Consider the following 450,045-nt stretch of genomic DNA (forward strand, 5'->3'; position numbering starts at 1 on the left):
TGGTCCGGCATTGGCCCGACTGTCCAGGCAAAACGTCACGAGTTTAAACGCTGACGCCGGCAAAAACGCCGGTGCAGGCGATATTTTCATGTTGCTTGCGCAATCCCGGCCAGGGCCTGGGGCCAGGCGCGAGGGCGCAGCCGGCGCGCGTCCAGGCAGGCGATCTCGACGTTGGCGCGGCACAGCCGCGTGTCTTCGTGCCAGACCTCCTGAGCAAACGTCATGCGGCAGCGGCTCTGCGCCGCCACGCCGGCGGTAACCGTCAGGGCATCGTCAAGCCTTGCCGGGCGGGCATAGTGGCAGTCCAGCCGGTAGACCACCAGCTGAATCTGCTCGGCCAGCAGGGACGCCTGGGTAAAGCCGCGCTCGCGCAGCCACTCGCTGCGGGCGCGCTCCATGAACTTTAGATAGTTGACGTAATAGACAATGCCGCCGGCGTCGGTGTCTTCGATGTAGACGCGCACCGGCAGGGAAAAGACATCGGCGGGTGCGGCCCGGCTCATGGGCGTACCTCCCCGGCGGCTTCCGCGGCGTTTTCGTGGGGCACGCGGCCGAAGTGCGTCCAGGCCTGGCGAGTAACCACTCGCCCGCGGGGCGTGCGCATCATCAGCCCCTGCTGGATCAGGTAGGGCTCGATAACGTCCTCGATGGTGTCGCGCTCCTCGCCGATGGCCGCCGCGAGCGAGTCCACCCCCACCGGGCCGCCGTCGAACTTGTCCATCATGGCCAGCAAAAGCCGGCGATCCATGTGGTCAAGGCCGTGGTGGTCGACGTTGAGCATGTTGAGCGCGGCGTCGGCCATGGCCACGTCGATATGCCCATCGCCCTTGATGTCGGCGTAGTCGCGCACCCGGCGCAGCAGCCGGTTGGCGATGCGCGGCGTGCCCCGGGAGCGCCGGGCGATTTCGGCCGCGCCGTCGTCGCTTGCGGCAACTTCCAAAAGCCCGGCCGAGCGCGTGACGATGGTGGCGAGCTCCTCCAGGTCATAAAACTCCAGGCGCTGGACGATGCCGAAGCGGTCGCGCAAGGGCGAGGTCAAAAGCCCTGCCCGGGTGGTGGCGCCCACCAGGGTGAAGCGCGGCAGATCAAGCTTGATCGAGCGCGCCGCCGGCCCCTCGCCGATCATGATGTCCAGCTGGAAATCCTCCATGGCCGGGTAAAGCACTTCTTCGACCACCGGCGAAAGGCGATGGATTTCGTCGATGAAGAGCACGTCGCCGGGCTCGAGGTTGGTGAGTATCGCCGCCAGATCGCCGGCGCGCTCCAGCACCGGCCCGGACGTCGACTTGAGCCCTACGCCCATCTCCGCGGCGATGATGTTGGCAAGGGTTGTCTTGCCCAGCCCCGGCGGGCCGAACACCAGCGTGTGGTCCAGACTTTCCTCGCGCAGGCGGGCCGCGCCGATGAAAATTTCCAGCTGTTCGCGCACCCGGGGCTGGCCAACGTAGTCGACAAGACGTTTGGGGCGAATGGCATAGTCGATCCTGACTTCGCCCTGCTCCGGTTCAGCGGCAATCAGCCGGTCGTGCTCGATCATAAAAACGCTCTTGTCATGAAAGGTTCAGCTCGGGAAGCTATCCCCCTAGCGGCCCATCCGCCGGGTCAGCGCCGTTTTGATCAGCGCTTCGGTGGTGTCGCTACGGTCCAGGTCGGCGAGCATTTTCGCCGCTTCCGTGGGCTTGTAGCCCAGGCTGGTGAGGGCTGCCTCGGCCTCGGCGATGTTGTCCCGAAAAGGCTCGGCGGCGGCTTCCAGCGGCAGCGGCGTTTCGTCCTGCTGCCACTCGGGGAAACGATCGCGCATTTCGATGATCAGCCGCTCGGCGGTTTTCTTGCCCACCCCGGGCAGCTTGGTCAGCGCCTTGGTGTCATCATCGTGGACGCAGCGCATGAAGGCGTCTTCGTCCATTCCCGAAAGTATCGCCAGCGCAAGCTTGGGGCCCACGCCGTTGACCTTGATCAGCGCACGAAACAGCGCCCGCTCGCGCTCGCGGACAAAGCCGTAGAGCAGGTGGGCATCGTCGCGCACGGTCAGGTGCGTATACAGCACGGCGGTCTCGCCCACCGCGGGCAGCGCCACCAGCGTGGTCATTGACGCTTCAATTTCGTAGCCAACGCCGCTCACGTCAAGCAATAGCCAGGGCGGCTTTTTTTCCTGCAGCTGCCCGGTCAAACGTCCGATCATGGGGGAGTCCTGTTGTCACCAGTCTGCCTGCCGCTGGCCAGCGCCGGTCAACGGGCCGGGCGCAGCGAACGCACCTTACTATAATGCCCCTCTGTACGTCTGACCAGTGTATGCCGGCCTTCGCCTAGAGCCGCCAGCGGCCGCCGGCCCGGCGGCCGCGCCGGGTACCGGCACCGGGCAGCAGCCCGCTCTGCGCGTAGCCATGGGTCATGGCGATGGCAAGGGCGTCGGCGGCGTCTTCCTGGGGCGTGGCGGACAGGCGCAGCACCGCGGTGACCATGTGCTGCACCTGGACCTTGTCGGCGCCGCCCCGGCCGGTCACCGCCTGCTTGACCTGACGGGCGGCGTACTCGGCCACCGCCAGGCCGTGGTTGGCCAGGCTAACCATCGCCGCGCCCCGCGCCTGGCCAAGCTTCAGCGCCGAATCGGGGTTCTTGGCCAGAAACACTCGCTCAATGGCGGCGCCGTCGGGGCGATACTCCCCCGCCACTTCGGCAAGGCCCGCGTAAATCCGCGCCAGGCGCTGCTCGAGCTCGCCGCTGCCGGTACGAATGCAGCCGCTGGCCACGTAGCGCGGTTTTCCCTGGACTACCTCAATCACGCCGTAGCCGGTAATCCGCGAGCCGGGATCCACGCCGAGAATGCGCGTGGCCGTCGGGCTGACCTCTCCCATGATCGTGCTCCCCAAGACAAAAACACCGACGCCCGAAGGCGCCGGTGCAGGCGGTTGGCTGTCGCCATCCGGCGCGATTTATTCGCCGGCTTCTGTCGCCTTCTGAGCCTTTTGCCGCAGGCGAATGTTGAGCTCCCTGAGCTGCTCGGCGGTGACTTCGCCCGGCGCGTCGGTCATCAGGCAGGCCGCGCTCTGGGTCTTGGGGAAAGCGATGACTTCGCGGATGGTGTTCGCGCCGCTCATCAGCATCACCAAGCGGTCGAGGCCGAAAGCAAGCCCGCCGTGGGGCGGCGCGCCGTACTGCAGGGCGTCGAGCAGAAAGCCGAACTTTTCCTGCGCCTCCTCCTCGCCGATGCCGAGAATTTCCAGCACCGTGCGCTGCATCTGCTGGTCATGGATACGAATGGAACCGCCGCCGAGCTCGGTACCGTTGAGTACCATGTCGTACGCCCGGGACAGCGCGCTTGCCGGGTTAGCCCTGAACTCTTCCGGGGTGCAGGCCGGCGCGGTGAAGGGGTGGTGCAGCGGCGTCAGCCGATCGCTGCCGTCGATTTCGAACATGGGAAAGTCGACCACCCACAGCGGCGCCCAGTCCCTGGTGTAAAGCTCGAGGTCATCGCCCAGGCGTACGCGCAGCGCGCCGATGGCTTCGTTGACGACGTCGGTCTTGTCGGCGCCGAAGAAGATGATGTCGCCGTCCCTGGCGTCCAGGCGGTCGAGCAGGTCCTCAATGACGCCGTCCATGAACTTGACGATGGGCGACTGCAGCCCGTCAATGCCCCGGGCGCGGTCGTTGACCTTGATCCAGGCCAGGCCTTTGGCGCCGTAGATGCCCACAAAGTCGGTGTAGTCGTCGATGACCTTGCGCGACAGCGAGGCGCCGCCGGGCACCTTGAGCGCGGCAACGCGGCCGTCGGCGGCGTTGGCCGGTCCGGAGAACACCTTGAAGTCGACGTCTTTCATCAGGTCGTCAACGTCGGTGAGCTCCAGCGGGATGCGCAGATCGGGCTTGTCCGAGCCGAAGCGGCGCATGGCGTCGTGCCAGGTCATGCGCGGAAATTCGGGCAGCGAGACGTCCAGCACCTCGGTAAACAGCTGGCGAATCATGGACTCGGTGATCGCCATGATGTCGCGCTCCTCGACAAAGGAGGCCTCGATATCGATCTGGGTGAACTCCGGCTGGCGGTCGGCGCGCAGGTCCTCGTCGCGGAAGCACTTGGCGATCTGGTAGTAGCGGTCGAAGCCCGAGATCATCAAAAGCTGCTTGAATAGCTGGGGCGACTGGGGCAGCGCGAAGAACTCGCCCGGGTGCGTGCGGCTGGGAACCAGGTAGTCCCGGGCGCCTTCCGGCGTGGCCCGGGTGAGTATCGGGGTTTCGATATCAAGGAAGCCTTCCTGCTCGAGAAACGCCCGCACGCTGTGGGAAATCCGCGAGCGCAAGCGCAGCTTTTCGATCATGTCCGGCCGGCGCAGGTCGATATAGCGGTGCTTCAAGCGCACCTCCTCGCCTACCTTGCCGTGCTCGTCGAGCTGGAACGGCGGCGTGGCGGCGGTGTTCAGCACCTCGACTTCCCTGGCCAGCACCTCGATCATGCCGGTAGGCATGTCCGGGTTCTGCGTACCTGCCGGACGCAGGCGCACCTTGCCGGTAATACGCAGCACGTATTCGCTACGCGAACGATCGGCATTGGCAAAGGCCTCGGCGGTATCGGGATCGACCACGAACTGGGCAATGCCGTCGCGATCGCGCATGTCGAGGAAAATCACGCCGCCGTGATCACGGCGGCGATGCACCCACCCGCAAACGGTAACCGTTTGATCCACCAATGTTTCGTTCAGCTGGCCGCAATAATGGCTGCGCATGTCAAATCCTGTTGTGTTACGTGGCAAATAAACCTGTGGGCACCGGATACCGGCCAGGCGCAAGCGCGCCTCACGCTGGCCTGCCGTGCAGCCGGCAAGCGGTTCAGCGCCTGTTTTCAAGGCGGGCATTATACCCTTTTGTTACCCTTGGCGAGCAAGGCCGCCGGCATAAAACGCCCGGGGGCATCATCCAGGGGAGAAATATCATGACTCATGCCGTCCTGCTGGACGCACAAAGCCTGGGCGAGGCCGTGGATCTCGCGCCGCTGCGCGACCGGGTCGACCGCCTGACCGTCTATGACCAGAGCAACGCCCAGAACGCCGGCGACAGGCTCGCCGACGCCGACGTGGCCATCGTCAACAAGGTCGTGCTCGACGCCGAGACGCTCAGCGCCCTGCCCCGGCTCAAGCTGATCTGCGTGCTGGCCACCGGGCTCAACAACATCGCCGTGGACGCCGCCGAGGCCCGGGGCATCGCGGTGAAGAACGTCACCGGCTACGGGACCGGCAGCGTCTCCCAGCATGCCATGATGCTGATGCTGGCGCTGGCCAACCGGCTGCCCCGCTATCAGCGCGACGTGGCCGACGACCAGTGGCAGCAAAGCGACTTTTTCTGCCTGCAGCACCACCCCACGCTCGAGCTTGCCGGCAAGCACCTGGTCATCGTCGGCCAGGGGGAGCTGGGCAACGCCGTGGCCGGCCTCGCCGAAGCCTTCAGCATGCGCACAAGCTTTTGCGCGCGCCCGGGCAACGAGGCCGACGACCCGCGCCCGACGCTTGAGACGCTGCTGCCCGAGGCCGACGTGCTCAGCCTGCACTGCCCGCTGACCGAAGCCACCCGCCACCTGATCGACCGCGCGGCACTCAAGCGGGCCAGGCCGTCGCTGTTGCTGATCAACTGCGCCCGTGGCGGCATCATCGACGAGCACGCGGCCCTCGAGGCGCTGCGCGACGGCCGGCTCGGGGGACTGGGCGTTGACACCCTGCCGCACGAGCCGCCCCGGGACGGCCATGCCCTGCTCGAGGCCCTCGATGAGCCGCTGAACCTGATCGTCACCCCCCATAACGCCTGGATCACCCCGGAGGCGCGGCAAAAAATCGTGGCGCTGACCGCCGATAACCTCGCCGAGTGGCAGAGCCGGCGCTGAGCCGGCGCTCAGCGGGTGGTGAAATCTGCCGGCGTGTGCCCTTCGCTCGGCATTTCCAGCGGCTCGAGCCCGACGTGAGTCACATGGGCCGCGGGCGGGCCCTGCCATAGCCACTCGCACAGCTCGGCAAGCGCTTCGCGGCGGCCGTACATCACCACCTCGACGCGGCCGTCGGCCAGGTTCACCGCGTGGCCGGTAATCTGGCGTTTCAGCGCCTGTTCCCGGGCAGCCTGGCGAAAGCTTACGCCCTGCACCTTGCCGGTTACCATTGCCCTGTAGCACTGCGTCATGACAGTTCTCCTTTTTCCCCTGAATAAGCGGGATTTCCCTGAATAAGCGGGATCAGTCCTGCACCAGCTCGCGCTTGACCAGCACGGCGCTGTTGCGCGGTATCAGCGAATGCCCACGGCGCAGCAGCAGCGACCGGGTAAACGCCGCGCCAAACAAAAGAATGAGCGAAGAGTAATAAACCCACAAAAGAATCATCACCACCGACCCTGCCGCACCATAGGTGGACGCCGTGGCGGTGTACGCCAGATACATCGCGATAACGCTGCGCCCCAGGGTAAACAGGACCGCCGTCACCGCCGCTCCAATGAGGACGTCCTTCCACTTGAGCACCACGTCGGGCAGCACCTTGAAGATGGTGGCAAACAGCAGGACCACCACCACCAGCGATACCAGCGCTTCGGCCCCCTGGGTCAGCAACGCGGCATAGGGAAACAGGCTGTTGGCCGCGTGCAGCATGGTGCGCACGATGACGCCCAGCGCCAGCGACACCAGCAGAATAAAACCGATGGAGAGCACCACCGTCAGCGACAGCAGGCGGTTTTTTAAAAACACCAGCAGGCTGTTGGACGTCGGCTTGGCCGTCACGCCCCAGATGGTGTTGAGAGAAAACTGCATCTGGGCAAATACCGTCGTGGCCCCCACCAGCAGCGTGCCGACCCCCAGCAGCGTGGGCAAAATACCGGCTTCCTCGATTCGCGACTGGGCCACGGCCTGCTGGACGGCGTTTGCCGCTTCCTGGCCAAGCGTGCCCTGAAGCCTGGCCACAATCTGCCCCTGAGCGGCGTCAGCGCCCATTACCACGCCGATAACGGTGACCGCGATAATCACCGTCGGCGCTAGGGAAAACAGCGTGTAAAATGCCAGAGAACCGGCATAGCTGAAGGCGTTGCGCTCAAGCCATACGCTGACAGCGTCCTGCAACACTCTGAACCAGAATAGAATCGTGTTTTTCATTATTGACCTTCCCGTGGTGATGAGCTCGCTCTGGGTGGTTGTGGTTCGCGCCGGATGGTCCTGCGGGCGTTTTCAGCATACCTGACCCGGCCGCGTTTCGCCGAGTGGCTATCGCCCGGGGTTAAGCCGTCAACGGGTCGCCGGGTTACAGGCCCGGCCCCGGCTGCCATAATGAGCGGGTTCGGGCTGCCCTGCGCCTCAACCGGAAAGGAAATCGACATGCCTCAAGGACGCTCGGTCGCGACTCGCTTCGACTTTGACTGCCTGGTGTTCATCGGCCGCTTTCAGCCCCCGCATCTGGGCCACCTCGCGGTGATTCGCGAAGCGCTGAAGCGTGCCCGCCAGGTGATCGTGCTGGTGGGCTCGGCCTGGCAGGCGCGCTCGCTGCGCAACCCCTGGCGCTTCGACGAGCGCCTGGCCATGCTGCGCTCGGGCTTTGACGCCGCCGACAATCAGCGACTGGAAATCAGCCCGCTGCTGGACGCGCTGTATAACGACGACGTCTGGGTGCGCGACGTGCAAAGCCGCGTGCGCGACCTCACCGTTGCGCACAGCGCACGCCTGCCGCGCATTGGCTTGATCGGTGCCAGCCGCGGCCAGTCGAGCTACTATCTGTCGCTGTTTCCCCAATGGGAGTCGGTCAGCGTGCCGCTGGTAGAAGGTATCTCGGCAAGCCAGATCCGCGAGCGCGTGTTTCGTTCGCCGGAGTCCTGTGCCGACTACCTGAACACCGGCGCTTTCCACGAGCTGCCGCCGGGCGTGGTGGAGCGCATCGACGCCTTCTGCCGGACGCCGCCTTACCACAAGCTCATCGAAGAACAGCGCCTGCTGGATCAGTACCGCAAAGCCTGGGCCGATGCCCCCTACCCGCCGATTTTCGTTACCGTGAACGCCGTGGTGGTGCAGTCAGGCCATATTTTGCTGGTGCGCCGCACGGCGGCACCGGGCAAGGGCCTTTATGCGCTGCCCGGCGGCTTTATCAGCCCCCACGAGCGTCTTCTGGATGCCTGCCTGCGCGAACTGCGCGAGCGCATTCGCCTCAAGGTGCCCGAGCCCGTGTTAAAGGGCTCACTGCGCGGCCAGCAGCTGTTCGACGAGCCTCACCGCAGCTGGCGCGGACGTACCCTGGCCGAAGCCTTCTACTTTGCTCTGCGGCCGGACCAGCAGCTGCCGCGTCTGAAGCCGATAAAAGGGGGCGACCACGCCCGCTGGGTGGCGCTTGCCGACCTGGAGCCCGAAAGCCTGTTTGAAGATCACTTCTTCATCATCCAGAACTTTCTCGGCCTGCCCACCGACTTTGGCAACTATTAAAAAAAGCGCCCTCTGAGCGCAGCTGTCTTGCAGGCTTGACGCGGCTGGCCACCAGCCCTGGACTCAGGCCTGGAGAAAGTCCCGCGGCAGCTCCATCATCTGCCGCCAGAGCTTTTCCACGCCGGGCTTGTGCACCAGCGAGCAGCGGTACAGGCGGATTTCCAGCGGAATGTCCCAGGTCTCGTCGCCGGCACGTATCAAAGCGCCGTCCCTAAGCTCCTCGCGGATGCAAAAATCGGGGATCCAGGCCATGCCGAAGCCCTGCATCACCATGCCCTTGAGCCCTTCGGCGATGGCCGTTTCATAGACGGTGCGCAGCCGCAGGCGCAGCGGGTCGTTTTTCAGCAGCATGCGCACGCTACGCCCGAGAAACGCGCCCTGGGTATAGGTCAAGAAGGGGATCGGCCCGTCGCCGGAGAGCGAATGGCGCGGCGCCCCGCGGCTGTCGGGCAGCGTCACCGGCAGCATCTTGACCTCGCCGATGGAAAACGACGGGAACACGGCCTGGTCCAGCTGCATGGTGGCAAAGGGGTCGTAGTAGGCGAGCATCAGATCGCAGTTGCCTTCGCGCAGCACGTGGATGGCCTCGCCCACGTTCATGGCCATCAGGCGCGTGGGGAGCTCGCCGAGCCCTTTTTGCAGACGAGATATCCACGGCGGGAAAAAGCTAAGCGCCAACGAATGGGCGGCGACGATGTCCAGCGCCTCGTTGGCAATGGAAAGGCCGCGCAAATGGCCCAGCGATTCGTTGAGCTGCTCGACCAGGTGGCGCGCCGTCAGCAAAAACAGCTGCCCTTCGGAGGTCAGCCCGATGGGCGTGGTGGAGCGGTCGACAAGGGTAGCGCCGACGGCGTGCTCGAGCGCGCGGATGCGCCGGCTGAACGCCGGCTGGGTCACGTGGCGCTGGCGCGCCGATGCGGAAAAGCTGCGCGTATTGGCCAGGGCAACAAAATCTTCCATCCATTTCGTTTCCAGGTTCACCCTCGTCTCCTTTTGCCCCGGCAATATTCCCTGATGGCTGTCGGCTGTCGAACTCTGCCCTACCGGCAGCGGCTTTTGTGATGTCGGTGCTATTTTGCCATGCAGCCTACTGGATGGGCGATGTCAAATACGCCGCCCGGGAAATCACCTTTTTCCACATCGGCTGCCGGTACAGCTCGTCCAGGCTGACCTCGCGGCAGCGGCTGAAATCTTCGCGCAGCATGGCGTCCACGTCAGCGGCAAAGCTGGCGCTGGGAATAAAAGCGGTGATTTCGAAGTTGAGCCGAAACGAGCGGTTGTCCAGATTGACGGTTCCCACGCTCGCTGCGTTGTCGTCGACAAGGATGACTTTTTGGTGAAGAAAGCCGGGGAGATAACGGTATATTTTTATCCCTGCCTTAAGCATATCCGGCAGAAACGCCAGCGCCGAAAGATACACCAGCAGATGGTCCGGCCGTTCGGGCATCATCACGCGCACGTCGACTCCGCGCATGGCGGCCAGCCGCAGCGCATCCTGCACGCCCTGGTCGGGGACGAAATACGGGCTGGTAACCCACAGCCGCTCCCGGGCACTGTGGATCAGGTTTTGCACCAGCAGGCTCGCGGTGTCCTGCTGATCGGCCGGGCCCGACGGCACAATCACGACACGATGATCCGTCGTTCCGGCCGCTGCCGGCTGCCAGGCCAGCTCGATCACCTCGTCCGTGGCCCAGTGCCAGTCTTCCCAGAACGCCTCCTGGAGTCCCAGCACGCTGGGCCCTTCCAACGACAGGTGGGTGTCCCGCCAGGCGCCGTGGCGCTGGCTTTGCCCAAGGTACTCCACGCCCACGTTGAGTCCGCCGACCCAGCCTTTCTGGCCGTCGACCACGGTGATCTTGCGGTGGTTGCGAAAGTTGAGCTGAAAGCGATGGCGCACTCCCCGGGAGGAGCGAAAGGCGCTGACCGCTACGCCGGCGTCGGCCAGGTCGCGCAGGTAGCCTTCGCTCAGCGAGTGGCTGCCAATGCCGTCGTAGAGAAAATACACCCGGACGCCGCGCTCCACGGCCCTGATCAGGTGCCGCTGCACCCGACGCCCCAGCTCGTCGTCGCGCACGATGAAAAACTGCATCAGAATATAGTCCCGGGCGTTGTCCAGCCCGGCGCACAGGCTGTCGAACGTGGCCTCGCCGTCAACCAGCAGCTCGGCCCGATTCCCCCGGGTCAGGGGCATCATGGCGAGCTTTTCCACCGCCTGGATTTCGGCGCTGCCGGGCTCGGCCAGGTGCGGGGTTACTTTGTCGCGATAGCGCGAGAGCACCTGGCGCAGCACGCTGTCCCGCGCCCCCCGGGCCGAAACGTAGCCGTAAAAGCGCGGCCGGCCGAACATCCAGTAGGCCGGCACGGCCACGTAGGGAAAGGTCAAAATCGAGATGATCCACGCCACTGCCCCCTGGGAGGTGCGGCTCGACATCAGCGCCATGACCGCGGAGACAATGCCCAGCGCATAGCTCAGCGCAATGGCCAGACCCAGTAGCGAAGATGTCATAAAGGCTCCCTCAACAAGAATAGCGATGCCGCGAGGCAGTAAAAAGCCCCGTTATCCGGGGCTTCTGCCGCACAGCGCCTCGTCGTGACGCCGTGCCGTAGCGGCACTATACTACACTACGCCTTCGCCACGCTGTTTTACTGGCACGACGTTTACTGACCCTATGTTTACTGGCCCTATGTTTACTGGCCCTAGGCCTTTTCCGCAATGATCGCTTTCCATTTTGCCGGGCCGGTGTGGTGGATCGAGGTGCCCCGGGTATCCACCGCTACGGTAACGGGCATGTCTTCCACTTCGAATTCGTAGATGGCTTCCATGCCCAAATCCTCGAAGCCCACTACCCGGGAGTGCTTGATTGCCTGGGCGACCAGGTAGGCCGAGCCGCCCACCGCCATCAGATATACCGCCTGGTTGTCGCGAATGGCCTCGATCGCCGCCTCGCCCCGCTCGGCCTTGCCCACCATGCCCAAAAGGCCGGTGTCTTCCAGCAGGGTGCGGGTAAACTTGTCCATGCGCGTGGCGGTGGTCGGCCCTGCCGGCCCCACCACTTCGTCGCCTACCGGATCCACCGGCCCCACGTAGTAGATGAAGCGCCCTTTCAGGTCGACCGGCAGCGGCTCGCCGTTGGCCAGCATGTCGAGCATGCGCTTGTGGGCGGCGTCGCGGCCGGTCAGAAGCTTGCCGCTGAGCAGCAGCGTATCGCCCGGCGTCCAGTCCTTGACGTCGTCCGGGGTGATGCTGTCCAGGTTGACGCGCTTGACGTTATCCCCGGTTTCTCGGGTGATTTCCGGCCAGTCTTCCAGCCGGGGCGCGGGCAGCGCGGCCGGGCCCGAGCCGTCCAGCGTAAAGTGGGCGTGGCGGGTCGCGGCGCAGTTGGGAATGATTGCCACCGGTTTGTTGGCGGCGTGGGTGGGATAGTCCTTGACCTTGATATCCAGCACCGTGGTCAGCCCGCCCAGCCCCTGGGCGCCGATACCGCTGCGGTTGACCCTGTCAAAAAGCTCCAGGCGCAGCTCCTCGCTGCGGTTCTGCGCGCCCCGCTCGCGAAGCGCCTGGATGTCGATGGGGTCGAGCAGCGATTCCTTGGCCAGCAGCATGGCTTTTTCCGCCGTGCCGCCGATGCCGATGCCCAGCATCCCCGGCGGGCACCAGCCGGCCCCCATTTTGGGCAGCTGCTCCATCACCCAGTCGGCGACGCTGTCCGAAGGGGTCAGCATGGCGAACTTTGCCTTGGCTTCGCTGCCGCCGCCCTTGGCCGCGACGTGGATCTCGACGCTGTCGCCGGGCACCAGGTGGTGATGAATAATGGCCGGGGTGTTGTCCCGGGTGTTTTCCCGCTTGCCGTCCGGGTCGGCCAGCACCGAGGCGCGCAGTACGTTGTCGGGGAGCTGATAGGCCCGGCGCACGCCCTCGTTGACCATGTCGTCAAGGCTCATGCTGGCGTCGGCAAAGCGCACGTTCATGCCCACGTGGACGAATACCGTGACGATGCCGGTATCCTGGCAGATCGGCCGCTGGCCAAAAGCGCACATGCGCGAGTTGATCAGGATCTGGGCGATGGCATCTTTCGCCGCCGGGTTTTCCTCGCGCTCGTAGGCCTCGGCCATGGCGTCGATGAAATCCTTGGGGTGGTAGTAGGAAATGTACTGCAGCGCATCGGCGACGCTCTGTATCACGTCGTCCTGGGCAATGGCGGTCATGAAGAAACGGCTCCTGGCATAGCGGGTTATGCGCCGGTGGCAAGGCGGGCATCATCAGACCCGCGCCCCGGCGCCGCGCCATTATAGCGCATCGCTACCCCGCTCTGAAGCGAGGCGCCCCGGGCCCGGGGCTATCGCCATTAGCTCCGGCCAGCCGGGCTGAGTCGCCAGCAGATCTGCGAGGGGCACTATGAAGCTCTCCTCGGACGCTAACCTACGCCATCCGTGGCGTAGCCCCCTTCACATCTTCCCGGCTCCTTCAACCATGGACAGCTTGACTGCCTTTGTTATGGGTTTATCAGATGGAGCGGATGGAAGATAACGGTATAAATTCTTATGGAAGAAGCCACATGAACAAAGCGACGCGGCGCCGGCGCGGTCAGGGCGAGGGCTGGCACCGCGGGCAAAAATACAGCCGCCGGGCGCCCACCGACACGCGTTCGATGGGGGTGGCGCAGCGGTGGCAGCCAAGCCCTTCGCGCTCAAAAACGGCAAAGCGCCGCTGGCGCGGCGCCTCGCCCTGGCGCCTGGCCTTTTCTACCCATTCCGGGGCGTTGGTCGTGCCGGCGCTGCGGTAGGTTTGCCAGGTCAGCTCGAGGATATATCGCGCCAGCCGCTGGCGCGCGTCACCGCTCAGATCCCCGGGGCGGCGCTTGTGGTGCAGCCCGGCAAAGAACAGGATCTCGCTGCGCAGGTAGTTGCCCGGCCCGGCAACAAAGCCCTGGTCCAGCAGCAGCCCGCCAAGGCCCCGGCGGGAAAAGCGCTTGCTCGCCAGACGCTCGGCAATGTCGCCCACGGTGACCGTTTCGCTGAGCAGATCCGGTCCCTGCCGGGCGATGAACGGATGCGCTTCGATGGTAGCGTCGCGCCACATGCTCACGTCCGACGCGCTGTAGAGGCTGGCCGCGCGATCGCCGACTTCAAGCCGCACGCGAAGCGAACGCTTCGTCTCGGGCGGCGCCCCCGCCGGGTGCAGCTTCCACAGGCCGTACAGCTGGTTGTGGGAGTACAGCACCCGGCCGTCGTCAAAGCGCACGAGCATGGCCTTGCCCCGGGTGTCGACCCGCTCGACTCGCCGCCCGATGAGCGAGTCGGCGTGGGCTCTGAGGTCGGCAAAGGCGAACCAGGCCGCGTCGATGGGCCCGCCGGCCAGCTGTGCTTCCACGCGGTCCGCCGCGCGGCGGATTTCCGGTCCTTCGGGCATGCCTCACCTCCTGGGCTCAGCCCAGCTCCAGCTGTTTTTCCTTGAGCGCGTGGAGCTGGTCGCGAAGCTTGCCGGCCTGCTCGAACTCCAGATTGTGCGCCGCCTCGAACATGGCGTCTTCCATCTTGCCGATGGCCCTGGCCAGCTCCTCCGGGCTCATGCCCGCGGGATCGTAAATGGAGGCCTCCTCGGCCACCTTGCGCTCGCTGCCTCGGCGCTGGGTCTTTTTGCCGCCGGGGGCCTGGCCGGCTTCCATGATGTCGGCCACCGAGCGCGACACCGTCGTCGGCGTAATATCGTGAGCTTCGTTGTGGGCCATCTGCTTGGCGCGGCGACGCTCGGTCTCGTCGATGGTGCGCTGCATGGAATCCGTGACCCGATCACCGTAGAGAATCGCCTTGCCCTGGGCGTTGCGCGCTGCCCGGCCCACGGTCTGGATCAGCGAGCGCTCGTTGCGCAGAAACCCCTCCTTGTCGGCGTCAAGGATGGCCACCAGCGAGACTTCGGGAATGTCCAGCCCTTCGCGCAACAGGTTGATGCCCACCAGCACGTCGAACTTGCCAAGCCGAAGATCGCGGATGATCTCCACCCGCTCCACGGTGTCGATATCCGAGTGCAGGTAGCGCACCCGGACCTCGTGGTCGTCGAGGTATTCGGTCAGATCCTCGGCCATGCGCTTGGTCAACACCGTGACCAGCACCCGCTCGCTTGCCGCGGTGCGCCGGCGAATCTCGGAGAGCAGGTCGTCCACCTGGGTAGTCGCCGCGCGCACTTCCACCGCCGGATCGAGAAGCCCGGTGGGCCGCACCACCTGCTCCACCACCTGGCCGGCGTGCTCCGCCTCGTAGGGCCCCGGCGTAGCCGAGACGAACACCGTCTGCGGGCAGACGGCCTCCCACTCCGCAAACTTCATCGGCCGGTTGTCCAGCGCCGAGGGCAGACGGAAGCCGTACTCCACCAGGGTTTCCTTGCGCGAGCGGTCGCCCTTGTACATGCCGCCCACCTGGGGAACGCTGACGTGGGATTCGTCGATGAACACCAGGGCGTCGTCGGGCAGGTAGTCGAAAAACGTCGGCGGCGCTTCGCCCGGGTTGCGCCCGGACAGGTAGCGCGAGTAGTTCTCGATGCCGTTGCAGTACCCCAGCTCCAGCATCATTTCGATGTCGTAGAGCGTGCGCTGCTCCAGGCGCTGGGCCTCCACCAGCCGCTCTTCCTGGCGCAAGAACCTGAGCCGCTCGGCAAGCTCCTCCTTGATCGACTCCACGGCTTCGAGAATGGTCTCCCGGGGGGTGACGTAGTGCGACTTGGGGTAGATGGTCATCCGCGGCACCTGGCCGCGCACGTCGCCGGTGAGCGGGTCGAACAGGCGAATGCTGTCGATCTCGTCGTCGAACAGCTCCACCCGGACCGCCTCGTCCTCGGCATCGGCGGGAAAGATGTCGATGACGTCGCCGCGCACGCGATAGGTACCCCGGGTAAAATCCATGTCGTTGCGGGTATACTGAAGCTCCGCCAGGCGACGCAGGAAGGCACGCTGGTCGATCTCTTCCCCGCGGTTGAAGTGCAGGCGCATCTTCAGGTATTGATCCGGGTCGCCGAGACCGTAGATCGCCGACACCGAGACCACGATCAGCGCGTCCCGGCGCTCCAGCAGCGCCTTGGTGGCGGACAGGCGCATCTGCTCGATGTGATCGTTGATCGAGGCGTCCTTCTCGATGAAGGTATCCGACGACGGCACGTAGGCCTCGGGCTGGTAGTAGTCGTAGTAGGAAACGAAGTATTCGATGGCGTTATCGGGGAAGAACGCCTTGAACTCGCCGTAGAGCTGGGCCGCCAGGGTCTTGTTGGGCGCCATGACGATGGTCGGGCGCTGGAGCGTCTCGACGACGTTGGCCATGGTGAAGGTTTTGCCCGAGCCGGTCACGCCGAGCAGCGTCTGGTGGGCAAGCCCCGCTTCCAGACCCTTGACCAGCCCCTTGATAGCGCTTGGCTGGTCCCCCGCAGGGGAAAATGTCGACTCCAGGCGGAACGCTTTACTCATGTCGTCTCCCGAAAAGGCGGTGCGGCGGTTACGATATGCTGACACCCAGGTTGAGCGCTTCGACCGCGCGGATCAGCGCCTCGCGCCGAGCGCGCCCTTCCACTTCGGCGCCGTGGCGGCCGACTTCGGCGCTGTCCACGCCGTCAAGCATCATCAGCGCCGTAGTGATCCGGTTGACCTGGTCGGTACTGGTCACGCCCTTGAACGTCAGTGTGTGCTGCGCCATGCCCTTTCCTGTCCAAATACTATACATAAAATAAAATCATAAAGGTTGCGCCCAACCCCGGCGAGTGTAGCACAGCGCCGGTCGCCTGCCATTAAGCCGCTGCCGGGATACATGGTAGGCTCGGGGGCAGTTTTCAAGCGCTTTACGCAAGGATATGACATGACAACGCACGCCTCCCCCGTCACGCTCTCCGCCACGGCAACCCTCGAGCACCTGGCGGCCCTGGATATCCGCGGCGACGATGCCGAAGGCTTCCTGCAGGGGCAAACCAGCGCCCAGGTCAACCTGGCCGACGGCCATTTTGCCGCGCTTACCTGCTTCTGCACGCCCAAGGGGCGCATGCTGGCCAGCGGCCAGCTTGCGCGCATGGGCGAAGGCCACTACCGCCTGATAGTGCACGCCTCGCTGATCGAGCCGTTGATGGCGCACCTGAAAAAGTTCGCGCCGTTCTACAAGGTCAGCCTGGACGCCGCCGATGCCGTGCTGCTGGGCGCCAGCCGCCGCGACGCCGAGACCCTGGCCGATACTTTTGGCCTTGCGCTGCCAACGACGGCCTGGCAGCAAAGCCAGGCGGACAGCGACGCGGCCATCGCCGTTTGCTATCCGGAAGAAAGCGGCGCCAACAGCAACGGCTGGCGCTGGCTTTTCATTCTGCCCGCTGCCGAGGCAGAAAAACTCGACTGCCGGGGCGACGCCGCCCGCTGGCAGCTGGCCGACGTACGCCGGGGGCTTGTGTGGCTTGACGCCGACCAGCAGGACAGCTATCTGCCGCAGATGCTCAACTGGGAGGCGCTGGGCGGCATCAGCTTCAAGAAGGGCTGCTATACCGGCCAGGAAGTCGTCGCTCGGGCGCACTTTCGCGGCCAGGTAAAAAAGCGCCTGTCGCTGGGCTACCTGGACGCCGCCACGCCGCCGGCCAACGGCGCCGGGGTCACCACCGACGAGGGCAAGAACATCGGCGAAGTCGTCGCCAGCGCCCCGGCGGAAAACGACCAGACCGCGGTGCTCGCCGTACTCAATACCCGGCCGCTGGAAAAAGAGCCCGCGCTGGCTATCGAGGACGCAACGCTCACCCTTGCCGAACTGCCCTACGCTATCGAGCGCGTGGACCCGGAAGACCTGGCGTCCGGGGTAACGGCATAGCAACGACGGCATAGCAACGGTTAGCGGCTGCGCAGCCTGCTGAAGAGACCACGCCAGAAAGCGGTGCCGGCGACCAGCCACAGCCCCATACCCAGCTGCAACGCCTGCCCCGCCGGTCGCAGCAGCTGATGCCAGGCAAAGGTTTCAACGTAGGGTACAAACGCCAGCGCGTTGGGCAGTGCAGCCAGCGCGCTGACGACAAAGTAAAGCCCCAAAAGCTGAATCAATAGCGCTTGATCCCGCCGGCCAAGCGCCGTGGTCTCATCGGGCGCGGCCTCACCCACCCGGGCCAGCGCCGAGCGCGCCGCCCGGCTGATCGCCCACACCGCCAGCAGCCCAACCAGCAGGAAGCCGCCGTGATACAGCAAGAAAAGCGCCGGGGTGTCGCCGCCGGGCAAAGTCTCGGTGCTCTGCAGCAGCAGCGAAAGCGTCGGCAGGCTGAGTATCAGCTTGACCAGCAGCCACAGCGCCAACAGGCGCAGAGCGACGGCAGTAATCTGTTTGGACAGCACGAGAACTCCTTGAAAACAGCAAGCGTTACCGCCGGCGCCGGCTAAAGCGCCAATCCGAACAGCGCCCGGGCGCTGGCCGTGGCCCGGGCGGCAATCGTGGCCGCGCTTTCGCCGCGAAGATCGGCCACGTGCTCGCACACCCGGGCAACGTTGGCGGGCTCGTTGCGCTTGCCCTGCTCCCCGCATAGCGGCATGTCCGGGCTGTCGGTTTCCAACACGAAGCCGCTATCCGGCAGGCTTTTGACCACGCGGTGAAGCTTTTTCGCCCTGGGGTAGGTCAGCGCCCCGCCGAGCCCCAGGGTAAACCCCAGCTCGAGAAAGCGGCGCGCCTGCTCCGGCGAGCCGGCAAAGGCGTGGATCAGCCCGCCCTTGGGCAGTGCCAGCTGGCGCAGGCGCTTGGCGACCTCGTCGTTGGCGTGCACGCAGTGAACCACCACCGGCAGCTCAAGGTGCTTGGCCAGCCGCAGCTGGGCGTCAAACAGCGCCCACTGGGCCTCGAGCGTGTCGTCAAAGCGGGCGTCGATACCGCACTCGCCCACGGCGACCGCGTGGGGATTCTCCGCCAGCGAGGCCTCAAGCGCCCTGACATCGGCGTCGTCTTCCAGCCGGTGTTCATCCATGAAGTACGGGTGCAGCCCCAGGCACACGCTGACGTCCGCCCGCCTGCCCAGCGCCAGCACCCCCGGCCAGGCATCGCGGGTGGTGCCCGGCACCACAAAGTGGCGCACCCCCGCCTCCCGGGCGCGGTCAAACATCGCTTCGCGGTCGGCGTCGAAGTCGCTAAAGTCCAGATGGCAGTGGGCGTCAATCAGCACTGCGTCCCCCTCAAACATCAATCTCCGAATCAGCCTTACAGCGTGCGCCGGGGTAACGCTTCGCGAAGGCGCTGTGAATCCATCCCTGGAAGCTACTGATGCCATCCATGGCATCAAACCTTCGCTCCGGATACCCCGGCGCACGCTCCATCCGAAGCTATTAATGCTCCCGGGTCGGCCGGAAGCGCACCTCGGGCCAACGCTCCTGGGTCATCTGCAGATTGACCCGGGTAGGCGCAATGTAGGTCAGATAGCCACCGCCGTCGATGGCGAGGTTGGCGCTGGCCTTGCTCTTGAATTCCTCGAGCTTTTTGGCGTCGTCGCAGTACACCCAGCGGGCGGTGTGGACGTTAACGCCCTCGTAGATACAGTCGACCTTGTACTCTTCCTTCAGCCGGTGGGCGACCACGTCAAACTGCAGCGTGCCCACCGCGCCAAGGATCAGGTCGTTGTTGTCCAGCGGCATGAAGACCTGGGTCGCGCCCTCTTCGGAGAGCTGCTGCAGGCCTTTTTGCAGCGCCTTCATCCTCAGCGGATCCTTCAGACGTACGCGCTTGAACAACTCCGGGGCAAAGTGGGGAATGCCGGTAAAGCGCATGTCCTCGCCCTGGGTGAAGGTGTCGCCGATCTGGATGGTGCCGTGGTTGTGCAGGCCGATGATGTCCCCGGGCCAGGCCTCTTCCACGTGCGCCCGATCCGAGGCCATGAAGGTCAGGGCGTCGGCGATCTTGACGTCCTTGCCGATACGCACGTGGCGCATCTTCATGTTCTTGTCGTACTTACCCGAGCACACCCGCAAAAACGCAATGCGGTCGCGGTGCTTGGGGTCCATGTTGGCCTGGATCTTGAACACAAAGCCCGAGAAGCGCTCGTCGTCGGCGCTCACCTCTCGCTTGTCGGTCTCCCGGGGCTTGGGCGCCGGGGCGTATTCCACGAAGCCGTCGAGCATTTCGCGCACGCCGAAGTTGCCCATGGCGGTACCGAAGTACACCGGCGACAGCTCGCCGCGACGGTAGGCCTCGAGGTCAAACTCGTGGGACGCGCCGCGCACCAGCTCCACTTCCATGCGCAGCTCTTCGGCGGCGTCTTCGCCCAGCACCTCGTCCACCTCGGGATTGTCCAGCCCCTCGATGCGGTTATCGTCGGGGATACGATTCCCCTGCCCCTGGGTATAGAGGTGAATGACGTCGTTATACAGGTGGTAAACGCCCTTGAAGTGCCGCCCCATGCCGATGGGCCAGGTCATGGGCGCGCACTGGATGTTGAGCACGGTTTCGACTTCGTCCATCACCTCGATGGGGTCCCGGGTGTCGCGGTCCAGCTTGTTGATGAAGGTCAGAATCGGCGTGGTGCGCAAACGGCAGACCTCCATCAGCTTGATGGTGCGGTCTTCCACGCCCTTGGCCGCGTCGATCACCATCAGCGCCGAATCCACCGCGGTGAGCGTGCGGTAGGTATCCTCGGAAAAGTCCTCGTGGCCCGGGGTATCGAGCAGGTTGACGATCCGGCCGCCGTAGGGAAACTGCATCACCGAGGTAGTTACCGAGATACCGCGCTCCTGCTCCATCTTCATCCAGTCAGAGGTGGCGCTTCGGTCGTTGCGCTTGCTTTTCACCGAGCCCGCCATCTGGATGGCGTTGCCGAACAGCAGCATTTTCTCGGTAATGGTGGTTTTACCCGCGTCGGGGTGAGAGATAATCGCGAAAGTTCGGCGCAGATCGGCCTCCTGCGCGACTTGCTGGGCTTGACTCATCGTGCCTCGCTAATCCAGTGGGCCCGGCCTGGGTGCACCGGGCAGAGTAACGTTGGCACGAATTATACCCGCCCCGGCCGCGGCAGGGATAGGCAAGCGCATGATACGGGCAAACGGTCCTGAATTGCCGAGCCTGAACCATGGCAGCGGAAGCATGGGGGCATCACGCGCTCAAAAACGGTCGGCGCGGTAGGGGCGCATATCGACGCTGGGGGGCTCGCCGTCCATCATCGCGCCCAGCAGCTCGCCGGTAAGCGGGCCCAGGGTAAAGCCCTGATGGCCGTGGCCGAAGGCCAGCCACAGCCCGTCGTGGCGGGGAGCCGGACCGATGATCGGCTTCATGTCCGGCAGGCAGGGCCGCGCGCCCTTCCACACCTCGGCTTCCCGGCGCTCGCCCAGCGGTATCAGGGTCCGCGCCACCTTCTCCGCCGCCGCCAGCTGGTCCACATGGGCCGGCGCGTCCAGGTCGTCAAGCTCGGCGCCGGTGGTCAGGCGCACCCCGGCCTTCATCGGCGCCAGCAGATAGCCGACATCGGCATCCATGACCCAGTGGCGCAGCCGCCCCTGCCGCGCTTCGTCGTAGTGCATGTGATAGCCGCGCTTGACGAAGGTGGGGAAATGATAGCCCAGCGGCTTAAGCCAGCGGCTGGCCCAGGGCCCCAGCGCCATGACCACGTCATCGGCGTCCAGAGACTGTGTCGTCGTGGTCACGCGCCAGCCGCCCCGGGTCTGCGCCACGTCGGTAATCTCTTCCTGCAGGCACTGCCCGCCCTCTGCCTCGAACGCCCGAGCGTAAGCGGCGACCAGCTCGCCGGGATCGGTTGCCGTCCAGGAGTTGAGCCAGTGAATCGCCCCGATGATATCGTCGCTCAGGTCGGGTTCCCTGGCGGCAAGCGCTTCGCGGTCGAGCACCTCATAGCGCACGCCAAAGCGCTGGTAGTTTTCCTCGGCCTCGGCCTGACGCTGGGAGAAGTGGCGGCGGTTGCGCAGCAGTTCGAGAAAGCCGTCCTTGCGAACCAGATCTTCGGCGCCGGCGGCTTCGATCATCGGCGCATGAGTGTCCAGGCAGCGCATGATCAGCGCGGCGTACTCGGGGACGATACGCCGATAGGCCGCAGGCCCCGAGTTGTGCCAGTAGCGCAACAGCGGCGTGGCCGCGTGCAGCATGCCCACGGGGCGATAGCGGATATCCACCCGCTGGTTGGGCAAAACGCCCAGCAGCGTTTTCATATCGCGGGGAAACGCATAGGGTCGCACGGCCTCGCGCTGGATGATACCGGCGTTGCCAAATGAGGTTTCGCGCCCCGGCTCGCGGCGGTCGATCAGCACGACGTCGCGCCCGCGCCTTGCCAGATGCCAGGCGATGCTGACCCCGACCATACCTGCGCCCAGTACCAGGGTTCGACGCGCCATTTTTTGCTCCTTGATGCCCGCGCCCTGGGGCGCCGGCGATATCGTTGCGGCTGGCCGCGCACAGACGCTGCGCGGATACAGGTCAAAAATATCACCAAATACAGCGCTTTAACACAGACGTAAGGCCTAATTTAAAACGCCGATACAAAATAAAAAACTGCAAAAAAGCGATAGCAAGAATAAAAAACTAGAAATTCGCACCGCGGCAGAACGCCCGGCGTTTCATCCGCGCACGGCTGTCCACCGATACCGGCCAAAAAGCCCGCGGAAATCAGAAGAGGGGAAGACGCAAGAAGAGGAAAAGAAAGGAGTCGTGAAACATCGCAGACGGTTATGGGGTGGATGATGGGGATCGAACCCACGACCACCGGAGCCACAATCCGGGGCTCTACCACTGAGCTACATCCACCATAACTGCTTGCCCAAGCGCGCCGAAAGCGCTGCCTGGCTGATGTTTCCTGGCTGGCCTGCCTTGCTGGGGTGGATGATGGGGATCGAACCCACGACCACCGGAGCCACAATCCGGGGCTCTACCACTGAGCTACATCCACCGCTGTCAAAGCAAAAGCTGCCGATACAGGCCTGGCTTGAACGCCACGCCCCTTGTTTACCGCGCCGGGTTTGCAGCGCCTTTAATGGCGCGCCCAGCAGGAATTGAACCTGCAACCTACGGCTTAGAAGGCCGTTGCTCTATCCGGTTGAGCTATGAGCGCGCTGTCTGTTTGCCAAGACAAACCCTTTGCCGGAGCAAATCTGCCCGCCTGCATCGAGCCTCAACCCCGTCGAGCACCGGACACAAGCCCGGGTAAACAAGCGATCAACCGGCCGGCGACCTTGTCGATATGGTCGGGATGGAGGGATTCGAACCCCCGACATCCTGCTCCCAAAGCAGGCGCGCTACCAGACTGCGCTACATCCCGAATCGACGCTGCCTTACGGCCCGTCTCAAGCGAGGCATATACTACTGTTTTGTGTTTCAAAGTCAACTCTTGATAGCGCCTGGCGAGCCAGATCCCTGCCCGGCGCTTTGCCTTCCTGCCCCCGCATGCGAAAATCACCGCCGCAGCGACGCCCCGCGGCGCTCTTTCATCCATCGTTACTGCACAACGCGACTCAACACCACAAGGACCGCATTGATGACCGCTCAACTGATCGACGGCAAAGCCATTGCTGCTGACGTACGCCAACGAGTGGCGGAAAAAGCTCGGGCCCGGCTGGAGGCCGGCGCCCGGGCACCCGGGCTTGCGGTGGTGCTGGTCGGCGGCGATCCGGCCTCGCGGATTTACGTCAACAGCAAGCACCGCGCCTGCGAACAGGCCGGCATTGTCTCCTTTCAGCATGAGCTCCCCGCTGACACCGGCCAGCAGGCGCTGGAAGACCTGGTCGACCGGCTTAACGACGACCCCCGGGTCGACGGCATTCTGGTTCAGCTGCCACTCCCCGACCACCTCAACGCCCGGCCGATCCTCGAGCGCATTCTGCCGCACAAGGACGTCGACGGCTTTCATCCGTACAACCTTGGCCGGCTGGCCCAGCGCATCCCCGCACTCCGGCCCTGCACGCCCAAGGGCATCATGACGCTGCTGGAAAAAAGCGGCCTGGCGGTGCGCGGGCTGGACGCCACCGTAGTCGGCGCCTCCAATATCGTCGGCCGGCCCATGGCGCTGGAGCTGATGCTTGCCGGCTGCACCACCACGGTGTGCCACCGCTTCACGCAGAATCTCGAAGAGCACGTGCGCCGCGCCGACGTGCTGGTGGCCGCGGTGGGCAAGCCGGGGCTGATCAAGGGCGAGTGGACCAAGCCCGGCGCCATCGTCATCGACGTGGGCATCAGCCGCCAGGAAGACGGCAGGCTGACCGGCGACATCGAGTTTGACGTGGCCTCTCGCCTTGCCAGCCACATCACCCCGGTTCCCGGCGGCGTCGGCCCCATGACCGTGGCCACGCTGCTGGAAAACACCCTGGAAGCCGCCGAGCACCACGCCCCGTCCGGCACAGCCTGAAGCGTCTACGCTTCCCGCTTCTCCCAGGCCCTCGTTCAATCTCCCCCCAACCCAGGAGGTACCGCTTTGCAGCCTATCGGCATTATTGGCGCCATGGCGCAGGAAGTCAGCATTCTCGCCGGCCAGCTGGAATCCCACCAGCGCCACGAGCACGCCGGCGGCGTGTTTCATACCGGCCGCCGCCACGGCGTCGAGGTGGTCATACTGCAGTCGGGCATCGGCAAGGTGAACGCCGCGGTGGGCACCGCCACCCTGCTCGAACGCCACCGCCCCCGCGCCGTCATCAATACCGGCTCCGCCGGCGGCTTTGCCGACGACCTGCGCATCGGCGACGTCATCGTCTCCGACGAGGTGCGCCACCACGACGTCGACGCTACCGCCTTCGGCTACGAACTCGGCCAGGTACCGGGCATGCCCGCCGCCTTTGCCGCCGACGCCCATCTACGCCGGACCGCTCGCAGCGCCGTGGAGGCGCTGGGCGAAATGCGGGTGCGCGAAGGCATGATCGCCACCGGCGACAGCTTCATGGCCGACCCCGAACGCGTCAACGCCACCCGGGCGGCGTTTCCGGCCATGCTCGCAGCGGACATGGAGGCCGCCGCCATTGCCCAGGCCTGCCACCTGTTCGGCTGCCCCTTTGTGGTGGTGCGGGCGCTGTCCGACCTGCCCGGCGCCGGCGACAATCACCTCTCGTTCGACGAGTTTCTCGAGCTGGCCGCGCGGCGCTCGTCGCGCATGGTCGACCAGATGCTCAGGCAGCTGGCCGGCGCCTGAAGCGCTAGCCGGCCGCCAGCTTCCAGCCCAGGGTCTCGCCGGCCCCCATCGGCACAATGCGCCGGCCGTCGGCGTAGGCGTGGCTTTCCGGCAGCTGCCAATCGCGCCGCTCAAGGGTCACCGTATCGGCGTTGCGCGCCAGGCCGTAGAAATCGGCGCCGTTGTGGCTGGCGAAGGCTTCCAGCCGGTCCAGCGCGCCGGCCTGCTCGAACGCCGTGGCGTAGAGCTCCAGCGCCGCCGGGGCGCTGAACACCCCGGCGCAGCCGCAGGCGGACTCCTTGTCGCCCTGGGCGTGGGGCGCGCTGTCGGTCCCCAGAAAAAACTTCCGGCTGCCCGAGGTCACCGCTTTGATCAGCGCCCGGCGGTGGCGCTCGCGCTTGAGAATCGGCAGGCAGTAACGGTGCGGGCGAATGCCGCCCACCAGCATGTCGTTGCGGTTGAGCAGCAGGTGCTGGGGCGTCACGGTGGCGGCGACGTTATCGCCGGCGGCCAGCACAAAGTCCGCCGCCTGGGCGGTGGTGATATGCTCGCAGACCACACTGAGCCCGGGGTGGCGCTTGAGCAGCGGCTCCAGCACGCGCTCGAGAAACGCGGCTTCGCGGTCGAAAATGTCCACGTCCGCGTCGGTCACTTCGCCGTGAACCAGCAGCGGCATGCCGGACTCGGCAAGCGCCGCCAGGGTATTGTCACAGCGGGCAAGGTCGGTCACCCCGGACGCCGAGTTGGTGGTGGCGCCGGCCGGATAGAGCTTCACCGCCTTGACCACCCCGCTCTGCCGGGCGCGCTCGATCTCCTCGGGCGGCGTGGTGTCGGTCAGATACAGCGTCATCAGCGGCTCGAGCGCCACCCCTGCCGGCAGCGCGGCAAGAATGCGCTCGCGGTAGGCCTCGGCCTGTGCGGCGGTGGTCACCGGCGGCGTCAGGTTGGGCATGATAATGGCCCGGCCCATCTGCGCGGCGCTATGGCCGACGGTGGCCTCAAGGGCAGCGCCGTCGCGCAGGTGCAGGTGCCAGTCGTCCGGGCGAGTCAGGGTAATGGCGTCCACAGGCATTCCTCTCAGGCAGTCAGTGATCCGGTGAGCGGGCTTCGCGTGGCCGCAGTATAACCCATCGGCATTCCGGCGAAATGTGTCGTATCATGGGCAGCCGTTCGGGTCTCAGGAAGCATCTCATGCATAAAGTACGTCGCGCAGCGGACGTCGTTGCCGGGCTTGAAGGCCTTATGTGGCTGGGCCTGGGCTGGTCGATTTCGCTGTCGGTTTATCTGGGCAGGAACGAGCCGATTCTAGCCGCCGTGCTGCTGGCCGGCACCGTGATGCTGTTCGGCTGGGTTCATCGACCGCTGCGCTTTCTGCTGCGCCGCTTCCGGGTGCGCAAACGCCGTACGGACATGTGGATGCACCTGCTGGCGCTGCCGCTGCTTCTGGCCATGGCGCTGTACCTGATCATCGAGGCCGTGCTCGGCGATGCCTGGCTGCCGCCGAAAATGCTGCTGGTCAACGTGCTGGCCAGCGCCGGCTGGCTGACCTTTTTGCTGACCCTTTTCATCAAGTACGTCGCCCACGACCTGAAGTGCAAGCGCGCCAAAAAACAGAGCGCCAGAAACGCAGCCGCCGACAGCCACAACGACAGCCATAACGACAGCCGCACGAGTTGACCGCCATGCCCGCCGAGCTTCCCCTGCCGCTCTCCACGCCCAACCGCAACCTGGTGCGCCTGACCATTGTGCGCGGCATTACCTGGACGGGCTTTTTGCTCGCCGTCGTGGTCGGCGTGGAGCTGCTCGGTTTCAACATGACCGTGCCCGCGGTGGTCGGCGTGGTCATCGCCATGGGCGTCCTCAATATCGCCACCTGGTGGCGGCTGGGCCGCCCCCGGGACGTGGAGCACACCGAATACCTGCTCCACCTGCTGGCGGACATCGCCGGGCTGACGCTGCTTTTTTACTTTACCGGCGGCGCGACCAACCCGTTCATCACCTATTATCTGGTACCGGTGACCATTGCCGCGGCGACCCTGCCCTGGTGGCATACCTGGGTGATCGCCGCCTGCGCCATGGGCGGCTACAGCTTTCTGCTGTTCTACTACCACCCCATCCCCCAGCTGCACATGATCGGCAATACGTCGCTGAGTCTGCATATCCTCGGCATGTGGCTCAACTTCGGGCTCTCGGCGGGGCTGGTGACGTTTTTCATCTACAAGATGGCCCACGCCCTGCGCCGCCGGGACCGCGCGCTGTCGCGCACCCGGGAGGCCGCCCTGCGCAACGAGCAGGTGCTGGCCGTGGCCACCCAGGCCGCCGGCACCGCCCACGAGCTGGGCACGCCGCTTTCCACCATGGCGATTCTGCTCAAGGAAATGGAAGCCGAAACCGGGCCCGAAAGCCCCCTGCGCGAGGATATCGCCCTGCTGCGCCAGCAGGTCGGCCTGTGCAAGTCGCGCCTGCAGCATCTGGTGGAAAGCGCCGACCGCCGGCGCATGGCCGAACCCGAGGTGCGCGACGCCGCCAAATGGCTCGACGGCGTCGTGCAGCGCTGGCTGGTGCTGCGCCCGGACGTCAGCCACCGGCTGGACATTGCCGAGCGCCGGGGGCGCCCCTGGCTTGCCGTGGACGCCACCCTGGACCAGGCGCTGACCAACCTTCTGAACAACGCCGCCGACGCCAACCCCGAGGCCGTTACCGTCAGCCTGGACTGGCAGGACGACAGCGTAGTGATCGACATTCGCGACCACGGCCCCGGCGTGGAGCTGGCCATTGCCGACCAGCTGGGCGACACCTTTGTCTCCACCAAGAGCAAGGGCATGGGCATCGGGCTGTTTTTGACCCACGCCACCATCAACCGCTTCGGCGGCGGCGTCAGCCTGTATAATCATCCCGACGGCGGTACGCTGACCGAGGTGACGCTACCCCGCAGCAAACCGCCCGCGGCCTGACGCCCTCAGCCAGGGGCACCGCCAATCACAGCTGTCGAGGATTTTATGCCAACGCCTGCACAACGCCTGCTTATCATCGACGACGACGACATGTTCTGCCACGTGCTCAGCCGGGCGCTGGGCCGGCGCGGCTACGAAATCAGCGTCGCCCACGATCCTGACGAAGCGCTGGCGCTTGCCGTGGAGCACAAGCCGACCATGGCCACGCTGGATCTCAAGCTCGAACACAGCTCCGGGCTCAAGCTGTTGCCCGACCTGCTGGCCACGGCTCCCCAGTGCCGCGTGGTGGTGCTCACCGGCTATTCGAGCATCGCCACCGCCGTGGAGGCGATCAAGCTCGGCGCGGTCAACTACCTGTGCAAGCCCGCCGACGCCGACGACGTGATCAATGCCTTCGAGCAGCAGCAGGGCGACCCGGACACCGAGGTAGCCGACAACCCGCCCTCGGTCAACCGCATTACCTGGGAACACATCCAGAAGGTGCTCCAGGAGCACGACGGCAACATTTCCGCCACCGCCCGGGCGCTGGGCATGCACCGGCGCACCCTGCAGCGCAAGCTGCAAAAGCGCCCGGTGCGCCGCTAGGCATCGTCCGTGGGCGGCGTCGGCGGCTCAAACAGCCGGGTCATGAGCTGCTGGGCGAGCCGTGCCGCCTCCTCCATGCTGTCAAGCTCGCTCAGGTCGTCGAGAATGCGCCGCTGGTACCAGGACCGGCTGCCAAAGGCGTGGCGGTGCAGCCGATAGCTGCCGGAAGGCAGCGTCAGCAGATATTCATCCGTCGCGGCGTCGGCGGGCTCGTCGGGCCATAGCGCCACCAGCCACAGCGAGCAGGGGGTAATCAGAGCCCCCGCCAGCAGCGCCTCGCCGCCTTCGGGCGTCAGGCGCTGAAAGCACAGCGCGTCCACCCCCAGGCGAGGGTTATAGTGCGCAAGCCCCTTGAGCGCCACCAGGTGGACGTCGCGGTACTCCCGGGCCACGGCGGCCAGCATCGCGTAGTCGTCGCCGCTCGGCGTTGCGGTATGCATCAGCTTTTCTCCCTGCCGGACTGAAAAATGGTTGAGGAAACGGTTGAGGAAAACGGCTGCCATCATAACGCGACTTGATGGCGGGCGTAGCATGGACCTATTGGCCAGGCCGGTCGCCGCCGCGTCACAATGGGCTCGAACGAGCCCCCGTTTTATCGTTCATCCAAGAGGAGATTGTTATGTTCGTGGTGATTTACGGCCGCATGTCCTGCCCCTTCTGCGTTCAGGCCAGAATGCTCGCCGAAAAGCTTGAGGAAAGCGGGCGCATCGAGGGTGTCCGCTACGTCGACATGCCCTCGGAAGGCGTGACCAAGGAAGACATTGCCAAAACCGCCGGCGCGCCGGTGCACACGGTGCCGCAGATCTTTGTCGATCAGGAGCACATCGGCGGCTTCAGCGAGTTTCAGGCGTTTGTCAGCCGCCACCCCGCGCTCAGCGCCTGAGAGACACGCCCCCATGCCGATGATCACCGGGCTGGTCAGCGTTTTGCTGCTGATAGCCAACACGCTGTTCTGGGCGCTGCCGCTGATCGCGCTGACCCTTGTCAAGCTGGCCGCCCCGCGCCGCTGGCAGCCGGCGGTGCTCGACGGTCTCAACGCCATCGCGCTCAACTGGATCGGTTTCAACCTCTGGTGGATGCGCCGCTGGCTCAGGCCAACCCTGAAGGCTCGGGTGCCCGAGGGGCTGAGCCCGGACAAGTGGTGGCTGGTGATCGCCAACCACCGCAGCTGGACCGATATCTTCATGCTGCTCGCGGTGCTCCACCGCCGGGTGCCCATGCCGCGGTTTTTCCTCAAGACCCAGCTAATCTGGATTCCCGTGGTGGGGCTCGCGTTCTGGGCGCTGGAGTTTCCCTTCATGCGCCGCTATACCCGGGAGCAGATGGCGCACAACCCGCGGCTGGCCGAGATCGACCGCCGCGCCACCGAGCGCATGTGCCGGCGCGCCCGCCACCGCCCCATCACCATTTTCAACTTTGTCGAAGGCACCCGCTTCACCCCGGCCAAGCGCGACGCCAGCCCCAGCCCCTACCGCCACCTCTTGCGCCCCAGGGCCGGCGGCGTGGCCCAGGTGCTAAGCCTGCTCGGCGACCGCCTGGACGGCATGATAGACGTCACCCTTCACTACGCCGACCCCGACCCGAGCTTCTGGCGATTCTTGTGCGGCCGGGAAGGGCCGATTACGCTATCCGCCCGCAGGCTCGACATACCGGCATGGATGCACCGCGCGCCCTACCACGACGACCCGCAGCAAAAGGAACGCTTCCACTCATGGATCAACGCCCTCTGGCAGGACAAGGACCGCTGGCTGGACGCCGCCGAGCGCCGACACTGACCCTCATTCTGGCGCTGCTCCTGCTGCTGGCCGGCTGCGCCGGCAGCCCGGCAGAAGACGGCGATGCCGGCAGCGCCGGCGAGTGGGTGAGCATTCAGCGCGGCGACACCCTGGGCAAGCTTGCCCGGCGCGCCGAGGTGCCGCTCAAGCGCCTGGAGCGATTCAACCCCGGCGTGCGCGCCCGGCACCTGGAAATCGGCCAGCGCATTCTGATCCCCAGCCGCCAGGAGCGCGCGCCCTCGGGCGGGCCCTACCGCTACCGCATCCGCCAGGGCGACACCTACAGCGGCATTGCCCGACATTTCGGCACCCGGGCGAGCCGCATCCAGGCGGCCAACGCCGAGATCTCGGCCAGCGCGCTGCGCGTGGGCCAGCTGATCCAGGTGCCGCTCGGCGACGGCGCTGCCCCGGCCCGCCCGGCGTCAACGGCCTCGGCTAGTTCGGCCACCGGCAGCGCGCCGGACCTGCCCGCCTCCGCCGGCACCTGGCCCTGGCCGCTGGATGACTACCGCGTCATGCGCCCCTACGGCAAGGACGACCGCGGCCGGCTGCAGCCCATGCTGCTCGCCGCCCGCCAGGGCAAAACGGCCAGGGCCGTGGCCCCGGGCGAGGTCAGCTTTGCCGATACCATGCGCCAGCTGGGCCAGGTAGTGATTGTCCACCACGACAACAACCTGCAGAGCGTCTACGCGCTGTGCGAAACGGCAAGCGTCAGCGTCGGCGACTCGGTCAAGGCCGGCGAGGAGCTTTGTCGCCTGGCCGACGGCGACGACGGCCCGGTGCTGCTGTTTGACATGCGCCGCAACGGCAAGCCCCTGGACCCCGGCCGCCTGCTGAAATAGTCGCTCCTGGCGTCGATGAGCCCCAAACGTAACGCCGCCCCGCACGGCCTTGCGCACGGGGCGGCGTTTCGCTGCTGATCGCCGTCGGGCCTAACCGCGGTAGTGCCCCGGCGCCACGAACGGCATTTTGGTGACGATCATCGCACGTTTTTTGCCGCGCACCAGGGCGAACACCCGGGAATCCGGCGCTTCAAAATCGCGGTTGACGTAGCCCATGGCGATCGGCCTGCCCACGCTGGGGCCAAAGACGCCGGAGGTCACCACGCCGATTTCATGCGCCTCGTCGTCGACCAGCACCGCGCCCTCGCGCACCGGGGCCTTGCCCTCGGCAACCAGCCCCACGCGTTTGCGTTCGTGATCCCTGGCGTCTACCTGGTGCAGAATCACGTCCGCCCCGGGAAAGCCGCCCGGGCGCTCGCCGCCGCGGCGGCGAGGCTTGCTCACCGCCCAGATCAGCCCGGCCTCCACCGGCGTGGTCTCGGTGGTCATGTCGTTGCCGTAGAGGCACAGGCCGGCTTCCAGGCGCAGCGAATCCCGGGCTCCAAGGCCGATGGCCTCGACTTCGGGCTCGGCCAAAAGCCGACGGGCCATGGCGTCGGTGGCCTCGGCGCGGGTGGAAAGCTCAAAGCCGTCTTCGCCGGTGTAGCCGCAGCGGCTGATCCACACCTCTTCGCCGTCGATGTCAAAGCGCGCGTGCTGCATGAACAGAAGCTCGCAGGCTGCCGGGCATAGCCGCGCCATCACGGCGCTGGCGTCGGGCCCCTGGAGCGCCAGCAGGCCGCGGTCCAGGCTCTCGATAGTGTGGGTCTCGCCCAGGGTGGCGCGCAGGTGGGCCAGGTCCTGATCCTTGCACGCGGCGTTGACCACCAGATAGAAATGGTCTTCGGCGTTGACCAGCATCAGATCGTCGAGAATGCCGCCCTCGTTGTTGGTAAAGATGCCGTAGCGCTGGGCGCCGGGCGCAAGATCGACCAGGTTCGCCGGCATCAGGGTTTCCAGCGCCTCGGCGACGTCGTCGCCGGCCACGGTGAACTGGCCCATGTGCGAGACGTCGAACAGGCCGCAGCGGGCCCGGGTGTGCTCGTGCTCCTTTTTTACGCCCAGCGGGTACTGCACCGGCATCTCGTAGCCGGCAAAGGGCACCATCTTGGCCCCCAGCTCGCAGTGCAGGTCATACAGCGGCGTGTGTTTGGGATTATTCATGCGGCATCCTCATCTGGCACGGTTAAGCGTGATGCGTAAAAAGCCGGGCAGCCCTCGAGCGGCTCCCCGGCATCGGGCAGCGCACAGCATAACATCGCCGTGCGCCGCGGTTTACGACCTGTCGTGGTCCAGCTCTTCGCCGGGCTTGATATCTTCCCCGCTGAAGTAAGCTTTTGCCAGCTTGAACACCACCGGCGACAGCAGCGCCAGCGCAATCAGGTTGGGGATGGCCATCATGGCGTTGAAGGTGTCCGCCATCAGCCAGATAAGGCCCAGGTTGGCCACCGCCCCCAGCGGAATCGCCAGCACGAAGACCACCCGGTAGAGCGGAATCGAACGCGCGCCGAACAGAAACTGGCAGCACTTCTCGCCGTAGAACGCCCAGCCCAGAATGGTGGTAAAGGCAAACACCGACAGCACAATGGAAACGATCTCGTTGCCCAGGCCCGGCAGCGCCGCGTCGAACGACAGAGCGGTGAGCGAGGCGCCCTCCTCGCCGGTTTCCCACACGCTGGCAGTGAGAATCACCAGCGCCGTGATGGTGCACACCACCACGGTGTCGATGAAGGTGCCGAGCATCGCGATCAGACCCTGGCGCACGGGGTTTTTGGTTTTGGCCGCGGCGTGGGCGATGGGCGCGCTGCCCAGACCCGCCTCGTTGGAGAACACCCCCCGGGCCACGCCGAAGCGGATGGCCATGGTCACCGCCGCGCCGGCAAAGCCGCCCACCGCCGCGTGGGGGTTGAAGGCGTAGTAGACAATCATGCCCAGGGTACCCAGCAGCTGATCGGCGTTGATCACCAGCACCACGATCCCGCCGACGATGTAGGCAATGCCCATGATCGGCACCAGCCTGCCCGCCACCTGGGCGATGCGCTTGATGCCGCCGAGAATCACCGCCCCGGAAAGCCCCATGATCACCAGCCCGGTGAGCCAGGCGGGAATGCCGAAGGTGGAGCTCATGGCATCGGCCACGGAGTTCGACTGCACGGTATTGCCGATACCGAACGCCGCCACCGCGCCGAAGAAGGCAAAGGCGCCGCCCAGCCACAGCCATTTCCGTCCCAGGCCGTTCTTGATGTAGAACATCGGCCCGCCGACGTGGTAGCCGGTGCTGTCGGTTTCGCGAAAGCGCACCGCCAGCACCGCCTCGGCAAACTTGGTGGCCATGCCCACCAGGGCGGTGATCCACATCCAGAACACCGCCCCCGGGCCGCCCAGCGCAATGGCCGTGGCCACCCCGGCGATGTTGCCGGTGCCGATGGTCGCCGAGAGCGACGTCATCAGCGCGTTGAACGGCGAAATCTCGCCGTCTTCCTCACCTTTTTGGCGACCGCCGGGCGTACTCTTCGCATCTCGCCCCTGCCACAAAAGCGCCAGGCCCGTTCCCAGCTTGCGGATGGGCATCAGCTTGAGCCCGGCCTGGAGGTAAAGCCCCACCCCCAGCAGCAACAGCAGCATCAAGGGGCCCCATACGACCCCGTTTATCGCCTGAAACAGGCTGTTCAACGTTTCCATTTTGTTCTCCTTGGTGCCCGCTGGCTCGGCGCCCGGGGCGCTCTGGCGGCCCTGGCAGAACCAACGGGCATTTGGCGTTGGCATACGAGCGGCTAGCGCCGCCGAGGCGCGCTTATTCTGAGTGCCTGAGCCGGCGTTGTCACGCCCTGTGAGGCGCGATAACGGCTTGAATTGCCGCCTTTTAGACCTATGTCGCACGGGCAGGAAAAGCGGCGGGGTCCGGGCCGGCCTGCCGCCTTGTTTTCGGGGTCGCCGAGCAATTTGTTTCCACCGGCAAACGCGGTAACATGGTCGCTACCCTTAGCCGCACGCGGCGCGACGCTTCCAACGGCGACGCCACACGACCACTTCCACGACGAAAAACAGGAAAGAAAATGAGCCAGGTTCCCGAGACTCTCCACTACGCCGAAAGCCACGAATGGGTGCAGGACAACGGCGACGGCACCGTTACCGTGGGCATCTCCGACCATGCCCAGGAGTCCCTGGGCGACGTCGTTTTCGTCGAGCTGCCCGAGGTTGGCCAGGCGCTTGCCAAGGGCGACGAGTTCGGCGTGATCGAGTCGGTCAAGGCCGCCTCCGACCTTTACGCGCCGATCAGCGGCGAGGTGGTCGAGGTCAACGAAGACCTCGAAGACGCCCCGGAAAGCGTCAACGAATCGCCCTACGAGGACGGCTGGATCATGAAGGTGCGTATCGACGGCGATATCGAGGGCCTGATGGACGCCGATGCCTATCAGGCAAGCATCGAGACCGACGCCTAGCGCCCGTACGTCCGGCAAAGCCTGTACGTTCGCAAAGCCCTTATGGCTAAACGTACCGCGTGCCTGCCGCCGCGCAGGCACGCCTTCCTGCCCGGCTTTTCTTTTTTGTCTGGAACCGTTCTCTGGAAACCATCTCTGGAACCCCCCTTCTCTGGAACTATGCCCTATGTCCGAGTTTTCTGCATCGCGGCCTGATTCACAGCGCTCTCAGGCTACCCCTCGCCTGGCGCAGCTGGCCGACCACGACGCCTTTATCCAGCGGCACAACGGTCCCGATGCCGAGGACGCCAGCGCCATGCTCGACGCCCTTGGCCTGCCCGACATGGCCGCGCTGATCGACAGCGCGGTGCCCCGCGACATCCGCCTGGGCCGCGAGCTGGAGCTGGAAGCCCCGCGCAGCGAAGTCGAGGCGCTGGACTACCTTGCCGGGCTTGCCGACCAGAACCGCGTGGCGCGCAACTTCATCGGCCAGGGGTACTACGGCACCCATCTGCCCGCGGTGATCCAGCGCAACGTGCTGGAAAACCCCGGCTGGTACACCGCCTACACCCCCTACCAGCCGGAAATTTCCCAGGGCCGGCTCGAAGGCCTGCTGAACTTCCAGCAGACGGTGATGGACCTGACCGGCATGGCGCTTGCCAACGCCTCGCTGCTGGACGAAGCCACCGCCGCCGCCGAGGGCATGGCACTTTGCCGGCGGGCCAACAAAAAGCACAAGTCCAACGCCTTCTTCGTCGCCGACGACGTCTTCCCCCAGACCCTTGACGTGCTCAGAACCCGGGCCGAGTGCTTCGGCTTCGAGCTGATCGTCGCCCCGGCGGACAGCGTCGCCGACCACGACGTCTTCGGCGCGCTCTTGCAGTACCCGGGCAACGGCGGCGAAGTCCGCGACATCGCCCCGCTGATAAAGGCCGCTGCCGCGCGCGGCACCATGACCTGCGTCGCCGCCGATCTCTTAAGCCTGGTGCTGCTCAAGGAACCCGGCGCCATGGGCGCCGACATCGTGCTCGGCAGCGCCCAGCGCTTCGGCGTGCCCATGGGCTTCGGCGGCCCCCATGCGGCGTTTTTTGCCACCACCGACAAGCTCAAGCGCTCGATTCCCGGGCGCATCATCGGCGTGTCGAAGGACAGCCGCGGCGACACCGCCCTGCGCATGGCCATGCAAACCCGGGAGCAGCACATCCGCCGGGAGAAAGCCACCTCCAACATCTGCACCGCCCAGGCGCTTTTGGCCAATATTGCCGGCTTCTACGCCGTCTATCACGGCGCCGAGGGCCTTGAAAAAATCGCCGGGCGCGTCCACCGGCTGACGTCGATCCTCGCCCGGGGCCTGGAGCAGGCGGGGGTAACCCTTGCCCACTCGCATTTCTTCGACACCCTGCGCCTGACCGGCGTGGAAGCCGGCAGCGTTCACGGCCGGGCGCTGAGCGCCGGGGTCAACCTGCGCTACTTCACCAGGGACGGAAGCGGAGACGATAGCGGCGATATCGGCGTAAGCCTGGACGAAACCTCTACCGCCCGGGACGTCGCCCTGCTGTGGGACGTCATCCTGGGCGAGGATCACCACCTTTCGGTCAGCGCCCTGGACGAGGCCGTCGCCGCGGACGCCGAGGCCGGCAAGGGGGCCATCCCCGCCGCCTGCCGGCGCGAAAGCGACTTCCTCACCCACCCGACCTTCCGCCGCTACCGCAGCGAAACCGAAATGCTGCGCTACCTGAAGCGGCTGGAAAACAAGGATTTGTCGCTCACCCACGCGATGATCCCGCTGGGCTCTTGCACCATGAAGCTCAACGCCACCAGCGAGATGCTGCCCATCTCCTGGCCGGCGTTTGCCCACCTGCACCCCTTCGCCCCCCGCGAACAGGTCACCGGCTACCAGCAGATGATCGACGAGCTGGCGGCGTTTCTCGAAGAGATCACCGGCTACGACCACATCTCCATGCAGCCTAACTCCGGCGCCCAGGGCGAGTACGCCGGGCTGCTGGCCATCCGCCGCTACCAGGCGGCACAGGGCGAGGCGCACCGCGACGTCTGCCTGATTCCCAGCTCCGCCCACGGCACCAACCCCGCCTCGGCGGCGATGCTGGGCATGAAGGTGGTGGTAACCGAGTGCGACGCCGAGGGCAACGTCGATCTCGCCGATCTCACCGCCAAGGCCGAGGAGCACCGCGAGCGCCTGTCGGCGGTGATGCTCACCTACCCGTCCACCCACGGCGTGTTTGAAACCCACGTCCGCGCGGTGTGCGACGTCATCCACGCCAACGGCGGCCAGGTGTACGTCGACGGCGCCAACATGAACGCCCAGCTGGGCCTTTCCCGGCCCGGAGACTTCGGCGGCGACGTCTCGCACCTCAACCTGCACAAGACGTTCTGCATTCCCCACGGCGGCGGCGGCCCGGGCATGGGCCCCATCGGCGTCAAGGCGCACCTGGCGCCCTACGTGGCCAACCACTGCGTCACGCCCATCGACGGCGTGGACCCGGCAAGCACCGCCGTGGCCGCGGCCGCCTTCGGCAGCGCCTCGATCCTGCCGATCTCCTGGGCCTACATCAAGATGATGGGCGCCCGGGGGCTGCGCGAAGCCACCGAGCTTGCCATCCTCAACGCCAACTACATCGCCAGGCGGCTGGAAGAGTACTTCCCGGTCCTCTACCGCGGCGAGAACGGCACCGTGGCCCACGAATGCATCGTCGACGTGCGCCCGCTGAAAAACGCGTCGGGCATCAGCGAGGAAGACGTGGCCAAGCGCCTGATGGACTACGGCTTCCACGCCCCGACCATGTCCTTCCCGGTGCCCGGCACGCTGATGATCGAGCCTACCGAGTCCGAGTCGCGCTACGAGATCGATCGCTTCTGCGACGCCATGATCGCCATCCGCGAAGAAATTGGCCGCGTGGAATCCGGCGAATGGCCGGGCGACAACAACCCCCTGGTCAACGCCCCGCACACCATGGCCGACCTTGCCGAGGCCGACTGGGAGCGCCCTTACTCCCGCGAGCTTGCCGCCTTCCCCACGGAAGCGGTCAAGGCGGCCAAGTACTGGCCCGCGGTCAACCGGGTGGACAACGTCTTCGGCGACCGTCAGCTGATCTGCTCCTGCCCGCCCATCGACGAGTACCGCGACTGACCGATCGCCTTTCGCCAGGCGTCAGCCAGGCAGCAAAACGCCCCGCCGGCCCTCCATCGCGCCGGCGGGGCGTTTTTATACGTCTCTCTTTTCAGCTCCCCCATTTCCTCCGCGCTATGCCAGCCGCTGCGCCTTGAAACCGTCGAGCAGTTTGGTATAGCGCCGGGGAAGCGCAGCATCCCGGCGATGGACCAGATACAGCTGCTCGTCCACCGAGTGCTCGAGGCCAAGCTCCTTCACCTGGCGCTGCCAGGGCGAGGTTTCCAGCACCAGCCTGGATACCACGGTAAAGCCGAGCCTCCGGGCCACGGCATCGAGCACCATGCTCACCTCGTTGGTAAACCCCTGGTGGCGAAAGTGCGTCATCGAACGAAACGACTCCGGATAGTTCGCGCGCAGCAGCGCCGTGGCCTGATTGATGCCGTCGTAGTAGTTGATAAAGCCGATGCCCATGAGGTCGGACAGCGTGCTGCCGGCGAAGTCCGCCGGTACCACCAGGCACAGCGGTTCCCGGTGCCACAGGGCGCAGTCAAGCTCGGGGTTCTTCACCGCCTCGGTGACGATGCCGACGTCGTGGCGGCCGCTGATCAGGTCGGCGACGATTTCGTGATTGAAGGCGAAGCTGTAGTTCACCGTGAGGTTGGGGTGCATCTGCTGCTGACCCAGCATGTAGGGGTAAAGCATCAGCCCCACGCTTCCCGGCGAGGCCAGGCGGCACTCGCCGCTGTCCAGAGAGTCGTCGTCCAGGCCGTGGCGGAACTGCTCGTGCTCGGCAAAAAGCTTCAGCGCGTAGTCGTAGGTGCGCCGCCCCTGCTCGGTGAGAATAAAGCGCCGGCCGTGGCGCTCGAGCAGAGGCTTTTTCAGGTAGTCTTCCAGCTTGCGGATATGCTGGCTGACCCCGGGCTGGGTCATTTCCAGCCGCTCTGCCGTACGCGTGAAGCTTCCGGTCTCCACCAGCGTGATGTAGGTGCGGAAATAATGCGCGTTGAACATAACGATCCGGCCTGCCCAAATAGCGCCCATCCTAGCACAGCGCGCCTCGACTCACGCCGGCCCCGCGCCCTGTCACGCCCGGGGCGGCATGCTACCATGGCGCATTGACTTGCTAACGGACCGCCCCCACGATGATTCACGCCCCCCGCCAACGCTCGACGATCACCAGCATCATCTCGCCGGAAGGCAGCCTGGAAGTGCTCTCCCAGCACGAAGTCAACCGGCTGAAGCGCACTTCGAAAACCGGGCTGCACGACCTTTTGCGCCGCTGTTCGCTGGCCGTGCTCAACAGCGGCATGCCCACCGACGACAGCATCGCCCTGCTCGAAGCCTACAAGGACTTCGACATCGAAGTGCTGCAGCAGGACCGCGGCATCCGTCTGAAGCTCACCAACGCCCCGGCCGAAGCCTTTGTCGACGGCCGCATGATCCGCGGCATCCGCGAGCATCTCTCGGCGGTGATTCGCGATATCGTCTACGTCTACAACGAGATCCAGCAGCACAACCGCTTCGACCTCTCCACCGCCGAAGGCACCACCAACGCCGTGTTCCATATCCTGCGCAAGGCCGGCGCCTTCCAGCCCAGCCGCGACCCCAGCCTGGTGGTGTGCTGGGGCGGGCACTCCATCTCCCGGGAAGAATACGACTACACCAAGGACGTCGGCTACCAATTGGGCCTGCGCGACCTGGACATCTGCACCGGCTGCGGCCCGGGGGCCATGAAAGGCCCGATGAAAGGCGCCAACCTCGCCCACGCCAAGCAGCGCCGCAGCGACAGCCGCTATCTGGGCATCTCCGAGCCCGGCATCATCGCCGCCGAGGCGCCCAACCCCATCGTCAACGAGCTGGTGGTGATGCCGGATATCGAAAAGCGCCTGGAAGCCTTCGTGCGCCTGGGCCACGGCATCATCGTCTTCCCCGGCGGGGTGGGTACCACCGAAGAGATCCTCTATCTGCTGGGCATTCTGCTCCACCCGGACAACGCCGACATCCCCTATCCGCTGATTCTCACCGGGCCGGCAAGCTCGGCGGACTACTTCAACACCATCGACGAGTTTCTGGTATACACCCTGGGCGAAGAGGTGCGCCGCTACTACACCATCATCACCGGCCACCCGGCCGACGTCGCCCGGCACATGCGCCAGGGCGTCGACGACATCACCGAGTTTCGCCGCTACCATCAGGACGCCTTCTACTACAACTGGCGGCTCAAAGTGGCGCGCGACTTCCAGGCCCCCTTCGAGCCCACTCACGCCGCCATGAAAGACCTGGCGCTGCACCGCAACCAGCCCACCCACGAGCTTGCCGCCCATCTGCGCCGGGCGTTTTCCGGCATCGTCGCGGGCAACGTCAAGGAAGACGGCATCCACGCCATCGCCGCCCACGGCCCCTTCGAGCTTTCCGCCGAACCCGAGCTGATGCAAAAGCTCGACGCCCTGCTCACCTCCTTTGTCGCCCAGGGCCGGATGAAGCTTGACGGCCAGCCCTACACGCCCTGCTACGTGCTCAAGTAGCGGGTAGCGCAACGACAAAAGGGCGGCCAGGCCGCCCTTTTGCATGCGCGGGTCAATGCCCGCCGGTGCCTGCGCTACCTCAGTCGTCGTGCTTTAGCCGCCCGAAGTAGAACAGGCCCGAGCCAAGCCCCAGCACTACTAGCGCGAGCATGGCGGCAAACAGCGGCCAGGGGCCGAAATTGTAGATGATGGGCAGCGCCAGGCCGGTGATCAGGCCGCCGCCGAAGAACGGCTCGAACACCATCTGCTTGTAGCCGAAGGCCTCGTAGGCCGGGGTTCTGTTGTCCGGGTCGGCAATCTTCATCAGAATCAGGCCGGTGGCGGTCACGCCCATGGACTGGCCGATATCGCCGATACCGCGCTCGAACCAGTACTTGGGAATGAAGCGCGGCGCCAGCCACAGGAACATGCCGATGTTCCAGGCCACGCCGGCCACGCCCAGCAGCAGGAAGGCGACGAAGTGATCGGCGATCACGGTCAGCGACAGGCTGGCGATAGCGGCCGCAATGAGTATATCCAGCGCGAAGCCCTGAATGCGCAGCATCAGATCGCGATCGAGCAGGTTGTTCTTGTCGAAGCGGGTGAGCACCTGCTGGACAACCAGCCCGCCGATCATCGCCAGCGGGAACAGCGGCACCGCGCCCAGCAGCTCCACGCCGTTGTCGCCGGCGCCCCAGGTCACGCTTTCGACCCAGGCCATGGCCTCGAGAATCCCCAGGCCGACAAGAATCGCCATGGCAATAAAGGCAAAATGCAGCGTCAGCGGCTCGATGGACTCGGCGCGCACGGTCATGTTGCCCGCCGGCACCGGGCGGTTTTCCTGGGCCACCAGGCCGCGGCGCTGGTCGTGGGGGATGCTGCCCACGCTCTGGTCGAGCACTGCGCTCTTGCCCCGGCGCACGCCCCAGTTGATGAGCACGATGCCGAACACGATGCCGGACACCACCCCGACCGTGGCCATGCCCACGGCCAGATCGGCGCCGTCGGCAAACCCCAGCTCGCCGAAGGTCTCCTGCAGGCCGGCGGCGGTGCCGTGGCCGCCTTCAAAGCCGATCTCGATGAGCGCGCCGGCCATCAGCGGCACGCCGAAGAACGGCCCCAGTATAAGCGCCACGATCAAAATGCCGATGACGTACTGGCCGGCGCCCAGGGTGACGCCAAACGCCAGCTGCGGCCCGGCCAGATTCCACACTCGCTTGAAGTTGGGCAGCGGCACGCCGAGCAGCAGCGTGGCAAAGACCACGTTGATCAAAAGGCCCGGCAGCTTGCTCCAGGTGTCGAGCATGGTTTGTGGAATCACGCCCTGAGAAAGCGGCGCCCCCTCGCCGCCGATCAGGCGCGCAAGCGCCCCGAGCACGTCGGGGCCCAGCAGCAGGCCCACGGCGCCGGCCAGTATCGACGCCGGCAGGAACAGCTGCTGCGCCGGGCGCCAGTGCATGCGTACCCATTTGCCGACGTACAGCAGTACCGCCAGCATGAGCAGAGAAAAACCAACCTGTTCGGCGCTCATCGTCACTCCCTCAACGTTGGAAACCACCGGCCGCAGTGTGCGGATGTTGGCGCCATGGTAATCGCGGCGCCGGCAGAATGCACGGCCCGGTTTTTCCGTGGAAAGCCGCGCCAATCGCACGCTCTCAGCCCGCGGGCGCCATCGCCCCGTGTGCCACGAACGTCGCATATACGCCGCCTGGTGATTACCTAGAGTAAAGGGTGAAAAGCTCACCGTTTGCCTGAACCAATAACGATAACAGCCTCAGGAGTCATCCCATGAAAGCGCCTTGCCTCAAACCCCTGGCAGCCGCCGCGCTGCTGACCCCGCTACTGGCCACCGCTCAGGCCGCGACCACCGTCGACTTGAGCTATAACGGCGCGCCCGACCCGGACAAAAACGCCGTGCACGCCTTTGCGACCCATCTGCAAACCCTGGTGAAGGAAAAGACCGACGGCGAGATCGAGCTCAAGCTCTACCCCAACAGCATGCTCGGCGAGGAGCAGGAGCGCATGGAGCAAACCATGAACAGCCCCTCGCTGAACGTGGCCTCCTTTGCCGGCATGTCGCCGGTGGTACCGGAAATCTTCGTCAGCGCCATTCCCTTCCTGTTTGACGACTTCGAGGACGCCCGGCGCTTCTTCGACGAAGGGGAGTACTGGCAGCAGGTGGAAGAGGACCTGCGCGAACGTGCCGGCCTCGAGCTGCTCGCGGTGGTGGAGGAAGGCGGCTTTCTGGCGTTTACCAACAACAAGCGTCCGATCGCCTCGCCTGAGGACTTCGAGGGCCTGCGCTTTCGCGCCATGGACCCAAGCCAGGTAGCGCTCTATGAAGCCTTTGGCGCCTCCGGCACGCCGATTCCCTGGACCGACACCTACATGGGGCTGAAAACCGGGGTGGCGGACGGCCAGATGAACCCGCCGATGTACATCATCCTTGGCAGCCTCAACGAAGTGCAGGACTACCTGACGCTGGCCAACATCCAGTACTCCGACCAGTTTTTGGTGGGCAACGCCGCGATGATCGACGGCTGGGACGACGAGCTGCGCCAGGCCTTCCTTGACGCCGTGGAAGAAGCCAACGACAGAGCCCGGGAATACAACGAAAGCAAAGTGGAGGAGCGCATCGCCTACCTCGCCGACAACGGCATGGAGGTAATCCGCCCGAATGACGACCAGCTGGCCGCCTTCCGCGAGCTTGGCCAGCCCGCCTACCTGGACTGGCTGAAAGAGCAGGACATCGACCCGAACTACATCGACACGGCCCTGGAAGACGCCGGCTTTGACGATGGCGACGTTGACGACAACGACGACAGCGATAGCCGATGAGGGGGCTGCTGCGCCGGCCGGCCGCCTGGGTTCGGCAGTGCTCCCTGTGGGCGGCCAGCGGCATGCTCGCCGTCAACCTTGTTGCCATCCTCTACGGCGTGTTCACGCGCTACGTCGCCGGCGGCGCGCCGATCTGGACCGACGAGCTGGGCCGCTACCTGATCATCGGCACGGTCATGCTCGCCACGGGAGCCGTGTGGATTGAAGGCAGCCACATGCGCGTTGCGCTCATCGAGCGGCTGTTGCCCCACCGCCTAGCCCGGCTGCTGTCCTGGTACCAGTGGCTGCTGACGCTTTTCCTTGCCCTGGCCGGCGCCTGGCTCGGCTATCGCTACGCGCTGTCGGTGGCGATGTTCACCAGCCAGGGGCTCGGCATCAGCCGCACCATCCCGGTGATGTCGCTGCCCGTGGGCTTTGCCCTGCTGGCGCTGCTGGCCGCCTGCCACGGCCCCCGGCCGCTGCCCACGCCCCACGAAGAGCCCCACGCCTCGTCTCCTTCCGACCCGGAGAGCGCGCCATGACGCTGACCATGCTCGCGGTGTTTCTGGTCCACGTGCTGCTCGGGCTGCCGCTGTTCGTCGCGCTTCTGACCACCGCCGCGGTCGGCTTTTTCTTCGTCGACCCGGGCATGATCCCGCGGATGATGCCGCAGCAGTTCTTCGGCGGTATCAACGCCTTTTCGCTGATGGCCATTCCGCTGTTTATCCTGGCCGGCAACCTGATGAACGCCAGCAAGCTGACCGACCGACTGATGGCCCTGGCGCGGCTCTTGGTAGGCCATTTGCACGGCGGCATCGGCCACGTCAACGTGGTCTCCAGCGTGTTCTTTGCCGGCGTCAACGGCTCGGCGGTAGCCGACACCTCGGCGCTGGGCTCGCTGCTGGTGCCGGCCATGCGCAAGGAAGGCTATACCACCGCCTTTGCCGCCGGGCTGACCGCCGGCAGCTCGCTGATCGGCCCCATTATTCCGCCGAGCATCTTCATGATCCTCTACGCCTCGCTGACCAACACCTCGGTGGGGGATCTGTTTCTGGCCGGCGTGATTCCCGGCCTGCTGCTGGGAGGCGCGTTCATGACCATGAATGCCCTATACGCCTGGCGCGTTCGCCTGCCCAGGCGCGCCGGCTTGCCCGGTACGCGGAAGCTCAGGCGCGCTTTTCTACGGGCGCTGCCGGCGCTGATTGCCCCCTTCATTATCGTGGCCGGCATCGTCATGGGGCTGGTCACGCCGACGGAGTCCGGCGCCCTGACCGCCCTTTACGTGGCGCTTTTCGGCGTGGCGGCGGGCCAGCTGACCGCTGCCGGACTGTGGAAGGCCATCGTTGACACCACCCGGCTGACCGCGGCCATCTTCGTCATCATGGCCGCCTCCAGCACCGTGAGCTGGCTGCTGTCCTACGCCCAGGTGCCCAGCCAGCTGGTCGAGCTGCTCACGCCCTATAGCAACAGCCCGGTGACCATTCTGCTCCTGCTGAGCCTGATCACCTTCATCACCGGCATGTTCATGGAAGAGGTCTCCGCGCTGATGCTGCTCACGCCGATCTTCGTCCCCGTTGCCGAGCTTGCCGGTATCGACATGGTTCACCTGGGGATTATCATCACCCTGAACATCACCATTGCGCTGATCACGCCGCCCATGGGGGCCTGCGTGTTTGTCGCGGCAGCCGTGAGTCAGCTGGAGATCACCGCGCTGTTTCGTACCATCTGGCCCTTTGTCGCCACCGCCATCGTCGTGCTGATCGCGTTGATTGTGCTCCCCTCGCTGGCCCTGTGGCTGCCCGCTCTTCTTGGATAACGTCATGCTTGAACCCGCCACCCGGCACACCACGCCCATTCCCTCGATGAAAGAGCCCGACTGGGCGACGCTGACCCATATTCCGATCACCGGCTCGTCGGAGCGGCTGGTGCCCGTTAGCCTGGCGCCGCCGCCGGTCCGGGTATTTCCCGCCTACGCGCGGATGGGCGTTCCCGGGGCGGTCAACGAGTGCTACCTGCGCGAAGGCGTCTACCGTCGCCTGCTGGCCGTGGCCCGCTCGCTGCCCGCCGGGCTGACGCTGCTGGTGCTCGACGGCTGGCGACCCTGGCGAGTGCAGCAATACCTGTTCGAAACGCTCTCCGAGGCCATCCGCGACGCCCACCCGGGTATCGACGAAGAGGCGCTGACCCGACGCACCCGGGAGTTCGTCTCGCTGCCCAGCACCTCGCTCGAGGCGCCAAGCCCCCACCTCACCGGCGGCGCGGTGGACGTCACCCTGTGCGACGCCGCCGACGGCCTGCCGCTGGACATGGGCACGCGATTCGACGAAGCCGTGCCCGCCTCCCACGCTGCCGCCCTGGAAAGCCGGCCGCCCTCCACCGCCCGGGACAACCGCCGGCTGCTCTACCACGCCATGCGCGCCCAGGGCTTCACCAATCTGCCCAGCGAATGGTGGCACTTCGACTACGGCGACCAGCTCTGGGCCCACTACCGCGGCGAGAGCCAGGCCCTGTACGGCCCGGCAGAGCTCGAAAGCATCGAAAACCGCTGGCGGCAGTCGCTGCGGCAAGGCCGGTGAGAAAAAACCGGCCGGCAAATCAGGGAGGTGCCGAGGCAAAGCCAGGCGCCGGGTTGTGCCCGGCTAGCCCAGAATCCGATAGGTCTCCGGCGGGCCATTGTTCTCGCCGGCCGGCCTGGCCTGTTGCTCCAGACGCTCCCGCAGGGCGCGGGTCCGGGCCTGTTTCTGCGCCTCCAGGGTTTGGCGAAGGCGGCTTGCCAGCGCGTTCCAGCCGTCGTGCAGCTCGTCTTCCATGGCCGGGCGGTACTTCGCTTCCTCTCGCTTAAGGGCGATATATTCGGCTCCGGCCGTGGCTGCGACCCCAATGCCCGTGGCCACCGCGCCGCCAATGGGCGTTGCCACCGCGGAGGCGCCGGCCCCCACGGCGGCCGAGCGGGTGGCCTGGATTCCCACCCTGACGGCAAAGCGGCGCAGCAGCCGGCGCGCGCTCTGCATGGCTTTCCCGGCCAGCAGGCGCCTGGCAGCGAGGCCGGCTACCGCGCCCGCCGGCAGGCTGGCACCATGGGACGGCAGGGCATTCGACAGGTCAAACGGGCCCTGGGCGCGCTGCATCATCCGGTCCAGATTCACGGTGGGTATGGCCTCGTCTGCCGGCGCCACGTCAGCGGAGGTGGCGTAGCGTTGCTGCAGTGCATCCAGCGTCTTTTGCTGCCACGCCTGCTCCGCGCTGGCCACCCTGGCCCGATGCTGCCGGCTTAGCGCCTGCAGAGAGGTTTTCAGATCCAGGGGGCGAACAAGGCGCTCCTCCAGCTGGGTCTGCATCCACGCATCCAGATCGCCGCTCAGCGCGATGAACAGCCGGGAGTAGGATCCCGGGGCGGAGAAGTACCAGTCAAGATAGGCGTCGGCCGCCGCATGATAGTCCGCTTCCAGCCTGGCCAGAGCGGCGCCCTGCCACAACCGGGTGCCGTACTGCAGCGTGGTTTCCAGCACGGCCAGCCGCTCAAGCAGATCCGCCTGCAGCTTGGCCTGGTCAGCCGCATCGAGCACCAGAGGCTCGCCGTTGATAATGAACCGTAGCGCCTCGTTGTCGCTCTGGCGCAAACCGTAGTAGAACAGGCTGGCCGCCAGCGGTATCGCCACCACCAGCGACACCACAAAGAGCCTGTAGGCCGGGCGCCGCCACCGTACGGAATCGACCAGCGCGGACGCAGAAGCGGATGGCTGTGCCATGCTATTCACTCCAGGGTAGCGGGCGGAGCTCGGCGCTCTCCTCGGGGCTGGCACAACGGGCGTGCAGCGCCGCGATACCGGCCAGCAAGCGCGACAACGACCAGGCCAGCGTGGCCTGCATCAGCAGCATTATCGCCCAGGCGAGCAGGGAGATACTCTGACTGACATCAAACCGGCCGAGCGTATTTTGCATCAGCCAGAAGCCGGTCAGCTCCATGGCGCTGGCAAGCCGCTCAAGGCTGCCCAGCAGCGTCGGGCCGGTAGCCGCCACGGCATGCGATGAAATCGCCGTTTGCCAGGCCGTATCCACCATGTAGGGCTGGGGCTGCCACAGCCTGACAAGCACCAGCCCCAGAGACAGCACCGCCGCGACGCCAAACACGCAGAGCCGCCGAACCAGCGCAGGGCGATACCTTTCAATGATATGCGAGTGCAGGCGCGCATCCAGGCAGCGCTGGCACAGGCTGAACAGGCCCGGCGCCAGCGTCAGCAGCGCGATATCAGCGGTGCCGAGCCGGCGCAGCGAAACCAGCAGCACCAGCGCCAGAAAGGCGCTTGTCAGCTGCACCCGGCCGATCATGAAGGCGCCGCCCCCAAGCCGGCGATGCCACGGCGAGGCGGGCTTCAAATACTGCCCCAGCCAGGCGTGGCGCCGTAAGCGGGCGGACTCCAGCGCACCGGTGTAAATCACCTGCGTGGCAGCCACCCAAAGCGGCCAGAACAGCACCCCCGCCGGGGTTGCCGGCACCCGCTGCCAGCCAAAAAGCGCCCCCGCCGCTGCCAGCGTGCCCAACAGCAGCCGCCAGCGCCGGCGTCGAGGCAAGGGGAAACGACGCATGGGGAAACAACGCATGACGGTAGTATACTTCGCTTCGGTGAGCCCGGAGGAGCTGCCCCGCTGACTGATGCGCCTTTTTACTGTTTCGCCCTGTCGCTATCGCTCCCTTGCCAGGCGCAGTTGCCCAGAAACGCGTCCTCGCCGAGCTCCTCACGGCTCGCCAGCAGGGTCTCGCCGTCGCGGCACACCACCCGATGATCGCCGAGCCCGGCAATATCGGTCAGTACCTGGTCCCAGTGGCGGTACTGCACGGTGTGCCCCTGCCCCGGGTACACCGTGGCCCGCGCCACGTTGGGCAGCGCTTCCTTCCAGTGCTCCATCACCTTCACCGGCACCGTGGTGTCTTCTTCGCCCCAGTAGAGGTAGGTCGGCGCGGTGATGCGCTCGGCATCCACCACCGCCTCATCCGCACAGGGCCGCCGGTACTCTGCCGCCAGCGCCGAAGGATCGCCCATCTGGCCGTTCACATAAAACGCGCGCGTGGCATCGCCGTAGGCCGCAGCCTGCCAGCCCGGAATGGCCTGAACCGGCGAGCCGGGCACGCCCCACCAGTCCTTGGGGTGATGCGTATACCGGCTCACCTCCTCCTTCATTTCCGCCAGGGAGGTGTCGCAGTCGGGGGCGTCCCGCGTGGGCAAAGTGCTGGACACGGCTGCCGCCGCGTGCAGCGACAGCACACGGTCAGGCACCGCCGCGGCCAGCTGCGCGGCGTAGGCCCCGCCGCCGGAAATGGCCACGATGGCAAACTCATCAACGCCCAGATGGTCCAGAACGCCAAGCACCTCGTCGGTATAGTCGCTGTAGCCAAGCTCGGGGTCGAAGGGCGATTCGCCAAAGCCGTTGCGCTCGACCGAGATCATCCGCAGGCCCAGCTCAAGGCGCAATGAGCGATTGAACTCGGAGAGCTGAAAGGCCGCCAGGCTCGTCCCCTGCCCGCCGATAAACACCACCGGCCGCCCCTCGGCGGGGCCGTCATCGAGATAAAACACCGGGCGGTCGTCGATCTCGATGCGGTGGACGTCGGCGCCGATGTGGTCAAAGCCGCTGTCAATCTCGACCGCCGCCGGATCGGGCACCGTGGATGGCGGCGCGGCGTCGGCCTGGGCGCCCATGGCCGTGCCGCCGAAGAGAAAAACCAGGGCCGTCCCGGCCAGCGTCTGCGATGGGTGCATCGGATATCCTTTTGTATGGCTTTCATGAGTGTCGAGCCGTTCTACCCGGCCTTCCGGCCTTGACGGCCAGCTCGTAAAAGCGACATTACCGGCTTGCCGATGGCCGGGCAATCGCACGTCGGAAATCAGACGGTGGCGATCTCACGGATGCGGGGCACCGGCGGCCAAACCCGAGATGGCCACGCTTCGCTCGCCATGACGCGGCGAGTACGGTGGCGCTTGCCATGGCGCGGGCGGGAATCGGAGTTGATCCCACTACCGGTCATCGCGAGGCGCGTAAGCAACGTGGCGATCTCGTGGGTGCGGGGGCACCGGCGACCAAACCCGAGATGGCCACGCTGCGCTCGCCATGACGCGGCGAGTACGGTGGCGCTTGCCATGGCGCGGGAAGGAAGCGGGGATCGTGAATATCCCGCTACTCGGTGGGAAGCACCCCAAGGGCGGGCATAAAGTGACTTGATCAGCGCTGAATGAGTCCCCAAATACGGTAGGATTCTCACTACCTGGTGGGAGCTGACTTTAGTCAGCGACGGTAAAGCCACAAGCCTGCGGCAGGCCTCGCGGCCCGCTTTCGCGCACTGAAGTGCGCTTATATGGACCCGTCCTGTTGTGCAAGCTAGAAGCAACCACGCATAAAGGTGAGGACTGCACGCTTATATCCGGCCTGTTGGTGGCACCTGCGGTGCCTGGCCCTGATGGAATACGCGCTCTCTGCTCTGATCTCCCACTCGGCCTCGCCATGGGCCTGCGCACTTCACAGAGTGACAGAGAGTCGGTCTGACCCGTTATGCCATCGAAGCATCTCGCCTGCGCAACCTCGGGGTTGGGTAACTTATCGTATGCTGAACGATCTCGCCTGTTTATTCGGTATCATTAAGCGGCCTCCTGCGGCTGGTAGCGGCGCTCATGGGCCAATAGCGACCAGCAAATCCGCGCCATCTTGTTTGCCAGGGCCACAATGGCCTTGCGTTGTCCAAGACGCGCCGCTAATGAGCAGGCCCAGCGGGACAGCCGGTCGGGCTGTTCCTGGCGCTGAAACTGGCGTAATGCCGCGCGGGCACCGTGCACCAGCTGCCGTCGAACCTCGCCATTGCCGCGTTTGGTGATACCCATTAACTGATGGCGGCCACCACTGGAATGCTGGCGTGGCACTAGGGTGTGTTAACAATCATTAGTTTCGTTTAAACTGATTTAGTATTCATAGATTTTGGTGGGCCATGAGTCGGTTGAAGTTACGCGATGATCAGTGGGAGCGAATCGAGCACCTGCTCCCCGGCAAAGCCTCAGACTGTGGGGTAACTGCCAAGGACAATCGCCTGTTCGTGGAAGCCGTGCTCTGGATCGCTCGGACCGGCGCCCCGTGGCGTGATCTTCCCGAATCTTTTGGGCGCTGGCACACCGTCTACATGCGGTATAACCGTTGGTCACGAAAGGGCGTTTGGCAGCGTATTTTTGACACAGTAGCCGACGATCCCGATCTAGAGCAGCTGATGATCGACGGTAGCATCGTCAGGGTGCACCAGCATGGAGCGTCAAAAAAAACACGCAAGACGTCGAAGCCATGGGCAAATCTCGAGGCGGATTGAGCACCAAAATTCATGCCGCAGTCGATGCGTTAGGTAACCCAGTACGATTGGTTCTCACACCGGGCCAGGCGTCGGAGTATGGTGCTGCTCCCGCTCTACTGGAAGGTTTTTCCCCGCAAGCAGTGCTGGGCGACAAGGGGTATGACTCCACTGCTCTGCGGGACATGATTCAGGCCGCAGGTGCCGAGTCGGTGATTCCTCCGAAAAAGAATCGTTTGGCGCGCATTGAAGTAGACTGGCACTGTTACCAAGATCGCAATCTGGTGGAGAGGTTCTTTCAGAAAATCAAGAAGTTCCGGCGGTTATCTACACGCTATGAGCGACTGGCAAGAAACTACCAGTCACTCCTCTGCCTCGTGTCAGCCGCCATATGGCTGGCCTAATTGTTAACGCCCCCTAGCCCTAACGAGGCGCTGAACTGACGCCCGTTGGGAAACCGTGCCGGATCGCCCAGGTGGCTGAACAACAGCGTGGCGTTGATCGGGCCGATGCCGGGCAGACTCATCAGCCGCTGCATGTCGGCTGACGCTTTGGCCTGTCGCTGCAGCCGCTTGTCATAGCGCGCGATCCGCGCATCGTTCTCGAGCCACTGGTCGAGCAGGTCGTTCAGCAGGGTGTAGAGCTCTTCACCCAGCCGCGCCCGTTGCTCGTCCAGGCGTTCACGGATCACACCTTGGCGTATTACCGCATGCCCTTGCGACACGATCAGGCCAAACTCTCCCAGTAGGCCGCGCAGCTCATTGCCGATGGCAGTGCGCTCGCGCACTAACCGGCTGCGCACCCGGTGCACCGCTTGCAGGGATTGTTGCGCTTCTGTCTTGATCGTCACCCGAGGCGTCGCCGGGCGTGCTGCGGCCTCGGCGATAGCCGCGGCATCGCGTGCATCATTCTTGTGGCCCAGCACGAAGGGCTTGACCGCCTGCGGCGGCAGTAGTTCTGCCTCATGGCCCAGGGCGCGAATTTCGCGTGCCCAATAATGGGCCGAGCCGCACGCCTCCATGGCGATGCGGCAAGGCGGCAGCTGGGCCAGCGTGAGCCGCAGCTGATCACGCTTAACCTGCTTGTTAAAGATGTTATGGCCGCGCGCATCGGCGGCGTGCAACTGAAAAACGTGTTTGGCCAGGTCAATGCCGACAATGCTAATCTGTTTCATGGATGGGCCCTCCTTTCAGATGCCGTCAGTGTTCTGTGCACTGCTAGCTAGATGTCATATCCAGCTTGGCACAGAAGGACGGGTCCATCCCATTTCCCACCCTTTCCCCGGCCCTTTCGGAAAGATTGGGCCACAACAAAAACGGCCGCTTCGAGCATACGCCCTAAGCAGCCGTTTCACGATATTTCTCATTAGCTCGACAAGGCATGAAACAAAGCCCTGCGCTACTCACTCTCTTGAGAATCCGTGCTCTCCGTCTTAGCGTAATCTCGCCTGCTCAAAACGAATATTCCCGACAATACCGCGATTTCAGCAAACACGATGGCGACACCGTATCCTGACGCGCCGACAGAAAATGCGAAACACGCCACGAGCAATGCCCCCAGGGCAATACAGGTCCCGGCTACCTGCCCGATACGTTGAGTTATTGACGAGGTTCTCAGTTCATCCTTGAGATATTCATGGGCCCGCTCATCCCCTCTATGTCGAAAGTCTTGTTCGCGCTCTGCCATCTGCAAGATGCGCTCAGCTGCCCCCGGTACAATTCGGTCATAGTCTGCCATGACTCCTGGAGGCGGAAGAGGACCGCTAAACTGAGACACCTCTACTCGCTCAATCCCCTTCTTCACATCGGTCCGATATGTGTCGAGCAGCTCATTACGCAGATTAATCTCGTCAGACGTCAAGTCCGACGATTTCCGGCTCAATAAAGACTCCAGTTTCTCCAGGTCTTCAGCCTTGCGTTCCTGAGCTTCCTGCCTTGTCTCAAGCTCCCCAGCCTGACGCGGCTCACCCCCCTGCTGAGTCTTTTCATCCGAAGCCCTTTGCTCGGAAGATTCAGGAGCGGCATCCGGGCTGGTCATTCCCATAGCTCCTTATGGCACGTTTAAGCTGCTCACCGACACCCTTCCAGTCGCCTTGCAGCTGCCGAGCGTCCGTGTTGGACGCAGCACTGCGCGCGCGGGCACGCTGATAGCGTGCTCGCGCAGTCTGCTGGCGTCTGGGGTACACCTCAAGAATGCTACTGACCCCCAGCAAGAGATCTTGCTTGTTAAATCTGGTACGAGCAGTCATGAATTCCCCCGGCTATCTGATTTATCTTTCCATCCAATATATGCCAGCCTAAAAGATGATAAGTCGCATACATTGTATCAGACTATTTCACCTTCGCCATGACGCGGCGCGTAGGCGACGCGTCGATCTTGTGGGGGCGGGAGCATCGGTGCTCCCGAGCGCGCGTCGCCTGCGCTTGTAAAAACAGAAAAGAAAGCCCCTCACGCCGGCGCCTCGCTCATGGGACGGGCCAGGCCGTGCTTTTCCATCAGGCGATAGATTGTGACCCGCGAAACGTCCAGCTCTCGGGCCGCCGCCTGAACCCTGTGCGCGTTGCGCTCCAGCGCGGCGACCAGGGCATCCCGCTCCGCCTCGTCCCGGGCCTGGCAGAGGGACAGGCCGGAGGCCGGGCCCTGGCGCCGCTCGATGCCCAGATCCTCGGGCTGAATAAGGCGGTTGTCGCACATGACCATTGCCCGACGCACGCGGTTGATCAGCTCCCGAATGTTCCCCGGCCAGGAGTAGTCGCGCATGGCTTGCAGGGCGTCGCGAGAAAACCCCTTCAGGCGACCGGGCTTTTCGCGAATGAAACGCTCGAAGAAATAGCGGGCAAGAATCTCGATATCCTCCGGATGGTCCCGCAGGGCCGGCACCTTGACCTGCAGCACGTTCAGGCGGTGGTAAAGGTCCTCGCGGAACCGCCCCTCCCGGACCGCCTCCTCGAGGTTGACGTGGGTCGCCGCCAGGATGCGCACATCGACGGCGATCTCGCTCAGTCCTCCCACCCGCTGGATCCGTCGGGTCTCGAGAAAACGCAGCAGGTTAACCTGCTGCTCCAGCGGCAAGTCGCCTATCTCGTCGAGAAACAGCGTCCCGGCGTCGGCCGCTTCGATACGGCCGATCTTGCGCTGGGCGGCGCCGGTAAAGGCGCCCTTCTCATGGCCGAAGAGCTCCGACTGAATCAGCTGGTCCGGCAAGGCGCCGCAGTTGATGGCGTGAAACACGCCGGAGACGCGGGGCGAGCGCTCGTGGATCGCCACGGCGGTCAGCTCCTTGCCCGTGCCCGATTCGCCGTTGATAAGCACCGGGGCATCCACGGCCGCCACCTTGCGAATCGTCTGGAACAGCGTGCGCATGGCCGGCGCCGTGCCGACCATCTCGTATTCGGCGATATCGGCCGACAAAGGGGCCGTACGGCGATGCAGCGCCAGCTCCTGCCGCTGAAGCTGTACCAGCGCCGCCGCGCGCCTCATCAGATAGCCCAGCTCCGCGCCGTCAACGCCCGGCTCGATAAAGCCGTGGCAGAGCGTTGCCACCAGGCTGCGCCTGGCGGCATCTTCCAGGGCGTCGTCCGGCAGGATGGCAAACCACAGACAGCGGCTGTGCAGGAGCAGCGACTCCAGCTGGCGCAGCGGGTCGCCTGTCATACCGTCGAGCTGAACCAGGCCCACAAGGCACGCCTCGTCATCCTCAAGACAGCGGCTGGTGAACGGCGCCTTCGGCCGAGTTACCGTCCAGCCGAGCGCCTCGAGCCGGGCCACCAGCGACCCGAGCTTTTCCGGCGCCTCGGCCACCAGCCAGCAACGTTGATCCCGTTCCATTGCTACTCACCTCATCTTTACGATCGGCGGCGGGTCAGCAAGGCCCTGGCTGGAACCGTCGCCGGGTCCCCCATGCCATAACGCTGGCGCCAATGGCGGCCGCCGAGCCTATGGCTCAGTCTTGTTATTTGGGCCTTGCCATGATAATGGCAGAGGCGGCAGCGCTTGCGCGCCCTTCGTTTAGACGGGACGGGCGACATTGGCAGTGCATGGGGGCGGGGGCACCGGCGGTAAAACCCGAGATGGCCACGCATCGCTCGCCATGACGCGGCGGGGACGGTGGCGCTTGCCATGGCGCGGGCGGGAAGCGGTGTTGATCCCACTACCGTCATCGCGAGGCGCGTAAGCAACGCGGCGATCTCGTGGGGGCGGGGCACCGGCGGTAAAACCCGAGATGGCCGCGCTTCGCTCGCCATGACGCGACGGGGACGGTGGCGCTTGCCATGACGCGGGCGGGAAGCGGGGTTGATCCCACTACCGGTCATCGCGCGGCGCGTAAGCAACGCGGCGATCTCGTGGGTACGGGGCTCCGGCGGTAAAACCCGAGATGGCAACGCTTCGCTCGCCATGACGCGGCGGGGACGGTGGCGCTTGCCATGACGCGGGCGGGGACGGTGGCGCTTGCGGCCTGCTTTCGCGCACTAAAGTGCGCTTATATGGACCCGTCCTGTTGTGCAAGCCAGAAGCAACAACGCATAAGAGTGAGGACTGCACGCTTATATCCGGCCTATTGATGGCACTTGCCGTGCCTGGCCCTGATGGAATACGCGCTCTCTGCTCTGATCTCCCACTCGGCCTCGTGATGGGCCTGCGCACTTTACAGAGTGACAGAAAGCCGGTCTGACCCGTTATGCCATCGAAGCATCTTGCCTGCGCAACCTCGGGGTTGGGTAACTTATCGCATGCTAAGCTATATTCCCTGTTTGTTCGGTATCATCAAGCGGCCTCCTGCGGCTGATAGCGCCGTTCATGGGCCAATAGCGACCAGCAAATCCGCGCCATCTTGTTCGCCAGGGCCACAATGGCCTTGCGTTGCCCAAGACGCGCCGCTAACGAGCAGGCCCAACGGGACAGCCGGTCGGGATGTTCCTGACGTTGGAACTGGCGTAATGCCGCGCGGGCACCGTGCACCAACTGCTTTCGAACCTCGCCATTGCCGCGTTTGGTGATCCCCATCAACTGGTTGCGACCCCCGCTGGAATGCTGGCGTGGCACTAGCCCCAACGAGGCGCTGAACTGACGTCCGTTTATATGGACCCGTCCTGTTGTGCAAGCCAGAAGCAACAACGCATAAGAGTGAGGACTGCACGCTTATATCCGGCCTATTGATGGCACTTGCCGTGCCTGGCCCTGATGGAATACGCGCTCTCTGCTCTGATCTCCCACTCGGCCTCGTGATGGGCCTGCGCACTTTACAGAGTGACAGAAAGCCGGTCTGACCCGTTATGCCATCGAAGCATCTTGCCTGCGCAACCTCGGGGTTGGGTAACTTATCGCATGCTAAGCTATATTCCCTGTTTGTTCGGTATCATCAAGCGGCCTCCTGCGGCTGATAGCGCCGTTCATGGGCCAATAGCGACCAGCAAATCCGCGCCATCTTGTTCGCCAGGGCCACAATGGCCTTGCGTTGCCCAAGACGCGCCGCTAACGAGCAGGCCCAACGGGACAGCCGGTCGGGATGTTCCTGACGTTGGAACTGGCGTAATGCCGCGCGGGCACCGTGCACCAACTGCTTTCGAACCTCGCCATTGCCGCGTTTGGTGATCCCCATCAACTGGTTGCGACCCCCGCTGGAATGCTGGCGTGGCACTAGCCCCAACGAGGCGCTGAACTGACGTCCGTTTATATGGACCCGTCCTGTTGTGCAAGCCAGAAGCAACAACGCATAAGAGTGAGGACTGCACGCTTATATCCGGCCTATTGATGGCACTTGCCGTGCCTGGCCCTGATGGAATACGCGCTCTCTGCTCTGATCTCCCACTCGGCCTCGTGATGGGCCTGCGCACTTTACAGAGTGACAGAAAGCCGGTCTGACCCGTTATGCCATCGAAGCATCTTGCCTGCGCAACCTCGGGGTTGGGTAACTTATCGCATGCTAAGCTATATTCCCTGTTTGTTCGGTATCATCAAGCGGCCTCCTGCGGCTGATAGCGCCGTTCATGGGCCAATAGCGACCAGCAAATCCGCGCCATCTTGTTCGCCAGGGCCACAATGGCCTTGCGTTGCCCAAGACGCGCCGCTAACGAGCAGGCCCAACGGGACAGCCGGTCGGGATGTTCCTGACGTTGGAACTGGCGTAATGCCGCGCGGGCACCGTGCACCAACTGCTTTCGAACCTCGCCATTGCCGCGTTTGGTGATCCCCATCAACTGGTTGCGACCCCCGCTGGAATGCTGGCGTGGCACTAGCCCCAACGAGGCGCTGAACTGACGTCCGTTGGGGAATCGCGCCGGATCGCCCAGATGGCTGAACAACAGCGTCGCATTGATCGGGCCGATGCCGGGCAGACTCATCAGCCGCTGCATGTCATCTGATGCCCTGGCCAGACGCTGCAGACGCTTGTCATAGCGCGCGATCCGGGCATCGTTCTCGAGCCATTGATCGAGCAGGTCGTTCAGCAGGGTGTAGAGTTCTTCCCCCAGCCGCGCCCGTTGCTCGTCCAGCCGCTCACGAATAACGCCCTGGCGTATCACCGCGTGCCCCTGCGACACGATTAGACCAAACTCGCCCAGCAGGCCGCGCAGCTCGTTGCCGACGGCGGTGCGTTCGCGCACTAACCGACTGCGTACTCGGTGCACTGCTTGCAGGGACTGTTGTGCTTCCGTCTTGATCGTCACTCGAGGCGTGGCCGGGCGCGCCGCAGCCTCGGCGATAGCCGCGGCATCGCGCGCATCGTTCTTGTGGCCCAGCACGAAGGGCTTGACCGCCTGCGGTGGCAGTAGCTCGGCCTCATGGCCCAGCGTGCCAATGTCTCTCGCCCAGTAATGAGCGGAGCCGCACGCTTCCATGGCGACGTGGCAAGGCGGAATTTGGGCCAGCGTCAAGCGTAACTTCTCTCGCCGGACTTGCTTGCTGAATACTTTGTGACCGTGCGCATCCACGGCATGCAGTTGAAAAACGTGTTTCGCCAGGTCAATGCCTATAATGCTAATCTGTTTCATGGATGGATCCTCCTTCACCGATGCCGTCAGTGTTCTGTGCACTGCTGGCTAGATGTTATATCCAGCTTGGCACAGAAGGACGGGTCCATCCCATTTCCCACCCTTTCCTCAGCCCTTTCGGGAGGGTTGGGGCACCACAAAAAAACGGCCACCCAGCGAATACGCCAAGTGGCCGTTTTCTCTACATATTTCTGGTCGGAGCGACAGGATTCGAACCTGCGACCTTTGCAACCCCATTGCAACGCGCTACCAAGCTGCGCCACGCTCCGGCTCTTTGGGCTCGTCCCGGGCCTTGGCTCCAGGACGAGGCGTATAATAGCGCGTTTGGCCGCAGATGAAAAGCTTTTTTTGCGCTTTTTTTCAGGCGCTTGGCCGGGCGGCGCTATTCCTCGCAGCCCGACGGCAGCCAGCTTGTGCTGGTGGTGCCATCACGCCAGGTGCACTACCAGCCGTTGCTCAAGTCGCTGCCTTTGGGGGCAATCTCCATGGTGGCGCCGTCGAGAATACTCTCGCTTTTTTCCTTGAACCTGGCCACGATCGTCGCGTCGGCGTAGCTGACGCTTTTGACATAGCAGCCGGCAAAGCCATCCAGCGTTTTGGTGCCATCCGCCGCGGTGGTGGAAGTAAAGTTTACCGCCATCGGCATGGTGCGCGTCAGCGAAAACTGCTCATTGATGTTGTTACGCAGATCAGCCGTGATCGTCAGCGCTTCGCTGGCCTGTGCCGGGCCACGTGGCCTCGATACCGGGGAATGGCCACGGCGGCCAGCACGCCGATAATGGCAACAACGATCATCAGCTCGATCAGGGTAAAGCCGCGCTGCCTGGATTGCATAACCCCTCCGATATAAGAAAGGGGCCAAAGGCCCCTATCTTCCACGTCTGCTTAACTACTCCTTAAGAATCATCTGCTTTGCAGCCGGATGGCAACAAGCTCTTATCAGCATCACTACCACTACTCCATGAACACTCCCAACCGTTGCTGGGGTCAGAATTGACAGGTTTAATATACATCCTTGACCCATTAAGGGAGCTATTTTTCTTAAATTTTGCCTCAATGGCGTTATCAGCACTATAAATTACTTTCTTGATGTATTTCCCTGATATATCTCCTTCTGCAATTTCCACATTTTCACCAGGCATTTCCCCGTGAAGCGCATAATATTCGCCAATATCGGCACGCACGCCAGAGGTAATCGTCAGCGCTTCGCTGGCCTGGGAGCGGGCGACGTAGTTCTGGTACTGCGGGATGGCGATCGCCGCCAGCACGCCGATAATGGCGACGACGATCATCAGCTCGATCAGAGTAAAACCGCCCTGCCTCTGGGCTTGTGCGGAGGTAGCGTTGTTCATGAAAAGCTCCTTGAGTTTGTTCGGCCCGGGCGGCGTTCGCTTCGGGTACACTTCGTTACACTATATTACGATCGGCGACGGCGCAACCTTTTTTTACATTCTTTTTCTTGTTTTCTCCCCGACGGTGCTCGGCGGATGCCGGGGGCGGGCGGAGTATGGTACAAGTGGGGCGCACCGCGACCAGTCACCAACCGAGTAGCGCATGAGCCAACCCCCTTACGAGTCCATGCTGAGCCACGCCGCGGCCCGGGGCGGGCGGCGCGGCATCGCCGAACGGCTGGTGCGCCAGGGACTTTTGAGCGACACCGGCCTCGCCGCCGCCGAAGCCGCGGCCGCCCGGGAGGACACCGAGCTTCTGCGCTACGTGGTGGAAGAAGGCCTGGTCGCCCCGGCCCCGGCGGCGGTGGCCGCGGGCCGGGAGTACGGCCTGCCGGTGCTCGATCTCGACGCCGTCAACCCCGAGGCGCTGCCCCCGGCCCGGGAATACCCGGCGCGAATCCTGCGCGAGCTGCAGGTGCTGCCGCTGGCCCGGCGCGGCCGGCTGCTCACCGTGGCCATTCCCTACCCCGCCACGCTCACCCAGCTCGACGAGCTGCAGTTTGCCACCGGGCTGCGGGTGGAGGGGGTGCTGGCGCCGGTGGACCAGCTCGCCGGCACCCTGCAGCGCTACATCGCCCAGAACGAGCGCAGCATGCTGGAAAGCCTGGGCCAGATCGACGACGCCATTTCGTCGCTGGAAACCGAGGACGACGAGTACCACCCGGAGCTTGACGACGACACCGACGACGCCCCGATCATCAAGTTCGTCAACAAGATACTTCTCGACGCGGCCAACTCCGACGCCTCGGACATCCACTTCGAGCCCTACGAGCACCTCTTCCGGGTGCGCTTCCGGGTGGACGGCATCCTCGCCGAGGTGGCGCAGCCGCCGTTTTCCCTGCGCGACCGCATCGCCGCCCGGCTCAAGGTGATGGCGCGGCTGGACGTCTCCGAGCGCCGCCTGCCCCAGGACGGCAACATCCGCCTGCGGCTGTCGCGCACCCGCTCGCTGGACTTTCGCGTCAACTCGCTGCCCACCGTCTACGGCGAGAAGCTGGTGCTGCGCCTGCTCGATCCCGCCGCCGCGCAGATGGGCATCGACGAGCTGGGCTTCAGCGAGGTGCAGCGCCGCCAGTACGAAAAGGCGCTGGACAAGCCCCAGGGCATGGTGCTGGTGACCGGCCCCACGGGCAGCGGCAAAACGGTGACGCTCTACACCGGACTCAACATCCTCAACCAGGTCGAGCGCAACATCTGCACCGCCGAAGACCCGGTGGAAATCCGCCTGCCCGGGGTCAACCAGGTCAACGTCAAGCCGCGCATCGGGCTCGACTTTGCCAGCGCCCTGCGGGCCTTTCTGCGCCAGGACCCGGACGTGGTGATGGTGGGCGAAGTCCGCGACCTGGAAACCGCGGAGAACGCCGTCAAGGCCTCGCAGACCGGCCACCTGGTGCTTTCCACCCTGCACACCAACTCGGCGGCGGAAACCCTGGTACGCCTGTCGAACATCGGCGTGACGGCGTTCAACATCGCCAGTTCGGTGAACCTGATCATCGCCCAGCGGCTGGTGCGCAAACTCTGCCCGGCCTGTAAAATGCCCGCGGAGATTCCCCCCGAGGCGCTGGCGGCGATGGGCCTTGCCGAGGCCGACACCGCCGGGGCCACGCTCTACCGCGCGGCGGGCTGCAAGAAGTGCACCCAGGGCTACAAGGGCCGAACCGGCGTCTACGAGGTACTTCCGGTCAGCGAAACCATGCGCGGGCTGATCATGCGCAACGCCAGCGCCATGGAGATCGACGCCCTGGCTCGGGAGGAAGGCTACGTCAGCCTCTACCACAGCGGCGTGCAGAAGGTGCTGGCCGGTATCACCAGCCTCGAGGAACTCAACCGGGTCACCAAGGAGTAAGCGACCATGGCCTACGCCCCCCGCCGGCGCTCGGAGGTAGCCGACACCCTGTACCGCTGGAAGTGGACCGGCACCGACGCCGCCGGGCGTCGGGTGCGCGGCCACACGGTAAGCGCCAGCCGCCCCGAGGTGAGCGCCGAGCTGCGCCGCCAGGAGATCAGCGCCAAACGGATCCGCAAAACCTTCGGCGGCCCGGGCCGGGTCAAAGCGGCGGACATCACCCTGTTCGCTCGCCAGATGGCGACCATGATCCGCGCCGGCATTCCGCTGTTGCAGGCGCTGCAGGTGGTCCGCGAGAGCACCGAGAAGCCGGCCACGGTGCGCCTGGTGCGCCAGATCACCGCCGAGGTGACGGCGGGGGCGAGCTTTTCGGAAACCCTGGCCCGCTACCCGGCGCACTTCGACCGGCTCTTTGTCAATCTGGTCCACGTGGGCGAGCAGACCGGCGCCCTGGACGAGGTGCTTGTGCGCATTGCGGCGCACAAGGAGCAGGTGGAGTCGCTCAAGGGGCGGGTGAAAAAGGCCATGTGGTACCCGGCGGCGGTGCTGCTGGTGGGGATCGGCGTGACCATCATGCTGCTGGTCAAGGTGGTACCGCAGTTCGAGAGCATGTTCCAGAGCTTTGACGCCGAGCTCCCCGCCATCACCCAGGCGACCCTGCACCTTTCCGCGCTGGTGCAGCAGTACTGGCTGCGCGCGCTGGGGGCGCTGGCGCTGGCGGCGGTGGCGTTTCGCTATCTGCGCAAGCGCTCGGAAACGCTGGCCTACCGCACGGACGCCTGGCTGTTGCGGCTGCCGGTGGTCGGCGGCATTCTGCAGATGTCGGCGGTGGCGCGCTTCTCGCGGACGCTCGCCACCACCTTTACCTCGGGCATTCCGCTCACCGAGGGGCTTGGCATCTCCGCCGGGGCCACGGGCAACCGCGTTTACGAGGCGGCCGTGCTTCAGGCCCGGGACGACGTCACCACCGGCCGGCCGCTCAACTTTGCCGTCCGCATGACCAACGCCTTCCCCACCCAGGTGGTGCAGATGGTCAGCATCGGCGAGGAGTCCGGCGCCCTGGACGCCATGCTCAACCGGGTGGCGGACCACTACGAAGAGCAGGTGAGCAACCGGGTGGAGGCGCTGACCTCGCTCATGGAGCCGTTTATCATCGTCATTCTGGGGGCGCTGGTGGGCGGCGTGGTCATCGCCATGTACATGCCCATCATCACCCTAGGCACGGCGCTGTAGCGTTTACCGCCCTTCACCCCCCGCTATCGCAAGGATCGATTTCAAGGACATGGCAATTCCCGTCTTACTGCTGGCCGCCCTGCTCGGCCTGTGCCTGGGCAGCTTTCTCAACGTGGTCATCACCCGGCTGCCGGTGATGCTGATGCGCCGCTGGCGGGCCGAGGCCCGGGCGGCGCTGGCGCTGCCCGACGAAACCCCGCCGCGCTTCAACCTGGCAACGCCGCCCTCCCTCTGCCCGGCCTGCGAGGCGCCCATCCGCTGGCACGACAACGTGCCGCTGCTCGGCTGGCTCAAGCGGCGCGGGCGCTGCGCGACCTGCCGGGCGCGGATCAGCGTGCAGTACCCAGCGGTGGAGCTCGCCGGCGGCGCGCTCGCCGTGGCGGCGGTGGCGCTTTACGGCGTTGGCTGGCAGGCGGGCTTTATTCTCGCCGCCTGCCTTGCGCTGCTCGCCATGGCGGTGATCGACCTTCGCACCCAGCTGCTGCCCGACGCGCTGACGCTGCCGCTTCTGTGGGCCGGGCTCTTGTACCAGCTGCTATTCCAGCCGGCGATGCTCGCCCCGGCGGTGATCGGCGCCATGGCGGGGTATCTGGTGCTCTGGAGCCTTTACTGGCTGTTCAGGCTGGTGACCGGCAAGGAAGGCATGGGCTACGGCGACTTCAAGCTGCTCGCCGCGCTGGGCGCCTGGCTGGGGTGGAGCCTGCTGCCGCTGGTGCTGATGCTCGCCGCCGGGTTCGGCGCGCTCGTCGGCCTGGCGCTGCAGGCCAACCCCCGGCGCCGGGGCCTGCCCATGCCCTTCGGCCCGTTTCTGGCCATGGCGGGCTGGGCCGGCCTGCTGGCGGGCAACGAGCTGATGGCCACCTACCTGAGGATAATGACATGATTATCGGGCTGACCGGCGGTATCGGCTCGGGGAAGTCGACCGTGGCGCGCATGTTCGCCGAGCGCGGCGCGGCCTGGGTGGACGCCGACGACGTCGCCCGGGAGATCGTCGCCCCGGGCGAGCCGGCGCTGGCCGCCATCGCCGAGCGCCACGGCAGCGACATATTGAAGGCGGACGGCAGCCTTGACCGCGCTGCCCTGCGCGCGCGGGTCTTTGCCGACCCGGCCGAGCGCGAATGGCTCGAGGGCGTTACCCATCCCCGGGTGCGCGAGCGTTTGACCGCGCATTTGCAACGCCTGGCGGCCGGCCCCGCGCCCTACGCGCTGCTGGTCTCGCCGCTGCTGTTTGAGACCGGCCAGGACGCGCTGACCGAGCGCTGCCTGGTCGTCGACGTGCCCGAGGCCACCCAGTACGCGCGCACCCTGGCCCGGGACGGCGTGGGCCGGGAGCAGGTCGAGGCGATCATGGCCGCCCAGCTTTCGCGCCGGCAGCGGCTTTCCCGGGGCTGCGATGTGGTCGATAATAGCCGCAGCCACGCCTTTAGCGCCGCCCAGGTGGGCGCGCTCGACGCCTGCTACCGCCTGCTGGCCCGGCGCTGACCCCGGCGTCAGGCGCGGCTTTTACCCGAGTCCATCAGGAGTTTTTCATGTCTGCCAATACGTGGTCTTCGTCATCCGCCGGCTCGTCGCCGGTGACGCTGCCCTGCCCCCAGTGCGGCAGGCGCGTCGTCTGGGCGCCGGAAAGCGCCTACCGGCCGTTTTGCAGCCGCCGCTGCCAGCTTCTGGACCTGGGCGCCTGGGCCGACGAGAGCCACCGCATCAGCGGCGAAGACGCCATGGACGAGGCGGATATCGACGCGCTGCTGCGCGACGCCGACCGCGACGCCCCGCTTTCCTGACGGCCCGCTTTCGCGCACTGCGCTTTTCATTGGCCAGGAGGATATCCCCATGCCCGGCTCTTCGGCCCCTTCGGTGGACTATCGGCTGCTGCACCGGCTGGACGGCGCCTTTGACGACGTGCTGGCCGCGCTCGAGGCGGTCATGGATCAGGCCCGGCGCAGCGCCCCGGGGATCTGGGCGCTGAACGACGCCGCCGCGGATGCCGGCTGGCTGGAAGCGGCGCTGTTCGACATGTGGCACACCCCGGGCCAGGACGGCCGGCAAACGCGCAACTACGTGGGGCTGGTGGCCGCCGACGAGGCGCTTCTCGCCGCGGTGACCCGGGCCAACGCCGCCAAGAGCGCCTTCAGCGAGTGCTTGCAAGCCATCAAGCAGCAGGCGCCGGCGCTTCTCAGCGAGGGCCGGGAGCACCTGCCCCGGCGCCACCCGGGGGTGGAAAAGGTGCTCGAACAGAACGGCCTGGCGCGGCTGCACCTCAAGCAGTGCTGGCGCCACCTGCCGGTGGCCGAGGCGCCGGTGTCCCGGGTGCGCTTTGCCTGGTACAGCAGCGGGCGCTCGATCAAGCGGCTGAGCGTGCAGGAAGCGGAACAGAAGCTTCTGGCGCTGGACAGCGACGCCCCTCACGTGCGCATTCAGCTGCGCCGGCTGGCGGGCATTCCCTCCTCCGAGCCGCTGGCCCAGGTGCAGCCCCAGGCGCCGCTGATGCGCGCCAACCTGTTCTTTCCCGAGCCCGTCTTTACCCCGACCGCGCCCGACGGCCACAGCCGCCGGGCGCTGAACGTGGCCATGCCGATCTTTGTGCCCGCCCCCGAGGGGCGGCTGCCGCACACCAACCGTCCGCCCGCCGCGCCGCCGGAAAAGCGCACCCGGGCCCGGCGCCGGGACGAGAAGCTCGAGCACGAGCCCTTCCTTCCGAGCCTGCGGGTCTACCGCTACCGCTGAGCGCCGGGCTTGTCGGCCCAGACGCCGCACTCGAGCAGCGTGCCGATCAGCTCGGTGAGCACGGCGGGGGTCATGCGGTACTCCTCCATCAGCGCCTCCAGACGCTGGCTGAACGCCCGCTCGCGGGCCCGGGCGTCTTCTTCCTTCGCCTGGGCCTGGGCCGAGCGTACCGGCGGGCCGGTGGGGATGTCAGGCCGGGCATCCGGGTCGTCCAGTTCCTGCAGCGCTTTGGCGAACGCGTCATCCAGTTCCTGGAACTGCCTGAGCTTTTCCCGTCCGTTATTTGGCCTGGCTGCGTTGCGATGTTTCATTATCGTTCCATTTTCACCTTGTAATGCGCCTGTATGAAAGGCCGGCCAGAGTCAGGCCGTCGTGAAGTGTCAATCAAAAGGCTGTCCGGATGAAAAAACGGCCGGACAGACAAAGCCGGATCGCCGTCAGAAACGGCCCGGTAAACGGCGGCGAATATCGCTTTATTAACGATACGCCAGAGGTCCAGATCAGTCCCCTGACCAACGGCGTATTCACCAGGGGAACAGCGCTATTGAAGTCGCGATGTCTTTAAAAGATCGTCCTTAAAACACAGTCCTTAAAACACGCTCTTTAAAACACCGTCTTTAAAAACACCGAGCGCCGTCCGCTTTGACAGTGCCGATCGGCCACTAGGGATCGTGTCGTGAAAGGCCGGCGGGGAAGCCGCTACCGGCAGGCCCGTGAGACAAGGCGGCCGGTGCTTGCGCTGCTGCTGCTATTGCGATGCCGCTATTACGCAGCTGCGATTATGCGACTGCCGTTACCATTGCCGTTATCGGCAGTCGTTATCAACGGCCGCTAACAATGACCGCTAACAACGGACGCTATCAACGCCGCTGTCCAGGGTCGTTATCGGCGGGCGTTGAACACATCGTCAATTCTATCATACGGCGGGCCGGCACTGCGCGGATGGCAATGCCGGCCGGGGAAGCGCTTAGTCTTCGGTGCGTACGACCCAGGACTCGACGGTCTTGTCGCCGTACTCGCTCTTCCAGGCGCGCAGCTCTTTGTGGTTGCCGCCGCGGGTCTTGATCACATCACCGGTGTGGGGGTTTTCATAAACCTTCAGGCGGCGCCTGCGGCGGCCGGTGCTGGTAGTGGCCGGCTTGCTGGGCTGCTCGGGGCTCAGCAGCGCAATGACGTCTGCCGGGCGCTTGGAGAACTCTTCCATCAGGCTTTCGAGCTTTTTCTTGAACTCGAGCTCGCTTTGCAGGCGCTGGTCGGCTTCCAGGCGCTCCATTTCTTCCTGGAGCTGCTTGAGCTGCTGCTCTTTCTGCACGTATTGATTAAGTAGTGACATTTTGACTCCTGTAGCCAATGCGGAAAATAACGTCTGTCGCTTGCTTTATAACGCTGCGCTGCAGACCGTGGAAAATACGGTGCCTTGTTTTTCCCGCGCCGATGCACAAAGCAATATGGCGGAAACGTATTGGCGGCGGACGCGAAACGGTAGCAGCAGCGCTGGCGAACCCGGTACCGACGAGCAGCTCTTGGCGAACCGCTCTCGACGAACAAGTATCGGCAAACACGTATCGACGAACAGCTTTCGGCGAACGACTCTCGACGAACGACTCTCGGCGAACGACTCTTGACACACAAGTGTCGGCGAAGAGCGCTGCCCGGCCTTGTTTGCTATCCTGCGACTCTTTGAACGCCCGGCGCTGCTGTCACCTTCGGATCGAATTCCGATTTGCGTTAACAGCGACAGCATTCGCTTCGCTTATCCAACACGCCCCAAGCATAATGCACCGGCGGCGGCGTTTACCGGTTCCGCACATTATTACTGCAACAAGGCAAACTCGCAAGCATAAATAAAGACAGTTTTCCCTATAATCGGGTTAATAAGGTAAAGGCATGATGTTGATCAAACTCTTAAGCCTGTTTTCAGGAGCGTTATAGCGTTTGCGTCCCTGTACGATTCTTCCGAGCACGGAAAGCACGTATAAAAAAACGCCGCCCCGAAGGGCGGCGTTGGCAGGTATCAATAACTCTTGGCGCCTGGGCGCAAGGGCTTAGTCCTGCCCCATCTGCTGCTTGATCAGATCGCCGATGGTGGTGGCGCCGCTGCCGCTTTCCTGCTCGTCGCGCAGCTTCTTCATGTTCTGGCGCGTGTCGTCCTGATCCTTGGCCTTGATCGAGAGGTTGATCTGGCGGCTCTTGCGGTCGACGCTGACGATGCGCGCCTCGACGCTGTCGCCTTCGCTGAGCACGTTGCGCGCGTCTTCCACGCGGTCGGCGCTGATTTCGGAGGCCTTGAGCACGGCGACCACGTCGGTGGCCAGCTCCACCTGGGCTTCCTTGGCGTCAACCTCGACCACGCGGCCGGTGACCACGGTGCCCTTGTCGTTCACCGAGAGGAACTCGGCGACCGGGTCGGTATCCATCTGCTTGATACCCAGCGAGATGCGCTCGCGCTCGGGGTCGATGGAGAGGATGACGGCTTCGGCTTCGTCGCCCTTCTTGAACTGGCGCACGGCTTCTTCGCCGGGCTCGGTCCAGGAAATGTCGGACAGGTGAACCAGGCCGTCGATGCCGCCTTCCAGGCCGATGAAGATACCGAAGTCGGTGATCGACTTGATGGTGCCGGAAACGCGGTCGCCCTTGTTGTGCTCGGCGTTGAAGGTTTCCCAGGGGTTCGGCGTGCACTGCTTGATACCCAGGGAGATACGACGCCGCTCTTCGTCGATGTCGAGCACCATGACGTCGACGTCGTCACCCACCTGCACCACCTTGGAGGGGTGGATGTTCTTGTTGGTCCAGTCCATTTCGGAGACGTGAACCAGCCCCTCGACGCCCTCTTCCAGCTCGGCAAAGCAGCCGTAGTCGGTGAGGTTGGTGACGTTGGCGTGGACCTTGGTGCCTTCCGGGTAGCGATCCTTGATGTTGACCCACGGATCCTCGCCCAGCTGCTTGAGACCCAGCGATACGCGGTTGCGCTCGCGGTCGAACTTGAGCACCTTGACGTTGATCTCGTCGCCCACGGAGACGATCTCGGACGGATGCTTGATGCGCTTCCAGGCCATGTCGGTGATGTGCAGCAGGCCGTCGACGCCGCCGAGGTCGACGAAGGCGCCGTAGTCGGTCAGGTTCTTGACGATACCCTTGATCTGCTGGCCTTCCTGAAGCGTGGCGAGCAGCGCTTCGCGCTCGGCGCTGTTTTCCGCCTCGAGCACCGCGCGGCGGGATACCACGACGTTGTTGCGCTTGGGGTCGAGCTTGATGACCTTGAAGTCCAGCTCCTTGTTTTCCAGGTGCGTGGTGTCGCGCACCGGGCGCACGTCAACCAGCGAGCCGGGCAGGAAGGCACGGATGGAGTCGACGTCGACGGTGAAACCGCCCTTGACCTTGCCGTTGATCACGCCCTTGACGATTTCGTCATCCTCGAAGGCGGCTTCCAGCACCTTCCACGCCTCGGCGCGCTTGGCCTTCTCCCGGGACAGGCGGGTGGCGCCGAAACCGTCTTCCACGGCTTCCAGGGCGACGTGCACGTCGTCGCCGACGGCAATGGCGAGCTCGCCGTTTTCGTCGAGAAACTGCGACGCGGGGATCTGGCCTTCGGACTTCAGGCCGGCGTTGACGGTAACCCAGTCACCGTCAATATCGACAACCTGGGCCGCGACGATGGCGCCCGGCTCCATGTTGATGTCGTTAAGAGACTGTTCAAACAGTTCAGCAAAGCTTTCGCTCATGGTGTTCCTACGTGATCAACGTTGTTTGAGGCACGGTGTGCCTTCTCCGTACCACCAGCAAGTACGGGCCTAATGTCACTCTGCCTTTGCGGGCGTTAGCGCTGGTTAGACATCACCGGGCTGGCAGTGTGAAAAATCGCCCGATCATGCCGTGACGCCGCAGCAAAGGCGCCGCAAGGGAGAATCAAACGCCGGACGCCATGCCCCGCCGGGCCAGCAGTTCGGTCAGCTGTTCCACCACTTCCGGTATACTCAGGCGCGTGGTGTCAAGGGTCACGGCATCGTCTGCCGGCTTGAGCGGGGCCACGCTGCGCTGCGTGTCGCGTGCATCGCGTGCCTGAATCTCCTGCAAAAGACTCGCAAGACTAGCATCTTCGCCGGCCTGGCGCAACTGCGCATGGCGCCGGCGGGCGCGTTCTTCGGCGCTGGCGGTGAGAAAAATCTTGAGCCCGGCATCGGGAAACACCACCGTGCCCATGTCGCGGCCGTCGGCCACCAGCCCCGGGGTCTTGGCAAAATCGCGCTGGCGCTGCAAAAGTGCCTCGCGCACCGCGGGCACCGCGGCCACTCGGGAGGCGCGCTCGCCGGCCTGCTCGGTGCGGATCGCCCGGGATACGTCTTGGCCCTCGAGCAGGGTCTGCACCGCGCCGCCTGTTACCGGAAAGGCGACGTCGAGATTGGCGGCCACCCGGGCCAGGCCGGCCTCGTCGTCAAGGTCGACGCCGTGCTTGCCGGCGGCGTAGGCGGTCAGGCGGTAAAGGGCGCCGCTGTCCAGCAGGTGCCAGCCCTGGCGCTCGGCGATCAGGCTGCTGACCGTGCCCTTGCCGGCGCCGCCGGGGCCGTCGACGGTCAGTACCGGCGCGGCGGAGGCGTTATGGCTCATGATGACTCTCCGTTTCCGGCCCCTGGACTTCCAGGCCCATGCCGATGCGACGGGCAAGCTCGGTGAAGTTGGGGAAGGAGGTGGCGACGTTGGCGCAGTTGTCGATGACGACCTCTTCGCCCGCGCGCAGCGCGGCCACGGCGAAGGCCATGGCGATGCGATGATCGCCGAGGCTGTCGATGCGCCCGCCGCCGTAGCTCGGGCCCTCTGCCCCGCCGCGGCCGACGATGTCGATGCCGTCGTCATGAAGGCTGTGCTCGACGCCAATCGTGGCAAAGCCGTCGGCCATGGCGGCCAGGCGGTCGGACTCTTTCACCCGCAGCTCGGCGGCGCCGCGCAGACGGGTGGTGCCGGCGGCGTTGGCCGCGGCGATGAACAGCGCGGGGAACTCGTCGATGGCCAGCGCCACCTGCTCTGCGGGGATGTCGATGCCGGTCAGCGGCGCGTAGCGCACGCGCACCTCGGCCACCGGCTCGCCGCCCACTTCGCGCTCGTCGATCAGCTCGAGGTCGGCGCCCATCAGCTTGAGGACGTTGATCACGCCGGTGCGGGTGGGGTTGATGCCCACGTGCTCGAGCGTCAGGTCGCTTCCCGGGGTAATGGCAGCGGCGACCATGAAAAACGCCGCCGAGGAAATGTCCGCGGGCACGTCGATGGGGCTTGCGGTCAGGCGCCTGCCGCCTTCAAGCCAGCAGGTGTCGCCGTCGCGCGCGACCGGGTAGCCAAAGCCGCCGAGCATGCGCTCGGTGTGATCCCGGGTAGGCGCCGGCTCGCGCACCCGGGTTTCGCCCTCGGCGTAGAGCCCGGCGAGCAGCAGGCAGGACTTGACCTGGGCGCTGGCCACGGGCATGTCGTAGTACAGGCCGGCAAGCGGGGTGCCGCCGTGAATGGTCAGCGGCGGCCGGCCGCCCTCGGCGGTGTCGATCAAAGCGCCCATGGCGCGCAGCGGCTCGGCCACGCGGTTCATCGGGCGCTTCGTCAGCGAATCGTCCCCGGCAAGCTCGCTGGTAAACGACTGCCCGGCCAGAAGCCCGGCAAAGAGGCGCATAGCGGTGCCGGAGTTGCCCACGTAGATAGGCCCCGAGGGCGCCTTGAGGCCGTGAAGGCCCACGCCGTGGATGACCACCCGGCCCTGGCTGGGGCCTTCGATGGCCACGCCCATCTCGCGAAACGCCTGCAGCGTGGCCAGGCTGTCTTCGCCTTCGAGAAAGCCGGTCACGGTGGTCACGCCCTCGGCCAGGGCGCCGAGCATGATCGAGCGGTGGGAAATCGACTTGTCGCCGGGAACGCGCACGCGCCCCCGGGCGCTGCCGCCCGGACGCACCCGGTACGTCACCTGACTCTGTGATTGCATGGCATATTCCGTCTGGTAGCTGGTCTTGTTCAGCAGGGATTCAAAATAGCGGCGCGCGTGGCTGGCGCGGCCGAAGGCGGCGAGCATGGCGTCGCCGTCGCCGGCCTCCACCGCGGCGCGCAGCCGGGCCAGGCCGGCCTCGAAGTCGTCCAGCGAGGCGAGCACGGCGTCGCGGTTGGCGGTGAAGATGTCCCGCCACATCACCGGGTCGCTGCCGGCAATGCGGGTGAAGTCGCGAAAGCCGCCGGCAGCGTAGCGAAAGATGTCCAGCCGCGCGTCCTGGCGGGCGAGGGTGTCCACCAGCGAGAACGCCAGCAGGTGCGGCAGGTGGCTGGTCTGGGCGAGCACCGCGTCGTGACGCTCGACGTCCATTTCCAGCACCCTGGCGCCGCAGGCCTGCCACAGCGCCCGCACCCGGGCCAGGGCCTCGGCGTCGGTGTCGGCCTCGGGGGTGAGGAGGACGTTGTGGCCGGCGTAAAGCTCGGGATCGGCCGCGGCCACGCCGCTTTTTTCCGAGCCGGCGATGGGGTGCCCCAGCACCAGCGTCGGCGGCACCCGGCCGAACACCCGGCGCGCGGCGTCGCGCACGGTGGCCTTGGTGCTGCCGACGTCGGTCACCGCCTGGCCTTTCAGCCCGGGGTTGAGCGCGTCAAGCTCGGCAAGCAGGCCTTCCATGGCGAGCACCGGCACGGCGAGCACGATCACGTCCGCCGCCGGCGCCAGCTCGGCCAGGCGGGTGCTGCCGGCGTCGATCAGGCCCATGTCCAGGCCGCGGCGAAGCTCGCCGGCGTCGGGGTCGCAGGCGGTGATGCGCCCACCGAAGCCCGACGCCCGCAGGCCGGCGGCGAGCGAGCCGCCGATCAGCCCCAGCCCGACAATCAGCAGGCCGGGCGGCGCTTCTGCGCGCGCTGTCGTCGCCTCGGCGTCGGTCACAGCACGCCCTGGGGGTAGGAGCCGAGCACCTTGAGGTCGGCGGCGCGCAGGCGGACTTCGTCCAGCATGGCGGCGATGTGGGGCTCGTCGTGGTGGCCGACGAAGTCGATGAAGAAGACGTAGTTCCACACGCCGCTGCGCGAGGGCCGGGTCTCCAGCCGGGTCATGTCGATACGGTGGCGGTGGAACGGCTCCAGCAGGTCGTGGAGCGCGCCGGGCTGGTTGCGCATGGCCACCACCAGCGAGGTCTTGTCGCTGCCGGAGAACGGCGCGTCGCGGTTGCCGATGATCAGAAAGCGGGTGGAGTTGTCCGGGCGGTCCTCGACCTTTTCGTGGATCACTTCCAGATCGTAGAGCTTGCCCGCCATGTCGCCGGCGATGGCGGCGCTGTGCCACTCGGTCTTGACCAGCCTCGAGGCCTCGGCGTTGGAGGCCACGGCCACGCGCTCGGCGTGGGGGTAGTGGGCGTCCAGCCACTTGCGGCACTGGGCGAACGACTGCGGGTGGGAGTAGATCCGCGAGATCTTGTCGCGGCGGGTGTTCTCGCCCACCAGCAGGTGGTGGTGAATGCGCAGCACCACCTCGCCGGCGATGCGGATCGAGGATTCCAGGAACGTATCCAGAGTGTGGTTGACCACGCCTTCGGTGGAGTTTTCCACCGGCACCACGCCGTAGTTCACCGCGCCGGCCTCTACCTCGCGGAAGACTTCGTCGATGGCGGCCATGGGCAGGCTCACGGCGCTCTCGCCGAAGTGCTTGAGCGCGGCCTGCTGGGTGAAGGTGCCCTCGGGGCCAAGGTAGGCCACCTTGACCGGCTGCTCCAGCGCCAGGCAGGCGGACATTACCTCGCGAAACAGCCGCGCCATTTCCTCGTCGGACAGCGGGCCCTTGTTCATGGCCATGATCCGGCGCAGCACCTGGGCCTCGCGCTCGGGGCGGTAGAACCGCGTGCCGGGGTCTTCGTCGAGCTTGACCTCGGCGACTTCCTGGGCGCAGCGGGCGCGCTCGCTGATCAGGTGGAGGATATCGTTGTCCAGCTGGTCGATGCGCTCTCGCAACGCGTCCAGGCTGGCTGCCGCATCAGAAGACATGGTCTATTAGCCTTTTCGTTGTTCAAAATCGGCCATGAACGCGGTGAGCGCGTCCACGGCGGCTTCGGGCACGGCGTTGTAGAGGCTGGCGCGCATGCCGCCCACGCTGCGGTGGCCCTTGAGGTTCAAAAGCCCGGCGGCGTCGGCTTCCTTGAGGAATTCGCCGTCCAGCCGGCTATCCGCCAGGGTAAAGGGTACGTTCATCCGCGAGCGGTTGAGCGGCGCGATGGGGTTGGCGTAAAACTCGCTTTGATCGATGGCGGCGTAGAGCCTGTTGGCCTTGCGCTGGTTGATCGCGTCCATGGCGGCCAGCCCGCCGACGTCGTCTTTCAGCCACTCGAACACCAGCCCGGCCAGATACCAGGCGTAGGTGGGCGGGGTATTGATCATGGAGCCGGCCCTGGCCATGGCGTCGTAGCGGAAAAGTCCCGGCATCGCCGCCTGGGCCTGGTCGAGCAGGTCGTCGCGGACGATCACCAGGGTCAGCCCCGCCGGGCCGATGTTTTTCTGCGCGCCGGCGTAGATGATGCCGAACTGGGAGACGTCGAGCGGCCCGGAAAGCAGGCTCGACGACATGTCGCAGACCACCGGCACCTCGGCGCCGTCGGCCCGGCGCCCCCGGGGCACGTAGTCGAACGCCAGCCCGCCGATGGTTTCGTTGGCGGCGTAGTGCAGGTAGGCGGCGTCGTCGCTGATGTCGAGCTCGTTGGGGCGCGGCACGGCGACGTTGCCCTCGGGCTCGGTGTTGGCCGCCACGTGCCAGGCCGCGCCCAGGTTCTGGGCTTCCGCCAGCGCCTTGGTGCTCCAGATGCCGGTCTGGACGAAGTTGGCGCGCCCGCCGTTGCCCAGCAAGTTCATGGGCAGCATGGAAAACTGCAGCGTCGCCCCGCCCTGGAAGAACAGCACCCGGTAGTTGTCGGGCACGGCCAGAAGCTCGCGCAGGTCGGCCTCGGCGCGCTCGGCGATGGCGACGAAGTCGGCGCTTCGGTGGCTCATTTCCATGGGGGAAAGGCCAAGCCCCCGGTAGTCGAGCATCTCGTCCCGGGCGCGTTCGAGCACCGGCGTGGGCAGCGCCGCCGGCCCGGCGCAAAAGTTATACTGACGGGTCATCTTCCCCCTCCGTTGGTTCGTGGTGGGTATCGGCCGCGGCGGCGCTGCCCTCGTCTCCCGCGCTTTCCTCGTCCTCGTCGTCGGGCTCGTCCACGCGCACGGTCTTCACCAGGTGCTCTTCGCGGCCCAGGCGGATGAGCATCACGCCCTGGGTGTTGCGCGAGGTGGTGGAGACCTCGTCGACGTGGGTGCGTACCAGAGTGCCGCGGTCGGTGATCAGCATCATTTCGTCGCTGTCGTAGACCTGCATGCCGGCCACCAGCGCGCCGTTGCGCGCGCTGGTCTGCATGGCGATCACGCCCTGGCCGCCGCGCCCGCGCAGCGGAAACTCGCCAAGCGGCGTGCGCTTGCCGTAGCCGTTCTCGCTGGCGGTGAGGATGTAGATCGGCGACGCGGCCGCTTCGCCGGTTTCGGCGTCGGCGCCCGCGTCCTCGGCGTCGATCTGCTGGTGCTGGGGGATCACCAGGCTGATGACCTCGGCGCCCTCGGTCAGGCGCATGCCGCGCACGCCCCGGGCGGTGCGGCCCATGGCGCGAACGTCGCTTTCCTCGAAGCGGATGGCCTTGCCGTTGGACGACAGCAGCATGGCGTGGTCGCTGCCTGAAGTGATCTTGGCGCCCACCAGGCGGTCGCCTTCCTCGAGCTCGATGGCGATCAGCCCGACGCTGCGCGGCCGGGAGAACTGCTCGAGGCTGGTACGCTTGACCGTGCCCCTGGCGGTGGCGAAGAAGATGTAGTGGTCGGGGTCGTAGTCGCGCACCGGCATGATGGCGTTGATCGACTCGCCCTCCTCCAGCGGCAGCATATTGACCAGCGGCTTGCCCCGGGAGCCGCGGCTGGCGTTGGGCATCTCGTAGACCTTGAGCCAGTAGACCTTGCCGCGGTTGGAAAAGAGCAGCACGGTGTCGTGGGTCGAGGCCACCAGCAGGTGCTCGATGACGTCCTCGTCCTTCATCGCCGTGGCCGACTTGCCCCGGCCGCCGCGGCGCTGAGCGTGGTAGTCGGAGAGCGGCTGGGTCTTGGCGTAGCCCGAGCGCGACACCGTGACCACCATGTCCTCCTCGGCGATCAGATCCTCGATGGACAGATCCAGGTGGCTGGCCTGGATGTCGGTGCGCCGAGACTCGCCGTACTGGTCGCGTACGGCGGTAAGCTCGTCGCGGATGACCTCCATCAGCCGGTCCGGCGAGGCGAGGATCTCGGAAAGCTCGGCGATGCGCTCGAGAATGGTCAGGTATTCGTTGAGCAGCTTTTCGGTCTCGAGCCCGGTCAGGCGGTGCAGGCGCAGCTCGAGAATCGCCTGGGCCTGGGCCGGCGACAGCCGGTAGGCGGTGGCCGCGGGGTTCAGGCCGTAGCCTTCGTCGAGGTCCTCGGGCTTGCACGAGGTGGCCCCGGCGCGCTCGAGCATGTCGGTGACCTGGCCCGGCTGCCAGGTGGCGTCGAGCAGCTTTTCCCGGGCGGCGGCGGCGTTGGGAGAGGCCTTGATCAGCTCGATGACGTCGTCGATGTTGGAAATGGCGACGGTCAGACCTTCAAGAATGTGGCCGCGCTCCCGGGCCTTTTTCAGCTCGAAAAGCGTGCGTCGGGTGACCACTTCCCGGCGGTGGCGGACGAAGGCTTCCAAAAGCTCCTTGAGGTTGAGCGTGTAGGGCTGGCCGTTTTCCAGCGCCACCATGTTGATGCCGAAGACGTTCTGCAGCTGGGTCTGGGCGAAGAGGTTGTTGACCAGCACCTCGCCGGACTCGCCGCGCTTGACCTCGATCACCACCCGCAGGCCTTCCTTGTCGGACTCGTCGCGCAGCTCGGCGATGCCCTCGATGCGCTTGTCCTTGACCAGCTCGGCGATCTTCTCGATCAGCCGGGCCTTGTTCACCTGGTAGGGAAGCTCGGTGATGATGATGTGGTCGCGGCCGGTCTTGTCGTCGTGCTCGATGGTGTGGCGCGCGCGCACGTAGACCCGCCCGCGGCCGGTGCGGTAGGCGTCGAGAATGCCCGCGCGGCCGTTGATGATGCCGCCGGTGGGAAAGTCCGGCCCCGGCACGTAGTCCATCAGCTCGTCGACGGACAGGGTGTAGTCGTCGATCAGCGCCAGGCAGGCGTCGATGACCTCGTTCATGTTGTGCGGCGGGATGTTGGTCGCCATGCCCACGGCGATGCCCGAGGAGCCGTTGATCAAAAGGTTGGGCACCCGCGTCGGCAGCACGTCGGGAATGCGTTCGGTGCCGTCGTAGTTGTCGACCCAGTCGACGGTGTCCTTTTCCAGGTCGGCCAAAAGCTCGTGGGAGAGCCTGGCCATGCGCACCTCGGTGTAGCGCATGGCGGCGGCGTTGTCGCCGTCGATGGAGCCGAAGTTGCCCTGGCCGTCCACCAGCACGTGACGCATGGAGAAGTCCTGGGCCATGCGCACGATGGTGTCGTAGACCGCGCTGTCGCCGTGGGGGTGGTACTTACCGATGACATCGCCGACCACGCGTGCCGATTTCTTGTACGGTTTGTTCCAGTCGTTACCCAGCTCGTGCATGGCAAACAGCACGCGGCGATGCACGGGCTTGAGCCCGTCGCGCACGTCGGGCAGCGCGCGGCCGATGATAACGCTCATGGCATAGTCGAGGTACGACTGCTTGAGCTCTTCTTCTATGTTGACGGGCAGAATGTCTTTGGCGGTGTCACCCATGAAAGTCAGATCCTTTGCACTGCATTGGCACTGCGTAGAGTGGTAAGCGCGAACACCGGACAACGGCGCGCAAATATCGCGCTATCATACCATTGCCGGCGCCTCATGGGCAGCCGCTTGCGCCGCTCCTGCAGCGCGGCTACTCGTCTTCGGCGACAAACGCCTCCGGCGGCACGACCAGGGCGTTGAGGGTGTCGCGCACCGCCCCCTCGATGGCGGCGGCCCGGCCGGCGGCCAGGTCCAGCAGCACGAAGGTCAGATCCGCCCGGGCCACCAGGGCACCGTCGCCCCGGCGCACAAGGCGGTGGTGGCACTTGGCGCTGCGCTCGCCCACGCTGACAATGCCGGTGAGCACGTCAAGATCGTCGCCGAGCACCGCCGCGGCGCGGTAGTCGACGTTGAGGTTGACCACGGCAAAGCCCAGGCCGTTGTCGTGCAGCCCGGCAATGAGCTGCGGGTGGAGGTCGAAAAACGCCCAGCGGCCCTCTTCCATGAACTCCAGATAGCGGGCGTTGTTGACGTGGCCGTAGCCGTCCAGGTGGTACCCGCGTACCCGCAGGCAGGTACGCGACAGCAAATCGCTCATGGCGAAGCCTCCTTGTTGAATCGGGTGCCGGCATGGCGCCGGCGAGGGTGGCAATGCCCGGCCATGCTGGCAGGACGCAGACGCTTTCGCCATAATGTGCGCTTTTCTCCTCCGCAGTTCTCACAAGGACGGGCGACATGTGGTTTAAAAACCTGCTGCTCTACCGCCTGCACGGCGCCCCCGAGATTGACCACGCCACCTTTGACCAGGTGCTCGATGACCACGCCGCCGTGGCGCTGGGCAGCGCCGACGCTCGGCGGCTGGGCTGGACGCCGCCGGCCGGCCGCGCCGGCAACGGCCAGTACGTCCACGAAGCCCAGGGCCATCGGCTGCTCTCGGCGCTGCGCCAGGAGCGCCTGCTGCCGGCGGCGGTGGTCCGCGAGGAAGTCGAGGAGCGCGTGGCCGATATCGAGCAGACTGAAGGCCGCCGCGTCACGCGCAAGGAAAAGACCGCGCTCAAGGAAGAGATCACCGAGGCGCTTTTGCCCCAGGCCTTCGTCCGCCGGCAGAAGATCGACCTCTGGTGGGACACCCGCCGGGGGCTTTTGGGCATCAACGCCGCCTCCCGGGCCCGGGCCGACGAGATTCTCGACCTGCTGCGCGAAACCCTGGGCAGCCTGAAAGTCACCCCGCTCACCGCGCAGACGCTGCCCATCCGCGCCATGACCGAGTGGCTCGGCGATCCGGGCAGCCGCCCGGCGGACATGGTGCTGGGCGACCAGGTGGAGCTCAAGGCCAAGGGCGACGACGGCGTGCTGCGCGCCCGCCAGGTCGACCTCGACGGCGACGACATCCAGCAGCTTTTGGAAAGCGGCCGCCAGGCCAGCAAGCTGGCGCTTTCCATCGAGGGCCGGCTGCAGTTCGTGCTCACCGACGAGCTGGCGCTGAAGTCCCTGCGCTTCGGCGACGCCCTGATCGAGGAGGCCGACCACGCCGACGACGGCGACGACGCCCTGGCCCGGCTGGAGACCGACTTCATCCTCATGGCCCAGGCGCTTGCCGAGGATGCGGAACGCCTGCTGGAATGGCTGGGCGGCGAAGCCCGGACCGGCGACGCCGTCTGACACCGCCCGCCGCCCACGCTCTGGCTGCCCCATTTGCACTGCCGACGGAACGGACCCCATGACAGACCACAACGCAAGCCCCCCCGCCGCTTCCGACCCCTGGGCGGACATTCGCCCCTACGCCGACGCCGAGGTCGAAGACGTACTCAGGCGCCTGGCCCACGACAACGAGCTGCTCAACGCGCTGACCCAGTTTCGCCTGCCGCGCCTGGCCCGCCTCGCCCCGCCGCTGGCGCGGCTGCTGGCCAGCCGAGCGGTCAAGCGCGAGGTGCAAGGGGTACGCGACGTGCGCGCCTTTCAGCAGCGCATCGCCGGCTACATGGACCGCATGATCCGCCAAAGCACCGACGCCTTCGACGTTACGGGGCTTGACCGGCTCGACCCGGAGACGGCCTATCTGTTCATCGGCAACCACCGGGATATTTCGCTGGACCCGGCGTTCGTCAACTACGCGCTCTACCGCGCCGAGCGCAACACCGTGCGCATCGCCATCGGCGACAACCTGCTGAAAAAGCCCTACGTCACCGACCTGATGCGTCTCAACAAGAGCTTCATCGTGCCGCGCAGCGCCCGGGGCAAGCGCGCCATGCTCGCCGCCTACCAGAATCTGTCGGAGTACATCCGCCATTCGATCACCGTGGACAACCACTCGATTTGGATGGCCCAGCGCGAAGGCCGGGCGAAGAACGGCATCGACCTCACGGGGCCGGCGATCATCAAGATGCTGACCATGGCCCGGCGCCGGGCGGACAAGGACGCCGGCACCGGCGAGGCGATCAAGGAGCTGCGCATCGTACCGGTATCGATCAGCTACGAGCTCGACCCCTGCGACGTGCAGAAGGCCCAGGAGCTTTTTGATCTGGATACCCGGGGCGGCTACGACAAGACCGAATTCGAGGACATCCAGTCCATCGTCGCCGGCATTACCGGCGACAAGGGCCGGGTGCAGCTGCACTTCGGCACGCCGCTGGGCGCCGACGCCGGCACCGCCGAGGAGGTGGCCGCCGAGATCGACCGCCAGGTCATCGGCGGCTACCGGCTTTTCCCCACCCATTACCTGGCCCTGGAGGCGCTGGGGGACGCGCCGGAGCTGGTATCGCACCGGGCGATCACCGCCAGGGATCGCGAGCGCTTCGACAAGCGCCTGGCCACGGTGCCCGAGGCCCTGCGCCCCTACTGGCTGGCCCAGTACGCCAACCCGGTCAAACACAAGGCCGGCCGGCTGGCGCTGTGAGCCCCGGGTGAAAAAATGCTAAGGTCCGCAGGAACGGCGCCGCCCGCCCGGCCGCGTCCTCAAGCGTACACAGGAGAGCCTTTATGTCCGCTTCAGAAATTCAGAAAACGCGCATCATCAACGAGCTGCAGGGGTTTATCCGCAAGCTGTTGCAGGACCCCAGGATTCTCGAGCAGTCGCTGGCCGTGGCTCGCCGGGAGCTCGACAACGGCGGCAGCGCCGACAGCATGGTGCGCATAGCCAACGAGATCACCGACACCACGAGCATTCACATTCCGGAAGATCCCGAGGAGCACTCCGAGGCCGACAAGCTGTTTCTCGCGCTCTTGCGCGAGGTGATTCTCGAGGAGCAGGCGCTGTACTGAGCCGACCCCGGCACGCGCTCTTTTTTATCCAAGCCCGCATACCCCAAGCCCGACGTTAACGGAAGCCTCATTCCCCATGCCTAACACCGCCACGCGCAAGATCCTGGTCACCAGCGCGCTCCCCTATGCCAATGGCGCCATCCATCTGGGCCATCTGCTCGAGTACATCCAGACCGACATCTGGGTGCGCTTCCAGAAAAGCCGCGGCCAGCAGTGCCACTACGTCTGCGCCGACGACGCCCACGGCACCGCCATCATGCTGCGCGCCGAGCAGGAAGGCATTTCCCCGGAGGCGCTGATCGAGCGCGTCTCCCAAGAGCACCAGGAAGACTTTGCCCGGTTCGGCGTGGCGTTTGACAACTACTACACCACCCACTCGGCAGAAAACCGCCGCTTCAGCGAGCTGATCTACACCCGTCTGCGCGACGCCGGCCACATCGCCACCCGGGAGATCGAGCAGATGTTCGACCCCGAGCGCGGGCTGTTTCTCGCCGATCGCTTTATCAAGGGCACCTGCCCCAAGTGCCGCAAGGACGGCCAGTACGGCGACAACTGCGAGGCCTGCGGCGCGACCTATACTCCGGCAGACCTGATCGACCCGGTCTCGACGGTGTCCGGCGCCACCCCGGAGGTTCGCAGCTCCACCCACTACTTCTTCAAGCTGCCGGACTTTGCCGACTTCATGCAACGCTGGATCAACGACGACCGCGTCCAGCCGCAGATTCGCAACAAGCTGATGGAGTGGTTCGAGGACGGCTTCAACGAGTGGGACATCTCCCGGGACGCGCCCTACTTCGGCTTCGAGATTCCCGACGCCCCGGGCAAATACTTCTACGTCTGGCTGGACGCGCCCATCGGCTACCTGGCGAGCTTCCAAAACCTCTGCGAGCGCGAGGGGCTCGACTTCGACGACTACTGGCAGCCGGATTCCGACGCCGAGGTGTACCACTTCATCGGCAAGGACATCGTCTACTTCCACGCGCTGTTCTGGCCGGCGATGCTCCACGGCGCCGGCTTTCGCACCCCCACGGCGGTGAACTGCCACGGCTTTGTGACGGTAGACGGCGCCAAGATGTCCAAGTCCCGGGGCACCTTCGTCAAGGCGACCACCTACGCCGAGCACCTGAACCCGGAATACCTGCGCTACTACTTCGCCGCCAAGCTGACCTCGGGCATCGACGACCTGGACCTCAACCTGGACGACTTTGCCGCCCGGGTGAACGCCGACCTCGTGGGCAAGGTGGTCAACATCGCCAGCCGCTGCGCGGGCTTCGTCAAGAAGATCGGCGGCGGCACGCTGTCTTCGCACTGCGCGGAGCCGGCCATGGTGTCGCGCTTCATCGCCGCCGGCGACGACATCGCCGAGCACTACGAGAACCGCGAGTTTGCCCGCGCCATGCGCCGGGTCATGGAGCTTGCCGACGAGGCCAACACCTACATCGCCGAGGCCGAGCCCTGGGTGCTGGCCAAGCAGCACGGCCGCGACCAGGAAGTGCTCGACATCTGCTCGGTGGGGATCAACCTCTTCCGCCAGCTGATGGTCTACCTGGCCCCGGTGGTGCCGGCCATGGCCAATGAGGCCCGGGCGTTTCTCAACCTCGACACCCTCGACTGGGCGAGCCGCCACCAGGTGCTGACCGAGCACGCCATCAACAAATTCAAGCCGTTGATGACGCGCATCGAGCGCTCGAGCATCGACGCCATGCTCGAAGCGTCGAAGGAAGACCTCGCCGCGGAGCAGAAGCTCAAGGAGGCGCCCAAAGGCCCGCTGGTGGACGATCCCATCGCCGAGGAAATCAGCTTTGACGACTTCGCCAGGGTCGATCTGCGCATTGCCCGGATTGCCCGTGCCGACTACGTCAAGGGCGCCGACAGGCTCTTGCAGCTGACCCTGGATATCGGCGGCGAAACCCGCAACGTCTTCTCCGGCATCCGCTCGGCCTACGCCCCGGAGGCGCTCGAGGGCCGGCTGACGATCATGGTCGCCAACCTGGCGCCGCGCAGGATGCGCTTCGGCGTCTCCGAAGGCATGGTGCTGGCGTCCGCCGACGACGCGGGTATCTACCTGCTCTCGCCGGACGACGGCGCCGAGCCCGGCCAGCGCGTTACCTGAGCGGTGGGTTCATGAGTCGCCACGCTTCGCTGATCGAGGCCGTCGATGCGCTGCTGCCGCAGACCCAGTGCGGCAAGTGCGGCTTCGACGGCTGTTTGCCCTACGCCCGGGCCATCGCCGAGGGCGAGCCGGTCAACCGCTGCCCGCCGGGCGGCGAGGCGACCCTTGCCGCGCTGGTTGAGCTGACCGGCCAGCCGTACCGGCCGCTTGCCGAGCCGGCCCAGCCGCCCCTTGCCGCGGTGATCCGCGAAGACGAGTGCATCGGCTGCACCAAGTGCATCGACGCCTGCCCGGTGGACGCCATACTCGGCGCGGCCAAGCGCATGCACACGGTGATTACCGACGAATGCACCGGCTGCGAGCTGTGCGTGGCGCCCTGCCCGGTGGACTGCATCGACATGGTCGCCCACCCCGCCTGGCAGGCCGCCAAAAGCGAAGCGGAGCAAGAGGCCTACCTCGAGCGCCGCGCCGCCCTTGGCCGGGAGCGCCACCGGGCGCGCCAGGCGCGCCTGGAGCGCGACGCCCGGGAGAAGCGTCAGGAACGCCGCCGGCGGCGGCTGCAAAAGCGCCAGGCTCCCGCCGCCGGGGGCCAGGCGTCCCGGGCCGCGGCGCAGCGCCAGAAAAGGCTCGCCGTCCGGGCCGCGGAGCAGGCGCTCAGGCGCGTGGAGCAGCAGCTGGAAAGCGCGCAGCGCCGCCGGGACGCCGAGGCCGAAGCCACCGCCCGGGAGCAGCTTCCCGAAGCCGAACGCCTGCTGGCCGAGGCGCGCCAGGCGCTGGAAAACACAAGCAAGGAAGACAGCACGCCATGAACGCGCACAAGCGCTACGAGATCTTTGCCCGGCTGCGGGCGGAAAACCCGCACCCGCAAACCGAGCTCAACTGGACCACGCCGTTCGAGCTTCTCACCGCGGTGCTGCTTTCCGCCCAGGCCACGGACGTCGGCGTCAACAAGGCTACCGCGCGGCTCTTCCCGGCGGCCAACACGCCGCAAGCGATCCTTGATCTGGGCCTCGACGGCCTGAAGGCGCACATCAGGACCATCGGCCTTTACAACACCAAGGCCGAGAACCTGATGAAAACCTGCCGCTTGCTGGTGGAAAAACACGGCGGCGAGGTGCCCCGCACCCGCAAGGCGCTGGAAGCGCTGCCCGGCGTGGGGCGCAAAACCGCCAACGTCATCCTCAACACCGCCTTTGGCATGCCCACCATCGCCGTGGACACCCATATCTTCCGCGTGGCCAACCGCACCGGCATGGCGCCGGGCAAGAACGTGGTGGAGGTCGAGCAGAAACTGCTGCGCCACGTCCCCGCCGAGTTCAAGCGCGACGCCCACCACTGGCTGATTCTGCACGGCCGCTATACCTGCATCGCGCGCCGGCCCCGCTGCGGCAGCTGTGTCATCGAAGACCTCTGCGACTATTCACACAAGACCGAGCCCCACTAGACCGAGCCCCACTAGACCGAGCCCCACTGGACCGAGCCGCAACGCGCTCGGCCCTCCCGGGAAGAGAACATCAAGCGTCGTCGCTCCGCGCGGCGCGAGATACGGGTTTTCCAAGCACTTCGTCAACGGCTGCTTGGCATTCCTTCGCCCTTTCCACCGGCGCTTTCGTCACCAGGCTGACCCCCACAAACAGCACGCTTGCCACGATAATCCCCCAGATGCCGGCGGGCAGCCCCAGCAGGGAGTTGCCGGCGGCATAAAGCGCCAGCACGAAAAGCGTAGTGCCGATCACGCTGGCAAGAGCGCCGGCGCCGGTGCCGCCTTGCCAGTAAAAAGCGCCGATCATCGCCGGTACCACGGCGACCAGGCCCGAGGAGGCGGCCACGGAGAGCACCGCGATCAAATCCAGCTGCAGCTGCGCAAAGCCCAGCGCCAGCAGCGCGATCAGCGGAACCACGACCTTGCCCATCCGCAGCTGCCGGCGCTCGCTGACGTCCGGCTTGAGATTGGCATACAGATCCCGGGAAAGCATGGAAGACAGCGCCAGCATGATCGAATCGATGGTCGAGACGGCGGCGGCCAGGATGGCGATCAGCACGATCACGCCCAGCCAGGGCGGCACGTAGTCGGAGCCAAGCAGCCTCGGCGCGGCCAGGTCCGCATTCTCGAGCCCGGGAAAGGCAACCAGTGCCGAGAAGCCCCAGAGCACCGAGACAAGCGTATAGATGAAGCCGAAAACCAGAAAGCCCAGCAGCATGCGCCGCATCGCCCCGAGAGAGGCGGGCATGAACAGCCGCTGGCTGACCTGGGGGTTGGAGAGGCTGAAGAAAAACCAGGGAAGGGTCAGCCCCAGAAAGGTGGTCAGGCTGAACAGGCCGCTCCCGGGCACCGTCAGGGCTTGCGGCCGCTCCGTGGCCAGCCTGTCGAAGAGCGTCGGGAATCCGCCAAGCCCCTGAACCACCAGGAAGACCACCAGGGTCGAGGCCAGCATCATCACGATGGCCTGCAGGGAGTCGGTCCACATCACCGAGCGGATTCCCGCGATATAAGCAAACAGGAGGGCGATGGCCGTGGCCAGAAATATGCCGACGTTATAGGAAATGGCGCCGTCCGTGGTGCCCTGCAGAAGATAGCCGACCCCGGTGAGCTGTACCGCGGCGTAGGGGATCAGAAAGATACAGTTCGAGACGGCGATGACCGTCGCCACGTGTCTGTTGGCATAGCGGTAGCCGAGCATCTCGCTGGGCGTGACGAAACCGAAGCGCTTGCCCAGGGCCCAAAGCCGGGGCCCGAAGACCGCCACCAGGGAAACCCCGGCGAAATAGATGATCTCGAAGCCCAGAGCGCCGACCCCGCCGGCGTAGGTGAGCCCCGCCAGGCCGACCATCATGAAGGCGCTGTAGGTGGTAGCGCTGTAGCTGAGCGCGGATACCAGGCCGCTCATCTGCCGATTGCCCAGAAAATACCCCGACATCCGCGTCGCGGGCTTCTTCTGCCGGGACAAAAACCCGACCAGGGTGGCGATAATCAGATAGATCGCTACCGACCACCAGATAAGGGATGCGCTCATCCGTTGCCTCTTGTTATTTTCCCTTGAAGTCCTTGGTCATGACGATGTTGAGTGCGATCACCGCCAGTCCCACGAGGGTCCAGAAGAGAAAGCTTCCGTACCAGGCCTGGACCCGAGTCAATAGAGTATAGGGAATCAGGTAGCTCAACAGCACCAGGCCCCATACTGCCCATATCCATCGGCTTCTCGGCATTCGCGCTCTCCTGTCGTCCGTTTTAATCTGCTGCAAGCGTATCATGATGAGACGCCGTTCATGACGAGGTAGCCATGCCGTCACACCGTCTACCCCTCTGGCTCAAGCTGGCTTTCACCGTCTGGATCGCCATCTGGGCGCCGAGCTATTTCGCCAGGGTGGGCTGGCAAAATTTCCTGTGGCTGTGCGATCTGGCCAGCCTGCTGATCCTCGTCGCGCTGTGGACCGAGAGTCGCCTGCTGATGTCGGCCCAGTGGCTCGCAGTGCTGCTGGTGGGCATACTGTGGAGCCTGGATGTCGGGGGCGCCTTGCTGTTCGGCGTTCACCCCATCGGCGGCACCGAATACATGTTCGATGCCCAGGTGACGCTGTCCTTCCGCCTGCTTTCGCTCTTCCATGTGGTGCTGCCGGTAGTCACCAGCTATGCGGTGTTCAGGCTGGGCTATGACCGACGCGGCCTGTGGCTGCAGACGGCGCTGACCTGGCTGGTACTGCCCCTGAGCCTGTGGCTCACCGATGCGGAGCGTCACATCAACTGGGTGCACGGGCTATTCGGCCAGCACCAGACGCTGCTCGATCCGCTCGTCTATCTCTTGGGCCTGATGCTCGGCTGGCCGATCGTGCTGTATCTGCCCTCACATTTACTGGCCATCGCGCTGCAGCGTCGGCAGGCAAGATGATTCCGCCCCATAGCCGCACTTTCTCGCCCATTCGCGGCGTCGACGCCTGCCCTTTCGATCGCGATCATCGGGGTGGCGCCCGACGCATCCGATCGCCGGCGGTATCGCCCGGGGCGTTCGGAAAGCACCCGAGCGCCTCGACCCCCGGCCCGAGCACCGACTACACTCGGCCTGGACTACCTCTGTGTCTTGTCTAAGGAGAAAAGGCCATGAACCAAGTCTGCGCCATCATCGGTATCGGTCCGGGTAACGGCCTGGCACTGACACGCCGTTTCGCCCGGGAAGGGTATCAGGTCGCCATGCTGTCCCGGGATATCGACAAGCTCAAGGAGTGGGAGCAAGACATTGCCGGCGCCCATGCCTATCAATATGACGCCACCGATGGCGATCAGGCAAGGGAGGTCTTCGCCCGCATTCGCGAGGAGCTCGGCCCCGTCTCGGTGCTGCTCTACAACGCCGGCGCCGGCGTATTCAAGCGTGCCGACGAAACCACCCTGGACGAGTTCGAGGCGACCTGGCGGGTCAACTGCCATGGGCTGCTGGCGGCCACCCAGGCGGTGCTTGCGCAGTTGCGCGAGCATGATCAGGCGAGTCTCGTCGTCACCGGCGCCTCAGCGGCGCTGCGCGGTCGCGCCGGCACGGCGCCCTTCGCCTCGGCCAAGGCGGCCCAGCGCAGCCTGGCGCAGTCCCTGGCCCGTCAGCTCGGCCCCGAGAACATCCACGTTGCCTACGTGGTGATCGACGGCGTGGTCGATCTGCCGCGCACCCGGGAAGCGATGCCGGACAAGCCCGACAGTTTCTTCCTCGATGCGGATGCCATCGCCGACAGTATCTGGTTCCTTACCCGGCAGCAGCGCTCCGCCTGGACCTTCGAACTCGATCTGCGGCCCTTTGGCGAAACCTGGTAAGCCCGGCCCTGGCGGGCAAGAAGCATAGCCCCGGTACGCACCCGGCCGCCCCCGCCCGAACCGGCACCCCCTACTCGGCTTTCCTCTCGGTATTCGGCCAAGGTCGCCTTGGCCGCCGGCGCCCCGGGTGCCTAGACTGCGATAAACGCAGAGCCATGAGCTGCGCTGAGCTGGCCTCAGCGCTGGCCTGGCAATAACGCAGGCCCTGGCACAACGCTGGCCCCAGAACAACGAAAACGCCGCAGGAGAACGCCATGTCTCGGGTACTGGTGGTGGACGACGAACCCAACATTGTGCTTTCGCTCGAGTTTTTAATGCAGCAGGCGGGCTTTGAGGTGCTGACCGCCGAGGACGGCGAGGGGGCGCTTGCGCACATCGACGCCGGCCCGCCGGATCTTTTGCTGCTTGACATCAGCCTGCCCGGCATCAGCGGCTTTGACGTGCTTGAACGGCTGCGCGCCGACGACGCCACCCGGGCGCTGCCGATCATCATGCTCACCGCCCACGGCCGCGAGGTCGAGCGCGAAAAGGGCATGGCGCTGGGCGCCGACGACTACGTCACCAAGCCGTTTTCCACCCGGGCGCTGGTCGACAAGGTCACCGCGCTGCTGGCCGAGGCCAACCATGACTCGCCGTGAACGCCGGGGGCTGCCCAGGCGCCAGCGGCTGGTGGGCCTGTGGCTTCTCCTGAGCGGGGTCAGCCTGGCCGGCGGCGCGCTGTTCGCCGCCTGGCTGGACAGCCGCCTGGGCGCTGCCGGCTGGGAGCGCGCCGCGCTGTGGCTGGGGTGCTTCTCCGGCGGGGCCACCATTCTGCTCGCCGGGCTGGTGCTCGAGCGCATGCTCTTTACGCCGCTGCGCCACCTCCAGGCCCAGCTGGCGCGGCTGGTGGCCAGCCCCGACGCCCACGACGAGCGCCCGCCCCGGGGCTGGCTGACCGGGCTGGGGCCGGATCTGGCCCGGGTGCGGGAAGGCTGGCGCGCCGACCGCGCGCGCCTGGCCGGCGCCCGGGAAGAAGGCGCCCGCGAGGCCGCGGACACTCGCCAGCGGCTGGAGGCGCTGCTGCAGACCCTGCACACGCCGCTGCTGCTGTGCGACCGCCATCGCCGTATTCTGCTGTTCAACGCCGCCGCCGAGCGCTTTTTCGACGGCGAGCCGGCGCCGGGGCTGGGCAAGCGGCTGGACACGCTGCTGCCGGCGGCAAGCCTGCAAAGCACCCTCGACCGGCTGCCCGACGACGGCACCCCTCGGGAACTCCTGCTTCCCTGCGGCGAGCGCTGGCTCAAGGCCGCGCTGCGCCGGGTGGGGCAAAGCGACGGCGAAAGCCTGGTGACCCTCGAGGACGCCACCCGGGCCTGGCGCACCGAAGTGGGCGTGCGCGCCGAGCTTGCCACCGGGCTTGGCGACCTGCGCCGCCGCGCCGCCAGCCTTGCCGGCGCCGCCGACGCGCTCAAGGCCCTGGGCACCGCCGACAGCCCCCTGCGTCAGCGGCTGGCCGGCGCCATCGACGAAGACGGCCCGGCGCTTAGCGACAGCATCGCCCGGCTGGGCCGGCTGGTCGACGACATGCAGCGCCAGGGCGAGCAGCTCTCGCCCATCTGGTCCAACGATTTCTGGCAGGCGCTGGACGAGCGCCTCGACCCTTCGCGCCGACTGATCACGCCTGTGGGCATGCCGTCCTGGTTCAAGGGCGACGCCCCGGCGCTGATCGCGCTGCTCGACTCGCTGCTGAGCTACCTTGAAACGCGTCAACCGGCGGGCGGAGCGGATATCGGCGGCCCCGGCGGCGAATACTTTGAAGGCGAAATCACCCTGGGCAACAAGCAGGTATATCTCGACCTGATCTGGCACGGTAAGGCCATCCCCGACGGCGACCTGGCCCGCTGGCAGCGTCTGCCGCTGGATACCCTGCCGCTGGCGCCCACCGCGGCCGAAGTGCTGCGCCAGCACGCCAGCGACATCTGGAGCCTCACCGACGACGGCGGCAAGCGCGCCCGCCTGCGCCTGCCGCTGCCCGCCGTCGCCCGAGCCGGCCCGCCGGCCCGAGCCGTGCCGCCGCGGCCGGAGTTTCACGACTTCGGCATTGCCGGACTGCCCTCGCCGGACGAGCCCCGGGCCGGGCTGGCTCTGGCCAGCCTGGACATCGTCGCCTTCGACACCGAAACCACCGGGCTTGCCCTGCGCCAGGGCGACACCGTGGTCAGCCTGGGGGCGTGCCGCATCGTCAACGCCCGGGTGCTGGCCGACGACACCTTCGCCCAGCGGGTCAACCCCGGCCGTCCGATCTCGCCGGAAAGCACCGCCATCCACGGCATCACCGACGCCGACGTCAGCGACGCGCCGCCGCTGAGCGAGGTGCTCACCGACTTTCGCCACTATCTCGGCGACGCCGTCTTGCTGGCGCACAACGCCTCCTTCGACATGCTCGCCATCAGCCACCAGGGCGTCGAGTTCGCCATGCCGGTGCTGGACACCCTGCTGATCTCACGGGCGCTGGACGAAGCCCTGGACGGCCACGACCTGGACAGCCTGGCCGCACGCTACGCCATCGCCTTTCCCCCGGGCACCCGGCATACGGCGCTGGGCGACGCCCGAGTCACCGCCGCCTTGTGGCTTGCGCTGCTGCCGCGCCTGGAGGCCCGCGGCATCGATACCCTGGATACGCTGCTGGCCCTGCAGGCCAACGCCATCGACACGGAGGACGCCACCGCGCCATGACCACGCCGCTACGCCATCGTGCCCGCCACAGCGAGCGCCTGACCGCGCTAATCGTCACCGCGGCGGTGCTGTTCTGCCCGCCGCTGCTGCTGGTCATCGACCGGCTGCCCTCGGCCACCGGCATCTGGCTTTTGCTCTATCTGTTTATCGCCTGGGCGGTGGTGATCGGCCTTGCCGCCTGGCTGCAGGAAAGCCGCAGGGCCTCCGGGAAAGGCAGGCGCTAGGCCGTGCGCAACGATATCGTCGTTCTCGCCGTCGCCTTCGGCTACCTGGCGCTGCTGTTCGTGGTGGCCGCCTGGGGCGACCGCCGCGCCGAGGTCGGCCGTTCGGCCATCGGCTCGCCGACGGTGTACGCGCTGTCCATCGCGGTGTACTGCACCGCCTGGACGTTTTACGGCAGCGTCGGGCGAGCCTCGGCCCAGGGGCCGCATTTCCTGCTGATCTATCTGGGGCCGACGCTTGCCATGCTCGCCGCGCCCTTTGTCATCCGCAAGATGGTGCGCATCGCCGCCCGCCAGCGGATCACCTCGATTGCCGACTTTATCAGCGCCCGCTACGGCAAGAGCGCCGGGCTCGGCGCCGTGGTCGCGCTGATGGCGCTGATCAGCAGCACGCCCTACATCGCCCTGCAGCTCAAGGCCATTACCGTCAGCCACGCGGTGCTGATGAACTACCCCGCCTCCGCGGACCTGGCCGTGGAAGAGGCGCACTTCTGGATCGACAAGTCGTTCTGGGTAGCGCTGGTGCTGGCGGTGTTCATCATCCTCTTCGGCACCCGCCACCTGGACGCCAGCGAGCGCCACGAAGGCATGGTCGCGGCCATCGCGCTTGAGTCGCTGGTCAAGCTGGTGGCGTTTCTCGCCGTGGGCATCTTCGTGGTGTTCGTGATGTTCCAGGGTCCCCTGGACCTGCTCGGCCGGGTGGCCAATACGCCGGAGCTCTCCCGGGTGCTGGGGCTCGAGCAGGTGCCGGGGGGCGCCACCGGCTGGGTGGGCGTGCTGATTCTTGCGGTGCTGGCGTTTCTCACCCTGCCGCGGCAGTTTCAGGTGCTGGTGGTGGAAAACGTCGACGAAACCCATATCGACCGCGCCAGCTGGGTGTTCCCGCTGTACCTGCTGCTGATCAACCTCTTCGTGGTGCCCATTGCCCTTGCCGGGCTGCTGCTGGGCAGCGAGGGTGCCGATCCGGACAGCTTCGTGCTGACCCTGCCGCTATCCGCGGGCGCCGAGGCGCTGCCGCTATTGGTGTTCATCGGCGGGCTCTCCGCGGCCACTGGGATGATGATCGTCGAGACCATTGCGCTGTCGACCATGGTCAGCAACCAGCTGATCATGCCTTTGCTGCTGCGCTTTGACCGCCTGCACCTGAGCGGCTCGGGCCGGCTTGCCGCCTGGCTTCTGGGCATTCGCCGGGTGGCCATCGTGGCGATTCTGCTGCTGGGCTACGTGTATCACGCGCTGATCGGCGACGCCTACACCCTGGTGACCATTGGCCTGGTGTCCTTTGTCGGCGCGGCGCAGTTCGCCCCGGCGCTGCTGATCGGCCTCTACTGGCGCGTCGCCACCCGGGCGGGGGCGCTCTGGGGGCTCGTGGCCGGCTTTTTCCTCTGGGGCTACACCCTGCTGCTGCCGGGCTTTGCCCAGTCCGGCTGGATCGACATCGCGCTGATCGAACAGGGCCCCTGGGGCCTTGGCTGGCTCAACCCCTACGCGCTGTTTGGCCTGGACGGCTGGGACATCTACACCCACGGGCTGCTCTGGAGCCTGCTGGCCAACGTGGGGCTATACGTCGGGATATCGCTCTTTACCCGGCCCACGGCGCTGGAGCAGACCCAGGCGGCGCTGTTCACCGAGGCGCTGCATCCCAACCTCCCCAGCGCCTCGCTGTGGCAGGGGCAAACCACCCAGGGGGAGCTTGGCGAACTGCTGCGCCGCTACCTGGGCGAAGCCGCCATCCGCCGGGTGTTCGCCGACGCCGGCGACGGCCACGCCGGCGACAGCCGGGAAGCCTCGCACCGGCTGATCACCCGCGCCGAGCAGGCGCTCGCCGGGTCGCTGGGCAACGCCTCGGCCAGGGTGCTGATCAATTCCGTGGTGCGCGGCGAAGCGCTGGACATGGCGTCCATTCTCAGCATTCTCGACACCACCTCCCAGGCGCTGGAGTATAACCGCCGGCTGGAACAGAAGTCCGCCGAGCTGGAGCGCGCCAGCGCCGCCCTGCGCCGGGCCAACGCGCGCCTGCGCGAGCTCGACCGGCTCAAGGACGAGTTCATCGCCATGGTCAGCCACGAGCTGCGCACGCCGCTGACCTCGATCCGCGCCTTCGCCGAAATCCTCAACGACGAGGACGCCATGGACGCCGACAAGCGCCGCCACTTTCTCGGCGTCATCGTCCACGAAAGCCAGCGGCTATCGCGCCTGATCGAGGAAATCCTCGATCTCGCCCGGCTGGAAAGCGGGCGGCTGACGCTCAACCCCGAACGGCTGGACCTCGCGCTTTTGGCCCGGCGCAGCGTGGACGCCGTGACCCAGCTGCACCGCGAACAGGGCATTGCGCTGACAACGGAGCTGGACAGCGGCCCGGCCATGGTCACAGGCGACGCCGACCGGCTGGAGCAGGTCATCATCAACCTGCTGGATAACGCCGGCAAGTTTGCCGACCGCGAAGCCCCTCGGGTGCTGATACGCCTGGCGCCGCATAAGGATCGCTACCGCCTGAGCGTGGAAGACAACGGCCCGGGCATCGGCCCCGAGGAGCGCGAGCGGGTATTCGACAAGTTCCACCAGCTCGAACGCGGCGGCGACGCCCTTGGCCGCCCCCGGGGCAGCGGGCTGGGGCTGGCCATCAGCCGGGGGATCATCGCCCACCTGGGCGGCCGGCTGTGGGCCGACGAAAGCCGGCACCTGGGCGGCGCCTGCCTGACCCTGGAGCTACCCGGCAGCGCCGACGAGGCGCCTGCCGAAGCGCCCGCCTCTCACTGATCGTCGGTAGCGTCGCGGCGGGAGTCAGGCCCGAACATGGCCTCGCCGGTTTCGTCGATAAAGCGCTGCGCCTTGCTCACCATCATGGCATCGCAGGCCTCGCGGTCGGGCAGCACGTCGGAGCGCTCGAAGCCGTGTTCGAGCGCTTCGCCCTCTTCCCGGGGCAGCTGGATCACGCCGCTGACGCGAAACCGGCCGTCCTCGACCACGGGTCGGGAAATGATCCGGTAGCCCCGGTACTCGACCGGCTCGGCGGGCGCCGGGCCGGTCGACTGACCCGCACGCTCGGCGCTGCCGAACAGGCCGGAAAACAGTTTTTTCAGCATGACTCCCTCCCGCCTGACGGGCGCCGTGACTAGCCCTGCTTGCGGCCCTTGCCGGCGGCGATGCGCAGGCGCAGGGCGTTGAGCTTGATAAAGCCTTCGGCGTCTTTCTGGTCGTAGGCGCCGGCGTCGTCTTCAAACGTCGCAATGGACTCGTCGAACAGCGAGTCGTCGGACTTGCGGCCCACCACGGTGGCGCTGCCCTTGTAGAGCTTCATGCGCACCACGCCGTTGACGTTGCCCTGGGTCTCGTCGATGGCCGCCTGCAGCATGCGCCGCTCCGGGCTCCACCAGTAGCCGTTGTAGACCACTTCGGCGTACTTGGGCATCAGCTGGTCTTTCATGTGCGCCTCTTCGCGGTCCAGGGTCAAGGACTCCATGGCGCGGTGGGCGCTTAGCATGATGGTGCCGCCGGGGGTTTCGTAGCAGCCCCGGGACTTCATGCCCACGTAGCGGTTCTCGACGATGTCCAGCCGGCCGATGCCGTTGTCGCCGCCGAGCCTGTTGAGCTTCGACAGCACGTCGTGGGGGGGCAGCGACTCGCCGTCGATGGCGACGATGTCGCCCTGCTCAAAGGTCAGCTCGATGTAGGTGGGGGTATCCGGCGCCGCCTCCGGGGAAACGCTCCAGCGCCACATGTCTTCTTCGGCCTCGGCCCAGGGGTCTTCGAGAATGCCGCCCTCGTAGGAGATGTGCAAAAGGTTGGCGTCCATGGAGTACGGCGACTTTTTCTTCTGGCCGGAGAAGTCCACCGGGATCTGATGCGCTTCGCAATAGGCCATGAGCTTTTCCCGGGAGTTCAGATCCCACTCGCGCCAGGGGGCGATGACCTGGACGCCGGGCTTGAGGGCGTAGGCGCCAAGCTCGAAGCGCACCTGGTCGTTGCCCTTGCCGGTGGCGCCGTGGGAGATGGCGTCGGCGCCGGTCTCGTTGGCGATCTCGACCAGCCGCTTGGCGATCAGCGGGCGGGCAATGGAGGTGCCCAGCAGGTATTCGCCTTCGTAGACGGTGTTGGCGCGGAACATGGGATAGACGTAGTCGCGGACGAACTCTTCGCGCAGATCTTCGATGTAGATTTCCTTGATGCCCAGCGCCCTGGCCTTTTCCCGGGCCGGCTCGACCTCTTCGCCCTGGCCGATATCAGCGGTAAAGGTGACCACCTCGCAGCCGTAGGTTTCCTGCAGCCATTTGACGATAACGGACGTATCCAGGCCGCCGGAATAGGCCAGCACTACCTTGTTGACATCGGACATCGTGTGCTCCTCGTGAAAAACGGATCAAGACAAACCCCAAGTATAGCGCCCCGGGCCGCCTGCGAATACCACCGGCGGCCTGCGTATAAAGCGCCGGGAAAAAGCTGCTAGAATCGGCCTGTTTCGATCCGCCACCGTCGCCGGTTTGCGGCTTGGTGTCACCCGCCATTCACCCCGCTACCCATCTGCCAATCAGGAGTACTGCATGAGCGAGGCTATTGCTCGCGATTTGATGTCCCGGCGTTTTCGCAGCTATTTGCCGGTCGTGGTCGACCTGGAAACCGGCGGCTTTGACGCCACAGGCGATGCGCTGCTGGAAATCGCGGCGGTAACGCTCACCATGGATCCGGACGGCAACCTCTTGCCCGAAGCGACCTACGCCCACCATATTCGCCCCTTCGAGGGGGCCAACGTGGAACAGGCGGCGCTGGATTTCACCGGCATTCGCCTCGACGACCCGCTGCGCCAGCAGGTGGCCATGGAAGAATGCCAGGCGCTGGGCGACATTTTTCGTCCGATTCGCAAGTCGATCAAGTCGCACGGCTGCACCCGGGCGATTCTCGTCGGCCACAACGCCGCCTTTGACCACGGCTTTTTGAACGCCGCGGTCAACCGCTGCGGCATCAAGCGCAACCCCTTTCACCCGTTCTCCAGCTTCGATACGGCGTCCCTGGCGGGCCTGGTCTACGGCCAGACGGTCCTGGCCCGCGCCTGCCGGGCGGCGGGTATCGAGTTCGACAACAAGTCGGCCCATTCGGCGCGCTACGACACCGAGCGCACCGCGGAGCTGTTCTGCGCCATGGTCAACCGCTACAAGGATCTGGGCGGCTGGCGGCTGGCCCAGCAGGAGCAGGACATGGACACGGACAGCGCCGAGTAGGCCCGCGGGGCGGATGCAGCCGCCGGCGCTTTGCGCTAGAATTCGCCACCGTTAATTAATGTTGCCGTCTCCGGGGAGCCTTGCCGCCCCGGCGTTTTTTCGTCTCGCTTCAGGAGTTCCACCGTTTCCATGGCCCAGCACAACGCTTTTTACGCCCAGTCCGGAGGCGTCACCGCCGTCATCAACGCCAGCGCCTGCGGCGTGATCGAAGCCTGCCGCGAAGCGCCGGAGCACATCGGCAAGGTCTACGCCGGGCGTAACGGCATCATCGGCGCGCTGACCGAGGATCTGATCGACGTCAGCCAGGAAAGCGACGAAACCATCGCCGCGCTGCGCCATACCCCGGGCGGCGCCTTCGGCTCCTGCCGCTACAAGCTCAAGGATATCGACACCCACCGCGCCCAGTACGAGCGGCTGATCGAGGTGTTCAAGGCCCACGACATCCGCTACTTCTTCTACAACGGCGGCGGCGACAGCGCCGATACCTGCCTCAAGGTCTCCCAGCTCTCCGAGAAGATGGGCTACCCGCTGACCGCCATCCACGTGCCCAAGACCGTGGACAACGACCTGCCGATTACCGACTGCTCGCCGGGCTTTGGCAGCGTGGCCAAGTACATTGCCACCTCGACCCTGGAAGCGTCGCTGGACATCGCCTCCATGTGCGCCACCTCGACCAAGGTGTTCGTGCTCGAGGTCATGGGCCGCCACGCCGGCTGGATCGCCGCCGCCGGCGGGCTTGCCGGCCAGGGCGAAGGCGAACCGCCGCACGTCATCATCTTCCCCGAGATCGCCTTCGACCGCGAGGCGGTGATGGCCAGGGTGGAGTACTGCGTCAGAGAATACGGCTACTGCGTGATGGTGGTCTCCGAAGGCGCGCGCTACGAAGACGGCACTTTCCTCGCCGATGCCGGCAACACCGACGCCTTCGGCCACCGCCAGCTCGGCGGCGTGGCGCCGACGGTGGCGGGCATGGTCAAGCAGGACCTGGGCTACAAGTATCACTGGGCCGTGGCCGACTATCTTCAGCGCGCCGCCCGCCATCTGGCGTCCAAGACCGACGTCGAGCAGGCCTACGCCGTGGGCCGCGAGGCGGTGGCCCTGGCGCTGGCGGGCAAGAACTCAATGATGCCGGCGATTCGCCGCCTCTCGCCGTCGCCCTACCAGTGGGACGTCATCTCGGCCCCGCTCGCCAAGATTGCCAACCGGGAAACCTTCATGCCCCGGGATTTCATCAGCGAGAACGGCTTTGGCATCACCCAGGCCTGCCGCGATCATCTCTCGCCGCTGATTCAGGGCGAGGACTTCCCCCCGTTCAAAAACGGCCTGCCCGTGGTGGCCAAACCCCGGCTGGAAAAGGTGGATAAGCGCCTGCCCGAGTTTACGCTGTAACACAGGCCAGGCGGGCCTGCGGCCCGCATCGCCCGGCAAAGCCGGCCTCCCACAAAACCCTGCATAGCCGGCCACGGCGGGCATATCGCTGACGCTCGCCGATAACCGACAGCGGGGTGCCCCCCTGTGTCATTGCGTATAGGGACTCCTCCCCGGTTGCAAGCCTCGAAAGCCTGAAAAACACAGCCGATGCGTGCGTATAGTCGGTCTTTATACGGGGTCGCTATCCCCTGACCCTGATGAACGTCGCGCACCTTCTCTCCTCAACGAGCATTAGGCCTTTCAGCCATCGCAATGATCAGGTTTTGAGAAGGTCGGTCTGACCTGTTTTTCATCCCTCGTGGCTCGGCAACAAGGTGATGGCACTAGCGTGCCAGCATCCCCTGTACTGGTGGCCAACCGGCCATCAGCACTGGAATTCGGTGTCTACATAATCCGCCCGGTACGTCGTGTTGCCGTGCAGCAGCGCCCAGGCCACTCGCACGGTTTTGTTGGCCAGGGCAACGGCCGCCTTGTTCTTGCCCACGCGGTCGACCAGCGCTCTCAGCCAGTGGCTTTTGCTGTCCTGCTTGTCGCCCAGCCGCTGGATTACCGAATGCGCCCCGCGGATCAGCGCGGCCTTGAGGGAGAGCTGGCCGGTTCGGCCTATCCCCGTCATGGCCACCTTGCCGCCGCTGCTGAACTGGCGCGGTGTCAGGCCCAGGTAGGCCGACGCCTGTCGTCCTTTGCTGAACGCCTTGCCGTTACCCAGGGCGCTGTAGAGCTGGGTGGCAACGACGGGGCCGACGCCTTCCACGGCCTGCAGCCGCTGACACGCCGGAATGGCGCGGCTCAGCTGCTCCATTTGCTTGTCCAGGCGGTGAATGCGCTCATTTTGATGGTCCAGCTCGGCCATTTGGTCGGCCAGCAGCTCGCGTATCGTGAACGTCAGTTCGTTCTCCGCGTCCTCCAGCACACGCCACAGGGTCCGCTTCAGGGCCGCCTGACCGCGCCCGGAGACAATGCCGTATTCCTGCAGCAGGCCATGTACCTGGTTGATCAGCTGGGTGCGCTGTTTGATGTAACGATCTCGGATGCGATGCAGGCTCTGCAGGTCCTGCTGCTCCAGGTTTTTCTGAGGCACAAAACGCATGTGGGGTCGCAACCCGGCCTCCACGATCGCCAGCGCATCGTTGGCATCGGTCTTATGCCCCTTGCGAAACGGGGTGACAAACTGCGGTGCAATAAGCCGTACCTCATGCCCCATGGCCTGGAACTGCCGCGACCAGTGATGCGAGCCGCCGCAGGCCTCCATGAAGACGCGACAGCTTGGCTGACGCCGCAGGTAATCCAGCAGCTCCGCGCGCTTCAGCACTTTGTTGGTACGAACGCGTTGTTGACGGGTATTCACGATGCACACCTGAAACGCCTGCTTTGCCAAATCAATGCCAATCGCCGTATGCTGGTTCATGACTCTTCCCCCTCTTTTGGTGGTCTCAACGCCATTCTGCCCGATGAGGCATCGGAGTGGGGAGGAGTCCCTTTCATTGAGCGTAGCGAAGCAATCTCGGGGTTTCCCGCTACCCGCCGATTAAAACCGAGATCGCTTCGCTGGCGCTCGCGATGACGCCTGGCGAGAAGCAGCGTCATATCCCCTACCGCAGCACCCAGGAAAGCACCAAAAGCAGCAGCAGAATGCCCGCCACGCCCTGCCAGAAGCGCCGGGCGTCGGCGCGCTGGGCGGCGTCCGGCGGCGAAGTGTGGCGGCGCACTTGCAGCTCGTGCACCAGCTCCGACAGCCTGCGAAAGCGCAGCGCGCGCTGGGGGTCCAGGGCCCGGCGCAGGGTATCGTCCAGCGCCGGGGTAATCTCGGGGTTGGCAGCGCGCGCGCTGCGGTAGCTGAGGGCTTCCAGGTCGGTGTGGTTGCAAAGCCTGTCCGGGGTCAGCCGGTACGGCAGCTGGCCGGTGAGCAGCCAGTAGACCGTGGAAGCATAGCCGTACTGATCGCTGCGCTGGCCGATGCTGTCGCCCAGGGCGTATTCCGGCGCGGTGTGCGGAGTAAAGCCGATGGGCCGGAGGATTTCGCCGGACCGGCGGTGGCCGTCGGCATCGCGCAGATGGCAGGCGCTGAAGTCAGTGAGCACCACCTTGCCGTGCTCGTCGACCAGGACGTTATTCGGGTTGATCTGCTGATGCAGCACCCCGCGGTGGTGCAGCGCCTGTACCGCATGGCCCAGCTGACCGGCCATTTCCAACCGCTGGGCAAGCGTTGCCTGGGGGTGGCGCTCGGCCCACGCGCGCAGGGTCTCGCCGCGTATGCTGGACAGCAGATAGTAGAGATAGTGGCGCGGCCGCGAGGGCTCGACCACCCGCACCACAAACGGCGACGATACCCGCTCCACTACCCACTGCTGCAGCAGGAAATGCTCCAGGTAGGCATTGCGCAGGGAAAGCTCGGGGCTCGGCGCCTTCATCACCACCTCGGCCCCGGTATTCACGTCCTTCACCCGGTACACCCGTGACTGCGCCGTGCGCGCCAGCACTTCGATCACTTCCAGCCCGTCCAGCCGCTCCCCCGGCGAGAGCTCCGGCGGAATCGGCAGGTCGCCGTAAAGCTGGCCGGGGTCGTCGCTTTGCCCCTCGGGCAGCTCGTCGATGCGCGCCAGCTGAAAGCAGAACGGATCCACGGCGTAGCCGCGCTCCCGGGCCCGAGCGCTGGCTTCGTTCACCAGGCGCTCGCAGGCGGCGTTAAGGTCGCTTGCGTCCTGGCGTATCAGCCGCACGTAGTCCGAGGGCAGAAGCGTCCCCACCGCCGCCCGGGTGGTGAAGAGGAAAATATCGCCCTGCTTGAGCGGGAAGCGGACGTAGTCGATGTCCACGCTGTTGTCCATGCCCAGCGCCCGGGACGGATAGCGATAGCCGCCCAGGGCGGTCACGTGCTCGGCGCTGAGCTGCTCGAACTCTGCGCCGCGCAGGCGAAACACCAGGGTGTCGCCGATGTGAAACAGATGGGCGCTTTGCCCGCGAAACACCAGCGTCGACAGCGAGGCGACGAAGCTTTCGGCCGCCGGCTGACGGCTCTGGCCGTGGCACCATCCGTTCAGCGCGCGGAGCACCCGAGTGGCCGAGGTCTTGACGCTCCAGTGGTCGGGCGTGGAAAAGTAGTCCGCGACGAAGGAGCGCACACCAAGCTCCGCGGCCCGGCTTGCCTGGGCGCCGGACGCTACCGAATCGCCGATCACCGCACAGCCGCCCTTGGCGTGCATCAGCGGCTTTTCCGGCAGGTAGACCGCCATCGCGCTTAGCTGGTAACGCCGGGGGGCCGTCACCTGCGCCTGGCCGTAACTGATCAGCAACTGTGCGTGCGCCACCTTTCCTCCCGGCGTTTCTTCCCGGCTTTTTCTCCCGACCCTTCCGCGGCCGGCAAAGCCCTGTGGGACAGGGGTAAACAGGCGCAAATCATACATGCCGCTTGCCGTGTTCCACCATGCGACTTATTGCATACGCCGGGCGCTTGCCAAGAAGGCTTAGTGCATTTTTCGTCGGATTGGTAATCTTTTCGCCTTGTTCGTATAATCCGGTACCCGAATGTTCGGCACCAGCTGTGCTGCCCTGCCTCAACGATTTGCCACACGCCCATGCTCCAAGGAGCCCACGATGAACTTTGACAACATCCCCGCCGGCAAGGCGCTGCCCAACGATATCTACGTGGCCATTGAGGTCCCGGCCAATCACGCGCCGGTCAAATACGAGATCGACGAAGACATGGGCGCGCTGATGGTCGACCGCTTTCTGGCCACGCCGATGTTCTACCCGGCCAACTACGGCTACATTCCGCGTACCCTGGCCGACGACGGCGACGCCCTCGATGCCTTGGTGGTCACCCCGCACCCGGTAGGAGCAGGCAGCATCATCCGCGCCCGGCCGGTGGGCGTGCTCAACATGACCGATGAGGCCGGCGAGGATGCCAAGCTGGTGTGTGTGCCCCATGCCAAGCTGACCGCGCTTTACAACGACATCAACGAGGCCACCGACCTCCCCGAGCTGCTGCGCCAGCAAATCGCCCATTTCTTTGAAAACTACAAGGATCTGGAAAAGGGCAAGTGGGTCAAGGTCGAATCCTGGGACAACGCCGAAGCCGCCCACCGGGCCATCGAAAAAGCCGTCGATGCCTATGAAAAAGCCTGACGGCCGCTTGTGCCTCACCAGCGAACGGGTCGCCTTCGGGCGGCCCGTTTGCGTTTACGGCGAAGATTAACGCGCCATGAAGCCCGCAAGGCCGCTTGCGCATCGGCGCTTTTGAATTCTCAGCCACTAAGGACGATTCCGTGCTATTCCATTTCCGCCTGCCCGCCGCGCTGCGGTACCGTCAAGCCCTTTGGCTTGTGGCCGCGCTGCTTGTCTTGCTGCCTCCGGGGCTTGCCCAGGCCCAGTGGTTTTCCGGCGATGACCAGGGTGACTTTCTGCCCGTGCGCGAGGCCTTTCAGCCCAGCGCCTGGCACGACGGCGACACGCTCTATATCGGCGTCGAGGCAGCCGAAGACCACTACCTCTATCGCCATCAGTTTGCCGTCGAGAGCCAGTCCCCCGACGTCAGCCTCGGCGAGCCGGAGCTGCCGCCGGGCACCTTCATGACCGACGAATACCTCGGCGAGGTCTACACCTTCCGCGATACCGTGGTCTTCGAAACGCCCCTGGAAGAGGCGCATAACGGCCCCTTTGACGTCGAGCTGACCTTTCAGGGCTGCGCCGACGCCGGGCTTTGCTACCCCCCCGAACGCATGTCCCTCGAAGCCGCCGAGAGCGGGCCTCCGGCGGCCTTTGCCGATGCCGGCGAAGCCAGCGGCCAGGCCTCGCCCATCGAAGAAACCTCCCCTGCCGGCAAATCGTCGCCGGCGGCCAGCGACGCCGCTTCTTTCCCCAGCGGCGATGCGCCTGATAACGAAGCGCCGGCCAGCGAAGCAGCCGTCGGCGAAACCCCGGCGAGCGATGTCGCCGAAGCCGACAGCGACGCGGCGGATGCCGGCTTCAGCGGCCCGCAAAGCGAAGACCGCCGCTTTGCTACCCTGCTCGACGATGCCAGCCTGCCGCTGTCGCTGGGGCTTTTCTTCCTCGCCGGGCTGGGGCTGACGTTTACCCCCTGCGTGCTGCCGATGCTGCCGATCATGTCGTCGATCATCGTCGGCCAGAACCCCACCCGCCCCCGGGCCTTTGTGCTCTCGGCCAGCTACGTGCTGGGCATGGCGCTGACCTATGCCCTGGTCGGCGTGCTGATGGGGCTGTTTGGCGCGGGCCTGAACCTCCAGGCGCACCTGCAGTCGGCGCCGGTGCTGATCACCTTTGCGGTGCTGTTCACGCTCTTTGCGCTGGCCATGTTCGGCGCTTTCGACCTGCGCCTGTCGCCGCGCCTCGCCTCCCGGATAGACGCCTGGCAAAACCGCGCCCAGCAAAGCGGCCCGCTGGGGATTGCCGTGGCCGGGGCGCTCTCGGTGCTGGTGGTTTCGCCCTGCGTCACCGCGCCGCTGGCCGGCGCCATGGTGTTCATTTCGTCCACCGGCGACGGCGTGCTGGGCGGCGCGGTGCTGTTTGCGCTGGGGCTGGGCATGGGCGTGCCGCTGCTGCTGGTCGGCACCTTTGGTGCCACGCTGCTGCCGCGCTCCGGCGCCTGGATGAACGGCGTCAAGATCGCCTTCGGCCTTTTGCTGCTGGGGGTCGCCATCTGGATGGTCGAGCGGCTGGTGGCCGCGCCCGTGGCGCTGATGCTGTGGGCAGCGCTGGCCGTGGGCTCGGCGCTGGCGCTGGGGGCGCTGCAGTTCAACCAGCCCCAGGGCTGGGGCCGGGCCCGCCAGGCGCTGGGCATTCTGCTGCTGGCCTGGGGTATCGCCCTGCTGCTGGGCGCCGCCCAAGGCAACAGCAACCCGCTGCGTCCGCTGCAGAGCACCCAGCAGATGGGCGCCAGCGGCGGTACGCCGACAGCGGCGGCCGAGCCCAGGTTCACCCGGGTGGATACCCTGGCAGGGCTCAACGACGCGCTGGACGACGCCGCCGCCAAAGGCGAGCCGGCGTTTGTCGACTTTACCGCCGAGTGGTGCATTTCGTGCAAGGTCATGGAGCGCGAGGTGTATCCCGACCCCAGGGTCGCCAGCGCGCTTGCCGACTATAGGCTGATCCAGGCCGACGTCACCGAGACCGATGACAGCACCCGGGAGCTGCTGGAAGCCTTTGACCTGTTCGGCCCGCCGAGCCTTCTGTTCTTTGCCGACGGCAAGGAAATTGCCCAGGCGCGCATCCAGGGCGAGGTGAACGCCGACCAGTTCAGCGCCCATCTGGAAAAGCTGGGCCAGTGGCTCGATAGCCGCGCCGGCTAAGCCTGCCCGCCTGCTCGCCTGCCGGCCGGTGCGCTTTTGCCATCCGGCCGGCGTTCGGCAGCGCTAGACAGGCTGCCTTTTTTTCGGCAAACTTCGCCTGCACGCGAGCCCGGTGCGCGGTTTGGGGCGCCAACACAGCCGCAACGTTCACCAACGTGCCGCGTTCTCGGTTTTTTGCTTTCAGGTTTACTGCGGCAGGTAACGCCTGCCAGGCGTGCGTGCTGCGCCGTTTGAGCGCGCCCCGCAGGCGCTACTTAAACGCCGCCGTCCGCCATGTCCGTTTTGCCCGGGTGCGGCACCGCTGCGCGCCGCCGGTGTCCGGGAACTATATCGCTTACGCCTTTTGTCGTTTTCATTTTCAAAGAGTATGGAACCCCCGCATGGATATTCGTAAAGTCAAAAAGCTGATCGAGCTGCTGGAAGAGTCCAACATCAGCGAGATCGAGATTCAGGAAGGCGAAGAGTCGGTACGCATCAGCCGCCACCCCGACGGCACTCCCTACGCCCCCCAGCCCATGGCCCAGTTTGCCCCCCACCCGTATCCCACCCAGGCGCCCGACCCCGCCGCGCCCGGCACCGCCACGCCGACGCCGGAAGAAGCGCCGGCGGCGCCGACCTACCGCGGCGAGGCGGTCAGCTCGCCCATGGTCGGCACCTTCTACCGCAGCCCGGCGCCGGGCGCCACGCCCTTTGTCGAAGTGGGCGCCAGCGTGAAGAAAGGCGAAACCGTGTGCATCGTCGAAGCCATGAAGATGATGAACCAGATCGAAGCCGACCGTGACGGCGTCATCGAAGCCATTCTGGTGGAAGACGGCGAGCCGGTCGAGTTCGATCAGCCCATGGTCATCATCGCCTGATCATTCATTTTCGACACGGGTGGAACCTCCCATGCTGGACAAGGTACTGATCGCCAACCGCGGCGAAATCGCCCTGCGCATCCTGCGCGCGTGCAAGGAGCTGGGCATCAAGACGGTCGCGGTGCACTCCCAGGCCGATCGCGAGCTCATGCACGTGCGCCTGGCCGACGAGGTGGTATGCATTGGCCCGGCGCCGTCGGCCCAGTCGTATCTGCATATCCCCGCGCTTATCAGCGCCGCCGAAGTCACCGACGCAAGCGCCATTCATCCCGGCTACGGCTTCCTGTCGGAAAACGCCGATTTTGCCGAGCAGGTCGAGCGCTCGGGCTTTCGATTCATCGGCCCCCGGGCGGAGACCATCCGCCTGATGGGCGACAAGGTCAGCGCCATCAGGGCGATGAAGGCCGCCGGCGTGCCCACCGTGCCCGGCTCCAACGGGCCGCTTGGCGACGACGACGATACCAACCTGGCCACTGCCCGGCGCATCGGCTATCCGGTCATCATCAAGGCCGCTTCCGGCGGCGGCGGGCGCGGTATGCGCGTGGTGCACACCGAAGGCTACCTGCTGTCGGCCATCAGCATCACCCGCACCGAGGCGCACTCGGCGTTCGGCGACGGCACGGTCTATATGGAAAAGTTCCTGGAAAAGCCGCGCCACGTCGAGGTTCAGGTACTGGCCGACGGCCAGGGCAACGCCATCCACCTCTATGATCGCGACTGCTCGCTGCAGCGCCGCCACCAGAAGGTGCTGGAAGAAGCGCCGGCGCCGGGCATCGACCCCGACGCCCGGGCGCAGGTGCTCGAGGCCTGCCGCAACGCCTGCATCGACATCAACTACCGCGGCGCCGGCACCTTCGAGTTTCTCTACGAAAACGGCGAGTTCTTCTTTATCGAGATGAACACCCGGGTACAGGTCGAGCATCCGGTCACGGAAATGGTCACCGGCGTGGACATTGTCAAGGAACAGCTGCGCATTGCCTCGGGCTGGCCGCTTTCCATCACCCAGGATGACGTCAAGCTCGACGGCCACGCCTTCGAATGCCGCATCAACGCCGAAGACGCCCGCACCTTCATGCCCTCGCCGGGCCGGGTCACGCTGTTTCACCCGCCGGGCGGCCTTGGCGTACGCATGGACTCGCACATGTACACCGGCTACAGCGTACCGCCCCACTACGACTCGCTGATCGGCAAGCTGATCACCTGGGGCGAAGATCGCGACATTGCCCTGACGCGGATGCGCAACGCCCTGGACGAGCTGCTGGTGGAAGGCATCAAGACCAACATCGACCTGCACAAGGATCTGGTGCGGGACAGCTACTTCCGCCAGGGCGAAGTCACCATCCACTACCTGGAAAAGAAGCTGGAATCCTGACGCTCGGTTAGCACACGCCGCGGGGAGCCACCGACTGCCCCGCGTTTTTCCCCCACCGTGCGGAGCCCCCATGCCCTGGCTACAGCTTAAAGCCCACGTTCCCCCGGAGCACGCCGAACAGCTCGAGGAGCTGCTGCTCGACGAAGGCGCCACCGCCATCAGCCTGCAGGACGCCGACGACGACCCGGTGTTCGAGCCCGAGCGCGGCACGACGCCGCTGTGGCAGGACACCGTGCTCACTGGCCTTTACGATGACCTGGAAGGCGTGAGCGCCATGCTCGAGCGCATTCACGCCGCCTGGGCCGAGCGGCTGCCCGGCGAGCCCTGCCCCGCGATCGACTACGAGCTGGTGGCCGACCGCGACTGGGAGCGCGAGTGGATGGACGCCTTCGAGCCGCTCAGGATGGGCGAGCGGCTGTGGATCGTGCCCAGCTGGCACGAACCGCCGGCGTCGGATGCGGTCAACCTGATCCTCGACCCCGGCCTTGCCTTCGGTACCGGCACCCACCCCACCACGGCGCTGTGCCTTGGCTGGCTGGACGAGCTGGCCGTGGCCGGCGAGCTTGCCGGCGCCCGGGTGCTGGACGTGGGCTGCGGCTCGGGGATTTTGGCCATCGCCGCGCTGAAACTCGGCGCGCGCCGCGCCACGGGCACCGATATCGACCCCCAGGCGCTCCAGGCCAGCCGCGACAACGCCGAACGCAACGCCGTAAGGGACGCCGACCTGGCGCTTTACTACCCCGAGGCGCTCGACCTTGAGCACCCCGAGACCGGCTACCCCGTCGTGGTGGCCAACATCCTCGCCGGTCCGCTGGTGGAGCTGGCCCCGGCCGTTGCCGGGCGCGTGGCCGCCGGCGGCCGACTGGCGCTGTCGGGCATTCTCGAGCACCAGGCCGACGAAGTGCTCGACGCCTACCGGGCCCAAGGGCTTATCATGGACGAGCCGGCGCACCGCGAAGGCTGGGTGCGCCTGACCGGCATACGCCCGGAGTAAACGCGCGGATCGACTATGACACCACCTTTGACTTCTGTCTCCATCGGCCCCTATACGCTGCCCAACCGCACGCTGCTGGCACCCATGGCCGGCGTCACCGACCGCCCCTTCCGCCAGCTGTGCCGGCGGCTGGGTGCCGGCTGGGTAGTGGGGGAAATGGTCACGTCCGATCCCTCGCTGTGGCACACGCGCAAGTCCCGCCAGCGCATGGATCATAGCGGCGAGCCCGCCCCTCGGGTGGTGCAGATTGCCGGCGGCGACGCCGAGATGCTCGCCAAGGCCGCCCGCCTGAACGCCGAGCTTGGGGCCGAAGTCATCGACATCAACATGGGCTGCCCGGCGAAAAAAGTCTGCAACAAGGCCGCCGGCTCCGCGCTGATGCGCGACGAGCGCCTGGTCGCCGAGATCGTCAACGCCGTGGTGGCCGCGGTAGATATCCCGGTGACGCTGAAAATCCGTACCGGCTGGTGCGCCGACAGCAACAACGCCGTGCGCGTGGCAGGCATCGCCGAAGACGCCGGCATCCGGGCGCTTGCCGTGCACGGCCGCCACCGCCAGCAGCGCTACGCGGGAGAGGCCGAATACGACACCATCGCCGCGGTGAAGTCCCGGGTGGGGCTGCCGGTATTTGCCAACGGCGATATCGATACCCCCGAAAAAGCGGCCCAAGTGCTGGACTACACCCGAGCCGACGCGCTGATGATCGGCCGCGGCGCCCAGGGCAACCCCTGGATATTTCAGCAGATCAACCACTATCTCGACCACGGCACGCCGCTGGCCGCCCCCACGCCCGGCGAGCGCGCCCGGGTACTGGGCGAACACCTGGCCGCGCTGCACGCATTTTACGGCGACTACATGGGCGTGCGCATCGCGCGCAAGCACCTGGGCTGGTACCTCGCCGCCGATACGCGCTTTACGCCGGCGCAGCAGCGCGCCCTGAAACAGCAGTTCAACGCCCTGGAGACCCCGGCGGCGCAGTTTGCCTGGATGGAGACTTTAACGGTGCCGGATGCCGCCGTACGCCTGTCAGCCAAAGGAGGCCACGCCGCATGACGGATCGCAACCCGATGCCCACCCGCCCGGACACCGCCGCGCTCGACAAAACGCCGCCAGAGGCGCCGCCCAAACCCCTGCGCGACGCCGTGGAAGCCTCCATGCGGCGCTATTTCGAGCACCTTGACGGCGGCGAAACCAGCGACCTTTACGCCATGGTCATGGCCGAGGTGGAAACGCCCTTGCTGGCCGCCGTGCTGGAGTATACTCACGGCAACCAGACCCGCGCTGCCAAGGTGCTGGGGCTGAACCGCGGCACCCTGCGCAAGAAGCTCAAGCATTACGGACTTATCGACAGCGCACCCTGAGCCTTCAGGCTCAGGCTTTGCTGTTTTCTATCAGACCCACTGCCTACGAGAGTGTGATGGCTACTACCGCGTCCCCCGTTCGCCGCGCTCTGCTGAGCGTCTCCGATAAAACCGGCATCGTCGACTTTGCCCGCGGCCTGCGCGAGCACGGCGTCGAGCTTTTGTCCACCGGCGGCACCTTCCGGCTGCTCAAGGAAAACGACCTCCCGGTCAGAGAGGTTTCCGAACACACCGGCTTTCCGGAAATCATGGACGGGCGGGTCAAGACCCTGCATCCCAAAATCCACGGCGGCATTCTTGCCCGCCGGGGGCAGGACGACGCGGTCATGGCGGAAAACGATATTGCGCCCATCGACATGGTGGTGGTCAACCTCTACCCCTTTGCCGACACCGTCGCCAACCCCGAGTGCACGCTCGAAGACGCCGTCGAAAACATCGACATCGGCGGGCCGGCCATGCTGCGCGCCTGCGCCAAGAACCACGCCCACACTACCGTGGTGGTCAACGCCGGCGACTATCCCCGAGTGCTGGACGAGCTGGCCGCTCGAAACGGCAGCATCGGCGCCATCGCGCGCTTTGACCTCGCGGTCAAGGCGTTCGAGCACTCGGCGGGCTACGACGGCGCCATCGCCGACTACCTGGGCCGCCGGGTGAGCGCCGAGGACGCCAACTTCCCGCGCACCTTCAACCTGCAGCTGGCCAAAAAGCAGGACATGCGCTACGGCGAGAACCCCCACCAGAACGCCGCCTTCTACGTCGAGCCCGAGGCCTTACAGCCCGGGGTGGCCACCGCGCAAAGCCGCCAGGGCAAGCCGCTGTCGTTCAACAACATCGCCGACACCGACGCTGCCTTTGAGTGCGTGAAGGCCTTTGACGACACCGCCTGCGTGATCGTCAAGCACGCCAACCCCTGCGGCGCGGCCGTGGGCCAAAACGCGGCCGAAGCCTACGATCGCGCCTTTGCCACCGATCCTACCAGCGCCTTCGGCGGCATTATTGCGTTCAACGTGACGCTCGACGCCGAAACGGCGCGGCGTATCATCGACCGCCAGTTCGTCGAGGTGATCATCGCCCCGGGGATCGACGACGACGCCGCGGCCATCGTCGCGAAGAAGCCCAACGTGCGCCTGCTCGACGCCGGCGCCGGCGCCGGCTGGCCGGGCGGCCAGGCAGCGCCGGCGCTTGACTACAAGCGCGTCAACGGCGGGCTTCTGGTGCAGGAGCGCGACAGCGGCACGGTAAGCCGGAACGACCTCAGAGTGGTCAGCGAGCGCGCGCCGTCGGAGCAGGAGCTTGATGATCTGCTCTTTGCCTGGCGGGTGGCCAAGTTTGTCAAGTCCAACGCCATCGTCTACGCCAGCCAAGGCCAGACCGTGGGCGTGGGCGCGGGGCAGATGAGCCGCGTCTATTCGGCCAAAATCGCCGGCATCAAGGCCGCGGACGAGGCCCTGCCGGTGCCGGGCTCGGTGATGGCCTCGGACGCCTTCTTCCCCTTCCGCGACGGCATCGACGCCGCCAGCGAAGCCGGCATCACCGCCGTCATTCAGCCCGGCGGCTCGGTGCGCGACCAGGAAGTCATCGACGCCGCCAACGAGGCCGGCATTGCCATGGTGTTCACCGGCATGCGCCACTTTCGTCACTGATCTTTCGCGGCTGTCCTTCCGCCACCGGTACGCCAGGCCGTCACTGACGCCCAGCCGTAAAAAAACCCCGGCGGCCGCGCAGTCCGCCGGGGTTGTACCCGGATGATTCGGCGTTAGCTGATGTCCATGCACAGGTACTTGGTTTCGAGGTACTCCTCCAGGCCCTGGTGGCCGCCTTCGCGCCCCAGTCCCGAAGCTTTCATGCCGCCAAAGGGCGCGGCGGCGTTGGAGATCGCCCCGGTGTTGATCCCCACCATGCCGTACTCCAGCGCGTCGGCCACCCGCCAGGTGCGCGCCAGGTCCCGGGAATAGAAATACGAGGCCAGGCCGTAGCGGGTATCGTTGGCCATGGCCACGGCGGTTTCCTCGTCATCGAAGGGAAAGACCGCCGCCAGCGGGCCGAAGGTTTCTTCCTCGGCCACGCGCATGTCCGAGCTGGCCGCGCTGATCAGCGTCGGCGAGAAAAAGTTGCCCCCCAGCGGATGCGGATGGCCGCCCAGCAACAGCTCGGCGCCCTTGTCCACGGCGTCCTGAACGTGCTCGGTGACCTTGGAGACCGCCGCCTCGTCGATCAGCGGGCCGATGTTGTTGCTGGGTTCCTCGCCGTCGCCCACGTGGAGTTCGCTGTTCATGGCCACCGCGAGCTTTTCGCAGAAAGCGTTGACCACGCTTGTCTGCACCAGAAAGCGATTGGTGCAGATGCAGGTTTGCCCGGTGTTGCGGAACTTGGCGGCCATGGCACCTTCCACGGCGGCGTCCAGATCGGCGTCTTCAAAGACGATAAAGGGCGCGTTGCCGCCGAGCTCCAGAGAAATTTTCTGCACGTGTTCGGCGGCCTGGGTCATCAGCTGGCTGCCGACCTCGGTAGAGCCGGTGAAGGTAATCTTGCGCACCTTGGGCGAATGGGTCAGCGCCCGACCGATATCACCGGCGCTGCCGGGCACTACGTTGAAGACGCCCCGGGGGATGCCCGCGCGCTCGGCCAGCAGCGCCAGAGCCGTGGCCGAAAACGGCGTCTGGCTGGCAGGCTTGATCACAATGGTACAGCCCGCCGCCAGGGCCGCGGCGGCCTTGCGCGTGATCATCGCCGCGGGGAAGTTCCACGGGGTGATGGCCCCCACCACGCCCACCGGCTGCTTGGTCACCACAATGCGCTGATTGGCCTTGGCCGCGGGAACGGTTTCGCCGTAGGCGCGCCGCCCCTCTTCGGCGAACCAGCGCAGAAAGCTTGCCGCGTAGGCAATCTCGCCCTCGGCTTCCTTGAGCGGCTTGCCCTGCTCGTGGGTCATCAGCATGGCCAGGTCCTGCTGGTGCTCGAGCATCAGCTCGTACCACTTGAGCAGCAGATCGCCGCGCTCCAGGGCCGTCATGCCGCTCCAGGCGGGCATGGCGGCGTCGGCGGCGTCGATGGCGCGCCGGGTTTCGTCTTCGCCAAGGCGCGGCACGTTGCCGATGATATCCCCGGTGGCCGGGTTGTAGACGCTGATTTGCTCGCCGCTGTCAGCGGCTACCCAGCTGCCGTCAATGTAGGCAAAGGGACAGTAAAGCTGGGTCTCTTTTAGCGATTCCATGAGTGCTCCAGACCAGATCGTGGCGTTAGGCATGAAAGACCGTCGCCTTCATGCTAAGACGAAATACCCCTCATGACCAAAAAAACCGGCCCGCCACTACTCAGCTGATCAGCGTCAAGAACTCCTGGCGAGTGGACTGGTTGCTGCGGAAGGCGCCGAGCATCACCGATGACGACATGCTCGAGTTCTGCTTTTCCACGCCGCGCATCATCATGCACAGGTGCTGGGCTTCGATCACCACCGCCACGCCGCGGGCTGCGGTCACCTCCTGAACCGCTTCGGCAATCTGTAGCGTCAGGTTTTCCTGGATTTGCAGGCGACGGGCGAACATATCGGTAATCCGGGCGAACTTGGAGAGTCCCAGCACCTTGCCGTTGGGCATATAGGCCACGTGACACTTGCCGATAAACGGCAGCAAATGGTGCTCGCAGATGGAATAGAGCTCAATATCCTTGACCAGCACCATTTCGTCGCTCTGGGAGTCGAACACCGCGCCGTTGACTATCTCTTCAAGCGTCTGATGATAGCCCGCGGTCAAGAACTGCATGGCCTTGGCCGTGCGTTCAGGGGTGTCCCTGAGCCCTTCGCGGTCAGGGTCTTCTCCCAGCAGCGCCATGATCTGGCGGTAGTGCCGGGCAATGTCATCGGTCTCATCGGTCATCAATAGGGCCTCGTTGCTTATTTGGCGTGTGTCATCCCGGGGCGCCGGCCTGGCGAACACGCCGGGAACGGGCAAGACTATACAGCAGGCAGACGGCAATGTTGTCCTGAAGATGGCATCCGGGTGGCTCGCCCGGGGGGGGCGCCGGGCCATCGGCAACATCTCATGCTGTGATATAATCACCCGCATTATCGACCCGTCACTTCGTAGCTACCCAATACGCGAGACACTGCCATGCCTTCCACCAACATGCCTTTCTTCTCCGCCCGCGCGGGCGCCAGCGTTCTGCTAGCGGCGCTGCTGGCCGCGCCGGCCGGCGCCTTCGCCGCCACGCTCAGCCTGCCCGCTGACGCCACCGTGGGGGTTGAAGTCGTCGATACCATCAGCTTTGCCGGCGGCGAGTCCCGCCAGGAAGGTATTTTATTAAGGCCGGCTGATATTAGCCAGGCCTCGGCCACCCTGCCCGAATACTGCGTCATCGTCGGCGATGCCCAGCGCGACGATGACCGCATGCGTATCACCGCCCACGACGTCACCTGCATCGAAACCGACAGCGCCGCAAGCTCGATTTTTTCCGGCGAAATCGAGGCTTCGGCCTACGACAGCGACGGCCAGTACGGTATTCACTGCGAAGGCAACGACTGCCGCCTGCCCGCCGGGCACGCCTTTGCCCTGACCCTGGGCGCGCCGCTTGATATCACCGAGCAGGCCAACCCCTCGGAAGAAATCAACAAGCAGCGCCGCGAGGCCAGCGGCGAGGGCGTGGCCAACCCCATTCCTTCAGAGCGGCCCGACCCCGAAGACAGCCAGAGCGCCGAGGACTGAGCGGCCCGTTGCCTTAGCCGCGTGGAATCGGCACTCCTGTTTCTGCTTCCCCCGGCTCGCCTGCCTTCAGGCGAGCCAGCGCGTTGACTCCAGCCGTACCCGCTGCTGCTCCAGCTGGCGGATATGCTCATCCCAATAGCCGCTCTCGCCAAGCCAGGGGAAAGCCCGGGGGAAAGCGGGATCTTCCCAGCGCGCTGCCAGCCAGGCGCTGTGGCGCACCATGCGGTGGCTGCGCAGCGGCTCGATCAGCTCAAGCTGCTCGTGGGGAAACGCCCGCTCTTCTTCGTAGCCTTCGCTGATTTCGCTCAGCTGGGCGCGCCAGGCGTCGGGATCCCCGGTGGGCAGCAGCATCCAGATATCGTGGATAGCCGGCGCCATCAGGCAGTCATCGAAGTCCACCAGGGTAAAAGCCTCGTCGCGCCCGAGGATATTGCCCAGATGGCAGTCGCCGTGACAGCGCGTCAGCGCCGGCATGGAATAATCTTCAAGCGCCTTCACCAAACGGGTGGTTATTGCCTCGTAGGCGCGCCGCTGCTGCTTGCCCAGCCAGCCGCCGGCCAGCACCTCGGCGCTGGCCCGGGCAATATCCGCCGCCGGAGAAAGCTGCGGCCGATGGCTGAAGACGCTGCGGCCGGCAACGTGGTGCAACCGTCCGATAAGCCCGCCCAGCGCAAACAGGTGGGCGGGGTTGTCAAGCTCCGGCGCCTGCCCCGGCTGCTGGGGAAACAGCGCGAAGGCAAAGCCGTCGAACCGGTGCAGCGTTTTCCCGCCGGCCAGGCGCACCGGCGCCGCCACGCTGACGCCAGCGGCGCGAAGCTCGAGCAAGTAGTCGTGCTCTTCCTGAATGACGTCTGCGCTCCAGCGCCCCGGGCGGTAGAACTTGACCACCCAGCGCTTGCCTTCATCGTCGCCGAACATCAGCACGCGGTTTTCGTAGCTGTTCAGCGCAAAGGGTTCGCCGGCCGGGTACACACCGACCGACTCGATGGCCGCCATGACGACGGACGGCGATAAGGCGCTAAAGGCGTGGTTCATGGAAGGCTCCGCCGGACAAAAGGCCATGGTATCAGGACGCGCCGAGCGATGTGCGCGCCAGCGCATAGACCTCCACTTCCCGGGCGCCGGCTTGGCGAGCGGCCAGCGCCAGGGCGTTGACCGTGGCCCCGGTGGTCATGACAACATCCAAAACTTAAGTTGTCTAACCATAAACCCATGATTTTAGATCATTTTTTTAAAAAACCTCTTGTCCACTTACCTAAGGAACAACTCTGGCTTCAGGACCACAGGGACAACTCTGCACATTGATGGCTGGCCGTCTCCCACCAAGAGAGCTCAAGCCATCTTCTAATGCTATAGATTCTACTTTAGGTTAATCATGAATCTTGAAATTGACCCTAATCATATTATGACCTAATTTAACCTTTCTTTGAGGACAAGGAGCTAGGGAAAACGTCTATAAAAACGGAAAACGTTGGGAACAGGCAATGATTAGAATAGCAATATCCTTATTTAGCATGATGCTTCTCGCGGGATGTATGACCGTAACAGGGGCTCCTAGAGAAGAGAATGTTGTCTACAACGAAACAAGCACAGAGCAGGCAGGCTCCGCACTGTCAGATTCGGTCTCACTGGGAGAAGTTAGTGAATTCCCCGGCATGAGTGTTATTACATTGTCATTCAAAACAAACCCAAACCTTGATGATGATGAATTCAAAGAATTCCTGAGACAAAGCTTAGATAATGCTGGCCTTTTAGGTGAGGGTTACGTGCTGGATGCCAAACTTGTTGACAGCGACAATTGGGGACTTGGGCTTGATCTTGGACTAGGCGAGCTAACTAGGAACCTAGCTGTCGAATACACACTTAAAAATCCAGATAACGAAGTAGTATATTCAGAAGTAATCGTTGGCGATGGTGAAATCACTAATTACAACTTCTTCTGGCCTTACCACTTGATTGAAAGGGAGGCTGCTGAGAAAGGATACAAAGATAATATCAGGCAGCTAATTGAAGAGTTAAAATCATACGAAACTTAATATTTAGCCCCGCAAGTGCGGGGCTTTTTTTCACTAATGTATTTTAACATCATACCCAAGAGCTCGTAGCCCCTTACTCGTTCTACCATTTCGAGGCGGACAAAGCTCTGGTCTTGCCCAACCAGTCATTTCGGATATCTGGTTGATACCAAAATGGGGAAACTTCCGCTTCTCGCTATATGCTGCCTCAAATAGCCTATCTACAATATCTTCGGGTTTACCTGTATCCATGACATAAACCAGCAAGTCTTTAATGGTTTGGCCTGACTGATTCTTCCTTGCCCACAACCATTCAGCAAAGGCTTCAACCCGCTGTTCCATTGGAACACGAGCCTCGTCAATACCCAATGTCTCCAACCGCATACGTTTAACGTGGTCAGCGGTGGAGTGGTTCGCTTTGCAGATCTCAGCAAAGCCCTCAACCGTTAAGTCGCCTATGTTCTCTTTTGACAGCAACTCATGGATTACAGGAGCTCTCTCATGGCAGTTATGGTCTTCATCGGATGGGGGCTCTGGCAGTCGTGACCACCACTTCAAGCCAGCCTCTAAGGCTTTCGCTGGATCTGCCTTATTTTGGGCATGGAAGTCTTCGTAGGGATGCTTTGCACCATCCTTCACTTCATTGTAATAGTAGGCATGTAAGAATTGATCAGCCTGCCACTCTGCGGGAACACTCTCGTTGAGCCATGCAGGACGATACTGTGGAGCCTGTCTGGCGATGTTTCGGAGATAAGATAGTCCATCGCCCCACTCCCTGATAAAGCGGGTTCTGTGGGCATCATAGGCTTTCTCAGGGGTCGTATGAGTCGCTGGACCTTCCCATACTCCATGCTTCCTCTTCTTCAGGCTGGCCTCGTCAATTTGTCGCAACTGACTTCTTCTCATCTCGTATAGAGCTTCTTGCTCTAGGATAACCTCTTCCGTCAGTGGGAATATTTCCTCATACGTAGACAAATTCTCAAAAAACAACTCTAACTGGCCTAATGAGTCATCGGCAGATAGCTCTTCTTCACTAAGAAACACTCCAAACTCAATATTGGTAAGCCAAGCCCGCCCTGTCAGGTTAGCTGAACCGATATAAGCTCCATACCCCTTCCACCAAATCACTTTAGAGTGAAGAACATCAGGAACTAAGTTACAGAAAATATTATTCCCTACATTTTCCAACAACTTTCTTAGTAAGTTTGGCGACACTGGAACAGTATGGTCATACCGCATCCAGACATCTAGGCGAAGCTTATTTTTCAAACAATTTTCGATCAGAGTGGTTGCATCGCTCCCATAGGCAATAGCTGCCTTCACAAGCTCAACATCGTCATCACTCGATGGCAACACATCACGAAGGTATGAGCCGTTGACCTTGTTTCCATAAAACTTCATAAGTCTCCTTCTCCCTTTGCATCCATCCAGAACTCGACTACCGTGCCTGTATCACAGGCTTATCATCGTAATGAATCATGTGATCGGGCTCATTGGCTATCCATACTTTAGTGCCCCATGCTATTTGGTCAGCCACCTCGGCAAAATCATGCCTGTCAGAGAACACTGTGATTAAACTTACCCCAAGCCTGCACAACCGTAGTGACTCATCAAGAAGCTTCTTTTTATTTTCAGTGATAACACCACCAACTTCATTGAATACAACTAAGTCAAGATTTTCATTAGATCGATCAAGTAACACTAGGCCAAGAAAGCTAGGGTGTGTTAACAATCATTAGTTTCGTTTAAACTGATTTAGTATTCATAGATTTTGGTGGGCCATGAGTCGGTTGAAGTTACGCGATGATCAGTGGGAGCGAATCGAGCACCTGCTCCCCGGCAAAGCCTCAGACTGTGGGGTAACTGCCAAGGACAATCGCCTGTTCGTGGAAGCCGTGCTCTGGATCGCTCGGACCGGCGCCCCGTGGCGTGATCTTCCCGAATCTTTTGGGCGCTGGCACACCGTCTACATGCGGTATAACCGTTGGTCACGAAAGGGCGTTTGGCAGCGTATTTTTGACACAGTAGCCGACGATCCCGATCTAGAGCAGCTGATGATCGACGGTAGCATCGTCAGGGTGCACCAGCATGGAGCGTCAAAAAAAACACGCAAGACGTCGAAGCCATGGGCAAATCTCGAGGCGGATTGAGCACCAAAATTCATGCCGCAGTCGATGCGTTAGGTAACCCAGTACGATTGGTTCTCACACCGGGCCAGGCGTCGGAGTATGGTGCTGCTCCCGCTCTACTGGAAGGTTTTTCCCCGCAAGCGGTGCTGGGCGACAAGGGGTATGACTCCACTGCTCTGCGGGACATGATTCAGGCCGCAGGTGCCGAGCCGGTGATTCCTCCGAAAAAGAATCGTTTGGCGCGCATTGAAGTCTGAGGAATCCCCATGAAATGGGTAATAAAATCAGCATGATAGGATTGAAAAAGCCTGCATGAGTCATGCATGTTGTGAGTTACGACACACAACAACATGCGAAGGAGACCCATGCAGGCCCCTCGATTCTTGCATAACTTGCTGACGTCTTCACTCTCCGTGATCCATGCCAAGCGGCTACAGACCGTCCTCGATACCGTTGGCGCTCTGCTGGGCGAGCGACGTCTGGGATTAACGGCCATTGGCCGTGCGTTGCCGAGCTCGACGGATGCCAAGCACGCCATCAAACGAGTCGATCGACTATTAGGCAACCCTCACCTTCATCAGGAACGACCGCTGTTCTATTGGCTCATGGCCTCGCTGCTGATCGGCCATACAACGCGCCCACTGATTCTGGTGGACTGGTCGCCGATTGATGACCGCGGCAGGCATTTCCTGCTGCGTGCGGCGGTGCCCTTCGCCGGGCGATCGCTGCCCATCTTCGAGAAGGTTCATCACAAGGAAGGATGCCCATACTGTGAAGCCTATCTGCTGGATGCGCTGGCAAGGATCCTGCCCGACAAGGCCACGCCGATCCTGGTGACCGATGCCGGCTTTCGTAACCCGTGGTTTCGGGCCGTTGAAGCGCGCGGCTGGTATATCGTTGGACGGGTCCGTCAGCCCGCCCGTTACCAGGCGTCAGGCGAAGCATGGCAACCCGTGAAGACCCTGTTTCAACACGCGACATCGGAACCGCAGGCGTGGGGCTCCGTCCGGATCGCCGAAAACCATCCGTTCCGCGCTCAGATGGTGCTCTATTATCGACCGCCACGGGGACGTAAGCATCGCAATAAACAAGGCCGGATCTCTCGGGACGGCGGCAGCCGGACGATCGCCCGGCGTCAGCAGGAGCCCTGGGTGCTGGTCAGCAATCTGCCGGACCGCTCAACGCTGGCGAATAAAGTGGTAACGATCTACCGACAGCGCATGCAGATTGAGGAAGGGTTCCGCGATGTCAAAAGTCCCTTGTTCGGGCTGGGCTTCGGCATGCATCAGTCTCGCCAGGGCAAGCGCATCGAGGTCCTGCTGCTGATCGCCATGTTGGCGAACGTGGCCATGATGGTGGCCGGCCTGGATGTCCGAGCCCGGGGGCAACAGCGGCGCTATCAGAGCAACAGTATCCGGCACCGGAGCGTGCTTTCCGTGTGGCGCCTGGGCTTGGAATGTCTTCGTCGTCATCAACCCGACGCCGTGCCTTGGCCTGCTTGGACAACCCTCCGAGCACGACTTCGCGAGGAAGTCAGGGAGCAGAGCCTATGCGGCGAGTAGCAACATATTCGTGGGGATTCGTCAGCATTGAAGTAGACTGGCACTGTTACCAAGATCGCAATCTGGTGGAGAGGTTCTTTCAGAAAATCAAGAAGTTCCGGCGGTTATCTACACGCTATGAGCGACTGGCAAGAAACTACCAGTCACTCCTCTGCCTCGTGTCAGCCGCCATATGGCTGGCCTAATTGTTAACGCCCCCTAGAAACATCAGAGGAATGCAGACCTATATTATTCAAAGCATATTCATCAATAAATCTCGACTGCTCCATTACATCTGAAAGCCCGAAAAATACAACCTTATAATTTTTAGGGAACAAGCCGAATCTATAGCGGTTCAAAAACCCAGAAACCACAGAAGCCCGATGGCTTCCCAAAAGGGCAGGACTAATAAAATCTGACAACAAAATTTCATCAACCCTCATTTCATCTGCCCCGCCATAAACATCCATTTAAAATAAAAATCAAATAGGAACCTTTATCTTATCTCTTGCCACACATACACCTTCGACTACAGCATAACACTCTACAAAGTGATCGCCAGAAAAGGAAGTGCTCTCACTATGCTTACCATCTGCATTACCTTGTCTTATCTGCCCCCGTATCTGATCTCTTGCTACAGCCCACTCTCCTTTATTTCTTACTTTCCAATAATAGGTAACGGACTTAGGGATTTTGTCAATACATTTAACATAGAAATTCAATCTTTTTCCGGTAGGTATCTTAAAATCAAAAACTTTTGACAGCTTCTCTTTGAGCAATCCTTCCGCATTTATCTCACAATCAATGACAATTTTATACTTAATATTAACCGGAAACAGGTCCTCTATGAATTGCTCGGTATCAGTGTAAGAAACAGCACGATCCGATTTTTCCACATTTTCCGTTAAATTACTCTCAAGAGGAAACGACCTACCAAAAACAGCTCGCCACTTTTTGTCAGGACTGTCATCATCAAGAGCTTCCTCACACCGCCTTAAAGCTTTTTTGGCTTTCGGATGAAAATTTGCCTTTTTATACACATGAGAACCACTACCTGGTGCTCTCCAGTATTCTTTATCTTGGTCTTGATCGACTAAAAAACCGAAAAAATCACGAACCATGTGTTTGTATGAGCTATAAGAAGAAGAATCATAATCACTAGTAGATCGAATAAAATGATAGCCTAAAGTATCTACTAGTATGCCACTCATTGGCACACCATGCTCGTTTTTCCATGCACGAACCATCTTACACAACACCCTCAAGTTTTTGTTCTTTGAATCATTCACCTCTTTCATTTTTATCTGCTCTGCAACAGGGTCACACTCTCGCCACCTCCCCCCGTCTCCTGTGTCTGGATACTTATAACTTCCGTTGGCATACCGGAATGCTGGAACCAACTCAATAACATGACCTTTAGTAAACTTTACTGCAACAATTTGCCCATCGACCTTTATATCTGAGTTTCTATACGTATCTTTTAAAGCATTGCATACTTTTGAGAGAAGCTTGTATTGTTTATTTCCAGAATACCCTTGCACTTCATCATGAAGTGACCAAGGCAATTCGAATATCATATCCAGATCACTTACACCATTGATTGCGGTGTAACGTCCGTATGAGCCAACTTGACGACAGTGGACAAAATCTGAATCTGTATCCCAGAACCTCTTATTAAGCGACTTTGTTATTCTCTTATAGCTCGTCGAAATACTCTCAGCATTTTTGACGGATAAATTTTCACGAAACTGAGAAAACAACTTACTACTCATCAGCAAACTTCAAACAGGATAGCTAAAAGGCTCATTAAGATAAGCACACAAGCCACGTAAGCAGAAAGAGGTATTTTATCTCTCCAGAAAGAAAATGACCTGTATTGTTCTATCCAGCTTGTCTGCATTTGCCAAAAGAACTTATAGTGAGCATATGCATCGCTGATAAAAATCTGCTTACTAATAGCCACCCCTTGGAACTCTCTATCAATATCTTTCAATTCATTGATGTAGCCACCTAATGACCCACTTGCATCATGCTCAACCCTTGCACAAAGCCCCTTTAAATCATGAAAGTATCCAGTCAGCTTCTTACCCACCGCCTCATACTCCTCTTTATGATTGCGATAAGGCTCTATATACAAAGCTGAAATACCAAATATTATTAGAAGGGCAGACGATAGAGAGTTTAGCTCAAACTCAGTAGCTAGAGCTATGATACCGATAGCTATTGAAAGAAATGAAATCCAGCCAGGAGCTTTGCAGATAATATCATAAGTTGCTAAGTGTTTTTTAGCACCAAACCCAACATCATACCCTTTTTCTGCAATTTGTTTCAGCAAGTCTTCCTTTTCCATTCAGTCCCCCTGCGATATAGCTAATTTAAAATTATATAACATACTGGCATATTTACATGAAAATTCATATGTGCTGGATTCCGTGTGATTGACTTTCTATCCGGTTTCCCGTGGGGTCGCAGAAGGATAAAGACAGTCAGGGTGTGAGCAATTCTTTGGCTCAACATGGCTATATCACCTTTGTTGAAATTATCCCGTGCCACACACCATACCTTGCCCCAGTAAACTTAAGCTCATTCTACTTCATGAAAGGCAAGCTCAACAAAACTGCTCACGGATGAATGTAGCTGACTGATATTAAAGGAATAAATCAGAGAAATACTGAGTTGTACCCTAGGTAGCGGACATCACGTCATCGACCAGAGCTACCCGCTCGGGTAACGGACTTGCCACATCGAACGCCTCCGCTAGGTTGGCAAAGCGCTCGCCGCGGGAGAGCGGACGCTGGCTCGGCGTATCCGTTCGCCGGCTGGCCTCAAGCACGGGAAGCCCCAGCCGCGTGCCCAACCGGTCGGCCAGCCACCGGGCCTGATTGAAGCCGCGCTGCCGCGCCCTTGCCGGATGCAGCGGCACCGGCAGCAGCGCCTCCGCCGGCGCCTCGTCCAGCGCCGAGGCAAAGAGCTCTACCAGCAGCGTCCCGGCCCGGGGCGAAGCGTGAAACTTGAAGTCCTGCACCAAATCGCGCACTGCGCCCTGATACGCAAGCGGCACCCGGGCCCGCGCAAAGGCCGGCGGCGCCTCGCGGCAGTGACGGCACAGCGTCGCCACCCAGTTCAGCGGTTCGGCACACAGGCGGCAGCCGTAGGTATTCCAGGCAAGCTCGCGGTAGCAGGGCAGGCACCAGCTTTGCCCCGGCGCCGGCTCACCCAGGCAGAACGCGCAGTGCCCGGGCAAGGCCCGGCGCAGAAGGTTTTCCAGCGCCGCCAGCGCGCCAGCCGCCTTGTTCCCCACCCCTCGGCCGCTCGCCGCCCGCCTTTTATGGGCAACTGGGCGCATCTTTTCCCTCCCTTCGCTGTCCCGGCTGCTCGACGTTTTCCGCCCAGCGTTCAGGGCTATCGCAGTTAGAGCCCTGGCTGAGCCGTCAACAGGTCTGCAAGGAAGCGCCATGGATCCCTCCCTGGCCTACCTACGCCGTCCAGGGCGTAGAACCCCCTTTTCGACCTGTCTCCGGCTTTGCGGACATAACCAGCTGCGAGAGCCCTGCGCCAGCGTTGACTTTACGCTCATGGTCAGTAAAATCCGCATTCGATCTGCGGATGTGGTGGAATTGGTAGACACGCTAGATTTAGGTTCTAGTGCCGCAAGGCGTGGGAGTTCAAGTCTCCCCATCCGCACCATCTTATCACTTGGCTACCTGATTTTACTGCTTTTCATAAGCCTACCTGCCTAAAATCAAACGTCCATTAGGCAGAATCTAGCGTGCCCTCCACACCTTTACTTGCCAATGTCGCCCCGCTTCAACGTCTAGCCGTCTGTCAACACCGCCGTTTATCCGGTGCCGGGCAAAACGCTGCCTGCTTTCGGGTATAGCACTCTGTTCTTGCTCTGTCTTTCTAACTACAATCGGTTTCAATAACTAACGCTTAACAATAAGGAAAAAACCATGGATTGGCTCAACGAAAACGGCCAGGCCATTTCGGCTATCACCAGCGTCGTGACGGTGTTCGTGTGGATATTTTATGCCCAGCTGCTGTACGACGGCTACGCGCGTCAGCGGCGCCCGCGGATCATCGTCAACCGCGGCAAGGGCGTCGGCCTGGAGGCGCTGTGCCTGATCAGCAACATGAGCACCGAACCCATTTACGTACAGCACCTGATTGCCGTGCTGTGCACCCGGGATAAAAGCTACAGTCTGGACGTGGTCGAGTACCAGCAGGAAGGCGATGAAGAAGCACAAGGCGACTATCGCACCCAGCAGGGACCGCTGGCTTCCGGCGACTATCTCCACATTCAGTCATTCGACTTGATCCTGCACCAGCTAGCCCGTTACTGGGAGCTCGACGACGACATTCTGGACCAGGAAGATCTCAAGCTCAGCATACGCGTCGTTGCTATCTACGGCTCCGAAGACATGCCCACCGGCGCCTGGCGCTCCTTCCGGGTGAACCGCACTGCCTCGCCCGTCCACCAGCTGGTGCCTGAAACCATCGACACCCACCGCATGAGCGGCAAGCGCAAGCGCAAGCGCGTGATGGACTGGGCCAAGGAGATCGAAATCCACAAGGTCTACTGACTCCGGCAGTGATCACGACAACCCCGGGAAGGCCTGCCGGCAAAGCTACGGCGCCGGCACCGCGCCGCGCCCGATATTTGGATAATGCGGCATGACATTACGCTTTGCCTCTCTGTTGCTTGCGCTGCTGGTCTACGCCCTGCCCGGCCATGCCGGCGCCGAATCCGGCGTCCCCGCCGGGCCGGCCGACAGCGACCTGCCCGACTGGGCCATCGAACAGGTCGAGCCGATGCGCGACCACCTGGGCACCTGGGTCGACAACACCTCGCGCAGCCTCGACGGCTTTTTCGGCACCCCGGAAAGCCACGACGTCGATAACGAGTCCTACCTGCGCATCGGCCACGAGGTCGACTGGATGGAAGGCGACGGCGTGGACAACGATTTCAACCTGCGCTACCGGGTCGATTTGCCCACGGCGGAAGAACGCCTGCGGCTGATCATCGAAAGCGACCCCGAAGAAACCCAGGGCACGCTTGCCGAGCAGGGGTCGGGGCGGCTGGCCAACGACCAGCGTGACCGGCGCACCTCGACGCTGGGCCTTGGCTGGCTGGAAAAAAGCGACAAGCGCAAGCGCTGGAGCAACCGCGTTAGCGCCGGCGTGCGCCTGCGGCTGCCGCTGGATCCCTACGTGCGCTTCACCAGCAAGCGCCTGTGGCAGCTAAGCGACGGCCCCTGGCAGCTGGAGTCCGACAACCGCCTCTCCTGGTTCAACCACAACGGCTACTCCGCGCGCACCCGCTGGGACGTCGGCCGGCCGCTGTCGACTTCCCGCCACCTGCGCTTTATCACCAACGTGCAGTGGCGCGAGGAGGAAGATACCCTGGAATACGGCGAAACCGCCGAGCTCAACCATCGGATCAATCACCGCAGCGCTCTGCGCTACTCCGCCATCGCCATCGGTGAAAGCGCCTCCAGCCCGCGCATGACCGACTACTACCTGCAAACCCGCTACCGGCGCGATCTGCACAAGGGCGTACTCTTTGCCGACGTCATCCCCGAGCTGCACTTCCCGCGCGACACCGGCTACGAATCGCGCTGGGCCATGTCCGTGCGACTGGAAATGTACTTTCAGCGCCGGCTGACCCGAAACTACTTCAACTAGCCAAGCTCTCGTGGCTGCCCGGTCGAACCCTTGTTTTACCCGCGCCCTGCCACCATATTTCGGGCAACGATCCCCAGGACGACCTTGACACCACCCTACCAGCCGCGTCACTCATCCTGTCACGCCTTGGTATTACCGTTTGAGCGAGCCGGAGTCAGCCCATGCCGATACTGCTTTTCATCACCCTGTTCACCCTGCTCGATTTTGTCGTGCTGTTCAGCATCGGCGGCCAGATCGGGCTTCTGGCCACCCTCGCGCTGGTACTGATCACCGGCATCGGCGGTCTGCACCTGATCCGCCGCCAGGGGGCCTATACCTTTGCCCGGGCGCAGGCGCGCTTCAGCGCCGGCGAGCTGCCCTCAAGCGAGCTTGCCACCGGCGCGGCGCTCATATTCGGCGGCGCCCTGCTTATGGCGCCGGGGTTCCTGTCCGACGCCCTGGGCCTTGCCTGCTTGATCCCCGATGCCCGGCGGCTGCTGCTCAGGCTGCTCACCTGGCTTGGCTTTCGCGCCAGCGTTGCCGGCTATCAGCAAGAGCGCCCGCCTTTCCACACTCGCCGCCAGGCCGGCGACCCCGGCGACTGGAACAACGCCCGTCCGCGGCATCGCCAAAAAGACTCGACCTCCCGCGATGACCCTCGGCAAAAAAAAGACGACCCGCTGGAAGGCGAGTTTATCGCCCGGGATGAGGCGTCGCGGCGGCGTTAGCGGGCACAATCGCTAGCGTCATGAAAAAAGTCGCTTTTTTTCATTTGTGCCCCTTGAAAGGCTGTTGTCAGCCCCCATTTTTTAGCCAGCACACGGAATCGACGGAGCCGACACGGCTTCGTCATTAACAGAGAAGGTACCCGGTGCCTTCGGTCTCTTGGCCGGCTCGGCCGGCAAGAGCCACATGAAAATCGCCTGCAAAGGCACTTTGTCGAGACTTACCGTCAATACCAGGAGAGCGTGAATGAATATCCGTCCCTTGCACGACCGCGTCGTTATCCGTCGCGTCGAAGAAGAACAGACCACCGCTGGCGGCATCGTGCTTCCGGGCAACGCCCAGGAAAAACCCACCCGCGGCGAGGTGCTGGCAGTGGGTAACGGCCGGATCCTCGACAGCGGCGACGTGCGTCCGCTGGACGTGAAAGTCGGCGACACCGTGATCTTCAAGGACGGCTTTGGCGTTGAGAAGGAAGAAATCGACGGCGAAGAAGTCCTGATCATGAGCGAAGCCGACGTTCTGGCCGTTGTCGAAGGCTAATCGCTCCGCGCTTTTACATTTCTCGTTGACCTTTTTATCGTTCAGGGAAAATCAACATGGCAGCTAAACAAGTCAAGTTCTCCGATGATGCTCGCAAACGCATGGCCAATGGCGTTGACATCCTTGCCAACGCGGTAAAAGTGACGCTGGGTCCCAAGGGCCGCAACGTCGTGCTGGACAAGTCCTTCGGCGCCCCCAACGTGACCAAGGACGGCGTCTCCGTGGCCAAGGAAATCGAGCTCAAGGACAAGTTCGAGAACATGGGCGCGCAGATGGTCAAGGAAGTCGCTTCCCAGACCTCCGACGCCGCCGGTGACGGCACCACCACCGCCACCGTTCTGGCCCAGGCCATCGTGGCCGAAGGCCTGAAAGGCGTTACCGCCGGCATGAACCCCATGGACCTCAAGCGTGGCATCGACCACGCCGTCACCGCCGCGGTCAAGGAAATCCAGTCGCTTTCCGTGCCCTGCTCCGAGTCCAGCTCCATCGCCCAGGTTGGCACCATTTCCGCCAACGGCGACAAGGACATCGGCGCAATCATCGCTGACGCCATGCAGAAAGTCGGCCAGGAAGGCGTGATCACCGTCGACGAAGGCCGCGGCTTTGACAACGAGCTGGAAGTCGTCGAAGGCATGCAGTTCGATCGCGGCTACCTCTCGCCCTACTTCGTCACCAACCAGGAAACCATGGCGGTCGAGCTGGAAGACCCCTACATCCTGCTGGTCGACAAGAAGATCTCCAACATCCGCGAACTGCTGCCGACGCTGGAAGCCGTTGCCAAGGCCAACAAGCCGCTGGCGATTATCGCCGAAGACATCGAAGGCGAAGCGCTGGCGACCCTGGTGGTCAACAACATGCGCGGCATCGTCAAGGTAGCCGCGGCCAAGGCGCCGGGCTTCGGCGACCGCCGCAAGTCCATGCTCCAGGACATTGCCATCCTTTCCGGCGGCACGGTGATTTCCGAAGAAGTCGGCCTGACCCTTGAGCAGGTGACCCTTGACCATCTGGGCACGGCGAAGCGCATGACCATGTCCAAGGAAAACACCACCATCATCGACGGCAACGGTGCCGAGGCGGACATCGAGGCGCGCGTCAACCAGATCCGCGCCCAGATCGAGGAAACCTCGTCCGACTACGACAAGGAAAAGCTCCAGGAACGCGTGGCCAAGCTGGCCGGCGGCGTCGCCGTCATCCGCGTGGGCGCGGCTTCCGAAGTCGAGATGAAAGAGAAGAAGGCCCGGGTGGAAGACGCTCTGCACTCTACCCGCGCGGCGGTCGAGGAAGGCGTCGTGCCCGGCGGCGGTGCTGCCCTGGTACGCGTACTCAACCGCGTTCAGGGCCTGACCGGCGACAACGAAGACCAGAACCACGGCATCAACATGGCCCTGCGCGCCATGGAGTCGCCGCTGCGTCAGATCGTCATCAACGCCGGCGAAGAGCCCGCGGTCATCATCAACCGCATCAAGGACGGCGAAGGCAACTTTGGCTACAACGCCCAGACCAGCGAATTTGGCGACCTGTTCGACATGGGCGTGATCGACCCGGCCAAGGTAACCCGCAGCGCGCTGCAGTCGGCGGGCTCCGTTGCCGGCCTGATGATCACCACCGAGTGCATGATCGCCGACGATCCGGACGAGCAGGAAGGCGGCGCCGCTGCTCCGGACATGGGCGGAATGGGTGGCATGGGCGGAATGGGCGGCATGATGTAAGCCGTCAGCCCGGCCTGCCCGCGAGCCTGTATGAAAGGCTCGCCCGTAAAAAGAACCCCGCTTCGGCGGGGTTTTCTGTTTTCATGGCCGCTCCCGGCCCTCGTTTTACCACTCAGGAGGCGCTATTGTGCTATCCCGAATCCGCATCGTGCTGGTGCAGACCTTCCACCCCGGCAACATCGGCGCCGCCGCCCGGGCGATGAAGACCATGGGGCTATCCGAGCTTGTACTGGTCAACCCGCGCGCCTTTCCCGACGACGAGGCCACCCGAATGGCCGCCGGTGCCGCCGACGTTGTGGGCAATGCCCGAGTGGTAGGCGCCGTTGACGAGGCCGTGGCCGACTGCGTGCAGGTGATCGGCGCCAGCGCCCGGCTGCGCAGCCTGCCGCTGCCCCACTTTGACGAGCCGGATGTCATGGCGAAAAGCGCGCTCGATAACGCCCGGGGCGCGCCGGTGGCGCTGGTGTTCGGCCGCGAGCGCTCGGGGCTCACCGCCGACGAGATTCGCAGCTGCACCCACCAGGTCAGCATTCCCGCCAACCCCGACTACGGCATTTTGAATCTCGCCCAGGCGGTGCAGATACTCGCCTACGAGCTGCACCGGGCCTGGCGTACCCGGGAAGACAGCGGCTTTGTCTACCAACTACCTACCAGGGCCGCGCTGCCCACCCGGGAGCAGTTCGGCCACTTTCAGCGCCACCTCCACGAGGTGATGGAAAAAAGCGGCTTTTTGACCCAGCCCCACGCCCGCACCGAAGCGCAGCTGCAGGCGCTGTTTGCCCGGGCCGAGCCCTCGCGCCGCGAGCTATCGCTACTCCGGGGGCTGCTCAGCGCCCTGGAACCCCAAAACTCGGGCCGCTCGGGAAAGACGGACTAGAGCATCATCGACGCCGCCCAGCCAAAGGCGATCATCGGCAGGTTGTAGTGCAGGAACGTCGGCACCACGCTGCCCATGATGTGATCGTGCTGGCCGTCGATGTTGAGCCCCGAGGTGGGCCCCAGGGTGGAGTCCGACGCCGGCGAGCCGGCATCGCCAAGGGCGGCCGCCGTGCCCACCAGCACGGTGGTGGCCAGCGGCGAAAAGCCGAACTGCACCGCCAGCGGCACGAAGATCGCAGCGATAATCGGGATCGTGGAAAACGACGAGCCGATGCCCAGGGTGATGAACAGCCCCACCAGCAGCATGGCAATGGCGGCCAGGCCGCGGTTGTCGCCGAACAGGGAAAAGGCGCCCTGAACCAGGGTGTCGATCTCGCCGGTGGTTTTCATGACCTCGGCAAAGCCGGCCGCGGAGATCATGATAAAGCCGATCATCGCCATCATGCGCATGCCGCTGGTAAAAAGATCGTCGGCCTCGCGCCATTTAAAAATGCCGCCCAGGGACAAAAGCGCGATGCCCACCAGGCCACCGAGGATCATCGAGCCGCTGTAAAGCTGGAGGCCAAGCGCCGCCACAATGGCAAGTCCGGACATCACAAGCCCCAGCGCGTGAGGCGCGGGGGCGGAGTGGCCGTCGCCGCTGCCAACGCCGGCGACCTCTCGGGTCTCGTAGGCGCGCGGCCGGCGATAGCTGACAAACACCGCCACGGCGAGTCCCACGGCCATGCCGCTCACGGGCACCGCCATGGCCAGCGGCAGCATGCCCCGGGTGATCTCAAGCCCCAGCGGCGCGCCGGCGCTGTTGATGTTGGCCAGCAGAATATCGTTGAGAAAAATCGAGCCAAAGCCCACCGGCAGCAGCATATAGGGGGCAGTGAGGCCAAACGTCAGCGCGCAGGCAATGGCCCGGCGGTCCAGGTTCAGCTGGTTCATCACCTTGAGCAGCGGCGGAATCAGGATGGGGATGAAGGCGATGTGCACCGGGATCAGGTTCTGGGACGAGATCGCCACCAGCAGCACCGCGCCCAGCAGCAGATACTTGACCCGAGCCTGGCGGGCAGCGTCGGCCTCCTGGCCCAGCATGGCGATCAGCCGGCGAGCCAGCATGTCCGGCAGGCCCGAGCGCGAAATGGCCACGGCAAAGGCCCCGAGCGTGGCGTAGGCCAGCGCCACCTGGGCGCCGCCGCCCACCCCTTCGTTGAAGGCGTCAAGGGTCTGCTCAAGGGACAGCCCGCCGGCAAAGCCGCCCACCAGCGCCCCGACGACCAGAGCAAACACCACGGAAACCCGCGCCAGCGCGAGAGCGACCATCACCAACACGGCGAGAATGACTGCGTTCATCGGCAATATCCAGAAACGTCAGAAGTGAAAAGAAGCCAGAAAAGGCGCCCGATTTTAGCAGATAAAATGCCGCTCGCCGCTGGTGTTGACGACGAGAGACGGTAAAATGCTGGCGCGCTTCGCCACTTCTACGGGGGCACCGCCGATCGCCGCGCCGCTCTCAGGGAGACCAACGCCGCTATGCCTTACGCCAATATGCTCGCCCTAAAAAACCCGGGCGCCGCTGCCATCAAGCCTTACCCTCATGCTTGAAGTCGTCACGCTGTCGTTTGCCTTCGTGTTCGGCATTCTGGTGCGCCAGATCGGGCTGCCGCCGCTGGTGGGCTTTCTTGCCGCGGGGTTTGCGCTCAACGCCTTCGGCCCCGCCGTGGGGCTCCCCGCCGATGCCGGGCCGATTCTCGAGCACACCGCGCACCTGGGGGTGCTGCTGTTGCTGTTCACCATCGGGCTCAAGCTCAATATCAGGAACCTGGTCGAGCCGGTGGTGCTGGGCAGCGCCCTTGCCCACCTGCTGGTCAGCGGCGCGGTGTTTACCGCCGGCTTTACCTGGCTGGCCGGCCTGCCTCTGGAAACCGCCATTCTGCTGTCCATTGCGCTGTCGTTTTCCAGCACCGTGCTCGCGGCCAAGGTGCTGGAGAGCAAGGGCGAGCTGCGCGCCTTCCACGGGCGCATTGCCATCGGCATTCTGGTGATGCAGGATTTGATCGCGCTGGCCGTGCTCAGCGTTTACAGCGGGCAAACGCCCTCCCTCTGGGCGCTCTGGGTGCTGGCGCTGCCGCTGTTGCGCCCGCTGTTCTACTGGCTGATGCGGGTGGCCGCCCACGACGAGCTTCTGGTGCTGATGGGCGTGGTGCTGGCCGTGGCGGCCGGCGGCATGGGCTTTCAGGCGGTGGGGCTGAGCTCCGAGGTGGGGGCGCTGGCCATGGGTCTGGTGCTCTCCCGCCACCCTCGGGCGCAGGAGCTGTCCCAGGCGCTTTGGGGCATCAAGGAAGTGTTTCTGATCAGCTTTTTTTTGCAGATCGGCATGTCCGGCCTGCCGGATGCCGAGGCGCTAACCTTCGCCGTTATCTTCGCCCTGCTGCTGCCGCTCAAGGGCGTGCTGTTTGCCGCCCTGCTCATCGCCTTTCGGGTGCGGGCGCGCAACGCCTTTCTCGGGGGCTTGAGCCTGGCGGCCTACAGCGAGTTCGGCCTGATCGTCGCCGCCAGCATCATGGAAGAATGGCTGGTGCCGCTGGCGGTCACCGTGGCGCTGTCCTTTGTTATCGCCGCTCCGCTCAACCGCTTTGCTCACGGGCTTTTCGACCGCCTGGAAAAATACCTGGTGCGCTTTGAAACCAACACCCGCCACCCGGACGAACAGCCCGCCGACCTGGGCCAGGCCAACGTTCTGGTACTGGGCATGGGGCGCACTGGCAGCGCGGCCTACGACTTTTTTGTCGAACAGGGCGTAAGCGTCATCGGCCTTGACTCGGATCCCAACAAGGCCGGACAGAAAGACCGCCATGTGCTCTACGCCGACGTCGAAGACGCCGGCTTCTGGCATCACCTGGACATGTCAAAGCTGAAAGCCGTTACCCTTGCCATGCCCACCGTCGAAAGCAAGCTGATGGCCACCCAACAGCTGAGAAAGGGCGGTTTTCACGGCAATATCATCGCCGGCCTGCACTATCAGGACGAAGCCGACACCCTCCAGGCCGCGGGCGTCAACCATACTTACCTGCTGATGTCCGGCGCGGGCATCGGCATTGCCGAAAAAACCTGCGAGTGCCTCAAGGCCCAGGCCTAGCGCATCAGGCTGGCGCCGCTGTCGTCATCCAGCGCCACGCCCTGCACGCCGATGTCGGATTCCAGCGCCAGCAGATAGTGGCGCAGGCCGCGCCTTGTCGCCTGCTCGTGCAGGCTCAGGCGCACCTGTTCGGCTACTTCTTCGTAGGGCAGCTGGCGACTTTCTTCCCGGTGATCCACCACTACCAGATGCCAGCCGTAGCGCGAAGCCAGAGGACGGTCGTGCAGGCCCACCGGCAGGTGCTTGAGCGCCCGGTCGAGCTCGGCCACGGTCTGCCCGGGCATGAGCCGGCCCAGACTCCCGCCGTCGTCTCTGGACGGGCAGTCCGAGTGGCGCTGGGCCAGCTCGGTCATGCGCTCGGGGTGTTCGCCAAGCTCGGCAAGCAGCTTGACGCCCAGATGATACTGGGCGTCCCGGGCCTCGGCGTCGTCCGGCGGCGCGGCCAGCAGAATATGGCGCACGTCGAGCTGTACCGGCTGGCTGAAGCGTTCGGGATGGGCTTCGTAAAAGCGCCGGCAGTCGTCCTTTGCCGGCTCGGGCACCGCAAGCTCGGCTTCCAGCAGCTCGGCGATGGCCTCATCCGCCGCTTCCGCTTCGCTGTCTTGCGCCGCCAGACCCAGCATCTGGGCGCGCTGGTGCAAAAGCTCGCGCACCACCAGCGCGCGGGCAGCCTTGAGCTGGGCGCTGCCGGCGCTGTCCGCCGGATGGTACTGCATCTCGGCAGCAATCTCGGCCTCGCTGATCTCGCGGCCGCCGACGCTCACCGGCGGGGGCGTTGACGCCCCCGGCAGCTGTTCTACATCGATCATCTGCATGGCGATACCTTTATCTCTGTCGAATCATGCCCCGGGGCTTTATCCCCGCTTGCGCACCAGCTGATAGCGCCGGGTGACGTAGCCGAACGGCACGCTCCAGACGTGTACCAGGCGGGAAAACGGAAACAGCAGAATAATGGTCAGGCCGAGGAAGACGTGAAGCTTGTAGATCCAGGCCACGTCGGCCATGTAGTCCGCCGCGCCGCCGCTGAAGAACACGATGGCCTGGGCCCAGGAAGCCAGGGTCAGCATCATCGCGCCGTCCAGGTGGCCCAGCGAGAAGAACACGGTGATCACGCCGAGGGCGGCCTGAAGCACCAGGATGGCCAGAATCAGGGTGTCCATGGTGCTGGAAGACGCCTTGACCCGGGGGTTATACAAACGCCGATACAGCAGCATGCCGCCGCCGATCAGCACCATCACCCCTGCGATGCCGCCGATGACGATCGCCACGATCTGCTTGGCTCCGGCGCTGATGAAGGGCGCGTAGACCCAGTGCGGCGTGAGCATGCCGAACAGGTGGCCAAAGAAGATCACGATAATGCCGATGTGAAAGACGTTGCTTGCCAGGCGCATGTTCTTTGACGACAGCATCTGGCTGGAGCCGGTCTTCCAGGTGTACTGCCCGTAGTCGAAACGCAAAAGGCTGCCCACCAGAAACACCGTCCCGGCCAGATACGGATAGTAGCCGTAGATCAGGTGCTGAAGGTATTCGATAAACATGGCGTCTCTCCTTTAGCCAGCGGACGGGCCGGTGGGCATGATTTTCACGGGGTCGCTGGGTACCGTGTTTTTACGCTCGGCGAGCCGGCGCCCTTCTGCCGACTGCAGCGCGCAGTCCTGGTCGGAGTCGGCGGTGAAGCTCACCGCCTCCTCTTCCCAGACCGCATCCAGCGCTTCCGGCGTGTCGTCGCGCTCCTCGGTGCGTGCCGCTTCGCGGTGGGCCGCGACCTCGTCTTCGGCGCCGATCAGCGCCAGCAGCGCCACCGGCACCAGGGCATGGTCGGCCTGGCGCTCTTCCATGCGCGCGGCGAGCAGCGCCAGGATATGGCGGATCTCGCCCAGCCAGCGGGCAATCTCCGCCTCGCGCCGAGTGGAAAGGTACTCCAGAAACATCGGCAGGTAATCGGGAAGCTCTCGGGCGTTCAGCTCGAAACCGGCGTTTTCGTACTCGTTCATCAGGTCGACCATGGCCTGGCCGCGATCCCGGGATTCGCCGTGAACGTGTTCGAACAGCAACAGCGAGGTGGCCTTGCCCTTGTCAAAGAGCTCCACGTACTCGGCCTGAAGCTCGAGCAGATCGGTCTCGGCAATGCGCTGGCACCAGTCCATCAGGCTGCGCCGGCGCGCGGCCGGCCAGCGGCGCTCGGCGTCGATGATTTCGATCATTTCGCCGGCGGCGTCCTGCAGCTCCGCTGTCGGGTAATCCAGAAGCCTGGCCAGCACGCGCAGGCTGAGCATGTCCTCCGGTGCCGATTGGGCACCGGCAACAGCCGCTTCCGGAGTGTAGGTTTCGGCGGCGTTACTCATGGGTCACCTCCATCTTGGTCTCCGCCGGCTTGCTTTCCTCGGGGTCATAGACGTCCACCGGCTTGACCATGGTCGCGGTGGTGGGATGACCGTTGAACAGGCTCGGCGAGCTTTCGCCGTGGCAGCCGTCGCCGAAGCTGAAGCCGCAGCCGCCGCGTTCGGGGAAGGCGTCGGTGGCCAGCTCCCGGTGGCTGGTCGGGATCACGAAGCGGTCTTCGTAGTTGGCGATGGCCAGATAGCGGTACATGTCTTCGACCTGGGCCTCGGTGAGTCCGACCTCCTTGAGCACCTCGGCGTCGGCCTGGCCTTCCACGTGTTTGCCGCGCATGTAAAGGCGCATGGCCATCAGGCGCTTGAGCGCCAGCACGATGGGTGCCTCTTCCCCGGCGGTGAGCATGTTGGCCAGATACTTCACCGGAATGCGCAGCGATTCGATCTTGGGCATGATGCCGTCGAACTCCACGTCGCCGGCCTCCGCGGCGGACTGAATCGGCGACAGCGGCGGCACGTACCACACCATGGGCAGGGTGCGATATTCCGGATGCAGCGGTAGCGCCAGCCCCCAGTCCATGGCCAGCTTGTACACCGGCGACTCCTGGGCGGCCTTGATGACGTTGTCCTGCACGCCGTCCTTTTTCGCCTGGGCGATGACCTCGGGATCGTGCGGATCGAGGAAAATCTCCCGCTGGCGGTGATAGAGGTCCTGCTCGTCCGGGGTGCTGGCGACCTCTTCGATGCGGTCGGCGTCGTAGAGCAGCACGCCCAGATAGCGGATACGCCCCACGCAGGTTTCCGAGCATACCGTGGGCTGGCCGGACTCGATCCGCGGGTAGCAGAAGGTGCACTTCTCGGACTTGCCCGATTTCCAGTTGTAATAGATTTTCTTGTAGGGGCAGCCGGAAATGCACATCCGCCAGCCCCGGCACTTGTCCTGATCGATCAGCACGATGCCGTCTTCCTCGCGCTTGTAGATCGCCCCGCTTGGGCACGCCGCCACGCAGGTGGGGTTCAGGCAGTGCTCGCAGAGCCTGGGCAGATACATCATGAAGGTGTTTTCAAACTGGCCGTAGATGTCGGCCTGGACCTTCTCGAAGTTGATGTCCCGGCGCCGCTTTTCAAACTCGGTGCCCAGGATCTCTTCCCAGTTGGGCCCCCACTCCACCTTGGTCATGCGCTGGCCGGAAATCAGCGAGCGCGGCCGCGCAGTGGGCTGGTGCTCGCCCTGTTTGGCGTTGTGCAGATGCTCGTAGTCAAAGGTGAACGGCTCGTAGTAGTCGTCGATCTCGGGAAGATCCGGGTTGGCGAAGATATTCGCCAGCACCCGCCACTTGCCGCCGATGCGCGGCTTGATCTTGCCGTTCGCGCCGCGCATCCAGCCGCCGCGCCACTTGGCCTGGTTTTCCCACTCCTTGGGATAGCCGATGCCGGGCTTGGTCTCGACGTTGTTGAACCAGGCGTATTCCACGCCCTCGCGGCTGGTCCAGACGTTCTTGCACGTCACCGAGCAGGTATGGCAGCCGATGCACTTGTCGAGGTTCAAGACCATGCCGACCTGGGAGCGAATCTTCATTTAACGGCCTCCTGAACGTAGTCGTTGTTTTCGCCGTCGAGCCAGTCGATGTTGTGCATCTTGCGCACCAGCACAAACTCATCGCGGTTGGAGCCCACGGTGCCGTAGTAGTTAAAGCTGTAGGAAAGCTGCGCATAGCCGCCGATCATGTGGGTCGGCTTGGGACACACCCGGGTCACCGAGTTGTGGATCCCGCCCCGGGTGCCGGTGATCTCGGAGCCGGGAATGTTCACGATCCGCTCCTGGGCGTGATACATCATGACCATGCCGTTTTTCACCCGCTGGCTGACCACCGCCCGGGCGGCAATGGCGCCGTTGGCGTTGTAGGCCTCGATCCAGTCGTTGTCTTCCACGCCGATGGATTTGGCGTCGTCCTCGGACATCCAGATGATCGGCCCGCCCCGGGACAGCGTCTGCATCAGCAGGTTGTCCGAGTAGGTGGAGTGAATCCCCCACTTCTGGTGCGGCGTGAGGAAGTTGAGCGCGATTTCCGGGTTGCCGTTGTCCTGGGGCACCGACACGCTGGCGGCCGCCTTGGTGTCAATCGGCGGACGATACACCAGCAGACTCTCGCCGAAGGCGCGCATCCAGGGATGATCCTGATAAAGCTGCTGACGACCGCTCACCGTGCGCCACGGAATCATCTCGTGGACGTTGGTGTAGCCGGCGTTGTAGGACACGTGCTCGTCCTCGAGGCCCGACCAGGTGGGGCTGGAGATGATCTTGCGCGGCTGGGCCACCACGTCGCGAAAGCGGATCTTCTCGTCTTCCTTGGGCCTGGCCAGGTGGGTGTGGTCGCGACCGGTGATTTTTGACAGCGCCCCCCAGGCCTTCACCGCCACGTTGCCGTTGGTTTCCGGCGCCAGCGTGAGAATCATCTCGGCGGCGTCCACGGCGCTGTCCAGAAGCGGCTGCCCCTTGGCCGGTCCGTCGAGCTTGCGGTGGTTGAGGTTGCGTAAAAGCTCTACCTCGGACTCGGTCTGCCAGTTGATGCCCTTGCCGCCGTTGCCGGCGTTTTCCAGCATCGGCCCCACCGAGGTGAAGCGCTCGTAGGTTTCCGGATAGTTGCGCTTGACCTCAACAAGGTTGGGCATGGTCTTGCCCGGAAGCGGCTCGCACTCGCCCTTCTTCCAGTCGAGCACGGCGGTTTGCGCAAGCTCGCCGGGGGAGTCGTGCTGCATGGGCAGGGTGACCAGGTCGGTCTCCTCGCCGAGGTGGCCCACACAGACCCTGGAGAAGGCCTTGGCGATGCCCTTGTAGATTTCCCAGTCGCTGCGCGACTCCCACGCCGGGTCGGTGGCCGCGGTCAGCGGGTGGATGAACGGGTGCATGTCCGAGGTGTTGAGGTCGTTTTTCTCGTACCAGGTGGCCGTGGGCAGCACGATGTCGGAGTAAAGGCAGGTGGTGGACATGCGAAAGTCCAGCGTCACCAGCAGATCGACCTTGCCCTCCGGCGCCTCGTCGTGCCATTTGACCTCTTCGGGCTTGTTGGCCCCGGCCTCGCCCAGGTTCTTGCCCTGGATACCGTGGCGGGTGCCCAGCAGGTACTTGAGCATGTACTCGTGGCCCTTGCCCGAGCTGCCCAGCAGATTGGAGCGCCAGATGAACATGTTGCGCGGGAAGTTCTGGGGGCTGTCCGGATCTTCCGAGGCAAAGCTCAGCTTGCCGCTCTTGAGCTGGTCAACCACGTAGTCGGCGGTGCCCATACCGGCCTTCTCTGCCTCACCGGCAAGGCGCAGCGGGTTGGTATTGAGCTGGGGCGCGGACGGCAGCCAGCCCATGCGTTCGGCGCGGACGTTGTAGTCGATCAGGTTGCCGGCGTAGTCCTTGGCCTGGGCCAGCGGCGAGAGCAGCTCCTTGATCTCGAGCTTCTCGTAGCGCCACTGGCTTGAATGGTTGTAGAAAAACGAGGTGCCGTTCATGTGCCGTGGCGGACGCTGCCAGTCAAGGCCGAAGGCCAGCGGTAGCCAGCCGGTCTGCGGACGCAGTTTCTCCTGGCCCACGTAGTGCGACCAGCCGCCGCCGGTCTGGCCGATGCAGCCGCACATGATCAGCATGTTGATCAGGCCGCGGTAGTTCATGTCCATGTGGTACCAGTGGTTCATCCCGGCACCGACGATGATCATGGAGCGACCGCGGGTCTTGTGGGCGTTGTCGGCAAATTCGCGGGCAATGCGGGTCGCCTGTTCGGCGGGCACGCCGGTGATCTTTTCCTGCCACGCCGGCGTGTACGGGCGCAGCTGGCCGTAGTCGGTGGCGCCGTCGTCCTCGCCCTCGGCGCCGAAGCCGCGGTCGATGCCGTAGTTGGCGCACATCAGATCGAACACGGTCACCGCCAGCACGTCGGAGCCGTCGGCTCTTTTCAGCCGCTTCACCGGCAGGCTGTGGTAGAGAATCTCGTCGTGGGCTCCTTCGTTCTTGACGCTTTCGAAGTGCTTGTGCTCGATGCCGCCAAAGTAGGGAAAGGCCACCCGGGCGACTTCGTCACGGCGCTTGTCGAGGCTCAAGAGCGGCGCCAGATCGGCGCCGTCGGCGTCCAGAGGCTCCAGATTCCACTTGCCGCGGTTGGCTTCGTCCTCGCCCCAGCGGAAGCCGATGGATCCCCGGGGCACCACCAGCTGATCCCGGGCTTCGTCCCAGACCACGGTTTTCCACTCGGGGTTGTTGCCCTGGCCCAGGCTTGCCTCGAAGTCGCTGGCGCGCATCTGCCGACCCGGCGCGTAGCTGCCGTCCTCGCGCGGTTCAAGCTCGACCAGGCAGGGCATGTCGGTGTAGCGGCGCACGTAGTCGGTAAAATAGGCGCTGGGGTTGTCGAGGTGAAACTCCTTGAGAATCACGTGCCCCATGGCCAGCGCCAGCGCGGCGTCGGTGCCCTGCTTGGCGGAAAGCCATTCGTCGGTAAGCTTGGAGACTTCGGAGTAGTCCGGCGTAATCGACACCGTCTTGGTGCCCTTGTAGCGCACCTCGGTGAAGAAGTGGGCGTCCGGCGTGCGCGTCTGGGGGACGTTGGAGCCCCAGGCGATGAGGTAGCCGGAGTTGTACCAGTCGGCGGACTCGGGCACGTCGGTCTGCTCGCCCCAGGTCTGGGGACTGGCCGGCGGCAGATCGCAGTACCAGTCGTAGAACGACAGGCAGACGCCGCCGATCAGCGACAGGTAGCGCGCCCCGGAGGCGTAGGAAATCATCGACATCGCCGGAATCGGCGAGAAGCCGATAACCCGGTCCGGACCGTATTCCTTGGCGGTGTAGACGTTGGAGGCGGCGATGATCTCGTTGAGCTCGTCCCAGTCCGCGCGCACGAAGCCGCCCATGCCCCGGGCGCGCTTGTACTGCTTGGTATGTGCCGGATCCTCGACAATGGTCGCCCAGGCCTCAACCGGATCTTTCTTGTCGGCCAGCACCTTGCGCCACAGCGCCAGCAGCGGCTTTCTTATCAGCGGGTACTTCAGCCGGTTGGCGCTGTACATGTACCAGGAGTAGCTGGCACCGCGCGGGCAACCGCGGGGCTCGTGGTTGGGCAGATCCGGGCGGGTGCGCGGATAGTCGGTCTGCTGGGTTTCCCAGGTCACCAGGCCATTCTTGACGTAGATTTTCCAGCTGCACGAACCGGTGCAGTTGACGCCGTGGGTGGAGCGCACGATCTTGTCGTGCTGCCAGCGGCGGCGGTAGCTGTCCTCCCACTGGCGCGACTCCCGGCGCCGCTCGCCGTGGCCGTCGGCAAAGGGCTCGCGGGGCTTGCGGAAAAAATTCAGCCGGTCAATGAAATGACTCATGGTCGATCTCCCTGGCTTTTACAAAAACGCTTCAAAAAAAGGCTTTCATAAAACGCGATGGTCTAAAGCACTTACCTGATAGCAGGTATCTGGAGATCGATTTTGCCGGATTGAGCGGCTGATTTCTGCCCGGTTACCTCTATAAACTCACCCCCTACCACCAAGGAGATAGGGGGTGAGGCCGTGCTTGCGACTGGCGGATCCGCGGCGTATCGCGCGGGCGTCGACTAGGCGGCGCTTAGCGCCTTGGCGGGGCCGAAGTATTCATAGTGGCGGTGGGTTTCCGGCACGCCCAGGTGCGCAAGCCCCTGGTTCACCGCGTCCATGAAGCCGTGGGGGCCAACAAAGTAGCAGCGCGCGCTGTCGGGTAGACAGGCTTCCAGCAGCGCCTGGTTCACTCGGCCCTGGTAGTCCGCCGCCTCGCCCTGCTCATGAACGGTGACGGTGGTCAGCGTCTGCGGATGCTGGCGTGCCAGGCTTTCCAGCGCCTCGGCAAAGGCGTGGTGCTCGGCGTCAATGGCGGCGTGTACGTAGGTTACATGGCGCCCTTCGGCCAGCGCCTGGCGCGCCATGGGCAGAAGCGGCGTCTGGCCCACCCCGCCGCTGATCAGCAGCAGCGGCTCGTCGCCCCGGGCCAGGGTCAGCTCGCCAGCGGGCGGCAGCAGCTCGATGCTGTCGCCGACGTCCAGGCGATCATGGAAATGGCGGCTGGCAAGGCCCTGGGACTCGCGCTTGATCGACAGCCGGTAGCTCTTGCCGTTGGGAACATCGGACAGGCTGTAATGGCGATACACCGGCTTGCCGTCGATTTCGAGCCGCACACCGATATACTGGCCCGGCAGGTGCTCGGCCACCGGACCGCCGTCTTCGGGTTCGAGGATAAACGAACGGATGACCCGGCTTTCCTGGTGCGTCGCCGCTATCCGGAACCGCCGGGTGCCGCGCCAGCCGCCGGGGCGATTTTCAAACTGCTGATAGCGCTGCTCCTCAAGCTCGATCAAAAGCCCGGCAAGCTCGTTGTAAAGCGCCGTCCAGGCATCGGCCACTTCGGGGGTGACGGCGTCGCCCAGCACCTCGGCGATGGCCGCCATCAGGCACTCGCCCACAATGGGGTACTGTTCGGGCTGGATATCCAGCGAAACGTGCTTGTTGACCACGGTTTCCAGAGTGGCGCGCGCGGTTTCCGGGGTCTGGCGCAGCTGCACATAGGCCAGAATGGCGCTGGCCAGCGCCCGGGGCTGCCCGCCGTCCTGCTGGTGGGCCTGGTTGAACAGCGACGCTACCTCGGGGTAGCGCTCGAACATCAGGGGATAAAAGCGCTGGGTAATGGCGTCGAGGTGTTCGGCGACCACGGGGGCGGTGGTCTCGATAATCTGTTCCTGTGCCTGCGTGAGCATGGCTACCTCTTGGGTCAAGCGTATGTTGCTTTCAGGCGCATAGTGCACTCAAAAGCCTGGGTTACGGGCATGCTGTGCTACCGCTCATCTCAAGGCGGGGGGGAACGCCATAAGATGCATATAAAATACATCTTTAATATACCAAGCATGGCCGCCCACCACAATTGCGCCGCGACAATTCACCGCCGCTCGGCGGCGCTTGTGCCGCCCTTTGACGTTAGGGCGTGTTGACGTTTCACATGGGCAGCCATAAAAAGCCGCAGGCCAAGGCCACCATGCTTTCGTAGTTTCGCTTGAGCTTGTCGTAACGCGTTGCGATGGCGCGATACGGCTTCAATCGAGCAAAGGCATTCTCAACCAGATGCCGATAGCGATATAAGCCTCTGTCCAGATTGGCATTTCCTTTCTTTGAGTTGCGTTTGCGTGGAATGACGGCAGCCATGCCCTTGGCTTCGATCTGTCCACGGATACGCTCGCTGTCATAGCCCTTGTCAGCCACCAATGCATCACCCGCTGGCAAATCGTCAATCAATGCCCGGGCTTCCGTGCTGTCGTGCACCTCACCCCCGGTTATTCTGAAGGTGATCGGTAGCCCATAGGCATCTACGGTCAAGTGGATCTTGCTGGTATTGCCTGCACGACTTTTGCCAATGGCTTCTGCGTCTTCCGTGGCAGCTCCGGTGCTGTCCTGGTGGGCCTTGACGTAGGAGCCATCAATGAACAGCCACTCAACATCAGGCTCCTCCACCAGAGAGCTGAAAAGCCTCATCAGCTTTCCACTCGCTGACCAGGCGTTAAAACGCTTGTAGACCGTGTTCCAGGGGCCAAACGTCTCCGGTAGGTCCCGCCACGGGCAGCCGGTGCGCATCCGATAAAGGATGCCTTCTATCGTGGTACGCAAGTCGGCCTTGTCATAAATACCTTGTTGAAGCAGGATAGGTTTCAGCTTCGACCAGTGTTCATCCGTGAGCATTTGTCGGGGCATGGCAGGCTTGCAGTTTGTTGGTGTAGGAACCTTTATTCTGCGAGCTTGCCCCTATCCTGCCAATACCCCTGCCATGAAACGTCAACAGGCCCTAGCAAAATAGCGCAAAGCTCGTACAATGGAGGAAAGGGCTTTCAGGCGATATCTTATGCATTTGACGCGATTTACCGACTATTCCGTTCGCGTGCTGCTTTATCTGGCCACCAAGGGGGAGGCGCGCTCGACCATCAGCGAAGTCGCCGGGACGTTCGACATTTCGCGCAACCACCTGATGAAGGTGGTCCAGGAGCTGAACCAGAAAGGCTACCTGAAAGCCATGCGCGGCAAGCACGGCGGGCTGTTGCTCAACCGGCCTCCCTCCAGCATCAACCTGGGCGCGCTGGTCCGCGATACCGAGCAGGAAATGGCGCTGGTCGAATGCTTTCGCGAAGACAACGCCTGCGTGATCACCCCCCACTGCCGCCTGCAGCCGATCCTTGCCGAGGCCCTGAACGCCTTTCTCGGCGTGCTCGACCAATACACCCTGGCCGACATGCTCGACGGCCGCAACGCCGAGCTTGCCCGGCTGTTGAGAATCCCCGCCACCAACGTCTCATGACGCCTGCCGCGCCACCGGGGCTATCCGCTCAAAGAGGTAGCCTGACCACTTCTTATACCTCCAAAGACGTAATACACTGCCCGTAGCCGGGGAAAGATCCACTCGCCGCATCTTACCTCGGTATTGTTTCGCTTACGGGAGCTGCATGAACGCTTTACGGCATTCGCTTGTTGCGCGCATTGTCGCTTATCTGGTGCTGATCAGCGGCCTGGCACTCGCCAGCATCGGGCTGACCGTGATCATGGCCAACAGCACCCAGGGCAACGCCGCGGCCATCAACGAAGCCGGCGCGCTGCGCCTGGCCGGCGCCCGCATCATCCACGCCCTGAGCCTTGCTGACGCCGAACCGCTGGATCGGGTACTGGCGCTGGAAAAGCGGCTGGAAAGCTCGACCCTTGAGGCCCGCTCACACTACGGCGTCATCGGCCGCCAGGCCGCCAATGATATCAACGCCGCCCTTGAGCGGCTCCGCGACCGCTTTCACCGCCATGTCGTCCCCGCCGTGGACGCCGCGGAAAACGCCGGCCGGGAGCAGCAGGCCCGGGCCACGGCTCGACTCAACGCCTATATCCGCGAAGTGGATCGCTTCGTTACGCTGCGCGCCCGCACCACCGAATCCCGGATCGGCCTGATGAGCAGCATTCAAGTGCTGTTTCTTGGCCTGATCGCTCTGCTGCTGGTGGTGGCCCTGGTCGACATGCAGCGCAGCCTGGCTCGCCCGGTGCGCCGGCTGATGGCGCTCAGCCGCCAGTTCAGCCAGCGCCGCTTCGACGGCCGCAGCCATTTCACCAGCCGCAACGAGATAGGCAAGCTGGGGCGGACTCTGGATCACATGGCCGCCGAGCTGGACGCCAGCTACCAGGCGCTGGAAGACCGGGTGGCGCAAAAAACCGCCGAGCTTGAGCGCCACAACCGTGCCCTGCAAATCATCCACGACAGCAGTCACGCCCTGTACGGCGGCGGCAACGACCTGTGCGCCAGCGCCGCGCCGATGCTGCGCCGGCTGGAAAACGTGCTCAACATCGGTCCCATCGTACTGTCGCTGCACAACGAGCACGACGGAACCGACATGGAGATTCTCGCCACCCATTCGCCGGAGCGCCCTCTTTACTGCCGGGATCTTGACTGCTTTGCCTGCCTGGGCACCGACGACGCCGCTTCCCGGGATCGGCATATTCCCCTGGTGGATGCCAACGCCCGGGCGCTGGTGCTGCCCATGGTGGCCGGCCATCTGACCCTTGGATATCTCACCGTGAGCTATCTGGAAGCCCCCGGCCCGTCTACGCACCGGCTGCTGAATACCCTGGCCGACCAGCTGGCCACCGCCATCTATCTGGAACAGCGCATCGAGGAGCAGCAGCAGCTATCGCTGATCAAGGAGCGCACGATTATTGCCCGGGAGCTTCACGATTCGCTGGCCCAGTCGCTGTCCTACCTCAAGATGCAGGTCGCCAGGCTCGAACGCATGCAGGCCAAGGGGCTGCCCGCCGAGCGCCAGACCCAGGTGATTGGCGATCTGCGCGAAGGGCTTAACAGCGCCTATCGCCAGCTGCGCGAGCTTCTGACCACCTTCCGCCTGTCGCTGGACAAGTCCGGCCTCCAGCCGGCTCTGGAGCAGACCGTGGAAGAGTTCAGCGAGCGCCTGGGGTTTCCCATCGAGCTGGTCTACCAGGTGCCCCCTCACCTGCTCAGCGCCAACGAAGAGGTGCACTTGCTGCAAATCACCCGCGAGGCGCTTGCCAATACCGTTAAGCATGCCCACGCCCACTGGGCGCGCGTCAGCCTCACTTTCCGCCAGGCACGCCTGCAGCTGGCTATCGAGGACGACGGTATCGGACTTGCCCACGATGATTCGCCCCCCATGCACTACGGACTGGTCATCATGCGCGACCGAGCGCGGCATATTGATGCCCGACTTGACCTGCACAACCGCCCGGGCGGCGGTACCGAGGTGCATCTTGACATGACCCCCCAAGCTGATCGATTGATTAAAGAAGAGAGTTTGTGAACATGACCACTGTCGGCACCGAATCCCCCGCCACCATCATGGTGATCGACGATCACCCGCTGCTGCGCCGCGGCGTTCGCCAGCTACTGGAAATCGAAGAGGATCTGTCGCTGGTGTTCGACACCGGCTCCCCCCGGGAGGGGCTGGAGCAGGCCCTTGCCCAGGAGCCCGACATGCTCCTGCTGGACCTGAACATGCCTGACATTGACGGGCTGGAGCTTCTCAAGCAGCTGCGCGACGGCGGCTTTGCCGGCCGCATCATCATGTACACGGTATCCGACCAGAAGGACAACGTGGTCGATGCCCTGCGCAGCGGCGCCGACGGCTACCTGCTCAAGGACATGGAGCCGGAAGCGCTTGTCCACCAGCTGCGCCAGGCAACGCTGGGCCGCATGGCCATCAGCGACGACCTGACCAGCCTGCTGGCCCGGGCCCTGCGCAGCCAGCGCCACGCCGAGACCGCTCCCAGCCTGGACGTCCTTACCCGGCGCGAGCGCGAAATCCTTCAGGAACTCGCCGCCGGCATGTCCAACAAGCTGATCGCCCGCAAGCTGGAAATCACCGAGGGCACGGTCAAGGTCCACGTCAAGCACCTGCTGAAAAAGCTCCGGCTGCGCTCCCGGGTCGAAGCCGCGGTCTGGGCCGTGCAGCAGGGACTTGCGCCAGATCATTAAAATGCGCGTTCCCGGCAGTTACCACCAAAGAACCGGGTGGTAGCCGACAAACCGCTACCGGCCTCGGTATTGTGCTATAAAAAATGTAAAAACAGTAAGTTAGCCAGGATCAACACTACCCCTAAAGAGGTAGCATGCGGGCGCGGTGCGCGCCAGCCCCCCGTTTATTCCCGTCCCGGCAATGCGTATCTTCCCCGTAGCGCTGCTTTTTGCGGTAACTGCGTCCAAGGGGAGATGCCATGACCAGAAAAAACGCCGATATCGACCGCTGGGATATCGAAAATCCCGACTTCTGGGAAAAAGACGGCAAAACCGTTGCCACCCGCAACCTGTGGATCTCCATCCCCAGCCTGCTGCTCGGGTTTGCGGTATGGATGATGTGGGGCATGATCACCACCCAGATGCAAAACCTGGGCTTTGACTTCAGCGTCGACCAGCTTTTCTCGCTCACCGCCATTGCCGGGCTCGCCGGCGCTACGCTGCGTATTCCCGCCTCCTTCATGATCCGCGTCGCCGGCGGACGCAACACCATCTTTCTGACTACCGCTCTTTTGATGATCCCGGCGCTGGGAACCGGCGTGGCGCTGATGAATCCGGGCACGCCGTTCTGGATCTTCCAGGCGCTGGCGCTGCTCTCGGGCATCGGCGGCGGCAATTTCGCCTGCTCCATGAGCAACATCTCCGGCTTCTTCCCCAAAAAGCAGCAGGGCTATGCGCTGGGCATGAACGCGGGCCTTGGCAACTTCGGCGTCACTACCATGCAGATCCTGGTGCCGCTGGTGATGACCGTAGGGCTGTTCGGCTCTCTGGCCGGCGGCCCCATGGCCCTGGAAAGCGCCAGCGGAACGCTGATCGGCCGCATCGATGCCGGCACCGATACCTGGATCCAGAACGCCGGCTTGGTCTGGATGCTGTTTTTGATTCCGCTGGCCTTCGCCGGCTGGTTCGGCATGAACAACCTCAAGACGCTCTCCCCCCAGACCGGCAACCCCGCGGCGGCCTTTGGCAAGATTCTGGGGCTCTACGCGCTGGGCATGGTGGCGACGCTTGCCGGCGTGATAGCGCTTGACTGGATCAACATGTGGCTGGCGCTGCCGCTGACCATTCTGCTCACCCTGGGCCTTTTGCTGCTGCTTCCCGGCACGCTCAAACCCGCCATCCGCAACCAGTACCGGATTTTCGGCAACTCTCACACCTGGGCGATGACGATTATCTACACCGCCACCTTCGGCTCCTTTATCGGCTTCTCCGCCGCGCTGCCGCTTTCCATCAACATCATCTTCGGCAGCATGATGGACGTCGCCGCCGACGGCAGCGTCACCCGCATTGCCAACCCTGACGCCCCCAGCGCCCTGACCTGGTCGTGGATCGGCGCCTTCGTCGGCGCGCTGATCCGCCCGGTGGGCGGCTGGATCGCCGACAGGTTCGGCGGCGCCATCGTCACCCAGATCATTTCGGTAGTGATGGTGCTGGCCTCCGTGGCTACCGGCTACGTGATGATGCTGGCCTACAACGCCACCGACCCCAACCCCTACTTCTGGGCCTTCCTTGCCCTGTTCATCGTGCTGTTTGCCGCCAGCGGCATCGGCAACGGCTCCACCTTCCGCAGCATCGGGGTAATCTTCGACGCCGCCCAGAAAGGCCCGGTGCTCGGCTGGACGTCGGCCATCGCCGCCTACGGCGCCTTCATCGCCCCTCGGGTCATCGGCGACCAGATCAAGGCCGGCACGCCGGAGCTCGCCATGTACGGCTTTGCTGCCTTCTACGCCGCCTGCCTGGTGATCAACTGGTGGTTCTACCTGCGTAAAAATGCCTACGTCAAAAACCCGTAAAGCTGGCGCGCCGAGCGCTTTCCCCGGGCTTGGCCGCCAGGGGGTAGGCAGCGCTACCCCGCAAGGGATAGCCGCCCGACGCTTCAGAGGTAGCTGCGACAAACGCTTGATGTGTATCAATAACGCCCGGCGAGGCCACGCCAGACTGAAACAGGCATCCACAGTCGCCACCCATGGAGGGACAACATGAAACATCTCGAAGGGGTCACCCGGCCCCAGCAGTACCGAGCTCTGTCGTTCAGCACGCTGGCGTTCACGGTCTGCTTTGCGGTCTGGACCATCTTTTCCATCATCGGCGTGCAGATCAAACAGGATCTGGGGCTCAACGAGACCCAGTTCGGTATTCTGGTGGCCACGCCGGTGCTGACCGGCTCCGTCAGCCGCATTTTCCTGGGGATCTGGACCGAACAGCTGGGCGGACGGCGCGTCTTCAGCCTGCTGATGCTGGTCACGGCCGCCTGTGTTTTTTTACTCTCCTACGTCGAATCCTACGCCATGTTCCTGGTCGCCGCTCTCGGCGTGGGCCTGGCCGGGGGCTCTTTCATCGTCGGCATTGCCTACACTTCCTACTGGTTCGAAAAAGAAGCGCAGGGCACGGCGCTGGGTATCTTCGGCGCCGGCAATGCCGGGGCGGCGGTGACCAATTTTGCCGCTCCCTTTCTGCTGCTGGCAGTAGGCTGGGAACGTACCGCGGTGGTCTATGCCGCGGTGCTGGCGGTGATGGCCGTCGTCTTCTGGCTCTTCACCCAGGAGGATCCGCTAACGCGCACCCGGCGCGGCGAAGGCGGTAAAGCGACCTCTGCCCGGGCGCAGCTGGAACCGCTCAAGCATATCCAGGTGTGGCGCTTTTCCCTCTACTATTTCTTCGTCTTTGGCGCTTTCGTGGCGCTCGCCTCCTACCTGCCGCGCTATTACGTCGGGGCCTACGACATCAGTATCGCCCTGGCGGGCACCCTGACGGCCCTCTACTCTCTTCCCGCCAGCGTCTTCCGCGCTCTCGGCGGCTGGCTGTCGGACCGCTACGGCGCGCGCGCCATCATGTACCTGACGTTCATTGCCTCGCTGATCTGTTTGTTTTTGCTCGCCTACCCCGAGACGCGCTATGTGGTCCAGGGCAAGGAAGGCGAAATCGCCTTCTCCCTGGCGATGCCGCTGTGGGGCGTGGTGATGCTGACCATGCTGCTGGGCTTTTTCATGTCGCTGGGCAAGGCCGCGGTCTACAAGCACATCCCCGTCTACTACCCGCACAACGTCGGCTCGGTGGGCGGCCTGGTAGGCATGATCGGCGGGCTTGGCGGCTTTTTCCTGCCGATTCTGTTCGGCGCCGTGCTCGACCTGACCGGCATCTGGACCAGCTCTTACATGGTGCTGTTTCTGCTGGTAGCGGTATCGCTGGTCTGGATGCACGGCGCGATTCGCCGCATGGAGCGCCAGCGCGTGCCGGAACTTGGCGAAGAGCGCTACCGCTACCTGCCCGAGCTTCAGGAGCCGGCGCAGGCATACGCCAAACAGCAACAGAGCAGCCAACCCGGCAACTGATACCGGACAGCTGACAGAAACGACGAATGCCACCTGCGGGTGGCATTCCTGTTTCTGGCGGCTTGCTTCCGCCCGCGCCCGGCAGCAAGCATCGCCCCGTGCACAAAGCGGGCGATAGCAGGTATCATCAACGTAAAGCTCACAACGTTCAGGTGCTGACAATGGCAGGCGGCTGGGCGCGCGACGGCGCCGTACAGGATCAGATTGACGCAAGCGTTGAAGACGCCGTGGAGCGTGCCAGAAGCGGTCTGCACGCCGGCGACTCGGCAGAGTTTTGCGAAGAGTGCGACGCGCCGATACCCCAGGCGCGACGCGAAGCCATCCCCGGCGTACAGCTGTGCATTCACTGCCAGGCCGAAGCGGAAAAGCGCCAGACCGCTTCGAGCGGCATCAACCGGCGGGCCAGTAAAGACAGCCAGCTGCGCTAGCCCGCCACCGCTTCCCGGGCCAGATCGATCACGCTGGCGCTGGTGGCAAGGGCAGGGTTTTCGATCTCGTCGAGACGGAACCAGCGGGCGTCCAGGGCATCGCTGGCGGCGACGAGGCTACCTTCGGGGTCGCGGCAGAGCACGGCGATGAGTACGAAGTGGTGCTTGAGTACGGCGCCGGCATCGCGGTCGAGCACGTCGAGGGCGGTGAGCACGCGCTCGGCGGCGGCGCTCAGCCCGGTTTCTTCGCAAAGCTCGCGCACCGCGGCCTCGTGCACCGTTTCCCCCGGCTCGATCTTGCCTCCGGGAAAGCCCCAGCGGCCCGCATCCGGCGGCTTTGAGCGCTTGACCAGCAGCACGGATTCGCCCTTGACCACCACCGAGATAACGGCCGGCACCGGCCGTACGGCACCGCTCTGCTGCGTCTGTTGCTGCTTCTCTGCCATGATTTCCCCCGGTTCGCTTCGCCTTTACTCTCCCAGACTGGACGCGCCGAGCCGGTCCTTGAGCCAGTCCCAGAGCAGCGCGGCCTCCGGTTGCGCCCGCGGGCGCACCGGGCGCACCAGCCAGAAGCCTTCGTCGCTTTCTATCGGCCGGTCGAGCGCAATCGCCAGATCCTGGCGGTGTTCCACCAGGCGATGATGGGTCAGAGCGACGCCCTCCCCCTGGGCCGCAAGCGCCAGCGTCATCGTCTGAGTATCGCAGATCAGCGGCGCGCAGCGCGAGGAAAGCGCCGGCGCCCCCACGGCATCCAGCCAGCTGGGCCAGCCGACGGCAAACCCCGCCGCGTGCAGCAGGGTGTGCGCCGCCAGATCTTCCGGCCGCGCGATCGTCTCGGCCAGCGCCGGGGCGCACACCGGCAGCAGGGTTTCGCCGCCAAGCGGCAGCGCCTCCATGCCGGGCCAGGCACCTTCACCATAGCGTATCTCCAGATCGGCGCCCTCGGGGCCGAAATCGTCCGGCCAGATGGCGCTGACGAGGCGCAGCGCCACCTCGGGGTGCTGCCGCCTGAAGGCGGGCAGTCGCGGTGCCAGCCAGTTCTGCTGCACCACCGGCGTGGTGCGCAGGGTAACCGGCGCATCGCTGGCGTCGCCAAACACTTCTCGGGTGCCTTCGGTCAGCCGGGCAAAACCGTCCTGCAGGCTTGGCAGCCACGCCTGCCCTGCCGGGGTCAGGCTCAGGCTGCGCGGGTGACGGACAAAGAGCCGCTGGCCCAGGCGATCCTCGAGCAGGCGCACGCGCTGGCTGATGGCCGCCTGGGTCACCCCCAGCTCCTGGCCGGCCGCGGTAAAGCTCAGCGTGCGGGCGGCAGACTCGAAGGCCTGTAGCCATATCAGCGGCGGCAGCGCGCTCATGAAAAAGCTCGGCATAAGTTATATCGGGTCATAGCGGTCAGATTAATCGTTTGTGACGGCGCCGGGCAACCGCCATCCTTGTCGGGTAGTCAAGACGTCACCAAGGAGACACCATGACCGACACCGCCGAACAGCGCCCCGTTCTGCCCATGGGCGAGCTGAGCGATTACGCCGGTGGGCCCGCCCTCAAGCGCGCCGAGCCCGACAGCGATCGTCTCACCCTGACCTGGGAAAGCGGCGAGCAGGCGGCCTTTTCCCTGACCTGGCTGCGCGATCACTGCCCCTGCGCCGAGTGCCGGCACGCCAAGACCCGAGAGCGGCTGACGATTCCCCTCGAGCCTCCCGTGCACGCGCCCCGGGCACGGCTGATCGAGGGCAACCTTGAACTGGGCTGGGCTGACGACCACCAGAGCCGCTTCGACGCCGGCTGGCTCTACCAGCGCCGTCCCGGCCAGGCGCCGGGCGATACGCTCCCCGCGCGCCGTCCCTGGGCCGACGGCTTTCAGCCGGCAAGCGTCGACCACGCCGACTTTGTCGGCAGCGCCGACGGCGAGCGCGCCTGGCTTGGTGCCCTGCTGCGCGACGGCCTGGTTCTGCTGAAAAACGGCCCCCTGGCCGACGAAGAGGTCAGCCGCCTGGCCGAGCGCATCGGCCCGCTGCGCCCGACCAACTTCGGCGCGCGGTTCGACGTGCGCTCCAAGCCCAACCCCAACAACGCCGCCTATACGGCGATCGGCCTGGCGCCGCATACGGACCTGCCCAACTGGCGCCAGCCGCCGGACATTCAGCTGCTCTACTGCCTGGAAAACGACGCCGACGGCGGCGAATCCACCTTCAGCGACGGCTTTGCCGCTGCCCGGACGCTCCGCGAGCGCTCGCCGGAAGCGTTCCGGATGCTCAGCGAAACGCCCATCGACTTTCGTTTCCAGGACGAGGACCACGACATTGTCTGGCGGGCGCCCATCCTCACGCTGGACGCCGGGGGCAACCTGCTCGAGGTGCGCTTCAACAACTGGATTCGCGACACCCTGCACCTGCCCCCGGAGCAGGCCGACGCCTGGTATCAGGCCTACCGCGAGTTCTGGCACCTGGTGCACGAGCCCGACCAGCAGCTAGAGTTTTCCCTGGCCCCCGGGCAAATGGTCGCCTTCGACAACCGCCGCATGCTCCACGGGCGCAAGGCCTTCAATCCGGAAAGCGGCCGGCGGCACCTCCAGGGCACCTACCTGGATCTTGACCTGCTGGAGTCCCGCTGGCGGGTGCTGGCGCGCCAGGCGTAAGGCCAGCGCTCGCCCGCTTCTCCCTGGCGGGCTCTCTTCTTCCCTCTATTCAACCAAGGTATGTGAATGCGTATTCCCCTGACCGCTACCCTAATGTCCCTCCCCCTGACGCTGGGCCTCGCCGGCCCGGCCCAAAGCGATGACGGCACCGTCGACATCGGCGTGCCCGCCTGGCCCGGCATCACCGTCAAGACCGCAATCGCCAGCCAGCTTCTTGAGCCGATGGGCTATAGCGTCAACGCCCAGGAAGTAGGTATCCAGATCATCTACCAGGGGCTCGACAGCGGCGACATGGACGTGTTTCTGGGTGGCTGGCTGCCCGCCCAGGAGCCGCTCTATACGCCGCTCGACGAAAGCGGCGCGATCACCACCGTGGTCAATAACGTCGACGGCGCCCAGATGACGCTGGTCGTGCCCGACTACCTCTACGATCAGGGCATCCAGAGCTTCGCCGATCTGGACGAGAATCGGGATCTCTTTGACGGCAAGATCCACAGCTTTGGTGCCGGCTCGGCTGCCAGCCAGGTGCTCGACAAGGCCATCGACAACGACGCCTGGGGGCTCGGCGACTGGCAGATAATGGATACCAGCGTAGTGGCCATGCTCGGCGCGGCGCGCAACGCCATCGAACGCGAAGAGCCCATTGTCTGGGTCGGCTGGCGCCCCCACTGGATGAACCTCGACTTTGACATGCGCTATCTCGATGACCCCAAGGACCTGTTCGGCGAGAACAACGGCGAAAGCCAGGTACTGACGTTGATGCGCACGCCCTATGCCGACGCTCACCCCAACCTGGTCGACTTTTTTGACGGTTTCACCTTCTCCGCCGAGGAGCAGAGCTGGATGATCAACGAGTTCGGACAAAAGGAACGCGCCCCGGACGCTGTCGCCCGGGAATGGCTACAGGATCACCCTGAGCGCGTCCAAGCCATGCTGGAAGACGTGACGACACGCGACGGCGACCCGGCCTGGCCGGCGGTCAAGGCCGACCTTTAACCAGCCTGCGGCTGGCCCCGCCCGGCGGCGATACGCCGCCGGGCACAGTCAAGCCATGGCATTTTCACCCAGCTTCATGCAGGCTAGGGGATTCATTTTACCCACGCGAGGCATCGCTATGACTCTGACTTCCGCCCAACGACGCCCGCTGATGAACGGCGTCCTCTCGACTGGCCTTCTCGCCCTGCTGGCAGTGCCTGTCGCCCAGGCCGCCTCGGACGAGACAAGCACCCTGGACGAAGTGCGCTTCGGCGTTCCTCCCTGGCCGGGCATTACGGTCAAGAGCGAAGTCGCCAGCCAGCTTCTCGAGGCGCTCGGCTACGACACCCAGCAGCGCCAGCTGGCCGTCAGCGTGATCCTCAACGCCCTCTCCCAGGGCGACCTCGAAGCCTATCTGGCCGGCTGGTATCCCCAGGAGCGGGACATGCTGGCGCCGCTGCTCGAGGAAGGCTCGGTCATCGAGATTGTCGACAACATCCCGTCGGCGATCACCGGCATCGCCGTCACCGACAACGCCTGGCAGGCGGGCGTGCGCAGCATCACCGACCTTGACGAGCATGCGGATCGCTTCGGCAGCCGCATCTACGGCATTGAGGCCGGTTCGGGCATCAACGACGCCGTTCTCAGCGTCATCGACGAAGGCCGCTTCGGACTCGGCGACTGGCAGCTGCAGGAATCCAGCGCCTCGGCCATGCTGGCCCAGGTGGGCCAGAAGGTCGAGAAGGACGAATGGGCCGCCTTCATCGGCTGGCAGCCGCACTGGATGAACGTGGCCTACGACATGCACTACCTCGAGGATGCCGACAATTCCGGCGCCGCCGAGCTGGAAGGCCACGTGGCCACGGTAGTGCGCGCCGACCTCGAGGAGCTGGATCCCAACGTCGCGCGCTTCTTCGAGCAGTTTGTCGTAGGCAGCGAGGTACAAAGCGAATGGGTCAACGCCTACTCGCGTGAGGAGCGCGGTGCCGAAGAGGTCGCCGGCGAGTGGATCACCGCCCACGAGGATACCGTCGCCGAATGGCTTGACGGCGTTACCACCCGCGACGGCGACCCCGCCATGGAAGCGGTACGCGATCGGCTGCTGTAGCCGCCCCGGCGGTCATCTCTGGAGATAGTCCATGGCTCCTGCTCCCTCCCCCGATTCCGCCACTCCCCGGCCCCGGCGCCTGGCGGGCATGAGCTGGGCGCACTTTCTCAACGACGGTGCGGCCAACTATTTGCCCGGCGTGCTCCCGGCGATCCTGGTGTCGCTGAACCTGTCGGTGGCGCTGTCGGGCACCATCATGGCCGCGCTGCTGATGGGCCAGGCGCTGCAGCCGCTGGTAGGCCTGCTGGCCGACCGCGTGGGCGGGCGCATCATGGTGGTGCTGGGCCTGGCCGGCTCGTCGCTGGGCGGCGCGCTGATCGGCTTTGTCAGCCACTTCTGGGCGTTACTCGGGGTGCTGGCGCTGATCGGTATCGCCAACTCGTTTTTTCACCCCCAGGCGCTGGCCGGCATCCGCCATCTGGGCGGCAACCGCCCGGGCATGGCCATGTCGGTCTTCATGGTCGGCGGCGAAGTGGGCCGCGGGGTGTGGCCGGCCATCGCCAGCTGGGTGGTGGTGCAGTGGGGGCTTGGCTATCTGTGGGTCCTCGCGCTGCCGGCGCTCTTTACGCTGCCGCTGCTCTTGCAGTTCGCCCCGCGGCTGCCGGCGCGCACCGCCAAAGCCACGCCGATCGCCTGGCGCCAGCACGCCGGCCCGATCACCCGGCTTACCGCCTTTTCCACCCTGCGCTCGCTGATGATCTTTTCAATCATCACCTTTGTCCCCGTGGCCTGGGCGCAGACCGGCGGTTCGCTGACCACCGGCGCCAGCTTTATCACGGTCATGCTGGTGGTCGGCGTGATCGGCAACGTGGGCGGCGGCCACCTGTCTGACAAAGTCGGCCGCCGGCCGCTGCTGATTGCTGCCATGTGCCTGGCCACCCTGATGCTCGGCGCTTTCCTGCTGGCCAGCGGCGGCTGGCTGTGGCTGGTGCTCGGCATCCTGGGCATCAGCCTCTTTGCCACGCTGCCGCTGAGCGTTCTCATCGCCCAGGATATTCTCCCGGAAAACCGCTCGCTGGGGTCCGGGCTGGCGCTGGGCCTGTCCAACGGCCTGGCGGCGCTGGGCGTCATGGTTCTGGGGCCGGTGGCCGCCCACTGGGGGCCGGAAGCACCGCTGTGGGTCGCCCTGATCGGCGGGTTGATCAGCATACCCCTGGCGGCGGGCCTGCCGGAGCACACCCGGTCAGCCCGGTAGCAGCCGCTGCCGCGTTTCTCCATTCACCCACATGAGGGAGCACCATGAGCTATACCGATATCGCCCCAACCCGCTGCTGGGCACCCTCCAAGCGCCAGCGCCAGGCCACCCAGATGATGCGCTTCGCCCGGCAAGTGGGGCTGGACAACGCCGGCTACGCGGACCTGCATCGCTACTCGGTCGCCTGCCTGGAAGATTTCTGGGCCGAATTCTGGGACTTTGCCCAGCTCAGGGCGAGCGCCTACAACCGGGTGCTGACCGCGCCAGGCGGCAAACGCATGATGGAAGCGCGCTTTTTTGACGGCGCGACGATCAACTTTGCCGAGAACATGCTCGCCGGCGATCCCGACAGCGTGGCCGTTATCGAAACCGACGAGCGCGGCCTTGGCAACGAGGTCACCCTGGCCGAGCTGCGCGCCCGGGTCGCCGGCGCCCAGCAGGCGCTGCGCCGCCTCGGCGTGGAAGAAAACGACCGGGTGGCGGGGCTGATGCCCAACACTCTGGACACCCTGGTGATGGTGCTGGCCACGGCGTCGATCGGCGCCATCTGGTCGGTGTACGCGCCGGAATTCGGCGTCTCCGGGGTGCTCGACCGCTTCGGCCAGATCGCGCCCAAGATCCTCGTGGCGGTATCCCGCTACCGCTACAACGGCAGAACCCACGAGCTTGGCGAGCGCATCGGCACCGTGGCCAGGACGCTTGGCGTCGAGCAGGTGCTGCTGACCAATGACGATGACCTCGACGCCGCGCCGGCGGGCGTTTCCCGGCTGGGCGAGCTTGCCGCCGGCAGCGCCGAGGTGCCGGACTATCCGCGTTTCGACTTCAACCACCCGCTCTGCATCATCTATACCTCGGGCACTACCGGGCTGCCCAAGTGCATCGTGCACAGCACCGGCGGCACGCTGATCGAGCACCGCAAGGAGCACATGCTGCACTGCGACATCGGCCCCGGCGACCGCGTGCTCTATTACACCTCCACCGCCTGGATGATGTACAACTGGATGATCACCACCCTGGCAAGCGGCGCCGCGCTGGTGCTTTACGACGGCGCCGCGGTGCCCAAAATCGACGCCGAGGGGAACACCGACACCGACCTGCTCTGGCGTTTGGCCGCCGCGACCGGCGCCACCCACTTTGGCACCAGCCCGCAGTACCTGAAGCTGATGATGGACGGTGGCTACCGCCCGGGGGAAACCCACGACCTATCGGCGCTGCGCATGATCCTCACCTCCGGCGCGCCGCTGACGGCCAACCTCTTTGACTGGGTCTACGACGCCGTGTCGGCCGATCTCTGCCTGGCCTCCATTTCCGGCGGCACCGAAATCCTCGGCTGCTTTGTCATGGGCAATCCGGCAGAGCCGGTATACCGGGGCGAAATCCAGGGCCCCGGGCTCGGCATGGCCATGGCGGTGGTCGACGAGCGCGATATCCCCGTCTTCGGCCGCGAGGGAGATATCGTCTGCACCGAGCCCTTCCCTTCCATGCCGCTGGCCTTCTGGGGAGAAAACGGCCGCCAGCGCTATCTGGACACCTACTTCAGCGACCGCGACGACGTCTGGACCCACGGCGACGTGGGCGAAATGCGGCCCACCGGCGGCGTGGTGATCACCGGGCGCAGCGACACCATGCTGAAACCCGGCGGGGTACGCATGGGGCCGTCGGAAATCTATCGCGTCGTCGAAGCCCTGGACGGCGTCGATGACTCGGTCGTGGTCGGCTACCCTACCGGTGACGGCAACATGGACCTGTGGCTGTTTGTCGTGCCCGCCGGCGGTGGCACGCTCGACGACGCCCTGCGCGATACCATCCGCCAGCGCCTGCGCGCCGAGGCCTCGCCGCGCCATGTCCCCAAGCGCATCTTTGCGGTCACGGAAGTTCCCTATACCTTCAACGGCAAGAAAGTGGAAAAGGCCGTGCTGCAGCTGGTCACCGGCAAGCCGGTGAAAAACAGCGGCTCGCTGCGCAACCCGGACTGTCTGGACGAGTACGCTGCCATCGCCGACGACACGGCCTGAGCATCGCTAACAGGAGACGCCCCATGCCCGCAAAGCAGCTGGATCGACAACGACTTGAGCGCTATGACGAAACGACTGACGAATATACGCTCGCCATCATCACCGACGAAGACCACGCTTCCCAGATAGAGCTCGAGGACGGCCAGATCGCCTGGCAGTCCACGCTGCGCTACGACAGGCTCTACCGCGACCTGGACCCGGCCAGCGGCCGGGTACGCTATCGCATGGCGGAGATTCCCCGCGAGGAAGGCGGCGAACATCAGCTGATCAGTCTGATTGCGGAAAGCGGCCGCGGCGCCGAATTTTCCGAACTGGTGCTGTTCGGCGAACGGCTGATCACCTTTGACGATCGTACCGGCCTGGTCTGCGAGATTCGTCACAAGAACCAGCTGGTGCCCCGCCACATTCTCATGACGGGCAGCGGCGACGAAAAATTCAAGGGCTTCAAGAGCGAATGGGCCACCCTGAAGGACGACCGAATGGTTGTCGGCAGCCACGGCAAGAACGCCCAGGAAGCGTGGATCAAGCTTCTCGATCGCCAATACACCCTGGAAAGCGTTGACTGGCAGCGTCACTATCAGCGCATTCGCGAAGCCCTGGGCGTGGGCGAGCAGGGCTATGTCACTCACGAGGCAGCAGAATGGCACCCGTATCGCCGCTGCTGGATTTTCTTCCCGCGCAAAATTTCCGCGACGCCGTTCGTGGAGGACGTGGACGAGCGAGAGCGCGGTGGCAATACCCTGGTGATGGCAAATGCGGATTTCAGCGAGATGGAAACGCTTGAGATAGGCGAGCGCGTGCCCGAACGCGGCGTGTCTTCCTTCAAGCTGGTCCCCGGCCGCACCGACGAATGCATTGGCCTGAAGAGCGTCGAAATCGGCGATCATACCGAAACCTGGCTATTCTGCTTCGACCTTGACGGTAACGTGCTTCAGGAAGACACTTTTATCGGCCACTACAAATGCGAGGGCGTGGAGATTCTCTAGGCCCGCTTCTCAAGGAGTTCTGCCATGCGCAACGTCATGTCAGCCGGCCTTCTCGGCGGCGCTCTTCTTTTCGCATCCGCTGCCTGGGCGCAGGAAGCCCTGCCCACCGTCGAGGACCGTGACGGCTGGGCCGTGCACCAAAGCGAAATGTCCTACTCCGCGCTGGTCGACAGCGTCAAGGCGGCCGCCGACGAAAGCGACCTCGGCGTCGTCACCGAGGCCGGCCCGACCCAGGCCGCCGCCGATCGCGGCGTCGACATTCCCGGCAATCGCGTCATCGGCCTTTTCAACAACGACTATGCCGTGACCATTCTGCACGCCTCGACCGCGGCAATGATCGAAGCGCCGATCCGCATGTACGTCACCGAAGCCCCCGACGGCACCGCCACGCTGTCCTACAAGCTACCGACGTCCGTGTATGAGCCCTACATGGAAGAAGGCGGCGACGCGCTGGCCGAGGCTGCCGAAGCGCTCGAAGCCGATTTCGAGTCGGTGGCAGAGAACGCGCTGAAGTAGGCTAGCGACGCGGGACAGCGCCCGAAGGCAAGGACAAGCGTTTGACACAGAGTTGGCCCAGGGAAGGCAGTCACAGCAAAGCTGCAACGAAAGGATGGAACCCGGGCAGCGAAAAGGGGCTGAGGAAAGGAAGGGGCCGAAATGGAGGCGGCCCCAAAAGCCACATCCCGGCACACGCATCCATCACTACCGTTGCTCCCTTCCGGAAGGTTTGGACAACGTAACCTATTGTTTTGTTGGAAAATGATAACCTTTCAGACTAACCTCGTATTCAGCGTGCATCGTAGCATTCGCTGGACCAATTTGTCCCACCTATGTATCCCCCCATTGGCGCTGGAGGCTTGCCATGCAGGGCCTCGCATGAGGCTTCGACATAGCTATACCAAAGAGGAGTGACCATCAGAGGACCGAAGCAGCTTGAATATAAATTAGCAAGCCACGAAAGTATGGTTAGCGCCACACTTGTTATAAACTGCAGTCATTCCAGTGAACATTATGCTTCACAACTTAAACCCCACACTTAATAAGTACGCAACAAAAAACGGCCCCACGAAATATATCGAAGGGCCTCGATCACAACCTACCATTTAAACTTACCAAGAGCTCAAGTCAGGTGGGCAATAAAAACAATACCATACATCAAAGCCCCAAAAACGATTGCTCAATTTCTCTATATGACACAATACGATCGTTATCTATGGGCAAATCTTCAACATATTTCATGGGGACAGAAGTGCTAGTAACTAGAGCATGATCAAAATCCTTTATAAAAACACTGCCACCCAAAAAAACTTGTACCTTTTGGAGATTCTCCGTAATCCAGCCTACACGCGTTAGATGCTTGCTCAGTTCATCCTTTTCTTCTCCTCTAAAACGATTACATACATCCGCGATTTCGGATATTGTTTTTGCCATTTGCAATCTCTTGCACTCAATCGCCAACAGCTTACCTTCGTCGCTCAGAGCAAGAACATCAACATCTCCCAAATCCCCCAAGCTATCAGGAGCCCCTAAAGTAGACATTAGAACTTCGCTTTTAACGATCCAGCCTATTTCTTCTAGCTTAGTTTTTACTGCATTAGTAAACTCTCGACCACGAAGCTCGACCATACTCCCCACGTAACTCCTCATCGCATCTGATCGAAAAAACTCCGTATTAAACTCCCCCTTCTCTGCTCTTTCCAAAAAATATGAAATAGACTGCTTGATCAAACTCAAATCCAGAAAAATATCTTCATCACTCAGCTTCAGAATAGGCAAGATTAAACAACTCAGTCTCCTCTTATGCTTCCAAGGAGCAATGTCACGATTTACAAAAGGTTTTGGAGGATTCTCCCATGATGCTCTAGGCTTGAGTGAAAAGCTCTCTAAAAAAACTGCAACCACACTAGCATCTAGCCCTCTTTCTAAACATATCTTATTAATCAACCAGTCCTCAGTGACGTGAAGAGAGGTGGCATCACGTTCAACAAGGGTGTCAATTATTTCTGCGAAACAGTCAATGTACACATCTATAGAAAAGCCATGCTCGCAATAAAACGCATCTCTAAAATCGCCAGAAACTGTATTTTCAGCTGCCTCATGGGGAGAGTGATCATCAAAGTCATAAAGATCACTGTAAGCTTCAACCGCATCCTCAAATTGATTCTTGAAGTGGCCGTTAAAATAAGGAACGACTACTGAAGCAGTGGTATCGGCCTGTACACTATAAGTACCATTATTAGCTATCTCTATAAATGGAGGAACCATACCCCAGTGAATGGCATCTGAGTCAGAAGCAATCTGAATCAGCAGTGCGCACTTTGAAATTAAGCTTTCAAGGTCCTTATGAGATATTTCTTTAACATGCTCTGACAACTCACATTCACAGACTGCCATTTCAATTAGAGCGCGGCACGACATAGATGTTAGACTTCTCTTCGACTCCCTTCTCCCAGAAACCTCAACAGTATTATCATGCTTCTCATGAATAGCATGCAACGCCTTAGCTGTTGTTTTCCATTGCTTTCTATCTTGCTCAATTGACAGGAGGTTGCTGCATAAGCTTTGGACCAATCCTAATTTATCACACTTTTTTATCTCATCTCTAATTTCTTCCCACAGCAGGCTTACAGCTTTACCTAAGTAGCTCCCACAAGACTTTTTCCCTTCCAACGTTTTACTAGATACACCCAAGGCATTACCAACAACGATCTTACGAAACGTCATCAGCTTTTCATTAAAAAATACTGGCTTGGAAGCCTCCGAGCCCAGAAGAGCTTCTGTAGCATCTTTAGAGTTAAATAAATGAATGATTCTAACGCCTTGATCATCAAGGACGTTATTAACAACAAAGTCCACCTCGGGAAAATCCTCTACCCCTTTGCCTTGGAGAAATTCTTTTATTTCTTTAACAATGACATATGCTATCAGCTTTTCACCGTAGTTTTCAGGCTGACAAAAATTAGATAAAAAATTTTCCTGCAGGCATATGGAGCATTCCCCGTTTTCATCATGATAAACATCAACACCAGTTTGAGAAGTGGCTACTGGATCTGTTTTACCAACATCTTTCAACCGGGTTGTATCTAACTGCACTTGGAAGCTGCCACAAGAGGTGAAGGAGGTTTTTGCTGAAGCAAACCCTATAAGGTCGTGCAGCATATTGAGAATACTGCTCCACCATTCATATATTAATTCGCCACCAACATTACTAGGAGGCCAAATACCAAACCAAACATTCAAAAGGCTAGTTTCAACCACACCATTCAAAAAGCCTGTTGATATTTGCCATGGCGATATATAAATAGGCAAGTGACGCATTCCTTCATAAAATGCGTCCTTTGTAAGCCTCTCGACACGCAACCAACTTCCATCATGATCTTTACAAGAGTGAAGATCACTTTCAGCCCTAGCACCACTCCGAACAGGAAAAACAAAATCGGTATATAGGTTAAGCATGCCTCCTTGTTCGGCACCCAATTCTTCAGGCAAACACTGATAATTATGACCAATCCAAAAACCGAAGTAGTTAATGTCTCCGTTCACATTGAATATGGATACGTTTTTATTTACCACCCAGCTCTTTTGGATCATACATTCCACAAAATCCGTCATTCCTTCTTTGTATGAATTCGACAACAGCAATATGTCACTGAAGCTCAAGGATGCTATGTCCCAACCATCAGTACTTTTAGGTAGAGATATGTTAACTCCCCGCCCAAGACCTCCAGTAGTCACTACTGTCAAACCGTGTTTAAAATTATTCAACCCCCTAAAATGTTTAGACGTATTATCAATCACAGCCTCTACTTTTGTTACCCCATCATCAGATAATTTAAAGAAACTATCCAATCCCTCCTCATGAATATTCTTCAGACTGTCAGATAGAATCAAAAACTGAACATACCTTCCATCTGACCATTCAATGACAATATTATTCAATTTCGGGAGCATCCCTAACGCCTGCTCCTCACCTCGCATCAAATACTTGTTTTTAGCTGTGCTTACAAAATGAGCTCTAGAAAGCAAATTTGCTTGATAGGCATCCATAGCCTCTTCAAACTCTGAGAGAAACCCCAAACGAGAGCACTCTTCAAGGAAAAAACGTCTTATTGCAACACTTACACTTCCGGGAAGAGCTAAAATCAACTCACTTCCAAACTTTACTATCGGCCTTCTTTCTACGGGAGAGTGACCTATCCTTGAATTAATTATATCGCTATTGCGAATATCATGATAAACAAAATCGATCAGTGCTTCTTCATTCAACCCAATAGATTTTAAGCCATCTTCATCAAAACATGTCAGGCGGCCAATCTTATCTAACTGAGATGTGTTAGGAAGAGAAATTCTCTCTTTAGGCTTTGATTTTTTTGAATATTCATTTCTTTCTAGTCCTGCGCGTGAGGCAACCGCTTCGCTAAGCCTGACTAGGTTCAGGCACTTTTTTCTTAATGCAGATAACTCATGGTCCCCCCCAAACATCCCAGCCACATCTAATAGCAGTTGTGCATAGTAGTCATTCCCCTCCCAGACGGAGTTAATAACCCTCAAGTCCCCTTCCTCTGTCATAATACTGGACACAAAAACATCTTCAATAGGGTCTTCAAAGGATGCCAGCCCAAGGTTAGTCATTGTTTTGTTTAAGCATTTTTCAAAAGTCGTCCTTGTAGTTTTATTCCCTCCTTTACAATGAAGCAAAGAATAATGCAAAAGGGCTTCCATCCTTACGTTGTTAGAGTGGTATTCTGGGTTCACCAGCAACCCTGAAACAATCGCTACTGTTTCTTTCTTGTTATAGCCAGCCAAGATTGTTTTAACTTCTTCATTAAGCTTACCCTTAAAAAGTTCCATGCTCATCCTTAACAAACAAAGAGAATTATAAAATTTTGTTTTTCACAGTTAATTAGGCTACGACACATTTTACGCATATGTTCAAGAGAGTATACCTGAGCGAGTACAGTCTGCATCCCGCTGTGTTCGTGTTCATATGTGGCTATTTACAATCCAAGTGAACACATATAATATGAACATATCCAAATGAACACATGGACGCTCGGAGGGATGCCAATGGAACACGCTGTCTTTATACGCGCTTATCTTCGAGCTTCCACCGATGACCAGAATGCGAGTCGCGCCCGTGACACCCTCAGCGCCTTCGTGGAAGAAAAAGGGGTCAAGGTAGCTGCTTGGTACACGGAGAATGCCAGCGGTACCAAGGTAGACCGCACCGAGCTCTCGCGGCTCATTGATGATGCCCAGTACGGAGATGTGCTGCTCGTGGAGCAGGTCGACCGCTTGACCCGCCTCAGCAAGCCCGATTGGGATCGCCTCAAGGGGGCTATCCAGAGTGCTGGCCTGCGCGTTGTCTCGCTGGACCTACCGACAAGCCACGCCGCCTTGAACTTGGGGACTGGCGATGACTTCACGGGGCGGATGCTCGATGCGGTGAACTCAATGCTGATGGATATGTTAGCTGCTGTAGCCCACAAGGACTGGGAAGACCGTCGGAAACGCCAGCGGCAGGGGATCGAGCAGGCGAAGCGCGAGGGGCGCTACAAGGGCCGCCCCCCCAATGAAGAAGTGCATGCTCAAATACTGGAGCTCCGCCGTCATGGACTCAGCATACGAAAGACCGCTTCCATAGTTGGTTGCGGAGTGAGCACGGTTCAGCGGGCGGAGAAGCGCGCGCACGAAGCCTGATGCTGGTTTCCATGAGCTATTGATGGGCACTGACCTCCCGCTCAATGAAGCGGTTAAGGAGGACCTCTTCAACGTAGTCATGCAGTCACATCACGTGGGCCTTTTCTTTTGTCCACCCGTTCGACAGCACCTCGGCTTGTTTCAGGATCAGTTCGATGGCCTCAGGAGCCTTGTCTGGTGGATACTTGTAGCGCTGCAAAGTTCGTCGCACCAGAATCCGCAGCTTGGCGCGTACGCTTTCTCGAACTTGCCAGTCTACTGTCGTGGAGCTTCGAAGCTTGTTGGTGACTTCGATGGCGAGCGCCCTTAGGGTTTCGTCACCCAGCTCACGAACGGCACTTTCGTTCGTTGCCAATGCATCATAGAAGGCCACCTCGTCCGGGTTCAGTCCCAGTGCCGCATCGCGCTCCATTTCCGCCTTGAACTGCTTGGCCATGGCGATCAGCTCCTCGATCACCTGAGCCGTCTCAATGCCCCGATTGTTATACTTTCTCAGAGTTTCCTGCAGGCGGTCTGCGTACTTTTTCTCTTGTACAACGTTGGTGCGGGTCTTGGCTTTGATGTCGTCTTTCAGCAATTTTTCCAACAGCTCGACCGCGAAGTTTTTGTAGGGCATCTGACTGACGTCTTCGAGGAACTCGTCAGACAGCAGGCCGATGTTCGGCTTATCGAGACCGCACAGCGCAAACACATCGGAGACACCTTCGGAGACCAACGCATTGTCCAGAATCTGCTTGAGTGCCGTGTTCTTCTCGTCCTCGGTTAGCTTGCGGTCGACGCTTGTGACCTTAGTAATGGCGGTCTTTACCGCTGACAGAAAGGCGATCTCTTTGTGCAATTCGCGGGCTTCGTCGAGCGTGCTGCACAGCGAGTATGCCTTGTTCATGGCCAGCATTGTGTCGAGGAAGCGCTTCTTACCATCCTCCAGTCCCATGATGTAATTGGCTGCTGGTATCAGCAGCTTATTGGGATCGTTTTCAAAGCCGCTGTAGGCGAAGCCTTTGCTGTTCGGGCCTTTGGCGAACATGCCGTGAATAACGTCGAGCTTTTCCAGCAGTACGGCATAGGCCTCTTCCGCGCTATGGGTGGGCGCACCTTTGCCTTTGGCATCGGTGTAGGTCTTCATCGCCTGCTTTAGCTCGTTGGCGATGCCGATATAGTCGACCACCAAGCCGCCCGGCTTGTTCTTGAATACACGGTTCACGCGGGCAATAGCCTGCATCAGGTTATGGCCCTTCATGGGCTTGTCGACATACATGGTGTGGCAACAGGGGGCGTCGAAGCCGGTCAGCCACATATCCCGAACGATCACAAGCTTGAGCGGGTCACCGGGGTCTTTGAAGCGCTTCTCTAGCCGCTTCTTAGTCTGCTTGTTGTAGATATGCGGCTGCAGCAGAGGTTTATCCGACGCCGAGCCGGTCATCACGATCTTGATTGCGCCCTTATCTGGGTCTGGATCGTGCCAATCGGATCTCAGAGCGGTGATTTCGTTGTACAAGTGGGCGCAAATCTCACGGCTCATGGCCACGATCATGGCTTTGCCTTCGATAGCCGCACTGCGCGTTTCGAAATGATCGACCAGATCAGCGGCGACTTCCTTCAAGCGCGGCCCGGCGCCGACGAGCTTTTCTAGCTGGCTCCACTTGCCCTTGGCGCGTTCACGCGTGCCAACATCTTCCTCGTCCTCGAAGACCTCTTCGACCTGATCCGACAGCGCGGCAATCTCGCCTCGATTGATGTCCAGCTTAGCCAAGCGCGACTCGTAGTAAATCGGCACTGTCGCGCCGTCATCAACAGCATCCTGAATGTCGTAGACCGAGACGTAGTCGCCAAACACCGCGCGAGTGTCCTTATCTTCACTGGCAATGGGCGTGCCGGTAAAGCCGATGAATGACGCATTCGGGACGGCGTCACGCATGTGCTTGGCGTAACCGAACTTGTAGGAACCATCCTGTTTGAGCTTCGCCTTCAAGCCGTATTGGCTACGGTGGGCTTCGTCCGAGATTACAACGATGTTATGACGATCGTTGAGAATGGGGTGAGTCACCTCCCCTTCTAGCGTCGCGAACTTCTGAACCGTGGTGAAAATAATCCCGCCTGAGTCACGCTCAGCGAGCAGATGGCGTAGCTCGTCCCGATTATCGGCTTGAACGGGGTCTTGCTTCAGTAGCTCCTTGGCGTTGCTGAACGTGGCGAAGAGCTGGCCATCAAGGTCATTGCGATCCGTGACGATCAGCAGGGTCGGGTTGTTCATTTCCGGCTGCTGTAGCAGTTTCCCCGCGTAGCAGCACATGGAGATACTCTTGCCGGAGCCTTGCGTGTGCCAGACAACTCCTGCTTTCTTGCTACCTATCTCCACTTCCTCGCCGTAAATGGCGCGTCTTTCGTTCAGTGTGTTGTCTTCAGGGGACTGCGCTGCAATCACAGTCGCGTGTACCGCTTCACGAACGGCGTGGAACTGATGGTACCCAGCGATTTTTTTGATCAATCGATCCGCATCGGTCTCGAAAATAACGAAGTAACGAACGTAGTCAAGAAGCCGATCACGATCGAAAAAGCCACGTACCATGGTCTCCATTTCCCTCTCCAGCAACGGCTTGTCGTCTTCGTGCTGGATAGTGCGCCACGGCATGTAGCGTTCTTGATTGGCGGTGAGAGAGCCTAGTCGAGCATTGTAGCCGTCGCTGATAACGATGGCTTCGTTGTACACGAAAAGCTCGGTGAGCTCGTCCTTGTAGGTCTGAATCTGGTTGTAAGCATCCCAGATACTGACGTTTTCATCGCTGGGGCTTTTGAGCTCTACCACCGCGATAGGCAAGCCGTTGATGAAGCACACAACGTCGGGGCGGCGGAGTTGTTTAGTGCCTTCAATGGTGAACTGATTGACGGCGAGGAAGCGATTTTCACAAATATGGGTGAAGTCGATTAAGAAAGCGCGGTCGTAGACCTCGTCATCGCCGTCTTTGTACTTCACCGGCACGCCATCGAGCAGTAAGCGATGAAAGGCACGATTGCTAATAGTGAGATCGAAGCTCTCGGGCTTGCTGACCTGCGCGACCACCTGTTCCAGTGCGGTCTCAGGGAGGTGTGGGTTGATGCGTTTCACAGCTTGTTCGACGTCGCCTAGCAGCAACACCTTCCTATAATCAGCCCGCTCAGGAGACGTGCCATCCGGTGCGATATCCGGGCCGTGAGCAATCTCCCAGCCATTGTCTGCAAACCATCCCAGACACGCCTGCTCCAGTTGATCCTCGGTCATCCCCTGCTCCCTATTCTATAGCTACAGTAAACGACTGCAGTTACTGAATTTTCAGCCGCTTAACCATGGGACATCTCGGCGGATTTGAAAGTCGCTGGCTTGTTATCAAGCTGCCATCTGCTCGGCAGATAGCAGACCCAACCGCTTGCGGATATCATCAAAGCCGTCGAGCTACATCTCGGTGATCAACAGACCTTCGCCATCACCCTGTTCCAACGCCTATGGGCAGTTTCCCAACCACTCTGATAGGTATTGCGTTCGGTAAAGTCCATCTCACCTAAGCACTTGTTTTCCAGCGGTGTGGTGCGGGTTTGAGCAACGTCGGTTTTATACATGCACCACGTCCTGTGATTCGGCCTGCGCCTCCTCGACGTTCGACATCGTCAGGTCGCCGGAAAGTAGCTCAGGGAGTAGCGTATCGCGCAGTTTAGAGAGTGTTTTGGCTTCTAACCGCAAGTTAATCTGTTTATTCAGCTGTAGGCCTAAATGCTGCTCAGCAGCCTCTATTAACGGATTATCAGGAATGGCACACAACGCCTCACGCAGGTGTTGACGCTTTATATGCCCCATAGTCACTGCCTTGGACTCAGCTATGCGCTGAAACTCTTCTAGGTGGTGCCTAGTAAAGTTATAGTAAATCCACTTAGGATAGTCTGTTGACGTTACCTTGAACAAGTGCTGGTTCATGGCGGCTTTCCCGCCACACCAAGTATCCACCATCAGAGAACCAGACCAAGAAAAAACTACGTCCCCATCATCAATAATGCAGTCAGGCTTAATATTTGATGATGCTTTTTCTTTGCCATCGGCAAACCCTTTTTTGAGCTGCGCAATTTTGACTACGGGTAGATAATCATCTTCATTTTCGGGGCGGTACTTTTGAAGAGCTAAGCCGTTCTGGTATTTGGCAATAGTATCAAGTGGTAGACAGTTCCACCCCTCCGGTATGTCCCCCATCTCACTGTCCTGCATCGCTGAGGGGAACAGCTCGGAGGTGGCACGCAGCTCGGCGTAGCGTTCGGGCTGTTCGGCGCTTAGCTTGATCAACTGATCCTTTGTTTTGCCTGACACAGCCTCCATAGCGGCAAATAGCGCGTCTTCATCGCTGCCGCCCGCTTCTAGCGTGGTGGCTTTGGCCTTGACCGGTTCGAAATCGACAAACCAGCTTTTGAAGAGGGCTTGGGTCATCTGTTCGAGGGTCTGGTTGATTTGGTGGTTGCTTTCAATTTTCTCACAGAAAGAAAAATATGCATCACCAACTTGGTGCTGGTAACCCATGTCCTCAGGAATTTGCAGGTAAAGGTTCGCGAAGTCACCCTTCTTGAAGTGAGGGATCAAAGACCCAACGTGCATATTTAGAATCTGATTTTGAACCTCTTCTGAGCGTAGTAACGCAAATAGGTATCTCGGATAAACTTTTGTCTCGTCAGCCCGGATAGCGACCATATCTTGTGCGATACAGAATGGAACTGGGTCAGGTACCCAGCACACTCTTCCGGGCGAGCCCTTGCAAACAAAAATCATGTCGCCGGGTTTCGGATGCCCCCTGAACCAATTTTTGTATGTATCTTCCGCAACGTAACGGAGCTTTTCGTAAACCGGATACAGCCTTGTATTCTTGATACAGTTTGTAGCGATAAGAGGTATGCCTTGTTCTGCGGTAGGACAAGTACGCCCTCTATTGTCCACGATATTGGTTAGAAGGTCACGAAAGGCATACTCTTTAAACTTCATACCCTAGCCCCCCAAGATTCCGCTTGATCTCCGCTTCCAGCCGGTCGCTTTCGTCAAACTGCTCGCGAAGCTGCTCAGTCAGCAGTGTCATTTTCTCGGCGAAGGGCACACCGTCGTCTTCCACGTCAGCCGCACCCACGTAGCGCCCCGGGGTCAGCACGAAGTCGTGCTTTTGGAGGTTAGCGAGGGTGGCGGACTTGCAGAACCCGGCGACGTCTTCGTAGTTTTGATCGCGCTGCCACGCGTGGAAGGTATCCGCGACCTTGTTGATGTCGTCAGCGGTGAAGTCGCGAATGACGCGGTCTTTCATATAGCCCAGCTGACGGGCGTCGATGAACAGCACTTCGCCCTTACGCGCGCGTTTTTTGACGCCGTTGGGCGATAGACCACCGGTCTTGTCCTTGGTCAGGAACCATATGCACGCGGGAATCTGAGTGTTGGTGAACAGCTGACCCGGTAGTGCAACCATGCACTCCACTAAGTCCTCTTCCACCAACCGCTTGCGAATCTCGCCTTCGTTGTTGGTGTTCGAACTCATGGAGCCATTGGCGAGCAGCAGTGCCATGCTTCCCGCTGGGCGCAGGTGGTAGAGCATGTGCTGGAGCCACGCGAAGTTGGCGTTGCCCTTGGGCGGGGTGCCGTATTTCCAGCGTGCATCGTCGGCGAGCGACTCACTCCACCAGTCCTTCATGTTGAACGGCGGGTTGGCCATCACGAAGTCAGCGCGCAGATCAGCGTGCTGGTCGTTAAGGAAAGTGTCAGCAGGCTTTCGGCCAAAATCGAAGTCAATACCGCGTATGGCCATGTTCATGGCTGCCAAGCGCCATGTGGTGGGGTTGGATTCCTGCCCGTAGACGGAAATGTTTTTCTTCTGTTCGCTGGGGTTGTAGTGCCACTCCTTGGCGTGCTCTTCGATGAACTTGTCGTTGGAGACGAAGAAGCCGCCCGAGCCCATGGCGGGGTCGTAGACGCGCCCGCTATAGGGTTCCAACATTTCTACGATCAACGAGACGATGCTTTTCGGTGTATAGTATTGCCCGCCTTGCTTACCTTCCGCCAAGGCGAACTGGCCGAGGAAATATTCGTAGACGTGACCGAGGATGTCCTTGCTCTGGAGGCTGAGCTTCTGGCCTTGGAACTCGGGGTTTGCGAACGAGGTGTCTGAGAAGGAGTTGATCAGGCCGATCAGCTTATCGTTATCGACCTCGTACTGACTGACACGGGTCAGCACGCCTTTCAGCTTCTCCGGGTTGTCACGCTCGATGGCATCCAGCGCGTTATCGATCAGCCACGAGACCGAGCGCAGCTTCACGTCGTTGCCGTTGACGTCCTGCCACAGCACAGAACCGATGGGTAGCGCCGCCTTGGACTTCAACGTGCTCCACCGCGCCTCCTTGGGCACCCAGAACACGTTGGCTTCGCGGTAGTAGTCGAGAAGCTCCAGTTCTTCGTCAAGCGCCTGCTGATACTCCTCGTCGCTGTCGAAGTCTTCGCATGGCAGGTAGTAGATGTTGTCGTCGCTGTCGTGCTGGAACAGCTCCCGCAACTCACGTTGGCGCTCCTCGAAGGCGTCGGAGACGTATTTCAGGAAGATCAGCCCCAGTACTACATGCTTGTAATTAGCCGCATCCAGATTGGCTCGTAATTTGTCGGCGGCCTTCCAAAGCTTGTCGTCGAGCTCCTTCAGGAACTGCTGCTCTGTACTATTCATCGATCTCTCAACGCTTTCCCGGTTCGAGGCAGATCATGGCCCTGCTCGGCGCCACCCACTCGCTCCGTCGCATAGGGCCATGGCCTAAGGTCCTACCAGCATACCGATTTTTTGCGTCCAAGATAGAGATCGTCAGTCAGCTAGCGCCCATGGCTGCGGCAGTCCACTCGGTGGTCCCGCACAGCTAGATGGCTCCAACACCCGTACCGCTATCCGGCTCGGCCAAGCTGTACGTCGACCCAGAGCGCGAACAGAGTCTTGATATCTGGCATCACTGATGTTAGCCGGTGATCGCTGTCGAGTAGATGTAGGTCCGCTCGGTGCTCCTCGGCGAAAGCCACTACGTTGCTCACCGGAACAACTTTATCGCCCCAGCCGTGGCAGATCGACGTGGACACGCCTTCCAGCTGGAAGCCCGACTGCATAGCGTAGCCGGGTAGCCCCACCGCAGGTGCCAGCAGGAACAGTCCTGCGACCGGAACCGTCTGGCTGGCCACGAGCGACACGTAGGCCCCCATCGAGGAGCCCACCAGCAGACAGGGGCCGTTGGTCACGGATAGCACCTTCACCAGCTTTTCTACGCGTGCCTCAGGTTCCGAGATGCCCAGATAGTCGACACTTTGTACCTGAAGCCCCTTGGTCAGAGCGACCTGCGACATCTGAACGATCTTCTGGCCATACGGGCCGGATTCCTTGCCGTGCGAAAAGATAACCTTCATGTTTCCTCCATGACCACGATGTGACCCCATGAGACCGACAGGTCTGCTTCTTCGGGCATGACCCAGAACACGGGGACCGAGGGCAGCTGCGTCGGCATGCGTCCTTGCCCATCGGTGAGATAGACCAGACAGTCCGGTACCAGCGCCTCGACCCGTTCGAACACGGGGCGAAAATCGGTACCGCCACCGCCCATCAGGGTCATTCCCTCGGGCGTTGCCTCATCTGCCAGCGCGTTCAACTCATGGAGCGAGGAGAGTGAACGCTCCCGGTGTATCGCGGCATCCGCCTCGATGACATGGAGGTCTACCCGATCCGCACTGACCAACAAAACCTGAAGTTCCCCAAGGAAGCGAGCCCAATGACTGCGGGTGCTGGCACTGGAATCAATGGCCACCACCAGACGCAACGTCTTGTGATAGCGCCCCGGCAGATAGCGACCATGGCCCCAGTGTCGACGGTGAGGACGTTGCCATGAGGGCATGCCTCCCGCACGCGACTGAATGATGTCGGCCAGCACGTGACGCCAAGGCACCCGAGACACCGTATCGGTGTGAAGCATCTGCTCCATGCCGCAAGGCACGGACCCCGGCCAACTGGTCTCACTGACCCGCTGCACCGTCTGCTGCCATTGCTGCGTCAGCTGTCGCGCCCGCTGAGAGTCTGCCAGTACGGGGCGGTAGTCGGTATCCACGACTATCGTGCCGTCCCGGTGGCCCCCGATTGGGGAAGCCAGCAGGTTGCCGTGATGATCGAACGGGGTATCCACTTCGGGTTGCGGATGGGCCAACAACCATTGGTAGATGGCCTCAGCACTCTTGCCGGCTTGTGCCGGATACAGCACGGCATCATGGGGCAGCGAGAAGCCATCGCATAGCAGTCGATAGTTCACCTCGGCATCGACGGCCAAATTCCAACGCAACGGGTCCCGACCATACTGGCGCTGAAAGTGACCGAGCAGGACATGGTACAGCTCATGGCCTAACACGAAGCGTCGCAGCGCGGACGTGCATCGGGAAGCGAAGTGGGCATTCACGAATACCCGCTCGCCATCGGTACACGCGGTCGGCACTCTGTCGTCCACCACCATCATCAGCGGTAAACGCATGACCAAGCGCGCGGTAAACGGGTATGTCATCAGGAAGTGCTGCACCTCCTGTTGCCAGACACGATGCTGCTCGGTCTTGAGCGCCTGCTCCTCAGACGAAGGCGATCGCAGGGTCATGGCACGAGAGGTGTGTTGAGCGCCGTGGTCGCGTTGCGGATCAGGGGAAAATCCCACGAGATCGTCTTGCATCACTGGCGCCCTCCCTGTGCCGGTCCCTTGTCGGCGGCGTCATCATCGAGCGTGGGCTCGCCAAACAGCGAGAAGCGACCCTCCGGCAAGTCAACATCGGGGGCCTCGATGATTTCCTCCATGGGCAATCCATGGCACTCCAGCCATGCCGGAAAAGCCGGGTGACCAAAGACCTGCTCGGCACGCTGATGACTGACGGCATCGTCCTCGTGACGCAATCCATCGATGAGCATCAAGGTGGCCAGATCACTTCCTAGCTGCAGCCCGACCTCCAAGAACACCGATAGTCGGGTGGACTGCATCGATTCATCGCCGTGCCAGAGGTAGTGCACCATCGCTGCTACGAACGCCAATTGCTGATCGCTGCGCTCCGGCAGTTCAACGGGGACCTCGCGATGCAGCATGGCGGGGATGTCCACTCGGTGATGGGTGCCCTCGCGAAATGCCATGAACTCTGTGGTGGCTGCCTCACCAATCAAGCCCTGCACCATGAGGCGCAGGGTGATGTCATCGAGGTCGGTATTCGCGGTGAGCAGATGGGACACACGCTCCCATGTCCGGGGCGAGGGCCAGCCCCGCTGGGCGTTGTCGCCATGATCCAGCAGGTAGTCGGGCTTCAAGCGCAAAAAGGCGATGATGTCATGATGCAGCCGCCGTGACACCGCATAGCGGGTCCATGCCTCGATATCCGCTTCCAGCTCGACATGGAGGAAACGGTTGGCCAAAGCCGAGGGCATGGGGAAGGACACCGCCTGATCTTCGATTCGATTTCCCGCAGCGACGAGTAGCCAGCCAGCTGGCAGGGTATACAGCTCTCCCAAGCGGCGATCGAGCAGCAGCTCATAGGCGGCGACTTGGACGGCGCGATCGGCAGCTGGCAATTCGTCGAGCAGCAGAATCCCTCGCGACGCTGGGTCTCGGGGCCATAGATCGGGGATCAGCCACTGGAGCGTGTCACCCCGTGGGGTCGGCATGCCCCGGATGTCGAGAGCATCCATTTCAGCCAAACGCACGTCGATGAAGTCGATGCCGGTTTCGGCACAAAGGTCACGAACGAGCTGGCTTTTGCCTAGCCCCGGCGCGCTCCATAACATCAACGGCGCGATCTGGTCGCACGGAAGAGTGTTCGACCACAGCAACTGCAGCTGGGTCTCGATGATCTGGCGGGCATGAATGAGCGTACTGGTCAGCGGCATGGCGTCTCCTACATTGGGGACGTCCATGTTATGCCCGGCTCGCGACACCAGCTGACGTACGCTCTCGGCAGTCGGCGCTGATCGGTAAAAGTGCGAGTGCTTCCGGCTGACCCATCGATCATTGCCGGGAAAGGCTCGCTCAGCGGGCTACCGATATCGAGCTGCGTCAGCGAGTAAGCACTCGTGTGAAATCGATGCACTGGCATGGTGAGATCGGTCCCTTGGACGCATCCAGTGGGCTCGTCGCTCATGGCTGTCTCTCACCGGGGCCGTTGTGGTGGCGTGGATAACGCCAGCGACATGGCCCGTGCGCGATGCTGATCCGCTTCCGCAGAAGTGCAAGAACGTTGCTCCCTCCACTCGACCGGCTTGCATGCGATGCGAAGCAGTCGTGCCCGAACCTCGGCTGTTTCCACACCGACTCGGCTCAGGACGTCCAGATAGGCACCCAACGGCAACGTCGCCTCACAGGCCGATAGCCATCGCGTATCCAAGGCAGGATTGTGCCCATAGTGGATGACGCGGGCTTTCGCATCATGCAGCCATGGGGGCGCTTGTTGGGGCTCAGCCGATGTCATGACGTCCAACAGCTCGCTCCACATGTCGATTTCATGGGGCCGAGGATGATGGCCGTGACGTACCATGGCATTCATCACGGTCTGCATGGCCAGTGAGTTCGGGTCTTGCTGGCAGGCGTTCAGCATGGCGCGGCGAAAGCGGTACGCCTCATCGCACCATGTCGCGCAGTAGGCCCAGAGCACGTAGTCTGCCCACCATCCCTCACCACCGAGGTCCGGCGGTAACGTCCATTGCCAGCGACCACGAGCCGACGCCATCCGAGCCTGAAGACGTGTCGCGTGATGTCGTTTCCCGTGGGGGGACAGATGCCGAGCCGAGAGCGCAAGCCGCATGGACCACAAAAGTTCGGGGTTGGCCCCTTGCTCGGCCAACTGCGCCAACAGCTCTAGCGCCTTTACCGCTTCGCGAGGCGATGACATGGAAGGCAGCAGCAGAGCCAACTGATCGAGACTGCGTTGGGGCGATGTGGCAAAGGCATGCACCCATCCCGCCACCAGCGATTCATCGACGCTGATCTGGGCGACATCCGCCAGTGAGGGCGGGACACTACCCTTGCAGGTGATCGTGGTGGTAGGCGCCAGAGAGACCGACGTCATGGCGCTACCACAATGCGCCAAGTGCAGGTCCGTGGGGTGAGCCACGTGAAGTCGCTCCAGTTCGCAATGCCGTAACACCAGCTGACCACATATCGCGGATACGTCGAGCGAGGTGGCCTGTGCTCCACATGACGCGAGATGAGTCAGTCCCATGCGGCCTGATAGCTGATGTAGTTGGGGACTATGCCGAATCCGGCATCGGCCCTCGGGGGCCTCGACAGTGAGCGTCGATAGCCGTGTCAGGCCCTGTGTTTCGATTTCCGGGGTGTCCGTCCCCATGGATGTCAGCTGCAGGGTGTGCAGTTGATCGGCATTTTGCAGCAATAGCTGGCGAAGCTGAGGGGCGTCAAGAATCACTTCCTCGTCCGTGGGCTGTAAGGCAATCCAACACTCGGCCAGTGGGTGGGCATCATGCAAATCGGACAACGCACTGGCATGTCGAACGACAGCTCCTTGCCACGGACGTCCCTGACCACGCGCCGCGAAGTGTCCCTGATGCCAGCACGCATCCAGTTCATCCACCGCTCCCTCGATGACCAATGAGGGCGGATATGGACCGCTATCCAGATGCACGACGGCGCCATGCCCCTCTGAAGGCACACGTAACCACGCCAAGCGATCACACCCGATGATGGTGATATGCATACCCGGTTGGCAGGCCTGTAGGTCCAATGCCATCAAGTGATGACAGTCCCTGATATCGAGATGACGAAGCGAGTTATTGATAATGGTGCCGTGTGTCACGAGTGCTTCTGACAACACCGCACCTCCTAGCCGATCGTTCTCAACAACGAGCTTTGTATCATGCAGATGATCATGCTGAGAGGTCATTGCGTGAGTCATGGCGCTATCCCGTGTCGCAGTGATGACACCAGTGTGACTTCTTGGCACGACGCCAAGTGACGGATATCACGAAGGGGAGAGAAAAGCGCTGTTACGTCACAACCGACGTTGACATGGAAGGCAGTGCCGTCTCATGTCCTTTAGAGGAATGTTGATTGATGGCCGGAATACCCGTCGCGTAATGGTGATCCATCGACCAGCGATAAGGCTTGGTGGTGGTGTCACAAAACAACGGGAAATAGCGTGAGAGGCGATCATTCAAATCGCGTTGCAATGAACGTGATCCTATATTGATGCCTCGTTGGGCCAAGTGACCCATGAGCTCTGTAGTAGAAATCGAACGGGGGTACGGAGGAATGAGTTGTAGGATAGTGATGTAACGAAAGAACGTCTCTCCCATATCAGCCATGAACCACCTCTCTGTCAGTGATTTATCATTATAACATGAGGCGATGTGGTTCGGCGATATCAAGAGAGACATCTGAAGTGGTTCAAGTGTGAAAGAATCGATGAATAAAGAGGCATGAAGCAACAAAATAAAAAGCTGTGGAGCAGCATGTAACCACCGCGCATCCACAAAACAAGTATTGACATTGTTAAAGGTTATGCAACTCAACCCATTGCTTAAAAAACATACCAGAACCATCTAAGAGACTCACACTAACACCCCACGCAGTAAAGCGTTCCGCACTTCTTACACGCCTTAGCCTTGCTTTTCATATAACTATATAATTCCCGATTCACATCAGCATTGTATTTGTGACAAATACCTACAAACTTACCGGGAACATGGTCCTGAAAATCACGTCTACCCTTCTTCTCGTAACCATTTATAACATCACGTAAAAATCTATATTCCTTACTACCATTAGGAGGCAAGCTCTTAGTATTTTTACGGCCTTCAGTCAATCCTACTACATCATGTTTTATAATTTCAGAATCTGGCCAGAGAACATTTAAAAACTCTGCGGTCCCCCCCTCTGTCAGCCTAGTTGTCCAGTTGGCGATTTCGCCTGAACCAATATCAGAATGGGCGGCACAGGATGGTTTATGCCACGTTATTCCGAAGAGCGTAAGGCCGCGGTACTCAAAAAATTGTTACCGCCAGAAAGCCGCAGTGTGGCGTCGGTTGCCACCGAGGAAGGCATCGCGAACGCAACCCTGTATGGTTGGCTGAAAGCATGCCGACAACAAGGAGTGCCTGTGCCAGGCAAGCGTAAAACCGGGGATGAATGGACAGCTGACGCCAAGCTGGCCGTCGTGATCGAAACCGCCCCTCTGTCAGCGACCGAGCTGGGCGCCTATTGCCGCGAAAAAGGGCTGTATCCCGAGCAAGTGCAGCGCTGGAAGGAGGCGTGCCTTCAAGGGGCGGGCCAGCAGGAGGCGCAGGAAAAGGCGGCTCGGCAGCAGCGTAAAAAAGATCGTCAGACGATCAAGACCCTACAGTCGGAGCTCCAGAAAAAAGAGCACGTTCTGGCAGAGACAACGTCGTTACTGGTGCTCTCAAAAAAGCTCGAGGCCTTGTACGGGGAAGCCCCGGACAACGAGGACGACTGACGTCGCTGAACGAACGTACAAGGCTGTTGAAGGACTTTGACGAAGCGGTCGCCAGTGGTGCCGCCCGCTACAAGGCGGCAGAGCTGATGGGGCTCAGTCAGCGCACGTTGAAACGCTGGCGGTATGCCAGCGGCCAGGTGGCACCAGACCGGCGCCCACAAGCGGAGCGAGTGACACAGCCTCATCAGCTCACCCAGGCGGAGGAAACGGTCATGTTGACGCTATGCAGCGAACCCGAATATCAAAGCTTGCCGCCGTCACAGATCGTCCCGCGCCTGGCCGACCAGGGCCGCTATCTCGCCTCGGAGTCGTCATTTTATCGGGTACTGAAAAAGCATCGGCAGCTGAATCACCGTGGCCGGATGGCACCGGTCCGTCAGGTGACCCAGCCGACCAGTTTTACCGCGTCGGAGCCAAACCAGGTCTGGAGCTGGGACATCAGTTACTGTCCCTCTGCGGTTCGTGGCGAGCACTGGTACCTGTATCTGATCCTGGACGTGTATAGCCGCAAGATAATCGCCTGGGAAGTGCATGACAACGAGTCCGGTGAGCTGGCGAAGCGGTTGATGGAGCGTGCCCTGTTGCGTGAGCGCTGCTGGCACACGCCGCCGATACTGCACTCGGATAACGGCGCGCCCATGACCTCGTACACCCTGCGCGCCCGGCTGGCAGAACTGGGCATGTTGATGTCGCATAGCCGTCCTCGGGTCAGCAACGACAACCCTTACTCGGAGGCGTTGTTCCGTACGGTCAAGTACTGCCCGGCATGGCCAACAAAGGGCTTCACCTCGCTGGGTGCGGTGCGTCAATGGATGCTGACGTTCGAGCATGCCTATAACGAGCGACACCTTCATAGCGGTATCAACTTCGTGACGCCGGCCGACCGGCATCAAGGTAAAGATAAGCAACGTCTGCTCGATCGAAGAGCAGTCTATGAACGTGCCAAGCGTCAGAATCCCGGGCGCTGGTCAGGCGATATCCGGTGCTGGGAAGCCACTGGATCGGTATCGCTCAACCCAGGCAGGCCGCAGGAAATAGAGGGCAATAAAGAGGCTGCTTAGTGGCAGCCATATGGACAACTAGGTTGAAAACTACCGGTCCGCTTGTCGACAACATAAAAGTTAACATGACTATCAGATGACTTATCACGAATACTAGTGCGAGAAACAAACTGGTATGCTGCAAGGAGGTTCCTATCCTCATTAGCAAATTCTTCACTTATTCCAAAGCGGGCCAGTATGGTTTTTTCTTTGGGGTCTATATTTCTAGAGGTCATATATAGAGCATTGCAATATGCACTATATAAATTAACTCCGGCCACAGCGGTAACTAATTCTACCTTCTGACCTATACCCTGACCATCTTTTTCAAGGAGAGTTTTATACCTGAGGAATCCCCATGAAATGGGTAATAAAATCAGCATGATAGGATTGAAAAAGCCTGCATGAGTCATGCATGTTGTGAGTTACGACACACAACAACATGCGAAGGAGACCCATGCAGGCCCCTCGATTCTTGCATAACTTGCTGACGTCTTCACTCTCCGTGATCCATGCCAAGCGGCTACAGACCGTCCTCGATACCGTTGGCGCTCTGCTGGGCGAGCGACGTCTGGGATTAACGGCCATTGGCCGTGCGTTGCCGAGCTCGACGGATGCCAAGCACGCCATCAAACGAGTCGATCGACTATTAGGCAACCCTCACCTTCATCAGGAACGACCGCTGTTCTATTGGCTCATGGCCTCGCTGCTGATCGGCCATACAACGCGCCCACTGATTCTGGTGGACTGGTCGCCGATTGATGACCGCGGCAGGCATTTCCTGCTGCGTGCGGCGGTGCCCTTCGCCGGGCGATCGCTGCCCATCTTCGAGAAGGTTCATCACAAGGAAGGATGCCCATACTGTGAAGCCTATCTGCTGGATGCGCTGGCAAGGATCCTGCCCGACAAGGCCACGCCGATCCTGGTGACCGATGCCGGCTTTCGTAACCCGTGGTTTCGGGCCGTTGAAGCGCGCGGCTGGTATATCGTTGGACGGGTCCGTCAGCCCGCCCGTTACCAGGCGTCAGGCGAAGCATGGCAACCCGTGAAGACCCTGTTTCAACACGCGACATCGGAACCGCAGGCGTGGGGCTCCGTCCGGATCGCCGAAAACCATCCGTTCCGCGCTCAGATGGTGCTCTATTATCGACCGCCACGGGGACGTAAGCATCGCAATAAACAAGGCCGGATCTCTCGGGACGGCGGCAGCCGGACGATCGCCCGGCGTCAGCAGGAGCCCTGGGTGCTGGTCAGCAATCTGCCGGACCGCTCAACGCTGGCGAATAAAGTGGTAACGATCTACCGACAGCGCATGCAGATTGAGGAAGGGTTCCGCGATGTCAAAAGTCCCTTGTTCGGGCTGGGCTTCGGCATGCATCAGTCTCGCCAGGGCAAGCGCATCGAGGTCCTGCTGCTGATCGCCATGTTGGCGAACGTGGCCATGATGGTGGCCGGCCTGGATGTCCGAGCCCGGGGGCAACAGCGGCGCTATCAGAGCAACAGTATCCGGCACCGGAGCGTGCTTTCCGTGTGGCGCCTGGGCTTGGAATGTCTTCGTCGTCATCAACCCGACGCCGTGCCTTGGCCTGCTTGGACAACCCTCCGAGCACGACTTCGCGAGGAAGTCAGGGAGCAGAGCCTATGCGGCGAGTAGCAACATATTCGTGGGGATTCGTCAGGTTTTATACGCTTTCTTTTTCCGCGAGTCCACATTCGCATTAAAAATAAAATCTTCATCTCCAATAATAGAAAGAGCTGTTCTAACCACCTTGCTCTCATTATCATCACCTTTCTCGCCTCCTTTGTTCATGAAGCTAATGCTATTATTTTTGTCAATAAAATAATGTATCTTCAGCCGATCACCGTTATCATGCGAAGACGACGAACTGCCAGAAAAATTATAAAATTTACATTGCATACCTGTACTTCTCAATACTTCACAAAGCACTGTTTTTTCGAACATGGCTGATAGTATCGAGATCGAGGAAAACTGACTCAAAGAGGCCTTGTCTACTGCAGAAAGGAAGTATAACTTAACGCCTTCGTCATGCCCCTTCATTACCCTTTGTAATGCGAAAAAATCATCTTCTACAAGATAAGTACTGAAGGACGATGAAAGTACATATTCAAGGAACTGTAGTGCGTCCTCCCTCCCCCACCAGCCATCGTCTTTAACCTCTCCATTTAGCAGGCTTATTAATACATTTTTATATTCTTCCTTCACACCAACAGTCATCAACCCACTAAAGCAGCTCTTTTTCCAATAAAATTTATCGTGGAAATTTGTTGCTGATAGCTTTGTTAAGGACATTGATGCAGTAGAAAAAAGATCGATACATTCATCTATTAGAAGACACCAACCATCAATTCCTCTCATACCATCTAGCATCAAACCTTTAAATGTTATATGCGTTATAACCAAAAAAACAGGAACTTCTTTTTTATTCGCACCATCAATCGCGTCTTGCACCATCTGCTTTACTGGCTTACCTTTACCCTTTCCTGTTTTTTTATCTTCTGAGGTAATCACCTTACAGAAAAAAGAATTACATTTATCCTTAGCCAACTCATATGCCTTCTTTTCGTATTCCCTTGCTAGATCTATAGACGGCACCACCGCCAAAACCTTTCTTTCACTCTTAACATAGTAATCAATAGCTGAATGGGTCTTTCCTGAACCAGTCAAGGAACTATCATAGTACACTTTCATCTTTACCTCTTTTTATTAAATTATGAAAAAACATCAACGTCACCTTATACATCAAAATCCGATATCGTAACCCTCATCCCCACGCGCCACTATAACCCTCATATTTCTCTTAAAGAGATAGATATTATGAGAGTTCTCGGTAACGACAGAGACACGTAGCAAAACCCACATATAAATTCGCATATCACAGGCAGACATACACCAAACAACTGGCTACCAATTAACAAAAGACGTATGCCTCATAAGTGATTTAAAGAAAGAAAGAACGGAAGGGCTGTGCATTTCCGTTCTTCTCCCGAAGGGAGTCATCGTTGTATGAGGAAGCACAACGACGATAATGGAGCTCATCACTTCGTGATTCGCAGGTGCCTCATACGCAAAGCGCATTTCGGCACTTATTTCTCAATATCTCAGTTGAACTCCAAGACATTCATCCAGATGGACAACAACTAAGATGTACGGAGGAAATACGGAAGGTCTGTGTATTTCCGCTCTTATCCCGAAGGAAGTCATTATTTTATGAGGAATCACAACGACGATAATGGAGCGAATCACGAAGTGATTCGCAAGTGCCTCATACGCACAGCGCATTTCGGCACCTTTCTCAACTACATTTCATTAAAAGAAACCGTGTAACCAACGCCCCAAAAAAGAGATCGCATGACATGAGCCATCAATTCATCAAATATTCACCATACCGATTATTGAGAGCCACTTAACATTGTCTCTTACACACGCACTTCTAACCCCCAGCGCAAGATCAGTGGGCAATATATATGAGGCCTATGATATGAAATCTCCATCAGCTAGTGTGTATTCCATCACATACCATAAAGAACCTTTCTCCCGATTGACTTAATAAAGTGCAAAAAGGATGCAGAATATATATGAAGATAAAATGTAAACGCCATTCACTCACTTGCGAAATAGCAGCGTGCACCCTTGAACCAACCGTCTCCATAAAAGAGACTGCGATCACGAATATCGAAAATTACACAACGCGTGATGAGCGCCAACGTCACGTTTAACGCGAATACAACCAGACTAACCAAAATCCCAATACTGTCAACCGGGTTAACAAAAATTCTTTAAAACCATGCTAGCCCTGCGCCTTCAACACTCGACTCATACAAAAACAAAAAAATTCCACATCAGAATTTTTCTACTATGCCGACGACAACACTCCCATCCCGCTAAAAATTATAAAATTATTACCAGACCATTCATTACACATCAGCATACAACAAAAGCAAATACTCACTCACACCTCATCACCCTAAAAAACAGTGACTGGAATATCAATCAATACTTCTTATCAACCCTATCGCCGACTTTAGAACATCAGGCTCGTATTCTTTTCCATATCGCGTATTTGTAATTCCGCCAGTGGTATGCCCTAACACCCCACCAATTTGATTCTCTGAAACTCCTTTTTGCTTCAGTTCATTAGCTATCGTATGACGAAAACTATGAAAATCCTTCTTACCCCTTCCTCTTTGTTCTATACCAAGCTTATCCCGCAGACGACCAAACCACTTAGAGGGAGTCGCAGAGTACCCATGCTTTTCGCTCCACCTCAGATTAAAAACACGGGACTGATCCGGCAAAGAAGATACATACTCGACAAACCCCATCTTTAAAAGGTCGTGATGAATCGGTATCACGCGTTCAGCTGAATGATTCTTTAGTCTCTGGTCTGGTTTTCTCTCTCGGACATGAATACAGGCAATGCCATCAATGATCTTCACATCTTCTTTGTAAAGCTGGCATATCTCATTGAGGCGAAATGCACCATAGTAGCCAAGGTGAGGAATCCAATACTTCCACCCCTCTTGCTGTTTGACTTCAAAGAAAATTCTTCCAATTTCCTCTTCAGTGAACTCATCTCGATAACTATTCACTTTACGCTTGAGCTTGATCTTCATCCCTGAAAATGGATTTCTGGTGATCAACTCCATGGCGACAGCATGCTCGAAGACGGTCACAAGGTTCTTAACATAATTGTTATAAGTCGTTATCGAGATCGTCTTGTCAGCCGTCTCGATAAGCATATCAAGCGTCAGGTGGGGCTTTTGTGTCAGTGTTCGCGTTGCAAGCGGAGGGAGCTGCAGAACCGTATCTCTGAACTGCTTGACAGTCTCAATGGTGTAGTCAGTGATAGGAAGGTCACCAACGATACGAATGAGTAGGTCAACGACGGCTTGTTTATCATCCAGCGTCTTCAATGAGACACCTTCGAGCCTTTGTTGCTGCCTGTAACCTTCTAGAACCTCGGAAAGGCGTTTCGCTGGAGCATGAGGAATAACGATATTCTGGGACGATGCCAGATGGCTCTCGGGCAGGCTCGCGAGGGGGCTAGAGCCGTTGAGCTGGGCATCAGGGAGAGCACGACCGATCAGTTCGGACGCTTCTATCAGCAAGCTGGAGGCCTTCAGGATAGCTTCACGCTTTGAGCGTGTCCGCAAGGATCGCTTGATGACCTTCTTGCCGATACGCTGCTGAGCATAGGTAGGTACGACGATGCGAAAGTACCAGATGCCATGGCGCGAGCGGATAAGGTAGGCAGGCGTTTTAGAAGAATTTCCCACGAGTTTGTCCCCCCAATTTGTCCCACTGGGAGGTCAGCCGAAGGAAAAACCCTTTAAAAACAACAAGTTGGAGGCGGCCCCAAAAGCCGCATCCCGGCACACGCGTCCACCACTACCGTTGCTCCCTTCCGGGCCTGGCGGGGTTTGCAGTTTGGCGTTGCGGGAGGACCTGAGGGGCCACCATCGCCGCAGGCTGGCGCCTGCGCTTGTTCGCCGTGGTGGCTACGCCCTGATTCGAACAGGGGACCCCATCATTATGAGTGATGTGCTCTAACCAACTGAGCTACGTAGCCTTTTCGCCATCAGCGGGGCAGCATTATGCCCGCAGATAACGGCAAAGGCAAGCCTTTTTTCCTGCCTTTGCCGCCGGTGGCTTATTCGCCGGGCAAGTCCAGCGCGGCGCGTACGGCAGGCGCGCCCGGTTCGCCGTCCACGGTGGTCACGCCGTCAAGCCAGTCGTCGAGCACCTCGTCGTTGGCCTTCAGGTAGGCATGGGCAGCGTCCCGGGGATTTTCGCCCTCGTCCATGATGCTGGCCATCAGCCGGTTTTCCATTTCCAGGGTGAACTCAAGGTTATCCAGCAGCGTACCAACGTTGGGACACTCGTCCACGTAGCCGGCGCGAGCGTTGGTGTACACCGTGGCGCCGCCGAAGTCAGGGCCGAAATAGTCATCGGCGCCGGACAGGTAGGCCATGTCGAAGTTGGAGTTCATCGGGTGCGGCTCCCAGCCCAGAAACACCATCCACTTTTCCTTGGGCGTGCGCGCCTTGAGCTCGGAAAGCATGCCCGCTTCGCTGGAGTCCACCAGCTGCCAGCCGTCCAGGCCGTAGGCGCCATCGTCGATCATGTCCTGGATCATCTGGTTGCCGTCGTTGCCGGCCTCGATGCCGTGGATGCGGGAGTCGAACTTGTCCGAATGGTCGGCCAGGTCGGTTACCGACGTCACGCCGGCGTCATGCACGTACTGGGGCACGGCCAGGGTGTACTTGGCGCCTTCAAGGTTGGCCTCCAGCCGCTCGACGCTGCCGCCGTCGACGTAGCGGTCGCTGATGGTGGCCATGGTCGGCATCCAGTTGCCCAAAAACACGTCGAAGTCGTTGTTCTTCATGCCCGAGTAGGCAATCGGCACGGACACGGTATCCACCCGGGTGTCATAGCCCAGCCCTTCCAGCACTTCGGTGGTAAGCGCGGTGGTGGCGGTAATGTCGGTCCAGCCGACTTCGGCAAAGCGCACGGTGTCGCACTGCTGAGCCAGCGCCGTTGTCGGCACGCCGGCGGCGAGCGTCAGGGCGGCGACCCAGCGCAAGGATGAGGGGGCAGAGAAGCTCATGGTATTCCTCCGGATACATTATTGATTGAACGTTCAATAAAAAAATGTCACGCTGCACAGGTAATCACGCCTTCAGGCGGGTTTCAAGGGCAAGGCACCAGGCCATGGCGCCCCAGCGCCGCTCGGCGATGGCATAATCGGCCGTTTTAGCGTGTCCTGTTCAACCAGTTTCGGGAGAGAACGCCGTGCCCAAGGTAGGTATCGAGCCGCTACGCCGCCGGCAGCTGATCAGCGCCACCATGAGCGCCATTGACGAAGTGGGGCTCGCCGACGCCACCATCCTGCGCATCGCCCGCCGAGCGGGGGTATCCGCGGGCATCATCAGCCACTATTTCGGCGGCAAGGACGGCCTTCTGGAAGCCACCATGCGCCAGATCCTCACCGATCTGGGCAACGCCGTGGGCGAGCACCGGCGCGAGCTTGACGACAGCTCCCCCCGGGCCTGCCTCGGCGCGGTGATCGAGGGCAACTTCGACCGCACCCAGGTCACCGGCCCTGCCGCCAAGACCTGGCTGGCGTTCTGGACGAGCAGCATGCACAAGCCCGATCTGGCGCGGCTGCAAAACGTCAACGATCGCCGACTGTACGCCAACCTGTGCTTTCATTTCTCCCGGGTAATGCCCCGGGCCGAAGCGCGGGACGCCGCTCGCGGCCTGGCGGCAATGATCGACGGCCTCTGGCTGCGCGGCGCGCTCACCCCCGAAGGGCTCGACGCCGAAGGCGCTCGGCGCCTGGCCTTTGCCTGCCTTGACCAGCTGTTGGCCCAACACGGCGACGCAGCGACTTCCCCGTCCGCCGCCACAGGAGAGACTTATGGTTCATGATATTCAGCCGCTCTATATCAACGGCCGCACCGTCGCCGCCACCTCGGGCGACACCTTTGACGTGACCAACCCCTTCGACGCCAGCCGGCTGGCAAGCGTCGGCCAGGCAAGCGAGGACGACGTGGACACAGCGGTCGCCAGCGCCGTTCAGGGCCAGAAAACCTGGGCTGCCATGACCGGCATGGAGCGCGGCCGAGTGCTCAACCGCGCCGCCGCCATGCTGCGCGAGCAAAACGACGCCCTGGCCGAGCTGGAAACCCGCAACACCGGCAGGCCGCTGAGCGAAACCACCGAGGTGGACGTTCAGACCGGCGCCGATGCCCTGGAATATTACGCCGGCCTGGCGCCCGCGCTGGAAGGCAGCCAGATTCCGCTGCGCGAAAGCTCCTTTATCTATACCCGCCGCGAACCGCTGGGCGTGATCGGCGCCATCGGCGCCTGGAACTATCCGCTGCAGATCGCCTGCTGGAAGGCCGCCCCGGCACTGGCCGCGGGCAACGCGGTGGTGTTCAAGCCCAGCGAAGTGACCCCGCTGACCGCCATGAAGCTGGCCGAGATTCTCACCACCGCCGGGCTGCCCGACGGCGTGTTCAACGTGGTGCAAGGCGACGGCCGCGTGGGCCGGATGCTTACCGGTCACCCGCACATCGCCAAGATCACTTTCACCGGCGAAGCCGGCACCGGCCGCCAGGTCATGGCCGCCGCCGGCGGCTCCACGCTGAAGGACGTCACCATGGAGCTTGGCGGCAAGTCACCCCTGCTGGTATTTGCCGACGCCGACCTGGAGCGCGCCGCCGACGCCGCGATGATGGCCAACTTCTACTCCAGCGGCCAGGTGTGCACCAACGGCACTCGGGTGTTCGTCGAGCGCTCGGTGAAAGACGCGTTCGAAGACAAGCTGCTTGAGCGCGTGGCGCGCATCCGCGCCGGCGACCCGCTGGATCCCGACGTCAACTTCGGCCCGCTGGTGAGCTTTGAGCATCAGCGGAAAGTGCTTTCCTACATCGCCCTGGGCCGGGAAGAAGGCGCCCGCGTGCTGACCGGCGACGACGCGGCCTTTACCCGGGGGACCTTTGCCCGCGGCGCCTGGGCTGCCCCCACCATATTCACCGACTGCCGCGACGACATGCGCATCGTGCGCGAGGAAATCTTCGGCCCGGTGATGTCGCTGCTCGCCTTTGACGACGAAGACGAAGCCGTTCGTCGAGCCAACGACACCGACTACGGCCTGGCCGCCGGGGTGTTCAGCGAGAGCCTCAACCGCGCCCACCGCGTCATCCATCAGCTGGAAGCCGGCATCTGCTGGATCAACACCTGGGGCGACTCCCCTGCCGAAATGCCCGTGGGCGGCTACAAGCGCTCCGGCATCGGCCGGGAAAACGGCCTCGAGACCCTGGGCCACTATACCCAGACCAAGTCGGTCCAGGTCGAGATGGGCCCCTTTGAGTCGGCGTTCTAACAGGCCTTGAGGAGATTGCCATGTCCCCAACACGCGAATTCGACTACGTCATCATCGGCGCCGGCTCGGCGGGCAACGTGCTCGCCGCGCGGCTGACCGAAGACAGCGACGTCACCGTGCTGCTGCTTGAAGCCGGCGGCCCCGACTACCGGCTGGACTTTCGCACCCAGATGCCCGCCGCGCTTGCCTACCCGCTGCAGGGCACGCGCAACAACTGGGCCTTTCATACCGATCCCGAGCCACACATGGGCGGCCGGCGCATGGAGTGCGGGCGCGGCAAGGGGCTCGGCGGCTCCTCGCTGATCAACGGCATGTGCTACATCCGCGGCAACGCCCTGGACTACGACGGCTGGGCCAAGCGCCAAGGGCTCGAAGACTGGGACTACCTGAGCTGTTTGCCCTACTTCAAAAAGGCCGAGCGGCGGGATATCGGCGCCAACGACTACCACGGCGGCGACGGTCCCATCGACGTGGCCACGCCCAAACCGGGCAACAACCCGCTTTACCGCACCTTTATCGACGCCGGCGTACAGGCCGGCTACGCCGAGACCGACGACGTCAACGGCTACCGCCAGGAAGGCTTTGGTCCCATGGACCGCTTCGTCACGCCCCGGGGGCGGCGCGCCTCTACCGCCCGGGGGTATCTGGATACCGCCAAACAGCGCGACAACCTCACCGTGGAAACCCACGCGCTGACCGACGTCATCGAGTTTGACGGCAAACGCGCCGTGGGCGTGCGCTACGCGCGCAAGGGCAAGCCGCAGCGGGTGCGCGCCCGCCGCGAGGTGCTGCTGTGCGCCGGGGCCATCGCCTCGCCGCAGATTCTCCAGCGCTCGGGCGTGGGCGATCCGGCGCTTCTCGGACGCTTCGGCATAGCCCCGGTACACGCCCTTCCCGGCGTGGGCGAAAACCTCCAGGACCATCTGGAAATGTATCTGCAGTACGAGTGCAAAAAGCCTATTTCGCTCTACCCGGCGCTCAAGTGGTACAACCAGCCCAAGATCGGCGCCCAGTGGCTGTTTGCCGGCACCGGCATCGGCGCGAGCAACCAGTTCGAGGCCTGCGCCTTCATTCGCACCAGCGAAGACGAGGCCTGGCCCAACCTGCAGTATCATTTCCTGCCCATTGCCATCAGCTACAACGGCAAGAGCGCGGTGCAGGCTCACGGCTTCCAGGCCCACGTGGGCTCCATGCGCTCGGAAAGCCGCGGCCGGGTGCAGCTGACGTCAACAGACCCCGGCGCCGCGCCCAGCATTCTGTTCAACTACATGGCCACGGAAAAGGACTGGCAGGAGTTTCGCGACGGCATCCGCCTGACCCGGGAGATCATCGGCCAGCCGGCGTTCGACGCCTACCGCGGCCGGGAGGTCGCGCCCGGGGCGGAAGCCCAGAGCGACGCCGAGCTGGATGCCTTCATCCGCGATAACGCCGAAACCGCCTACCACCCCTGCGGCACCTGCCGCATGGGCGAGGATGAGCTGGCGGTAACCGACGGCCAGGGCCGGGTGCACGGCGTTGACGGCCTGCGCGTGGTGGACGCCTCGCTGTTCCCGGTGATCCCCACCGGCAATCTCAACGCGCCGACGATCATGCTGGCGGAAAAAATCGCCGACCGGGTTCGCGACCGCGAGCCGCTGCCCCGCAGCGAAGTGCCCTACTACGTGGCGGGGCAGTCCACCGCCGACGAAGCGGAAAAGGCCAGGGCGACGCCCTCTGCTTGACGCCCCTGCCCGAGGCGACGCCGAACCGGCGGCAAACGCCGGCGGGGACACCGCCAACGATGAACAAGCGCTGCGGCTCGCCCGCAGCGCTTTTTTGTGCGCCAAGGGTTTCAGCGATACATTGAACGGGCCCCGGATGGATAGCCGGACAAGGATGAGGGTTGCGCCGGCGGTGCAGAGTCTGCCACTATCCAAACAGGCATCCAAACGACTGTTTGAATCCGCCATCAAGCCCGATAGAAACCATTGAGACTGGCGTCTTGCCCGGGCGCCGTCAGGAGAACAACCATGCTCACCCTGCTGTTGATCGTGCTGGCCGTGGCCGGCCTGCTGGTGGCGATGCGCCGCGAAGCCGGCGCCGGAGCGGCGCTGCTGGCCACCGGCATCCCCGGCCTGCTGGGCCTTGGTCTGGGCGCGCCGGTGATCGGCGTGCTGCTATTGATCGTCGCGGCGGCCATTGCCGTGGCCGGCCTGCCGGCGCTGCGCCGGCTGTGGCTGACGCCGCGGCTGTTTGCCCTGTTCCAAAAGGTGGCGCCCAGGGTATCCGACACCGAGCGCACGGCGCTGGAATCCGGCACCCTGTCCTGGGACGGCGAGCTTTTCACCGGCCGCCCCCGGTGGGAGTCGCTGCTCGGCTACGCCGACAACGGCCTGACCGAGGCCGAGCAGGCCTTTCTCGACGTGCAATGCGGCAAAGCCGCCGGCATGTGCAACGCCTGGGACATCACCCGGGAGCGCGCCGACCTGCCTCGTGAACTCTGGGACTATCTGAAAAAGGAAGGCTTTTTCGGGATGATCATTCCCGAGTCCTACGGCGGGCTGGGCTTTTCCGCCAAGGCTCAGTCCATGGTGCTGCAAAAGCTCGCCGTCAACGAAACCCTGATGGTGACCGTGGGCGTGCCCAACTCCCTGGGGCCGGGCGAGCTGCTGCTGAAATACGGCACCGAAGCGCAGAAAAACCATTACCTGCCCAGGCTTGCCGACGGCCGGGAAATCCCCTGCTTTGGCCTCACCGGTCCCCGGGCGGGCTCGGACGCCACCTCGCTGCCGGACACCGGCATCGTCTGCCGGCAGACCGTTGACGGCGAAGACGTGCTGGGCGTGCGGCTGAACTTCGAAAAGCGCTGGATTACGCTCGCCCCCATCGCCACCGTCGTTGGCCTCGCCTTCCGCCTGTTCGACCCGGACGGCCTTTTGGGCGACGAAGAAGACCGCGGCATTACGCTTGCGCTGATCCCTCGGGAAACCGAGGGCATGGAAATCGGCCGGCGCCACGTGCCCATCGGCAGCCCGTTCTTGAACGGCCCGATCAAGGGCCGGGACGTCTTCGTGCCGCTCTCCACCATTATCGGCGGCGAGGCGATGATCGGTGAAGGCTGGCGCATGCTGGTGGAGTGCCTGGCCATCGGCCGCTGCGTCACCCTGCCCTCGGGGGCAGCGGGCACGGCGCGCTACGCCCTGGGCTGGAGCGGCGGCTTTACCCGTATCCGCCGCCAGTTCAACGTCCCGGTAGCGGAAATGGAAGGAGTCCAGGAGCCGCTGGCGCGCATGGCCTCCATGACCTACATCGCCAAGGCCGCGGTGTATCAGACGGCCAACCTTATCGACCACGGCGAAAAGCCCGCGGTGCCCTCGGCGATCCTGAAAAGCCAGCTCACCGAATTCCAGCGCGCGCTGCTCGGCGACGCCATGGACGTTCACGGCGGCAAGGCGGTCACCCTGGGGCCGCGCAACTATCTGGGCATCGGCTATAGCGCCAACCCGGTGGCCATCACCGTGGAAGGCGCCAATATCATGACTCGCAACCTGATGATCTTCGGTCAGGGGGTCATCCGCTGCCACCCTTACGTGCTCGACGAGCTGGCGGCGAAGGAAGCCGGCGACGCCCGCGCCTTCGACAGCGCGTTTTTCGGCCATGCCGGGCTGGTGTTCGGCAACGCCGCCCGAGCGTTCACCCTGGGGCTCGGGCTTGGCAAGCCCGCCGTCCCCTTCACCGGCCCCGCCCGTGAATACGCTCAGGATATCTCACGCCTTGCCGCCGGTTTCGGCCTCTGCGCCGACGCCGCCATGGCGAGTCTGGGCTCGGCGCTGAAAAAGCGCGAAATGATCTCCGCGCGGCTGGGCGACGTGCTCTCCAACCTCTATCTGGCCTCGATGGTGCTCAAGCACTGGGAAGCCGGGAGCAAGGTCGAGGGCGAAGAGGCGCTTTTGCATTACAGCTGCCGCTTTTTGCTCCAGCGCGCCGAGCAGGCGTTCATGGAGTTTTTCGATAACCTGCCCAACCGGTCGCTGGGCAAGGCCCTGAAGCTTCTGGCCATGCCCGCCGGCCGGCGCTTCAGCAAGCCCCAGGACGACCTGGCGCGGGATATCGCCAAGCGCGTGTCGACCCACTCGGCGCTGCGCACGCACCTGCTGGAAAACACCTGGGACCAGGACGACGGCGATCAGCCCAATCCGCTGGCAGCCTACAACGCCCTGCTGGCTGACTACGACCGCGCCGAGGCGCTTTACCGCACGCTCAACAAGGCCTACGCCAAGGGCGAGCTGCCCGAGACCGCGCTGCACCCCGAGCAGCGGGTGGAAGCCGGCCTAGAAAAAGGCCTGATCAGCGCCGAGGACGCGCAGTTCATGCGCGGCTTTGAGGCCGAAGTGCTCGAGCTTCTCACCGTGGACGACTTCGCCTTTGACGAGCTGGCAAGCGACAAGGACAAGGTGATCTACCATGCCGGCCAGGCGCCCTCCGCCTGACCCGGCACGTGCCGTCCCCAACAATACCGGCTCTTCTCAGCCTCGGCCCTGGCGCCGGGGCTTTTTTGTGGCGCCTGCCCCGGCGCGGCAAACGCGCCGCTCGGGCGTCAGGACGAGCGCACCCGCGCCACGGCGTCCAGCCAGCCCTGATAGAGCGTCTCGCGCTGCTCTTGCGCCATGGTCGGCGCAAAGCTTGTCTCGCAGCGCCAAAGCTCGCTGACCTCCTCCAGGCTCTGGTACCAGCCAAGCCTGAGCCCGGCGAGAAAGGCCGCGCCCAGCGCGGTGGTTTCCAATACTTCGGGGCGATCCACCTGCACGCCCAGCATGTCGGCGAGAAACTGCATGACCCAGCTGTTGCTGACCATGCCGCCGTCCACCCGCAGCGTGCCGGGCGGCGCCCGCATGTCGTCGTGCATGCAGCGCTGCAGATCTCGGGTCTGGTAGCACACCGCCTGCAGCCCGGCGGTGACGATCTCGGCAATACCGGTATCCCGGGTCAGGCCGAAAATCGCCCCGCGCGCCTTGGGGTCCCAGTACGGCGCGCCCAGCCCGGTAAACGCCGGCACCAGGTAGACGCTGTGGCCGCGGCGGGTTCGCCGGGCGAGCGCTTCGGTCTCGGCGGCGTCCTCAAACAGCCTGAGCCCGTCGCGCAGCCACTGCATGGTGGCGCCGGCAACGAAGATGCTGCCCTCCATGGCAAAGGTGGGCACGCCGTTCAGGCGGTAGGCCACGGTGGTCAGCAAGCGGTTGCGCGAGCGCGCCGGCTCCTCGCCGGTGTTGACCACCATGAAACAGCCGGTGCCGTAGGTGCTCTTGGCCATGCCCGGACTGAAGCAAGCCTGGCCGATCAGCGCAGCCTGCTGATCCCCGGCCACGCCGGCAATGGGCAGCTCGCGGCCAAACCAGCGTGGGTCCACGGTGCCGAAATCGTCGCTTGAGTCCAGCACCTCGGGAAGCAGGCCGGCGGGAATGTCAAACAGCGCCAGCAGCGCGTCGTCCCACTGCTGGTCATGGATATTGAAAAGCGCAGTGCGCGAGGCGTTGGTGGCGTCGGTGACGTGGCGACGCCCGCCGGTCAGCCGCCAGACAAGGAAGGTATCCACGGTGCCGAAGGCCAGCTCGCCGCGCTCGGCACGCTCGCGGGCACCGTCGACGTTGTCCAGAAGCCAGGCAAGCTTGGTGGCGGAGAAATACGGGTCGATCAAAAGCCCGGTGCGCGCCTGGACGGTCTCGTTGTGGCCGGCGTCGCGCAGGCTCTGACAGTGCTCGGCGGTACGCCGGTCCTGCCACACGATGGCGTTGTACAGCGGCTCGCCGGTGGTTCGGTCCCACAAAAGCGCGGTCTCGCGCTGGTTGGTAATGCCCAGCCCCGGCACCTGCTCAAGGAGCGCGCTGCTTGCGGGCAGCGTTTCCAGCACCTCGCGGCAGGTGGCAAGCACCCCCTCCCAGATTTCCTCGGGGTCGTGCTCGATCCAGCCGTCCTGAGGATAGTGCTGGGTAAACGCCTGCTGAGCCATGCCGGCCACCCGACCGTCGCGGTCGAACAGCATCGCCCGGGTGCTGGTGGTGCCCTGATCCACGGCAAGCATATACGACGCCATGACGTTTCTCCTTTGTGGGACGATGTTGTTGATCGAGCGCTGCTTGCCCCAATCCTACAGCGGCCAGCGCCATAAAATCACGGGAATGGCCACCGCCATCACCACAAGCGAAAGCGGCAGCCCCAGCTTCCAGTAGTCGCCGAAGCGATACCCCCCCGGCCCCAGCACCAGCGTATTGGACTGGTGTCCGATGGGCGTCAGAAAGGCGCAGGACGCGCTCACCGCCACGACCATCAAAAACGGGTCCAGCGAAGCGTCCAGGCCGTTGGCCAGACTTGCCCCGATGGGCGCCATCAACAGCGCCGCCGCAGCGTTGTTGACCACGTTGGAAAGCAGCATCGACACCACGAACAGCCCCGTCAGGGTCACCACCGCCGGCCACTGGCTGCCGATCTGTAACAGGGCATCGGCGATCAGCTCGGCGCCGCCGCTGCTATCCAGCGCCTTGCCCACCGGCAGCATCGCCCCCAGCAGCACGATCACCGGGCCGTCGAGGGCCTGGTAGCCGTCGCGCAGCGGCAGTACCCCTGCCAGCAGGGTAACCACCGCCGCGCCCGAAAGCGCTACCGCTGCCGGCGCGAGGTCCAGCAGCATCACCCCAATGGCCAGGGCAAATACGCCCAGCGAAAGCGCCATCTTGCGCGGCTGGCCGAACGTCAGCTCGCGGTTGGCCAGCGGCAGGCAGCCAAGCGTCGCCAGGCTCTCCTTCATTTCCCTTTCGCTGCCCTGAAGCAGCAGCACGTCGCCGGCCTGAAAGCGAATATCGCGCAGGCGCTGCCTGAGCCGGGTGCCGTCCCGGGCCACGGCCACCAGGTGCAATCCGAACTGGTGGTGCAGGCGCAGCTGGCGCACGCTGCGGTGAGACATCATCGAGTCGTTGCGCACCACGGCCTCGACCAGCTGCAGGCCTTCGATATTCACGCCGCGCGAGGTCGCTTTCTTGCCCGACGCCGAGCTTTTCTCTTCCTCGGCGCTGTCTTCTCCTGCCTCGCCCGGCTCGCTGACCACGCTCAGCCCGACCTTGTCCTCCAGCAGCTTGAGCTCCTCGGGGGCTGCTTCCAGCAGCAGGATATCGCCGGGCTGGAGGGTGCCGTAGAACGCGTAGCCGGCGCGGCGCTTGTCATCGCGCACCACGGCCAGCACCGGAATCGCCTCGTCGATTTCCTGGCGCAGCTGCTGCAGCGTCAGGCCGTTGGCCCTGGCGTCTTCACTGACCTTGAGCTCGGCGAGATAGCTTGCGGTATCGAACATGTCGGCGCTTGAGGCCTTTCCGGCGCGCCGGGGCGTCAGCCGCCAGCCCACCAGCACGATGAACCCAAGCCCGGCCAGCGCCACCGCCACGCCGACCGGGGAGAAGCTGAACAGGCCGAAGTTTTCTCCGGTGAGGTTGCCCCTATAGCTGGCGATGATGATGTTGGGCGGCGTGCCGATCAGCGTGGTCAGCCCACCCAGCAGCGAGCCGAACGCCAGCGGCATCAGCAAAAGCGACGGCGAGGTGTCGTGCTCCCGGGCCAGCCGCAGCGCCACGGGCAGCAGCAGCGCCAGCGCGCCGACGTTGTTCATCACCCCGGAAAGCACCACGACCGTGCCCACCAGCACCGTCAGCTGCACAATCAGCCGGTTACCGGCTTTCAGCACCTGTTCGGCAATCAGGTTGACGATGCCGGCGCGCTCAAAGCCACGGCTGAGCACCAGCACCGCCGCGACGGTGATTACCGCCGGGTGGCCGAATCCGGTAAAGGCCTCGTCGGCGGGCACCAGTCCCAGCGCCACCGAGGCCAGCAGCGCACACAGCGCCACCAGGTCGTAACGCAAACGGCCCCACATGAAGGCGCCAAGCGTAAGCCCCAGAATGATAAACGCCAGGGTGCTTGGCGCCACGTCAAAGGGTATTGCCTCTATCATCCGGACTCCTGTCAGCGTCGGAAAGCGTCATGAAATCAGCCGGCCGTGCCCGCGGGCAATAAAAAAAACGGGTATCTGTGGCTGACAGATACCCGTTCGGCTCGGTTGCCAACTAGCCTAGGGCCGATAGTTCACGACCGCCAGCAAGGCTTCAGGCGCTTTTTTCCTGGTTGTCGCTCTTGTTCTGACCGTCGCCGGACTTCTCCTTGTCCTGCTTGTCGCTCCGGCCCTGCTTGTCGCTTTTATCCTGACTGTTGCCGGACGTCTGCTTCTCCTGCTTCTGGGCGTCCTGGTCCTGCTCGACGTCCTTGCCCTGCTTATCCTCCTTGTCGCTCTTGTCCTTTTTACCGTCGCTCTTGCCCTTGCCGGCGTTTTCACCCTCATCGCCGCCGGCCGCTTCAAAGCTTACGTTCTTGGACTGTTCTGACTGCTTCTTTTTCCCCTCGCCTTTTTGATCGGCGCCTTTTTTGTCGCTGTCCTTCCTGTCGGCCTTGTCAGCGCTCTGCTGATCGCCGGGCTCGCCGCTGCTGTCGGCCAGGCGCTGCTCCAGCGCGCCCAGGTCGCCGCGCCACTGGTCCAGCTGTTTTTGCAGGCTCTCCAGCTGTCCCTGGCGCTCGCTGATGCCGCTGTTGACGCTGTTCAGCTTGTCGCTGCCGCTGGCAAGCGATGAGGTCAGCTCTTGAAGGCGGCTGCGGGTATCCTCAAGCTCCTCGGTGCGCTTGTTGCGCTTCTCTTCCAGGGTGTCCACTTCGTCCTGCAAGGCCTGGACGTCTTTACGCATGTCGTCGCGCTTCTGGGTCAGCTCGTCACGCTCCCGAGATGCACTTGCGACCTTCTGGCGCACGTCGTCCAGTTCGCTTTCGGCGCTGTCGATGTCGTCATTCAGGCTTTGCAAACGCTTTTCCGCCTGCTGGCGCTCCTCGACGGCCTGCTGGCGCTCGTCTTCGGCTTTCTGGCGGGCCTTTTCGGCTTTCTGGCGAGCTTCCTCGGCCTTTTGACGCGCCTCTTCGGCTTCGTCGCGCGCCGCTACCGCCTCTTGCTGCGCGGATTTGATCTGCTCTTCCTGCTCGCTAAGCTCGGAAAGCTCCTGCTCGCTGTCGCGGACCTTCTGGTTGAGGGAGTCGAGCTTTTTCTGCTGCTCATCGCGCTCGCTTTGCTGCTCCTTCAGCGTGGCCTCGACGCTTTCGATCTCGCTGCGGGTATCGGCAAGCGTGGCCTCGGCCTGCTGCTGCTCCTGCTTCAGCGAGTCAATGCGCTCTTCCAGCTCGGCAATATTGCGCTCGGCCTTTTGCTGTTCGGAAAGCTCGTCGTTGAGCTGCCGGTTTTCCTGTTGGGTATCGGCCAGCTTTTCTTCCAGATTTTCGATGCGGTCCGCCCGGGAGCCGGCGCTGGACTGGGCAATGATCGCCCAGACCACGGCAATGGCGGCAATACCGGCAATCGCCTTGACGCGGTTGTCCTTCATCAGCGCGCCCGCCGACGGCTTGGGCGTGCTGCCGCGTCCGGGCGGCGTGCCTCGACCGCCGTTACCGTTACCGCCACCCTTGCTGCCCCGGGCATTTTCCGGCTTGGTGCCTTCCTGCTTGCTGTTTTCCGGCTGACTGCCTTCCGGACGCTTGTCTTTCGTGCTTTTATCTTCCGGACGGTTATCTTCTGGGCGATTGTCGTCTGCCATGATGGAGTCCCCTTCGCGTTGACGCGGTCAAGAAAGCGTGCTGAATGTTGAGTTACCGTGGCTGGTTGACACGATGGCGCCATAAACGGCCAGTGCCGAAAGTATCCTACCTTAACAGCATACACGCCGAGGCGCGCCTGGCTACCCAAAGGAAGGCAGCAGTGGCGCTGAGCACAGCGGCGCCGATTCCTGCCCCGGGAGAAAACCGCCGGCGCGCCCGCTTTCGGCATCAAACCAGCCAAGCGTGCGATTCAACCCTACCACCTCGCCGATAATCAACAGCGTCGGCGACTTGACGACACCCGCCAGATACCCCTCGGGCAGCGCCTCAAGGCGGCCGACATGCACCGTTTGATCCCGGGTGGTGCCCTGGGACACCAGCGCCAGCGGCGTCGTTGCTGAAAGCCCGTGAGCTCGCAGCGCCGCGCAGATGGTTTCCAAAGTGCCAAGGCCCATATAGAACACCAGAGTTTGCCCCGGACGGGCAAGCGAGGTCCAATCAAGCTCGCAACGGCCGCTTTGCAAGTGCCCGGTGACCAGCCGCACCGACTGGGCATAATCGCGGTGGGTCAGCGGAATGCCGGCGTAGCTGGCACAGCCTGAAGCGGCGGTAATGCCGGGAATCACCTCGACCGGTATACCCCGGGCTACCAGCGCCTCCAGCTCCTCGCCGCCGCGGCCGAAGATAAACGGATCGCCGCCTTTCAGCCGCACCACGGCGCGTCCTTCCAATGCCCATTCGGCCAGCGCCTGGTTGATGCTCTCCTGGGGCACGCTGTGGTGGGAACACGCCTTGCCGACGTAGAGCTTGCGAGCCCCGGCGGGGACAAGAGCCAGCACTTCCTGGCTCACCAGGCGATCATGGAGAACGATATCGGCATTCACCAGCCGCTTGTACGCCTTTAGCGTCAGAAGCTCCGGATCGCCCGGGCCGGCGCCCACCAGGCTGACGCTGCCTGACGGCTGTCGGGAAATACGTTCTAGCAAAGCCACACGGCACCTCGGTCAGTCATGGCAGGCCGTTGACGACCGGGCGCTGCAGGGCGTCAACAGTGGAAGATAAGGCAGTCAGCGACACCATAGCGAACTTCTAGAATCGCAAAAAGAAATAAATAATTAATAATTGATTCCTTAAAGGAATATAAGGCGCGGCGATGGGCCCGCAGTGGCAGACCCGGCGCTGGAATGGCATGATGACGGGTCCACAGAGGTTCGCGCTTTGGCGTAAGCGGCGACGCCTGCGGACGTTGTCTACGCCAAAGCCACTTCACATACTAGCCGCCAGACAACGAGGTAGCCTGATCCATGTTCGAGCGTATTGAGCGAGTCCCCGGCGATGCCATTCTCGGGCTGATCCAAGCGTTCAAGGAAGACACCAACCCGCAAAAGGTCGATCTGGGCGTCGGCGTCTACCGCGACGCCGAAGGCAACACGCCGGTCATGCGAGCGGTCAAGGAAGCCGAGGCTCGCCTGCTCAAGAATGAGTCCACCAAGACCTACATCGGCTCCCACGGCTCGCCGGCCTACGGCGACGCCGTGCTGCCGCTGGTGCTGGGCGCCGACTCCCCGGTGCTGGAAGCCGGCCGCGCCAGCGCCACCCAGTCCCCCGGCGGCACCGGCGCGCTGCGCCTGGCGGCGGACTTCATCGCCGGCGAGCTGCCGGGCAGGGGCATCTGGGTGAGCGACCCGACCTGGCCCAACCACCACGGCCTCTTCACCGCCGCGGGCATTGCCCTGCACAAGTATCCCTACGTGGACGCCGACAACCGCCTAGACTTCGACGGCATGCTGGCCGCCTTCAACAAGATTCCCGAAGGCGACGTCGTGGTGCTCCACGCCTGCTGCCACAACCCCACCGGCTTTGACCTTTCCGCCGAGCAGTGGCGAACCCTGCTCGAGGTGGTGCGCGAGCGCCGCCTGCTGCCGCTGATCGACTTTGCCTACCAGGGCTTTGGCCAGGGGCTCGACGAAGACGCCTACGGCGTGCGCCTGTTTGCCGAGCAGCTCGACGAGGTGCTCATCACCAGCTCCTGCTCGAAGAACTTCGGCATCTACAACGAGCGTACCGGCTGTCTGATCGCCGTGGCCAAGAACGCCGAGCAGATGGAAAACGTCCGCTCGCAGTTTGCCGTTGTTGCCCGGGAGAACTACTCCAACCCGCCGGCCCACGGCGGCGCCATTGTCAGCGAAATCCTCCACGACCCTGAGCTTGCCGCCGTCTGGCGCGATGAGCTCACCGAGATGCGCGACCGGGTCAACACGCTGCGCCAGGAATTTGTCAAGGCGCTCGATCCTTACGGCCTGGCAGAAAAATACGCCTGCGTCGGCGAGCAGCGCGGCATGTTCTCCTATACCGGCCTCACGCCGGATCAGGTTGACCGCCTGCGCGACGAGTTCGGCATCTACATGGTGCGCTCGGGGCGCGCCAACGTGGCCGGCTTCTCCCGGGAGAACCTGCCCTACATCACCCGGGCCATTGCCGTGGTCAACGGCGTCAAGGTCGACGACTGACCGCCCCGCACGGCCGGGCGTCTTGCTGAAAAAGCCGCCAATAGCGTGTACAATCCGCGGCTTCGCCGCCAGAGCCCTGGGGCGCCCGCGCGGCGTCCCGCGTTCACGCAGCGCCTGACCGATCAGTCAGCACCCGCCGCGTGACGCTCAATCCAAAGCGCTATCAAGAGGCTTACCATGGCGGCTGCCGGCTCCCACCTTTCCTATCCCTGGTACAAGAAAGAAGACACCGACGCGTTTTTTGCGCTGTTTCAGAACAACATCGCCAACTTCGTGGTCATCGCCATTTCCATGCTGGGCATGGGTTTTCCCACTTCCATCGTCTATGGCCAGGTGCTGCCCGGCGCCGCCGTGGCGGTGATGGTCGGCAACTTCTACTACGCCTTTACCGCCGCGCGCCTTGCCCGGCGGGAAAACCGCACCGACGTCACCGCGCTGTCCTACGGCATCTCTACCCCGGTGATGTTTGTCTTCCTGTTCGGCGTGCTGCTGCCGGCCAAGCAGCTCACCGGCGACGCCGAGCTTGCCTGGCAGGTCGCCGTGGCGGCGTGCTTGATCAGCGGCGCTATCGAGGCGGCCATCAGCCTGGTGGGCCGCTGGGTGCAGTATCACTTGCCCCGGGCAGCCATGCTCGGCGCGGTGGCCGGGGTGGCGCTGACCTTCATCGCCGGCGAAATGCTGTTCAAGACGCTGGAAGTCCCGGTGGTGGGGCTGGTGGTGCTGGCGCTGATCATCGTCGGGCTGGTCGCCCGGGTGAGCATGCCCTTGCGCATTCCCACCTCGCTGTTTGCGATCATACTGGGCACGCTTCTGGCCTACCTGATCGGCGCCACCGACGACGGCAAGTTCAGCGACGCCTTTACCTACATCGGCTTTTATCCGCTGCTGCCCAGTCTTGCCTGGTTTGACGGCCTGGGGCTGCTGGCCACCGGCATGCTGAGCGTCCTCACCGTGGTGCTGCCCATCACGCTTTATAACGCCATCGAAACCATGAACAACGTCGAGGCCATGGAGGCCGCCGGCGACAAGTACGACGTGCGCGAGTGCCAGGCCGTGGACGGGATCGGCACCGTGATCGGCGCGCTGTTCGGCGGGGTCTTCCCGACCACGGTGTACATCGCCACCGTCGGCGCCAAATGGATGGGCGCCGGGCGCGGCTACAGCCTGCTCAACGGCGCGGTGTATGCACTTGCTACCATGTTCGGCCTGATTGCCGCGCTGGCAGCGATCATTCCGGTCTCGGTGGTAGCTCCGATCCTGGTGTTTGTCGGGGTCTCGATGATCGCCACGGCCTTCCAGTCCAACGACACCCGCTACTATCCGGCGGTGGCCCTTGCCATGCTGCCCTACTTTGCCAACTACCTGATGACGCGCTTCAATCGCGACGCCGGCGACGTGGTCAGCGGCATTTCCGGCGCCATCGAGGCCATGGGCCAGGGGTCGATGTTCATGGCGATTTTTCTCGGCGCCATGGCGGTGTCGGTTATCGACCACCAGTTCCGCCGGGCCGCCGCCTTCGCCGTGCTGGCCGCGGGCTTCTCCTTTGTGGGGCTGATGCACGCCTCCAAAATGGCGTTCAGCGCCGCCCCGGACTTCGTCATCGGCTATCTGGCCATGGCGGCGCTGTTTGTCTACTTCGCGTTTCAGCAGCGCCGCAGCGGTAACATCTAACCCTCCCCTAACGGCTTGATACAAAAGCTTTTGCAGGAGGCCGGCTGCGCCGGGCGAGACAGATCGAAGGCATGCTGGGGCCGGGTGGGATACCGTCGCCCGGTAAACCGGCCTCCTGCGGGCTGGGTGGCAGCTGTTAAGGCTATGCTCTCAACATGCGCCTTAGCAGCTGCCATGCCGCCAGGCCGGCGAGCACGTTGCCCAGTGCCGCCCCCAGCGCCAGCCCGATCCAGCCGCCGAGCTGCATCCCCAGCCACAGACAGGGCAGATAGCAGACAAACAGCCGCACCCCGGACATCAGCATCGACCACAGCGGAAAGCCCAGCGCATTCCCCGCCGACACCACCAGCATGCACACCCCGAGCGCGGCGTAGCTCGGCAGCAGAAAGCGGATCAGCAGCGCCAGTTCGCGCTGCACGTCGGGCTGGCCGGCAAGCGCCAGCGCGACCCAGTGAGCGGCCAGCGCCATGCCGAGCCCCAGCGCCAGCTGCCAGGCCACCGCCACCTTCAAGGCCAGGCGCATCAGCCGCTGGATCTGGCCCCAGTCGCCGGCGCCGTAGCAGCGCCCGAGCCAGGGCGGCAGCGACATGGTCAGCGCCAGTATGGCCATCAGCGAGAGCGTCTCCAGACGGCTGGCAAGCCCCCAGGCGGCGACGAAGGTGTCGCCAAGCGTAGCGACGACCGCCACCGCCAGCATGGCGGAAAGCGGCGGCATCAGCTGGCTGACCATGGCCGGGCCGGCGATACCGACAAAGGGCCTGAGCGAACGCCGGGTCTCGCCGCCCAGCCCCAGCCGCGTCAGCCAGCGCTGGCGAAATAGCCGGCGGGCGGTGATGAACACTCCGACGGCGAAAGCGATGACGCTGGCCAAAGCGGCTCCCGGCAGCCCCAATCCGCTCCAGGGGCCGGCACCGAAAATCAGCAGCGGGTCCAGCGCCAGGTTGACCAGGCTGGTGAGAACCATCATGTTGCCGGGCAGCCGGGTGTTGCCGTGAGCGCGAAACACGCTGTAGGCAAAGTACGCCAGCGCCCCGAACCACCCCGCCAGCAGCTGCACCGGCCAGTAGCGGGCAATATAGGCAAGGGCGGTGTCGTCCGCCCCCAGGGCGATGAAAACGGGCCGCTGGCCCAGCCACAGCGCCACGGCCAGCACGCCGATAATGGCGCTGCCGGCCATCAGCACCAGGGTACTCAGCCGCCTGGCCCGCTCGCGCTCGCCGGCGCCCAGCGCCCGGGAAATGAGCGCGGCAATGGCAATGCCGATGCCCACCTGGACGCCGATGATCAAGAACGACAGCGGGAAAGTGAACGACTGCGCGGCCAGCGGCGCGGTGCCCAGCCGGGCGATAAAGGCGCTGTCCACCAGCTGAAAGCCCAAAAGCGAAAGAGCGCCGATGGCCATGGGCCAGGTTTGCTGCCACAGCTGTTTGCCCAGCGGCGCCGCTGGCCTTGCCTGCTGCGTTTCTGCCACACCCTTCTCCCGTAATAAAGCCGTTTCTTGACAAACCTGTTCCGTGACAAATCTGCCGCGTGATAAAAGACGTATCGGATAAAACGCTGCCCCAACGTAAAACGCCACCGCCTCGGGCAAGGCGGTGGCGTTTCAGGCGTCGGAGGAGTTACTGGCGAACACCTTCAAAGGTGACGTACAGCTCGACCTCGCGCATGGGCTTGGGAAACTCGCTCATATCGATGCCGAATTCGGCCAGCTCAAGCGTAGTGGAGCCCTCAAAACCCGCGCGGTAGCCGCCCCAGGGATCTTCGCCCTCGCCTACCAGGGTGACCGGCATGTCGATGGTTTGCGTTTGGCCGTGCAGCGTCAGCTCGCCGGTGATTACGCCGGCGTCGTCGCCGTCGGGGGCAAAGCCGGTAGACTCGAAGGTCGCCGTGGGATAGGCATCGGCGTCGAGAAAGTCGTCGCCGAGAATATGGCGGTCGCGCTCGGCGTGGTTGGTGTTGAGGCTTGCCACTTCCACCTCGAAATCGACCGAGGCGTCGTCGAGATTGTCCGGATCGTAGTCGAATTCGCCGCTGAACGTTTCAAAGTTGCCGAGCAGGTACGAATAGCCCAGATGGCTGATCTTGAACTGGACAAAGGCGTGCTGGCCTTCGGTATCCACCTGGTAGGTAGCCGCCTGGGCCTGGCTCGACGGCAGCAGCACGGCGGTCACGGCCGCGGCCGTGGCGGTCTTCTTGAGCGTGTCGACTGTCAACATCCTGTTTTCTCCTTGAGGGATACCGTATTTATTGGCGCCTGGCGTATTTGGCGCTGAGCATGCGCACAAGCGTCAGGCGTTTGTCCACCCAGTGGTGCTTCAGCGATATCAGGCCATGACCGGCCGCCAGCGCCAATAACGTAAGAGCGCCATACCAGTGAATGGTTCCGGCGGTGTCTGCCTGATTGGCCAGCCCGTAAACGGTGGCCGGCACTTCAAACCAGCCGAACACGCTGATGCCGCTGCCCTTGGCTGTGGAGATCAAATAGCCGCTGACCAGCACGCCGAGCAGTACCAGATACAAAAGCCAGTGGCCGAGGCCTGCCGCGACGGCTTCAAGACGGCTGCCCTCTCCCCGGGGCGCAGGCTGGAAAAGGCGCCAGGCCAGCCGGCCGAGGGTGGCCAGCAGCAGCAGCATGCCCGCCGAGCGGTGTAGCCACGGCGCCTTGTTATACCAGGCGTCGTAGTAGCCAAGATCGGTCATCCACCAGCCCAGGGCAAAGAGCCCGACAATGGCCAGCGCGCTCAGCCAGTGCAGCGCAATGCTCACCCGACCCCAGCCGCTGCGCGTGTTTCGCCACATCTCTATTATCTCCCGCTGCCAGCTGCCACCCGACTCGCCCGCTCGCCTCTAGACGCTCCCCCCTACCAGCGCGTCCAGCCCCCGGGCGAGGTCCGTACGAATATCGGCGTAGCTTTCGAGCCCCACCGATACCCGCAGCAGCCCCGGGGTGATCCCCGTGGCCTGCATCTGAGGCTCGGACAGACGCCCATGGGTCGTGCTTGCCGGGTGCGTGATCGTGGATTTGACGTCGCCCAGATTGCCGGTGATCGACATCAGCCGGGTGGCGTCGATTACCTGCCAGGCCCCCTTTTGCCCGCCCTTGACGGCAAAGCCCAGCACCGCGCCGAAACCGGCCTGCTGGCGCGCGGCCAGGGCGTGCTGGGGATGGCTTTCAAGGCCGCTGTAGAAGACGCGCTCCACCGCCGGGTGCGCATTCAGCCACTCGGCCAGCCGTACAGCGTTGTCGCAGTGGGCCCGCATCCTCAGTCCCAGGGTTTCCAGCCCCTTGGTAAAGATCCAGGCGTTGAACGGGCTCAGGCAGGGGCCGGCGGTGCGCACCGCGCCGAATATTTCTTCCAGCAGGTCGTGGCCGCCGACTACCGCGCCGCCTACGGCGCGGCCCTGACCGTCCAGATACTTGGTGGCGGAATGAATCACCAGGTCCGCGCCCAGCTCGAGCGGGCGCTGCAGCGCCGGCGTCAGAAAGCAGTTGTCGATGGCAAGCCAGGCGTCGTGGCGGTGGGCCATCGCCGCAAGCGCGGCGATATCGGCGATTTCGGAGAGCGGGTTGGACGGCGTTTCGGCAAACAGCAGCCGAGTCGCCGGCGTGATCGCCGCCTCCCAGGCGTCCAGGTCGGAAAGCTCGACGTAGCGGGTGACGATGCCGAACCTGGCCAGGTACTTGTCGAAAAGGCTTACCGTGGAGCCGAACAGCGAGCGCGAGGCGACGATTTCATCGCCGGCGGACAACAGCGCCAGCGCCGTGCACAGAATCGCCGCCATCCCCGAGCTTGTCGCCACGCAGCGCTCGCCGCCCTCCATGGCCGCCAGACGACGCTCAAAGGTATTGACCGTAGGGTTGGTAAAGCGCGAGTAGATGTTGCCCGGCTCGTCACCGCTGAACTTGCGCGCCGCCTCGGCCGCGCTTTGATAGACAAAGCTCGAGGTGGGGAAAATCGGCTCGGCGTGCTCCTGCTCCAGGGTGCGATCGTGGCCGGCGCGGATGGCCAGCGTTTCCCGCGACCACGGCGTAGCGTATGAATCATCGTGCATATCGGCTTCCCGGTAAAGTCGTGTCAGTCGTCCAGATCGTCGTCCTGGTTGTGCATGCCGACCAGCGCGTGATCCCCGGCGCTTTCGCTCGTGGCGGCGTCGTGGCGGCTGGCTTCCAGGGCGTCCAGGTAGGCCTCGTCAATGTCGCCGGTCACGTAGTTGCCGTCAAATACCGAGCAGTCGAATTCGTCAAGCGCCGGATTGACCTCGCGACAGGCGGCTTTCAAGTCGTCCAGATCCTGATAGATGATGCGATCGGCGCCGATCAGCTCGCCGACTTCGGCCTCGGTGCGGCCGTGGGCGATCAGCTCGCTGGCCGCGGGCATGTCGATGCCGTAGACGTTGGGGTAGCGCACCGGCGGTGCGGCCGAGGCAAAGTAGACGTTGCGCGCGCCGGCGTCCCGGGCCATCTGGATAATCTGCTGGCAGGTGGTGCCGCGCACGATGGAATCGTCCACCAGCAGCACGTTCTTGTCCCTGAACTCGATGTCGATAGCGTTGAGCTTCTGGCGCACGGATTTTTTCCGCTGGGTCTGCCCCGGCATGATGAAGGTGCGCCCGATGTAGCGGTTCTTCATGAAGCCTTCGCGGTAGGTCACGCCCAGGTGCTGGGCCATTTCCAGCGCCGAGGTGCGCGAGGTATCGGGGATGGGAATGACCACGTCGATGTCGTGATCCGGCCATTCCTCCAGCACCCGATCGCCGAGCTTGCGCCCCATGTGCATGCGCGTGCCGTAGACGTAGGCGCCGTCGAGAATCGAGTCCGGACGCGCCAGGTAAACGTGCTCGAAAATGCACGAGCGCAGCCGCGGCCGGTCGGCGCAGACCTGGGTATGCACCTGCCCCTCCATGTCCACGAACACCGCCTCGCCGGGCGCCAGATCGCGCTCGAGCGCGAAGCCGCCGACGTCCAGCGCCACGGACTCCGAGGCCACCATGACCTCCTGTTTGCCATCCTCGGTGCGCGTGCCGAACACCACCGGGCGAATGCCGTTGGGGTCGCGAAACGCCACCATGCCCACGCCGTTGATAATGGCCACCGCGGCGTAGCCGCCGTTGCAGCGCCGGTGTACCCGGCGCACGGCGTCGAAAACGTCTTCGGCTTCAAGGTGCAGCCCCTGCTTGCCCAGCTCGTGGGCGAAAACGTTGAGCAGCACCTCGGAGTCGGAGCTGGTGTTGATGTGGCGCAGATCGGTGGAAAACAGCTCCTGCTTGAGCCGGTCGGAGTTGGTCAGGTTGCCGTTGTGCGCCAGGGCAATGCCGTAGGGCGAGTTGACGTAGAACGGCTGGGACTCCGCCTCGCTTGACGAGCCTGCCGTCGGGTAGCGCACGTGACCGATCCCCAGGGTACCCTTGAGCCTTGCCATGTGACGCGTATGAAAGACATCGCGCACCAGCCCGTTGCTCTTGCGCAGCAAAAAGCGTCCTTCGCTCCAGGTCATCATCCCGGCCGCGTCCTGGCCCCGGTGCTGGAGCACCGTCAGGGCGTCATAAATGGCCTGATTGACCGCCTGGGTGGCCATGAGGCCGACGATACCGCACATGTGTTTACCTCGTTTTGTCGCGACTTGCCGAGCAGGCGTAAGCCATTGGAATTCGTGAGCGCCCAACCGGCCGCCTGGCCGCAGACCGGGCTGGTGTCGTGCCGGCGCGAGTCAGGACGTCTCGCGCCGTTGAAAATCCGGCAGCGGAATATCCCTGAGGGAGTCCGGCGCCGGGGGCAGCGTTAAGTCCCACTGCTCGAGCCGGCCGAGCGCCCAGCCGCGCAGCTGCTCAAAGGTCGGGCGCAGCGCGGCTTCCTGCCAGGCGTTTAGCGACTCCAGCGGCGTCAGCGTCAGCAGTATCGTTGCCACCAGCAGTATGGCGGCGCCGCGCACCAGGCCAAAGGCTGCCCCGGCCAGGCGGTTGAGAAAGCCCATCCCCGCCCACTCGATCGCCGCGTGCAGCAGGCGGATGACGATGCCGCCCAGCAGAATCACGGCGAGCACTACCAGCACAAATCCCAGCACCAGGCGCGCATCAAAGCTTTCGATCCATCCGGCCAGCAGCTCGGCCACGGGCTTTGCCAGCGCCCGCGCCGCCACGAGCGCCGCCACCCAGACCGCCAGCCCCAGCGCTTCGCGCACCAGCCCGCGAACCAGGCCGGCAAGCACGGATAACGCCAGCACGGCGAGAAACAGCGCGTCGATCCAGGTCAGCGCCACGGCTCAGTCACGCACCCGGACCAGCAGCCCCTGCTGGTTGGCCTTCTCCTTGATCAGCGAGCGGGCCTGCTCGCCGTCGTCAGAGCTTGAGTAGGGCCCCACTAGCACGGTGGTCAGGTCATTGTCCCGAGCGCGGGTATAAACGCGAAAGCCCTGCCCTTCGAGCTCTTTTTTCAGCCGGCTGGCGTTTTCCGCCTGGCCGAAACTGCCCACTTGGACCGCCCATTCGCCGCCCTCGGCCGCTTTGGGCGCGTCGCTGCCCTGCATCATGTCGGCAATGGGATCGCTTTTGTCATCGCCGCTTTCGGCCCGGTCCGCGGCCGCCGGAGCATCATCGTCCCCGGGCTCTTCCGCGGTTAGCGTCGGCGGCTCGGCCACGGCTTTTTCGCCGGCCTCCGGCGTTTTGTCGTCCGCTTCCCCGGTGGCGCTGTCGAGCGGCACGGCGTTGGCGACGCTGCCCTCGTCGCCCTTGTCAGCGTCGATGGAGTCCGGCTTTTGCGGCGCCGGCACCTCGTGGCGGGGCACGTCTACAGGCTTTTCAACGTCGAAGGAGGGCTTGAGCGGCTCGTCGCGGGGGGCCGGCTCGCTCATCAGCCAGGGCACGATGATCGCCGCCAGCGCCAGCAGGATGACAATGCCGCAGATACGCTCGGTCTTGCCGTATTTCATAGGTGTGTCCTCTAGCAGATCGGCCCTGCCGGGCCGCTCGCGCGGCGCTCAGGCGCTGCCGCCAAAACGTGGCGTGGCCAGCAGCGCGCCTACGGTAAAAAACGAGCCGGCAACGAGCACGATATCGTCGTCGGTCAGCCGCTCGTCGAGCCAGTCGGCGCCGGCTTCGGGCGACGCCGCGCAGTGGCGCACTCGCCCGCCCTCACCCACGACGTCCGCCGCCAGCGCCTGGGCATCACGCCCCCGAGGGCCGTCAAGGCCGACGCACACCCAGTCGCTGATGGCGGGCGCAAGCGCCGCAATCACGCCGGCGGCGTCCTTGTCGTCGAGCATGCCCAAAAGGCACCAGCGCCGCCCCGGCGCTGCCCGCGCGGCCAGGCGGCCGGCGACGTAGGCGGCGGCGTGGGGGTTATGGCCCACGTCCAGGCACCACCGGCCGTGCCACTGCATACGCCCGGGCAGGCTGACCTGCTCCAGGGCCTGGCGGACCGCGGCCGGGTCAAGGTCGACGCCGACAAGCGCCAGCGCCTGTAGCGCGGTGGCGGCGTTGTCCAGCGGCAGGCCAGGGTCGGGCAGGGCCTCAAGCGACGGCCCTGCGTCGCGGTGAAACGCCCAGCCGTCGGCGGCCATCGACGTGCGGGAAAACGCCTTGCCCAGTGCATATGTCGGCGCTCGCTGCTCGGCGGCGACCTCTTCGACGCTTGCCGGCAGGGCGTCGCTGCCCAGCACCGCCGGGCGCCCGGGGCGAAAGATACCGGCCTTCTCCCGGCCAATATGCGCGATGTCGTTTCCCAGAAAGCCGGCGTGGTCCCGGGCAATCGTGGTGACCACGGCGACGTCGGCATCGATGATGTTCACCGCGTCCAGCCGGCCGCCGAGCCCCACCTCCAGCACCAGCAGGTCAAGCCCGGCATGCAAAAGGCACCACAGGGCGCAGAGGGTGCCGGCTTCAAAATAGGTCAGGCTGATCTCGGGCGCGGCGGCGCGCGCCTTTTCCACCTCGACAAAGCCCGCTACCAGCTGGGCGTCGCTTGCCGGCTCGCCGTCGATGATGACGCGCTCGTTATAGCGCACCAGATGCGGCGAGGTATAGCTCCCCACTCGCCGACCGTGGCCGTGCGCGAGGCTTGCCAGTATGGCCGCGGTCGAGCCCTTGCCGTTGGTGCCGGCAACGGTAATCACCTGCGGCGGATAACTCCCCGCCAAGCGGCCGCGCTTCACCAGTCCCAGGCGCGCGGCCACTTCGCTTACGCGCCCCAGCCCCATGTCGATGCCGGTGGGGTGCAGCCGCTCCCACCAGGCAAGCCACTCGGCAAGCGGAGCGGACGGCGACGGCGGCAGGGCGTCAGGCATCCCGGGGCTTATCGCCGTTGTCGTCGCTGTTGCCGCTGTCGTCAGGCGTTTCGGCCGCGTCAGGCGCCGCGCCGTCCGCCTCGCGACGCGAAGCGTCGGCGGCTTGACCCTCGGCGGCGGCCTCCTCGGGCTCTGCGGCCGGACGCGTATCCGCGCGCTCTGCCTCATCATTGGCCTCGGTCGCGCCTGCGGCGCTGTCGGCCGGCGCCTCGTCGGTGAGAACTTCTTCGTCACCTTCGCTACCCACCGGCGGCGCTACCGGCGCGGGCGCGCCTTCGTCGGGCTGCGCCTGAGAGGCGGGCTGGTGCGTCAGCTTGCGCAGCATGCCGGCCAGCCGGGTGCGCATGTCGTGACGGTGTACAATCATGTCCACCGCGCCGTGCTCGAGCAAAAATTCGCTGCGCTGGAAGCCTTCGGGCAGGGTTTCGCGCACGGTCTGCTCGATGACCCGGGGGCCGGCAAAGCCGATCAGGGCGTTGGGCTCGGCGACGTTCAGGTCACCCAGCATGGCAAGCGAGGCCGAGACGCCGCCGAAGACCGGATCGGTGAGCACCGAAATGTACGGCACGCCGGCCTCTTTGAGGCGCTCGAGCGCCGCCGAGGTCTTGGCCATCTGCATCAGCGAGAACAGCGCCTCCTGCATCCGCGCCCCGCCGGAGGCGGCAAAGCAGATCAGCGGCAGGCCTTCTTCGCGGGCAAGCGTCGCCGCGCGGGCAAACTTCTCGCCGACCACGGCCCCCATGGAACCGCCCATGAAAGTGAACTCAAACGCCACGGCGACTACCGGCAGACCGTCCAGCCGGCCGCGCATGGCGATCAGCGCGTCTTTCTCGCCGGTGGTTTTCTGCGCCGCGTTCAGGCGGTCGCGGTATTTCTTGGAGTCGCGGAACTTCAGCCGGTCAACCGGCTGCACCTCGGTGGCAAGCTCTTCACGGTCGTCCTCGTCCAGAAACCAGTCCAGCCGCTTGCGCGCGGTGAGGCGCAGATGATGGTCGCACTTGGGACACACGCTGTGGAGCTTTTCAAGCTCGGGCAGATACAGGACGGCGTCGCACTTGGGGCACTTGCGCCAAAGACCGTCGGGCACGCTGGCACGGCGGTCTTTACGCTGGATTCGCCCCATCGAGGGCACAATTTTGTCTAGCCAGCTCATATCACAAAGGCTTCCGTTATACGTTTATGCCCGGCGGGGCCAGGCCTGAAGGTTGGCGTGAAGCACGCGCGTAATATAAAAGGTGGCGTCAACGCGGCGCATCGGCAAGGTCCGGCGCCGTCGCCGCGTCCATGGCCCGGCGCATGTCGCCGAGCACGGCTTTCAGAGCGCCGGGAACCGCCTCCGGCGTGGTCGCGTTATCGGCAATCCGGTTGACCAGCGCGCTGCCGGCGATGACGCCGTCCGCGACTCTCGCGACCTCGGCGGCGGTGGCCCCGTCGCGGATGCCGAAGCCCACGCACAGCGGCAGATCGGTCAGCTCGCGCAGCGGCGCCAGGTGCTCGGCCACGTCTTCGGCGTTGAGCGTCGCCGAACCGGTCACGCCCTTGAGCGACACGTAGTACAGGTAACCGTCGCCCTGGGCACAGATCGCGGCGGCGCGCTGCCGGGAAGTGGTCGGCGCCACCAGGAAAATCGCCGCCACGCCGTTGGCCTTCAACAGCGGCGCCAGCTCATCGGCCTCTTCCGGCGGCATGTCCACGGTGAGCACGCCGTCCACTCCGACCTCGGCCGCCCGGCGGGCAAAGGCCTCGTAGCCGATGCGTTCGATGGGGTTGAGATAGCCCATGAGCACCACCGGCGTAGCGCTGTCGGTGCGGCGGAACTCGGCCACCATGTCCAGCAGGTCAACCAGCCGAGTGCCGGCCGCCAGCGCCCGTTCGCAGGCTTTCTGGATCACCGGGCCGTCGGCCATGGGGTCGGAGAACGGCACGCCAAGCTCGATGACGTCGGCGCCGGCTTCCACCAGCGCATGCATGAAGCCCACGGTATAGCGTGGCGCGGGGTCACCGGCGGTAATGAACGGAATCAGCGCGCGGCGCCCCTGCTGCTTGAGTTCGCTGAATCGTTGGTCGATACGGTTCATGGTCATCTCTTGAAGTCGGGCCCTTAAAATTCGATGCCGTCGAGCTTGGCTACCGTCATGATGTCCTTGTCGCCGCGGCCGGAAAGGTTGACCACAATATGCTGGTCGGGCCGCATGGTGGGCGCCATGACCTTGGCCTGGGCCAGCGCGTGGGCGGATTCCAGCGCCGGCATGATGCCTTCCATGTGGGTCAATTCGCGAAACGCTTCGAGCACGGCGTCGTCGTTGGCGGCCACGTAGTTGACCCGGCCGACGTCTTTCCACAGCGCGTGCTCGGGGCCCACGCCCGGGTAGTCGAGCCCGGCGGAAATCGAGTGGGTGTCGGCCACCTGTCCGGCGTCGTCGGACATCAGATAGGTGCGGTTGCCGTGGAGCACGCCGCGCGGCGCACCGGAGGACAGCGGTGCCGCGTGGCGGCCGGTAGCGACGCCGTCGCCGCCGGCTTCCACGCCGTACATGGCCACCCCTTCGTCTTCCACGAACGGGTAGAAGAGTCCCAGGGCGTTGGAGCCGCCGCCCACGCAGGCAACCAGCGCATCGGGCAGCCGACCGATCTGCTCAAGCGACTGGCGGCGAGCCTCGCGGCCGACCACGGCGTTGAAATCGCGCACCAGCAGCGGGTAAGGGTGCGGGCCGGCCACGGTGCCGATGATGTAGAAGGTGTCGTCGACGTTGGTCACCCAGTCGCGCAGCGCCTCGTTCATGGCGTCCTTGAGCGTTCGGGTGCCGGACTCCACCGGGATCACCCGGGCGCCCAGCAGGCGCATGCGGTAGACGTTGAGCTTCTGGCGCTCGACATCGGTGGCGCCCATGTAGACATCGCACTCAAGCCCCAGCCGGGCGGCCACGGTGGCCGTGGCGACGCCGTGCTGGCCGGCGCCGGTCTCGGCGATGACCCTGGGCTTGCCGCTTTTCTTGGCCAAAAGCGCCTGGCCGATGGTGTTATTCACCTTGTGCGCGCCGGTATGATTCAGGTCTTCGCGCTTGAGCCAGATCTGCGCGCCGCCCAGGGCGTTGGACCAGCGCTCGGCGTGATAAAGCGGCGAGGGCCGGCCCACGTAATGGGTCAGGTCGTGGTCAAACTCTGCCTGGAAGGCCGGGTCGTCACGCAGGCTGGCGTAGATCTCTTCCAGGTCTTCCAGGGCAAAGCTCAGGGTTTCGGAGACGAAGCGGCCGCCGTAGGGGCCGAAACGGCCCCGGGCATCCGGCATCCGGGTCAGCTCGTCGAATCCGGGTTGGGCGGCGCTGGACGAGCCGGCGCCAGACGGGGTAGCGCCGGGCTGAGTAGCAGAGACGGTCACGGGTGCACCTCACAAAAAACGCCAAGAGTTAAGCCATCCATCCCCCGGACGGGAGCGAAGCTGGCTTTCGTTATTCGACCGGTAAACGCGCAGCGGGGTTCCGCGCCGCCCGGGTAGGTCGTCACGCCAACACCTCCGCGCGTGAACGCTACAAGGCCGCCTGGGACGCACGATCCGCCGCCGCTACCCGCTTTACGAACGCCGTCATTTTCGCCGGGTCCTTGCGGCCGGGGGCGGCCTCGATGCCGCCGGAAACGTCCACCGCGTGGGGCGCTACCCGGCGGACCGCGCGGCCGATAGTGTCAGGCGTCAGGCCACCGGCGAGGATAACAGGTTTTGCAAGCCGAGCGGGAATTCTCGACCAGTCGAAAACCTCCCCCGTGCCGCCCGGCATTCCCGGCCGGTAGGCGTCCAGCAGCAGCGCCGAGGCGCCGGCGTAGCGTTCGGCTTCGCGGTGCAGGTCAACGCCGTCGCGCATGCGCAGCGCCTTGATCCAGGCCGTGGCGTAGCGCGCGCAGTCGGCGGGCAGCTCGCTGCCGTGGAACTGCAGCATATCGAGATGGGGAGCGCACTCCTCGACCAGGGCCGGGTCGGCGTCCACAAACAGCCCCACCCGGGTGACAAAGGCCGGCACCTCGGCGGCGAGGGTGGCAAGCGTTGCCACGTCGATGGCGCGCTTGCTGCCGGGCCACATGACAAAGCCCAGGGCATCGACGCCCTGCGCCACGGCCACGCGGACATCCTCGGCCCGGGTCAGCCCGCAAAACTTGATTCGGGTGCGTGAAGGCGCCGGCGTCATGTCGCGCCCTCCTCGACGATGCGGCGCGGGCGGCCCCGGCGCAGGCGCACCATGCGCGAGTCGGGGATCGGCCGCTCGCCGGTCCACTCACCGGTAGACAGCAAAAGCCCCGGCCCCAGCGGTTCTCGAGGCAGGTCAAAGGCGTCGTCGTAGCGCACGTCGACAAAGTGCAGCCCCCGAGCCGGCGCGGTCACGTCGCCCTGCTGACGGTCTTTCAAGGCCAGCAGCCGGGCGAGCCAGCCTTCGTCCCGAGCGCCGCGGCCGACGCTCAAGAGCGCGCCGGCAATATTGCGGATCATGTGGTGCAAAAAGGCGTTGCCCTGGATGTCGATCACTACCAGCGGGCCGTGACGCCTGACCTCGAGAAAGTGCATGTGCCGCCAGGGCGTTTTTGACCGGCAGCCGGCAGCGCGAAAGCTGGAGAAGTCGTTCTCGCCCACTAGCGCCTGGGCCGCCCGGTGCATGACATCGACGTCCAGCGGGTCGCGGCACCAGGTGACGTTGGCGCGCTCGAGCACCGGGGGATTGAGCTGATTGATCAGCACATAGCGGTAGCGCCGCGCCAGCGCGCTCAGGCGCGAGTGAAAATCGTCGGGCACGGCTTTCACCCAGTGCACGGCGATGTCCCGGGGGAGATTGGCGTTGGCGCCGAAGACCCAGCCCTTCTCACTGCGCGACGCCGGCGCGTCGAAATGGATGACCTGGCGGGTAGCGTGAACGCCGGAGTCAGTACGGCCGCTGGCATGAACCTGTACCGGGGCGTTGGCCACTCGGCTCAGCGCCTGCTCCAGCGCCCCCTGGATCGAGGCGGCGTGGCTCAGGCGCTGAAAGCCGCAGTAGCCGCTGCCGTCATACTCGATGCCCATGGCGAGCCGCCCGGTCAGCGGCGAGGTTTCGTCAAAGCGGTCAAACAGCGTCATCACTTGCCACAATCAATAGGAAGAAGAAGACGTATTATCCTGACTCGACGGCTCGAATGCCACCTCTTCGCTGCGCGGCGAGGCGTTCGCGTAAACGCCGACGTCGTCATCGGCGTGGCCCGAGCGCTGCCGGTAGCGCCACAGCGCCGCCGCCAGCGCCAGCAGTAGCAGCGCCCCCGCCGCCATCGGCCAGCGATACTCGGCGGCAAGGCTTGCCATGCCGCGACGGGCAACGGCAAATTCGCTGGCCGGCGACACCGCGCCGCCCGTCGCCGTGCCGCTTGCCGGCCGGTCCTCGTCCGCGCTTGCCCTATTATAGCCCGGCGTTCCCTCCTGCACCTCCTGGCGCGCCAGCTCCACCTCCTGAAGCGCCAGTTCCTCAGTCAGCCGGGAGAGCTCCGACTCCAGCCGGGACACCTCCTCAAGCAGGCGGTCGCGCTGGCCAATGACGCGCTCAAGGCGGTCCTTGAGCGCGTCGAGCTCGCCCGCATCACCTCCCTGGCCAAGTTTCTGACCCAGCTCCCTGACCTGGGCTAGCACGCTCTGATCGAGCGCCCCGAGCCCACCCGCCGCCTGCTCCGGCTCCAGCGACAGCGCCTCGCCGGCCTCCAGGCCCGGTGCCGACGGCTGCTGCTGCCCGCCCTGCTCCCGGCCGGTTTGCTGCGGCGCGTCCGGCGGCCCCAGCGGCACGTGCACCGGCCCTTCCGGCCCGCGGATACGCCAGGCAATGTTCATGTAGTCGATGGTTTTTTCCGCCTGGGCCTTGCTGCGGCGGAGCATGCGCTCGACGTCCGGCACTTTGAGCTCGGTGTTGGCGCTCATGCTGTTGATGTTGCCGCTGGGAAAGGCCTCGGGATTGGCTTCCACCAGCGCCAGCATGACCTGCTCGACGCTTGCCTTCTCGGGCCTGACACGCTCGGCTACGTGCCACAGAGCGTCGCCGCTGCTGACGTAGGTAGTAGCAGGCAATGTGCGCTGCGCCGGGTCGCCGCCGGCACTATCCTGCGCGCCTTCGTCGGCATGGCCCAGCGGGCCGGCAAGCGATACGGCAAGCAGCACAGCCAGCGCGGTTGGTAGTTTCATGAGCCCCCGGTTCCCTACGGTTACGGCGCGTCGGAGCGAATGCCTTCCGGCCCGACGCCTTCAGTGTCGTTTCCTCCCATATTCTACCGGCGTATCGGCCCGGCGGCATCCACAGCGGAGCAATATAAAGGAGACATAAAAAAAACGGGCGCCGGCTACAGCGCCCGTTGACGACGGCAATCGCCTAGTTTACTGCTCGCGCAGAATCGCCAGCATCCGCTTGAGCGGCTCGGCCGCGCCCCACAAAAGCTGGTCGCCGGCGCTGAAGGCCGAGAGATACTCGCCGCCCATGGCCAGCTTGCGCAGCCGGCCCACCGGCACGCTCAGAGTGCCGGTGACCGCCGCCGGGGTGAGCCGATCGATGGTGGCGTCCTTGTCGTTGGGCACGACGCTCACCCAGTCGTTGTGCTTCGCCAGACGGTCTTCGATCTCGTCGAGGGGCACGTCCTGCTTGAGCTTGATGGTAAACGCCTGACTGTGCGAGCGCATGGTGCCCACGCGCACGCAGATGCCGTCGATGGGGACGGGGTTGTTGTCCAGGCCGAGAATCTTGTTGGACTCGGCGCCGCCCTTCCACTCCTCGCGGCTCTGGCCGTTGTCGAGCTTGCTGTCGATCCACGGCAGGAGGCTTCCGGCCAGCGGCGCGCCGAAGTTGTCGGCGGGAAAGTCGCCGCCGCGCATGGCCGCGGTGACCTTGCGGTCGATGTCGAGAATCGCGCTGGAGGTATCCTTGAGCTCTTCGCCGACGCTGTCGCGCAGCCCGCCCATCTGGTTGAGCAGCTCGCGCATGTGCTTGGCGCCGGAGCCGGACGCCGCCTGATAGGTCATGGAGGTCATCCACTCGATCATGCCGGCCTCAAACAGCCCGCCAAGGCCCATGAGCATCAGGCTGACGGTGCAGTTGCCGCCGACGAACGTCTTTGCCCCGCGCGCCAGCTGGGCATCGATGACGCCACGGTTGACCGGGTCCAGCACGATGGTGGTGTCGTCATCCATGCGCAGGGCGCTGGCGGCGTCGAGCCAGTAGCCGTTCCAGCCCTCGCGGCGCAGGTCGGCGTACACCTGTTTGGTGTAGTCGCCGCCCTGGGTGGTCACGATGACGTCGAGCGCCTTGAGCTCGTCCAGGGCAAAGGCGTCTTTCAATGCGGGGACGTCAGCGCCGATGTCAGGCCCCGGCTGGCCGACCTGGGAGGTGGTGAAAAACTCAGGCTCGATGCCGCTGAAATCACCGTCTTCGAGCATCCGCTGCATCAGCACGGAGCCCACCATGCCGCGCCACCCCACAAAACCGACTTTCAACATGACAAGTCCTCCGGAAAAAATGTGGTTTCATTGTACACGATTGCGCGGCGCGTTTATCACCCGGCCCCGGGAGAAGCGTCAGGCCAGCCGACGGGAAAAGGCCTCGAGCACGGCGTCGCCCATGGCGTCGGTACCCACGGCCTCTGCGCTGTCGGCGGCGATGTCGGCGGTGCGCAGGCCGTCGTCCAGTACGCTACCCACTGCCGCCTCGATACGCTTGGCCATGGCGTTTTCGTCAAGCGAATAGCGCAGCATCATGGCCACCGAGAGCATCATCGCCAAGGGGTTGGCCATGTTCTTGCCGGCGATATCCGGGGCGCTGCCGTGGCAGGGCTCGTACATGCCCTGGCCGGATTCGTTCAGCGAGGCCGAGGGCAGCATGCCGATGGAGCCGGTGAGCATGGCCGCGGCGTCGGACAGGATATCGCCGAACATGTTGCCGGTGACCACGACGTCAAACTGCTTGGGCGCACGCACCAGCTGCATGGCGGCGTTGTCCACGTACATGTGGGAAAGCTCGACGTCGGGGTACTCCGGCGCCAGGCGCTCCATGACTTCGCGCCACAGCATGGTGACCTCGAGCACGTTGGCCTTGTCCACCGAGCACAGCTTTTTGCCGCGCTTTTGCGCCATGGCAAAGGCGACTCGGCCGATGCGCTCGATCTCCGCCTCGGTGTAAACGTAGGTGTTGTAGCCCAGACGCTGGCCGTCGCGCGCTTCGATTCCCCGGGGCTGGCCGAAGTAGATGCCGCCGGTGAGCTCGCGCACGATCATGATATCCAGCCCCGAGACCAGCTCGGGCTTGAGGCTCGAGGCCTCGGCGAGCTGCGGGTACAAAAGCGCCGGGCGCAGGTTGCCAAAAAGCCCCAGGTGCTTGCGCAGGCCCAGAAGCCCCTGTTCCGGGCGCCTGGAGCGATCCTCCAGCGCGTCCCATTGGGGGCCGCCCACCGCGCCCAGCAGCACCGCGTCGGCGGCCCTGGCTTTCTCGAGCGTTGCCGCCGGCAGCGGCTCGCCGTGGGCGTCAAAGGCACTGCCGCCCACCGGCGCTTCGTCGACGTCGATATCCAGCCCGGCCTTTTGGCAGGCTTCAAGCAGGCGCGCCGCCTGGGCGATGATTTCCGGGCCGATGCCGTCACCCGGGAGTAAAAGTACCTTGCGTGTCATAGGGAGTTCCTTGTTGGTGATCAGGCGCTGTCGCGAAACAGCCAGGGCCGGCGGGCGCGGTGGTCGGCCTCGAACTCGCGGATGGCGTCTTCGTCCTTGAGCGTAATGCCGATGTCGTCGAGGCCTTCCAGCAGACACTGCTTGCGAAACGCGTCCACGGTAAACGCGATACGCTCGCCTTCGGGAGTGATCATCTGCTGGTTTTCCAGATCCACGTCCAGGGCGTAGCCCTCGGTGGCCTCGACGGCCTTGAACAGGCGCTCCACGGTGTCTTCGTCGAGTTCGATCAGCAACAGGCCGTTCTTGAACGCGTTGTTGTAGAAGATATCGGCAAAGCTCGGCGCAATCACCGCGCGAAAGCCGAAGTCCTCGAGCGCCCAGGGCGCGTGCTCCCGGGAGCTGCCGCAGCCGAAGTTGCGCCGGGCGAGCAGCACTTCGGCGTTTTGATAGCGCGGCTGGTTAAGCACAAAATCCGGGTTGAGCGGCCGCTTGGAGCAGTCCTGGCCCGGGTAGCCCTCGTCCAGATAGCGCAGCTCGTCGAACAGGTTGACGCCGAAGCCGGTGCGCTTGATCGACTTCAAGAACTGCTTGGGAATGATCAGGTCGGTATCGACGTTGGCGCGGTCGAGCGGGGCGACCACGCCTTCAAAGCGGGTAAACTGTTTCATGTTCAGGCCTTTTGCGCGTGGATGTCATCGTTGGCAGGCAGGCGGCGCACGTCCACAAAGTGGCCGGCAATGGCGGCGGCGGCGGCCATGGCCGGGCTCACCAGGTGGGTGCGGCCGCCGTAGCCCTGGCGCCCTTCGAAGTTGCGGTTGGAGGTCGAGGCGCAGTGCTCGCCGGCGCCGAGCTTGTCGGCGTTCATCGCCAGGCACATGGAGCAGCCCGGCTCGCGCCACTCAAAGCCCGCCTCGATAAAGACCTTGTCCAGCCCTTCTTCCTCGGCCTGGCGCTTCACCAATCCCGAGCCCGGGACCACCATGGCAAGCGTGACGCTGTCGGCCACCTTCTGGCCCTTTGCCACCGCGGCGGCTTCGCGCAGATCCTCGATGCGCGAGTTGGTGCAGGAGCCGATAAACACCTTGTCGAGGCGAATGTCGGTAATCTTCTGGTTGGGCGCCAGCCCCATGTACTCAAGCGCCCGGGCGTGGCTGGTGGCCAGGGTCTCGTCCGCGGCCCTGGCGGGGTCGGGCACCTGGCCGGAAATGCCGGTGACCATCTCGGGGCTGGTGCCCCAGCTCACCTGGGGTTCGATCTCGGCGGCGTCAATCGTCACCACCTTGTCGAACTCGGCGTCAGGGTCGGAGACCAGATTGCGCCAGTCGGCCACGGCGGCGTCCCACTGCTCGCCGGTGGGCGAGTACGGGCGGTTGCCGATGTAGTCGATGGTGGTGTCGTCCACCGCGATCATGCCCACCCGAGCGCCGGCTTCGATGGCCATGTTGCATACCGTCATGCGACCTTCCATGGAAAGCCCTTCGATGGCGCTGCCGGCAAACTCGATGGCATGCCCGGTGCCCCCGGCGGTGCCGATACGGCCGATAATCGCCAGCACCACGTCCTTGGCGGTGACGCCAAGGCCCAGCTCGCCCTCCACGCGCACCTGCATGTTCTTCATCTTCTGGGTAAGCAGGCACTGGGTGGCCAGCACGTGCTCGACTTCCGAGGTGCCGATGCCGTGGGCCAGCGCGCCGAAGGCACCGTGGGTGGCGGTGTGGGAATCGCCGCAGACCACGGTCATGCCCGGCAGGGTGGCGCCCTGCTCGGGGCCGATAACGTGAACGATGCCCTGGCGCGGATCGTTGATGCCAAACTGGGCAATGCCGTATTCGCTGCAGTTGTCGTCCAGAGTTTCGACCTGGATCAGCGACACCGGGTCCTTGATGCCCTTGTTGCCCTCAGCGCGCTCGGCCACGGTGGTGGGCACGTTGTGGTCGGCGGTGGCGAGGTTGGCATCCAGACGCCACGGCTTGCGCCCGGCCAGGCGCAGCCCTTCAAAGGCCTGGGGCGAGGTGACCTCGTGGAGCATGTGACGGTCGATATAGAGAAGCGCGGTGCCGTCGTCGCGCTGCTTGACCAGATGCTGCTCCCAGAGTTTGTCGTAAAGCGTCTGCGCTGCCATGTTGCCTCCCGGGCGGCTGCCCCGTGTGACGTATTGCGAATTACCGGCGTCGCAAGGCGTTTATTACTGGCGATAATCCCTGCGCTGCCTTGTGTGTTGTCAAGCCGTGCTGGTATCAGGCTGTGCTGGCCAATAGTGTTGCCCGCCGTTAAGATAAATGCAATTCATGTTACTTATGGTTTGGATTCCTTTAAGGAATAGCTATGGACACCCAGAGCCTGCAGGCCTTTATCGCCGTGGCCGACTGCCAGAGCTTTTCCCGGGCGGCGGAGACGCTGCACCTGACCCAGCCGGCTATCAGCAAGCGCATCGCGGTGCTGGAAGACCAGCTCGGCACCCGTCTTTTTGACCGCATCGGCCGGCGTATCACGCTGACCGAAGCTGGCCGGGTGCTGCACCCCCGGGCACAGAGCATTCTGCTGGCAGTGGACGACAGCCGCCGAGCGCTAGCCAACCTCAACGGCCAAGTCGGCGGGCGCCTGAGCCTGGCGACCAGCCACCATATCGGTCTGCACCGCCTGCCGCCGCTGCTCAAGCGCTACACTCGGCGTCACCCCGGGGTAGAGCTTGGCCTTGAGTTTCTCGACTCCGAGCAGGCCTACCGCGACGTGCTGGACGGTCGCCTGGAAATCGCCGTGGTCACCCTCGCCCCCGAGCCCCACGAGCAGCTTGACGTGGTGCCGATCTGGACGGATCGCATGCGCTTTGTCTGCGCTGCGGACCATCCGCTGCGCCACGCCGCCTCGCTGACGCTTGGCGAGCTGTGCCGCCATGCAAGCGTACTGCCCGGCCCGCTGACCTTTACTCGCACGCTGCTGCGCCGGCGCCTGGAGGACGAAGGGCTGACCCTGGAAGCGGGCATGTCGACCAACTATCTGGAAACCCTCAAAATGATGTGCAGCGTAGGGCTGGGGTGGAGCCTTTTGCCCGACAGCATGATCGACAACGGACTGGTGAAACTCGACGTTGCCACCCCGCCGCTTCACCGGCCGCTGGGCTATCTGGTGCATCACGACCGCACGCTGTCCAACGCCGCACGCCGCATGATCGAAGAGCTCGAGCAGGCACGCGACGCCGGCAATCGGGCTACCTTTACCGAGCAGGAAACCACGCCATGACTCTGACGAAGCCTCCCCTCTGGAAAACCTACCGCGACGCACCACTGGTGCTGAAGATGGCGGCGGGCTTTCTGCTGGGCATTGCCGCCGCGCTGATCTTTCGCGACCAGGCGACTCTGGTCAAGCCGCTGGGCACGCTGCTGATCCACTTGTTGAGCCTGATCGCCATTCCGGTGATTTTTCTCACCGTGGTGCTAGCCGTCAGCCAGATGAACCTGCTCCAGCTGGGCAAGATGGGCGGCAAGCTGTTGCTCTACTATCTGACAACCACCGCCCTGGCGGTGCTGATCGGGGTGTCGCTGGCGCTTTTCTTCAGCCCCGGCAGCGGCCTGTCGCTGCCCGACACTTCGGTCGACAAACCCGATATCCCGCACTTTTCCGACATTCTGCTGCAGATTGTGCCGCGTAACATGTTTAACGCCTTCACCTCCGGGGATCTGATGGCCATTCTGTTCATCGCCATCATCATCGGCATGGCCGTTTCCACCATGCGTTTCTCCCGGGAAGAGGCCATGCGCGAGCACGGCGCGCTGGTCGAGCGCCTTTTCACCGCGATGAACGAAATGTTCTACCGCATCTTGAACGGCATTCTGCTCTACGCCCCCATCGGCGTCTTTGCCATCAGCGCCTCTACCTTCGGCAACCAGGGGCTGGAGACGCTGAAATCGCTTCTGTATTTCACCGGCGTGTTTTATCTGGGGCTGGCCATTCTCTCGAGTGTGGTTTACACCGGCTTTCTGAGCCTGTCGAAACACTCGATCGGGACCTTTTTCCACAACATCCGCGAAGCCTTCACCACGGCGTTTTTTACCTCCAGCAGCATCGCCACCCTGCCCATAGCTATCAAGGCGGCCAAAAAGGCCGGCGTGTCGGAGAAAACCGCCAACTTCACCCTGCCCCTGGGCGCTATCTTCAACTCCGACGGCGGCGCGCTGCGCATGGGGGTATCGCTGGTATTTGCCGCCAACATCACCGGGCTCGACCTGGCGTTTTCCAACTTTGTGGTCATCGTGATCATCGGCACCCTGCTCTCGGTGGGTACTGCCGGCGTGCCGGCCGCCGGGCTGGTGACGCTCTCCGCCGTGCTCAGCATGTTCGGCCTGCCCCTTGAGGTGGTGGCGCTGATCGCCGGGGTCGATGCGCTGATCAGCATGGGCGGCACCGCGCTCAACGTCACCGGCGATATCGTCGGCGCGGCGGTGGTCGACGAGGCCACCCCCGAGGCCCGGAAGGAAACAGCCTCCTAGAGCGGCCTGCCGGGGCTCGCCTGCAGCACGACGTTGCGCGGCGTCAGTGACCGGGAGCAGAAGGTGGCAAGCGTGGCGTCAAAGCCGGCCTCCTGCATGAACATCAGCCGGTCGAGCAGCAGCCACACTTCCAGCGGCCGGCGAAAGGCATGGCGTACAAGCTCGAGGCGCTTGACCTGCTCCAGCCGCCCATGGCCGGCCGCCTCCCAGTCGCGCTGCGCGAGAACCGTCGACGGCAGCGCCAGCCCCTTTTGCGCCGCCGCCCAGCGGCAAAAGCCGGCGAAGTCCGTCGGCATTCGGCCGTAGGCCAGGCTCGGCACCGGCAGATATTCATCCACGCCGCGCACCTCACGCTGAATCAGATCAAAGCCCAGCCGCCAGGCGTTCGCCCGCTCGCGCTGGCGGCTGACCGCGGCCGGCGCGGTGACGGTTTCCTCGACGGCAAGGGCCAGGTCATCGCGCGCAAGCGCCAGCTCGTTTTCCACCGACAGCCGCTGCCCCAGCATAGACAGCGGCCGATAATGCCTGGCCGCGGTGCGCTGATAGCAGCACGGCGCCAGCGTCAGCGCCACGCCCTTCTGCGCCGCCTGACGCAGCAGCGCCGCGTGCAGGTCGCCGCAGGCGTGAAGCGCCACAGCGTGCCCGCCGGGCTCAAGCCAGCGACCGGCCTTTTCGGCGAGCACGTCCTGCTCTGCCAGGGTAACCGCCGCGCCCTGGCGCTCGGCCAGCGCTCGACCCTGCTCGCACAGCGCCGGCTGCCACTCAAGACCGGTCACCGCCTGTCCGCGCAGGCGGCTCAAGGTGCGTGCCAGGTGTCCTTTCCCCGCGCACCACTCGATAAGCGGCCCGGCAGCGGCGGGCACGCAGCGCACAAAGGCCTGCAGCTGTCGCCATTTGCGCCCGCCGATATGGTCGCCCCAGACGTTGGGCAGCGCCGCCTTGTCGGCGCGATACGCCGGCAGCTGCGACAGCGCGCGAAGCTCGGCCAGGGGCAGCCAGGGGGCAAGCTCGCCGGCCGTTAGCGGGGCGTCTTCCACGCGCTCGAGGGCGTCGGCGTCAAGCGCCAGCAGCGCCCGATGCAGCGCCGGATACGCCCCCGCCCAGGGCAGCTGGCAATGGGCAAAGGGCAGCGGGCGCCACAGCGGCTGCCACGCGGCCAGCACTTCGGTCAGGCGCTGAAAGCGCTCGGCATGGTTCATGACCGATTCTCTCCCTCTGACAAGTCGCTGATAGCGCCGCGCCCTTGGCAGCCGCACGCTGGCTTTTCCCCGGCGTTGCCGTTAGCCTGCCGGAAATTTTCCAGGAAGGCGGATATGCACGAGAGCTCTCCCCGACAGCGCATCGCCGGCGGGCTGATACTGCTTGCGCTGGCGCTGCAGATTGCCGGCTTCAGCGGCGCGCTGGGCACCACGCTGGCGGTCAGCTACGCCCTGTGGCTTGCCGTGGCGCTGCTGTGGCGGGATATTCCCGCGCGCTCCCGCCGCCAGGCCGCCGTGCTCATTGCGCTGGGGCTCATCATGCTGCTAACCGCAAGGCTGGGCTACGGCGCCCGGATATACTGGCCGGGCATTATCACCCGCAACGCCTTCGTGGTGGTGATGCTGGTCGGGGTAAGCTTTATTGCCCTGATCGGCACCCAGGGCAACCGCAAAGCGCCGGGCAAGCGCGTCACCGGCACCGGCGGCGTGCTGCGCAGCTGGGCCGGGGTGCACTTTCTCGGCACCATTCTCAACCTCTCGGCGGTCTTTATGGTAGGCGATCGGCTTTCCCGCCGGGAACCCCTGTCCACGCCCCAGCTTTTGGCGCTTAACCGCGGGCTTTCCAGCGCGGCGCTGTGGTCGCCGTTTTTTGCCTCCATGGGGGTAATGATCGCGCTGGTACCGAATATGCAGTACGCCTACGTGGCGCTGGCCGGTTTCCCGCTGGCCATGTGCGCCGGGCTATTCACTACCCTGGAGCTTGACCGGCGCTTTGACCTAGACGAAGTCGACGGCTTTTCGCTGGCGCCGAAAAGCCTGCTGATGCCGCTTTGCATGGCGGTACTGGTGATGCTGTTTCACTTCTGGCTGACGCCCGGCCTCTCCATTGTCAGCATCATCACCTTCCTGCTGCCCTCGGTGGCGCTTGCTGCCAACCTGCCCCGGGGGCTGCGCTATACCGGCTACCGAATCTATCAGCACAGCATGACAAGGCTTCCGGCCATGCGCGGGGAAATTTCGCTGTTTCTTGCCGCCGGCCTGTTTACCCTGGGGCTTTCCACCCTGGTGGACGCCGCGACCCAGGACACGTGGACGCTGTTCGACCGCTTCGGCCTGCCCCAGGCCATGGCGAGCTTTATCGTCATCGTCCTCAGCGCGATGATCGGACTGCATCCGATCATCGGCGTTTCGACGCTGGCCTCGGTACTGTCGCTCGAGGGCAACGCCCAGACGCTGTACGCCTTTGTCGGGCTCACCGCCTGGGGCGTGGGCACCGCCGTGGGGCCGCTGTCGGGCATCAACCTTTCGCTTCAGGGGCGCTACGGCATCAGCGGCTACCGGATGATGAAACACAACCTGGGCTATGCCGGCGCCATGAGCCTGCTCGTGCTCGTTGCCATTGCCGGGCTTGCCCTGCTGCTGGGGCAGGCCTGACCGCGGTCAGGCCCTGGCAAGCGCCGGCGGGCGCCGTTCAGCCTTTCCGGGTGGCGGTCAGGCGCATGAAATAGCGGCTGCCGCACTGGTGGCAGGGCTCCAGCAGCTGCACCCGGTCAAGAATGACCTCGGCGTCGCAGTGGGTGCAGGCCATTTTGCCGGGGGCGGCCATTTCGCCCTCGCAGTAGTCGGCGCGGGCGGCTTCCAGGTCCTCGTTGAAGCGCTCGCGCTCGACCACGCTGCGATCGGCAATGGACAACAGCGACTCGCTCACCCGCCGCGACAGATGGTCAAGGTCAATGCCCAGCCATTCGGCCACCTGGCGCCCGGAATTTCCCAGATAGCTGCGCATGTCGCGCAGGTCGCGCTCGACCCAGGCGCGCAGCAGCGCCAGCTCGTCCTTGGTGTACTCGGCAAGCTCGCTTTCGAACTCGACGGCATCGTCCAGCTCCTTTTCCAGGCTCTCCCGGTCGAGCTCGCCGGAGCCGCCCTTCACCCTTTCCAGCAGGCGCTCGTAGCCTTCGCGCAGACGGCTTTCGTTGTGCTTGTCCATAACGTTCTCCTTTGCGTGTCAGTCCGGCGTGCCCGCCCCCGAGGTGAACGCGGGCCATTGTGTCGCTTGCCGTTCAAGGTTACCCCTTCATAGGATACAATCGAGTCAAGGTTCCAGCATTCGACTTTTATCATTCACTCTCGGCCCGGCCGCGCCGGGCGAGCAGCCCAAGGCATGACATAACCCGATGGACGCACATTACCGCCCCAGCGAAATTGAACGCGACGCCCAGCAGTACTGGGAAAAGCACCGGTGCTTCAAGGCCGTGGAAGACGCCAGCCGCGAAAAGTTCTACTGCCTGTCGATGTTTCCCTACCCCAGCGGCAAGCTGCACATGGGGCACGTACGCAACTACACCATCGGTGACGTGGTATCGCGCTTTCAACGCATGCAGGGCAAAAACGTCCTTCAGCCCATGGGCTGGGACGCCTTCGGCATGCCCGCGGAAAACGCCGCCATCCAGAATCAGGTGCCGCCGGCCCGGTGGACCTACGACAACATCGACTATATGCGCCGTCAGCTCAAGGCGCTGGGCTTTGCCTACGACTGGGATCGCGAGTTTGCCACCTGCGACAGCGACTATTACCGCTGGGAGCAGTGGTTTTTCACCAAGCTGGTGGAAAAGGGCCTGGTTTACAAGAAGATGTCCACGGTGAACTGGGACCCGGTAGACCAGACGGTGCTGGCCAACGAGCAGGTGATCGACGGCTGCGGCTGGCGCTCCGGGGCGCCGGTGGAACGCCGGGAAATTCCCCTGTGGTTCTTGAAGATCACCGACTATGCCGACGAGCTGCTCGCCGACCTGGAGGAGGTCGACTGGCCCGAACAGGTCAAGACCATGCAGCGCAACTGGATCGGCAAATCCCGGGGCGTGGAGCTGACCTTTGCCGTGAGCGACTCGGCCGGCGGCGAATGCGAGCCGCTCGCCGTCTATACCACCCGCCCGGACACGCTGATGGGCGTGACCTACGTCGCCGTGGCTGCCGATCACCCGCTGGCCAAGAGCGCCGCCGAGACCAGCCCCGAGCTTGCCGCCTTCCGCGAAGAGTGCGCCCGCGGCGGCACCTCGGAAGCGGACATGGCCACCCGGGACAAGAAGGGCCTGCCCACCGGCCATAGCGCCATCCACCCGCTGACGGGCAGGAAAGTGCCCGTCTACGCGGCCAACTTCGTGCTCATGGAGTTCGGCACCGGCGCGGTCATGGCCGTGCCCGCCCACGACCAGCGCGACTGGGAGTTCGCCACCGCCTACGGCCTGCCGATTTCTCCGGTCATCGCCGACGCCGACGGCAATACGCCGGATCTGTCCGAGAGCGCCTACGTGGAACACGGCACCCTGATCAACTCCGGCGAGTTCGACGGCCTGGACTTCGACGCCGCCTTCGAGGCCATTGCCCGGGCGCTCGCCGAGCAGGGTCGCGGCGAGGTCAAGACCCAGTACCGCCTGCGCGACTGGGGCATCGCCCGCCAGCGCTACTGGGGCGCGCCGATCCCGGTAAAGTACGGCCCCGACGGCCAGACCGTGCCGCTCACCGACGACGAGCTGCCGGTAAAGCTGCCCATGGAAGTCACCGTGGACGCCTCGGGGTCGCCGCTGAAGAAAATGCCCGAGTTCTCTGATCTGGGCGACGGCTGGGTGCGCGAAACCGATACCTTCGACACCTTCATGGAGTCGTCCTGGTACTACGCTCGCTTCTGCTGCGCCGACAACGCCGATGCCATGCTCGACGAGCGCGCCAACTACTGGCTGCCGGTGGATCTCTATATCGGCGGCATCGAGCACGCCATCCTCCACCTGCTCTACGCGCGCTTCTTTCACAAGCTGATGCGCGACTTCGGCATGGTCGACTCCGACGAGCCCTTCCAGCAGCTTTTGACCCAGGGCATGGTCATCGCCGAAACCTATTACCGCCCCGCCGAAAACGGCGGCAAGCAGTGGTTCAACCCGGCCGACGTCGAGGTCAAGCGCGACGACAAGGGCCGTGCCATCAGCGCAATGCTGCCCGCAGACGGCCAGCCGGTCACGGCCGGCAGCATCGAAAAGATGTCCAAGTCGAAAAACAACGGCGTGGACCCCCAGGCGATGATCGACCGCTTCGGCGCCGACACCGTGCGCCTGTTCATGATGTTCGCCGCCCCGCCCGATCAGTCGCTGGAGTGGTCGGACGCCGGCGTTGAGGGCGCACACCGCTTTTTGAAGCGCCTCTGGCGCCAGGTTCACGACCACCTGCAAGCGGGCACGCCGGCGGCGCTGGCCGACGTTAGCCTGACAGAGGCGCAACAGGCGCTGCGGCGCAAGACTCACGAGACCGTCAAAAAGGCCAGCGACGACATCGGCCGGCGCACCACCTTCAACACCGCCATTGCCGCGGTCATGGAGCTGTCCAACGCGCTGGGGCGCTTTACCCACGACGCCGACAGCGTCGACCCGGACCACCTGGCCGTGGCCCGGGAGGCGGTGGAAACCTGCGTGCTGCTGCTTGCGCCCATCACCCCCCACCTGTGCCACGCGCTCTGGCAGCAGCTGGGCCACGAGACGCCGGTGATCGACGCCGCCTGGCCGGCGCTTGACGAAGGCGCCCTGACCCGGGAGAGCATCGAGCTTGTGGTTCAGGTCAACGGCAAGCTGCGCGCCCGCCTCAGCGCCCCGGCGGATGCCGACAAGGAAACCGTGGAAGCACTCGCCATGGAAGACGACAACGTCAAGCGCCATACCGAGGGCAAGACCGTGCGCAAGGTCATTGTGGTCCCCGGCAAGCTGGTCAATATCGTGGTGGGCGCGTGAGGGCCGTCCGGCAGCCCCGCCGCCACGGCGTTTCCCGCCGCGCCTTTCTCGGCGCCGCGCTGGGCGCTTCCGCCGCTCTGGGGCTGGGCGGCTGCGGCTTTCACCTGCGCGGGCGCGAGAGCCTGCCGACGCTTCCCCCCCTTGCCCTCGAGGGCAACACCCAAAGCGATCTCGGCCAGGCGCTGGCCCGGCTGCTGCAGGCCCGAGGCAGCGGCTTGAGCGATTCGGCCCCCTGGCGGCTGACGCTCAGCGGGGTCGACATGCACAGCCGGCGGCTGGGCGGCACGGACCGCGGCAGCCGCGAGCATCGCTTTACCCTGGAGGCCCGGGTATCGCTGCAGCAGCGCCATGACCAGGCCTACGTGTGGAATCGCGAATCGTTCAGCACCGAGCTCAGTCAGCGCGTCAACGACGACGACCTGCTCAACCGCGACGTGCTGATCGACGAGGCCCGCCAGCAGCTGGCCCAGCAGCTGGCCAGGCGCATTGCCGAACGCCTGGCAAGCCTGGAAGCGCTCAGGTGAAGGTGTTTGCCGACCAGCTGCCCGGAGCGCTGGCCAAGCGGCTGCCCAAGGTGGTGATCGTCGCCGGTGACGAGCCGCTGCAGCACCGCGATGCCTGCGACGCGGTGCGGGCCGCGGCGCGCAAGGACGGCGTGGAAGAGCGCGACGTCCTCGACGTGGAGCCCAACTTCGCCTGGGGGCGACTTTTCGAAGTCGCCGGGAACCTCTCGCTGTTTGCCACGCGCAAGCTGATCGAGGTGCGTCTGGGCCGGCACAAGCTGGGTCAGGAAGGCGCCAAAGCGCTTGCCGAATACGCCGAGGGGCTTCGTCACAGCGACGACGTGCTGCTTGTCAGCATGGGCAAGCTCGATGCCCGACAGCAGAAAAGCGCCTGGTTCAAGGCGCTGGACAAGCACGGCCTGTTCGTGCCGGTATGGCCGGTGGACGCTTCGCGGCTGGGGTTCTGGCTGCGCGACCGGGCTCAGCGTCACGGGCTTCAGCTCGAGCTTGACGCCGCGCGCCTTCTCGGCGAGCGTACCGAGGGTAACCTGCTGGCCGCGGACCAGGAGCTGCAAAAGCTGGCCCTGGTGCTGCCGGCCAACGCTCGGGTGAGCATGGAAAGCATCGCCCGGGGCGTGGAGGACAGCACGCGCTTTGACGTCTTTACCCTGGCCGATGCCTGTCTGAAAGGCGAAGCGGCGCGCACCTCGCGAATCGTCTACGGGCTGAAAAGCGAAGGGGTCGAAGCGCCTATCGTGCTTTGGGCGCTGGGCCGGGAAATGCGCACGCTGCTTTCCCTGCACCAGCATCTGGAGCAGGGGCAAAGCTTCGAGCACGCCTGCAAGGCGCAAAAACCGATGATCTTCGAGCGTCGCCGGCCGGCGTACCAAAACGCCATCCGGCGCCTGCCCGCGCGCCGGCTGCACAAGCTTTTGCTGATGGCCCAGCGGCTGGACCTGGCCATCAAGGGCGCCTCCCCGGTGCCGCTGTGGCCAGGACTTCATGACCTGGCCATGACGCTTGCCGGCGGCCGCGGGCTGCTGGCAGAAACCGCCTGGACCTACCGAGTCCGATGACCGCCGCTCCCGGGGTTACCCAAGGATACAAACCTTGCGCTTTAGTGCACACCTCGGCCTTAAACACGCGGGGGTTTCTTTCTATAATACTGTGCGCGATCCACCCAGCGCCCGTTTTATCCGCAAGCCGGTCGGCCGGCTTTGCGATAATACGCCTGTGCCAACCCCAATAACCAACGCTACTCAACAAGGGAACATGACCATGCCTTACCTTCGCCGTTACGTCGCCATCATGCTGATTGCCGTGCTGGCACTTGGCAGCCTGCCGGTAGCCGCTGCCCAGACCGCCGGTCTGGTCTCGACGCAGTCCGCGCTTCAGGCCGACACTGCCGCAAGCGACCGCGAGCGCATCAACGACGTTCTCGCCCGCGCCGACGTACAGGACCAGCTGCTTGCCCAAGGCGTCAGCGTCGACCAGGTCAAGGACCGCGTGGCCGCGCTGAGCGATGCCGAAGCCCGCGAAATGGCTGACCGCCTTGACGCCATGCCCGCCGGTGCCGGCGTGGTGGGCGCGCTGTTCGCCGTATTCGTGATTCTGCTGGTCACCGACATTCTTGGCCTGACCAATGTCTTCCCGTTTACGCGCTAAGCGCCGGGCACTAAAGCGCTCCCTGCAAAACGCCCGCCCCGCGGGCGTTTTGCTTTGCTGCGCCTTGATCGCCCTGTTTCTGAGCGGCTGCGCGACGAGCCCCGCGCTGAAAGACAGCACCTATCGGCTGCCCGAACGCGTCGAGCTCGTCAACGTGCCTTTCTTCCCCCAGGAAAAATACCAGTGCGGCCCGGCGGCGCTGGCCACGGTGCTCAACTATTCCCCGGCCGATCCAGCATCCTCGAAGGGCCCCGCGGCAAGCGCGGGCGAAGCAGACAAGGCCTGGACCGTCTCGCCCGAGGCAGAGGCCAGGCTGGCCCGGGGTCGTGAGCGGGATACCGACATCACCGCCGACAGCCTGGTCTCCCAGGTCTTCATCCCCGGCCGGGACGGTAGCGTACAGCCGGAAATGCTGGCAGCGGCGCGTCGCCATGGGCGCCTCGCCTTTCCCATACGCCCGACCTTCGACGCGCTGCTGGGCCACGTCGCCGCGGGCAATCCGGTGGTGGTCATGCAAAACCTTGCCCTACCCGCCTTTCCCATGTGGCACTACGCCGTGGTCATCGGCTATGACCTTGCCGAAGAGACGCTGATCCTTCGCAGCGGCGAAACCCGCCGGCAGATAACCTCCTTCGGCCGCTTCGACGCGACCTGGGCGCGCAGCCAGCGCTGGGGTTTCGTGCTGGCCAAGCCCGGGCGCATCCCCGAAGGCGTCACGCCCCGGCGCGCGGTGGATGCCATAAGCGACTTTGAGGCGCTGCACGGCACCCGAGCCGCGCTTTCCAGCTGGCAGGCGCTGACCCAGGCTCAGCCGGACAACGCCATGGCCCACTTCGCCCTGGGCAACGCCCTCTACGAGCAGGAAAGACCGGAAAACGCCGTGCGGGCGCTCAGACGCGCCGTCGCCGCCGATGACACCCTGGGCGTCGCCTGGCTCAATCTGGGGCTTTTATACGCCGAGCAGGACCAGATCGCGAAAGCGCGCCGGGCGCTGGAAGAAGCCGCGGCGCTGCCGGGACAGTGGCAACCCCGGGCCCGCCGGGCGCTGGAAACGCTGTAGCGCTTGCGGCCGGCCCGTGAGCCGGCGCCGTGCGTACAAAAAGAAAAGCCTGCCCTTTCGTGCTAATGCCAGTCAGTTAACGCTGACTGGCATTTTTCTTAGGGCCTGTTGACGTTTCATGGCAGGGGTATTGGCAGGATAGGGGCAAGCTCGCAGAATAAAGGTTCCTACACCAACAAACTGCAAGCCTGCCATGCCCCGACAAATGCTCACGGATGAACACTGGTCGAAGCTGAAACCTATCCTGCTTCAACAAGGTATTTATGACAAGGCCGACTTGCGTACCACGATAGAAGGCATCCTTTATCGGATGCGCACCGGCTGCCCGTGGCGGGACCTACCGGAGACGTTTGGCCCCTGGAACACGGTCTACAAGCGTTTTAACGCCTGGTCAGCGAGTGGAAAGCTGATGAGGCTTTTCAGCTCTCTGGTGGAGGAGCCTGATGTTGAGTGGCTGTTCATTGATGGCTCCTACGTCAAGGCCCACCAGGACAGCACCGGAGCTGCCACGGAAGACGCAGAAGCTATTGGCAAAAGTCGTGCAGGCAATACCAGCAAGATCCACTTGACCGTAGATGCCTATGGGCTACCGATCACCTTCAGAATAACCGGGGGTGAGGTGCACGACAGCACGGAAGCCCGGGCATTGATTGACGATTTGCCAGCGGGTGATGCATTGGTGGCTGACAAGGGCTATGACAGCGAGCGTATCCGTGAACAGATCGAAGCCAAGGGCATGGCTGCCGTCATTCCACGCAAACGCAACTCAAAGAAAGGAAATGCCAATCTGGACAGAGGTTTATATCGCTATCGGCATCTGGTTGAGAATGCCTTTGCTCGATTGAAGCCGTATCGCGCCATCGCAACGCGTTACGACAAGCTCAAGCGAAACTACGAAAGCATGGTGGCCTTGGCCTGCGGCTTTTTATGGCTACCAATGTGAAACGTCAACACGCCCTAGTGGGGTATTTCTGTGGTCGCCGCCTGACTGAGCGAGGATAAGATCGTTCGCGTCGTTCAGGCAGGACGAAGGAAGGTGCCATGTCCAGCATCGACTGAACCACGCCGGGCACGCGTCCTGGCGAGACCCAGGGCAGGATCGTTAACTCCTTGATGAGCCAGTGAGCAGCCTGATGGAAGCTGAGCTGATTGGGATGCACGGCATCCAGGCTATAGGCCATGCGAGCCATCTGGAAGCGGATCAGGTTATAGGCTAACAACGTGCCCCAGAGCTCCTGAAAGACCATCTCCGGGGTGCGGCTACGCAGTGTCAGGCGGTTACCCAGCAGAGATTGCTTCATTTCCCGGTAGCCCAGTTCGATTTCCCAGCGGTGGCTGTAGAGATCGACGATATCCGCCGCCGGAAAGCGCAGCGGGTCGGTCATCGAGGTCAGGATCTGCACTTCCTTGCCGTTCACCTTGCGGCGTAACAGCCGCGCCGTCATCGTCGGCGGCAAGGCTGGCCACTTCTTGCGCGCCTGAGGTGACGTCGACAGGGTCACCAGGCGATCCTGCCGGCCTAGTGAGCGCTCTTCCTGATACTGTGTTCCCTTCTTTAGAGGAATCAGCCAATGCCGCTGCTCGCCGGCGCTCTGCCAGGCATGCAGCAAACCCAGTGAGTAGAACCCACGATCAAACAGCGTCAGGGAGTGATCCGGGGTGCTGCCGATGAGCTGAGTGGTCAGCTCCATTTCACTGCTCGCGACACTGTCGAAGGCGGATCCCGTCAGCAGGTGGCTGGTCAGCTCCATCTGGCACACCATGCGAATCTGCGGATAGCTCGCCTCCCCCTGAGCATTGCGCGTGCGCGCAAAGGCTGCCTGATTCTCGGGAGAGTCAGGAGTACGCCAGACCACACCATCAACGCCCAGTAACGTCAGACCACTCCAGTGGGGGTGAGGGGTCTGCTGATGCCACAGGGCCTGGGTCTGCTCGAAGACGCGCTTGACGGGCTCCACTCCAAGCCGTTGACGTGCCTGCACCACGGCACTGGGCGCGACGAAGGGACGCTTGCCGGGCAGCATGATGTCGAGGTGATTGACGATCTGCCCCATCGGGATATGCCGAAACAAGGCCATCCCGACAACCGCCCAGACCACCATGTCCAACGGCAGGCGACGCTTGCGCAGTGTGGCCACGCCGGCTTCTTCAAGACAGGTGTCGATCAGTTCAGGGGAGAGCACCTCGGAGAGGCTGGAGAAATCGTCGGGTACCGACTTGGCGATGGCATCAATAGCGTCGCTGAAATGCATGGACCTTCCCGTGTCAGTGTGCCTGACACGGGAAGGTCTCATGATCAACTTATTGAGAACAGGCTTAACTGACTGGCATTAGCCCTTTCGTGCAGGCTTTTTTGCCGTATGAGCGCAGACGCCGCTCAGCGGGAGATATCGTAGCCCAGATCCGCCCCGCGGCCCTCATCGCTCTGGCGGCGGGCGCTGATGCCCTGGCGCTTGCGATTTTCCTCTTCGCAGACGTCGTCCTTGCCGCCGCATACTTCGCAGCCTTCCTTCAGCCCCAGCTGGTTCAGCCCGCCGCAGGAGCCGGCGATGGGCTTGCGCCCCATCAGTACGCCAACGGCCATGGCGGTCATGACCAGCAGCATGAAGCCCAGTGCGAGTAGCCAAATCGTCATACGTTGCCTCCCGTGCGGCATAGGCGCCGATGTGCGCCGGCCGCTTGTTGCGTTGAGTCGAGCGTCGCCCTTACCGCCATTATCGTAATGATCGGCGACAAACACAAAGGGAAACGGACGCTCGAAAAACAAAACGGGGCCAGCCCGTCGGCCAGCCCCGCAACCATCCCACTCATCTCGTCGCGTCGGCCCTAGCCGCCGAAGTCGTCGAGCATGATGTTTTCCGGTTCGACCCCGAGATCCAGCAGCAGCTTGATCACCGAGGCGTTCATCATCGGCGGGCCGCACATGTAGTACTCGCAGTCCTCCGGCGCCGGGTGGTCCTTCAGATAGTTTTCATAAAGCACGTTGTGAATGAAGCCGGTGGGGCCGTCCCAGTTGTCATCGTCCTGGGGATCGGACAGCGCCAGGTGCCATTCAAAGTTGTCGTGCTCTTTTTCCAGCTGGTCGTACTCTTCGTTATAGAAGGTCTCGCGCCAGGAGCGCGCGCCGTACCAGAAGCTGATCTTGCGCTTGGTGTCCAGGCGCTTGAGCTGGTCGAAGATATGGCTGCGCATGGGGGCCATGCCCGCGCCGCCGCCAATAAAGACCATTTCCGCATCGGTGTCCTTGGCAAAGAACTCGCCGAAGGGGCCCATGACCGTCACCGTATCGCCGGGCTTCATGTTGAACACGTAGGTCGACATCAGGCCGGGCGGATGGCTGGTGCCCGGGGGCGGCGTGGCGATGCGCACGTTGAACTTGAGGATACCCTTCTCTTCCGGGTAGTTGGCCATGGAGTAGGCGCGGATGACTTCCTCGTTGTTCTTGTGGGAGACGTCGAAGAGGTTGAACTTCTTCCAGTCGCCCTGATACTCCTCGTCGATATCGAAGTCGGAGAACTTGATATCGTACGGCGGCGCCACCAGCTGCACATAGCCGCCGGCGCGGAAGTCCACGTCTTCGCCTTCGGGAAGCTTGAGGTTGAGCTCCTTGATGAAGGTGGCGACGTTGTGGTTGTCGAGCACCTCGCACTCCCACTTCTTCACGCCGAAGACTTCTTCGGGCACCTCGATTTTCATATCCTGCTTCACCGGCACCTGACAGGACAGCCGCCAGCCCTGCTTTTTCTCGCGCATGGTGAAGTGGGACTCTTCCGTGGGCAAGATCGAGCCGCCGCCTTCTTCCACGCGGCACTTGCACTGGGCGCAGGAGCCGCCGCCGCCGCAGGCGGACGATAGAAAGATGCCATTGGCCGCCAGGGTGTTGAGGAGCTTGCCCCCGGCCTGGGTGGTCAGCGTGTGCTCGGGGTCGCCGTTGACTTCGATGGTCACGTCCCCGCTGCTCACGAGTCTGCTGCGGGCTGCCAGGATGATCGCCGTCAGACTGAGGACGATGACCGTGAACATGACAACACCGAGCAAGATGATGGATGTATCAACCATGTCGGTTTCCTATTGCTGAAGGTTGTTCCGATTCCGGCGGCGGCCAAAGCGCGCCGCCGGAAAAACGCTGCGTCAGAGCTGAATGCCCGAGAAGGACATGAAACCCAGCGACATCAGACCTACCGTGAGGAAGGTAATCCCCAGCCCCTGGAGGCCTGCCGGCACGTCGCTGTACTTCAGCTTTTCACGGATACCGGCAAGCGCGGCGATGGCCAGCGCCCAGCCCATGCCCGCGCCGAAGCCGTAAACCACGGACTCGCCGAAGTTGTAGCTGCGCTCGACCATGAACAGCACGCCGCCCAGGATCGCGCAGTTAACGGTGATCAGCGGCAGAAACACGCCCAGGGCGTTGTAGAGCGCAGGCACGTACTTGTCCAGGAACATCTCCATGATCTGCACCAGCGCGGCAATCACGCCGATGTAGCTCAGCAGGCCGAGAAAGGACAGGTCGATATTTTCCGCGCCGGCAATCCCTGTCCAGGTCAGCGCGCCTTCCTGGAGCAAATAGGTATAGACCAGGTTGTTGACCGGCACGGTCACCGACAGCACCACGATCACCGCGACACCCAGGCCCAGCGCCGACGACACTTTCTTGGACACCGCAAGGAAGGTACACATGCCAAGGAAGAAAGCCAGCGCCATGTTCTCGACGAAAATCGATTTCGCCAACAGGCTCAGATAGTGTTCCATGTTATACGGCCTCCTTCGGCTGAGTGTTTTCCTTCATCCGGAATTCGTTTTCCTCGACCTGCTCAGGATCAAGGGAACGCATGGCCCAGATCAAAAGGCCGATGACGAAGAACGCCGACGGCGGCAGCAGCAAAAGGCCGTTGCCCACGTACCAGCCGCCGTCCTGGACGGTCTGCAGCACGGTAAAGCCGAATACGCTGCCCGAACCGAGAAGCTCGCGAACAAAGCCTACCGTCATCAGCACAAAGCCATAGCCCAGACCGTTGCCCACGCCGTCGAGGAACGAAAGCCCCGGCGAGTTGGACATGGCAAAGCCTTCGGCGCGGCCCATGACGATGCAGTTGGTAATGATCAGACCCACGAACACCGACAGCTGCTTGGACATCTCGTAGGCGTAGGCCTTGAGAATCTGGTCCACCACGATCACCAGCGAGGCGATGATGGTCATCTGCACGATGATCCGGATCGACGAAGGTATGTGGTTGCGGATCAGCGAGACGAAAAAGCTGGAAAGCGAAGTCACGAAAATGACCGCCAGGGTCATGACCAGCGATACGCCCATGCTGGTAGTCACTGCCAGCGCCGAGCAGATACCCAGTATCTGCAGGGCGATGGGGTTGTTCTGAAAAATCGGCGTCGTCAGGACGCTCTTGGGAGTGACGTCTGCCATGATCAGGCTCCTTCGGATTCGGGTACAACATCGGCATTTTGCGCGTCCGCCGGGCTGACACCGCTACGGAACCGGGCCAGGTAAGTGCCGAAACCTTCCGGGCTCAGCCAGAAATTGAGCATGTTGGTCACGCCGTTACTGGTGAGCGTCGCGCCGGACAGCGCGTCCACCTCGTTCTCGCCGCTGGCGCTTTTGGACAGGTGAATCTCCGGCGACAGATCGCCCTTGTCGTCGTAGATTTTCTTGCCTTCCCAGAGTGCCTGCCAGCGAGGGTTGTTGACTTCGGCGCCCAGGCCGGGAGTTTCACCGTGTTCGTAGTAGGTGATACTGACGATGGTGTTACCGTCGCCCTCGACCGAGAGGAAGCCGCGCATCAGCCCCCAGAGCCCCTGCCCGCGAATGGGCAGCACTATCTGATCGGGATCGTCGGGATCGCCCACCAGATACACCGTGGCGTAATTTTCTACCCGGGAAAGCCCGGCGATGTCCTCGGGGCCGGAGAGCGTACGGCCGGTGGCCGGATCGCTTGCCGCCTCGAAGCTGTTGAAGGTGTCGGGGTCGAACTCGTCGGTGTATTCACCGGTCTCCATGTCCACCACCCGGGCGCTCATGCGCTCGCCGAAGACCTCTTCCACGTCCATGCCCGGCTCGTAGAGCCTGGCCACGTTGAGAATGTTGGTCTTGCGGTCCAGCTCCTGGTTGAGCTGCTGCTGCGGACGCAGCGCTACCGCCGCCGTGGACACGATCACGGAACAGACGATACATAGCGCAAACGCCACGATCAGCGTCTTTTTGATCGAATTGTTACCCATCAGGCAGTCTCCTCGGCCGGCACGCCAACGCGCTTGACGCGGCGCTTGATGTTGGCCTGGACAAAGAAGTGGTCAATAAGCGGCGCAAACAGGTTGGCAAACAGGATCGCCAGCATGATGCCTTCGGGGAAGGCGGGGTTGACCACGCGGATCAGCACGGTCATGAACCCGATCAGTACGCCAAACAGCAGACGCCCGGGGTTGGTCATCGACGCCGATACCGGGTCGGTCGCCATGAACACCGTACCGAAGGCGAACCCGCCCACGACCAGGTGCCAGTACCAGGGCATGGCAAACATGGCGTTGGTGTCCGATCCGATCATGTTGAACAGCGTGCTGGTAGCCACCATCCCCAACAGTACGCCCAACATGATGCGCCAGGAAGCGATCTTCGTCCACAGCAGCACAATGGCGCCGAGCAGAATGGCAAAGGTGGAGACCTCTCCCACCGAGCCGGGGAGGAAGCCCCAGAAGGCGTCCCACCAGCTGAAGTTGGACGTCACCTCGTTCATCCCGCTCTGAAACGCCATGGACAGCGGAGTCGCCCCGGTATAGCCGTCGGCGGCCACCCAGATGGCGTCGCCGGAAATCTGCGCAGGATAGGCGAAGTAAAGGAAGGCGCGGCCGGTGAGCGCCGGGTTGAGAAAGTTCTTGCCGGTGCCGCCGAACACCTCCTTGCCGATCACCACGCCGAAGGTTATGCCCAGCGCCACCTGCCACAGCGGAATCGTTGCCGGCAGAATCAGCGCGTAAAGCACCGAGGTCACAAAGAAGCCTTCGTTGACCTCGTGGCCGCGCTTGATGGCGAACAGCACTTCCCAGAAGCCGCCGACGATGAAGGTCGCCAGATAAATGGGCACGAAGTAGGTGGCGCCCAGCACGAAGTTGGCCCACAGGCTGTCCGGGTTGTGGCCGGAGGCCAGCACCATCATCAGCGCTTCGCGCCAGCCGTTCATCGACTCGTAGCCGGCCTGGATGGCGCCGTTGGCCTGCCAGCCCGCGTTCCACATGCCAAAGAGCATGGCCGGGAAGGTGCACAGCCAGACGGTGATCATGATGCGCTTGAGGTCGATGCCGTCGCGCACGTGGGCGGTGGTCTTGGTGACGTTGGGCGGCGAGTAGAGCATGGTGTCTATCGCTTCAAACAGCGGATAGAACTTTTCGTACCTGCCGCCCTTGTGAAAATGCGGCTCGAGACTGTCGAGCGTTTGTCGAATACCCATCGTCAGGCCTCTTTCTCGATCATGGTGAGATTGTCACGCAGGATGGGGCCGTACTCGTACTTGCCGGGGCAGACGTACGTGCAAAGCGCCAGATCCTCTTCGTCCAGCTCCAGACACCCAAGCTGCATGGCAGCCTCGATGTCACCCACGATCAGCGAGCGCAAAAGCTGCGTTGACATGATATCCAGCGGCATTACCTTCTCGTAGGAGCCCACGGGCACCATGGCACGCTCCGAGCCGTTGGTCGACGTCGTCGGCGCGTAGCGGTCAAGCCCGGTCAGCTTGGAAAGATAGATGCCCATCACCGAGTGGCGGTTGCTGCCCGGCGACAGCCAGCCCATGAAATTGCGCTTGTTGCCCTCTTCAATCAGGCTGAACTGGTTGTGAAAACGCCCGGCGTAGCTCAGCTTGCCCTCGGCGGCAAAGCCGGAGAATACCGCGCCGGAAATGACCCGGGTGTCGCTGGGCTTGACGACCTCGCCGGCCAAAAGCTCCTCGGTGCTGGCGCCGATACGGGTGCGCAGCAGGCGCGGCGACTCGGCCCGGGGGCCGGCAACCGCCATGACGCGGCTGACGTCAAGCTTGCCTTCGGTAAACAGCCGGCCCACGGCGATCACGTCCTGGTAGCCGATGTGCCACACTTGGCGATGCAGGGCCACGGGCGACAAATAGTGAATATGGGTGCCCACCAGCCCGGCCGGATGCGGCCCGGCAAAGGTTTCGTGGGTAACGCCGTCCACGTCGCCGCCGGGAATCGAGCTGTCTTCACCGGTGCACAGATAAACCTGGCCTTCCGTCAGGCGGGAAAGCACCTTGAGACCGTCTTCGAACGCCGCCGGCGCCTCGTTGATGATCAACGCCGGATCCGGGCTCAGCGGCTGGGTATCCACGGCGGTGACAAAAATATCCGCGGGCTTGCTGTCAAGCGCCGGCGTGCGGGAATAGGGGCGCGTGCGCAGCGCCGTCCACAGGCCCGACGCCACCAGCTGATCGACCACCGTCTGGCGCTCCAGGCCAGCTAGCGCACCTCGTTCGTGGCTCGTGAAGGAGACAGCTTCCTCTTCTCCCTCGTCGACCTTGATCACCACAGACAGCAAACGACGCTTTTCGCCGCGGTTGATCGCGACGACTTCACCGGCTGCGGGTGCGGTGAAACGAACCCCCGCCGTTTTCTTGTCGGTGAAGAGCAATTGGCCCAGTTTGACCTTGTCCCCTACCTGTACCTCCATGGTCGGTTTCATGCCGACGTAGTCAGTACCCAGGATCGCCACGTGCTGCACCGACTGGGCCGCGTCGATGCGCGGCTCCGGTGCACCCGTGATGGGGAGATCCAGGCCTTTCTTGACTTCGATCATAGTCTCGCCCAGTTGATGGATCGGATATACGAAGAATTAGGGGTTCGAAAAATTCGAATTTCTTGGTATCCGCTCAGTTATTACCAGTCGGGTCCGAGCCGCACTCGAACCACCCCAAAAATCCACCGTATTATAAAGATAAGCGCGGCCAATGACCACATCCGGCCGGCCTGCCAAAGGTGGTAGGAAGCCGCGCCGCCTGCCCTCTCACCAACGCAGAACGCCACCCGGAGGTGGCGTTCTGCGCAGCCATGGCGGGAGCCGCCGGAAGGGCTGTCAGCCGGCTTCGTGGGGCAGCTTGAGGAAGCTGACGTGGGAGACGTGCTGCAGCAGGCGAATGACCTGGCAGCTATAGCCGAACTCGTTGTCGTACCACACGTAGACCACGGCGTGGTTGTCGCTGGCGATGGTGGCCTTGGCATCGACAATGCCAGCCTTGCGGTTGCCGACGAAGTCCGACGACACCACTTCGGCGGAATCGACAAAGTCGATCTGCTTCTGGTAGGCCGAGTGGATGGACATGTCGCGCAGGTAGTCGTTGAGCGACTCGGCATCGACGCCCTTTTCCAGAGTCAGGTTGAGAATCGCCATGGAGACGTTGGGCGTGGGCACGCGGATGGCGTTACCGGTCAGCTTGCCCTCTAGCTCGGGGAGCGCCTTGGCCACGGCCTTGGCCGCGCCGGTTTCGGTCAGCACCATGTTGAGCGCGGCGCTGCGCCCGCGGCGGTCGCCCTTGTGATAGTTGTCGATCAGGTTCTGGTCGTTGGTGTAGGCGTGCACGGTTTCCACATGCCCGGTGGCAACGCCATACTCGTCGTTGATCACCTTGAGCACCGGCACAATGGCGTTGGTGGTGCACGACGCCGCCGAGAGAATCTGATCGTCTTCCTGGATATCGCCGTGGTTGATGCCGTAGACGACGTTCTTGATATCGCCCTTGCCCGGCGCGGTGAGAATCGCCTTGGCGGCCCCCTTGCACTCCAGGTGCTGGCCGAGGCCTTCCTCGTCGCGCCAGATGCCGGTGTTGTCCACGATCACCGCGTTGTTGATACCGTAGTCGGTATAGTCGATCTCGCTCGGCGAGTCGGCGTAGATCATCTGGATGACGTTGCCGTTGACGGTCAGCGTGCGCGTCTCGACGTCAACGTCAATGGTGCCTTCAAAGGGGCCGTGCACGGAGTCCCGGCGCAGAAGGCTCGCGCGCTTTTCCAGGTCCTTGGCCACGTCGCCGCGACCGCGTACGACGATGGCGCGCAGGCGCAGCAGGTTGCCGCCGCCGGCCTTTTCGATCATCACCCGGGTCAGCAGCCGCCCGATCCGCCCGAAGCCGTAAAGCACCACGTCCTGGGGCTCGCCGGTGCTTGCGCCCGGCTGGTAGGCGTCGACGATCTCGTGCAGCTCACGCCGCAGATACGCCTCCACGTCGCCGCCGCCCTGACGCTTGAAGTTAACCGCCAGCTTGCCTACGTCGACGTGGGCCGGACCCAGGCTCAGCTCGCTCATCGCCCGGACGATGGGGAAGGTGTCTTCCACGGTCAGCTCGGTGCCTTCGATTTTGCGCACGAAGCGGTGATCTTTCAGAATACGGATCACCGACTGCTTGATCAGCGAGCGGCCGAACATGGTGGCGACGACGTTGTTTTGGCGATACAGGCGCCCCACCAGCGGAATCATCTGCTCGGCCAGGGCTTCGCTGCTCTGCCATTCCCGGAAAACGTTATCAAGCATTGGCTGACTCACGTGCGACCTCTTTGGGTAATGAAGGGAGTTCGTGCGGGTATTATCCCGACCTGGCGAGGGTATCGCAATCACAGGATGGTCGCAGCGCCTGTAAACCGGTTACACCGTAGCTGCTCTACCTGGAAACGCACTGATCGACGCCGGAAGGCCGTGCCCGACCGGCGGATCGTGTATGATCGGGGCTTTCGTTTTTCCGCGCTCACCCGCCAACTGATATCGACTATGCCGACTTTCTCACTGCTCGAACCGCCAACTCCTCAGGGCACCCGCGAGACGCTGTACTGGGCCTCGCCGCCGGGCAGCGCCGCCGCCCTGGCGCTGGCCCGAGCAGCCGGGCAGGCTCCGCTGCTGGTCATCACCCCAAGCACCGCCAGCGCCCAGCGCCTGGAACAGACGCTGGCCTTTTACAGCGACGTGCCGGTGCTGCCCTTCCCCGACTGGGAAACGCTGCCCTACGACAGCTTCTCCCCGCACCAGGATATCGTCTCGGCCAGGCTACGCACCCTGCGAAGCCTCCAGGACGGCGTGCACGGCATTGTGCTGGTGCCAATCAACACACTGATGCAGCGCCTGCCGCCGGTGGACTACGTCGCCGGGCGGGTGCTGACCCTGGCCGCCGGCGACACTCTGGACCGCGAGCAGCTGCGCGAAGCGCTTACCCGGGGCGGCTATCGCGCGGTGGAAACCGTCTTCGAGCCCGGCGAGTACGCCATCCGCGGCGCGCTGATCGATCTCTACGCCATGGGCATGGAGCAGCCCGTGCGCATTGACCTGTTCGACGACGAAATCGACTCTCTGCGCTATTTCGACCCCGGCACCCAGCGCTCCAGCGAAAAAGTGGCGCGGGTAGAGCTGCTCCCGGCTCATGAATACCCGCTGTCGCGCAGCGCCATCGCGCATTTTCGCGAGCAGTTTGAAACCCTGTTCGACGTCGATCCGCGCCAGTGCCCGCTATACAACGACGCGCTCAGGGCCATCCCCTCGCCGGGGCTAGAACAGTACCTGCCGCTGTTTTTCGAGCATACCGCCTCGCTTTTTGACCACCTGACGGACGCTACCCGGGTGGCCCTGCTCCCCGGCGTCTTCCACGCCGCCGAGCAGCACTGGGAGGCCATCGAGGCGCGCTACGCCAACCTTGGCGTGGACCCCACGCGCCCGCTTTTGCCCCCCCATCGGGCGTTCTGGCCGGTGAGCGACATCTTTGCCGCGATCAAGCAGCGCCCGCGCCTCGAGCTGACCGATGAAAACGATCATCCCCACGCCCGGACGCCGGATGCGCTGGCGCTGCCCGACGTCGCCATCAACGCCCGCAGCCACACGCCGCTGGCCGCGCTCGAGCATTTCCTCGCCCGGCACCCGGACACGCGCATCCTTTTTGTCGCCGAATCCCGAGGGCGGCGCGAAGCGCTGGAAGAGCTGCTGGCACCGCTGTCGCTGGCGCTGCCCCACGTCGAGGGCTTTGACGCCTTTCTCAGCGGCGACGCGCCCTATGCGCTGACCGAAGGTCAGGTGGAGGCCGGCCTGTGGCTGGGCACGCCGGACATTCTGGTGCTGACCGAAACCGAGCTGTTCGGCGAGGTCGTGCGCCAGAGCCGGCGCCGGGAGAAGGCCACCGACGACGACGATTTTGCCGTGCATCATCTGTCCGAGCTCAAGGCCGGTGCGCCGGTGGTGCACCAGGCCCACGGAGTGGGTCGCTACCTGGGGCTTGAAGCGCTCGAAGCCGGCGGCCAGGCCAGCGAATTCCTCGCTCTGGAATACGCCGGCGGCGCCAAGCTTTACGTTCCCGTGGACAACCTTCACCTGATCTCGCGCTATAGCGGCGTCGACGACGAGCTGGCTCCGCTGCACAAGCTGGGCACGGAGCAGTGGAACAAGGCGCGCCGGAAGGCCGCCGAGAAGATCCGCGATACCGCCGCCGAGCTTTTGGACATCTACGCCCGCCGCGAAGCCCAGCAGGGCGTGGTGTACGACGCGCCGGACAGCGACTATCAGCGCTTTGCGGCCAGCTTTCCGTTCGAGGAAACCCCCGATCAGGAAGCCGCCATCAACGCCGTGGTCAACGACCTCACCGCGCCCCAGCCCATGGACCGGGTGATCTGCGGCGACGTCGGCTTCGGCAAGACCGAGGTGGCGATGCGCGCGGCGTTTCTCGCCGTCCAGTCCGGCCGCCAGGTGGTCGTGCTGGTGCCCACCACTCTGCTCGCCCGCCAGCACTTCGAAAACTTCCGCGACCGCTTTGCCGATACCGCCGTCACCCTCGGCCTGCTGTCGCGCTTCACCGGCGGCAAGGGCGCCACCGAAGCGCTGGAGAAAGTCAAAAGCGGCCAGACCGATATCGTCATCGGCACCCACAAGCTGCTGTCGAAAAGCGTCGAGCTGCCCCACATGGGGCTTTTGATCATCGACGAAGAGCACCGCTTTGGCGTCGCGCAAAAGGAAAAGCTCAAGACCCTGCGCGCCGAGATCGACATCCTCACGCTCACCGCCACGCCCATTCCGCGCACGCTCAACATGGCCATGAGCGGCATTCGCGATCTGTCGATCATCGCCACCCCGCCGGCACGCCGGCTGTCGGTGAAGACCTTTGTCCAACAGCGCGCCGACGGCGTGATCAAGGAAGCGCTGCTGCGCGAAATACTGCGCGGCGGCCAGGTGTACTTCCTCCACAACGAGGTCAAGACCATCGACACCGCCGCGGAGAAAATCCGCGAGCTGGTGCCCGACGCCCGGGTGGCAGTCGCCCACGGACAGCTCCCCGAACGTGACCTGGAGCGGGTGATGTCGGACTTCTACCACCGCCGGTTCAACGTGCTGGTATGCTCCACCATCATCGAAAGCGGTATCGACGTGCCCAGCGCCAATACCATTGTGATCGAGCGCGCCGACAAGTTCGGCCTGGCCCAGCTGCACCAGCTGCGCGGCCGCGTGGGCCGCAGCCACCACCAGGCCTACGCCTACCTGCTCACCCCGCCGCCCAAGGCCATGACCCGGGATGCGGTCAAGCGGCTCGAGGCCATCAGCGCCTCGGACGATCTGGGTGCAGGCTTCACGCTTGCCAGCCACGACATGGAGATTCGCGGCGCCGGCGAGCTCTTGGGCGACGAGCAGAGCGGCCAGATGGAAGCCATTGGCTATACCCTCTACATGGAAATGCTCGACCGCGCGGTGAAAGCCATCCGCGCCGGCAAGACACCCAACCTCGAGGCGCCTTTCGACAGCGGCGTGGACATCAGCCTGAATCTCCCGGCGCTGATTCCCGATGACTATATCCACGACGTGCAGCAGCGCCTGGTCATGTACAAGCGGATTGCCAATACCCAGAGCGACGACGAGCTCAGGGAGCTGCAGGTAGAGCTCATCGACCGCTTCGGCCTTTTGCCCGAGCCGCTCAAACACCTGATCCGCCAGACCCGGCTCCGCCAGCGCGCCGAACCGCTGGGCATCAGCCGCCTGGAAGCCGGCGAGACGCGCGGCCGGATCATCTTTGCCGCCGATACCCGGGTAGACCCGATGACCCTGGTCAGCCTCATTCAGCAGGCGCCGGACACCTATCGCCTGGACGGCTCTGATACCCTGCGCTTCACGCTGCCCATGGAAAGCGCAGAGGCGCGCTTTGAACAGGTCGAATCCCTGTTGCACACCCTCAACCAGAAACCCCCAGCCCCCTGAGACGTACAAGGACACGATATGAAAGCCAACGCTGCCCCTCGCCGTTTGACCACGGCCCCCGCCGTCACGCTGCTGGCCGCTGCTATCGGCGCTGCCTGCCTCACCCTGCCTGCCAGTGCCACGGCGGCTTCGCTCAAGGAAGCGAACGCCGAGAGCCCCAGCGCTGACAGCGAGTCTGCCACCACGCTTTTGGAAAACGCCCGCGCCCTGACAGCCAAGAGCAAGGCCTCGACGCCCGAGCAGGCCGCCGACGACGACACGCCGGATGCCGGCCCCAACGACCTGCCCCGGGGGCAGTTTCATCTCCCCGAAGAAGGCGACGTGATCGGCAAGCAATATACGGTCACCGTCAAGGACCAGGAGCAGACGCTGGTCGACATTGCCCGAAAGCACAACATCGGCTACGAAGAGATGCGCATGGCCAACCCCGGTGTCAGCCTTTGGGTGCCCGGCGAAGGCACCGAAGTCAATCTTCCCAGCCGCTATATCCTTCCCGACGTCAAGCGCGAAGGCATCGTCATCAACCTTTCCGAGCTACGCCTTTACTACTATCCGGCAAACAAGCCGGGCATCGTCGAGACCTACCCGGTCAGCGTCGGCCGTGAAGAATTCGCTACCCCGGTAGGCGTCACCAAGACCACGCAAAAGGTCAAGGACCCGGCCTGGGCGCCGCCGGCCTCCATGCGCCGGGAAGCCGCCGAGCGCGGCGAACCTGCCCCCGAAGTGGTGCCCGCCGGCCCGGACAACCCCCTGGGGCGCCACGCTATCCTGCTGGGTCTGCCAAGCTACCTGATCCACGGCACCAACCGCCCCGAAGGCGTGGGCATGCGCGTCAGCCGCGGCTGCATCCGCATGTACCCCGAGGATATCGAGTCGCTGTACGAGCGGCTGCCGGGCAGCACCCGGGTCAATATCATCGACGCGCCGTTCAAGGCCGGCTGGGACAGCGACGGCAGCCTGCTGGTGCAGTCGTTCCCGCAGCTGGAAGAAAACAGCGAAGATTTCGAACCGCTGCTCAACGCTCTGGAAATCATCGAAGCGAAAACCGGCGAAGACGGGGTCGAAATCGACTACAAGCGCGTCAAGCAGGCCATCGAAGATCCCGACGGCAGTATCCTGGCACTTTCCGGCCCTCAGGCAGAAGCGCCCCGAGAAAGCGACGAAAACCGCAACACCGCCACTCTGCTGAAAAACCTCCAGCTGAAATCCCGGCCCGAGGAAAAAGGCGACGCCGCCGACTAACCCCGTCGTCCGGACAACAAAAAACCCTGCCGCAGCAGGGTTTTTTTGTGCTATGTCAAAGCCGCCGCAAAGGGCAGCTGCCCCTTGCGGTTTCCATGCGGCTTACTTCTGCATGGAGCGCTCGAACATGCGGTTCATTTCTTCACGGTTCTTCTCGGACATCTGCAGTGCAGCACGTGCGTCACGCTGTGCCTGCTTGGCAGTGTTCATCGCCTGAGACGCAGTGCTCTGCGCTTCAGCGGCATCAGCCTGAGCGGATTCTGCCGTGGTGCGAACTTCTTCCAGTGCGCTGGTAGAAGCACAGCCGGCCAGGATAGCCAGAGAAGCGGCAGCGGCAGACATTTTCAGGGTCGTCTTCAGAGTCATGGTGTTCTCCTTGAATCTTCCTTGGTGCTACATTAATGAAACGACAGGCATAAGGCTAAAGCCCTAATACATGCTTGTCTACCTGCAATTTGCAGGTTTACTGCAGCGACATGTGCCGCGAAGCACAGACGCGAGACGCTGTTGTATTATAGCCAACAACGTTTGTCTAGCATCCTATGTTCAAATGCTGAAACTTTGAACAATCTTCGACAACAACACCTTAGCGAATAACGACACGGGTGCCAATGCCGACAAGCTCTTCCAGCTGTTCAATTTGCGTATCGGTCATGGCCACACAGCCCTGGGTCCAGTTCATGCGCCGATGGATATCGGGGTCGGCCTCTCCCAGCCCGTGCAGGCCAATGGCGCCGCCCAGCACGGTATCCTGGGGCGGCTTCCCGTAGCGGCGGTAGTGATCGAAATACGCCTGGTAATCCTCGCGGGAATAAAGCCCGGTGCGCAGGGCCATACGCGCGTGATCGGGTGTGGGGTAGTCCACGCCCATGAACAGGTGCCAGCGGCTGTCGAAGTTGAAGCGGTTGACGCGAAACTCGCCTCTGGGGGTTACGCTACCGCCGCTGATGCGCTGGTTCTCCGCCCCGCCGCGCCCCAGCGATACCGGCGCAAAGTGCTGGATACGCTCGCGGCCGCGGTAAACGTCGAGCGACAGCTTTCGTCCGTCCACCAGCACCCAGACTTCGCCGGGAAATCGCGGATGCACGGCCTCCTCCAGCTGCTGCTCGACCAGATCATGAAAGGCAAGCTCGGCCAGGAAGCCGGCGCTGGCCGGCGCGGCATGGACGGTAAGAAAGGCGGCGGTACCGGCCAGAAAGCGGCGACGATCCAGAGGCATAAGGCATACTCTTGTCAGGAAAATAAACGGTACAGGGGCCGCTACCCTCAGCTAGATATCGCTGAAATCCTCGAACTGCGAGACAATCCGCCGTACCTCGGCTTCGTGACCTTCAGCCAGCGAGCTGAAGAACTCCTCCTCGGCCGGAATCACAGCCTTTTTCGCACGATACTCGTAAAGCTCCTGTAGCGCGTTGTGCGCTTCCGTCGACGTCTGCAGCGCCGCTTCGATGCTGTCATAGGTGGCGTACTGGGCCAGGCGTTCAAGCCCCGGCGGCTGGGGAAAGTCGCCCGGGTCGTCGAACCAGGTGTTGAGCACCTCCTGGTGGACGGAGCCTTCTTCCAGCGCCTCCTCGAGCCCGGATTTCATGCGCAGCTCCTGGCTTGCCAGGTAATTCAGCGCCATTTGCAGGCGTTCGCTTTCCGCGTCCCTGGCCCGATCGCCGAACTGACGAGCCATCCGCCCGTGAAAGTCGGCCGCCCAGTCAATCAGATCGCGTACTTGATTATAGCGCATATACCTCTCCTTTTAGGCTTGGGGCACGCCATCTGTCAGGGCTATCGCAGTTGAGCGAACTGCCGGATAAGCGCCAATAGGTAGTCGTCGTTCCAGCCTGCTTGTTTCCGCTTGCCTTTCATTGAGCCCTTGGAAGGCTCCAGTTTGGCGACGTTAAGCGCCAGTCGACGTAGCAACGCCAGGTTTTCGGCACTGTGCCCACGCCGGCTCCGGTTCTGATCTTCCTGCATCGTGACGTCGAGCACCCAGTGAAGGTGATTCTCGATGCCCCAGTGCTGGCGTGTTACCTCAATGAGCTGATCTGGTGACAGCGCATCGCTCAGCAGGTAGTCGGCGGTCTCCTCTGTGGCCTGCTCAGCCAGCTCACGGCGGCGAGTGATGCGCCCCACGGCCTTCAGGCCTGGCCACTGATGGGCGCTCTGCAGCCAGTCAATATCGGTGATCACCGTCGCCTGGCGTGACTCGACACGGCCATGACCGCTGTCAACGTGGGGCTCACCGGCGCTTGCTGTCTCCATCATGAATTGAACGTCGTCGAGCAAAGCCCTCTGGTTGTCTTTGACCGCCAGGGCATAGTGCCCGCCTTCCTCCGTAATCTGCTGGGAAAGGGCCCGCTGGCAATGCATGGCGTCGGCCGTCACCGTCACGCCAGAGAGAGACAGAAGCTTGAGCAGCTCCGGTACCGCCGTGATCTCGTTGGATTTTTCATCGACGGCGCGCTGGCCCAACACCAGGCGCTGATCGGCGGCCCAGACGCTGACAAGGTGGAGCGGCGACTTCGCTGCCGCTCGATCGTAGGAGCGCCGGAGTGTCTTGCCATCCACCGCGACGACTCCTTCTACCTGTTCCGCGAAGCGTGACATGAAGGAGAGAAAATGGTCGTGAAAGGCCGCCGGATCCAGGTGGCGAAAGACCCGGCTGAACGTGTCATGGCTGGGGATACCATGGGGCAGCGACAGGAAACGGCGCAGGAACGCTTCCTTTGACTGCCCGAACAACGCCATATCTGAACAGTCCTCCGCCCCGCAGAGGACCGCACACAAGGCAATGAACAGGATCTCATCAAGCTCGTGACGGGCGTTGGTGCCCCTGGGATCGGGCAGATCAGAAAAGCAGCTGGTGACAGATGCCATATCACTCCTTGATGCCGGCACAGAAGGGATACTGGTCAGAGTGCCTATGACGTGGGCTGCGTGTCTATGGATGACTGCTTATCTAACTGCGATAGCCCTGCGCCATCTGTGTGTGACCTTGGCAGCATGCCACGGGTTCAGACCTGCTGCACGCAACAGAAGACGTTTTTTTACGGCGTCCCGGCGAAGCCGGTATGTCCCGCCCCGCTCGGGCGTTACTTCTTGCGTTTGTCCTCTACCTGCCATCTGCCATCTTCAAAGGTGGCCTTCCACCCCGTGGCCTTGCCGTTGTCGTCGGTCATGACAAACTGGGCCTTTTGCTTACGCGAAAAGCGGATCTGCGCCGGGCGACCGTCGGGATCTTCGCTTGGCGCATCGAGAATAAAGCGGTATTTCTCCGGCAGCTCGTCGGCGTGGGCCTTGAGCTCCTTGACCAGAGGCGGGCGGGTTTCGCGATTCTTGGGAAACTTGCTCGCCGCCAGAAACAGCCCGCTGGCGCCGTCGCGGAGCACATAGTGATCGTCGACCTTCTGGCAGGCAAGCTCGGGCATGGGAATCGGGTCCATCTTGGGCGGCGCCACCTCGCCGCTGCGCAATAGCTTGCGAGTGTTCTTGCAGGCTTCGTTGGTGCAGCCGAAATATTTGCCGAAGCGCCCGGACTTCAGCTGCATCTCGTGGCCACACTTGTCACACTCGATGACCGGCCCGTCGTAGCCCTTGATCTTGAACTTGCCTTGCTCGACCTCGTAGCCGCCGCAGTCGGGACTGTTGCCGCAGATGTGCAGCTTGCGCGTCTCGTCGATGAGGTAGCTGTCCATGGCGGTTTCGCACCGCGGGCAGCGGCGCTTGGCGCGCAGAGCGTCGGTTTCGGCGTCAACGCCGGCGTCAGCGGCGACGGCCTCTTCGCCGGGAATCAGGTCAATGGTGGTCTTGCAGCGCTCCTTGGGCGGCAGGTTATAGCCGCTGCAGCCCAGAAAGACGCCGGTGGAGGCGGTGCGGATCTGCATATGGCGACCGCACCTGGGGCAGTCGATATCCGTGGGCACCGGCTGGTTGGGGCGCATTCCGTCTTCGCTTTCGGCCCGGGCAAGCTCGTCGCGGAACTCGTGGTAGAAAGCGTCCAGCAGCGCCCGCCAGTTGCGCTCGCCCTCGGCCACGTCGTCCAGCTCGTCTTCCATGCGCGCCGTAAAAGAGTAGTCCATGAGGTCGGGGAACGACTCCTTCAGCCGCTCGGTGACGATATCGCCGAGCTTTTCGGCGTAGAAGCGCCGGTTTTCCAGCTTGACGTAGCCGCGATCCTGGATGGTGGAAATAATCGCGGCGTAGGTCGACGGCCGGCCGATGCCCTGCTTTTCCAGCTCCTTCACCAACGCGGCCTCGGTATAGCGCGCCGGCGGTTTGGTGAAGTGCTGCTGGGGATCCAGGGCGTCGAGAGTCATGAGCGTGCCCTCGGCCAGGTCGGGCAGACGCTGGTCTTCGTTCTTGCCCGAGGGCTTCATTACCCGAGTATAGCCGTCGAACTTCAGCACCCGGCCCCTGGCACGCAGCTCATAGCCGTCAACGTCAATGCTCAGGGTGCTGGAAAGATACTCGGCCGGGGTCATCTGGCAGGCCACGAACTGGCGCCAGATAAGCTCGTAAAGACGCTCGGCGTCGCGCTCCATGCCGGCAAGGTCGGTCGCCCGGGTTTCGACGTTCGACGGACGAATGGCCTCGTGAGCCTCCTGGGCGCTTTCCTTGCTGGCGTAGCGGTTGGGCGTTTTGGGCAGGTAGCGCTTGCCGTATTCGTCACTGATGAAGCCGCGCGCGCTCTCCACCGCGTCTTGGGCCAGGTTAGTGGAGTCGGTACGCATATAGGTGATGTAGCCCGCCTCGTAAAGGCGCTGGGCCATGGTCATGGTCTTTTTTACCGAAAAGCCCAGCCGCCCGCTTGCCGCCTGCTGCAGCGTCGAGGTAATAAAGGGAGCGTTGGGCTTTGAGCGCGTGGGCTTGTCTTCCCGGGCGGTGATCGCCAGATCAGCAGTTTTCAGCCCGGCAATGCGCTCGAGGGTCTCGGCCTCGCTGACGGGGCGAAACGCCTCGCCGTTCTGGCGCGCCAGCACAAAGCGCACGGGTTCGCCCTCGGGCGTGACCAGATCGGCGTGAACGTCCCAGAACTCCTCGGGGATAAAGGCGCGAATTTCGCGCTCGCGCTCGACGATCAGCCGCATGGCCACCGACTGCACCCGCCCGGCGGAAAGCCCCCGCGCCACCTTGGCCCACAAAAGCGGCGACAGCATGAAGCCTACCACGCGGTCGAGAAAACGCCGCGCCTGCTGGGCTTCCACCCGGGGGATGTTCAGCGAGCCGGGGGCCTTGAAGGCTTCCTGGATGGCGTTTTGGGTGATTTCGTTGAACACCACGCGCTTGTAGCGATCTTCGTCGCCGCCAATGGCCTCGCGCAGGTGCCAGGCAATGGCCTCGCCCTCGCGGTCCAGGTCCGTTGCCAGGTAAACCGCATCGGCGTCGGCGGCGAGCTTTTTCAGCTCGGCCACCACCTTTTCCTTGCCCGGCAGCGTTTCGTAATGCGCCTCCCAGCCGTTGTCCGGGTCGATGCCCATGCGGCGGATCAGCTGGGTATGCGCCTTGCGCTTTTTATAGGCGGCCTTTTCGTCCGGCGACATCTTGCGCGTGGCGGCGGCCTGCCGTGCCCGCGCCTTGGGATCGGTAGCCGTTTTACCCGAGCCGCTGGTCGGCAGGTCACGGATATGACCCACGCTCGACTTGACGATGAAATCGCGGCCGAGATACTTGTTGATCGTTTTCGCCTTGGCCGGCGACTCAACGATGACCAGTGACTTGCCCATAGTGCTCCACTTAATACCGTGCCGACAAAAATAAAACGGCGGTTGAACAGACGTATCGCGCTGCCTGGCCCATTTTGCGCGAGTGAAAAAATGCGCCTACCCTAACCTACGCCCAAACGAAGCGCTAGCCCGGCCGACGCAATGGCGGGGGCCATCGCCGTTAGCCACGGCCATCCGAGCCGAGACTATCTGTCCCTCTTTTTCCGGGCAATGACTCTGGGTATGGCCATCGGCGACAGCCCCGGGACAAAGGTCGGGAAAATATCTCGCGCGGCGGTAATCATGTTACATTGACCGCATTTACCGACGCATCCATTGGCGTGCTGGCGCCCCGATTATCGGCGGCATGGCCCGTCATCGCACAGTAGAGGCTCTTATCAGTCATGAGCAACGATACCTTGCAGCGCGTGCAAAGCGGCGAAAAATTCCGCAACGATCGCGGTATGTCAGTCATCAAGGACGGAATCAAGCAGCGCAAGGCGGCGGCTGACGCCGAGCCCGATGCTTCGCTTGCGCGCAAGCCCAAGTGGCTGCGCGCGCGGGTTCCCGGCGGCGAGCGCTTTGAGGCGGTGAAAAAAAACGTCGCCAAGCACAACCTGAGCACCGTGTGTGCCGAGTCCCACTGCCCCAACCTGGGCGAATGCTGGAGCAACGGCACCGCCACCATCATGCTGATGGGCTCGGTATGCACCCGTGCCTGCCGCTTCTGCGCGGTGGATACCGGCAACCCCCAGGGCTGGCTGGACAAGGACGAGCCGGCCAACACCGCCAACTCGGTGGAGCTGATGGGGCTGCGCTACATCGTGTTGACTTCGGTAGACCGCGACGACCTGGACGACGGCGGCGCCGGCCACTACGCCAGCTGCGTTCGCGCGATCAAGGAGCGCACCCCCGAGGTGGTGGTCGAAGCGCTGACCCCGGACTTCGACGCCGACCCCGCCGCCATCGAGCGGGTGGCAGACTCGGGCCTTGAGGTATTTGCCCAGAACGTCGAAACCGTCGAACGCTTGACTTCCCGAGTCCGCGACCCCCGCGCCGGCTACCGCCAGACGCTGGACGTGCTGGCCCACGCCAAGCGTCACCGCCCGGACCTTATCACCAAGACCAGCATCATGCTGGGGCTTGGCGAGACCGACGAGGAAATCATGCAGACGTTTGACGACCTGCGCGACATCGGCGTGGATATCGTCACCCTCGGCCAGTACCTGCGCCCGACGAAAAACCACCTGCCGGTGGAGCGCTGGGTCACCCCGGAAGAGTTCGAGGACTACCGCCAAAAAGGGCTTGCCAAGGGTTTCATGGAGGTGCCCTCCGGCCCGCTGGTGCGCTCGAGCTACCGCGCCGACCGAGTATTCGAGAAAAACAACCTGGGGCTGGCTTCGCCGGCCGCCGTCCCCGGCCAGCAAGCCGGCGACGACGACAACCTGATCCCGGTACAAAGCGTTAGCTAAGCGATCCGCCACCGACGCACAAAAAACCGCCGCCCCTGTCACCTCAGAGGCGGCGGTTTTTTTTGAACGGCTTCTTGAACGGCGCTATGCCTTGGCGCCAGGCGTTATTGGCGATACGGGTGTCAGCTCACGCTCGATACGCCGCGCCAGCGCCCGGGCCAGCTGCTCGCCGACCCGCTCCACGCTCGCCCTTTCTGCGTCTTCCCGGCGCTCGATCAGCGAAGACAGTCGCGCCATGGGCATACCTGCATGGCCGCAGGGGTTGATGCGGGAAAACGGCGCCAGGTCGCCGTCGACGTTCAGCGCCACGCCGTGGTAGCTCGACCCGCGGCGGATGCGCAGGCCGAGCGAGGCAATCTTCGCTTCCTCTCCGCCGGCGAGAGTCACGTAAACGCCCGGCGCATCGGGCCTTGCCCGAGCGGCGACGGCGTAGCCGGCCAGCACATCGATCACCGCGTTTTCCATGGCCGTCACCAATGCTCGCACGCCAAGCCCTGCCCGGCGCACGTCGATCAGCGGGTACAGCACCACCTGGCCGGGGCCGTGGTAGGTCACCTGGCCGCCGCGGTCGGTGTGAACCACGGGGATCTCGCCGGGCATCAGCACGTGCTCGGGCTTGCCGGCCTGCCCCTGGGTAAACACCGGCTCGTGTTCAACCAGCCAGAACTGGTCGGCCGCCCGGTCATCCCGGGTATCGGTCAGCTCGCGCATGGCCTGCCACACGGGCAGGTACGCACGCCGCCCCAGCCGGTGGAGCTCGATCGCCGCCAGCTCGCCCACGCTACACCACCATGTGCACGCGGCCGGTGGCCTTGAGTTCCTCGAACAGCGCCTTCAGCTGCGCCTCGCCGGTGGCGCGAATGCTCAGGCGCACCGACTGAAAGCGGCCGTTGCGGCTGTCGATCACCTGAATGCCGGCGGCGTCGAGGTCCGGCGCATGGCGCTTGGTCACCTCGCACACGACGGCGGCAAAGTCCTCTGCCGCGTCGCCAACCACCTTGATCGGGTAGTCACACGGAAAGGTGATTTCGGGTCTCTTCTGCGCCCCGGCCTGGCGCATGTCGCGAAACGCACGATTGCGGCCTGACTGCATGTTTCCTCCTGCTTGCTCGTCGTGGACAGCCGGGGGAGCCCCAGGCTTAATCGGTAAAGCGGCTCAGCAGGCCGCTGAAGAAGCGCTTGACCTGGTCCATCAGGCGTTTGAACAGCCCGCCCTCCTCGACGTCTTCCAGAGCGACCAGGGCGCGCGTACCGACAACCTTGTCGCCCAGGGTGACTTCGAGCGTGCCCACTTCGTCGCCCTTCGCAACAGGAGCGCTGAGGTCGCTATCCAGGTTCAGCCGAGCCTGCAGCTCTTCGCTGCGGTTGCGCGGCAGGGTCATGGTCACTTCGCTGTCCACGCCCACGCGCACCTTGTCGATCTCGCCACCCCAGACACGCGGTGAGGCCAGCACCGCACCGCGCTCGTAAAGGTGCCGGGTGTCATAAAAGCGAAAGCCGTAGCTTAACAGCTTCTGGGTCTCCTGAACCCGGGCCTCTTCCGACTTGGTGCCCATGACCACCGCGATCAGGCGCATCTCATCGCGCTTGGCCGAGGACACCAGGCAATAGCCGGCGGCATCGGTCCAGCCGGTTTTCAGCCCGTCGGCCGATGGGTCGCGCCACAGCAGGCGGTTGCGGTTGGGCTGCTCGATACCGCCGTAGGTAAAGCTGCGCTCGGAGTACATTTTATAGTGCTCCGGATAGTCGTTGATGATATGGCGAGTCAGCCGCGCCAGATCATGAGCGCTGGAATAGTGGCCTTCCACCGGCAGCCCGGTAGCGTTTTTGAAATGGGTGTTCTCCATGTCCAGCCGGGAAGCGTGCTGATTCATCAGGTCGGCAAACTGCGCCTCGCCGCCGGCCAGGTGCTCGGCCATGGCAACGCTGGCGTCGTTGCCCGAGACGATCACAATGCCGTGCAGAAGCTTTTCCACGGACACCTGATTACCCACTTCGATAAACATTTTCGAGCCGCCGGTACGCCAGGCCTTCTCGCTGACGTTGACCTTGTCATCGGGCTCGATGGAGCCCTGATTGAGCTCGCGCTCGACCAGATAGGCGGTCATCAGCTTGGTCAGACTCGCCGGCGGCAGGCGCTTGTCGGCGTTTTGCCGGGCGAGAATATGGCCGCTGTTGGCATCCATCAAGATCCACGAGCTGGCGGCAAGTGTCGGCGCGGCGGGAATGAGCGTCTGCGGCTTGGGCACCGCCTGGGCGCTGGCCATGGCCGGCGCCAGGGTAACCGCAGCCGCCGCCACCAGGCCCAGCGCTGCCGCCCGCAGGCGGCGCCCCAGACGCTGAGTGGAGGCGACGGAAAAAGAGTTTGCGAACAACGCTTTCATCACATGATTTCTCGTTTAAAACATTCAGTAACGGCAAGGCGCGCACTATACGCCGCTTGCGTCCGGGGCGCATTATCGCACGATAAACGCCCGGGGAAAGCCTGCCCGACGCAGGGCCTCGCGCAGCGCACCGTCATCGCCTTCGGCGATGACCGGCCCGACCTGGACCCGGTAAATCCCGTCGCCCGGATCGATGCGCACGTCTTCCCCCAGCTCGCCCTCCAGGCGGCGTTTGAGCTTCTGCGCCCCCGGCCGGCTCTCCAGCGCCGCTACCTGCCAGTAGGCGCCGCTTCCTGCAGGCCCCGGCTCGGTGCTGTCCGCCGGGGTCTGCCTTGCCGGCGGCCGCCTGGGCGAGGTCGGCCGGTTCGATGACGTGTTCGCCGCTGCCTCGGGCGCGGCCTCGCCCTGCTGCGCGAGCCACTGTTCGGGGTCGATGGCTTCTACCCTGACCCTTCCTGTGCCGTCATCGGTGATCCCCAGCCTCGAGGCCGCCGCGTAAGACAGGTCGATGACGCGCTCGCTGTGAAACGGCCCGCGATCGTTGACCCGCACGATGACGGACTTGTCCGTCCCCTCCCGGGTGACCCGGGCAAACGTCGGCAGCGGCAGCGAGCGGTGGGCCGCGCTCATCCGATACATGTCGTAGATCTCGCCGCTGGAGGTGGCGTAGCCGTGAAATTTCTTGCCGTACCAGGAGGCCGTCCCGGTTTTGCTGTAGCCGCGGGCATCGGGCAGCACCCGGTACTTTTTGCCCCACACCGTGTAGCTTGAACGATTGCCCGCCCGGGAGCGCGGCTCGACGCGCGGCACGGCGTCGGGCACGTCGGAGACGTCCGGCGGGTCCAGCGGGTAGGCGTCGGCGCTCATGGCGTAGCGCCCGCCGCTATCGGCCTTGACACTCTTGTCGGCTGCCGCGCTTTCGTCGGCTGCCCCCGCCGAGGGGCGCGGGCTCTGGCCGGCGCAGCCGGCAAGCGCCAGCAGCGCACAGACCACGGCGGTAGATAAAATAAGCCTGGGGGGTACGGCAGCGGGCCATACGGCAAAGCATGATCTCATGCCGAGTCCTCGTCCTGATGGGATGACTGGGCGTCAGCGGCAATGGCCCGGGCAAGCTCGGCCACTGCCATGGCGTAAAGGTGGCTGTGGTTATAGCGCATGATCACGTAGAAATTGTACCCGCCAAGCCGGTAAGTGGGCGGCCCCGTCTCTGCGGCCAGGCGCAGCGGCACTACCGGGGATTCGGCGTCATCGATCAGGCTTTCAAGCGTACGCCCCAGCGGGTAGACGCCGGCCGACACGGCCTCGCCAAGCGTCGTGTCGGGCGGCGACGTCCGGTTGAGCGCCAAGGCGTCGGGGGGCGCTTCTGGTCCCAGCGCCGGCTGGTAGACGGCCTCCCCCCGGCGCCAGCCGTGCTCGGCAAAGTAGTTGGCCACGCTGCCGATGGCGTCTACCGGGTTATGCCACAGATCGCGCTGACCGTCGCCGTCAAAGTCGATGGCATAGGCGTCATAGCTGGTGGGGATGAACTGCGGATAGCCCATGGCGCCGGCGTAGGAGCCGAGCAGGCTTTGCGGCTCCATGTCCTGCTCGTAGGCCAGGCGCAGAAACGCCGCCAGCTCGCCGCGAAAGAAATCGCCGCGCTCGGGGTGCTCGAACGCCAGCGTGGCCAGCGAGTCCAGTACGCGGTGGTCGCCCTTGTGGCGTCCGTAGTAGGTTTCCACGCCGATGATGGCGGTAATCACTTCCGGCGGCACGCCGTAGGTAGCCCGCGCCCGCTCCAGCGCTTCGCGGTGGCGTTCCATGAAGGTGACACCCTGCTCAATACGCTCGGCGGTGAAGAAGATCGCCCGGTACTCGGGCCACGCCAGGTGGCGCTCGACGGCGCCGGACATGGCGTCCAGCACCTCCTCGCTGGCATTGGCCCTGGCCAGCGCCGTCACGAGAAAGTCCCGGGGCAGCCCCTCTGCGCTCAGCTCGTCTACCAGCGCCGCGGCGGCGGAGCCGGGCTCTTCCGGATCAAAGTCCGGGGCGGCGGCGACAGAGGGCGCTGCCGCCAGCAGGCCTAGCGTCAGCAGGGCCGAGACGAGCCATGGCGGCCGAGAGGCTTTCTCTAACATTGGTTTACTCCTGAAAACGGCGGATGGTGGCGGTAGCGTTGCCATGTTCCGGGCCGATCAGCGCGGCAGCAGCCGCCGATGGGCATGGACGGACATGAGAATACCGAACCCCGCCAGCAGGGTCACGCTCGAGGTGCCGCCGTAGCTGATCAGCGGCAGCGGCACCCCCACCACGGGCAGGATGCCGCTGACCATGCCGACGTTGACAAACACGTAAATGAAAAACGTCAGGATGACGCTGCCGGCCATCAGCCGGCCAAAGGTATCCTGAACACCGGCGGCCAGCCACAGCCCCCGGCACACGATGACAAAATACAGCGCCAGCAGCGCGATCATCCCTATCAGACCAAACTCCTCACCCAGCACGGCGACGATAAAGTCGGTGTGGCGCTCGGGCAGAAACTCCAGCTGCGACTGGGTGCCCTCGAACCAGCCCTTGCCCTGAAGCCCGCCGCTGCCGATGGCCGTGGTCGACTGGATGATATTCCAGCCCGATCCCAGCGGATCGCTTTCGGGATTCAAAAACGTCAGCACCCGCTGGCGCTGGTAGTTTTGCAGATTGATCCATAAAAGCGGCAGCGCAGCCCCGGCGAGAAGCAGGAAAAACCCGATCAGCCGCCAGGAGAGACCCGCCAGCAGCACCACGATCAGCGCCGAGCTCGTGACCAGCAGCGACGTGCCCAGGTCCGGCTGCATGGCGATGAGCACCACCGGCAGGCCGATCAGTACGGCGGCGACGAACAGGTGTGGCAGGCGCGGCGGAAGGCCGGTGCGGCTGAGGTAGGCGGACACCATCAGCGGCGTGGCCAGCTTCATCATTTCCGAGGGCTGAAACCGCACGACGCCGGGGATTTCCAGCCAGCGCTGGGCACCCATGCCGATATCCCCCACCAGCTCCACGGCGATCAGCATCACCACGCCCAGGCCGTAGGCCAGCGGCGCCCAGCGATAAAACGTCGCCGGCGGAAACTGCGCCAGCGCCGCCATGATGCCAAAGGCCACCACAAAGCGCAGGGCCTGCCCGACCACCATGTCGGTGTGTTTGCCCGAGGCGCTGTAAAGCACCAGCAACCCGGCGCCGACCAGCGCCAGCAGCAGCGCCAATAGCCAGGGGTCCAGGTGGAGGCTCTGCCACAGGCTCTTGCGCCGGGACATGCCGCTGTCCGGCGGGCGCACGGGATAGCGGTTGAGCAGGCGGGAAAGCGTCGTCCAGGGCATGGCTAGTCATCCTCCCTGCTGCGGCCGGCGGCGGATCCCAAGTCCGCCGAGTCCTTATCCTCGCCGGGCATGTGGCCCTCCTCCAGCAGCCAGGCATCGGTCATCGCCCGGGCCAGGTGGGCGGCGTGAGTGCTGCCGCCGCCGGCATTCTCGACGATGACCGCAACGGCGATCTGCGGATCCTCGACCGGGGCAAAGGCAATGAACAGCGCGTGATCGCGCAGGCGCTCGGCCAGTTCCTCGGCGTTATAGCGCTCGTCCCGGCCCAGCGAAAATACCTGGGCCGTCCCCGATTTTCCCGCCATGCGGTACTCGAGCCCCTTGCCGGTGCGCCGGGCGGTGCCTTCGTGGCCGCTGAGGACCTTTTCCATACCGCTGAACACCGTGTCCCAGCCGCTCGGATCGGGCAGGTCGATGTCGTCGGGAGTGTCGGGGAGCTCGTCGGGCAGCGGCTCGTCGCCGATGCTGCTCGCCAGGTGCGGCTTCACCCAGTCGCCTTTGTTGGCAAGCGTCGCCGTGGCCGCAGCAAGCTGCAGCGGCGTCAGCTGCAGGTACCCCTGGCCGATGCCCACCGACAGCGTCTCGCCGGGATACCAGGACTGGTTGTAGCGCTCCCGCTTCCACTCCCGGGACGGCAGCAGCCCGCTGCTTTCGCCCTGGATGTCGTGCCCCACGCGCTGGCCCATGCCGAAAGCCCCCAGCTGGCGCTCGAGCTTGTCGATTCCCAGGTCATGGGCCAGCGAGTAGTAGTAGGTGTTGTTGGACACCGCCAGCGAGCGCTCCATATCCACCCGGCCGTGCCCCCAGCGCAGCCAGTTGCGATAGCGGCGCGAGTCGTTGGGCAGCTGGAAATACCCCGGATCGTTGATCGTCTTGTTCGGCGTGATCACGCCTTCGCGCAGCCCGGCAACGGCGACAAAGGGCTTGATCGTCGACCCGGTGGGGTAGCGACCGCGAATCGCCCGGTTGAAAAGCGGCAGGTCGATGTCCTGCTGCAGCGCCTGGTAGGAGGCGACGTCGATCCCGGTGACAAAGCGGTTGCTGTCAAACCCCGGCGCCGATGCCAGCGCCAGGATATCGCCGCTGTCGGGCTGGATGGCAACGATCGAGCCGCGCCGGCCGTCCAGCAAATCGAACGCCAGCTGCTGCATGTCCGTGTCCAGGGTCAGCGTGAGATTCTTGCCCGGCACCGGGTCCTGGCGGCCCAGCTCGCGCAGCACCCGCCCCCGGGCGTTGGTTTCCACCTTGCGCAGCCCCGCCTGGCCGTGCAGCTGCTGCTCGTAAAACCGCTCGATGCCGGTCTTGCCGATAAAGTGCGTGCCGGCGTAGCGCCCGGCATCCAGGTTCTTGAGCTCTTCGGCGTTGATCCGCCCGACGTAGCCCAGCGCATGGGACATGATGCGGGCGTGGGGATAGTAGCGCAGCAGCTGGGCCTCGACTTCCACGCCGGGCAGCCGGTGGCGGTTGACCGCCAGCCGGGCGATCTGCTCCTGGGTCAGATCGCTCATCAAAAGCGCCGGCTGAAAGGGCCGCTGGCGCTGGCGCGAGCGCTTCTTGAACGCCGCGACGTCGTCCTGGGGAAGCTCGAGCAGCGTGACCAGGCGCTCGAGGGTCCGGTCCAGATCGTCGACCCGCTCGCGCACCAGGGTCAGATTGTAGGTCGGGCGGTTTTCGGCCAGCAGCACGCCGTTGCGGTCGTAGACCAGTCCGCGGGTCGGCGGCAGCGGCTCCACGCGCACGCGGTTGCTCTCCGAGCGGGTGCTGTACTTGTCGTGCTCGACGACCTGGAGATAGACCAGCCGACCCACCAGCAGCGCGGTCAGCGCCACCACCACCACTAGTGCCAGCAGCGCCCGCCGGCGAAAGATCCGCAGTTCCTGCTCGGTGTTTTTCAGCGTATCAAGGCGCGGTGGCATGGCAGCGGCTAACGGTTACGTGAAGGCAAAACAATCGCGCGGACTCCCGGCTATGGCGGTGGATCAGGCCGTGAACGTGCCGGCAGCACGCCCTCAGCGGTGGTAGGGATGACCGACCACTAACGTCCAGGCGCGGTACAGCTGCTCGGCCAGAATCACCCGCACCAGCGGGTGCGGCAGGGTCAGCGGCGACAGCGACCAGGCGCTTTGCGCCCGGGCGGAGAGCGCCGGATCAAGGCCGTCGGGGCCGCCCACCAGCAGCGCCACGTCGCGCCCTTCCATGCGCCAGCCCTCGGCCTGTCGGGCCAGCTGGCGTGTGCTCCAGGGCTTGCCCGAGACTTCCAGCGCCACCAGGTGCTCGTCGCCTTTCAGGCGCTCGCCCATGCGCCGGGCCTCCTGTTCTCGCGCCCTGTCGGCGGGGGTATTCTTGCCGCGCCGGGCCGGGGCGATTTCTTCCACTTCCAGAGCGAAGTCGCGGGGCAGACGCTTGCGATAGGTAGCCACGCCCTCTTCCACCCAGCCGGGCATGCGCGTGCCCACCGCCAGCAGGCGCAGCCTCACCGTCCGCCGGCCTGCTCTTCCAGGCGCTCGCGCAGCTGTTCGACGCCGCCTTCGGCGGGCAGGTCGGCCCACAGGCGCTCCAGATCGTAAAGCTCGCGGGCTTCGGGCAGCATGACGTGCACCACCACGTCGCCGAGGTCCACCAGCACCCAGTCGGCGTTGCTGCCGCCCTCGACCCCGCGCGGCGCAAGCCCGCCGGCCTTGGCCTTTTCCACCACGTTCTGCGCCAGCGCCGCGACGTGGCGCGTCGAGGTGGCGCTGGCCACCATCATGACGTCGGTGACGTTGGTCAGCGCGGCCACGTCGATTGTGCTTATATCCCGGGCCTTGAGTTCTTCCAGGGCGTCAAGCGCCAGCTGCTTTAAGGTATCAATGTGCATGAGAGGTAATTGCCAACTCCGTGGGAAACCGTGTAAAAGCCGGCCATTGTAACGGCTTTGGGCGTGACTGCCAGCGCTATTGCCGCCTGGCAGGCAGCCTATTGGTAGAGCCGCCGGGACACGGCGGCGCGTTCGACGGCCGCGGGCAGGAGATAGCGTACGCTTCGCCCCTCCTGCAGGCGCTGCCGTATGGCGGTAGCGGAAATGGCCATGCGCGACGGCAGCGTCAGGCGCAAAAGCCCGCCACAGGGCGAGCGCATGAGCGCCTGCGCGTCTGCGACCTCGCGCTGGCCGATGAGTTCCTCAAGACGAGCGGTTGGCTCAAGGGAATGCTCCGGCCGGGCCATCACCACAATGTGCGCCAGGTCGAAAAGGCGCGCCGGCGCGTGCCAGTCGGCCAGCCGGGAAAAGGCGTCTTCCCCCAGCGCCATGACAAGGCGCGCGGCCGGGCCGTATTCGTCGCGCAGCTGCGCCAGCGTGTCGGCGCTGTAGGACGGCCCTTCGCGGGCAAGCTCGCGGCCGTCGGCATAAAGTCCGGGGGTATCGCCGATGCCCGCCTCGAGAAGCGCCAGCCGCTCTTCGGCCGCAACCTGAGGGCGCCCGCGCAGCGGCGGCTGGGGGGCGGGAATCATGTGCAGACGGTCAAGCGCCAGCGCTTCGTGAAGCTCCACGGCGCTGCGCAGATGGCCCAGATGCACCGGGTCGAAAGTGCCGCCGAGCATGCCGATGCGCGGCGCTCCGGCGGCGCCTGAAGCGGGCGCCTCTTTCCGGCTCATTGGCGGGTCTGACCGTCGCCGAAGACGATATACTTGCGCGTGGTCAGCCCTTCCAGGCCCACCGGCCCCCGAGCGTGAAGCTTGTCGGTGGAAATGCCGATTTCCGCGCCCAGCCCGTACTCGGCGCCGTCGGCAAAGCGGGTGGAGGCGTTGACCATCACCGAGCTTGAATCCACCTCGGCCATGAAGCGCCGCGCCAGGCTGTAGTCCCGGGTAACGATGGCGTCGGTATGCTGTGAGCCGTAGCGCTCGATGTGCGCCATGGCGTCGTCAGCGCCGTCAACCACCTTGATCGCCAGCACCGGCGCCAGGTATTCCTCGCTCCAGTCGTCGTCGCTGGCCGGGGTAATGCGCGTCAACACCTGGCGGGTGCGCTGGCAGCCGCGAAGCTCCACCCCGTGCTCGGCAAAGCGCTCGGCCAGCGCCGGCAGCAAACGCTCGGCCACGGGCGCATCCACCAGCAGGGTTTCCAGGGTATTGCAGGTGCCGTAGCGCTGGGTCTTGGCGTTTACCGCAATGGCCAGCGCCTGGTCGACGTCAGCGGTGGCGTCCACATAGACATGGCAAACCCCGTCCAGATGCTTGATCACCGGCACGCTGGCTTCCCGGGAGACCCGCTCGATCAGCGACTTGCCCCCGCGCGGGATGATCACGTCGACGAATTTGGGCATGCGAATCAGCTCGCCCACGGCGGCGCGGTCGGTGGTGGCGACCACCTGCACTGCGCTGGCGGAAAGCCCGGCGTCTTTCAGGCCGGCCTTGAGGCATTCGCTGAGCGCGGCGTTGGAGGAGCGGGCCTCGGAGCCGCCGCGCAGAATACAGGCGTTGCCGGATTTCAGGCACAGGCTGGCGGCTTCCACGGTGACGTTGGGCCGGGACTCGAAGATAATGCCGATGACCCCCAGCGGCACGCGCATCTGCCCTACCTGAATGCCGCTGGGGCGGGCGCGCAGGCCGTCGACCTCGCCCACCGGGTCGGGCAGCGCGGCGACCTGGCGAAGCCCGGCAATCATGGCGTCAATGCGCGCCTCGGTCAGTTCCAAACGATCCAGCAGCGCGGCATCGAGCCCGGCATCACGGCCGCGCTGCATGTCGTCGGCGTTGGCCGCCAGCACCGCTTCCCGGGCCTTGTCGAGCCGCTCGGCCATGGCCTCGAGCGCGCCGTTCTTGTGCCCGCTGTCGGCTCGCCTAAGGCCCTGCGCCGCCTCCCGGGCCGCCGAGCCCACCGCCTGCATATAGGCAGGAATGTCCGTCGTGTCAGATAACGCCGTGGAAACGCTCATGCCATGCTCCGTATTAGTCAACGAGGGTCAGTCACTTGTCAGTAGGCTTCAACGCGATTAGTTTCATCGCCATGAGGTTGTATAGCGGTATCGGTAGCCATGCCGCCCATGTCCCCAACGGTAAAGCATAAGCCACCATGCAAAACAAGTACAAAATCCATCCTCTGCGGGCCAACCTGCTGGCGGCGGCCACCGCGCTTTTGCTGTGGACACCGGCCGCTCCGCCGCTGGCTGCGCTGGTGATGTGGGTGTCCATCGGCTGGCTTTTCATCACCGCCCTGCTGCTCGACTTCAGCCACCGGCGCAGCCGCGGCGGGCTCCCCTGGCAGCTGCTGCCCGGCGTGCTGCTGATCGGCCTCATTGCCTCCGCGCCCCAGCGCCATATGCTGCTGGTGTGGGCCTGGGTCGCGCTTTTCATGCTCCCCCAGCCCCACTGGGTGGCCACCTTCAACCTGAGCGGCATGCTGCTGGGCATGGTGCTGATCCTTCCCCATCTGGGCCTGCCCGCCTGGACGCTGATGCTGCTCAGTCTGATTATTCTCTGCCTGATCGCCACCGCCCGAGCCAAACAGCTCAGGCTGATCCGCGGCGATCTGCGCCGGCGCCTGCGGCTGATTCCCGAGCTCAACTTCTGGACACGGGAGCAGCTGCTGCTCGACCTCAGGCGCGAACAGCGCCGCTGCGCGCGCGAGGCGGTGCACGGGGAGCTGGTGATTTTCCGCGTCAGGCGTCGCCGGCTGTGGCCGCTGGCGCGCCGCCTGTGCCGGCTGCTCTACGGCTTTGAAAGCGCCTACCGCGTCGATGGCCGCACCCTGGCGGCGATACTCTTTGCCCCCTCGCCCGGGGAAGGCGAAAAGCGTCGCCGGCGGCTGACTGCCGCGCTTGCGGGCCCTGTTCTTGGCCAGAGCAGCCTCTCCCTTGCCGACCTCCGGCTCGAGGCGCTCGATCTGAACGCGCTGGCGGCAGCCTCATGAGCGGCCACGCCATCTCCCGCCGCCTGATGACCCTGGCCTTCGCCGCCAGCCCCGTGCTGATGGCGATCTACGCCGCCTGGCGCTACGCCATGGGCGACTACGTCAGCCTGTTCACGCCGCTGTTCATGGTGCTGGTGCTGCTGGCCGCGCTGCTGCTTCATCTGTACCGTTCGTCGTCGCCGTACCTGCCGCGCATGATTCTGCTGCTGGCCACCTACCTGACCCTGCTCGCCGCGATCTGGCATCCGCCGGCTATCTCGCCGGTGTGGCTGGGGCTGCCGCTCGCCGCCACCTTTTTACTGCTGCCGCTGTGGGCGGCGCTGGCGATCGTTCTGCTTCTGGCGCCGGCGTGGTGGCTGACGCCGCTGGCAAGCGCCTCCCCCAGCTGGGTAATGGGCTTTCTGATCACCGCGCTGCTGCTCGCCTTGCCGCGCTGGGAGCATGCCCGGCGCCGGGCGCTGCTGCGCGCCCTGGTGCTCGGCCGCCGCCTGGCGGTGCTGGCTATCCACCTGCCCCAGCTGGATATGGCCGGCGAGCAGTTCGGCCACCGCGCCCGGCGGGCGCTGCTCGACACTCTGTGCCGCGAGGTGCAGCGTCAGCGCCGGGACGACGATGTTCTGGGACGGGCGTCGGCCGCGACGTTCTGGCTGGTTCTGCCCGACACCGGCGAAAGCGGGGCCCTGCTGCTGCAGGAGCGGCTGACCCGGGAGCTTGCCCGCCAGGTGCTGGTGGAAACCGGCCAGCTGGAAGCCCGCGTCGCCGTTTGTCGGCTGCGCCAGGGCGAAGGCATCGCGCCGTTCACCGCGCGGCTAGAGCAGCGCAGCAGAGCGCTGGCCGCGCCGCCGGAGCGGGTTTGACGGCCACCCCCCCACCGTGCCTCAGCGCTTCAGCCCAGCGCCAGCCACAGCCCCACGCCCACCATCAGCGTGCCGGAGATACGGTTGAGCAGGCGCACCCCGGCTCCTCGGGCCAGCAGCTGGCGCAGCGTCTTGCCGCCGGTGGCGTAGAGCACCAGGCAGACAAACTCGATGGTCAGAATGACCGCCACCAGCATGGCAAGCTGAGGCCCCAGCGCTCGGCCGTCGTCGAGAAACGGCGGCAGCAGCACCATCAGAAACGCCCAGCCCTTGGGATTGGCAATGGCGGTGATGAAGCCCTGGACGAACAGCGTGCTCCGGGCCGCCCTGTCGCCGGCGCTGAACTCGTCGGGGATCGCCATGCGCCCGCGCGAGCGCCACATCATGAGCCCCAGGTACGCCAGATAGGCCCCGCCCGCCCACTTGAACAGCACAAACGCTTCCGGGCTCTTGAGCATCAGCGCGGCCACCCCGGCACCCGCCGCGACGGCCACGGTACCCACGCCCAGAAGCTCGCCGATCATCATCCACAGGGTACGCTTCACGCCCTGGGTCATGCCCAGCACCATGGCAAGTGTCATGCACATGCCCGGCGTCAGCGACACCAGTAAAAAGGTGGGCACAAAAACCGACAGCGTGGCGGGGGACAGCATAAAGGCTCCTGGTCAGCGCGGCGATTCGCCGGCCTCGCCCCAGCGCGGCATCAGCGCATGTTCGATGCCCAGCTGGTTGAGAATGCGCGCGACGATGAAGTCGATCAGATCGTCAACCGACGCCGGGCGATGATAGAACCCCGGCGCCGCCGGCAGGATCACCGCGCCCAGCCGGGAAAGCGCGAGCATGTGCTCCAGATGGATCGGCGAAAAAGGGCTTTCCCGGGGCACCATCACCAGGGTGCGGCGCTCCTTGATGGCAACGTCGGCGGCGCGTTCGATCAGGTTGTTGCTGGCCCCGGTGGCCACCGCCGAGAGCGTGCCCGTGGAGCACGGGCAGATCACCATGCTGGAGGGCGCGCCGGAACCCGAGGCCACCGGGGCCATCCAGTCCTCCCGGCCAAAGCAGCGGATCTGGCCCTCGGCGGCGCCGCTGCGCTCCCTTAGCGCCCCCACCAGCCGCGCAGGCGCGGCGGGCAGCTCCGCGTCGGTTTCGGTGGCGATGACCATGTGCGCGGCCTTGGAGATCATCACCCAGACCTCGTGGCCGGACGCCACCAGCACGTCGATCAGGCGCAGGGCGTACTGGGCGCCGGACGCGCCGGTCAGCGCCACGGTCACCGGCGGCTTGAAGCCCGCCGCCCGGCTCATGCCCGGCGCTCCGCGCGGGCCGCCTCAAGGGCCTCCAGCAGGCGCTGGTGAATGCCGCCAAAGCCGCCGTTGGACATCACCACGATGCGGTCTCCGGCCTCGGCGCGGCCGACCGCCGCCGCCACCAGCGCGTCGATGTCGTCGTGCAGGCTGGCGCGCTCGCCCTGGGGGGCAATCAGAGACGCCAGCGACCAGTCGAGCCCCGGCGGCTGGTACCAGAAGGCGTGGTCGGCGCTGGCCACGCTCTTGTTGAGCCGCGCCTTGAGCGCGCCCAGGCGCATGGTGTTGGAGCGCGGCTCGATCACCGCCAAAAGCCGCCCCTTGGCCGTGGCCGCGCGCAGCCCGTCAAGGGTGGCGGCAATCGCCGTGGGGTGGTGGGCAAAGTCGTCGATCACCTGGATACCGGCCACCTCGCCGCGCACTTCCTGTCGCCGACGGGGGCTTTCAAAGCGGGAAAGCGCGGCGCAGCCCCGGGCCAGGTCCACCCCGCAGGCGTGGGCGGCGGCCAGCGCCGCCAGGGCGTTATAGCCGTTATATTCGCCGGTAAGCGACCACTCGACCATGGCATCGTCCCCGTTTGCCACGGCGTGCGTCACGCGAAAACGGCTGGCATCGTCGTGTTCGAGCGCCAGCTGCCATTCGCCATCGCCTTCCTTGCCAAAGCGCTCCACCGGCGTCCAGGCGCCCTGCTCCAATACGCGCTCCAGCGCCGGCTGGCCGCCGGCCACCAGCAGCCGGCCGTTGCCCGGCACGGTGCGCACCAGGTGATGGAACTGACGTTCTATCGCCGCCAGGTCGGGGAAAATATCCGCGTGGTCAAACTCCAGGTTGCCCAGCACGGCGATGGTTGGCCGGTAGTGAACGAACTTGGAGCGCTTGTCGAAAAACGCCGTGTCGTACTCGTCGGCCTCCACCACAAAGGGGGCGTCCTCGCCGCCCAGGCGTGCCGACACGCCGAAGTTGCGCGGCACTCCGCCGATCAGAAAGCCGGGATGCTGACCCGCGCTCTCCAAAAGCCAGGCCAGCATGCTCGCCGTGGTGGTCTTGCCGTGGGTGCCGGCCACCGCTATCACCTTGCGGCCGGCAAGTACGTGCTCCCCCAGCCACTGGGCGCCGGAGGTATAGGCAAGCCCGCGATTGAGCAGCGCCTCGACCTCGGGGTTGCCCCGGGACAGCGCATTGCCCACTATGACCAGGTCCGGCGCGGCCCCGGTGGTAGCGTCCAGATTGCCTGCGCCGTAGCCCTCCTGCAGGGCAATACCGGCGTTTTCCAGCTGGGTGCTCATGGGCGGGTAGACGTTGGCGTCGGAGCCGCTGACCCGGTGGCCAAGCTCCCGGGCCAGCAGCGCCAGGCTGCCCATGAAAGTGCCGCAGATACCGATAATATGCAGATGCATGCTGGTCACACCCCTTGAAAGCCACGGTGGAAAAAGCCGGTTGAACGACGCCAGAGCCTAGCACGCCAGCGGTATCCGCTCACGCCGCAGGGTGACAAACGCGAATGCGTATTGCACGATGGTCGAAGATTTCATGGCATTCAAGGAACGCCGATGCGTATTGTAATCCGCTATTTCTTCCGCGGCCTGCGCCTGGTGCTGGCGCCGGTGATGCTCATTTCCGAAAAGCTCTCCACGCCGAAATCGGTCGAGCGCAGCAAGGCCGAGCAGGCCGAGGTCGACCGCGCCTGCGACAAGCTCGCGCTCTACCAGTTTCGCACCTGCCCGTTCTGCATCAAGGTGCGCAAGGAAATGGCCCGGCTGGGCCTGGATATCGAGCGCCGTGACGCCCAGCTCGACCCCGAGCGCAAGCAGGAGCTCAAGGAAGGCGGCGGCCGGGTCAAGGTCCCCTGCCTGCGCATCGAAAACGACGACGGCCGCGTCGAATGGCTATACGAGTCCGACGACATCAACGCCTATCTCCATCGCCGCTTCGGCGCTGCCTGAGCCTTCCCGGCCGGCAAGCGCCGGCTGCCCCGCCCTGACTCATTCGCCGGATGAATACCCCCTGTCATTATTTCGATTGTGCCTTGGCGGCACGCCGGCCAACAATCAGTAACGAAACGTCCATAAAGACTCCCCACAACAACCGCCCGTTGTTATCCGGCAACGGCCAACAATAAACACCCAACAATAACCACAGGGACTTCATCATGACCGTGACGACCAGCTCTCGCACTACCGTCGGGCCGCGCATTAAAAAGACGCTGCTGGCCACTGCTATCTCCGCCACCCTTGCCGGCGCCGGCCTCTTCGCCACCGCCGCCCAGGCGGAAAACACCCTGCGCATGGCCTACGACGCCGACCCGGTCTCGCTGGACATTCACGAGCAGCTCTCCGGCGGCATCATGCAGCTCTCCCACCTGCTGTTCGACCCGCTGGTGCGCTGGGACCAGTCGCTCAACTTCGAGCCGCGCCTGGCCACCGACTGGGAGCAGGTGGACGACACCACCATGCGCATGACCCTGCGCGACGACGTCACCTTTCACAGCGGCAACCCCTTTACCGCCGAGGACGTGGTCTGGACCATCGAGCGGCTGAAGCGCAGCCCGGACTTCAAGGCAATCTTTGACCCCATCGCAAGCGCCGAGGTCGTCGACGAGCACACCGTCGAGATCAACACCGTCAGGCCCTACCCGCTGCTGCTCAACCTGGCCACCTATATCTTCCCCATGGACAGCGAGTTCTATTCCGGGAAGGCCCCGGACGGCGACCCCAAGGACGAGATCGTCAAGAACGGCAACTCCTACGCCTCCACCCACGTCTCCGGCACCGGCCCCTACACCGTGGTGGAGCGCCAGCAGGGCGTGCGCACCGAGTTTGCCCGCAATCCCGACTACTGGGATGACGCCTCCCCGGGCAACGTCGACACCCTGGTGCTGACGCCGATCAGCGAAAACGCCACCCGGGTCGCCGCCCTTCTCTCCGGCGACGTGGACTTCATCGCCCCGGTGCCGCCCAACGATCTGGAGCGTGTGCGCCAAAGCGACGACGCCAAGCTGGTCACCATGTCCGGCACCCGCATCATCATGCTGCACATGAACCAGAAGCGCGTGGAAGCCTTTGAAGACCCCCGGGTGCGCAAGGCGTTTGCCTACGCCGTCAATCAGGAAGGCATCGCCGACCGGCTGATGAAAGGCTTTGCCACCCCGGCTGCCCAGATGTCGCCGGAAAGCTACGTGGGCCACGTGGACTCGCTCACGCCGCGCTACGACGTGGCCAGGGCCAAAGAGCTGATGGCCGAGGCCGGCTACGCCGACGGCTTCGAGATCAGCATGATGTCGCCCAACAACCGCTACGTGAACGACGCCAAGATTGCCCAGGCGGTGGCGGCGATGCTGGCACGCATCAACGTCGACGTGAATCTCAAGACCCTGCCCAAGGCCCAGTACTGGGGCGAGTTCGACAACCGCGCGGCGGACATGATGCTGATCGGCTGGCACGCCGACACCGAGGACAGCGCCAACTTCCACGAGTATCTCACCGCCTGCCCGGACGCCGACAGCGGCGCCGGCCAGTACAACGCCGGCAACTACTGCAACCCGGAGCTGGACAAGCTGGTCATGGAAGCCAACCAGGAAATCGATCTGGAAAAGCGCGCCGAAATGCTCCAGCAGGTCGAGCAGACGCTTTACGACGACGCCGCCTTCGTCCCGCTTCACTGGCAGGACCTGGCCTGGGCCTCCGCCGTCAACGCCGAGATCGAGCCGGTGCTCAACGTGATGAACTTCCCCTACCTCGGTGACCTGGTGGTACACGACAACGCGGAATAGTCCCGTCGTTCGAGTGCCTTGACCAACCCGCTTGACGACGCGCCCCGCCCGGGGCGCGTTGCTCCCCTGTTGCCGCTACGGGACATTCTCCATGATCGCCTTTCTGATCAAGCGCCTTTTTCATGCCCTGCTGGTGATGTTTGTCATCAGCCTCATCGCCTTCGCCATTCAGGACAACCTGGGCGACCCCATTCAGCAGCTGGTGGGCCAGTCGGTGCCGGAGAGCGAGCGCGAGGCCCTGCGCGAAGAGTTCGGCCTCAATGACCCGTTTATTACCCAGTACCTGCGCTTTGCCGGCAATGCGCTGCAGCTGGATTTCGGCTATTCCTACGTGTTCAACCAGCCCACCACCGAGGTCATCGCCCGGCACCTGCCGGCCACCCTCGAGCTGGTGGCGGCGGCGACGTTTCTGATCATCGCGCTGTCGATTCCCATCGGCGTCTACAGCGCGATCAAGCCCCGGGCCTGGCTTACGCGGTTTTTCATGAGCGTGTCGATCGTTGGCATCTCGATTCCGGTGTTTCTCACCGCCATCGTGCTGATCCAGATCTTTGCCATCGGCATCAGCTGGGCGCCCTTCCCCGCGGATACCGGCTGGGGCGCCTGGCTCAACGACGTGCTCTCCACCGAGGGCGGCATGCCGGCCTACGGCCGGGGCGATCCGGTGCCGGTGTTCGGCCCCTGGGAAACCAACTTCTCAAGCCTCGACGGGCTCAAATACCTGGTGCTGCCGGCGGTGTCGCTGGCCTCGATCATGCTGCCGCTGTTTATCCGCCTGATCCGCGCCGAAATGCTCGAGGTGCTGCAGTCCGACTACGTCAAGTTTGCCCGGGCCAAGGGCATTTCCATGCGCCGCATCTACTTTCTGCACGCGCTGAAAAACACCATGCTGCCGGTGATTACCGTGGGCGGGGTGCAGATCGGCACCCTGGTGGCCTACACCATTCTCACCGAGACGGTATTCCAGTGGCCGGGCATGGGGCTGATGTTTCTCAACGCCATCCAGCGCTCGGACATTCCGCTGATCGTCACCTACCTGATGATCGTGGGCCTGATTTTCGTGATCACCAACACCCTGGTCGATCTGATCTACGGCCTGGTCAACCCCACCGTCAAACTTACAGGGAAGCCCGCATGAGCCAGCCGATCCCCACGCCCGAAACCCAGGCCAAGGCCCTGCCGGCGCTGCCCGGCCGCTGGGCGCGCTTTCGCGATTCCTACCTGCTTTACAGCTTCAAGCGCGACGTCATCGCCCAGCTCAGCCTGCTGACCTTTATCGCGCTGCTGGCCGCCGCGGTGCTCGCTCCCTGGATTGCGCCGGTGAACCCCTACGACCTGGCCCAGATCGATATTCTGGCCTCGGAGCTGCCGCCCTTCTGGGTCGAGGGCAGCGACCCGGCCTACTGGCTGGGCACCGACGCCCAGGGCCGGGACATGCTCTCCACCATTCTCTACGGCGCCCGGGTCTCGCTGGTCATCGGCTTTGGCGCGGTGGCGCTGCAGGCGATTCTCGGCGTGAGCTTCGGCCTGATGGCCGGCTACCTGGGCGGCCGCGTGGACGCTTTCCTGATGCGCATGGCGGATATCCAGCTATCGTTTTCCACCCTGATGGTGGCGATCATCGTCGGCGCGCTGGTCAAGGCGGTATTCGGCGGGGCCACCTTCAGCGCCTACGCCGTGCCGCTTCTGGTGGTGATCATCGGCCTGGCCGAGTGGCCCCAGTACGCGCGTACCGTGCGCGCCTCGGTGCTGGCGGAGAAAAGCAAGGAATACGTCGACGCCGCCCGGGTCATGGGGCTGAAAAGCCGGCGGATCATGTTTCGCCACGTGCTGCCCAACACCCTGTCGCCGATATTCGTGATTTCCACGGTGCAGATCGCCAACGCGATCATTTCCGAAGCGGCGCTGTCGTTTCTGGGGCTGGGCATGCCGGAAACGCACCCGTCCCTTGGCTCGCTGATCAAGGCCGGCTTTGACTACATCCAGTCCGGCTCCTGGTGGATCACCCTGATCCCCGGGGCGGTGCTGGTGGTGCTGGTGCTGTCGATCAACCTGCTGGGCGACTGGCTGCGCGACGTGATGAACCCGCGTCTTTACAAGGGCTAAAGGCATCAACGCTAAAACAACAGGGGCTCAAGACACTATGGCACTGCTGGAAGTCAACCACCTCGACGTCCGCTTCGCCCTGCGCAAGGGCGAGGTGCGCGCCCTGCGCGACGTCAATTTTACCCTGGAGCGCGGCGAGCGGCTGGGCATCGTCGGCGAGTCCGGCGCGGGCAAGTCCGTGGCCGCCTTTGCGCTTTTGAACCTGATCGCCAAGCCCGGCTTCATCGCCGGCGGCGAGGTCAACTTTGACGGCAAGACGCTCAACCACATGGGCGAGCGCGGCCTGCGCCGGGTTCGCGGCAACCGCATCTCGATGATCTTTCAGGATCCGATGATGACGCTCAACCCGGTGCTCTCCATCGGCGAGCAGATGATCGAAGCGATCAAGGCCCACCGCCGCACCGGCACCAAAGCCGCCCGCAAGATTGCCCTGGACCGGCTGCGCCAGGTGCAGATTCCCTCGCCGGAGGCGCGGCTCGACCAGTACCCCCACGAGCTTTCGGGGGGCATGCGCCAGCGGGTGATCATCGCCATCGCGCTGCTGCTCGACCCGGACATCGTCATCGCCGACGAGCCCACCACCGCCCTGGACGTGACCATTCAGGCGGAAATCATGGCACTTTTGCTCAGTCTCTGCGAAGAGCACAACGTGGGGCTGATTCTGATCACCCACGACCTGGGCGTGGTCAGCCAGGTTACCCAGCGCATGCTGGTGATGTACGCCGGCCGAGTGATCGAGCAGGGGCCCACCCGTGAGATCATCAACGACCCTCAGCACCCCTACACCCAGGGGCTGATCAACGCCCTGCCGCAAATGGCCACCCCCGGCGAGCCGCTCAACCAGATTCGCGGCAGCATGCCCTCGCTTGACAACCTGCCGAGCGGCTGCGCGTTTCATCCGCGCTGCGACTTTATTCGCCGAGCCGACGGCGAAGTGCGCCCGGCCTGCGTGGAACAGGTGCCGGGCTTCACCGTGTCCGGCAACTGCCGGGTCGCCTGCCACATGGTCGAAGAGCTGCAGCAGGACCGCCGCCTGAAGGAGGCAAGCCAATGAGCGCCGCCGCGACTCGCATTCCCGCCGTTGAGTATTCCGACACGGCCCAACACTCCGCTACCGCACAGCACGGAGAAACGCTGCTTCAAATCCGCGATCTGGAAAAGCGCTTTTCGCTCTCCGGCGACTTTCTCGAACAGCTCAAGTTCAGGCGCGGCAGGCTCGTGCGCGAGCAGAAGTTTGTCCACGCCATCAACGGCGTCAACCTCGACATTCAGCGCGGCGAGGCGCTGTGCGTGGTGGGCGAGTCCGGCTGCGGCAAGTCCACCGTGGCGCGCACGGTCATGGGGCTATTGCACCCTTCCGCCGGGGAAATACGCTACGACGGCACCCGCATCGACACCCTGAGCACCAAGGCGCTGATGCCGTTTCGCCGGCGCATGCAGATGATCTTTCAGAATCCCTACGCCTCGCTCAATCCGCGCATGACCATCCAGCAGACGCTGGAAGAACCGGTGCGCCTGCACCACCCCGACTGGAGCCGCCGGCAGGTGGCCGACCAGGTCGAGCGGGTGATGGCCTCGGTGGGCATCGACCCGGACTGGGGCAAGCGCTTCGGCCACGAGTTTTCCGGCGGCCAGCGCCAGCGCATCGCCATCGCCCGAGCGCTGGCGGTGGACCCGGAGTTCATCGTCGCCGACGAGCCGATCTCGGCACTGGACGTGTCCATTCAGGCCCAGGTGCTCAACCTGTTGATGGACGCCCAGCGCGAGCGCGGGCTGACTTACCTGTTCATCACCCACGACCTGGCCGTGGTCGAGCACTTCGGCACTCGCGTCGCGGTGATGTATCTGGGCACGGTGTGCGAAATCGCCGACACCGCCACGCTGTTCGCCCGGCCGCGCCATCCCTACACCCGGGCGCTGCTGTCGGCCATTCCGCGCCTGGACGACGACGGCCCCCGGCATATTCGTCTGGAAGGCGAGGTGCCCACGCCGGTGGAGCTGCCTTCGGGCTGCGTGTTCCACGGCCGCTGCCCCCACGCCAACGCCCGCTGCCGGGAAGAAATCCCGGCGCTGCAGCCCCAGGATGACGGCGTGCGCGTGGCGTGTCACGCTGTGGAAGAGGGCCGTATTTAAACGGCAAGGCCGCCTGAAAGCGGCCACCTTCTTCTAACGGACAGAACAGACCATGGAAATACGCTGGCTGGAAGACTTCATCGCCCTGGCCAGAACGCGGCATTTCTCCCGCGCCGCCGACGAGCAGCACGTGACTCAGCCGACGTTTTCCCGTCGCATCAAGCTGCTGGAAGAAGAAATGGGCGCGACGCTGATCAACCGGCAAACGCTGCCGTTGTCGCTCACCGCCGAGGGCGAGGAATTTCTCGCCCTGTGCGAAAAGATCACCGAGGGCGTACGCGTAACCCGGGAGCGCATCCGCGATATCAGCGCCGGCCACGACCGGCGCATCGCCGTGGCCGCGCCGCAGAGCCTGCTGGCGCACTTTCTCCCCGAGTGGCTGGCCGCCACGGGCCTCGAAGGCCGCGTTGAGCCCTACCTGCGCGCCACTGGCTGGGTTGCAGCGGACTACTTCAAGGCGCTCAACCGCGGCGAGTGCGACCTGGCGCTGTGCTACTGGCCCCTTGAGCGCTGCGACCTGGAGCTGGATAATAGCGCCTGCCGCTACCGCACCCTGGGCTACGAGCACCTGATTCCGGTCAGCGCCCCCGCGCCCGACGGCACGCCGCGCTTTACCCTGCCGGCCAGCCGCCGTTCGCCTGTCCCCTGGTTTGCCTATCCCAGGCTCGGGCTTTTAGGGGCAGCGCTAAAGACGCACCTGGCGCGCCTGCCCGAGGCCCCCGGTCTGGCGGTCAAAAGCGAGAATCTCTACGCCGCCGGCATCAAGGAGCTGGTCGCCCTGGGCTACGGCGTCGGCTGGCTGCCCGAACGCAGCGTACGCCGCGCGCTAGCGTCGGGCACTCTGGTGCGCGCCGGCGATACCCGTTGGGATGTCCCCCTGGCACTGCGCCTTTACCGCCACCGGCATCACCACCACGCCGAGCTGGATGTTCTCTGGGGCGAGCTTGCTGCGACGGAGGCCTCGCGCTGATTCGCCGGCGCCGACCGCAGTGGCTTCTCCCCGCTTTTCCCACACACGCCCACAACGGAGCTCCCATGGCCGATACCCTTGATCGCCTGCAAAAAGATCACATCCAACGGCTGTTAACGGCCTACCGCGAGCTGATGCGCCAGCACGAGCTGGACGCCATCGCGCTTTACAGCGGCCACGCCCTGCCCCACTACGGCGACGACCAGTACCCCGAGTTTCAGGCTAGCGGGCACTTCATGCACTGGACGGCGCTGCTTGAGGCCCAGCACAGCTGGCTTGTAATCACCCCCGATGCCAAGCCGCGGCTGGTGCTGCACGCGCCCACGGACTTCTGGCATCTGACGCCGTCGCTTCCCGACGAACCCTGGGTCGGCGAGTTTGATATCGAGCTGGTCAATGAAGCCACCGCCCCGGCGCTCAAAGGTCGGGTGGCGCTGATCGGCAACGTCGAAGCGCTGCAGGACGGCCCGGTTGCCGTGCCCCACGGCGAGGCCAACCCGCCGGCGCTGACACATGCCCTGGACGAGCTGCGCCTGTACAAAAGCCCCTATGAGATCGCCTGCCTGCGCGAAGCCAATCGCCTGGCCATGGCCGGCCACGAGGCCGCCCACGCCGGCTTTGCCGGCGCCGGTGCCGAGCTCGATATTCAACTCGCCTACCTCGGCGCCAGCCGCCAGCGCGAATCCCACGTGCCCTACGACAACATCGTCGGGCTCAACGAACACGCCGGCGTGCTGCACTACCAGCACTACGACCTGAATGCCCCGACCGGGCGCTACAGCCTGCTGGTCGATGCCGGGCGGCGCTTTCGCGGCTACTGCTCGGATATTACCCGCACCCACGCCGGCCCGGACGCCCCGGCGCTTTTTGGCCGGTTGATCAAGGCCATGCACGAGCTCAAGGATTCGCTGGTAGCCGATGTTGCTCCGGGCGTTGACTACGCCAGCCTGCAGCTTTCCATGCATCGCCGGCTGGCCGACATCCTGGTCAGCCACGATCTCTACCGCGGCACCGCCGACGACTGCGTGGCAAGCGGCGCCACCCGGGCCTTCTGCCCCCACGGCGTGGGCCATTCCCTGGGCATCCAGGTGCACGACGTGGCCGGGCTGACCGCCCCGGACGGCACCCCCGCGCCGGCCCCGGAAGACCACCCGGCGCTGCGGCTTACCCGCACCCTTGCGCCGGGCATGGTGGTCACCATCGAACCGGGGCTCTACTTTATTCCCATGCTGCTGGAGCCGCTGCGCCATACCGACGTGCCGGTCAACTGGCCGCTGGTCGAGCAGCTCCAGCCCTGCGGCGGCATTCGCATCGAAGACAACGTCGCGGTCACCGCTAGCGGGTTTGACAACCTCACGCCCAAAGCCGCTATCTGAGGTTTCCCCCGAGGGAGAAAACACCTCGCTGATCGATGCTACGCGATAAAGTCGCTGAACTTTTCCCTCGGCGGCCAGTCTTAATCACCAGTTGAACAAGCAGCGCGGCTTCTTGACAGACGCCGTCAGGCGCACAAGAATGGAACGCGCTTTATTCATTACGGACGGCAAGCAGCACTCGGCAACGTCCTCAGCCACGGCGAACGTTGCCACCGTCGTTGCGGACACTTTGCACGTCAAACCCCGCTAGCCAAAAAGAGTAAGGACCGACATCATGAAAACATCCTGGATGCTGATTCCCGCCGCCGCTATTGCCGCCATGGCGTTTGCGTCTCCGACCATGGCCGCCGACGAGTGCGAACTGACCATCGAAGGCGATGACCAGATGCAGTTCAACAAGGACGAAATGAGCGTTCCGGCCAGCTGCGACGAAGTCACCGTTACCCTCAAGCACACCGGCGAAATGGACGTCAGCGCCATGGGCCACAACTGGGTGCTGTCGGATTCCGACGTCTATGAAGACGTCGCCAAGGACGGCATGGGCAAAGGGCTGGAAAACGACTACCTGCCCGAGGATGACGAGCGCGTCATCGCCCACACCGAGGTTGTCGGCGGCGGCGAAGAAACCAGCGTGACCTTCTCCACCGAAGGCCTCGAAGATCGCGATCTGACCTTCTTCTGCTCCTTCCCGGGCCACTACGCGTCCATGAACGGCAGCTTCACCGTCACCAAGGAAGACTAAAGCGGCCAAGTACCGGGCCGCGAGCTCGAGCCCCGCTTTACCCAAGCGCCGGCAGGCTAACGCCCGCCGGCGTTTTTGCGTGTGGAGAACGGTGCAGGCACACCAGCCCGCCATGTACTATCCAGCCCGTCATGTGTCATCGCGAGGCTTCACGCCGAAGCGATCTCGGTTTTGTGATCGTGGAGGCAAACCCCGAGATGGCTTCGCAAGCTCGCCATGACGCGGCAGGCTTGCGTAGGAGGCCGGCTCCGCCGGGCAATGCAGGCCCAAGGCCTGCCGGCTTACTGCCCCGGGCTCTGCATCACCTGCGGGTAGCGGGCAGGACTAAAGCGCAGGGTAACGACCAGCATGGTAACGATGCCTATCGCGAGCAGCGCCCAGGCGGCAATAAAGCTGCCGGTCGTTTCGCGCAGGATGCCGCTGATCCACGGCGAGAGCGCGTTGAGCATAAAGCCGAAGCCCTGCATGAAGGCGGCCAGCCGCCCCGCCGCTCGGGCGTCGGTCAAGTGATCCAGCGCCAGTATCAGCCCCAGCGAGAAGCACGCCCCCAGACCAAAGCCGGCAATGGCATTCCACCAAAGCGCCAGCGACTGCGGCATGAAGATAAAGCCCAGATACCCTACCAGCTGGGCGATGAGGCTTGCCGCCAGCAGCCAGCGGCGGTCGGTGGTTTTTTGACGCTGGGCAATGGCCGGCATGGTCAGCGCGGCCAGCACCTGGAAGATCGTCATCCACGCCAGCAGCCGGCCGCCGGCCACCGCGCTCCGGCCCAGCTCCTGATAGTACACCGGCAGCCAGGTCACCACGCTTGAATAGCCTGCGTTGATCACCCCGAAGTACAGCGCCAAAAGCCAGGCGCGCTTCAGCCGCCAGGGGCGCACGCCCTCAATGGCCGTGGCATCCGCCGGCGCTGCCGCCCGGCGGCGAAAGATCAAGAACCAGCCGGCAAGCGTCACCAGCGCCGGCATCCACCAGATGCCCACGCCCAGCTGCCAGCCGCCGAGCTCGGCAATGCGCGGGCTGACCCAGGCCGAGAGCCCGCCGCCGGACATCAGCGAAGCCGAGTAAAGCCCCATCACCAGCGGCATCCGCGCGCCAAAGCGGCGCTTGACCAGCCCCGGCACCAGCGCCTGGATCAGCGCGATGCCGGCGCCGCCCAGCAGCGCGGTGGAAAGCAGCGTAAGCCCGGTGCCGTAGGCCTGACGCAGCGCGCAGGCCACGCCGATGGCACCGAGAGACAGCATGATGCCGCGACTTTCGCCGAGCAGGCGCGCGATCCGGCCGCTGGCCAGCGCCACCGCCCCCATGCACAGAAACGGCAGCGTCGTCAGCCAGGCGAGCACCCCGTAGCCCAGCCCCGTGGCGGTGCGGATGTCTTCCATCAAGGGGCTCGCCGAGGCCAGCAGCGGGCGCAGGTTGAGCCCCAGCGCCATGATCAGCAAAACCCCGCCGACAAACTGCAGCGTTTCGGTATGATCCGCTGTACGGCTGGCCGTACTGCTCGGTGTCGTCATCGTCGCCTCGCGGTGGTTCGGGGACAGCTCACCCTTTTAACACGCTGGCGGGCGAGATGGTATCCAGACGGGTCATTTTAGCCGGCGCTGCCTGCGCCAAGGCGCTACGAGCGCTTCAGGCGGGAGTCAGCAGCGCCAGCACGGCGCTGATATCCAGGTGCTGCTCCAGCGTATCGGCCAAACGTTCCAGCTCACCCATGGGCGCCTGGCCGTCTTCGGCGTTCAGGCGCAGCTCCTGCACGTACGGCAGCGTGCCCAGCACCGGCTTTCCGGTATGGTTTTCCAGCCAGTCCACCCCGGGGTTGAGCAGGTCCATGGCGCCGCGAAAGCGGTTGATTACCAGTCCGCGGGTGCGCGCCCGTTCGGACTCGCCAAGCAGCGCCAGCGTCCCCACCAGATGGGCGAATACGCCGCCGCGATCGATATCGCCCACCAGCAGCACCGGGCAGTCTGCCGCTTCGGCGAAGCCCATGTTGGCGATATCGCCTTCGCGCAGATTGATTTCCGCCGGGCTGCCGGCGCCCTCGGCGATGATGACGTCATGGCGAGAAGACAGCCTGCGCCAAGCAGCCATCACGCTTTCTTGAGCGGTGCGCTTGAAGGCGTGGGCGCTGGAGGCATGATAGCTCAGCGCATCCATGTGGGCGTAGTGCCGGCCGCGCAGGACGACTTCGGCGCCGCGGTCGCTTGAGGGCTTCAGCAGCACCGGGTTCATGTCGCTGTGCGCCGCGACACCGGCGGCCCGAGCCTGCAGTGCGGTGGAACGGCTGATCTCTCCGCCGTCCACGGTCGCCACGCTGCTCGGAGACATGTTCTGCGGCTTGAACGGCGCCACCGAGACTCTCCGGCGCTTGAGCAATCGGCACAGCCCGGCTACCAGGGTGCTCTTGCCCGCATCCGACGTCGTGCCCTGGATCATCAGCGTAGGCATGCCGCTATCGGTCCAGAATTTCGCGCAGAATCAGATGAATCACCGCGTCTTCCGGGCGGTCATAGCCGCGGCGACTGTTACCGTCGTAGCGCCGATACTCCTCGTCATAGCGCGATTCGCCCAGGATCTGGCGCAGGCGCGCTTCGTGTTCACGCTCAAGCTCGCGAAAGGCGCGCTCCCGGGCCCACTCGGAGCGAAAGCGGCGGTTTTCCAGACGCCGGTAGTCGCGCTCGCGGCGGCGCTCGAAGCGCCTCAGCGCGCGGCGTTGCCGGCGTTCCAGCTCATGGTTTCGGTGGCGCCAGCCGTGATCCTTGCGAGTCGCGCCGCTATAGCCGTCGGTGGCGCCGGAATAAGCGTCGGTAGCCCCGCTATAGCCGTCGTGGTAGCGGTCGGCATGGGCGCTGCCTGCGCCCAGCGCCAAGGCCAAAACGGCTAGCAGAACAAGAGCCGGCAATCGGGTAACGCCTTGCATAAGTATCCTCCGTTATCGCTGGCGCCAGTATACCGACGAGCAGCATCGCCGAAACCGATAGCCGGCAAAGTTCTTATTCGCTGCCATTTTCTTGCTGAGCGCCTGGTTTCGCCCGGCGCGGGACGTAAGCCTTGACGCCCTCAGAGGCGATTCGCGGGAAGCCCACCGCCACGCCCTGGAGGAAAGCCTGCCTCTTGCAAAGCTCTTATGCATCAACCAGCCGCGGGAGGCCGGCTCCGCCGGGCGCGCATCCTCCGGGGATCTTGCAGAGTTTCACGTACCGCAAAAAAGCGCCCCGCCGAGGCGGGGCGTTTTTACGTTGCCTCGGCGCTTTTCAGCGAGGCCTCAGGCCTTGAGCACGTAGCGCAGGATTTCCACGACCTGGTCGGTGGTGGTGCACCAGGCCTGGGCATCGGCGTCCACTTCCTTGAGCGGATGGACGATGTCTTCGCTGTGCAGCGTGACGTAGGGCTTGTCCAGCGCCGCGCAGTAGCCGGCGTCGAAAGCGGCGTTCCACTGCTTGTACTTGTCGCCGAAGCGTACCACTACCATATCGCTCTGCTCGATCAGCGTACGGGTGCGGATGGCGTTGATCTTGGACGATTGATGGTCGCGCCAGAACTGCTTGTCTTCGGCACCCAGGTGGTCACCGGCAGCGTCGCTGGCGTCGTGGTCGGTGACCGGCGCGGTGAACACCACGTCCAGACCGGCGGCTTCGGCGCCGCGCTGAATCTCGTCTCGCCAGTCGGTATGAATCTCGCCGGAAAGATAAACGTAAAAACTCATGGTGATCTCCTGCTGTTGGTCAAAAACACTGAGCCACGAAACGGCCCATGATAGCCCATAACAGGTTTATGGAAAATACTTCCATAGATATGGCAATCCACCATGGCAGCAGCCTCAGGGATTGATCGGCACAAACACCGGCGCGCCGTCCACTTCCACCACGCTCAGCCGCTGCCGATAGAGCCGCTCCAGCGCGCCGGGCTCAAGCATCGCGCGGGCCTCGCCCCAGCAGGCCTCGCCGTCCGGGTACAGCAGCAGAACATGGCTGCACCAGCGGGCGGCAAGGTTAAGATCGTGCAGGCACAGCATCAGCGCCCTGCCGGCCGCCGCCCGATCGTGCATCAGCCCCATGACCGCGCTCTGGTGGTGCAGATCCAGGTGGTTGGTGGGCTCGTCCACCAGCCACACCGCCGGGTCCTGGGTGAGCAGCGTGGCCATGGCCACCCGCTGGCGCTCGCCGCCGGAGAGCGTGTGGGTCAGCCGGTCTCCCAGGTGGGCCACGTCCAGCCGCTCAAGAGCTGCCCGCACCCGCTGTGCGTCTTTCGCACTCTGCCGCTGCCAGCAGGAGAGGTACGGATGTCGGCCGATCATTGCGGTTTCGGCCACCGTTGCGGGAAAGCCGTCCGTCCGCTCCTGAAATACCAGCCCCAGCTTTTGCGCTATCTGCCGGCGGCGCAGCCGGGCAAGGGGCGTCTCGTCCAGCCTTATCTCGCCCGCCCGGGCCGGGATGAGGCCGGCAAGCGTATGCAGAAGCGTGGTTTTGCCCGCGCCGTTGGGGCCCAGCACGCCCCACACCTGCCCGGGCTCCACGGCCAGATCCAGCGGTCTGCCGCTCTGACGGCCGGGCACGTCGATAACCAGGCCGGTCGCTGACAATACCCCCATCAGCCACTCCGGTAGAGCAGAAAAAGAAACGTCGGCACGCCCAAAAGCGCAGTAATCACCCCCACCGGCAGCTGCTCCGGGGCAATCACCGTGCGCGCCAGCGTATCCGCCAGCAGCAGCAAAGTGCCGCCGGCCAGCGCGCAGGCGGGCAGCGTCAGGCGCTGGTCGTTGCCCAGCACCAGACGCAGCATGTGCGGCACCACCAGCCCTACAAAGCCGATGCTGCCCGCCGTCGTTACCGCCACGGCGGTAAGCAGGCTGGCCATGGCGTAAATGCCCCATTCCAGCGGCCTAGCCTCGACGCCCAGCGCCGCCGCCTGCTGCGGCCCCCGGGCCAGCACGTTGAGGCTGCGCCCCAGCGGCATGAGAACCACGCAGGTAAGCGTCAGCAGTAACAGCGGCAGCCCCGGCGTACGGGCGTAGGAGAGATCGCCCATCAGCCAGTAGAGCATGCTCGGCAGGCGCTCGGCCGGCGTCATGGAAAGCATCAGGGTAATCATCGCCCCCCAGCCGGAGGCCACCACAACGCCGGTGAGCAAAAGCCGGGTAGGCGCCCAGCCGCCGCGGCCGTGGGCGAGCCCGAACACCAGCAGCGTGGAGAAAAGCGCGCCGCCAAAGGCCGAGGTGGAAGATAGCCAGCCGCCAAGCCCTAAAAGCATGGCCCCCAGCGCGCCGATGGCCGCGCCGCCGGAAATGCCCAGCACGTAGGGATCGGCCAAAGGGTTTCTCAGCAGCACCTGCATCAAGGCACCCGCCACGGCCAGAAGCCCGCCCACGGCAAAGGCCGAAAGCGCCCGGGGCAGGCGCAGCTCGACCACCATGGTGCGCGCCAGCGGATTGCCTTCGCCAAGCGCAATGGCCCAGAGCTGCTCAGGGGAAATGGAGGCGCTGCCCACGCCCAGCGATATACCCAGCGCCCCCAGTGCCCCCAGCGCCAGCAATGCCAGCGGTATTCCCGGGCGGCTGCCGGTGCGGGAAGGCATTACTCGGCGCCGCTCCCGGGGCGCGCCTGGTCAATACGCTCGCAAAGGCTTTGCGCGCCCTGCAGAAAGCGCGGTGTCGGCCGCACCAGCGGATCCGCCGGTACGGTATAGAGGTTATCTTCGGCCACGGCGGCCATGTTCGGGTACTGGCGCCAGTGCCCCAGCCAGTCGTTATCCATCGATTCCTCGTCGCTGCCGGTGATGATGACCTCGGGGTTTGCCTCAAGCACCGCCTCGTCGTCCAGGCGCGGCACCAGCCGGGGCTGGTCGCCAAAGACGTTGGCGCCGCCGCAGGCTTCGATCGCCCGGCCGATCAGATGCTCGCCGTTGAGGGTCATCAGCGGCGCATCCCACACCTGATAAAAGGTGCGCACCGGGTCGCGCTCGGCGTAGCGCGCCTCGAGCTTTTCCATGCCGTCAAGAAACGCCTCGGCCTCTTGCTCGGCGGTGGCTTCGCTGCCGGCAAGGCGGCCGATACGCTTAAGCGTACCGGCCACGCCCTCCACCGTGCGCGGCTCGATGTAAAACACTTGGGTGCCCAGCGACTCAAGCGTTTCCAGCTGCTCTTCCGGATTGCCGGTGACCCAGCCGATCACCAGGTCCGGCCGAAGGCCCACCAGCGCCTCCAGATCGATGCGGTTATAGTCCCCCACCGAAGGCAGCTTGCGCGCCCGGGCCGGATAGTCGCTGTGCGCCACCACGGCGACGACCCTTTCCCCGGCGCCGGCGGCAAAGGCAAGCTCGGTGGCGCCAGGCGACAGCGCCACAAGGCGCCGAGCCGGCGCTTCAAGGCAGACCCTGCGCTCCAGGTCATCCACCGCGCAGCGCTCGGCGCCCGTCGCGGCCGCGCCGGCGGCTGCCAGCCCCGACACGCCGAGTGTCAGGGCAGCGACGAATAATAGCCTAGCGCCCATCGATACCCACGCTCAGCATCACGCTGCGGCCGGGGTTTTCGTAGGCAAAGCCTTGAAAGGCGTCAAAGGCGGTGACGTAGTCCTTGTCAAAGACGTTGTCCACGTTGACTCGGGCAAACCAGGCCGGGGCAAAGCGCCAGGTAGTGCGCAGGTCGAGCTTGCCGTAGCCGCCCAGGCGCTTGTCGTTGGCGGCGTCGTTATAGCGGTGGTTTTCGGCAACCAAAGAGCCGCCCAGGGTCCAGTTGCCCAGCGTGCGATCCACGTCCAGGCGGGCAGACTGGCTGACTTCACGGGACAGGCGGTTGCCCGTCTCGCGATCTTCCGGGTCGGTATAGGCCAGTGCCGCCTGAATATCCCAGCCGTCCGCTTCCATGCCGCCTGACAGCTCTACCCCGCGAACGCGGGCTTCGTCGACGTTTTCCGGCTGGGTGACAAAGACGATCTTGTCATCGATATCGGACCGGTAGATCGCGGCGTCCCAGAACCAGCCGCCGTACTGGCCGCGAGCGCCCAGCTCGTACGTCCTGGAGGTTTCCGGCTGGACGTCGGGGTTGTTGGAGCCCGGGTAATAAAGGTCGTTGAACGTCGGTGCGCGAAACGCCGTGCCGTAGCTGGCGCGCAGGGTGTGGCGGTCGTCCAGATCATAGCCCAGCGCCAGATTGCCGGTGACCTCGTCGCCGTAGGCTTCGTTGTCGTCAAAGCGCAGGCTGGGCTGTACGGTCAGCGGGGCAAAGTCCAAAAGCCCCTGGGCAAACACCGCCTTGTTGTCGCGGCTGTCGGCGTTATACACCGTGGTGCTGTCGACCTTGTCTTCCAGATATTCGGCGCCGACCACCAGCTGGTGATAGCCGAACGTCAGGGTATTATCCAGCCGGGCAATGCGCGTTCTGGTATTGAACTCGCCGGGAAAGTCGGAAAAGTCTTGCATCTCGTCGCGAGACTCGCTGAGCGTTAGCCGGCTGGTCCAGCTTTCGCCGAGCTCCACTTCGCCATATACGCCTCCCACCTGCTGGACGAAGTCCTGCTCGCCGCCGATGTACTCGGTATTGCCCCGGGCGCGCAGGGCCAGCAGGCCGACTTCGGCGCCCCCGCCCAGTTGCTGAGACAGCCGCACCAGGCCGGTGGTGTTGTCGTAGGATTTTTTCTCGCCGCTCTCGCGCAGCTTGATACCGTCGGTGTCCAGACGGCTGGCGGCAAAACGGTAGCCGGTGCCGTCCTCGCTGCCGGAAATCGACGCGCTGGCGCGCCGAGTATCAAAGCTGCCTGCCCCCACAGACAGCGTCGGCGACGGTTCCCCCTCGCCCCGGGGGGTAAACAGCTGTACCACGCCGCCCATGGCGTCTGCGCCGTAAAGGCTGCCCCTGGGGCCGCGAACCACTTCGGCGCGCTCGAACAGGCGCGGGTCAAGAAGCTGCCAGGCAGCCCCGCCGCTGGTAGCTGACCCCAGGCGGATGCCGTCGATCATCATCAGCGTGCCGCTGTTGCCCGCACCGCGGATGCTGACGCTCGCCGTTTTGCCAAAGCCGCCGTTGGACGACACGTTGACCCCCGGCTGGCCGCGCAGCAGCTGGGTAATGTCGTTGGGGTTCTGGCGACGCAGGGTGGCTTCGTCGAGAACGGAGACGGACGACAGCGTTTGGTCAGCGGTCCGCGGTGCCAGGGTCGCGGTGACCACGACCGGATTAAGCTCATCGCGGTTCCCGGCCTCGTCCGGCGCGTTGACGCCCTGGGCATGAACGGTCAGCGTCGTCGCGGCCAGGCTAACGGACGCAAGCGTTTTGCCGGCGCGCGCTTTGCCGGAACATAAGCGGCCGGAGGTCGAAATATGGCTGAACATAGTGATTCCCTTGCTCATCGTGCTCACCCGCACGGATATCATCGTTTTATGCCGGGCGAGTCTTGATGGCAGGGTTGCAGCAGAGGGAAAAGCGCGCGCGCCTGTTTCCGCCTGCCGGCGCCCACCGCGCCACGGCCAGTGTTCCCGGTCCCGCCTTGCAGCGGGCCGGGTCGCTCAGGCCGGTCTCCGGGCTGACGAGCAAAAGGCTTACCCTTCGGGCGTTGGCCTTTATGCCGCAGCGCCCTTCCCGCGCGCTTTATACGTTGAGCATAAAGCGGCGCAGTGGCATGCGTTGCGGCTGTCTCGATCACCGTTGCGGGGGCAGCGTCGGATTGGGCACCGACTTCCCGTTTCACCGCCGTAAAAGCCTACGGCTGGCACCTGAGAGTGCGCGTAAGCTAGCAAGTTGCGCGCCGTAACGCAACGCTGCCAACGGGATACCTACAGCGCCATGACCAGCCCGTGGCGCACCCGCCAGACGCGCTCGGCGCGGGCTGCCACGTCCTGGTTGAACCAGCCGTTCATGTCCCGCAGGCGCCGCTCGGCCCGGGCCATGGGCACCATGCCGCAGCCGATCTCGTGGCCAATAATAATCAGCGTTGCGGCGCCAAGGCGGGTATCAAGCGTCTCGAGCGCGGCCTGCCACTGCCGGCGCAGGGCGTCGTCGTCCGCCGACCGGGCAAGCAGCGCCTCGAGCCAGGGCAGCACGCCGCACAGCACCGTGGGCGCGTCCGTCGCGTCGGGGCCGGCAGGCTCCATCCGGCCAGCAAGGGTATCGCCGGGCGTCAGCGCCTGCCAGTCAGCATCAGGCCAGCGCTCGGCTACGGCGTCGCGCTTGCCGGCGCGGGCACCGCCGAGGAACAGCTGCACTGCCAAGGGTCATCCTCCTCTGCGTTAGGCTCATACGTTAGCTGCCAGCGCCGCCCTTCGGCCTGGCCCACGGTGGCGTCCCAGAACGCCACGTTTTCAAAACGCCGGCGCAGCTCGCGAATCACTCCGCCGTGGGCCACGGCCAGCACTTTTAGCGGTGCCGAGCCGCCCACTTCGACCGCCGTCTTGGCAACTTGCGCCAGCCAGTCGTCCAGCCGGGCGCGCAGACCGGCGCCGTTTTCGCCGCCGGGGATACGCTGTTCGCCGACGCTGTCGATCCAGGCGCGGTAGTCGGGCCGATCCTTCAGCTCGTCGTAAGTCTTGCCTTCGTAGTCGCCGAAGTCGATCTCGCGCAGGCGCGGCTCGAAAGCGGGGGCCGCGCCGTTTTCTGCGGCCGCCCCGATCCACTCAAGCGTCTGGCGGCAGCGTCTCAGATCGCTTGAGTAGATCAGCGTAAAGGTTTCGCCGCCGAGGGCGATGCGCAGCCGCTCAAGGGCCGCTTCCGCCTCGGGGAAGGTGAGTTCAATATCGCGCTGGCCCTGGTAGCGTCGCTCCAGGTTCCAGGCGGTCATGCCGTGGCGAACTGCCACCAGCTCCACAGACACAGCAGCAGCCATAGCTCTCCTCCTTCGATCATGGCACCGGCGAGATCCCCGGTAATGCCCCCAAACCCTCGCTTGAGCGCCCGGCGCGCGATGAGAAAATAAAGCCCCGCGGCCACAAGCGCCGGCCACACGCCGGGCCAGACAAAGGCCAGCGCAAGCGGCGCGGCCAGCGCAAGCGCGGCGTCCCCGGCTGTCAGCGAGCGCTGCCAGGCATGGGCCAGCCCGCTGGGCTTGGCGCAGGGAATCAGCGCAAGCGAAGCAGCGCCGAGCCAGCGCCCCAGCGCCGGCACCATAACCAGCCAGCCAAAGGGCGCCGCTTGGGCGATAAGCGCCCAGAGCAACACGCCTTTCCACGCCAGCAGGAAAAACAGCGCCAGCATGCCGAAGCTGCCCACCTGGGGGTCCTGCATGATGGCAAAGCGCCGCTCCAGCGGCTGGTTGCTGCCCAGCGCATCGGCCATGTCCATCAGCCCGTCCAGGTGCAGCCCGCCGGAAAGCCCCACCCACAGGCTGAGCAAAAAAAGCGCGGCAAGCGGCGCGGGGACAGCGGGAACCCCCTGGCTCATTAGGTAGGCGGCGAGCGCCAGCACGCCGCCCACAAGCGCGCCCACCAGCGGATAGGCGCGCACCGCCCAGCGCCTCGTCTCGGGCGTCCAGGGGCAGGCGACCGACACCGGGAGGCGGGTTAAGAACTGCAGCGCGAGTATCAGCCCAAAGGCGGCGTTTTTCATCGGCGTGCGTCCCCCCGATCCCTCATGCTCGCCGGCTTCCACTCAAGGGGCTGCCCGGCAGCCACTTCCAGTACCGAGTCGGCGCGGCGGGCCACCAGCCGGTGCGCCCGCTGCAAAAACGCCACGTAGCGCCAGGTCTCAGCGTCGTCGGACAGCAGCGCTTCGTTGAGGTCGTTGGAGACGATCGCCAGCGTCATGCCGCGCCGGCGCGCGGCGTTCAGGCACTCCCCCAGATCCGCCAGCGCCTGGTCGGGCGTCACCGGCTCGGCCATAAACGGCCTGGCCGGCGGCTGGGGGTAGAGCACCTGGCTTGCCCACAGCGTCAAACAGTCCAGCAGCGCCGCGCCGCCGTCGGGCACCCGGGCTATCGCCGGGGCCAGCGCCAGCGGTGCCTCCAGCGTTACCCAGCTCAGCCCCCGGGAGGCGCGGTGGCGGGCAATGCGCGTGGCCATCTCGGCGTCGCTCGCGTTCGCCGTGGCAATGTAATAAGGCGCTGTGGCGCCGGCGGCCTTGCGCACTTCGGCCTCGGCCACTGCGCTTTTCCCCGAGCGGGCCCCGCCGCTAATAAAGACTATCATCGAGCACCTCGAGCAGCCGGTTGTTGGCCGCCCTGTCGCGCAGGGCAAGACGCAGCCAGCGGCCGTCAAGCCCGGCAAAGCCGTGGGTATGGCGGGCGAGAATACCGCCGCGCAGCAGCCGCGCCAGCAGCGCCTCGGCGTCCAGCCCTCGCCGGCGGGCGTCACCGCCAGGGCGCAGCAGAAAAAAGCACGTCTCGCCGGGCACGACCTCAAGCCCTCGGCCTGCAAGCGCCCGGTGCATGCGCGGGCGCTCTTCGGCGAGCCAGGCGTGGGTGCGTTCGGCAAAGCCCTTATCGGCCAAAAGCGGCGCCACCAGCCCCGCCGCCAGCCGGTTGACGCTCCAGGGCGGCTGGCGGCGCGCCATGGCGGCAATCACGTCAGCGCTTGCCAGGGCGTAGCCCAGCCTGAGCCCGGGCAGGGTATAGAACTTGGTCATCGAGCGCAGCAGAACCAGGTTGGAATGCCCGGCAAGCCTTGCCGGCAGCGCCTGAGCGTCTTCGGCCGCGGTGGTCAGATCAATAAAGGCTTCGTCCACCACCACGCGGCAGCCCGCCGCCGCGGCCCGAGCCAGCAGCGTCTCTACCCTGGCAAGCGGCAGCAGCCGGCCGTCGGGATTGTTGGGCCGGCAGAGAAAGACCGCGTCGAGGCCGTCGAGGGAATCGTCCGGGTCAAGCTTGCACACCCTGGCACCCACGCCGCTCAGGGCACGGGCGTACTCGTTGAAGGTGGGAGTCACAATCCCCGCGCGGCCGCCGGCGCACAGCCCCGCGGCGAGAAAAATCGCCTCGCCGCCGCCGTTGGTGACCAGTATCTGATCGGCGCTCACGCCGTGATGGCCGGCAACGGCCGTACGGGCCTCGACGTAGTCCACGTCCGGATAGCGGGAAAGCTCGCTTGCCTGTCGCCCCAGCCAGGCCAGCACCCACCCGGGCGGCCCCAGCGGGTTCAGGTTGGCGCTGAAGTCCTCAAGGGGATGATCCGGCGGCAGGCCGAAGCGCTCGAGCAGCGCCGCTGCCTGCCCGCCGTGGCGGGGCCACTGGCCAGCTGTTTTCCGAATGCTTGGCTCCATTAGCCGACACCTCCCGTTTTCATCAGCCACGCTGCCGCGACAGTCACCCCCGCCGCCAGCGCAAAACACCGCCCCCAGGCGGCGTGCATCAGGGCGATGGCTCGGCGAACATGGTCGGGGCCGGGCGTTTCTCGCGGCTTGCCCAGAGTAGCGCCTTGGGACACCACGCCCTGGTAGGAGCTCGCCCCGCCAAGCGCAACGCCCAGCCGGTAAGCCACCGCGGCCTCGGGCCAGCCGGCGTTGGGGCTTGCGTGCTTGGGCGCATCCGCGCAAGCGCCCTGCCAGGCGCCGCGATGGCCAAGGCAAAAGCACAGCGCGGTCATCCTCGCCGGCAGCCAGTTGACGGCGTCGTCGAGCCTCGCGGCGGCTCGGCCGAAATGCTCGTGGCGCGGGGTGCGGTAGCCGATCATCGAGTCCAGGGTGTTGACCGCCTTGTAGGCCAGCGCCAGCGGCGCGCCGCCCAAAAGCGCAAACAGCAGCGGCGCGACGATACCGTCCGAGGTGTTTTCCGCCACGGTTTCTACCGCGCCCCGGGCAATGCCGGCCTCGTCGAGCGCTTGGGTATCGCGCCCGACTACCCTGCCAAGCGCCGTTCGCGCGGCGGGCAAGTCGCCATTTGCCAGGGGCGCCGCCACGGCGCGGCCGGCATCGCCAAGGCCTTTGATGGCAATCGCCGTCGAGACCAGCCACAGCTCGGCGGCAAGCCCCAGCCAGGGGTGAATCGTCTCAAGCCCGCGGCACGCCAGCCATGTCGCTACAAAAGTGCCGACAACGGTGATCAGCACGGTGGCCAGGCCGCCCAGCCGGCGGGCCCGGGCGGCGCCGCGGTTGAGCCAGGCTTCCAGCGCGCCGATGAGCCGGCCCATCAGCACCACCGGATGCGGGATACGGCGCGGGTCGCCCACGGCGAGATCCACCGCCACGGCGGCGGCCACCAGTGTGGCAAGCCTGATACCCGGCGTCATGAGCAGTGCTCCGTACCGCCCCTGAGCGAATCGCGCACGGCGCGGTAGACCGTGCGGCCAACGGCGCGACCAAGCTCGGTGCCGGAGCCGGCGTAGGGCGTGGGCGCGCCGCGCTGGGTGGCAGCAACGCTCACGCAGTCGGTTGACGTGCCGGTGGCCGGCGTGCGGCTGCCGGCATCCACAACGCGTTCATCGCTCAGCGCCGCGACCTTGGCCTCGGTGATGGACAGGCAGGCGTTGACCATGGCCCCCGGCGTCAGACAGGCGTCGACAAACACAAAAACGTTGATCGTGCCGGCCCCCGGCCCGGGGTCGGCGCTCTCGGCGGTAATGTCAACAGCGTTGCCGCTGCCCGCGGTGGCAAGCGTCAGCACGGCGCGCTCCCGCCTGCCAAGCGGGGCGCTGTGAAGCGCGGCGCGCTTGAGCTTGACCGCGGTCATCATCGCGATGGCCGCGGCCGGGTCAACGTCGCGCTGGCCCAGCCAGCGGTCAAGATCGGCACTCGGCATGCGGCCGGCGTAGTGCTTGTCCACGTAGAAGTTGCAGAAGTGCTGCGCGGTGCCAAAGCCGCCGCCCACCAGCGCGGAACTCAGGGTAGCGAGCGGGGCGTTGGCCCGCAGGTGAATACAGCCGCGCGTAAAACGCCCCCGGAGCCCGGCGCTGAAGGCCAGCGGTCGGACGGTCGGACTTGCGCCATGGCCAGCCCTGGGAATCACGAGCGGGTGTCGTCCACGCCGGCGTCGCCGAAGGTCGCCATTTCCGCGAGCATGGCGCAGGCGGCCTTTAGCAGCGGGAACGCCAGGGCCGCACCGGTGCCCTCCCCCAGGCGCATGCCCAACGCCAGCAGCGGTTCGGCGTGCAGCACCTCAAGGGCAACTTCGTGGCCGGGCTCGGCGCTGCGGTGGCCAAAGATCAGGTAGCCGCGAACCTCGGGGCAGAGCCTGTCGGCAAGCAGCGCAGCCACGGTGGCAATAAAGCCGTCGACCACGCAGGGCACGCCCCGCGCCGCGCCGGCGATATAGGCGCCGGCCATGGCGCCGATCTCCAGCCCGCCCACGCTTGCCAGCACGTCAAGCGGGCTGCCGGCATCAGTCGGGCGGGCTTCAATGGCGCGCTCGATCACGCTGATCTTGTGCGCCAGCTTCGCCTGGTCGATGCCGGTCCCGGTGCCTACCAGCCGCGCCGCCGGCTGGCCGGACAGCACCGCGAGCACCGCGCTTGCCGCTGTGGTGTTGGCGATGCCCATGTCGCCCACGATCAGGCAGCGGCAGCCGGCATCCAGCGCGCGCTCGGCGGCGTCAACGCCGACGTTCAGAGAGGCGGCGGCGTCCTCCCGGCTCATGGCCGGGCCGCGGAGCATGCTGGCCGTCCCCCGACGCACCCTGGCGTTGACCACGCCCGGCGCCTCCACGTCGCCCGCCACGCCGACATTGACCACTTCAAGACGCGCGTTGATCTGGGCGGCAAAGGCGTTGATGGCCGCGCCGCCGGCGGCAAAGTTGGCGACCATCTGCGCGGTGACGTCCTGGCCAAAGGCGGAAACGCCCTCGGCGGCCACGCCGTGATCGGCGGCGAACACAATACAGGCCGGCGGGCTCACCTCGGGTTTGGCCCGGCCGGTGATTTCACCCAGCTGTACGGCCAGCGCCTCCAGATCGCCGAGGCTGCCCGGCGGCTTGGTCAGGGTATCCAGATAGGCGCGGACGGCGTCTCCGACCTTGCGCTCAACGGGGCGAACGCGCGCGGCCAGCGCTCTGAACGCGGGCGCGGCGGATAAAGGGGGCATAGCGTGCTCCGGGCAGGCAAGAAAACGGCGCTCAGCATAGCAAAGCCGGCAGTCCCTCACCTAGCCCGGCAAGCCTTGACTCTTTTCCCGCAATATCCCAGCTTATTAGCGAGCGGAGCCTAACTACCCGATGATAAACGACAATGACAAACGTCCTGCTTGCCGCTGACTCCGCCGGCCGGCGGGCCAACCAGGAAAGAAACCTGCCATGAAGAAACGCCCCTCTGACGACGCCAGGACCCGCGGCATCCACGAGCTTTATGCCGAAGACCCCGAAGCGGCCGACAGGCAGCTATGGGATCGCGAGGTCGATCCCACCAGCCGCCGCGGCTTTTTGAAGCGCTCAAGCCTGCTGGCCATGGCCGCCGCGGTGGGCGGCTCTATTCCCTTTGCCGACCGCATGCCCGGCGGCCTGATTCCGGCAGCGCTGGCCCAGAGCGACGAGTCGTTCGAGCTGGAAGGCAAGGACGGCCTGACCGTGCTCAACGACCGGCCGATCAACGCCGAAACGCCGCCCCACCTGCTTGACGACGACGTCACGCCGGCCAGGCACATGTTCGTGCGCAACAACGGTATCCCCCCGGCCATTGAGGATATCGACGCCGACAGCTGGGAGCTCGAAATCGGTGGCGAATCGTGCGAAAACCCGCAAAGCTTTACCATTGCCGAGCTCAAGGAGCGTTTCGAACACCATACCTATCAGCTCACCGTGGAATGCGGCGGCAACGGCCGCCACGAATACGTGCCCTCGGCCAGCGGCAACCAGTGGACCACCGGCGCGGTCGCCTGCCCGACCTTCACCGGCGTACGCCTGCGCGACGTGCTGGAAGCCTGCGGCATCGCCGACGACGCCGTTTATACCGGCTACTACGGCGCCGACAGCCACGCCAGCGGCGATCCCGACCGCGATCCCATTTCCCGAGGCGTGCCCATCGACAAGGCGCTGGAAGACGAGTCGCTGATCGCCTGGGCGATGAACGGCGAGGACATCCCCTACCTCAACGGCTACCCGCTGCGCGTGGTCTGCGGCGGCTGGCCGGGGTCGGTGTCCGGCAAGTGGCTCAAGCGCATCGTGATTCGCAACCAGAAGCACGACGGCACCAAGATGGCGCCGCCCTCCTACAGCGTCCCCAAGCACCCGGTGGCGCCGGGCAGCGAAGTGCCGGACGAGGACTTCGTCACCATTCACTCGATGCCGGTGAAATCGCTGGTGACCTTCCCCGAATCCGGCACCGAGCAGTCGCTCGACGACCCGATGACGGTACGCGGCCACGCCTGGGCCGGCGACCTGAGCGTCAAGGAGGTGCATGTCTCCATCGACTTCGGCGCCACCTGGCAAAAGGCCGAACTGAAGGATGCGCCCAACCGCCTGGCCTGGCAGCGCTGGACCGCCTCGGTGGAGTTTCCCGAACAGGGCTATTTTGAAATCTGGGCCAGGGCCACCGACGAGAACGGACGCTCCCAGCCGATGGTCGTCCCCGGCTGGAACCCCAAGGGCTATCTCAACAACGCCTGCCATCGCATCGCGGTCCAGGTGGCCTAGGAGGCTTTTATGCGTGTCTTATCGTGTTGGCGCAAGGCGGCGCTGCTGGTTGGGCTGGCCAGCCTTCCGCTCGGCGCCCAGGCCCAAAAAACCGATGCCGATACCGGCCTGATCAAGGCCGAAGGCTGGGAGATGGTCAAGGGCAACTGCACCATTTGCCATTCGGCCAGGCTGGTCACCCAGAACAGCGGCTCGCGCGGCCACTGGGAATCGCTTATCCGCTGGATGCAGGAGACCCAGGGGCTGTGGGAATTCGAGCCTGACGTCGAAGCCACCATCCTCGACTACCTGGCCGACAACTACGGCCCGGAGGAAAGCGCCCGTCGCCTGCCGCTGCCGCGCACCGACCGGCCCGACAACCCCTACCCCACGGTGTCCGACGCCGGGTAGCGTCAGCGGGCCTGATGGTGGAAGCGCTCGGCGGCCTCCCGGGCCAGCCGCTCGATGCCGGCCCAGTCTTCGGCGTCGATCAGCGCCCGGGGCGTAAGCCAGGAGCCGCCCACGCACATGACGTTGTCCAGCGCCAGATAATCGCCGGCGTTATCCAGGCGGATACCGCCGGTCGGGCAAAAGCGCGCCTCGGCAAGCGGCGCGCTGAAGGCTCTGAGCGCGGCGACTCCGCCGCTGGCCTCGGCCGGGAAGAACTTGAAGCGGCGGTAGCCGTACTGCCACCCGGCCATCACTTCGGAGACGCTGGCAATGCCCGGCAGCATGGGCACCGGGCTTGCCATCCCGTGACGATAAAGCGCCTCGGTGGTGCCCGGCGTGGCCACGAAATCCGCCCCCGCCTGTTCGGCCTGGCGGTACTGGGCCGGGGTGAGCACCGTGCCCACGCCGACGCTGGCGCCGGGCAGCGCTTCGCGAATGCGCGTGACGGCATCCAGCGCGCAGCCGCTGCGCAGCGCCACTTCCAGCACCGGCAAGCCGCCGTCGTAAAGGGCTCGGGCCACGGGCACGGCGTCTTCCAGCCGCTCCACGGTGATCACCGGGAGCACTTCGGCCTTCAGGCAGATGCTGTCAAGCTCGGCGGTACGGGTCGAGGGTAGCTGTTTATCCATCATGGGCGTCTCCGAAATGGCCGCGGGCGCTTTACCGTCAGCCCAGCGTTACCGGAAGCATATGCTAGCCCACCTCATCCCGCCAGGGTGGCGCGCACCTGGTAACCGGTGTATTTGCGCAGGTTGATCACCCCGGTATCGAGCAGCAGATACTGCCCCTTGATGCCCTCAAGCACGCCCTCCACCAGCGGGGCCTTGTCCAGGTTGTGCGAAGCTACCTTGTGGGGAAACGCCCTGACCGGATAGCCAAACGTCTGGGCTTTGGCATCCAGCCGGCGAATGGCGTCATCGCCGTGGATCTCGCGCAGCGCGTCAAGCCCCGGGCGGAACTGCTCGAGCAGTCGATCGCGCTCGGCATAAAGATCAAGGGTATCCACCTCGCCTCTGAGCATGGCGCGCCAGTTGGTGCGGTCGGAGACCGCCTCCTTGAGCAGAACCTCGACAAACCCGGCCTGCTGGCGGCTGGCCACTTCCAGTATCGGCAGGCCCTGGATGGCGCCCTGATCCAGCCAGCGAGTGGGCAGCTGGGTCTTGCGGGTGATGCCCACCTTGAGCCCGGAGGCATTGGCCAGGTACACCTGATGAGGCGTAAAGCAGTGTGCTTCGCCCCACTCGGGCTCGCGGCAGGTACCTTGAAAATAGTGGCACAGCTCGGGTTTGACGATGCACATGTCGCACCGTGCCAGGCGCTTGAAGCAGGGGTAGCAGTGGCCCTGACCGTAGCTTTTCCGGGTGTGCCGCCCGCAGTGAACGCAGTGAATGGCACCCTGCCACTCAAGGCGCAGCGGCGTGCCGATACGCTCATTGAGACTGGCTTCTCCCCCGCCGACGCGCAGGCCGTATTCCACTCGGCCCTGAGCGTCCGGCGCGGCTGCCATTTTGCTCAGGCCTCCGAGCAGCGTTTCGACCCTGCCGTCGTCAACGGCCACGGGTGGCATCCTCGCCAAGGCCGGCCATTGCCGGCGAAACGCCGCTGCCGTCGCTTCCGGCCCCGCAGGTACGACGGCTCAGGTAGCCGACGCGCTGATCCTCGGGAACGCCGCTCTCCACTTCGTAGCGCATCACCGCCTCCAGGCACAGCTCGGTCTGCTCGGCCGTCAGGCGTCTGCCGTCGGGCCATTTGCCCAGCGCCACCGCCTCCTTGAGGCTGGCGTATAGAGTCGGCGTCATCTGGCGGATCATTTTGTCAAAGGTCATGTCACTCATGGCAGGCTCCGAACGGGTCATGGCAGCTGCCGGCGCTCGCCCCGGCGGCGCTTTCGACAGCGGCCTCAGGATATCATTGCCCCGGGCAGAAAACTCCCGGTGCCGGACTCAGCGCCGCGACGAGGCGAACCAGCCGGTGGCCAGCCCTACCAGCAGCCCGCCCAGGTGAGCTTCGTTAGCCACGTTGCCAAATCCGACCTGCTCGGCCATGGCGGTCATGGTGAACACCATCCAGCCCAGCATGAAGACCACCAGCATGGCAGGCACGAAAAACCCGCTGTTTGGCCTCCGCCGCGACATGATCCAGACGTGGCCCAGCAGCGCATAGACCACGCCGGACATGCCGCCGAACAGCGCCGTGCCCGTAGCGTACTGGGCCAGGTTGGCGCCGACGCCTGCCGCCAGCACCAGCGCCAGCATCCAGCGGCTGCCCTGCAGCACTTCGACCTGACGGCCGAAAAACCACACCCACATCAGATTGAAAATCAGGTGCATCCAGCCAAAGTGCAGAAAGGCGGGGGAAATCAGCCGCCATAGCTGGCCGCCGGCAAGCCCCTGACCCAGCGTGCCGTACACCAGGTCTTCCCCGGCGATACCGATCGGCACGATGGTCAGCTGAACAATCAGCCAGTCGCCAAGCACCCCGATCAGCGCAAAGATGATCAGGCACAGGCCGAGCGTCGTCGCCGTCACCGGCACACGCCTTGTCAGCGCGGTGAGCCCCGAGCGTCCCGACTGGCGCCGCTCGGGGGCCGGCGTCAGCGACTCGCCGCGCTGCCAACGCCCGACCACCTCATTGAGCGCCGCGTGGTGTGCCGGATCAGCCAGCCACAAAAGCTGCCCTTCGGTTTCCCGGGTAATGCGATGGCCGATGCGGTGCTGCCAGAGGGCCTGGCGCAGCGGGCGAGTATCGGCGTCGAGGGGCAATAGCATGACGGGCTGCATGAAACATCTCTTATGGCATCTCTACAGGGCATTTTGCCACATTCGCCGGAACGGCTCACGGCGCGGGCCAGCAAAGCCGCCGCCCAGACGAAAAAATCCGGCGGTGGGGGCCGCCGGATAAAGCAAGGGATCATTCAAGGGAACACCCAATCAGATGGCGCTCGGCGAATAAAGTTCACCCGGTTTCAGAAAAAAATGTCACTGAAGGTAAAAACAGGCTCAGCCCGACAGCAGGCTCTCTTCCCGGGGGACTCGCACCCAGACGAAACGGTCGGCGTTGAGCGTCTGCTCGCCGCTCCAGCGGTAGGCGACCAGGCGACCGTATTTCACCGCGCTGTAGTCCAGGCAGGCAATGTTGTGGGTCGGCAGCGAAGGCACGCCTTCGCACCAGTAGTGGCCGATAAATAGCGGCGGCTGATCGCTGCCGTAGTAGCTCAGGCGGCGGCGCTCGCCGGGTTCCAGCAGCCGCGACTCCAGATCGCCGGGCAGGTTGTCCGGCTGAAACACCACGTCGCCCCACACCACGGGGTCTTCGCTCCAGAAGTGGGCGCGAAAGCTGCTGCGCGTAAAGCCGTCGCCGGAGTGGATCTTGATGCCCCGGGGCAGCGGTATGTTGGCGCCGCGCGTCAGGCGATCGAGAATGGCGAAGGCGTCGGTGGAGGCATCGGTGGACTCTTCCAGAAAGGCGTCATCCATGCAGGCATCCGGGCGGCGCCTTGTCAGCCGCTCGATCAGGCCATGGTCCCAGCAGGCGTGAACCACGCGGATGCCGTCGATTTCCAGACACAGCGGGATGGTCTTGAACCAGGCCAGAGTGTCTTCCCACTCGTTAGTGTAGTCGTAGTACTGCTCCAGGGTTTCGCGGATCAGGCGGTTGTTGCGCGGGGTGTGCTCGCGCAGCCAGCGCTTGCCGCTACCGGGCGGCGCGGGGTAGCTGTAGGCCAGGGCGTTGTATTCGTGGTTGCCCATGACGATATGGGCTTCGCCCTCTTCGACCATGCGCCGGGCCACGGTGACGGCCAGGCGGATGCGCGGCCCGCGGTCAATCAAGTCGCCGAGAAAGATCACCTTGCGTCGGGGGTGGCGGTATACGCCGCCGCGCAGCTCATAGCCGAGCTTTTCCAGCAGCGTGACCAGGGTGGCGCCGCAGCCGTGAACGTCACCGATCAAGTCATAGCCTTCAAGCCGCGGCCTGCCCTGCGGAGTCTTGCCCATCTTCAGTCTCCCAGCCGGTGGCTCCAGCCCAGTTTGCTGCGCAACACTTCGTAAAAGTTGTGGCCCAGCGGATGCGCCAGCTGCACCCGTTCGGGCTTGCGCCTGATGACCAGCACGTCGTCGGGCTTGGCCACGGCGCGGGTCTGGCCGTCGCAGCTGACATGGGGATAGACCAGGTTGGTCTCGCCGATGTGAATGCGTATCTCGCTGGCGGCGTCGAGCACCACCGGCCGGCTCGACAGCGTATGCGGAAACATCGGTACCAGGGTGACCGCTTCCAGCCTGGGGTGCATGATCGGCCCGCCGCCGGCCAGCGCATAGGCCGTGGACCCCGTGGGCGTGGCGACAATCAGGCCGTCGCTGCGCTGGCTGTAGACAAACTGACCGTCCACGAACAGCTCGAACTCGATCATGCGCACGGCCTTGCCCGAGTGCACCACGATCTCGTTGAGCGCCTCGCCGTGGCCCACCGCCACGCCGTTGCGGTAAAGCTCGGCTTCCAGCAGAAAGCGCTCTTCGCGCTCGAAATGGCCGGCCAGCACCTCGCCCACTCGCTCTTCCAGCTCCACGGGGGAAATATCGGTCAGAAACCCGAGCCGGCCGCGGTTGACGCCCAGCAGCAGCGTACCGGTTTCGCACAGCGTGCGCGCCGCCCCCAAAAGGCTGCCGTCCCCGCCGATGACGATGACCAGATCGCACAGCTCGCCCAGCGCCCGGCGGCTGGTTTCCGGCATGCCGTGGTCCGGTATCACCGTGGCCGTGCGGTCCTCGACCACCACGCGGTAGTCGCGCTCGCCAAGGTAGCGAATCAGGCGCTTTAAAGAGTCGACGACCTTGTCGCTGCCCAGCCGGCCAATCAGGCCGATGGTGGTAAAAGGCCGGGCGCCGCCGGGAGCGCCCGGGGCGCCGGTAGCAGTGGCTGTGTCAGTCATTGAGGCAACTCGTTAACATCGGCCTGCATTATGTCCACCCGAACGCCAGCGGGCAACTCGCTCAGGCGCGACCGGCCCCCTGCCCGGCCGATCGGCGCCGCTACCAGTGCCGGCGATAATACCGCTGGTTCAGCCACAGGGAGGCGGCAATGATCGCCCCTCCCAGCGCCAGCCGGTCAAGCTCGGCCTCGCGGTTCCACAGCAGCAGATTGACCACCAGCCCGGCCGGCACCAGGGCATTGTTCATGATCGCCAGCACCCCGGCGTTGACCCTGACGGCACCCCGATTCCAGAGAAAGTAGCCGCCGCCCGAGGCGGCAAGCCCCAGCCACCCGAGCACCAGCCACTGGGTCGAGGTGCGCGGCAGCGCCGAGGCGTCGCCCAGCAGCACGAAGGCCGGCAGCGCCACCGCCAGCGCGCCGAGGAAAAACCAGCCGAAAACGCTGTGCCAGGCAAGGTTTTCCGGTAGCGAGACGGCCAGCCGCCGGTAACCCACCTGGCCCAGCGCAAAGCACAGATTGGCCCCCTGTACCACGGCGAAGCCGAGCCAGAAATCGCGGCTGATGCCGTCGTAGCGGATGACCGCCGCGCCCGCCACGGCCATCAGCGCAGTCAGCAGATAAAGCGGGGTAAAACGCTTGAACAGCGCATCGTCGAGCAGGGCAATATAAAGCGGGGTGAATATCGTGAACAGCAGCACCTCGGGCACGCTGAGCAGCAGAAACGACGAGTAGAAAAACAGATACATCACGCCCAGCTGCAGCGCGCCCACGGCCATCAGCGCCAGCCGTTTGCCTCCGGTCAGCCGTGCCGGGCGCAGAAACGGCAGAAACACCAGCGCGGCAAGCGTTACCCGCACCAGCACGGCGAAGTAGCTGTCGACCTGGCCGGCGAGATAGGCACCGATCAGCGAAAAGGAAAACGCCCATAGCCCGGTCACGCCGACAAGATAGCCCAAGGTAAACCTCTTTTGATAAAAATGTTTACCTCAAGTATAACGCCCCGGGCCGCCCAGCCCAATGGCTTCAGGGCCGGCGCAGCCAGGCAATGGCATAAATAACCCCGGGTATCCATAGCAGCAGCGTCAGCGCCGCGCTGATCGCCACGCGCCGGCCGTTGCCGCCGCTAAGCCCCACGGCCAGCGGCGGCAGCAGCACCGCCAGTGCCGCATAGGCAGCGTTCAGCACGGCCGGTTCGCGCTTCTCGGGCACGTCGGGCATTTCAAGCTCAAAAGCCTGCTCGGGCGCGGGCGGGGTAAAGTGCCCCACTGCGGCGCTGGCCGGCTTTGGCGCTGTGCTGGCGGCCTCGCTGGCGCCCGCATCGGGGCGCTCGTCTACCGATGGCGGCGGCTCGACCGGCTCCTGTTCCTGCTCGCGATGCGCTTCGCGGTCGATTTTCTGCTCCAGAGAAGCGGCGCCTTCGGCCAGCTCACCGTGATAGCGCTCCCAATCTTCCCAGTCGTGGGGCGTTCCCGTTTTGGGACGATGCTGCCCGGCCTGCCGGGCACGCTCCCAGGCTTTTTCTTCCAGGGTGTTGGTGCGATCCGGATCACTGTCCAGCGCCACGCCTTTGCGGCTTAAATACTCGCGTGCGTCCATGGGCGTACTCCTGCCGGGTCAACGGCTGCGAAATGGGCTAATGTCTAAGATGGCGGCCGTGAGCCCGTTATTCAACTACGCTTGCGCTTACGGACGCCCTCTGACAGCTGAATAGGAGAAGGTCATGCTAAAGGCCTCTGCGGAAACGGTTCTCAGCATCATGTCCCGGGACTGCTACCGGGTGACACTGGACACCCCCATCACCACGCTTGCACGGGGGCTCACGCTTCACCGCCTTCCCGGCGCCCCGGTGGTCGACGAGGCCGACCGCCTGGTGGGGTTCATTTCCGAACAGGACGTGCTCGGCCAGATACTCGACAGCGTGTATCACGACGACGAAGCGCCGCCGGTCAGCGAGCTGATGCGCAGCGACGTGCTGAGCGTGTCGCCGGACAAGAGCATCATCGACCTGGCCCAGGAAATGCTGGGTGCCAAGCCCAAGATCTACCCGGTGGTTGAGCAGGACCGGCTGGTGGGCATGGTGACCCGGCGCGATGTCCTCATGGCCTTGCTTGCCGCGCACGGCCGCTAAGCCTGGCGCCGCAGTGCGGCGCCCCACCAGGCGATGCTCCTGAAGTCAGGGCCAAAAGCGCCACCGCCAAGCGTTTCGGCTCCAGGAAAGCGTCGGCTCCCACATCCCTGCCCATAAAAAAGCGCTGCCCGAAGGCAGCGCAAGCAAGGGATCAAAAAAACAGTAGGCCAGTCCAGCAATAATCGCGGGGCAACAGCCTTGGCGACTGCTCTCGCTATGCTGTTGGTACCTACTCAGACAGCCCTTTTGATAAAAGTTCACCGGCGGGCAAATTTTTCCGCCGAGCGCGTCTGCGTATAATGCGCAGACGCCGCATCCACTCACTCTGCGTATTCGCTACGCACAGGCCGGGAGCCGCTCAATGGCGCTTTATCTGCTGGTATTTGGCGTTTGCCTGCTGGTAATCGGCAGCACGGTCGTGGTGCTACTGACCACCCGCACGCCGCGCTACCGCACCGAATCCCACCACCTGCTCGAGCTTTTTGACAAGGCGCTGGAAAGCCGAGTCAGCGAAAGCGAGTGGCACACGCTGATCGGCTACCCGATTCGCCATGATGAATACCTGGAAAGCGTGCGCCGCCGGGCGTCCCACCTCATGGAAGAGCACGGCCGCCACTGGCAGCTTGCCCAGGGCAAACCGCTGCTCAACGCTACCGGTCAAAAGGAGCTCCGGGCGCTTCGTGACCACCTCTCTGCCCGCATGGCGCTGGAGCACTCCTGACCGACGCCCCGGCCCGCGACGCCGCACAGGCGTCGCCACCAAAGTCTGAAGAGCTCTTCATCTCGGGACGCCTATCATGAAAGAATGGCGTATTATCCGCTCACGGGCGCCTGCGATCTATCGCGGCGTCGTGGGTACTGCCTGATTCATTCCGTCTTTCCTCGGGGACTTCAATGCTCAACGCCAAGACACTGCGTGACTCAGCCACCTGGCAAACCGATCCCGATACGCTGATGGAGCGTATCAGCCAGCATTACATTGTCGATGAAGACCGCTTTGTTCGCGAGCTGGTCAAGCTGCTGGATACCGACCGCGACAGCTTTGCCCGCATTGAAGAGGATACGGCTTCGCTTGTGCGCGAAGTGCGCAACATGGACACCGCCGTCGACACCATCGACGAGCTCTTGCAGCAGTACAGCCTGGACACTCACGAAGGGCTGATGCTGATGTGCCTTGCCGAGGCCATGCTGCGTATCCCCGACAAGGCCACGGCCGATGCCCTGATCGAGGACAAGCTCGGCCCCGCCGACTGGAACGCCCACGTCGGCAAGAGCGAATCCTGGCTGGTCAACGCCTCGACCTGGGGGCTTTTGACCACCGGCCGGGTGCTCAAGCTCGACCATCCTCGGGACGGCCACCCCGCCGGCTTTATCAACCGCATGGTCAACCGCATGGGCGAGCCGGTGATTCGCCGCGCCATGGTCGAGGCGATGAAGATCATGGGCCGCCAGTTCGTGCTCGGCCGCGATATCGACGAGGCCCTCAAGCGCTCCAAACCGCTATTCGACAAGGGCTACACCTACTCCTACGACATGCTCGGCGAAGCCGCGCGCACCCGGGACGACGCCCGGCGCTACTTCGATGACTACCAGCACGCCATCCGCCACGTCGGCCAGGCGCGGCAGAAAATCGGCGACAAGGCCCCGGCGCCGTCGGTGTCGATCAAGCTCTCGGCGCTGCACCCGCGCTACGAATTCGGTCGTCGGGAGCAGATTCTCGAAGAGCTGGTGGAAACCGTCATCGCCCTTGTGACCACCGCCCGCGAGCTTGACGTCGAGCTCACCATCGACGCCGAAGAGGTCGACCGCCTAGAGCTTTCCCTGGAAGTCTTCCGCGCGGTCTACGAAAGCGACGCCGCCCGGGGCTGGGGCCGTTTCGGGCTGGTCGTGCAGGCCTACGCCAAGCGTGCGCTGCCCACGCTGCACTATATCAACCGGCTGGCCGACCAGCAGGGCGACGAAATTCCGCTCAGGCTGGTGAAAGGCGCCTACTGGGATACCGAGGTCAAGGAGTCCCAGCAGCTGGGCGTCGAGGGCTACCCGGTGTTCACCCGCAAAGCCGGCACCGACGTGGCCTATCTCGCCTGCGTGGAGTTTTTGCTGTCTCACGATACCCAGGGGCGCATCTTTCCCCAGTTTGCCACCCACAACGCCCACACCGTCACCGCCATTCTCGACCACGCCAACCGATACGATCGCCCCTTCGAGTTCCAGCGCCTGCACGGCATGGGCGAGGCGCTTTACGACGCGGCGCTTAAGCGGGCGCCCCAGGGCACCTACTGCCGCATTTACGCCCCGGTCGGCGCGCACAAGGACCTGCTGCCCTACCTGGTGCGCCGGCTGCTGGAAAACGGCGCCAACTCCTCGTTCGTCCACCAGATCGTGGACCCGGACGTACCGGTGGAGTCTCTGTGCGAGCATCCCGTTGATACCCTGGCCGCCCAGGACTCCTATTCCAATCCTCGCATTCCGCTGCCCCAGCATCTCTACGGCCCGCGGCGGCGCAACGCCCGGGGGGTCAACCTCAACATCCGCAGCCATTACGATCCGCTGATGGAGCAGATGGCCGGCTTCATGGAGAAAACCTACACTGCCCGGCCGCTGCTGGCCTTCGAAGTGGACGACAACGCCTCAAGCACCCACGCCGTGACCTGCCCCTTCGACCGGCGCCAGCGTCTGGGCAGTATCCAGTGGGTCACCGCCGAGCAGACCGCCCGGGCGCTGGACGCCGCCTGGGCAGCGTTTCCCGACTGGGACGCCACCCCGGCTACCGAGCGCGCGGCGATTCTGCGCCGCTTTGCCGACCTGCTGGAATCCCACATGCCCGAGCTGATGACGCTGTGCTCCCGGGAGGGCGGCAAGCTCTTGACCGACGGCGTGGATGAAATCAAGGAAGCGGTGGACTTCTGCCGCTACTACGCCATGCGCGCCGAGGATATTTTCGCCGAGCCGATCGAGCTCCCCGGCCCCACCGGCGAATCCAACACCTTCGAGATGGGCGGCAAGGGCGTGTTTGCCGCCATCAGCCCGTGGAACTTCCCCGTAGCCATCTTCTGCGGCCAGATGGTCGCCGCCGCGGTATCGGGCAACACGGTGCTGGCCAAGCCCGCCGAGCAGACGTCGCTGATTGCCCACCGCGTGGTGGAGCTTCTCTACACCGCCGGCATGCCGCGCAACGTGGTCCAGCTACTGCCCGGCGACGGCGAAACCGTGGGCAGCGTTCTCACCGGCGACCCGCGCATTACCGGGGTGGCCTTTACCGGCGGCACCGATACGGCCCGGGTGATCAACCGGGCGCTGGCTGCCCGGGAAAACGCGCCGCTGCCCACGCTGGTCGCCGAGACCGGCGGGCTCAACGCCATGATCGTTGACTCCACCGCCCTGCCCGAACAGGTCGTCGTCGACGTCATCCAGTCGGCGTTCCAGAGCGCCGGGCAGCGCTGCTCGGCGCTGCGCGTGCTCTACCTCCAGGAGGACGTGGCCGATCGCGTCATCGAGATCCTCACCGGCGCCATGCAGGAGCTGCGCGTGGGCGACCCGCGCGACCTGGGCACCGACGTCGGTCCGGTCATCGACGAAGACGCCAAAGCGCAGCTGCAGGCGCACATCGACGCGCTGACCGACGAAGGCCGGCTGATTGCCCAGACGCCGCTGGACGAGACTATCACCCAGCACGGCACCTTCGTCGCCCCGGCGGCGTTTGCCATCGACGGCATCGACGCGCTGGCAAGCGAAAAGTTCGGCCCTGTTCTGCATATCGTGCGCTATCAAGCCGACGAGCTGGACCAGGTCATCGACGCCATCAACGCGCGGGGGTACGGGCTGACCTTTGGCGTCCACAGCCGCAACGCCACCTTCGCCGAGGACGTGGCGCGCCGAATCCGCGCCGGCAACGTCTATATCAATCGCAACATCATCGGCGCGGTGGTCGGCGTGCAGCCGTTCGGCGGCCAGGGGCTTTCGGGCACCGGCCCCAAGGCCGGCGGTCCCAACTACCTGCAGCGCTTTGCCTCGGAAAAAACCGTGACCAACAATACCGCGGCCCTTGGCGGCAACGCTTCTCTGCTGGCCATGGGAAACGACTAGAATAACGACACAACAAGCAAGAAAGGAGAAGGTCTCATGGCTATTGGCGTCTGGATCAGCCTGTTTACGTATTTCGCGCTCATGCTGGGCATCGGCTTTTATGCCATGCGCGCCTCAACGTCCACCTCGGAAGGCTACATACTCGGCGGCCGTTCCCTGAGTCCGCCGGTGGCCGCGCTCTCCGCCGGCGCGTCAGACATGAGCGGCTGGCTGCTCCTGGGGCTGCCCGGGGCCATGTTCGTCTCGGGCTTTGCGTCGGCCTGGATCGGGATCGGGCTGTTCGTGGGGGCTTTTGCCAACTGGATTCTGGTCGCGCCGCGCCTTCGCGAACAGACGGTGCACTACGGCAACGCCATCACCATCCCCCAGTTTCTGGCCAACCGCTTTCCCACCCGGGCCATACCGCTGCGGACCGTGTCGGCCATCGTGATCGTGGTGTTTTTCGCGGTTTACACGGCCTCGGGCCTGGTGGCGGGCGGCAAGCTGTTCGAAAGCGCCTTTACCGACGTCATCAATATCGGCGGGATGAGCGACTACTCCGCCGGCATCGTCATTACGCTTGGCATCGTGCTGGCCTATTCCGTGGTCGGCGGCTTTCTGGCGGTGAGCATGACGGACTTCGTGCAGGGCTGCATCATGATGCTGGCGGTGGTCATCATGCCGCTGGTCGTGCTCTATGGCGAAGGCGGCGGCGGGCTCTCCCAGGCTTCGGAAGTCCTCAACGAAACCGATCCCACCCTGCTCTCGTGGACGGACGGGCTGACCTTCATCGGCTGGCTCTCGGCGGTCACCTGGGGGCTTGGCTATTTCGGCCAGCCGCACATCATTGTCCGCTTCATGGCCATCCGCCGTCTGAAAGACGTGCCCACGGCGCGCAATATCGGCATGAGCTGGATGTTCATCTCGCTGTTCGGGGCGGGCTCCATGGCCGTGCTCGGCCGTGCCTATGCCGTCCGCAACGGCATGGACGTCGAGGATCCGGAAACCATCTTTATCATCCTCGCTGAGCTGCTGTTTCATCCGCTGATCACCGGCTTTCTCTATGCGGCGCTGCTTGCCGCCATCATGAGCACCATTTCCAGCCAGCTGCTGGTGGCCTCCTCCTCGCTGACCGAAGATTTCTACCGCCTCTTTCTGCGCAAGGAAGCCACGGAAAAGGAAGCCGTCAACATCGGCCGGCTAAGCGTGGTCATCGTGGGGCTGGTCGCCGCCACCATTGCGTCGAACCCGGACTCCCAGGTGCTCGGGCTGGTGAGTAACGCCTGGGCGGGCTTTGGTGCCGCCTTCGGGCCGCTCATCATCCTGTCGCTGATGTGGTCGCGGACCAACGGCGCCGGCGCCATCGCCGGCATGATCGTGGGTGCCGTGACCGTCATGGCGTGGATTGCGCTGGGCTGGAACGCAAGCTTCATGGGCGGCCCCGGCATTTATGAAATCATCCCCGGCTTTATCGCCTCCTTCATCGCCATTCTGGCGGTGAGCCGCGCAACCGCCGATGCCGGCGAGTACCAGCATATCGCGCGCTAAAAACCCGGGCTAACGCCCAGCGTGATGAAAGGCTCCTGCGGGAGCCTTTTCACTTTGTAAGTAGCATTGACTATGTCTTTGGAGGTAAAAGAGCAGTACCACTTGCGCTGGATCAATAATTGACGGGTTCCGGGCTTTTACACTGCTACCAGTGATCAACGGCAAATGCTGCCTGCCGCTAACCCCAACCACTGGAGTGATGACACCATGCGCCACACTGTTCTTCCTGCTCTGCTTGCCGCCGGCGTTGCCGCTGCTGCCTTTACCGCCAGCACCCAGGCGTTCGCCTACGGCGCCGGTGATCTCTACACCCGCGTCGGCGTCGCCAAGGTATCGCCGAAAAGTGACAACGGCGACATCCATGCCCTGGGCATGACAGGCCTTGGCGTCGATGTCGACGACGACACCGGCTTCGCCTTCACCCTGGGTTATCGCTTCCACGACAAACTGGGCCTGGAGCTGCTGGCCGCCCAGCCGTTCAAGCACGACATCAGCATTGCCGACGGCGCGGTCAACGGCGAGACCAAGCACCTGCCACCCACCTTGACGCTGCAATACTATCCGCTGGGCGGCACGCCGGCCCGGGTTCAGCCCTACATCGGCGCGGGGGTCAACTACACCCACTTTTCCGACGAGGAGGTCGACGTACCCGGCGCTTCGCTGGATCTGGATGACTCCTGGGGCGCGGCCGGACAGCTCGGCATCGACGTACTGATCGACGAACACTGGGCCATGAACGCCGCTGCCTGGTATATCGATATCGATACCGACGCCAAGGTGGCCGGTGCGGATGCCGGTACCGTAGAAATTGATCCGGTGGTGGTCATGGGCGGCATCAGCTACCGTTTCTAGGGGCCGTTGACGTTTCGTGCTGCCCAGCGAAGAAAAGAGCAGGCTCGTATTGTTGAGGTTCTTACACCAGCACGACACGAGCCCGCGATGCCCCAACTCACGTCGACTGATACGCACTGATCAAAGCGGAAGACGGTGTTGCTTCAAGAAACCCTCGATGACAAGCCCGGCTTACGCATGGCGGTCGAAGGCGCGATTGCCTGGCGATTTGATACATTGGAAAAACATTAAAAGGTCGCTGCGGCCATGGCATCTGCGCTTCCGTGGCTTTCGATGTGAAGCGTCAACGCACCCTGGAAAAATCCGTATTCTCTGTTAGGTTCAAATAGTGAGGAGATTCAAAAAACGTTCTCGTTTCGAATCACGTCCTGATATCGCGTTACAGGTAAAAGGAGTCAATACCATGGCAACCTGCGATCTTTGCGGCAACGATTACGACAAATCCTTTACGCTTACCCTGGAAGGACAGACCTATACCTTCGATTCCTTTGAATGCGCCATTACCAAGCTCGCGCCGAGCTGCGCAACTTGTGGCTGCCGAATCGTCGGTCACGGTACCGATCGCGATGGCAAGACCTACTGCTGCGATCATTGCGCGGGACAGTGACCCGGTCAGGCGTCAACAAGTTGCCACCAGGAATACGGCTTCTTGCCCATCGCCGAGATAGCACACGGCATCTCGGCGATCATTTCCCCTGCCTCCTTCCAATCGACGTGCCCCCAGCACTACGGTAGAAACTGAACAAGTCACAATGCCTGTTGTTGAGGGGCGACAGCACCAGTACCGAGCTTGGCAATGCTGCTGTCGGCAGCCGGTCCAGGCGGTAATGCATGAACGACCACGGCAGCGGCGAGAGTTGTAGTACTAGAGGCTAACTCCCAAGAGCGATGTTCCTTTTTGTGCCGCTCTCCCCACACACTGGCGCTGCCCCTCGGGCAGCGCTTTTTTAGCCGGGCTCAGGCCTGGTTGATGACGGCGTCGACCCGCTCGACGCTCTGTACCACCAGCAGCTGATCGCTGGCCCGCACGCCTTCCTGCTGCAGATAGGCCTTCACCGCTGGCGCCACCTCGCACTTTTCCGGCAGCGCAGCGCCCTCTTCAAGGAGTCCGCGCAGCCGCGCGACAAACACGAAGCGCAGCCACTGCGGCAGGGACATGGTATCTATACAAAACGGCTGCCGGCTGGCAAACGCCGCCGGTGTCGGCGTCTCCACTCGCCACAAGCCGGCGGTTTTCAGCGTGGCTTCCAGCGCTTCCAGCGCCTGCTCAAGCTCTTGTCGTGTCTTCATGTAAAGGACTCTTCAGGTAAGGAAAGGACGATAGCGGCAACCATACAAGGGAAGCCGCGCATTGTCCCAGCGCAGACCGACGCTGCCAAGCGTCGACACCCGGTGCCACGCCATGCGCCGCCGATGTAACGGTGGATAAAGCTTCGAGGCTACCGGGATCGCTCGCCGATTCACAGAAAACCTGAAAGACGCTGTGGATAAGCTCTGGAAAGATCGCGCAGCGCTCGATTTCCCGGGCGCGAGATGCCGCTGATCAGTTTTTGAACAATGCCGCCCGACCCAGCGTTTTATCGCCAACGGCTGACACCCGCCGAGCGGCAAGGTAAAGTGCAGGCTTGCAATGCGGAAGGATGCCATGCAGCCGATTCAAACCCTGGACGACTTTTTTACCCGTAGCGGGGCTGCCCTCGCTCTTTACCACATGGGCCGGCGGGTGACGCCCTGCCCGCGCGATACCCTGGCCGCCTTCGAACACGGCAGCGTTCCCTGGCCCGAGCCCTGGCAAGGGCAGGCGCGCCTGGCGGCGGTGTTTCGCCTGGGCAACATGCCCGATCCCGCCATCTGGTTTTTAAGCCTGCCGCTGGACGAACAGGGCTATCTGTCGCCGGCTCGGCGGGATGCGTTTCTGCAGCGCCTGCTGGAAACTCTGGGCCGCGATGCCCATCGGGGTGGCGGGGAAAACGGCGACGCCGTCGAGCATCTGATGCACGACAACCCGCTGGCCTTTACCCCCGATACGACCTTCCAGGCAGTACTCAACGCCCGTGCCACGCGGGATGCCGACCGCCCGCCAAGCCAATATCTGGCCGGCGTGAAAGCCTTCATTGAAGGCCGCCACGGCGACTGGGAGTCCCTCGGCCTCCAGGGCCTTGCCGATTACGCCATGCGCCTGGACGAAACCCGCCAGCATAGCCTGGCGCAAGCGCTTGAAACGCTGCCTGTACAGGTGCTGCGCACGCTTTGCCACTGTCTGGAACACCGTCCGCTGGCCCCGGCGCTGGTTGCCGCGCTTTGCCAGCGGGGCGAAGCGGCGGCGAACCAGGGGGACGTGGAAACCTTTTGCGCCTGCATCCGCGCCGTCGGCAGCAGCCGGGACACCCAGGCCGGCGCCTGGTATACCACCCTGCTGGCCGATACCGCTGCCTGCGGCCCGGATACCCTGGCCGCCATGGCCGGCCGCGGCTGGCCGCTGCTGGAAGACGGCGAGCGCCTGCCGGCCTTTCTGGCGCGCCTGGCCGAGAACCCGCGCGTCGACTTTGGCGCCGTCGTGCGCGATCTGGCCCTGATTCCCCGTCTGCGGCTGCCGGTCATTACGCTGCTGCGCGATGCGCCGGAAGGCTCCCGTCTTCATGCGCGGCTGAATGCGCTCACCGGCAACGCCTGAGCGCCGCTGCCGCCCCGGCACCCTGGCGGGCAACGCCGGCATGACGGCACGGCCACGCTGCTTGACCAGGGAGATTCGATGGTGAAGGAGACGACACTGTGAGAGAACTGCCCTATCAGGCCAAGGCCATCATCGGCCGGCGTGAAATGGTCACGCTGCCGGAACTCGACCTATACTTGTGCTGCAAGGCCGACACCGGTGCGCGCACCTCGGCACTGCACGCCGAAGACATCGAGGTATTCGATGACGACGACGGGCTTCCCTGGGTACGCTTTGTCACCCGCAGCGGCGGACAGGACACGCCGGCCCGGCAGCTGACGCTGCCGCTGCACGACCGGCGCCGGATCACCAGTTCCAACGGCCAGGCCGAATACCGCTACGTGATCCGCACCGTGCTGCAGCTGGGTGAGCTGGCGTTTCCGGTGGAGCTGACGCTGACCGACCGCCGCCAGATGCGCCACCCCATGCTGCTCGGGCGCCGGGCCATGCGCCGGCTGCTGGTTGCCCCCGGCGCCTCTTTTTTACACGGCGAGCCCTAGCGCCACAGCGGCTTGTCCCTCACCAGCCTGGAGTTTCTCATGCGTATTGCCCTGCTATCGCGTAATCGCCGCCTGTACTCTACCCAGCGCCTGGTGGAAGCCGCCGAAGCACGCGGGCACAAACCCCGGGTACTGGACACGCTGCGCTGCTATATGAGCATCGCCTCGCACCGTCCCACCATCCATTATCGGGGAGAAAACGTCGAGCCGTTCGACGCCGTGATTCCGCGCATCGGCTCATCGGTGACCTTTTACGGCTGCGCCGTGCTGCGCCAGTTCGAAATGATGGGCACCTATGTGCTCAACGATTCCGTGGCCATTGCCCGCTCCCGGGACAAGCTGCGTTCGCTACAGCTGCTCTCGCGCAAGGGGCTGGGTCTGCCGGTCACCGGCTTTGCCCATTCCCCCGACGATATTCCCGACCTCATTACCATGGTCAAGGGCGCACCGCTGGTGATCAAGCTTTTGGAGGGCACCCAGGGGATCGGCGTGGTGCTGGCGGAAACCAATCAGGCAGCGGAGTCGGTCATCCAGGCCTTCATGGGCATGAAAGCCAACATCATGGTGCAGGAATACATCCGGGAGGCCAAGGGGGCCGACATCCGCTGTTTCGTGATTGGCGACAAGGTCGTCGCCGCCATGAAGCGCCAGGCCGCCGAGGGCGAGTTCCGCTCCAACCTGCACCGCGGCGGCAGCGCCAGCGTGATCCGCATTACGCCCGAGGAGCGCTCCACGGCCATTCGCGCCGCCAGGGCCATGGGGCTGCGCGTGGCCGGCGTGGATCTTTTGCGCGCCCATCACGGGCCTGTCATCATGGAAGTCAACTCTTCCCCGGGGCTGCGCGGCATCGAGAGCGCCACCGGCCAGGATATCGCCGGGCTGATCATCGAACACATCGAAAAGAATGCCGCCCCGCGGCGCAAGGCACCGCCACGGCCAAAGGGCTGATATGGCAGGTGAAAAATAAATCGGCGGAGGGGTGGCAAAACCGCGCCGCCGCCGCCACAATCTGCGTCACCGAAGGAGGTAGACGCTCATGTTTCTCGATAATCGCCAGGTGGCGATGGACAGCGTACTGGAAGCGCTGGCCGACAGCATCGACTATTTTCAGGATAATATCGAACGCCTGCGGCCCTCGCTGCGCGAAAGCCTGAAACCCCTGTACGAAGAGCGCCTGAAGCAGATGCACAGCCTGCAGAGCCTGGCGCGCAAGCATCTGAAAATGCTGCCTCGGGATGCCGACGTCGAGCGCGATGACTTCCTCTGGCTGTGGAGCCGGCTGAAAAGCTTTGTCGGCAACGACAGCCAGGTGCTGATCAACGAGCTATTGGAGCAGGAAAGGGTGCTGATGCAGGCGCTGTCGACGCTTTTTACCCATCCGCTACCCGATCCGATAGAGCCGATCATCGAAGACTGCATGAAAGGCTGCCGCCGGCTGATCCGCGAGCTTTACGGGATGCAAAAGCGCAAGGCGCGGCGTTAAAGACCGCCCAGAGCTCACTCCCCGGGAGCGGGCAGCACGTCAGCAGCTTCCGGCTCTCCCGGCAGAATGCCATCCAGCGCCTGCTCGCCGGGTAAGGGCCTGCGTGACCGGGCCTTGTCATCGTCTGCCGGTACACCGACCGCGGGCGCCGGCGATATCGGCTCGGCAGGCCCCAGAAAATACGGCTCGCGCGCCCAGAGATACAGATCCCCTAGCGTTGCTACCCGGGCAAGGGCCTCGCGCAGCCTGAGCCGCCACTCCCCCTCTACCGCGCCGTCGCTGGACACGCAGCCGGTCACGTCCATGCCTTTGGCGCGGGCAATGTATATCGCCCTCGGCAAATGCCAGCGCTGGGTAATCAGCGTGGCCCTGTCCAGCTGAAAAACGTCCTGAGCCCGGGCCAGGGTGTCGAAGGTGCTGAAACCGGCAAAGTCCATGGTCAACCGCTGCGAGGCCACGCCACGGGCGCTGAGGTCCCGCCACATGGCCCGGGGCTCGTTGTACGAGCGGGTGCGGTTATCCCCGGACAGCAGCAGATGTTCGACCCGGCCGTTTTTCACCAGCCGGGCCGCCGTGTGCATGCGGGCGATGAAGTGGGGGTTGCGTACGCCGGTGCGCGTCCAGCTCGACGTGCCGAATACCACGCCTACCGGCTGGGCCCGACAGTGATCCACCCGGGAATCGATATACGGAGCGGTGCGCGTCAGCACCCAGATATTGCCTGCCACCAACAGCAGCACCGCCAGGAGTAACAAGGCGCCCAGCACCATCAGCAGCTGCCTGATCCCGCCGAGCAGCCGCTGCATCACCTGACGCGCCTCGCTGGCCGGCGGTTTCGGAGGTTAAAACATGCCCAGTTCAAGCTTGGCCTCGTCGCTCATCATCTCCCGGCTCCAGGGCGGATTGAAGACGATTTCGGTGTGCACTTTCTGGATCTGCGGCGCCCCCAGGATCTTGTTGCGCGCGTCGGCGGCAATCACCTCACCCATGCCGCAGCCCGGCGCGGTCAGCGTCATGCGGATGGTGACCATGAGCTCGCCGCTGATCAAACGCTCGAAGCGGCAGCCGTAGACCAGCCCCAGCTCGACGATATTCACCGGGATCTCGGGGTCAAAGCAGGTGCGCAGCTGATCCCAGACGAACTGCTCGACGGCTTCGTCGTCGGCGTCCTCGGGCAGGGTCGGGCGGGGCAGCGGCTCAAGCCCCAGAGCGTCAAGATTGCTGCCCTCGATCAGGTACATGCGTCCTTCAAAACCGACGCTCACCGTGCTGCCCTTGGCCTGCATGACGCTGACCACGCTGTCTTCTTCCAGGGTCACGGTGTTGCCGAAAGGAATGACGATGCCGTCGACGTCGCGCTGCAGGGGCAGCATCTGGCCGTTTTCCAGCCCGGCAATCTGCTCGATATCCATAGCGCTCCTCAGCGTAGCATGCCAATGACGCGGTTAAGCGCGGCAATAAAGGTATCCACTTCTTCCAGGGTGTTATACGCCGCAAACGAAGCCCGGCAGGTGGCTTCCACACCGAAATGGTGCAGCAGCGGCTGGGCGCAGTGATGGCCGGTGCGGATCGCCACTCCCAGCTGGTCGATGAGCAGGCCGATGTCCTGGGAATGCGCGCCTTCCACCACAAACGACAGCACGCCGGCCTTGCCCGGCGCCGTGCCCAGGATGCGCAGGCCGTCAACGTTGCCAAGGCCCTGGGTTGCGCGCTCCAAAAGCCTCTGCTCCCAGTCGCCAATGGCCCCCGGCCCGACGCTTTGCAGCCATTCGAGCGCGCGCCCCATGGCAATGACCTCGGCGATGGCCGGCGTGCCGGCCTCGAACTTGTGGGGGATCTCGGCAAAGGTCGAGCCGTCAAACGACACCGTGGCGATCATCTCGCCGCCGCCCTGCCAGGGCGGCATGGCCTCGAGCAGCTCGCGCTTGCCGTAAAGCGCACCGACGCCCGTGGGGCCGTAGGCCTTGTGCCCGGAAAACGCATAGAAGTCCGCGTCGATGGCCTGCACGTCCACCGGCTGATGGGGCACGGCCTGGGCGCCGTCCACCAGGATCAGCGCGCCGGCCTGGTGCGCCGCCGCGGCCATGTCGGCCACCGGATTGACGGTGCCAAAGGCGTTGGACACATGGTTGACGGCCACCAGCCGCGTACGCTCGTTCAACAGCTCGCGGTAGGCGGCAAGGTCCAGCGCGCCGTCATCATCCACCGGGATGACCTTGAGCGTAAAGCCGATCTCCCGGGCCAAAAGCTGCCAGGGGACGATGTTGGAGTGGTGCTCAAGCATCGACACCAGCACCTCATCGCCGGGAGCGAGGTTGGCGCGCCCCCAGCTGTTGACTACCAGGTTGATGGCCTCGGTGGTGCCCCGGGTGAAGATGATCTGGCGGGCATCCGCGGCGTTCAAAAAGCCGCGTACGGTTTCCCGGGTGCCTTCAAAGGCGGCCGTCGCCTCGTCGGCCAGGGTGTGCAGGCCGCGGTGAATATTGGCGTTGTAGCGACCGTAGTAGTCGTTGAACACGTCAATTACCGGCTGCGGCGTCTGGCTGGTGGCCGCGTTATCCAGGTACACCAGCGCCTTGCCGTGCACCTGGCGTTCCAGCACGGGAAACTCCTGGCGCAGCCGCACCACGTCATACGGCGCCGCGGCAGTGGCCGGCGCGGCATCGACGATACTCTGAGACATGCGGCACTCCTCTTGTGTGGCCCTGGCCATTGCCTCAGGGCGCGCCGGCGGGGTGGCGCGCCGTTTCTTCAGCATGGCCGGGCATCGGTCAATCGTTCAGCGCCGTGGACGCCTCGACAAGCCCCACCAGGTTAAAGCGGTCGGGCAGCTTGCCGGCCACCGTCAGCTCGACTCGCTGGGCGATAGCGTCCAGCGCGACCTCTTCAAGCACCTCGCCGGCAAAGGCCAGCGTCAAAAGCCCCCGAGCCGTCTGCTCGTCCAGCCCCCGGGTGCGCAGGGCAAAGATCGCCTCTTCGTCCAGCTGGCCGGTGGTGGTGCCGTGCGAGCACTTGACGTCGTCGGCGTAGATCTCAAGCTCCGGCTTGGCGTCGATGTGCGCGCGGTCGGAAAGCAGCAGGTTCTGGTTGCTCTGATAGCCTTCGATCTGCTGGCTGTCGCGATGGACATAGACACGGCCGTTGAAGACACCGTGAGCGCGGTCGTCAAGCACGCCCTTGTAGTTCTCGTTGGAAAACGTCAGCGGCGCATTGTGATTGACCTTGGTATGATTATCCACGTGCTGGCGACCCTGGCCGAAGAACAGCCCGTTGAAGGTCGCCTCGGCACCCTTGCCGTTGAGGTCGCTGATCAGATCGTTGCGCACCAGCGCCCCGCCGAGATCCATATTGTGCGATACGTAGCGGCTGTCGCGCGCCTGCTCCACGTGGATGCTGGCGATGTGATAATCCCCCAGCGGCGCTTCCTGAAGCTTGTAGTGGGTAAATATCGCCCCCCGGCCCAAAAACAGTTCGGCGACCAGGTTGGTGAAGTTTTTCGCCCCGGCGTCGCCGGTATGGTGCTCGATCACGGTCGCTTCGCTGCGCCCGGCAGCTTCCACCAGCACCCGCGGATGGCACATGGTGGGCGCTTCGTTTTCCCGGGATAAAAACTGCAGCAGAATGGGCTTTTCCACCACGCAGCCGTCGGCCAGGCGAATCACCGCGCCCTCTTCCATAAAGGCGGTGTTGAGCGCGGTAAATGCGGAAAACTCGACGCCGGTCAGCCGGCCAAGCGGGCCGCCCACGGCTTCGTGGTTCTCCTCGAGCGCCTGGGAAAGCGGCAGCACCTGAACGCCATTCGGCAAGTCCTGCAGATCGGACAGCGCCGGGGCGTAGACACCGTCGACAAACGTCAGGCGGTGGGCCTCGACGGGCAGCGTCAGCGCGGCCGCATTGGCGGGGGAAAACGCGTCGCTGTCGGTCAGGGCAAAGTTGCCCCGGGCGATGTCGCGCACGTTGGTGTATTTCCACTCTTCGTCGCGGCGGGTAGGGAAGCCCACGGCCTCGAAACGCGCCGCGCCGGCCTGGCGGCGGGCAGCGATCCAGGAGGGCTCCGGCCCGCGCTGGCTATTTCTGGCGTTCAGCGTTTCCAGAAACGTTAGCGTATCGCTCATGCCGCTGACTCCTCGATTCCTTCATAGCCGTTGGCCTCAAGCTCGCGCGCAAGCTCGGCGTCGCCGCTTCTGACAATGCGGCCGTCGATCAGTACGTGAACCTGGTCGGGCACCACATAGTCCAGCAGGCGCTGATAGTGAGTGACCAGCAGTATCGCCCGCTCGTCGTTGCGCAGGCTGTTGACGCCGCTTGCAACTACGCGCATGGCGTCGATATCCAGCCCGGAGTCGATTTCGTCGAGCATGGCAAGCTTGGGCTGCAGTACCAGCATCTGCAGGATCTCGTTACGCTTCTTTTCCCCGCCGGAGAAACCCTCGTTGACGGCACGCTGCAGGAAGCTGGCATCCATCTGCATGGAGGCGATCTTTTCCTTGATCAGCTTCATGAATTCCGGCGCCGGAATTTCACCCAGCCCCTGGGCCTCGCGCTGGGCGTTGAGCGCCGCCTTGAGCAGGTAGATGTTTTTGACCCCGGGGATTTCCACTGGGTACTGAAAGCCCAGCAGCAGGCCGGCCCGGGCGCGCTCCTCGATATCCATCTCCAGCACGTCGCGCCCTTCGTAGGTGATCGTGCCCTGGGTCACCTCGTACTCTTCCTTGCCGGCGATGACTGCCGACAGGGTGGACTTGCCCGAGCCGTTGGGGCCCATGATGGCGTGAACCTCGCCGGGGTTGATGGTCAGGGACAACCCTTTGAGGATCTCGTTGCCTTCAACCGTGACGTGCAAATCGTTGACTTCAAGCATGCTGATACCTTGTAAAAAAGATGACCTTGTAGCCGGGCGTTTCGCCGCCCGGCAGCGCCTCGCGCCGGGGCGTTAGCCCACCGCGCCCTCCAGCGTGACGTTGAGCAGCGCCTCGGCTTCCACGGCAAACTCCATGGGCAGCTCCTGGAAGACATCCTTGCAGAAGCCGTTGACGATCATGCTCACGGCGTCTTCCTCGGTAATGCCCCGGCTCTGGCAGTAGAACAGCTGGTCTTCGCCGATCTTCGAGGTCGTGGCCTCGTGCTCGACGGTGGCCGTGCTGTTGTTGATTTCCTGATAGGGGTAGGTATGCGCGCCGCAGGTGTCGCCGATGAGCAGAGAGTCGCACTCGGTAAAGTTGCGCGCCCCCTTGGCCCGGGGCCCGATCTTCACCAGACCGCGATAGGACTGGTTGCTGCGGCCGGCAGAGATCCCCTTGGAAATGATCGTCGAGCGCGTGCCCTCGCCGATATGCACCATCTTGGTGCCGGTATCGGCCTGCTGGCGGCCGTTGGTGACCGCCACGGAGTAGAACTCGCCGATGCTGTCCTTGCCGCGCAGCATGCAGGACGGGTACTTCCAGGTGATGGCGGAGCCGGTTTCGACCTGAGTCCAGCTGATGCGCGAACGCTCGCCGCGGCAGTCGCCGCGCTTGGTGACGAAGTTATAGATGCCGCCCACGCCGTCTTCGTCGCCGGGGTACCAGTTTTGCACCGTGGAGTACTTGATATAGGCGTCGTCCAGCGCTACCAGCTCGACCACGGCGGCGTGCAGCTGGTTTTCATCGCGCTGGGGCGCGGTGCACCCTTCCAGGTAGGAGACGTCGGCGCCGCTTTCGCAGACGATCAGGGTGCGCTCGAACTGGCCGGTGTTTTCCTGGTTGATGCGGAAATAGGTGGACAGCTCCATGGGGCAGGATACGCCCTCGGGCACGAACACAAAGGAGCCGTCGGTAAACACCGCCGAGTTGAGCGCGGCAAAGTAGTTGTCGTTCTGGGGGACGACCGTGCCCAGGTACTGCTTGACCAGCTCGGGGTATTCCTGCACCGCCTCGGAGATCGAGCAGAAGATCACGCCGGCTTCGGCGAGCTCTTCCTTGAAGGTGGTGATCACCGATTCGGAGTCAAAGACCGCATCCACGGCAACGTTAGCGCCAGCTACCCCGGCAAGGGCTGCCCGCTCGTGCAGCGGAATGCCCAGCTTTTCGTAGGTTTCCAGAAGCTTGGGATCGACTTCGTCCAGGCTCTGGGGACGGTCTTCAGGGCGCTTGGGCGCGCTGAAGTAGGAGATTTCCTGGTAGTCGATGGGCGGATAGTTCAGGTGCGCCCAGGACGGCTCTTTCATCTCGAGCCACTTGCGGTACGCCTCCAGGCGCCATTCGAGCATCCACTCGGGCTCGCCCTTCTTGCGGGAAATAAACGCGATGGTGTTCTCGTCCAGCCCTGGCGGAAGCGTGTCGCTTTCAATGTCGGTAACAAATCCTTCCTTGTACTCGCGACGAACCAACTGTTCCATTTCTTCAGTTGCCATTGGTGTAACCCTCCGGGCAGTTGGGCAGGCAAGACCTGCTCGCCTGTGCGTAAATAATGACGGCTCAGGCCATGGCCGCCGGTAGACTGATGCTTTGAATAGGCAGGCGTACCGGCAGCTTGAGCGGCGCGGTATCCGCCAGGTGCGCAAGCGTCACGCTTTCCAGCAGCGTGCGAATGGCAAGCGACACCCGCTGCCAGTTGTCCGCTACGCCGCAGGTGTCAAGGAGCTCGCAGTCGCCTTCGTCGTGGCTGCATTCGGTCATGGCCACCGGCCCTTCCATGGCGGCGATGATATCCGCCGCGGTGATCCTGGAGGCCGGGCGCGCCAGCCGGTAGCCGCCCTGAGCGCCGCGTACCGAGGTCACAAGCCCCGCACGCACGAGCATCTTGAGCGTTTTTCTGACCGTTGGCGCCGGCAGCGACACCGCCTCGGCAAGGTCAGCGGCCGGGTGAGGCCTGTCCGGGTGGCGCGCAATCCAGGCCATGACCACGGCGGCGTAATCGGTCAGCCGCGAAAGCTTGAGCATAGCGTCTCCCCTCTTCACCGGCGGCGCATGCGGCCCCGGCATTCGATTGGGGACCATTTTAGTCCTGTATCCAAGCGTTGTGAAGCCTTGAGGCAAAATACCCGGGGATACATTGATTTTTTCGGCACGTTCGACTCATTTACCAACAAAAATGCAAACCATTACTATTTATAGCCAGACTGCCAACGCCATGCGCCCATAAAAAAACCGCCGGCACAAAACGTGCGCGGCGGGTTGACAGCAGATCGGCCGGCGCTGGCGCCGGCCTGGCGGCATACGTCAGCCGCGCTTATAGGTGCCGATCAGCCGGTTCATGCCCAGCAGGTGCGGCTCGACCTCTTGCAGCAGCTCCACCATGCTCAGCCCTTCGGGCAGCGAAGTCTGGGTATCCAGCGCCAGCACCCAGAAATAGTAGTGATGCTTGCCGTGGCCTTCCGGCGGCATGGGCCCTTTATAGCCGGTTTCCCCGGCGTCGTTTTTTCCCGCCGTGCCAACCTGGGTATTTTCTTCAAGCGCCAGAGTCTCGGCCGGCAGGTTGTAAAGCGTCCAGTGGACGAAGCCGTAGGTGCCGTGCTGCACCAAAGGCGCGTCGGGATCATGGCAGATGACGGCAAATCCCTTGGTGCCTTCCGGCGGGTTTTTCCAGGCAAGCGCCGGCGAGACGTCATCGCCTTCGCCCGAATGCTTATCAGGAATCGCACGGTGATGCTCAAACGCCGAGCTTGTCACTTCAAGCGCTGACGGAACAAATGCCATATCCACCTCCTTGCAGTCGTATGGAGTCCGGCCATGCCGGAACAGGTGAGGATTACCCTAACCATCAGGCTCGCCGGCCGCAAGCTGCGCCGGCGAGAGCCGCCGGCTACTTGAGCCGTTCAAATACCGTTGCCACGCCCTGCCCCATGCCGATGCACATGGTGGCAAGCCCGTAGGTGGTATCGCGGTCTCGCATGACGTTCAAAAGCGTCGTGGCGATCCGCGCTCCGGAACAGCCCAGCGGGTGGCCCAGCGCAATCGCTCCGCCGTGCAGATTGACCTTCTCATCCAGAGCGTCGAGAAAGCCCAGGTCCTTGAGCACCGGCAAACTCTGGGCGGCAAAGGCTTCGTTGAGCTCGACGGCCTGGATATCGTCGGCGGTAAGCCCGGCCGCCTTCAGCGCCTTCTGGCTGGCGGGCACCGGGCCGTAGCCCATGATCGAGGCATCGCAGCCGGCAACGCCGGTGGACACCACCCGCGCCAGGGGCTCAAGTCCCAGCGCCCGGGCACGCTCGTAGCTCATCACCATCATCGCCGAGGCGCCCACGGAAAGCGCCGACGAGGTGCCGGCGGTAATCGTCCCGCCTTTGGGGTCGAACACCGGCTTCAGCCTGGCCATGTCGTCAAGGTTGGCGTCGGCACGGATCACTTCGTCGCGCTTGATCAGCGCCTTGACGCCGTCGGCGTCGTGACCCTCGATGCCGATGATCTCGTTGTCGAACAGTCCCTTTTCCGTGGCGGCCTGGGCCAGCTGCTGGGAACGCACGCCGAATTTGTCCTGCTCTTCCCGGGTAACGCCGTGCATCTTGCCTAGAAGCTCGGCGGTGAGCCCCATCATCATCGCCGCCTTGGCGGCGTATTTGCTCATCGCCGGGTTGATGTCCACGCCGTGGGTCATGGGCACGTGTTCCATGTGCTCGATCCCGCCGATGAGGTACATATCGCCCATTCCGGCGCTGATGTTGGCGCTGGCGATATGCAGGGCGGTCATCGACGAGCCGCACAGGCGGTTGACCGTCTGCGCCGGCACGCTTCGCGGAATGTCGGTCATGATGGCGGCGTTGCGGGCGATGTTCATGGCCTGCTCCTGGGTCTGGTTGACGCAGCCCCAGATCACGTCGTCCACCTCGACCGGAGTCAGATTGGCGTTGCGGTCAAACAGCGCCTGCATGGTGGCCGCCGACAGGTTCTCGGCGCGCACGTGGCGAAACGCGCCGTGCTTGGCGCGGGCCATGGGGGTACGAACGGCGTCGACCACCACGGTGTCTCTCGGGTTCAAACTCATCTTTCCTCTCCTCTGCGCGGCGGCTTATTCGGCGGCGTCGTAAAAGCGGGCGTTGTCCCGGGCCATCTGGCGCAGCTTCTCCGTCGGCGCATAGAGCGGCCCCAGCTCGTCGGCGAGGCTATCCGCCAGCTTGACGAACTCGGCCGCCCCCTTGGCGTCGACGTAGCGCAGCGCGCCGCCGCGGAAAGGCGGAAAGCCGATGCCGTAAATCAGCGCCATGTCGGCTTCCGCCGGCGTGGCAACGATGCCGTCTTCCAGGCAGCGCACGGTTTCCAGGCACAGCGGCACCATCATCCGCGCAATGATATCGTCGTCGGAGAGCTCCGCCTGCCCCCGGATAACTTCCTCGAGCAGCGTGTAGGCGGTGTCGTCGCTGACTTTTTTCGGCTTGCCCTTTTTGTCTTCCTCGTAGGCGTAAAAGCCTTTGGCGTTTTTCTGTCCCAGGCGATCGTTATCGAACATGAGCTCGATAGCGGTCTTGCCCTCCCGCGCCATGCGCTCGGGGAAGCCTTCGGCCATGACCGCTTGCGCATGGACGGCGGTATCCATGCCCACCACGTCGAGCAGGTAGGCCGGCCCCATGGGCCAGCCGAACGTCTCCATGACCTTGTCGATACGCTGGAAATCCACGCCCTGCTCCACCAGCAGGCTGAAGCCGCCGAAATACGGAAACAGCACGCGGTTAACCAGAAACCCGGGGCAGTCGTTGACCACGATCGGCGTTTTGCCCATGGCCTGGGCATAGGCCACGGTGGCGGCCACGGCGGCGTCGGCAGTCTTTTCTCCGCGGATGACTTCCACCAGCGGCATGCGGTGCACCGGGTTGAAAAAATGCATGCCGCAGAACTGCTCGGGCCGCTTGAGGTGCTCGGCCAGCCGGCTGATGGAAATCGTCGAGGTGTTGGAGGCCACGATCGTGTCCTCGCTCACCTCGGCTTCCACCTCGGCCAGCACGCCGCCCTTCACTTTGGGGTTTTCCACCACGGCTTCGACGACCAGATCCACGCCGTCGAAATCGCCGTAGGAAAGCGTCGGACGGATGTTGCTGAGCCGCTCGGCCATTTGCTCGACGGTGAGCTTGTTGCGCTCGATCTGCTTGCCGAACAGCTTGCGGGCTTCTTTCAGCCCCAGCTCCACGGCGTCCGCCTGAATATCCTTCATCAGAATGGGTGTGCCCTTGGAGGCGCTCTGGTAGGCAATGCCACCGCCCATGATGCCGGCGCCCAGCACCGCCGCCTGCGCGATCCTGTCAGCCTGCCTGGCGTAGGCGCCGGCCTTTTTCTTCACCGCCTGATCGCTCATGAACAGGCCGACCAGGTTGAAGGCCACATCGGTCAGCGCGAGCCTGGCAAAGGCCTCGGCCTCGATGCGCTGGGCGCGCTCCCGGGTCTCGCCGGCGCCTTTACGGATCACCGTGATGGCTTCTACCGGTGCCGGATAGTGCGGCCCGGCCTTGCCCGCCACGTAACCCTTGGCAGTTTCAAACGCCAGCATCTGCTCGCTTGCGTTGAGCTTGAGCGGACCGGTCTTTTCGGCCCGCCGGGCGACGGTATCGAGCTCGCCGGCGTTGGCCCGCTCAAGCAGCGTGCGCGCCGCTGACGCCAGCGCATCGGCGGGCACGACCGAGTCCACTGCGCCCACGGCCAGCGCGGCATCGGCGCGGTTCTGGGTGCCGCCGGCAATCCACTCGACGGCATTGTCGGCGCCGATCAGGCGCGGCAAGCGCACGCAGCCGCCCCAGCCGGGCACGATCCCCAGCTGGGTTTCGGGCAGGCCGATTTTCGCGGTGTCGGCCATGATGCGAAAGTCGGCCGCAAGGGTGATCTCGCAGCCGCCGCCCAGCGCCAAACCGTTGATGGCCGCCACCGTAGGGAACGGAAGGTCCTCCACAGCGTTGAAGATGTCGTGAACCCTGAGGTTCATGTCGACCAGATACTCTTCGCCCTTGTCGAAGAGGCCGTGGAACTCGGTAATATCCGCCCCGACGATAAAGGCTTCCTTGGCGCTGGCAAGAATCAGCCCTTGCAGGCCGCTTGTATTGCGCAGCGCGGCCACCGCGTCGCCAAGCTCCTGTATCGTCGCGCTGGAGAGCGTGTTGACCGACGCCTCCCCGGCATCAAACGTAAGGGTCGCGATACCGTCTTCGTCGCGCGACACCGTAATGGCACTACCTTGATAGATCATCCGCGCTGCTCCACAACGTTTATATTCATACGCTCGTTTTATCGCCTAAGCCTGAGTCACACCCCGGCCCTCGTCAAGCCTCGCTCATTCCTGCCGCGCCAACAAGCCGCGCGACGGCGTCTGTGTTATTAATAGGCGGTTTTCAATTGCCGGACCGCTAAGCCATGCCCCCCTACCTGACCTCTCGGCGCCTTGCCCAACTCCAGGCGCTGGTCGAAACTCTGATAGCGCGCTTAAAACCCTGGAGCTGGCTATGGCCGCCCGTGGCCTTCGGCGCGGGGCTTGGCAGTTTTTTTCTGGTGGATCGCCAGCAGTGGCTGGGGGCCGCCCTGGCGCTGGGGCTCTTGTTGGCCTGGCTGCTGCTGCTCTCGGAAAGCCTGATCGGACGCTGCCTGGCCAGGCGCGGTTACCCTACTCTGCCCCGAGGCATCAGCACCTTTATCGCTCAGATGATCCATCAGGAGACACTTTTTTTCACCCTGCCGTTCGTGCTCGCCACCACCGTATGGAACAGCGGGCAGAGCCTTTATGCCCTGCTGGTCATGGCCATGGCGTTGTTGTCGATTATCGACCCGCTGTATTACGGCGTCGCCGGGCGCTTTCGCAGCCTGTATTTCATCTTTCACGCCCACTGCGTATTTCTGGTGATGCTGGTCACGCTGCCGATCATGCTCCACCTGACCACCGGCGAAAGCCTGAAGCTGGCGCTGGCTGCCACCCTGGTGGTGGCGCTACCCAGCTTTTTGCATCTGCTGAAGTATAAATCGCCGAAGCGCTGGCTGGCCTTTATCGCTATCGCCCTGTTGCTGGCACTAGGGGGCTTTGCCGGACGTATCTGGGTGCCGCCGGCCAGTTTGTGGCTGACCGGCAGCGCCATTTCGCCGGCGCTCGACATTCAAAAGCGTCAGCCTCAGGGAGCCGCGGCGCTGACCCCGGAAGCCCTGCAGGCCGAAGGGCTTTATGTGTATAGCGCCATCCGCGCACCTCGCGGCCTGAGCGAAACCATTACCCATGTGTGGTACCAAAACGGTGAGCGACTTGACAGCGTGGCGCTGGAAATAGCCGGCGGGCGCGAAAAGGGCTACCGCGCCTGGAGCCACAAGCAGAACTTTCCCGACGACCCTCGCGGGGACTGGCGAGTCGACATCATGACCGCCGGTGGTCAGCGGCTGGGGCTTTTACGCTTTCACGTAGCCGACGACCCGGCGCTGGCGACGCGGGCAGACAGCCATATTCAGCCGGCCGGCATCAGCCTGCTGCATCTGCGAAAGCTCGTGCCCGGCCAGCTGAAAGAGGCCCCATAGCGGCGGCCGGGCTGCGCGGCATCTTGCATTACGCCATTGCCGGGTTGACAATTCTCGCAACGGCTTTTCTTTACGCCTTGACAGGCGTGTTTTCTCTTTTTATCGATAGTAGGGCACCCATGGCTACGTCTCTCGGTTTTCGCATTGCCCGCCTCCCGCACCTCTGGCGCTCCATTCTCGATCGTCGCCTGGCGCCGCTGGGGCTGACCCAGACACGCTGGGTCACGCTCTACCATCTGTGGCGCATGGGCGACGGCCAGCCCCAATGCGACCTGGCTCGCGCCATCGGCGTCGAGGCGCCCTCGCTGGTGCGCACCCTGGGTCAGCTGGAAGAGCAGGGGCTGATCGAGCGGCGCGCCTGCGAAAGCGATCGGCGCACCAAGCGCCTCTATCTCACCGCCGAAGCCATGCCGCTGCTGGACAAGATCAGCCGCGTCGCCGATGAGGCCCGTCAGGAAATGCTCGCCGGGCTGAGCGAAGAGAACATCGAGCAGCTGGATAGCTGGCTGGCCGTTATCGAGAACAACGGGCTAACGCTTCAGGAGCGCGATCACAACATGGAAACGGTATAGCCCTGCGGAATTAGTGGCGCGAACGCGGCCGCGTGCCGGGCACGGCAGGTGGCCGGGCCTCTGGGCGATCAGCGTAGCCGCTCAGGGCATCGCGCAGCGCAGCCGCCTCTTTAACGCAGGGAGCAAAGCTCTCGGCGGTAGCGGATTCCCACCACCAGAGCGTGAGCGCCGCGGCGCTGGACTGCACCACCAGCACGTCCTCGGGCAGCTTTGCTATCAGGGCTTCAAGCGCTTGCCGGGCGCTTGCCGGCAGCGGCCTGAGCGGCGCGATGCGAAAACGCCACCCCGGGCAGTAGCGGTCTAGCTCGGCGCTGGCCACGCTATCGCGCACCAGCACGAAATCCGGCCCCGGGTGCTCATCGGGGTAGCGTAGCCGATAGGCCGGCATCTTGTCCTTGACCCGGTGCAGCGGCGCTTCCCGGTGAGCGATTTCCACGCCGCGCTGCCGCGCCATCTCGCGCAGGCGACTCTGCCGACGCTGGCGCGGGCTGGGTTTTAGCCACATCACCGGCGAAACCACCATCAGTATCGCTGCCACCACAATCAGCCACTGCATGCTCAAGCTCCTGTTTTAGCACGCTATCCGTTGTTAATTCAGCCGCGCCGGCCTAAAGTGAAGGCCAGGATCAATGCCGTTTCCGGTACGGCCTGATCCGGCCTGTTGGCAGCCCCCTGCAGAGACAAGCCCGGCTCTTGCAAAGCGCTGGCCCTCTTCAGGACGAACAGTCACTCACCGTAGCCGGCAAGCAACCTCAGTACGAAGTTTCACCACCGCGGAGGGATAACATGAGCTATCACCACATTCTGGTAGCGGTCGATCTGACCAAGGATTCGCACAAGGTCCTGGAGCGCGCCATGGCGATCGCCGAGCGTAACGATCACGCCAAAATCTCCATCATGCATACCCTCGAGCCGCTGGGGTTTGCCTACGGCGGCGATATCCCCATGGACCTGACCAGCATCCAGGATCAGCTGGACGACCACGCCAAGAAGCGACTTAGCGAAATTTCCGCCTCCCACGTGGATGAAAACAACCAGCACGTGGTGGTGGGCATGCCGGATACCGAAATACACCGCTTTGCCGGCGACAACGACGTCGACCTGATCGTGGTGGGATCCCACGGCCGGCACGGCTTTGCCCTGCTGCTGGGTTCCACGTCCACCGGCGTACTCCACGGCGCCCAGTGCGACGTACTGGCCGTGCGCGTCGGCCAGAAAGGCGAGGAAAGCGACGAATAAAGGCCGTTAAACGGCCAGTGAAAAGGCGCCGTCGGGCGCCTTTTTTGTCTGCCTGCCGCTGTTTTTGCACCCCGCCGAGCGCTACTCGCCTTCGGCCATGGCCTCAAGTTCCATCCAGCGCTCCATCATCGCGTCGAGCGCCTGCTGGGTATCGCTCAGCTCCTTGAGCCGAGCCTCCACCTCTTCGGTCGGCTGCTGATAAAAGGCCGGATCGGCCACGTTTTGCTCTAGCGTCTCCACCTGAGCCTCCAGCCGCTCGATCTCGGCCGGCAGGCCGTCCAGCTCGCGCTTCAGCTTATAGGAAAGCTTGACGTTTTTTTTCGCCGGCGCCGCCGCGGTCTTTTTCGCTTTTGCCGCGCGCTTCTGCTCGGCAACCGGCTCGGCTTGCTGGCGCGCCGCCCCTTCCCAGGGCGCCGGCGGCAGCGTGCCGCCCTGGCGTATCCAGTCGGTGTAGCCGCCGACGTATTCGCGCACCCGGCCTTCGCCTTCAAACGCCAGCACGCTGGTGACCACGTTGTCCATGAAGGTTCGGTCGTGGGAGACCAGCAGCAGCGTGCCGTCGAAGTCCAGCAGCAGCTCTTCCAGAAGCTCCAGGGTTTCCATATCGAGATCGTTGGTCGGCTCGTCCAGCACCAGGACGTTGGCCGGCTGGGTAAACAGCTTGGCCAGCAGCAGACGGTTGGACTCACCGCCGGAAAGCGCGCTGACCGGCTGGCGCACCCGCTCCGGGGTAAACAGAAAATCCTGCAGATAGCTCATCACGTGGCGATCCTTGCCGCCAACCGAGACCCGATCGCTACCCTGAGCCACGTTGTTGAAGACGGTTTCCTCGGGCTCAAGCCCGGCGCGCAGCTGGTCAAAATAGGCCACGTTCATATTGGTGCCCAGCCGCACGCTGCCCTCGGTGGGCTCGAGCTCACCCAGCATGATCTTCAACAGCGTTGTCTTGCCGGCACCGTTGCGGCCCAGAAAGCCAATGCGGTCGCCGCGCTGCACTTCGAGGCTAAGGTCATCGATGAGCGTATCCTCGCCGTAGGAATGGGACACGTGCGCCAGTTCAATCACCCGTTTGCCGGTGCGCTCGCCCCGGTCAACGCTCAGATTGGCGGTGCCTTGACGCTCCCGGCGCTGGCTGCGCTCGGCGCGCATTTTCTCCAGCGCTCGTACGCGGCCTTCGTTGCGCGTGCGCCGCGCCTTGATGCCCTGGCGTATCCAGGCTTCTTCCTGAGCGAGCTTTTTATCGAACTCGGCGTTTTCCCGGGCTTCCACCTCCAGCTCGTGCTCCTTGCGCTCCTGGTAGGCGGCGTAGCTGCCGGGATAGCGCCCCAGCTTGCCGCGATCGAGCTCCAGGACATGAGTCGCCAGGCGCGAAAGGAAGGCGCGGTCGTGGGTGATCAGCAGCACCGCGCCGTCAAAGGCCAATAGCTGCTCCTCAAGCCAGGCAATGGTGTCCAGGTCCAGATGGTTGGTGGGCTCGTCCAGCAGCAGCAGGTCGGGCTCGGCCACCAGCGCCCGGGCCAGCGCCACCCGCCGGCGCCAGCCGCCGGAAAGCGTGTTCATGGCGATATCGGGCGGCAGACCCAGCCGCGTGAGTATGACGTCGATGCGCTGATGAAACGACCAGCCGTCAATGGCCTCGATGCGCGTTTGCAGCGTGGCCATGCGCTCCATGTCGGGCTCGTCGGCGTGGATCAGGTGATGGTATTCCGACAAGAGCGCCCCGGCCTCGGGCAGGCCCTGGGCGACCATATCAAAGATCGTCATCCCCGACGAATCCGGCAGCTCCTGGGCCAGCACGCCAATCTTGAGCCCCGGCGCCCGCCAGACCGTGCCGTCGTCGGGCTGAATATCGTCGGCGACCAGCTTCAAAAGCGTCGATTTACCCGTGCCGTTGCGCCCGACCAGCGCCAAACGCTCGCCTTTTTCAATGGTCAGATCGGCGCGGTCGAGCAGAACCTGAGTGCCGTAAGCCAGCTGTAGCTGTTCCAGTCGTAACAAAGTCACGCCGTCTCCTCCTCGTATTGCCAGGCGGTAGTGTAACCTATGCAGCCGCGCAGGTGGTGGTCTCGCCGCCAAGCTCGTCAGGCGTTACACTGGCCGCGCCCGTCACCATGCCCGTTATTCTTCATTGACGCTTTACAGGAGCCCCGTGTGGCCAACGCTTTCCCTGACGACGTCCTTCCCGAGGCGCTGCGGTTTCGTTCGCCGTCGCCGCTGGTGGATATCGGCGCCAACCTGACCCATCAAAGCTTTGCTCACGACCTTGACGCCGTACTCGCCCGGGCGCGGGCGGCCAACGTCGCGGCGCTGATTCTCACCGGTACCGACCTAGAGCACGCCAGGCAAGCAGCCGCGCTGAGCGACCGTCATCCGGGGCTTTACGCGACTGCTGGGGTCCACCCCCACGATGCCAGCGGCTGGAACCCGACACTCGCCGAACATATGGCCGCGCTTTATGCCCACCCGAACGTGGTCGCCGTGGGCGAGTGCGGGCTGGACTTCAACCGCAACTTCTCCACGCCCGCCGAGCAGGAGCAGGCGTTCGAGGCGCAGCTGACGCTCGCTGCCCAGCACGGCCTGCCGCTGTTCATCCATGAGCGCGACGCCGGGCAGCGCATGCGCGAGATGCTCGAAAGCTGGCGCGACGATATCAACCAGGCCGTGATCCACTGCTTCACCGCGGACAAAGACACGCTTTACGGCTATCTGGATCTGGACCTGCACATCGGCCTGACCGCCTGGCTCTGCGACGAGCGCCGGGGACATCACCTGCGCCCGCTGGTGGGCGACATTCCGCTCGAGCGGCTGATGGTGGAGACCGACTGCCCCTACCTGCTGCCGCGCAACCTGCCGGCCAGGCTCAAGGGCCGGCGCCATGAACCGGCGCTGCTGCCGTGGATCGTGCGCGAAATCGCCCACTGGCGCGGGATGGACGAAGCCGCGCTGGCCGCGGCCACCACCCGTAGCGCCGCTGCGTTTTTCCGCCTGCCCGACTCGGCCGTGCGCGCCACCTGCCAAGAGACCACTGCATGAACGACGAGATGCCGGGATTTATCGCGCTGGAAACCACCGACGACGACGGTCTGCCGTTGGCCGTTGCCTGGTCGCTGCCCGACGGGCGCATCAAGCACACGCTGATCCAGCCCGACGACAGCTGGCTGGACGAGGAGTCCAGCATCGCCGGGCAGTACAGCATGGAAGAGCTGGAAAGCCTTGGCGTGAGCCCCCTCGACGTGATCCGCGAGCTGGAAAACGATCACTTCAACGCTACGCTCTACACCAACGGCAGCGGCGAGGAGGACCAGGCGCTGGCGCGCCTTTTCGACACCTACGGTCTCGACCCCTTTGTCGAACTGGCTCCGGCCGAGGCGCTCTATGACGCCGCCGGACCGGGCGAGTGGCAGCGCCAGCGCGGCGAAACCTTCAGCGAGCTGGGGCTTGAGCCCATGCGCCCCGAGCACGAGGTCGAAGCGATGCTGCACCTGCACCGGCGCCTTATTGCGCGCTAGCGGCGAGCGCCTCGCGCCCGGCCTGGCAGGCCTCATCCAGCGTGGCCGCGTGTTGATAGTAGCGGTGAAGCGTCGCGCGAAACGCCGCTGCTCGGGCGGGCAAACCGGCTTCAAGGTAGCGCTGCGCCCTTTCGCGCACTTTTTCAGCAAAGGCGTGGCGGTCGACCTCGGCGTCGCCGTCGAGGTTATCCACGCTGACGTTGAACTCGCGCCCGCAGGCCTCGGCAAACAGCGACTCCAGCGCCTGGGGAGCGACCTCCGCCTGCTCGAACGCCCGCTGCTGCTGCTCGTTACGCCCGTCGGGCAGATACCAGTAGCCGTAGTCTTCGCACATACGCCGCTCGGCGCCGGCAATGCACCAGTGGCTGATTTCGTGCAGGGCGCTGGCGTAAAAGCCCCGGGCGAAGATGATCCGGTGATACGGCGTGCCGGCATCGGCCGGGGCGTACAGCGGCTCATCTCCCCCGCGAATCAGGCGCGTCTGAAAAGTTGAGGCAAACACGCCGTCAAAGAGGGCAATAATATCGTCAAGCGTCCAGCGCTGCTGGTGGGTGGCGCATGCTGCTGATACCACTTCAACTCCTTGGCGAATAAGGCTTGAGCGGGCAGTATAACGTCGATCAACCGCCAGGCTAAGCCGATCATTTTGCAGGATGACTCACGCGAGACAGGAGACCGCCTTGAGCCCCATTGCCTCCCGGCTGAAAACGCGCTACTGGCCCGAAACACGCCTGCTGGCAAGCCTGGCGCTGCCCATTTGCGGGGCCCAGCTGGCCCAGGGCGGCATGAGCGTGGTCGACGTCATGATGACCGGGCGCCTGAACGCCACGGCGCTGGCGGCGGTCTCTGTGGGCTCAAGTCTGTGGCTGCCGCTGATGCTGTTCATGACCGGCACGCTGATGGGCGTCACGCCCATTGTGGCCCAGCTGCTCGGCGGGCAGCGCTACGCCGACATTCGCCCGGCGGTACACCAGGCGCTATGGGTGGCGCTACTGCTCGGGGTGTTGTCGGCAAGCCTGCTGTGGCTGGCGGTAGCGCCGATCTTTGCCCTGATGGACGTGCCGCCCGAGGTGGCCAACGCCTCTTCCGCTTACCTGTCGGCGCTGGCCTTCGGCATGCCGGGCGTGGCGCTTTTTCAGGCGCTGCGGGCATTTTCCGACGGCATGAATCATACTCGCCCGTCGCTGTGGATCAGCCTGATCGGGCTTGGTGTGAACATCCCCAGCAATTACCTCTTGATCTACGGCGGCGACGGCCTGGCCGCCATATTCGGCGCCTGGCTACCCGACGTTCTCCAGCAGCTGCCCCCCCTTGGCGCCTTTGGCTGCGGCATCGCCACCGCGCTTTCCATGTGGTCCATGACGCTGGCCATGGCGTTCTACACGCACCGGGGGCGAGCCTACGACTCGGTCAAGGTGTGGCAGCGCCTTACCTGGCCCCGAGCAAGCGGACTGCGCGAGCTGGCGGTGGTCGGCCTGCCCATCGGCATCGCCATCTTTGTCGAGGTGACGCTGTTCACACTCATCGCCCTTTTTATTGCAAGCCTTGGGGAGATCACCGTGGCCGCGCACCAGATAGCTTTCAGCTATACCGGTATTCTGTTCATGCTGCCGCTTTCCCTGAGCATGGCGCTGACCGTGCGCGTGGGTAATACCCTGGGCCAGAATCGCCCCGCCATGGCGCGGCTGGTAGCGGGCAACGGCGTTGCCATCAGCCTGGTCGCGGCGGCGATCAACAGCTTCCTGCTGTGGGTCACCGGGGCCTGGGTGATTGCTCTTTATACCCCCAACCCCGACGTGCAGCAGCTGGCCGTTTCGCTACTCTCCCTGGCAGCGCTTTATCAGGTATCGGATTCGCTGCAGGCCAACCTGGCCGGCGCCCTGCGCGGCTACAAGGATACCCGCATCGTCATGCTGATCACGGTGCTTTCGTACTGGTGCGTGGGGCTTGGCGGCGGCCACTGGCTGGGCACCCGCGGCGCCGGCTCGCTCAGCGGCCCGCTGGGGGTACACGGTTACTGGCTGGGGCTGATTGCCGGGCTCAGCACGGCCGCGGTGCTGCTGGGGTGGCGGCTGCACAAGATTAGTCGCCACCCCCGCGCTCGGGGCGCATTCACAACGTGATGCCTCGACGCCCGGTTCGTCGCCTTGCGGCTGCCCCGGCCATCGCCCTGCTGCTGGCCGGCTGCGGCGACAGCGGCGTGGAGCAGCGCTGGGCCGACTATCACCGCGCGCTTGAGCAGTCGCTCGACACGGCCCCCATCGTCCGCTCCTCCCCGACCAACATCAGCAAACTGCCCCGGCGCCGTGATCGCCTATTCGACATTGAAGACACCCGCGAAGGAATACTCGACGTCTACGCGCTGCGGAAGTGCCGCATCGTTTCGCTGGTAGCCGGGCGCAACAACCAGCTGGGACGCGTCGCTCCGCCCAGCCAGCAGTGGCTGTACGAGCGCAAGCTGTGGCAGCGCCTGAGCGGCTGCTGGAACACGCCGGTGCCCGACGGCCTCGCCGATGATGACCGCCAACGCCTGCGCCGGCTGACGCTGACCAAGACCCGGCAGCTGCCCTACGTCAGCTGGAATGCGCTATTCGATTCGGAAGAGTGGGAAAAAAGCTTTGCCCGGGCGAGCCATGCTATCGATTTCAGCCAGGCCAATATAGCGCCCGACCTCGCGGCGCTTGACTATCTGACGGCCATGGTTCGACACCAGTTCAGCCGCGAGTGGGTGCCGGATTCCGGCCGGCTTGAGCAGCAGCTCAAGACCCTGCGCTCCCGCCCGCTTACCGCACAAACGCTGCGCACGCTGATGCTCGCCGCCCAACGCCTGGATGAGGCCACTGCCGCGCTGCGCCAGGCCCCGTCCGGGCACTGCCTGCCATCCCGGCAACCCCCGGCGCTCGACGCCACCCGCAAGAAGGCCGGGCAGTGGTTAAGCGCCGTCAATGCGCTGTTCGAAAGTCTGCCGGTGACGCCTCCCCCGGCGATGAAAAGCTACCGCCGGCGCTGGCTATCGCTCGATAACCCCAAAGCCCCCTGGGCCTCGTTCCAGGCGGCTCTGAACGAGCATCACGCCGAACGCCTGCGCTTTCAGCCCTGCCCCGACGAATAAAGCAGCAAATCCCGGGCCACGCTTAACCTTCCTCTCAAGCTATGCTATTGGTGATGGGCAGGCAAGGTGACATCTTGCCGCTATCGAGGCCATGCAGCATCAGGAGGGACATCATGGGCGCATCCTTGTCATCCCGCTCTGCCCGGGTCATCGATCTGGAGACGGTACGCCGGCGTCACCAGGCGCAGAAGCAGCTGGTACGCCTGGCGCCGGAGCTTGACGGGCTGGAAATGCTCTATCAGTTCGATACCGATACGGAAACCGGCTATAGCCTGCCGGTACTTGCATGGGGGCTGCATCAGGACGGCAGCGTCGACGGCCTTGTGCCCTGGATGGCCACCCTGACACCGTGCCCCCATATCAACAGCGAGGAAAACGGCCGCTTTATCGGCTATCGCGATCCGGAAACCGAAGAAATCTTTACCGCGCCGCCGGAGCATAAATACGACGAGCTCCAGGCCGCCGCCACGTACTTTGAATACGAATCCTCAAGCGAGGTCACGCTGATCCAGCAGCTGCCCGATACCCAGGGCACCCACGCCCTGTGCATGGATACGCCCCACACGCCCTGGCAGATGAAGCCCGTTTACGGCTGGTCGCTTTACAGCGACGGCAGCGTCGATGCGCTTCTCGCCGACGAGCAGCAGGCCATCATGACGCCGGTACTGCTGGGCGACGAGTGTTTGTATAACGCTCGCTCACGCCATCCGCGGCTGTATTTTTTTCAGCGCCATATCGCCAACCGCATCATGGAAGAGGATCCGGCCACCCTGGATGCCCTGGCGCTCATCGTCGTCCCCCAGGGCGACAACTAGCTCACCCGGCGGCGTCTGCTGACCCGGACGCTTTCATGGGCCAAGGGTTGGCTCACCCCGCCAGGCGGATAAAGTACCGGTAAATCTCATCTGTCGTATGCTGTTCCATCAGCTCATGGCCGAGAAACTGGCAAAACTTCGGCACGTCGCGGGTGGTGGCCGGATCGGTGGCCACTACCTGCAGCACCTCCCCCGGTGCCATGTCCCTCACCCGGTTATGCATGAGCATGACGGGCTCGGGGCAATACAGGCCGCTGGTGTCCAGCAGCGCATCGTACTCCGGCAGACGGGCAGTCGTATCAGGCATGGTTCTCTCGCTCAGTCGTCAAACGCTTTCGGCATCAGGCATGTCGGCTGTCAACAGTCGCACATGCACGGTCACCTCTTCGCGATCATGGTAAAGATGGCGGCACGCCACGGCAGCGTCAACTCCCGCCTGCTCCAGAGCGTACTCCAGGCGACTCAGGCAACGCTGAACCTCTTCCCAGCGCTTTTTCATCGGCAACTTAAGGTTGAACACCGCTTCGCGGCACCAGCGCTGAACCAGCCAGCGCTCGACCATGGCCAGGACCCGAGCCGGCTTGTCCACGATATCGCAGACCAGCCAGTCAAGCCGCTCGGGCGGCGCCCAGGTAAAGCCGTCCTCGCCCAGGTGCTCTACCTGTCCGCTTGCCATCAGGGCCTTGTCCATGGGGCCATTATCAATCGCGTAGACGTGCATACCGCGCTGCACCAGCTGCCAGGTCCAGCCACCGGGGGCCGCGCCCAGATCGGCCGCCTGCATGCCTTGTGCCAGACGCTCATCCCACGCTTCGCGCGGCACAAACTCGTGCCAGGCTTCCTCCAGCTTCAGCGTCGAACGGCTGGGCGCCCGCGAGGGAAGCCGCAGCCGGCGGATACCGCCGGCAAGCTCGCTGCGATTGCCGGGAAAGCTCATGCCCAGCTGTACCTGGCTACCCGAGAGCCACAGCAGATGCAGGCGCCGACCGCCGGCCTTACGGCGCAGAGCGCCGCGCTTTTTCAACAGGCCTTGCAAGGGGCGCGTCAGCGCCTTGGCCAGCCGCGCCAGGGACTTGCCGTCGTTGGTATCGGGGGTTTCATGCCAGATGCTGTCAAAGCTCCACCCGGCCTCGCTGACCTGGCCGGCAATGGCGCTCAGACGATCGTCCCGCGACAGGGTGAGCGCCGGCAGCGCCACCAGACTTTGCCGGGCAAACACCAGCCGCGAAAACGCCACGCCGCGCTGCAGCGCATTGGCCGTTCCCCCGTCCGTACGCGTCACGCCGGCCCAGCCCGCGCCGGCTACCCCCTTGACATCGGCACCGTGCTGCGCTGCATGATACAGAAGCTCTGCCTGGGCGTCCCGCTCGAAACCTTCCCGGCAGTAAACCAGCCACGTTGCCGGCACCGTCTGCTTCACCTGCTGTCCCCTTGCGTCTCATGGAAAACGGGGCTGCATGATAACACGGCTGCCATTGTCTCCTGTATCAAAGCCGCCTGCCCCGTCACCCGTCGCTAGCGCGCATGGGTCAATCACGCCTTGGCAGCGCTGCGAGTGGCCATGGCGGCGGGCAGACCTGATCACCTTCCTCAATCCGATAAAGCATAGGGTATGCAGGTAAAGCATAATAAGGTCTAATAAGAAGGCTTTGTCATCCGCACACACATCACCGAACAAGGTAACAAGACCATGCCCGAGACACAGGATCCCCAAAAGCACCTTGAAACCTACGTGCCCGATACGCTGGCCAGCCTGAAAAAAAGCAGCCCGGCGCAAACCGAGTTCTATCAGGCCGCCGAAGAAGTGCTGGAGTGCTTGCGTCCGCTGTTCAAGCGCTGCCCGCACTACCTGGAACACAATATTATCGAGCGCATCGTGGAGCCCGAGCGCCAGATCATGTTCCGCGTTTGCTGGGCAGACGATAACGGCAAGGCGCAGGTCAACAAGGGCTACCGCATACAGTTCAACTCGGCGCTGGGGCCCTACAAGGGCGGCCTGCGCTTCCACCCCAGCGTCACCTCCGGCACCATCAAGTTTCTGGGCTTTGAGCAGATTTTCAAAAACGCGCTCACCGGCCTGCCCATCGGCGGCGGCAAGGGCGGTTCGAACTTTGACCCCAAGGGCAAGTCGGATGCCGAAATCATGCGTTTCTGTCAGGCATTCATGACCGAACTTTATCGCCATATCGGCCCTACGACCGACGTACCCGCCGGCGATATCGGCGTTGGCGCACGCGAAATCGGCTATCTCTACGGCCAGTACAAGCGCATGACCGGCCGGCATGAAGGAGTTCTAACCGGCAAGGGCCTCGACTGGGGCGGCTCGATCGGCCGCAAGGAAGCCACCGGCTACGGCGCCGTCTACTTTGCCCAGAATATGCTGAAAGCGCGCAAAGACAGCATCGAAGGCAAAACCTGCCTGGTATCCGGCGCGGGTAACGTCGCCATCTACACCATTGAAAAACTGCTCGAGCTCGGCGCCAGGCCGATCACCTGCTCGGATTCCGGCGGCACCCTGCACGACCCTGACGGCATTGACCTGGCGCTGCTCAAGGAACTCAAGGAAGTCGACAGCCTCTCCCTCGAGACGTATCTGGAAAGGCGCCAAAGCGCCCGTTTCATCAAGGCCGCCGATTACCCCGAAGATGGCCACGCCGTATGGCATATCCAGGCGGACGCCGCCTTCCCCTGCGCAACGCAAAACGAACTGACCGCGACCGACGCCAGGGCGCTGCTGGCCAACGGCGTTGACTGCGTTAGCGAAGGCGCCAACATGCCCTCCAACGCGGATGCCATTGACTGCTTTATCGAGGCCGGCATCGCCTACGGGCCGGGCAAGGCAGCCAACGCCGGCGGCGTGGCCACCAGCCAGCTGGAAATGGCCCAGAACAGCAGCATGGAGCAGTGGCCACTGGAAAAGGTCGACGACAAGCTCAAGGCCATCATGGCCGATATCCATCAGCAGTGCGCCGATACGGCCGCGGAGTTTGATGCCCCCACCAACCTGGTGCTCGGCGCCAACATTGCCGGTTTCCGGCGAGTGGCTGACGCCATGATCGATCAGGGCATCGTCTGATCGTCTTGTCGGCGCAAATAGCGTATAATGGTGGCCGACACAGTCCTTCCCCCTCCTTTCGGGGAAGGACTGTTTTTATTGGCTATTGCGCATTGCGCTGTCTATTCCAAGGAGAGCACCATGGGATACCGCCCGCCTATCATGATTAATCGACTCGACGCCGAGCGCCTGCAGCGGCTGATTGACGATGCTTCCGACAAGGACCTGGACGTTGCCGAGCTTCTTGAGGCGGAGCTGACACGCGGGGAAGTGGTGGATCCGGCCGATGTGCCCGATGATATTGTGAGTATGAACAGCCAGATCCAGTTTACCGACCTGGAACGTAATCGCCAGATAACCCGCACCCTGGTCTATCCGCACGCCCTCGGCAGCGTCGAGGATGCCATTTCCGTCATGGCGCCTATCGGAGCCGGCCTGATTGGCCTTCGCGTAGGGGACATTGCCGACTGGCCGCTGCCCAACAACGGCAAAGCTCGTCTGCGCATCGATGCCGTTTTATGGCAGCCAGAGCGCGAAAGGCAGTACCACCGCTAATGAATCGCAAATAAAACCCGTACCAGCGTATTTGCTTGCTGACTATGTGCTGATATCAGGCTTTATTGGAAGGCCGGCTTACCGGGCGACGCCGGCCTGCTTCGGCTGGACTTGTCTTCCACGCACACAAAAAACCCGGCACGGGGCCGGGTTCTCTGTGTATCAGTGCCTGACGATGTCCTACTCTCGCATGGGGAGGCCCCACACTACCATCGGCGCTGAGCGGTTTCACTGCTGAGTTCGGCATGGGATCAGGTGGTTCCTGCTCGCTATGGCCGTCAGGCGTAACCGGTGACATATCATGCCGAGGGTGATCGTCTCGTGTCGTATCCGACGACTTTACTGTCTCATCGTTGTCGCGACCCGACCCCTTGGGCGTTATAGGGTCAAGCCTCACGGGCGCATTAGTACCGGTTAGCTCAACGCCTTGCAGCGCTTCCACACCCGGCCTATCAACCAGCTCGTCTTGCTGGGCCCTTCAGGAGGCTCACGGCCTCGGGGATGTCTCATCTTGAAGGGGGCTTCCCGCTTAGATGCTTTCAGCGGTTATCCCGTCCGCACTTAGCTACCCGGCAGTGCCACTGGCGTGACAACCGGAACACCAGAGGTACGTCCACTCCGGTCCTCTCGTACTAGGAGCAGCCCTTCTCAAACATCCGACGCCCACGGCAGATAGGGACCGAACTGTCTCACGACGTTCTAAACCCAGCTCGCGTACCACTTTAAATGGCGAACAGCCATACCCTTGGGACCGACTTCAGCCCCAGGATGTGATGAGCCGACATCGAGGTGCCAAACACCGCCGTCGATGTGAACTCTTGGGCGGTATCAGCCTGTTATCCCCGGAGTACCTTTTATCCGTTGAGCGATGGCCCTTCCATACAGAACCACCGGATCACTAGAACCTGCTTTCGCACCTGCTCGACGTGTCTGTCTCGCAGTCAAGCACCCTTGTGCTCTTGCACTCACTGCACGATGTCCAACCGTGCTGAGGGTACCTTCGTGCTCCTCCGTTACACTTTGGGAGGAGACCGCCCCAGTCAAACTACCCACCACACACGGTCCTCGATCCGGATCACGGATCGGAGTGAGAACGCCAATGATGCCAGGCTGGTATTTCAAGGGTGGCTCCCCCCGGTCTGGCGACCGGGGTTCCAGGCCTCCCAGCTATCCTACACAAGCAACATCGGCGTCCAGTGTGAAGCTATAGTAAAGGTTCACGGGGTCTTTCCGTCTGGCCGCGGGTACACCGCATCTTCACGGCGATTTCAATTTCACTGAGTCTCGGGTGGAGACAGCGTGGCCATCATTACGCCATTCGTGCAGGTCGGAACTTACCCGACAAGGAATTTCGCTACCTTAGGACCGTTATAGTTACGGCCGCCGTTTACCGGGGCTTCGATCAAGCGCTTCGCCGGAGCTAACGCCATCACTTAACCTTCCGGCACCGGGCAGGCGTCACACCCTATACGTCCGCTTGCGCGTTGGCAGAGTGCTGTGTTTTTAGTAAACAGTTGTAGCCACCTGGTATCTTCGACCGCCTTCCGCTCCGTCCGCGAGGGACTTCACGTACCGGCGGCGTGCCTTCTCCCGAAGTTACGGCACCATTTTGCCTAGTTCCTTCACCCGAGTTTTCTCAAGCGCCTGGGGATTCTCACCCTGACCACCTGTGTTGGTTTGGGGTACGGTCCCACCGTATCTGAGGCTTAGAGGCTTTTCCTGGAAGCGTGGCATCGATGACTTCCAGCCCGTGGGCTGTTCGTCTCGTCTCTCGGCCTTGAACCACCGGATTTCCCTGATGGTTCGGCCTACGGACTTTCACCGGGACGACCGTCGCCCGGCTCACCTAGCCTTCTTCGTCCCCCCGTCGCAATACTGTGAGGTACGGGAATATTGACCCGTTTCCCATCGACTACGCCTTTCGGCCTCGCCTTAGGGGCCGACTCACTCTGCTCCGATTAGCGTCGAACAGAAACCCTTGGTCTTCCGGCGAGGGCGTTTTTCACGCCCTTTATCGTTACTCATGTCAGCATTCGCACTCGTGATACCTCCAGCAAGCCTTTCGACCCACCTTCATCGGCTTACACGACGCTCCTCTACCACGTATCCCGGAGGATACGTCCGTAGCTTCGGTACCTGATTTAGCCCCGTTACATCTTCCGCGCAGGCCGATTCGACCAGTGAGCTATTACGCTTTCTTTCAAGGATGGCTGCTTCTAAGCCAACCTCCTGGCTGTCTAAACCTTCCCACATCGTTTCCCACTCAATCAGGATTTGGGGACCTTAGCTGACGGTCTGGGTTGTTGCCCTTTCCACAATGGACGTTAGCACCCACTGTGTGTCTCCCACGCTGGCACTCACCGGTATTCGGAGTTTGCCTCGGGTTGGTAAGTCGGGATGACCCCCTAGCCGAAACAGTGCTCTACCCCCGGTGGTGATACGTGAGGCGCTACCTAAATAGCTTTCGAGGAGAACCAGCTATCTCCGGGCTTGATTAGCCTTTCACTCCGACCCACAGCTCATCCCCGCATTTTTCAACATACGTGGGTTCGAGCCTCCAGTTGATGTTACTCAACCTTCACTCTGGCCATGGGTAGATCGCCCGGTTTCGGGTCTATTCCCCGCAACTTGTCGCCCGGTTAAGACTCGCTTTCGCTACGCCTCCCCTAATCGGTTAAGCTCGCTACGGAAAATAAGTCGCTGACCCATTATACAAAAGGTACGCGGTCACCGAACGAGTCGGCTCCCACTGCTTGTACGCACACGGTTTCAGGATCTGTTTCACTCCCCTCACTGGGGTTCTTTTCGCCTTTCCCTCACGGTACTGGTTCACTATCGGTCAGCCAGGAGTATTTAGCCTTGGAGGATGGTCCCCCCGTCTTCAGTCAGGGTTACACGTGCCCCGACCTACTCGATTTCACGCGATCGGACTTTCGACTACGGGGCTGTCACCCACTATGGCGGCCCTTCCCAGGGCCTTCGTCTAGTCGTTCACGCGCTTAAGGGCTGGTCCCCGTTCGCTCGCCGCTACTGGGGGAATCTCGGTTGATGTCTGTTCCTCGGGGTACTGAGATGTTTCAGTTCCCCCGGTTCGCCTCGTCTCCCTATGGATTCAGGAAACGATACTCACCTTGTGGTGAGTGGGTTGCCCCATTCAGAGATCGCCGGGTCAAAGGTTGTTTGCCACCTCGCCGGCGCTTATCGCAGGCTGCCACGTCTTTCGTCGCCTCTGGCTGCCAAGGCATCCACCGTGTGCGCTTCATTGCTTGACCCTATAACCCCAAGGGGTCGGTGTCGCAATGACAACGATTGCCGGATACGCTTGAGACGTATCACATAATCTTCTTGCGAAGATCGTTTTGTCAGCATGATATATCTTGTTAAAGAGCACTGCCTGAAAGCAGTCATAAGCGTCGTGACGGTTCACGGAGCTTATGACTGCTCAGGGGCACAGCGATCAGGCAATTCATTGTGGGCACTTGCCGGGCGGATGACGCATCGGTTAAGGAGGTGATCCAGCCGCAGGTTCCCCTACGGCTACCTTGTTACGACTTCACCCCAGTCATGAACCACACCGTGGTGATCGCCTTCCGAAGTTAGGCTAACCACTTCTGGTGCAGTCCACTTCCATGGTGTGACGGGCGGTGTGTACAAGGCCCGGGAACGTATTCACCGTGCCATTCTGATGCACGATTACTAGCGATTCCGACTTCACGGAGTCGAGTTGCAGACTCCGATCCGGACTGAGACCGGCTTTACGGGATTCGCTGACTCTCGCGAGCTCGCCGCCCTTTGTGCCGGCCATTGTAGCACGTGTGTAGCCCTACCCGTGAGGGCCATGATGACTTGACGTCGTCCCCACCTTCCTCCGGTTTGTCACCGGCAGTCTCCCTGGAGTTCCCGACCGAATCGCTGGCAAAGAGGGACGAGGGTTTCGCTCGTTACGGGACTTAACCCAACATTTCACAACACGAGCTGACGACAGCCATGCAGCACCTGTCACTGCGTTCCCGAAGGCACCCCGAGATCTCTCTCGGGTTCGCAGGATGTCAAGGGTAGGTAAGGTTCTTCGCGTTGCATCGAATTAAACCACATGCTCCACCGCTTGTGCGGGCCCCCGTCAATTCATTTGAGTTTTAACCTTGCGGCCGTACTCCCCAGGCGGTCGACTTATCGCGTTAACTTCGCCACAAGGGTCTCAAGGACCCCAACGGCTGGTCGACATCGTTTACGGCATGGACTACCAGGGTATCTAATCCTGTTTGCTACCCATGCTTTCGCACCTCAGCGTCAGTGTCAGTCCAGAAGGCCGCCTTCGCCACTGGTATTCCTCCCGATATCTACGCATTTCACCGCTACACCGGGAATTCCACCTTCCTCTCCTGCACTCTAGCGCGACAGTTCCGGATGCCATTCCCAGGTTGAGCCCGGGGCTTTCACAACCGGCTGATCGCGCCGCCTACGCGCGCTTTACGCCCAGTAATTCCGATTAACGCTTGCACCCTCCGTATTACCGCGGCTGCTGGCACGGAGTTAGCCGGTGCTTCTTCTGTGAGTGATGTCGTTCCTGGCGGGTATTAGCCGCCAGGCCTTCTTCCTCACTGAAAGTGCTTTACAACCCGAGGGCCTTCTTCACACACGCGGCATGGCTGGATCAGGCTTTCGCCCATTGTCCAATATTCCCCACTGCTGCCTCCCGTAGGAGTCCGGGCCGTGTCTCAGTCCCGGTGTGGCTGATCATCCTCTCAAACCAGCTACGGATCGTCGCCCTGGTGAGCCGTTACCCCACCAGCTGGCTAATCCGACATAGGCTCATCCGATGGCGGGAGCCTGAGCCCCCTTTCTCCCGTAGGACGTATGCGGTATTAGCCCGAGTTTCCCCGGGTTATCCCCCACCACCGGGCAGATTCCTATGCGTTACTCACCCGTCCGCCGCTCGACGCCCAGGAGCAAGCTCCTGTCGTTTCCGCTCGACTTGCATGTGTTAAGCCTGCCGCCAGCGTTCAATCTGAGCCATGATCAAACTCTTCGGTTTCAATCATATAGTCCGTTGAGCGGACCAAACTTGGCTCAAGGTATCAAACGTCTCAAACGAGACCCGAAGGTCTCTGACGAGTCGCTTGCCTTGACGATAGGTGATTTGTCACCCACCCAGGCAAGCGCCCACATGAATTACCTGATCAACTTGTTAAAGAGCGTCTCGCGTTTTGCGGCGAGGAGGGCGTATTCTACACGCCTTTGAGCGGCTGTCAACGGCGATTGTTTCGAATCGCGTAACTCGTTGAAACCACCGGCCTTTTGGGGCCTTTCGCCGCCGGTGACGGTTTGGCGTCGTCGGCAGCGAATATATACTATAGAAGCTTTCTGGCTATTTGGCAAGGAAAAGCATAACTTTCGCGTTTCGCTACCAGAGAAGAAGCTAGCTGTGTAAACTCACCAGGTTGTTCACGGAAAGCCCCAACCGGCTAACCGGAGGGTGATAGTTCAGGCTGGCATGTGGCCGGTGCCAGTTGTACTGGTGAAGCCAGGCGGAAAGGTGTTTGCCTCGCTCCTCCGAGCTCTCATAAGACTGGGCATAGGCCCACTCGCGCAGAGCGGTTTGAATGAACCGTTCTGCCTTGCCATTGGTGCGGGGCGTATAGGGGCGAGTGCGCTTGTGCTTCAGCCCCACCCGCCGGCACAGGCGGTGAAACGCCCGGGACCGGTAGCAGGCGCCATTGTCGGTGAGCACCCGCGTGAAGCGAGTCCCCAAGTCTCGATAATATCGTATGGCCTCCAATAGCGCATAACAGGCGCTCCAGCCGGTTTCATCAGGGTAGCGGGTGCCGAAGGCCACCCGTGAGTGATCGTCGATGGCGATGTGGACATACTCCCACCCTGCACCACGCGTGGTCTGTTGGCGATCGCCGGTGACCCGATGCCCCGGGCGCGCGAAGCAGCCGAGCTTCTTGATATCCAGATGCAGGAGATCCCCGGGTGCGTCGTGCTCATAGCGATTGCTGGGCCTTGGCGGTGTCAGAGCCGCCAAGCGATTCAGCCCCTTGCGCTTGAGAATGCGCGCTACCGTGCTCTGGCCAACCCCCAGCGCCTGGGCAATCTGGCAATAGGTCTGGCGTCGCTGACGACGCTCGACGATCTGCTCCACCGTCGTTGCGTCGGTCGCCCAGGGACTTCGGGCAGGGCGTGACCGACGGTCCTGGAGGCCCTCGAGTCCCTCCTCACGGAAACGACGCACCCATTTGTAGGCCGTTCTCACACTGACGCCCTGGGCTTGCGCGACCTCTCTGGGCCGCAACCCTTCATCGATGACGCGAGCGACCAGCAGGGCTCGACCGTGCGGAGTGAGTCGGGCATTCTTATGGGTGTTCATCCGGGCCTCCTGGAGAGATTGGTTGGTTTGCATCTCCAGTCTTCCGGGTTGGCTCCGGATGAACAACCTACCGAGAGATCACAGCTAGCCCGCCTGGAGTAGAAGGCTCAGCGCAGAACCAGTGCACAGGGTCAGCGATATAATTTGCAGCCAGCGTCGATTAAGCTTCGGGGCTACGCGGTTGGCCAGCCCATTACCCAGCAGCACCGCCGGCAGAAGCGTCGCTGCAATGCCAAAATGCCATATCCCAATTTGTCCGGCCACGGCCAGGGTAAACAGCGTGAGAATAGAGGTCAGGATAAAAAACGCGGCCAGATTGCCCCGCACACGGTCGGGCGGCAAGCCGTGCATGAGAATCACCATCGGCGGACCGCTGATCGAGGCTACGGTACCGAAAACCCCCGACAGTACGCCGGCACCAAAAAGCGTCTTGCGATTTACCGGCAGCCGAAACCGGAACAGCGTGACCAGAACGGCAAACAGCACAATAGCGGCAATCAGCTTTTCCAGAATCACCATGGGGGCGGCGAGCAGCAGCCAGGCGCCCAGAACATTGCCCGGCAGCCGCCCGACCAGCGCCATGCTGATCGGCCCGAGGCTCACTTCGTGGCGATAGTAGCGCACCATCATCAGCGATACCGTGAGCCCGAACAGCACCAGCACCACCGGCACCAGCCGGGGTTCCAGCATCAGCAACAGCGGCGCGCTAACCACCGCCAGGCCGAACCCGGTGGCGCGCTGAACAAAAGCCCCAACCGTCAGCACCGCCGCCGCGCCGAGCCACAGACGCGGCGTCATATCAAGCCAGGCAAAGACATCAAGCATGATCGGGCGAAACGTCGGGCCCGGGTTTGGGCGTCAGCCAGCGCACGCCCACGTTGCCTACAGTCGATGCCATCAGCATGGTTACCACCATCGGCCACATGTTCTCGATTTCGAAATAGCCTACCAGGATACCGGCAAGCGCTCCGCTGCTGAACTGGATGCCACCCAGCAGCGCCGTGGCGGTCGCGCTGATATGGCCGAAATGATCCAGCAGCGAAGAAATGGAGTTGGGCGTAATCAGGCCGATCATTCCGGTAAAGCACATCACCAGCGCAACCACCACCGGCAGGCTATTCAGCCCCAGGGCGGTAACGAGCACCAGGCCGGACGACGCCGCCAGCTGCACCGCCAGCCCCAGACGCAGGTTCTGCTGGGGCGTTCGCGTTTTCAGCAGCGCAATATTCACCCGATTGGACGAGGCGATAATGATCACGTTGGCGCCAAAAACAAACGGATAGAGCGCCGGCGACAGGGAAAAATATTCCATATACACAAACGGCGATGCGGTCACAAAGGCGAACAGGCCGGAAAACGCCGTGGCGACCGCACAGATATAGCCCATTCCCTCGCGGTGGCGGAGGATGCTGGCATAGTTACCAATCACCTGCCGAGGCGACGCTGCCGGCAGCGTCATGTCCCGAGTTTCGGGAAGCTTGGTGCCCAAAAGCCACAGCAAAAACAGCGCATAGGCCGCAAGAAACACGAAAATCAGCCACCAGTCCACGGCATGCAGCAAGGCACTGCCTACGCTTGGCGCCACCAGCGGGGCCAGCATCATGATCATGGCCATGGTCGACATCACCCTGGCCGCTTCTCGTCCCTGGAAACAGTCGCGCACAATCGCCGCCGAGTTGACCACGCAGGCACCGCCCCCCAGCGCCTGGACAAAGCGCAGCGCCAGCAGCTCGGACAAACTATCGACCTGGGTAAGCATCAGGCTCGCCAACGCAAAAACGGTCAGCCCGCCGGTGAGCACGGGCTTGCGCCCCAGCCGATCGGAAAGCGGGCCAAAGCACAGCTGGCCCAGCGCAAAGCCGAACAGAAAAATGCTGATGGAAAGCTCGGTATGGTGGATACTGGCACCGATGGTATCGGCCAGCGCTCCCATGGCGGGCAAATAGGCATCGATCGCAAACGGTGCCAGCGCCGTATTGGCAGCGACCAGCAAGGCCACGCGACGAGGGTTAAGTTCCATGCAGCTCCTTAAATTCAGAATAAATGGCGGCACCTACTGGCCGGAAAGCGGTAAAATGAATCCTGAGGTAGCTAATCATAGATGATTTAGCCCCTCCTGGCTGCGCTGTTCGAGGCGCTGCTGCCTTGCTAGAGTACGGCCACGATATCAAAGGAGCGTGCCATGGCGAAAAGCCTGCTATCCCAACTCAAGCAAATGACGACCGTGGTCGCCGACACCGGCGATCTGGACGCCATCCGCCGTTTTCGGCCCCACGATGCCACCACCAACCCCTCGCTGATTCTGCAGGCCGCCCAGCAGGAAGACCGCCGCGAGCGGCTGGCACGCATTGCCGGCGAGAGCCGCGATTTGGACGAGGCTCTGGACCGGGTCGCCGTGGATATCGGCAGCGAAATCAGCGCGCTGATACCCGGCTATGTGTCAACCGAAGTCAGCGCCCGGCTGTCGTTCGATCGCGAGGCCACCGTTGCCCGAGCTCATTCGCTGATCGAGCACTACCGGCAGGCCGGCGTGGACCCCGAACGCATTCTGATCAAGATCGCTTCCACCTGGGAAGGCATCCAGGCCGCGACTCAGCTGGAGCGCGAAGGCATCCAGACCAACCTGACGCTGCTGTTTGGCTTCACCCAGGCAAAGGCTTGTGCCGATGCCGGCGCCACGCTGATTTCACCGTTTGTGGGACGCATTCTTGACTGGCACAAAGCCCGGAACCCCGAAGCGGACTTCAGCGGCCAGCGCGACCCCGGCGTGATCTCGGTGAAACAGATCCATGACCATTTCAAGGCAAACGGCTATTCCACTGTCGTCATGGGCGCCAGCTTTCGCAACACCGACGAAATCCAGGCGCTGGCCGGCTGCGACCGGCTGACCATTTCGCCCAAGCTGCTGGGCGAGCTGGAAGAGCAGACGGGTACCCTGGCCCGCCAGCTCAGCGCTACCGGTGCTGGCACCTCCACCGAGGATGCAGCGTCGCTGGACGAAGCGACCTTTCGCTGGCAAATGAACGAAGACGCCATGGCTGACGAAAAGCTCGCCGAAGGCATCCGCAAGTTCATGGCGGATCAGCGCCGGCTGGAGACGCTGCTAGGGGAGCTTGGCCATAAAGGATAGAGCACGCGCCATCAGCGCGCTCTCGCGCCAACCTCAATGGCGGGAGGGGCTGTCCTGGGCTTCGAGCATGTCCACCAGCGGCTGAAACTCTTCGCGGTTATGTTCGTTCATGTGCATCAGAATGCGGTGGGCTTCCAGAATGCGCTCGCGCAGCCCGCCCTCGTCCGCCTGCACTTCGGGCAGATCTTCGGCATCGTCGGCCGGGCTGTGGCTCAGCGGTGCGGAAAGCAGCGTGAAAAAGCGGGAAAATCCCATTACATCAAGCATTTGGCGCACATCGGGATTATCGGCAATGATAGTCGGCGGCTGCTCCAGGCGGCCTCTTACCGCCATGGCCACCTTGGCCAGAAACCCCAGCGCCGTTGAGTCCACGTTGCTCGCTTCGCGCAGGTCGATCATGACCGCCCGCAGCCCCGGCGTCTGCGCCAGCTGCTGCGCCTGGGTGTCCAGCGTGGCACAGAGCGTCAGGCGCACGTCGCCGCACAGCTTGAGAACAAACACCCCGGAATCGAACGCCGCCTTGATGCGACCTTCCTCAGTCAGCATGACCAAATCCGCTCACCATCATGATGGTTAAATCATCGGGCAGCGCCTGCCGGTCATCACTCGCCTCATCCGGCCGGCGCGCCTGTACCAGGTCAATATAGGTGCTGGCTCGGGCAAGCCCGTCGCGCAGCTCTCCAAGCGACGCGCTTTGCGCCAGCAGCTGCTCCAGCTGACCCAGCCGCGCGTCGAGCGTTTCCCCCGGCAGGCACTCCAGCACGCCGTCGGAGCACAGCCATAGCGCAAAGTCATCCGGCAGCGCACACTCAAGGGCGGGGTAGACCGCATCCGGAAACAGCCCCACCGGCATGCCCTCGCCTTCCAGACGCTCAAGCGTGCCGCCAGTTTGCAGCATGGGCATCGGCAGCTGGGCGCCCAGCGAATAGTGCAGCTTCCGCTCGGCGTGGTCAATCACGCCGGCAAACAGCGTCGCGTGCTTGCCAATATCGCTATCCTGAAGCTCGCGGTTGAGAGAGGTAAGCCAGTCTGCCGGCATGCGCTCGGGAGCGTCGCCGTCCCACTCATGCAGCCAGCGCGTAAACAGGTATTTCAGCAGCACCGTCACAAAGGCTGACGACGCCCCGTGGCCGGAGACGTCGGCAAAGTACAGGGCGCTATAGCGATCATTGTAGCGCTGATAGCCCAGAAAGTCGCCGGAGAGATACAGCGACGGCGCCAGCCAGTAGTCAAAGCGTACCCCGCCGAACACGCGCGCCTGCCGCGGCAACAGTCGGCGCTGAATATAGCCGCCGCTTTGCTGGTCCAGACGCAATAGCTCAAGCCGAGCCTGGAGGCTGTCATTCTCCCGGGCCAGCTCTTCGCAGCGCTGCCGACACGCGTCGAGCGATTCACGCATGGCGGTGTCGCGCTTGCTTTCGTGCTTCATTCCAAGCCTCAATCGGCGGCGTTATCGTCGCCGGAATCCGCATCGTCAACGTTTGCGTCATCAAAATCCGCGTCGTCAAAGTCAAAGTCGTCTGCGGCAAAGGGGTCATCTCCCAGCTCGCCGTCGCTGATCTTGAAGGCGCGGTTCTGCAGGTAGGCATCGCGCATGAAGCGATAGCGATCTCCCTGAATCAGGTCTTCCTGGTCAAGCAGGCCGGCACGCTTGTCGATCAGGTTGAGCGCGCCCAGCGCAATCCTTGTTTTATCGTCGTCGACGTAGGTGACCGGGTAGGTGGCGATATCCGCCGGCAGGCCGGTAGCGTCGCGCAGAGTGCTGGGGCCCAAAAACGGCAGCACCAGGTAGCGCGAATCCGTCCAGCCCCAAGTGGCCAGCGTCTGGCCAAAATCTTCTTTCTCCTGGCGAATATCCATCTTTGTCGCCACGTCAAAAAGCCCGCCGATGCCCGCCGTGGTGTTAATCAGCAGGCGCGACGTCGCGCGGCTGGCGTTCTCGCCCTTGCCCTGCAGCAGGCTGTTCAGCACCGTGCGGATTTCCCCCAGGTTGGAAAAGAAATTGCCCACGCTGTCTTCCACCGGCTCGGGCGTAATCGTGCGATAGCCCTTGGCAACCGGGCGCAACGCATAGCGATCCAGGACGTCGTTGAACACGAATACCTTGCGGTTGAAGCCTTCCCAGGGGTCTTCCGGATGCGGCTCGCCTTTTGTCGCGCTGCTGGCACACCCGCCAAGCACCACGGTGAGCGCCACGGCAGGCATCAGGAGGGCTGCGCGTTTAACGCCCGGCGCAGGGGTGAGGCGGAAGTTATCTGGCATGGAAATCTCTTCAGGGGTGGTCATGGAATCAAACCGGCGACGCTAGGCTTTCTGCATCACGACGCTGCCCGCGCTGTAGCCGGCACCGAACGAGCAGATAATGCCGATATCGCCGCGCACAAGCGAGTCGCGATGCAGATGAAACGCAATAATCGATCCCGCCGAGCTGGTATTGGCATAGCGGTCAAGGATGACCGGCGCCTGCTCCGGACCGGGGTTGGCGCCAAGCACCTTGCGCGCGATCAGGTCATTCATGTTCTGGTTGGCCTGATGCAGCCAGAGCCGACTCACGTCCTCTGCGCCAAGCTCGAGAGAAGCCAGATGCGCGCAGAGCAGCCTGGCTACCAGCGGGCAGACCTCCTTGAACACCCGCCGTCCTTCCTGGACAAAAAGCTTGTCCAGCGCGTTGGGGTCGGCATCGGTTACGCGATTCAAAAACCCGGCGTTATTGCGAATGGCATTGGAAAACTGCGTGACCAGCCGGGTTCCGAGAATGGCGTAGCGCTCTTCGGCCCGGGCAACCGCGTCGTTTTCCAACACCATGGCGGTACAGGCATCGCCAAAGATGAAATGGCTGTCGCGGTCGCAGAAGTTCAAGTGCGCCGAGCAGATCTCCGGATTGACGATAAGCGCGCGTTTGACGCTGCCCGAGGTAATGGCGTTGGCGGCCGTTTCCAGCGCAAAGGTGGCCGAGCTGCAGGCCACGTTCATGTCAAACCCGTAGCCGCCGGCTCCCAGCGCCTGCTGCAGCTCGACGGCCACGGCCGGATAGGCGCGCTCCAGGTTCGAGCAGGCAACGATCACAAGCTCGATATCATCCGCTTCTATGCCGGCGCTGGCAAGGGCCTGACGGGCCGCGTCAAGCGCCATCTCGCACTGGATCGACGGCTCGTCGTTACCCCGCTCGGGCAGGTGCGGGCGCATCCGCTGCGGATCCAGGATACCGTCGGCATCGAGCACGTAGCGGTTTTTGATGCCCGAGGCCTTCTCGATAAAGGCGCTGCTGGAATACTCGAGCGCTTCACGCTCGCCGGCGGCAATGGCGTCGGCGTGGCGGTCGTTCTCGGCTTTTGCCCAGGCGTTGAACGCCTTCACCAGCGCCTCATTGTCCACGGCGTGCGCCGGGGTATAAAGCCCGGTACCGGTAATTACCACCTGTGTCATTCGCCCTCTCCTCCCGGCGGTACGCCGCCCCATTGTTGATTAGGCCTGAGTGATCTCCTGCCAGCGCTTTTCCAGCCGCTTGACCGATACCGGCATGGCCGTGCCCAGCTGCTGGGCAAACAGCGATACCCGCAGCTCCTGCAGCCACCAGCCAAACGCTACCAGCTCAGGCGCCTCCACCCGCCCCCGGCGCTCGCTTTCGCGCCGGGCGTCAAAGCGCGCTTCCAGCGACTGGATTTCGCCCATCAGCAGCTGGTCGCGGCCGCGCTCTCGGGGCGCCTTTTCCAGCCGGATCAGCGCGGCCTGCATATAGCGCGGATAGTGCTCAAGCCAACTGCCGGCATCGCACAGAAACCCGGGGTAAACCAGCCGCTGCATCTGCGCCTTGATATCACTGTAGACCAGCGCCAGGGCAAAGTTTAGTTTGCCCTTGAGCACCTTGGACACCTCCAGGTGCTCCTTCAGGGCAGCGTGTGCCTGTTCCAGCAAGGTTTCCGCGTGGGGGATAATGACGTCGCCGGCTTCCTGCAGACGCTGCTCCAGAGCGGCAGCCGAGCGCGGCAGCGGCGCCGCCGCCACCACCTGGGTAAAGACAGCCTCGACCAGATCGTCGATAAAAGCCTGCTTGCTGCCCACCTTGGCAAACAGCAGCGCGCAGGTTTCCACGCCTTTCAGCCGGCGAATCTGCCTGACCCATTCCGGGCGATGGGCCATGGCCAGGCGCGCCACGCCCTCCTGATGGGCGGCTTCAGCTTTGGCCGGGTGGTCCAGCAGCGACACGCTGAAGGACTCCCCCTCCTTCAACAGCGCCGGATAGGCTTCCACGCGGATTCCTGCCTGATCGGTCACCCGAGACTCCGGCAGCGGCCTCTCCGGCAGGCCTTCCACCGCCGGCGCTTCGCTTGCCTCGGCGGCAAGCGCCTGGGCACCCTGGCTTGCCGCGTCTTCAAAGCGCTGCTCCAGCGCCCGGACATCGCGCCCCTGACCCAGGGTCCGGCCGTCGTGGGCCACCACGCGAATGTTCATGATCAGGTGCGGCTCGAGCTGCTCCAGCCGCCAGTCTTCGGGGCCGACTCGGGTGCCGGTGCGCCGGCGGATAAACTCGCCCAGTGCTTCCGTCAGCGGACGGTCGTCGGGCACCAGCGTTTCCAGCGCGGCATCCACCCAGTCAGGGATAGGCACCACCTGGCGGCGCAGGCGCTTGGGCAGCGACTTCATCAGCGCAATGCATTTGTCGCGCAAAAGCCCCGGCACCAGCCACTCAAGCGCGTGTACCGGCAGCTGAGGCAACATGGCCGCGGGTACGGTGAGCGTCACGCCGTCGTCCTCGGCCCCCGGTGCGAAGTGGTAGCTCACCGGATAGCTCACGCCGCCCAGGGTCAAATGGTCCGGGTACTGCCCTTGAGTGACCTCTTTGGCCTCCCGAGCCTTGAGGGCGTTCAGGTCAAACTTGAGCAGATCGGGATTGTCGCGCTCGGCCTTCTTGCGCCAGCTCTCAAAGCCCTTGCCGTTGACGATATCGGCGGGAATGCGCTCGTCGTAAAACGCAAACAGGGTTTCTTCGTCGACGAGAATATCCCGCCGCCGGGCGCGGTCTTCCAAATCCTCCACTTCCTCGATCAGCGCGCGGTTATGGGCAAAAAACTCGCCCTGGGTGCGAAACTCGCCCTCCACCAGCGCCCGACGGATAAACAGCTCCCGGGACTCCTCGGGGGCAATGGCGCCGAAGTTGACCTTGCGCCCGCTGACGATGGGCAGGCCAAACAGCGTCACCTGCTCTTTGGCCACCACCTGGGCGCGCTTCATTTCCCAGTGCGGATCGCTGTAGCTGCGCTTGACCAGGTGCCCCGCCTGAGGCTCGATCCAGGCCGGATCGATTTTGGCGACGGTGCGCGCAAACAGCCGCGAGGTTTCCACCAGCTCGAAGGCCATCACCCACTTGGGCGTCTTTTTGGCAAGCCCCGAGCCCGGGTGAATCACGAACTTGCGGTTGCGCGCGCCCAGGTAGTCGCGGTCCTCGGTGAGCATGCCAAGGTTGGACAAAAGCCCCGAGAGCAGCGCCTGGTGCAGCTTGCCCGAGGTCTTGCGCCGGGCCTGGCGGGCTTCTTCCTCGCTCTGCTCGGGGTCGCCGGGCGGCGCGGGCGGCACCTCGATATCCATATCGCGCAAAAGCTGGCGCAGCTGGCGGAACGTATCGTGCCATTCGCGCACGCGCAGGTAGTTGATATAGCGCTCGCGGCACCAGCGCCGAAGCTGGTTGCCGGACAGCGCCTCCCGGGCATTTTCGATGCCGTGCCAGAGGTTGAGCAGTGCGACGAAGTCGGATTCCGGCGAGTGCCAGCGGTGGTGGGCATCGTCCGCGGCCTGACGCTTGTCGGCCGGGCGAGCGCGAGGGTCCTGGATCGACAGCGCCGAGACCACCACCAGCACCTCGTATAAACTGCCGCGGTCGGCGCCGGCCAGCACCATGCGCGCCAGCCGCGGGTCGATGGGCAGCCGCGATATCTGCCGGCCAAGTCGGGTCAGCGCATTTTTATCGCTTACCGCGCCGAGCTCATGCAAAAGCCTGAAGCCGTCCTTGACAAAGCGCGGGTCCGGCGGATCGACAAACGGAAACGCCTCGATGCTGCCAAGCTTCAGCGAGAGCATGGACAAAATTACCGAAGCCAGGTTGGTGCGGCGAATTTCCGGGTCGGTAAACTCGGGCCGAGCAAGAAAGTCGTCTTCGTCGTAGAGGCGAATACACACGCCTTCGGCCACCCGCCCGCAGCGGCCCTTGCGCTGATTGGCGCTGGCCTGGCTCACCGGCTCCACCGGCAAACGCTGGATCTTGGCGCGATAGCTGTAGCGGCTGAGACGCACCAGCCCCGGGTCGATCACATAGCGAATACCGGGCACGGTGAGCGAGGTTTCCGCCACGTTGGTGGCGAGCACAATGCGCCGCCCCTTGTGCGGGGCAAACACGCGATTCTGCTCGGCGTTGGACAGCCTGGCATACAGCGGCAGAATCTCGGTGCCGCGCAGATTGGCCCGGCGCAGAGTATCGGCGGCCTCGCGGATCTCGCGCTCACCGGGCAGAAACACCAGCACGTCCCGGGGACCGTGCTGCCAGCGGTTATCTCGCTCGATCTGCTCGATTTCTTCTACTGCCTGGACAAGGCCTTCCTGCAGGGAAAGGTCATCCTCGTCGTCGGCGTCGCGAACCAGCGGCCGGTAGCGCACCTCCACCGGGTAGGTTCGCCCGGTCACTTCGATCACCGGCGCCGGCGTATCGTCAGTGCCGAAATGGGCGGCAAAGCGATCCACGTCGATGGTGGCCGAGGTAATGATGACCTTGAGGTCCGGGCGCTGGGGCAACAGCCGCTTGAGGTAGCCCAGCAGAAAGTCAATGTTCAGGCTGCGCTCGTGGGCTTCGTCGATGATGATAGTGTCGTAGCGCAGCAGCAGGGGGTCGTTGCGGGTTTCCGCCAGCAAAATGCCGTCGGTCATCAGCTTGACCAGGGTGGTATCCCGGCTCTGGTCGGTAAAGCGCACCTGATACCCCACCTGCTCGCCCAGCGGCGTTTCCAGCTCTTCGGCCAGACGGGTCGCCACGCTTCTCGCCGCCAGCCGGCGCGGCTGGGTATGGCCAACGAGACCGCGGCGGCCGCGGCCGAGCTCCAGGCAAAGCTTGGGCAGCTGGGTGGTCTTGCCCGACCCGGTCTCCCCGGCCACGATCACCACCTGGTGCTCGGCAAGCGCCTCGAGAATATCCTCCCGGCGCTCCACCACCGGCAGCTCCGGCGGGTAGTTGAGCGTGACCCGCTGCTCCCGGCGCGCCTGAACCACCCGGGCAGCGCGCTCCACCTCCCGAGTGATTTCGCCCAGGCCGCGATCAACGGGCTTGCCGTCACCGAGCCGCCGCTCCAGGCCGGCCAGACGACGCTCCAGGCGACGGGCGTCCTTGATCATCAGCGCAGCGGTTGCCCGACGCAACGCCTGCAGGCGCTCGGCGGGGCTTGCGCCTTCAGCCGGGAGTACGGGCGGCGTCAGGGTCGAAGAGTCTGAGATATCGGCAGTCACGGTCGGCTCTACTTCATCGGCGGTGGCCATCAACAATCGGCCCGCTCGGGTGAGCGGGCCGGCGAGTATAACGCTTTCGGGCAAGCGGTACCTACCCCGAGGCAGAAATCCCGATCACGACGGCTTGCCCGCGCGGCGCCTGGCGACGGACTCGCCGGCAACGCCGAAGTCCTGTACCTCCACGTCGGACAGCAGAATGCGCACGCTTTCCGGCGTGCAGTCGATGGCGTCCACGCAGGCGTCGGTGACGTTCTGGATCAGCGCTTCCTTCTGCTCGGCGGTGCGGCCTTCAATCAGCTGGATATTGACAATGGGCATACAACCTCCATTTATGGAAATTATTTTTGAAACACTGAGTCCGCGATCATTCCAGCTTCGTGGCGCCGAGTAAAGCCAGGCGTTACGACGCTTCCGCGCCGCAATGCTCGTCGCGCAGCTGGCGGCGCAGCACCTTGCCCACGTTGCTCTTGGGCAGCTCCTCCCTGAACTCGACGTGCCTGGGCACCTTGTAGCCGGCGAGCTCTTTCTTGCACCAGCGGCGCAAGGTTTCGGCGTCGAGTTCGGCACTGTCGGTGACCACGAAAAGCTTGATCGCCTCGCCGCTGTCGTCGTCGGCAACGCCGACCGCGGCGACTTCGCGCACGTCGGGGTGGGCGGTGACCACGTCTTCGATTTCGTTGGGGTAAACGTTGAAGCCCGACACCAGAATCATGTCCTTCTTGCGGTCGACGATGCGCACGTAGCCGTCTTTTTGCAGAACGGCGATATCCCCGGTGGCAAACCAGCCGTCCTTGAGCGCCCCTCGGGTATCGTCATCGCGCCGCCAGTAACCCTTCATGACCTGAGGGCCCTTGACGCACAGCTCGCCGGGCTCGCCCAGCGCCACGTCATGACCGTCCGCGTCCACTGCTCTCACCGAGGTGCCGGCTACCGGCTTGCCGATCGTCCCCAGCTGGATGGCGTCGCTGGGGTTGAAGGCCACGATCGGTGAGGTTTCGGTCAAGCCGTAGCCTTCGGCCACCGGGCAGCCGGTGACCTCTTCCCAGCGCTCGGCAGCGGCTCGGGTCAGCGCCATGCCGCCGGAAATGGTCAGGTGCAGCCGGGAAAAATCCAGCTGCCTGAAATCCTCCCGGTGGCAAAGCGCGTTAAACAGCGTGTTCAGGCCGATAAAGGCGCTGAACGGCTGCTTGGCCAGGGTTTTGACAAAAGCGTCCAGATCCCGCGGGTTGGGTATCAGCACCGAATGGTTACCGGTATTCACCAGAAACAGGCAGTTCACGGTAAACGTATAGATATGGTAGACTGGCAGCGGCGCAATCACCCGCTCTGTGCCCTTGCCAATATTCTCCCCGATGGCCTGGCGCGCCTGCAGCATGTTGGCCACCAGGTTGCCGTGGGTCAGCATCGCTCCCTTGGGCTTGCCGGTTGTGCCGCCGGTATATTGAAGCGCAGCGAGATCGTCCAGCGCTTGCGGCGCATCACGCTGTTCAAGGCCGCGCCCCTTCTCCAGCGCCCGGCGCAAAGGCGTGGCATCGGCAAGCGAATACGCCGGCACCATTTTTTTCACGTACTTGACGGCGGCGTTGATCACCCAGCGCTTGGGCGCCGGGTGCAGGTCGGCAAGCTCGGTTACCACCACGTGGCGAATACCGGTCTGCTCCCGCACCTTTTCCAGCTTGGCCGCCATGTTGGCCAGAATCACGATAGCGCTGACCTCGGCATCCTTGAACTGATAGGCCATTTCGCGCTCGGTGTAGAGCGGGTTGGTATTGACCACCACCATTCCGGCGCGCAGCGCGCCGAATACCGCTACCGGGAACTGCAGCACGTTGGGCAGCTGAATGGCGATACGGTCGCCGGGCGCAAGGTCGGTCTCGTGGGTCAGCCAAGCGGCAAAGCTTGCCGACAGGCGGTCCAGCTCGTCAAAGCTCAGCGTTTGCCCCATGCAGGTAAAGGCAGGCCGGTCACCAAAGCGCGCGACGGCCTGGTGCCACACGTCGGTGATCGAGCCGTACTCTTCAACGCCTTCAAGCGCCGGCCCGTGGAGCGCCGGGTCATTTCCCGGCCCGGAAAAATCAGCGTGTTCGCTCATCAGCCGTCTCCGCTATCCGCGCCGGCCAGAGGACCGACGTTGTTATTGTGTCAGATACGGTTGTTGTAGCAGCCATGGCGGCGCTTGTCTCGGGCCGGCACTTTTCAACGCCTGCTTGAACCCCTGCCGTTTCCACCACGGCCGCTGTCAGGCACTGTTGGCTGCCTGGTTCTCGCTGGTATAGCGCGCCTGTATCTCGCCGTCCTTCCATACCAAAAGCTCCCCCGGCACCATGCGCTGCCATTGCTCGTTATGGGTCAAGGGCTCGGTAGCAATGACCGACACAATATCGTCAGGGGTGGTGTGCTCGACAAAGTTCACCGTCAGCTCGGCATCGGAAAGCTCGGCCTCGCCGAAGGGCGCACGCCGGGTAATGTGCGCAAGCTTCGTTGTGCAGTAGGTGTACAGATAGTCACCGTCGGAGAGCAGCAGGTTGAACACCCCAAGCCCCCGCAGTCGCTCGCACAGCGCATGGAGGGTCTGCCACAGCCGCCGTGGGTCGTCCGGCGGCACGGGGAAGATTCGGCGTATCTCGCCGAGCAGAAAACAGCAGGCGTGCTCGCTGTCGGTGGTCCCTACCGGGGTATAGCTACCCAGCGGCAGGCTCTGCCAGCCGGAAAGCTGGCCGTTGTGCGCATAGCACCAGGGACGCCCCCACATTTCCCGAGTGAAGGGATGGGTGTTGGAAAGCGTCACCTCACCCACGTTGGCCTGGCGGATGTGGCTGATCACCACGTGAGACTTGATCGGGTAGTCGCAAATCAGTCGGGCAATGGGCGAATCCACCGAGGGGTGCGGATCGCGAAACTCGCGGTAGCCGCCCTGCTCGTAGAAGGCAATGCCCCAGCCGTCGCGGTGCGGGCCGGTGCCGCCGCCGCGGTGCAGAAAACCGGCAAAGCTGAAGCAGATATCCGTGGGCACGTTGGCGCTCATGCCCAGAAGCTCACACATCGTTGACTCCTTTCTCGGGACACCGCCCGAACAAGCGTCTAGCCGATGACCGGCTCCCGGCGGCGGGTATTCGGCTCAACGCCGGCTTCTCGCGCCGGTGCCGACTGCCCGTCCGCCGGCGGCGTGCGCTCGTTATCGGCTTCGGCGCTCGGACGGCGCCACCACCAAAGGGCGGTGCCGACAAGTGCGCCCAGCACCACGCCGCTCAGCAGCCACGTCAGGCCGCCGGCAAACGCCGCCGAATCCTGCTCCAGGAAGCCCACGGCGGCAACCATGGCCGACGGCGCCCAGCCGTGATAAAACTCGCCCTCTTCCACCAGCGGCAGCGAAAAGCTCGCCGGCATCCAGATGGCGCCGACAATGGCCCAGGTGAGCACCAGCCGCGCCAGGCGCGGTAAAAAGGCAAACGCCAGATACACCGCGCCCAGCACCAGGATCGACACGCCGTAATACATCAGCCAGAGCTGTGACATTGAATCGGCAAACAGCATAGTATTCCTCTTGTGGATCTCAGTATCCGTGCAACATTTTCCGTTATGGTACCCGTCAATTGAACAAAGCACAGCCAGAACGTACCGAGCTTTCACCGGTATTGCGCTATTTCCGTTCCGACGCCCCCGACTGGCACTGGCTTGAAGACGACGAAGCGCCGGCCACTCGAGCGTTTCTCGAAGCGGCCAACGCCGAGCACGCCGCCTGGTTTGCCCCGCTCGAGCCGCTGGCCGAGGCGCTTTACCGCGGCCACCTGGCCCGGCGCGAGCTGGCCTCGACAAGCCTTGAGACCGAGCTTGACCACTATACGGTCTACAGCGTCACCGGCGCCGACGACGACTACCCCCGCTGGTGGCGCTACCCCAACGGCGAGCCCGACGCGCGCGAATGCTTTTTTGACCTGCCCGCCCGGGCCGCCGGCCAGGCGTTTTTCGAGATCGGCGACATGGCGCTCGCGCCGGACGAGCAGTGGCTTGCCTGGACCGAAGACAGTCGGGGCGACGAGCGCTTTGCGCTATGGCTCAAGGCGCTGCCCAACGGCACGCCCCAGCGCCTGCTTGACGACATCGGCCCGGCGCTGTGCTGGGCCGAAGATCAGACGGCGGACGCCGCTACCCTGCTGTTCACCCGCTTCGATGCCACCCAGCGCCCGGACAGCGTCTGGCGCCTGCCGCTGGCGCTTGCCGCGCCGGTCGCCGGCGATGCGCCGCGGCTAATCTGGCGGGAAGACGACCCCGAATTCTGGGTGGGTATGGACAAGACCCGCTCCCGGCGCTGGCTGGTGCTGGAAAGCGCCTCCAAGGACACCGGCGAAACCTGGGTGGTACCCGCCGCGGCGCCGGCTACTGCACCGCTATGCCTCTATCCCCGCGACACCGGCGTGGAGGCCGGCCTCGACCACCGCCCGGGCTTTTTCTACTGCCTTCACAACCGCGCCGGCGCCCACTTCCAGCTGGACGTCGCCCCTGAAAAGGCGGCGCTGGCGGCGGCCCGAACGGAGGTAGGGAGCATCGACTGGCAGCCGCTGGTCGCCCACCGGGAAAGTGCTACCCTGGAAGGCGTTGATGCCTTCTCCTGGGGCCTGGTGCTGGCCGAGCGCGACCACGGGCTGGCCCAGGTGACCCTGCGTCGGCTGGTGCTGAACGATGCCCACCGCATCGAGCGCGACGAGACCCTGGCGCTGCCGGAAACGCCCTGTTCTCAGCTGCTGGAAGACGCCCCGCACTTTGACGCGCAAACGCTTACCCTGCGCGAAGAATCCTTCACTCAGCCACCGCGCTGGGTCGAGCTGAATCTCGCCAGCGGCGAACGCCGGGGGCTCAAGACGCTGCCGGTATACGGCGACATGGCGCCGGATAAGCTCACCAGCCGGCGTCTCTGGGCAAAAAGCGCCGACGGCGCAAGCGTCCCGGTATCCGTGGTCATGCGTGCCGACCTGGCCGACCGGCCGCTGCCCACGCTGCTGTACGGCTACGGTGCCTACGGCGACCCCCAGGATCCGTGGTTTTCCATCGCCCGGCTGGAGCTTCTCGAGCGCGGCGTCGCCTTTGCCGTGGCCCACGTACGCGGCGGCGGCGAGCGCGGCGAACCCTGGTATCTCGACGGCAAGATGGCGCACAAGGAAAACAGCTTCAGCGATTTCCTGGCCGCCCGGGAGGCGCTGGTGGAGCAGGGCATCAGTCAGGCTGGGCGCATCGTCGCCTACGGCGCCAGCGCCGGCGGCATGCTGGTGGGGGCCTGCGTCAATCGCGCGCCGGACGCCTTTTGCGCGGCGGTGCTGGAGGTACCCTTCGTTGACGTGCTGCGCACCATGCAAACCCCCGAACTGCCGCTGACCACCGCCGAATACAGCGAATGGGGCAACCCGGCAGAGCCAGAGGTGGCGGCGCGTATCGGCGGCTACTCGCCGGTAGATAACGTTACGGCGCAGGCCTACCCGGCGCTGTGGATCGAAGGCAGCTGGTTTGATACCCGGGTAGCCTACTGGGAGCCGGCCAAGTACTACGCCCGGGTCACCCAGTGCCAGCAGGGCGAAGCGCCGGTGCTGCTGTATACCGACATGCAGAGCGGGCACGGCGGCGCCTCGGGACGTTTCAAGGCCTGGCGCGACGCCGCAAGGCAGGATGCGTTCATTCTCTGGGCGCTGGGCCTGGCGCCCGGCTTGTAAATCGCCTGCTCACTGCCTAAAGCGGCAGTACGGCAATCACGTGCTCTTCCAGGCGGTGCTCGGGCACCCGGTCCTGGGAGATAGCGTAGCCGCGCACGCTCACGCCCTTGCGGTGGACGCGTTCGGCGTCGTTGCTTAACAGCGGATGCCAGCTGGCAAGCTTGCGCCCCTCGGCCACGCGGCGGTAGCCGCAGGTGGACGGCAGCCAGGTAAACTCGCGAACCAGCGCCGGCGTGAGCTGAATGCAGTCGGGCACGCTGTCAAAGCGGTTGGGATAGTCGCTGCACTGGCAGCTGTGGGTATCCAGCAGCCGACAGGCCACGTTGAGCACGGCCACTTCCTGGGTGTCCTCGTCGTGGAGCTTGAGCAGGCAGCACTGCCCGCAGCCGTCGCACAGCGCTTCCCACTCGGCATCGTTGAGTTCTTCCAGGGAGAAGCGCTCCCAGAAGCGTTCGCGCATCGGCATGGTCATCTGCACTCCTTCGTTACGGCTTAGTTACGGCTTACCAAGCTCAAGGCCCTCCACCTCGCCTAGTAAACGGCCTGAGTGGGTGCCCGGTACAAATCAAGCATATAGTCGTCTTTCGCCGGCGGCATCTGGAAATAGTAGCCCTGTTCGGCGATGGCGGCCAGCACGTCGGCAGCGCTGGCCCGGGCCAGCGGCTTGTCGGCGGTCAGCAGCAGCGTCAATGCCGGCACCGGCCTGCCGAACTGTTCGAGCAGCGCCTCCGGCACCGCTTCAAGCCCCTGGCGCTTGTCGACGTACAGGTACATTTCTTCCTTGCGCGAGCTTTTGAATACCTCGCAGATGACGCGATCGGCGGTCATGACATTTCCTCGAGCGTTTGCTTAAGCGATGAGTTCAGGCATTCGCCGCGCCAGCCGCCGGGCAGCCGCGGGCTTTCGCCGGCCAGCGCCTGCATGGCAATGGCTTCGATGTCGCGCCGGCGCAGGAGCATTTCCGGGGCCATGCCCAGCGCCGCGGCACGGTCGCTGACGGTCTTTTTCAGCGCCTTGAACAAGGGCTTGAACGGCGGCTGCGCCGGATCCGGCCAGCTCCGAGGGAGCGCTTCTTCTTCCCGCTCCCGGGCCGTTTGCATCAGCGCCAGCAGCGTATCGCCCTCTTTTTTGACCAGCGACGGTTTGACCTCTTCTATCGCGGCCAGCTCAAAACGGTTTTTGGGCATGGCGGCGGCCACGGCAAACAGCACCTTGTCGCTAACCAGCCAGTTGCGCGGCAGGTCGCGCCGGCGGATTTCGCCCTCGCGCCAGGTGGTCATCAGCCGGTAGGCTTCGATCTGGCGTGGCGTCAGCCGCCACAGCTGGCGCTGGCGGGTAAACCATCGGGCATCCTGGTCGGCGCCGCGCCCGGCCTGCTCTACCAGCGCCCGGCACTGGGCCAGCGCCCAATCCATGCGTCCGCTTCTTTCCAGCGCCTCTGCCTGGCGCTTCCACACTTCCAGCAGGCAGATCACGTCCAGCGCGGCGTAGTCACACTGGGCCCGGCTCAGCGGGCGCTTGAGCCAGTCGGAGCGGGTTTCTTCCTTGGGCAGGGTTTCCCCCAGCCAATGCTCTACCAGTTTCTGATAGCCCATGCCGGGGTTGTCGCTCAAAAACCCCTGGGCCACCTGGGTATCCATCAGCGGCGCTGGCAGCACACCGGCCCAGCGCTGAAACACCTCCAGGTCTTCGCTGCAGGCATGGATCAGCTTGAGCGCGTCGTTTTGCAACAGCGCCCGGCATGCCGGCGTACACTCCACCGCCAGCGGGTCGACCAACCAGGTCATGTCCCCAGCGGCAAACTGGAACAGCGCCGGCAGCGGATAAAACGTCTTTTCACGAAAAAACTCGGTATCCAGCGCGATCGCGTCGGCCGCCGCCATTTGCGCGCAGGCGTCATCCAGCGCCCGGGGCGTGGCAATCCACTGGTACGAGGGGGAGTCAATCAAGGACAAAAGCAGGGTTTCCGATAAGAGCGCACGCGAGGCGCGCACGGCAGGATTGAATCGAAGGCTTATTCGCTGGTGAACGGCAGACGGCCGTTGAACGCCCGACTGAGCGTGCCGCCGTCGACGTACTCGAGCTCGCCGCCCATGGGCACGCCGTAGGCCAGGCGTGAAAACGTCACGCCGTAAGCGTCGAGCCGGGTTGCGATGTAGTGCGCGGTGGCCTCCCCCTCTACCGTGGGGTTGGTGGCCAGCACGATTTCGCGTATTGCGCCCTCGGCCACGAGCTGCTCCAGCTGTTCCAGGCCGATAGTTTCAGGCCCGATACCGTCAATGGGCGACAGGTGGCCGTGAAGCACGAAATAGCGCCCGCCAAAACCGCCGGCCTCTTCAATGGCCAGCTGATCGGCCGGCGACTCGACCACGCACAGCAGCGTTTCATCCCGCCGCGGGCTTTCGCACAGCGTGCACAGCTCGGCCTCGGTCAGCGTACGGCAGCGCCGGCAGTAGCCCACGGCCTCGATTGCCTCGGCGAGGGTGGCTGACAGGCGCCTGCCGCCTTCGCGCTCGCGCTCCAGCACGTGCATGGCCATGCGCTGGGCGGTTTTTGGCCCCACGCCCGGCAGCACGCGAAACGCCTCCATCAGCTGTTCGACAAGCGGGGAAAAGCGCATCGCTTAAAACGGCATTTTAAAGCCGGGCGGCAGGTTCAGCCCCGCGGTGGCTTCTTCCATCATTTCCTTGGAATTGGCCTCGATCTTGCGCACGGCATCGTTGACCGCCGCGGCCAGCAGATCTTCCAGCAGCTCCTTGTCCTCTTCCATGACGCTCGGGTCGATGTCGACCTTGCTGACGTCGTGGCGGCCGTTCATGGTGATTTTGACCATGCCGGCACCGGCTTCGCCCTGGACTTCGGCCTTGGCGACCTCTTCCTGGGCCTTCTGCATCTTTTCCTGCATTTCCTGGGCCTGCTTCATCATGTTGCCCATTCCGCCTTTCATCATGGTCTCTCTCCCAACGGGTAAAAGGTTGTTTCAATCGGTATTTCGGGTGGGCGTCACGCCGTTATCCATGAACGTGGCGCCAAAGGTTTCCTTGAGTTGTTGAACATGGGGGTCACGGTTGAGCGTATCAAGCGCCCGAGCGTGGCGCGCCTGCGCCAGCCGGCCATCGCGCTGGCGGGGCGTTTCCAGTGTCGGATCCAGCGGCTCCGAGGTAAAGGTCACCCGGCGCTCCAGGCCCTGGGCAGCAAGCGCCCGGGCAATACGGGTTTCGTGTATCTCCGCCTGCATGGCGGCCTGCTCCGGATCCAGACGCAGTTCCAGGGTCGCACCGTCGTCGTGTTTGAGCTGGCAGTTTGCGGCCAGGCTGCGCGTCAGGCCGCCAAGCCCCAGGGCGGCAAAACCGTCCAGCCAGCCGGCGTGGTCCAGCCGCTCGGGCGCTGCCGGCGCGGAGTCAGCAGCAGCCGGCTCGGGTTCAACCGGTGCAGACGCTGTCTCAACCATCGGCTCGGAGGCAGGATCAGAGTCCGGCTCCGGTGCGGCGTCGGGCGCCGGTTCCGGAGCCGGCTCAGGCTTTGGGTCGGGCGGCGCCGAGGGCGTCTCAGCCGGCGATACCGGATCAGCGCCCCAGGGTGGCGAGGCCTGCGGCGACGCCTCCGGCGGGGCCGTCTCTGGCGGTGGGGCCGACGCTACCTGGGCATCGGAGGCGGCGTCCGTCGCCGGCCGCTCCGGCTGAAGCGGCAAAGGCGTTGCCGGCGGTCGGGGCACTCCCTGGGGGCGAAACGCCAGCATGCGCATCAGCGTCATCTCCAGGGCGCTGCGTAAATCCGGCGCGTGGGCCATGTCGCCGCGGCCCTGGATACCGATCTGATAGTAGAGCTGAACGTCTTCGGCGGTGAAGCGCCCCGCCAGCGCGAGCACGGTTTCGCGATCGCCGTGGCCGTTGTCCACCGCGTCGGGCACCATCTGCGCCACTGCCAGGCGATGCAAAATGGTCGTGACGTCGTCGAGCACCGCGGCAAAATCCGGACCCTGCTCGGCCAGCCGGGCTACTTCGTCCAGCAGGCGGGCCACGTCAACTTCGGCAAGCGCTTCGATCAGCGCCAGCACGTGGCGATGATCCAGCGTACCCAGCATGGCGGCCACGTCGGCGTGGTGGACGACACCCTGGCCAAAGGCGATGGCCTGATCGGTGAGGCTCATGGCGTCGCGCATGGAGCCTTCGGCTGCCTTGCCCAACAGCCACAGCGCGCTCTTTTCAAACGCGACACCTTCTTCGCTCAGCACCTGGGTCAGATGCTCGACCACGCGCTCCGGCGGCAAATGCTTGAGGGTAAACTGCAGACAGCGCGACAGCACCGTGGGCGGCAGCCTGTGCGGATCGGTGGTCGCCAGCAGGAACTTGACGTGGGGCGGCGGCTCTTCCAGCGTTTTCAGCAGCGCGTTGAAGCTGCTGGTGGAAAGCATGTGTACCTCGTCAATGAGGTAGACCTTGTAGCGCCCCTGGGTCGGCGCGTACTGGACGTTGTCCAGAAGCTCCCGGGTATCTTCGACCTTGGTGCGCGACGCGGCGTCCACCTCGATAAGATCGACGAAGCGGCCTTCATCGATGGCTCGGCAGCTGTCGCACTGCCCGCAGGGCGTCGACGTTACGCCTTCATCGCCCTCGCCGCCCGCCGTGCAGTTGAGGCACTTGGCCAAAATCCGCGCCAGCGTGGTCTTGCCCACGCCGCGGGTGCCGGTAAACAGGTAGGCATGATGCAAGCGCCCCTGGTCAAGGGCGTTGACCAGGGCGCGCTGTACGTGCGTCTGCCCCACGAGTTCGTGGAATGTGCGTGGCCGCCACTTGCGGGCCAGAACCTGATAGCTCATGGGGCAGAATATCCTTCGGCGGGCAAAGAGACAGGGAAAGGCGCCATTCTAGCGGCTGCCACCGTGCCCGCCAACCGCTGCCGCCATGCGGCAGAAGCGCCGCTTCAGGCGTTGTCGCCCTCTTCAGCGGTGCCGGCGCGCTGGGCCGCGTCCTTGATCAGCTTTTCCAGCTCGCCGTTTTGGTGCATGTCCACGACGATATCGCAGCCGCCGACCAGCTCGCCTTCTACCCACAGCTGGGGAAACGTCGGCCAGTTACCGACCTTGGGCAGCTCGGCACGGATGTCCGGATTATCCAGCACGTTGACGAAGGCAAAGCGCTCGCCGCAGCTCATCAGCGCCTGTACGGTCTGGGCCGAAAAGCCGCACTGAGGCAGCTGGGGCGTGCCTTTCATGTAAATCAGGATCTGATTTTCGCTGATCTGCTGCTGAATGTTTTCCACGGTTGTGCTCATGAGGCCTCCTTGAGGTTGCCAGCCCAGGGCGCCCGCCCTGTGCCGGTTTCGAGAACGGTCGCGTCGCCGGCTCAAAGCCGGCTCTGCCAATACCCGACCATGCTACTAGGCCTTGCAGCCTGGCGCCATCCTACCCAATGCGGCCCGCGTTGCGCATCCCCCATCGCGCCGCTAGGATAGGCGTTTTGCACGGAGAGCTCCCATGGCGCGCCATTTCCTGACCCTTCTTGACCTGAGTCCGGACGAGCTGCACTACCTCATCCAGCGGGCCATCACCATCAAGAGCAGCTTGAAGGCCCAGGGACCCCGCTACACGCCGCTGCCCAACCGCACCCTGGCGATGATTTTCGAAAAATCCTCGACGCGCACCCGGGTATCGTTTGAAACCGCCATGGCACACTTCGGCGGTCACGCGCTGTTCCTCTCCCCGCGGGATACCCAGCTGGGCCGCGGCGAGCCCATAGGCGATACCGCCCGAGTGCTCGCCGAAATGGTCGATGCTGTGATGATCCGCACCTTCTCGCATGCCGGACTCGAAGAGTACGCCGCGGCAAGCGCCGCACCGGTGATCAACGCCCTTACCGACGACTACCACCCCTGCCAGCTGCTGGCCGACGTGATGACCTGGACCGAGCGTCGCGGCCGCCTTCAGGGCCGCACGGCGGTGTGGGTCGGCGACGGCAACAACATGTGCCACTCCTGGATCAACGCCGCTCGCCAGTTCGACTTCAACCTGCGCGTCTGCTGCCCCGAAGGCTACGAGCCCCGCGCCGATATCGTCGCCGCGGCGGGAAATCGCGTCAGCATTATCCATGACCCACAAAAGGCCGTGGACAATGCTGACCTGGTGACCACCGATGTCTGGGCCTCCATGGGCCAGGAAGAAGAGCAGGCCAGACGCGAGGCCGACTTCGCCGGCTTTCAGGTCACCGAAGCGCTGCTCGACCGCGCCAGGGAAGATGCCCTGTTTCTGCACTGCCTGCCCGCCCACCGGGGCGAGGAAATCAGCGCCACGCTGCTGGAGGATCCCCGGGCCGCCGTCTGGCAGGAAGCCGGCAACCGCCTCCACGCCCAGAAAGCGCTGATCGAGTTTCTGCTGCTGGGTCGAGTCGGCTAAGCCACCTACGCCCGGTATTCGCCATCGTTGCGCCAGGCGCAAGGCGATGGCCGGGATTTTGCCGTACGACCCATACAAAAAAACCGCCCGATGGTTTAGCAAGCCATCGGACGGTTTTAAGAATCTGGTGGAGCCTAGCGGGATCGAACCGCTGACCTCAACACTGCCAGTGTTGCGCTCTCCCAGCTGAGCTAAGGCCCCAAGGCTGCGTTTGGCAGCGAGGCGAATCATAAGGGCAGACCTCCTCCGCGTCAACCCCCATAAAAAAATTCGGGTGGCGCACGATTTCCCGCAAAAGGATGTGGCACTATCCACTTGACGGCTTGCGCTTGACGCCTACGCCCGATGCCCCGGCCTTGTGACGGTTCAGCTGACTTGCCACGCAGGAGTCCCCCTCTTGATCAACGTATTGATTGCTGACCCCTATCACCTGGTTAGAACAAGCATTGCCCATCGGCTCGATCAGGAATGCGATATTGCCATTGCCGGCGAGGCCGCCGACGGCGAAAGCGCGGTCGGCCAGTGCCGCGTAAAGCGCCCCAATGTCATGCTCATGGACATTCGCATGCCCGGTATCGGCGGACTGGAGGCCACCCGGCGAATGCATCGCAGCATGCCCGAGACCAAGGTGCTGGCATTAACTACGCATACCAGCGACAGCCTGGCCCGGCACATTCTGGAAGCAGGCGCCGCCGGCTTTCTGAGCAAAAGTTCCAGCTACCATGAAATGCTTGACGCCATCCGCCATGTCTTTCACGGCCGACGCTATATCGGACACAACGTTGCCCAGCGTCTGGCGCTGGCCAATATGGCCGGTGAGGCCAGCCGGTTCGACCGGCTTTCCCTGCGCGAGCTGCAAATCGCCCTGATGATCGTCAACTGTCAGCGCGTTGCGGAAATCTCCGAGCGCCTTCACCTCAGCAGCAAAACCGTTCACACCTATCGCTACCGGCTGTTTGAAAAACTTAACGTCAGCACCGATGTCGAGCTGACCCACCTGGCGCTACGCCACGGCCTGGTGGACGGCTTTGAGGCCACACCGCCTTAGCGCTGCCTGTTACTCACTCAGCCATGACACTGTCGGGCTATACGCCGGATCGATCTGTTAGACTGGCATCATTACCCATGCACAGAAACGTCGCGTCATAATTCTTGCCCCATGAGCTTTGACCATAAGCAGTTTTTGAGTACCGTCGGCGCCACGCCGGGCGTTTACCGCATGCTCGACGCCCAGGGCAACACGCTTTACGTGGGCAAGGCCAAGCGGCTGAATGCCCGCCTGGCCAGCTATTTCCGCGGCCGCCTGAACGCCAAGACCCAGGCCATGGTCGGGCGCATTGCCGATATCCAGATCACCGTGACCCGCAGCGAAATCGAAGCCCTGCTGCTGGAACAAACGCTGATCAAATCATGGCGTCCGCCTTACAACATTCTGCTGCGCGACGACAAGTCCTACCCCTTCATCTTCGTCACCGATCGCCATCCGTTTCCCGCACTGGAGTACAAGCGCGCCCGCCAGCGCAAGGAGGACGGCCGCTATCTCGGTCCCTACCCCAGCAGCGGCGCGGTGCGCGAAAGCCTGGCGCTGATGCAGAAGATCTTCCGCATTCGCAGCTGTGAAGACAGCGTTTTTGCCCACCGCTCGCGGCCCTGCCTGCAATACCAGATCGACCGCTGCACTGCACCCTGCGTGGGCTACATCAGCGAAGCCGACTACCGTCGAGACCTGGAGCACGCGATCATGTGCCTGGAAGGCAAGAGCGAGCACGTGACCCAAACGCTCACCGAGGCCATGGAGCAGGCCAGCCAGTCGCTGGACTTTGAAGAAGCCGCGCGGTTTCGCGACCAGATCCAGCAGCTCAGGGCACTGCAGCAGCGCCAGTTCGTCGACACCCAGGGCGGCGATGCCGACGTCTTTGCGCTGGCCCAGCGCCCGGGAGGCCTGAGCGTGGCCGTGCTCAGCGTGCGCGACGGGCGCCTGCTGGGTGCGCGCCACCATACGCCACCCAACGACCTTGACCTGGATCCCGGCACGCTGCTGGCCAACGTGATCGGCCAGTACTACTTGGCCCAGCCGCACGAGATCCCCGCGGAGATCATTACTTCCCACGCACTGGACGACGCCGACCTGCTGCAAAGCGCGCTCAGCCAGCACGCCGGCAAGCGCATTCGTCTGGCCCACCAGGTACGCGGCCACCGTGCGCAATGGCAGGACCTGGCCGTCACCAACGCCGAACAGCACCTGGCGACAACGCTCGCCGACCAGCAGCAAATGCACGAGCGCTTTGCCGCACTGCAAAAGGCCCTGGGGCTCGACGCCGTGCCCGAACGGCTGGAATGCTTTGACATCAGCCACAGCCACGGCGAGGCTACCGTCGCCTCCTGCGTGGTATTCGATACCAGCGGGCCGCGCAAAAGCGACTACCGCCGCTTCAATATCACCGACATTGCCGCCGGCGACGACTATGCCGCCATGCAGCAGGCGCTGACCCGGCGATTAAAGCGCGTGACCGACAAGGCCGGCGTTGCCCCGGACGTGCTGATCGTGGACGGCGGCAAAGGCCAGCTCAACATGGCCCGCGAGGTGCTGAAAACGCTCGGCATCGAGACGATTACCCTGCTCGGCGTAGCCAAGGGCAGCACCCGCAAGGCCGGACTGGAAACGCTCTTTCTCGAGACCCCTGAACACCCGCTGACCCTGGAGGCTACCTCACCGGCGCTGCACCTGGTGCAGCACATCCGCGATGAGTCCCACCGCTTTGCCATTGCCGGCCACCGCGCCGCCCGGGACAAGGCCCGGCGCACCTCGACGCTGCAGGAGATCCCCGGCATCGGCCCCAAGCGCCGCCGGGAGCTGCTGCGCTTTTTTGGCGGCCTTCAGGGCGTGCAGCAAGCCGACCGCACCGAGCTTGCCCGGGTCCCCGGCATCAGCGAAGCGCTGGCCGACGTCATTTATCAGTCGCTCCACGGATAAAGCCGCTGCGGACATGGATGCCGCTCGACAAGAGGGATAGAATGGCCGGGCGCTCACGACGCCCCGACGCTTTCTTCCGTTTTTTCCGGCAAGGATCGCACTCCGCGATGAACATACCCAATATCCTCACGCTCGCTCGAATCGTCTTCATCCCACTACTGGTAGTGCTGTTTTATCTGCCGTTCAAGTGGAGCATGTCGGCCGCCGCGATTTTTTTCGCCCTGGCCGCGGTAACCGACTGGCTGGACGGCTACCTGGCTCGCCGCTGGAACCAGTCCACCCCTTTCGGCGCGTTTCTCGACCCGGTGGCCGACAAACTCATGGTCGCCGTGGCGCTGGCACTGATGATCGAGCGCTTTGACAGCTGGCTGCTGACGCTCCCCGCTCTGGTGATCATCGGCCGCGAAATCGTGATTTCTGCCCTGCGCGAATGGATGGCCGAAATGGGCAAGCGCGGCGCGGTCGCCGTATCCTGGATCGGCAAGCTGAAAACCACGCTGCAGATGGCTGCCATTCTGGTGCTGCTGGGTTTTCCTCCCGGCCATCTCATGTCTCACCTGGGCGTTGCCACCCTCTACGGCGCTGCCCTGCTGACGCTGTGGTCCATGACCCAGTACCTCCGGGCCGCCTGGCCGCATCTCAGCCGGGAAATGTAAATGTCGAGCTCAGCGATCAAACCATTGACAACGGGAGCAACCCGCGTATAATTCGCCAACGAGTCAAGCGGGAATAGCTCAGCGGTAGAGCATCGCCTTGCCAAGGCGAGGGTCGGGAGTTCGAGTCTCCTTTCCCGCTCCAACGACTTGAGGCTGGATGGCAGAGTGGTGATGCAGCGGACTGCAACTCCGTTAACGCCGGTTCGATTCCGACTCCAGCCTCCACTTCTTTGAGCACTCTCCCTCTCTCTTTTTTTCGCATGCCTCGCCCGGATGGTGGAATAGGTAGACACTAGCGACTTAAAATCGCTTGCCTAATGGCGTGCCGGTTCAAGTCCGGCTCCGGGCACCAGCCGCATTATCGTCTATTAAACGTTATCGCTTACTAAAAAAGCCCGGCCACTGGTGGACCGAGCTTATTGCCGTATTCAGCTGGTGCCGTTACTTATCCGGTGCTTGCTTGTTCTCATCGCCACTCTTTGTGGAGGAGCGTGACCCGAGATCTGGATCGTCGTCAGTTTCATTACCAAGAGTGTCTTCGCTGTCCTGGCCGTTGCGCTGATATTTCTCGTTCTGAGTGCCGGGATACCCTTGGCGGCGTGTGCTGCTCTGATCGCTTTGGCCCTGCTGAAGCCCTTGCGTGTAGCCCCGCTGGAAACCTTTCAACAGCCCTTGCTGGATGCCTTCCTCTTTGCCCTCCATATAACCCTGCAGATAAATGTATTGGTAAAACTGCGACGCCTCGTCATGGTGTTGGCTACCTTCTTGTCCCCACCGCTCCTCTGAGGCGCTTCCGCGGTGGTTCATCCAGGGAGCATTGCGATCATCTTGCCATGGGCGGTCCGACGCGCCGTAACGGGAGCGCTCTCGGTCGCTTCTGTCATGATCCGACTGATAGCGCTGGTTCTGACCCGGACGATTCTGCCGATCATCCCGATGACGCCACTGCTGGCGATTTTGGTCGCTATCGTAGCGTTCCTGATTATCAAACCGCTGGCTGCTTTGATTATGGCTCCATGGCTGATTATCCCGAGTGTCGCTTTGCTGAGCCATGGCGGCGCTGCTGGTAACGAGTGCGGCCGACACAACGGAAGCCATAAGAAGTTGGCTGTACATGACTCCTCCTTGGGCATTTATCGAGGCGTAATGACTCTCGATTAATTGTTGATTTTCATCCTGGTATCACTCTGGTCTTGTCAGCCCTGCTAATTCCCGTAACGGTTGCGCTGGTTGCTGTCGTAGCGGTTGCGCTGATCGCTGTCGTAACGGTTGCGCTGGTTGCTGTCGTAGCGGTTATGCTGGTCGCTGTCGTAACGGTTGCGCTGGTTGCTGTCGTAGCGGTTGCGCTGATCGCTGTCGTAGCGGTTGCGCTGGTCGCTGTCGTAGCGGTTGCGCTGGTCGCTGTCGTAGCGGCGGCGCTGGTCGCTGTCGTAGCGGTTGCGCTGGTCGCTGTCGTAGCGGTTTCGCTGATCGCTGTCGTAGCGGTTGCGCTGATCGCTGTCGTAGCGATGGCGCTGATTATTATAATCGCGATTTTGATACATGCTGCCGGAACGGCTTTGCTGCCCGCGCTCATAGCGCTGAGCACTGGAATCATGGCTACGCTCGCTATTCATCCAGTCCTGCCCACCGCCTTGCTGGGCAACGGATGTTCCTGTTGCTAAAAGAGCTGATATTGCGGAAGCCAAGAGCATTTTCTTAAACATCAGTTCCTCCATTAGCTTTTTTGTATTAAAAATTTCCTGAGAAGTATCCAAGAACTCTTCGCCTGAGCCCTTATAAACAAAGCCTAGCTGTGATCTCTCGGTAGGTTGTTCATCCGGAGCCAACCCGGAAGACTGGAGATGCAAACCAACCAATCTCTCCAGGAGGCCCGGATGAACACCCATAAGAATGCCCGACTCACTCCGCACGGTCGAGCCCTGCTGGTCGCTCGCGTCATCGATGAAGGGTTGCGGCCCAGAGAGGTCGCGCAAGCCCAGGGCGTCAGTGTGAGAACGGCCTACAAATGGGTGCGTCGTTTCCGTGAGGAGGGACTCGAGGGCCTCCAGGACCGTCGGTCACGCCCTGCCCGAAGTCCCTGGGCGACCGACGCAACGACGGTGGAGCAGATCGTCGAGCGTCGTCAGCGACGCCAGACCTATTGCCAGATTGCCCAGGCGCTGGGGGTTGGCCAGAGCACGGTAGCGCGCATTCTCAAGCGCAAGGGGCTGAATCGCTTGGCGGCTCTGACACCGCCAAGGCCCAGCAATCGCTATGAGCACGACGCACCCGGGGATCTCCTGCATCTGGATATCAAGAAGCTCGGTCGCTTCGCGCGCCCGGGGCATCGGGTCACCGGCGATCGCCAACAGGCCACGCGCGGCGCAGGGTGGGAGTATGTCCATATCGCCATCGACGATCACTCGCGGGTGGCCTTCGGCACTCGCTACCCGGATGAAACCGGCTGGAGCGCCTGTTATGCGCTATTGGAGGCCATACGGTATTATCGAGACTTGGGGACTCGCTTCACGCGGGTGCTCACCGACAATGGCGCCTGCTACCGGTCCCGGGCGTTTCACCGCCTGTGCCGGCGGGTGGGGCTGAAGCACAAGCGCACTCGCCCCTATACGCCCCGCACCAATGGCAAGGCAGAACGGTTCATTCAAACCGCTCTGCGCGAGTGGGCCTATGCCCAGTCTTATGAGAGCTCGGAGGAGCGAGGCAAACACCTTTCCGCCTGGCTTCACCAGTACAACTGGCACCGGCCACATGCCAGCCTGAACTATCACCCTCCGGTTAGCCGGTTGGGGCTTTCCGTGAACAACCTGGTGGGTTTACACACCTAGCTAGCATTATTGATAAATCAAGAAATCGCCTTTCCGGCCATCACGATAGACAATCGGCTGACAACTCCCCCTTCGTGCTGAACCGACGGGAACAAGGTGGCGGCAGTGCCGCTATCTGCTTTTGCGTCTTGCTCTGCAGTTCAGATCGATTCCCCAGCGCTTATCGCGCTTGAACGGCGTCTACGTTATGCCGCCCGCTGGCCAAGTCAGCCACCGGGACGGTGAAATACCCGGCGCAGCCGACGCCGACCCTCGGCAGGCGCGCTGTCCGGCCACAGCCAAAGCCGCTTGCCGCCCAGCCGCAGACCGGCAAGCCAGGGGCCGAGATAGTCGCATTCGAGCGGTGCCCAAACAGCCGGTAGCGCTGCAGAGGGCGCACCGGCGCTGCCGGGAAAAGGCAGAAAACGTCCCTGGACGCCCGTCTCGTCCACGTTTATTTCAAGCGTCCCTCTTGGTTCGTGAAGACGCGCTTGCCACAGCCAGGCAGCCCCGACCGCGCCGCAGATCATCGCCGCGACAAGGCCCAGGCAGAGCCCGACCACCCACGCCGCCAACCCCACCAGCAGCCCGTGAACTCCCGTGCGGGCCTTAGAGGCCGCGATAGGCAGCGCTATCGAGGCTTTCCGCATGGGCGACAATCATTTTGACAATGCGCCGGCGCGAGGCCTCTTCAGGCCACTCCCGACGCATCAGCCAGGCGAACAGATCCTGGTCCTCTTCGGTGATCAGCTGGCGGTAGGCCGCCTGGTCATCGGCACTCAGGGTGTCGTAGCACCGCTCGAGAAACGGGATCAGCAGCAGGTCCAGTTCCCACATGCCGCGGCGGGAGTGCCAGTAGAGTCGTTTGCGCTGGATCGCATCCGGGGAAGTCTCGTCGCTCAACGTCGGCCTCTTTTGCGTTGATGGAAGGAAGCGCCAGTATAGCGCACACACAGATTCGCGACAGCGGCGCTTCCGGCCTATGCTGCCATTATCGACGATACAGGCTAGTACCTTGTTTTCGCTGAATTGTTTTATCCTCAGTGGGGCAGTATGCTGAAGACCGTTGCACACTTGGGCGACACCCTTTGCCTCTGCGTTTCTCGCCGGCGCCCCACCCCTGTCGTTGCATGGAGCCAACCGATGACCAAATCAGAGCTGATCGAACAGATTGCACTGCAGAAGCCGGAGCTTTCCCTCAAGGAGGCGGAAACCGCCGTGCGCCTGATACTCGACGACATTACCACTACCCTGGCCAGCGGCAGCCGGGTGGAAATCCGCGGCTTTGGCAGCTTTTCGCTTCACTACCGCGAGCCGCGTACCGGCCGCAACCCCAAAACCGGAGACCCGGTAGAGCTTGACGGCAAATACGTGCCGCATTTCAAGCCCGGCAAGGAGCTGCGCGAACAGGTCGACGAAAGCCGCACCCAGGGCTACTAGCGCGCCACGCCGCCACGGCCGCCGCGGGGTGACGCGGCGGCCCGAGTCATACACAATAGGGCACCGGATACGTTACCAATCAGGACATTCATCATGCGCTGGATCAAAGGGCTTTTACTTGCTGCCATTTTGCTGGTGGTATTGCTGGTCGGCATTCTTTTTGCCGTCAACAACCAACAAACCATAGCACTCGACCTTATCTGGCTGGAGCTTCCGCCGGTATCGCTTTCCGTATGGCTGTTGGCGACGCTTACCGCCGGGGTGATCGTCGGCATGCTCGCCATGCTCGGCGTTTACGTGCGCCTCAAGGCGCGGCTGGCCAGCGCCCGGCGAAGCAACAAGCAGCAGCGCAAAGAGCTTGATCGCCTTCGTACTCGGGAGCTCAAGGAGCTTGCCTGAATGAAGGACAGTGCCTGAATGCTCGATGCCGTGCTGCTGGGAGTGCTGGTGGCCGCCATTGCCATCGGCTTCGGGCTGGGCTATCGCCAGGCGCTTCGCCGTGCCTGGCAAACGCCGCCAGATCCCTCCGAGGCCCTGTCCCGGGACTACTTTATCGGCCTCAATTATTTGCTCAACGAGCAGCCGGACGAGGCCATCAACACCTTTATCCAGGCGCTTGAAGTCAACAGCGACACCGTTGATACCCATATCGCTCTGGGCAAGCTGTTCCGCACCCGCGGCGAAGCCGACAAGGCCGTCAATATCCATCAGAACCTGCTCGCCCGCCCGGCGCTTTCCGCCCTGCAGAATGAACAGGTACAGCTGGAGCTGGCGCGAGACTTCATGGCGCTTGGCCTGCACGACCGAGCCCAGCGTCTCCTGCAGCAGATCGATGCCGACAGCCGCCACGAGGCCCACCGGGTCACCGCCAGACGGCTACTGGTCGATCTATTCGAGCGCGAGAAGGATTGGCAGAGCGCCCTTGAGGTCATGCAGCCGCTGCTGGAACAGCAGCCCGACATGCAGAGAGCGGCCGCCCACTGGCAGTGCGAGCTGGCCGAACAGGACGTGACCCAGGCCAGCCGAACTCTGGCGCAGCGACGGCTGAAAAAGGCCCTGCAGTTTGACGCCCGCTGCGTACGCGCCAACCTGCTGCTCGCCGAGCTGGCCATGGACAAAGGCCACTATGCGGACGCCATTACCCGGCTTGGCCGAATCGCCGACCAGGAAAAGGCCCATATCCCCACCATGCTGCCGGGCCTGCAGCGTGCCTATCGCAACGCCGGTGACGAGGCCGGCTTCGAGCGCCATCTGCTTGCGCTGCTGGAAGAGGCCCCCTATACCAGCGTCATTGTGACCCTCGGCGAGCTGACCCACCGGCGCGACGGCGTCGATGTCGCCATCGAACGCACCGGCGAGCGGCTCGGCGTAGCGCCAAGCCTTGGCGGGCTCGACTACCTGCTGGACCTTTACGTTGAAAGCCAGCGGCTGAGCGGGCGAGAGCCCCCGGACTCACGACTTTTCCTGCTCAAGCACCATACCCGGGCGCTGCTGGAAAACCGCCCCCGATACCGCTGCCAGCGCTGCGGCTTCAGCGGCGATACGCTCACCTGGCAGTGCCCCAGCTGCCGTCACTGGGGCAGCGTCAAGCCGATCACCGGCGTCGAAGGCGAGTAGTTAGTGCCTGCACGGATTACCTCAGCCGCCAGCAAGCTCCGCTTCGATGGCCTCGAGGGCGGCCATCGGAGCCTCGGCCCGCGTTACCGGGCGCCCTACCACCAGGTGCGTGCTGCCCGCCCGCATGGCGTCCGCCGGCATCATGATGCGCTGCTGATCGTTGGCGGCGGCAAAGCGTGGCCGAATGCCCGGCGTTACCTTCAGAAACGCCTCGCCGCAGTCGTCCGTCAGCCTCGCGGCCTCCCGGGCCGAGCACACCACGCCGCCCATGCCGCTGTCGCGAGCCAAAAGCGCAAGGCGCCGAACCTGGTCTTCCGGCGCTCCGCCGACCCCCACCTCTTCCAGGTCCGACGCTTCCATGCTGGTCAGCACGGTCACGGCGATCAGGTGCGTGGCGAGGCGCTGCGCGGCCAGACATTCGGCTGCGGCTTCCATCATTCGGCGTCCGCCGCCGGCGTGCACGTTGACCATCCACACGCCCTGCTCCGCTGCGGCCTGAACGGCGCTGGCCACGGTGTGAGGAATGTCGTGGAATTTCAGATCGAGAAATACCTCAAAGCCGCGCCCGTGAAGGGCCTCCAGCACGGCCGGGCCGCTGCGGGTAAAAAGCTCCTTGCCCACTTTCAGCCGGCAGCGCGCCGGATCGAGCCGGTCGGCCATGCACAGGGCAGCATCCAGCGACGGATAGTCCAGTGCGATAATCAATGAGGGGGGCGTGGTCACATCATGGCTCCTGTGGCGTGGCGGCATGGGCGCAGTATAACAGCCTCACCTCGCCGGTGAAGCCCGACGGCAGAGGGCCTGTACGTCATTTTATGACAAGGCCGTAGTCATTGTCTTACAGCACCGTATCAACTTGTCTGACAGCCCGCGGTGGCCCGCCGGCTAACGTGAAAGAGCGGGAGGCCTTCCCGCCACGAACACTGCCTTTACCGCACGCCATGGAGGATCGACATGACGCTCAAAGGACTCACCGCTGCCCTGCTGCTCAGTCTCACACTTGGCCTTTCCGGCGGCGCGCTGGCGCAGCAGGTAGCCCCCATCAACGTCAACACCGCCGATGCCGAGCTGCTGGAAGAGCTACCGGGTATCGGTCCCAGCCGTGCCGAAGCCCTGATCAAGGAACGCGAGGCCAACGGCGAGTTTAAAGACGCCGACGACCTTACCCGGGTCAGCGGTATCGGCGAGGCCACGGTGGACAAGATTCGCGACGAGGTCGAGTTTTAAACGCCCGCTATATCCGCCACTGATCCATGAACCGGTGCACCGGCGTGCCTTCCAGCGCGCCGGTGCTTCTGCACTGAGCCAGAATGGCGTCCGCCTGCCGGGGCGGAAAGCGCGTGGCCAGATGACGGGTGAATTTCTCGACCAGCTCGGGCATGCCCTCCTCCCGCCGGCGGCGATGGCCGATGGGATATTCCACCTCGATTTTGTCGGTGCGGCTGCCGTCGGTGAAAAACACCTGCACGGCGTTGGCGATGGAGCGCTTGTCGGGATCCAGGTAATCGGCGGAGTAGCGCGGCTCTTCCACCACCTGCATGAGCCCTCGGAGACGGTCGATTTCCGGATGCGCGGCGTGAAACTCGTCTTCGTAGTGCTCGGCGCCAAGCTCACCGAAAATCAGCGGCACGGCGACCATGTACTGCAGGCAGTGGTCGCGGTCGGCCGGGTTGGCCAATGGCCCGGTCTTGGCAATGATGCGGATGGCCGACTCGTGGGTCACAAGCTCGATGCGCTCGATCTCGTCCAGGCGATCGGCAACGTCCGGATGCAGCGCCATGGCCGCTTCGCAGGCGGTCTGGGCGTGAAACTCCGCGGGGAAGGAAATCTTGAACAGCACGTTTTCCATCACATGGCAGCCCAGCTCGCGCTGGAAGCTGAAGCGGCGCTCGCTTTCCGGCTTGGTGGCCAGATCCCGGTTGGTGTGGCTGAAAGCCACGTCGTAAAAGCCCCACTGCGGGGCGCTCAGCGCGCCGGGAATGCCCATCTCGCCGCGCATGGCCATGTCGGCCAGGCGCACGCCCCGCGCCGTGGCGTCCCCCGCAGCCCAGCTCTTGCGCGACCCGGCATTGGGCGCGTGGCGGTAGGTGCGCAGACTCTGGCCGTCGACAAAGGCGTGGGACAGCGCGGACAGCAGCTGTTCGCGGTCTGCCCCCATCAGCCACGCCGACACCGCCGTCGAGGCCGCCTTGACCAGCACCACGTGATCCAGCCCCACGCGGTTGAAGCTGTTGTCCAGCGCCAGCACGCCCTGGATTTCGTGGGCCATGATCATCGCCTGGAGCACGTCATCCATGGTCAGCGGCGCTTCGCCCCGAGCCGTACGCTGCTGGGACAGATGATCGGCCACGGCGAGGATCGCCCCCAGGTTATCCGAAGGATGGCCCCACTCCGCGGCAAGCCAGGTGTCGTTGTAGTCCAGCCAGCGGATCGCGGTGCCGATGTCGAAAGCCGCCTTGACCGGGTCCAGGCTAAACGAGGTGCCCGGCACCCGAGCGCCGTGGGGCACCTGGGTATCGGGCACCTGGGGCCCGAGGTGCTTGGTGCACTCGGGAAAGCGCAGCGCCAGCAGGCCGCAGCCCAGGGTATCCATGAGGCAGTAGCGGGCCGTTTCCCACGCTTCGGCCGAGGGCGCCGGCGCGCTCAGCACATAGTCGGCAATACGCTGCAGTTCGGGATCGTAGTCGGGGCGCTGGTTGTCGTCGGACATATAAACCTCTTTGGCTCGTGGGCGAAAACCCTCTGACGGGCAGGCATGGCCGGTGCCGGGCAAGGGTGGCTTTTGTAGGGGATAGAAGCTGCCCGGCGGCGCAGGCTGCCGGGCAGTGACCTCGGGCTGGCAAGTCAGTCACGCTGGTCGATGGGTACCCAGTCGCGATGCTCGGGGCCGGTGTAGTCGGCGCTGGGGCGGATGATGCGGTTATTGGCGCGCTGCTCGAACACGTGAGCGCACCAGCCGGTCACCCGGGCCATGACAAAAATCGGCGTGAACAGCTTGGTGGGAATATCCATGAAATGATAGGCGCTGGCGTGGAAGAAGTCGGCGTTGCAAAACAGCTTCTTCTCCCGCCACATGACCTCTTCGCAGCGCACCGAGACGGGGTAGAGCACGCTGTCGCCCACGTCGTCAGCAAGCTTTGCCGCCCATTTCTTGATGATGGCGTTGCGCGGGTCGGACTCGCGATAAATGGCATGCCCAAAGCCCATGATCTTTTCCTTGCGCTCGAGCTTTTCCAGCATGCCGCGCTCGGCGTCATCCGGGGAGTCAAAGCCTTCGATCATCTCCATGGCGGCCTCGTTGGCACCGCCGTGCAGCGGGCCGCGCAGGGTGCCGATGGCGCCGGTAACGCAGGAATGCAGATCGGAAAGCGTCGAGGCGCACACCCGGGCGGTGAAAGTCGAGGCGTTGAACTCGTGCTCGGCGTAGAGGATCAGCGAGACGTTCATGGCGTCGGCGTGCAGCCGGCTCGGCGCTCTGCCGTGCAGCAAATGCAGAAAATGCGCGCCGGTGGAGTCGTCGTCGGTTTGGGTCTCGATACGCTCGCCGCCGTGACTGAAGCGGTACCAGTAGGCGATGATCGAGGGCAGCGCCGCGACAAAGCGGTCGGCCACGTCCTGCTGGGCGTCGAAGCTTTCCTCGGTTTCCAGATTGCCCAGCATGGAGGCACCGGTACGCATCACGTCCATGGGGTGGGCATCGGCGGGAATCTGCTCGAGCACGGCTCTGAGCGCGTCGGGCAGCCCGCGCAGGCTTTTCAGCCGGGCAACATAGGCATCAAGCTCGGCGCGGTTGGGCAGCTTGCCCTTGAGCAGCAGATAGGCCACCTCTTCAAAGCGGGCGTTATTCGCCAGCGTCTGGATGTCAAAACCGCGGTAGGTCAGCCCCGAGCCTGACTTGCCCACGGTACAAAGCGCGGTTTCGCCGGCGCTCTGGCCGCGCAGGCCGGCACCGCTGAGTTTCTGCTCCGCCATAGTGGTCTCCTGAACGAAAATGAATGGCGCAGGCGCGCCGGCCGCGTAAGCGCATGGCCTCTGTCAGGCTTCATCGCTCTTTCCGGCAAACAGCGCGTCCAGCTTCTGCTCGTACTCGTGATAGCCGAGGATATCGTAGAGCTCGTCCCGGGTCTGCATGGTATCCACCACGCTATGCTGGTGGCCCTCGTCCATGATGCTCTGGTAGACCTTCAGCGCGGCGGCGTTCATTGCGCGAAACGCCGACAGCGGGTAAAGCACCATGTCGCAGCCCGCCTCCCCGAGCTCGGCCTGGGTGAACAGCGGCGTGGCGCCGAACTCGGTAATATTGGCCAGAATCGGCGCGTCGACGCGCTCGCAGAAGGCGCGATAGTCGTCGAGGCTGTGCACCGCTTCGGCAAACACGCCGTCGGCGCCGGCCTCGACGCAGGCGTTGGCCCGCTCGATGGCGGCGTCCAGCCCTTCTTTCTGGAAAGCGTCGGTGCGCGCCATGAGGAAAAACTCGGGATCCAGGCGCGCGTCGGCGGCGGCCTTGATGCGATCGACCATTTCCGCCTGGGGCACAATCGCCTTGTTGGGCCGGTGGCCGCAGCGTTTCTGCGATACCTGGTCTTCCAGGTGCACCGCGGCCACGCCGGCGCGCTGCATCTCCTTGACGCTGCGGGCAATGTTGAAGGCCCCGCCCCAGCCGGTATCGATATCCACCAGCAGCGGCAAGTCGGTAGCGCCACAAATGCGATGGGCGTCTTCCACCACGTCGTTCATGGTGGTCATGCCCAGATCCGGCAGGCCAAAAGAGGCGTTGGCCACCCCGCCGCCGGAGAGATAAATCGCCTGATGGCCCACGCGCTCGGCCATCAGCGCAGTGTAGGCGTTAATCGTGCCGAGGATCGGCAGCGGGTGGCTCCGGTTGAGCGCGGCGCGAAAGCGCGCGCCGGGGGTGAGTGCGGTCATGGTCATCCTCGCTGAAAAGACGCTTCAAATACTACAGATCGTTTCATCCGCCAGCCAGCGGCGACACCCGGGTTTACCCCCAAGGTATAAGCGCCGCGTGCCCAGCGCCGGCACTTTTGCCAGCACTTTTGCCAGTACTTTTGCCAGCACTTTTGCCAGTACTTTTGCCAGTACTTTTCTTTTGCCAGTACTTTCGCCGGTACTTTCGCCGGTACTTTTGCCGGCGCTTTCTCGGCAGCGCCTTCGGCATCTGGCAAGGCCGACGCCCCATCCCTAGAATAGGGCGCTTATATGGACCCGTCCTGTTGTGCAAGCCAGAAGCAACAACGCATAAGAGTGAGGACTGCACGCTTATATCCGGCCTATTGATGGCACTTGCCGTGCCTGGCCCTGATGGAATACGCGCTCTCTGCTCTGATCTCCCACTCGGCCTCGTGATGGGCCTGCGCACTTTACAGAGTGACAGAAAGCCGGTCTGACCCGTTATGCCATCGAAGCATCTCGCCTGCGCAACCTCGGGGTTGGGTAACTTATCGCATGCTAAGCTATATTCCCTGTTTGTTCGGTATCATCAAGCGGCCTCCTGCGGCTGATAGCGCCGTTCATGGGCCAATAGCGACCAGCAAATCCGCGCCATCTTGTTCGCCAGGGCCACAATGGCCTTGCGTTGCCCAAGACGCGCCGCTAACGAGCAGGCCCAACGGGACAGCCGGTCGGGATGTTCCTGACGTTGGAACTGGCGTAATGCCGCGCGGGCACCGTGCACCAACTGCTTTCGAACCTCGCCATTGCCGCGTTTGGTGATCCCCATCAACTGGTTGCGACCCCCGCTGGAATGCTGGCGTGGCACTAGCCCCAACGAGGCGCTGAACTGACGTCCGTTGGGGAATCGCGCCGGATCGCCCAGATGGCTGAACAACAGCGTCGCATTGATCGGGCCGATGCCGGGCAGACTCATCAGCCGCTGCATGTCATCTGATGCCCTGGCCAGACGCTGCAGACGCTTGTCATAGCGCGCGATCCGGGCATCGTTCTCGAGCCATTGATCGAGCAGGTCGTTCAGCAGGGTGTAGAGTTCTTCCCCCAGCCGCGCCCGTTGCTCGTCCAGCCGCTCACGAATAACGCCCTGGCGTATCACCGCGTGCCCCTGCGACACGATTAGACCAAACTCGCCCAGCAGGCCGCGCAGCTCGTTGCCGACGGCGGTGCGTTCGCGCACTAACCGACTGCGTACTCGGTGCACTGCTTGCAGGGACTGTTGTGCTTCCGTCTTGATCGTCACTCGAGGCGTGGCCGGGCGCGCCGCAGCCTCGGCGATAGCCGCGGCATCGCGCGCATCGTTCTTGTGGCCCAGCACGAAGGGCTTGACCGCCTGCGGTGGCAGTAGCTCGGCCTCATGGCCCAGCGTGCCAATGTCTCTCGCCCAGTAATGAGCGGAGCCGCACGCTTCCATGGCGACGTGGCAAGGCGGAATTTGGGCCAGCGTCAAGCGTAACTTCTCTCGCCGGACTTGCTTGCTGAATACTTTGTGACCGTGCGCATCCACGGCATGCAGTTGAAAAACGTGTTTCGCCAGGTCAATGCCTATAATGCTAATCTGTTTCATGGATGGATCCTCCTTCACCGATGCCGTCAGTGTTCTGTGCACTGCTGGCTAGATGTTATATCCAGCTTGGCACAGAAGGACGGGTCCATCCCATTTCCCACGACAGCAAGGCAACCTCCTTCGACCATGACCCAGCCGCTGACGCTTGTCCCGCTGCCCTACGCCCGCGAACCGCTTTCGCTGTTTGCCCGGCTGCGCCGCCGCCCGGGCGCCGTACTGCTCGATAGCGGCCGTCCGGAAGCTCGCGGCCGCTACGACATCATGAGCAGCGACCCGCTGGGCACCCTGCATGTAGACGCCAATGGCCAGCCGCATCTAAGATGCCACGCCGACACCCTTGCCGCCCTGCCCGCCGGGATCACCGATGCCTTTGCCGCCCAGGCCTGGCTGCTGGAGCAACTGCCCTTTCCCACAGTGGAAAGCGAGCTTCCGTTTCTGGGCGGCCTCATGGGCTACTGGGGCTACGACCTGGGCCGTGCGCACCAGGGCGTTGACAGCGCCAGGCCCGCCGCCACTTCGCTGCCCGCCGCGCGCCTGGGGCTTTACGACTGGGCGATCATCACCGACCACGAAGCGCAGACAACCTGGCTCGCCGCTTCGAAGCGTCGGGCTGCGGCAGTGCAGCAACGGCTGGAACAGCCGCCAGTCGCCCATGAGGAATTCCGCCTGGCTGCGCCGTTTCGTGCCGACATGTCCAGGGAAGCTTACGCCGAGCGTTTTGCCCGGGTGCAGGACTATATTCGCGCCGGGGACTGCTACCAGATCAACCTCGCCCAGCGCCTTACCGCCCGCTACCGGGGCGATCCCTGGGGCGCCTACTGCCGTCTGCGTCGAGCCACGCCGACGCCGTTTGCCGCCTTCATGGCCTGGGAGAACAAGGCAGTGATGTCGCTCTCCCCCGAGCGCTTTATCCAGGTCCGCGACGGCCTTGTGGAAACCCGCCCGATCAAGGGCACCCGCCCCCGAGGCGACACCCCGGAAAGCGATCGCACCCAGGCACGGGAGCTGCAGCACAGCGCCAAGGACCGCGCCGAAAACGTGATGATCGTGGACCTGCTGCGCAACGATCTCGGTCGGGTATGTCGCCCGGGCAGCGTGCGCGTCCCCAGGCTTTGCGGGCTGGAAAGCTACCCCAACGTGCACCACCTGGTCAGCGTGGTGCAGGGAGAGCTTGCTGAAGGTGGCTCACCGCTTGCCCTGCTGGAAGCCGCTTTCCCCGGCGGCTCGATTACCGGCGCGCCGAAAGTCCGCGCCATGCAGATCATCGACGAGCTGGAACCCTGCCAGCGCAGCCTCTACTGCGGCAGTCTCGGCTACGTGGACGCGCGCGGCCATATGGATACTTCCATAGCCATCCGCACGGTGCTGGCCGACGGCGAGGCGCTGCACGTTTGGGGCGGCGGCGGCCTGGTCGCCGACTCGGCCCCACACACGGAATACGCCGAAACCCTGGACAAGATCCGCCACCTCCTGTCCTCACTGGAATAAAAAAATAAAATTTAAAAACCAAAAGAAATATACAAACCAAACAAAACGTTATTGGGGCGTCTGTCGGCCTTCCTGTTAATCTTCCGCCATTCACCACGGCAACAGGAGACACGATGGCCTTCCCCGCGCTCGCTACCGTCAACCGCGACCTCGGTCACGACCCACTCGCTCTCATCGAATGGGCCATGCGCCAGGGCAAGCGGCCTCTGTGCACCACCAACTTCCGCCCGTTTGAAGCGGTCATCCTGCACATGGTCACCCGGGTAAAGCCGGACATTCCCGTCGTGTGGATGGACAGCGGCTATAACACCCCCGCCACCTACCGTTTTGCCGACGAGCTGGTCCGGCGGCTCGACCTCAATCTTGTCAGCTACGTGCCCCGGCGCACCCGCGCCCACCGCGAGGCGCTGGAGGGCGACTTTCCCGGCATCGACGATCCGCGCCACGCCGCCTTTACCCGGGAAGTCAAAATCGAGCCGTTCGAACGCGCGCTTGACGAGATGCGACCGGACGTCTGGTTCACCGCCCTTCGCGCCGAGGACACCGCCGAGCGTGCCAGGATGCAGCCGGCAAGCAAAGGCGGTGACGACCTGCTGAAAATCGCCCCGCTGCTTCACTGGAGTACCAGCCAGATGTACGACTATCGGGTGGCGCACGACCTGCCCGACAACGTCGACTACTTTGACCCCACCAAGGTCGAGGAAAAGCGCGAATGCGGGCTGCACCTGCAGCATTGAGGCTGAAAAAGGCCGCCCGGCGCGGCCGCTAGTATTCCGGCAGACGAATATCGTCAAACAGCGTTTTCTCGTGGCGCGGCCCGGCCGTCAGGGCCGCGTCTACCAGGTCCCGGTCCAGGTGCGGCGCAAAGCGGGCGAGAAAGTCATACATGTAGCCGCGCATGAAGGTGCCCCGGCGAATGCCGATCTTGGTCGTCGAGCTTTCAAACAGGTGATCGGCCCTGAGCGCGACCAGATCACTGTCCAGCGCCTCGTCAACCGCCATGCCCGCCACAATGCCCACGCCCATGCCCAGGCGCACATAGGTCTTGATCACGTCGGCATCCGCCGCGGTCAGCACCACGTTGGGCGTAAGGCCCTGGGCCCTGAAGGCATCATCCAGCTGCGAACGGCCGGTAAAGCCGAACACATAGGTCACCAGGGCGTAGCCGGCAAGAGCCTCCAGGGTCAGGGCGCCGTCAAGACGGGTCAGCGGATGGCCCCTGGGCACCAGCACGCAGCGATTCCAGCGGTAGCACGGCAGCAGTATCAGGTCGGTGAACAGCTCGAGCGACTCGGTGGCAATGGCAAAGTCGGCCTGACCCTCGCTGACCATCTGGGCAATCTGCTTGGGCGTGCCCTGCTGCATATGCAGCGCCACGTCCGGATACTTGCGGGTAAATTCGGCAATCACCGGGGGCAGCGCATAGCGTGCCTGGGTGTGCGTGGTGGCGATGGCCATGCTGCCGCGCCGTTCGTCGCTGTGTTCCTGGGCCACCTCCTTGATGTTCTCCGTCAGCCGCAGCACCTGGCCCGCCAGCTCGATAATGGCCTCCCCCGCCGGCGTGACCCGGGTCAGATGCTTGCCGCTGCGGGCGAAAATTTCCACGCCCAGCTCGTCTTCCAGCAGGCGCACCTGTTTGGAGATCCCTGGCTGCGAGGTATAAAGACTCTGCGCGGTGGCCGAGACGTTAAGATTGTGCCGCCTGACTTCCCAGATGTAGCGTAGCTGCTGTAGCTTCATGCGTTGGCCTTTTCTTGGTGGCAGCCCGTTCAAGCGGCTGACATTCTCTTTGAAGAATAAAAAACATCTTTATAATACTTTTAAAGCATAGAAGATGCCAGCATTGCTGCCTACCGAAAACGGTCAGCGTCTCATCAGCGGCAGCGGGCATCCGCAGAGTTGCCAGTCCTGGCCATGCCGGCTAACATTTGCCGGCTTGGCGCGGTGAAAGCGCTTGAAACACGCCTGGAGCCGTTGCTTCGGACACGGCAACGACACATCAAGAGCAACGCAAACGGGAGAAGACAATGTCCAACGTAGACGTCACCAACGCCAACTTTGAAGAGGAAGTGCTCAACGCCGAACAGCCGGTACTGCTCAAGTTCTGGGCCCCCTGGTGCGGCCCCTGCAAGGTGATGGCGCCGGTGGTCGACGAAGTCGCCGACGAGCGCGACGGCAGCGTCAAGGTGGCCAGCATCAACGTCGATGACGCACCGGAAATTGCCGCCGAGCAGGGCGTTCGCGGCGTCCCCACCGTCATGCTGTTCAAGTCCGGCACCAAGGTGGCCTCGCTGGTGGGCGCGCAGTCCAAGTCCCAGCTCAGCCAGTTCCTCGACCAGAACGCCTGACAGCACCGCCCCTCTGTCACAGAGCCCAGGGCGCAAAAAAACCGGCCGCTGGCGCGGCCGGTCCAGGCGTCGCTCGAGCACGTCAACCCAAATCCTCTCGCTCGCCATCAATCGGCATCGGCGTCTCGCCGGCGCCGCGAAGGCGGGCGCCTGGCCTGGCGCAAACCGCGCTCTCCATCCCCCTCCAGGCGCGAGCCCGGCCCCAAGAGGTGGGCCATCCACCGGGTTTGCGGATGGCTGTCCAGGGCGATCTTGAGCGTCATGGTCAAGAGCACCGACAGCAACAGCCCCGCCACGCCGAAAATCCAGCCCCACACCACCAGCGACAAAAACGCCACCAGGGTGGACAGACCCAGCGCCCGCCCCATCAGCCGCGGCTCTACCAAATTGCCCAGCACGAAGTTGACCACCAGATAGGCAAGCGAGAGTAAAAACGCCTCGCCGATGCCGCCATCCTGACTGACCAGCAGCAGCAGAACCGGCGGCACCGCGGCAATCGCCGAGCCGATGTTGGGAATAAAGTTCAGCGCAAACGCTAGCACCGCCCAAAGCAGCGCAAACTTGACGCCCACCAGCAGGCAGGCCAGCCAGATGAGAATCCCGGTTGTCAGGCTGATCACCGTCTTTACCGCCAGGTAGCGCTTCAGCGTGACGCTGAACTCGGCAAAGCGCTCGAGACTGGGCGCCGGATTGGCCAGCGCCAGCGACACCTTCCCCCGAAAATGCAGCGTCTCAAACATCATGAATACCACCAGCAGCGACACCACCATGCTCTGCATGAAAAAGTTGCCCAGCTCGCTTAGCAGCATGGGCACCCAGGTGGTGTCCCCTTCTCCGCCAAACAGCGCCTCGATCTCCTTGGGATTAATCGCCAGGCCAAACGCCGAAAGCTGATTGAGGGCCTGCCAGTAGGTCTGGCGCAGCCGGGTCTCGATATCCGGCAGCGCCTCGACAAAAGTGCTGAAGCTGTTGGCGACGAGAAACCCCAGCAGCGTGACCAGCCCCATCAGCACCAGCAACGTAAGCAGGACGGCAGCGCGCATGGGCAGCCCGCGGCGGTGAAGCCACTGCACCGGCTCGGTGCATACCACGGCGATAAAAAACGCCAGCAAAAGCGGTACCAGCAGGCTAGCCCCGAGCTTCATGCCGGCAACGATGATCACCAGCGCGGCCAGTGCCAGGGTGGCGTGAAGCGGTATGCTGCGATAGCCCGGATCCGATTCGTTGAGCATTTAGCGAGTCTCTGGTAGTTGGCTTGGGGGATGATTCAATAGCATGGAAGAGCGTTGTTAGCCTTACCGGCCGATAGTGGCGCCTTTTTTCTGCCCCGTAAAACGTCGGCGCCCAAAAGGCTTGGGCAGCAGGAGCCACAGCATGCCTCAAACCGGCACGGAAAAATTGAAACCATCGTGCAAGAGCAGCCGCGCTTCCACCACGGCTGCCATACTAGGGCCAGCAAGGCAAGCTAGGACAGCTTGGCACGGCAACGTCTTTTTCGTAGTTCTCACTATAGGGGGCAGTTTTTCCATGCGATATCATACGCTTGGCTATCGCCGTCACAACGGCGCAAGTGGCCGTATTGCGCTGCTTTTTTCGCTGGCGCTCGGCGTTTTCACCGCCGCCTCTTCCTCGCTGGCCGACAGCGCCCGTACGCCGGGCATCGTGGTACAGGCGCAGTCCACCGTTGAGGTAACGCCCGATCGCGCCACCGTTCGCGCTCGGCTATGGGAGGATACCCCCGCTGTCGACCTCGCTGAAGAACAGCAGCGCCAACGGCATCAGAAAGCCCGCCGGGAAGCGCGCGACACCCTGGAAGAGCGCGCCGCCAGCCTGATCGACACGCTTGAAGACGGCGCCGGCATTGACCGCGACGCCATCAGCGCCGGCTCGCTGGGCGTGCACCCGCGCCGCGATGAGACCCGAGGCACCGGACAGGATAATGACGGCAAGTCCCTGACGAGCACGCGGCTGGAGCGTCCGATCACCGTTCAGCTCGACGACCTGGACCGGCTCGAGGGCGTGCTCGGCGCGCTGATGGCCGCCGACGTCAACCGCCTCGACGGCGTGACCTTTGATCTCAAGGACCGCCAGGCCGCCACCGACAGGGCGCTGACCCGGGCGCTGAAAAAGGCCCGCCACAAGGCCGAGCTGATGGCAGACACCCTGGAGTCAGAGCTTGGCCGCGTGCAGCACGTCGAGGAAACCCGCTCTCCGGGCTTTTCCCCGCGCATGATGAGCGCAAGCGCCGATTCGCGCAGCCAGGCCGAAGCCTCGGCACCGGCTATGGAATATCGCCCCGGGACCGTTGAGATCGAGGCCGGGGTCACCGCTGAGTGGACGCTTGAAGGCAGTGCCGACGCAGACAGCGCCGCCGGCAGAGACAGCAATAACGAAAGTGATAGCGACGCTTAAAGGCGAATCGACTCTGCGCCGCCCATGTACGGCCGCAGCGGCTCGGGAACGGTGACCGTGCCGTCCGCCTGCTGGTGGTTTTCCAGCACCGCCAGCAGGCAGCGCCCCACCGCCAGGCCGGAGCCGTTCAGCGTATGTACCAGCCGCGGCTTTTTCGCCGCGGGGTGGCGATAGCGCGCCCGCATCCGCCGGGCCTGGAAATCCTCGCAGTTGGAAATCGAGGAAATTTCCCGATAGGTCTCCTGGCTGGGTAGCCACACTTCCAGATCGTAGGTCTTGGCCGCACCAAAGCCCATGTCGCCGGCGCACAGCGTCATGGCGCGATAGGGCAGCTCCAGCGCCTGCAGGATCGCTTCGGCGTGGTCGCGCATCTGCTCCAGCGCCTCATAGCTCTGCTCGGGCTCGACAACCTGCACCATTTCCACCTTGTCAAACTGGTGCTGGCGGATCATGCCCCGGGTATCCTTGCCGTGGGAGCCGGCTTCGCTGCGAAAGCACGGCGTGTGGGCCGTCAGCTTCAGCGGTAGCGCCTCAGCCTCGACGATCTCGTCGCGCACGAAGTTGGCCAGCGGCACTTCCGAGGTCGGAATCAGGTGGTACTCGCGTTCGTCGTCCAGGCGGAACAGGTCCTCGCCGAACTTGGGCAGCTGCCCGGTCCCGACCAGCGAGTCGCGGTTGACGATATAGGGCACGTAGCACTCTTCGTAGCCGTGCCTCTCGGTCTGGGTATCGAGCATGAACTGCGCCAGCGCCCGGTGCAGCTTCGCCACCGGGCCGCGCATCACGGCAAAGCGCGCGCCGGTGAGCTTGGCGGCCAGGTCAAAGTCGAGATAGCCGGACTTCTTGCCCAGATCCACGTGGTCAAGCACCTCGAAATCAAATTCGCGCGGCGCCCCCCAGCGGTGAAGCTCGACGTTGTCGTCTTCGCTGTGGCCGTCGGGCACGCTCTCGTGGGGCAGGTTGGGAATCCCGCTGACGGCGTGCTCCCACTCCTCCTGCACCTCGGCGTGGGCCTGCTTGGCCTCGTCCAGCCGGTCGCCCAGATCGCTCACCTCATCCAGCAGCGGCTGAATGTCCTCCCCGCTGGCCTTGGCATTGCCGATCGCCTTGGAGCGCGTATTGCGCTCGTTCTGCAGCTGTTCGGTCCGGGTCTGCAGCTCGCGGCGGCGGGACTCCAGCGCGGCAAGCCCTTCGGTATCCAGGGTATAGCCGCGGCGAGCCAGCTGCCGGGCCACCGCCTCCAGATCTCCGCGCAACAGTTTCGGGTCGAGCATGAGTCATCCTCCGGGCTGAAAACAGAAAGACAGGCGGCAACAAGCGCCCGTGCCAAGGGCCGCCATTGTAGGCAAAAGCCCGTCGTGGAGCTATGGTTGGCTCCACCTCTTAACTCATCCCACCACCGCGAGACACCATGACCCGCAGCGATGCCTCAACGCCTTTCATGATCGTTTTCAACGCCCTTGACGAAATTCACCGCGGCGACCCACGCACCGTTGAGGTGGACGGCGCAGCCGAGCCCAAGGAGCTGGTCTACGCCCGGCGCATGAGCGCCTGGCTTGAACACCTTGACGGCGAGCCAGGCGAGATTCTGCGCCTGGCCGTGCGCGCCCAACACCTTGAGCGCTGGCGACTGCCCCGGGCCGACTACCCCGAAGGCCGCGCGGGCTACCTGACCTGGCGCCGCGACCAGAGTCGCCGGGCCGGCGAGACCACGGCTAAGCTGATGATCGATGCCGGCTACGCCGAGGCTGAGGCCGAGCGTGCCGCCAGGATCATTCGCAAGCAGGGCCTTAAGCGCGACGCCGAGGTGCAGACGCTTGAAGACTGCGCCTGCCTGGTCTTTCTGGAAAACTACTTTGCCGACTTCTCGCGCACCATCGAGCGCGACCACCTGATCCGCATCGTCCAGAAAACCTGGCGCAAGATGTCGCCCCGGGCTCGGGAGCTGGCGCTTGCCCTGCCCATGTCCGAAGCCTCCGCGGCCATCGTCAAGGAGGCCCTGGCGGACGCGCCGACCTGAGGTAGCGCCCGTGTGCAGCCCGGGAGCGGCTGCGTTAAACTGGTGACTTCCCTTTGATCTCCGGCTTTCCGGCTGTGACGGTGCTGATACCCCATGATTGCATCCCTGACTCGGCAGACAGTCCCTCTCGAGCGCGCAAGCGCCGACTACGTGCGCTTTCTCGAAGCGCTCAAGGCCAGCGGCTTCGACGGCGAGATTGCCCCGGACTACGCCAGCCGCACCGTCGCGGCCACGGACAACTCCATCTACCAGCGCTTGCCTCAGGCAGTGCTCTACCCCCGCCACGCCGAGGACCTTGAGCGCATCGCCAAGCTTGCCGGCGAAGTGCCCAACCGCGATATCGTCCTTGCTCCCCGGGGCGGCGGCACCGGCACCAACGGCCAGTCGCTCACCGACGGGCTGGTGGTGGACGTTTCCCGGCACATGAACCGCATCCTCGAGATCGACGTGGAAAACCGCCGGGTACGGGTCCAGGCCGGCGTGGTCAAGGATCAGCTCAACGCCGCGCTCAGGCCCTACGGGCTCTTCTTTGCCCCGGACCTGTCCACCTCCAACCGCGCCACCATCGGCGGGATGGTCTCCACCGACGCCAGCGGCCAGGGCAGCTGCGAATACGGCAAGACCCGGGACCACGTGCTTGAGCTCGACACCGTGCTGCTGGGCGGCAAGCGCCTGACAAGCCACGCCCTTGCGCCGGACGAAGAGCGCGACACCTGCGCCCGGCGCGGCATGATCGGCGCTATTCACCGCACCGCCGCCGACATCATCGATCGCAAGGCCGAGCTCATCGCCGCGACGTTTCCGCCGCTCAACCGCTGCCTCACCGGCTACGACCTGGCCCACCTGCGCGACGACGCAGGCCACCTGGATATCAACAGCCTGCTGTGCGGCTCGGAAGGCTCGCTGGGGTTATTAAACGAGGCGGTGCTCAAGGTGCTGCCCATCCCCCGCCACTCGACGCTGGTCAACGTGCGCTACTCGGGCTTCATGGACGCTCTCAGGGATGCCAAGGCCTTGATGGGCAAGGCGCAGCCGACGTCCATCGAAACCATCGACGACACCGTGCTGCTGCTGGCCATGGACGACTTCGTCTGGGACGGCGTGGCCGAGTTCTTCCCCGACGGCGACACGCCCATTCGCGGCATCAACCTGGTGGAGTTCAACGACGACGATCCGGAAAGGCTGGCCGAACGCGTGGCGAGCTTTACCCGCCACCTGGGCGAGGATACCAGCGTTGCCCGGCTGGGCTACACCCTGGCCGAGGGTCGGAGCGCCATGCAAAGGGTCTACGCCATGCGCAAGCGCGCGGTGGGGCTTTTGGGCAACGCCAGGGGCGAGAAGCGCCCGATCCCGTTTGTCGAAGACACCGCCGTGCCGCCGGAGCACCTGGCCGACTACATCGCCGAGTTTCGCGCCGTGCTGGATCGCCACGAGCTCAAATACGGCATGTTTGGCCACGTCGACGCCGGCGTGCTCCACGTGCGCCCGGCCATCGACATGAAGGACCCCGAGCAGGCGCGGCTGATCCGCGAGATTTCCGACGAGGTGGCCGCGCTGACCCAGCGCTACCATGGCCTTTTGTGGGGCGAGCACGGCAAGGGCATTCGCTCGGAATACGCGCCCCGATTCTTCGGCGAGCTCTACCCCAGCCTGCAGCGGGTCAAGGCTGCCTTTGATCCCCACAACCAGCTCAACCCGGGCAAGATCGCCTCGCCCCGCCACGACGGCGGGCTGATCGCCCGGGAAAGCGACCCCGCCCTTCTCGCCATCGACGGCGTCACCACCCGGGGCGAGCTTGATCGCACCATCGACGAGCGCGCCTGGCAGTCCTACGACGCCGCAGTGTACTGCAACGGCAACGGCGCCTGCTACAACTACGACGTCGACGACCCCATGTGTCCGTCGTGGAAGGCCACCCGCCAGCGCATTCATTCACCCAAGGGCCGCGCCAGCCTGATCCGCGAGTGGCTGCGGCTGCAAACCGAAGCCGGCATCGACGTGGTGGAAGAGTCGCGCAAGAAAAAGGCCGAGGGCATCGGCGGCTTTATCGCCCATCTGCCGCTGCGCGCCTATAACACCCTGAGCCGCCGGGGCCGCGACGACTACTCTCACCAGGTGTACGAGGCCATGGCCGGCTGCCTGGCGTGCAAATCCTGCGCCAGCCAGTGCCCGGTGAAAGTCAACGTGCCGCAGTTCCGCTCGCAGTTTCTCGAGGTCTACCACGGCCGCTACCTGCGCCCGCTGCGGGACTACCTGATCGGCACCACCGAGTTTCTGCTGCCCACCCTTGCCAAGGTGGCGCCGCTCTACAACGGCCTGCTCACCAGCCGCCTGGGGGACACCCTGATGCGCCGGGGGCTGGGCATGAGCGACTCGCCGACGATCGCCCGGGCGAGCCTGAAAAAGCAGCTCAGGGCCTGGGGCGTCAGCCCCGCCACGCCCACCGCGCTCGGCCTGCTCACCGAGCAGCAGCGCGCTAACAGCGTGATTATCGTCCAGGACGCCTTCACCACCCACTTTGAAGCCAGGCTGGTGATGGACGTGGTCGAGCTTTTATCCCGACTCAACCTGCGGGTATTTGTCATGCCCTACGCCGCCAACGGCAAGCCGCTCGACGTCCAGGGCTTTCTCGGCGCGTTCCACCGCACCGCGGAGAAACAGGCCCGGCGCCTGTGCACCCTGGCCGACTTCGGCGTGCCGCTGGTGGGCATCGACCCGGCGATGACGCTGTGCTACCGGCAGGAATACGTCAAGGCGCTGGGGGAAGACGCCGTGCCGCCGGTGCACCTGCTGCAGGAATGGCTGGCCACCCGGCTGAATACGCTCCCGGTAGCCCCGCTTGCCGGCCCCGAAGGCGGCTACCGGCTGCTGTCCCACTGCACCGAGAAGACCAGCGAGCCCCAAAGCCCCCGCGCCTGGCAGCGGGTCTTCGCCGCCTTCGGCCTGGAGCTTGAAACCCTTGCCAGCGGCTGCTGCGGCATGTCCGGTACCTACGGCCACGAAACCCGCAACGTCGAGACGTCGAAAACCATCTACGCCCAGTCCTGGCAGCCCGTGGTCGAGGCCGAAGAGCGCCAAGGCCGCCTGCTGGCCACCGGCTACTCCTGCCGCAGCCAGGCCGGCCGCTTTTCAAACGCTGCCCTGCCCCACCCGCTGCAGGCGCTGCTTCACGCCATGAAGCGTACGGGCTGAGTCACGCAGCTACACGGCATGTTTTCTCAGGCCCGCTGAAAAGGTGCCTTGCGGGCGCTGAGCTATCCAGCCGGGTGGGAGCGGACTTTCGTCCGCGAAAGGGACTGCCTGTAAACCATATTCGCGCAGTGAATGGCGTTTACGCCCGTTTTTTGGGCGCTCCCACCACACATTATCGAAGGATCGATGAGCCTAGAAAAACATCGCCTCAAGTGCTTTCCCGGGGCTCTCCTTGCGCATAAAGGCCTCGCCCACCAAAAAGCCGTTGACGTTGTGGGCACGCATTTTGGCCACGTCTTCCCTGGTGTGGATGCCGGATTCGGTGATTACCGTCACGCCCTCGGGGACTTTCTTGAGCAGATCCAGCGTGGTATCGAGGGTGGTGTCGAAGGTGTGGAGGTTGCGGTTGTTGATGCCAACAAGCTCAAGGTCAAGCTTCAGCGCGCGCTCCAGCTCGTGGGCGTCGTGGACCTCCACCAGCACGTCCATGCCCAGCTCATGGGCCCGGCGGTTGAGCTCGGCAAGCCTGGCATCGTCAAGGGCGGCAACGATCAGCAGGATACAGTCCGCGCCGATGGCCCGGGCCTCGGTGACCTGATAGCCGTGGGTGATGAAGTCCTTGCGGATCACCGGGAGCCGGCAGGCGTCCCGGGCGGCGATGAGGAAATCCTCGTGGCCCTGGAAGAAGTCCGCGTCGGTGAGCACCGAGAGGCAGGCCGCGCCGCCGTCGGCGTAGCTTTGGGCGATCGCGGCCGGAGCAAAGTCTTCGCGGATGACGCCCTTGGACGGCGAGGCCTTCTTGATCTCGGCGATAACCGCCGCCTCACCGGCCGCCATGCGCCCGTTCAAGGCGCGAATAAAGCCGCGCGGGGCGCTTTGCTGCTCGGCCAGCGCCACCAGGTCGGCTTCGGGCACGGCCCGGCGGCGCTCGGCCACTTCTTCGTCCTTGCGCGCCAGAATACGGGTCAGCACGGTGGGCCTAGCCTGATCGCTCATGATGTCATCTCACTGGGATTGGGGTTTGAACTGGGTGGTGAAGCGCGACAGCTCGCGCATTTTTGCCAGCGGCCGCCCCTCCTGCTGGGCGCTGCGCGCCAGCTGTACGCCGTCCTTCAGCGTCTCGGCCACGCCGGCGCAGTAAAGTGCGGCGCCGGCGTTGAGCGAAACGATATCTGCCGGAGCCCCTTCGCCGCTCAGCGCGGCCTTCACCTGACGCAGGCTGTCTTCCACGCCGTCGGCCTTCAGCGACACCAGCCCCTGGCGCTCGATGCCAAGCTCCTCCGGGGTAAGGCGGTACTGGGTGATCTCGCCGTTTTTCAGCTCGGCCACCTGCGTCGGCGCCGCCAGGGAAATTTCGTCCAGCCCGTCATCCGAGTGCACCACCATCACGTGGCGACTGCCGAGCTTTTGCAGCACCTCGGCGAGTACCGGCACCAGGGTCGGGTCGTACACGCCCAAAAGCTGGTTGGGCGCGCCGGCGGGGTTGGTCAGCGGGCCGAGAATATTGAACAGGGTACGTACGCCCATGTCGCGGCGCGGCCCCACGGCGTGGCGCATGGCCGGATGGTGGTTGGGGGCGAACATGAAGCCCACGCCCACCTCTTCAATACAGCGGGCTACCTGTTCGGCATCCAGGTTGAGAAAGATCCCCGCCACGTCAAACAGATCCGCACTGCCGGAGGATGATGACACGCTGCGCCCGCCGTGCTTGGCCACCCGCGCCCCGGCCGCGGCGGCGACGAAGCTCGAGGCGGTGGAAACGTTGAACAGGTTGGCACCGTCGCCGCCGGTGCCGACAATGTCCACCACGCCGCCCTTGACGTCGGGCGTGACGCGGTTCATCAGCTCGCGCATGACCTGGGCGGCGGCGCCGATCTCGGTAGCCGTTTCGCCCTTCATGGCAAGCCCCATGAGCAGCGCGCCGACCTGGGCGTCGCTGGCGTCCCCGGTCATGATCTGGCGCATGAGCGCGTGCATCCGGTCAAACGACAGGTTCTCGCGGCGCATCAGCGCATTGATTGCGTCTCGTATCTGCATGAAAAGGTGGGCCTCGTGCTGGTGATGCGCCGGTTCAAGCGCGTTGCAAAAAGTTCGCCAAAAGCCCGTGGCCCTGGCGGGTCAAGATCGATTCGGGATGAAACTGCACCCCTTCAACGTCCAGCTCGCGGTGACGTAGCCCCATGACCAGCCCCGGCGTCACGTCGTCGTCCGGGGTCCAGGCGGTAACGTCCAGGCACTCGGGCAGGCTCTCGCGCTCCACGACCAGCGAATGGTAGCGGGTGACTTCCAGCGGGTTTTCCAGCCCGGCAAACACGCCCTGCCCGGTGTGCCCCACGGCAGAGGTCTTGCCGTGCATCACTGCCGGGGCGCGAACCACGCGGCAGCCGTAGGCCTGGCCGATGGCCTGATGCCCCAGACACACGCCCAGAATGGGCAGCTGGCCGGCAAAGTGGCGAACGGCCTCCAGGGAGATGCCCGCTTCGTCGGGCGTGCAGGGCCCGGGAGAAATTACCAGGTGGCTCGGCGCCAGAGCGTCAATGTCGGCAAGGGTGACCGCGTCGTTACGCCAGGTCTGCACTTCGGCCCCCAGCTCCCCCAGGTACTGGACGATGTTGTAGGTGAAGCTGTCGTAGTTGTCGATCATGACGATCTTTGCCGGTTTGGCCATCACATCATCCTGTTGTTTGCCGGGTCGTCCAGGCGTTTATTCATCGACTTCGCGGCCCGCTTGCTACCGGCCGGCTCTTGTCCTACGAGTGTAACGCACCCCGCCGCCAGGGTGCACGGAGCCGGCCGCCCCCGGGGCGATTCAAGGCGTCCGGACTTTTAGCTACCCTTGAACTACCGCCTGCTTTAATGCTTAGCTAGGTGCTCGAAGACAGCAGCACGCCGGCCCGCAACGTCCCGCTCCTGCTAGCGCAGGGCGCCCATGAAACCAGGTCACGAGCCGCCGGACAGCTTTCCCAGACACCGTAACGGGTACGCCTTATGCCACTCGACAGTGCCAATGCGTTGATCGCCGAGTACTGGGCCATCGGGCTTTTTGTCCTGGCCGTTTTTTTGCTGTGTGCGTTCATGATCGGCGCCTCGGCGCTGCTGGGCGGGCGCAGCCAGGGGCGCAGCAAGCCCGTTCCGTTTGAAAGCGGCATCCTTGGCGCCGGTGACGCCCGGCAGCGCTTCTCCATCCAGTTTTACCTGGTGGCGATGCTGTTCGTGATCTTCGATATTGAAGCCGTCTTCCTGTTTGCCTGGGCCGTATCAGTACGCGAGTCGGGCTGGCCGGGCTTCTGGGGAGCCGCCGTTTTCATTGGCATCCTGCTTGCCGGGCTGATCTACGACTATCGCTCCGGCGCGCTCGACTGGGCGCCGATTGGCAGCGAACGAATGCACCGGGGAAGCGCGCGGCGCGGCTGAAGCGGCGCAGGCTCCACTCGCTACCGGCATTAAGCAAGCACCCGGGCCGAAACGTTTCCGGCCGTCACTCAACGATTTCAGTCGGGAGGCATGACATGGCATATACCCTGACCCGGGCCGACGACGCCATGGCGCAGCAGAATGACCGCTATCCGCTGGGCGAGCGCCAGCGCGTCGACGACCCGATGAAGCAGCAGGTACACCGCAGCGTGTTTACCGGCAAGCTGGAAGAGGTGCTCAACTCGGCGGTGAACTGGGGGCGCAAGAACTCCCTCTGGCCCTATAACTTCGGGCTGTCCTGCTGCTATGTGGAAATGACCACGGCGTTTACTGCTCCCCACGACGTCGCGCGCTTCGGCGCCGAGGTGCTGCGCGCTTCTCCGCGCCAGGCGGACTTCATGGTGATCTCCGGCACCTGTTTCGTGAAAATGGCGCCGGTCATCCAGCAGCTCTACGACCAGATGCTGGAACCCAAGTGGGTGATTTCCATGGGTTCCTGCGCCAACTCCGGCGGTATGTACGATATCTACTCGGTGGTTCAGGGAGTGGACAAATTCCTCCCCGTCGACGTCTACGTGCCCGGCTGCCCGCCCCGCCCGGAGGCCTTTTTGCAGGGGCTGCAGCTGCTTCAGGACTCGATCCAGGAGGAGCGTCGCCCGCTGTCCTGGGTGGTCGGCGACCAGGGCGTTTACCGTGCGGAAATGCCCTCTCAGCGGGAGAAACACCGCGATCGGCGGATCCAGGCCACCGAGCTGCGCACGCCGGACAGCGTTTAGCGCCCAAAGCCGGGCGGCACCGCCTTTAGCCAAGGAGAACCTGCACCACCATGAGCACAGATGCCTCCGCCGCGATTGTCCATACGCTACGCCAGCGCTTCGGCGACAAGCTTCACTGCGAGCAGCCCACGCTTGCCGGCATGCCGGTGGTCTGGGTGCGCCGCGACGCCATTGTCGAAGTGCTCGACGCGCTGCGTCGGCTGCCCGAGCCGTTCGAGATGCTCTACGATCTCACCGCGGTGGACGAGCGTATCCGCGGCCACCGCGGGGGCCTGCCCGCCGCGGACTATACCGTGGTCTACCAGCTGCTGTCGGTCTCCGGCAATCGCGACATCATGCTCAAGGTGGCGCTGGACGAGCGCGATCTCTCCCTGCCCACGGTCATTGCGGTCTACCCCAACGCCGACTGGTATGAGCGCGAGGTCTGGGACATGTTTGGCATCGAGTTCGCCGGCCATCCCAATCTGCGGCGTATCCTCATGCCGCCGACCTGGAACGGCCATCCGCTGCGCAAGGATCACCACGCCCGGGCCACCGAGTTTGACCCTTACACGCTCACCGTAGAGGGCCAGGACAAGGAGCAGGAGGCGATGCGCTTCGTGCCCGAAGAATGGGGCATGCAGCGCGAGCGCGACAACGCCGAGTTCATGTTCTTGAACCTGGGGCCCAACCACCCTTCCGCCCACGGCGCGTTTCGCATTGTGCTGCAGCTGGACGGCGAGGAAATCATCGACTGCGTGCCGGATATCGGCTACCACCATCGCGGCGCGGAAAAGATGGGCGAGCGCCAGTCCTGGCACAGTTTTATCCCCTATACCGACCGTATCGACTACGTCGGCGGGGTGATGAACAACCTGCCCTACGTACTGGCGGTGGAAAAGCTGGCCGGCATCCAGGTCACCGACCGCGCCGCCACGGTGCGGGTGATGATGTCGGAGCTTTTCCGCATCACCAGCCACCTGCTGTTTCTGGGCACCTACCTGCAGGACCTGGGCGCCATGTCGCCGGTGTTCTTCACCTTTACCGACCGGCAGAAGGCCTACCACGTCATTGAAGCCATTACCGGCTTTCGCATGCACCCGGCGTGGTTCCGCATCGGCGGGCTGATGCAGGACTTGCCCCGGGGCTGGGACCGGCTGATGCAGGAGTTCGTCGACTGGATGCCGGCGCGGCTCAGGGAATACGAGCGCGTCATGATGGAAAACTCGGTAGTGCGCGACCGGACTCGCCACGTCGCCGCCTTCGACACCGCCAACGCCCTGGCCTGGGGGGTAACCGGCCCCAACCTGCGCGCCACCGGCTGCGATTTCGACCTGCGCAAGAAGCGCCCCTACTCCGGCTACGAGAATTTCGATTTCGAGATTCCGCTGGGGCACAACGGCGACGCCTTCGACCGCGGCCAGCTGCGCATCGAAGAAATGCGCCAGAGCCTGCGCATCATCCAGCAGTGCATCAACCACATGCCCGAAGGCGATTTCAAGGCCGACCATCCGCTGACCACGCCGCCGCCCCGGGAGCGCATGCTCGAGCACATCGAGACCCTGATCACGCACTTTCTGCAGGTCTCCTGGGGGCCGGTGCTGCCGGCCAACGAGTCGCTACAGATGATCGAGGCCGCCAAGGGCATCAACAGCTATTACCTGACCAGCGACGGCAGCACCATGAGCTACCGCACGCGCATCCGCACGCCGAGTTTCCCGCACCTGCAGCAAATTCCGGCGCTGATGCGCGGCGGCTTCGTGCCGGACCTGATTGCCCATCTGGGCAGCCTCGATTTCGTCATGGCCGACGTGGATCGCTAACTAGGGGGAGCGGTAACGATGTCTGTAAACCAGTCTGACAGTTTTTACGCGGCAACCGGCACGCCGGCTCCCATCGCCACCGACGGCGACGGCTTCGCGCTGCACGCCGACGATCGCCGCGCCATGCTCGAGGAGCGCGCCCACTACGAGCAGCCCCAGGCGGCGTGCATCGAGGCGCTGAAAATCGTTCAGAAACGCCACGGCTGGGTGCCCGACGGCGCCATCGCCGCCATCGCCGAGGTACTCGGCGTCGGCCCCGGCAGCGTGGAAGGCGTGGCCACCTTTTACAATCTGATTTTCCGTCAGCCGGTCGGCCGCCACGTGATTCTCGTCTGCGACAGCAGCTCGTGCTTTTTGACCGGCTATGACGAGCTCAGCGCCGCGCTAAGCCAGCGGCTGGGCATCCGCTTTGGCGAAACCACCAAGGACAACCGCTTTACCCTGCTGCCCACCTGCTGTTTGGGCGCCTGCGATCGCGGGCCGGCCATGATGATCGATGACGACACCTTTGGCCCCATTGCGCCGAGTGACTTAAGCGAGCTTCTGGAGGCGTATCCATGACGGCAATTCCCGCAAACTCCCGGCTGCGCTATCACAGCCAGCTGCGCCAGGGCGCCGACGAGCGCCGCGAGGAGACGCACCCGCTGACCTGGCGGCTCCACGACGACGGCTCGCGCATCGGGCTTGACGAATACCGGCAGAAAAACGGCTACGCAGGCGCCGAGAAGGCGCTGGCCATGGATCCTGCAGATGTGATCGAGGCGATGAAAACCGCCAACGTTCGCGGTCGCGGCGGCGGCGGCTTCTCCGCCGGGGTCAAGTGGAGCCTGACCCAGGTGGGCGAGAACCTGCCGCGGGGCTACACGGTGTGCAACGCCGACGAAATGGAGCCTGGCACCTTCAAGGACCGCATGCTCATGGAGCAGCAGCCACACCTGCTGATCGAAGGCATGATCATCGCCGGCCACGCCAACCGCTCGAAATACGGCTATATCTTTCTGCGCGGCGAGTACGTCGAAGCCGCGCGCTCGCTGGCAATAGCCATCGAGGAGGCGCGCGAGGCCGGCCTTTTGGGCGATAACGTCGCCGGCAGCGGCTTTGACTTCAACATCGCCCTGCACACCGGCGCCGGGCGCTATATCTGCGGGGAGGAAACCGCGCTGATCAACTCGCTCGAGGGCAAGCGCGCCAACCCCCGGGCCAAGCCGCCGTTTCCCGGCCAGTCCGGCGCCTGGGGCAAGCCCACCGTGGTCAACAACGTCGAAACCCTGTGCAACGCCCCGGCGGTCATGCAGCACGGCGCCGACTGGTATCAGGCGCTGTCCGGCGACCTGAGCGGCGACGGCGGCACCAAGCTTTACGGCGTTTCCGGGCTGGTCAACAAACCCGGCCTGTGGGAGCTGCCCATCGGCACCAGCGGCTGGGACATCATGGAGCGCGCCGGCGGCATGCGCGAAGGGCACACGCTGAAAACCTGGCTTCCCGGCGGCGGCAGCACCGGCTTTTTGCTGCCCGAGCATCTGGAGCTTGCGCTGGACTTTGATACCGTCGGCCAGTACGGCAGCCGGCTGGGGACGGGGCTTTTGACCGTGGTCAGTCAGCGCCAGAGCCTGGTGGGCCTTTTGCGCAACCTGGAGCAGTTCTTTGCCCGGGAATCCTGCGGCTGGTGCACCCCCTGCCGAGACGGTCTGCACTGGACGGCGAAGATACTCCAGGCCATCGAGCACGGCGAAGGCCGGCCCGGCGACATCGAACTTTTGCAGGAGCACGCGCAAAACATCGGCCCTGGGCTCACGTTCTGCGCCCACGCGCCGGGGGCCGCAATGCCGCTGGAGTCGGCGATCCGCCATTTCCGCGCCGACTTTGAAGCAGGCATTGTCAAGAAAGAGGTCGAGGGGGTTACCGCCGCGGCTGACGGCGCGGATACAGCGGCGGCAAACGAAGAGGTGAGCTGATGGCAACGATTCATGTGGACGGCAACGCCTATACGGTAGACGGCAGCGACAACCTGCTGCACGCCTGCCTGTCGCTGGGGCTGGACATCCCCTACTTCTGCTGGCACCCGGCCATGGGCAGCGTGGGCGCCTGTCGCCAGTGCGCGGTCAAGCAGTACAAGGACGAAGACGACACCCAGGGCAAGATCGTGATGTCGTGCATGACCCCCGCCGCCAACAACAGCTGGATTTCCATCGACGATGACGAGGCGTACGCGTTTCGCGCCCGCGTGACCGAATGGTTCATGACTTACCACCCCCACGACTGTCCGGTATGCGCCGAAGGCGGCCACTGCCACCTCCAGGACATGACGGTGATGACCGGCCACAGCCGGCGGCGCTACCGCTTTGCCAAGCGCACCCACCGCAACCAGTACCTGGGGCCCTTTGTCGCCCACGAAATGAATCGCTGCATCAACTGCTATCGCTGCGTGCGCTTTTACAACGACTACGCCGGCGGCACGGACCTTGGCGTATTCGGCATGAACAACAACCTCTATTTCGGCCGCTACCAGGAAGGCGTGCTGGAAAGCCCCTTTGCCGGCAATCTCACCGAGGTTTGCCCCACCGGCGTATTCACCGACAAGACCCACACCCGCCACTACACCCGCAAGTGGGACCTGCAGTACGCCCCCAGCGTCTGCCATCAGTGCTCGGTAGGCTGCAACACCAGCCCCGGGGAGCGTTACGGCAGCGTCAGGCGCATCGAAAATCGCTATAACGGCGAAGTCAACAGCCACTTTCTCTGCGACCGCGGCCGCTTCGGCTACGACTACGTCAACCGCGACGATCGTCCGCGCCGGCCGGAATGGCACGATGACGGCACCCATACAGAGCTCGACGTGGACCCGGCGCTGGACCGCGGGGCCGACCTGCTGCGCCGGGCACGGCGAGTCATCGGCATCGGCTCGCCCCGGGCGAGCCTTGAAAGCAACCACCAGCTGAGGGCGCTGGTGGGCGAGAACAACTTTTCCACCGGCATCGCCGCTGCCGAGCAGGCCTGCCTTGAGCGCATGGCCGCCATCGACGCCGAGGGGGCACTGGCCACGCCGACGCCCCGCGACGTCGAAAATCACGACGCGGTGCTGGTCCTCGGCGAGGATCTGCTGCAAAGCGCCGCTCGGCTGGGCCTCAACGTGCGCCAGGCGGTGCTCGGCATCCGCGACGAGCTCGCCGAAGAGCGCGGTATCCCTCAGTGGAACGCCGAGGCGGTGAAAACCCTGGCTCAGGACAGCCGCCATCCGCTCTATATCGCCTACCCCACTGCCACCGGCCTTGACGACATCAGCGCGGCAAGCCTGCAGCTGGCGCCGGACGATATCGCTCGGCTGGGCTTTGCCGTGGCTCACGAGATCGACGCCGAGGCGCCGGCGGTCAGCGACCTTGACGACGCCACTCGGGCCCAGGCCGGCAATATCGCTCGGGCGCTACTTGCCGCCGAGCGCCCGCTTATCGTGAGCGGCGGCTCGCTTGAATCGCCTGCCGTTCTCAACGCCACCGCCAGCGTCGCCCGGGCGCTGGGGAAACGGAAAAAGGCGCAGAAAACAGCCGGCCGGCAAGCGCAGCGCGGCGGCCTGCTTCTCATACGCCGGGAAGCCAACAGCACCGGGCTTGCGCTGATGGGCGGCAAGCCTTTGGAGCGCGCACTCGAGCACGTCTCCCACGGCCACGCCGACACCCTCATCGTGCTGGAAAACGACCTCTACGAGCGTCTGCCGAATGCCCGGGTAAACGAAGCCCTGACGGCGGCCGATAGCCTGATCGTGCTCGATCACCAGCGCACCCGGACCTGGGAGCAAGCCACTCTTGGCCTGCCCGCGGCAAGCTTTGTCGAAACCGACGGCACCGTGGTCAACCTCGAAGGCCGCGCCCAGCGGTTTTATCAAGTTTACGATCCGCGCCACATGCGCCCGGAATCTCGCATCCACTCCGGCTGGCGCTGGCTTGACGCTCTGCGTTCAAGCCTCGGGCGCAGCGCCAGCGAGCCTGTATCCTTTGACCGGGTGCTGACCGACTGCGCCTCGGCCTACCCGGCCCTTGAAGGCATGGAAGCGGCCGGCGGCCACGCCGAGCTTCCCGGCACGCTCAAACTTGCAAGGGCGCCCCACCGCTACAGCGGGCGCACCTCGATGCGCGCCGACATCGCCGTCAGCGAACCGCGCGTCCCCCAGGACCCGGAGACGCCCTTTGTTTTTTCCATGGAGGGCTACAGCGGCTTTGAACGCCCGCGCCGAAACGTGCCCTTTGCCTGGGCGCCGGGCTGGAACTCGCCTCAGGCGTGGGACAAGTTCACCGACAGCGTGGGCGGCCACCTTCAGGGCGGCGATCCGGGGGTTCGCGTGACCGGAGCCCAAAGCACGTCGGACGCGGCCTACCCCAGCGCCGACGCTATCCCCGCTGCTTTTGTCCGCCACGAGGGCCAGTTCCAGCTGTGGGTTCTGCCGCGGCTGTTCGGCGGCGAGGCCACCTCGTCCCGCGCCGAGGCGATCGTCGAACGCACGGCAACGCCTCGCCTGACGCTAAGCGCGGCCGATGCCCGGGCGCTTGACGCCGAGGACGGCACCACGCTGACACTGTGCCTTGGCGAGACGCGCCTGCCCCTCGCCCTGCAGGTGGAGCCTCATCTGCCCGACGGGCTGGTGACGCTGCCCGCCGGGGTCATGCCCGGCGCGCCGAACGGTCGCTGGGTCACCCTGGGCAAGGAGGAAGGCTGATGGAATGGGCAATGCTTGAAGGCCTGCGCCCGGCGTGGCTGAGCCCGACGCTGCTGGCGACGGCCATTGCCATGATCGAGGCCGTGGCGATTCTGCTCGTCGCGGTGCTTATAAGTGCCTTGCTCACCGTGGTGGAGCGCCGGATGCTGGGGCTGTGGCAGGACCGCTACGGACCCAACCGGGTGGGGCCGTTCGGCTCGCTGCAGCTGATCGCCGACATGCTCAAGATCTTTTTCAAGGAAGACTGGATTCCGCCCTTCGCCGACCGCACGATTTTCCTGCTGGCGCCGGCCATTGCCATGGCCTCGCTGCTGCTTTCGTTCGTGATCATCCCCATCACGCCGACGCTCGGGGTGGCGGACTGGAACATCGGCCTGCTGTTCTTCCTTGCCATGGGCGGCATCAACGTTTACTCGGTGCTGCTGGGCGGCTGGTCCAGCGGCAACAAGTATGCGCTGATCGGCGCCATGCGCTCTTCGGCCCAGACCATCTCCTATGAGGTGTTCATGGGGCTTTCGCTCATGGGCGTCGTGGCAACCGCGGGCTCGTTCAACCTGCGCGAAATCGTCAGCGCCCAGGAAGGCCTGTGGTTTGTCATCCCCCAGTTTCTGGGCTTTTGCAACTTTCTCATCGCCGGCTTTGCGGTCACTCACCGCCACCCCTTCGACCAGCCCGAAGCCGAGCAGGAGCTCGCCGACGGCTACCACGTCGAGTATTCCAGCATGAAGTTCGGCATGTTCTTCATCGGCGAATACGTGGGCATGCTGCTGATTTCGGCGCTCACCGTGACGCTGTTCTTTGGCGGCTGGCACGGGCCTTTCCTGCCGCCGATTGTCTGGTTCATGCTCAAGACCGCGGTCTTTACGCTGCTGTTTGTTCTGGTGCGGGCTGCGCTGCCCCGGCCGCGCTACGACCGCGTCATGACCTTTGGCTGGATTGTCTGTCTGCCGCTCACGCTGCTCAACCTGCTGGTCACCGGCGCCATTATTCTGCTCGCGGCGCCGGCGTAGGGCCGCGCTTGGGGGACGCACTGAGCCAATCGCCATGCAGGCGTAAAACGTGGGTAACCGGGCGTCAACGGAGGAAACGTCATGTATAAAAAACTGTTACAAGGCACCTGGTCCCAGCTGCGCAGCCTGGGAATCATCTTCATGCACGCGTTTCGCAAGCGCGAGACGATCAACTACCCCGAAGAGAAGCCCTACCTCGCGCCGCGCTACCGTGGGCGCATCGTGCTCACCCGGGACCCTGACGGCGAAGAGCGCTGCGTAGCCTGCAACCTCTGTGCGGTGGCCTGTCCGGTGGACTGCATCGCGCTGCAGAAAGGGGAAAAAGACGACGGCCGCTGGTACCCGGAGTTTTTCCGTATCAACTTCTCGCGCTGCATTTTCTGCGGCATGTGCGAAGAGGCCTGCCCGACCTCGGCGATTCAGCTCACGCCGGACTTCGAAATGGCCGAGTATCGCCGCCAGGAGCTGGTCTACGAAAAGGAAGACCTTTTGATCAACGGCCCCGGCAAGGACCACGACTACCACTTTTACAAGGTGGCCGGGCTTGCCGTGAGCGGCAAGGACAAGGGCCAGGGCGAAGACGAGGCCGAACCCATCAACGTCACCACGCTGCTGCCCTGAGGGCGCTTTGACCACACGGGAGGATTCATGGAGCTTGCCTTCTATCTCGGCGGCCTGACAGCGGTGCTTGCCACCCTGGGCGTGATTGCCAACCCCAACCCGGTACACGCGGTGCTGTACCTGGTGGTGTCGCTGCTGGCAGTCGCCATGGTGTTTTTCGCCCTCGGCGCGCCCTTTGCCGGAACTCTGGAAATCATCGTCTACGCCGGCGCCATCATGGTGCTGTTCGTGTTCGTGGTGATGATGCTCAATCTCGGCCAGGCCGCCGCCGAGCAGGAGCGCGAATGGCTCAAGGCGCGCACCTGGCTGGGGCCGTCGCTGCTGGCTGCGGTACTGTTTCTGACCCTGGTCAGCCTTCTTTGGCGCGGCGACGGCCAGTCCGTGATCACCGGCGGCGGGCTTACCGCCAAGGGCGCCGGCACGCTGCTCTACGGCCCCTGGCTCTTGCTGGTGGAGCTTGGCGCGCTGCTGCTGCTGGCTGCCCTGGTGACGGCGTCCCACGTGGGCCGCTTGAGCCCGGTGGCCGCGCCCTCGCCCGCCCCGCGCGATATGCCCACGAACAGAAAAGGCAAAGGGGCGACCCAGCCATCCGCCGATGTCGAAGGCCAGCCTCAGCCGGCGGACACCGATACCCCCAAGGAGGACTCATGAACGGCGTCGCCATGGAACACGGCCTGGTTCTTGCCGCCGTGCTGTTTGCCCTGGGGCTTGGCGGACTGATGTTCCGCCGCAACATGATCTTTGTGTTGATGAGCCTTGAAGTCATGCTCAACGCCGCGGGTCTTGCTTTCATCGTAGCCGGCACCGGCTGGGAACAGCCGGAAGGCCAGGTCATGTTCCTGCTGGTGATTACCCTGGCAGCGGCCGAGGCAAGCGTCGGGCTTGCCCTGCTGATCCAGCTGTATCACCGCTTCAAGACCCTCAACCTCGACGTGGCCAGCAGGATGCGCGGATGATGGAACCCTTGACGACTTTCTTGACAACGCTCTCGACAGCCCAGCCAACGGCGGTGCTGCTGCCGCTCACCTTCCTGCTGCCGCTTCTGGGCACGCTGATCCTGGCGTTTTCCCGGGGGACCCTGGGCTACTGCGCCAGCGCGCTGACGGGCACGGCCAGCGTCGGCCTGGCTGCCCTGGCCACGGCGATGATCGCTCTGGGCTTTGCCGAGAACGGCCCCGAGCAGCTGACGCTTTGGACCTGGATCGCCGTGGGTGATTTCCAGCCGGGCATCAGCCTGGCGCTGGACGGCCTGTCGCTGACCATGCTCGGGGTGATTACCGGGGTCGGCTTTTTCATCCACCTGTTCGCTGCCTGGTACATGCGCGGCGAGGCGGGCATCACCCGTTTTTACACCTACATGAACCTCTTCGTGTTCAGCATGGTGCTGCTGGTGCTGGGCGACAACCTGCTGCTTTTGTTCCTCGGCTGGGAAGGCGTAGGGATGTGCAGCTACCTGCTCATCGGCTACTACTACACCAACAGCGCCAACGGCTGGGCCGGGTTCAAGGCGTTCATCATTACCCGGATCGGTGACGTCTTTCTGGCCATCGGCATGTTTCTGCTCTTCGCCCGGCTGGGCACGCTCAACATCGCCGAGATTCTCGAGCTTGCGCCAAAGGCCTGGCAGTCGGGCGATACCGTGGTGGAGCTGGCGGCTTTCCTGCTGCTCGGCGGGGCGCTGGGCAAGTCGGCCCAGCTGCCGCTGCATACCTGGCTTGCCGATGCCATGGCCGGCCCCACGCCGGTGTCGGCGCTGATCCACGCCGCCACCATGGTCACCGCCGGGGTCTACCTGATCGCGCGCATGCACGGCATCTTCGAGCTCGCGCCCGCCGCGCTTTACGCCACCGGCGTGATCGGCGCGCTGACGCTGCTCATGGCGGGCTTTGCCGCCCTTGCGCAAACCGACATCAAGCGGGTGCTGGCCTACTCCACCATGAGCCAGATCGGCTACATGTTTCTCGCTTTGGGCGTCGGCGCTTACGACACGGCGATTTTCCATCTGATGACCCATGCGTTTTTCAAGGCGCTTTTGTTCCTCTCCGCCGGCGCGGTGATCATAAGCTGCCATCACGAACAGGACATGCACCGCCTCGGCGGGCTGTGGCGCAAACTGCCGCTGGCCTATATGGGCTTTATAGTGGGCGGCGCGGCGCTGGCCGCCCTGCCGCTGGTGTCCGCCGGGTTTTACAGCAAGGATGAAATCCTCTGGCAGGCGCTGGCCGCCGACCGGCAGGGCCTGCTCGCGGCCGGGCTGATCGGCGCGCTGCTGACCTCGCTTTACACCCTGCGGCTGATTATCGGCACCTTCCACGGCGCGGCAAAAAGCGATAACGCCCGCCATGCCGACACCGGCCGCGGCCTGGCCCACGGCCTGCCGCTGGTGGTGCTCGCCGTGCTCTCAACGTTTCTCGGCGCCTGGATTACCCCGCCGCTCGGCGGCGTGCTGCCAACAGGCCCCGGAGAGGGCGTCACGGCCGGCCACGGCGCGCTGGAGCTGGTTGCCGCCGCTACGGCTCTGGCCGGCATCGCTCTGGGGGTGTGGCTGTTCGGCCTCAAGCGCGGCTGGCTGCGCCCGGCCAACCACGGTCTGGGGGCCGGGCTCTGGCAGCTGTGGCACCACGCCTGGGGCTTTGACCTGGTGTTTGACTGGACCATTGTGCGCCCCTATCGCGGCGTGGTCTGGCTTTTGCAGAGCGATCTGTTCGACGGCCTCTTCCGCCTGCTGGCATGGTGCGTGCGGCTTGTGCACCTGGGGCTTTCGCGGACCCAGACCGGCAAGCTGCGCGGCTACGCCGTCACCATGGTGGCTGGGGCGACGTTGATTCTATTGAGTCTGGCGCTGGTGACCCAGGGAACCTGAAAGGGATAAACGCTTATGATACTGGTATGGCTGATCGTCATCCCGTTTGTCGGGGGGCTTTTATGCTGGCAGGCCGAACGCCTGGGCAGCCGGGCCACGCGCCTGATTGCTCTTGCCACCATGCTCTTCGTGCTGCTGATTGCGCTGTGGCTGTGGGTGCAGCTGAACTTTCAGCTGCCCGCCACGGACGGCTCGGGCGCCCAGTGGGCAATTGAGTATCGCCTGCCCTGGATCACACGCTTCGGTATCGATATCCATCTGGCGCTGGACGGCCTGTCGCTGGTGCTGATCGCCCTGACCGGCTTTCTCGGCGTGCTTGCGGTGCTCTGCTCGTGGAACGAGATCGTCCGGCGCATCGGCTTTTTCCACCTCAACCTGCTGTGGATCCTTGGCGGCGTGGTCGGGGTGTTTCTGGCCATCGATCTTTTCCTTTTCTTCTTCTTCTGGGAACTGATGCTGGTGCCGATGTACTTTCTCATCGCGCTCTGGGGCCACAGCGGCTCCAAGGGCAGCACCCGCATCGGCGCGGCGATCAAGTTCTTCATCTACACCCAGGCAAGCGGCCTTTTGATGCTGGTGGCGATTCTGGGGTTGGTGTTTGCCCACCACGCCAACACCGGCGAGTACTCGTTCAGCTATGCCGTACTCAAGGAAACCGCGCTGTCGCCCACGCTTGCCTTCTGGCTGATGCTCGGGTTCTTCATCGCCTTTGCCGTCAAGCTGCCGGTGATACCGCTGCACGGCTGGCTGCCCAACGCCCACGCCCAGGCGCCCACCGCGGGCAGCGTGGACCTGGCCGGCATCCTGCTCAAGACCGCCGCCTACGGCATGCTGCGCTTTGCCCTGCCGCTGTTTCCCGAGGCCTCCCAGGCGTTTGCCCCGGTGGCCATGGGGCTGGGTCTGCTGGGCATTTTCTACGGCGCGGTGCTGGCCTGCGGCCAGCGCGATATCAAACGCTTTGTGGCCTACACCAGTATTGCCCACATGGGCTTTGTGCTCATCGGCATCTACGCCGGCACCGAGCTTGCGCTCCAGGGCGTGGTGGTGCTGATGGTGGCCCACGCCTTCTCTGCTGCCGGCCTCTTTATCTTGAGCGGCCAGCTCTACGAGCGGCTGCATACCCGCCAGATCGGGGAGATGGGCGGTCTCTGGGGCCGGCTTGGCAGCTTGCCGGGCATGTACCTGTTCCTGATTGCCGCTTCGCTTGGCATGCCCACCACGGCCAACTTCGTCGGCGAGTTCATGGTGCTGTTCGGCACCTTTGCCATCGCCCCCTGGGTGGTAGCGCTTGCCAGCGTCGGGCTGGTACTGGCGGCGGTATATTCCCTTATGCTCATGCAGCGGGTGCACTACGGCCCGCCCCAGGACGATACGCCGCTGTCAGGCCTGGACGCTCGGGAATTCTGCATGCTGCTGGGTATCGTGGCGCTGATCCTCTGGGTTGGCCTCTATCCGCAGCCGCTGCTGGACACTACCGGCGCGTCCATGGGGGAAATCCATCGGCTGTTTGACGCCCAAAGCTCACCGTTGCCGGAGGCTCGCTAATGCCGTTGCCCAAGCTTGCTATCGCTTATCTTCCGCTGATTCTGGTGGCCGCCACGGCCATCACCGTCATGTTGGGCACCGCCTGGCGGCGCGACCATCACGTCACGGTGGCCGTGAGCGTGCTGGGGCTGGCGCTTGCTCTGATTGCCCAGATCACGGCGCTGAGCATACTGCCGCTCACAACCACGCTGCTCGTCTTTGACGGCCCGGCCGCCCTCGGCGGGCTTCTGGTGCTGGCCTCGACGCTTGCCTGCGCGGTGCTGGCGCATGCCTACTTCGAGACGTTCCAAAAGCCCCGGGAAGAGTTTTACCTGCTGCTGCTGTGCTCGGCGGCGGGCGGGCTGGTGCTGGTGGCAAGCCGGCATCTGGCCAGCCTGTTTCTGGGGATGGAGCTTTTGTCCATGCCGCTTTACGGCATGCTGGCCTACGCCTTTCACGAGCGCCGTTCGCTGGAAGCCGGGATCAAATACCTGATTCTTTCCGCGGCGGCGAGTTCTTTTCTGCTCTTCGGCATGGCGCTGGTATACGCCCAGACCGGCGAGCTCGAGCTTGCCGCGCTGATGGCAACGCTCACGCAGGGCAGCGGCGCCTGGGGGCTGGCCGGGGCCGGCATGATGCTGGTGGGGCTCGGCTTCAAGCTGTCAATCGCGCCCTTCCACCTGTGGACGCCGGACGTCTACGAAGGCGGGCCCGGGCCGGCGGCGACGTTTCTCGCCACGGCCAGCAAGGTCGCGGTATTCATCATCATGCTGCGCCTGGTGATGAGCGCCCCGGCGTTTCAGGGCGAGTGGCTGCACGCGGTGCTCTGGGTGCTCGCGCTTGCCAGCATGCTGATCGGCAACCTGCTGGCGCTGACCCAGTCCAATCTCAAGCGCCTGCTGGGCTATTCCTCCATCGCCCACTTCGGCTACATGCTGCTGGTGCTGGTCATCGCCGACGGCCTGGCCGCCGAAGCCGGCGGGGTCTATCTGATAACCTACATCCTTGCCACTCTCGCCGCCTTTGGCGTGGTCATCCTGGTGTCAAGCGCCACCGAAGGCGCCGACGCCGGCAGCCTGCACTACTATCGCGGGCTGTTCTGGCGCCGGCCTTTCCTCACCGCGGTGATGACCGTCGCCATGCTCTCGCTCGCCGGCATTCCGGCAACCGTAGGCTTCATCGGCAAGTTTTACCTCATTGCTCTGGGCGTGGAAGCCGGGCAGTGGTGGCTGGTCGCCGGCATCATCGTCGGCAGCGCCATCGGGCTTTACTACTACCTGCGGGTGATCGTCACCCTGTTCCTGGCCGAACCGGGGATGCATCACCGGGACGCCTCGGCGGACTGGGCGGTGCGCGCCGGCGGCCTCGTCGTGCTCGGCGCGGCGGTGCTGGTGGTCCTGCTGGGCCTCTACCCCGCGCCCATGATCGCCCTGGCAAACGCCGCCGGTAGCGTGGCGACGCCGTAGCCGCAGGCGCCCCCACCCATCGGACCGGCCGGCCCGCTTTTGCTCACTCGCAGGCGCCGGCCGGGCCGCCTCAGTGTTCGTCCAGGCCGCGCTCGGCCATGGCCACGGCGCGAAACAGCGCGCGGCCCTTGCTCAGGGTTTCCTGCCATTCGGTTTCCGGGTCCGAGTCGGCAACGATCCCCGCGCCCACCTGCACGTGAACTTCTCCGTCCTTGATCACCGCGGTACGAATGGCGATCGCGGTATCCATGTTGCCGTGCCACGACAGATAGCCCACCGCGCCGGAATAGATGCCGCGCTTGACCGGCTCGACCTCGTCGATGATTTCCAGCGCGCGCACCTTCGCCGCGCCAGATACGGTGCCGGCGGGAAAGGTGGCGCGCAGCGCATCCATGGCCGAGAGCCCGGGTCTGAGCCGCCCCACGACGTTGGACACGATGTGCATGACGTGGGAGTAGCGCTCGACCACCATTTTGTCGGTGACCCTGACGCTGCCGGTCTCGCTGATACGCCCGATATCGTTGCGCCCCAGATCAATCAGCATGGAGTGCTCGGCGAGCTCCTTGGGATCGGCCAAAAGCTCCTTTTCCAGCGCCTCGTCTTCGGCTTCGGTTCTGCCGCGCTTGCGGGTGCCGGCAATGGGGCGAACGGTGACTTCGTCTTCCTCGGTGCGGGTGAGGATCTCCGGCGACGAGCCCACCACCTGATGGTCACCCAGATTCAGGTAATACATGTACGGCGAGGGGTTGAGGCTGCGCAACGCCCGGTAGAGGTCCAGCGGCGCGGCGCGGTACGGAGCCGACATGCGCTGGGAAGGCACGCACTGCATGATGTCGCCGGCGCGGACGTATTCCTTGATCCTGGCCACCGCGGCCTTGAAGCCTTCCTGGGTAAAACCGGAGCGAAAGTCGCTTTCCCGAACCTCCGGCTTGCCCTGGACCTGCCCGCTCGGTCGCTGATAGGCGTCGCGCAGGCGGCTTTCCAGATGCCGTAAATGCCCTTCGGCCGTCGCCAGAGCATCCACGGCTTCCGGGTCGGCGTGGGTCAGCAGCGTCAGCCGACCGGAAAGGTTGTCAAACACCACCAGGTCGTTGCACACCATCAGCAGGATGTCCGGCACGCCGAGCTGATCCGGCTTGTCGCTGTCGGCCAGGCGCGGCTCGATGTAGCGGATGGTCTCGTAGCCGAAATAGCCCACCAGCCCGCCGTCAAAGCGCGGGCGATCATCGATCTTGGGCACCTTGAAGCGCGCCTGGAACTCCTCGATCCACGCTAGCGGGTCGTCGACTTCGGTCACCCCCTGGGTTTCGCCGTCCTGAAGATGGCGCACGGTATGGCCGCGCACTTCGATGCGCTCCCGGCAGGGCAGGCCGATGATCGAGTAGCGCCCCCACTTTTCGCCGCCCTGCACCGATTCCAGCAAAAAGGTCCAGGGCACGTTGGCCAGCTTGAGATAGGTCGATAGCGGCGTATCCAGGTCGGCCAGCACCTCCCGGGCAACGGGAATACGGTTGTAGCCGGCGCGGGCCAGCTCGGCAAAGCGGTCGGGAGTCATCATCAAGGGTTCCTTATCGTATGGAAGACGTGCGGGCCGGGGCCGCCAGCAGCTCACTCAGCGAGTCCAGCAGCGCATCCGGCATGCTGTCGCTGATTGGCTCGCCGTGATTGTAGCCGTAGGTCAGCGCGGCGGTGGCAAATCCCGCCGCCTTGCCGGCGGCCATGTCGTGGCGGGAATCCCCCACCATCACGCAGTGGCCGGCGGGCACGCCAAAGCGCTCAGCGGCGTGGCAAAGCGGCAGCGGGTCGGGCTTTTTCCGCGCCAGGCTATCGCCGCCCAGGCACAGGGAAAAGGCGTCGCACAAGGCAAAGTGCTCAAGCAGCGGCGCAACAAAGCGCTCGGGCTTGTTGGTGACCAGCGCCAGCACAAAGCCCGAGTCCCTGAGAGCGAACAGCGTCTCGGCCACGCCGGGGTAAAGCTGCGTCAGACGGTGCGGAGCTTCGCCGTAATAGCTCAGAAAGGCAGCATGGACCCGCGCCGCCAGCGTCTCGTCCACGGCCTCAACGGGAGTTTCAAGCGCCCAGGCGAGGCCGCGCTCCACAAGCTTGCGGGTGCCGTTGCCCACCCAGCGGCTAACGTCTTCCCGCTCGGGCAAAGCCAGCCGCTCGTCGTCGAGCGCGCGAACAAGCGCCGCCGCGAGGTCGGGCACCGAGTCGATCAGGGTGCCGTCAAGATCAAAGGCTATCAGCCGCTTGCCGGCTAACAGCGGGTGCAGCGCCCTGTCCGCTACCGCGTCGTGACGCCCTGCGTCCTGATTCATGGTGGGCTCATCCTGGTGGTTCGTCTGCGGCCATCTTACCTGCCAAGCCGCCTCTCGCGCATTATTCGGAGCGCTTCTGCGCCAGCGCCTCGCGCATCCTGGCGATCACCGAGTCGTAATCGTGGGGGTCTTCACTTCTGCGCGCCTTGAAGATCGCCGAGCCGGCGACAAAGGTATCCGCTCCGGCGGCGGCCACCTCGGCGATGTTGTCAATTTTGATCCCGCCGTCCACTTCCAGGCGGATGTCGTAGCCCGAGGCGTCGAGCTTTGCCCGGGTATCGCGCAGCTTGGCAAGGGTCTGCGGAATGAACGCCTGGCCGCCAAAGCCCGGATTGACGCTCATCAACAGCACCATGTCGAGCTTGTCCATGACGTAGTCGAGATAGCCAAGGGGCGTGGCCGGGTTCAGCACCAGCCCGGCCTGGCAGCCACCGTCGCGGATCAGCTGCAGCGAGCGGTCGATGTGGTCGGACGCTTCAGGGTGAAAGGTAATGATGCTCGCCCCGGCGTCGATGAAGTCGCTGATCAGCTGGTCGACCGGCTTGACCATCAGATGCACGTCGATGGGCGCGGTCACGCCGTGGTCGCGCAGCGCCTTGCACACCATGGGGCCGATGGTGAGGTTGGGCACGTAGTGGTTGTCCATTACGTCGAAGTGGACGATATCCGCGCCGGACGCGAGCACGTTGTCGACTTCCTCCCCCAGGCGGGCAAAGTCGGCGGAGAGAATCGACGGCGCAATACGGAAGAAGCGCGCCGGGGCATGAGGGGATGCGGTCATGGTCATGGGCTTTTTTGAGCGGGTGGCTTTGAAAGGGCTAATGATACCAGAGCCTGACTAGGCGACGAGAGGCGCGGCCGCGGCCGGCAAATGCGATACACATATATTCTAAATTCGAATAATAAATATGATTGTAATTACTCATGGCCGGTTTTAGTCTTTATCCCACTCATCTTCATCTCTACTTCCGTTTCTCGTTACAGGAGCCTTGCATGGCCTTTCCCCGTCCCGCCGCTACGCTCAAGCGCAGCCTGCTCGCCGTCGCCGTTGCCGCCAGCGCTTCGGGCGCGGCCAACGCCGCCGACCGCGAACTGCTCAACGCCTCTTACGACATCGCCCGGGAGCTGTTTGCCGAAATCAACCCGAAGTTCGAAAGCTGGTGGGAAAAGGAGCACGGCGAAAGCGTTGAAGTCAGCCAGTCCCACAACGGCTCGTCCGCCCAGGCCCGATCCATCATGCAGGGGCTGGGCGCCGACGTCGTCACCTTCAACCAGGTGACCGACGTCCAGGTGCTGGCGGATGCCGGCCTGGTGGCCGACGACTGGCAAGAGGCCTTTGACAACAACGCCTCGCCCTACTATTCCACCACGGCGTTTCTGGTGCGCAAGGGCAACCCCAAGAACATCGAAAGCTGGGACGACTTGGCCGGCGACGACGTGGAAATCGTCTTCCCCAACCCCAAGACATCGGGCAACGGCCGCTATACTTACCTGGCCGCCTGGGGGGCTGCCGACAAGCGCCTTGACGGCGACGAGGAAAAAATTCGCGACTACATGAAGACCTTCCTCGGCAACGTCGAGGTATTCGACACCGGCGGCCGCGGGGCGACCACCAGCTTCATCGAGCGCGAGATCGGCGACGTGCTGATCAGCTTCGAGTCCGAGGTCAACAACATCCGCGGCGAGTACGGCAGCGACGACTACGAAGTGGTGGTGCCGCCGGTCAGCATTCTCGCCGAGTTTCCCGTGGCCGTGGTCAAGGAAAACGCCGAGAAAAACGACAACGTCGACCTCGCCCAGGGCTATCTGGACTACCTCTACCGCGAAGACACCCAGCGCCTGCTGGCCAACTTCAACTACCGCGTGCATGACGACACCGTGGTCGAGGAGTTCTCCGACCAGTTTCCCGACACTCGGCTGCTGGAAGTCAAAGACGTTTTCGGCGGCTGGGACCAGGCCATGGAAAAGCACTTTGAAAGCGGCGGCCTGATCGATCAGCTGCAGCGCCGGTAGGCACGTCCCATGAGCACTTTGGCTATCAGACTCCCTCGGCGCCTTTCCGGCAGCACCCGCGTACTGCCGGGCTTTGGCCTGTCCATGGGGATCAGCGTGCTGTTTATCTCGCTGGTGCTGCTCTTGCCCATGACCGGTCTTTTCGGCCAGCTGGCCGGACTCTCGCCGGGCGAATACTGGGCGATCGTAAGCGACCCTCGGGTCGCGGCAAGCTACGCCACCACCCTCGGTGCCGCCGGCGCGGCGGCGCTGGTCAACGCCGCCTTCGGCCTTTTGCTGGCCTGGGTGCTGGTGCGCTACGAATTTCCCGGCAAGCGCCTGGTGGATGCGCTGATGGATCTGCCTTTCGCCCTGCCCACCGCCGTTGCCGGCATTACCCTTGCCACCCTGTACGCCAAAAGCGGCTGGGCGGGTAGCGTGCTGGAGCCGCTGGGGATAAAGGTCGCCTATACCTGGGTGGGCATTGCGCTGGCCATGGCGTTTACCAGCATTCCGTTCGTGGTGCGCACGGTGCAGCCGGTGCTCGAGGACATGCCCGCCGAGGTAGACGAGGCCGCCATGTCCCTTGGCGCCAGCGACGGCGTGGGCTTTCGCCGGGTCATTCTGCCCCACCTGTGGCCGGCGCTGGTCACCGGGACCGGGCTTGCCTTTGTGCGCTCGCTGGGGGAGTTCGGCGCGGTGATTTTCATTGCCGGCAACACCCCCTACGAGACCGAAATCACCTCGCTGATGATTTTCGTCAAGCTCCAGGAATACGACTACGCCGGCGCCTCGGCCATTGCCTCGGTGCTGCTGTTCGTCTCGCTTGCCCTGCTGCTCGCCATCAATGTCTGGCAGGGCCGCTTCGTTCGCCGCCTGCACGGAGGAAAAGGCTAATGCAACGCATCGGAGACGCCCCCGGCGTTCGCCGGCTGCTGATCGGCGCCGCGCTTTTGCTCACGGCCGCCTTTCTCGCGCTGCCGCTGGTGGCGATTTTTGCCCAGGCCTTTGCCAAGGGCGTGGGCGTGTTCTGGGCAAGCGTGACCGAGGCCAATACCCTCCACGCGATTTTTCTCACCCTGGGCATCGCGGTGATGACCATCCCCATCTGTCTGGTGTTCGGCGTCGCCTTGGCGTGGCTGATCACCCGCTTTACGTTTCCCGGCCGCCGGCTTTTACAGACCCTGATCGATATTCCCTTTGCGGTCTCGCCGGTGGTCGCGGGGCTTGTCTACCTGCTGCTCTACGGGCGCAACGGCTGGCTCGGCTCCTGGCTTGCCGCCCACGACATCCAGCTGATGTTTGCCTGGCCGGGCATTCTCATGGTGACGGTGTTTGTGACCTGCCCCTTCGTCGCCCGGGAGCTGATCCCGCTGATGCAGGCCCAGGGCAGCCGCGAGGAAGAAGCCGCGGTCACCCTGGGCGCCGGCGGCTTTGCCGTCTTTCGCCGAATTACCCTGCCCAACATCCGCTGGGCGCTTTTGTACGGCGTGATTCTCACCAACGCCCGGGCGGTGGGCGAGTTCGGCGCCGTCTCGGTGGTGTCCGGCGCCATTCGCGGGCAAACCAACACCCTGCCGCTCAACGTGCAGCAGCTCTATCAGGACTACAACACGGTCGGCGCCTTCTCCAGCGCGGCGCTGCTGGCGCTGATCGCCCTTTTCACCCTGGCGGCCAAGGCCGGCCTTGAATGGCGCGCATCGCGCCGGGAGACCCACCCATGAGCATCCGTCTGGACAACATCGGCAAGCACTTCGGCCCTACCCGGGCGCTGGAACCGGTCAACCTGGATATTCACGAAGGCGAGCTGGTGGGCCTGCTGGGCCCCTCGGGGTCGGGCAAGACCACCCTTCTGCGCATCATTGCCGGGCTGGAAACCCCCGACCGCTCGGATGCTCGCACCCCGGCGCGCATTCTCTTTGGCCAGCGCGACGTGACTCACGTCCACGTCCGCGACCGGCGCATCGGCTTTGTCTTTCAGCACTACGCGCTGTTCCGCCACATGAGCGTTTACGACAACGTCGCCTTTGGCCTCACCGTGATGCCCCGGCGCAGCCGGCCGTCGCGCAGCGAGATCCGCGCCCGGGTCTTTCGCCTTCTGGAAATGGTCAAGCTCGAGCATCTTGCCAACCGCTACCCGGCCCAGCTCTCCGGCGGCCAGCAGCAGCGCGTGTCGCTGGCCCGGGCGCTGGCCGTGGAGCCCGACGTGCTGCTGCTCGACGAGCCTTTCGGCGCGCTCGACGCCAAGGTGCGCCAGGAGCTGCGCCGCTGGCTGCGCCATCTTCACGAAGAGCTCAACTTCACCAGCGTGTTCGTCACCCACGATCAGGAAGAGGCCCTCGAGCTCTCCGACCGCGTGGTGGTGATGAGCGATGGCAACATCGAGCAGATCGACACCCCGGAAACGCTGTATCGCGCGCCGCAGAACCGCTTCGTGTTCGAGTTTCTGGGCGATGTCAACCATCTCGAAGGCGAGGTGCGCAGCGGCGTGCTGACCTGCGGCGACGCGCGCCTTTCGGTTGATCTTCCCGACGACCACGAAGAGCTGTTGCTGCGCCCCCACGAGGTGCGCCTGGCCGAACAGCCCGAGGCCGGCTGCCATCTGCCGGTGACCGTCACCGCGGTCTCGCCGGTGGGCGCCGAGGTGCGCGTGGAGCTCGAGGCCGACTGGCTGGCCAGGCCCTGGCTTGCCAGCGTGCGCCACGCCGACTTCGAGCGGCTGAACCTGCACCGCGGCAGGCGGCTGTTTGCCCACCCGCGCCAGTGGCACCGCTTTGCCGAGGCGGCTGTCGCCCCGGCCGCCTCCCACGCGGCCTGAGCGCTAACGGCCCGTGGTATTACCCGGCGGGCCGTTTTGCGTCTAGAATGCGCGCATGGCTTCACTCATTGACCCACAATAACCAGCGGAGTCCCCCCATGCAGCGACGTTCCTTCCTCCTCAGCATCACTCTGCTTTGCACCGGCCTGTGGCTTTCCGGCTGCTCAAGCCCGCAATACCTGGAGGTCACCCCCGAACGCAGCGCGCCGGTGGCCCAGGTGGGCAACGGCCAGGAAGTCGCGGTCTTCGCCCAGGACGGGCGCGACAGCGACGTCATCGGCCAGCGTAGCGGCGGCGGCATGTCCAATTCCCGGATTACCGTCAGCAGCCATACCCTGATCCCCAAGCTTCAGCGCGAAGCCGAGCGCGCCGTTCGCGACATGGGCTTCACTCCGGTCAGTCAGCAGGCCGAAGGCCGCCCCACGCTGACCCTGGAGCTTGCCCGGCTGAACTATGCCCGTGCCGACGGCGCCAACCCCGGCCTTGACGAAGCCAGGCTCGAAGGCGTGCTGCGCGCCGTCGCCAGGAATGACGGCACCACCTATACCGGCACCTATACCTCGAGCCGCACCCAGGAATACGCGCTCAAGCCCGGCGCCGACAAAAATACCGAGATGCTCAACGCGCTGCTGGGCAAAGCGCTCGATCGCGCTTTCAACGACGGCGAGCTGGGCGCGCTGCTGGCGCGTTAGCCAATGGGGCCGCGGCGCTCGAGCGCCCAGGTGCTCTCGATAAAGCCGCGGGCGTCGGGCGGCCCCTGCTCCAGAAACGTCAGCCGGAAGTTGGGCGAGAAAAGCTGCTCGACCTCTTCGTGAGACACGCTGTAGGGCGGGCCGGCATCCGCCTCTCCCCGGGTCAGGCTGACCAGCAGCCCTCGAGCGCCCGGGGGCACCAGCTGAGCCAGGTGAAAGGCATAGCGCTGCCGCGTGGGCCTTGGCAGCGCGATCAGCGAGGCGCGATCATAAAAGGCTTCGATCTCCGCTACCTGGCGGATATGCAGGTGGAAAAAATCCCCCAGCCACAGTTCGATACTGCCCTGGCGCACGATATCAAAGCCCGCCTGGTAATAACGCAGTACGTCCTGGCGGCGCTCGGCCACAAACTGCTCGATGGCGTCCGGCGAAATTTCCACGCCCAGTACCGGATGTCCGGCATCGGCCAGCCAGCGCATATCCACGCTTTTTCCGCACAGCGGTACCAGCACCTTGGCCGTCCGGGGCACGTCCAGCGTCAGCCAGTAGCGCTCAAGCGCCGGATGCAGCGTTGTCCGATGAAAGCCGATGCGCCCTTCGCGCCAGCGCTTGAGCCACTGCTCCGTCATCGCCTGACCCCGTCATGAAAAGCCCCGTGTCTTATCAAAAACGCCTTATCAAAAAAGCGCTTTGCCAGAACCGCCTTACCAGGCAGGTTCACCAAACCTGCCTCATCAAACCTGTCTCATCAAAACCAGCGATCGCGCCTTTTGCGCCGGCGCGGCAGGTGCGGCACGATCAGCCCGACCAGCAGGCCGGCACCGGCGACGCCGCCGCCATACATGAAGTAGCGCATCAAGAGGTCTTCTTCCTGGGTTTCCAGGCGGGCATTCAGCTTGCGCGACTGCTTGCGCATGGTGTCGGCCTCCCGTTCGAGCTCGTCATTGCGCGCCTCGAGCTCGTCGATGCGCTGGGCCCGGGTGTCAAGATTCTGTTTCATGGTTGCCACGCGCTCTTCCCAGGTGGCGTTGATGCTGTCGAGCTCTTCGGTGAGTTCGGCCACTCGGGTTTCGAGCCGGGGCAGTTTTTCCCGGGCGCTGGGCGTGTCCTGAAGCTCATCGCTGAGGATCCAGACGGTATCGCCTGACTGGCTCTCTACCCGGGTATACTTGCCGCTGGTTTCCAGCACTTCCACCTTTTCGCCGGCGCTTAGCGTACCCACGATGCGGTAGCCGTCGGTGGGCCCGGAGCGTACATAGGTAGTGAGCTCTTCAGACACCCAGGCCGCACTCTCCTGGGCAAGAACCTGGCCGCTGCCAAGGCCGATCAACAGGCCGATCAGCGCGGCCCGGCAGGAAAAACGAAACGTCGTTGCTTGCATGTGAAACATCCTGATGAAAACGCTGACCGCACACGTTACCGAATTCGCCGCCCCGGCGCAGCTACTCGGATGCTGCCCCTTGCGCATGCACAGCCCCTGAAAGGCAGCCAGATTAACACACGCCGGCGCTGCCTACCGGCGGGCGTTTAGCGCAGCGGCAATACAACGCTCGCGTCGAAGCCCGGATACGCCTAAAGTGGAGCTTACGGGTGCGCTAGCGTGACGTCTTGGCACCCTGCCCATCGGCAAAGGAAGAAGGAGCTGGACCATGGAAAAAAACACTGACAAAGGTTATATCGCTCTTCTTGGCTGGAGCCTGAACGCCATTGAAGCCGCTGAAAACTTTGACCGGCGCTATGTCGTCGTGGCGCCGCCCTGGGCAGAGGACTACTGCCGGGAGCACGACATTCCCTATGTGCCCTGGGATTTCGAGCGGCTCAACGACCGCTCCATGGAAATTGCCGAAACCCTCAGGGACCGGGGCGTGAACGTGGCCATTCCGCTGTTTGAGGAAACCGTCGAGTGGGCCGGCGCCATCAATTCCGTGCTGCTCGACAACCCGCGCCTCTACGGCCAGTCGCTGCTGCTGCGCGACAAGGCGCTGATGAAGCGTCGCGCCCAGCTTGGCGGCATTCGCGTGGGCATTTTCGAGGAGGCCCACGACAAGGACGACGTGGTGCGCTTCTTGAAGCGCGTCAATCAGACGCTGCTCAAGCTCGACGGCGACCCCAACGACCCCATTCACCTCAAGGCGTTCGACAAGGCCGGCTGCCTGGGCCACCGGGTGATCCGCACGCCGGAAGAAGTCGACCTGATTCCCGAAGAAGAGTTTCCGGTGCTGATGGAGTCGCACCTGGACGGCTGGGAATTCGCCGTGGAGGCGTGGATTCACGACGGCAAGATCGCCTTTTTGAATATTTCCGAGTACGTCACCCTGGGCTATTCGGTCTTCGTCCCCGCCTCGCCGGAGCTTGAGCGGTACCGCGAGCAGATCACCGCCCAGATCGAGAAGCTGATCAAGACCTTCGACATCGGCTTCGGGCTGATCCACCCGGAATACTTCGTTACCAGCGACGGCGAGATGTACTTCGGCGAAGTCGCCTATCGTCCGCCGGGCTTCAAGGTGTTCGAGCTTCTGGAGCGGGTCTACGGCTTCAACGCCTATCAGGCCTCCATGCTGGTGTTCGACCCCCGCGCCACAGCGGAAGAGGTGGCCGAATTCTTCCCCCGGGAAGTGGTCGACGCCGACGGCTTTGCCGGCTGCTTCGGCGTTTATCCGCGCCGTCGCGTGGTCAGCCGGCTGGAGCTGCCCGAAGAGGTGGAAGACCACCCTTACTTCGAATCCCACGAGCTCACCTCACCCCTGGAAGAAACCGTGACCAAGCGCACGGCCTTCGGCACCCACTGGGGGCTTGTCTACTTCCGGGGCGACGACGCTCACACCATGCGCGATCTGCTGAAACATCAGGAAGATCTCGACTTCTATGTATAATCCCCTCACCGGCTGGGACAAGGAGTCACCGTGACTACGGCAAACAACCCATCTTCCACTGCCGCTTCCAGCGAGGCGGCAAAGCTCGACGGGCTGGTGGAAAAGTTTGATGAGGCACTGAGCCTGCTGCGGGAGGCCCTTGCCTTCAACAAAGCCGCAAGGCTGCCTCGCGTGCTGGACACGGCGCGGCGGCTGCTTCTCACCGAGGGCGGCTGCGCGGCGCTCGAGGCCCGCGCCGAGGCGCTGGAAAACGCCGCCGTGTTCGACGGCACCGACTGGGCCGCCCCGCAACAGCTGCTGCCTTCGCTGACCAGCCAGGCGCTGAAGAGCGCCGACGCCAACGTGGTGGTCATCGAGGCGCTGAGCGAACTGCGTCTGCTTGCCGTGGCCAAGGCCGGGTTCGCCCACCCACAGGTGTCCGCCGAGCACGCTCACCGCTATTTGACCCAGGCCATGGCGCTCAACCTGCGGCTGCTGTTCACCCCGCCCACGGAAGCCGAGCGCGAGGCCCAGGGTCGGCTGGCGCTGATCTCGCGCCACCTGTTCCAGCACCTGGCCGCGCGGATCGGCTACGAGCACATCATCGACACGCTGATCGAGGAAGTCTGGCGCATCCTGCAGCAGCGCCCGCTCCAGACCGAGGCCATCAAGCAGATGATCACCCAGGTGGCGCTGTGCCAGGCCGACCCGACCATCGATCTTGGCGCCAGCGGCCAGGGGGCGGCGCGGCTGGTCAGCGCGCTTTTTGGCCCTACCCAGGCCTGCCAGGAAGATCCCGGCGTCGAGATATACCGCCAGCGCCTGGAAGGCATGGACCACGCCGCCCTGCAGGCGGAGGCCACGGGGTTCGCCCGAGCCATGCACGATACCGGGCTGGTAGCGCCCTATCACGCCGTGCTCATGCGCCACCTGGTCGAGCACAGCGACAAGCTCGTTGCCGATGCGCTGGGCCTGTCTTCCACCGGACGCGACTGCCTTTTGTGCTACCGCGAACTGGTGCTGGCGCTGATACGGGCCGGTGTTTATCCGGGCACCGCCCAGGCGGTTTACGGCCTTGCGCTTACGCTGGAGCGCGGCATTCTCTATCAGCCGCCGGTGGCGCCGGCCATGTGGCGACAGCTGGGGCTTACGCTGTCGGAATGGTCCCGGGCGCGCCTTGCGCTTGCCTGCGGCGACGCCGTACCGCCCCGGGCCCGGCTGCTGGAAGGCGTGCTGGGCATGCTGGGTCTGCCGCTGGGCATCGGCCAGGGCAACAACCCCACCTGCCAGTCGGCTCGGGCGCTGTCCATGTGGGCCTACAACGACCCCGACTACCTGCTGCAGATGGTGGCCTGGGCCGCGCGCGACGATGAAATCGTCATGCACTTCGAAGGCCAGCCCATCTCCTCCATGGCAAGCCTCTCCGGCGTGGCGACCGAGCTGCCCATGGACCTCGATCCGGTATCGCTGATCGTGGTGCCTCACCTGGATCGTATCTACGCCGAGATGGGCCGGCGCTGCATCGGCCGGGAAGGCGATCCTCACCGCTGGGTCAACCCCGAGTTCCACGGCTGGTGGTCGGGTCGCGGCTTTGCCATCAACGTCGACGTCGCCACCGGCAAGCTCATCGACGTGGACGCTTTTCTGCGCCACTTCTACGCCAGCTACCACCCTTTCTATAACGGCAACCAGCCGCTGATTCATCCCCAGCCGGCGGGCATAGCGGTCACCGACAGCACCGGCCGCTTTATCGGCTGGCACGCCATCAGCATACTGCGCGCCTCGCTTGACCCCGGCGAACAAATGCGCGTGTATTTCTACAATCCCAACAACGACAGCGGCCAGAACTGGGGCGACGGCGTGGTCGTCAGCACCGCCGGCAACGGCGAGCGCTTCGGCGAAGCGTCGCTGCCGTTCGAGCAGTTCGCCTCGCGCCTTTATATCTACCATTACGACGCGCTTGAGCACGGCGAGCCGGCCGCCGTCAGCGGTGACGAGCTGGCGCGGGTCAAGGGCTATCTCTCGCGCACCTGGGGCGCCGAACGTCTGCCGCCGGGCGGCCTGCAGGCCGCCGCGCACACCGCTATCCGACGCGAGTAGCTTCGGATGCCACGCCTTGACCAGCTACTCGTCAAGCAGCAGCTCGCAGCCTCGCGCACCCGGGCCCAGCGGCTGATCAAAAGCGGCCACGTGCACCGCCTTGACACCGGTGCGCGGCTGCTCAAACCCAGCGAGCCGCTGGCCGAGACCACGCCGCTTGCCGTGGATGACGCACCCGAAGAGCGCTACGTTTCCCGGGCGGGGCTCAAGCTCGAAGCCGTCCTCAGCGCCCTGGACAAGCGTTTCGACGGCCAGACGGTGCTCGACGTGGGCCAGTCCACCGGCGGCTTCAGCGACTGTGCCCTGCGCTTTGGCGCGCGCCACGTCATCGGTATCGAAGTCGGCCACGGGCAGCTCGCTCCCTCACTGCGTGACGACCCCAGGGTCAGCTGCCTCGAAGGCATCAATGCCCGGGCGCTGACCCGCTCCCCGGCCTTTGCTACCCTGTGCCGGCGCCATCCGCCGAGCGCTGCGGTGATGGATGTCTCTTTTATTTCACAAACGCTGATTCTGCCCGAGATCGCCGCGGCGCTACCGGCCGGCGGCGAGCTTTTATCGCTGGTCAAGCCGCAGTTCGAACTCGACCCCTCGGCCCTGGGCAAGCGCGGCGTGGTCCGCGATGCACGCCGCTACGCCGAGGTCAGAACGCGCCTTGAGCACGCCTGTCGGCAAAGCGGGCTGAGCATCGCGCACTGGCAGCCAAGCCCGATAACCGGCGGCGACGGCAACCGAGAGTTTCTGCTCCACGCCCGCTGCCGCGCCTGAGCCCCGTTGACTTCTTCAGGCCTCGTGATAAAACACGTCCAGGCGTTTGCCTGCTTATCCATTGACGAGCCGTAACCCCATGACCGCCCGACATCCACTTTTTGCCGGCTTGAGCTTTGCATTGGCCATGCACGCCGGCAGCGCCTGCGCCGACTCTGCGGACGCCAGCGCACTGGACGCTCGCGTCCACGCCCTGCGCCACGAAATCACCCGGCTCAACCTCGAGCTCTCCTCGCTCGAGGCGCGCCAGACGCCGCGCTTTGAAACCTCGGCGTACATGACCGCGCTGACCCCCAAGCCGCCGGAAGAGCAGGCCATTGCAGAAACCCGCGAGCGCCGGCAGCTGGAAAGGGCGTCCGAGCACAACCCCTTTTCGATCACCGCTCATCGCACCAACTATCTGTTTCCGGTGAGCTATAACGCCAACCAGGATCGCGCTCGCTTTCGCAACATCGACGCCGACGGACGGGCAGACAATACCGAGGTCAAGTTTCAGTTCAGCGCCAAGTTCTCGCTGGTCGAGGATCTGTTCGGCAACAACGGGGACCTGTTTTTCGGCTACACCCAGCGCAGCTGGTGGCAGGCCTACAATACCGACTCCTCCTCGCCCTTCCGCGAAACCAACTACGAGCCGGAAATCTTCATCGACTTCGACAACGCCTGGAATATTTTCGGCTGGGTCAACACCCGCAACCGGCTTGCCGTCAACCACCAGTCCAACGGCCGCTCGGCACCGCTGTCGCGCAGCTGGAACCGCGTCTACCTGGAAAGCACGCTGCAGCGCGGCGACTGGGCAGTCACCCTGGCCCCCCACTGGCGCATTCCCGAGTCCCAGGGCGAGGACGACAACCCCGACATTCACCGCTATATGGGCTACGGCGACGTGCGCATCGCCAGGCGCTATAGCCACGACCAGGAAGTCGCCGCCCAGCTGCGGGGCAACCCGAATACCGGCAACTACGGCACCCAGCTGGACTACAGCTGGCCGGCCTTCAACGGCGTACGCGGTCACGTGCAGTATTACTACGGCTACGGCGAAAGCCTGATCGACTACAACCACCGGGTCCACCGGCTGAGCCTCGGCTTCAGCCTCAACCCGCTGTTTACCCCCAGCGGGCTGCTGCGCTAGTCGTCGTCAGCGGGGTCGCGTCGGGTATAGTGCTTGTATCACTCTAGACACCTGCTATGCTGACAGCTCGCTTCTCGCAGCAATGTCACTCACCGGCAACTCTCGTTTGTCTATCCTCAGGAGAAAGACATCATGGCCAAGAAACCGTCAGACCGCCAAGTGCACACCGAACAGCTGCAGGACGACCTGCGCCATCTGAGCGACACCGTGGAAGAGCTGGTCAACGCCACGGCCAAGGACGCCAGCTCGGAAATGCGCGACCTGCGCGAGCGCGCCGAGCAACGCCTCAAGGATACCCGCGCCCGCGTTGAAGCCCGGGGCGAGCAGCTTTATACCGACACCCGCGACAGCCTGACCCAGCAGGCCGACTGCTGCGACCGCTACGTACGTGACAACCCCTGGACCAGCGTAGGCATCGGCGCTGCCGCCGGCGTGGTGGTAGGCCTGCTGCTCGGACGGCGCTAATGGCGCTGGGTCCCGGCCAACGTGTGATCCAGGCCGTCAGGAGCGTACTCGGTACGCTTGTCGCCAACGGCGAAACGCGCCTGCGCCTGGCGGTACTGGAGCTTGAAGAAGAACGGGCGCGCCTGCTGACGCTGATACTGCTGGCAGGCGCCAGCCTTTTGCTGTTCATGCTGGCCACGGCCAGCATGACCGCTCTGGTCATCGCCATCTTCTGGGACAGCTACCGTTTGCTGGCTATCGGCGCCTGCGCCGTCGTGCTGTTGCTGGCAAGCGTCGTGCTGGCCGCAGTGGCAATACGCCAGGCTCGGCGGCACACCCTGCTGAAAGACACCCTGAGCCAGCTGGCCACCGACCGCGCCCTGTTGGAGCAACGTAACGATGCCCGCCAAAAACGCTGATCCGGTCTCCCGTCGCCAGCCGGCACGCCGCTTGCCCTCGCGGGCGGCGCGCAAGCGCGAGCTGCTGGAACAGCTGGAGCAGCAGCGCATCGATATCATGGTGGAAGGCCTGCGCCTCGAGCGCTCCGCCGAGCCGCTCGATCGCGGCTGGCAAAAGATCGCCCGCTACAAAACGCCGCTGATGCTTGCCGGCGGCGGCCTGGCCTACCGCGTGGTCAGAAAGTCAGGCCCCCTCGTGCAAATTGGCCGGCGCGCTCTCGCCGCCTATATGCTGGTGCGCAACGTCAAGCGGCTGGGGCAGCGTCCCCGCCGCTAGCAGGCCTGGCCGCAGGCCACCCCCGAGGCCCAGGCCCACTGAAAGTTGAACCCGCCAAGCTCCCCGGTCACGTCCAGCACCTCGCCGATAAAGCGCAGCTGGGGCAGGCCGCTTACGCTAAAGTCCTTCGACGACAGCGCATCCGTACTCACCCCGCCGAGCGTCACCTCGGCCGTGCGCCAGCCTTCGGTGCCGGCGGGCCTCAGCGTCCAGCGATTGAGCCGCTCGGCCCAGGCGGCGATAGCCGCGTTGGAATATTCTGCCAGCGGCGCATGGCTCGCGGCACCGGCGTACCACTCGCCCAGCGCCTGAGCCACCCGCTTGGGCAAACGCTCCCCAAGCCAGGTGGAAAGCTGGCGCTTGGGCGTGACGCGGCGCGCCTGGCGCAGCGCAGCCTCGGCGTCCTCCCCCGGCAGCAGGTCCACACATAGCGCTTCCCCCGGCCGCCAGACGCTTGAGATCTGCAGCATGGCAGGCCCGGAAAGCCCCCGGTGGGTAAACAGCATCGGCTCGGCAAATGCGCGCCCGTTACAGGCGACGCGCACGTCAAGACTCACCCCGGAAAGCGCCGCTGCCCGCGCCTTCCACGGCTCGCCCAGCGTAAAGGGCACCAGTGCTGCCCGGGTCGGCAACACCTCGAGGCCAAACTGGCGGGCCAGGTCGTAGCCAAAGCCGGTAGCGCCCATGGTGGGGATCGACAGCCCGCCGGTCGCCACCACCACCGCGCCGGCGTCCACCTTGCCAAGCGAGGTTGCCAGGCGCATGCCCTCTCCCAGGCGCTCCACGCGCTCCACCCGGGTGCCCAGGCGCACCTCAACCCCCGCCCACTCGCATTCGGTGAGCAGCACCCGCACAATGTCCCTGGCCGAGATGGCGCAGAATAGCTGCCCCGGCGCCTTTTCCACGTACTCCACGCCGTGGCGCTCCACCAGCTCGATAAAGTCACCCGGCGAATAGCGCTTCAGCGCGGAGATGCAAAAATGCGGATTCTGCGAGTAGAAATGCTGTGGCGCGGTGGCCGTGTTGGTAAAGTTGCAGCGCCCGCCGCCGGACATGAGGATTTTCTTGCCGGCCTTTTTTGCATGGTCCACAAGCAGCACCCGCCGGCCGGCGTAGCCCGCCCGGGCTGCGCACATCAGACCGGCCGCGCCCGCGCCGATCACCACCACGTCATAGGTTTTCACAAGGCAGCTCCGGTATGCACAAAGCCGCTAGTTTAACAGCCTGTCCCGCTCCCGCCGCCCTTCGCCCGCCTTTTCTGAGTGCGCGGCCTCGCGCGGTGTTCTGGCTGGGGCTGCTGCTAGCCCTGCTAATGGCGCTGGCCGCCGGGCCGGCGCTAGGGCAGAGCGGCATGCCGGCCCCCCAGGTGATCGCTGCCCGAGTCGCCCAGGGCGCCTGGGCAGACACCGTGCGCGCCCCGGGCACGCTGAAAGCCGACGAAAGCGTCACGCTCTCGGCCACCGTCACCGACGTCATCACCGCCATCGACTTTGACGACGGCGACGAGGTCGAAGCCGGCCAGCGCCTGATTCAGCTGGATGACGAAGAAGAGCGCGCCCGGCTGCGCGCGGCCCGGGCCAGCGCCGGCGAAGCGCAAAACGCCCTGCGCCGCGCCACCCAGCTGCAAGAGCGCAACCTCTCGGCCCGAGCCGACGTGGAAGACAGCCAGGCCCGGCTGGACCAGGCCCGCGCCGAGGCCGCCGCTCTTGAGGCCAGGCTTGCCAACTACCGGATTACCGCGCCGTTCTCCGGGCGCATGGGGCTGCGCAACGTAAGCGTCGGCACCCTGGTATCTCCGGGGGATGAGCTTGCCACCCTGGACAAGCTCGACGTCATGCGCCTGGACGCCAGCATCCCCGCCGTGCGGCTGGGGCAAATCTCGCCGGGAAGCCCGCTTCGCGCCCGCACCCGGGCCTTTCCCGAACGCACCTTTCGCGGCGAAGTGGCCAGCATCGATACCCGGGTTGACCCGATCGCGCGCAGCGTCACCGTGCGCGCCCGGCTGGACAACCCCGACGCGCGCCTGCGCCCGGGAATGCTGATGCAGGTCGAGCTTGATGCCGCCACCCGGGAGGCGCTGACGGTGCCCGAAGCGGCCATCGTCTCCGCAAGCCGCAGCCACTACGTGTGGCGGCTGGACGCGAACGACAATAACCGCGTGGAGCGCCGCCGGGTCGAGCTTGGCACTCGGCGTTTGGGCGAAGCAGAAGTCCTCGCCGGCCTGGAGCGCGGCGATCTGGTCGTCGTCCACGGCGCAGAGACGCTGCGCGACGGTCAGACGCCCGAGCTTCTGGGCATTACCGATGACAACACCGACATCAAGGCGATACTGCGCCAGGGGCGGAGCGAATAATGCGGCTTTCCGATGTTTCCGTGGAGCGGCCGGTGCTCGCCACCGTCATCGCCGCGCTGATCGTTGCCTTCGGCGTGCTGTCCCTGGATCGCCTGGCGCTTCAGGAATATCCCTCCATCGACCCGCCGGTGGTGAGCGTCGACACCCGCTACCCCGGCGCCTCGGCGAGCATCGTGGAAACGCGCATCACCCAGCCGCTGGAGGATCGCATTTCCGGCGTGGAAGGTATCGAGACCATCACCTCGTCCAGCAGCGACGGCCGCTCGAGCATCAGCGTCGAGTTCAGCCTCGAGCGCGAGATTGACTCCGCCGCCAACGACATCCGCGACAAGATCTCCCGGGCGCTGGGTAACCTGCCCGAAGAGGCCGACCCGCCCGAGGTGCAAAAGGCCGACGCCAACTCCGATACCGTGCTGTGGCTGAGCCTCACCGGCGACAGCTATACCACCGCCGAACTCACCGACTACGCCGAGCGCTACCTGGAGGACGCCCTGGCGGTGCTGCCCGGCGTCTCCCAGGTGCGCGTGGGCGGCGGGCGGCGCTACGCCATGCGCGTGTGGCTGGACGCCGACGCCCTGGCCGCGCGGCGGCTGACCGTCAACGCCGTGGAAAGCGCCCTGCGTGAAGAAAACGTCGAGCTGCCCGGCGGCGCCGTCGAGTCCCGGGAGCGCCAGTTCATCGTGCGCCTGCCGCGAAGCTTCACCACCCCCGACGACTTTCGCGCGCTGGTGCTCGACGAAACCGACAGCGGCGAGCTGATCCGCCTGGGCGACGTGGCCCGGGTGGAAATCGGCGCGGTGGAAGACCGCACGATTTTTCGCAGCAACGGCGAACCCATGGTGGGGCTGGGGCTGATGAAGCAGTCCACCGCCAACGTTTTGGAAATCTCCCGCGCCGCTCGGAACACCCTGGAAGAGCTGCAAGGCACGCTGCCCGACGGCATGACGCTGAGCCTGAACTTCGACTCGTCGGTCTTCATCGCCGGGGCCATCCGCGAAGTCGTCGTCACCCTGCTGATCTCGATGGTGCTCGTCGTCGCGGTGATTTTTCTTTTTCTGGGCAACCTGCGCACCACCCTGGTGCCGGCGGTAACCGTGCCCGTGGCGCTGATCGGCAGCTTCGGCGCCCTGCTGCTCATGGGTTTTACCCTGAACCTGCTGACGCTGCTCGCCCTGGTGCTGGCCATCGGCCTGGTGGTGGACGACGCCATCGTGGTGCTGGAAAACATCCACCGGCGAATGCAGGAGTACGGCGAGACGCCGCTGGTAGCCGCCTGGCGCGGTGCCCGGCAGATCGCCTTTGCGGTGATTGCCACGACGCTTGTGCTGATCGCGGTGTTCGTGCCGCTGGGCTTTTTGCAGGGCGACATCGGCCGGCTGTTTTCGGAGTTCGCCCTGACGCTTGCCGCCGCGGTGGCGCTTTCCAGCGTGCTGGCGCTGTCGCTGTCGCCGATGATGGCGTCCAGAGTGCTCAAGCCCGGCATGCACGACGGCCGCCTGGCGCGCGGCGTGCAGCGACTCCTTGGAGCCAGCCGCCACGCTTACCGGCGCGCGCTGAGGCTTGCGCTGCGCCTGCGTCTGGTCGTGGTGGCGATCTTTGCGCTGCTGCTAGGCGGCATGGCCTGGCTTTCCCAGACGCTGCCCACCGAATACACCCCCGAAGAAGACCGCGGCAGCTTTTATATCATCGTCAGCGGCCCGCCGGGCGCCACCTTCGACTACATGCTCGACTACATGGACGAAATCGAGTCGCGCCTGCTGCCGCTGGTGGAAGACGGCGACATCGAGCGTCTCCAGGTAAGGGCGCCGCTGGGGTGGGGCAACATCGAAAACTTCAACAGCGGCTTTATCATCGTCAACCTGGCCGACTGGGGCGAGCGCCGCAGCGTCTGGCCGATCATGAACGAGGTGCGCGAAAAGCTCGGCGGCCTGCCCGGCGTACGCGCCTTTCCGGTGATGAGCCAGGGCTTTGGCGGCAGCGCCGGCAAGCCGGTGCAGTACGTACTCGGCGGCAGCAGCTACGAAGAGCTTGCCCGGTGGCGCGACACCCTGATCGACTACGTGCGCGAGGACAACCCCAAGCTGCTGGGACTCGACAGCGACTATGAGGAAAAGCAGCCCCAGCTGCGCGTGCACATCGACTACGACCGCGCGGCAAGCCTGGGCGTCACCGTCAGCGACGTCGGCCGCACCCTGGAAACTCTGCTGGGCGGGCGCCGGATCACCCGCTACGTGGAAGGCGGCGAAGAGTACGACGTCATCGTCGAAGGCGAAAGGGGCGCTCGCCCCAGCGCCCAGAGTCTGGAAAGCGTCTTCGTGCGCTCGGCGCGCTCGGGCGAGCTGGTGCCGCTGGCAAGCCTGGTGAGCTTTGAGGACACCGCCGGCGCCAGCACCCTGAACCGCTTCAACCGGCTGCGCACGATTACGCTGCAGGCCAACCTGGCCGACGGTTACGCCCTGGGCGACGCTCTGGACTACCTGGACCGCACCGTCGCCGAGATCCTGCCCGAAGCCGTGCAGACCGACGTCCAGGGCGCTTCCCGCGACTACCGCGAGGCCGGCGGCGCCACGGCGTTTCTGCTGGGCATGGGGGTGCTGGTGGTCTTTCTGGTACTGGCCGCCCAGTTTGAAAGCTTCATCCACCCGCTGGTGATCATGCTCACCGTGCCGCTGGCCATCGTCGGCGCCCTGCTGGCGCTTTACGCCACCGGGCAGACGCTGAATATCTACAGCCAGGTGGGGCTTGTCATGCTGGTGGGGCTTGCCACCAAGAACGGGATTCTGATCGTCGAGTTCATCAACCAGCGGCGCGATGAAGGCGTCGCCTTTCAGGAGGCGCTGGTCGAGGCGTCGGTGACCCGACTGCGGCCCATTCTAATGACCGCCGTGACCACCATGGCCGGCGCCGTGCCGCTGGTGCTGTCAAGCGGCCCGGGCGCCAATTCGCGGCTGGTGATCGGTACGGTGATCATGGCTGGCGTGGGTACCGCCACGGTTTTCACGCTTTTCGTGATTCCCGTGGCCTACGCCCTACTGGCGAGAAACAGCGGCTCGCCGGGCGCGGTCAAACGCCGGCTGGCCGCCGAGCTTGACGAGTCCCGAACCGCCGAGGAGGTTTAGCCAGCATCCGCCCAGCCCCTCGCCCCTCCCCCGACGGGTGCAAGCGACGCTGCACAGCGGGCGACCCCGCCGTGGCTACCAGGGCAGCACCTCGCCGTTGCTATGCCAGAAACCGCCGCTATTCTCCAGCGTCAGCGCCTCGATACGCCTGGCGATGCCCGCGGCGGCCTCCTCGGCGCTGATCATGCCGCCGAATTTGACCATGCGCGTCTGCACATAGCCCGGGTGAATCTGGGCCACGGCGATGCCCCGCGGCTTCAGGTCCACGGCAAGCGACTTGCCAAAGGCGTTGAGCGCCGCCTTGGAGGCACGATAGCCATAGCGCCCGCCGGAGTCGTTATCGGCGATGGAGCCCATGCGGCTGGTAATATTGGCGATCCTGGCGCCCTCGCCCAGGTTGCCCAGCAGCGTTTCGGTCACGCGCAGCGGCGCATAGGCATTGATCTCCATCTGCGTGCGGATGGAATCAAAGTCGAGCTCACCGAGCCCCTCGTCCTGCAAGAGGCCGGCGTTATTGACCAGCAGGTCCAGGCGGCGGCCCGCCAGCAACTGTTTCAACCGTGCCACGTCCTCTTCACGGGTCACGTCGATGCCCTCGATCAGCGTTTCGGCGATGTCTCTCAGCTCAGCCGCCTCTTCGCCGCCGCTGCGGCACACGCCGATCACCGCCCGGCCGGCTGCGTGGTAATGGCGAGCCAGGGCGAGTCCGACGCCGCGGTTGGCACCGGTGATCAATACACTCGCTGACATATCAACTCCAGAACAGAAAATGTGGATAGCAGAATAGACACAGGCTTCATGGCGGCGTTGGACCGGCAGCTGCAACCCAGGTAAAAATGTAGCAAACCCTCTCACCCACGTCAGGAGCTCCCATGCCCCGCCTGTTAATCGTCAAGACCGGTGATGCCTACCCCGAGGTGGTCGAACAATACGGCGACTTCGAAGCGCTGTTCCAGCAGATACTGGCGCCCCATGGCTTCGAGGCCGAGGTGTTCGATGCGCGCCATGAACCGCTTCCGGAGCTGGCCGACATCGATGGCCTCTACATCACCGGCTCCCACGCCATGGTCAGCGACGCCGAGCCCTGGAGCGAAACGCTCAAGCCGTGGCTGGTCGCTGCCCGAGAGCGCAACCTGGCGATGCTTGGCGTCTGCTATGGACACCAGCTGATGGCCGCCGCCTTCGGCGGTCAAAGCGGCTATCGTCCGGCGGGACGCGAGTCCGGCACCCACCAGGTGACGCTGACCGACTCAGGGCATGACGACCCGCTGCTGGGCACGCTGCCGGCACACTTCCCCGTGCAGCTGACCCATGCCCAGTCGGTGCTCGAGGCACCCAGCGGTGCGGTGGTGCTGGCCCGCAACGCCCACGACGCCAACCAGGCGCTGCGTTATGGCCCGCGCCAGTGGAGCGTGCAGTTCCACCCGGAGTTCACCCCAGAGGTGATGCGCGCCTACCTCGCCCGCCAGGTCGACAAGCTGCGCGACCAGGGTGAGGATGCCAACGCCCTGATGCGTGGCGTCACCACCACGCCGGAGGCCAACTCATTGCTGATTAGCTTCGCCAGGACGGTGGCCGAACGCGAAGGTGCCGTAGCGTAAACCAACTGATCTCCGAGAGCTCGCGCCCGACACAGCCCTGAGCCCGACACAGCCTTGAGCCCAATACAGCCTTGAGCCCGATACAGCCTTGAGCCCGATACAGCCTTGAGCCCGATACAGCCTTGAGTCCGATACAGCCTTGAGCCCGATACGGCCCTGAGCCGCCCAACTTAGAGCGCTTTTCAAAACCTTGACTCACGCCAGTGACAACACCAGCCTGTTGGTATGGCTAAGAAGATCGTATCCGACGAGCTTTGGGAGATCGTGGAGCCGCTGTTGCCGCCAGAGAAGCCAAAGCCGAGTGATTGCCGACCTCCCATCTCCAACCGTGCCGCCTTGACCGGGATCCTCTTCACTCGACAACAGCGGGGTCATCCAGGCGATGCTGCCGCGGCTTCTGGCCTGCCTCCGCCGGCGGCAGCACATTACCTTAGGTTACGGACCCTGCCTTTTTTGTTTGGAGAACACCTGCCCTGCGTTTGAAATGCCTTCAACCTAGGATGCCAGACCCATGCTGGTATTCCGGCATAGGCATAATGCTGTCTGTGAGGCGAGTCAGGTGGCCCCCTTCACTTGCCGAGCTGCCCAGAGTTGTCAGAGATGGCGTTGGCATGATGAATGTGCAAATACCTCGACCAGATAATCAATCATCGCCCTGGTCTTGGCCGGTGGACGCCGGTCAGGCGGGAAAAGTACGTGCAGGTTGCCTATCTCAAGCGTGGGATAGTCAAGTTCCAGAGCCACCAGCGTCCCGCGCTCCAGAGCCTCCCCCACAATGAAGTGGGGCTGATAGATCACTCCCTGTCCTCCCAGTGCCGCCGCCAACAGCGCATCGCCATTGTTGCCCTTGAGGTTGCCGTGTACGGGCACCTGGATATTGCCTTTCTTGCCGAAGCTCCAGGCGCCCTCTCGCTGGGAGGACGACAGGGTATAGCTCAGGCAGTTATGGCGGGAAAGGTCCGCAACGCACTGCGGCGTACCGTGTCGTTTTAGATACTCCGGCGCCGCACACACCCGCATCGGGCAGTCGCCCAGACGCCGCGCCTGCAGCGAGCTATCGGCAAGATGACCGATGCGGATCGCCAGATCCCACCCCTCCTGAATCAGGTCGTGCTGGGCATCGCTCAGGCCCAGTTCGACCTCTACCCCGGGATAGCGGCGACTGAACGCCGGTAGCAGCGGCGCAATGAAACGCATCCCAAAAGAGAGCGGTATGTTCATGCGCAGCCGTCCGACCGCCTCGGTGCGCTGGGCCGACACCTCCGATTCCGCTTCGTCGAGCTCCTGCAGAATGTGCCTGCTGGCCTCAAGGTAGTGGCTGCCGGCATCCGTCAGCGTGAGTCGCCGAGTCGTGCGGTGCAGCAGCTTGACCCCCAGCCGGGATTCCAAGGCGTCCATGTGCTTGGTGGCCATGGCCGGCGACATGCCCAGGGCACGCCCCGCCGCCGACAGGCTGCCGCTGGTCACCGCCTGAATAAAGACTCGCATGCTCGTAAAGCGATCCAACGGCTCGCCTCACACCAATAGTTAAAAGTGTTCTCTAAAAATAGCATATTCCCCCCAGGGCTATCGCAGTTGAGCGAACTGCCGGATGAGCGCCAATAGGTAGTCGTCGTTCCAGCCTGCTTGTTTCCGCTTGCCTTTCATTGAGCCCTTGGAAGGCTCCAGTTTGGCGACGTTAAGCGCCAGTCGACGTAGCAACGCCAGGTTTTCGGCACTGTGCCCACGCCGGCTCCGGTTCTGGTCTTCCTGCATCGTGACGTCGAGCACCCAGTGAAGGCGATTCTCGATGCCCCAGTGCTGGCGTGTTACCTCAATGAGCTGATCTGGTGACAGCGCATCGCTCAGCAGGTAGTCGGCGGTCTCCTCTGTGGCCTGCTCAGCCAGCTCACGGCGGCGAGTGATGCGCCCCACGGCCTTCAGGCCTGGCCACTGATGGGCGCTCTGCAGCCAGTCAATATCGGTGATCACCGTCGCCTGGCGTGACTCGACACGGCCATGACCGCTGTCAACGTGGGGCTCACCGGCGCTTGCTGTCTCCATCATGAATTGAACGTCGTCGAGCAAAGCCCTCTGGTTGTCTTTGACCGCCAGGGCATAGTGCCCGCCTTCCTCCGTAATCTGCTGGGAAAGGGCCCGCTGGCAATGCATGGCGTCGGCCGTCACCGTCACGCCAGAGAGAGACAGAAGCTTGAGCAGCTCCGGTACCGCCGTGATCTCGTTGGATTTTTCATCGACGGCGCGCTGGCCCAACACCAGGCGCTGATCGGCGGCCCAGACGCTGACAAGGTGGAGCGGCGACTTCGCTGCCGCTCGATCGTAGGAGCGCCGGAGTGTCTTGCCATCCACCGCGACGACTCCTTCTACCTGTTCCGCGAAGCGTGACATGAAGGAGAGAAAATGGTCGTGAAAGGCCGCCGGATCCAGGTGGCGAAAGACCCGGCTGAACGTGTCATGGCTGGGGATACCATGGGGCAGCGACAGGAAACGGCGCAGGAACGCTTCCTTTGACTGCCCGAACAACGCCATATCTGAACAGTCCTCCGCCCCGCAGAGGACCGCACACAAGGCAATGAACAGGATCTCATCAAGCTCGTGACGGGCGTTGGTGCCCCTGGGATCGGGCAGATCAGAAAAGCAGCTGGTGACAGATGCCATATCACTCCTTGATGCCGGCACAGAAGGGATACTGGTCAGAGTGCCTATGGCGTGGGCTGCGTGTCTATGGATGACTGCTTATCTAACTGCGATAGCCCTGATATTCCCCCACTTATAGTAATCAATGTAGAGTCATTTCTGTTAGTCTTGATCGGGCCGCACGGCCTCGGGAGTGCCACCATGACCAACAGCAGTGCATCGCCTGTCTCTTCCACTCTCCAGCCGGTGCTATTTGTTCCCCATGGTGCCGGCCCGTGCTTTTTCATGGACTGGAATCCACCGCACACCTGGACGGGGACAGCAGACTTTCTCAAGGGCGTGGCGTCATCGCTGCCGGCCCGCCCTCGCGCCATCCTGATGGTCTCTGCCCACTGGCAAGCGCCGGGTTTTTGCGTGACCGCCGGTGAACAGCCCGAGCTGATCTTCGATTATTACGGGTTTCCCGACCATACCTATGAGCTTACCTATCCGGCACCCGGCGACCCGGCGCTGGCCAAGCGAATCGACGCGCTGCTCTCTCAAGCCGGCCTACCCGGCCAGCAGGACACCGAGCGGGGGTTCGATCACGGCATCTTTGTGCCGCTGAAGCTGATGTTTCCCGAGGCAGATATTCCCGTGGTGCAGCTGTCGTTGCGGGATGACCTCGATCCTGCCGCTCACCTTGCGGCTGGCGAAGCCCTGGCGTCGCTGCGCGATGAAGGCGTGCTGATCGTTGGCAGCGGCATGAGCTTTCACAACATGCGCGGCTTTGGCGATGCGCGCTTCACCGCCCCCTCCGAAGCCTTCGATGACTGGCTGACCCGGGCCGTGGAGGCTGAACCCGATCGACGCCACGCCGCGCTCAGCAACTGGGCGCAGGCACCCCATGCCCATCAATGCCACCCGGCAGGCGGTGAAGAGCACCTGCTCCCGCTGATGGTCGCCGCGGGCGCTGCAGGGCAAGACCGGGGCCGCAAGATCTATTCGGAGCAGATACTTGAAACGCAGCTGTCGGCGTTCCGGTTTGGTTGAGTCAACGACATAAACTTCATACTTCTTGAAAACGCCAAGAGATTGATGATGCAAATTGAACTTTCGGAAAAACACGCTTTGGTCACAGGCTCCACCGCGGGCATTGGTCTAGCCATTGCCTCCGGTCTGGCTCAGGCGGGGAGCCGCGTAACCGTGGTCGGTCGTGACCGGTCCAGGGTGGACAAGGCCGTGGCCCATATCCATCAAGCCAGCGGTCGTGACGATGCCAGCGGCGTGGTCGCCGACCCTGGCACCGCCGAGGGCTGCCAGGCGGTGATCGAGGCCCGCCCCGAGGTCGATATCCTGGTTAACAACCTGGGTATTTATGGCGCTCTCCCGTTCTTCGAGATCGACGATGCTGCCTGGGAGGAGATCTTCCAGGTCAACCTCATGAGCGGCGTTCGCCTGGCGCGGCACTATGCGAAGGGCATGCACGCCAGGGGCTGGGGGCGTATCCAGTTCATTTCCAGTGAGTCGGCGCTGAACATTCCGGCCGAGATGGTGCACTACGGCGTCAGCAAGGCGGCGCTGCAGGGCGTCTCCCGCGGTCTGGCCAAGGTGCTGGCCGGCAGCGGCGTCACGGTCAACACCATTCTGCCCGGCCCGACCCGCACAGAAGGCGCCTTGGGGATGATGGCGGAACTGGCCGCCGAGCGCGGCATCTCGGTCGAGGAGATGGAAACCCTCTTCCTGGATGAGAACCGGCCCTCGACGCTGCTCAAGCGCTTCGCGACGCCCGAAGAAGTGGCCAGCCTCAGCGTCTATGCGGCCTCGCCCCAAGCCAGTGCCACCACCGGCACGGCACTGCGGGTGGAAGGCGGTATCGTCGAGAGTATTACTTGACGGCCCATCAACCACAGGAGACATGAACAATGCTGACATCCAGCGCCCGGATTCAAACCCAACACGCCCAACGCCTGATGAACCGGCTGTGCAAACACTGGGGCCACAAGTTTCCCGTTACCCTTGACGCGCAGCAAGCCGAAATAGAGCTGCCGTTGGGAGTGTGCCGGATGCACGGCGCAGACGCGCTGACCGTGGAGCTGCAAAGCGACGCCGCACAAATGCCCAAACTACAGCAGGTAGTGGCCGATCACCTCCAGCGCATGGCAGCCAGAGAAACGCTGGATATCGAATGGCAATAACCGGCTTTTACCACGCCCGCAACAAGAGGATCAGAACATGAAACGTGACTCGAAAACACGCTATGGCAGCATCAGCAAGACCTTTCATTGGCTGATGGCCGGGCTGATCGGCTGGCAGTTATTCAAGTTCGGGGACCGTATCGCCGAGGGCGAACATTGGGTAGGCGAGACTCTGGTGCCCTGGCATGTGTCCATCGGCACCCTGCTGCTGGTGCTGATCGTCCTGCGTCTGGCGTGGGTGATAACCCAGCGTCATCAGCGCCCGGCCCATGACCCGGCCATCGCCAGGCTGGTCAAGGCGGGGCACGGGCTGCTCTTTGCCGGCATGCTGTTGATGCCGATCACCGGCATGATGGTGATGCTCGGCGGAGGACATGGCGTGAGCGCCTTCGGAATGGAGCTGTTTGCGAAAAGCGAAGAGATTGCCTGGGCCGCCGCTATCGGCAACCTGCATTCACCGCTGGCCTGGCTATTAACCGCGCTTATCATCGGGCATATCGGCATGGCCCTGATCCACCATTTCATTCGCAAGGACGATACCCTGAAGCGGATGCTGTAATGTCGCGCTCGGTACGACGCCATACACCAGGAAGACCCAACGGTTGGTAGGAGCATAGACAATGAAAGTTTTAGCCATTAGCGGTAGCTTACGCCAGGACTCTCTCAATACTCGGCTACTGAAAGCCATCGCCGATTCCGTCGATGAAAATGTATCGATTGAGCTGTTTGATCTTGCTGATATCCCCTTCTATAACGGCGATCTGGATGGCGACACCAAACCCGCTCCGGTGCAGGCATTGCTGGACGCCATCGCCGATGCCGACGGCATGCTGATCGCTACGCCGGAATACAATTACAGCGTCCCCGGCGTGCTTAAAAACGCCATTGACTGGGCCTCCCGGCCGGCGTTCAACTCGGTAATGCGCGGCAAGCCCACCGGGGTTATCAGCGCCTCAATGAGCCATACGGGCGGGGTCCGAGCTCAAGTCCATCTGCGCGACATACTCCTGGCCACCTTAACGCCGGTTTATCTGGCGCCAGACTTTGCATTGGCGTCTGCGCACACCGCTTTTGATGAGCAAGGCCGCCTGGCTGACAAGAACACCCGGGACTTTATACAGCAGTACCTGAGCGGCTATACCCGGTGGGCCGCCAGCCAGTAATGGACTATCGTCAACACAACGTCCACTTCACTTGACTGCACCTCAAGCTGCACCGGCACGCCGCTGGCGAGAGCACTGCTCTATATTGCCGGATGTAGCCTCTAACTCGCCGCAAACCGTATACCCGCTCAGGACAAACGCCGCAGATCAGTCAGCAGCGGCGCGCCGCTCACCGGGTCATGAATCAGGGTACAGCCGACGCCGTAAAGCTCCGCTACCAGCGCCTCGGTGACCACCTCGGCCGGCAAGCCCTGGGCGATGATGGCACCATCGCGCATGGCGACCAGGTAGTCGGCGTAGCGGCAGGCGCTGGCCAGGTCGTGGAGCACCAGGGCGATGGTGCGCCCGCGCCTCGCCAGTGAGCGCACCAGCTCGAAGACCTCCAGCTGGTGGCCCAGATCCAGTGCCGAGGTGGGTTCGTCCAGCAGCAGCAGCGGCGTCTGCTGGGCAATGGTCATGGCGATCCAGGCGCGCTGACGCTGCCCGCCGGATAATGACTCCAGCGGTCGTTCCGCCAGGGCCTCGAGGCCGGCGGCGGACAAGGCGTCGTCTACCGCCCGCCGATCATCGGACGACCACTGGCGTAGCCAGCCCTGATGGGGCTGGCGGCCGAAACGCACCAGGTCCCCCACGGTCAGGCCCTCCGGCGCGCCGGCCTCCTGGGGCAATAGTGCCAGGCGCCGAGCCAGCTCCCGGGCCGGCAGGCGCTGGACATCGGTACCGTCGAGCAGCACCGCGCCGCCGCCCGGAGCGTGCATCCGGGCCAGGCCCGCCAGCAGGGTCGACTTGCCGCAGCCGTTGGGGCCGACAATGGCGGTTACCCGACCCGGCGGCAGCGTCAGGGCCAGATTCTCGATAATGGTCGTGCCGCCGTGGGCCAGGCAAAGCTCACTGGCCTGCAGCAGGTTGGCGGGATACGTGGGGGCATTCATGCAGGGTTCCTCGAGGGTCTCAGCAGGATCCACAGCAGCCAGGGGCCGCCGACGATGGCGGTAACGATGCCGACCGGCAGCTCGATGGGTGCCAGCAGCAGCCGGCCGACCAGGTCGGCCAGCACCATCACCAGGGCGCCGGCCAGTGCCGAGGCTATCAGGGGGACACTCCGGGATGAAGACAGCGAGCGCGCGATCTCCGGGCCGATCAGACCCACCATGCCCACCGGCCCGGCAACTGCCACTGCCAGGGCGGATAGCACCACCGCAAGGCTCAGCACCTGAAGACGGCGACGTCTCAAGGGCACGCCGAAACCCTGGGCGATGGCATTGGAGAAGCGCATATTGCCCAACGAGCGAGCCAACGCCAGCGCCAGGGGCAGCCCCATGGCGCAGCCACCGGCCAACGCCAGAACCGCGCCACCGGTGCGTGCATTCAGCGTGCCGACGGTCCAGGGATAAGCCGCATTGGCGCTGTCGATATCGATCTGGGCCAGCAACAGCTGTGTCACGGCACCGAACATCGCGCCGATCCCGATGCCGGCCACGATAAAGCGATAGCCACGGGTATCCCCACCGCTGGCCAGGCCGAAGGTGATGGCTGCCGCGGTGGCACCGCCGACCAGAGCCATGGCGGGCGGCGCCAGGGAGGTGCCGAGCCCCACCACCGAGGCCACCGCGAAGGCCGTGGCACCGTTATCGATACCGATGATGCCCGGCGTGGCCAGCCGATTGCGGGCCAGGGTCTGCATCAAGCAGCCGGCCAGCGCGAAGGCGGCGCCGGTCAACCATGCCGCGACCAGTCGCGGCAGACGTAGCTCCTGCACCAGGAAGGTAGCGACCGGATCCCCTTGGCCGACGAGTGCCCGCCAGACGACCGGCGGTGCCAGCCGTTCGGTACCCAGCGCCAGATAGGCCAGCGATGCCACCAGCAGGGCCAGCAAAAGCAACGCGCCGACCCACAGGGCACGACGTTCGATCAGCAGGCTGATATCTCCCGCCGCCAGTCGCCAGTGTCCAAGTGGCGGGGGTATATCCTCTGCGAGGGCGGCTCTTGATTCGGCCGGGGTCGTTTCCCGGGGGGCAAACCGTTCGAGGCTCTCCATGTTCATTCTCTGCGCCTCCTTACAGCGTCGGCAGGCGTCGCGCGCGCACGACAGCCACCAGCACCGGGGCGCCGATCAAGGCCGTCAGCACTCCGATAGGCAACTCCGACGGCGCCACGACCAGGCGCGAGATAATATCCGCCGCCAGCACCATCAGCGGCCCCAACAGTAGACAGATCCAAAGGGCGCGGCGAATATCGGGGCCGACCAGAGCGCGAGCGGCGAAAGGCACCACCAGACCGACGAAGGCGATGGGGCCGGCCACCGCCGTGGCCGCTCCCACCATCAGCGCCACCGCCAGAACCACCAGCAGGCGAACGCGGCCCGGATGATGGCCCAGGCCCGAGGCGACCCGCTCGCCCAGTGCCAGAGCCGCCAGGGGCCTGGCGATGACAACGATGATCCCCAGCGCCAGGCCCAGACTAGGCAATATCGCCAGAAGATCTTCGAGACGACGCCCCGCCAGGCTGCCCACGACCCAGAAGCGGATCTCGTCGGCGGTGCGCTGATCAAACAGCAGCAACAGCGAGGTGAGCGAGGCAAGCAGCGCCGAAAAGGCGGCACCGGCCAGCACCAGACGTACCGGGTCCCCACCCATGCCACGCAGACGCACCACGCTGAGCACGGCCAGGCAGCCCAACAACGCTCCCACCTGCCCCACCGCGATGCGCAGCGTCGCCGCACTAGCACCCAGCCACAGCGCCACGCCCACGGCGAACGCCGCACCGGCACTGACGCCCAGCAGCCCGGGTTCGGCCAGCGGGTTGCGCGACACTGCCTGCAGCAGCGCCCCGGCCAGTCCCAGCGAGATACCGACGAAGATGCCAATCAGGGTGCGGGGGGCACGCAGCGAGCCCACCACGAAGGTGGCCTCGTCATCGCCGTGCCCTGCCAGCACGGCCAGGGCCCGGCCCGGGGTTACCTCTCCGGCGCCCAGCATCAAGCTGACGATGACCATTGCTGCCAGTAGCACCAGCAGAAGCATCATGACGCGCCAAAGCCCCGCCGGGCGGCGGGGCTGAAGACAAAAACCATTCGCCGCCATCAGGGCAGCAGCGCGGCTTCGATGTCGTCGAGGATCGCCTGGGCGGCCAGCGGGCCACTGGCGCTGGTCCACAGCTGGCCATCCACCGGAACCACCCGATCACTCTTCACGACCGGCAGGCGAGCGAAAGCGGGCGACTTCCTTGCCGCTTTCAGGGCCTGATCGCCCTCTTCATTAAGCGTGGCCAGAAACAGCCAGTCGCCCTCCAGCCGCGAGAGGTTCTCGAGGCTCAGCGGATCGCTATGCACACCGCCTTGATTGACCAGCCCGGCATCGGTCACCTCGAGTCCGGCCGCCGCCAGCATAGCGCTGGAAAACAGCGCATCGGACATCACCAGCGGGCCCTGGGGCATCCAGCGCACCAGGTTGGCGCTGCCGCCCACGCCGGCTTCTTCGACTGCCTCGGCCACTGCCGCGGCGCGCTCTTCTACCCGGGTGATGGCCTTTTCCAACGCCTCCTCGCGGCCCAGGGCCTCACCGAAGAGGCGCGCTTCATGCAGCCAATTATCGGGGGCCAGCTTACGGGCCTCCGGTACCACGGTGGGCGCGATCTTAGACAGCAACCTGTACTGCTCGTCGGACAGCTGCGGGGAGGCCAGGATCAAGTCCGGCCGCTCGGCCAGCACAGCTTCCAGGTTGACCTCGCGCACCACCCCGACAATGGCCGGGCGGGTCTCTTCTTCGAGGTAGGCCTCGATATAGCGGGCGACGCCATCACCACCGCGGGTAGTGACGGCGCCCACGGGCGTTACCTCCACCGCCAGGGCAGCATCCAGGGCGCCCTCATGGAGGGTTACCACCCGCTCGGGGGCATCGGGAACTTCGACTTCACCATGGGCGGTGGCAACGCTGGCGGCCTGAGCCGTGGAAAAGGTCAAAAGCGTGGTCAGGCCGGCCATGGCGGCGGCGTGGCGTGTGACATGCAACATGGGCAGGATCTCCTTGGTCTCCGATATGATAACAATTATCAGAGGCTTTTGCATGTGGCGAAGAACGCAACGCTGCGTTCGAGATATCGCAAAGAGAAGGCTTCTCAGGCAGGCGCAAACCGGGGCAGCGTTCCTTTTTCTGCAACACAATGTTTTGTGAAAGCAAGTGTTATTTGATGATGATTCCCATATAAAATGCAAAAATTATTCGAAATCAATCTCATTCAAGGCATGCCATGAACCGCTTCAACCCTCATCTCCTGACCAGTGCCGTCGCGCTGGTCACCGCTTCCACTGCCCTGGCCCAGGAGACCCGGCAGCTGGATAACATCGTGGTCACCGCCGCCGGCTTCGAGCAGGCCATGGCCGAGGCTCCGGCCAGCATCTCGGTAATCAGCCGCCAGGAGCTGGAGGAGAAGCGGGTCAGCAGCGTCGCCGATGCCCTGCGTGATGTGGAGGGCGTCGATGTGGGCGGCCAAGTAGGCAAGACCGGCGGTCGCAATATCAGCATCCGTGGAATGCCCAGCGACTATACCCTGATCCTGATCGACGGCCGACGCCAGAACACCGCCGGCAGTGTTACTCCCAATGGCTTCGGCGAGACCTCCACCAGTTTCATGCCGCCTGTCTCCAGCATCGAACGCATCGAGGTGATCCGCGGACCGATGTCGACCCTCTACGGCTCCGATGCCATGGGTGGGGTGATCAACATCATCACCCGCAAGGTTGGTCAGGAATGGAGCGGCTCGGTGCAGGCCGAAAGCACCTTTAATCAGCATGACGACTTCGGCGACAGCCGCGAGACCAGCCTCTATGCCAGCGGCCCGCTGATCGAAGACACCCTGGGACTCCAGGTGCGTGGTCGGTTTTATGAGCGCGACGCCTCAAGCCTGACCTATACCGAAACAGACGGTACCGAGGTGCCAGTCAGCCAGCGCGGCCCCAGTCCCGTCGAGGGGGATATTTACAGCCTGGGCGCCAGGCTCACCCTGACGCCCCACCAGGACCATGAACTCTGGCTCGACGGCGAGACTAGCCGCCAGGAGTACACCAACGATGACTGTCAGCTGGGCACCCTGGACGGTCGCACCCGCAGCTGCGAACCCGACCCGGGCGTGGCCAACGGCTACAGCGACGAGCTGCGCTTCGAGCGCGACCAGATCGCCGTCGGGCATACCGGTCGCTTCACCGCCGGCACCTGGGAGTCCAGCCTGATGCACAACACCACCGAGACCAAGGGTCGCACCATCCCGGGCACCATGGGGCAGCCTTATACAGGTTTCCCCGATATTGTGGGCGGCGATGCACGTGAGCTCGAAACGACTAACACCGTCCTGGACAGTAAGTTCATCATGCCGCTTGGCGACCATATGACAACGCTCGGCGGTCAATGGATGGATTCCGAGCTGACCGATGGTCTTGCTACCGAAGCCTTCGAGCAGACCACCTGGGCACTGTTCGCCGAAGACGAGTGGTGGTTGGCCGAGGACTGGGCCCTGACCCTGGGTGGCCGTTACGACCACCATGACGCCTTCGGCAGTCAGTTCAGTCCCCGCGGCTATCTCGTATGGAGTGCCAGTGATGACTGGACCCTCAAAGGGGGAGTCAGCCGTGGCTACAGGACACCCTCACTCAACGACTTGCACAATGGCATCAATGGTGTCACCGGCCAAGGTACCATCCTGACCATCGGCAACCCTGACCTGCAGCCGGAAAAGAGCACCAGCAGCGAACTCGCCGCCCAGTACGATAACGGCAAGGGGTTCATGGCCAGCGCCACCCTCTTCCACAACCGCTTCGACGACAAGATCTCCTCCGGCCCGGATATCGTGGTCAGCGGTGATCCGATGATCCCTGATGGCACCTACTCTCAAGACATCAATATCGACGAGGCCGAGACCCAGGGCATCGAGCTATCCACACGCATCCAGCTCTCGGAAAGCGTCAACCTGAGTGCCAACTACACCTATACCGAGAGCGAGCAGAAGAGTGGTGAGCAGCAGGGTGAGCCTCTAACCGATACCCCGGAGCACGCCGTCAACGGCACCCTGCGCTGGCAGGCCACCGACCGCCTCGGCACCTGGCTCTCCGGCGAATATCGCAGCGAGCGCTACCGCAACCGCGAGCGAGTGCGCGGGGCGGCCTCCTACGACAACCTGGGCGACTTCGAGTCCTATGCGTTGTTTCATCTGGGCGGCAGCTATCGAGTATCCAATGCCTTCACAGTGAGCGCCACGATCCGGAACCTGTTCGACAAGGACTTCGTCGACTACCGCGCCTACGATGGCGGTGCCAGCTACGGCAATATTTATGCCAATAGCGCGGAAGGCCGCCGCCTCTGGCTCTCCGCTCGCTACGAGTTCTGACGTCGACTCATCTTCTGTTTCGAGCCCCATCTCTCTGTATCCGATGCTTCGCTTCGCCCCGACCACCCCGGGGCTTTTTATTACCCTTCATGCTGCTCTCTATTCACTATAAGGAGGTAACGACACAAAACTAAACCTTAATCGTTTTTATTAATATTCATGACATGACATACTGTCCATCTTTCGGCGCACCCCTCACGATCATGCACGACTTCGATGAACTGGCCGCCTTCGATGCGGTGATGACCTCGGGCAGCCTGACCCGCAGCGCCCGTGAAATGGGCCTGGCCAAGTCGACACTCAGCCGTCGCATCACCCAGCTAGAATCGCGGCTTGGGCAGACGCTGCTGCGGCGCCAGGCCAACCGGCTAACACCTACCGAGGCGGGGCAGGTATTTCACGACTACTGCCGCGAGATGCTGAGCCTGGCCAGCCGCAGCCGCGAGGCGCTGGCCGATCTTTCCGAAGTAATGCGCGGGCACCTTACCCTGGGAGTGCACTGCAGCCTAACGCGCAGCTGGGCGGCCAAGGTGGTCGAGGCCTTCCTGGCATGCCACCCCGAAATGGAGTTGACCCTGCAGGCACGCGAACGTCCGGAATATTCCTCGGGAAAACAGTGCGTGCAGGTATGGCTGGGCGAACTGCCCACCGAGACCGGCCTCAAGACAGAGCCCCTGGGGCGGCTCACCCAGCGGCTCTACGCCAGCCCCGGCTATCTGGCACGCCACGAGGCACCAACATGTCCCGACACGCTGGCACACCACCCTTGGATCGACCTGCTCGGCACCACCCATGACGGGTTGACCTTACACCACGCCGAGCGGGGCGAATTCTGCTTTCGCCCGCCACGCTCCCGGCTTAGCGTCAACCTGCCGGAGCTGCAGTTGGATGCCATCGCTCAGGGCCAGGGCCTCGGGGTGCTGCCGGAATGGCTCGTCGCGGCACGAGAGGTGTATCACCCCGGTGAACTCATGCCCTGTCTGCCCGAGTGGCGACCAACGCCGCTGGCAGCCACGCTGCTCTACCCCTATGGCCAGCGCCCCCAGCGCATGGACGCCCTGCTCGATGCACTGCGCCAGGCAGTGCCGGCGTCATGGTATAATGCCTCCTAAGAGCTTATTTCAAAACGCTCTCATGAGCCGTTTGAAGCAGATCATCGAGCAGCCCAGCAGGGTAAACGTCTCATGGATGTCGGCTCGGCGCTCGTAACGCGTGGCCAGACGCCTCATCTGCTCCATCCAGGCGAAGGTACGTTCCACCACCCAGCGGTGGCGTCCGAGCCTCTGGCCATCTTCGATGCTTCGGCGAGCTATTCGGGGCCGAATGTGTCGGGTGCGACAGGCTCGGCGGCAACGTCGAGCACCGTAGGCCTTGTCCGCATGCAGCTTGCGGGGACGTTGCCGTGGCCGGCCACGTCGTCCTACCACGGGATGGACGGCATCCAGCAGATCCTCCAGGAGCACGCTATCGTGCGTATTCGCCCCCGTCAGTCGTACCGCCAGCGGTGTCCCGAAACGGTCGGTCAACAGGTGGCGCTTGGTGCCCGGTCGGCCTCGGTCCGTCGGGTTCGGCCCCGTGGCAGCCCCCTTTTTTGGCCTTTATGGAAGCAATGTCCATACAGGCTCGATCCCAATCCAGACGGTCGGCACCGTGCAGGTGCTCCAACAGCACCTGATGCAGCCTTTGCCAGACACCGGCTTCATGCCAGTCTCGGAGGCGACGCCAGCAGGTGACGCCGGAGCCGCACCCCATTTCCTGAGGCAGCATGTCCCATGGGAACCCGGCCTTCAGAACGAAGAGGATCCCGGTCAAGGCGGCACGGTTGGAGATGGGAGGTCGGCCACCACGCGGCTTTGGCTTCTCCGGCGGCAACAGCGGCTCCACGATCTCCCAAAGCTCATCGGATACGATCTTCTTGGCCATACCAACAGGCTGGGGTTGTCACTGGCGTGAATCAAGGTTTTGAAAAGCGCTCTTAGCCCTGACGCCGAGTCGCGCCTTCCCACAAGGTGACTACAGGCACTACAGGCGTAGGTGCGAAGAGCGCCCTTCCTTTCAGCTTCCAGCCGCGAAGCGGCGCTCTTCCAGCTTCAAACTCCCGAGGCCGCCGCCTCAGTGGCGCTCACCCACCGGCGGCGCGAGATCTCCGCGCTCGAGGCTCTCTTCCGCGGCCTCGTCTCGCAGGCGCCGGGTGTCCGGAGCCCCCTCGGCCGCCTTGCGGCGCTGGCGCAGGAGGTCGCGCAGCGAACTGACCAGCATGGCGACGACGATCATCCCGCCGCCCACAAAGGCCAGGGGCGCCGGCACCTCGCCGACCCACCACCACACCAGCAGGGTGCCGACCAGGGTCTCGAGCAGCATGACCAGGCTGACCTCGGCGCCGGGCAGATAGCGCGCCCCGGTCTGGATCAGGAAATAGGCCAGCGGCAGCAGCAGCCCCATCAGCGAAAGACGCTGCATATTGTCGGCATCCGGCAGCTGGGCACCGCCCATCAACGCCGCGGGCAGCAGCATCGCCAGGCACCCCAGGGGCAGCACCACGGTGGTGTCCAGGCCGCGTTTTCCGGCGCCGGGGCGGGAGCTGGCCACGCTGGTATTGATCGCGATGGAAACAGGTACAAGCATCGCCACCGCCAGGCCCAGCAGACTCCCCTGCCCCACCTCACCGGCGGCCATCAGGCTGGCGCCGGTAATGCAGATCACGATCACCACCCAGGTCTGGCGGCGCAACCGCTGCCGAAAGAACACCAGGCCGATCAGCCCGGCCACCAGGGGCGCCAGGTTGAGCATGACCAGCACATTGCCCGCCGAGGTCAGGCGGGTCGCTATCACGAAGGCCCAGGCGCTGGCGGCAAAGGCGAGCGGGCACCACAACGCCGCGGGGCCGCAGGCCAGTATTGCCTGC

General features: G+C 63.9%; 403 protein-coding genes, 11 tRNA genes, 3 rRNA genes, 1 other RNA gene, 3 pseudogenes and 1 riboswitch (1 of these 422 running past the window's edge). Of the genes and pseudogenes, 184 read left to right on the forward strand and 237 right to left on the reverse strand.

Annotation, left to right across the window (positions count from 1 at the left end; genetic code table 11):
• Positions 1–86: 86 nt before the first annotated feature.
• From ybgC to aspS, 5 genes are all read right to left on the reverse strand, one after another.
• Positions 87–503 (reverse strand): tol-pal system-associated acyl-CoA thioesterase, encoded by a 417-nt coding sequence (gene ybgC, locus P1P91_RS08515; RefSeq protein ID WP_311881951.1) that lies wholly within the window; start codon positions 501–503, stop codon positions 87–89.
• Positions 500–1,537 carry a Holliday junction branch migration DNA helicase RuvB gene (gene ruvB / locus P1P91_RS08520; protein ID WP_311881952.1) on the reverse strand — a complete coding sequence of 346 codons (1,038 nt, stop codon included), beginning with the start codon at positions 1,535–1,537 and terminating at the stop codon, positions 500–502. The genes ybgC and ruvB overlap by 4 nt, the downstream gene beginning before the upstream one ends.
• Positions 1,538–1,582: 45 nt before the next feature.
• Entirely contained in the window at positions 1,583–2,182 is a 600-nt protein-coding gene (gene ruvA, locus P1P91_RS08525) for a Holliday junction branch migration protein RuvA (protein ID WP_311881953.1), read from the reverse strand.
• A gap of 124 nt (positions 2,183–2,306) precedes the next feature.
• Entirely contained in the window at positions 2,307–2,855 is a 549-nt protein-coding gene (gene ruvC, locus P1P91_RS08530; protein WP_311881954.1) for a crossover junction endodeoxyribonuclease RuvC, read from the reverse strand.
• A gap of 78 nt (positions 2,856–2,933) precedes the next feature.
• Positions 2,934–4,718, reverse strand: a complete 1,785-nt coding sequence (gene aspS / locus P1P91_RS08535) for an aspartate--tRNA ligase (protein ID WP_311881955.1) — start codon at positions 4,716–4,718, stop codon at positions 2,934–2,936.
• A gap of 206 nt (positions 4,719–4,924) precedes the next feature.
• On the opposite strand from aspS, the gene P1P91_RS08540 reads away from it, so the two are divergent.
• Positions 4,925–5,866: a D-2-hydroxyacid dehydrogenase gene (locus P1P91_RS08540; protein ID WP_311881956.1), complete on the forward strand. Its 942-nt coding sequence runs from the start codon at positions 4,925–4,927 to the stop codon at positions 5,864–5,866.
• Between the two features lie 8 nt (positions 5,867–5,874).
• On the opposite strand, the gene P1P91_RS08545 is transcribed toward P1P91_RS08540, so the two are convergent.
• Complete coding sequence (locus P1P91_RS08545; protein WP_311881957.1) at positions 5,875–6,156, reverse strand: acylphosphatase; 282 nt, start codon at positions 6,154–6,156, stop codon at positions 5,875–5,877.
• A 52-nt stretch (positions 6,157–6,208) separates the two neighbouring features.
• Positions 6,209–7,111 carry a YihY/virulence factor BrkB family protein gene (locus P1P91_RS08550; RefSeq protein ID WP_311881959.1) on the reverse strand — a complete coding sequence of 301 codons (903 nt, stop codon included), beginning with the start codon at positions 7,109–7,111 and terminating at the stop codon, positions 6,209–6,211.
• Between the two features lie 219 nt (positions 7,112–7,330).
• On the opposite strand from P1P91_RS08550, the gene P1P91_RS08555 reads away from it, so the two are divergent.
• Positions 7,331–8,422: a bifunctional nicotinamide-nucleotide adenylyltransferase/Nudix hydroxylase gene (locus P1P91_RS08555; protein ID WP_311881961.1), complete on the forward strand. Its 1,092-nt coding sequence runs from the start codon at positions 7,331–7,333 to the stop codon at positions 8,420–8,422.
• 63 nt (positions 8,423–8,485) lie between these two features.
• On the opposite strand, the gene P1P91_RS08560 is transcribed toward P1P91_RS08555, so the two are convergent.
• The 6 genes from P1P91_RS08560 to P1P91_RS08585 all read right to left on the reverse strand — a co-directional run bounded on the left by P1P91_RS08560 (position 8,486) and on the right by P1P91_RS08585 (position 16,099).
• Entirely contained in the window at positions 8,486–9,403 is a 918-nt protein-coding gene (locus tag P1P91_RS08560) for a LysR substrate-binding domain-containing protein (protein ID WP_311881962.1), read from the reverse strand.
• Between the two features lie 106 nt (positions 9,404–9,509).
• The gene (cls, locus tag P1P91_RS08565; RefSeq protein ID WP_311881963.1) at positions 9,510–10,928 is read right to left on the reverse strand and encodes a cardiolipin synthase; all 1,419 of its coding nucleotides are present in this window, start codon (positions 10,926–10,928) and stop codon (positions 9,510–9,512) included.
• 191 nt (positions 10,929–11,119) lie between these two features.
• Positions 11,120–12,628 carry a fumarate hydratase gene (locus P1P91_RS08570; RefSeq protein WP_311881965.1) on the reverse strand — a complete coding sequence of 503 codons (1,509 nt, stop codon included), beginning with the start codon at positions 12,626–12,628 and terminating at the stop codon, positions 11,120–11,122.
• Between the two features lie 379 nt (positions 12,629–13,007).
• Positions 13,008–13,832, reverse strand: a complete 825-nt coding sequence (nei, locus tag P1P91_RS08575) for an endonuclease VIII (RefSeq protein ID WP_311881967.1) — start codon at positions 13,830–13,832, stop codon at positions 13,008–13,010.
• Positions 13,833–13,848: 16 nt separating this feature from the next.
• Entirely contained in the window at positions 13,849–15,873 is a 2,025-nt protein-coding gene (gene uvrB, locus P1P91_RS08580; RefSeq protein WP_311881969.1) for an excinuclease ABC subunit UvrB, read from the reverse strand.
• Between the two features lie 28 nt (positions 15,874–15,901).
• On the reverse strand, positions 15,902–16,099 hold the full coding sequence (locus P1P91_RS08585) for a hypothetical protein (protein WP_311881972.1): 198 nt from the start codon (positions 16,097–16,099) through the stop codon (positions 15,902–15,904).
• A gap of 159 nt (positions 16,100–16,258) precedes the next feature.
• On the opposite strand from P1P91_RS08585, the gene ygfZ reads away from it, so the two are divergent.
• Positions 16,259–17,242, forward strand: a complete 984-nt coding sequence (gene ygfZ / locus P1P91_RS08590; RefSeq protein ID WP_311881973.1) for a CAF17-like 4Fe-4S cluster assembly/insertion protein YgfZ — start codon at positions 16,259–16,261, stop codon at positions 17,240–17,242.
• A 20-nt stretch (positions 17,243–17,262) separates the two neighbouring features.
• Here ygfZ and P1P91_RS08595 read toward each other — a convergent pair whose 3' ends face one another.
• The 8 genes from P1P91_RS08595 to P1P91_RS08630 form a co-directional block, all read right to left on the reverse strand.
• A complete protein-coding gene (locus P1P91_RS08595; protein WP_311881974.1) occupies positions 17,263–17,754 on the reverse strand; it encodes a hypothetical protein in 492 nt (163 codons plus the stop codon).
• Positions 17,755–17,795: 41 nt separating this feature from the next.
• Positions 17,796–18,569, reverse strand: a complete 774-nt coding sequence (locus P1P91_RS08600; protein WP_311885750.1) for a TatD family hydrolase — start codon at positions 18,567–18,569, stop codon at positions 17,796–17,798.
• Positions 18,570–18,729: 160 nt separating this feature from the next.
• Positions 18,730–20,322, reverse strand: coding sequence for a peptide chain release factor 3 (locus tag P1P91_RS08605; protein ID WP_311881975.1), 1,593 nt, complete (start codon positions 20,320–20,322; stop codon positions 18,730–18,732).
• A 171-nt stretch (positions 20,323–20,493) separates the two neighbouring features.
• The gene (locus P1P91_RS08610; RefSeq protein WP_311881977.1) at positions 20,494–21,735 is read right to left on the reverse strand and encodes an NAD(P)/FAD-dependent oxidoreductase; all 1,242 of its coding nucleotides are present in this window, start codon (positions 21,733–21,735) and stop codon (positions 20,494–20,496) included.
• A 334-nt stretch (positions 21,736–22,069) separates the two neighbouring features.
• Positions 22,070–22,144, reverse strand: a tRNA-His gene (locus tag P1P91_RS08615).
• Between the two features lie 67 nt (positions 22,145–22,211).
• Positions 22,212–22,286 (reverse strand) — tRNA-His (locus tag P1P91_RS08620).
• Positions 22,287–22,371: 85 nt separating this feature from the next.
• Positions 22,372–22,448, reverse strand: a tRNA-Arg gene (locus P1P91_RS08625).
• 130 nt (positions 22,449–22,578) lie between these two features.
• Positions 22,579–22,655 (reverse strand) — tRNA-Pro (locus P1P91_RS08630).
• A gap of 216 nt (positions 22,656–22,871) precedes the next feature.
• Between P1P91_RS08630 and folD the strand changes: the two genes are divergently transcribed.
• Together folD and mtnN are read left to right on the forward strand one after the other, a co-directional pair.
• A complete protein-coding gene (gene folD / locus P1P91_RS08635; protein ID WP_311881978.1) occupies positions 22,872–23,738 on the forward strand; it encodes a bifunctional methylenetetrahydrofolate dehydrogenase/methenyltetrahydrofolate cyclohydrolase FolD in 867 nt (288 codons plus the stop codon).
• 66 nt (positions 23,739–23,804) lie between these two features.
• Positions 23,805–24,512 carry a 5'-methylthioadenosine/S-adenosylhomocysteine nucleosidase gene (mtnN, locus tag P1P91_RS08640; protein ID WP_311881980.1) on the forward strand — a complete coding sequence of 236 codons (708 nt, stop codon included), beginning with the start codon at positions 23,805–23,807 and terminating at the stop codon, positions 24,510–24,512.
• Positions 24,513–24,516: 4 nt separating this feature from the next.
• Here mtnN and pyrC read toward each other — a convergent pair whose 3' ends face one another.
• Entirely contained in the window at positions 24,517–25,557 is a 1,041-nt protein-coding gene (gene pyrC / locus P1P91_RS08645) for a dihydroorotase (RefSeq protein ID WP_311885752.1), read from the reverse strand.
• 125 nt (positions 25,558–25,682) lie between these two features.
• On the opposite strand from pyrC, the gene P1P91_RS08650 reads away from it, so the two are divergent.
• Genes P1P91_RS08650 through P1P91_RS08660 form a run of 3 tightly spaced genes read left to right on the forward strand, consistent with a single transcriptional unit; the run spans position 25,683 to position 28,030 of the window.
• Positions 25,683–26,168, forward strand: coding sequence for a hypothetical protein (locus P1P91_RS08650; protein WP_311881982.1), 486 nt, complete (start codon positions 25,683–25,685; stop codon positions 26,166–26,168).
• Positions 26,169–26,173: 5 nt separating this feature from the next.
• Entirely contained in the window at positions 26,174–27,445 is a 1,272-nt protein-coding gene (locus P1P91_RS08655) for an ATP-binding protein (RefSeq protein WP_311881983.1), read from the forward strand.
• Positions 27,446–27,490: 45 nt separating this feature from the next.
• Positions 27,491–28,030 carry a response regulator transcription factor gene (locus tag P1P91_RS08660; RefSeq protein ID WP_311881984.1) on the forward strand — a complete coding sequence of 180 codons (540 nt, stop codon included), beginning with the start codon at positions 27,491–27,493 and terminating at the stop codon, positions 28,028–28,030.
• Here P1P91_RS08660 and hybE read toward each other — a convergent pair.
• On the reverse strand, positions 28,027–28,470 hold the full coding sequence (gene hybE, locus P1P91_RS08665) for a [NiFe]-hydrogenase assembly chaperone HybE (protein ID WP_311881985.1): 444 nt from the start codon (positions 28,468–28,470) through the stop codon (positions 28,027–28,029). The genes P1P91_RS08660 and hybE overlap by 4 nt on opposite strands.
• Before the next feature lie 179 nt (positions 28,471–28,649).
• Here hybE and P1P91_RS08670 point away from each other — a divergent pair, with 179 nt between their 5' ends.
• From P1P91_RS08670 to P1P91_RS08680, 3 genes are read left to right on the forward strand one after another with little or no spacing between them, the layout of a single operon-like run.
• The gene (locus tag P1P91_RS08670) at positions 28,650–28,913 is read left to right on the forward strand and encodes a GrxA family glutaredoxin (protein ID WP_311881986.1); all 264 of its coding nucleotides are present in this window, start codon (positions 28,650–28,652) and stop codon (positions 28,911–28,913) included.
• A gap of 13 nt (positions 28,914–28,926) precedes the next feature.
• The gene (locus P1P91_RS08675) at positions 28,927–29,805 is read left to right on the forward strand and encodes an acyltransferase (RefSeq protein ID WP_311881987.1); all 879 of its coding nucleotides are present in this window, start codon (positions 28,927–28,929) and stop codon (positions 29,803–29,805) included.
• Positions 29,742–30,647 (forward strand): LysM peptidoglycan-binding domain-containing protein, encoded by a 906-nt coding sequence (locus tag P1P91_RS08680; protein WP_311881989.1) that lies wholly within the window; start codon positions 29,742–29,744, stop codon positions 30,645–30,647. Before P1P91_RS08675 ends, P1P91_RS08680 begins: the two co-directional genes overlap by 64 nt.
• Before the next feature lie 90 nt (positions 30,648–30,737).
• Here P1P91_RS08680 and gcvT read toward each other — a convergent pair whose 3' ends face one another.
• Positions 30,738–31,850 (reverse strand): glycine cleavage system aminomethyltransferase GcvT, encoded by a 1,113-nt coding sequence (gcvT, locus tag P1P91_RS08685; RefSeq protein WP_311881990.1) that lies wholly within the window; start codon positions 31,848–31,850, stop codon positions 30,738–30,740.
• A 111-nt stretch (positions 31,851–31,961) separates the two neighbouring features.
• Positions 31,962–33,368 (reverse strand): alanine/glycine:cation symporter family protein, encoded by a 1,407-nt coding sequence (locus P1P91_RS08690; RefSeq protein WP_311881991.1) that lies wholly within the window; start codon positions 33,366–33,368, stop codon positions 31,962–31,964.
• Positions 33,369–33,742: 374 nt separating this feature from the next.
• Here P1P91_RS08690 and gcvH point away from each other — a divergent pair, with 374 nt between their 5' ends.
• Positions 33,743–34,129, forward strand: a complete 387-nt coding sequence (gene gcvH, locus P1P91_RS08695; protein ID WP_311881993.1) for a glycine cleavage system protein GcvH — start codon at positions 33,743–33,745, stop codon at positions 34,127–34,129.
• 166 nt (positions 34,130–34,295) lie between these two features.
• Positions 34,296–37,256, forward strand: coding sequence for an aminomethyl-transferring glycine dehydrogenase (gene gcvP, locus P1P91_RS08700; protein WP_311881995.1), 2,961 nt, complete (start codon positions 34,296–34,298; stop codon positions 37,254–37,256).
• A gap of 114 nt (positions 37,257–37,370) precedes the next feature.
• On the opposite strand, the gene P1P91_RS08705 is transcribed toward gcvP, so the two are convergent.
• Positions 37,371–38,249, reverse strand: coding sequence for a LysR family transcriptional regulator (locus P1P91_RS08705; protein WP_311881996.1), 879 nt, complete (start codon positions 38,247–38,249; stop codon positions 37,371–37,373).
• Positions 38,250–38,380: 131 nt separating this feature from the next.
• Between P1P91_RS08705 and ppnN the strand changes: the two genes are divergently transcribed.
• Complete coding sequence (gene ppnN, locus P1P91_RS08710) at positions 38,381–39,763, forward strand: nucleotide 5'-monophosphate nucleosidase PpnN (protein ID WP_311881998.1); 1,383 nt, start codon at positions 38,381–38,383, stop codon at positions 39,761–39,763.
• 79 nt (positions 39,764–39,842) lie between these two features.
• On the opposite strand, the gene P1P91_RS08715 is transcribed toward ppnN, so the two are convergent.
• Positions 39,843–41,273 (reverse strand): sodium/glutamate symporter, encoded by a 1,431-nt coding sequence (locus P1P91_RS08715; protein ID WP_311881999.1) that lies wholly within the window; start codon positions 41,271–41,273, stop codon positions 39,843–39,845.
• A gap of 257 nt (positions 41,274–41,530) precedes the next feature.
• On the opposite strand from P1P91_RS08715, the gene dctP reads away from it, so the two are divergent.
• From dctP to P1P91_RS08735, 4 genes are all read left to right on the forward strand, one after another.
• A complete protein-coding gene (gene dctP, locus P1P91_RS08720) occupies positions 41,531–42,580 on the forward strand; it encodes a TRAP transporter substrate-binding protein DctP (protein WP_311882000.1) in 1,050 nt (349 codons plus the stop codon).
• Positions 42,581–42,642: 62 nt separating this feature from the next.
• A complete protein-coding gene (locus P1P91_RS08725; RefSeq protein WP_311882002.1) occupies positions 42,643–43,101 on the forward strand; it encodes a TRAP transporter small permease in 459 nt (152 codons plus the stop codon).
• Entirely contained in the window at positions 43,098–44,375 is a 1,278-nt protein-coding gene (locus tag P1P91_RS08730; protein ID WP_311882003.1) for a TRAP transporter large permease, read from the forward strand. Before P1P91_RS08725 ends, P1P91_RS08730 begins: the two co-directional genes overlap by 4 nt.
• A gap of 4 nt (positions 44,376–44,379) precedes the next feature.
• The gene (locus P1P91_RS08735; RefSeq protein ID WP_311882004.1) at positions 44,380–45,135 is read left to right on the forward strand and encodes a M15 family metallopeptidase; all 756 of its coding nucleotides are present in this window, start codon (positions 44,380–44,382) and stop codon (positions 45,133–45,135) included.
• Between the two features lie 63 nt (positions 45,136–45,198).
• Here P1P91_RS08735 and P1P91_RS08740 read toward each other — a convergent pair whose 3' ends face one another.
• The 4 genes from P1P91_RS08740 to P1P91_RS08755 all read right to left on the reverse strand — a co-directional run bounded on the left by P1P91_RS08740 (position 45,199) and on the right by P1P91_RS08755 (position 49,431).
• Entirely contained in the window at positions 45,199–46,308 is a 1,110-nt protein-coding gene (locus P1P91_RS08740) for a hypothetical protein (protein WP_311882005.1), read from the reverse strand.
• A 1-nt stretch (position 46,309) separates the two neighbouring features.
• A complete protein-coding gene (locus tag P1P91_RS08745; RefSeq protein WP_311882006.1) occupies positions 46,310–47,146 on the reverse strand; it encodes a hypothetical protein in 837 nt (278 codons plus the stop codon).
• A gap of 77 nt (positions 47,147–47,223) precedes the next feature.
• Entirely contained in the window at positions 47,224–48,318 is a 1,095-nt protein-coding gene (locus P1P91_RS08750) for an alpha/beta fold hydrolase (protein WP_311882008.1), read from the reverse strand.
• Between the two features lie 873 nt (positions 48,319–49,191).
• Positions 49,192–49,431 (reverse strand): hypothetical protein, encoded by a 240-nt coding sequence (locus P1P91_RS08755; protein ID WP_311882009.1) that lies wholly within the window; start codon positions 49,429–49,431, stop codon positions 49,192–49,194.
• A 104-nt stretch (positions 49,432–49,535) separates the two neighbouring features.
• On the opposite strand from P1P91_RS08755, the gene P1P91_RS08760 reads away from it, so the two are divergent.
• Positions 49,536–50,287 (forward strand): IS5 family transposase gene (locus P1P91_RS08760; RefSeq protein ID WP_407650524.1). Its coding sequence is split into 2 segments (ribosomal slippage): positions 49,536–49,851 and positions 49,851–50,287, totalling 753 coding nucleotides; the frame shifts between segments, so codons are not numbered across the junction.
• On the opposite strand, the gene P1P91_RS08765 is transcribed toward P1P91_RS08760, so the two are convergent.
• The 10 genes from P1P91_RS08765 to P1P91_RS08810 form a co-directional block, all read right to left on the reverse strand.
• A complete protein-coding gene (locus P1P91_RS08765) occupies positions 50,284–51,057 on the reverse strand; it encodes an IS110 family RNA-guided transposase (RefSeq protein WP_311882012.1) in 774 nt (257 codons plus the stop codon). The two genes, P1P91_RS08760 and P1P91_RS08765, sit on opposite strands and share 4 nt — an antisense overlap.
• A 224-nt stretch (positions 51,058–51,281) precedes the next feature.
• Entirely contained in the window at positions 51,282–51,920 is a 639-nt protein-coding gene (locus P1P91_RS08770; protein ID WP_311882014.1) for a DUF2335 domain-containing protein, read from the reverse strand.
• Positions 51,921–52,331: 411 nt separating this feature from the next.
• The gene (locus P1P91_RS08775) at positions 52,332–53,711 is read right to left on the reverse strand and encodes a sigma-54 interaction domain-containing protein (protein WP_311882016.1); all 1,380 of its coding nucleotides are present in this window, start codon (positions 53,709–53,711) and stop codon (positions 52,332–52,334) included.
• A gap of 936 nt (positions 53,712–54,647) precedes the next feature.
• The gene (locus P1P91_RS08780) at positions 54,648–54,926 is read right to left on the reverse strand and encodes a transposase (RefSeq protein ID WP_311882017.1); all 279 of its coding nucleotides are present in this window, start codon (positions 54,924–54,926) and stop codon (positions 54,648–54,650) included.
• Between the two features lie 316 nt (positions 54,927–55,242).
• On the reverse strand, positions 55,243–55,521 hold the full coding sequence (locus tag P1P91_RS08785; protein WP_311882017.1) for a transposase: 279 nt from the start codon (positions 55,519–55,521) through the stop codon (positions 55,243–55,245).
• A gap of 316 nt (positions 55,522–55,837) precedes the next feature.
• Complete coding sequence (locus tag P1P91_RS08790; RefSeq protein WP_311882018.1) at positions 55,838–56,872, reverse strand: IS110 family RNA-guided transposase; 1,035 nt, start codon at positions 56,870–56,872, stop codon at positions 55,838–55,840.
• A 192-nt stretch (positions 56,873–57,064) separates the two neighbouring features.
• Positions 57,065–57,141: transfer RNA gene (locus P1P91_RS08795), tRNA-Pro, on the reverse strand.
• Positions 57,142–57,314: 173 nt separating this feature from the next.
• Entirely contained in the window at positions 57,315–57,578 is a 264-nt protein-coding gene (locus tag P1P91_RS08800; protein WP_311885754.1) for a hypothetical protein, read from the reverse strand.
• A complete protein-coding gene (locus P1P91_RS08805; RefSeq protein ID WP_311885756.1) occupies positions 57,575–57,706 on the reverse strand; it encodes a pilin in 132 nt (43 codons plus the stop codon). Before P1P91_RS08805 ends, P1P91_RS08800 begins: the two co-directional genes overlap by 4 nt.
• 62 nt (positions 57,707–57,768) lie before the next feature.
• Positions 57,769–58,224: a pilin gene (locus P1P91_RS08810; protein ID WP_311882019.1), complete on the reverse strand. Its 456-nt coding sequence runs from the start codon at positions 58,222–58,224 to the stop codon at positions 57,769–57,771.
• 202 nt (positions 58,225–58,426) lie between these two features.
• On the opposite strand from P1P91_RS08810, the gene pilB reads away from it, so the two are divergent.
• Genes pilB through P1P91_RS08840 form a run of 6 tightly spaced genes read left to right on the forward strand, consistent with a single transcriptional unit; the run spans position 58,427 to position 64,126 of the window.
• Positions 58,427–60,169 carry a type IV-A pilus assembly ATPase PilB gene (gene pilB / locus P1P91_RS08815; protein WP_311882020.1) on the forward strand — a complete coding sequence of 581 codons (1,743 nt, stop codon included), beginning with the start codon at positions 58,427–58,429 and terminating at the stop codon, positions 60,167–60,169.
• Between the two features lie 6 nt (positions 60,170–60,175).
• Positions 60,176–61,402, forward strand: coding sequence for a type II secretion system F family protein (locus tag P1P91_RS08820; RefSeq protein ID WP_311882021.1), 1,227 nt, complete (start codon positions 60,176–60,178; stop codon positions 61,400–61,402).
• A gap of 49 nt (positions 61,403–61,451) precedes the next feature.
• The gene (locus P1P91_RS08825) at positions 61,452–62,285 is read left to right on the forward strand and encodes a prepilin peptidase (protein ID WP_311882023.1); all 834 of its coding nucleotides are present in this window, start codon (positions 61,452–61,454) and stop codon (positions 62,283–62,285) included.
• Positions 62,282–62,884, forward strand: coding sequence for a dephospho-CoA kinase (coaE, locus tag P1P91_RS08830; protein WP_311882024.1), 603 nt, complete (start codon positions 62,282–62,284; stop codon positions 62,882–62,884). The genes P1P91_RS08825 and coaE overlap by 4 nt, the downstream gene beginning before the upstream one ends.
• Before the next feature lie 47 nt (positions 62,885–62,931).
• Entirely contained in the window at positions 62,932–63,183 is a 252-nt protein-coding gene (yacG, locus tag P1P91_RS08835; protein ID WP_311882026.1) for a DNA gyrase inhibitor YacG, read from the forward strand.
• Between the two features lie 49 nt (positions 63,184–63,232).
• Positions 63,233–64,126, forward strand: a complete 894-nt coding sequence (locus tag P1P91_RS08840; RefSeq protein ID WP_311882027.1) for a DNA replication terminus site-binding protein — start codon at positions 63,233–63,235, stop codon at positions 64,124–64,126.
• On the opposite strand, the gene P1P91_RS08845 is transcribed toward P1P91_RS08840, so the two are convergent.
• The 9 genes from P1P91_RS08845 to P1P91_RS08885 all read right to left on the reverse strand — a co-directional run bounded on the left by P1P91_RS08845 (position 64,117) and on the right by P1P91_RS08885 (position 76,479).
• Complete coding sequence (locus tag P1P91_RS08845; protein WP_311882028.1) at positions 64,117–64,437, reverse strand: hypothetical protein; 321 nt, start codon at positions 64,435–64,437, stop codon at positions 64,117–64,119. The genes P1P91_RS08840 and P1P91_RS08845 overlap by 10 nt on opposite strands.
• Positions 64,438–65,093: 656 nt before the next feature.
• On the reverse strand, positions 65,094–65,459 hold the full coding sequence (locus P1P91_RS08850) for a histone-like nucleoid-structuring protein, MvaT/MvaU family (protein WP_311882030.1): 366 nt from the start codon (positions 65,457–65,459) through the stop codon (positions 65,094–65,096).
• 712 nt (positions 65,460–66,171) lie between these two features.
• Positions 66,172–67,848, reverse strand: a complete 1,677-nt coding sequence (gene rpsA, locus P1P91_RS08855) for a 30S ribosomal protein S1 (RefSeq protein WP_311882031.1) — start codon at positions 67,846–67,848, stop codon at positions 66,172–66,174.
• A gap of 184 nt (positions 67,849–68,032) precedes the next feature.
• Positions 68,033–68,731, reverse strand: coding sequence for a (d)CMP kinase (gene cmk / locus P1P91_RS08860; RefSeq protein ID WP_311882033.1), 699 nt, complete (start codon positions 68,729–68,731; stop codon positions 68,033–68,035).
• Entirely contained in the window at positions 68,721–71,018 is a 2,298-nt protein-coding gene (locus tag P1P91_RS08865; RefSeq protein ID WP_311882035.1) for a bifunctional prephenate dehydrogenase/3-phosphoshikimate 1-carboxyvinyltransferase, read from the reverse strand. The genes cmk and P1P91_RS08865 overlap by 11 nt, the downstream gene beginning before the upstream one ends.
• The gene (gene pheA / locus P1P91_RS08870) at positions 71,015–72,109 is read right to left on the reverse strand and encodes a prephenate dehydratase (RefSeq protein ID WP_311882036.1); all 1,095 of its coding nucleotides are present in this window, start codon (positions 72,107–72,109) and stop codon (positions 71,015–71,017) included. The genes P1P91_RS08865 and pheA overlap by 4 nt, the downstream gene beginning before the upstream one ends.
• Positions 72,110–72,115: 6 nt before the next feature.
• On the reverse strand, positions 72,116–73,219 hold the full coding sequence (serC, locus tag P1P91_RS08875) for a 3-phosphoserine/phosphohydroxythreonine transaminase (protein WP_311882038.1): 1,104 nt from the start codon (positions 73,217–73,219) through the stop codon (positions 72,116–72,118).
• Positions 73,203–75,893 carry a DNA gyrase subunit A gene (gene gyrA / locus P1P91_RS08880; protein ID WP_311882040.1) on the reverse strand — a complete coding sequence of 897 codons (2,691 nt, stop codon included), beginning with the start codon at positions 75,891–75,893 and terminating at the stop codon, positions 73,203–73,205. The genes serC and gyrA overlap by 17 nt, the downstream gene beginning before the upstream one ends.
• A gap of 139 nt (positions 75,894–76,032) precedes the next feature.
• Positions 76,033–76,479 (reverse strand): acyl-CoA thioesterase, encoded by a 447-nt coding sequence (locus tag P1P91_RS08885; protein WP_311882041.1) that lies wholly within the window; start codon positions 76,477–76,479, stop codon positions 76,033–76,035.
• Positions 76,480–76,616: 137 nt separating this feature from the next.
• Between P1P91_RS08885 and P1P91_RS08890 the strand changes: the two genes are divergently transcribed.
• From P1P91_RS08890 to nth, 6 genes are all read left to right on the forward strand, one after another.
• Positions 76,617–77,543: a recombination-associated protein RdgC gene (locus tag P1P91_RS08890; protein WP_311882042.1), complete on the forward strand. Its 927-nt coding sequence runs from the start codon at positions 76,617–76,619 to the stop codon at positions 77,541–77,543.
• Positions 77,544–77,601: 58 nt separating this feature from the next.
• Complete coding sequence (locus P1P91_RS08895; protein WP_311882043.1) at positions 77,602–78,777, forward strand: 1-acyl-sn-glycerol-3-phosphate acyltransferase; 1,176 nt, start codon at positions 77,602–77,604, stop codon at positions 78,775–78,777.
• A gap of 83 nt (positions 78,778–78,860) precedes the next feature.
• A complete protein-coding gene (locus P1P91_RS08900; RefSeq protein ID WP_311882044.1) occupies positions 78,861–79,142 on the forward strand; it encodes a hypothetical protein in 282 nt (93 codons plus the stop codon).
• A gap of 76 nt (positions 79,143–79,218) precedes the next feature.
• Positions 79,219–81,255, forward strand: a complete 2,037-nt coding sequence (metG, locus tag P1P91_RS08905; RefSeq protein WP_311882045.1) for a methionine--tRNA ligase — start codon at positions 79,219–79,221, stop codon at positions 81,253–81,255.
• An 11-nt stretch (positions 81,256–81,266) separates the two neighbouring features.
• Positions 81,267–82,064, forward strand: a complete 798-nt coding sequence (locus P1P91_RS08910) for an RnfABCDGE type electron transport complex subunit B (RefSeq protein ID WP_311882046.1) — start codon at positions 81,267–81,269, stop codon at positions 82,062–82,064.
• Positions 82,061–82,699, forward strand: a complete 639-nt coding sequence (gene nth, locus P1P91_RS08915; protein WP_311882047.1) for an endonuclease III — start codon at positions 82,061–82,063, stop codon at positions 82,697–82,699. Before P1P91_RS08910 ends, nth begins: the two co-directional genes overlap by 4 nt.
• 70 nt (positions 82,700–82,769) lie before the next feature.
• On the opposite strand, the gene P1P91_RS08920 is transcribed toward nth, so the two are convergent.
• On the reverse strand, positions 82,770–84,269 hold the full coding sequence (locus P1P91_RS08920) for a sodium:solute symporter family protein (RefSeq protein ID WP_311882048.1): 1,500 nt from the start codon (positions 84,267–84,269) through the stop codon (positions 82,770–82,772).
• 13 nt (positions 84,270–84,282) lie between these two features.
• The gene (locus P1P91_RS08925) at positions 84,283–84,462 is read right to left on the reverse strand and encodes a hypothetical protein (RefSeq protein ID WP_311882049.1); all 180 of its coding nucleotides are present in this window, start codon (positions 84,460–84,462) and stop codon (positions 84,283–84,285) included.
• 74 nt (positions 84,463–84,536) lie between these two features.
• Between P1P91_RS08925 and P1P91_RS08930 the strand changes: the two genes are divergently transcribed.
• The 6 genes from P1P91_RS08930 (at position 84,537) to P1P91_RS08955 (ending at position 91,746) form a co-directional block, all read left to right on the forward strand.
• The gene (locus P1P91_RS08930) at positions 84,537–85,142 is read left to right on the forward strand and encodes a hypothetical protein (RefSeq protein WP_311882052.1); all 606 of its coding nucleotides are present in this window, start codon (positions 84,537–84,539) and stop codon (positions 85,140–85,142) included.
• A gap of 209 nt (positions 85,143–85,351) precedes the next feature.
• Positions 85,352–86,050: an SDR family NAD(P)-dependent oxidoreductase gene (locus P1P91_RS08935; RefSeq protein ID WP_311882054.1), complete on the forward strand. Its 699-nt coding sequence runs from the start codon at positions 85,352–85,354 to the stop codon at positions 86,048–86,050.
• 254 nt (positions 86,051–86,304) lie between these two features.
• Entirely contained in the window at positions 86,305–86,688 is a 384-nt protein-coding gene (locus tag P1P91_RS08940) for a response regulator transcription factor (RefSeq protein WP_311882055.1), read from the forward strand.
• Positions 86,675–88,765 (forward strand): 3'-5' exonuclease, encoded by a 2,091-nt coding sequence (locus tag P1P91_RS08945; RefSeq protein WP_311882057.1) that lies wholly within the window; start codon positions 86,675–86,677, stop codon positions 88,763–88,765. The genes P1P91_RS08940 and P1P91_RS08945 overlap by 14 nt, the downstream gene beginning before the upstream one ends.
• The gene (locus tag P1P91_RS08950; protein WP_311882059.1) at positions 88,762–88,989 is read left to right on the forward strand and encodes a hypothetical protein; all 228 of its coding nucleotides are present in this window, start codon (positions 88,762–88,764) and stop codon (positions 88,987–88,989) included. Before P1P91_RS08945 ends, P1P91_RS08950 begins: the two co-directional genes overlap by 4 nt.
• Before the next feature lie 3 nt (positions 88,990–88,992).
• On the forward strand, positions 88,993–91,746 hold the full coding sequence (locus P1P91_RS08955; RefSeq protein WP_311882061.1) for a sensor histidine kinase: 2,754 nt from the start codon (positions 88,993–88,995) through the stop codon (positions 91,744–91,746).
• Here the strand turns inward: P1P91_RS08955 and P1P91_RS08960 are convergent.
• Complete coding sequence (locus P1P91_RS08960) at positions 91,740–92,072, reverse strand: HlyU family transcriptional regulator (protein WP_311882063.1); 333 nt, start codon at positions 92,070–92,072, stop codon at positions 91,740–91,742. The genes P1P91_RS08955 and P1P91_RS08960 overlap by 7 nt on opposite strands.
• Positions 92,073–92,101: 29 nt before the next feature.
• Entirely contained in the window at positions 92,102–93,322 is a 1,221-nt protein-coding gene (locus tag P1P91_RS08965) for an argininosuccinate synthase (RefSeq protein ID WP_311882065.1), read from the reverse strand.
• A 205-nt stretch (positions 93,323–93,527) separates the two neighbouring features.
• On the opposite strand from P1P91_RS08965, the gene rnt reads away from it, so the two are divergent.
• Both rnt and P1P91_RS08975 read left to right on the forward strand, forming a co-directional pair.
• Positions 93,528–94,202: a ribonuclease T gene (rnt, locus tag P1P91_RS08970; protein ID WP_311882067.1), complete on the forward strand. Its 675-nt coding sequence runs from the start codon at positions 93,528–93,530 to the stop codon at positions 94,200–94,202.
• A gap of 129 nt (positions 94,203–94,331) precedes the next feature.
• A complete protein-coding gene (locus tag P1P91_RS08975) occupies positions 94,332–95,591 on the forward strand; it encodes a 6-phosphofructokinase (RefSeq protein ID WP_311882069.1) in 1,260 nt (419 codons plus the stop codon).
• 406 nt (positions 95,592–95,997) lie between these two features.
• Here P1P91_RS08975 and P1P91_RS08980 read toward each other — a convergent pair whose 3' ends face one another.
• Together P1P91_RS08980 and P1P91_RS08985 are read right to left on the reverse strand one after the other, a co-directional pair.
• Positions 95,998–97,041, reverse strand: coding sequence for an IS110 family RNA-guided transposase (locus P1P91_RS08980; RefSeq protein ID WP_311882070.1), 1,044 nt, complete (start codon positions 97,039–97,041; stop codon positions 95,998–96,000).
• A 184-nt stretch (positions 97,042–97,225) separates the two neighbouring features.
• Complete coding sequence (locus P1P91_RS08985) at positions 97,226–98,941, reverse strand: protein kinase domain-containing protein (RefSeq protein WP_311882071.1); 1,716 nt, start codon at positions 98,939–98,941, stop codon at positions 97,226–97,228.
• Between the two features lie 286 nt (positions 98,942–99,227).
• Here P1P91_RS08985 and ppa point away from each other — a divergent pair, with 286 nt between their 5' ends.
• From ppa to purH, 8 genes are all read left to right on the forward strand, one after another.
• A complete protein-coding gene (ppa, locus tag P1P91_RS08990; protein ID WP_311882072.1) occupies positions 99,228–99,758 on the forward strand; it encodes an inorganic diphosphatase in 531 nt (176 codons plus the stop codon).
• A gap of 140 nt (positions 99,759–99,898) precedes the next feature.
• The gene (dsbD, locus tag P1P91_RS08995) at positions 99,899–101,938 is read left to right on the forward strand and encodes a protein-disulfide reductase DsbD (RefSeq protein ID WP_311882073.1); all 2,040 of its coding nucleotides are present in this window, start codon (positions 99,899–99,901) and stop codon (positions 101,936–101,938) included.
• A gap of 380 nt (positions 101,939–102,318) precedes the next feature.
• Positions 102,319–102,795 carry an acetyl-CoA carboxylase biotin carboxyl carrier protein gene (gene accB / locus P1P91_RS09000; protein WP_311882074.1) on the forward strand — a complete coding sequence of 159 codons (477 nt, stop codon included), beginning with the start codon at positions 102,319–102,321 and terminating at the stop codon, positions 102,793–102,795.
• A 31-nt stretch (positions 102,796–102,826) separates the two neighbouring features.
• On the forward strand, positions 102,827–104,167 hold the full coding sequence (accC, locus tag P1P91_RS09005) for an acetyl-CoA carboxylase biotin carboxylase subunit (protein ID WP_311882076.1): 1,341 nt from the start codon (positions 102,827–102,829) through the stop codon (positions 104,165–104,167).
• A 70-nt stretch (positions 104,168–104,237) separates the two neighbouring features.
• The gene (gene prmA / locus P1P91_RS09010; protein WP_311882077.1) at positions 104,238–105,161 is read left to right on the forward strand and encodes a 50S ribosomal protein L11 methyltransferase; all 924 of its coding nucleotides are present in this window, start codon (positions 104,238–104,240) and stop codon (positions 105,159–105,161) included.
• Positions 105,162–105,176: 15 nt separating this feature from the next.
• Positions 105,177–106,214: a tRNA dihydrouridine synthase DusB gene (dusB, locus tag P1P91_RS09015; protein WP_311882078.1), complete on the forward strand. Its 1,038-nt coding sequence runs from the start codon at positions 105,177–105,179 to the stop codon at positions 106,212–106,214.
• Positions 106,215–106,228: 14 nt separating this feature from the next.
• Positions 106,229–106,522: a DNA-binding transcriptional regulator Fis gene (fis, locus tag P1P91_RS09020; protein WP_311885758.1), complete on the forward strand. Its 294-nt coding sequence runs from the start codon at positions 106,229–106,231 to the stop codon at positions 106,520–106,522.
• A gap of 56 nt (positions 106,523–106,578) precedes the next feature.
• Complete coding sequence (gene purH / locus P1P91_RS09025; protein ID WP_311882079.1) at positions 106,579–108,165, forward strand: bifunctional phosphoribosylaminoimidazolecarboxamide formyltransferase/IMP cyclohydrolase; 1,587 nt, start codon at positions 106,579–106,581, stop codon at positions 108,163–108,165.
• A gap of 113 nt (positions 108,166–108,278) precedes the next feature.
• Here the strand turns inward: purH and P1P91_RS09030 are convergent, their stop codons facing one another.
• Both P1P91_RS09030 and folE read right to left on the reverse strand, forming a co-directional pair.
• The gene (locus P1P91_RS09030) at positions 108,279–109,736 is read right to left on the reverse strand and encodes an NAD-dependent succinate-semialdehyde dehydrogenase (protein ID WP_311882081.1); all 1,458 of its coding nucleotides are present in this window, start codon (positions 109,734–109,736) and stop codon (positions 108,279–108,281) included.
• A 100-nt stretch (positions 109,737–109,836) separates the two neighbouring features.
• Complete coding sequence (gene folE / locus P1P91_RS09035) at positions 109,837–110,397, reverse strand: GTP cyclohydrolase I FolE (RefSeq protein WP_311882083.1); 561 nt, start codon at positions 110,395–110,397, stop codon at positions 109,837–109,839.
• 234 nt (positions 110,398–110,631) lie between these two features.
• Here folE and P1P91_RS09040 point away from each other — a divergent pair, with 234 nt between their 5' ends.
• Positions 110,632–111,222 (forward strand): hypothetical protein, encoded by a 591-nt coding sequence (locus tag P1P91_RS09040; protein WP_311882085.1) that lies wholly within the window; start codon positions 110,632–110,634, stop codon positions 111,220–111,222.
• A gap of 66 nt (positions 111,223–111,288) precedes the next feature.
• Here P1P91_RS09040 and P1P91_RS09045 read toward each other — a convergent pair whose 3' ends face one another.
• Positions 111,289–112,257, reverse strand: a complete 969-nt coding sequence (locus P1P91_RS09045; protein WP_311882087.1) for a serine/threonine protein kinase — start codon at positions 112,255–112,257, stop codon at positions 111,289–111,291.
• A 449-nt stretch (positions 112,258–112,706) separates the two neighbouring features.
• On the opposite strand from P1P91_RS09045, the gene P1P91_RS09050 reads away from it, so the two are divergent.
• Positions 112,707–113,258 carry a hypothetical protein gene (locus tag P1P91_RS09050; protein ID WP_311882089.1) on the forward strand — a complete coding sequence of 184 codons (552 nt, stop codon included), beginning with the start codon at positions 112,707–112,709 and terminating at the stop codon, positions 113,256–113,258.
• Positions 113,259–113,291: 33 nt separating this feature from the next.
• Here the strand turns inward: P1P91_RS09050 and P1P91_RS09055 are convergent, their stop codons facing one another.
• A complete protein-coding gene (locus P1P91_RS09055; RefSeq protein ID WP_311882090.1) occupies positions 113,292–114,638 on the reverse strand; it encodes a phospholipase D-like domain-containing protein in 1,347 nt (448 codons plus the stop codon).
• A 37-nt stretch (positions 114,639–114,675) separates the two neighbouring features.
• Entirely contained in the window at positions 114,676–114,939 is a 264-nt protein-coding gene (locus tag P1P91_RS09060) for a BsuBI/PstI family type II restriction endonuclease (RefSeq protein ID WP_311882091.1), read from the reverse strand.
• A gap of 79 nt (positions 114,940–115,018) precedes the next feature.
• Here P1P91_RS09060 and P1P91_RS09065 point away from each other — a divergent pair, with 79 nt between their 5' ends.
• The 4 genes from P1P91_RS09065 (at position 115,019) to P1P91_RS09080 (ending at position 117,113) form a co-directional block, all read left to right on the forward strand.
• The gene (locus tag P1P91_RS09065) at positions 115,019–115,387 is read left to right on the forward strand and encodes an IS5 family transposase (RefSeq protein WP_311882093.1); all 369 of its coding nucleotides are present in this window, start codon (positions 115,019–115,021) and stop codon (positions 115,385–115,387) included.
• On the forward strand, positions 115,363–115,623 hold the full coding sequence (locus P1P91_RS09070; RefSeq protein ID WP_311882094.1) for a transposase: 261 nt from the start codon (positions 115,363–115,365) through the stop codon (positions 115,621–115,623). The genes P1P91_RS09065 and P1P91_RS09070 overlap by 25 nt, the downstream gene beginning before the upstream one ends.
• A gap of 108 nt (positions 115,624–115,731) precedes the next feature.
• Positions 115,732–116,928 (forward strand): IS4 family transposase, encoded by a 1,197-nt coding sequence (locus P1P91_RS09075; RefSeq protein WP_311882096.1) that lies wholly within the window; start codon positions 115,732–115,734, stop codon positions 116,926–116,928.
• Entirely contained in the window at positions 116,916–117,113 is a 198-nt protein-coding gene (locus tag P1P91_RS09080) for a transposase (RefSeq protein WP_311882097.1), read from the forward strand. The genes P1P91_RS09075 and P1P91_RS09080 overlap by 13 nt, the downstream gene beginning before the upstream one ends.
• A gap of 3 nt (positions 117,114–117,116) precedes the next feature.
• Here the strand turns inward: P1P91_RS09080 and P1P91_RS09085 are convergent, their stop codons facing one another.
• The 4 genes from P1P91_RS09085 to P1P91_RS09100 all read right to left on the reverse strand — a co-directional run bounded on the left by P1P91_RS09085 (position 117,117) and on the right by P1P91_RS09100 (position 120,253).
• Entirely contained in the window at positions 117,117–117,377 is a 261-nt protein-coding gene (locus P1P91_RS09085) for a hypothetical protein (protein ID WP_311882098.1), read from the reverse strand.
• 12 nt (positions 117,378–117,389) lie between these two features.
• Complete coding sequence (locus P1P91_RS09090) at positions 117,390–118,679, reverse strand: SMODS domain-containing nucleotidyltransferase (RefSeq protein WP_311882099.1); 1,290 nt, start codon at positions 118,677–118,679, stop codon at positions 117,390–117,392.
• Positions 118,679–119,257: an SLATT domain-containing protein gene (locus tag P1P91_RS09095; RefSeq protein ID WP_311882101.1), complete on the reverse strand. Its 579-nt coding sequence runs from the start codon at positions 119,255–119,257 to the stop codon at positions 118,679–118,681. The genes P1P91_RS09090 and P1P91_RS09095 overlap by 1 nt, the downstream gene beginning before the upstream one ends.
• A gap of 333 nt (positions 119,258–119,590) precedes the next feature.
• Complete coding sequence (locus P1P91_RS09100; protein ID WP_311882102.1) at positions 119,591–120,253, reverse strand: ComF family protein; 663 nt, start codon at positions 120,251–120,253, stop codon at positions 119,591–119,593.
• Between the two features lie 256 nt (positions 120,254–120,509).
• Here P1P91_RS09100 and P1P91_RS09105 point away from each other — a divergent pair.
• The 7 genes from P1P91_RS09105 to P1P91_RS09135 all read left to right on the forward strand — a co-directional run bounded on the left by P1P91_RS09105 (position 120,510) and on the right by P1P91_RS09135 (position 126,423).
• A tRNA-Leu gene (locus P1P91_RS09105) sits at positions 120,510–120,594 on the forward strand.
• 266 nt (positions 120,595–120,860) lie between these two features.
• Complete coding sequence (locus P1P91_RS09110; RefSeq protein ID WP_311882104.1) at positions 120,861–121,490, forward strand: hypothetical protein; 630 nt, start codon at positions 120,861–120,863, stop codon at positions 121,488–121,490.
• Positions 121,491–121,719: 229 nt separating this feature from the next.
• Positions 121,720–122,592 (forward strand): hypothetical protein, encoded by an 873-nt coding sequence (locus tag P1P91_RS09115; RefSeq protein ID WP_311885759.1) that lies wholly within the window; start codon positions 121,720–121,722, stop codon positions 122,590–122,592.
• A 161-nt stretch (positions 122,593–122,753) separates the two neighbouring features.
• Complete coding sequence (locus tag P1P91_RS09120; RefSeq protein ID WP_311882106.1) at positions 122,754–123,299, forward strand: FxsA family protein; 546 nt, start codon at positions 122,754–122,756, stop codon at positions 123,297–123,299.
• A 244-nt stretch (positions 123,300–123,543) separates the two neighbouring features.
• On the forward strand, positions 123,544–123,837 hold the full coding sequence (locus P1P91_RS09125; RefSeq protein WP_311882108.1) for a co-chaperone GroES: 294 nt from the start codon (positions 123,544–123,546) through the stop codon (positions 123,835–123,837).
• Positions 123,838–123,893: 56 nt separating this feature from the next.
• Positions 123,894–125,546: a chaperonin GroEL gene (gene groL / locus P1P91_RS09130; RefSeq protein WP_311882111.1), complete on the forward strand. Its 1,653-nt coding sequence runs from the start codon at positions 123,894–123,896 to the stop codon at positions 125,544–125,546.
• Positions 125,547–125,673: 127 nt separating this feature from the next.
• Complete coding sequence (locus P1P91_RS09135; protein WP_311882112.1) at positions 125,674–126,423, forward strand: RNA methyltransferase; 750 nt, start codon at positions 125,674–125,676, stop codon at positions 126,421–126,423.
• On the opposite strand, the gene P1P91_RS09140 is transcribed toward P1P91_RS09135, so the two are convergent.
• Positions 126,420–127,766 carry a Na+/H+ antiporter family protein gene (locus tag P1P91_RS09140; protein ID WP_311882113.1) on the reverse strand — a complete coding sequence of 449 codons (1,347 nt, stop codon included), beginning with the start codon at positions 127,764–127,766 and terminating at the stop codon, positions 126,420–126,422. The genes P1P91_RS09135 and P1P91_RS09140 overlap by 4 nt on opposite strands.
• Positions 127,767–128,010: 244 nt before the next feature.
• Between P1P91_RS09140 and P1P91_RS09145 the strand changes: the two genes are divergently transcribed.
• Positions 128,011–129,552 carry a cation:proton antiporter domain-containing protein gene (locus P1P91_RS09145; RefSeq protein ID WP_311882115.1) on the forward strand — a complete coding sequence of 514 codons (1,542 nt, stop codon included), beginning with the start codon at positions 128,011–128,013 and terminating at the stop codon, positions 129,550–129,552.
• Here P1P91_RS09145 and P1P91_RS09150 read toward each other — a convergent pair.
• The 7 genes from P1P91_RS09150 to P1P91_RS09180 all read right to left on the reverse strand — a co-directional run bounded on the left by P1P91_RS09150 (position 129,549) and on the right by P1P91_RS09180 (position 139,622).
• A complete protein-coding gene (locus P1P91_RS09150) occupies positions 129,549–130,367 on the reverse strand; it encodes a peptidylprolyl isomerase (RefSeq protein WP_311882116.1) in 819 nt (272 codons plus the stop codon). The genes P1P91_RS09145 and P1P91_RS09150 overlap by 4 nt on opposite strands.
• A gap of 39 nt (positions 130,368–130,406) precedes the next feature.
• The gene (gene narI / locus P1P91_RS09155; RefSeq protein ID WP_311882118.1) at positions 130,407–131,090 is read right to left on the reverse strand and encodes a respiratory nitrate reductase subunit gamma; all 684 of its coding nucleotides are present in this window, start codon (positions 131,088–131,090) and stop codon (positions 130,407–130,409) included.
• Positions 131,091–131,102: 12 nt separating this feature from the next.
• Complete coding sequence (gene narJ / locus P1P91_RS09160; RefSeq protein WP_311882119.1) at positions 131,103–131,897, reverse strand: nitrate reductase molybdenum cofactor assembly chaperone; 795 nt, start codon at positions 131,895–131,897, stop codon at positions 131,103–131,105.
• Complete coding sequence (gene narH, locus P1P91_RS09165; RefSeq protein ID WP_311882121.1) at positions 131,890–133,467, reverse strand: nitrate reductase subunit beta; 1,578 nt, start codon at positions 133,465–133,467, stop codon at positions 131,890–131,892. Before narH ends, narJ begins: the two co-directional genes overlap by 8 nt.
• A complete protein-coding gene (locus tag P1P91_RS09170) occupies positions 133,464–137,240 on the reverse strand; it encodes a nitrate reductase subunit alpha (protein WP_311882122.1) in 3,777 nt (1,258 codons plus the stop codon). Before P1P91_RS09170 ends, narH begins: the two co-directional genes overlap by 4 nt.
• A 227-nt stretch (positions 137,241–137,467) precedes the next feature.
• Complete coding sequence (gene hmpA / locus P1P91_RS09175) at positions 137,468–138,637, reverse strand: NO-inducible flavohemoprotein (RefSeq protein WP_311882123.1); 1,170 nt, start codon at positions 138,635–138,637, stop codon at positions 137,468–137,470.
• Positions 138,638–138,872: 235 nt separating this feature from the next.
• Positions 138,873–139,622 carry an IS5 family transposase gene (locus P1P91_RS09180; protein ID WP_311882126.1) on the reverse strand — a complete coding sequence of 250 codons (750 nt, stop codon included), beginning with the start codon at positions 139,620–139,622 and terminating at the stop codon, positions 138,873–138,875.
• A 148-nt stretch (positions 139,623–139,770) separates the two neighbouring features.
• Here P1P91_RS09180 and P1P91_RS09185 point away from each other — a divergent pair, with 148 nt between their 5' ends.
• The 6 genes from P1P91_RS09185 (at position 139,771) to P1P91_RS09210 (ending at position 146,701) form a co-directional block, all read left to right on the forward strand.
• Entirely contained in the window at positions 139,771–140,220 is a 450-nt protein-coding gene (locus P1P91_RS09185; RefSeq protein WP_311882128.1) for an Rrf2 family transcriptional regulator, read from the forward strand.
• A gap of 145 nt (positions 140,221–140,365) precedes the next feature.
• Entirely contained in the window at positions 140,366–142,228 is a 1,863-nt protein-coding gene (locus tag P1P91_RS09190) for a histidine kinase (protein WP_311882130.1), read from the forward strand.
• Between the two features lie 2 nt (positions 142,229–142,230).
• Positions 142,231–142,902: a two-component system response regulator NarL gene (narL, locus tag P1P91_RS09195; protein ID WP_311882131.1), complete on the forward strand. Its 672-nt coding sequence runs from the start codon at positions 142,231–142,233 to the stop codon at positions 142,900–142,902.
• Positions 142,903–143,141: 239 nt separating this feature from the next.
• On the forward strand, positions 143,142–144,734 hold the full coding sequence (locus P1P91_RS09200; RefSeq protein ID WP_311882132.1) for an MFS transporter: 1,593 nt from the start codon (positions 143,142–143,144) through the stop codon (positions 144,732–144,734).
• Between the two features lie 186 nt (positions 144,735–144,920).
• On the forward strand, positions 144,921–146,273 hold the full coding sequence (locus P1P91_RS09205; RefSeq protein ID WP_311882134.1) for an MFS transporter: 1,353 nt from the start codon (positions 144,921–144,923) through the stop codon (positions 146,271–146,273).
• Positions 146,274–146,434: 161 nt separating this feature from the next.
• The gene (locus P1P91_RS09210; protein ID WP_311882136.1) at positions 146,435–146,701 is read left to right on the forward strand and encodes a DksA/TraR family C4-type zinc finger protein; all 267 of its coding nucleotides are present in this window, start codon (positions 146,435–146,437) and stop codon (positions 146,699–146,701) included.
• On the opposite strand, the gene P1P91_RS09215 is transcribed toward P1P91_RS09210, so the two are convergent.
• Together P1P91_RS09215 and P1P91_RS09220 are read right to left on the reverse strand one after the other, a co-directional pair.
• Positions 146,698–147,147, reverse strand: coding sequence for an NUDIX hydrolase (locus P1P91_RS09215; protein ID WP_311882138.1), 450 nt, complete (start codon positions 147,145–147,147; stop codon positions 146,698–146,700). The two genes, P1P91_RS09210 and P1P91_RS09215, sit on opposite strands and share 4 nt — an antisense overlap.
• 24 nt (positions 147,148–147,171) lie before the next feature.
• Positions 147,172–148,071 carry a LysR substrate-binding domain-containing protein gene (locus tag P1P91_RS09220; protein ID WP_407650525.1) on the reverse strand — a complete coding sequence of 300 codons (900 nt, stop codon included), beginning with the start codon at positions 148,069–148,071 and terminating at the stop codon, positions 147,172–147,174.
• A 98-nt stretch (positions 148,072–148,169) separates the two neighbouring features.
• Between P1P91_RS09220 and P1P91_RS09225 the strand changes: the two genes are divergently transcribed.
• From P1P91_RS09225 to P1P91_RS09255, 7 genes are all read left to right on the forward strand, one after another.
• Complete coding sequence (locus P1P91_RS09225; RefSeq protein WP_311882140.1) at positions 148,170–149,336, forward strand: TauD/TfdA family dioxygenase; 1,167 nt, start codon at positions 148,170–148,172, stop codon at positions 149,334–149,336.
• A 93-nt stretch (positions 149,337–149,429) separates the two neighbouring features.
• Positions 149,430–150,332: an ABC transporter substrate-binding protein gene (locus P1P91_RS09230; RefSeq protein WP_311882144.1), complete on the forward strand. Its 903-nt coding sequence runs from the start codon at positions 149,430–149,432 to the stop codon at positions 150,330–150,332.
• A gap of 118 nt (positions 150,333–150,450) precedes the next feature.
• On the forward strand, positions 150,451–151,419 hold the full coding sequence (locus tag P1P91_RS09235; protein ID WP_311882145.1) for an ABC transporter substrate-binding protein: 969 nt from the start codon (positions 150,451–150,453) through the stop codon (positions 151,417–151,419).
• 31 nt (positions 151,420–151,450) lie between these two features.
• The gene (locus P1P91_RS09240) at positions 151,451–152,614 is read left to right on the forward strand and encodes an MFS transporter (RefSeq protein ID WP_311882148.1); all 1,164 of its coding nucleotides are present in this window, start codon (positions 151,451–151,453) and stop codon (positions 152,612–152,614) included.
• A gap of 44 nt (positions 152,615–152,658) precedes the next feature.
• Entirely contained in the window at positions 152,659–154,629 is a 1,971-nt protein-coding gene (locus tag P1P91_RS09245) for an acetoacetate--CoA ligase (protein WP_311882151.1), read from the forward strand.
• A gap of 23 nt (positions 154,630–154,652) precedes the next feature.
• Positions 154,653–155,615, forward strand: coding sequence for a hypothetical protein (locus P1P91_RS09250; protein WP_311882153.1), 963 nt, complete (start codon positions 154,653–154,655; stop codon positions 155,613–155,615).
• Positions 155,616–155,639: 24 nt separating this feature from the next.
• Entirely contained in the window at positions 155,640–156,131 is a 492-nt protein-coding gene (locus P1P91_RS09255; RefSeq protein ID WP_311882155.1) for a DUF302 domain-containing protein, read from the forward strand.
• A gap of 639 nt (positions 156,132–156,770) precedes the next feature.
• On the opposite strand, the gene P1P91_RS09260 is transcribed toward P1P91_RS09255, so the two are convergent.
• On the reverse strand, positions 156,771–160,466 hold the full coding sequence (locus P1P91_RS09260; RefSeq protein ID WP_311882157.1) for a hypothetical protein: 3,696 nt from the start codon (positions 160,464–160,466) through the stop codon (positions 156,771–156,773).
• Positions 160,467–160,652: 186 nt separating this feature from the next.
• Here P1P91_RS09260 and P1P91_RS09265 point away from each other — a divergent pair, with 186 nt between their 5' ends.
• Complete coding sequence (locus P1P91_RS09265; RefSeq protein WP_311882159.1) at positions 160,653–161,315, forward strand: recombinase family protein; 663 nt, start codon at positions 160,653–160,655, stop codon at positions 161,313–161,315.
• 85 nt (positions 161,316–161,400) lie between these two features.
• On the opposite strand, the gene P1P91_RS09270 is transcribed toward P1P91_RS09265, so the two are convergent.
• The 9 genes from P1P91_RS09270 to P1P91_RS09310 form a co-directional block, all read right to left on the reverse strand.
• The gene (locus P1P91_RS09270) at positions 161,401–164,574 is read right to left on the reverse strand and encodes a type I restriction endonuclease subunit R (protein ID WP_311882160.1); all 3,174 of its coding nucleotides are present in this window, start codon (positions 164,572–164,574) and stop codon (positions 161,401–161,403) included.
• A 185-nt stretch (positions 164,575–164,759) separates the two neighbouring features.
• On the reverse strand, positions 164,760–164,909 hold the full coding sequence (locus P1P91_RS09275) for a hypothetical protein (RefSeq protein ID WP_311882162.1): 150 nt from the start codon (positions 164,907–164,909) through the stop codon (positions 164,760–164,762).
• Complete coding sequence (locus P1P91_RS09280) at positions 164,902–166,308, reverse strand: restriction endonuclease subunit S (protein WP_311882163.1); 1,407 nt, start codon at positions 166,306–166,308, stop codon at positions 164,902–164,904. The genes P1P91_RS09275 and P1P91_RS09280 overlap by 8 nt, the downstream gene beginning before the upstream one ends.
• Positions 166,298–168,019 carry a class I SAM-dependent DNA methyltransferase gene (locus P1P91_RS09285; RefSeq protein ID WP_311882164.1) on the reverse strand — a complete coding sequence of 574 codons (1,722 nt, stop codon included), beginning with the start codon at positions 168,017–168,019 and terminating at the stop codon, positions 166,298–166,300. The genes P1P91_RS09280 and P1P91_RS09285 overlap by 11 nt, the downstream gene beginning before the upstream one ends.
• 209 nt (positions 168,020–168,228) lie before the next feature.
• Positions 168,229–168,738, reverse strand: coding sequence for a YqiA/YcfP family alpha/beta fold hydrolase (locus P1P91_RS09290; RefSeq protein WP_311882166.1), 510 nt, complete (start codon positions 168,736–168,738; stop codon positions 168,229–168,231).
• A complete protein-coding gene (locus P1P91_RS09295) occupies positions 168,735–170,033 on the reverse strand; it encodes a vWA domain-containing protein (protein ID WP_311882167.1) in 1,299 nt (432 codons plus the stop codon). Before P1P91_RS09295 ends, P1P91_RS09290 begins: the two co-directional genes overlap by 4 nt.
• Positions 170,033–171,229 (reverse strand): MoxR family ATPase, encoded by a 1,197-nt coding sequence (locus tag P1P91_RS09300; RefSeq protein ID WP_311882168.1) that lies wholly within the window; start codon positions 171,227–171,229, stop codon positions 170,033–170,035. The genes P1P91_RS09295 and P1P91_RS09300 overlap by 1 nt, the downstream gene beginning before the upstream one ends.
• Positions 171,230–171,489: 260 nt before the next feature.
• Positions 171,490–173,247 (reverse strand): hypothetical protein, encoded by a 1,758-nt coding sequence (locus P1P91_RS09305; protein WP_311882169.1) that lies wholly within the window; start codon positions 173,245–173,247, stop codon positions 171,490–171,492.
• Positions 173,248–173,338: 91 nt separating this feature from the next.
• Entirely contained in the window at positions 173,339–173,656 is a 318-nt protein-coding gene (locus P1P91_RS09310; protein ID WP_311882170.1) for a hypothetical protein, read from the reverse strand.
• 641 nt (positions 173,657–174,297) lie between these two features.
• Here P1P91_RS09310 and P1P91_RS09315 point away from each other — a divergent pair.
• Positions 174,298–175,865, forward strand: a protein-coding gene (locus P1P91_RS09315; protein ID WP_407650527.1) for an IS3 family transposase whose coding sequence is annotated in 2 segments (ribosomal slippage) — positions 174,298–174,751 and positions 174,751–175,865 — 1,569 coding nt in all. Because the reading frame shifts where the segments join, the coding sequence is not laid out codon by codon here.
• On the opposite strand, the gene P1P91_RS09320 is transcribed toward P1P91_RS09315, so the two are convergent.
• The gene (locus P1P91_RS09320) at positions 175,862–176,257 is read right to left on the reverse strand and encodes a hypothetical protein (RefSeq protein ID WP_311882174.1); all 396 of its coding nucleotides are present in this window, start codon (positions 176,255–176,257) and stop codon (positions 175,862–175,864) included. The two genes, P1P91_RS09315 and P1P91_RS09320, sit on opposite strands and share 4 nt — an antisense overlap.
• Positions 176,258–176,301: 44 nt before the next feature.
• Between P1P91_RS09320 and P1P91_RS09325 the strand changes: the two genes are divergently transcribed.
• A complete protein-coding gene (locus P1P91_RS09325; RefSeq protein WP_311882096.1) occupies positions 176,302–177,498 on the forward strand; it encodes an IS4 family transposase in 1,197 nt (398 codons plus the stop codon).
• Positions 177,499–177,519: 21 nt separating this feature from the next.
• Here the strand turns inward: P1P91_RS09325 and P1P91_RS09330 are convergent, their stop codons facing one another.
• The 5 genes from P1P91_RS09330 to P1P91_RS09350 all read right to left on the reverse strand — a co-directional run bounded on the left by P1P91_RS09330 (position 177,520) and on the right by P1P91_RS09350 (position 182,473).
• On the reverse strand, positions 177,520–178,554 hold the full coding sequence (locus P1P91_RS09330; RefSeq protein WP_311882176.1) for a hypothetical protein: 1,035 nt from the start codon (positions 178,552–178,554) through the stop codon (positions 177,520–177,522).
• A 1,298-nt stretch (positions 178,555–179,852) separates the two neighbouring features.
• Positions 179,853–181,142 carry a site-specific integrase gene (locus P1P91_RS09335; protein ID WP_311882177.1) on the reverse strand — a complete coding sequence of 430 codons (1,290 nt, stop codon included), beginning with the start codon at positions 181,140–181,142 and terminating at the stop codon, positions 179,853–179,855.
• A 77-nt stretch (positions 181,143–181,219) separates the two neighbouring features.
• Positions 181,220–181,316, reverse strand: an RNA gene (gene ffs / locus P1P91_RS09340) — signal recognition particle sRNA small type.
• Positions 181,317–181,358: 42 nt separating this feature from the next.
• Positions 181,359–181,435, reverse strand: a tRNA-Met gene (locus P1P91_RS09345).
• An 81-nt stretch (positions 181,436–181,516) separates the two neighbouring features.
• Entirely contained in the window at positions 181,517–182,473 is a 957-nt protein-coding gene (locus P1P91_RS09350; protein ID WP_311882178.1) for a choline ABC transporter substrate-binding protein, read from the reverse strand.
• A 185-nt stretch (positions 182,474–182,658) separates the two neighbouring features.
• Here P1P91_RS09350 and betI point away from each other — a divergent pair, with 185 nt between their 5' ends.
• The 4 genes from betI to P1P91_RS09370 all read left to right on the forward strand — a co-directional run bounded on the left by betI (position 182,659) and on the right by P1P91_RS09370 (position 189,225).
• Positions 182,659–183,297 carry a transcriptional regulator BetI gene (gene betI / locus P1P91_RS09355; protein WP_311882179.1) on the forward strand — a complete coding sequence of 213 codons (639 nt, stop codon included), beginning with the start codon at positions 182,659–182,661 and terminating at the stop codon, positions 183,295–183,297.
• The gene (gene betB / locus P1P91_RS09360; RefSeq protein WP_311882182.1) at positions 183,287–184,756 is read left to right on the forward strand and encodes a betaine-aldehyde dehydrogenase; all 1,470 of its coding nucleotides are present in this window, start codon (positions 183,287–183,289) and stop codon (positions 184,754–184,756) included. The genes betI and betB overlap by 11 nt, the downstream gene beginning before the upstream one ends.
• A 20-nt stretch (positions 184,757–184,776) precedes the next feature.
• The gene (betA, locus tag P1P91_RS09365; RefSeq protein WP_311882185.1) at positions 184,777–186,477 is read left to right on the forward strand and encodes a choline dehydrogenase; all 1,701 of its coding nucleotides are present in this window, start codon (positions 184,777–184,779) and stop codon (positions 186,475–186,477) included.
• 288 nt (positions 186,478–186,765) lie between these two features.
• Positions 186,766–189,225 (forward strand): acyl-CoA dehydrogenase, encoded by a 2,460-nt coding sequence (locus tag P1P91_RS09370; protein ID WP_311882187.1) that lies wholly within the window; start codon positions 186,766–186,768, stop codon positions 189,223–189,225.
• A 107-nt stretch (positions 189,226–189,332) separates the two neighbouring features.
• On the opposite strand, the gene glpK is transcribed toward P1P91_RS09370, so the two are convergent.
• The 4 genes from glpK to cobA form a co-directional block, all read right to left on the reverse strand.
• Positions 189,333–190,826, reverse strand: a complete 1,494-nt coding sequence (glpK, locus tag P1P91_RS09375; protein WP_311882188.1) for a glycerol kinase GlpK — start codon at positions 190,824–190,826, stop codon at positions 189,333–189,335.
• A gap of 54 nt (positions 190,827–190,880) precedes the next feature.
• The gene (locus P1P91_RS09380; protein ID WP_311882190.1) at positions 190,881–192,731 is read right to left on the reverse strand and encodes an SLC13 family permease; all 1,851 of its coding nucleotides are present in this window, start codon (positions 192,729–192,731) and stop codon (positions 190,881–190,883) included.
• A 151-nt stretch (positions 192,732–192,882) separates the two neighbouring features.
• Entirely contained in the window at positions 192,883–194,406 is a 1,524-nt protein-coding gene (locus P1P91_RS09385; RefSeq protein ID WP_311882191.1) for a coiled-coil domain-containing protein, read from the reverse strand.
• 141 nt (positions 194,407–194,547) lie between these two features.
• A complete protein-coding gene (gene cobA, locus P1P91_RS09390; RefSeq protein ID WP_311882193.1) occupies positions 194,548–195,399 on the reverse strand; it encodes a uroporphyrinogen-III C-methyltransferase in 852 nt (283 codons plus the stop codon).
• A 312-nt stretch (positions 195,400–195,711) separates the two neighbouring features.
• On the opposite strand from cobA, the gene P1P91_RS09395 reads away from it, so the two are divergent.
• Positions 195,712–196,917: an amino acid aminotransferase gene (locus P1P91_RS09395; RefSeq protein WP_311882195.1), complete on the forward strand. Its 1,206-nt coding sequence runs from the start codon at positions 195,712–195,714 to the stop codon at positions 196,915–196,917.
• A 177-nt stretch (positions 196,918–197,094) separates the two neighbouring features.
• Positions 197,095–198,588 (forward strand): NCS2 family permease, encoded by a 1,494-nt coding sequence (locus tag P1P91_RS09400; RefSeq protein ID WP_311882196.1) that lies wholly within the window; start codon positions 197,095–197,097, stop codon positions 198,586–198,588.
• Between the two features lie 142 nt (positions 198,589–198,730).
• Here P1P91_RS09400 and P1P91_RS09405 read toward each other — a convergent pair whose 3' ends face one another.
• The 18 genes from P1P91_RS09405 to leuC all read right to left on the reverse strand — a co-directional run bounded on the left by P1P91_RS09405 (position 198,731) and on the right by leuC (position 217,636).
• Positions 198,731–199,990 carry an MATE family efflux transporter gene (locus P1P91_RS09405; protein ID WP_311885763.1) on the reverse strand — a complete coding sequence of 420 codons (1,260 nt, stop codon included), beginning with the start codon at positions 199,988–199,990 and terminating at the stop codon, positions 198,731–198,733.
• A 217-nt stretch (positions 199,991–200,207) separates the two neighbouring features.
• A complete protein-coding gene (locus P1P91_RS09410; RefSeq protein ID WP_311882198.1) occupies positions 200,208–200,804 on the reverse strand; it encodes a YceI family protein in 597 nt (198 codons plus the stop codon).
• 28 nt (positions 200,805–200,832) lie between these two features.
• A complete protein-coding gene (locus P1P91_RS09415) occupies positions 200,833–201,387 on the reverse strand; it encodes a cytochrome b (protein WP_311882200.1) in 555 nt (184 codons plus the stop codon).
• Between the two features lie 48 nt (positions 201,388–201,435).
• Entirely contained in the window at positions 201,436–202,641 is a 1,206-nt protein-coding gene (locus P1P91_RS09420) for an O-succinylhomoserine sulfhydrylase (protein ID WP_311882201.1), read from the reverse strand.
• Positions 202,642–202,664: 23 nt separating this feature from the next.
• On the reverse strand, positions 202,665–204,185 hold the full coding sequence (purF, locus tag P1P91_RS09425) for an amidophosphoribosyltransferase (RefSeq protein ID WP_311882203.1): 1,521 nt from the start codon (positions 204,183–204,185) through the stop codon (positions 202,665–202,667).
• 111 nt (positions 204,186–204,296) lie between these two features.
• A complete protein-coding gene (locus P1P91_RS09430) occupies positions 204,297–204,845 on the reverse strand; it encodes a CvpA family protein (protein ID WP_311882204.1) in 549 nt (182 codons plus the stop codon).
• A gap of 3 nt (positions 204,846–204,848) precedes the next feature.
• A complete protein-coding gene (locus tag P1P91_RS09435; RefSeq protein WP_311882205.1) occupies positions 204,849–205,514 on the reverse strand; it encodes an SPOR domain-containing protein in 666 nt (221 codons plus the stop codon).
• Between the two features lie 48 nt (positions 205,515–205,562).
• Positions 205,563–206,867: a bifunctional tetrahydrofolate synthase/dihydrofolate synthase gene (gene folC / locus P1P91_RS09440; protein WP_311882206.1), complete on the reverse strand. Its 1,305-nt coding sequence runs from the start codon at positions 206,865–206,867 to the stop codon at positions 205,563–205,565.
• A complete protein-coding gene (accD, locus tag P1P91_RS09445; RefSeq protein WP_311882208.1) occupies positions 206,860–208,020 on the reverse strand; it encodes an acetyl-CoA carboxylase, carboxyltransferase subunit beta in 1,161 nt (386 codons plus the stop codon). Before accD ends, folC begins: the two co-directional genes overlap by 8 nt.
• Positions 208,021–208,108: 88 nt before the next feature.
• Positions 208,109–208,945: a tryptophan synthase subunit alpha gene (gene trpA, locus P1P91_RS09450; protein WP_311882209.1), complete on the reverse strand. Its 837-nt coding sequence runs from the start codon at positions 208,943–208,945 to the stop codon at positions 208,109–208,111.
• Positions 208,946–208,968: 23 nt separating this feature from the next.
• The gene (trpB, locus tag P1P91_RS09455) at positions 208,969–210,156 is read right to left on the reverse strand and encodes a tryptophan synthase subunit beta (RefSeq protein WP_311885765.1); all 1,188 of its coding nucleotides are present in this window, start codon (positions 210,154–210,156) and stop codon (positions 208,969–208,971) included.
• 238 nt (positions 210,157–210,394) lie between these two features.
• Positions 210,395–211,045, reverse strand: a complete 651-nt coding sequence (locus tag P1P91_RS09460; RefSeq protein WP_311882210.1) for a phosphoribosylanthranilate isomerase — start codon at positions 211,043–211,045, stop codon at positions 210,395–210,397.
• Positions 211,042–211,965 (reverse strand): tRNA pseudouridine(38-40) synthase TruA, encoded by a 924-nt coding sequence (truA, locus tag P1P91_RS09465; protein ID WP_311882211.1) that lies wholly within the window; start codon positions 211,963–211,965, stop codon positions 211,042–211,044. Before truA ends, P1P91_RS09460 begins: the two co-directional genes overlap by 4 nt.
• Positions 211,966–211,977: 12 nt before the next feature.
• A complete protein-coding gene (locus P1P91_RS09470; protein ID WP_311882213.1) occupies positions 211,978–213,048 on the reverse strand; it encodes a FimV/HubP family polar landmark protein in 1,071 nt (356 codons plus the stop codon).
• 189 nt (positions 213,049–213,237) lie between these two features.
• Entirely contained in the window at positions 213,238–214,350 is a 1,113-nt protein-coding gene (asd, locus tag P1P91_RS09475; protein WP_311882214.1) for an aspartate-semialdehyde dehydrogenase, read from the reverse strand.
• A 78-nt stretch (positions 214,351–214,428) separates the two neighbouring features.
• A complete protein-coding gene (leuB, locus tag P1P91_RS09480) occupies positions 214,429–215,514 on the reverse strand; it encodes a 3-isopropylmalate dehydrogenase (RefSeq protein ID WP_311882216.1) in 1,086 nt (361 codons plus the stop codon).
• Positions 215,515–215,534: 20 nt separating this feature from the next.
• On the reverse strand, positions 215,535–216,182 hold the full coding sequence (gene leuD / locus P1P91_RS09485; protein ID WP_311882218.1) for a 3-isopropylmalate dehydratase small subunit: 648 nt from the start codon (positions 216,180–216,182) through the stop codon (positions 215,535–215,537).
• 2 nt (positions 216,183–216,184) lie between these two features.
• Positions 216,185–217,636, reverse strand: coding sequence for a 3-isopropylmalate dehydratase large subunit (gene leuC / locus P1P91_RS09490; RefSeq protein WP_311882219.1), 1,452 nt, complete (start codon positions 217,634–217,636; stop codon positions 216,185–216,187).
• Between the two features lie 203 nt (positions 217,637–217,839).
• Here leuC and P1P91_RS09495 point away from each other — a divergent pair, with 203 nt between their 5' ends.
• Complete coding sequence (locus tag P1P91_RS09495; RefSeq protein ID WP_311882220.1) at positions 217,840–218,754, forward strand: LysR family transcriptional regulator; 915 nt, start codon at positions 217,840–217,842, stop codon at positions 218,752–218,754.
• Positions 218,751–220,001 carry a dicarboxylate/amino acid:cation symporter gene (locus P1P91_RS09500; RefSeq protein WP_311882221.1) on the forward strand — a complete coding sequence of 417 codons (1,251 nt, stop codon included), beginning with the start codon at positions 218,751–218,753 and terminating at the stop codon, positions 219,999–220,001. Before P1P91_RS09495 ends, P1P91_RS09500 begins: the two co-directional genes overlap by 4 nt.
• Here P1P91_RS09500 and P1P91_RS09505 read toward each other — a convergent pair.
• The gene (locus P1P91_RS09505) at positions 219,998–221,200 is read right to left on the reverse strand and encodes a methyltransferase (RefSeq protein ID WP_311882222.1); all 1,203 of its coding nucleotides are present in this window, start codon (positions 221,198–221,200) and stop codon (positions 219,998–220,000) included. The two genes, P1P91_RS09500 and P1P91_RS09505, sit on opposite strands and share 4 nt — an antisense overlap.
• 114 nt (positions 221,201–221,314) lie before the next feature.
• Between P1P91_RS09505 and P1P91_RS09510 the strand changes: the two genes are divergently transcribed.
• On the forward strand, positions 221,315–222,634 hold the full coding sequence (locus tag P1P91_RS09510) for a hypothetical protein (protein ID WP_311882224.1): 1,320 nt from the start codon (positions 221,315–221,317) through the stop codon (positions 222,632–222,634).
• Between the two features lie 37 nt (positions 222,635–222,671).
• On the opposite strand, the gene P1P91_RS09515 is transcribed toward P1P91_RS09510, so the two are convergent.
• The gene (locus tag P1P91_RS09515) at positions 222,672–223,187 is read right to left on the reverse strand and encodes a zinc ribbon-containing protein (protein WP_311882226.1); all 516 of its coding nucleotides are present in this window, start codon (positions 223,185–223,187) and stop codon (positions 222,672–222,674) included.
• A gap of 187 nt (positions 223,188–223,374) precedes the next feature.
• Here P1P91_RS09515 and leuS point away from each other — a divergent pair, with 187 nt between their 5' ends.
• The 6 genes from leuS (at position 223,375) to P1P91_RS09545 (ending at position 230,143) form a co-directional block, all read left to right on the forward strand.
• Complete coding sequence (gene leuS, locus P1P91_RS09520) at positions 223,375–225,972, forward strand: leucine--tRNA ligase (protein ID WP_311882227.1); 2,598 nt, start codon at positions 223,375–223,377, stop codon at positions 225,970–225,972.
• On the forward strand, positions 225,969–226,496 hold the full coding sequence (gene lptE / locus P1P91_RS09525) for an LPS assembly lipoprotein LptE (protein WP_311882228.1): 528 nt from the start codon (positions 225,969–225,971) through the stop codon (positions 226,494–226,496). Before leuS ends, lptE begins: the two co-directional genes overlap by 4 nt.
• Entirely contained in the window at positions 226,493–227,551 is a 1,059-nt protein-coding gene (gene holA / locus P1P91_RS09530; protein WP_311882229.1) for a DNA polymerase III subunit delta, read from the forward strand. Before lptE ends, holA begins: the two co-directional genes overlap by 4 nt.
• Positions 227,552–227,753: 202 nt before the next feature.
• Positions 227,754–228,140, forward strand: coding sequence for a PA2779 family protein (locus tag P1P91_RS09535; protein ID WP_311882230.1), 387 nt, complete (start codon positions 227,754–227,756; stop codon positions 228,138–228,140).
• A 64-nt stretch (positions 228,141–228,204) separates the two neighbouring features.
• Positions 228,205–229,200, forward strand: coding sequence for a PA2778 family cysteine peptidase (locus P1P91_RS09540; protein WP_311882231.1), 996 nt, complete (start codon positions 228,205–228,207; stop codon positions 229,198–229,200).
• Between the two features lie 193 nt (positions 229,201–229,393).
• Positions 229,394–230,143 (forward strand): IS5 family transposase, encoded by a 750-nt coding sequence (locus P1P91_RS09545; RefSeq protein ID WP_311881892.1) that lies wholly within the window; start codon positions 229,394–229,396, stop codon positions 230,141–230,143.
• Positions 230,144–230,147: 4 nt separating this feature from the next.
• Here P1P91_RS09545 and P1P91_RS09550 read toward each other — a convergent pair whose 3' ends face one another.
• The 9 genes from P1P91_RS09550 to P1P91_RS09590 form a co-directional block, all read right to left on the reverse strand.
• A complete protein-coding gene (locus P1P91_RS09550) occupies positions 230,148–231,452 on the reverse strand; it encodes an IS4 family transposase (protein WP_311882232.1) in 1,305 nt (434 codons plus the stop codon).
• 125 nt (positions 231,453–231,577) lie between these two features.
• Positions 231,578–231,835, reverse strand: coding sequence for a (Na+)-NQR maturation NqrM (gene nqrM, locus P1P91_RS09555; RefSeq protein WP_311882233.1), 258 nt, complete (start codon positions 231,833–231,835; stop codon positions 231,578–231,580).
• Positions 231,836–232,026: 191 nt separating this feature from the next.
• On the reverse strand, positions 232,027–233,259 hold the full coding sequence (nqrF, locus tag P1P91_RS09560) for an NADH:ubiquinone reductase (Na(+)-transporting) subunit F (RefSeq protein ID WP_311882234.1): 1,233 nt from the start codon (positions 233,257–233,259) through the stop codon (positions 232,027–232,029).
• A 72-nt stretch (positions 233,260–233,331) separates the two neighbouring features.
• Positions 233,332–233,949: an NADH:ubiquinone reductase (Na(+)-transporting) subunit E gene (nqrE, locus tag P1P91_RS09565; RefSeq protein WP_311882235.1), complete on the reverse strand. Its 618-nt coding sequence runs from the start codon at positions 233,947–233,949 to the stop codon at positions 233,332–233,334.
• 1 nt (position 233,950) lies between these two features.
• Positions 233,951–234,619, reverse strand: a complete 669-nt coding sequence (locus P1P91_RS09570; protein WP_311882236.1) for an NADH:ubiquinone reductase (Na(+)-transporting) subunit D — start codon at positions 234,617–234,619, stop codon at positions 233,951–233,953.
• 2 nt (positions 234,620–234,621) lie between these two features.
• Positions 234,622–235,431 carry a Na(+)-translocating NADH-quinone reductase subunit C gene (locus P1P91_RS09575; RefSeq protein WP_311882237.1) on the reverse strand — a complete coding sequence of 270 codons (810 nt, stop codon included), beginning with the start codon at positions 235,429–235,431 and terminating at the stop codon, positions 234,622–234,624.
• Positions 235,431–236,654, reverse strand: a complete 1,224-nt coding sequence (locus P1P91_RS09580; protein WP_311882238.1) for an NADH:ubiquinone reductase (Na(+)-transporting) subunit B — start codon at positions 236,652–236,654, stop codon at positions 235,431–235,433. Before P1P91_RS09580 ends, P1P91_RS09575 begins: the two co-directional genes overlap by 1 nt.
• Before the next feature lie 2 nt (positions 236,655–236,656).
• Complete coding sequence (locus tag P1P91_RS09585) at positions 236,657–238,009, reverse strand: Na(+)-translocating NADH-quinone reductase subunit A (RefSeq protein WP_311882239.1); 1,353 nt, start codon at positions 238,007–238,009, stop codon at positions 236,657–236,659.
• 276 nt (positions 238,010–238,285) lie between these two features.
• Positions 238,286–239,749: a glyceraldehyde-3-phosphate dehydrogenase gene (locus P1P91_RS09590; protein ID WP_311882240.1), complete on the reverse strand. Its 1,464-nt coding sequence runs from the start codon at positions 239,747–239,749 to the stop codon at positions 238,286–238,288.
• Positions 239,750–239,971: 222 nt separating this feature from the next.
• Here P1P91_RS09590 and mfd point away from each other — a divergent pair, with 222 nt between their 5' ends.
• Both mfd and P1P91_RS09600 read left to right on the forward strand, forming a co-directional pair.
• A complete protein-coding gene (gene mfd, locus P1P91_RS09595; protein ID WP_311882241.1) occupies positions 239,972–243,421 on the forward strand; it encodes a transcription-repair coupling factor in 3,450 nt (1,149 codons plus the stop codon).
• Positions 243,422–243,439: 18 nt separating this feature from the next.
• On the forward strand, positions 243,440–244,663 hold the full coding sequence (locus P1P91_RS09600; protein WP_311882242.1) for a L,D-transpeptidase family protein: 1,224 nt from the start codon (positions 243,440–243,442) through the stop codon (positions 244,661–244,663).
• A 102-nt stretch (positions 244,664–244,765) separates the two neighbouring features.
• Here the strand turns inward: P1P91_RS09600 and P1P91_RS09605 are convergent, their stop codons facing one another.
• The 5 genes from P1P91_RS09605 to topA all read right to left on the reverse strand — a co-directional run bounded on the left by P1P91_RS09605 (position 244,766) and on the right by topA (position 250,377).
• Positions 244,766–245,029 carry an Lpp/OprI family alanine-zipper lipoprotein gene (locus tag P1P91_RS09605; RefSeq protein WP_311882243.1) on the reverse strand — a complete coding sequence of 88 codons (264 nt, stop codon included), beginning with the start codon at positions 245,027–245,029 and terminating at the stop codon, positions 244,766–244,768.
• Positions 245,030–245,249: 220 nt separating this feature from the next.
• A complete protein-coding gene (locus tag P1P91_RS09610; protein WP_311882245.1) occupies positions 245,250–245,882 on the reverse strand; it encodes a L,D-transpeptidase family protein in 633 nt (210 codons plus the stop codon).
• A 51-nt stretch (positions 245,883–245,933) separates the two neighbouring features.
• The gene (locus tag P1P91_RS09615) at positions 245,934–246,398 is read right to left on the reverse strand and encodes a 2-hydroxyacyl-CoA dehydratase (RefSeq protein WP_311882246.1); all 465 of its coding nucleotides are present in this window, start codon (positions 246,396–246,398) and stop codon (positions 245,934–245,936) included.
• A 41-nt stretch (positions 246,399–246,439) separates the two neighbouring features.
• Positions 246,440–247,531, reverse strand: coding sequence for an ISAs1 family transposase (locus P1P91_RS09620; protein ID WP_311882247.1), 1,092 nt, complete (start codon positions 247,529–247,531; stop codon positions 246,440–246,442).
• Positions 247,532–247,746: 215 nt separating this feature from the next.
• The gene (topA, locus tag P1P91_RS09625; protein ID WP_311882248.1) at positions 247,747–250,377 is read right to left on the reverse strand and encodes a type I DNA topoisomerase; all 2,631 of its coding nucleotides are present in this window, start codon (positions 250,375–250,377) and stop codon (positions 247,747–247,749) included.
• Positions 250,378–250,760: 383 nt separating this feature from the next.
• On the opposite strand from topA, the gene lipA reads away from it, so the two are divergent.
• Positions 250,761–251,828 carry a lipoyl synthase gene (gene lipA / locus P1P91_RS09630; protein WP_311882250.1) on the forward strand — a complete coding sequence of 356 codons (1,068 nt, stop codon included), beginning with the start codon at positions 250,761–250,763 and terminating at the stop codon, positions 251,826–251,828.
• A gap of 84 nt (positions 251,829–251,912) precedes the next feature.
• On the opposite strand, the gene lipB is transcribed toward lipA, so the two are convergent.
• The 11 genes from lipB to P1P91_RS09685 all read right to left on the reverse strand — a co-directional run bounded on the left by lipB (position 251,913) and on the right by P1P91_RS09685 (position 262,463).
• Positions 251,913–252,539: a lipoyl(octanoyl) transferase LipB gene (gene lipB / locus P1P91_RS09635; protein WP_311885767.1), complete on the reverse strand. Its 627-nt coding sequence runs from the start codon at positions 252,537–252,539 to the stop codon at positions 251,913–251,915.
• Positions 252,540–252,609: 70 nt separating this feature from the next.
• Positions 252,610–252,921 (reverse strand): HP0495 family protein, encoded by a 312-nt coding sequence (locus P1P91_RS09640; protein WP_311882251.1) that lies wholly within the window; start codon positions 252,919–252,921, stop codon positions 252,610–252,612.
• A 46-nt stretch (positions 252,922–252,967) separates the two neighbouring features.
• On the reverse strand, positions 252,968–254,212 hold the full coding sequence (locus tag P1P91_RS09645) for a D-alanyl-D-alanine carboxypeptidase family protein (RefSeq protein ID WP_376717186.1): 1,245 nt from the start codon (positions 254,210–254,212) through the stop codon (positions 252,968–252,970).
• A 72-nt stretch (positions 254,213–254,284) separates the two neighbouring features.
• Positions 254,285–255,268 carry a septal ring lytic transglycosylase RlpA family protein gene (locus P1P91_RS09650; RefSeq protein ID WP_311882252.1) on the reverse strand — a complete coding sequence of 328 codons (984 nt, stop codon included), beginning with the start codon at positions 255,266–255,268 and terminating at the stop codon, positions 254,285–254,287.
• Positions 255,265–256,329 (reverse strand): lytic murein transglycosylase B, encoded by a 1,065-nt coding sequence (gene mltB, locus P1P91_RS09655; protein ID WP_311882254.1) that lies wholly within the window; start codon positions 256,327–256,329, stop codon positions 255,265–255,267. The genes P1P91_RS09650 and mltB overlap by 4 nt, the downstream gene beginning before the upstream one ends.
• 57 nt (positions 256,330–256,386) lie before the next feature.
• The gene (gene rodA, locus P1P91_RS09660; protein WP_311882256.1) at positions 256,387–257,547 is read right to left on the reverse strand and encodes a rod shape-determining protein RodA; all 1,161 of its coding nucleotides are present in this window, start codon (positions 257,545–257,547) and stop codon (positions 256,387–256,389) included.
• Between the two features lie 2 nt (positions 257,548–257,549).
• Positions 257,550–259,463, reverse strand: coding sequence for a penicillin-binding protein 2 (mrdA, locus tag P1P91_RS09665; RefSeq protein WP_311882258.1), 1,914 nt, complete (start codon positions 259,461–259,463; stop codon positions 257,550–257,552).
• Between the two features lie 93 nt (positions 259,464–259,556).
• A complete protein-coding gene (rlmH, locus tag P1P91_RS09670; protein WP_311882260.1) occupies positions 259,557–260,024 on the reverse strand; it encodes a 23S rRNA (pseudouridine(1915)-N(3))-methyltransferase RlmH in 468 nt (155 codons plus the stop codon).
• Entirely contained in the window at positions 260,021–260,404 is a 384-nt protein-coding gene (gene rsfS, locus P1P91_RS09675) for a ribosome silencing factor (protein ID WP_311882261.1), read from the reverse strand. The genes rlmH and rsfS overlap by 4 nt, the downstream gene beginning before the upstream one ends.
• 98 nt (positions 260,405–260,502) lie before the next feature.
• The gene (gene nadD, locus P1P91_RS09680; RefSeq protein ID WP_311882263.1) at positions 260,503–261,180 is read right to left on the reverse strand and encodes a nicotinate-nucleotide adenylyltransferase; all 678 of its coding nucleotides are present in this window, start codon (positions 261,178–261,180) and stop codon (positions 260,503–260,505) included.
• Positions 261,177–262,463 (reverse strand): glutamate-5-semialdehyde dehydrogenase, encoded by a 1,287-nt coding sequence (locus P1P91_RS09685; protein ID WP_311882264.1) that lies wholly within the window; start codon positions 262,461–262,463, stop codon positions 261,177–261,179. The genes nadD and P1P91_RS09685 overlap by 4 nt, the downstream gene beginning before the upstream one ends.
• 137 nt (positions 262,464–262,600) lie before the next feature.
• On the opposite strand from P1P91_RS09685, the gene P1P91_RS09690 reads away from it, so the two are divergent.
• Both P1P91_RS09690 and P1P91_RS09695 read left to right on the forward strand, forming a co-directional pair.
• Positions 262,601–263,437 (forward strand): hypothetical protein, encoded by an 837-nt coding sequence (locus P1P91_RS09690; protein ID WP_311882266.1) that lies wholly within the window; start codon positions 262,601–262,603, stop codon positions 263,435–263,437.
• Complete coding sequence (locus P1P91_RS09695) at positions 263,434–264,294, forward strand: diguanylate cyclase domain-containing protein (RefSeq protein WP_311882268.1); 861 nt, start codon at positions 263,434–263,436, stop codon at positions 264,292–264,294. The genes P1P91_RS09690 and P1P91_RS09695 overlap by 4 nt, the downstream gene beginning before the upstream one ends.
• Before the next feature lie 29 nt (positions 264,295–264,323).
• Here P1P91_RS09695 and P1P91_RS09700 read toward each other — a convergent pair whose 3' ends face one another.
• Genes P1P91_RS09700 through mpl form a run of 3 tightly spaced genes read right to left on the reverse strand, consistent with a single transcriptional unit; the run spans position 264,324 to position 266,995 of the window.
• Positions 264,324–264,947, reverse strand: a complete 624-nt coding sequence (locus tag P1P91_RS09700) for a LysE family translocator (protein ID WP_311882270.1) — start codon at positions 264,945–264,947, stop codon at positions 264,324–264,326.
• 12 nt (positions 264,948–264,959) lie between these two features.
• On the reverse strand, positions 264,960–265,598 hold the full coding sequence (locus P1P91_RS09705; protein ID WP_311882271.1) for a flavin prenyltransferase UbiX: 639 nt from the start codon (positions 265,596–265,598) through the stop codon (positions 264,960–264,962).
• Positions 265,595–266,995 carry a UDP-N-acetylmuramate:L-alanyl-gamma-D-glutamyl-meso-diaminopimelate ligase gene (mpl, locus tag P1P91_RS09710; RefSeq protein WP_311882273.1) on the reverse strand — a complete coding sequence of 467 codons (1,401 nt, stop codon included), beginning with the start codon at positions 266,993–266,995 and terminating at the stop codon, positions 265,595–265,597. Before mpl ends, P1P91_RS09705 begins: the two co-directional genes overlap by 4 nt.
• Positions 266,996–267,148: 153 nt before the next feature.
• Between mpl and P1P91_RS09715 the strand changes: the two genes are divergently transcribed.
• From P1P91_RS09715 to azu, 9 genes are all read left to right on the forward strand, one after another.
• A complete protein-coding gene (locus P1P91_RS09715) occupies positions 267,149–267,541 on the forward strand; it encodes a glutaredoxin family protein (RefSeq protein ID WP_311882274.1) in 393 nt (130 codons plus the stop codon).
• A 206-nt stretch (positions 267,542–267,747) separates the two neighbouring features.
• Positions 267,748–269,367 (forward strand): ABC transporter substrate-binding protein, encoded by a 1,620-nt coding sequence (locus P1P91_RS09720; protein ID WP_311882275.1) that lies wholly within the window; start codon positions 267,748–267,750, stop codon positions 269,365–269,367.
• 91 nt (positions 269,368–269,458) lie between these two features.
• On the forward strand, positions 269,459–270,505 hold the full coding sequence (locus P1P91_RS09725) for an ABC transporter permease (protein WP_311882276.1): 1,047 nt from the start codon (positions 269,459–269,461) through the stop codon (positions 270,503–270,505).
• On the forward strand, positions 270,502–271,473 hold the full coding sequence (locus P1P91_RS09730; RefSeq protein ID WP_311882278.1) for an ABC transporter permease: 972 nt from the start codon (positions 270,502–270,504) through the stop codon (positions 271,471–271,473). Before P1P91_RS09725 ends, P1P91_RS09730 begins: the two co-directional genes overlap by 4 nt.
• 37 nt (positions 271,474–271,510) lie before the next feature.
• The gene (locus tag P1P91_RS09735; RefSeq protein ID WP_311882280.1) at positions 271,511–272,527 is read left to right on the forward strand and encodes an ABC transporter ATP-binding protein; all 1,017 of its coding nucleotides are present in this window, start codon (positions 271,511–271,513) and stop codon (positions 272,525–272,527) included.
• Entirely contained in the window at positions 272,524–273,606 is a 1,083-nt protein-coding gene (locus P1P91_RS09740; RefSeq protein WP_311882281.1) for an ABC transporter ATP-binding protein, read from the forward strand. Before P1P91_RS09735 ends, P1P91_RS09740 begins: the two co-directional genes overlap by 4 nt.
• A 52-nt stretch (positions 273,607–273,658) precedes the next feature.
• Entirely contained in the window at positions 273,659–274,576 is a 918-nt protein-coding gene (locus P1P91_RS09745) for a LysR family transcriptional regulator (protein ID WP_311882282.1), read from the forward strand.
• A 65-nt stretch (positions 274,577–274,641) separates the two neighbouring features.
• Positions 274,642–275,952 carry a Xaa-Pro dipeptidase gene (pepQ, locus tag P1P91_RS09750; RefSeq protein ID WP_311882283.1) on the forward strand — a complete coding sequence of 437 codons (1,311 nt, stop codon included), beginning with the start codon at positions 274,642–274,644 and terminating at the stop codon, positions 275,950–275,952.
• A 274-nt stretch (positions 275,953–276,226) separates the two neighbouring features.
• Positions 276,227–276,694, forward strand: a complete 468-nt coding sequence (gene azu / locus P1P91_RS09755; RefSeq protein WP_311882285.1) for an azurin — start codon at positions 276,227–276,229, stop codon at positions 276,692–276,694.
• Between the two features lie 281 nt (positions 276,695–276,975).
• Here azu and P1P91_RS09760 read toward each other — a convergent pair whose 3' ends face one another.
• From P1P91_RS09760 to cobT, 16 genes and pseudogenes are all read right to left on the reverse strand, one after another.
• Positions 276,976–278,208 (reverse strand): CynX/NimT family MFS transporter, encoded by a 1,233-nt coding sequence (locus tag P1P91_RS09760; RefSeq protein ID WP_311882287.1) that lies wholly within the window; start codon positions 278,206–278,208, stop codon positions 276,976–276,978.
• Between the two features lie 211 nt (positions 278,209–278,419).
• A pseudogene (locus tag P1P91_RS09765) lies at positions 278,420–279,139 on the reverse strand (cobyric acid synthase); the annotation flags it as partial.
• A gap of 4 nt (positions 279,140–279,143) precedes the next feature.
• Positions 279,144–279,611, reverse strand: coding sequence for a hypothetical protein (locus P1P91_RS09770; protein WP_311882289.1), 468 nt, complete (start codon positions 279,609–279,611; stop codon positions 279,144–279,146).
• 345 nt (positions 279,612–279,956) lie between these two features.
• On the reverse strand, positions 279,957–280,397 hold the full coding sequence (locus tag P1P91_RS09775) for a YtoQ family protein (RefSeq protein ID WP_311882291.1): 441 nt from the start codon (positions 280,395–280,397) through the stop codon (positions 279,957–279,959).
• Between the two features lie 114 nt (positions 280,398–280,511).
• Positions 280,512–281,282, reverse strand: coding sequence for an ABC transporter ATP-binding protein (locus P1P91_RS09780; RefSeq protein ID WP_311882293.1), 771 nt, complete (start codon positions 281,280–281,282; stop codon positions 280,512–280,514).
• Positions 281,282–282,265, reverse strand: a complete 984-nt coding sequence (locus tag P1P91_RS09785) for a FecCD family ABC transporter permease (protein WP_311882295.1) — start codon at positions 282,263–282,265, stop codon at positions 281,282–281,284. Before P1P91_RS09785 ends, P1P91_RS09780 begins: the two co-directional genes overlap by 1 nt.
• Positions 282,265–283,179 (reverse strand): cobalamin-binding protein, encoded by a 915-nt coding sequence (locus tag P1P91_RS09790; RefSeq protein WP_311882297.1) that lies wholly within the window; start codon positions 283,177–283,179, stop codon positions 282,265–282,267. The genes P1P91_RS09785 and P1P91_RS09790 overlap by 1 nt, the downstream gene beginning before the upstream one ends.
• Positions 283,169–285,016 carry a TonB-dependent receptor domain-containing protein gene (locus P1P91_RS09795; protein ID WP_311882298.1) on the reverse strand — a complete coding sequence of 616 codons (1,848 nt, stop codon included), beginning with the start codon at positions 285,014–285,016 and terminating at the stop codon, positions 283,169–283,171. Before P1P91_RS09795 ends, P1P91_RS09790 begins: the two co-directional genes overlap by 11 nt.
• Before the next feature lie 160 nt (positions 285,017–285,176).
• Positions 285,177–285,416: riboswitch (cobalamin riboswitch) on the reverse strand.
• A gap of 41 nt (positions 285,417–285,457) precedes the next feature.
• Entirely contained in the window at positions 285,458–285,886 is a 429-nt protein-coding gene (locus tag P1P91_RS09800; protein WP_311885771.1) for a bifunctional adenosylcobinamide kinase/adenosylcobinamide-phosphate guanylyltransferase, read from the reverse strand.
• Entirely contained in the window at positions 285,838–286,503 is a 666-nt protein-coding gene (locus tag P1P91_RS09805; RefSeq protein WP_311882300.1) for a histidine phosphatase family protein, read from the reverse strand. The genes P1P91_RS09800 and P1P91_RS09805 overlap by 49 nt, the downstream gene beginning before the upstream one ends.
• Positions 286,455–287,222 (reverse strand): adenosylcobinamide-GDP ribazoletransferase, encoded by a 768-nt coding sequence (cobS, locus tag P1P91_RS09810; RefSeq protein ID WP_311882302.1) that lies wholly within the window; start codon positions 287,220–287,222, stop codon positions 286,455–286,457. The genes P1P91_RS09805 and cobS overlap by 49 nt, the downstream gene beginning before the upstream one ends.
• On the reverse strand, positions 287,219–287,800 hold the full coding sequence (locus P1P91_RS09815) for a bifunctional adenosylcobinamide kinase/adenosylcobinamide-phosphate guanylyltransferase (RefSeq protein ID WP_311882304.1): 582 nt from the start codon (positions 287,798–287,800) through the stop codon (positions 287,219–287,221). The genes cobS and P1P91_RS09815 overlap by 4 nt, the downstream gene beginning before the upstream one ends.
• Positions 287,784–288,869 carry a threonine-phosphate decarboxylase CobD gene (gene cobD / locus P1P91_RS09820; RefSeq protein ID WP_311882307.1) on the reverse strand — a complete coding sequence of 362 codons (1,086 nt, stop codon included), beginning with the start codon at positions 288,867–288,869 and terminating at the stop codon, positions 287,784–287,786. The genes P1P91_RS09815 and cobD overlap by 17 nt, the downstream gene beginning before the upstream one ends.
• Entirely contained in the window at positions 288,869–289,834 is a 966-nt protein-coding gene (gene cbiB, locus P1P91_RS09825) for an adenosylcobinamide-phosphate synthase CbiB (RefSeq protein ID WP_311882308.1), read from the reverse strand. The genes cobD and cbiB overlap by 1 nt, the downstream gene beginning before the upstream one ends.
• Complete coding sequence (locus P1P91_RS09830) at positions 289,831–290,550, reverse strand: adenosylcobinamide amidohydrolase (RefSeq protein ID WP_311882309.1); 720 nt, start codon at positions 290,548–290,550, stop codon at positions 289,831–289,833. Before P1P91_RS09830 ends, cbiB begins: the two co-directional genes overlap by 4 nt.
• Complete coding sequence (cobT, locus tag P1P91_RS09835; protein ID WP_311882310.1) at positions 290,547–291,620, reverse strand: nicotinate-nucleotide--dimethylbenzimidazole phosphoribosyltransferase; 1,074 nt, start codon at positions 291,618–291,620, stop codon at positions 290,547–290,549. The genes P1P91_RS09830 and cobT overlap by 4 nt, the downstream gene beginning before the upstream one ends.
• A 208-nt stretch (positions 291,621–291,828) precedes the next feature.
• Between cobT and P1P91_RS09840 the strand changes: the two genes are divergently transcribed.
• Both P1P91_RS09840 and P1P91_RS09845 read left to right on the forward strand, forming a co-directional pair.
• Positions 291,829–293,163 carry a sulfite oxidase gene (locus P1P91_RS09840; RefSeq protein WP_311882311.1) on the forward strand — a complete coding sequence of 445 codons (1,335 nt, stop codon included), beginning with the start codon at positions 291,829–291,831 and terminating at the stop codon, positions 293,161–293,163.
• Between the two features lie 9 nt (positions 293,164–293,172).
• Entirely contained in the window at positions 293,173–293,553 is a 381-nt protein-coding gene (locus P1P91_RS09845) for a hypothetical protein (protein ID WP_311882312.1), read from the forward strand.
• A 2-nt stretch (positions 293,554–293,555) separates the two neighbouring features.
• On the opposite strand, the gene P1P91_RS09850 is transcribed toward P1P91_RS09845, so the two are convergent.
• The 8 genes from P1P91_RS09850 to P1P91_RS09885 all read right to left on the reverse strand — a co-directional run bounded on the left by P1P91_RS09850 (position 293,556) and on the right by P1P91_RS09885 (position 300,117).
• Complete coding sequence (locus tag P1P91_RS09850) at positions 293,556–294,224, reverse strand: bifunctional 4-hydroxy-2-oxoglutarate aldolase/2-dehydro-3-deoxy-phosphogluconate aldolase (protein ID WP_311882314.1); 669 nt, start codon at positions 294,222–294,224, stop codon at positions 293,556–293,558.
• 71 nt (positions 294,225–294,295) lie between these two features.
• The gene (locus tag P1P91_RS09855) at positions 294,296–295,159 is read right to left on the reverse strand and encodes a DUF2797 domain-containing protein (RefSeq protein WP_407650530.1); all 864 of its coding nucleotides are present in this window, start codon (positions 295,157–295,159) and stop codon (positions 294,296–294,298) included.
• On the reverse strand, positions 295,140–295,427 hold the full coding sequence (locus tag P1P91_RS09860; protein WP_311882315.1) for a YeaC family protein: 288 nt from the start codon (positions 295,425–295,427) through the stop codon (positions 295,140–295,142). The genes P1P91_RS09855 and P1P91_RS09860 overlap by 20 nt, the downstream gene beginning before the upstream one ends.
• A 108-nt stretch (positions 295,428–295,535) precedes the next feature.
• Positions 295,536–296,372 carry a rhomboid family intramembrane serine protease gene (locus P1P91_RS09865; protein ID WP_311882316.1) on the reverse strand — a complete coding sequence of 279 codons (837 nt, stop codon included), beginning with the start codon at positions 296,370–296,372 and terminating at the stop codon, positions 295,536–295,538.
• 219 nt (positions 296,373–296,591) lie between these two features.
• Positions 296,592–297,587, reverse strand: a complete 996-nt coding sequence (locus tag P1P91_RS09870) for a metallophosphoesterase (RefSeq protein WP_311882317.1) — start codon at positions 297,585–297,587, stop codon at positions 296,592–296,594.
• Positions 297,588–297,589: 2 nt separating this feature from the next.
• Positions 297,590–298,519 (reverse strand): NAD(+) kinase, encoded by a 930-nt coding sequence (locus tag P1P91_RS09875; RefSeq protein ID WP_311882318.1) that lies wholly within the window; start codon positions 298,517–298,519, stop codon positions 297,590–297,592.
• Positions 298,520–298,619: 100 nt separating this feature from the next.
• Complete coding sequence (locus tag P1P91_RS09880; RefSeq protein ID WP_311882319.1) at positions 298,620–299,477, reverse strand: EamA family transporter; 858 nt, start codon at positions 299,475–299,477, stop codon at positions 298,620–298,622.
• 67 nt (positions 299,478–299,544) lie between these two features.
• Complete coding sequence (locus P1P91_RS09885; RefSeq protein ID WP_311882320.1) at positions 299,545–300,117, reverse strand: YqaE/Pmp3 family membrane protein; 573 nt, start codon at positions 300,115–300,117, stop codon at positions 299,545–299,547.
• Between the two features lie 124 nt (positions 300,118–300,241).
• Here P1P91_RS09885 and P1P91_RS09890 point away from each other — a divergent pair, with 124 nt between their 5' ends.
• The 6 genes from P1P91_RS09890 (at position 300,242) to P1P91_RS09915 (ending at position 307,721) form a co-directional block, all read left to right on the forward strand.
• Positions 300,242–300,649 (forward strand): CBS domain-containing protein, encoded by a 408-nt coding sequence (locus P1P91_RS09890; RefSeq protein ID WP_311882322.1) that lies wholly within the window; start codon positions 300,242–300,244, stop codon positions 300,647–300,649.
• A gap of 361 nt (positions 300,650–301,010) precedes the next feature.
• Entirely contained in the window at positions 301,011–301,370 is a 360-nt protein-coding gene (locus P1P91_RS09895) for a hypothetical protein (RefSeq protein WP_311882324.1), read from the forward strand.
• A gap of 173 nt (positions 301,371–301,543) precedes the next feature.
• Entirely contained in the window at positions 301,544–304,735 is a 3,192-nt protein-coding gene (gene putA, locus P1P91_RS09900) for a bifunctional proline dehydrogenase/L-glutamate gamma-semialdehyde dehydrogenase PutA (protein ID WP_311882326.1), read from the forward strand.
• A 36-nt stretch (positions 304,736–304,771) separates the two neighbouring features.
• Positions 304,772–306,262, forward strand: coding sequence for a sodium/proline symporter PutP (gene putP / locus P1P91_RS09905; protein WP_311882327.1), 1,491 nt, complete (start codon positions 304,772–304,774; stop codon positions 306,260–306,262).
• A 207-nt stretch (positions 306,263–306,469) separates the two neighbouring features.
• Positions 306,470–307,114 (forward strand): OmpW/AlkL family protein, encoded by a 645-nt coding sequence (locus P1P91_RS09910; RefSeq protein ID WP_311885773.1) that lies wholly within the window; start codon positions 306,470–306,472, stop codon positions 307,112–307,114.
• A gap of 403 nt (positions 307,115–307,517) precedes the next feature.
• Positions 307,518–307,721, forward strand: coding sequence for a hypothetical protein (locus P1P91_RS09915; RefSeq protein ID WP_311882329.1), 204 nt, complete (start codon positions 307,518–307,520; stop codon positions 307,719–307,721).
• Between the two features lie 350 nt (positions 307,722–308,071).
• On the opposite strand, the gene P1P91_RS09920 is transcribed toward P1P91_RS09915, so the two are convergent.
• The gene (locus P1P91_RS09920; RefSeq protein WP_311882330.1) at positions 308,072–308,404 is read right to left on the reverse strand and encodes a YqcC family protein; all 333 of its coding nucleotides are present in this window, start codon (positions 308,402–308,404) and stop codon (positions 308,072–308,074) included.
• 355 nt (positions 308,405–308,759) lie between these two features.
• Between P1P91_RS09920 and P1P91_RS09925 the strand changes: the two genes are divergently transcribed.
• From P1P91_RS09925 to P1P91_RS09940, 4 genes are all read left to right on the forward strand, one after another.
• Positions 308,760–309,788 carry a DUF3549 family protein gene (locus P1P91_RS09925; RefSeq protein WP_311882331.1) on the forward strand — a complete coding sequence of 343 codons (1,029 nt, stop codon included), beginning with the start codon at positions 308,760–308,762 and terminating at the stop codon, positions 309,786–309,788.
• A gap of 98 nt (positions 309,789–309,886) precedes the next feature.
• Positions 309,887–310,327, forward strand: a complete 441-nt coding sequence (locus P1P91_RS09930; protein WP_311882332.1) for an ATP-dependent zinc protease family protein — start codon at positions 309,887–309,889, stop codon at positions 310,325–310,327.
• A 39-nt stretch (positions 310,328–310,366) separates the two neighbouring features.
• The gene (gene rimK, locus P1P91_RS09935) at positions 310,367–311,275 is read left to right on the forward strand and encodes a 30S ribosomal protein S6--L-glutamate ligase (protein WP_311885775.1); all 909 of its coding nucleotides are present in this window, start codon (positions 310,367–310,369) and stop codon (positions 311,273–311,275) included.
• An 88-nt stretch (positions 311,276–311,363) separates the two neighbouring features.
• Positions 311,364–311,810, forward strand: coding sequence for a hypothetical protein (locus tag P1P91_RS09940; RefSeq protein WP_311882333.1), 447 nt, complete (start codon positions 311,364–311,366; stop codon positions 311,808–311,810).
• A gap of 14 nt (positions 311,811–311,824) precedes the next feature.
• Here the strand turns inward: P1P91_RS09940 and P1P91_RS09945 are convergent, their stop codons facing one another.
• The 10 genes from P1P91_RS09945 to fadB form a co-directional block, all read right to left on the reverse strand.
• A complete protein-coding gene (locus P1P91_RS09945) occupies positions 311,825–312,616 on the reverse strand; it encodes a SanA/YdcF family protein (RefSeq protein ID WP_311882334.1) in 792 nt (263 codons plus the stop codon).
• 36 nt (positions 312,617–312,652) lie between these two features.
• Positions 312,653–313,222 carry a putative Fe-S cluster assembly protein SufT gene (gene sufT, locus P1P91_RS09950; RefSeq protein ID WP_311882336.1) on the reverse strand — a complete coding sequence of 190 codons (570 nt, stop codon included), beginning with the start codon at positions 313,220–313,222 and terminating at the stop codon, positions 312,653–312,655.
• Between the two features lie 8 nt (positions 313,223–313,230).
• Complete coding sequence (locus P1P91_RS09955; protein WP_311882338.1) at positions 313,231–314,493, reverse strand: aminotransferase class V-fold PLP-dependent enzyme; 1,263 nt, start codon at positions 314,491–314,493, stop codon at positions 313,231–313,233.
• Positions 314,494–314,581: 88 nt separating this feature from the next.
• Complete coding sequence (sufD, locus tag P1P91_RS09960) at positions 314,582–315,925, reverse strand: Fe-S cluster assembly protein SufD (protein WP_311882340.1); 1,344 nt, start codon at positions 315,923–315,925, stop codon at positions 314,582–314,584.
• Positions 315,922–316,671 (reverse strand): Fe-S cluster assembly ATPase SufC, encoded by a 750-nt coding sequence (gene sufC / locus P1P91_RS09965; protein ID WP_311882341.1) that lies wholly within the window; start codon positions 316,669–316,671, stop codon positions 315,922–315,924. Before sufC ends, sufD begins: the two co-directional genes overlap by 4 nt.
• Before the next feature lie 72 nt (positions 316,672–316,743).
• Positions 316,744–318,201 (reverse strand): Fe-S cluster assembly protein SufB, encoded by a 1,458-nt coding sequence (gene sufB, locus P1P91_RS09970; RefSeq protein ID WP_311882342.1) that lies wholly within the window; start codon positions 318,199–318,201, stop codon positions 316,744–316,746.
• A 64-nt stretch (positions 318,202–318,265) separates the two neighbouring features.
• Entirely contained in the window at positions 318,266–318,730 is a 465-nt protein-coding gene (locus P1P91_RS09975; RefSeq protein WP_311882343.1) for an SUF system Fe-S cluster assembly regulator, read from the reverse strand.
• 279 nt (positions 318,731–319,009) lie between these two features.
• Positions 319,010–319,486, reverse strand: a complete 477-nt coding sequence (locus P1P91_RS09980; RefSeq protein ID WP_311882344.1) for a YbhB/YbcL family Raf kinase inhibitor-like protein — start codon at positions 319,484–319,486, stop codon at positions 319,010–319,012.
• A 106-nt stretch (positions 319,487–319,592) separates the two neighbouring features.
• Complete coding sequence (fadA, locus tag P1P91_RS09985; protein ID WP_311882345.1) at positions 319,593–320,771, reverse strand: acetyl-CoA C-acyltransferase FadA; 1,179 nt, start codon at positions 320,769–320,771, stop codon at positions 319,593–319,595.
• Between the two features lie 24 nt (positions 320,772–320,795).
• Entirely contained in the window at positions 320,796–322,955 is a 2,160-nt protein-coding gene (gene fadB / locus P1P91_RS09990) for a fatty acid oxidation complex subunit alpha FadB (protein ID WP_311882347.1), read from the reverse strand.
• A gap of 164 nt (positions 322,956–323,119) precedes the next feature.
• Between fadB and P1P91_RS09995 the strand changes: the two genes are divergently transcribed.
• Together P1P91_RS09995 and slyA are read left to right on the forward strand one after the other, a co-directional pair.
• On the forward strand, positions 323,120–324,259 hold the full coding sequence (locus P1P91_RS09995; protein ID WP_311882348.1) for a DUF5924 family protein: 1,140 nt from the start codon (positions 323,120–323,122) through the stop codon (positions 324,257–324,259).
• Positions 324,260–324,378: 119 nt separating this feature from the next.
• Positions 324,379–324,831: a transcriptional regulator SlyA gene (gene slyA, locus P1P91_RS10000; RefSeq protein WP_311882349.1), complete on the forward strand. Its 453-nt coding sequence runs from the start codon at positions 324,379–324,381 to the stop codon at positions 324,829–324,831.
• 10 nt (positions 324,832–324,841) lie between these two features.
• Here slyA and P1P91_RS10005 read toward each other — a convergent pair whose 3' ends face one another.
• Positions 324,842–325,387 (reverse strand): preprotein translocase subunit YajC, encoded by a 546-nt coding sequence (locus P1P91_RS10005; protein WP_311882351.1) that lies wholly within the window; start codon positions 325,385–325,387, stop codon positions 324,842–324,844.
• 230 nt (positions 325,388–325,617) lie between these two features.
• Here P1P91_RS10005 and P1P91_RS10010 point away from each other — a divergent pair, with 230 nt between their 5' ends.
• Positions 325,618–326,070, forward strand: a complete 453-nt coding sequence (locus P1P91_RS10010; protein WP_311882353.1) for a universal stress protein — start codon at positions 325,618–325,620, stop codon at positions 326,068–326,070.
• A gap of 81 nt (positions 326,071–326,151) precedes the next feature.
• Here the strand turns inward: P1P91_RS10010 and P1P91_RS10015 are convergent, their stop codons facing one another.
• Positions 326,152–328,074, reverse strand: coding sequence for an ATP-binding cassette domain-containing protein (locus tag P1P91_RS10015; RefSeq protein ID WP_311882354.1), 1,923 nt, complete (start codon positions 328,072–328,074; stop codon positions 326,152–326,154).
• Between the two features lie 147 nt (positions 328,075–328,221).
• On the opposite strand from P1P91_RS10015, the gene P1P91_RS10020 reads away from it, so the two are divergent.
• Together P1P91_RS10020 and P1P91_RS10025 are read left to right on the forward strand one after the other, a co-directional pair.
• Complete coding sequence (locus P1P91_RS10020; protein WP_311882357.1) at positions 328,222–329,103, forward strand: TatD family hydrolase; 882 nt, start codon at positions 328,222–328,224, stop codon at positions 329,101–329,103.
• A complete protein-coding gene (locus P1P91_RS10025) occupies positions 329,100–329,579 on the forward strand; it encodes a hypothetical protein (protein WP_311882359.1) in 480 nt (159 codons plus the stop codon). The genes P1P91_RS10020 and P1P91_RS10025 overlap by 4 nt, the downstream gene beginning before the upstream one ends.
• Here the strand turns inward: P1P91_RS10025 and P1P91_RS10030 are convergent.
• On the reverse strand, positions 329,566–330,153 hold the full coding sequence (locus tag P1P91_RS10030) for an elongation factor P hydroxylase (protein WP_311882361.1): 588 nt from the start codon (positions 330,151–330,153) through the stop codon (positions 329,566–329,568). The two genes, P1P91_RS10025 and P1P91_RS10030, sit on opposite strands and share 14 nt — an antisense overlap.
• A gap of 106 nt (positions 330,154–330,259) precedes the next feature.
• Between P1P91_RS10030 and P1P91_RS10035 the strand changes: the two genes are divergently transcribed.
• The 3 genes from P1P91_RS10035 to P1P91_RS10045 all read left to right on the forward strand — a co-directional run bounded on the left by P1P91_RS10035 (position 330,260) and on the right by P1P91_RS10045 (position 333,506).
• Positions 330,260–331,702: an MATE family efflux transporter gene (locus P1P91_RS10035; RefSeq protein WP_311882362.1), complete on the forward strand. Its 1,443-nt coding sequence runs from the start codon at positions 330,260–330,262 to the stop codon at positions 331,700–331,702.
• The gene (locus P1P91_RS10040) at positions 331,702–332,691 is read left to right on the forward strand and encodes a DUF3080 family protein (RefSeq protein WP_311882363.1); all 990 of its coding nucleotides are present in this window, start codon (positions 331,702–331,704) and stop codon (positions 332,689–332,691) included. The genes P1P91_RS10035 and P1P91_RS10040 overlap by 1 nt, the downstream gene beginning before the upstream one ends.
• Positions 332,692–332,804: 113 nt before the next feature.
• The gene (locus P1P91_RS10045) at positions 332,805–333,506 is read left to right on the forward strand and encodes a hypothetical protein (RefSeq protein WP_311882364.1); all 702 of its coding nucleotides are present in this window, start codon (positions 332,805–332,807) and stop codon (positions 333,504–333,506) included.
• 52 nt (positions 333,507–333,558) lie between these two features.
• On the opposite strand, the gene tusA is transcribed toward P1P91_RS10045, so the two are convergent.
• A complete protein-coding gene (gene tusA, locus P1P91_RS10050; protein ID WP_311882365.1) occupies positions 333,559–333,813 on the reverse strand; it encodes a sulfurtransferase TusA in 255 nt (84 codons plus the stop codon).
• A gap of 18 nt (positions 333,814–333,831) precedes the next feature.
• Positions 333,832–334,926: a 23S rRNA (cytidine(2498)-2'-O)-methyltransferase RlmM gene (gene rlmM / locus P1P91_RS10055; protein ID WP_311882367.1), complete on the reverse strand. Its 1,095-nt coding sequence runs from the start codon at positions 334,924–334,926 to the stop codon at positions 333,832–333,834.
• Between the two features lie 270 nt (positions 334,927–335,196).
• Between rlmM and gdhA the strand changes: the two genes are divergently transcribed.
• Positions 335,197–336,582 (forward strand): NADP-specific glutamate dehydrogenase, encoded by a 1,386-nt coding sequence (gdhA, locus tag P1P91_RS10060; RefSeq protein ID WP_311882368.1) that lies wholly within the window; start codon positions 335,197–335,199, stop codon positions 336,580–336,582.
• Between the two features lie 120 nt (positions 336,583–336,702).
• Positions 336,703–337,116, forward strand: coding sequence for a nucleoside diphosphate kinase regulator (rnk, locus tag P1P91_RS10065; RefSeq protein ID WP_311882369.1), 414 nt, complete (start codon positions 336,703–336,705; stop codon positions 337,114–337,116).
• A 167-nt stretch (positions 337,117–337,283) separates the two neighbouring features.
• On the opposite strand, the gene rrf is transcribed toward rnk, so the two are convergent.
• The 6 genes from rrf to P1P91_RS10095 all read right to left on the reverse strand — a co-directional run bounded on the left by rrf (position 337,284) and on the right by P1P91_RS10095 (position 345,506).
• Positions 337,284–337,399, reverse strand: a 5S ribosomal RNA gene (gene rrf / locus P1P91_RS10070).
• A 99-nt stretch (positions 337,400–337,498) separates the two neighbouring features.
• Positions 337,499–340,388 (reverse strand): 23S ribosomal RNA (locus P1P91_RS10075).
• A 231-nt stretch (positions 340,389–340,619) separates the two neighbouring features.
• Positions 340,620–342,151: ribosomal RNA gene (locus tag P1P91_RS10080) — 16S ribosomal RNA — on the reverse strand.
• Together the 16S, 23S and 5S rRNA genes form the textbook arrangement of a ribosomal RNA operon.
• A gap of 384 nt (positions 342,152–342,535) precedes the next feature.
• Positions 342,536–343,486, reverse strand: a complete 951-nt coding sequence (locus P1P91_RS10085) for an IS481 family transposase (RefSeq protein ID WP_311885776.1) — start codon at positions 343,484–343,486, stop codon at positions 342,536–342,538.
• Between the two features lie 84 nt (positions 343,487–343,570).
• Complete coding sequence (locus P1P91_RS10090; RefSeq protein ID WP_311882371.1) at positions 343,571–344,311, reverse strand: sulfite exporter TauE/SafE family protein; 741 nt, start codon at positions 344,309–344,311, stop codon at positions 343,571–343,573.
• Positions 344,304–345,506 carry a multidrug effflux MFS transporter gene (locus P1P91_RS10095; protein ID WP_311882372.1) on the reverse strand — a complete coding sequence of 401 codons (1,203 nt, stop codon included), beginning with the start codon at positions 345,504–345,506 and terminating at the stop codon, positions 344,304–344,306. The genes P1P91_RS10090 and P1P91_RS10095 overlap by 8 nt, the downstream gene beginning before the upstream one ends.
• A gap of 162 nt (positions 345,507–345,668) precedes the next feature.
• Between P1P91_RS10095 and tal the strand changes: the two genes are divergently transcribed.
• The gene (tal, locus tag P1P91_RS10100) at positions 345,669–346,616 is read left to right on the forward strand and encodes a transaldolase (protein WP_311882373.1); all 948 of its coding nucleotides are present in this window, start codon (positions 345,669–345,671) and stop codon (positions 346,614–346,616) included.
• Between the two features lie 33 nt (positions 346,617–346,649).
• On the opposite strand, the gene P1P91_RS10105 is transcribed toward tal, so the two are convergent.
• From P1P91_RS10105 to P1P91_RS10145, 9 genes and pseudogenes are all read right to left on the reverse strand, one after another.
• Positions 346,650–347,162, reverse strand: coding sequence for an STAS domain-containing protein (locus P1P91_RS10105; RefSeq protein ID WP_311882374.1), 513 nt, complete (start codon positions 347,160–347,162; stop codon positions 346,650–346,652).
• Positions 347,152–347,979: pseudogene (locus tag P1P91_RS10110) on the reverse strand (PP2C family protein-serine/threonine phosphatase); the annotation flags it as partial. The pseudogene P1P91_RS10110 and the gene P1P91_RS10105, both read right to left, overlap by 11 nt.
• Before the next feature lie 74 nt (positions 347,980–348,053).
• On the reverse strand, positions 348,054–348,878 hold the full coding sequence (locus tag P1P91_RS10115) for an MlaA family lipoprotein (protein ID WP_311882375.1): 825 nt from the start codon (positions 348,876–348,878) through the stop codon (positions 348,054–348,056).
• A gap of 42 nt (positions 348,879–348,920) precedes the next feature.
• Positions 348,921–350,042 (reverse strand): beta-ketoacyl-ACP synthase III, encoded by a 1,122-nt coding sequence (locus tag P1P91_RS10120; RefSeq protein WP_311882376.1) that lies wholly within the window; start codon positions 350,040–350,042, stop codon positions 348,921–348,923.
• Positions 350,043–350,081: 39 nt separating this feature from the next.
• A complete protein-coding gene (gene hrpA, locus P1P91_RS10125) occupies positions 350,082–353,993 on the reverse strand; it encodes an ATP-dependent RNA helicase HrpA (protein WP_311885779.1) in 3,912 nt (1,303 codons plus the stop codon).
• A 225-nt stretch (positions 353,994–354,218) separates the two neighbouring features.
• Positions 354,219–354,422 (reverse strand): tautomerase family protein, encoded by a 204-nt coding sequence (locus P1P91_RS10130; RefSeq protein WP_311882377.1) that lies wholly within the window; start codon positions 354,420–354,422, stop codon positions 354,219–354,221.
• 82 nt (positions 354,423–354,504) lie between these two features.
• Positions 354,505–356,196 (reverse strand): AMP-binding protein, encoded by a 1,692-nt coding sequence (locus P1P91_RS10135; protein WP_311882378.1) that lies wholly within the window; start codon positions 356,194–356,196, stop codon positions 354,505–354,507.
• Between the two features lie 147 nt (positions 356,197–356,343).
• Positions 356,344–357,147 carry a class II glutamine amidotransferase gene (locus P1P91_RS10140; protein WP_311882379.1) on the reverse strand — a complete coding sequence of 268 codons (804 nt, stop codon included), beginning with the start codon at positions 357,145–357,147 and terminating at the stop codon, positions 356,344–356,346.
• A 38-nt stretch (positions 357,148–357,185) separates the two neighbouring features.
• Entirely contained in the window at positions 357,186–357,638 is a 453-nt protein-coding gene (locus P1P91_RS10145) for a hypothetical protein (RefSeq protein WP_311882380.1), read from the reverse strand.
• Between the two features lie 101 nt (positions 357,639–357,739).
• Between P1P91_RS10145 and P1P91_RS10150 the strand changes: the two genes are divergently transcribed.
• A complete protein-coding gene (locus P1P91_RS10150; RefSeq protein WP_311882381.1) occupies positions 357,740–359,806 on the forward strand; it encodes a S9 family peptidase in 2,067 nt (688 codons plus the stop codon).
• 16 nt (positions 359,807–359,822) lie between these two features.
• Here the strand turns inward: P1P91_RS10150 and P1P91_RS10155 are convergent, their stop codons facing one another.
• From P1P91_RS10155 to grxD, 7 genes are all read right to left on the reverse strand, one after another.
• A complete protein-coding gene (locus tag P1P91_RS10155) occupies positions 359,823–360,278 on the reverse strand; it encodes a YcgN family cysteine cluster protein (protein WP_311882383.1) in 456 nt (151 codons plus the stop codon).
• A 59-nt stretch (positions 360,279–360,337) separates the two neighbouring features.
• Positions 360,338–360,634 (reverse strand): YcgL domain-containing protein, encoded by a 297-nt coding sequence (locus P1P91_RS10160; RefSeq protein ID WP_311882385.1) that lies wholly within the window; start codon positions 360,632–360,634, stop codon positions 360,338–360,340.
• Positions 360,631–361,761, reverse strand: a complete 1,131-nt coding sequence (rnd, locus tag P1P91_RS10165) for a ribonuclease D (protein WP_311882386.1) — start codon at positions 361,759–361,761, stop codon at positions 360,631–360,633. The genes P1P91_RS10160 and rnd overlap by 4 nt, the downstream gene beginning before the upstream one ends.
• A gap of 59 nt (positions 361,762–361,820) precedes the next feature.
• Complete coding sequence (gene recR, locus P1P91_RS10170) at positions 361,821–362,426, reverse strand: recombination mediator RecR (RefSeq protein WP_311882388.1); 606 nt, start codon at positions 362,424–362,426, stop codon at positions 361,821–361,823.
• Between the two features lie 3 nt (positions 362,427–362,429).
• The gene (locus P1P91_RS10175; RefSeq protein WP_311882390.1) at positions 362,430–362,756 is read right to left on the reverse strand and encodes a YbaB/EbfC family nucleoid-associated protein; all 327 of its coding nucleotides are present in this window, start codon (positions 362,754–362,756) and stop codon (positions 362,430–362,432) included.
• A 30-nt stretch (positions 362,757–362,786) separates the two neighbouring features.
• Entirely contained in the window at positions 362,787–364,625 is a 1,839-nt protein-coding gene (gene dnaX, locus P1P91_RS10180) for a DNA polymerase III subunit gamma/tau (RefSeq protein WP_311882392.1), read from the reverse strand.
• Positions 364,626–364,729: 104 nt separating this feature from the next.
• The gene (gene grxD, locus P1P91_RS10185; RefSeq protein WP_311882394.1) at positions 364,730–365,080 is read right to left on the reverse strand and encodes a Grx4 family monothiol glutaredoxin; all 351 of its coding nucleotides are present in this window, start codon (positions 365,078–365,080) and stop codon (positions 364,730–364,732) included.
• Positions 365,081–365,282: 202 nt separating this feature from the next.
• Here grxD and argF point away from each other — a divergent pair, with 202 nt between their 5' ends.
• Positions 365,283–366,197 carry an ornithine carbamoyltransferase gene (gene argF, locus P1P91_RS10190; RefSeq protein WP_311882396.1) on the forward strand — a complete coding sequence of 305 codons (915 nt, stop codon included), beginning with the start codon at positions 365,283–365,285 and terminating at the stop codon, positions 366,195–366,197.
• 125 nt (positions 366,198–366,322) lie between these two features.
• On the opposite strand, the gene P1P91_RS10195 is transcribed toward argF, so the two are convergent.
• Positions 366,323–366,398, reverse strand: a tRNA-Ala gene (locus P1P91_RS10195).
• A 196-nt stretch (positions 366,399–366,594) separates the two neighbouring features.
• On the opposite strand from P1P91_RS10195, the gene P1P91_RS10200 reads away from it, so the two are divergent.
• The 6 genes from P1P91_RS10200 (at position 366,595) to P1P91_RS10225 (ending at position 370,179) form a co-directional block, all read left to right on the forward strand.
• Positions 366,595–367,245, forward strand: a complete 651-nt coding sequence (locus P1P91_RS10200; RefSeq protein WP_311882398.1) for a response regulator — start codon at positions 366,595–366,597, stop codon at positions 367,243–367,245.
• A 111-nt stretch (positions 367,246–367,356) separates the two neighbouring features.
• The gene (gene uvrC / locus P1P91_RS10205) at positions 367,357–369,171 is read left to right on the forward strand and encodes an excinuclease ABC subunit UvrC (RefSeq protein WP_311882400.1); all 1,815 of its coding nucleotides are present in this window, start codon (positions 367,357–367,359) and stop codon (positions 369,169–369,171) included.
• A 107-nt stretch (positions 369,172–369,278) separates the two neighbouring features.
• Positions 369,279–369,827 (forward strand): CDP-diacylglycerol--glycerol-3-phosphate 3-phosphatidyltransferase, encoded by a 549-nt coding sequence (gene pgsA / locus P1P91_RS10210; protein ID WP_311882402.1) that lies wholly within the window; start codon positions 369,279–369,281, stop codon positions 369,825–369,827.
• Positions 369,828–369,894: 67 nt separating this feature from the next.
• Positions 369,895–369,969 (forward strand) — tRNA-Gly (locus P1P91_RS10215).
• A gap of 9 nt (positions 369,970–369,978) precedes the next feature.
• Positions 369,979–370,052 (forward strand) — tRNA-Cys (locus tag P1P91_RS10220).
• 42 nt (positions 370,053–370,094) lie between these two features.
• Positions 370,095–370,179, forward strand: a tRNA-Leu gene (locus P1P91_RS10225).
• An 89-nt stretch (positions 370,180–370,268) separates the two neighbouring features.
• Here P1P91_RS10225 and P1P91_RS10230 read toward each other — a convergent pair.
• Together P1P91_RS10230 and P1P91_RS10235 are read right to left on the reverse strand one after the other, a co-directional pair.
• The gene (locus P1P91_RS10230; RefSeq protein ID WP_311882404.1) at positions 370,269–370,943 is read right to left on the reverse strand and encodes a hypothetical protein; all 675 of its coding nucleotides are present in this window, start codon (positions 370,941–370,943) and stop codon (positions 370,269–370,271) included.
• An 89-nt stretch (positions 370,944–371,032) separates the two neighbouring features.
• On the reverse strand, positions 371,033–371,584 hold the full coding sequence (locus P1P91_RS10235) for a hypothetical protein (RefSeq protein WP_311882405.1): 552 nt from the start codon (positions 371,582–371,584) through the stop codon (positions 371,033–371,035).
• A 120-nt stretch (positions 371,585–371,704) separates the two neighbouring features.
• Between P1P91_RS10235 and P1P91_RS10240 the strand changes: the two genes are divergently transcribed.
• Positions 371,705–372,655 (forward strand): IS481 family transposase, encoded by a 951-nt coding sequence (locus P1P91_RS10240; protein WP_311885781.1) that lies wholly within the window; start codon positions 371,705–371,707, stop codon positions 372,653–372,655.
• Between the two features lie 206 nt (positions 372,656–372,861).
• Here the strand turns inward: P1P91_RS10240 and P1P91_RS10245 are convergent, their stop codons facing one another.
• Together P1P91_RS10245 and P1P91_RS10250 are read right to left on the reverse strand one after the other, a co-directional pair.
• Positions 372,862–373,086 carry a hypothetical protein gene (locus tag P1P91_RS10245; protein WP_311882407.1) on the reverse strand — a complete coding sequence of 75 codons (225 nt, stop codon included), beginning with the start codon at positions 373,084–373,086 and terminating at the stop codon, positions 372,862–372,864.
• A gap of 157 nt (positions 373,087–373,243) precedes the next feature.
• Positions 373,244–373,537 carry an FAD assembly factor SdhE gene (locus P1P91_RS10250; protein ID WP_311882409.1) on the reverse strand — a complete coding sequence of 98 codons (294 nt, stop codon included), beginning with the start codon at positions 373,535–373,537 and terminating at the stop codon, positions 373,244–373,246.
• Between the two features lie 240 nt (positions 373,538–373,777).
• On the opposite strand from P1P91_RS10250, the gene P1P91_RS10255 reads away from it, so the two are divergent.
• From P1P91_RS10255 to lapB, 3 genes are all read left to right on the forward strand, one after another.
• Positions 373,778–374,074 (forward strand): integration host factor subunit beta, encoded by a 297-nt coding sequence (locus P1P91_RS10255; RefSeq protein ID WP_311882411.1) that lies wholly within the window; start codon positions 373,778–373,780, stop codon positions 374,072–374,074.
• Between the two features lie 93 nt (positions 374,075–374,167).
• A complete protein-coding gene (locus P1P91_RS10260; protein ID WP_311882412.1) occupies positions 374,168–374,473 on the forward strand; it encodes a LapA family protein in 306 nt (101 codons plus the stop codon).
• An 18-nt stretch (positions 374,474–374,491) separates the two neighbouring features.
• The gene (lapB, locus tag P1P91_RS10265) at positions 374,492–375,691 is read left to right on the forward strand and encodes a lipopolysaccharide assembly protein LapB (protein ID WP_311882413.1); all 1,200 of its coding nucleotides are present in this window, start codon (positions 374,492–374,494) and stop codon (positions 375,689–375,691) included.
• 21 nt (positions 375,692–375,712) lie between these two features.
• On the opposite strand, the gene pyrF is transcribed toward lapB, so the two are convergent.
• Entirely contained in the window at positions 375,713–376,351 is a 639-nt protein-coding gene (gene pyrF / locus P1P91_RS10270) for an orotidine-5'-phosphate decarboxylase (RefSeq protein ID WP_407650619.1), read from the reverse strand.
• Between the two features lie 288 nt (positions 376,352–376,639).
• On the opposite strand from pyrF, the gene P1P91_RS10275 reads away from it, so the two are divergent.
• Complete coding sequence (locus P1P91_RS10275) at positions 376,640–376,918, forward strand: ComEA family DNA-binding protein (protein WP_311885782.1); 279 nt, start codon at positions 376,640–376,642, stop codon at positions 376,916–376,918.
• A gap of 7 nt (positions 376,919–376,925) precedes the next feature.
• Here the strand turns inward: P1P91_RS10275 and P1P91_RS10280 are convergent, their stop codons facing one another.
• The 5 genes from P1P91_RS10280 to P1P91_RS10300 form a co-directional block, all read right to left on the reverse strand.
• On the reverse strand, positions 376,926–378,401 hold the full coding sequence (locus P1P91_RS10280) for a bifunctional 2-methylcitrate dehydratase/aconitate hydratase (RefSeq protein WP_311882416.1): 1,476 nt from the start codon (positions 378,399–378,401) through the stop codon (positions 376,926–376,928).
• 134 nt (positions 378,402–378,535) lie between these two features.
• Positions 378,536–379,663, reverse strand: coding sequence for a bifunctional 2-methylcitrate synthase/citrate synthase (gene prpC, locus P1P91_RS10285; RefSeq protein ID WP_311882417.1), 1,128 nt, complete (start codon positions 379,661–379,663; stop codon positions 378,536–378,538).
• A gap of 63 nt (positions 379,664–379,726) precedes the next feature.
• Positions 379,727–380,617: a methylisocitrate lyase gene (gene prpB, locus P1P91_RS10290; protein WP_311882418.1), complete on the reverse strand. Its 891-nt coding sequence runs from the start codon at positions 380,615–380,617 to the stop codon at positions 379,727–379,729.
• Between the two features lie 2 nt (positions 380,618–380,619).
• Positions 380,620–380,874, reverse strand: coding sequence for a hypothetical protein (locus P1P91_RS10295; protein WP_311882420.1), 255 nt, complete (start codon positions 380,872–380,874; stop codon positions 380,620–380,622).
• Between the two features lie 314 nt (positions 380,875–381,188).
• Positions 381,189–382,223 (reverse strand): IS110 family RNA-guided transposase, encoded by a 1,035-nt coding sequence (locus tag P1P91_RS10300; protein ID WP_311882018.1) that lies wholly within the window; start codon positions 382,221–382,223, stop codon positions 381,189–381,191.
• 126 nt (positions 382,224–382,349) lie between these two features.
• Between P1P91_RS10300 and pabB the strand changes: the two genes are divergently transcribed.
• Positions 382,350–383,711 (forward strand): aminodeoxychorismate synthase component I, encoded by a 1,362-nt coding sequence (gene pabB, locus P1P91_RS10305; RefSeq protein WP_311882421.1) that lies wholly within the window; start codon positions 382,350–382,352, stop codon positions 383,709–383,711.
• 113 nt (positions 383,712–383,824) lie between these two features.
• Positions 383,825–384,448 (forward strand): phosphoadenosine phosphosulfate reductase domain-containing protein, encoded by a 624-nt coding sequence (locus P1P91_RS10310; RefSeq protein ID WP_311882422.1) that lies wholly within the window; start codon positions 383,825–383,827, stop codon positions 384,446–384,448.
• 28 nt (positions 384,449–384,476) lie between these two features.
• Here the strand turns inward: P1P91_RS10310 and cysB are convergent, their stop codons facing one another.
• On the reverse strand, positions 384,477–385,451 hold the full coding sequence (gene cysB, locus P1P91_RS10315) for an HTH-type transcriptional regulator CysB (RefSeq protein ID WP_311882423.1): 975 nt from the start codon (positions 385,449–385,451) through the stop codon (positions 384,477–384,479).
• Positions 385,452–385,738: 287 nt separating this feature from the next.
• On the opposite strand from cysB, the gene trxA reads away from it, so the two are divergent.
• On the forward strand, positions 385,739–386,059 hold the full coding sequence (gene trxA, locus P1P91_RS10320; protein WP_311882424.1) for a thioredoxin: 321 nt from the start codon (positions 385,739–385,741) through the stop codon (positions 386,057–386,059).
• 107 nt (positions 386,060–386,166) lie between these two features.
• On the opposite strand, the gene P1P91_RS10325 is transcribed toward trxA, so the two are convergent.
• Complete coding sequence (locus P1P91_RS10325; protein ID WP_311882425.1) at positions 386,167–387,291, reverse strand: AI-2E family transporter; 1,125 nt, start codon at positions 387,289–387,291, stop codon at positions 386,167–386,169.
• Positions 387,292–387,586: 295 nt separating this feature from the next.
• On the opposite strand from P1P91_RS10325, the gene P1P91_RS10330 reads away from it, so the two are divergent.
• Positions 387,587–388,471: an SIMPL domain-containing protein gene (locus tag P1P91_RS10330; protein WP_311882426.1), complete on the forward strand. Its 885-nt coding sequence runs from the start codon at positions 387,587–387,589 to the stop codon at positions 388,469–388,471.
• Here P1P91_RS10330 and serS read toward each other — a convergent pair.
• Positions 388,468–389,745, reverse strand: coding sequence for a serine--tRNA ligase (gene serS, locus P1P91_RS10335; protein WP_311882427.1), 1,278 nt, complete (start codon positions 389,743–389,745; stop codon positions 388,468–388,470). The two genes, P1P91_RS10330 and serS, sit on opposite strands and share 4 nt — an antisense overlap.
• A gap of 167 nt (positions 389,746–389,912) precedes the next feature.
• Between serS and P1P91_RS10340 the strand changes: the two genes are divergently transcribed.
• Together P1P91_RS10340 and ydiJ are read left to right on the forward strand one after the other, a co-directional pair.
• Positions 389,913–390,491, forward strand: a complete 579-nt coding sequence (locus P1P91_RS10340) for a DUF4202 domain-containing protein (protein WP_311882428.1) — start codon at positions 389,913–389,915, stop codon at positions 390,489–390,491.
• Positions 390,492–390,584: 93 nt separating this feature from the next.
• The gene (ydiJ, locus tag P1P91_RS10345; protein WP_311882429.1) at positions 390,585–393,683 is read left to right on the forward strand and encodes a D-2-hydroxyglutarate dehydrogenase YdiJ; all 3,099 of its coding nucleotides are present in this window, start codon (positions 390,585–390,587) and stop codon (positions 393,681–393,683) included.
• Between the two features lie 192 nt (positions 393,684–393,875).
• Here ydiJ and trpC read toward each other — a convergent pair whose 3' ends face one another.
• The 3 genes from trpC to P1P91_RS10360 are packed head-to-tail and all read right to left on the reverse strand — an operon-like array spanning position 393,876 to position 396,351.
• Positions 393,876–394,679 carry an indole-3-glycerol phosphate synthase TrpC gene (gene trpC / locus P1P91_RS10350; RefSeq protein ID WP_311882430.1) on the reverse strand — a complete coding sequence of 268 codons (804 nt, stop codon included), beginning with the start codon at positions 394,677–394,679 and terminating at the stop codon, positions 393,876–393,878.
• A gap of 9 nt (positions 394,680–394,688) precedes the next feature.
• On the reverse strand, positions 394,689–395,720 hold the full coding sequence (gene trpD, locus P1P91_RS10355) for an anthranilate phosphoribosyltransferase (RefSeq protein WP_311882432.1): 1,032 nt from the start codon (positions 395,718–395,720) through the stop codon (positions 394,689–394,691).
• Between the two features lie 34 nt (positions 395,721–395,754).
• A complete protein-coding gene (locus P1P91_RS10360) occupies positions 395,755–396,351 on the reverse strand; it encodes an anthranilate synthase component II (protein WP_311882434.1) in 597 nt (198 codons plus the stop codon).
• Positions 396,352–396,671: 320 nt separating this feature from the next.
• Between P1P91_RS10360 and P1P91_RS10365 the strand changes: the two genes are divergently transcribed.
• The 13 genes from P1P91_RS10365 to nuoN all read left to right on the forward strand — a co-directional run bounded on the left by P1P91_RS10365 (position 396,672) and on the right by nuoN (position 411,867).
• Entirely contained in the window at positions 396,672–397,097 is a 426-nt protein-coding gene (locus P1P91_RS10365) for an NADH-quinone oxidoreductase subunit A (RefSeq protein WP_311882435.1), read from the forward strand.
• 95 nt (positions 397,098–397,192) lie between these two features.
• Complete coding sequence (locus P1P91_RS10370; protein WP_311882436.1) at positions 397,193–397,873, forward strand: NADH-quinone oxidoreductase subunit B; 681 nt, start codon at positions 397,193–397,195, stop codon at positions 397,871–397,873.
• A 50-nt stretch (positions 397,874–397,923) separates the two neighbouring features.
• Complete coding sequence (gene nuoC, locus P1P91_RS10375; protein WP_311882437.1) at positions 397,924–399,675, forward strand: NADH-quinone oxidoreductase subunit C/D; 1,752 nt, start codon at positions 397,924–397,926, stop codon at positions 399,673–399,675.
• An 18-nt stretch (positions 399,676–399,693) separates the two neighbouring features.
• Complete coding sequence (gene nuoE, locus P1P91_RS10380) at positions 399,694–400,236, forward strand: NADH-quinone oxidoreductase subunit NuoE (protein WP_311944684.1); 543 nt, start codon at positions 399,694–399,696, stop codon at positions 400,234–400,236.
• The gene (locus P1P91_RS10385) at positions 400,233–401,630 is read left to right on the forward strand and encodes an NADH-ubiquinone oxidoreductase-F iron-sulfur binding region domain-containing protein (RefSeq protein ID WP_311882438.1); all 1,398 of its coding nucleotides are present in this window, start codon (positions 400,233–400,235) and stop codon (positions 401,628–401,630) included. The genes nuoE and P1P91_RS10385 overlap by 4 nt, the downstream gene beginning before the upstream one ends.
• Positions 401,630–404,383, forward strand: coding sequence for an NADH-quinone oxidoreductase subunit NuoG (gene nuoG / locus P1P91_RS10390; RefSeq protein ID WP_311882439.1), 2,754 nt, complete (start codon positions 401,630–401,632; stop codon positions 404,381–404,383). The genes P1P91_RS10385 and nuoG overlap by 1 nt, the downstream gene beginning before the upstream one ends.
• On the forward strand, positions 404,383–405,393 hold the full coding sequence (nuoH, locus tag P1P91_RS10395; protein WP_311882440.1) for an NADH-quinone oxidoreductase subunit NuoH: 1,011 nt from the start codon (positions 404,383–404,385) through the stop codon (positions 405,391–405,393). The genes nuoG and nuoH overlap by 1 nt, the downstream gene beginning before the upstream one ends.
• 81 nt (positions 405,394–405,474) lie before the next feature.
• Positions 405,475–406,014 carry an NADH-quinone oxidoreductase subunit NuoI gene (gene nuoI / locus P1P91_RS10400; RefSeq protein ID WP_311882441.1) on the forward strand — a complete coding sequence of 180 codons (540 nt, stop codon included), beginning with the start codon at positions 405,475–405,477 and terminating at the stop codon, positions 406,012–406,014.
• A 27-nt stretch (positions 406,015–406,041) separates the two neighbouring features.
• Positions 406,042–406,665, forward strand: coding sequence for an NADH-quinone oxidoreductase subunit J (gene nuoJ / locus P1P91_RS10405; protein ID WP_311882442.1), 624 nt, complete (start codon positions 406,042–406,044; stop codon positions 406,663–406,665).
• Positions 406,662–406,970 (forward strand): NADH-quinone oxidoreductase subunit NuoK, encoded by a 309-nt coding sequence (nuoK, locus tag P1P91_RS10410; RefSeq protein WP_311882444.1) that lies wholly within the window; start codon positions 406,662–406,664, stop codon positions 406,968–406,970. The genes nuoJ and nuoK overlap by 4 nt, the downstream gene beginning before the upstream one ends.
• The gene (gene nuoL, locus P1P91_RS10415) at positions 406,967–408,877 is read left to right on the forward strand and encodes an NADH-quinone oxidoreductase subunit L (RefSeq protein ID WP_311882445.1); all 1,911 of its coding nucleotides are present in this window, start codon (positions 406,967–406,969) and stop codon (positions 408,875–408,877) included. Before nuoK ends, nuoL begins: the two co-directional genes overlap by 4 nt.
• 15 nt (positions 408,878–408,892) lie before the next feature.
• Positions 408,893–410,422: an NADH-quinone oxidoreductase subunit M gene (nuoM, locus tag P1P91_RS10420; protein WP_311882447.1), complete on the forward strand. Its 1,530-nt coding sequence runs from the start codon at positions 408,893–408,895 to the stop codon at positions 410,420–410,422.
• Complete coding sequence (gene nuoN, locus P1P91_RS10425; protein ID WP_311882449.1) at positions 410,422–411,867, forward strand: NADH-quinone oxidoreductase subunit NuoN; 1,446 nt, start codon at positions 410,422–410,424, stop codon at positions 411,865–411,867. The genes nuoM and nuoN overlap by 1 nt, the downstream gene beginning before the upstream one ends.
• A 70-nt stretch (positions 411,868–411,937) precedes the next feature.
• Here nuoN and trpE read toward each other — a convergent pair whose 3' ends face one another.
• The 3 genes from trpE to rpe form a co-directional block, all read right to left on the reverse strand.
• The gene (gene trpE / locus P1P91_RS10430) at positions 411,938–413,422 is read right to left on the reverse strand and encodes an anthranilate synthase component I (protein WP_311885784.1); all 1,485 of its coding nucleotides are present in this window, start codon (positions 413,420–413,422) and stop codon (positions 411,938–411,940) included.
• Positions 413,423–413,435: 13 nt separating this feature from the next.
• Entirely contained in the window at positions 413,436–414,185 is a 750-nt protein-coding gene (locus P1P91_RS10435; protein ID WP_311882451.1) for a phosphoglycolate phosphatase, read from the reverse strand.
• 61 nt (positions 414,186–414,246) lie between these two features.
• Complete coding sequence (gene rpe / locus P1P91_RS10440; protein WP_311882453.1) at positions 414,247–414,966, reverse strand: ribulose-phosphate 3-epimerase; 720 nt, start codon at positions 414,964–414,966, stop codon at positions 414,247–414,249.
• Between the two features lie 212 nt (positions 414,967–415,178).
• Here rpe and cysP point away from each other — a divergent pair, with 212 nt between their 5' ends.
• The 5 genes from cysP (at position 415,179) to P1P91_RS10465 (ending at position 419,687) form a co-directional block, all read left to right on the forward strand.
• Complete coding sequence (gene cysP / locus P1P91_RS10445; RefSeq protein WP_311882455.1) at positions 415,179–416,198, forward strand: thiosulfate ABC transporter substrate-binding protein CysP; 1,020 nt, start codon at positions 415,179–415,181, stop codon at positions 416,196–416,198.
• A gap of 9 nt (positions 416,199–416,207) precedes the next feature.
• On the forward strand, positions 416,208–417,074 hold the full coding sequence (cysT, locus tag P1P91_RS10450; RefSeq protein ID WP_311882457.1) for a sulfate ABC transporter permease subunit CysT: 867 nt from the start codon (positions 416,208–416,210) through the stop codon (positions 417,072–417,074).
• On the forward strand, positions 417,074–417,901 hold the full coding sequence (gene cysW / locus P1P91_RS10455) for a sulfate ABC transporter permease subunit CysW (protein ID WP_311882459.1): 828 nt from the start codon (positions 417,074–417,076) through the stop codon (positions 417,899–417,901). The genes cysT and cysW overlap by 1 nt, the downstream gene beginning before the upstream one ends.
• The gene (locus P1P91_RS10460) at positions 417,898–418,995 is read left to right on the forward strand and encodes a sulfate/molybdate ABC transporter ATP-binding protein (protein ID WP_311882460.1); all 1,098 of its coding nucleotides are present in this window, start codon (positions 417,898–417,900) and stop codon (positions 418,993–418,995) included. Before cysW ends, P1P91_RS10460 begins: the two co-directional genes overlap by 4 nt.
• Before the next feature lie 98 nt (positions 418,996–419,093).
• The gene (locus P1P91_RS10465; protein ID WP_311882462.1) at positions 419,094–419,687 is read left to right on the forward strand and encodes a YajG family lipoprotein; all 594 of its coding nucleotides are present in this window, start codon (positions 419,094–419,096) and stop codon (positions 419,685–419,687) included.
• Here P1P91_RS10465 and P1P91_RS10470 read toward each other — a convergent pair.
• Both P1P91_RS10470 and P1P91_RS10475 read right to left on the reverse strand, forming a co-directional pair.
• Positions 419,684–420,316: a class I SAM-dependent methyltransferase gene (locus tag P1P91_RS10470; RefSeq protein ID WP_311882463.1), complete on the reverse strand. Its 633-nt coding sequence runs from the start codon at positions 420,314–420,316 to the stop codon at positions 419,684–419,686. The genes P1P91_RS10465 and P1P91_RS10470 overlap by 4 nt on opposite strands.
• A gap of 119 nt (positions 420,317–420,435) precedes the next feature.
• Positions 420,436–421,068 carry a TIGR04211 family SH3 domain-containing protein gene (locus P1P91_RS10475; RefSeq protein ID WP_311882464.1) on the reverse strand — a complete coding sequence of 211 codons (633 nt, stop codon included), beginning with the start codon at positions 421,066–421,068 and terminating at the stop codon, positions 420,436–420,438.
• Between the two features lie 268 nt (positions 421,069–421,336).
• Here P1P91_RS10475 and P1P91_RS10480 point away from each other — a divergent pair, with 268 nt between their 5' ends.
• From P1P91_RS10480 to P1P91_RS10510, 7 genes are all read left to right on the forward strand, one after another.
• Positions 421,337–422,560, forward strand: coding sequence for an ATP-grasp domain-containing protein (locus P1P91_RS10480; RefSeq protein WP_311882465.1), 1,224 nt, complete (start codon positions 421,337–421,339; stop codon positions 422,558–422,560).
• Positions 422,561–422,590: 30 nt separating this feature from the next.
• Complete coding sequence (locus P1P91_RS10485) at positions 422,591–424,639, forward strand: hypothetical protein (protein ID WP_311882467.1); 2,049 nt, start codon at positions 422,591–422,593, stop codon at positions 424,637–424,639.
• A 6-nt stretch (positions 424,640–424,645) separates the two neighbouring features.
• Entirely contained in the window at positions 424,646–425,404 is a 759-nt protein-coding gene (locus tag P1P91_RS10490; RefSeq protein ID WP_311882468.1) for a TlyA family RNA methyltransferase, read from the forward strand.
• Between the two features lie 79 nt (positions 425,405–425,483).
• On the forward strand, positions 425,484–426,533 hold the full coding sequence (locus tag P1P91_RS10495; RefSeq protein ID WP_311882469.1) for a phospholipase A: 1,050 nt from the start codon (positions 425,484–425,486) through the stop codon (positions 426,531–426,533).
• A 132-nt stretch (positions 426,534–426,665) separates the two neighbouring features.
• Positions 426,666–426,998 (forward strand): DUF883 family protein, encoded by a 333-nt coding sequence (locus P1P91_RS10500; RefSeq protein WP_311882470.1) that lies wholly within the window; start codon positions 426,666–426,668, stop codon positions 426,996–426,998.
• Complete coding sequence (locus P1P91_RS10505) at positions 426,998–427,396, forward strand: phage holin family protein (RefSeq protein ID WP_311882472.1); 399 nt, start codon at positions 426,998–427,000, stop codon at positions 427,394–427,396. Before P1P91_RS10500 ends, P1P91_RS10505 begins: the two co-directional genes overlap by 1 nt.
• The gene (locus P1P91_RS10510) at positions 427,377–427,712 is read left to right on the forward strand and encodes a YqjK family protein (RefSeq protein ID WP_311882474.1); all 336 of its coding nucleotides are present in this window, start codon (positions 427,377–427,379) and stop codon (positions 427,710–427,712) included. The genes P1P91_RS10505 and P1P91_RS10510 overlap by 20 nt, the downstream gene beginning before the upstream one ends.
• On the opposite strand, the gene P1P91_RS10515 is transcribed toward P1P91_RS10510, so the two are convergent.
• Positions 427,709–428,848: a BaiN/RdsA family NAD(P)/FAD-dependent oxidoreductase gene (locus P1P91_RS10515; protein WP_311885785.1), complete on the reverse strand. Its 1,140-nt coding sequence runs from the start codon at positions 428,846–428,848 to the stop codon at positions 427,709–427,711. The two genes, P1P91_RS10510 and P1P91_RS10515, sit on opposite strands and share 4 nt — an antisense overlap.
• A gap of 176 nt (positions 428,849–429,024) precedes the next feature.
• On the opposite strand from P1P91_RS10515, the gene P1P91_RS10520 reads away from it, so the two are divergent.
• Positions 429,025–430,065, forward strand: coding sequence for an efflux RND transporter periplasmic adaptor subunit (locus P1P91_RS10520; RefSeq protein ID WP_311882476.1), 1,041 nt, complete (start codon positions 429,025–429,027; stop codon positions 430,063–430,065).
• Positions 430,065–433,184 carry an efflux RND transporter permease subunit gene (locus tag P1P91_RS10525; RefSeq protein ID WP_311882477.1) on the forward strand — a complete coding sequence of 1,040 codons (3,120 nt, stop codon included), beginning with the start codon at positions 430,065–430,067 and terminating at the stop codon, positions 433,182–433,184. Before P1P91_RS10520 ends, P1P91_RS10525 begins: the two co-directional genes overlap by 1 nt.
• Positions 433,185–433,259: 75 nt before the next feature.
• Here the strand turns inward: P1P91_RS10525 and P1P91_RS10530 are convergent, their stop codons facing one another.
• Complete coding sequence (locus tag P1P91_RS10530) at positions 433,260–433,934, reverse strand: SDR family oxidoreductase (protein ID WP_311882479.1); 675 nt, start codon at positions 433,932–433,934, stop codon at positions 433,260–433,262.
• 122 nt (positions 433,935–434,056) lie between these two features.
• Between P1P91_RS10530 and P1P91_RS10535 the strand changes: the two genes are divergently transcribed.
• Positions 434,057–434,785, forward strand: coding sequence for a glutamine amidotransferase (locus tag P1P91_RS10535; protein ID WP_311882480.1), 729 nt, complete (start codon positions 434,057–434,059; stop codon positions 434,783–434,785).
• 225 nt (positions 434,786–435,010) lie between these two features.
• Positions 435,011–435,139 (forward strand): annotated as a pseudogene (locus tag P1P91_RS10540) (IS5/IS1182 family transposase); the annotation flags it as partial.
• Positions 435,140–435,379: 240 nt separating this feature from the next.
• Here the strand turns inward: P1P91_RS10540 and P1P91_RS10545 are convergent.
• Complete coding sequence (locus tag P1P91_RS10545) at positions 435,380–436,273, reverse strand: LysR family transcriptional regulator (protein ID WP_311882481.1); 894 nt, start codon at positions 436,271–436,273, stop codon at positions 435,380–435,382.
• 78 nt (positions 436,274–436,351) lie between these two features.
• Positions 436,352–437,443, reverse strand: coding sequence for an ISAs1 family transposase (locus P1P91_RS10550; protein ID WP_311882482.1), 1,092 nt, complete (start codon positions 437,441–437,443; stop codon positions 436,352–436,354).
• A gap of 180 nt (positions 437,444–437,623) precedes the next feature.
• On the opposite strand from P1P91_RS10550, the gene P1P91_RS10555 reads away from it, so the two are divergent.
• The 5 genes from P1P91_RS10555 (at position 437,624) to P1P91_RS10575 (ending at position 440,762) form a co-directional block, all read left to right on the forward strand.
• Entirely contained in the window at positions 437,624–438,454 is an 831-nt protein-coding gene (locus P1P91_RS10555; protein WP_311882483.1) for a DODA-type extradiol aromatic ring-opening family dioxygenase, read from the forward strand.
• 45 nt (positions 438,455–438,499) lie between these two features.
• Positions 438,500–439,297: an SDR family NAD(P)-dependent oxidoreductase gene (locus P1P91_RS10560; protein ID WP_456068316.1), complete on the forward strand. Its 798-nt coding sequence runs from the start codon at positions 438,500–438,502 to the stop codon at positions 439,295–439,297.
• A gap of 29 nt (positions 439,298–439,326) precedes the next feature.
• The gene (locus P1P91_RS10565) at positions 439,327–439,599 is read left to right on the forward strand and encodes a DUF2218 domain-containing protein (RefSeq protein ID WP_311882484.1); all 273 of its coding nucleotides are present in this window, start codon (positions 439,327–439,329) and stop codon (positions 439,597–439,599) included.
• Between the two features lie 37 nt (positions 439,600–439,636).
• Complete coding sequence (locus P1P91_RS10570) at positions 439,637–440,158, forward strand: cytochrome b (protein WP_311882486.1); 522 nt, start codon at positions 439,637–439,639, stop codon at positions 440,156–440,158.
• 61 nt (positions 440,159–440,219) lie between these two features.
• Positions 440,220–440,762, forward strand: coding sequence for an NADPH-dependent FMN reductase (locus P1P91_RS10575; protein WP_311882488.1), 543 nt, complete (start codon positions 440,220–440,222; stop codon positions 440,760–440,762).
• A 128-nt stretch (positions 440,763–440,890) separates the two neighbouring features.
• Here the strand turns inward: P1P91_RS10575 and P1P91_RS10580 are convergent, their stop codons facing one another.
• The 4 genes from P1P91_RS10580 to P1P91_RS10595 are packed head-to-tail and all read right to left on the reverse strand — an operon-like array spanning position 440,891 to position 444,774.
• The gene (locus tag P1P91_RS10580) at positions 440,891–441,694 is read right to left on the reverse strand and encodes an ABC transporter ATP-binding protein (RefSeq protein WP_311882490.1); all 804 of its coding nucleotides are present in this window, start codon (positions 441,692–441,694) and stop codon (positions 440,891–440,893) included.
• Complete coding sequence (locus tag P1P91_RS10585; protein ID WP_376717165.1) at positions 441,691–442,800, reverse strand: FecCD family ABC transporter permease; 1,110 nt, start codon at positions 442,798–442,800, stop codon at positions 441,691–441,693. The genes P1P91_RS10580 and P1P91_RS10585 overlap by 4 nt, the downstream gene beginning before the upstream one ends.
• A 19-nt stretch (positions 442,801–442,819) precedes the next feature.
• Entirely contained in the window at positions 442,820–443,788 is a 969-nt protein-coding gene (locus P1P91_RS10590) for a FecCD family ABC transporter permease (protein WP_311882493.1), read from the reverse strand.
• Between the two features lie 56 nt (positions 443,789–443,844).
• Positions 443,845–444,774: an ABC transporter substrate-binding protein gene (locus tag P1P91_RS10595; protein ID WP_376717164.1), complete on the reverse strand. Its 930-nt coding sequence runs from the start codon at positions 444,772–444,774 to the stop codon at positions 443,845–443,847.
• A 236-nt stretch (positions 444,775–445,010) separates the two neighbouring features.
• Here P1P91_RS10595 and P1P91_RS10600 point away from each other — a divergent pair, with 236 nt between their 5' ends.
• Positions 445,011–447,140 carry a TonB-dependent receptor domain-containing protein gene (locus P1P91_RS10600; RefSeq protein WP_311882494.1) on the forward strand — a complete coding sequence of 710 codons (2,130 nt, stop codon included), beginning with the start codon at positions 445,011–445,013 and terminating at the stop codon, positions 447,138–447,140.
• 203 nt (positions 447,141–447,343) lie between these two features.
• Positions 447,344–448,252 carry a LysR family transcriptional regulator gene (locus P1P91_RS10605; protein ID WP_311882495.1) on the forward strand — a complete coding sequence of 303 codons (909 nt, stop codon included), beginning with the start codon at positions 447,344–447,346 and terminating at the stop codon, positions 448,250–448,252.
• Positions 448,253–448,261: 9 nt separating this feature from the next.
• Here the strand turns inward: P1P91_RS10605 and P1P91_RS10610 are convergent.
• Positions 448,262–449,063, reverse strand: a protein-coding gene (locus P1P91_RS10610) for an IS5 family transposase (RefSeq protein ID WP_311882497.1) whose coding sequence is annotated in 2 segments (ribosomal slippage) — positions 448,262–448,733 and positions 448,732–449,063 — 804 coding nt in all. Because the reading frame shifts where the segments join, the coding sequence is not laid out codon by codon here.
• 189 nt (positions 449,064–449,252) lie between these two features.
• Positions 449,253–450,045 carry the 3' portion of a DMT family transporter gene (locus tag P1P91_RS10615; protein ID WP_311882498.1) on the reverse strand. Its footprint extends 191 nt past the window's final position, so the window shows 793 of its 984 coding nt (coding positions 192–984); the start codon falls outside the window, past its right edge; its stop codon occupies positions 449,253–449,255.

Source organism: Halomonas piscis (assembly GCF_031886125.1).
GTDB lineage: Bacteria > Pseudomonadota > Gammaproteobacteria > Pseudomonadales > Halomonadaceae > Vreelandella > Vreelandella piscis.

What these genes read in the sequence shown, in the direction of transcription:
- P1P91_RS09580 (WP_311882238.1), bottom strand. Translation starts at nt 236,654, where the DNA reads ATGGGTATTCGACAAACGCTCGACAGTCTCGAGCCGCATTTTCACAAG.
- narJ (WP_311882119.1), bottom strand. Translation starts at nt 131,897, where the DNA reads ATGAGTAACGCCGCCGAAACCTACACTCCGGAAGCGGCTGTTGCCGGT.
- P1P91_RS10530 (WP_311882479.1), bottom strand. Translation starts at nt 433,934, where the DNA reads ATGTCAGCGAGTGTATTGATCACCGGTGCCAACCGCGGCGTCGGACTC.
- P1P91_RS10095 (WP_311882372.1), bottom strand. Translation starts at nt 345,506, where the DNA reads ATGGAACTTAACCCTCGTCGCGTGGCCTTGCTGGTCGCTGCCAATACG.
- nuoJ (WP_311882442.1), top strand. Translation starts at nt 406,042, where the DNA reads ATGGAGCTTGCCTTCTATCTCGGCGGCCTGACAGCGGTGCTTGCCACC.
- P1P91_RS08845 (WP_311882028.1), bottom strand. Translation starts at nt 64,437, where the DNA reads ATGAAACATCGCAACGCAGCCAGGCCAAATAACGGACGGGAAAAGCTC.
- P1P91_RS09740 (WP_311882281.1), top strand. Translation starts at nt 272,524, where the DNA reads ATGAGCGCCGCCGCGACTCGCATTCCCGCCGTTGAGTATTCCGACACG.
- nuoH (WP_311882440.1), top strand. Translation starts at nt 404,383, where the DNA reads ATGGAATGGGCAATGCTTGAAGGCCTGCGCCCGGCGTGGCTGAGCCCG.
- P1P91_RS09870 (WP_311882317.1), bottom strand. Translation starts at nt 297,587, where the DNA reads ATGGGCAAGACTCCGCAGGGCAGGCCGCGGCTTGAAGGCTATGACTTG.
- P1P91_RS09865 (WP_311882316.1), bottom strand. Translation starts at nt 296,372, where the DNA reads ATGCAGCCCGTCATGCTATTGCCCCTCGACGCCGATACTCGCCCGCTG.
- cysT (WP_311882457.1), top strand. Translation starts at nt 416,208, where the DNA reads ATGAGCACTTTGGCTATCAGACTCCCTCGGCGCCTTTCCGGCAGCACC.
- putA (WP_311882326.1), top strand. Translation starts at nt 301,544, where the DNA reads ATGCTCAACGCCAAGACACTGCGTGACTCAGCCACCTGGCAAACCGAT.
- P1P91_RS09320 (WP_311882174.1), bottom strand. Translation starts at nt 176,257, where the DNA reads ATGACTCATGCAGGCTTTTTCAATCCTATCATGCTGATTTTATTACCC.
- P1P91_RS09640 (WP_311882251.1), bottom strand. Translation starts at nt 252,921, where the DNA reads ATGCAGTCAGGCCGCAATCGTGCGTTTCGCGACATGCGCCAGGCCGGG.
- leuD (WP_311882218.1), bottom strand. Translation starts at nt 216,182, where the DNA reads ATGAAACAGTTTACCCGCTTTGAAGGCGTGGTCGCCCCGCTCGACCGC.
- metG (WP_311882045.1), top strand. Translation starts at nt 79,219, where the DNA reads ATGCCTAACACCGCCACGCGCAAGATCCTGGTCACCAGCGCGCTCCCC.
- P1P91_RS09910 (WP_311885773.1), top strand. Translation starts at nt 306,470, where the DNA reads ATGCGCCACACTGTTCTTCCTGCTCTGCTTGCCGCCGGCGTTGCCGCT.
- rodA (WP_311882256.1), bottom strand. Translation starts at nt 257,547, where the DNA reads ATGCCCTGGACGACGCTTTCCCGCCTGCTCAACCGCTATCCCGTGCGC.
- P1P91_RS09715 (WP_311882274.1), top strand. Translation starts at nt 267,149, where the DNA reads ATGCGTATTGTAATCCGCTATTTCTTCCGCGGCCTGCGCCTGGTGCTG.
- P1P91_RS08920 (WP_311882048.1), bottom strand. Translation starts at nt 84,269, where the DNA reads ATGAGCGCATCCCTTATCTGGTGGTCGGTAGCGATCTATCTGATTATC.
- P1P91_RS09300 (WP_311882168.1), bottom strand. Translation starts at nt 171,229, where the DNA reads ATGCCGCTGACCAGTACGCTCATTCATGCCCGCCAGATCATCGAGACC.
- P1P91_RS09050 (WP_311882089.1), top strand. Translation starts at nt 112,707, where the DNA reads ATGATTAGAATAGCAATATCCTTATTTAGCATGATGCTTCTCGCGGGA.
- cobD (WP_311882307.1), bottom strand. Translation starts at nt 288,869, where the DNA reads ATGGAGCCAAGCATTCGGAAAACAGCTGGCCAGTGGCCCCGCCACGGC.
- P1P91_RS08755 (WP_311882009.1), bottom strand. Translation starts at nt 49,431, where the DNA reads ATGGGTATCACCAAACGCGGCAATGGCGAGGTTCGACGGCAGCTGGTG.
- dnaX (WP_311882392.1), bottom strand. Translation starts at nt 364,625, where the DNA reads ATGAGCTATCAGGTTCTGGCCCGCAAGTGGCGGCCACGCACATTCCAC.
- asd (WP_311882214.1), bottom strand. Translation starts at nt 214,350, where the DNA reads ATGTTGAAAGTCGGTTTTGTGGGGTGGCGCGGCATGGTGGGCTCCGTG.
- P1P91_RS10510 (WP_311882474.1), top strand. Translation starts at nt 427,377, where the DNA reads ATGCCCGCCAAAAACGCTGATCCGGTCTCCCGTCGCCAGCCGGCACGC.
- prpC (WP_311882417.1), bottom strand. Translation starts at nt 379,663, where the DNA reads ATGGCGGAGCAGAAACTCAGCGGTGCCGGCCTGCGCGGCCAGAGCGCC.
- cmk (WP_311882033.1), bottom strand. Translation starts at nt 68,731, where the DNA reads ATGAGCCATAACGCCTCCGCCGCGCCGGTACTGACCGTCGACGGCCCC.
- P1P91_RS09785 (WP_311882295.1), bottom strand. Translation starts at nt 282,265, where the DNA reads ATGCCTTCCCGCACCGGCAGCCGCCCGGGAATACCGCTGGCATTGCTG.
- P1P91_RS09065 (WP_311882093.1), top strand. Translation starts at nt 115,019, where the DNA reads ATGAGTCGGTTGAAGTTACGCGATGATCAGTGGGAGCGAATCGAGCAC.
- trpB (WP_311885765.1), bottom strand. Translation starts at nt 210,156, where the DNA reads ATGCCGGATGCCCGGGGCCGTTTCGGCCCCTACGGCGGCCGCTTCGTC.
- P1P91_RS08895 (WP_311882043.1), top strand. Translation starts at nt 77,602, where the DNA reads ATGACAGACCACAACGCAAGCCCCCCCGCCGCTTCCGACCCCTGGGCG.
- rsfS (WP_311882261.1), bottom strand. Translation starts at nt 260,404, where the DNA reads ATGCACATTGATACCTTAAAGCAGCTGGCGCTTGACGCCCTGGAAGAA.
- P1P91_RS09725 (WP_311882276.1), top strand. Translation starts at nt 269,459, where the DNA reads ATGATCGCCTTTCTGATCAAGCGCCTTTTTCATGCCCTGCTGGTGATG.
- P1P91_RS09310 (WP_311882170.1), bottom strand. Translation starts at nt 173,656, where the DNA reads ATGGCTGATATGGGAGAGACGTTCTTTCGTTACATCACTATCCTACAA.
- P1P91_RS09885 (WP_311882320.1), bottom strand. Translation starts at nt 300,117, where the DNA reads ATGGACGCACGCGAGTATTTAAGCCGCAAAGGCGTGGCGCTGGACAGT.
- folE (WP_311882083.1), bottom strand. Translation starts at nt 110,397, where the DNA reads ATGACCGATGAGACCGATGACATTGCCCGGCACTACCGCCAGATCATG.
- P1P91_RS09515 (WP_311882226.1), bottom strand. Translation starts at nt 223,187, where the DNA reads ATGGACAAGCACAACGAAAGCCGTCTGCGCGAAGGCTACGAGCGCCTG.
- P1P91_RS10470 (WP_311882463.1), bottom strand. Translation starts at nt 420,316, where the DNA reads ATGACGGAGCAGTGGCTCAAGCGCTGGCGCGAAGGGCGCATCGGCTTT.
- narH (WP_311882121.1), bottom strand. Translation starts at nt 133,467, where the DNA reads ATGAAGATTCGCTCCCAGGTCGGCATGGTCTTGAACCTCGACAAGTGC.
- ruvB (WP_311881952.1), bottom strand. Translation starts at nt 1,537, where the DNA reads ATGATCGAGCACGACCGGCTGATTGCCGCTGAACCGGAGCAGGGCGAA.
- P1P91_RS10300 (WP_311882018.1), bottom strand. Translation starts at nt 382,223, where the DNA reads ATGAAACAGATTAGCATTATAGGCATTGACCTGGCGAAACACGTTTTT.
- gcvH (WP_311881993.1), top strand. Translation starts at nt 33,743, where the DNA reads ATGAGCCAGGTTCCCGAGACTCTCCACTACGCCGAAAGCCACGAATGG.
- P1P91_RS09650 (WP_311882252.1), bottom strand. Translation starts at nt 255,268, where the DNA reads ATGAGATCATGCTTTGCCGTATGGCCCGCTGCCGTACCCCCCAGGCTT.
- trpD (WP_311882432.1), bottom strand. Translation starts at nt 395,720, where the DNA reads ATGCAGATACGAGACGCAATCAATGCGCTGATGCGCCGCGAGAACCTG.
- accD (WP_311882208.1), bottom strand. Translation starts at nt 208,020, where the DNA reads ATGAGCTGGCTAGACAAAATTGTGCCCTCGATGGGGCGAATCCAGCGT.
- P1P91_RS10045 (WP_311882364.1), top strand. Translation starts at nt 332,805, where the DNA reads ATGGGCGCATCCTTGTCATCCCGCTCTGCCCGGGTCATCGATCTGGAG.
- P1P91_RS09840 (WP_311882311.1), top strand. Translation starts at nt 291,829, where the DNA reads ATGAAGAAACGCCCCTCTGACGACGCCAGGACCCGCGGCATCCACGAG.
- P1P91_RS09815 (WP_311882304.1), bottom strand. Translation starts at nt 287,800, where the DNA reads ATGATAGTCTTTATTAGCGGCGGGGCCCGCTCGGGGAAAAGCGCAGTG.
- sufT (WP_311882336.1), bottom strand. Translation starts at nt 313,222, where the DNA reads ATGGATATCGAGCAGATTGCCGGGCTGGAAAACGGCCAGATGCTGCCC.
- sufD (WP_311882340.1), bottom strand. Translation starts at nt 315,925, where the DNA reads ATGAGCGATACGCTAACGTTTCTGGAAACGCTGAACGCCAGAAATAGC.
- P1P91_RS09255 (WP_311882155.1), top strand. Translation starts at nt 155,640, where the DNA reads ATGCGCAACGTCATGTCAGCCGGCCTTCTCGGCGGCGCTCTTCTTTTC.
- P1P91_RS09275 (WP_311882162.1), bottom strand. Translation starts at nt 164,909, where the DNA reads ATGTATAAAACCGACGTTGCTCAAACCCGCACCACACCGCTGGAAAAC.
- dusB (WP_311882078.1), top strand. Translation starts at nt 105,177, where the DNA reads ATGACACCACCTTTGACTTCTGTCTCCATCGGCCCCTATACGCTGCCC.
- P1P91_RS09860 (WP_311882315.1), bottom strand. Translation starts at nt 295,427, where the DNA reads ATGAGTGACATGACCTTTGACAAAATGATCCGCCAGATGACGCCGACT.
- P1P91_RS09285 (WP_311882164.1), bottom strand. Translation starts at nt 168,019, where the DNA reads ATGAATAGTACAGAGCAGCAGTTCCTGAAGGAGCTCGACGACAAGCTT.
- P1P91_RS08910 (WP_311882046.1), top strand. Translation starts at nt 81,267, where the DNA reads ATGAGTCGCCACGCTTCGCTGATCGAGGCCGTCGATGCGCTGCTGCCG.
- P1P91_RS09605 (WP_311882243.1), bottom strand. Translation starts at nt 245,029, where the DNA reads ATGACTCTGAAGACGACCCTGAAAATGTCTGCCGCTGCCGCTTCTCTG.
- P1P91_RS09030 (WP_311882081.1), bottom strand. Translation starts at nt 109,736, where the DNA reads ATGGAATCGCTAAAAGAGACCCAGCTTTACTGTCCCTTTGCCTACATT.
- putP (WP_311882327.1), top strand. Translation starts at nt 304,772, where the DNA reads ATGGCTATTGGCGTCTGGATCAGCCTGTTTACGTATTTCGCGCTCATG.
- P1P91_RS09925 (WP_311882331.1), top strand. Translation starts at nt 308,760, where the DNA reads ATGCAGCCGATTCAAACCCTGGACGACTTTTTTACCCGTAGCGGGGCT.
- prmA (WP_311882077.1), top strand. Translation starts at nt 104,238, where the DNA reads ATGCCCTGGCTACAGCTTAAAGCCCACGTTCCCCCGGAGCACGCCGAA.
- P1P91_RS08725 (WP_311882002.1), top strand. Translation starts at nt 42,643, where the DNA reads ATGCTCGCCGTCAACCTTGTTGCCATCCTCTACGGCGTGTTCACGCGC.
- nuoE (WP_311944684.1), top strand. Translation starts at nt 399,694, where the DNA reads ATGTCTGTAAACCAGTCTGACAGTTTTTACGCGGCAACCGGCACGCCG.
- P1P91_RS10370 (WP_311882436.1), top strand. Translation starts at nt 397,193, where the DNA reads ATGGCATATACCCTGACCCGGGCCGACGACGCCATGGCGCAGCAGAAT.
- P1P91_RS08765 (WP_311882012.1), bottom strand. Translation starts at nt 51,057, where the DNA reads ATGAAACAGATTAGCATTGTCGGCATTGACCTGGCCAAACACGTTTTT.
- trxA (WP_311882424.1), top strand. Translation starts at nt 385,739, where the DNA reads ATGTCCAACGTAGACGTCACCAACGCCAACTTTGAAGAGGAAGTGCTC.
- P1P91_RS09250 (WP_311882153.1), top strand. Translation starts at nt 154,653, where the DNA reads ATGCCCGCAAAGCAGCTGGATCGACAACGACTTGAGCGCTATGACGAA.
- P1P91_RS09270 (WP_311882160.1), bottom strand. Translation starts at nt 164,574, where the DNA reads ATGACCGAGGATCAACTGGAGCAGGCGTGTCTGGGATGGTTTGCAGAC.
- P1P91_RS09400 (WP_311882196.1), top strand. Translation starts at nt 197,095, where the DNA reads ATGGCGGCTGCCGGCTCCCACCTTTCCTATCCCTGGTACAAGAAAGAA.
- P1P91_RS09220 (WP_407650525.1), bottom strand. Translation starts at nt 148,071, where the DNA reads ATGCCGAGCTTTTTCATGAGCGCGCTGCCGCCGCTGATATGGCTACAG.
- lipB (WP_311885767.1), bottom strand. Translation starts at nt 252,539, where the DNA reads ATGCGCGAGCTGACCGATACCCGGGATGACCGGGCGGCCGACCAGTTC.
- P1P91_RS10465 (WP_311882462.1), top strand. Translation starts at nt 419,094, where the DNA reads ATGCAGCGACGTTCCTTCCTCCTCAGCATCACTCTGCTTTGCACCGGC.
- nuoK (WP_311882444.1), top strand. Translation starts at nt 406,662, where the DNA reads ATGAACGGCGTCGCCATGGAACACGGCCTGGTTCTTGCCGCCGTGCTG.
- P1P91_RS08745 (WP_311882006.1), bottom strand. Translation starts at nt 47,146, where the DNA reads ATGCGTCGTTTCCCCTTGCCTCGACGCCGGCGCTGGCGGCTGCTGTTG.
- P1P91_RS08935 (WP_311882054.1), top strand. Translation starts at nt 85,352, where the DNA reads ATGAACCAAGTCTGCGCCATCATCGGTATCGGTCCGGGTAACGGCCTG.
- P1P91_RS08550 (WP_311881959.1), bottom strand. Translation starts at nt 7,111, where the DNA reads ATGAAAAACACGATTCTATTCTGGTTCAGAGTGTTGCAGGACGCTGTC.
- P1P91_RS08660 (WP_311881984.1), top strand. Translation starts at nt 27,491, where the DNA reads ATGCCAACGCCTGCACAACGCCTGCTTATCATCGACGACGACGACATG.
- P1P91_RS09995 (WP_311882348.1), top strand. Translation starts at nt 323,120, where the DNA reads ATGCCCCCCTACCTGACCTCTCGGCGCCTTGCCCAACTCCAGGCGCTG.
- P1P91_RS09610 (WP_311882245.1), bottom strand. Translation starts at nt 245,882, where the DNA reads ATGCCTCTGGATCGTCGCCGCTTTCTGGCCGGTACCGCCGCCTTTCTT.
- fadB (WP_311882347.1), bottom strand. Translation starts at nt 322,955, where the DNA reads ATGATCTATCAAGGTAGTGCCATTACGGTGTCGCGCGACGAAGACGGT.
- P1P91_RS08810 (WP_311882019.1), bottom strand. Translation starts at nt 58,224, where the DNA reads ATGAACAACGCTACCTCCGCACAAGCCCAGAGGCAGGGCGGTTTTACT.
- P1P91_RS10520 (WP_311882476.1), top strand. Translation starts at nt 429,025, where the DNA reads ATGGCGCTGGCCGCCGGGCCGGCGCTAGGGCAGAGCGGCATGCCGGCC.
- leuS (WP_311882227.1), top strand. Translation starts at nt 223,375, where the DNA reads ATGGACGCACATTACCGCCCCAGCGAAATTGAACGCGACGCCCAGCAG.
- P1P91_RS10360 (WP_311882434.1), bottom strand. Translation starts at nt 396,351, where the DNA reads ATGGCCAAACCGGCAAAGATCGTCATGATCGACAACTACGACAGCTTC.
- trpA (WP_311882209.1), bottom strand. Translation starts at nt 208,945, where the DNA reads ATGAACCGTATCGACCAACGATTCAGCGAACTCAAGCAGCAGGGGCGC.
- P1P91_RS09200 (WP_311882132.1), top strand. Translation starts at nt 143,142, where the DNA reads ATGACCAGAAAAAACGCCGATATCGACCGCTGGGATATCGAAAATCCC.
- P1P91_RS09090 (WP_311882099.1), bottom strand. Translation starts at nt 118,679, where the DNA reads ATGAGTAGTAAGTTGTTTTCTCAGTTTCGTGAAAATTTATCCGTCAAA.
- P1P91_RS10605 (WP_311882495.1), top strand. Translation starts at nt 447,344, where the DNA reads ATGCACGACTTCGATGAACTGGCCGCCTTCGATGCGGTGATGACCTCG.
- pepQ (WP_311882283.1), top strand. Translation starts at nt 274,642, where the DNA reads ATGGCCGATACCCTTGATCGCCTGCAAAAAGATCACATCCAACGGCTG.
- P1P91_RS08605 (WP_311881975.1), bottom strand. Translation starts at nt 20,322, where the DNA reads ATGAGTCAAGCCCAGCAAGTCGCGCAGGAGGCCGATCTGCGCCGAACT.
- argF (WP_311882396.1), top strand. Translation starts at nt 365,283, where the DNA reads ATGGCGCGCCATTTCCTGACCCTTCTTGACCTGAGTCCGGACGAGCTG.
- dctP (WP_311882000.1), top strand. Translation starts at nt 41,531, where the DNA reads ATGAAAGCGCCTTGCCTCAAACCCCTGGCAGCCGCCGCGCTGCTGACC.
- cbiB (WP_311882308.1), bottom strand. Translation starts at nt 289,834, where the DNA reads ATGACGCCGGGTATCAGGCTTGCCACACTGGTGGCCGCCGCCGTGGCG.
- P1P91_RS09395 (WP_311882195.1), top strand. Translation starts at nt 195,712, where the DNA reads ATGTTCGAGCGTATTGAGCGAGTCCCCGGCGATGCCATTCTCGGGCTG.
- P1P91_RS09980 (WP_311882344.1), bottom strand. Translation starts at nt 319,486, where the DNA reads ATGGCATTTGTTCCGTCAGCGCTTGAAGTGACAAGCTCGGCGTTTGAG.
- P1P91_RS09180 (WP_311882126.1), bottom strand. Translation starts at nt 139,622, where the DNA reads ATGCCCCGACAAATGCTCACGGATGAACACTGGTCGAAGCTGAAACCT.
- trpC (WP_311882430.1), bottom strand. Translation starts at nt 394,679, where the DNA reads ATGAGCGATCAGGCTAGGCCCACCGTGCTGACCCGTATTCTGGCGCGC.
- P1P91_RS09225 (WP_311882140.1), top strand. Translation starts at nt 148,170, where the DNA reads ATGACCGACACCGCCGAACAGCGCCCCGTTCTGCCCATGGGCGAGCTG.
- trpE (WP_311885784.1), bottom strand. Translation starts at nt 413,422, where the DNA reads ATGACTCCCGACCGCTTTGCCGAGCTGGCCCGCGCCGGCTACAACCGT.
- P1P91_RS08925 (WP_311882049.1), bottom strand. Translation starts at nt 84,462, where the DNA reads ATGCCGAGAAGCCGATGGATATGGGCAGTATGGGGCCTGGTGCTGTTG.
- P1P91_RS09875 (WP_311882318.1), bottom strand. Translation starts at nt 298,519, where the DNA reads ATGACTGACACAGCCACTGCTACCGGCGCCCCGGGCGCTCCCGGCGGC.
- P1P91_RS09290 (WP_311882166.1), bottom strand. Translation starts at nt 168,738, where the DNA reads ATGAAGGTTATCTTTTCGCACGGCAAGGAATCCGGCCCGTATGGCCAG.
- P1P91_RS09620 (WP_311882247.1), bottom strand. Translation starts at nt 247,531, where the DNA reads ATGGCATCTGTCACCAGCTGCTTTTCTGATCTGCCCGATCCCAGGGGC.
- betB (WP_311882182.1), top strand. Translation starts at nt 183,287, where the DNA reads ATGGTTCATGATATTCAGCCGCTCTATATCAACGGCCGCACCGTCGCC.
- P1P91_RS09700 (WP_311882270.1), bottom strand. Translation starts at nt 264,947, where the DNA reads ATGCTGTCCCCCGCCACGCTGTCGGTTTTTGTGCCCACCTTTTTACTG.
- P1P91_RS08675 (WP_311881987.1), top strand. Translation starts at nt 28,927, where the DNA reads ATGCCGATGATCACCGGGCTGGTCAGCGTTTTGCTGCTGATAGCCAAC.
- nuoM (WP_311882447.1), top strand. Translation starts at nt 408,893, where the DNA reads ATGATACTGGTATGGCTGATCGTCATCCCGTTTGTCGGGGGGCTTTTA.
- serS (WP_311882427.1), bottom strand. Translation starts at nt 389,745, where the DNA reads ATGCTCGACCCGAAACTGTTGCGCGGAGATCTGGAGGCGGTGGCCCGG.
- P1P91_RS09150 (WP_311882116.1), bottom strand. Translation starts at nt 130,367, where the DNA reads ATGCAGATGATCGATGTAGAACAGCTGCCGGGGGCGTCAACGCCCCCG.
- P1P91_RS08790 (WP_311882018.1), bottom strand. Translation starts at nt 56,872, where the DNA reads ATGAAACAGATTAGCATTATAGGCATTGACCTGGCGAAACACGTTTTT.
- P1P91_RS09690 (WP_311882266.1), top strand. Translation starts at nt 262,601, where the DNA reads ATGCAAAACAAGTACAAAATCCATCCTCTGCGGGCCAACCTGCTGGCG.
- P1P91_RS09780 (WP_311882293.1), bottom strand. Translation starts at nt 281,282, where the DNA reads ATGGGGGTATTGTCAGCGACCGGCCTGGTTATCGACGTGCCCGGCCGT.
- pyrF (WP_407650619.1), bottom strand. Translation starts at nt 376,351, where the DNA reads ATGGCCGACCGGCTCGATCCGGCGCGCTGCCGGCTGAAAGTGGGCAAG.
- P1P91_RS09055 (WP_311882090.1), bottom strand. Translation starts at nt 114,638, where the DNA reads ATGAAGTTTTATGGAAACAAGGTCAACGGCTCATACCTTCGTGATGTG.
- P1P91_RS09080 (WP_311882097.1), top strand. Translation starts at nt 116,916, where the DNA reads ATGCGGCGAGTAGCAACATATTCGTGGGGATTCGTCAGCATTGAAGTA.
- P1P91_RS09230 (WP_311882144.1), top strand. Translation starts at nt 149,430, where the DNA reads ATGTCCCTCCCCCTGACGCTGGGCCTCGCCGGCCCGGCCCAAAGCGAT.
- P1P91_RS08770 (WP_311882014.1), bottom strand. Translation starts at nt 51,920, where the DNA reads ATGACCAGCCCGGATGCCGCTCCTGAATCTTCCGAGCAAAGGGCTTCG.
- P1P91_RS10240 (WP_311885781.1), top strand. Translation starts at nt 371,705, where the DNA reads ATGAACACCCATAAGAATGCCCGACTCACTCCGCACGGTCGAGCCCTG.
- nuoC (WP_311882437.1), top strand. Translation starts at nt 397,924, where the DNA reads ATGAGCACAGATGCCTCCGCCGCGATTGTCCATACGCTACGCCAGCGC.
- P1P91_RS08690 (WP_311881991.1), bottom strand. Translation starts at nt 33,368, where the DNA reads ATGGAAACGTTGAACAGCCTGTTTCAGGCGATAAACGGGGTCGTATGG.
- uvrB (WP_311881969.1), bottom strand. Translation starts at nt 15,873, where the DNA reads ATGAGTAAAGCGTTCCGCCTGGAGTCGACATTTTCCCCTGCGGGGGAC.
- P1P91_RS09975 (WP_311882343.1), bottom strand. Translation starts at nt 318,730, where the DNA reads ATGCTCAAGCTTTCGCGGCTGACCGATTACGCCGCCGTGGTCATGGCC.
- P1P91_RS09435 (WP_311882205.1), bottom strand. Translation starts at nt 205,514, where the DNA reads ATGAAATACGGCAAGACCGAGCGTATCTGCGGCATTGTCATCCTGCTG.
- P1P91_RS09410 (WP_311882198.1), bottom strand. Translation starts at nt 200,804, where the DNA reads ATGTTGACAGTCGACACGCTCAAGAAGACCGCCACGGCCGCGGCCGTG.
- P1P91_RS08540 (WP_311881956.1), top strand. Translation starts at nt 4,925, where the DNA reads ATGACTCATGCCGTCCTGCTGGACGCACAAAGCCTGGGCGAGGCCGTG.
- P1P91_RS09330 (WP_311882176.1), bottom strand. Translation starts at nt 178,554, where the DNA reads ATGAAAGTGTACTATGATAGTTCCTTGACTGGTTCAGGAAAGACCCAT.
- P1P91_RS09505 (WP_311882222.1), bottom strand. Translation starts at nt 221,200, where the DNA reads ATGAACCATGCCGAGCGCTTTCAGCGCCTGACCGAAGTGCTGGCCGCG.
- P1P91_RS09585 (WP_311882239.1), bottom strand. Translation starts at nt 238,009, where the DNA reads ATGATCGAAGTCAAGAAAGGCCTGGATCTCCCCATCACGGGTGCACCG.
- rpe (WP_311882453.1), bottom strand. Translation starts at nt 414,966, where the DNA reads ATGACCGCATCCCCTCATGCCCCGGCGCGCTTCTTCCGTATTGCGCCG.
- uvrC (WP_311882400.1), top strand. Translation starts at nt 367,357, where the DNA reads ATGAGCTTTGACCATAAGCAGTTTTTGAGTACCGTCGGCGCCACGCCG.
- P1P91_RS10565 (WP_311882484.1), top strand. Translation starts at nt 439,327, where the DNA reads ATGCTGACATCCAGCGCCCGGATTCAAACCCAACACGCCCAACGCCTG.
- P1P91_RS10490 (WP_311882468.1), top strand. Translation starts at nt 424,646, where the DNA reads ATGCCACGCCTTGACCAGCTACTCGTCAAGCAGCAGCTCGCAGCCTCG.
- slyA (WP_311882349.1), top strand. Translation starts at nt 324,379, where the DNA reads ATGGCTACGTCTCTCGGTTTTCGCATTGCCCGCCTCCCGCACCTCTGG.
- P1P91_RS10505 (WP_311882472.1), top strand. Translation starts at nt 426,998, where the DNA reads ATGGCGCTGGGTCCCGGCCAACGTGTGATCCAGGCCGTCAGGAGCGTA.
- cysW (WP_311882459.1), top strand. Translation starts at nt 417,074, where the DNA reads ATGCAACGCATCGGAGACGCCCCCGGCGTTCGCCGGCTGCTGATCGGC.
- nuoN (WP_311882449.1), top strand. Translation starts at nt 410,422, where the DNA reads ATGCCGTTGCCCAAGCTTGCTATCGCTTATCTTCCGCTGATTCTGGTG.
- P1P91_RS10145 (WP_311882380.1), bottom strand. Translation starts at nt 357,638, where the DNA reads ATGCTGTTTGCCGATTCAATGTCACAGCTCTGGCTGATGTATTACGGC.
- P1P91_RS08740 (WP_311882005.1), bottom strand. Translation starts at nt 46,308, where the DNA reads ATGGCACAGCCATCCGCTTCTGCGTCCGCGCTGGTCGATTCCGTACGG.
- P1P91_RS08805 (WP_311885756.1), bottom strand. Translation starts at nt 57,706, where the DNA reads ATGCAATCCAGGCAGCGCGGCTTTACCCTGATCGAGCTGATGATCGTT.
- P1P91_RS09265 (WP_311882159.1), top strand. Translation starts at nt 160,653, where the DNA reads ATGAACACATGGACGCTCGGAGGGATGCCAATGGAACACGCTGTCTTT.
- P1P91_RS09705 (WP_311882271.1), bottom strand. Translation starts at nt 265,598, where the DNA reads ATGAGCCGGGCGGCGGGCTTCAAGCCGCCGGTGACCGTGGCGCTGACC.
- ruvC (WP_311881954.1), bottom strand. Translation starts at nt 2,855, where the DNA reads ATGGGAGAGGTCAGCCCGACGGCCACGCGCATTCTCGGCGTGGATCCC.
- P1P91_RS09500 (WP_311882221.1), top strand. Translation starts at nt 218,751, where the DNA reads ATGACTCTGACGAAGCCTCCCCTCTGGAAAACCTACCGCGACGCACCA.
- P1P91_RS08555 (WP_311881961.1), top strand. Translation starts at nt 7,331, where the DNA reads ATGCCTCAAGGACGCTCGGTCGCGACTCGCTTCGACTTTGACTGCCTG.
- P1P91_RS10085 (WP_311885776.1), bottom strand. Translation starts at nt 343,486, where the DNA reads ATGAACACCCATAAGAATGCCCGACTCACTCCGCACGGTCGAGCCCTG.
- P1P91_RS10580 (WP_311882490.1), bottom strand. Translation starts at nt 441,694, where the DNA reads ATGAATGCCCCCACGTATCCCGCCAACCTGCTGCAGGCCAGTGAGCTT.
- P1P91_RS08890 (WP_311882042.1), top strand. Translation starts at nt 76,617, where the DNA reads ATGTGGTTTAAAAACCTGCTGCTCTACCGCCTGCACGGCGCCCCCGAG.
- P1P91_RS09695 (WP_311882268.1), top strand. Translation starts at nt 263,434, where the DNA reads ATGAGCGGCCACGCCATCTCCCGCCGCCTGATGACCCTGGCCTTCGCC.
- P1P91_RS09570 (WP_311882236.1), bottom strand. Translation starts at nt 234,619, where the DNA reads ATGGCAGACGTCACTCCCAAGAGCGTCCTGACGACGCCGATTTTTCAG.
- rnt (WP_311882067.1), top strand. Translation starts at nt 93,528, where the DNA reads ATGAGCGAGGCTATTGCTCGCGATTTGATGTCCCGGCGTTTTCGCAGC.
- P1P91_RS09685 (WP_311882264.1), bottom strand. Translation starts at nt 262,463, where the DNA reads ATGAGCGTTTCCACGGCGTTATCTGACACGACGGACATTCCTGCCTAT.
- P1P91_RS10090 (WP_311882371.1), bottom strand. Translation starts at nt 344,311, where the DNA reads ATGCTTGATGTCTTTGCCTGGCTTGATATGACGCCGCGTCTGTGGCTC.
- P1P91_RS09460 (WP_311882210.1), bottom strand. Translation starts at nt 211,045, where the DNA reads ATGACGCCGGCGCCTTCACGCACCCGAATCAAGTTTTGCGGGCTGACC.
- P1P91_RS09305 (WP_311882169.1), bottom strand. Translation starts at nt 173,247, where the DNA reads ATGACTCACGCAATGACCTCTCAGCATGATCATCTGCATGATACAAAG.
- P1P91_RS10325 (WP_311882425.1), bottom strand. Translation starts at nt 387,291, where the DNA reads ATGCTCAACGAATCGGATCCGGGCTATCGCAGCATACCGCTTCACGCC.
- P1P91_RS10280 (WP_311882416.1), bottom strand. Translation starts at nt 378,401, where the DNA reads ATGTCCGACGACAACCAGCGCCCCGACTACGATCCCGAACTGCAGCGT.
- P1P91_RS10010 (WP_311882353.1), top strand. Translation starts at nt 325,618, where the DNA reads ATGAGCTATCACCACATTCTGGTAGCGGTCGATCTGACCAAGGATTCG.
- rimK (WP_311885775.1), top strand. Translation starts at nt 310,367, where the DNA reads ATGCGTATTGCCCTGCTATCGCGTAATCGCCGCCTGTACTCTACCCAG.
- P1P91_RS09940 (WP_311882333.1), top strand. Translation starts at nt 311,364, where the DNA reads ATGTTTCTCGATAATCGCCAGGTGGCGATGGACAGCGTACTGGAAGCG.
- purH (WP_311882079.1), top strand. Translation starts at nt 106,579, where the DNA reads ATGGCTACTACCGCGTCCCCCGTTCGCCGCGCTCTGCTGAGCGTCTCC.
- P1P91_RS10495 (WP_311882469.1), top strand. Translation starts at nt 425,484, where the DNA reads ATGACCGCCCGACATCCACTTTTTGCCGGCTTGAGCTTTGCATTGGCC.
- P1P91_RS09385 (WP_311882191.1), bottom strand. Translation starts at nt 194,406, where the DNA reads ATGGCAGACGACAATCGCCCAGAAGATAACCGTCCGGAAGATAAAAGC.
- P1P91_RS10385 (WP_311882438.1), top strand. Translation starts at nt 400,233, where the DNA reads ATGACGGCAATTCCCGCAAACTCCCGGCTGCGCTATCACAGCCAGCTG.
- nei (WP_311881967.1), bottom strand. Translation starts at nt 13,832, where the DNA reads ATGCCCGAAGGACCGGAAATCCGCCGCGCGGCGGACCGCGTGGAAGCA.
- P1P91_RS08570 (WP_311881965.1), bottom strand. Translation starts at nt 12,628, where the DNA reads ATGACCGCCATTGCCCAGGACGACGTGATACAGAGCGTCGCCGATGCG.
- nth (WP_311882047.1), top strand. Translation starts at nt 82,061, where the DNA reads ATGAACGCGCACAAGCGCTACGAGATCTTTGCCCGGCTGCGGGCGGAA.
- nuoG (WP_311882439.1), top strand. Translation starts at nt 401,630, where the DNA reads ATGGCAACGATTCATGTGGACGGCAACGCCTATACGGTAGACGGCAGC.
- gyrA (WP_311882040.1), bottom strand. Translation starts at nt 75,893, where the DNA reads ATGGGTGACACCGCCAAAGACATTCTGCCCGTCAACATAGAAGAAGAG.
- cysB (WP_311882423.1), bottom strand. Translation starts at nt 385,451, where the DNA reads ATGAAGCTACAGCAGCTACGCTACATCTGGGAAGTCAGGCGGCACAAT.
- P1P91_RS08735 (WP_311882004.1), top strand. Translation starts at nt 44,380, where the DNA reads ATGCTTGAACCCGCCACCCGGCACACCACGCCCATTCCCTCGATGAAA.
- P1P91_RS08750 (WP_311882008.1), bottom strand. Translation starts at nt 48,318, where the DNA reads ATGCACCCATCGCAGACGCTGGCCGGGACGGCCCTGGTTTTTCTCTTC.
- aspS (WP_311881955.1), bottom strand. Translation starts at nt 4,718, where the DNA reads ATGCGCAGCCATTATTGCGGCCAGCTGAACGAAACATTGGTGGATCAA.
- P1P91_RS08840 (WP_311882027.1), top strand. Translation starts at nt 63,233, where the DNA reads ATGCCCGGCTCTTCGGCCCCTTCGGTGGACTATCGGCTGCTGCACCGG.
- mfd (WP_311882241.1), top strand. Translation starts at nt 239,972, where the DNA reads ATGCCGACTTTCTCACTGCTCGAACCGCCAACTCCTCAGGGCACCCGC.
- leuB (WP_311882216.1), bottom strand. Translation starts at nt 215,514, where the DNA reads ATGACACGCAAGGTACTTTTACTCCCGGGTGACGGCATCGGCCCGGAA.
- P1P91_RS09915 (WP_311882329.1), top strand. Translation starts at nt 307,518, where the DNA reads ATGGCAACCTGCGATCTTTGCGGCAACGATTACGACAAATCCTTTACG.
- P1P91_RS08975 (WP_311882069.1), top strand. Translation starts at nt 94,332, where the DNA reads ATGGCCCAGCACAACGCTTTTTACGCCCAGTCCGGAGGCGTCACCGCC.
- gcvT (WP_311881990.1), bottom strand. Translation starts at nt 31,850, where the DNA reads ATGAATAATCCCAAACACACGCCGCTGTATGACCTGCACTGCGAGCTG.
- P1P91_RS08980 (WP_311882070.1), bottom strand. Translation starts at nt 97,041, where the DNA reads ATGAACCAGCATACGGCGATTGGCATTGATTTGGCAAAGCAGGCGTTT.
- tusA (WP_311882365.1), bottom strand. Translation starts at nt 333,813, where the DNA reads ATGCCTGATACGACTGCCCGTCTGCCGGAGTACGATGCGCTGCTGGAC.
- folC (WP_311882206.1), bottom strand. Translation starts at nt 206,867, where the DNA reads ATGCCTGACGCCCTGCCGCCGTCGCCGTCCGCTCCGCTTGCCGAGTGG.
- P1P91_RS10310 (WP_311882422.1), top strand. Translation starts at nt 383,825, where the DNA reads ATGGCCTTCCCCGCGCTCGCTACCGTCAACCGCGACCTCGGTCACGAC.
- P1P91_RS09795 (WP_311882298.1), bottom strand. Translation starts at nt 285,016, where the DNA reads ATGTTCAGCCATATTTCGACCTCCGGCCGCTTATGTTCCGGCAAAGCG.
- P1P91_RS09215 (WP_311882138.1), bottom strand. Translation starts at nt 147,147, where the DNA reads ATGGCAGAGAAGCAGCAACAGACGCAGCAGAGCGGTGCCGTACGGCCG.
- P1P91_RS10600 (WP_311882494.1), top strand. Translation starts at nt 445,011, where the DNA reads ATGAACCGCTTCAACCCTCATCTCCTGACCAGTGCCGTCGCGCTGGTC.
- P1P91_RS09790 (WP_311882297.1), bottom strand. Translation starts at nt 283,179, where the DNA reads ATGGGCGCTAGGCTATTATTCGTCGCTGCCCTGACACTCGGCGTGTCG.
- lapB (WP_311882413.1), top strand. Translation starts at nt 374,492, where the DNA reads ATGCTCGATGCCGTGCTGCTGGGAGTGCTGGTGGCCGCCATTGCCATC.
- P1P91_RS09495 (WP_311882220.1), top strand. Translation starts at nt 217,840, where the DNA reads ATGGACACCCAGAGCCTGCAGGCCTTTATCGCCGTGGCCGACTGCCAG.
- P1P91_RS09075 (WP_311882096.1), top strand. Translation starts at nt 115,732, where the DNA reads ATGCAGGCCCCTCGATTCTTGCATAACTTGCTGACGTCTTCACTCTCC.
- P1P91_RS08885 (WP_311882041.1), bottom strand. Translation starts at nt 76,479, where the DNA reads ATGAGCGATTTGCTGTCGCGTACCTGCCTGCGGGTACGCGGGTACCAC.
- P1P91_RS10105 (WP_311882374.1), bottom strand. Translation starts at nt 347,162, where the DNA reads ATGCTGACTGAGGAAGGTCGCATCAAGGCGGCGTTCGATTCCGGGGTG.
- azu (WP_311882285.1), top strand. Translation starts at nt 276,227, where the DNA reads ATGAAAACATCCTGGATGCTGATTCCCGCCGCCGCTATTGCCGCCATG.
- P1P91_RS09350 (WP_311882178.1), bottom strand. Translation starts at nt 182,473, where the DNA reads ATGAGCTTCTCTGCCCCCTCATCCTTGCGCTGGGTCGCCGCCCTGACG.
- nadD (WP_311882263.1), bottom strand. Translation starts at nt 261,180, where the DNA reads ATGAGCCGGAAAGAGGCGCCCGCTTCAGGCGCCGCCGGAGCGCCGCGC.
- P1P91_RS10120 (WP_311882376.1), bottom strand. Translation starts at nt 350,042, where the DNA reads ATGACACAGGTGGTAATTACCGGTACCGGGCTTTATACCCCGGCGCAC.
- P1P91_RS08930 (WP_311882052.1), top strand. Translation starts at nt 84,537, where the DNA reads ATGCCGTCACACCGTCTACCCCTCTGGCTCAAGCTGGCTTTCACCGTC.
- P1P91_RS08585 (WP_311881972.1), bottom strand. Translation starts at nt 16,099, where the DNA reads ATGGCGCAGCACACACTGACGTTCAAGGGCGTGACCAGTACCGACCAG.
- P1P91_RS08965 (WP_311882065.1), bottom strand. Translation starts at nt 93,322, where the DNA reads ATGTCCGATGTCAACAAGGTAGTGCTGGCCTATTCCGGCGGCCTGGAT.
- P1P91_RS09295 (WP_311882167.1), bottom strand. Translation starts at nt 170,033, where the DNA reads ATGCAAGACGATCTCGTGGGATTTTCCCCTGATCCGCAACGCGACCAC.
- pheA (WP_311882036.1), bottom strand. Translation starts at nt 72,109, where the DNA reads ATGTCTTCTGATGCGGCAGCCAGCCTGGACGCGTTGCGAGAGCGCATC.
- P1P91_RS08950 (WP_311882059.1), top strand. Translation starts at nt 88,762, where the DNA reads ATGACCACGCCGCTACGCCATCGTGCCCGCCACAGCGAGCGCCTGACC.
- P1P91_RS10560 (WP_456068316.1), top strand. Translation starts at nt 438,500, where the DNA reads ATGATGCAAATTGAACTTTCGGAAAAACACGCTTTGGTCACAGGCTCC.
- P1P91_RS09945 (WP_311882334.1), bottom strand. Translation starts at nt 312,616, where the DNA reads ATGCAGCGGCTGCTCGGCGGGATCAGGCAGCTGCTGATGGTGCTGGGC.
- folD (WP_311881978.1), top strand. Translation starts at nt 22,872, where the DNA reads ATGACCGCTCAACTGATCGACGGCAAAGCCATTGCTGCTGACGTACGC.
- P1P91_RS10460 (WP_311882460.1), top strand. Translation starts at nt 417,898, where the DNA reads ATGAGCATCCGTCTGGACAACATCGGCAAGCACTTCGGCCCTACCCGG.
- P1P91_RS10160 (WP_311882385.1), bottom strand. Translation starts at nt 360,634, where the DNA reads ATGACCGCCGATCGCGTCATCTGCGAGGTATTCAAAAGCTCGCGCAAG.
- P1P91_RS08850 (WP_311882030.1), bottom strand. Translation starts at nt 65,459, where the DNA reads ATGTCACTACTTAATCAATACGTGCAGAAAGAGCAGCAGCTCAAGCAG.
- P1P91_RS09235 (WP_311882145.1), top strand. Translation starts at nt 150,451, where the DNA reads ATGACTCTGACTTCCGCCCAACGACGCCCGCTGATGAACGGCGTCCTC.
- P1P91_RS09240 (WP_311882148.1), top strand. Translation starts at nt 151,451, where the DNA reads ATGGCTCCTGCTCCCTCCCCCGATTCCGCCACTCCCCGGCCCCGGCGC.
- nuoL (WP_311882445.1), top strand. Translation starts at nt 406,967, where the DNA reads ATGATGGAACCCTTGACGACTTTCTTGACAACGCTCTCGACAGCCCAG.
- gcvP (WP_311881995.1), top strand. Translation starts at nt 34,296, where the DNA reads ATGTCCGAGTTTTCTGCATCGCGGCCTGATTCACAGCGCTCTCAGGCT.
- P1P91_RS09770 (WP_311882289.1), bottom strand. Translation starts at nt 279,611, where the DNA reads ATGCAAGGCGTTACCCGATTGCCGGCTCTTGTTCTGCTAGCCGTTTTG.
- P1P91_RS10575 (WP_311882488.1), top strand. Translation starts at nt 440,220, where the DNA reads ATGAAAGTTTTAGCCATTAGCGGTAGCTTACGCCAGGACTCTCTCAAT.
- cobS (WP_311882302.1), bottom strand. Translation starts at nt 287,222, where the DNA reads ATGAAAAACGCCGCCTTTGGGCTGATACTCGCGCTGCAGTTCTTAACC.
- P1P91_RS10535 (WP_311882480.1), top strand. Translation starts at nt 434,057, where the DNA reads ATGCCCCGCCTGTTAATCGTCAAGACCGGTGATGCCTACCCCGAGGTG.
- P1P91_RS09575 (WP_311882237.1), bottom strand. Translation starts at nt 235,431, where the DNA reads ATGGGTAACAATTCGATCAAAAAGACGCTGATCGTGGCGTTTGCGCTA.
- pabB (WP_311882421.1), top strand. Translation starts at nt 382,350, where the DNA reads ATGACCCAGCCGCTGACGCTTGTCCCGCTGCCCTACGCCCGCGAACCG.
- P1P91_RS10435 (WP_311882451.1), bottom strand. Translation starts at nt 414,185, where the DNA reads ATGAATCAGGACGCAGGGCGTCACGACGCGGTAGCGGACAGGGCGCTG.
- betA (WP_311882185.1), top strand. Translation starts at nt 184,777, where the DNA reads ATGTCCCCAACACGCGAATTCGACTACGTCATCATCGGCGCCGGCTCG.
- P1P91_RS09545 (WP_311881892.1), top strand. Translation starts at nt 229,394, where the DNA reads ATGCCCCGACAAATGCTCACGGATGAACACTGGTCGAAGCTGAAACCT.
- P1P91_RS08545 (WP_311881957.1), bottom strand. Translation starts at nt 6,156, where the DNA reads ATGACGCAGTGCTACAGGGCAATGGTAACCGGCAAGGTGCAGGGCGTA.
- P1P91_RS09185 (WP_311882128.1), top strand. Translation starts at nt 139,771, where the DNA reads ATGCATTTGACGCGATTTACCGACTATTCCGTTCGCGTGCTGCTTTAT.
- P1P91_RS08655 (WP_311881983.1), top strand. Translation starts at nt 26,174, where the DNA reads ATGCCCGCCGAGCTTCCCCTGCCGCTCTCCACGCCCAACCGCAACCTG.
- yacG (WP_311882026.1), top strand. Translation starts at nt 62,932, where the DNA reads ATGTCTGCCAATACGTGGTCTTCGTCATCCGCCGGCTCGTCGCCGGTG.
- P1P91_RS09095 (WP_311882101.1), bottom strand. Translation starts at nt 119,257, where the DNA reads ATGGAAAAGGAAGACTTGCTGAAACAAATTGCAGAAAAAGGGTATGAT.
- P1P91_RS10255 (WP_311882411.1), top strand. Translation starts at nt 373,778, where the DNA reads ATGACCAAATCAGAGCTGATCGAACAGATTGCACTGCAGAAGCCGGAG.
- sufB (WP_311882342.1), bottom strand. Translation starts at nt 318,201, where the DNA reads ATGGCAACTGAAGAAATGGAACAGTTGGTTCGTCGCGAGTACAAGGAA.
- P1P91_RS09895 (WP_311882324.1), top strand. Translation starts at nt 301,011, where the DNA reads ATGGCGCTTTATCTGCTGGTATTTGGCGTTTGCCTGCTGGTAATCGGC.
- groL (WP_311882111.1), top strand. Translation starts at nt 123,894, where the DNA reads ATGGCAGCTAAACAAGTCAAGTTCTCCGATGATGCTCGCAAACGCATG.
- P1P91_RS09805 (WP_311882300.1), bottom strand. Translation starts at nt 286,503, where the DNA reads ATGGCTGCTGCTGTGTCTGTGGAGCTGGTGGCAGTTCGCCACGGCATG.
- P1P91_RS09325 (WP_311882096.1), top strand. Translation starts at nt 176,302, where the DNA reads ATGCAGGCCCCTCGATTCTTGCATAACTTGCTGACGTCTTCACTCTCC.
- P1P91_RS09145 (WP_311882115.1), top strand. Translation starts at nt 128,011, where the DNA reads ATGCTTGAAGTCGTCACGCTGTCGTTTGCCTTCGTGTTCGGCATTCTG.
- recR (WP_311882388.1), bottom strand. Translation starts at nt 362,426, where the DNA reads ATGCGCTTTTCCCCGCTTGTCGAACAGCTGATGGAGGCGTTTCGCGTG.
- P1P91_RS08650 (WP_311881982.1), top strand. Translation starts at nt 25,683, where the DNA reads ATGCATAAAGTACGTCGCGCAGCGGACGTCGTTGCCGGGCTTGAAGGC.
- P1P91_RS09735 (WP_311882280.1), top strand. Translation starts at nt 271,511, where the DNA reads ATGGCACTGCTGGAAGTCAACCACCTCGACGTCCGCTTCGCCCTGCGC.
- P1P91_RS09260 (WP_311882157.1), bottom strand. Translation starts at nt 160,466, where the DNA reads ATGGAACTTTTTAAGGGTAAGCTTAATGAAGAAGTTAAAACAATCTTG.
- nuoI (WP_311882441.1), top strand. Translation starts at nt 405,475, where the DNA reads ATGTATAAAAAACTGTTACAAGGCACCTGGTCCCAGCTGCGCAGCCTG.
- ybgC (WP_311881951.1), bottom strand. Translation starts at nt 503, where the DNA reads ATGAGCCGGGCCGCACCCGCCGATGTCTTTTCCCTGCCGGTGCGCGTC.
- narL (WP_311882131.1), top strand. Translation starts at nt 142,231, where the DNA reads ATGACCACTGTCGGCACCGAATCCCCCGCCACCATCATGGTGATCGAC.
- P1P91_RS09120 (WP_311882106.1), top strand. Translation starts at nt 122,754, where the DNA reads ATGCCGATACTGCTTTTCATCACCCTGTTCACCCTGCTCGATTTTGTC.
- P1P91_RS09085 (WP_311882098.1), bottom strand. Translation starts at nt 117,377, where the DNA reads ATGGATGTTTATGGCGGGGCAGATGAAATGAGGGTTGATGAAATTTTG.
- P1P91_RS09170 (WP_311882122.1), bottom strand. Translation starts at nt 137,240, where the DNA reads ATGAGTCATTTCATTGACCGGCTGAATTTTTTCCGCAAGCCCCGCGAG.
- P1P91_RS08715 (WP_311881999.1), bottom strand. Translation starts at nt 41,273, where the DNA reads ATGAGCGCCGAACAGGTTGGTTTTTCTCTGCTCATGCTGGCGGTACTG.
- ygfZ (WP_311881973.1), top strand. Translation starts at nt 16,259, where the DNA reads ATGACAACGCACGCCTCCCCCGTCACGCTCTCCGCCACGGCAACCCTC.
- pilB (WP_311882020.1), top strand. Translation starts at nt 58,427, where the DNA reads ATGAGCCAACCCCCTTACGAGTCCATGCTGAGCCACGCCGCGGCCCGG.
- P1P91_RS10595 (WP_376717164.1), bottom strand. Translation starts at nt 444,774, where the DNA reads ATGTTGCATGTCACACGCCACGCCGCCGCCATGGCCGGCCTGACCACG.
- rnk (WP_311882369.1), top strand. Translation starts at nt 336,703, where the DNA reads ATGGGATACCGCCCGCCTATCATGATTAATCGACTCGACGCCGAGCGC.
- P1P91_RS09280 (WP_311882163.1), bottom strand. Translation starts at nt 166,308, where the DNA reads ATGAAGTTTAAAGAGTATGCCTTTCGTGACCTTCTAACCAATATCGTG.
- mrdA (WP_311882258.1), bottom strand. Translation starts at nt 259,463, where the DNA reads ATGCCACCGCGCCTTGATACGCTGAAAAACACCGAGCAGGAACTGCGG.
- P1P91_RS10260 (WP_311882412.1), top strand. Translation starts at nt 374,168, where the DNA reads ATGCGCTGGATCAAAGGGCTTTTACTTGCTGCCATTTTGCTGGTGGTA.
- prpB (WP_311882418.1), bottom strand. Translation starts at nt 380,617, where the DNA reads ATGACCGCACTCACCCCCGGCGCGCGCTTTCGCGCCGCGCTCAACCGG.
- P1P91_RS09420 (WP_311882201.1), bottom strand. Translation starts at nt 202,641, where the DNA reads ATGCACGATGATTCATACGCTACGCCGTGGTCGCGGGAAACGCTGGCC.
- P1P91_RS08680 (WP_311881989.1), top strand. Translation starts at nt 29,742, where the DNA reads ATGGATCAACGCCCTCTGGCAGGACAAGGACCGCTGGCTGGACGCCGC.
- P1P91_RS09600 (WP_311882242.1), top strand. Translation starts at nt 243,440, where the DNA reads ATGAAAGCCAACGCTGCCCCTCGCCGTTTGACCACGGCCCCCGCCGTC.
- mltB (WP_311882254.1), bottom strand. Translation starts at nt 256,329, where the DNA reads ATGTTAGAGAAAGCCTCTCGGCCGCCATGGCTCGTCTCGGCCCTGCTG.
- P1P91_RS09535 (WP_311882230.1), top strand. Translation starts at nt 227,754, where the DNA reads ATGCCTTACCTTCGCCGTTACGTCGCCATCATGCTGATTGCCGTGCTG.
- P1P91_RS10340 (WP_311882428.1), top strand. Translation starts at nt 389,913, where the DNA reads ATGATCGTTTTCAACGCCCTTGACGAAATTCACCGCGGCGACCCACGC.
- ruvA (WP_311881953.1), bottom strand. Translation starts at nt 2,182, where the DNA reads ATGATCGGACGTTTGACCGGGCAGCTGCAGGAAAAAAAGCCGCCCTGG.
- P1P91_RS10545 (WP_311882481.1), bottom strand. Translation starts at nt 436,273, where the DNA reads ATGCGAGTCTTTATTCAGGCGGTGACCAGCGGCAGCCTGTCGGCGGCG.
- P1P91_RS10040 (WP_311882363.1), top strand. Translation starts at nt 331,702, where the DNA reads ATGCCTCGACGCCCGGTTCGTCGCCTTGCGGCTGCCCCGGCCATCGCC.
- cobT (WP_311882310.1), bottom strand. Translation starts at nt 291,620, where the DNA reads ATGCCCCCTTTATCCGCCGCGCCCGCGTTCAGAGCGCTGGCCGCGCGC.
- P1P91_RS09380 (WP_311882190.1), bottom strand. Translation starts at nt 192,731, where the DNA reads ATGATAGAGGCAATACCCTTTGACGTGGCGCCAAGCACCCTGGCGTTT.
- P1P91_RS08730 (WP_311882003.1), top strand. Translation starts at nt 43,098, where the DNA reads ATGACGCTGACCATGCTCGCGGTGTTTCTGGTCCACGTGCTGCTCGGG.
- P1P91_RS09125 (WP_311882108.1), top strand. Translation starts at nt 123,544, where the DNA reads ATGAATATCCGTCCCTTGCACGACCGCGTCGTTATCCGTCGCGTCGAA.
- P1P91_RS10135 (WP_311882378.1), bottom strand. Translation starts at nt 356,196, where the DNA reads ATGAGCGAACACGCTGATTTTTCCGGGCCGGGAAATGACCCGGCGCTC.
- P1P91_RS10480 (WP_311882465.1), top strand. Translation starts at nt 421,337, where the DNA reads ATGGAAAAAAACACTGACAAAGGTTATATCGCTCTTCTTGGCTGGAGC.
- coaE (WP_311882024.1), top strand. Translation starts at nt 62,282, where the DNA reads ATGATTATCGGGCTGACCGGCGGTATCGGCTCGGGGAAGTCGACCGTG.
- P1P91_RS09775 (WP_311882291.1), bottom strand. Translation starts at nt 280,397, where the DNA reads ATGAGTTTTTACGTTTATCTTTCCGGCGAGATTCATACCGACTGGCGA.
- ydiJ (WP_311882429.1), top strand. Translation starts at nt 390,585, where the DNA reads ATGATTGCATCCCTGACTCGGCAGACAGTCCCTCTCGAGCGCGCAAGC.
- P1P91_RS09890 (WP_311882322.1), top strand. Translation starts at nt 300,242, where the DNA reads ATGCTAAAGGCCTCTGCGGAAACGGTTCTCAGCATCATGTCCCGGGAC.
- P1P91_RS10230 (WP_311882404.1), bottom strand. Translation starts at nt 370,943, where the DNA reads ATGTACAGCCAACTTCTTATGGCTTCCGTTGTGTCGGCCGCACTCGTT.
- cysP (WP_311882455.1), top strand. Translation starts at nt 415,179, where the DNA reads ATGGCCTTTCCCCGTCCCGCCGCTACGCTCAAGCGCAGCCTGCTCGCC.
- narI (WP_311882118.1), bottom strand. Translation starts at nt 131,090, where the DNA reads ATGTTTATCGAATACCTTCAGCACCTGATCTACGGCTACTATCCGTAT.
- ppnN (WP_311881998.1), top strand. Translation starts at nt 38,381, where the DNA reads ATGATTCACGCCCCCCGCCAACGCTCGACGATCACCAGCATCATCTCG.
- purF (WP_311882203.1), bottom strand. Translation starts at nt 204,185, where the DNA reads ATGTGCGGTATCGTCGGCCTCATGGCCACCCAGGCGGTCAATCAGGCC.
- P1P91_RS09415 (WP_311882200.1), bottom strand. Translation starts at nt 201,387, where the DNA reads ATGTGGCGAAACACGCGCAGCGGCTGGGGTCGGGTGAGCATTGCGCTG.
- glpK (WP_311882188.1), bottom strand. Translation starts at nt 190,826, where the DNA reads ATGGCGTCGTATATGCTTGCCGTGGATCAGGGCACCACCAGCACCCGG.
- P1P91_RS09920 (WP_311882330.1), bottom strand. Translation starts at nt 308,404, where the DNA reads ATGAAGACACGACAAGAGCTTGAGCAGGCGCTGGAAGCGCTGGAAGCC.
- P1P91_RS09645 (WP_376717186.1), bottom strand. Translation starts at nt 254,212, where the DNA reads ATGAAAGCGTTGTTCGCAAACTCTTTTTCCGTCGCCTCCACTCAGCGT.
- P1P91_RS09045 (WP_311882087.1), bottom strand. Translation starts at nt 112,257, where the DNA reads ATGAACCACGCCTTTAGCGCCTTATCGCCGTCCGTCGTCATGGCGGCC.
- P1P91_RS09140 (WP_311882113.1), bottom strand. Translation starts at nt 127,766, where the DNA reads ATGAACGCAGTCATTCTCGCCGTGTTGGTGATGGTCGCTCTCGCGCTG.
- P1P91_RS09730 (WP_311882278.1), top strand. Translation starts at nt 270,502, where the DNA reads ATGAGCCAGCCGATCCCCACGCCCGAAACCCAGGCCAAGGCCCTGCCG.
- accC (WP_311882076.1), top strand. Translation starts at nt 102,827, where the DNA reads ATGCTGGACAAGGTACTGATCGCCAACCGCGGCGAAATCGCCCTGCGC.
- P1P91_RS10175 (WP_311882390.1), bottom strand. Translation starts at nt 362,756, where the DNA reads ATGATGAAAGGCGGAATGGGCAACATGATGAAGCAGGCCCAGGAAATG.
- P1P91_RS09850 (WP_311882314.1), bottom strand. Translation starts at nt 294,224, where the DNA reads ATGATGGATAAACAGCTACCCTCGACCCGTACCGCCGAGCTTGACAGC.
- P1P91_RS10550 (WP_311882482.1), bottom strand. Translation starts at nt 437,443, where the DNA reads ATGGCATCTGTCACCAGCTGCTTTTCTGATCTGCCCGATCCCAGGGGC.
- P1P91_RS10155 (WP_311882383.1), bottom strand. Translation starts at nt 360,278, where the DNA reads ATGACCATGCCGATGCGCGAACGCTTCTGGGAGCGCTTCTCCCTGGAA.
- P1P91_RS09845 (WP_311882312.1), top strand. Translation starts at nt 293,173, where the DNA reads ATGCGTGTCTTATCGTGTTGGCGCAAGGCGGCGCTGCTGGTTGGGCTG.
- leuC (WP_311882219.1), bottom strand. Translation starts at nt 217,636, where the DNA reads ATGGCAGCGCAGACGCTTTACGACAAACTCTGGGAGCAGCATCTGGTC.
- P1P91_RS10330 (WP_311882426.1), top strand. Translation starts at nt 387,587, where the DNA reads ATGCGATATCATACGCTTGGCTATCGCCGTCACAACGGCGCAAGTGGC.
- P1P91_RS09405 (WP_311885763.1), bottom strand. Translation starts at nt 199,990, where the DNA reads ATGGCCATCGGCGCTCTTTCGCTTTTGGGCTTTCAGCTGGTGGACAGC.
- topA (WP_311882248.1), bottom strand. Translation starts at nt 250,377, where the DNA reads ATGGGCAAGTCACTGGTCATCGTTGAGTCGCCGGCCAAGGCGAAAACG.
- cls (WP_311881963.1), bottom strand. Translation starts at nt 10,928, where the DNA reads ATGACATCTTCGCTACTGGGTCTGGCCATTGCGCTGAGCTATGCGCTG.
- P1P91_RS09550 (WP_311882232.1), bottom strand. Translation starts at nt 231,452, where the DNA reads ATGCATTTCAGCGACGCTATTGATGCCATCGCCAAGTCGGTACCCGAC.
- P1P91_RS10025 (WP_311882359.1), top strand. Translation starts at nt 329,100, where the DNA reads ATGAACGACGAGATGCCGGGATTTATCGCGCTGGAAACCACCGACGAC.
- P1P91_RS09955 (WP_311882338.1), bottom strand. Translation starts at nt 314,493, where the DNA reads ATGTCTCAGAGTATCGTCGATGCCGCGCCGGCCACTGCCGCGGCGCCG.
- serC (WP_311882038.1), bottom strand. Translation starts at nt 73,219, where the DNA reads ATGACCCGTCAGTATAACTTTTGCGCCGGGCCGGCGGCGCTGCCCACG.
- P1P91_RS09370 (WP_311882187.1), top strand. Translation starts at nt 186,766, where the DNA reads ATGCTCACCCTGCTGTTGATCGTGCTGGCCGTGGCCGGCCTGCTGGTG.
- P1P91_RS10525 (WP_311882477.1), top strand. Translation starts at nt 430,065, where the DNA reads ATGCGGCTTTCCGATGTTTCCGTGGAGCGGCCGGTGCTCGCCACCGTC.
- ppa (WP_311882072.1), top strand. Translation starts at nt 99,228, where the DNA reads ATGAACTTTGACAACATCCCCGCCGGCAAGGCGCTGCCCAACGATATC.
- P1P91_RS09110 (WP_311882104.1), top strand. Translation starts at nt 120,861, where the DNA reads ATGGATTGGCTCAACGAAAACGGCCAGGCCATTTCGGCTATCACCAGC.
- P1P91_RS10365 (WP_311882435.1), top strand. Translation starts at nt 396,672, where the DNA reads ATGCCACTCGACAGTGCCAATGCGTTGATCGCCGAGTACTGGGCCATC.
- fadA (WP_311882345.1), bottom strand. Translation starts at nt 320,771, where the DNA reads ATGAGTTTGAACCCGAGAGACACCGTGGTGGTCGACGCCGTTCGTACC.
- P1P91_RS09615 (WP_311882246.1), bottom strand. Translation starts at nt 246,398, where the DNA reads ATGCGCTATAATCAAGTACGCGATCTGATTGACTGGGCGGCCGACTTT.
- P1P91_RS08900 (WP_311882044.1), top strand. Translation starts at nt 78,861, where the DNA reads ATGTCCGCTTCAGAAATTCAGAAAACGCGCATCATCAACGAGCTGCAG.
- P1P91_RS10475 (WP_311882464.1), bottom strand. Translation starts at nt 421,068, where the DNA reads ATGCAAGCAACGACGTTTCGTTTTTCCTGCCGGGCCGCGCTGATCGGC.
- P1P91_RS09070 (WP_311882094.1), top strand. Translation starts at nt 115,363, where the DNA reads ATGGGCAAATCTCGAGGCGGATTGAGCACCAAAATTCATGCCGCAGTC.
- nqrE (WP_311882235.1), bottom strand. Translation starts at nt 233,949, where the DNA reads ATGGAACACTATCTGAGCCTGTTGGCGAAATCGATTTTCGTCGAGAAC.
- tal (WP_311882373.1), top strand. Translation starts at nt 345,669, where the DNA reads ATGGCGAAAAGCCTGCTATCCCAACTCAAGCAAATGACGACCGTGGTC.
- P1P91_RS09190 (WP_311882130.1), top strand. Translation starts at nt 140,366, where the DNA reads ATGAACGCTTTACGGCATTCGCTTGTTGCGCGCATTGTCGCTTATCTG.
- P1P91_RS10585 (WP_376717165.1), bottom strand. Translation starts at nt 442,800, where the DNA reads ATGGAGAGCCTCGAACGGTTTGCCCCCCGGGAAACGACCCCGGCCGAA.
- nqrM (WP_311882233.1), bottom strand. Translation starts at nt 231,835, where the DNA reads ATGACGATTTGGCTACTCGCACTGGGCTTCATGCTGCTGGTCATGACC.
- truA (WP_311882211.1), bottom strand. Translation starts at nt 211,965, where the DNA reads ATGACGCTGTTTGACCGCTTTGACGAAACCTCGCCGCTGACCGGGCGG.
- P1P91_RS10115 (WP_311882375.1), bottom strand. Translation starts at nt 348,878, where the DNA reads ATGCCAGATAACTTCCGCCTCACCCCTGCGCCGGGCGTTAAACGCGCA.
- P1P91_RS09205 (WP_311882134.1), top strand. Translation starts at nt 144,921, where the DNA reads ATGAAACATCTCGAAGGGGTCACCCGGCCCCAGCAGTACCGAGCTCTG.
- mpl (WP_311882273.1), bottom strand. Translation starts at nt 266,995, where the DNA reads ATGCATCTGCATATTATCGGTATCTGCGGCACTTTCATGGGCAGCCTG.
- rpsA (WP_311882031.1), bottom strand. Translation starts at nt 67,848, where the DNA reads ATGAGCGAAAGCTTTGCTGAACTGTTTGAACAGTCTCTTAACGACATC.
- P1P91_RS09510 (WP_311882224.1), top strand. Translation starts at nt 221,315, where the DNA reads ATGCACGAGAGCTCTCCCCGACAGCGCATCGCCGGCGGGCTGATACTG.
- P1P91_RS09855 (WP_407650530.1), bottom strand. Translation starts at nt 295,159, where the DNA reads ATGCCACCCGTGGCCGTTGACGACGGCAGGGTCGAAACGCTGCTCGGA.
- P1P91_RS09040 (WP_311882085.1), top strand. Translation starts at nt 110,632, where the DNA reads ATGCCTTCCACCAACATGCCTTTCTTCTCCGCCCGCGCGGGCGCCAGC.
- pgsA (WP_311882402.1), top strand. Translation starts at nt 369,279, where the DNA reads ATGAACATACCCAATATCCTCACGCTCGCTCGAATCGTCTTCATCCCA.
- fis (WP_311885758.1), top strand. Translation starts at nt 106,229, where the DNA reads ATGCCCACCCGCCCGGACACCGCCGCGCTCGACAAAACGCCGCCAGAG.
- P1P91_RS08820 (WP_311882021.1), top strand. Translation starts at nt 60,176, where the DNA reads ATGGCCTACGCCCCCCGCCGGCGCTCGGAGGTAGCCGACACCCTGTAC.
- lipA (WP_311882250.1), top strand. Translation starts at nt 250,761, where the DNA reads ATGAGCAACGATACCTTGCAGCGCGTGCAAAGCGGCGAAAAATTCCGC.
- P1P91_RS10500 (WP_311882470.1), top strand. Translation starts at nt 426,666, where the DNA reads ATGGCCAAGAAACCGTCAGACCGCCAAGTGCACACCGAACAGCTGCAG.
- P1P91_RS10570 (WP_311882486.1), top strand. Translation starts at nt 439,637, where the DNA reads ATGAAACGTGACTCGAAAACACGCTATGGCAGCATCAGCAAGACCTTT.
- P1P91_RS08610 (WP_311881977.1), bottom strand. Translation starts at nt 21,735, where the DNA reads ATGGCGCGTCGAACCCTGGTACTGGGCGCAGGTATGGTCGGGGTCAGC.
- P1P91_RS09100 (WP_311882102.1), bottom strand. Translation starts at nt 120,253, where the DNA reads ATGCGCCCAGTTGCCCATAAAAGGCGGGCGGCGAGCGGCCGAGGGGTG.
- P1P91_RS08945 (WP_311882057.1), top strand. Translation starts at nt 86,675, where the DNA reads ATGACTCGCCGTGAACGCCGGGGGCTGCCCAGGCGCCAGCGGCTGGTG.
- P1P91_RS09210 (WP_311882136.1), top strand. Translation starts at nt 146,435, where the DNA reads ATGGCAGGCGGCTGGGCGCGCGACGGCGCCGTACAGGATCAGATTGAC.
- sufC (WP_311882341.1), bottom strand. Translation starts at nt 316,671, where the DNA reads ATGCTTGAAGTCAACGATTTGCACGTCACGGTTGAAGGCAACGAGATC.
- P1P91_RS08940 (WP_311882055.1), top strand. Translation starts at nt 86,305, where the DNA reads ATGTCTCGGGTACTGGTGGTGGACGACGAACCCAACATTGTGCTTTCG.
- hrpA (WP_311885779.1), bottom strand. Translation starts at nt 353,993, where the DNA reads ATGATCAAGGACGCCCGTCGCCTGGAGCGTCGTCTGGCCGGCCTGGAG.
- P1P91_RS10555 (WP_311882483.1), top strand. Translation starts at nt 437,624, where the DNA reads ATGACCAACAGCAGTGCATCGCCTGTCTCTTCCACTCTCCAGCCGGTG.
- hybE (WP_311881985.1), bottom strand. Translation starts at nt 28,470, where the DNA reads ATGCATACCGCAACGCCGAGCGGCGACGACTACGCGATGCTGGCCGCC.
- P1P91_RS09245 (WP_311882151.1), top strand. Translation starts at nt 152,659, where the DNA reads ATGAGCTATACCGATATCGCCCCAACCCGCTGCTGGGCACCCTCCAAG.
- P1P91_RS10590 (WP_311882493.1), bottom strand. Translation starts at nt 443,788, where the DNA reads ATGATGCTTCTGCTGGTGCTACTGGCAGCAATGGTCATCGTCAGCTTG.
- P1P91_RS10130 (WP_311882377.1), bottom strand. Translation starts at nt 354,422, where the DNA reads ATGCCCATTGTCAATATCCAGCTGATTGAAGGCCGCACCGCCGAGCAG.
- P1P91_RS08960 (WP_311882063.1), bottom strand. Translation starts at nt 92,072, where the DNA reads ATGCTGAAAAAACTGTTTTCCGGCCTGTTCGGCAGCGCCGAGCGTGCG.
- P1P91_RS10005 (WP_311882351.1), bottom strand. Translation starts at nt 325,387, where the DNA reads ATGCAGTGGCTGATTGTGGTGGCAGCGATACTGATGGTGGTTTCGCCG.
- P1P91_RS09115 (WP_311885759.1), top strand. Translation starts at nt 121,720, where the DNA reads ATGCGCGACCACCTGGGCACCTGGGTCGACAACACCTCGCGCAGCCTC.
- P1P91_RS09470 (WP_311882213.1), bottom strand. Translation starts at nt 213,048, where the DNA reads ATGAAACTACCAACCGCGCTGGCTGTGCTGCTTGCCGTATCGCTTGCC.
- P1P91_RS10515 (WP_311885785.1), bottom strand. Translation starts at nt 428,848, where the DNA reads ATGTGCGCAGCCCGGGCGGGCTACGCCGGCCGGCGGGTGCTGCTTGTG.
- P1P91_RS10140 (WP_311882379.1), bottom strand. Translation starts at nt 357,147, where the DNA reads ATGTGTGAGCTTCTGGGCATGAGCGCCAACGTGCCCACGGATATCTGC.
- hmpA (WP_311882123.1), bottom strand. Translation starts at nt 138,637, where the DNA reads ATGCTCACGCAGGCACAGGAACAGATTATCGAGACCACCGCCCCCGTG.
- P1P91_RS08825 (WP_311882023.1), top strand. Translation starts at nt 61,452, where the DNA reads ATGGCAATTCCCGTCTTACTGCTGGCCGCCCTGCTCGGCCTGTGCCTG.
- accB (WP_311882074.1), top strand. Translation starts at nt 102,319, where the DNA reads ATGGATATTCGTAAAGTCAAAAAGCTGATCGAGCTGCTGGAAGAGTCC.
- P1P91_RS08705 (WP_311881996.1), bottom strand. Translation starts at nt 38,249, where the DNA reads ATGTTCAACGCGCATTATTTCCGCACCTACATCACGCTGGTGGAGACC.
- P1P91_RS08670 (WP_311881986.1), top strand. Translation starts at nt 28,650, where the DNA reads ATGTTCGTGGTGATTTACGGCCGCATGTCCTGCCCCTTCTGCGTTCAG.
- gdhA (WP_311882368.1), top strand. Translation starts at nt 335,197, where the DNA reads ATGCCCGAGACACAGGATCCCCAAAAGCACCTTGAAACCTACGTGCCC.
- P1P91_RS09760 (WP_311882287.1), bottom strand. Translation starts at nt 278,208, where the DNA reads ATGACGACACCGAGCAGTACGGCCAGCCGTACAGCGGATCATACCGAA.
- grxD (WP_311882394.1), bottom strand. Translation starts at nt 365,080, where the DNA reads ATGAGCACAACCGTGGAAAACATTCAGCAGCAGATCAGCGAAAATCAG.
- nqrF (WP_311882234.1), bottom strand. Translation starts at nt 233,259, where the DNA reads ATGGTTGATACATCCATCATCTTGCTCGGTGTTGTCATGTTCACGGTC.
- P1P91_RS09745 (WP_311882282.1), top strand. Translation starts at nt 273,659, where the DNA reads ATGGAAATACGCTGGCTGGAAGACTTCATCGCCCTGGCCAGAACGCGG.
- P1P91_RS09720 (WP_311882275.1), top strand. Translation starts at nt 267,748, where the DNA reads ATGACCGTGACGACCAGCTCTCGCACTACCGTCGGGCCGCGCATTAAA.
- P1P91_RS08775 (WP_311882016.1), bottom strand. Translation starts at nt 53,711, where the DNA reads ATGGAACGGGATCAACGTTGCTGGCTGGTGGCCGAGGCGCCGGAAAAG.